Origin of the sequence: Bradyrhizobium sp. CIR48 (assembly GCF_014198315.1) — a bacterium.
Classification (GTDB): domain Bacteria; phylum Pseudomonadota; class Alphaproteobacteria; order Rhizobiales; family Xanthobacteraceae; genus Bradyrhizobium.
Map to the genome: position 1 here is coordinate 403701 of NZ_JACIHG010000003.1, position 374402 is coordinate 778102.

General features: G+C 61.0%; 319 protein-coding genes, 1 tRNA gene and 13 pseudogenes (1 of these 333 only partly in view). 131 read left to right on the forward strand and 202 right to left on the reverse strand.

Annotated features, from left to right (window positions below):
- The 5 genes from GGD66_RS11990 to GGD66_RS12010 form a co-directional block, all read right to left on the reverse strand.
- Positions 1–1565, reverse strand: partial view of an ATP-binding protein gene (locus GGD66_RS11990; RefSeq protein ID WP_183257853.1) — the 5' portion only. 1303 nt of this gene lie to the left of the window's left edge; the window shows 1565 of its 2868 coding nt (coding positions 1–1565); the start codon lies at positions 1563–1565; its stop codon lies off the left edge, out of view.
- 4 nt (positions 1566–1569) lie between these two features.
- On the reverse strand, positions 1570–2607 hold the full coding sequence (locus GGD66_RS11995; protein WP_183257854.1) for a hypothetical protein: 1038 nt from the start codon (positions 2605–2607) through the stop codon (positions 1570–1572).
- Positions 2608–2733: 126 nt separating this feature from the next.
- Positions 2734–3696, reverse strand: a complete 963-nt coding sequence (locus tag GGD66_RS12000) for a hypothetical protein (protein WP_183257855.1) — start codon at positions 3694–3696, stop codon at positions 2734–2736.
- Positions 3697–3881: 185 nt separating this feature from the next.
- Positions 3882–4433, reverse strand: coding sequence for an RNA polymerase sigma factor (locus GGD66_RS12005; RefSeq protein WP_183257856.1), 552 nt, complete (start codon positions 4431–4433; stop codon positions 3882–3884).
- Entirely contained in the window at positions 4430–5623 is a 1194-nt protein-coding gene (locus GGD66_RS12010) for a hypothetical protein (RefSeq protein WP_183257857.1), read from the reverse strand. Before GGD66_RS12010 ends, GGD66_RS12005 begins: the two co-directional genes overlap by 4 nt.
- Positions 5624–5762: 139 nt before the next feature.
- On the opposite strand from GGD66_RS12010, the gene GGD66_RS12015 reads away from it, so the two are divergent.
- From GGD66_RS12015 to GGD66_RS12025, 3 genes are all read left to right on the forward strand, one after another.
- Positions 5763–7097, forward strand: a complete 1335-nt coding sequence (locus tag GGD66_RS12015; RefSeq protein WP_183257858.1) for a metallophosphoesterase — start codon at positions 5763–5765, stop codon at positions 7095–7097.
- 371 nt (positions 7098–7468) lie between these two features.
- Positions 7469–8311 (forward strand): alpha/beta fold hydrolase, encoded by an 843-nt coding sequence (locus GGD66_RS12020; protein WP_183257859.1) that lies wholly within the window; start codon positions 7469–7471, stop codon positions 8309–8311.
- 24 nt (positions 8312–8335) lie between these two features.
- Positions 8336–9043 (forward strand): LuxR family transcriptional regulator, encoded by a 708-nt coding sequence (locus tag GGD66_RS12025; protein WP_183257860.1) that lies wholly within the window; start codon positions 8336–8338, stop codon positions 9041–9043.
- Positions 9044–9266: 223 nt separating this feature from the next.
- Here the strand turns inward: GGD66_RS12025 and GGD66_RS42020 are convergent, their stop codons facing one another.
- The 4 genes and pseudogenes from GGD66_RS42020 to GGD66_RS12040 all read right to left on the reverse strand — a co-directional run bounded on the left by GGD66_RS42020 (position 9267) and on the right by GGD66_RS12040 (position 11125).
- Positions 9267–9713 (reverse strand): aminotransferase class III-fold pyridoxal phosphate-dependent enzyme, encoded by a 447-nt coding sequence (locus GGD66_RS42020; RefSeq protein ID WP_312014112.1) that lies wholly within the window; start codon positions 9711–9713, stop codon positions 9267–9269.
- Positions 9622–9987, reverse strand: a pseudogene (locus tag GGD66_RS42405) (aminotransferase class III-fold pyridoxal phosphate-dependent enzyme); the annotation flags it as partial. The pseudogene GGD66_RS42405 and the gene GGD66_RS42020, both read right to left, overlap by 92 nt.
- Before the next feature lie 323 nt (positions 9988–10310).
- Positions 10311–10505 (reverse strand): hypothetical protein, encoded by a 195-nt coding sequence (locus GGD66_RS12035; RefSeq protein ID WP_183257862.1) that lies wholly within the window; start codon positions 10503–10505, stop codon positions 10311–10313.
- Positions 10502–11125 carry an acyl-homoserine-lactone synthase gene (locus GGD66_RS12040; protein WP_183257863.1) on the reverse strand — a complete coding sequence of 208 codons (624 nt, stop codon included), beginning with the start codon at positions 11123–11125 and terminating at the stop codon, positions 10502–10504. The genes GGD66_RS12035 and GGD66_RS12040 overlap by 4 nt, the downstream gene beginning before the upstream one ends.
- A 182-nt stretch (positions 11126–11307) precedes the next feature.
- Between GGD66_RS12040 and GGD66_RS12045 the strand changes: the two genes are divergently transcribed.
- The 3 genes from GGD66_RS12045 to GGD66_RS12055 are packed head-to-tail and all read left to right on the forward strand — an operon-like array spanning position 11308 to position 14037.
- Positions 11308–11721: a hypothetical protein gene (locus GGD66_RS12045; RefSeq protein ID WP_183257864.1), complete on the forward strand. Its 414-nt coding sequence runs from the start codon at positions 11308–11310 to the stop codon at positions 11719–11721.
- Positions 11722–11733: 12 nt separating this feature from the next.
- Positions 11734–13035 carry a hypothetical protein gene (locus tag GGD66_RS12050; RefSeq protein ID WP_183257865.1) on the forward strand — a complete coding sequence of 434 codons (1302 nt, stop codon included), beginning with the start codon at positions 11734–11736 and terminating at the stop codon, positions 13033–13035.
- A 27-nt stretch (positions 13036–13062) separates the two neighbouring features.
- Entirely contained in the window at positions 13063–14037 is a 975-nt protein-coding gene (locus GGD66_RS12055; protein ID WP_183257866.1) for a DUF3616 domain-containing protein, read from the forward strand.
- A gap of 27 nt (positions 14038–14064) precedes the next feature.
- Here GGD66_RS12055 and GGD66_RS12060 read toward each other — a convergent pair whose 3' ends face one another.
- The 3 genes from GGD66_RS12060 to GGD66_RS12070 are packed head-to-tail and all read right to left on the reverse strand — an operon-like array spanning position 14065 to position 16786.
- Positions 14065–14253 carry a hypothetical protein gene (locus tag GGD66_RS12060; RefSeq protein ID WP_183257867.1) on the reverse strand — a complete coding sequence of 63 codons (189 nt, stop codon included), beginning with the start codon at positions 14251–14253 and terminating at the stop codon, positions 14065–14067.
- A 16-nt stretch (positions 14254–14269) separates the two neighbouring features.
- Complete coding sequence (locus tag GGD66_RS12065; protein WP_183257868.1) at positions 14270–15643, reverse strand: DUF2272 domain-containing protein; 1374 nt, start codon at positions 15641–15643, stop codon at positions 14270–14272.
- 18 nt (positions 15644–15661) lie between these two features.
- Positions 15662–16786, reverse strand: coding sequence for a hypothetical protein (locus GGD66_RS12070; protein WP_183257869.1), 1125 nt, complete (start codon positions 16784–16786; stop codon positions 15662–15664).
- A gap of 700 nt (positions 16787–17486) precedes the next feature.
- On the opposite strand from GGD66_RS12070, the gene GGD66_RS12075 reads away from it, so the two are divergent.
- The 8 genes and pseudogenes from GGD66_RS12075 (at position 17487) to GGD66_RS12105 (ending at position 25769) form a co-directional block, all read left to right on the forward strand.
- Positions 17487–17750, forward strand: coding sequence for a hypothetical protein (locus GGD66_RS12075; RefSeq protein WP_183257870.1), 264 nt, complete (start codon positions 17487–17489; stop codon positions 17748–17750).
- Positions 17747–17878, forward strand: coding sequence for a hypothetical protein (locus GGD66_RS42025; RefSeq protein WP_283814473.1), 132 nt, complete (start codon positions 17747–17749; stop codon positions 17876–17878). The genes GGD66_RS12075 and GGD66_RS42025 overlap by 4 nt, the downstream gene beginning before the upstream one ends.
- A gap of 771 nt (positions 17879–18649) precedes the next feature.
- A complete protein-coding gene (locus GGD66_RS12080) occupies positions 18650–19768 on the forward strand; it encodes a hypothetical protein (protein ID WP_183257871.1) in 1119 nt (372 codons plus the stop codon).
- Positions 19769–20470: 702 nt separating this feature from the next.
- On the forward strand, positions 20471–20914 hold the full coding sequence (locus GGD66_RS12085; RefSeq protein ID WP_183247681.1) for an SET domain-containing protein: 444 nt from the start codon (positions 20471–20473) through the stop codon (positions 20912–20914).
- A 402-nt stretch (positions 20915–21316) separates the two neighbouring features.
- On the forward strand, positions 21317–21868 hold the full coding sequence (locus GGD66_RS12090; RefSeq protein ID WP_183257872.1) for a MarR family transcriptional regulator: 552 nt from the start codon (positions 21317–21319) through the stop codon (positions 21866–21868).
- A gap of 691 nt (positions 21869–22559) precedes the next feature.
- Positions 22560–23051 carry a hypothetical protein gene (locus tag GGD66_RS12095; protein ID WP_183257873.1) on the forward strand — a complete coding sequence of 164 codons (492 nt, stop codon included), beginning with the start codon at positions 22560–22562 and terminating at the stop codon, positions 23049–23051.
- A 313-nt stretch (positions 23052–23364) separates the two neighbouring features.
- Positions 23365–23535, forward strand: a pseudogene (locus GGD66_RS12100) (IS5/IS1182 family transposase); the annotation flags it as partial.
- Between the two features lie 2021 nt (positions 23536–25556).
- Positions 25557–25769, forward strand: coding sequence for a hypothetical protein (locus tag GGD66_RS12105; RefSeq protein ID WP_183257874.1), 213 nt, complete (start codon positions 25557–25559; stop codon positions 25767–25769).
- 68 nt (positions 25770–25837) lie between these two features.
- Here GGD66_RS12105 and GGD66_RS12110 read toward each other — a convergent pair whose 3' ends face one another.
- Together GGD66_RS12110 and GGD66_RS12115 are read right to left on the reverse strand one after the other, a co-directional pair.
- Positions 25838–26368 carry a hypothetical protein gene (locus tag GGD66_RS12110; protein ID WP_183257875.1) on the reverse strand — a complete coding sequence of 177 codons (531 nt, stop codon included), beginning with the start codon at positions 26366–26368 and terminating at the stop codon, positions 25838–25840.
- On the reverse strand, positions 26341–26562 hold the full coding sequence (locus tag GGD66_RS12115; protein WP_183257876.1) for a hypothetical protein: 222 nt from the start codon (positions 26560–26562) through the stop codon (positions 26341–26343). The genes GGD66_RS12110 and GGD66_RS12115 overlap by 28 nt, the downstream gene beginning before the upstream one ends.
- Positions 26563–26911: 349 nt before the next feature.
- Here GGD66_RS12115 and GGD66_RS12120 point away from each other — a divergent pair, with 349 nt between their 5' ends.
- Positions 26912–27172, forward strand: a complete 261-nt coding sequence (locus GGD66_RS12120; RefSeq protein ID WP_183257877.1) for a hypothetical protein — start codon at positions 26912–26914, stop codon at positions 27170–27172.
- 910 nt (positions 27173–28082) lie between these two features.
- On the opposite strand, the pseudogene GGD66_RS12125 reads toward GGD66_RS12120, so the two are convergent.
- The 8 genes and pseudogenes from GGD66_RS12125 to GGD66_RS12160 all read right to left on the reverse strand — a co-directional run.
- Positions 28083–29222, reverse strand: a pseudogene (locus tag GGD66_RS12125) (transposase); the annotation flags it as partial.
- Positions 29223–29371: 149 nt separating this feature from the next.
- On the reverse strand, positions 29372–29884 hold the full coding sequence (locus GGD66_RS12130) for a copper chaperone PCu(A)C (protein ID WP_183257878.1): 513 nt from the start codon (positions 29882–29884) through the stop codon (positions 29372–29374).
- A gap of 458 nt (positions 29885–30342) precedes the next feature.
- On the reverse strand, positions 30343–32277 hold the full coding sequence (locus GGD66_RS12135; RefSeq protein ID WP_183257879.1) for a CopD family protein: 1935 nt from the start codon (positions 32275–32277) through the stop codon (positions 30343–30345).
- Positions 32277–33281: a copper resistance protein CopC gene (locus tag GGD66_RS12140; RefSeq protein ID WP_183257880.1), complete on the reverse strand. Its 1005-nt coding sequence runs from the start codon at positions 33279–33281 to the stop codon at positions 32277–32279. The genes GGD66_RS12135 and GGD66_RS12140 overlap by 1 nt, the downstream gene beginning before the upstream one ends.
- A gap of 14 nt (positions 33282–33295) precedes the next feature.
- Positions 33296–34543, reverse strand: coding sequence for a bacterial ammonia monooxygenase, subunit AmoB (amoB, locus tag GGD66_RS12145; protein WP_183257881.1), 1248 nt, complete (start codon positions 34541–34543; stop codon positions 33296–33298).
- Positions 34544–34568: 25 nt separating this feature from the next.
- Complete coding sequence (locus GGD66_RS12150; RefSeq protein ID WP_183257882.1) at positions 34569–35390, reverse strand: methane monooxygenase/ammonia monooxygenase subunit A; 822 nt, start codon at positions 35388–35390, stop codon at positions 34569–34571.
- 154 nt (positions 35391–35544) lie between these two features.
- The gene (gene amoC, locus GGD66_RS12155) at positions 35545–36321 is read right to left on the reverse strand and encodes a bacterial ammonia monooxygenase, subunit AmoC (RefSeq protein ID WP_183257883.1); all 777 of its coding nucleotides are present in this window, start codon (positions 36319–36321) and stop codon (positions 35545–35547) included.
- A gap of 1188 nt (positions 36322–37509) precedes the next feature.
- The gene (locus GGD66_RS12160; RefSeq protein ID WP_183257884.1) at positions 37510–37755 is read right to left on the reverse strand and encodes a hypothetical protein; all 246 of its coding nucleotides are present in this window, start codon (positions 37753–37755) and stop codon (positions 37510–37512) included.
- A 187-nt stretch (positions 37756–37942) separates the two neighbouring features.
- Here GGD66_RS12160 and GGD66_RS12165 point away from each other — a divergent pair, with 187 nt between their 5' ends.
- Positions 37943–38233 (forward strand): S1/P1 nuclease, encoded by a 291-nt coding sequence (locus tag GGD66_RS12165; protein ID WP_210321548.1) that lies wholly within the window; start codon positions 37943–37945, stop codon positions 38231–38233.
- A gap of 360 nt (positions 38234–38593) precedes the next feature.
- Here GGD66_RS12165 and GGD66_RS12170 read toward each other — a convergent pair.
- A pseudogene (locus tag GGD66_RS12170) lies at positions 38594–38710 on the reverse strand (type 2 isopentenyl-diphosphate Delta-isomerase); the annotation flags it as partial.
- Positions 38711–38888: 178 nt separating this feature from the next.
- On the opposite strand from GGD66_RS12170, the pseudogene GGD66_RS12175 reads away from it, so the two are divergent.
- Together GGD66_RS12175 and GGD66_RS12180 are read left to right on the forward strand one after the other, a co-directional pair.
- A pseudogene (locus GGD66_RS12175) lies at positions 38889–39109 on the forward strand (IS21 family transposase); the annotation flags it as partial.
- A 414-nt stretch (positions 39110–39523) separates the two neighbouring features.
- On the forward strand, positions 39524–40093 hold the full coding sequence (locus GGD66_RS12180) for a YopT-type cysteine protease domain-containing protein (RefSeq protein ID WP_246788849.1): 570 nt from the start codon (positions 39524–39526) through the stop codon (positions 40091–40093).
- A 1307-nt stretch (positions 40094–41400) separates the two neighbouring features.
- On the opposite strand, the gene GGD66_RS12185 is transcribed toward GGD66_RS12180, so the two are convergent.
- Together GGD66_RS12185 and GGD66_RS41415 are read right to left on the reverse strand one after the other, a co-directional pair.
- The gene (locus GGD66_RS12185; RefSeq protein WP_183257886.1) at positions 41401–43524 is read right to left on the reverse strand and encodes a prolyl oligopeptidase family protein; all 2124 of its coding nucleotides are present in this window, start codon (positions 43522–43524) and stop codon (positions 41401–41403) included.
- A 591-nt stretch (positions 43525–44115) separates the two neighbouring features.
- Entirely contained in the window at positions 44116–44418 is a 303-nt protein-coding gene (locus GGD66_RS41415; RefSeq protein WP_246788850.1) for a hypothetical protein, read from the reverse strand.
- 2005 nt (positions 44419–46423) lie between these two features.
- Here GGD66_RS41415 and GGD66_RS12195 point away from each other — a divergent pair.
- Positions 46424–47770, forward strand: coding sequence for an MFS transporter (locus tag GGD66_RS12195; protein ID WP_183258067.1), 1347 nt, complete (start codon positions 46424–46426; stop codon positions 47768–47770).
- Between the two features lie 1427 nt (positions 47771–49197).
- Here GGD66_RS12195 and GGD66_RS12200 read toward each other — a convergent pair.
- The 9 genes from GGD66_RS12200 to GGD66_RS12240 all read right to left on the reverse strand — a co-directional run bounded on the left by GGD66_RS12200 (position 49198) and on the right by GGD66_RS12240 (position 64280).
- Positions 49198–51438: a hypothetical protein gene (locus GGD66_RS12200; protein ID WP_183257887.1), complete on the reverse strand. Its 2241-nt coding sequence runs from the start codon at positions 51436–51438 to the stop codon at positions 49198–49200.
- A gap of 1209 nt (positions 51439–52647) precedes the next feature.
- Entirely contained in the window at positions 52648–53895 is a 1248-nt protein-coding gene (locus GGD66_RS12205) for a cytochrome P450 (protein WP_409362364.1), read from the reverse strand.
- Between the two features lie 328 nt (positions 53896–54223).
- Positions 54224–55105 carry a pantoate--beta-alanine ligase gene (locus GGD66_RS12210; RefSeq protein ID WP_183257889.1) on the reverse strand — a complete coding sequence of 294 codons (882 nt, stop codon included), beginning with the start codon at positions 55103–55105 and terminating at the stop codon, positions 54224–54226.
- A 187-nt stretch (positions 55106–55292) separates the two neighbouring features.
- Positions 55293–56774 (reverse strand): pentapeptide repeat-containing protein, encoded by a 1482-nt coding sequence (locus GGD66_RS12215; RefSeq protein ID WP_183257890.1) that lies wholly within the window; start codon positions 56772–56774, stop codon positions 55293–55295.
- Between the two features lie 895 nt (positions 56775–57669).
- Positions 57670–59394: an ABC transporter ATP-binding protein gene (locus GGD66_RS12220; protein ID WP_183257891.1), complete on the reverse strand. Its 1725-nt coding sequence runs from the start codon at positions 59392–59394 to the stop codon at positions 57670–57672.
- Complete coding sequence (locus GGD66_RS12225) at positions 59395–60258, reverse strand: ABC transporter permease (RefSeq protein ID WP_183257892.1); 864 nt, start codon at positions 60256–60258, stop codon at positions 59395–59397.
- Positions 60255–61244, reverse strand: a complete 990-nt coding sequence (locus GGD66_RS12230) for an ABC transporter permease (protein WP_183257893.1) — start codon at positions 61242–61244, stop codon at positions 60255–60257. The genes GGD66_RS12225 and GGD66_RS12230 overlap by 4 nt, the downstream gene beginning before the upstream one ends.
- Positions 61216–62904, reverse strand: coding sequence for an ABC transporter substrate-binding protein (locus GGD66_RS12235; protein ID WP_246788851.1), 1689 nt, complete (start codon positions 62902–62904; stop codon positions 61216–61218). Before GGD66_RS12235 ends, GGD66_RS12230 begins: the two co-directional genes overlap by 29 nt.
- Before the next feature lie 35 nt (positions 62905–62939).
- Positions 62940–64280: an NtaA/DmoA family FMN-dependent monooxygenase gene (locus GGD66_RS12240; protein WP_183257895.1), complete on the reverse strand. Its 1341-nt coding sequence runs from the start codon at positions 64278–64280 to the stop codon at positions 62940–62942.
- A gap of 3502 nt (positions 64281–67782) precedes the next feature.
- Here GGD66_RS12240 and GGD66_RS12245 point away from each other — a divergent pair.
- The gene (locus GGD66_RS12245) at positions 67783–70089 is read left to right on the forward strand and encodes a hypothetical protein (protein WP_183257896.1); all 2307 of its coding nucleotides are present in this window, start codon (positions 67783–67785) and stop codon (positions 70087–70089) included.
- Between the two features lie 641 nt (positions 70090–70730).
- Here the strand turns inward: GGD66_RS12245 and GGD66_RS12250 are convergent.
- Positions 70731–71171: a VirK family protein gene (locus GGD66_RS12250; RefSeq protein WP_183257897.1), complete on the reverse strand. Its 441-nt coding sequence runs from the start codon at positions 71169–71171 to the stop codon at positions 70731–70733.
- A gap of 3640 nt (positions 71172–74811) precedes the next feature.
- Here GGD66_RS12250 and GGD66_RS12255 point away from each other — a divergent pair.
- Genes GGD66_RS12255 through GGD66_RS12265 form a run of 3 tightly spaced genes read left to right on the forward strand, consistent with a single transcriptional unit; the run spans position 74812 to position 77620 of the window.
- Positions 74812–75501, forward strand: a complete 690-nt coding sequence (locus tag GGD66_RS12255; protein ID WP_183236314.1) for a response regulator transcription factor — start codon at positions 74812–74814, stop codon at positions 75499–75501.
- Positions 75502–75528: 27 nt separating this feature from the next.
- Positions 75529–76977 carry a type II and III secretion system protein family protein gene (locus tag GGD66_RS12260; protein ID WP_183257898.1) on the forward strand — a complete coding sequence of 483 codons (1449 nt, stop codon included), beginning with the start codon at positions 75529–75531 and terminating at the stop codon, positions 76975–76977.
- Between the two features lie 10 nt (positions 76978–76987).
- On the forward strand, positions 76988–77620 hold the full coding sequence (locus GGD66_RS12265) for a CpaD family pilus assembly lipoprotein (RefSeq protein ID WP_183257899.1): 633 nt from the start codon (positions 76988–76990) through the stop codon (positions 77618–77620).
- A gap of 194 nt (positions 77621–77814) precedes the next feature.
- Here GGD66_RS12265 and GGD66_RS12270 read toward each other — a convergent pair whose 3' ends face one another.
- The 11 genes from GGD66_RS12270 to GGD66_RS12320 all read right to left on the reverse strand — a co-directional run bounded on the left by GGD66_RS12270 (position 77815) and on the right by GGD66_RS12320 (position 86927).
- Positions 77815–78852, reverse strand: coding sequence for an EscU/YscU/HrcU family type III secretion system export apparatus switch protein (locus GGD66_RS12270; RefSeq protein WP_183257900.1), 1038 nt, complete (start codon positions 78850–78852; stop codon positions 77815–77817).
- Positions 78849–79664: a type III secretion system export apparatus subunit SctT gene (gene sctT / locus GGD66_RS12275; RefSeq protein ID WP_091956606.1), complete on the reverse strand. Its 816-nt coding sequence runs from the start codon at positions 79662–79664 to the stop codon at positions 78849–78851. The genes GGD66_RS12270 and sctT overlap by 4 nt, the downstream gene beginning before the upstream one ends.
- Positions 79665–80363: 699 nt before the next feature.
- Positions 80364–80639, reverse strand: a complete 276-nt coding sequence (locus GGD66_RS12280; protein WP_050403016.1) for an EscS/YscS/HrcS family type III secretion system export apparatus protein — start codon at positions 80637–80639, stop codon at positions 80364–80366.
- 1 nt (position 80640) lies between these two features.
- Positions 80641–81306, reverse strand: a complete 666-nt coding sequence (gene sctR, locus GGD66_RS12285) for a type III secretion system export apparatus subunit SctR (protein WP_104461810.1) — start codon at positions 81304–81306, stop codon at positions 80641–80643.
- A complete protein-coding gene (gene sctQ, locus GGD66_RS12290) occupies positions 81299–82189 on the reverse strand; it encodes a type III secretion system cytoplasmic ring protein SctQ (protein ID WP_246788852.1) in 891 nt (296 codons plus the stop codon). The genes sctR and sctQ overlap by 8 nt, the downstream gene beginning before the upstream one ends.
- Before the next feature lie 218 nt (positions 82190–82407).
- A complete protein-coding gene (locus GGD66_RS12295) occupies positions 82408–82944 on the reverse strand; it encodes a hypothetical protein (RefSeq protein ID WP_183236309.1) in 537 nt (178 codons plus the stop codon).
- Positions 82920–84275 carry a type III secretion system ATPase SctN gene (gene sctN, locus GGD66_RS12300; protein WP_104461813.1) on the reverse strand — a complete coding sequence of 452 codons (1356 nt, stop codon included), beginning with the start codon at positions 84273–84275 and terminating at the stop codon, positions 82920–82922. Before sctN ends, GGD66_RS12295 begins: the two co-directional genes overlap by 25 nt.
- Positions 84272–84895, reverse strand: a complete 624-nt coding sequence (gene sctL, locus GGD66_RS12305; RefSeq protein ID WP_183257902.1) for a type III secretion system stator protein SctL — start codon at positions 84893–84895, stop codon at positions 84272–84274. Before sctL ends, sctN begins: the two co-directional genes overlap by 4 nt.
- Positions 84892–85512, reverse strand: coding sequence for a nodulation protein NolU (locus GGD66_RS12310; protein ID WP_104461815.1), 621 nt, complete (start codon positions 85510–85512; stop codon positions 84892–84894). The genes sctL and GGD66_RS12310 overlap by 4 nt, the downstream gene beginning before the upstream one ends.
- 21 nt (positions 85513–85533) lie before the next feature.
- Positions 85534–86388: a type III secretion system inner membrane ring lipoprotein SctJ gene (sctJ, locus tag GGD66_RS12315; RefSeq protein WP_246788853.1), complete on the reverse strand. Its 855-nt coding sequence runs from the start codon at positions 86386–86388 to the stop codon at positions 85534–85536.
- Positions 86389–86405: 17 nt separating this feature from the next.
- Complete coding sequence (locus tag GGD66_RS12320) at positions 86406–86927, reverse strand: nodulation protein NolB (protein WP_183257904.1); 522 nt, start codon at positions 86925–86927, stop codon at positions 86406–86408.
- A gap of 190 nt (positions 86928–87117) precedes the next feature.
- Here GGD66_RS12320 and GGD66_RS12325 point away from each other — a divergent pair, with 190 nt between their 5' ends.
- From GGD66_RS12325 to GGD66_RS12365, 9 genes are all read left to right on the forward strand, one after another.
- The gene (locus tag GGD66_RS12325) at positions 87118–87819 is read left to right on the forward strand and encodes a secretin N-terminal domain-containing protein (protein ID WP_104461816.1); all 702 of its coding nucleotides are present in this window, start codon (positions 87118–87120) and stop codon (positions 87817–87819) included.
- Positions 87820–89329: 1510 nt separating this feature from the next.
- Positions 89330–91129, forward strand: coding sequence for an HrpF/NolX family T3SS translocon protein (locus GGD66_RS12330; RefSeq protein WP_409362365.1), 1800 nt, complete (start codon positions 89330–89332; stop codon positions 91127–91129).
- Between the two features lie 905 nt (positions 91130–92034).
- Complete coding sequence (locus GGD66_RS12335; RefSeq protein WP_146101257.1) at positions 92035–92331, forward strand: hypothetical protein; 297 nt, start codon at positions 92035–92037, stop codon at positions 92329–92331.
- A 71-nt stretch (positions 92332–92402) separates the two neighbouring features.
- On the forward strand, positions 92403–92636 hold the full coding sequence (locus GGD66_RS12340; RefSeq protein WP_084674877.1) for a nodulation protein NopA: 234 nt from the start codon (positions 92403–92405) through the stop codon (positions 92634–92636).
- A 114-nt stretch (positions 92637–92750) separates the two neighbouring features.
- Positions 92751–93641, forward strand: a complete 891-nt coding sequence (locus tag GGD66_RS12345) for a hypothetical protein (RefSeq protein ID WP_104461873.1) — start codon at positions 92751–92753, stop codon at positions 93639–93641.
- 33 nt (positions 93642–93674) lie between these two features.
- The gene (locus GGD66_RS12350) at positions 93675–94214 is read left to right on the forward strand and encodes a hypothetical protein (protein WP_183257905.1); all 540 of its coding nucleotides are present in this window, start codon (positions 93675–93677) and stop codon (positions 94212–94214) included.
- A gap of 2 nt (positions 94215–94216) precedes the next feature.
- Entirely contained in the window at positions 94217–94645 is a 429-nt protein-coding gene (locus tag GGD66_RS12355) for a M48 family metallopeptidase (protein WP_183257906.1), read from the forward strand.
- A gap of 8 nt (positions 94646–94653) precedes the next feature.
- Entirely contained in the window at positions 94654–96771 is a 2118-nt protein-coding gene (gene sctV / locus GGD66_RS12360) for a type III secretion system export apparatus subunit SctV (RefSeq protein WP_183257907.1), read from the forward strand.
- A 106-nt stretch (positions 96772–96877) separates the two neighbouring features.
- Positions 96878–97387 (forward strand): tetratricopeptide repeat protein, encoded by a 510-nt coding sequence (locus GGD66_RS12365; RefSeq protein WP_183257908.1) that lies wholly within the window; start codon positions 96878–96880, stop codon positions 97385–97387.
- A gap of 333 nt (positions 97388–97720) precedes the next feature.
- On the opposite strand, the gene GGD66_RS12370 is transcribed toward GGD66_RS12365, so the two are convergent.
- Complete coding sequence (locus GGD66_RS12370; protein WP_183257909.1) at positions 97721–97948, reverse strand: hypothetical protein; 228 nt, start codon at positions 97946–97948, stop codon at positions 97721–97723.
- Between the two features lie 233 nt (positions 97949–98181).
- Positions 98182–98367 carry a hypothetical protein gene (locus GGD66_RS41420; protein ID WP_246788854.1) on the reverse strand — a complete coding sequence of 62 codons (186 nt, stop codon included), beginning with the start codon at positions 98365–98367 and terminating at the stop codon, positions 98182–98184.
- A gap of 1114 nt (positions 98368–99481) precedes the next feature.
- Here GGD66_RS41420 and GGD66_RS12375 point away from each other — a divergent pair.
- The 5 genes from GGD66_RS12375 (at position 99482) to GGD66_RS12395 (ending at position 106520) form a co-directional block, all read left to right on the forward strand.
- Positions 99482–100192: a hypothetical protein gene (locus GGD66_RS12375; protein ID WP_246788855.1), complete on the forward strand. Its 711-nt coding sequence runs from the start codon at positions 99482–99484 to the stop codon at positions 100190–100192.
- A gap of 337 nt (positions 100193–100529) precedes the next feature.
- Positions 100530–101978 carry a pitrilysin family protein gene (locus tag GGD66_RS12380; RefSeq protein WP_246788875.1) on the forward strand — a complete coding sequence of 483 codons (1449 nt, stop codon included), beginning with the start codon at positions 100530–100532 and terminating at the stop codon, positions 101976–101978.
- Between the two features lie 59 nt (positions 101979–102037).
- Entirely contained in the window at positions 102038–103411 is a 1374-nt protein-coding gene (locus GGD66_RS12385; protein ID WP_183257910.1) for a pitrilysin family protein, read from the forward strand.
- Between the two features lie 1580 nt (positions 103412–104991).
- Positions 104992–105741 carry a hypothetical protein gene (locus GGD66_RS12390; RefSeq protein ID WP_183257911.1) on the forward strand — a complete coding sequence of 250 codons (750 nt, stop codon included), beginning with the start codon at positions 104992–104994 and terminating at the stop codon, positions 105739–105741.
- Positions 105742–105800: 59 nt separating this feature from the next.
- Positions 105801–106520: a hypothetical protein gene (locus GGD66_RS12395; protein ID WP_183257912.1), complete on the forward strand. Its 720-nt coding sequence runs from the start codon at positions 105801–105803 to the stop codon at positions 106518–106520.
- A gap of 274 nt (positions 106521–106794) precedes the next feature.
- Here GGD66_RS12395 and GGD66_RS12400 read toward each other — a convergent pair whose 3' ends face one another.
- From GGD66_RS12400 to GGD66_RS12410, 3 genes are all read right to left on the reverse strand, one after another.
- Positions 106795–108621 carry an NEL-type E3 ubiquitin ligase domain-containing protein gene (locus GGD66_RS12400; RefSeq protein ID WP_183257913.1) on the reverse strand — a complete coding sequence of 609 codons (1827 nt, stop codon included), beginning with the start codon at positions 108619–108621 and terminating at the stop codon, positions 106795–106797.
- Between the two features lie 822 nt (positions 108622–109443).
- Positions 109444–109689 (reverse strand): hypothetical protein, encoded by a 246-nt coding sequence (locus GGD66_RS12405; RefSeq protein ID WP_246788856.1) that lies wholly within the window; start codon positions 109687–109689, stop codon positions 109444–109446.
- A 304-nt stretch (positions 109690–109993) separates the two neighbouring features.
- A complete protein-coding gene (locus GGD66_RS12410) occupies positions 109994–110293 on the reverse strand; it encodes a hypothetical protein (protein WP_183257914.1) in 300 nt (99 codons plus the stop codon).
- Between the two features lie 1280 nt (positions 110294–111573).
- Here GGD66_RS12410 and GGD66_RS12415 point away from each other — a divergent pair.
- The 6 genes from GGD66_RS12415 (at position 111574) to GGD66_RS12440 (ending at position 120512) form a co-directional block, all read left to right on the forward strand.
- Complete coding sequence (locus GGD66_RS12415) at positions 111574–111852, forward strand: hypothetical protein (RefSeq protein WP_246788857.1); 279 nt, start codon at positions 111574–111576, stop codon at positions 111850–111852.
- Between the two features lie 1765 nt (positions 111853–113617).
- Entirely contained in the window at positions 113618–114688 is a 1071-nt protein-coding gene (locus GGD66_RS12420; protein WP_183257916.1) for a cytochrome-c peroxidase, read from the forward strand.
- Positions 114689–115840: 1152 nt separating this feature from the next.
- Positions 115841–116965, forward strand: a complete 1125-nt coding sequence (modC, locus tag GGD66_RS12425; RefSeq protein WP_183257917.1) for a molybdenum ABC transporter ATP-binding protein — start codon at positions 115841–115843, stop codon at positions 116963–116965.
- A gap of 54 nt (positions 116966–117019) precedes the next feature.
- Positions 117020–117622, forward strand: coding sequence for a DUF2478 domain-containing protein (locus GGD66_RS12430; protein WP_312014114.1), 603 nt, complete (start codon positions 117020–117022; stop codon positions 117620–117622).
- Between the two features lie 1735 nt (positions 117623–119357).
- Entirely contained in the window at positions 119358–119912 is a 555-nt protein-coding gene (locus GGD66_RS12435) for a peroxiredoxin (protein ID WP_183258073.1), read from the forward strand.
- 6 nt (positions 119913–119918) lie between these two features.
- A complete protein-coding gene (locus GGD66_RS12440; RefSeq protein ID WP_246788858.1) occupies positions 119919–120512 on the forward strand; it encodes a carboxymuconolactone decarboxylase family protein in 594 nt (197 codons plus the stop codon).
- Between the two features lie 185 nt (positions 120513–120697).
- Here GGD66_RS12440 and GGD66_RS12445 read toward each other — a convergent pair whose 3' ends face one another.
- The 7 genes from GGD66_RS12445 to nifH form a co-directional block, all read right to left on the reverse strand.
- Entirely contained in the window at positions 120698–120994 is a 297-nt protein-coding gene (locus GGD66_RS12445; protein WP_183257919.1) for a ferredoxin family protein, read from the reverse strand.
- 40 nt (positions 120995–121034) lie between these two features.
- On the reverse strand, positions 121035–122342 hold the full coding sequence (locus GGD66_RS12450; protein ID WP_183257920.1) for an FAD-dependent oxidoreductase: 1308 nt from the start codon (positions 122340–122342) through the stop codon (positions 121035–121037).
- An 11-nt stretch (positions 122343–122353) separates the two neighbouring features.
- The gene (locus GGD66_RS12455; protein WP_018319594.1) at positions 122354–123463 is read right to left on the reverse strand and encodes an electron transfer flavoprotein subunit alpha/FixB family protein; all 1110 of its coding nucleotides are present in this window, start codon (positions 123461–123463) and stop codon (positions 122354–122356) included.
- A gap of 994 nt (positions 123464–124457) precedes the next feature.
- On the reverse strand, positions 124458–124799 hold the full coding sequence (gene nifW, locus GGD66_RS12460) for a nitrogenase stabilizing/protective protein NifW (protein ID WP_183257921.1): 342 nt from the start codon (positions 124797–124799) through the stop codon (positions 124458–124460).
- A gap of 474 nt (positions 124800–125273) precedes the next feature.
- Positions 125274–126464: a homocitrate synthase gene (nifV, locus tag GGD66_RS12465; RefSeq protein ID WP_409362366.1), complete on the reverse strand. Its 1191-nt coding sequence runs from the start codon at positions 126462–126464 to the stop codon at positions 125274–125276.
- A 290-nt stretch (positions 126465–126754) separates the two neighbouring features.
- Entirely contained in the window at positions 126755–127546 is a 792-nt protein-coding gene (locus GGD66_RS12470) for a nitrogen fixation protein NifQ (RefSeq protein ID WP_183257922.1), read from the reverse strand.
- Positions 127547–127695: 149 nt separating this feature from the next.
- A complete protein-coding gene (gene nifH, locus GGD66_RS12475) occupies positions 127696–128580 on the reverse strand; it encodes a nitrogenase iron protein (protein ID WP_183257923.1) in 885 nt (294 codons plus the stop codon).
- 576 nt (positions 128581–129156) lie between these two features.
- Between nifH and GGD66_RS12480 the strand changes: the two genes are divergently transcribed.
- Together GGD66_RS12480 and GGD66_RS12485 are read left to right on the forward strand one after the other, a co-directional pair.
- The gene (locus GGD66_RS12480; RefSeq protein ID WP_183258075.1) at positions 129157–129570 is read left to right on the forward strand and encodes an ArsC/Spx/MgsR family protein; all 414 of its coding nucleotides are present in this window, start codon (positions 129157–129159) and stop codon (positions 129568–129570) included.
- 458 nt (positions 129571–130028) lie between these two features.
- Complete coding sequence (locus tag GGD66_RS12485; RefSeq protein WP_183257924.1) at positions 130029–130772, forward strand: OmpW family protein; 744 nt, start codon at positions 130029–130031, stop codon at positions 130770–130772.
- Between the two features lie 433 nt (positions 130773–131205).
- Here the strand turns inward: GGD66_RS12485 and GGD66_RS12490 are convergent, their stop codons facing one another.
- The 14 genes and pseudogenes from GGD66_RS12490 to GGD66_RS12555 form a co-directional block, all read right to left on the reverse strand.
- Positions 131206–131553, reverse strand: a complete 348-nt coding sequence (locus GGD66_RS12490; protein ID WP_104461830.1) for a ferredoxin — start codon at positions 131551–131553, stop codon at positions 131206–131208.
- 1030 nt (positions 131554–132583) lie between these two features.
- Positions 132584–132883 carry a hypothetical protein gene (locus GGD66_RS41430; protein ID WP_246788859.1) on the reverse strand — a complete coding sequence of 100 codons (300 nt, stop codon included), beginning with the start codon at positions 132881–132883 and terminating at the stop codon, positions 132584–132586.
- Between the two features lie 431 nt (positions 132884–133314).
- Positions 133315–134514 carry a DegT/DnrJ/EryC1/StrS aminotransferase family protein gene (locus GGD66_RS12500; RefSeq protein ID WP_246788860.1) on the reverse strand — a complete coding sequence of 400 codons (1200 nt, stop codon included), beginning with the start codon at positions 134512–134514 and terminating at the stop codon, positions 133315–133317.
- Positions 134504–134779 (reverse strand): DUF6129 family protein, encoded by a 276-nt coding sequence (locus GGD66_RS12505; RefSeq protein WP_183257926.1) that lies wholly within the window; start codon positions 134777–134779, stop codon positions 134504–134506. The genes GGD66_RS12500 and GGD66_RS12505 overlap by 11 nt, the downstream gene beginning before the upstream one ends.
- A 34-nt stretch (positions 134780–134813) precedes the next feature.
- Complete coding sequence (locus GGD66_RS12510; protein WP_183257927.1) at positions 134814–135173, reverse strand: DUF3024 domain-containing protein; 360 nt, start codon at positions 135171–135173, stop codon at positions 134814–134816.
- A gap of 15 nt (positions 135174–135188) precedes the next feature.
- Positions 135189–135416, reverse strand: a complete 228-nt coding sequence (locus GGD66_RS12515; RefSeq protein WP_183257928.1) for a nitrogen fixation protein NifZ — start codon at positions 135414–135416, stop codon at positions 135189–135191.
- The gene (locus tag GGD66_RS12520; RefSeq protein ID WP_183258076.1) at positions 135413–135727 is read right to left on the reverse strand and encodes a nitrogen fixation protein NifZ; all 315 of its coding nucleotides are present in this window, start codon (positions 135725–135727) and stop codon (positions 135413–135415) included. Before GGD66_RS12520 ends, GGD66_RS12515 begins: the two co-directional genes overlap by 4 nt.
- A gap of 356 nt (positions 135728–136083) precedes the next feature.
- Positions 136084–136308 (reverse strand): 4Fe-4S binding protein, encoded by a 225-nt coding sequence (locus GGD66_RS12525; protein ID WP_183257929.1) that lies wholly within the window; start codon positions 136306–136308, stop codon positions 136084–136086.
- 10 nt (positions 136309–136318) lie between these two features.
- Entirely contained in the window at positions 136319–137818 is a 1500-nt protein-coding gene (nifB, locus tag GGD66_RS12530; protein WP_409362370.1) for a nitrogenase cofactor biosynthesis protein NifB, read from the reverse strand.
- 398 nt (positions 137819–138216) lie between these two features.
- A pseudogene (locus tag GGD66_RS12535) lies at positions 138217–139080 on the reverse strand (SIR2 family NAD-dependent protein deacylase).
- Positions 139077–139301, reverse strand: coding sequence for a putative nitrogen fixation protein NifT (gene nifT, locus GGD66_RS12540; RefSeq protein ID WP_104461836.1), 225 nt, complete (start codon positions 139299–139301; stop codon positions 139077–139079). The pseudogene GGD66_RS12535 and the gene nifT overlap by 4 nt, the downstream one beginning before the upstream one ends.
- A 5-nt stretch (positions 139302–139306) precedes the next feature.
- On the reverse strand, positions 139307–140479 hold the full coding sequence (gene nifS, locus GGD66_RS12545; protein WP_183257931.1) for a cysteine desulfurase NifS: 1173 nt from the start codon (positions 140477–140479) through the stop codon (positions 139307–139309).
- A complete protein-coding gene (locus tag GGD66_RS12550) occupies positions 140476–140826 on the reverse strand; it encodes a NifU family protein (protein ID WP_409333973.1) in 351 nt (116 codons plus the stop codon). Before GGD66_RS12550 ends, nifS begins: the two co-directional genes overlap by 4 nt.
- The gene (locus tag GGD66_RS12555) at positions 140805–141125 is read right to left on the reverse strand and encodes an iron-sulfur cluster assembly accessory protein (RefSeq protein WP_183257932.1); all 321 of its coding nucleotides are present in this window, start codon (positions 141123–141125) and stop codon (positions 140805–140807) included. The genes GGD66_RS12550 and GGD66_RS12555 overlap by 22 nt, the downstream gene beginning before the upstream one ends.
- 274 nt (positions 141126–141399) lie before the next feature.
- Between GGD66_RS12555 and GGD66_RS12560 the strand changes: the two genes are divergently transcribed.
- On the forward strand, positions 141400–141990 hold the full coding sequence (locus GGD66_RS12560) for a hypothetical protein (protein ID WP_183257933.1): 591 nt from the start codon (positions 141400–141402) through the stop codon (positions 141988–141990).
- Positions 141991–141999: 9 nt separating this feature from the next.
- Here GGD66_RS12560 and GGD66_RS12565 read toward each other — a convergent pair whose 3' ends face one another.
- The 32 genes and pseudogenes from GGD66_RS12565 to GGD66_RS12720 form a co-directional block, all read right to left on the reverse strand.
- Positions 142000–142395 (reverse strand): Rieske 2Fe-2S domain-containing protein, encoded by a 396-nt coding sequence (locus tag GGD66_RS12565; protein ID WP_183257934.1) that lies wholly within the window; start codon positions 142393–142395, stop codon positions 142000–142002.
- Positions 142396–142891: 496 nt separating this feature from the next.
- A complete protein-coding gene (locus tag GGD66_RS12570; RefSeq protein WP_246783337.1) occupies positions 142892–143515 on the reverse strand; it encodes a host specificity protein in 624 nt (207 codons plus the stop codon).
- Between the two features lie 1099 nt (positions 143516–144614).
- A complete protein-coding gene (gene fdxB, locus GGD66_RS12575) occupies positions 144615–144914 on the reverse strand; it encodes a ferredoxin III, nif-specific (RefSeq protein WP_183257935.1) in 300 nt (99 codons plus the stop codon).
- An 11-nt stretch (positions 144915–144925) separates the two neighbouring features.
- Positions 144926–145126 carry a CCE_0567 family metalloprotein gene (locus tag GGD66_RS12580; protein ID WP_179733173.1) on the reverse strand — a complete coding sequence of 67 codons (201 nt, stop codon included), beginning with the start codon at positions 145124–145126 and terminating at the stop codon, positions 144926–144928.
- A complete protein-coding gene (locus GGD66_RS12585) occupies positions 145123–145599 on the reverse strand; it encodes a NifX-associated nitrogen fixation protein (RefSeq protein ID WP_183257936.1) in 477 nt (158 codons plus the stop codon). Before GGD66_RS12585 ends, GGD66_RS12580 begins: the two co-directional genes overlap by 4 nt.
- A gap of 6 nt (positions 145600–145605) precedes the next feature.
- Positions 145606–146001, reverse strand: a complete 396-nt coding sequence (nifX, locus tag GGD66_RS12590) for a nitrogen fixation protein NifX (RefSeq protein WP_183257937.1) — start codon at positions 145999–146001, stop codon at positions 145606–145608.
- Positions 145998–147407, reverse strand: coding sequence for a nitrogenase iron-molybdenum cofactor biosynthesis protein NifN (gene nifN / locus GGD66_RS12595; RefSeq protein WP_183257938.1), 1410 nt, complete (start codon positions 147405–147407; stop codon positions 145998–146000). Before nifN ends, nifX begins: the two co-directional genes overlap by 4 nt.
- A gap of 9 nt (positions 147408–147416) precedes the next feature.
- Positions 147417–149063 (reverse strand): nitrogenase iron-molybdenum cofactor biosynthesis protein NifE, encoded by a 1647-nt coding sequence (gene nifE, locus GGD66_RS12600; protein WP_183257939.1) that lies wholly within the window; start codon positions 149061–149063, stop codon positions 147417–147419.
- Between the two features lie 97 nt (positions 149064–149160).
- Positions 149161–150717 (reverse strand): nitrogenase molybdenum-iron protein subunit beta, encoded by a 1557-nt coding sequence (gene nifK / locus GGD66_RS12605; protein WP_104461849.1) that lies wholly within the window; start codon positions 150715–150717, stop codon positions 149161–149163.
- A gap of 66 nt (positions 150718–150783) precedes the next feature.
- Complete coding sequence (gene nifD, locus GGD66_RS12610) at positions 150784–152286, reverse strand: nitrogenase molybdenum-iron protein alpha chain (RefSeq protein ID WP_183258078.1); 1503 nt, start codon at positions 152284–152286, stop codon at positions 150784–150786.
- Positions 152287–152733: 447 nt separating this feature from the next.
- Positions 152734–153979 (reverse strand): annotated as a pseudogene (locus tag GGD66_RS12615) (cysteine desulfurase).
- Positions 153976–155298 carry a Fe-S cluster assembly protein SufD gene (sufD, locus tag GGD66_RS12620; protein ID WP_183257940.1) on the reverse strand — a complete coding sequence of 441 codons (1323 nt, stop codon included), beginning with the start codon at positions 155296–155298 and terminating at the stop codon, positions 153976–153978. The pseudogene GGD66_RS12615 and the gene sufD overlap by 4 nt, the downstream one beginning before the upstream one ends.
- Before the next feature lie 19 nt (positions 155299–155317).
- A complete protein-coding gene (gene sufC / locus GGD66_RS12625) occupies positions 155318–156070 on the reverse strand; it encodes a Fe-S cluster assembly ATPase SufC (protein ID WP_183257941.1) in 753 nt (250 codons plus the stop codon).
- Between the two features lie 64 nt (positions 156071–156134).
- Positions 156135–157631, reverse strand: coding sequence for a Fe-S cluster assembly protein SufB (sufB, locus tag GGD66_RS12630; protein WP_183257942.1), 1497 nt, complete (start codon positions 157629–157631; stop codon positions 156135–156137).
- 194 nt (positions 157632–157825) lie between these two features.
- Positions 157826–158020, reverse strand: a complete 195-nt coding sequence (locus GGD66_RS12635) for a 4Fe-4S binding protein (protein ID WP_091956552.1) — start codon at positions 158018–158020, stop codon at positions 157826–157828.
- A 750-nt stretch (positions 158021–158770) separates the two neighbouring features.
- Positions 158771–159883, reverse strand: a complete 1113-nt coding sequence (gene ald, locus GGD66_RS12640) for an alanine dehydrogenase (protein ID WP_183257943.1) — start codon at positions 159881–159883, stop codon at positions 158771–158773.
- Between the two features lie 385 nt (positions 159884–160268).
- Positions 160269–161315, reverse strand: a complete 1047-nt coding sequence (gene hypE / locus GGD66_RS12645; RefSeq protein ID WP_183257944.1) for a hydrogenase expression/formation protein HypE — start codon at positions 161313–161315, stop codon at positions 160269–160271.
- Positions 161312–162454, reverse strand: coding sequence for a hydrogenase formation protein HypD (gene hypD, locus GGD66_RS12650; RefSeq protein ID WP_183257945.1), 1143 nt, complete (start codon positions 162452–162454; stop codon positions 161312–161314). The genes hypE and hypD overlap by 4 nt, the downstream gene beginning before the upstream one ends.
- Positions 162451–162627, reverse strand: coding sequence for a HypC/HybG/HupF family hydrogenase formation chaperone (locus GGD66_RS12655; protein WP_312014118.1), 177 nt, complete (start codon positions 162625–162627; stop codon positions 162451–162453). Before GGD66_RS12655 ends, hypD begins: the two co-directional genes overlap by 4 nt.
- A gap of 58 nt (positions 162628–162685) precedes the next feature.
- On the reverse strand, positions 162686–164941 hold the full coding sequence (gene hypF / locus GGD66_RS12660) for a carbamoyltransferase HypF (protein WP_183257946.1): 2256 nt from the start codon (positions 164939–164941) through the stop codon (positions 162686–162688).
- The gene (gene hypB, locus GGD66_RS12665) at positions 164938–165897 is read right to left on the reverse strand and encodes a hydrogenase nickel incorporation protein HypB (RefSeq protein WP_246788877.1); all 960 of its coding nucleotides are present in this window, start codon (positions 165895–165897) and stop codon (positions 164938–164940) included. The genes hypF and hypB overlap by 4 nt, the downstream gene beginning before the upstream one ends.
- Positions 165897–166238 (reverse strand): hydrogenase maturation nickel metallochaperone HypA, encoded by a 342-nt coding sequence (gene hypA, locus GGD66_RS12670; RefSeq protein ID WP_183257947.1) that lies wholly within the window; start codon positions 166236–166238, stop codon positions 165897–165899. Before hypA ends, hypB begins: the two co-directional genes overlap by 1 nt.
- Positions 166231–167325 carry a nickel-dependent hydrogenase large subunit gene (locus tag GGD66_RS12675; RefSeq protein WP_183257948.1) on the reverse strand — a complete coding sequence of 365 codons (1095 nt, stop codon included), beginning with the start codon at positions 167323–167325 and terminating at the stop codon, positions 166231–166233. Before GGD66_RS12675 ends, hypA begins: the two co-directional genes overlap by 8 nt.
- Positions 167326–167425: 100 nt before the next feature.
- Positions 167426–168289, reverse strand: a complete 864-nt coding sequence (locus GGD66_RS12680; RefSeq protein WP_183257949.1) for a hydrogenase expression/formation protein — start codon at positions 168287–168289, stop codon at positions 167426–167428.
- A complete protein-coding gene (locus GGD66_RS12685; protein ID WP_183257950.1) occupies positions 168286–168732 on the reverse strand; it encodes a hypothetical protein in 447 nt (148 codons plus the stop codon). Before GGD66_RS12685 ends, GGD66_RS12680 begins: the two co-directional genes overlap by 4 nt.
- 189 nt (positions 168733–168921) lie before the next feature.
- Complete coding sequence (locus GGD66_RS12690; protein ID WP_183257951.1) at positions 168922–169212, reverse strand: HypC/HybG/HupF family hydrogenase formation chaperone; 291 nt, start codon at positions 169210–169212, stop codon at positions 168922–168924.
- Between the two features lie 16 nt (positions 169213–169228).
- Positions 169229–169807, reverse strand: coding sequence for a HyaD/HybD family hydrogenase maturation endopeptidase (locus GGD66_RS12695; protein WP_183257952.1), 579 nt, complete (start codon positions 169805–169807; stop codon positions 169229–169231).
- Positions 169801–170528, reverse strand: a pseudogene (gene cybH / locus GGD66_RS12700) (Ni/Fe-hydrogenase, b-type cytochrome subunit). The gene GGD66_RS12695 and the pseudogene cybH overlap by 7 nt, the downstream one beginning before the upstream one ends.
- A gap of 4 nt (positions 170529–170532) precedes the next feature.
- Positions 170533–172323: a nickel-dependent hydrogenase large subunit gene (locus tag GGD66_RS12705; RefSeq protein ID WP_183257953.1), complete on the reverse strand. Its 1791-nt coding sequence runs from the start codon at positions 172321–172323 to the stop codon at positions 170533–170535.
- 12 nt (positions 172324–172335) lie between these two features.
- Positions 172336–173436 (reverse strand): hydrogenase small subunit, encoded by a 1101-nt coding sequence (locus GGD66_RS12710; protein WP_179733133.1) that lies wholly within the window; start codon positions 173434–173436, stop codon positions 172336–172338.
- Positions 173437–174268: 832 nt separating this feature from the next.
- A complete protein-coding gene (locus GGD66_RS12715; RefSeq protein ID WP_183257954.1) occupies positions 174269–175540 on the reverse strand; it encodes a serine hydrolase in 1272 nt (423 codons plus the stop codon).
- A 78-nt stretch (positions 175541–175618) separates the two neighbouring features.
- Positions 175619–176308: a molybdenum ABC transporter permease gene (locus GGD66_RS12720; RefSeq protein WP_179733130.1), complete on the reverse strand. Its 690-nt coding sequence runs from the start codon at positions 176306–176308 to the stop codon at positions 175619–175621.
- A 1164-nt stretch (positions 176309–177472) separates the two neighbouring features.
- Here GGD66_RS12720 and dctA (GGD66_RS12725) point away from each other — a divergent pair.
- The 4 genes from dctA (GGD66_RS12725) to GGD66_RS12740 all read left to right on the forward strand — a co-directional run bounded on the left by dctA (GGD66_RS12725) (position 177473) and on the right by GGD66_RS12740 (position 183697).
- The gene (dctA, locus tag GGD66_RS12725) at positions 177473–178783 is read left to right on the forward strand and encodes a C4-dicarboxylate transporter DctA (RefSeq protein WP_183257955.1); all 1311 of its coding nucleotides are present in this window, start codon (positions 177473–177475) and stop codon (positions 178781–178783) included.
- 1086 nt (positions 178784–179869) lie between these two features.
- The gene (locus tag GGD66_RS12730) at positions 179870–182545 is read left to right on the forward strand and encodes a PAS domain S-box protein (RefSeq protein WP_183257956.1); all 2676 of its coding nucleotides are present in this window, start codon (positions 179870–179872) and stop codon (positions 182543–182545) included.
- The gene (locus GGD66_RS12735; RefSeq protein WP_183236253.1) at positions 182542–183225 is read left to right on the forward strand and encodes a response regulator transcription factor; all 684 of its coding nucleotides are present in this window, start codon (positions 182542–182544) and stop codon (positions 183223–183225) included. The genes GGD66_RS12730 and GGD66_RS12735 overlap by 4 nt, the downstream gene beginning before the upstream one ends.
- 46 nt (positions 183226–183271) lie before the next feature.
- Entirely contained in the window at positions 183272–183697 is a 426-nt protein-coding gene (locus GGD66_RS12740) for a response regulator transcription factor (protein WP_409362367.1), read from the forward strand.
- Positions 183698–184617: 920 nt separating this feature from the next.
- On the opposite strand, the gene GGD66_RS42030 is transcribed toward GGD66_RS12740, so the two are convergent.
- The 4 genes from GGD66_RS42030 to glmS all read right to left on the reverse strand — a co-directional run bounded on the left by GGD66_RS42030 (position 184618) and on the right by glmS (position 190774).
- Positions 184618–184953: a hypothetical protein gene (locus tag GGD66_RS42030; protein ID WP_312014120.1), complete on the reverse strand. Its 336-nt coding sequence runs from the start codon at positions 184951–184953 to the stop codon at positions 184618–184620.
- 39 nt (positions 184954–184992) lie between these two features.
- Positions 184993–185376: a hypothetical protein gene (locus GGD66_RS42035; RefSeq protein ID WP_283814474.1), complete on the reverse strand. Its 384-nt coding sequence runs from the start codon at positions 185374–185376 to the stop codon at positions 184993–184995.
- 516 nt (positions 185377–185892) lie between these two features.
- Complete coding sequence (locus GGD66_RS12750) at positions 185893–187857, reverse strand: glycoside hydrolase family 127 protein (protein ID WP_183257958.1); 1965 nt, start codon at positions 187855–187857, stop codon at positions 185893–185895.
- Between the two features lie 1090 nt (positions 187858–188947).
- On the reverse strand, positions 188948–190774 hold the full coding sequence (glmS, locus tag GGD66_RS12755) for a glutamine--fructose-6-phosphate transaminase (isomerizing) (protein WP_183258080.1): 1827 nt from the start codon (positions 190772–190774) through the stop codon (positions 188948–188950).
- A 1012-nt stretch (positions 190775–191786) separates the two neighbouring features.
- Here glmS and gmd point away from each other — a divergent pair.
- Together gmd and GGD66_RS12765 are read left to right on the forward strand one after the other, a co-directional pair.
- Entirely contained in the window at positions 191787–192872 is a 1086-nt protein-coding gene (gmd, locus tag GGD66_RS12760) for a GDP-mannose 4,6-dehydratase (RefSeq protein WP_183257959.1), read from the forward strand.
- Positions 192853–193830 carry a GDP-L-fucose synthase gene (locus GGD66_RS12765; protein ID WP_283814106.1) on the forward strand — a complete coding sequence of 326 codons (978 nt, stop codon included), beginning with the start codon at positions 192853–192855 and terminating at the stop codon, positions 193828–193830. Before gmd ends, GGD66_RS12765 begins: the two co-directional genes overlap by 20 nt.
- Positions 193831–194147: 317 nt before the next feature.
- Here the strand turns inward: GGD66_RS12765 and GGD66_RS12770 are convergent, their stop codons facing one another.
- The 5 genes and pseudogenes from GGD66_RS12770 to GGD66_RS12795 form a co-directional block, all read right to left on the reverse strand.
- Positions 194148–195290: an MFS transporter gene (locus GGD66_RS12770; RefSeq protein WP_179733117.1), complete on the reverse strand. Its 1143-nt coding sequence runs from the start codon at positions 195288–195290 to the stop codon at positions 194148–194150.
- A gap of 456 nt (positions 195291–195746) precedes the next feature.
- Positions 195747–196175, reverse strand: a complete 429-nt coding sequence (locus tag GGD66_RS41435) for a hypothetical protein (protein ID WP_246788861.1) — start codon at positions 196173–196175, stop codon at positions 195747–195749.
- Positions 196176–197041: 866 nt separating this feature from the next.
- Complete coding sequence (locus GGD66_RS12785) at positions 197042–200146, reverse strand: efflux RND transporter permease subunit (protein ID WP_183257960.1); 3105 nt, start codon at positions 200144–200146, stop codon at positions 197042–197044.
- 671 nt (positions 200147–200817) lie between these two features.
- Positions 200818–201429: pseudogene (locus GGD66_RS12790) on the reverse strand (4-phosphopantoate--beta-alanine ligase).
- 43 nt (positions 201430–201472) lie between these two features.
- A pseudogene (locus GGD66_RS12795) lies at positions 201473–201947 on the reverse strand (3-methyl-2-oxobutanoate hydroxymethyltransferase); the annotation flags it as partial.
- Positions 201948–202221: 274 nt separating this feature from the next.
- On the opposite strand from GGD66_RS12795, the pseudogene GGD66_RS12800 reads away from it, so the two are divergent.
- Positions 202222–203248: pseudogene (locus GGD66_RS12800) on the forward strand (IS110 family transposase).
- 3350 nt (positions 203249–206598) lie between these two features.
- Here the strand turns inward: GGD66_RS12800 and GGD66_RS12805 are convergent.
- The gene (locus GGD66_RS12805; RefSeq protein WP_183257961.1) at positions 206599–206853 is read right to left on the reverse strand and encodes a hypothetical protein; all 255 of its coding nucleotides are present in this window, start codon (positions 206851–206853) and stop codon (positions 206599–206601) included.
- A gap of 2689 nt (positions 206854–209542) precedes the next feature.
- Between GGD66_RS12805 and GGD66_RS12810 the strand changes: the two genes are divergently transcribed.
- Positions 209543–211201, forward strand: a complete 1659-nt coding sequence (locus GGD66_RS12810) for a recombinase family protein (RefSeq protein WP_183258081.1) — start codon at positions 209543–209545, stop codon at positions 211199–211201.
- Here the strand turns inward: GGD66_RS12810 and GGD66_RS12815 are convergent.
- The 4 genes from GGD66_RS12815 to mnmA form a co-directional block, all read right to left on the reverse strand.
- Positions 211158–211234: transfer RNA gene (locus GGD66_RS12815), tRNA-Met, on the reverse strand. The two genes, GGD66_RS12810 and GGD66_RS12815, sit on opposite strands and share 44 nt — an antisense overlap.
- A gap of 276 nt (positions 211235–211510) precedes the next feature.
- Positions 211511–211867, reverse strand: a complete 357-nt coding sequence (locus GGD66_RS12820; protein ID WP_018318409.1) for a hypothetical protein — start codon at positions 211865–211867, stop codon at positions 211511–211513.
- Positions 211868–212011: 144 nt separating this feature from the next.
- Positions 212012–212650: a class I SAM-dependent methyltransferase gene (locus GGD66_RS12825; protein WP_018318408.1), complete on the reverse strand. Its 639-nt coding sequence runs from the start codon at positions 212648–212650 to the stop codon at positions 212012–212014.
- A 20-nt stretch (positions 212651–212670) separates the two neighbouring features.
- Positions 212671–213852 (reverse strand): tRNA 2-thiouridine(34) synthase MnmA, encoded by a 1182-nt coding sequence (gene mnmA, locus GGD66_RS12830; protein ID WP_092260470.1) that lies wholly within the window; start codon positions 213850–213852, stop codon positions 212671–212673.
- Between the two features lie 343 nt (positions 213853–214195).
- Here mnmA and GGD66_RS12835 point away from each other — a divergent pair, with 343 nt between their 5' ends.
- From GGD66_RS12835 to GGD66_RS12875, 9 genes are all read left to right on the forward strand, one after another.
- The gene (locus tag GGD66_RS12835; RefSeq protein ID WP_183257962.1) at positions 214196–215821 is read left to right on the forward strand and encodes a flagellar hook-length control protein FliK; all 1626 of its coding nucleotides are present in this window, start codon (positions 214196–214198) and stop codon (positions 215819–215821) included.
- A 13-nt stretch (positions 215822–215834) separates the two neighbouring features.
- The gene (locus GGD66_RS12840; RefSeq protein WP_183257963.1) at positions 215835–216542 is read left to right on the forward strand and encodes a flagellar hook assembly protein FlgD; all 708 of its coding nucleotides are present in this window, start codon (positions 215835–215837) and stop codon (positions 216540–216542) included.
- A gap of 387 nt (positions 216543–216929) precedes the next feature.
- Positions 216930–217205: a DUF1153 domain-containing protein gene (locus GGD66_RS12845; protein WP_002714638.1), complete on the forward strand. Its 276-nt coding sequence runs from the start codon at positions 216930–216932 to the stop codon at positions 217203–217205.
- Positions 217206–217397: 192 nt separating this feature from the next.
- Positions 217398–219008: a flagellar basal-body MS-ring/collar protein FliF gene (fliF, locus tag GGD66_RS12850; RefSeq protein WP_092260464.1), complete on the forward strand. Its 1611-nt coding sequence runs from the start codon at positions 217398–217400 to the stop codon at positions 219006–219008.
- A 74-nt stretch (positions 219009–219082) separates the two neighbouring features.
- Positions 219083–220174 carry a flagellar motor switch protein FliG gene (fliG, locus tag GGD66_RS12855; RefSeq protein ID WP_018318403.1) on the forward strand — a complete coding sequence of 364 codons (1092 nt, stop codon included), beginning with the start codon at positions 219083–219085 and terminating at the stop codon, positions 220172–220174.
- Positions 220174–220797, forward strand: a complete 624-nt coding sequence (locus GGD66_RS12860; RefSeq protein WP_018318402.1) for a FliH/SctL family protein — start codon at positions 220174–220176, stop codon at positions 220795–220797. The genes fliG and GGD66_RS12860 overlap by 1 nt, the downstream gene beginning before the upstream one ends.
- 3 nt (positions 220798–220800) lie before the next feature.
- Positions 220801–221151 (forward strand): flagellar motor switch protein FliN, encoded by a 351-nt coding sequence (gene fliN / locus GGD66_RS12865; protein WP_018318401.1) that lies wholly within the window; start codon positions 220801–220803, stop codon positions 221149–221151.
- A 33-nt stretch (positions 221152–221184) separates the two neighbouring features.
- Positions 221185–222570, forward strand: a complete 1386-nt coding sequence (locus GGD66_RS12870) for a sigma-54-dependent Fis family transcriptional regulator (RefSeq protein WP_018318400.1) — start codon at positions 221185–221187, stop codon at positions 222568–222570.
- A 306-nt stretch (positions 222571–222876) separates the two neighbouring features.
- Complete coding sequence (locus GGD66_RS12875) at positions 222877–224025, forward strand: M20 family metallopeptidase (RefSeq protein WP_183257964.1); 1149 nt, start codon at positions 222877–222879, stop codon at positions 224023–224025.
- Between the two features lie 113 nt (positions 224026–224138).
- Here GGD66_RS12875 and GGD66_RS12880 read toward each other — a convergent pair whose 3' ends face one another.
- The 8 genes from GGD66_RS12880 to GGD66_RS12915 all read right to left on the reverse strand — a co-directional run bounded on the left by GGD66_RS12880 (position 224139) and on the right by GGD66_RS12915 (position 231327).
- Complete coding sequence (locus GGD66_RS12880; protein ID WP_183257965.1) at positions 224139–224297, reverse strand: hypothetical protein; 159 nt, start codon at positions 224295–224297, stop codon at positions 224139–224141.
- A 94-nt stretch (positions 224298–224391) separates the two neighbouring features.
- Entirely contained in the window at positions 224392–224973 is a 582-nt protein-coding gene (locus GGD66_RS12885; RefSeq protein ID WP_092260458.1) for a flavin reductase family protein, read from the reverse strand.
- A 32-nt stretch (positions 224974–225005) separates the two neighbouring features.
- Positions 225006–225848 carry an ATP-binding cassette domain-containing protein gene (locus tag GGD66_RS12890; protein WP_183257966.1) on the reverse strand — a complete coding sequence of 281 codons (843 nt, stop codon included), beginning with the start codon at positions 225846–225848 and terminating at the stop codon, positions 225006–225008.
- A 17-nt stretch (positions 225849–225865) separates the two neighbouring features.
- Complete coding sequence (ssuC, locus tag GGD66_RS12895; RefSeq protein WP_183257967.1) at positions 225866–226672, reverse strand: aliphatic sulfonate ABC transporter permease SsuC; 807 nt, start codon at positions 226670–226672, stop codon at positions 225866–225868.
- Positions 226669–227835, reverse strand: a complete 1167-nt coding sequence (gene ssuD / locus GGD66_RS12900; RefSeq protein ID WP_183257968.1) for an FMNH2-dependent alkanesulfonate monooxygenase — start codon at positions 227833–227835, stop codon at positions 226669–226671. The genes ssuC and ssuD overlap by 4 nt, the downstream gene beginning before the upstream one ends.
- A gap of 9 nt (positions 227836–227844) precedes the next feature.
- Complete coding sequence (locus GGD66_RS12905) at positions 227845–228798, reverse strand: sulfonate ABC transporter substrate-binding protein (RefSeq protein ID WP_183257969.1); 954 nt, start codon at positions 228796–228798, stop codon at positions 227845–227847.
- A 38-nt stretch (positions 228799–228836) separates the two neighbouring features.
- Positions 228837–229787 (reverse strand): sulfonate ABC transporter substrate-binding protein, encoded by a 951-nt coding sequence (locus tag GGD66_RS12910; RefSeq protein ID WP_183257970.1) that lies wholly within the window; start codon positions 229785–229787, stop codon positions 228837–228839.
- A 376-nt stretch (positions 229788–230163) separates the two neighbouring features.
- A complete protein-coding gene (locus GGD66_RS12915) occupies positions 230164–231327 on the reverse strand; it encodes a cytochrome P450 (RefSeq protein ID WP_183257971.1) in 1164 nt (387 codons plus the stop codon).
- A gap of 448 nt (positions 231328–231775) precedes the next feature.
- Here GGD66_RS12915 and GGD66_RS12920 point away from each other — a divergent pair, with 448 nt between their 5' ends.
- Complete coding sequence (locus tag GGD66_RS12920) at positions 231776–232027, forward strand: hypothetical protein (RefSeq protein WP_183257972.1); 252 nt, start codon at positions 231776–231778, stop codon at positions 232025–232027.
- Between the two features lie 308 nt (positions 232028–232335).
- Here GGD66_RS12920 and GGD66_RS12925 read toward each other — a convergent pair whose 3' ends face one another.
- The 4 genes from GGD66_RS12925 to GGD66_RS12940 form a co-directional block, all read right to left on the reverse strand.
- On the reverse strand, positions 232336–233205 hold the full coding sequence (locus GGD66_RS12925; RefSeq protein WP_183258082.1) for a L,D-transpeptidase: 870 nt from the start codon (positions 233203–233205) through the stop codon (positions 232336–232338).
- Between the two features lie 293 nt (positions 233206–233498).
- Positions 233499–234446, reverse strand: coding sequence for an ABC transporter substrate-binding protein (locus GGD66_RS12930; RefSeq protein ID WP_183257973.1), 948 nt, complete (start codon positions 234444–234446; stop codon positions 233499–233501).
- A 150-nt stretch (positions 234447–234596) separates the two neighbouring features.
- Positions 234597–235385, reverse strand: coding sequence for a helix-turn-helix transcriptional regulator (locus tag GGD66_RS12935; protein ID WP_183257974.1), 789 nt, complete (start codon positions 235383–235385; stop codon positions 234597–234599).
- Positions 235386–235623: 238 nt separating this feature from the next.
- A complete protein-coding gene (locus GGD66_RS12940; RefSeq protein WP_183257975.1) occupies positions 235624–236826 on the reverse strand; it encodes an LLM class flavin-dependent oxidoreductase in 1203 nt (400 codons plus the stop codon).
- A gap of 107 nt (positions 236827–236933) precedes the next feature.
- Here GGD66_RS12940 and GGD66_RS12945 point away from each other — a divergent pair, with 107 nt between their 5' ends.
- The 7 genes from GGD66_RS12945 (at position 236934) to GGD66_RS12975 (ending at position 242484) form a co-directional block, all read left to right on the forward strand.
- Positions 236934–237107 carry a hypothetical protein gene (locus GGD66_RS12945; protein WP_183257976.1) on the forward strand — a complete coding sequence of 58 codons (174 nt, stop codon included), beginning with the start codon at positions 236934–236936 and terminating at the stop codon, positions 237105–237107.
- Positions 237094–237279, forward strand: coding sequence for a periplasmic nitrate reductase, NapE protein (napE, locus tag GGD66_RS12950; protein ID WP_018318384.1), 186 nt, complete (start codon positions 237094–237096; stop codon positions 237277–237279). The genes GGD66_RS12945 and napE overlap by 14 nt, the downstream gene beginning before the upstream one ends.
- 26 nt (positions 237280–237305) lie before the next feature.
- Positions 237306–237620, forward strand: coding sequence for a chaperone NapD (locus GGD66_RS12955; RefSeq protein WP_026202011.1), 315 nt, complete (start codon positions 237306–237308; stop codon positions 237618–237620).
- A 16-nt stretch (positions 237621–237636) separates the two neighbouring features.
- Positions 237637–240150 carry a nitrate reductase catalytic subunit NapA gene (gene napA, locus GGD66_RS12960; RefSeq protein WP_183257977.1) on the forward strand — a complete coding sequence of 838 codons (2514 nt, stop codon included), beginning with the start codon at positions 237637–237639 and terminating at the stop codon, positions 240148–240150.
- Positions 240147–240617, forward strand: coding sequence for a nitrate reductase cytochrome c-type subunit (locus GGD66_RS12965; RefSeq protein ID WP_026202010.1), 471 nt, complete (start codon positions 240147–240149; stop codon positions 240615–240617). Before napA ends, GGD66_RS12965 begins: the two co-directional genes overlap by 4 nt.
- Positions 240614–241267 carry a NapC/NirT family cytochrome c gene (locus GGD66_RS12970; RefSeq protein ID WP_018318380.1) on the forward strand — a complete coding sequence of 218 codons (654 nt, stop codon included), beginning with the start codon at positions 240614–240616 and terminating at the stop codon, positions 241265–241267. The genes GGD66_RS12965 and GGD66_RS12970 overlap by 4 nt, the downstream gene beginning before the upstream one ends.
- 101 nt (positions 241268–241368) lie before the next feature.
- The gene (locus GGD66_RS12975) at positions 241369–242484 is read left to right on the forward strand and encodes an ATP-dependent RecD-like DNA helicase (RefSeq protein ID WP_026202009.1); all 1116 of its coding nucleotides are present in this window, start codon (positions 241369–241371) and stop codon (positions 242482–242484) included.
- Positions 242485–242648: 164 nt separating this feature from the next.
- Here the strand turns inward: GGD66_RS12975 and GGD66_RS12980 are convergent, their stop codons facing one another.
- The gene (locus GGD66_RS12980; protein WP_183257978.1) at positions 242649–244331 is read right to left on the reverse strand and encodes a caspase family protein; all 1683 of its coding nucleotides are present in this window, start codon (positions 244329–244331) and stop codon (positions 242649–242651) included.
- A gap of 257 nt (positions 244332–244588) precedes the next feature.
- On the opposite strand from GGD66_RS12980, the gene msrA reads away from it, so the two are divergent.
- The 4 genes from msrA (at position 244589) to GGD66_RS13000 (ending at position 246534) form a co-directional block, all read left to right on the forward strand.
- Positions 244589–245305, forward strand: coding sequence for a peptide-methionine (S)-S-oxide reductase MsrA (gene msrA, locus GGD66_RS12985; protein ID WP_018318377.1), 717 nt, complete (start codon positions 244589–244591; stop codon positions 245303–245305).
- 30 nt (positions 245306–245335) lie between these two features.
- Positions 245336–245755, forward strand: a complete 420-nt coding sequence (msrB, locus tag GGD66_RS12990; protein ID WP_092260430.1) for a peptide-methionine (R)-S-oxide reductase MsrB — start codon at positions 245336–245338, stop codon at positions 245753–245755.
- 107 nt (positions 245756–245862) lie between these two features.
- The gene (locus tag GGD66_RS12995; RefSeq protein ID WP_183257979.1) at positions 245863–246027 is read left to right on the forward strand and encodes a DUF3309 family protein; all 165 of its coding nucleotides are present in this window, start codon (positions 245863–245865) and stop codon (positions 246025–246027) included.
- A 213-nt stretch (positions 246028–246240) separates the two neighbouring features.
- Entirely contained in the window at positions 246241–246534 is a 294-nt protein-coding gene (locus tag GGD66_RS13000; RefSeq protein ID WP_018318374.1) for a hypothetical protein, read from the forward strand.
- A 115-nt stretch (positions 246535–246649) separates the two neighbouring features.
- Here GGD66_RS13000 and GGD66_RS13005 read toward each other — a convergent pair whose 3' ends face one another.
- Positions 246650–247204: a DUF4112 domain-containing protein gene (locus GGD66_RS13005; protein ID WP_092260426.1), complete on the reverse strand. Its 555-nt coding sequence runs from the start codon at positions 247202–247204 to the stop codon at positions 246650–246652.
- 61 nt (positions 247205–247265) lie between these two features.
- Complete coding sequence (locus tag GGD66_RS13010) at positions 247266–247691, reverse strand: DUF5413 family protein (RefSeq protein ID WP_092260424.1); 426 nt, start codon at positions 247689–247691, stop codon at positions 247266–247268.
- Positions 247692–247835: 144 nt separating this feature from the next.
- Between GGD66_RS13010 and GGD66_RS13015 the strand changes: the two genes are divergently transcribed.
- The 3 genes from GGD66_RS13015 to GGD66_RS13025 all read left to right on the forward strand — a co-directional run bounded on the left by GGD66_RS13015 (position 247836) and on the right by GGD66_RS13025 (position 248890).
- Complete coding sequence (locus GGD66_RS13015) at positions 247836–248078, forward strand: hypothetical protein (protein ID WP_183257980.1); 243 nt, start codon at positions 247836–247838, stop codon at positions 248076–248078.
- 34 nt (positions 248079–248112) lie between these two features.
- Positions 248113–248343, forward strand: coding sequence for a hypothetical protein (locus GGD66_RS13020; RefSeq protein ID WP_026202008.1), 231 nt, complete (start codon positions 248113–248115; stop codon positions 248341–248343).
- Between the two features lie 259 nt (positions 248344–248602).
- Positions 248603–248890 carry a hypothetical protein gene (locus tag GGD66_RS13025; RefSeq protein ID WP_183257981.1) on the forward strand — a complete coding sequence of 96 codons (288 nt, stop codon included), beginning with the start codon at positions 248603–248605 and terminating at the stop codon, positions 248888–248890.
- A 319-nt stretch (positions 248891–249209) separates the two neighbouring features.
- Here GGD66_RS13025 and GGD66_RS13030 read toward each other — a convergent pair whose 3' ends face one another.
- Together GGD66_RS13030 and GGD66_RS13035 are read right to left on the reverse strand one after the other, a co-directional pair.
- On the reverse strand, positions 249210–250811 hold the full coding sequence (locus tag GGD66_RS13030; RefSeq protein WP_018318370.1) for a hypothetical protein: 1602 nt from the start codon (positions 250809–250811) through the stop codon (positions 249210–249212).
- Positions 250812–250848: 37 nt separating this feature from the next.
- On the reverse strand, positions 250849–252141 hold the full coding sequence (locus GGD66_RS13035) for an adenylosuccinate synthase (protein WP_018318369.1): 1293 nt from the start codon (positions 252139–252141) through the stop codon (positions 250849–250851).
- A 420-nt stretch (positions 252142–252561) separates the two neighbouring features.
- Here GGD66_RS13035 and GGD66_RS13040 point away from each other — a divergent pair, with 420 nt between their 5' ends.
- The 3 genes from GGD66_RS13040 (at position 252562) to GGD66_RS13050 (ending at position 255923) form a co-directional block, all read left to right on the forward strand.
- A complete protein-coding gene (locus GGD66_RS13040) occupies positions 252562–253494 on the forward strand; it encodes a DMT family transporter (protein WP_183257982.1) in 933 nt (310 codons plus the stop codon).
- Positions 253495–253780: 286 nt separating this feature from the next.
- Entirely contained in the window at positions 253781–254716 is a 936-nt protein-coding gene (locus GGD66_RS13045) for a DMT family transporter (RefSeq protein ID WP_183257983.1), read from the forward strand.
- 229 nt (positions 254717–254945) lie between these two features.
- Positions 254946–255923: a tripartite tricarboxylate transporter substrate binding protein gene (locus GGD66_RS13050; protein ID WP_092254855.1), complete on the forward strand. Its 978-nt coding sequence runs from the start codon at positions 254946–254948 to the stop codon at positions 255921–255923.
- 153 nt (positions 255924–256076) lie between these two features.
- Here the strand turns inward: GGD66_RS13050 and GGD66_RS13055 are convergent, their stop codons facing one another.
- Complete coding sequence (locus GGD66_RS13055) at positions 256077–257762, reverse strand: methyl-accepting chemotaxis protein (protein ID WP_026201919.1); 1686 nt, start codon at positions 257760–257762, stop codon at positions 256077–256079.
- A 258-nt stretch (positions 257763–258020) separates the two neighbouring features.
- Between GGD66_RS13055 and GGD66_RS13060 the strand changes: the two genes are divergently transcribed.
- The 5 genes from GGD66_RS13060 (at position 258021) to GGD66_RS13080 (ending at position 263925) form a co-directional block, all read left to right on the forward strand.
- Positions 258021–259064: a C-terminal binding protein gene (locus GGD66_RS13060; protein ID WP_018317859.1), complete on the forward strand. Its 1044-nt coding sequence runs from the start codon at positions 258021–258023 to the stop codon at positions 259062–259064.
- A gap of 84 nt (positions 259065–259148) precedes the next feature.
- On the forward strand, positions 259149–260495 hold the full coding sequence (locus GGD66_RS13065) for an ABC transporter substrate-binding protein (protein WP_183257984.1): 1347 nt from the start codon (positions 259149–259151) through the stop codon (positions 260493–260495).
- Between the two features lie 140 nt (positions 260496–260635).
- A complete protein-coding gene (locus GGD66_RS13070; protein WP_183257985.1) occupies positions 260636–261592 on the forward strand; it encodes a carbohydrate ABC transporter permease in 957 nt (318 codons plus the stop codon).
- A complete protein-coding gene (locus GGD66_RS13075) occupies positions 261585–262484 on the forward strand; it encodes a carbohydrate ABC transporter permease (RefSeq protein WP_183257986.1) in 900 nt (299 codons plus the stop codon). Before GGD66_RS13070 ends, GGD66_RS13075 begins: the two co-directional genes overlap by 8 nt.
- An 85-nt stretch (positions 262485–262569) precedes the next feature.
- Positions 262570–263925, forward strand: coding sequence for an esterase-like activity of phytase family protein (locus GGD66_RS13080; RefSeq protein WP_092254840.1), 1356 nt, complete (start codon positions 262570–262572; stop codon positions 263923–263925).
- 52 nt (positions 263926–263977) lie between these two features.
- Here the strand turns inward: GGD66_RS13080 and GGD66_RS13085 are convergent, their stop codons facing one another.
- From GGD66_RS13085 to GGD66_RS13110, 6 genes are all read right to left on the reverse strand, one after another.
- Positions 263978–264805 carry an energy transducer TonB gene (locus tag GGD66_RS13085; protein WP_183257987.1) on the reverse strand — a complete coding sequence of 276 codons (828 nt, stop codon included), beginning with the start codon at positions 264803–264805 and terminating at the stop codon, positions 263978–263980.
- On the reverse strand, positions 264805–265251 hold the full coding sequence (gene exbD / locus GGD66_RS13090; RefSeq protein WP_183257988.1) for a TonB system transport protein ExbD: 447 nt from the start codon (positions 265249–265251) through the stop codon (positions 264805–264807). Before exbD ends, GGD66_RS13085 begins: the two co-directional genes overlap by 1 nt.
- A 4-nt stretch (positions 265252–265255) precedes the next feature.
- On the reverse strand, positions 265256–266032 hold the full coding sequence (gene exbB, locus GGD66_RS13095) for a tonB-system energizer ExbB (RefSeq protein WP_183257989.1): 777 nt from the start codon (positions 266030–266032) through the stop codon (positions 265256–265258).
- A gap of 26 nt (positions 266033–266058) precedes the next feature.
- Entirely contained in the window at positions 266059–266574 is a 516-nt protein-coding gene (hutX, locus tag GGD66_RS13100; RefSeq protein WP_026201918.1) for a heme utilization cystosolic carrier protein HutX, read from the reverse strand.
- 24 nt (positions 266575–266598) lie between these two features.
- Entirely contained in the window at positions 266599–266931 is a 333-nt protein-coding gene (locus GGD66_RS13105) for an antibiotic biosynthesis monooxygenase (RefSeq protein ID WP_091956483.1), read from the reverse strand.
- A gap of 94 nt (positions 266932–267025) precedes the next feature.
- The gene (locus GGD66_RS13110; protein ID WP_183257990.1) at positions 267026–269377 is read right to left on the reverse strand and encodes a TonB-dependent hemoglobin/transferrin/lactoferrin family receptor; all 2352 of its coding nucleotides are present in this window, start codon (positions 269375–269377) and stop codon (positions 267026–267028) included.
- A 264-nt stretch (positions 269378–269641) separates the two neighbouring features.
- Between GGD66_RS13110 and GGD66_RS41440 the strand changes: the two genes are divergently transcribed.
- From GGD66_RS41440 to GGD66_RS13130, 4 genes are read left to right on the forward strand one after another with little or no spacing between them, the layout of a single operon-like run.
- Positions 269642–269848 carry a hemin uptake protein HemP gene (locus GGD66_RS41440; protein WP_026201916.1) on the forward strand — a complete coding sequence of 69 codons (207 nt, stop codon included), beginning with the start codon at positions 269642–269644 and terminating at the stop codon, positions 269846–269848.
- Between the two features lie 6 nt (positions 269849–269854).
- Entirely contained in the window at positions 269855–270808 is a 954-nt protein-coding gene (locus GGD66_RS13120) for a hemin ABC transporter substrate-binding protein (protein ID WP_183257991.1), read from the forward strand.
- Complete coding sequence (locus GGD66_RS13125) at positions 270805–271896, forward strand: iron ABC transporter permease (protein ID WP_183257992.1); 1092 nt, start codon at positions 270805–270807, stop codon at positions 271894–271896. The genes GGD66_RS13120 and GGD66_RS13125 overlap by 4 nt, the downstream gene beginning before the upstream one ends.
- Complete coding sequence (locus GGD66_RS13130) at positions 271893–272699, forward strand: heme ABC transporter ATP-binding protein (RefSeq protein ID WP_183257993.1); 807 nt, start codon at positions 271893–271895, stop codon at positions 272697–272699. Before GGD66_RS13125 ends, GGD66_RS13130 begins: the two co-directional genes overlap by 4 nt.
- A gap of 132 nt (positions 272700–272831) precedes the next feature.
- Here the strand turns inward: GGD66_RS13130 and GGD66_RS13135 are convergent, their stop codons facing one another.
- Entirely contained in the window at positions 272832–274508 is a 1677-nt protein-coding gene (locus GGD66_RS13135; protein ID WP_092254931.1) for a mucoidy inhibitor MuiA family protein, read from the reverse strand.
- Positions 274509–274688: 180 nt separating this feature from the next.
- Complete coding sequence (locus GGD66_RS13140) at positions 274689–275294, reverse strand: response regulator transcription factor (RefSeq protein WP_092254816.1); 606 nt, start codon at positions 275292–275294, stop codon at positions 274689–274691.
- A 206-nt stretch (positions 275295–275500) separates the two neighbouring features.
- Between GGD66_RS13140 and GGD66_RS13145 the strand changes: the two genes are divergently transcribed.
- On the forward strand, positions 275501–276538 hold the full coding sequence (locus GGD66_RS13145; protein WP_183257994.1) for an AraC family transcriptional regulator: 1038 nt from the start codon (positions 275501–275503) through the stop codon (positions 276536–276538).
- A 2-nt stretch (positions 276539–276540) separates the two neighbouring features.
- Here the strand turns inward: GGD66_RS13145 and GGD66_RS13150 are convergent, their stop codons facing one another.
- Positions 276541–277752, reverse strand: coding sequence for an NnrS family protein (locus tag GGD66_RS13150; RefSeq protein ID WP_092254810.1), 1212 nt, complete (start codon positions 277750–277752; stop codon positions 276541–276543).
- 130 nt (positions 277753–277882) lie between these two features.
- Between GGD66_RS13150 and GGD66_RS13155 the strand changes: the two genes are divergently transcribed.
- Positions 277883–278593: a Crp/Fnr family transcriptional regulator gene (locus GGD66_RS13155; protein WP_018317840.1), complete on the forward strand. Its 711-nt coding sequence runs from the start codon at positions 277883–277885 to the stop codon at positions 278591–278593.
- Between the two features lie 139 nt (positions 278594–278732).
- Here GGD66_RS13155 and GGD66_RS13160 read toward each other — a convergent pair whose 3' ends face one another.
- Together GGD66_RS13160 and hemN are read right to left on the reverse strand one after the other, a co-directional pair.
- Positions 278733–278930, reverse strand: coding sequence for a DUF1858 domain-containing protein (locus tag GGD66_RS13160; RefSeq protein ID WP_018317839.1), 198 nt, complete (start codon positions 278928–278930; stop codon positions 278733–278735).
- Positions 278931–279120: 190 nt separating this feature from the next.
- A complete protein-coding gene (hemN, locus tag GGD66_RS13165; protein WP_183257995.1) occupies positions 279121–280473 on the reverse strand; it encodes an oxygen-independent coproporphyrinogen III oxidase in 1353 nt (450 codons plus the stop codon).
- A gap of 202 nt (positions 280474–280675) precedes the next feature.
- Here hemN and GGD66_RS13170 point away from each other — a divergent pair, with 202 nt between their 5' ends.
- The 4 genes from GGD66_RS13170 (at position 280676) to GGD66_RS13185 (ending at position 283925) form a co-directional block, all read left to right on the forward strand.
- Entirely contained in the window at positions 280676–280876 is a 201-nt protein-coding gene (locus GGD66_RS13170) for a hypothetical protein (RefSeq protein WP_183257996.1), read from the forward strand.
- A 25-nt stretch (positions 280877–280901) separates the two neighbouring features.
- Positions 280902–281774, forward strand: a complete 873-nt coding sequence (locus tag GGD66_RS42210) for a copper chaperone PCu(A)C (protein ID WP_183257997.1) — start codon at positions 280902–280904, stop codon at positions 281772–281774.
- 122 nt (positions 281775–281896) lie between these two features.
- On the forward strand, positions 281897–282994 hold the full coding sequence (gene nirK / locus GGD66_RS13180) for a copper-containing nitrite reductase (protein WP_026201913.1): 1098 nt from the start codon (positions 281897–281899) through the stop codon (positions 282992–282994).
- A gap of 52 nt (positions 282995–283046) precedes the next feature.
- Positions 283047–283925 carry an SUMF1/EgtB/PvdO family nonheme iron enzyme gene (locus GGD66_RS13185; protein ID WP_092254928.1) on the forward strand — a complete coding sequence of 293 codons (879 nt, stop codon included), beginning with the start codon at positions 283047–283049 and terminating at the stop codon, positions 283923–283925.
- 88 nt (positions 283926–284013) lie between these two features.
- Here the strand turns inward: GGD66_RS13185 and GGD66_RS13190 are convergent, their stop codons facing one another.
- From GGD66_RS13190 to GGD66_RS13200, 3 genes are read right to left on the reverse strand one after another with little or no spacing between them, the layout of a single operon-like run.
- Entirely contained in the window at positions 284014–284649 is a 636-nt protein-coding gene (locus GGD66_RS13190) for a GNAT family N-acetyltransferase (RefSeq protein WP_183257998.1), read from the reverse strand.
- Positions 284650–284671: 22 nt separating this feature from the next.
- Complete coding sequence (locus GGD66_RS13195) at positions 284672–285322, reverse strand: 3-oxoacid CoA-transferase subunit B (RefSeq protein ID WP_011089829.1); 651 nt, start codon at positions 285320–285322, stop codon at positions 284672–284674.
- An 18-nt stretch (positions 285323–285340) separates the two neighbouring features.
- Positions 285341–286048, reverse strand: coding sequence for a CoA transferase subunit A (locus GGD66_RS13200; RefSeq protein WP_018317833.1), 708 nt, complete (start codon positions 286046–286048; stop codon positions 285341–285343).
- Positions 286049–286320: 272 nt separating this feature from the next.
- Here GGD66_RS13200 and GGD66_RS13205 point away from each other — a divergent pair, with 272 nt between their 5' ends.
- A complete protein-coding gene (locus GGD66_RS13205) occupies positions 286321–288261 on the forward strand; it encodes an AsmA family protein (RefSeq protein WP_177237052.1) in 1941 nt (646 codons plus the stop codon).
- Positions 288262–288376: 115 nt separating this feature from the next.
- On the opposite strand, the pseudogene dctA (GGD66_RS13210) reads toward GGD66_RS13205, so the two are convergent.
- Positions 288377–289731, reverse strand: a pseudogene (dctA, locus tag GGD66_RS13210) (C4-dicarboxylate transporter DctA).
- Positions 289732–289799: 68 nt separating this feature from the next.
- Positions 289800–290873, reverse strand: a complete 1074-nt coding sequence (locus GGD66_RS13215) for a 4-oxalomesaconate tautomerase (protein ID WP_183258083.1) — start codon at positions 290871–290873, stop codon at positions 289800–289802.
- A gap of 118 nt (positions 290874–290991) precedes the next feature.
- On the opposite strand from GGD66_RS13215, the gene GGD66_RS13220 reads away from it, so the two are divergent.
- From GGD66_RS13220 to GGD66_RS13240, 5 genes are all read left to right on the forward strand, one after another.
- Complete coding sequence (locus GGD66_RS13220) at positions 290992–291972, forward strand: LysR family transcriptional regulator (RefSeq protein ID WP_183236209.1); 981 nt, start codon at positions 290992–290994, stop codon at positions 291970–291972.
- A 394-nt stretch (positions 291973–292366) separates the two neighbouring features.
- The gene (locus GGD66_RS13225) at positions 292367–293752 is read left to right on the forward strand and encodes an ABC transporter substrate-binding protein (protein ID WP_092254779.1); all 1386 of its coding nucleotides are present in this window, start codon (positions 292367–292369) and stop codon (positions 293750–293752) included.
- Positions 293753–293847: 95 nt separating this feature from the next.
- Positions 293848–294720, forward strand: a complete 873-nt coding sequence (locus tag GGD66_RS13230; protein WP_183257999.1) for a carbohydrate ABC transporter permease — start codon at positions 293848–293850, stop codon at positions 294718–294720.
- Positions 294717–295568, forward strand: coding sequence for a carbohydrate ABC transporter permease (locus tag GGD66_RS13235; RefSeq protein WP_018317827.1), 852 nt, complete (start codon positions 294717–294719; stop codon positions 295566–295568). The genes GGD66_RS13230 and GGD66_RS13235 overlap by 4 nt, the downstream gene beginning before the upstream one ends.
- 113 nt (positions 295569–295681) lie before the next feature.
- A complete protein-coding gene (locus GGD66_RS13240) occupies positions 295682–296674 on the forward strand; it encodes a hypothetical protein (protein WP_092254776.1) in 993 nt (330 codons plus the stop codon).
- Here the strand turns inward: GGD66_RS13240 and GGD66_RS13245 are convergent, their stop codons facing one another.
- Positions 296675–297172 carry a DUF6622 family protein gene (locus tag GGD66_RS13245; protein ID WP_092254773.1) on the reverse strand — a complete coding sequence of 166 codons (498 nt, stop codon included), beginning with the start codon at positions 297170–297172 and terminating at the stop codon, positions 296675–296677. It abuts the gene before it with no gap.
- 133 nt (positions 297173–297305) lie between these two features.
- Between GGD66_RS13245 and GGD66_RS13250 the strand changes: the two genes are divergently transcribed.
- Positions 297306–297884 (forward strand): hypothetical protein, encoded by a 579-nt coding sequence (locus GGD66_RS13250; RefSeq protein WP_183258000.1) that lies wholly within the window; start codon positions 297306–297308, stop codon positions 297882–297884.
- A gap of 205 nt (positions 297885–298089) precedes the next feature.
- Positions 298090–298455: a hypothetical protein gene (locus tag GGD66_RS13255; RefSeq protein WP_183258001.1), complete on the forward strand. Its 366-nt coding sequence runs from the start codon at positions 298090–298092 to the stop codon at positions 298453–298455.
- Between the two features lie 14 nt (positions 298456–298469).
- On the opposite strand, the gene GGD66_RS13260 is transcribed toward GGD66_RS13255, so the two are convergent.
- The 5 genes from GGD66_RS13260 to GGD66_RS13280 form a co-directional block, all read right to left on the reverse strand.
- On the reverse strand, positions 298470–299282 hold the full coding sequence (locus GGD66_RS13260; protein WP_183258002.1) for an ABC transporter permease: 813 nt from the start codon (positions 299280–299282) through the stop codon (positions 298470–298472).
- 4 nt (positions 299283–299286) lie between these two features.
- Complete coding sequence (locus GGD66_RS13265) at positions 299287–300201, reverse strand: ABC transporter permease (RefSeq protein WP_183258003.1); 915 nt, start codon at positions 300199–300201, stop codon at positions 299287–299289.
- Entirely contained in the window at positions 300198–301367 is a 1170-nt protein-coding gene (locus tag GGD66_RS13270) for an ABC transporter ATP-binding protein (RefSeq protein ID WP_183258004.1), read from the reverse strand. Before GGD66_RS13270 ends, GGD66_RS13265 begins: the two co-directional genes overlap by 4 nt.
- A 52-nt stretch (positions 301368–301419) precedes the next feature.
- On the reverse strand, positions 301420–302898 hold the full coding sequence (locus tag GGD66_RS13275) for a glycerol-3-phosphate dehydrogenase (RefSeq protein WP_183258084.1): 1479 nt from the start codon (positions 302896–302898) through the stop codon (positions 301420–301422).
- 138 nt (positions 302899–303036) lie between these two features.
- On the reverse strand, positions 303037–305724 hold the full coding sequence (locus tag GGD66_RS13280; protein WP_183258005.1) for an EAL domain-containing protein: 2688 nt from the start codon (positions 305722–305724) through the stop codon (positions 303037–303039).
- A gap of 202 nt (positions 305725–305926) precedes the next feature.
- On the opposite strand from GGD66_RS13280, the gene GGD66_RS13285 reads away from it, so the two are divergent.
- Positions 305927–307030, forward strand: a complete 1104-nt coding sequence (locus GGD66_RS13285; protein ID WP_183258006.1) for an NAD(P)/FAD-dependent oxidoreductase — start codon at positions 305927–305929, stop codon at positions 307028–307030.
- A 173-nt stretch (positions 307031–307203) separates the two neighbouring features.
- On the opposite strand, the gene GGD66_RS13290 is transcribed toward GGD66_RS13285, so the two are convergent.
- Positions 307204–307383, reverse strand: coding sequence for a YdcH family protein (locus tag GGD66_RS13290; protein WP_026201910.1), 180 nt, complete (start codon positions 307381–307383; stop codon positions 307204–307206).
- A gap of 329 nt (positions 307384–307712) precedes the next feature.
- On the opposite strand from GGD66_RS13290, the gene GGD66_RS13295 reads away from it, so the two are divergent.
- The 3 genes from GGD66_RS13295 to GGD66_RS13305 all read left to right on the forward strand — a co-directional run bounded on the left by GGD66_RS13295 (position 307713) and on the right by GGD66_RS13305 (position 308534).
- Positions 307713–307919 carry a YdcH family protein gene (locus GGD66_RS13295; RefSeq protein ID WP_008546179.1) on the forward strand — a complete coding sequence of 69 codons (207 nt, stop codon included), beginning with the start codon at positions 307713–307715 and terminating at the stop codon, positions 307917–307919.
- 121 nt (positions 307920–308040) lie between these two features.
- Positions 308041–308259, forward strand: a complete 219-nt coding sequence (locus GGD66_RS13300) for a hypothetical protein (RefSeq protein ID WP_026201909.1) — start codon at positions 308041–308043, stop codon at positions 308257–308259.
- Between the two features lie 23 nt (positions 308260–308282).
- On the forward strand, positions 308283–308534 hold the full coding sequence (locus tag GGD66_RS13305) for a hypothetical protein (protein ID WP_183258007.1): 252 nt from the start codon (positions 308283–308285) through the stop codon (positions 308532–308534).
- Here GGD66_RS13305 and GGD66_RS13310 read toward each other — a convergent pair.
- On the reverse strand, positions 308531–309256 hold the full coding sequence (locus GGD66_RS13310) for a GGDEF domain-containing protein (protein WP_183258008.1): 726 nt from the start codon (positions 309254–309256) through the stop codon (positions 308531–308533). The two genes, GGD66_RS13305 and GGD66_RS13310, sit on opposite strands and share 4 nt — an antisense overlap.
- A gap of 141 nt (positions 309257–309397) precedes the next feature.
- Between GGD66_RS13310 and purE the strand changes: the two genes are divergently transcribed.
- Both purE and GGD66_RS13320 read left to right on the forward strand, forming a co-directional pair.
- A complete protein-coding gene (gene purE, locus GGD66_RS13315) occupies positions 309398–309886 on the forward strand; it encodes a 5-(carboxyamino)imidazole ribonucleotide mutase (RefSeq protein ID WP_018317812.1) in 489 nt (162 codons plus the stop codon).
- Positions 309883–310989, forward strand: coding sequence for a 5-(carboxyamino)imidazole ribonucleotide synthase (locus tag GGD66_RS13320; protein ID WP_183258009.1), 1107 nt, complete (start codon positions 309883–309885; stop codon positions 310987–310989). Before purE ends, GGD66_RS13320 begins: the two co-directional genes overlap by 4 nt.
- A 37-nt stretch (positions 310990–311026) precedes the next feature.
- Here the strand turns inward: GGD66_RS13320 and aqpZ are convergent.
- Positions 311027–311748: pseudogene (aqpZ, locus tag GGD66_RS13325) on the reverse strand (aquaporin Z).
- Between the two features lie 262 nt (positions 311749–312010).
- Here aqpZ and rpsU point away from each other — a divergent pair.
- Positions 312011–312307: a 30S ribosomal protein S21 gene (rpsU, locus tag GGD66_RS13330; protein WP_008546194.1), complete on the forward strand. Its 297-nt coding sequence runs from the start codon at positions 312011–312013 to the stop codon at positions 312305–312307.
- A gap of 271 nt (positions 312308–312578) precedes the next feature.
- Positions 312579–313229, forward strand: a complete 651-nt coding sequence (locus GGD66_RS13335) for a tetratricopeptide repeat protein (RefSeq protein ID WP_183258010.1) — start codon at positions 312579–312581, stop codon at positions 313227–313229.
- Between the two features lie 25 nt (positions 313230–313254).
- Here the strand turns inward: GGD66_RS13335 and GGD66_RS13340 are convergent, their stop codons facing one another.
- The 12 genes from GGD66_RS13340 to GGD66_RS13395 form a co-directional block, all read right to left on the reverse strand.
- Positions 313255–314226: a hypothetical protein gene (locus GGD66_RS13340; RefSeq protein WP_183258011.1), complete on the reverse strand. Its 972-nt coding sequence runs from the start codon at positions 314224–314226 to the stop codon at positions 313255–313257.
- Between the two features lie 92 nt (positions 314227–314318).
- Positions 314319–314603: a cupin domain-containing protein gene (locus GGD66_RS13345; RefSeq protein WP_092254748.1), complete on the reverse strand. Its 285-nt coding sequence runs from the start codon at positions 314601–314603 to the stop codon at positions 314319–314321.
- Between the two features lie 26 nt (positions 314604–314629).
- Positions 314630–315727, reverse strand: coding sequence for a calcium:proton antiporter (locus GGD66_RS13350; protein ID WP_092254745.1), 1098 nt, complete (start codon positions 315725–315727; stop codon positions 314630–314632).
- A gap of 50 nt (positions 315728–315777) precedes the next feature.
- The gene (locus tag GGD66_RS13355; protein ID WP_092254743.1) at positions 315778–317256 is read right to left on the reverse strand and encodes a sodium:proton antiporter; all 1479 of its coding nucleotides are present in this window, start codon (positions 317254–317256) and stop codon (positions 315778–315780) included.
- The gene (locus GGD66_RS13360) at positions 317210–318007 is read right to left on the reverse strand and encodes an alpha/beta hydrolase (protein ID WP_092254922.1); all 798 of its coding nucleotides are present in this window, start codon (positions 318005–318007) and stop codon (positions 317210–317212) included. Before GGD66_RS13360 ends, GGD66_RS13355 begins: the two co-directional genes overlap by 47 nt.
- A gap of 218 nt (positions 318008–318225) precedes the next feature.
- Complete coding sequence (locus GGD66_RS13365) at positions 318226–319623, reverse strand: NAD(P)(+) transhydrogenase (Re/Si-specific) subunit beta (protein WP_018317802.1); 1398 nt, start codon at positions 319621–319623, stop codon at positions 318226–318228.
- 38 nt (positions 319624–319661) lie between these two features.
- Positions 319662–319979 carry a proton-translocating transhydrogenase family protein gene (locus GGD66_RS13370; protein ID WP_018317801.1) on the reverse strand — a complete coding sequence of 106 codons (318 nt, stop codon included), beginning with the start codon at positions 319977–319979 and terminating at the stop codon, positions 319662–319664.
- An 11-nt stretch (positions 319980–319990) separates the two neighbouring features.
- Entirely contained in the window at positions 319991–321118 is a 1128-nt protein-coding gene (locus tag GGD66_RS13375; RefSeq protein ID WP_092254740.1) for a Re/Si-specific NAD(P)(+) transhydrogenase subunit alpha, read from the reverse strand.
- Positions 321119–321255: 137 nt separating this feature from the next.
- Positions 321256–321408 carry an aa3-type cytochrome c oxidase subunit IV gene (locus GGD66_RS13380; RefSeq protein WP_018317799.1) on the reverse strand — a complete coding sequence of 51 codons (153 nt, stop codon included), beginning with the start codon at positions 321406–321408 and terminating at the stop codon, positions 321256–321258.
- Positions 321409–321505: 97 nt separating this feature from the next.
- On the reverse strand, positions 321506–321892 hold the full coding sequence (locus GGD66_RS13385) for a type II toxin-antitoxin system death-on-curing family toxin (protein WP_092254737.1): 387 nt from the start codon (positions 321890–321892) through the stop codon (positions 321506–321508).
- Complete coding sequence (locus GGD66_RS13390; RefSeq protein ID WP_092254734.1) at positions 321889–322155, reverse strand: AbrB/MazE/SpoVT family DNA-binding domain-containing protein; 267 nt, start codon at positions 322153–322155, stop codon at positions 321889–321891. The genes GGD66_RS13385 and GGD66_RS13390 overlap by 4 nt, the downstream gene beginning before the upstream one ends.
- Before the next feature lie 77 nt (positions 322156–322232).
- A complete protein-coding gene (locus tag GGD66_RS13395) occupies positions 322233–324140 on the reverse strand; it encodes a M3 family oligoendopeptidase (protein ID WP_092254731.1) in 1908 nt (635 codons plus the stop codon).
- A 127-nt stretch (positions 324141–324267) separates the two neighbouring features.
- On the opposite strand from GGD66_RS13395, the gene GGD66_RS13400 reads away from it, so the two are divergent.
- The 3 genes from GGD66_RS13400 to GGD66_RS13410 all read left to right on the forward strand — a co-directional run bounded on the left by GGD66_RS13400 (position 324268) and on the right by GGD66_RS13410 (position 330168).
- Positions 324268–325764, forward strand: a complete 1497-nt coding sequence (locus tag GGD66_RS13400; protein WP_183258012.1) for a sigma-54 dependent transcriptional regulator — start codon at positions 324268–324270, stop codon at positions 325762–325764.
- 347 nt (positions 325765–326111) lie between these two features.
- Positions 326112–328283: a murein L,D-transpeptidase gene (locus GGD66_RS13405; RefSeq protein ID WP_183258013.1), complete on the forward strand. Its 2172-nt coding sequence runs from the start codon at positions 326112–326114 to the stop codon at positions 328281–328283.
- Between the two features lie 280 nt (positions 328284–328563).
- Complete coding sequence (locus tag GGD66_RS13410) at positions 328564–330168, forward strand: DUF882 domain-containing protein (protein WP_409362368.1); 1605 nt, start codon at positions 328564–328566, stop codon at positions 330166–330168.
- 126 nt (positions 330169–330294) lie between these two features.
- Here GGD66_RS13410 and GGD66_RS13415 read toward each other — a convergent pair whose 3' ends face one another.
- The 3 genes from GGD66_RS13415 to GGD66_RS13425 form a co-directional block, all read right to left on the reverse strand.
- Entirely contained in the window at positions 330295–330720 is a 426-nt protein-coding gene (locus GGD66_RS13415) for a DUF1801 domain-containing protein (RefSeq protein ID WP_183258015.1), read from the reverse strand.
- A 148-nt stretch (positions 330721–330868) separates the two neighbouring features.
- A complete protein-coding gene (locus GGD66_RS13420; protein ID WP_014492426.1) occupies positions 330869–331141 on the reverse strand; it encodes a DUF2312 domain-containing protein in 273 nt (90 codons plus the stop codon).
- Positions 331142–331339: 198 nt separating this feature from the next.
- Positions 331340–331651 (reverse strand): DUF1244 domain-containing protein, encoded by a 312-nt coding sequence (locus GGD66_RS13425; RefSeq protein ID WP_028140305.1) that lies wholly within the window; start codon positions 331649–331651, stop codon positions 331340–331342.
- Between the two features lie 176 nt (positions 331652–331827).
- Between GGD66_RS13425 and GGD66_RS13430 the strand changes: the two genes are divergently transcribed.
- Together GGD66_RS13430 and pyk are read left to right on the forward strand one after the other, a co-directional pair.
- A complete protein-coding gene (locus GGD66_RS13430; protein ID WP_018317790.1) occupies positions 331828–332421 on the forward strand; it encodes a DUF1036 domain-containing protein in 594 nt (197 codons plus the stop codon).
- Positions 332418–333854: a pyruvate kinase gene (pyk, locus tag GGD66_RS13435; RefSeq protein WP_018317789.1), complete on the forward strand. Its 1437-nt coding sequence runs from the start codon at positions 332418–332420 to the stop codon at positions 333852–333854. Before GGD66_RS13430 ends, pyk begins: the two co-directional genes overlap by 4 nt.
- A 152-nt stretch (positions 333855–334006) precedes the next feature.
- Here pyk and GGD66_RS13440 read toward each other — a convergent pair whose 3' ends face one another.
- Positions 334007–334687, reverse strand: coding sequence for a TetR/AcrR family transcriptional regulator (locus GGD66_RS13440; RefSeq protein ID WP_183258016.1), 681 nt, complete (start codon positions 334685–334687; stop codon positions 334007–334009).
- Positions 334688–334801: 114 nt separating this feature from the next.
- Here GGD66_RS13440 and GGD66_RS13445 point away from each other — a divergent pair, with 114 nt between their 5' ends.
- Positions 334802–335137 carry a hypothetical protein gene (locus GGD66_RS13445; RefSeq protein ID WP_246788862.1) on the forward strand — a complete coding sequence of 112 codons (336 nt, stop codon included), beginning with the start codon at positions 334802–334804 and terminating at the stop codon, positions 335135–335137.
- A 3-nt stretch (positions 335138–335140) separates the two neighbouring features.
- Positions 335141–335413, forward strand: coding sequence for a hypothetical protein (locus tag GGD66_RS41450; protein ID WP_244550638.1), 273 nt, complete (start codon positions 335141–335143; stop codon positions 335411–335413).
- Here GGD66_RS41450 and GGD66_RS13450 read toward each other — a convergent pair.
- On the reverse strand, positions 335406–335570 hold the full coding sequence (locus GGD66_RS13450; RefSeq protein WP_018317786.1) for a Flp family type IVb pilin: 165 nt from the start codon (positions 335568–335570) through the stop codon (positions 335406–335408). The genes GGD66_RS41450 and GGD66_RS13450 overlap by 8 nt on opposite strands.
- 413 nt (positions 335571–335983) lie before the next feature.
- Here GGD66_RS13450 and GGD66_RS13455 point away from each other — a divergent pair, with 413 nt between their 5' ends.
- The 4 genes from GGD66_RS13455 to GGD66_RS13470 all read left to right on the forward strand — a co-directional run bounded on the left by GGD66_RS13455 (position 335984) and on the right by GGD66_RS13470 (position 340990).
- Complete coding sequence (locus GGD66_RS13455; RefSeq protein ID WP_183258017.1) at positions 335984–337474, forward strand: hypothetical protein; 1491 nt, start codon at positions 335984–335986, stop codon at positions 337472–337474.
- A gap of 102 nt (positions 337475–337576) precedes the next feature.
- Positions 337577–339139, forward strand: coding sequence for a hypothetical protein (locus GGD66_RS13460; protein ID WP_183258018.1), 1563 nt, complete (start codon positions 337577–337579; stop codon positions 339137–339139).
- 163 nt (positions 339140–339302) lie between these two features.
- Positions 339303–340298, forward strand: a complete 996-nt coding sequence (locus GGD66_RS13465; RefSeq protein WP_091956434.1) for a glycosyltransferase family 2 protein — start codon at positions 339303–339305, stop codon at positions 340296–340298.
- Positions 340299–340306: 8 nt separating this feature from the next.
- The gene (locus GGD66_RS13470) at positions 340307–340990 is read left to right on the forward strand and encodes a class I SAM-dependent methyltransferase (RefSeq protein ID WP_210321551.1); all 684 of its coding nucleotides are present in this window, start codon (positions 340307–340309) and stop codon (positions 340988–340990) included.
- Positions 340991–340992: 2 nt separating this feature from the next.
- On the opposite strand, the gene GGD66_RS13475 is transcribed toward GGD66_RS13470, so the two are convergent.
- The 11 genes from GGD66_RS13475 to tolQ all read right to left on the reverse strand — a co-directional run bounded on the left by GGD66_RS13475 (position 340993) and on the right by tolQ (position 355050).
- Positions 340993–342438 carry a hypothetical protein gene (locus tag GGD66_RS13475; RefSeq protein ID WP_183258019.1) on the reverse strand — a complete coding sequence of 482 codons (1446 nt, stop codon included), beginning with the start codon at positions 342436–342438 and terminating at the stop codon, positions 340993–340995.
- A gap of 170 nt (positions 342439–342608) precedes the next feature.
- Complete coding sequence (gene ftsH / locus GGD66_RS13480; RefSeq protein WP_018317780.1) at positions 342609–344534, reverse strand: ATP-dependent zinc metalloprotease FtsH; 1926 nt, start codon at positions 344532–344534, stop codon at positions 342609–342611.
- A 264-nt stretch (positions 344535–344798) separates the two neighbouring features.
- Positions 344799–345857 carry a tRNA lysidine(34) synthetase TilS gene (gene tilS / locus GGD66_RS13485; protein WP_183258020.1) on the reverse strand — a complete coding sequence of 353 codons (1059 nt, stop codon included), beginning with the start codon at positions 345855–345857 and terminating at the stop codon, positions 344799–344801.
- A gap of 77 nt (positions 345858–345934) precedes the next feature.
- Positions 345935–346981 (reverse strand): tol-pal system protein YbgF, encoded by a 1047-nt coding sequence (gene ybgF / locus GGD66_RS13490; RefSeq protein WP_183258021.1) that lies wholly within the window; start codon positions 346979–346981, stop codon positions 345935–345937.
- 201 nt (positions 346982–347182) lie between these two features.
- Complete coding sequence (gene pal, locus GGD66_RS13495) at positions 347183–347671, reverse strand: peptidoglycan-associated lipoprotein Pal (protein WP_018317777.1); 489 nt, start codon at positions 347669–347671, stop codon at positions 347183–347185.
- Positions 347672–347988: 317 nt separating this feature from the next.
- Entirely contained in the window at positions 347989–348714 is a 726-nt protein-coding gene (locus GGD66_RS13500; RefSeq protein WP_018317776.1) for an N-acyl amino acid synthase FeeM domain-containing protein, read from the reverse strand.
- A 190-nt stretch (positions 348715–348904) separates the two neighbouring features.
- On the reverse strand, positions 348905–351235 hold the full coding sequence (locus GGD66_RS13505) for a bifunctional diguanylate cyclase/phosphodiesterase (RefSeq protein ID WP_018317775.1): 2331 nt from the start codon (positions 351233–351235) through the stop codon (positions 348905–348907).
- Positions 351236–351488: 253 nt separating this feature from the next.
- Positions 351489–352835, reverse strand: coding sequence for a Tol-Pal system beta propeller repeat protein TolB (gene tolB, locus GGD66_RS13510; RefSeq protein ID WP_177237051.1), 1347 nt, complete (start codon positions 352833–352835; stop codon positions 351489–351491).
- A gap of 41 nt (positions 352836–352876) precedes the next feature.
- Positions 352877–353836, reverse strand: coding sequence for a protein TolA (locus tag GGD66_RS13515; protein ID WP_183258022.1), 960 nt, complete (start codon positions 353834–353836; stop codon positions 352877–352879).
- A 4-nt stretch (positions 353837–353840) separates the two neighbouring features.
- Positions 353841–354290 carry a protein TolR gene (tolR, locus tag GGD66_RS13520; protein WP_092254686.1) on the reverse strand — a complete coding sequence of 150 codons (450 nt, stop codon included), beginning with the start codon at positions 354288–354290 and terminating at the stop codon, positions 353841–353843.
- Between the two features lie 43 nt (positions 354291–354333).
- Entirely contained in the window at positions 354334–355050 is a 717-nt protein-coding gene (tolQ, locus tag GGD66_RS13525; RefSeq protein ID WP_018317771.1) for a protein TolQ, read from the reverse strand.
- Positions 355051–355462: 412 nt separating this feature from the next.
- Here tolQ and GGD66_RS13530 point away from each other — a divergent pair, with 412 nt between their 5' ends.
- Complete coding sequence (locus tag GGD66_RS13530; RefSeq protein WP_183258023.1) at positions 355463–355981, forward strand: DUF2231 domain-containing protein; 519 nt, start codon at positions 355463–355465, stop codon at positions 355979–355981.
- 112 nt (positions 355982–356093) lie between these two features.
- Here GGD66_RS13530 and GGD66_RS13535 read toward each other — a convergent pair whose 3' ends face one another.
- Both GGD66_RS13535 and GGD66_RS13540 read right to left on the reverse strand, forming a co-directional pair.
- On the reverse strand, positions 356094–356351 hold the full coding sequence (locus tag GGD66_RS13535) for a hypothetical protein (RefSeq protein ID WP_018317768.1): 258 nt from the start codon (positions 356349–356351) through the stop codon (positions 356094–356096).
- A 128-nt stretch (positions 356352–356479) separates the two neighbouring features.
- Positions 356480–357244 (reverse strand): serine acetyltransferase, encoded by a 765-nt coding sequence (locus GGD66_RS13540; RefSeq protein WP_183258024.1) that lies wholly within the window; start codon positions 357242–357244, stop codon positions 356480–356482.
- A gap of 321 nt (positions 357245–357565) precedes the next feature.
- Here GGD66_RS13540 and GGD66_RS13545 point away from each other — a divergent pair, with 321 nt between their 5' ends.
- Positions 357566–358729: an acyl-CoA desaturase gene (locus GGD66_RS13545; RefSeq protein ID WP_183258025.1), complete on the forward strand. Its 1164-nt coding sequence runs from the start codon at positions 357566–357568 to the stop codon at positions 358727–358729.
- An 89-nt stretch (positions 358730–358818) separates the two neighbouring features.
- On the opposite strand, the gene GGD66_RS13550 is transcribed toward GGD66_RS13545, so the two are convergent.
- The 7 genes from GGD66_RS13550 to GGD66_RS13580 all read right to left on the reverse strand — a co-directional run bounded on the left by GGD66_RS13550 (position 358819) and on the right by GGD66_RS13580 (position 363743).
- The gene (locus GGD66_RS13550) at positions 358819–359520 is read right to left on the reverse strand and encodes a peptidoglycan-binding protein (protein WP_092254671.1); all 702 of its coding nucleotides are present in this window, start codon (positions 359518–359520) and stop codon (positions 358819–358821) included.
- A 107-nt stretch (positions 359521–359627) separates the two neighbouring features.
- Positions 359628–360521 carry a peptidoglycan-binding protein gene (locus GGD66_RS42215; RefSeq protein WP_183258026.1) on the reverse strand — a complete coding sequence of 298 codons (894 nt, stop codon included), beginning with the start codon at positions 360519–360521 and terminating at the stop codon, positions 359628–359630.
- Positions 360522–360927: 406 nt separating this feature from the next.
- Positions 360928–361419 carry a DUF2852 domain-containing protein gene (locus tag GGD66_RS13560; RefSeq protein ID WP_018317763.1) on the reverse strand — a complete coding sequence of 164 codons (492 nt, stop codon included), beginning with the start codon at positions 361417–361419 and terminating at the stop codon, positions 360928–360930.
- Between the two features lie 121 nt (positions 361420–361540).
- Positions 361541–362293 carry a TetR/AcrR family transcriptional regulator gene (locus tag GGD66_RS13565; protein ID WP_183258027.1) on the reverse strand — a complete coding sequence of 251 codons (753 nt, stop codon included), beginning with the start codon at positions 362291–362293 and terminating at the stop codon, positions 361541–361543.
- A 129-nt stretch (positions 362294–362422) separates the two neighbouring features.
- Positions 362423–362788, reverse strand: a complete 366-nt coding sequence (locus tag GGD66_RS13570; RefSeq protein ID WP_018317761.1) for a YciI family protein — start codon at positions 362786–362788, stop codon at positions 362423–362425.
- A 58-nt stretch (positions 362789–362846) separates the two neighbouring features.
- A complete protein-coding gene (locus GGD66_RS13575) occupies positions 362847–363251 on the reverse strand; it encodes a YciI family protein (RefSeq protein ID WP_179738990.1) in 405 nt (134 codons plus the stop codon).
- A 126-nt stretch (positions 363252–363377) separates the two neighbouring features.
- Entirely contained in the window at positions 363378–363743 is a 366-nt protein-coding gene (locus GGD66_RS13580; RefSeq protein WP_183258028.1) for a nuclear transport factor 2 family protein, read from the reverse strand.
- A gap of 313 nt (positions 363744–364056) precedes the next feature.
- Here GGD66_RS13580 and GGD66_RS13585 point away from each other — a divergent pair, with 313 nt between their 5' ends.
- The 4 genes from GGD66_RS13585 (at position 364057) to GGD66_RS13600 (ending at position 368051) form a co-directional block, all read left to right on the forward strand.
- Complete coding sequence (locus GGD66_RS13585) at positions 364057–365721, forward strand: PAS domain-containing methyl-accepting chemotaxis protein (protein WP_018317758.1); 1665 nt, start codon at positions 364057–364059, stop codon at positions 365719–365721.
- A gap of 108 nt (positions 365722–365829) precedes the next feature.
- Positions 365830–366618: an SDR family NAD(P)-dependent oxidoreductase gene (locus GGD66_RS13590; RefSeq protein WP_092254655.1), complete on the forward strand. Its 789-nt coding sequence runs from the start codon at positions 365830–365832 to the stop codon at positions 366616–366618.
- A gap of 89 nt (positions 366619–366707) precedes the next feature.
- Entirely contained in the window at positions 366708–367145 is a 438-nt protein-coding gene (locus GGD66_RS13595; RefSeq protein WP_018317756.1) for a hypothetical protein, read from the forward strand.
- A 543-nt stretch (positions 367146–367688) separates the two neighbouring features.
- The gene (locus GGD66_RS13600) at positions 367689–368051 is read left to right on the forward strand and encodes a hypothetical protein (RefSeq protein WP_183258029.1); all 363 of its coding nucleotides are present in this window, start codon (positions 367689–367691) and stop codon (positions 368049–368051) included.
- A gap of 111 nt (positions 368052–368162) precedes the next feature.
- On the opposite strand, the gene GGD66_RS13605 is transcribed toward GGD66_RS13600, so the two are convergent.
- From GGD66_RS13605 to GGD66_RS13620, 4 genes are all read right to left on the reverse strand, one after another.
- Complete coding sequence (locus GGD66_RS13605; protein ID WP_018317753.1) at positions 368163–368576, reverse strand: VOC family protein; 414 nt, start codon at positions 368574–368576, stop codon at positions 368163–368165.
- Positions 368577–368606: 30 nt separating this feature from the next.
- Positions 368607–369146, reverse strand: a complete 540-nt coding sequence (locus tag GGD66_RS13610) for an SRPBCC family protein (protein WP_179738981.1) — start codon at positions 369144–369146, stop codon at positions 368607–368609.
- Positions 369147–369284: 138 nt separating this feature from the next.
- Positions 369285–370577, reverse strand: coding sequence for an RNA polymerase sigma factor (locus GGD66_RS13615; RefSeq protein ID WP_183258030.1), 1293 nt, complete (start codon positions 370575–370577; stop codon positions 369285–369287).
- Positions 370574–370942, reverse strand: coding sequence for a YciI family protein (locus tag GGD66_RS13620; protein WP_008546388.1), 369 nt, complete (start codon positions 370940–370942; stop codon positions 370574–370576). The genes GGD66_RS13615 and GGD66_RS13620 overlap by 4 nt, the downstream gene beginning before the upstream one ends.
- Before the next feature lie 141 nt (positions 370943–371083).
- On the opposite strand from GGD66_RS13620, the gene GGD66_RS13625 reads away from it, so the two are divergent.
- Together GGD66_RS13625 and GGD66_RS13630 are read left to right on the forward strand one after the other, a co-directional pair.
- Positions 371084–372049: a glyoxylate/hydroxypyruvate reductase A gene (locus GGD66_RS13625; RefSeq protein WP_018317749.1), complete on the forward strand. Its 966-nt coding sequence runs from the start codon at positions 371084–371086 to the stop codon at positions 372047–372049.
- Between the two features lie 187 nt (positions 372050–372236).
- Positions 372237–374204, forward strand: coding sequence for a methyl-accepting chemotaxis protein (locus GGD66_RS13630; RefSeq protein WP_183258031.1), 1968 nt, complete (start codon positions 372237–372239; stop codon positions 374202–374204).
- Positions 374205–374402: the final 198 nt, after the last annotated feature.

Consider the following 374402-nt stretch of genomic DNA (forward strand, 5'->3'; position numbering starts at 1 on the left):
CGTCGAAGAACCATCCCCGGGTGGGCCAGCGCCCTCACGTCTTCATCGTGGATATGGTCCAACACACGCGTGTAGAGACTCCCTTGAACGACCTCCGGAGCCACATCGAAAAGCCAATACCGCTTCGTTTGGAGGCCTGTGATTCCTCGAGATGCATCTTCGCTTTGCGCGATTCTTGCCGCCAGGCGAAGGGAGAGCGGACTGCCTCCGATCTGTCTTGCAATTACAGTTGCGCTCGCACCATCGACGCCGAGGCTGGAAAGCAACCGCGTGGCGTCCTGTTGATTAAGATCGCCGAGCGAGTGTTCCTCTGGATGCTCACCCTTAACTGTAAAGGGATTAGGCTTGGCCCGTCCTGCGATGATGACGCGAAGAGACGGGAATATCTTTTGTACCACCGCCAGCATCTGCCAGAAACTGAACAGATCTTCTTTGGTCCGGTAGTAAACTTCCTCGAAAGTGTCGAAGACCAGCACGACGGGCACGGCTCCGGCTTTTTGCTGGCGGCCCGCTGCGGATGCGATGCGTTCGAGCATGCGCCCGAATGCCACGTAGAGTCGCTCCTCGGCGCCACTGTAGTTGGCCAATCTTTCTTGCTGCGCCGAGATGTTGGAGGCCCGCTGCCTAAGTTGTGCCCGTTCATCGCGATATTCTGAAACGAGAAAGCTGAACTCCTGAGTCGATCTATCGCTCCGGGCTTCGTCGTTGATCTGAGCGCTCAATTGGGTCGAGGCCGCTACGAGGATGGTGAACGGCTCGCTCACATCGAGGGACGAGGAATCGAAAGGCAAATAGGCGAAAGGAAACCACCCTTTCGTCGGAGCGTTTACATGCTCAAGCAGAAATTTCCCGATAAGCGCAGTCTTACCGACGCCGCCTGGACCGTAAAGAACTAGTGGAGGGCGGGAGCCGGGCCCGACGAAGCCCCGCAACCGCTGCCAGAGCGAGGGCTCCACGACACCAACGTAGTCCCGAAGTATCTGCAGTTCTTCTTCTCGTCCGACGAAACTGTCGTCGACGAGGTGCTCGAAAAGCGATACGGCCGACCGGCGGCGCAAGGCAACATCGAACTTGGCTCGATCCGGCAGCCCCCCAAATTCGGCGATACCCCAATCATACAACTGTCCGGTCGACACCAGGTCGTCGAAGCTCATATTGGAAAGATCAGACCGGTCTCCAGCCAGCCACTTATCGAAAGCCCGTTGGATCGGCGTCATCAATCGATCCGGATTGGCGGCCAGAACGGACCGCAGAATCTCTCTTCCTCCAAGTTTCCAAAGAAATGACAAGGCGGACCGTCGCTCTTCCGGCTTCAGGGTCCGGAGCCCGAGATGCCGCCAACCAACCGCCACCACCGAAGCTCCGAATAGATCGGGGGCGGGATTGATCGGCGAGGAAAGCGGGAGCCAAGGCTTAAGGTTGGATGGGCTGAAAACGTGAAGCACCGCGGCGGCAAAGAGATAAGTCGATGACGATAAGTCCATGCTTGCGTTGCTTCGCGCCAGTGTGCGCTTCTGCAGCTCGGCGACGACGTCGCTTGTCGAGCGGGTTACAGAGCTGCTCATGCGATCATCCCACGACCTCGATCAAATCGTTCAAACGTTTGCCTAATTCCCGCAGATCCGAGATCGGGTCTGCGAGGCCTTCCGCTATCTGGGTAAGGATGGCTTGCGCGTCCAGACCGCCAGCGGACCGAGCAACGAGATCGTTCACGAAATTGGTCACGAATGCTCGACTAAGACCGGGTATCGTCTCGTGCGCGATGCTGCCAGGAGGGACAGGAAGCGCCGTGTGATCGAAGTCCAACAGGATCAGTCGATGAAGGCGCCTCGCCACCCCGGAGGTGAGCACGTGCGCGAGCTTCACGATGAAAAGAAGGGTGTCTTGCCGCAATTCACCGTTGCTGAAACCGTCGAGAACGATCCAATGTTTAGAGCCGGAGTTTTTCGCCACTAGCGACACCCAATTGGCCAGCTCTTGTGTCCATCGCTCCAGGTTTGTCACACCTTGCTTGGGAATCAGCGAAGTGTCTCCTCCCATAAGGGTCACGATATCCCCAGCGAGTTCGGCGGGGCCGATGGAAGGGCCTTGCTCCGGCTTAAGTTCTACATGGCAGGAATTGATGATCTGATGCGTTCGGCAGACATGATCAATCAACTCGGTTGTATACGTCTTTCCTGCTCCTCGAGTGCCGTTGATGACGACGATTGGCTGACTCGGAAGGTCTTGTAGAAGGCTTCGCAGATATGCTCTTGCGGTTGGGCGTCCCAAGAAGGGGAGCCGTCCCAAAAGAACGGCTTCGAAGGGATCGGCGACGACGGAAGCGGGCGGTGGAAGCAGAATACGGTTGCATATGCTCTTAATGGTTTCGTCATTTGGAATTAGAATTGTGATAAACGTACAGAGGGTCGGCGGTGTGATGTTGTATCCGTCCTCCTCGCAGAGCGCGACTGCCTCCTTGACGAGGAGGTACGGCGGCTTCCCCTCATTAAGCCTGAGCTTGAGGGCTTGAGGCATGCCCGCGAGGAGCGTCATTCTCGCCGGAAGATTGGCTACGAGGTCGAGCAATCTGCCTTCGATGTATTCACGCTCCTGCGCGGTCAGCATTGCTGTACTTGTCCGCGCGGATAGAAAACCGGTCACACATCCGAATTACTACTTCTGAAAGGAAGGCCTTTGCCGGCGCAGTAAACGACGGCCCGCATTCATCGGGATCAAACTCAGTCTCGCACCTTACTTAGCTGCCGGCACGGCCGATATCTGCGACACATTGGACGAATTGTTCGGGACTAGCGCCATGACTTGGTCCCCGACCTTTATGGACGCATCCATCGCGCGCGCCGAGATCTTCATACTACCGTTCGACTTCGTACTGACTTCTAGAACATTGTTAACACGCTGTACCCGCCCCTCGTAAATCTTGGCGATCGGCATTGCATGAGAGTCGGCGGCCACGGCGACTTTGTTCCAGAGAACCGAGAACTCCGAATTGTGATCTTTCTTTACAATGACCCAGCCAGGCAAGGCACCAGGGGCCTCCTCGGTCAATTGGGCAGGAAGCGGGAGACGAGCGCTTGCGGCAATCTGCTTGACAAGCGACGCTTGTGTCGCCGTCATATCCTCGTACTGATCGGAAAAAGTGGCGTAGTCGCGTGCGATAAGAATCGTAAGTCCTGCGGCAAACACAACCACGATCGCCATCGCTCCACCAGGACGAACCGTGGGAGAAACGATGTAGCGGGAGGAAACGAACGCCACGGCGCAAAGCGCCGCGCTGCACAAGGCCAATTGGGCGAAAATCCGCAGGGCGCCATTTCGGACCAAAGCAGACAAAATGGCATCATTGAAGGCATACTGATACAAGACGAATGCGACGATGCTCGCCACCACGCCGGCACCGCCGTAGGAGACTGCCAGGAAAAAGCGGTTCGCGGTCGATGAGGCGGCCGCACGCTTCGGTTCTGAAGCCGCGGCTGCTTCAGTCTTGAGCACCTCCTTAAACCATGCCTCCGGAGGATTCGCCGCTTCCGCCAGGGCGCTGCACATCGGGCATTTCGACAGATGCTCCTGCTTCGCCGGAGAAAGATCGTCGGAGAAGATCTGCGCGATTTCGAGAGGGTCTAGGCACTCGGGCGTCGGATAGTTGGTTCTCGACGCGGCGAGAGCGTCGTGCTCGAGCATCTGGGAGACCGACATGCCGAGCTCGTCAGCGCGCCGCCGAAGGCGCACTTCCAGGCCAGAGGGAGCTACGATAGAATGTCGCGGCGCGGTCAGAGACGATGCAAAACTTCTGTCAACCATCGGAATTACTCAAAGTTGCGGGTTCATAAATAGACCGCTTCTCGACGTGAATTTTTACAGGCCAGATCGAAAAATTATTTCTAGTGTAATAACAAGAGCTTAGCTAGCTTTCGCCGAAGACGGTGCAGCTGCACTGCGGTATTTGAGTATGTTTGGCCGAGCGCCAATGCCGTCTCGGCAATAGTACGTCCCTGGACGAAATGCAGCAATAATTCGCTTTCCTCCGGACCCAAGGCGTCTTTCGTCAGCGCAACCGCCTCTCCGAAGATGATCCGTTCTTCGCTTGGCGTATCCGAAGCTAGATTAGGCTCGTGGAGATCGCTGAGCGCTCTGTCGCTTCGCATCAAACGCCGCCGCCGTTGCAGCAGGTCCGTAGAGACGTTTATCGCCACCCTCCAAACGTATGCTCGTAGCTGCGCAGCATTGGAAATCTCCGGGAACGGGCTGGTCCGTACGAGGCGCAGAAACACCTCCTGGGCGGCGTCTTCGGCTAGAGTGCGATCCCGGAGTCGACGCCAGACCACTGCAATGACGAACGGCCACAGCGCCCGGAAGAGCTTTCTCCAAGCGTCTTGGTCCTTCGGGTCCGAAGACAAAACTGCAAGCGCCCGGTCCAACACTTGATCGTTCATCGCCTCGTCCATTGCTGGCGGACAGCTGTTTCGACCAGACGAGCCATCGCCAAATGTGGATTGAGAGACTGTATCACCTTTTCGTTCTGTTCGTCCGACTTGAGTGATTCCTCGTGGGCAATTGCGATGTTCGGAAGAAACCTGTCGCTCACGAAATGGACAACGTCGTCGGCTAGCGCCATTTGCCCCCCGAAGCCGAGGTAGTTGTTCACCATCGTCTTGATCCACTGTCGCAAAGGTCGCTCGTCCGTCCAGTCGAATTCCCGATCGAGCACCGCTCCGGCCGCTTCGTCAGCTTCCGAAAAGCGGCCGGCCCTGAGTAGCTCCAGAATACGCTGCCCATGGCCCAGGAGGATTTGGTACTCGTAAATCGGAATATTCCAAAGAAACGGAAGCCAATAGCCTTGGATATATAGCCTGGCTTCGGATTCGCGGCCATCGATCAGATCCAGCGTCACGTTGTGTATGGGCGCGAATGCCTTCAGTCGGCATTGTTCGCAATATCCATCCGACCCGGCCGTATGGACGGCGTCTCCGTGATTAAATCCGTGACTTCCGGCGTCGCCCATGTCCTCGCAAAACAGCGGCAGCAGCCGGAACAACCGGGTAAGAAGATTCGCTCGGACTATTTCGCTTCGCACATTTATGTCCCGGGCCCGTCGCAAGATTTGGAGCCATGGATATTGCCGAGGTAGCGGCGCGCTTCTCATGATGGTGTTTCGTACTTTAACTCCACGCGGATCGCTCAGCGCCGCTCCGACCAGATACGACCCGAAACCGTTGGCAACGATGTGTGGCTGAACGTCTCCTTGATCCGTCATCCAGACGGCCATCACGTTCGCGCATGCGGCACGATAACGGCGGGCGAGCTGCACTCCGAGAGCCGCTGCCGCGACGGCCAGCGTAGCTGTGACGACGTAAAGCGGCCATTCGACCAAGAAGCTGGAGACTATTAATGCAAAGGCCGCTAGACAGCACCGGAGATCGATGATGATGTTCGGACGCCAAAGTCGGCCGCCAAGGTTCTTGTACGGAAAACCCCTGCAGACGAAATGCGGCTTCAGGACCCGGTGAATGGCGTCTTGCCAACTGCTTTTCTGAGCGGCGCTCGACACGGTAAGGACTAGCGGTTTCCAGCCCGACTGGGCGTCCTGCAGGATATCGTCGCCGTAGCTCTGATTAGTCGACATCTTCTGGAAATCACTTCGAGGTAGAACCCGATGACAAAGCGGTCAAACGACTCGACTGTCACCTAGGGAGATTACCGGGTGTCCGGCCCGTGCCACTGGCAGAAACTGCCGCTTGAACGATCAACGATGGAGAGATCTCGTGACGGATCAGATGCCGACCTTCCGCGACCATTTTCTGTCGATTTTCCAATCTGCCGCTGCTCAATACGAGCGGACGACTCAAACCGACGTCGTCGAGGAGGGCCTTGGGGAGGGGCAAAGTTTTGCGATGGCAGCGGCCGCGGTTGCAGCGCAACGAGTGCAGCAAACGGTCGAGCCCCACTCAGACGTGATCGAAGAGGGATTTGGCGATATCGCCAGAGTCTGCAGTGCGCTTGGTCTACGCTATCTTGAAGCCTTAGTTACGGGAGACGAAGCTGGCGCAGCCTTGCTAGCTGAACAGATGGAAGTCAGCACATGCGATCCGAAGTGGGGTCGGACACTTCGCGAATACAGTGAATATTTTGGTTGGGATGGCACACGACGCCAGATTCCATACCTCAAGCCCACAGAGGCCTCTCGTCCGATTGAGATCAAGACTGGCGCCACCATCGCGCTATTCGGCGACTGGGCCGCGGGGACCAAGACGGCACGCAAGACTCTGGAGTCGATCAGGGCGTTCTCTCCGGATATCCTCGTTCATCTGGGCGATATCTACTACTCGGGCACGGAGGCCGAATGCGCGGTCAATTTCGACGACGTAATCGAGGATGTGTTCGATCGGAAGAACAATCCACTTCCGGTCTTCACCTTGGCGGGCAACCACGACATGTACAGCGGAGGAATCGCCTACTACGATTTGATCAGAAGACTTAATCGAGGACGTCAATCGCAAATCAGTAGTTTTTTCTGCTTGAGGTCGTCGGATGCTCAATGGCAATTGCTTGCGATGGACACCGGACTGCACGACTACAGCCCTCTTTCGGTAGGAGATGCACTTACGTTCGTCGAGAAGGAGGAGCAAGCCTGGCTAGAAGCACGCGTGGCTGAATTTGATGGTAAGTCGATTCTGTTATCCCACCACCAGTTGTTCTCTGCATTCTCGAAGATAGGAAAGCCTGCCGCGGATGGCCGTCTTACGACCCACAATCCAAACCTGCTGTCGCTGTTCAAACGCCTGAAGTCGACAGGTCGCAGCATCTCAGCCTGGTTTTGGGGCCATGAGCATAATTTGTGCATCTATCAGCCCCACTTGGACCTCGAACGTGGCAGATGCATCGGACACGGTGCCGTGCCCATCTTCGAGGGTGAGAACCCGTATCAATTGCTGGAGGAAGGCGTCGATCCGCCGTTGCTGATCGAAGGAACGAAGCTCAAGGTGGAGCAAGGCGTCTACGAACACGGGTTTGCGATACTGAGGCTGGGCAAGAACGGCTCGCTCGCCAATGTCGATTATGTCGCAAACGGCCGGGTCATTTTCACCGAGAGCTTCTGATGGGCGAGGGCAATCGTCGAGTTCGGAAGCGACCTCAGAATGGCAGTGGTAGCTGGGAATCGAAACCTCCGAACAGGCCGTAGTCCTCGCTGCGACGGGGTGCGACGTTGGACAAGGCTACCTGTTCGGGCGCCCCGTTGAGCCGACAGCGGCATCTTCCATCATGCAGCGGATCGACTGCGATGCTTTCGCGCTGCAAGCTCGTCCCGCCGACCGCTACCGCCCGCCCACAGAGTGCCGGACGTCCGTATGCCCTCTAGCCCATTCGGGAACACCTCATAACATATTGACCGCGCAGGTTGTTGATGGCTTAATACGGGTAATATTTCCGTGCGAGTCATACTGGTTGCGTCGGTACTTGAGCTTTTCTGATGGCCGAGCGTCGTTCCTTGGCTCACAATATTCGTTTGCGTGAGCGCACAATTAGAGCCCACCGTTTGAGCGTCCTTACTGGATCGCCGGCGCGCGTGGGCGTGCTTCTTGTCCACGGCAATTCGTCGTCAAGTTCTGCATTTTATGCCCAGTTCGGCACATTGACGCGGATGGGTCTCGGCGTCGTCGCCCCTGACCTTCCCGGCCACGGACGATCGGCATGGTCGAATACCCCCCGATCCACGTATAGCTTTCCAGGGTACGCGCGCATCCTGCATGAGCTGATGGGCGAGCTCGGGTTCAAGACTTATCACATCGTCGGGTGGTCATTGGGTGGCCATATCGGCCTGGAGATGCTGGCCCGATATCGCGAGGTTCGTTCTCTTCTGCTCACCGGAACTCCGCCCGTGAGGCTCGATCCTGCCGGCATCAGTGCCGGATTTCGATGGACGCCATCAACCGCACTTGCTGGCCGACGCCACTTTTCCGACGACGATTGCCGCAGATACGTCCGTGCGATGATGGGCTGCCCGCGTGCTTCGGACCAGCATCTGGCTGCCGCGCTGCGCACCGATGGCAACGCCCGGAAGTGGATGGTCCAGAATGGCATGGCTGGGGTCGGCGTCGACGAGGTCGATACCGTCGAGACCGATGAGCGCCCGATCGCAATCGTTCAGGGTGTCCAAGACCCTTTTGTGAATCTCAATTACCTATCCAAGCTCAAGTACCGCAACCTCTGGACGAAGAAGCCAGTCTTGATCGACGCCGGGCACGCACCTCATTGGCAGGTTCCGACGACGTTCAACGAGCGAATGAAGGAGTTTCTGGTCCACGCTGGATAGGTGTCGTTGGAGATGGGGGGCGCCATGATCACGACTGTCGAAGACTTCATAGAACGGACTCAGCAGGCGAACAGCGAAGCCGAGCTGAAGAACCTATTCCTGCCTGTCATGCGGGCCGTCGGTTATGAGAACGCGGTTTTCGCACGGGCTCAAAACAAGCGCCTGATTTCCATTCCGTGGAGCGAGTTTCCACCTGGTTATCTCGACAACTACAAAGCCATGCAATGGGATAGGATCGACCCCGTGGTGCAGAAGATCCATTATGCGCGGGGGAGTTTTCGATGGTCGGACACCTGCGATCCCAAACAGATTTCGCGAACCGACCGGGACTTCTTCGAGTCTTGCCGCGAACTGGGTGTACATTCCGGGATCACCATACCGATGCGAGGCCCGGCCCGCGAGACGGACCTCATCAGCCTCAGTTTCCGCGAGAAGGGCGCCCCTGCCGACGAGAAAACAGGCTTCGTCTACATGGTCTGTGTGCAGTACTGGCTGAAGTACTGCGAGTTGGCCGACGGAAGGCGCAGCCTGGACGCCGGGCTGACCGCTCAAGAAGTCGAGTGTCTAAAGTGGTGTAAGGAAGGCAAGACGAACTGGGAGATTGGAGAGATCCTCAGTATCTCACAGAAGACGGTCGAATTCCACGTCGGCAACACGATGAAAAAGCTCGGGGCGAGTAATCGAATCACCGCCGTAATCATGGGGATCAAGAGCGGCATCATCCAGTTGTAGAGACGGCGCATGACCATGGGCTGTTATGGTTTCGTCGACCACTTCGCCCAACCGAGCCAATGCGCTCTTGAACAGCTCGGCCGGGATGTTGAGAGGCGCCATGACCATCAGGACCTCGTCTCTCGGGCCGCAGCACTCGACTATGATGCGGCGGCTCACTGCGAGGTCCCCGGTTTGCAGCGGCCGGATCGCTAAAGCTCAGGCCACGCATCATATCGCCCCCTTATACTCGACCCAAATACCGGTCGGCGGCCGCCTGGCACCATCTTTCAAGAATAGCTGCGGTTTGATCGATCTGCTGCCCAAAACCCTGAGTCCAAAGGTCCAGAGCTGCCGCTGCGGTCACGAACACGAGCGAATTTCCTCTGAACGTGCCGTTGTGCTCGCCGGTGTTCCAAACGTCGTGCTCCGGTTTCATCAACATCAGCGACATCGGTAGCCCGTATCCACTGATCAACTTCGCCAGACAGACAGTATCCGGAACTATGCTCGCCCGCTCGAAGCTGAAGAATTGCCCGGTTCGCCGCAGCCCGCCAAGATGTCGTCGACGATGAGGAGAGCGCCGAAGTCTTCGCGACGTTAGACAGGGTTTGCAACCACTCGTTCGAGGCGACGTTGAGCCCGCCCTCTCGCTGCACGGTCTCGACCGGGATCGCAGCAACCGGATCAATGCCCCCTAAAGCGTCCAATGTCATGTGGGGAAACCGCAATAGGTCACTCTCGCCCGCCCCAAGGTAGCCTTCGAACGGCAATCGGTGGATGCCGATTAGCAAGCCCTCTGCGCTTGTCCCGCAAAGCGCCGAGCGCGTCACTGTAGCGAGCGCATCGAAACGCCCATGAAACGCGTTTGAGAACGCAACGATTGTTCGTCGACCAGTGACCCTGCGCGCGAGCTTTATGGCAGCCTCAACGAAGTTCGTGCCCGTAGGGCCGGGAAATTGCATCCGGTAGCGTAGACCGTGGGGAGCGAGAACCGCGTTCTCAAGTTCGGTTATGAAGCGGAGTTTAGCATCGGTGTGGAAATCCAAATCCACCGCAATGCCATCAGCGAGTAGATACTCCACTCCCGCTCAGCGCAGATGCGGGTGATTATGACCATGATACAAGGGGCAGCACCCCGCTAACAGATCGACGTACTAGACGCCTGCCACATCCCATATCCTGGCGCCTTTGGCGGACCTGAGAAGAGCGGGCACCCTCCGGCAATACGAGCGCACCTGCGATGCGTAACTCGAGAAGAAGTTCCCATGCGAGAACGGCGCCTCTTTCATGCACTTGCCCTTCCGCGTTTTGCCTCCTCCTCGGCGCGAGCGATCGACGCCAAACGGTCGCGGAGCACGTGGATATCGGCAACGACGGAGTGGTACCCCGCGTCGCTTGCCACGCGCCCGAGATAGGTTAGAGCGTCAGCCATGTTCCGGGCGGTATGCTCTTCACTACCGCGGACGGTGAGCTCGGTCATGCCGCATGCCTCGTGAATTCGGCCCTTTCCCGCCCTAACACGGTGACGCCTATCGCCAACTTTTGGCAGTGCCACTCTGGTCGAATGCGATCGGTCGGCACGAAGAAGGCTCTCTCGAGTTCGCCCTCGATGATATGCTCCCTTCCCAACCACTCAATGCCGGACCGAAGGAAGTGCGCGAGTAGATGCTCGCGCGTAACTCCGATCATTCCGATGCCGCCGTTAATGCGCATGAACTCCTGGATCGCGCATAGGAGTTCCGGGAATATCCGCTGTCGCGTATTAGGGTTGACCGTCTTGTCGACGCATACGCGCGTTACCTCGAATACGGCCGGAGATGAGGGCAGATCTCCTTTCTCTACAAGATATGGCCAGTACTTCCGAAGCATGTAGGGACCAGTCGTACGCAACAGCCTGGCGAGCCCGCGAACCACCAGATTGTTGTCACGCCAGACCAAATAAATCGCCGCGGGCGTATCGAACTCGTCGAATTCGAGCCCATCCCAGTGAGTATGATCGAGACCTCTACGCTTGACGAAGACCTCGTACCTTAGCCGAGCTTGAGATGCGTACGCGTCTTGGAAGTGATGCGCCGTCGCTACTGAAAAGGCTTCGATCATCTCGATGCGCTCCGCACTGCGAGGGCATCGGAGCAAATAGGGCGGACGCGGTGTACTGGGGAACTCCCTAAGGTGGGGATAAAGAAGTGACGAATGCGACACTTCGTGCAGCTCCCGGGGTATTCCCTAGTATACTCGCGGTGCCGTTGGGCCAACATTTCCTCCGCAATGGAGGACGTTCGATGGGTAAGAAGGGAAAGAAGCTCAAGGTCGCTGCGGCAGCGGAGCCCGAGGCAGAATTCTTGGCAATGACCGGCGGGTTCATCTCGCGCGACGAAATCTACCATCGTTTGGAATGGTACTTCGATCACAGCCATAATCCCCGCGGTCCGCACACGATCGATCCAAATTCGCCGATCGACGCTTTCTTCCAGGGCATGGACCCCGCGACGGGGCGCAAAGTACTATGGGTCAACATCAACAAAATCAGCCCGACCTACGTCCCCGCCTGGCGTAGCGCTCTATTCCATGGCGTGCAGTTTCCGTGGACGTCGAAGCCCGATGTGGCCATTGGGCTACGAGACATTCAGTCGTTCGGGAATCTGATCGACTCCGCGGTCCTTACATATGAGCACTTCGGGTGGCGAGTAAGCTGAGGGGGCTTCAGCATGAAGCACATTATCTCGACCGCGTTTGCGATCGTCCTCACGTCGTCTTCGCTGGCGGCTGAAACGCTCTCCGCGGCGAAATACGATCGTAATAAAGACGGCGTATTGGACGAGCGTGAGGCATTGGTTTGGCGGCTGCACGTCCAAGATCCGATGCTCGCCAAGTACGATGTAAACCTGAACGGCAAACTGGACCCATCCGAAGCAGAAACGCTTAGGTTGGAAAACGAAGCGAGCTTCGGGACCAGATCGCGGTCGGTGGCGAATGACGTGTTGTTTTTCAAGGACCGAAAGATCGCCGATATCGACAAGGTGGCATCGACACGGCCGCCTCCTGCCGTTCCGGCGGACGTCAAGCCTCCGAAAGGCGGCTGCGAAGAGCAGCAAAGGCTGTTCATCCGCCGCGACAGGCTGGACACGTATCAATACCGGGAGGGAACGTTCGTCACGGGGTTTGTGCCGAGATCCAAAGCGAAGGGAGCCTCCGCCAGCTTTGCACATGACGATCTCGACCGCTCTCAATCCCTGACGGTCAACGGGCGCGTGTCGTACGTCCTGTCGCAAAATGACCCCATGAGCCCTTGTTTCACGGGTCTGCCGGACGATACGTACGCGAAGCGCGACTTCAACGTTCCGTCCTTGTTCGGGACGACGGTGGCGTTGTGGACGGATGCGCAAGGCACGATCAACGCCCCCAGGAGCAAAAGCGAAAAGAGCGCTGTGAAAACCGGCTTAGATGTGCAGGCTGCCATTGCCGGTGGGCCTCTATTCGATCTGCAATACGTGATCGCAAGCCCGTATGCGCAGACCGACTTTCGCGGTGAGGCACGAATATACGGTTTCACCGCCGCGTGGGAGCCTTTCGCTCCGAATGCTCGGTTGGGAGGGACGATCGGGGCACCCGCCACGAAATATCTCGACTGGTTCTGGCAACTTCGGGCCGAAGCGGACATCAAGCGTGTGGATGTGGTGGGCGCGACGGCACTGACCAGAGGCGATTATACCTGGGGCGGAGCAGTGGCCCGCCTCCATCTAACCCCGTTCCCCGATCGCAGCATCTACGACCCATTCGCCGAACCAGTCTTTGCGGACCTCATCGGCCGCTTTTACGCCGATGTGACGGTCAATTATCACCGCGAATTCAACCGCCGTATCGATGCCTTGCTGTGGGGAGTGGAGGTCGGCTTCAATATAACGCCCGACGGGGCGGCATCCGTCTCGGTCAGCTATACTGACGGCCTGGATAAGGACACGCTGATAAAGCAAAGACAGTATCTCGTTGCCTTGAACTACAAACTTTGAGCGCAGCCAAGCCATCAAGGAGAGAAAATGAGATTGATGTTCGTCGGTTTCCTTTGCGCCGTGAGTGCGATTTCAACCAAAGTTTTGGCAGCAGAAGCGGAAATCGTGACCTACAAGGAAATGTGCGACGCTTCTGCGGCGGTTGCGCTCGACAAGGACCATTTCGTTGTCGGAGACGACGAAATGAACACGCTTCGCATCTATAAGAGAGGGCAGTCGTCTTCAATCAAGCAGGTTGACCTGTCGAAATTCCTGGACACCAAGCCCGACAAGGAATCGGACCTTGAAGGTGCAGCGCGGATCGGAGACACGATATACTGGATCTCATCGCACGGCACGAACAAGGACGGAAAAGTCCAAGACCGACGGCGGAGGTTCTTTGCGACGACAGTTGACACGACCTCGTCACCGCCCGGCCTGAAGCCGATCGGTGCGGCCTATTCGAAACTGGTGGAGAATCTCTCATCGGACCCGCGCTTTGCGAAGTACAAGCTGGCCGAAGCCGCAAAGAAGCCACCGAAGACGAACGGCGCGTTCAACATCGAGGGATTGGCTGACGGCGGCAACAACAAGCTGCTCATTGGTTTCCGTAATCCACTCCCGGAAAACAAGGCACTGGTCGTTACGTTGGAAAACCCGACCGACCTAATCGAAGGAAAAGGCGAAGCCAAGTTCGGGAACCCGATCGAGTTGGACCTTAAGGGTCGCGGCGTACGTAGCATCGAAAAGGTGGGCGGTAGCTACCTGATCGTCGCGGGCCCTTACGACGGGAAAAAGGACTTCGTGCTGTTTCGATGGTCAGGCAAGGAGTCCGGTGAAGGCATTGAGAAGCTCGAGACTCCCGCCATGAACGCTCTTTTTCCGGAAGCCATGTTCGAGATTCCGGGGACCGGAGAAGTTCAGGTTCTCAGCGACGATGGGTCGCTCACGGTTGGTGCCGGGGAATGCAAGGATGCGCCGCGAAGCGAACAAGCATTTAGGAGCGTGATTTTGAAGCCCTGAGGCGCCGCGCCGGGAACAGGCGGAGCTTCACTTCGAAGTCTCGGGGCAGGGCGAACGTTCGGGCTCGTCAGGCAAGCCCACCTCTACGCGCTCTTTCATCGCGGCCACGTAGCTGCCATAACCAGGCATTGCCCTGCCGGTTGCAACTTCCGGCGAGGCGTCGACCTCCTTATGGTGTTCAACCAGCTGCTCTCCTAAATTTAGCGTCTTCTTCAAGTAACTAAGCTTCCGTCTAGAGCCTGCATCTCATGATCCCGAAGAGGTTTTCGCCCCCTTGATTGGTGGCTTCCAGGAATCCCGCATCGTTCAATCTCAAGGGACGCTTCGTAACCGAGTCCCCAACGTTACCGCCGACGATCTCTATCTGGTCGGCCCCGACCTCGATCACGACGTCGCAGTGACCTGGATAATCGCCGCCATTCTGGTGTTGGTAGTCAATCCCGTCGCGACGAGCCCAGCACACGAGATCGCCCACCTGCGGCTTCCACTCCCGGAGCTGGTAGCAGTAGAACCCAGCGTCTGGCTTACCTTGCAGCAGATCCTTGATGGCACGGAAAATATAGATCGAATGCTGCGGGCTGTAGTGAAAGCGGCTGCCGGCACCGGCTCTGCGCATCACCCAGGAGATGAAGGCCGCGGACCATGGTACGCTGTGATCTCGTCCGGTTAGAGTATCGTTGTTGACGCCGTACTTCCAATATTCGCCGACATACTGCCAATACGGCGTCTCACCCTCTTTGTGCCCGACATTGATCGCATGCCCGCGAATATCGTAGGTCTGCTCACCGAACCTCCGCCACTCGCCGAGCGCAATGGACGCCGCCCGGGCGCCGAAGCCAGCTGGTGCCACGGCGTCCATGGCCAGCCCATCGGCTTGCTGAACGGCGAATGCCGTAGAGGTGTCGGCGATAAGTTCGAGATTTGCACTCGCACGGCTGGCCAGTTGTTCGCGAACAGCATCTGGAGCCGGTCTATCGGACCAAACCCCTTTCGTCTTGCGCAGCCAGAAGCGGCGGTCTTCGATTCCGGTCTGTCCGCCGTTGATCGCGTAGGTGACGCCTACAATATCATCCGCATCCGCCAGTTGATTGCAGGATTTGCCGTGATAGCCGCTGGCGTTCCATTCGGCCGCTGCGATCTCCAAACAATGATCCCGGTGATATGCAAGTTCGGGATTCGCTTCGAGATCGATGCCGAGGTCCCGTCCGTATTTCGCATAGGCAGACCGTCCGGTCATTTGCAGAAGGCCACGTCCGCGGTATTTGAAACCGTCTCCCGGGCTGTCGTTCCCCAACCTATGTCCGTAAACGTACTCCCCGAGCTTCTCTTCGTTGTGCGCATATTGTTGCGCAATTTCCAATGTCGGAAAACGACGGGGCCAAACCTGCATCAGCCGGGAAGGCGAATACCAGAGGCTTTCCTTCTGGATCTTGAAACCACCGGTCTCTTGCAGCATCTGAGCAAAGAAATGCGCCAACCTCAACTGGTTTGCCGAAATTTCGTATTTTTCCAGCACGGTATTCGCGTCATTCGAGCGGAATGCGGCTGCGTATTCGTCGATCATGCGAGGCGCTAGGGACTGGACCTCGGCGTAGTCGATCTTCATGGCAATGACCTCCGGCTTTTATGCGTCTTGGTTTGCTTGAGCTCTCGAACTCATCGTCACTTCTCTTGCGCTCGACGGATCGCCACTCGGGTCAGGATTTGCTTGCGGCGGCGCGTCGTTTGAGGGACGGGCTTCGTTGTTGACAGGCTCGCTTGGCGAGGGAGACCGTTCCGGCGGAGTAGCAATCGGTGGCGTTTGAGGTGACGGCGGCCCCGTGAAGGCCGCCACGATGCGATCCAGAGCCGTGAACACGAGGTCTGCGCTGTATCCGGCGACGAAAGCGAGCGCGAAAGGCGACAGGGAGGCGGTGACCGAGGCCCCCGTCGAAGGTTGCAGTAGCCAGCCGGCTGCCAAGCCAGACAGCGCGCCAATCGGGACGCGCAAGGAAAACTTACGTTTGAGGACCGTCGCTTCCTCGACGAACGAGGTTTCGTCGGAGAGGCGCCGAAGCACGAAGGCGATCGCGCCAAGCATTCCGTAGAAAACCGGCAAGAGAAACCCGCCGACGAACGATGTGGCGAGGTCCAGCTGTACTTGCGCCACGACCTCCGCCTTGTCGCTGCTGTTATTGTCACCTGAGCCGAGCCCTATGATGCCCAGAAAGCCGGCCATCTTGCGTGGGATACCCATGAGATAGTCCGCAGCGTGGAGATACGTCTGCCGTTTGCCGACCAGCCCTTCGTTCTTGGCGGTTGCGACACCCGTTGGAGCAGGCGTTGGCGCTACGGAGGGAGTCGGTGCAGGTGCAGTTGCTGGTGCAGCAACGATGGCTGCTACTTCAGCGGCCTCGATGCTCTTGTTGACCTCCAACAACCCCTTCTGCACCGACAAAAACGCGGAGTAGTAAAGCTGCAAAAGCAGCAAGGCGGCGAGGATTACGTAAAAAAATCGGCGGTAGTGGTCCCTCGCCTCCTCCGGCGATTTGATCCTGGAGTTGAGCGCGCTGTAAGCGGCCCAGAACCGGGACTGGGTCTCGGCGCTTGACTGGACCAAGCTGCTCGTGGTTTGCACTGCAGTAATCGGGGTCGAAATGTGAGACGGAATTTCGAGGCCGCGCTCGGACAGCTTCCTCATCGACGCGTGTGCAGTCTCGACGGGACCTGCCGTCACCGCGGCGGTCTTGGTGGTCGGCCAAAGGCTCATCGCTCCGATCCAACGCTATTTGATCCAAGCACACTGCCTCAGGACGGCGCTTGGCTCTCCTAGGGACCATACTAGGTGCTTGTTGGTGGCGCGGCGGATAGCCGGGTGAGGGCTTCAGCGAAGCTGAAGCCAAGCTATGTGCGGGCCGCACGGCGTGGGGAGCGCCGCTTGTGGTTCGCCGGTGCGGGCTTTCCGGATTCCCGTATGGGATCCGGCCACTCACGCCGGCGATGCAGCCGGCCTGGATGTGGCGGGGATCGAGCCCTCGATCCCGTTCGCGCGCGGGATCTCACCCCCGTCTGGAGAAGGGGCGGCGCGAGCCACTCCCCTGTCGTGACGACGCTAGAGGTCGGCGACTTCTCAGCCATCCGATCGCGCCCCGTGGCGGGTGATCAAATCCCGTGTCAGTCACCGGCTTTCGACTTCGTCCGCCGCCACTTCTTTCGAGTCGTTCGTCTGGCCTGCGGCTACATGGCATCATTGTGCCTTTCAAGCCGGCGAAAGGTTCGATGAGCGCGGATCGCCTTGTAGATTCCCCCGCGCGAACTGGCGCACCGCTGAGTGCTGTCTAGCCGCGCGCGACATCGCGCACGACCACAAGCTGATCTAGCAGAAATGCGACGGACCATGCCTCTCAAACGCCGCAGAACGTCTTGGTTGCAATGTTAACATCCCTCGCCGATCGGCTGGGGGAACAAGCATGGTTAAAGCATTTCGCAATACCATCATGGCACTCACTTTTGTCGTCGTCGCCGGCAGTAACATAATTTGGAGTTTGCTGGATGACTACGTTGCCTGCGGCCTAGCGGTAGCCGCTTCAGTCACCGCCGGCTTTTGCGCCGAGCGCGCCTTCATTAAACGGTCCCATAGCGAAATGATCCGTCAACACGGCGCAGACTGGCAGGCTGGTAGCGAGCGCATAGAGTCTGGCGGACCAACCAGGACGGCGAAGGCAGAGAAATGACAATCGATCGGAATATCATCGAGAGCGGCACGAGGCGCGAGGAGCCCAAGCTGGAGATGCTCGATTGCCAAACGCCGTCGCGACAGTTGATTGCCCATGCATCGGCGATCGAGGCATTGCGCGCCTAGTACGCCATGCAGTCAACCGTTAATACCGTCGCGCTCTACGACGCCGCAGCAGCGCTGTTCGGCTCGGGTTTCGACCGGGCCGAATACCACGAGGTCGAGTGAATATATCTGATCTCGACGCGCTTGCAGTTGCGAAAGCGCGGGCCGAACTTCAGATTATCTTACGTCGACAGAACGGGTGAAAGCCTCTAATTCGATTGCTTCCGTAACGTCGTGAGGCGGCCACCATAAGTCGCTGCCTCACAATAGGCATGGGCCCGAAGAGGAAGGCGATCAGCCTGAAATTACTTTATGGCGCCCTAAAGGGGGAGGCCGCTCGATCGAAACAACACTCTGTCCACTCGACCGGCGTTTCGACAAAGATTCGGGGCATCGTAGAGATCGCGCGGGCGCGTTCGCTCGGCGAAAGCCGTGAGGTTTCCGCGAAGGCCTCAACGTAGTCGTAGGCCAGTACCTCGATGCCGTGATCATATCCAGCGAGTATTGTGGTCGTCCGATTTGAACACATGGCCGTAGCGGTCCTTGACCTAAAGACTGCTATAGCCGGCAAAAGGTCTGAACTGTTTTTAGTTCAGGTCGACCTCGATCCAGCAGGAAATTGAAATGCCGCAAGGCGTGCCACTTGAAGCGCAATCCGGCATCTTGCGCGTTTTTAGCGCAAAGTGTGGCGATGGGCAGGCCCATTTAGCTCACCGAATTCTCTGAGTGCGTCAGCTTGTCGACAGCTGATCCTAATAGAGCGAGAGCGACACACTCGAACCGAGGGCGGACATGGACCCATTTAACAGCATCAACCCATTCGACCCAGAGTTCGCTGCTTACAACGCCACGGTCCCGCAAGAGCAACAGCAGCAAGCGGATTTTGAGCCGTACTTGGATGAAGTGCCGCAAGCTGGTACCTCTGCGGTCGCAAAGGGTCCTGTTTTTCCTGATCCCAACTATCCACATCTGTCTGAGGAAGGCCTCAGACTCGCCAAGGCCTTGGGACTTGAGCACCAGAGGGCCGACGGTTCTCATCCCGAACACGCAGTCACCGGACGCGATGACGCCGCTGCCCCGATGGGTGAGGACTACACCGGCCAGTTGAGGCCTGCGAAGAGGCAGAGGACACTAAGCCAGACGGAAGGCGATGCCATTGAGCGCCAGCCCAGCGAGCCTAGCAATTCAGCCGCTCGCGAGCTGATTCAAGACATCGGCCTACCCTTTCGGGCCAGCGGTCCGTTGATCCTTCCTGCGGAAGGCTACGATCAGGATCTGCTGTGGGCGATGCTGGGAAACGCCGGCTTATCGTCGTCTCTCGAGCCAGCCGCCCCTCATGACCACGCCGTGGATCCAGGAGCGGCCGTTCGTTCCTTCAACTCGTCGCAGGACGACCAGCGCACGTCAGGCGCGCATGAGGGTAGCAGCGTCCCCCTGAGCCAGGATACCCCACCCGCTCCGTTCATAGTTCATAATGACCGCTTCACGGCGCTGTTCGTGCCCGCGGCGGCGATGAGGGGCAGATCTCCACTCAATCTGTCAGGCGCACCCATTCATTTCGCATCTCCAACGGAAAGCGTTTCGCAGCCGAGCGCACAGCCGGCGAATCGGCCCACGCCAACACTGCTTGCACAGACGATGGAGCAAGCAGCTCCCGCGTCCGCGAGAGCTGAGACGACGCCGCCCGCGGCCCGCGAGATTTACGCTGCATCATTCGCCGTTCCTGAGGCCTTTTCGCACGGGACCCAACCCGCCCCAATCACGATGATCTCAAAGCTCGGCCACTGGGGCCTCTTGCCGGACGCAGCGCAGCCGATGAAGCAATACGACATTCGCGGCGAGCGTTACACCGCCCTCTTAGGCCCGGGAGGGCCCAATGACGTTCGGCTCATCCATCACCCACAGAACTAGACACCAGGGACAGTCGCTACGTGAGGGTAGCTCAGGTAGCGGACATGTTGATGGACGATAGCTTGCTTCAGCGACTCTTGCGAGTTTAGTGGGGTCCAGGGCGGTGCGGATAAGCGCTGCCGGCCCCAACGAACTTGCGGGCGCCATCGCTTAGCGGCTCCTTGTTGAGCCGCCCAGCCGTGGCCCCTTCTTGTTTGTGAAGAGCGCGATCACGTTGCGGGCTGGTTGCGGCGAGGTGATAGTGCAGTAAAATCGAAGGCGACTGCCGCCCCCTCAGGGGCCGCTCGTCGCTATAATGTTTGCCCATGTCTCCACTTTCTTTCTGGCAAGGCGCAGGAACGAATGGGCATTGACGCAATCGGCCCCTGCTCTTGAAGGCCTTGATGAAGGCCTTGTCGGCGGCTTGCAGGGTCGCGAGAAAGTCTGGCATACCGCCGCGGTGAGAGTCCACAGGTCACGATCACTCGCCTCCTTGATCGGCGCGGATCTTTGCCCGGAATCCCTCCGACCTGCAGCCCCTTCCAGCATCACTACGATGGCGGTGCCGCGGAAGGCGATCCGGAGCATGCAGCTGAAACCAATCCCGAGGAACACCAAATTGTGATGAAGGCGCGGATAGACGACCTACCAATTCGTGCAGGAGATTTCGCAGCTCACGTCAGTTAGCTTGCTCGGTGTTAGTGACTTTGGGAGATTTCTTCGATGTTGATTGTTGAGACAATTTTGAAGCCAGACCAGTTTGGCGGTATTGGACTTTTCTCTGCGACTCGTTTGCCTAAAGGAGCGCTACTTTGGATTCACAACCCTATCGTTGACATTGCGGTGACGCGCGAGCAATACGAAGCTCTAGCTCCAACATTTCAAGCTCTACTTGATAAGCATGCCTATCCGAGAGACCACAAGGTTAACGACGGCGTCGTAGAGTATAATGCTGACAACGCTCGCTTCATGAATCACAGCAGCCATCCAAACACATATCAAGACGATCATTGCAGAATTTTCACAGCTCGTGACGTACAACCTGGTGAAGAACTAACTTGCGATTACTTGTCTTTCGATCCAGGGTGTGACTTATCGTGGAATAAGGAGCTATTGCCGATCTCCAGCTCCTGCTTTCGAAGTCTGGAGCCGGCTCCGACAGGTTGATCCTGCGGCGTACGCGTTGTTCTAGTGATTCAGTGAGCAGCTCTCGAACCTAAAAGTTCTCGCCGTCCAATCACGCGGCGGAGCAGTGTCGCCTTTTGAGCGGACTCGCGACGTTCAGGGCGTTTGACGCTGTAATCGCGTGCAAAAGCGCTTCGCGAAGCAGGAATTCTGCAATGAAAGTTGTATTTTGAGTGATTTTATCAGGGCGCGTGTGTGAAGCTGCTTTGGACCTAGGCTAGCTTCGGCACCGGACTGTCTGCAAGGAAGGTTGGCACGGAAGCGAGTTGGTCGGATTGCTTGTTGACCCGAGATTCGACGCTTCGAAGTAGGCGCATGTGTAGTCCCCGCCAACTGCGCTCTCTCGCCCGGAATAGTTTGAGGATGGAGGCTCCCTGAAATCTGATGCCGTCCAAGCTGCCAGGAACGAAAAGACGGCTCGGGAAGAGCCCTGCCGCGAGTCAGGATGTACTCAGGCGGTTCACGTGGGAGATCAGAGCCATTAATGTGTGTCTGGACGACCTTCGCTATTTCCAGGCGCATGCGCTGGGCCTTGCTTCACCACAAATGATGATCTTGATGGCGTTGATCGACTTAGAACAGGGCGACGGAGTTCCGGTCAACGTGGTTGCAAAGTTGATGAAGGTTGAGTCGGCCTTCATTACGAGGCATTCAAAACAGCTTGAAGATAAGCGATTTGTGCGACGTAAGCGCTGCGCGAACGATGCACGAATCGTCAACCTGTCGCTAACCGACAGCGCTCGCAGACAACTTGCGAGCATCGCGGCACAGCAGGAAGAACTCGATGAGTTTGTTTCTGGTTATCTCGATATTACGGACTTTGCAAAGCTGGCTAGTTGCCTTAGCGGGGTCAGGCAACGGCTGGAAAAGGCCCGCCTGCACGCCGCGTTAAAGATGCAAGAACCTTCAAGAGAGCAGCAGTTGCGGGACGCCTAGCGGGTCGACAAATTGAGACCACGAACCTACTCGCCGCGGTGATCACAACGAGCACACCCCGAATCCTGGATCAGGAGCTTGGATTTCCTCTGCCGCTCTGAACAGCTAGAGCCGGAGCCGAGTGACCAAATTCGGTGCTCCAAGCTATGGCTGTGCGCATGCTGAAGGAGCCATGCGCCGACAGAAGCTCCAACGCTGCGATTCACGTCGAATATAGCAATCGTTTCTGCATCTTGTTCCGTGAGACGATGATAAGCGATAACTCTGCGGCATTTGGCGCCGATCCTTTGCTCGGAGGCGCGGTATTTTACGAGCGCCGCCCCAGAGCGCTATGGGCCATTCTCGACCGCTCGTTGCGTCGTTCTCGGTTGCGCAGTTTGGACTAATCGAAAGAATGATTTCACCGTCTAATGTGAGGACAACTGACCGAGATGCGTTCATTTTGCACGAGGCAGCACCCTACACCGTTGCTTGATAGTTCTATTCTGTTAAGAACGCATTATTTGCAGCCAACCATGACGTGCTATCGAATTGCGGCGAGCTCCATCGTCGATGTCTTACAGCAGAGAAGCAGGGATTCCTGGACAACTGCCCCCGGCAGTCGGCCGGTTGAGAGTCATGGCGCTACGTGATCAAGCGCTCCTGAGCGGGGGCGCATTCTGTATTCTCGCGTTTTCATAGCAATTGTCACATGACTCCTATTGAATCAATCAAACATTGGTACGTGTCCCTGGACGACGAACTTCAGTCAGACATCGCGTATATGTTTGTATCTCTCACGCTCGGAGACTGCCAATTATCGCCTGCTGCAGCCGTTCGAAGACTGCTGCAATGGTTCGACCTGCGCAGCGCAGGCACGGAATATGAGGATGCGCTAGCCGCGGTCGTGTTTCGCGCCTCGTTCGAATACGTGTTTGCCGACCGCTTCACAGCCGCCGGGTGGACCTTTCCCGAACAATTGTTCAAAGACGTGATCCGCGAGGCTGCTGAAGGGAAAGAGGCAAGCAAGTTCGCAACGAGCGCATTTCGGTTGCTGCGTAACCTTCCGGACCGAAAAACGAAATGGAGAGAGGCAGGTGAGAATTGGAATGCCTTGGTCCACTCGGTACTCAACGACGATGCGCTGAAGCAATGGACCCACGAGCAATTCCTGGCGAGCGACTTCGGGCCGACGCAAGACTGAAAGTACCCGGAAATATTGCGAGAGCGTCGATTTGGAATGAAATGGGTGAGACCAGGCAGCGCGACGATTAGAACGGCAACTTCCAAAGAGAGTAGAAAAGCCACTAGAGAGCGCCCCAAAAGAGCACCGCCGCGACGGCGAAATAGTCGTCCGTGAACAAGGGTCTAAGCGATTGAGCGAGAGTCAAATTTTTCGGATCCGAGACGGCTTGAGATTGCAGGGATTGGGGGATAGAGGCGGTCAAACCCTGCAATTTTGTTTGTGGATTCCCTTTCGCCGTGGACCATGATTCTGTGGTGCACCGGAGGGAGCGATGCGTCCGAAGAAGCACAAGTCGACGGGATCGAACGATCTGTTCCGAGCGCGACTGGATCCGATCATCAACATGAAGCGAGAGCTGGTTCAGCTCGCCGGCAAGGTCGATTGGGACTGGATCGACTGCGAGGTCGCGCCGCTCTACAGCGAGAACGGTCGGCCCGGGATCGTGGCGCAGCCAGGTACGGCATGTTGGAATTGAACTGAAGTCACGATTGAAAAGCCTAGGCAAGGTGCAAATGTAGCAATGTAAGTTAGCGGGAGGTAGCGGCAGGCCCCGCGCCACGATCTGGTCGGCGATGTTCATATTTTCGATCAGCGGGACAAGTTCAGGCCGGCATTCAATGATCAACTCGCCGCCAAGCACCTTCACACGCGCGAAATAGCGCGCTACCGGCGGCTACCGAAAAAGGAGCACGATCGAACGGAATTGCGAGCCGCTATGTAAACGCTGCTCCTGGCGGTCGAACTCAGCGGCGCCACGATGTTCGCCAGGATCCGTATCATGCGAGGGCTGAACCATGGGAAGCCGAAGCCAGTGACCGAGCCGAGGCCGGGGCGACGCCGGGCGTCCTAACCATTCATGGAAAGCGGGATGTGTGGACGCGCGCACCATTGGAAGAGGCAAAGCGCCGCTGATGCGCTCGAGATCGTGATGCGTTGAGCGGATAAGGAAATCGAGCGGTGGCCTAAAAATGCTCTGTCATCGCGATCCCTCCGCTCGCGACACGCCTTCGCGCGGCTGTCTGTTGAGGCTGTGCCATGACACCTGCCCTAGCCAATTTGAAACAAACAGTGAAAAAAGAGCGGGGGTATTCCCCAAAACTGACTTGATCGCTCCTTTCGCTGACATCTTCAGCGCATCTAATTGGTGAGTAAGCAGCCATGACTAGCAACTAGCCCTGCAAGCGGTTAGCGAAGCGCAACTTATATTGGAAGAATACCTTCAGCCCAGTCCCAAGGATAATGCGCCTATCCTCGATAAGTTGGTAGAGGTTCTCGAATGCCCGGCCTTGATAGTTGCTGTAAGTGGATTGCAGCAACACGGCAATTGAGCACGCTCATGAGCAAAGCCTGTCGCACGAGGTCTCCTAAGACTCACCTCGACACTAGGCAGCCTCGTCGTTGCATGTCAACGCACAGGTTGTATTGGTGCACACCGCACTCTTTGATACACGTAGGGCATTGACGACAAATCCTTGGTGTTGTGTCATCTGAGTGTGACCGAACAGGTGCGCGCCTCGTGGTACGACGTTGTTCGCGGTCAAGGGGTCAGCGAGAAGGACGCCGAAACGATCAGGGGCGCGCTCGTATAGCGGCGGCTTCCCGCCGCGAAAACCCTTAGGGAGACGAGACCGGACTCTATGAAATAGAGGTGCTCGACATTCCTTTTCGGCTCTTGCAGAACGTTCTTTCAGGACGATCGGTTAAAGGCACTTTGAAATGCTCAAGGCTCTTCTTGTGGTCTGCGGAAGTGGCCTGGTTATTTCGCTTATCGCGGCGGCCTATGGCCTCGACTTGAGCGCTGGCGTGTTTTGAAATAATTGTTTAACGGCTGCTGTGACGGGCGGGAAACGCGATGAGGCGTATAGGGCCCCATCCGATTCCTTGGTGTCGATCGTGCCCAATGGCAAAGCCTGGCATGTGTTGCGTTAGCGCAGGTACGACGAGCGCGTATCCACGTTGGCCGACCTTAAATTGACTTGCTTCGTTCGGTCGATGGCCAGTCCCTGCCTGTCTCCGTTGGACAAAACACAACTCTGTATTGTAGCGCGACAATTTGGATCGAGCGGCTAGCGCAATAGCTGCGGTCGAAGCGACTTTTCGCACAAAACATGCGAGGCATGCACGAAAATCGCTGACAACCAACGCGAAGAAACAGGTATCCGAGCATTAGGTTTGCGCGTTAGACGACGTTAGCGCAAGCTTGGAGTTCGCGGTGAGTCATCTACTCATCCCGACGCTCCCTTCGAGACATTCCTTTCTGACCCGGCCGCGCGGAATGTCCGCACGGACATACAAGGGCTTTTAGCGCACGCTGCTAGGCACCCGCGCCTGGAGTCCGCGGTCATGATCTGCGACCTCTCCAAGGCGATCTGTGCCTTCTCGGTCTCACAGATCCCAGCGATCTGACGCAATCACAATTCGATTATATCAACGAGGAGGCTGCGCAGAGCTATGGGAATCTTAGTGAGCTTCCCCGGTCATTACTTCAGCCGGGATTTTAGCTTCAAGGTCTGTGTGCGATGCGATGGTATCGCCGACGGTCTGACGACTCATTGCCCCGGTGTGGAGTTGCCGCCGCTCGTCGGCTGCAACGTCGCCGCTGGCCTGCTCGATTATGACGAACGCTGCGGCTGGCACTGGCGCATGCCATGGCATTCGCGGAGGCCGCTGGAATGAATTGGTTTCGGCACTCAATCTATGAAAAGTCATCGTCTGGCTGGATATCAACGAGCCTTTCGTGATCTTCATGCTCGATGAGCGCTACAAGCCAGTTTTCGGGCCGATGGTGTTGCACTCTTTAGGCTCGCCACGACAACCGGGTTGTCGCTGCGAAGGCCAGCAGACACCGCGTAGTCCATCAGACCTTTAAGCCGCTTCCGGAAGTTGCTCGCGGCGGATGGCGTATCGGCCATCTCGTCAATCAGCTTATTGATGTGTTTTGGCTGAAGGCCAGCAATCGGCCCTTCGCCGTGCTTATCAACAAAGCGGTCCAGCACGCCGCTATAGGTGTCGCGCGTGCTCACAGCCAAAGCCTTGAATTCAGTCGAGCCGTAATAGGGGCGCACCACCGCCGCTATGCTGCCGACCTTGACACGCCGCACCTCTGGCATCCGCTCGTAGCGCTCATTGCCGCACGATAGGCCGTCCAGAATTCCGGCGTGTACAAAGGCGCTGGCAAGGCGATTTGCGCCCTGCCCGGGGCGTCGCAGATAGACGCGGGGCTTGCCGTGGCTATCGACGTACTCGTTTACAAATTTAGGCTTTCGCTGCCGCATGCCTTGTCCCAATAGCCGTCGTTTTCGTTCGCGACTGAAACACCGTCGAACAAACGATCGAGGTCCTGGCGGCCCCACAGCACCACGCCGAGCATCTGCTTCGGCGCTGGGAATATTGCTGGCTTTGCGCTGGGCATCGAAATGCGTTGGACTGATGCCCAGACAGCGGGCACCAGCCGCACGGCGTAGGCCACGCGGCTGTACGCGATGGTTATCGTTTGCTGGATTGGGCGAGAGCGTGCCCCTGGAAAAGAAGCTCTGCTTTACCTCGTCGGCCGCAGCCGACGCACCGAGCGAATCAAACGCTCGATGGGATTATACTACATACCGCATGGACAGTGGGGGCGCGGTAATGTTGTGTTTCCAGTAAAATGAGTAGTTAGCACAATTGAGTAGTTCTCAAAATTTAAATCAATGACTTAACTAGAAACCAACCACGACCCTGGTTAGTTTAATGCCATCACCGCGCGGTATTGTGGCAAACATCGGTGATGAGAACGCGACACTGCGCTCCCGCCTTCCTCTGACGGAAAGGTGCAGCGCATGATCAAGCGTCGCAACCGAACCAAGCATACGAAAACATTTGAAGAGAGATTGGCCGAGGAGGCTGCGCGGTTCAGGGAGGCCGCAGCGCAATTGCCGCCCGGCACCCAGCGCGAGCTATATCTGAGACGAGCCCGCCAGGCCGATACCGCCGCTCACATCAATGAATGGCTGACATCGCCGGGCTTACAGCCACCGACTGCGCTGGAGAATATGCAGGAAGGAAGACCGGCAAGGCGAGATCGAGTCGCCTCGGATTAGAAACCCGTGTGCTAGTTGCCGCATTGAACGAAATGGCAGAGTCGTTCGGCCGCTCATTTACCGTCGTTCAAGTGACGGCGGACGACACAACAACGCAAATTTGGGTTGCGCTAGCCAAGCCAAGCCAGCCGCTGACATTGTTCTCGCTGCCGTTTCAGAAGGCTGGACCGCGGAAGTGTTGGATGTCGCATCGACAGCTGCGCAGCAGCGGATGTGCAGCTTAACCTACAGCCGGGGACGTTCACAAGCTGACGAAGTAGCGAGCCCGCCCGATCGCTGAGGCAGGCTGCTGCGCTCTTTCAGGCCAGGTCGCCCGATGGCCCGGGAGGAAGCGCGGTTGCGGCTCGTTGGTTATTTCTTGCTGGCTCGTCCGTCGAGCCGGCGGAGCGGCCCCGGCCTGAAAGAGGCCGCTAGTGAATTGAGCATCGAACGTAAAACCTCCGCCCCCCTACCGGCGATTGCAGACGGCGCGTAAGATGGTACGAAGCTCGAAGGCTGCCGAATCCACCAACCATTGAAGCGGCTCTAGAATGAAACACGACGATTTATTAGCTGGGTTACGAAAGCTGCTCGTCGCAGCTGGTTTAGCGACGCTTGGGTCATCCGTGCTGGTGATCCCAGTCTCCATCGCCCAATCATCGGCGAATTGCCGTGCCTATGCCGAGGATTACTCTCTTCGCTATTCGACGCCTGGGCAAGGTCGACTTTCAGAATCGGGGGACGTCGCGCCGGCGTTGGTACGTTGGCGGCCCATAGGTCCCGCGCCGTTCAGCGGTCTACGCTCTTTGACAGCGCGTATGCACGCTGCATGCGCGGCCGCTGGCCGTAAGGGAGCGGCCAAGCTCGCCGAGCTAGTCACCACCCTCTAGCTCTATTGCGGGGTACGGCCCACCTCAGTGACGGGGCGGGCCATTGCGATCGCGCGCGCCATGTCGCGAGCGCCCTCGTAGATCGAGCGCGCCACTTTCCGAGCCGGAGTGCTGGGGCAACACCTCTTTTTCAAAGAGCATGCTTGACAATCGTGCTTCCTTGCACGCTAAAGGATCGTCGCTTCATCGTTCACTGGCGTCCCTGTGGTGATGAGGGTTTTGCCATCGGGGGCAGCGATAGAGGTCCCCGACATGGTCATAGGTGAAGTCCTCGCGCGAGAAGGTCCCGTCGGTGCGTGCCGACTTGTCGAAGACGGTCACGTGCGGCTCGATCCCGTGTTCGTAGACCAGCCACCCTAGCATCGCGGCCGAGCCTTAGGCGCTGTCGCCGAGACGCCGGCTCGTATGAAGGTCGAATCGTTCGAGCGAGCGTTGGATCATGCGCTTGGCGGCCAACACTTCCGCCTGGCGGATTGCCGAGGTCGCTTCGACATCGACAATGATGGTGTTCTCGACGCGACCAAGTGGTTGGTCGAATACGCAAAGTAGGCTTGTCCGCCGTGCGCTCCCGTCCAGCGCGCCGCCGGATCGGAGGGCGACACGAACTTCGGAGTGACCTCTGTCGCAGCACCGAACGCGGCATCGTCAAGAACGGTAAGGTACTCATCGATTGCTCGGCCCGCGGCCTCCGGTTTTTGCCTTCGATGCCCTTCTGCCGATTAGCATCCGCCTTGATCAGGCTCGCGTCGACCGCGAACCTTCGCCACCGACCAGCCGCGCCCGGATGCAGTGGCGCAAGACAGTCTCGAACACGCGACGGAAGAAGATCGCTCCGACGGAAGCGGCCGTGCCGTTCTTCGAGAACGTCGAGTGATCGTTGACAGTCCGCTCCAGATCCAGCCGGCAAAACCAGCGGTACGCCAGATTGAGGTGGACTTCATCGCAGAGGCGCCGCTCCGATCGTATGCCGAAGCAATAGCCCACCAGGAGCATCCTGATCATCAGCTCGGGATCGATCGAAGGCCGCCGATGTTGCTGTAGAACGGCACCAACTCCCGGCGCAGGTCCTCAAGTTCTACGAACCTATCGATCGACCGGAGTAGGTGGTCGGCCGGGATGTGTCTTTCGAGCGAGAACTCATAGAACAACGCAGCCTGTTCGACTTGCCAACGCCCCATCATGACCTTCAGTCCTGCCAATTAGAGAGCATGGCTACTTGCTCGTGAATGTTTCTATATCTGGGGCGTTCCCAAATGCCCATCGCCCTCATGGTTCGATCTCCCACAACCTGCCTCAGACGGCGTCCGTGCTTCGCCTTCTCCTGGCACTTTTAGTGGTGAGTGTGATGATGGATTGGCGTATCATCCTCTTCAGCCAAGCCTGCCGGCTCGATCGTGAATTCGATTTCTATGGTGCCCGCCTTTTCGAATTCCAACGTCCCTTTGACCATCTCTCCTTCCTTTAGTGCGCCGTGAAGTCCTTCAAACAGAATCCGCGCGCCACCGGGTTGAAGACGAACGAAACCACCAGGTTCTATTTGAAAGCCTTGCTCATGGGTGGCGAACTTAGCTGGCCGTGCGCCTGCATCGGCTTCCTGCAAGATCCCCTTCTCGCCCGAAAGCGAGGCCCCGAGCAACCGATCTGGCCCTGTGCCCCTGTTCTGAATTTCGATCACATAAGCCGTCGTTGCGGTATTGGTCGTATCCTTTGCAGCCACCCAGGGATGCTGGATCAGTAGTGTTCCGACCTCCAACTCATGGCTGAAGGCGGTACTGCTAAAAAACGCCAGGACGGCAACACCGGCAATCGGCGACAGCAATGTCCTTGCACTCGCCTTCAACATCGTGGGTTTCCAAGGCATCATGGCCTCCTCTGTAATCCGCGTTTAGCGCTTACCACTTTATGTTCGCGGGAAAGGTGGTCAGCGAACGTTTCCCGCAATTGCCGCTTTTGGAGGCGGGCTCAACTGGTCTGGATCAAGATCATTCCGCTAAATACCGGCAGCGTTAGCCACGATCACTCGGGGGCTGATGCGGGACGGCCAGATGAGATGCTCTTTTTCTGCCACCGATCCCGCACCCGAGTGCCCCAGAAGAGCTACCGCCTGCTTGTCGACACAGAATCTGCTCGCTACTATGATCATGGCTCGTCCCGGCCTGCGATCTTACTGGCACTAGACCTGTCGCCGCGACAAATGATCGATTGAAACTCGCGGGGGGGGACTGCGCTCGGCGAGAGCATTGATCGCGAGTGCGATCAGCGGGAGCCAGACAGCAGTGAGGGCAAGCGCGGCCCGGACCGCTAATGGTCATGAACGCCTCTCTTGTTGATCTCCGGTTCAGCTTGGAGCTGCGTAATTGCGTCGACCAGTTGCGAATGCGATGCTAATCTCTCCGTCTCGTCCGAACGCCAGCGTGCGCGCACGAATCCGAATCTGTCGATAAGAAACTCGATTATCGCTGGGGGCGAATCGTTGTCATCGAAGCCGGGGTTCGCCATTGTGCGCCGATAGAGATTCCACGCAGCGGCAATGCGATGGTCTATGTCGAACACGATGCAGGGATTTCCTGACTCACTTGGAGATGGGAACTCCTCGGAGGGAGACGGCATCACCGCGACGATCATTCCGCCTGCTTGCTCGATGGCGCGCGCGTGTTGCGTCAACTGATCTAGGCGCTGCGTTCGGATGCCATCTCGGAAGATCAACACAAGTTTTGAGCGCCCATCGCTCCTATCTTTCAACTTCTCTCTCGGGTCAACGCCGCGGCACATCGGAAAGTCGATCGCGTGAAGCCACGGCTGCCCCGCCGATATTTCGGGACCAAGAACTCTTGCTTCATAGCCAAGCGATAGAGCCATCACGTACTCGACCACTCGCCACCTGTCTAACTCCGACAGACTTTCGGCAAAGCCCGGCATCGCCGAGGATGGGAAGCCATGGCTCACCCACCAGTACATGTCTCCCATCGTATGGTCTCTCGTGTGCGGAGCGGTGAGATCGGCGGCCGGCGGCTTCAAATCTTTTGCCAACGGGCCGTCTCCTCTACCCCTCAGGCCGTGGCAAGCTACGCAATTCGCAGCGAATACGTCCTGCCCCTGGGCAATCGCTTCCGCGTCATACGGCACTGGAACTTTTGAGTAGGTCGATGGATACGCGGGGACTGACAGCCCGGGCAGTGCGACAGCCCCTGCGACGCCAAGTCCAGCAACAGCCGCGACCGTCGCCCACCGCCATCTTCCCATACGGCCGAGCTCAAATGCGGCAATACTCCCAACTAACAGAGCAATGCAGCCGCCAATGGCCAGAACGTTACTTCCCGGTACGGTCCCCCAAGCGATGACTGGATCCAGACGGAACGAAAGCGGCCAGACAATCTCGACGTGCCTCGATGGAATGGCCTGAGACAGGCAGCCCGCAAGTAGCGTGACCAGAAATGCGAAGGTTAGCTCGATCTTCAAGACCATCGCGAGTGGCTGAGTTGCCCCTTCAGTCTTTAGCAACGGCAATAGCCTCTGTCTGATAAACGTCGCGCAGAACAGGACCGTGCCGATGCAGGCGAACTTTCCCGTCAGGAGCCAGCCATATTCGGTCGCCACCAAACCCGGCCAAGTCCCCACGTTTTCGATCGCTAGAGCTACTCCGGTTGCGACCAGGAGCAACATGACCGGCAGCGCGACCGTCGAAAAACCGCTTAGGAGCCTGGATTTACTTTCGGGCCTCTCCGCTGCGTGGCGAGCCATCGCGACAACGAGGGTTGACAGTCCTCCGAACCAGAGCGCCGCCGCTGCAACATGGATCATATTGATCGCGAGGTCTGCTATAGTGCCGCCAGCCGCCGAGTGGCTCGAGAACAATCCCACCAGCAGCGATAGTCCGCTGAAACTCGCGGCAAGACCTGGCTTGTGAAGAAGTTGCAAGCTCGCAACTCCGACTAGCACAAACCCAAGCGCCGCGACCTGAGCTCTCCCGAACCGCGTGTCCAAAATGATGAAGAGCACGTCGCTGGAGCTGACAGCTAAGACCGGCTTGCCTAGGACGGCGCCGATCCGAATCGTCAAATACAAGAGACCGAGGACGAGTCCTACGGACGCAGCGATGGAAGCTATCGTCGTGAAGCGCGACCGAGTGCCGCTTTCAAGACCCTCGCGCCACAGTGCCAAACCCCAGCAGAATCCGCCGAAAGCTGCCGTGGAGGCGAAAGCAGTCCCTCGCGCAAGTGAGAGGACCGTTTCCATCAAGGTTCTCGGTAGAGAAATTTAAACTTGCCTTCCGTGCGATGCCCATCAATCGAGACGACGCTCCAACTGACGGTATAGAGCCCAGCAGATAGATGAGGTAACGAAACATTCACGATTCGCGCGTTGCCGCTTAGCACGGGCTGCGAAAGCCCTGATACGGATTTATTATCGCGAGAAAGGGCGACATTGATGAGCCGCTGTTCGAGCGCTTCGGTGAAGTACAGGACCATCGGGTCGATCGGAGCTGAAATTTCGCTGCCATCTTGCGGCGTCGATCGAATGAGATGCGCATGAGCGAGCACCGCGCGTGGCATTACGATCAGCACGGCCATCAGGACGAGCACGAAGCTTTTCATCGAAGCAACTCGCCTTTGCCTGTGGTTCGCCGAGGATAGCTCCCGCCCGATCGAGTATCGCCGCCGTGCCCACAGAAACGTTCCCATGGCGCCTGACACTATGACCAGGCACCACGCCAGAAGACGTATCAGACTCCAGCCTCGCCCCACATCGAATGGAAAGTTTGCCACGCTTTGCCCACGACCCTCGATCGCCACCATGCCGACGTATCTGCCGGCTTTCTCGAAATTGACCTCGATCTTTATCGTTCCGTTCGGATACTTCCTTGGTGGAATGTAGAGGATGCTGGATGATGTGTCTGTCATTCCCATCCTTTGTACGCCGTCATCTCTAGCCAGGTTCACGCTTACCGGGATGTCTCGAAGGGACTCGTCGACGAAATCAAGAACGATGATCGTTCGCCCGACCTCCGGTATATCCTCACAAAATTCGGCTCTCGAGCTCTGCGGCTGATAGCCAGTAAAATGCATGAAATAGCTGTCCACTTTCAGCTTGCATTGGTCAGCCTCCATGGACACCGCTCCGTGCGCATGACCTTCGCGGACGGCGGCAAGAACAACGAAAGCGCCGAGCGCCATCACAATGACGGCCGGGAACGCCCCTCTTCCGCTCGCGGTCGTCTGCCACTGACCTCGTCGCGACATTCGCGCACCCAAGGTTACTTGAGTTCGGTGAATACGGGCACGATTGGTCCGCGCATCTCCGCTATGACGCGTTTCCCATTAGGAGTGTAGAGGAGCAACAACCCGCCGAACTTGGAGTCGACGTCGGTGAGGAAGCTGACAAGGCGCTCCAATTCCCACACGGCGTCCGTTGCCTCGACGAGCACCTCTCTCGTCTCACCAGGATTTATCGGTGTATCACTACTGAGCTCAAGCCCTGTGCGTGCGACGAGATCCCTTGGGTAGGTCGGATCTACATTGGCTACTGCCGCTGGGAGCCCCTGATTGAGGAAGCGGATGTTTGCGGTCGTAAGCTCGCCGATCGACAGAGGTTCTGACCCTTTGTTCGTTATCCTGGTCGCTAACCTCATCGAACGGCCCGGCACCTCATAGGTGGCCGATATGACCTTGACCTCTGCGTCAGCAGGGCTTGCCGGGCGCGGCGCGACCTTATTCAACCCGCTCTGGAGGGGAACATTATATGGATATTCCTGATTGGCTCGGACATAGCCGCCGAAGACCATGACGAGAACGATCGCCGCCACTATAATCCCGACCCCGGTGTCCCTCAACGAAACCAACAAATCCTCCCTGCCCTTTTGCAGCACAAGCCATCGAGGCAAAAACAGTGGACGAACCAACCAGAACAACAACCAAGCCGCAGCCACGGCCAGCCAAGCCACATGCCATCCGATCGCGTTAGTCAGCCCGAACGTCTGCAAGTCGTCGATCTGCAGTCCAGTCATAGTCTTGATCGGAAACGCGAACGAATGCGCATCACCCGAGATGTTTATCCACTGTCCCGGTCCCACCAGAGGGCCAGATCCCTTGATCGAGATCGAGGGATGGATGTGGCTGCTGCCCGGTGTACGCCCCTCAAGAACCATTCGAAAATCGTAGTCGCGGCCAAGTTCCAGCTTAGCGAAAGACTGCCTCGCTGGCTCACCGTTGAGGTATGTTTCCACCCTGGCAATTGTCGGTCCGGGCGATACGCTCGACACGAAAACAATATCCGGTGGAGTAACTGCGTCCGGCCAGTCCTCCATCAGCCTGAATTTTCCCGTTAGCTCGAACCGCTCGTTCACCTTCACGTCAGTTTTGGAAAAGTAGACATCGTAGAATTGTACCGTCCGGGTCCTCAAGTATGGCTCCTGAGCACGTTCGCCATGAGCGGCTGCGCTAGACACTCCGGCAGTGAAGGCAACAAGCCAACCGGCAGCGAGTTTTATAAGTTGCGCCAACATACCCGTGTTCCCTGTGCTTATTCGCTTAGGACGCTGGCCTGCTTTTTATACCCATGAAGGATTTGACGACATCGCCGTTCTTGAGGAACGTCGTCTGGGACGCAAAACGCCCAAGCTGCCACCAAAGTTGGTGCATGAATATGCAGATGAAGCCCGCGAACGCCGCCGACACCCAACTAACCGAGCTACCGAAAGTCCGGAGCGTACCGCGCTCGATGATACGCAGATACTCGGGCATGTTCGAACGCGGAAACGTGTAACCGATCATGTCGGCCAACGACGCGACCATTCCTTGGTGCTCGACTGGGAGATAGAACGGAGCCAAAGCGGAATAATTCGATGGCCAGAATACCAATCCGAACGCAAAGCCCGCGACGATGGATGTGAACAGGCTATTGCGAAGGACGATTAAGGCCATATCCATCAACAATGCGCCCGCGATCACCTGTGACGGCACGCCTTCCGTGAACGGGAAGCCTGTCCATATCCACCAATTCGCGTAACGTCCGAGCCACGTGGTGATCAGCAACACTGTCGCGCCCACCGTCGCGCCGATGGGCAAACGGAAGTTGACCCAGAAGATCGCCTGCAGAGCAGCAGGAAACATGATCATGGAGATGGGCGCGACAAGGGGCCAATATTGCCGGTCTTTCCAGTCGACATACATGTCCCAATCACCGACCGTGAGCATCACGTGCAGATGGAATGCTCCCGCAAAGAGGGGCACCACCGCCGCCACGACCAAGAAGTCGAATATGCGCGAGTATCTTGCTGCCTTGGGGGTTAGGCCGGAGACAGAAATGACCGTCTCACCCTTGGGGCCAGCTTTCCTTTTCGGAATCGCCACTGCATCTATGTCGGTAATTTGAGGTGACTCCTCTCCCTAGGGTTTACCTGCTCTTCCCGGACTTGGATGCTGTCCGGGAAAGGCTGTTGGCTTGTATTGTTGTCGCACGGCTTCCCGCACCGCGATTTTCCAAGGTGTAGCAGAGGTGCTTTCGTCACGTTCTCGCTGCATCCTGCTTGAATACAATCGGAACGAGTTCTCTAAATCGTCCGACGATCTGCATCAGGACGCCCGCCAGCGCGAGTGCGCACCATCCGAGAACCACGAAACCCCAATGCAGCGGGTGGGAGAAGATTTCTTCGGTGAGCCAGTAAGCGTGCCCCCATTCGTTGAAGCCGAGATTCGGCAAAATGAGGAAAGGCCCCACTACGGCGAAAACATGCATGAGCGAGATCCCCCTGCAAAAGGCCGGAATGCGGGTCATTGCGTAAACAAAGCTGCCTACGCCAAAGAAGAGATAGATTGGAATGGTCGCATAGAACAGAATGATGTGACTGGGAGTAAACGGCGTGTCTCTGAGGGTCGTCTGATGCCAGACTCCATCTCCATCGGCGAAGAAGCTGCCTGTCCAGAAGATGCAGAAGCTGTACACGACAAGCCACATGGTCAGATAAAAGTAACTGCGCAACTCGACCTCGGGCGTGATGGCCTCAATGTTCTTGTCACGCGTCAGGAAGAGATAGGTCCAGCAGAGCGCGCCCGCGCCATACAACACCGGCAATTCGATCTTGAAGAGCGTCATCCAGTATTCGCCAAATTCAGGTGAACTCGCATCGAGTCCCATGGAGAAACCAAAAGCCTGCTGATACAGCCGCGCGCAGATGTAGAGGATCGTCAGCCCAACGACCGCGAACGCGAACAATCCGTAGTTTATGCTAAAGGTCTTGGTGCCCGTGACATTCGGTGTGCGATTTAGCGCAGCGTCAGACATTATTCCCCCTCAGTTTTGTCCTAGTACCTCGATACTGAGATTTTGTTTGATCGGTTTTGGTCCAAGTCGGGTAGCTGCTCAGGAGGGGACCAGCACTTCGACGCTGCGCGGCGATCCGGGCCGACGCCTGATGAAGCTCACGCGTTCGGCGGCAACTCCATCTTGGTGGACGAAGTTGCCAAGCCGTCGCACCAATGTACCGACGTTGAAGCATTTTTCTGGATACGCTGGCCGACAATGAGTGCATATCCCAGTCGGCATCAGTGCGCTCTCCAGGAATATTCATCCTATCGTGCGGACCGGCGTCCAAAACAAAGGCCCGCCTGTCGTGGAACGTCCCTCGACCGTGGGGCCGGCCGCGTGAGCTGCATCGAAATAGGGACTGCTCTTATTGAGCACGTAAGCGGTGTTCCGAAAATGGCCGGCCGGTCGATCACCATTCGGGCGCGGACTCCGCTGTTGCATATCCATTCCATCTGCCAAGCTTCGCCCCGACCGCTTTAGAGAGCGTGAAAACAAGCGGACGACCTCGGACCGAACTGGAGGCTCTGCACAGCATCCACGGAGTTCGATCGGCCCCCTCGCTCAAGCCTACTTAACACCAGCTACGTGGCTTGGGCAGCTACCAAGTCAGGTAGTTCCAGAGCACACCAGAGTCTGTTCCATTCGCTTGGATGGTAGCGGTTGGATCCATCCTCGGTAGCTCCCTTGGCGGTCGGTGGTGTTCGGCCTTTCCTAGTTGCTCATCTGCCCTCATGACGAGATAATGCGCGGGAAGGAGTAGGTGTTCATGAGCTAGGGCCAACCCCACAATCAAAGTGGCTCACTGGGATGCACCGGCCAGTTATCGCGAATAGAAACCATTATTCGCCGTCCGATTGCCTATCATGGCGGAATTCGTTCGGGAACTCGTTCACCATCGTTGATGTGACGGCGGACGACTCAAAAGCTCAAGTTTGGATTGCGCCGGCCAAGCCAAGTCAGGCGCTGACATTGGTCCTCGCCGCAGTCTCGGAAGGATGGACTGCGGAAGTGTTGGACTCGTGCCCCGTTGAGCAGCAGCGAACGTTCGAAGAACTAAAGCTTGAAGCCTGCGACGTTTACAAAGTGGCTGAGTAGCGAGCGCGGCCTGGTTTCCGGAGGGCTACTCTGGATAGCAAGGGCTTTCCTCGCCAAGTTGTAGGTTGCCTAGGCAGGCTTACGCCGCTCGTTCTCAGCCCTATTCGCAGCCTTGAGCCGGCCTTCGATGTAGTCGGAAATGTCGCCGATCTCAGCCCGCAACTCGGCTTCCGAAATACCCTGCCCTTCGGCAGCCTCGACAAGGCGCCGGGTGAGTTCGGCCACGTCCTGCGACGCGCCAACCGTCCGATACTGCTCGACAGCGTGAACGCTGTTCTCGACCCAGAAATCGATAAACTCGCGAGCGTTGCTCACCGTGCCTCCCTTACGCCGACGGAAGGGCTATCGTTAGCGCCAGCGAGTAAATGGAGCAAGGCCGCATCAGTTAGCGGAGCCTTGCGTCCGACGCCATCGAAGGCGCTGGCCGTGGGACTGGGATACCATCTTTGGCGGTTACGCCTCGCCATATCGCGCGATCTTAGACGCGGACGACAAGGACGGATTGTCGGGCGTCGGCGTCAACCCAGCGCAGGCGCAGATCGTCGATCCCGCCGTCTGGGCTCAAGAGAGCGCCGATCTCGCAAAGCAGTTCGCGTTCGCGCCGCCGGTCAGTATGGGAAAGAACCCGCCCCTCCTGACGCGCGAGTACGAGACCGACGCCAAGAACGTGGCTCGAGCGCGGGCCGCCCTGGCGGGGGCCAAGCTGGCCAATTTGATCGAGACCGCTTTGAAGCAGGCATTTTTCGCCGGCAACCGGCAAGATGATGATTTGGAAGTTCACGCAATGAAATGATTTTTCGCGCAACATCGCTGGCAACCCTTCCCGCCTTCGCAGGGGTGCTCTCGTTCAATTGACGCCGACCACGGGGTGCCCGTCTTGTTCGACGCCAGGAAGATCACGGCCGTCGTCGCCCTGTCGACCAGCGAACTTCGCGTCGACGCCGAGACCCCGTCCGACGCCGATTGACAGCCAATCCGCCGGTGGCGGTTTGTCCGCACTCACAGGCGCCCAAATGATCATGAGGCGCTCGCGACCTCGGATGGAAGATGACGCCAGCCACGACATCAACCCATTCGCGCCGAAGCCGCCAACGATTATCCAAACCCATTAAGCGATTATGCCGCCATCGGCGATGGTTCCGTCGCCGACCGGCACGATGTCCAGATGGTCGTCCTTGCGCCGGCTCAGGGCGGCGTCGCTCATGCTCGCTTCATCCGTCGCATCGGGCTGCGGCGTTGCATCGGATCGGACCGAGGGCAGCGCGCGCACGCCGCTGCCTCCCGCGCGTTCAGGCCGGCGCACGCTGGCTCCCCCCGCAGCGTCGCTGCGGTAGCGCCTGGTCGAGGTCTGGTATTACTGCGCGCGGATGGCCGCCATGGCCTCGATCAACGGCCCCCACTGCGCGGGAAAGTGTTCTTCGCCATCACCCGGTGCAGCATGCGCGTATGAGGCGCTCGATCACCGGCTCTGTCACTTCCGGCTGGCGTTCTCCGGCTTCGAGCATGCCCATGTCGTGTTCGGCGGCGAAAGCTTCGTCGCTCTGGCCGAGGGCTTGCAGAACGCATGTGGGCGGTCGGCGGCGTGCCGCGAGGGCATCGCAGCGATAGCCTGTCAATGTCGTTCCGGAATCCGGCAGCCGACGCGCGGGAGGATCTGACGCAGCGCTACGCCGCGCCGCATCAGACATTGTCAGAAGTCCGACAAAGGAACGCTTTCTAGGCTGGACAACAGCTGCCCGTCAGCTCGCCATCAGCTTGTCTGGGTATCCTCGCAGCAGGGCCTAAGCAGCCCGAATTGATGCGTAGAGACTAGCGCAGCACAGAAAGGTGAATCGTCATGTATGATCGAATCAGTGGCTCATCCACATGCACTAGACAAACTGACGAACCGAGTCAGTCGGTGGATAGCGGCAGCTTTACGGAAACACTTGCAGGTCTCGCGCCTCAGTGGAGCTCACAACCGGGGGAGCTGCCTGACAAGATGGGGGCCTGCTGCAGCAAGCCACATACCTCGGATGCAAACGTTCAGACTTCTAGCGCCTCCGACCCCAGTACATCCTTTCCAGAGAGTCCGGCCACCTCCTTGTTTGAATACAGAACGGCCGACCTGCGTGATGCGAACGTGGACGGCATCTGCGTTGGGCTGACTGCGGAGTGGTTCCGCAATCTTAACAACAGCCCATCAACCCGAATGAGTGCGCTCACACCCGGATCGCAAACGCACGCCTCAGCGGCTGAACGGCAGCAGCAATATCAGAATCTCAAGGATCAGTTGCGGAGCAGGGGAGCAGGATCTTCTCAGGCCGACCTTCAGGCACAAAATACCATGTTAGAGGACGCAGGCTTGGAACCGGCTGGAGAAGAGAAGAGATTCGCATTCGGCAAGTCTTCGAACGTCAAGCGCATGGTGAACGAAATCAACGAAGATGGATCGAACCATTTGCTCAGCTTGTATTTCGCCGAAGGCGGCGCACACACAGTGGCGACGTCGGCCTCGAATGGAAGGACCACGGTTTTCGACCCTAACTATGGAGAATTTACTGTTCGATCAGATCCGGACCAGATGGCTTCATTGTTACAAAGCCTCGCCAATCGTTACAGGAATCCCAACGGGCAGCATTTATCGACAATCACGACGCAAAGGATGCAGTGAGTTGTGCCTTCAGGCCGGTGGTGATTGACGCCTTCTGTGAAGGCGCGGATGCGTCGGCCGGCGATCGCGGCGTCGGGGGCCAAATCTGCGGCGGATACCCGCGGGCCGGCTCGGGCGCCGACCGCGTGGCCGGTCGACAGTCTGAAGGTATGGATGGCCAGCGAAGTGGCTGCTTCCTTGTCAAGACGAATCAACAGCTTGCACCAGCCGCACCCGGCCGCCAGATCGGTCCGAAAAGCGCGACGCCGATGGGACGGTCCTCCGGTCGGGCTACGCCCTCCCTTCGGTCCGTCCCCATCGGCGCAGTCTTATCCTGATTGTCGCTAAGGTCTCACCTTGATCGCCGCCGCCCACGCACTGCCGTTGAAACTAGCCGAAAGGTGACTCGGCGCTGATCGATCTGGAGCAATAGCGCTATCCCTGCCACATCCCCTTAACCCCAAAGGGCTCTGTATCTGTGATAGCTTACCGCAACTGACAGGCCTTGCGCAGTCGGTCAATGGTACGTGTGGGCTATCAATACCCGCTCAATTTGCCACGGAAATTCCTGCAATCACTCAGACATGCTCTCAGGCTGTCAGCCGTCACGACTTCAGGATTACCCGGACGGTTCAGGCTGCTGAACAGTGAGACATTGTCGGTTGCGGACCATACCATCGTAGATACTCCGCCCCGTTAGAGGGCAGGTCTGCTGTGGCGTCAAATTGCGAATTCGGTGCTTTGCGCCCGCCCATACCTCCGCCTGCATATTGTACTGCCATGTTCGTCGCACTCCGCGTATCGGTCGATTGTCGGAGTGCATTTGTGGAACTCCCGTAAGCCTTCAACCGGGGAATCCTGCGGATTGACGAAAACGAATTAGATGATGATTGCAAACTTAAATTGTAGGCTGTGTGATGCGAGAGAAATACAGCATCGCACGACTGAGCGACATAACGCAGGTGAGCAATAGATGGAAAGCAGCGCGGATGCGACTTGGCGCCTATCGAGGGGACTTGATGAGAAAGGCGCTGTCCCTATCCGCTTCGGCACTGCCAATGAAGTTAGCCACGGGATCGAGAGGCTAACGCACCGGTTTGCCCTGACGGCTATTCACCCGAATTGCCTCGTGGCTATTAACGAGAAATCGGCCTTGAGTGACCTACCCGGACTGATAGGCGAGACTGAGGGCGTAGCTGATCGCTCGGATTCATCCCCAGGGACATACCATAGTCTGCGGAGAACGAGCAAAGACGAGCTTGCTGACGCCGCTGCCGGTAACGTCGTCCGCCAAGCGTCATCATTGAAGTAGATCTTAGTCCTCGACATCACTCATCAACAAGCCGCCGGAATGCATAAGTATATTCTAAAGCGATCCGGCGTGCCTGTTCAATGAGATTGGCGGCTGCGCTATGCCCCCCGTCGGTATTCTCATAGTAGAGGTACGGTTGGCCCAACGCAGCGAGCCTCGCCGCTGCCTTGCGGCCATGCGCTGGATGCACGCGGTCATCCTTGGTAGAGGTGAGAATGAAGGGGGCCGGGTAGGTCTTGCCTGGCACCAACCTCTGATAGGGCGAGTAGGCCTCGAGCCACTTGCGCTGTTCGGGAATGGTGGGATCGCCATACTCGCCGATCCAGGAGGCTCCGGCGCCCAGCTTGGTGAACCGAACCATGTCGAACAGCGGAACCTGTAAGATGGCCGCATTGAAGAGCTCGGGTCGTTGGGTGATTGCGGTCCCTACCAGGAGGCCTCCTTGGCTACCGCCGACTGCGCCCAGACTGCGGGGAGAAGTGATTTTGCGCCGGATCAAGTCCTCCGCGACGGCGATAAAATCATCCCATGTGCGCTGCTTCGTTGCTCCTTGGGCAGTCTGGTGCCATTGGGGCCCGAACTCACCGCCGCCGCGCAGGTTCGCGACAACATACGCGTTGCCCTGCTCGAGCCAGAGTCGTCCGGTGAGGCCCGCGTAAGAGGGGATGAGCGGAGTTTGAAACCCACCATAGCCATAGAGAAGCGTTGGAGTTGATCCGTCAAACCTTGCGCTCTTGGATCGTAGCAGAAAGTAAGGAATGCGGGTGCCATCGCGCGAGATTGCCTCGAACTGTTCGACGACAAGTCTTGAGGCGTCGAACCTAGGAGGTGACGCCCTCAGTGTCTCAAGGCGTTCGGTTGCAGCGTCGAAGTACCAGAGCATCGTCGGGCTAAGAAAGCTGGAGACGGTGAACATCGCCTCGTCCGTTTCATGCGATGCCGCAGCCAGACCGACACTCGCATTCTCTGGAAGCGGGATCGGCGTGGCCTGCCAGGCGCCCCGATGGTACTTGTAGACGAACGCCCTACTCTGAACATTGTCGAGAATCGTTAGGATTAACAAGTTTCTTGTGGCGGTGAATCCGCTGAGCGCTTGTCGAGGCCCAGGCTTGAAAACGAGCGTGGGTCTGGCGCGCAGCGGATCCTGCTTCCATTCGGCCAGGTCATACGAGATGATCGAGCCGGCTGAGAAGGGGGTGTCTCCGGACGGTGCCTTCCAGTCTTCGTTTAGGGTCACCAGCAGGCGACCACTCGCGATGCCCCCGATGGTCGCCTTCTTTGGCAGATTGAGCTTAATCGGCTTGGACCCAAAGAGAATATACTCATGCTCGAACGAACTGACGCTGCGGACGGCGCCGGTCGCATGGATCGTGCCTTCACTGTCGCGCAGCACGAATGGAGTGGCCCCGACATCGGTCGGCTCGCCACGGAAGACCTCGTGTGCTTCCGCAAGCGACTGAGCGCGCTTGAGCTCTTTCACAACGAAAGGGTAACCGGCTTGCGTCATGGTTCCTTCGCCCCAATCGCGTGCAATTAGGACTGTGTCGCTGTTTACCCAAGTGACCTGCTGTTTTCCCTCGGGAAGTTCGAAGCCGTTCGAGACGAAGGCTTTGGCGACTGCGTCGAACTCCCGGACGAACACAGCGTCCTTTCCGCCCTCTGAAAGGTGGAGCAAGCACAGGCGCTCTTGGGGCGGAAGGCAGCTCGCCCCTTCATAAATCCAGTTCTTTTTCTCCGCGTCCGCCAGAGCATCCACGTCGAGAATGGTCTCCCATCGTGGGCTTTGGGTTCGATAGCTTTCAAGCGTCGTACGCCGTAAGACGCCGCGCACCTGGTTCTCGTCCTGCCAGAAATTATCGAGACCGCGCCGTCCCAATGAGACGTACGGAATCCGGTCCTTGGCCTGAAGAACGTGGAGCGCTTCCCCGTAGAAGCGCTGGTAACGTGGATCAGATTGGAGCGCACTGAGTGTCTTGCCGTTCTCGGTGCGAGCCCAAGCCAATGCGCGCGGCCCTTCGATTTCCTCAAGCCAAAGAAAAGGATCCTCAGCCCCGCTCGCAGGCGCTAGCGCCTGGGACAGTCCCGCGGCCATCAAACAGCTCATGGATAGCGACGCTGCGAGAAAAAGCGAATTCTTCATGGGAGTTGTCCTGAGTTAGCCAGCCGGACTTCGGCGCCTTGCTAGGTGAGTGGAAGCATTCGGAAGATGCATACTCGGCTTCAAAGAGCGGGCATGCGGGAACTGCGTCCTGGCTTTCGATGTAGCAAGCAGCGTGCCGCTCGAAAATTGGAGGTTCTCCAGTCGTTTCCAACCCATGTAAGTGTGGACTTTTGGACGTCCGTCTCAAACCTGACAATCGGTTCTTAGTAAGGGCGGCATGTTGCGCAGCGACCGCCTTGTTCATCGTCGCAGTACGTAATTCCTCGACGGTCGCTTGCGCCACCGTTCGGCCACTCACAACTCGGCTATGGGCAGCATCATCCGTCGACAGTTTCGACTTTAGGTGTGAAGTGCGAGCAAAAGTTCGATCTTCGCGGCCTGCTGATCGCGTTGGCTCGCACCATCAGTGCCCCGCGTAGGCCGCCGGTACTCGATGTGATTTGCGGCCTGTTGGCTGGGAGAGACGTGAGGCGATTGGCGTTGAGCAACGCCTTTGTCCGCTAGCCAAACGCGTAGCCTGCGGCAGGTTCGCGGCCGAACCCGTATGGAAGGCGCTCGACGCCACGATTCCTAAATTCCGCAGCGGGATCTCTCCTGAGCAACCGTGACCGCGGCGAGCCCCAACATCACGTCGCGGGTGAATCCGAAATGGAGACGATAGAGCCACCAGATTGCGCAGCACCGGTCGAGATCGTACATGGCGAGCGCGCGCCTTATTGCTACGACCATCCGCGCAATCGGCTTCATTCCTCGTATCATCTGGAAACCTCGACGACTCGGGGCTAGCGTTCTCCCTCTCGTGTTTTGATAGGCGATGGTTCGCTGTGCGCGTGCATCCGCAATGGACTGGTAGCTAAGCTTGATGTTCGTCATGCGCTCTTTTCCGCGTTTCGAAGCTGGCTGCACACGCCTATGTGCGTGCGATCTACCGTGACCCTACGGTGGAGGTGCTGCTTGAAAAACGCCCAGATCTGGTAGGGCCAATTGACAGGACTCCCATCCGATAGATACGCTCGCGCAATCCCACTGCTGGTTTGGCGGCCAAGCCCCGTCTGAGCGCGCTGGCAAGTCTCCGCCTCGCTGAACAACACCTCGGACAGTTCGGCCCGCCGCAGCACACCATCGTGCAGCGCTTGTTGCGATCGATCAGACGCAAAGCAGCCGAGACGGTCATCCCGCGCACGTCTAAAGGTGCGACGCTGGCCGCGTGCAATGGGCATTCCGCGACGTACTCCAGTCCTCCGATCCTGCGTGCTATGGTGCAACCAAGAGGCTGGCTTTCGAGAAGCTGACAAAGGTCGAACAAGGGAGACAAACCGGCGGCCGCATCTGCCACGTCTGATGCGACCAACTTCGAGCCAAATCTCGTTCCGCCTGACCTCCCAGTCGGCGCGCAGGTCTGCGTCGTGCATCGCATTCACCTGGCGGTAAAGCTGATTAGGAGGTCCAGGCGATGCGGACCGCGGCCAGATCCAGCCTTGCACCGAACGTATGCATTTCGATCTCTGCTCGCGACCAGTCGTTCTGGCTTACACTTCGAGCCTATGCACTGGCCGCTAACCGTAGCCGCGCCAGCGCGAAAACAGACGAGAGCGCGACCTACGTGAGGGCCCGGCAACCGCGGAGCGAACTGCTCACCTGATTGGATGAAGAACGAAATCGCTCAGACGCAAAGCAGCCGAGCCGATCATCCCGCGTCCTACTAAAGGTGCGGCGGTGCCGGTGATCCCGGGACTGCGGCTGCCACTGCTTGTAATGGGCCTCCGCGACGTACCCAGTGCCTCCGATCCTGCGCGCCATGATGCAACCTCGACTGACAGCCGGAGCTACATCGGTCAAACGGAATGTTACATCCTCATGTGAGGCAATACGAACGGCCAACTTTGTCCCGGCTGCTATTGACGCTCAGCGTCATGCAAATGGCGCTCGTGTTAGGGCGCGCTTAGAGGAAGCGGACATTTCAGCGGCGACTTCGACACTGCACTGCACGAATTACGACGATCTTCCTCATTCAGGACACGAGTGAATTCTCCTTCCAACGGTCCGTTGGCGAAGAAACGTAGGCCGCATTCGTGCTCGCCCGTCCGGGCACACGAACGGTAGCTCCTACGTGTGGCGTCACTCATTTGCGTTAACAGCTCCCCAAGTGGTTGACCAAGATGTACGACTCTGAAATTTTGGCAGCGCTCACCGAACGACTTGAGATAGGCATCGTCGGCCTCCGGGCCGAATACGCCGCGCCTTGTCCCCGTCCCGGGGACGCCCTCGCGCCGGAGATAGCCGAGATGCACGGCGAGCGGCGCGGAACGCAGGGATGACGGACAGTCTGGTCTTGATCGTCGCCAGATGCGATCGGCCCCTGAGCAGACGGGTCGCGCGCTCGCTGGCTACCCGTCCGTGGCCGTAGGTGGAGCACCTATAAAAGGTGAGCTTGCACGCGCGCGAGAAACCGCCGCAGGCGCGCTGAGCGGCGGCGAGCGCCTTGGCGATGAAGGGCCTAGGCCATTGGCAGCTTAGGGAGCGGACGCAACCTGGCCGAGGCGGAATGGCTCGAGTCGTCGTCAGTCGTGTGCGACGCCCGTCAATTTTGTCGCACACTCGCCACAGCAGCGCAAAAGTCTGCAGCCACCTGACGAATGCGGCAGGTTCGCATATTTGTCTTTGCCGGCCAGGCCAGCGATCAGATCAAGGGCAAATGGTGGGGAGAGGCAGGCATTTTTATTGCAGACGTTACGGTGAGCTTCGTCGTGATGCGCTTCAGCCTACATGTTGCCTGGCGCACTGGCCGTGAGGGACGGGAGCGGGCAGTGCAATGCAACAATGCGACCTGCCTGGCCAAAATTTTGGGTCAGGGATCGCGCTTCAGATTAGGTCGATGATGTCGAGGAAATCTACTCAGGAGAGGCTGGAGCCGGTCCGCCATCCCGCAGAGGAACGCTTGACGAGCCGCGCCGTGTTGGGCGCAACCATCGGCAATATTATCGAATTCTACGACTTCGGGACCTACAGCTTTTTCGCGATACAGATCGGCCAAGCGTTCTTCCCGGCAACAGACTCGTTCGCTAGCCTCATGCTGTCACTCGCAACCTTCGGCGCAGGTTTTGTGACCAGACCGATCGGGGCCATCGTACTCGGCTCGTATTCGGATCGGGCCGGCCGACGGCCCGCGATGACCGCCAGCTTTACCATGATGAGTGCCGCGGTCCTATTGTTAGCTATCACGCCATCGTATGAGACGATAGGACTTGCCGCTCCGTCACTGGTCGTCTTCGCACGCTTGCTGCAAGGCTTTGCTCTCGGAGGTGAAGTGGGTCCGACGACCGCCTACTTGATGGAAGCGGCCTCCGCTGACGCGCGCGGTCTTGCTGTCTCCTTTCAGCCCGCGAGCCAGCAGATAGCTGCGACGGCCGGAGCGTTGGTTGGAGAAATACTCTCGCTCACCATGACAAGCGAAGCGCTAAATGCGTACGGATGGCGGATCGCGCTGTTGCTCGGCGCCGCTACGTTGCCGTTTGGACTTTTGTTGCGGAGCGTCTTACCCGAAACGTTGCACCGGCCCGAGGCGCACGTTCTGGTCACCCAGCCAGGAGGCCAATCGCGTGCCAATCGCCGCATCATGAGCTTGGGATTTGTCATCTTGGCCAGCTGCACGATCACGACTTATGTTACGGGATATATGACCACCTACGCGATGAACACCCTCCACGTTTCCGCGCCGCTCGCCTTTGGTACCACGCTCATCAGCAATGTGGTCGGAATTGCTGCAGCACTGCTGGGCGGCCTGCTCGCCGACCGCGCAGGTCGTCGTCGCATCATGATATGGCCGCAGGTCACTGCATTGCTGATGACCTATCCGGTATTCTTGTGGATTGCAGAGAGCCGCAGTGCCTTCGCACTTCTAGGAGGTCTCGGCGCCCTCACCCTGATCGGAACGATTCCGTATAGCGCCTTCTACGTGAGCATGGCCGAAGGTTTGCCCAGGAACATTCGTGGTGGCGCCTTCGCGACGATTTACGCTTTTGCGATAGCGATTTTCGGAGGCACAGCGCAACCGATCGTCACCTGGCTAATCCACCTTACCGGCAGCGCACTTGTGCCCGCCTGGTACATGCTTTTCGCTAGCGCGGCCGGGCTCTTTGCCATGCTCATGATGCCGGAGACGGCGCCACTGAATTTGACGCCCGACCATAAACGAAACTTCCTAACGCCACGACGGCTACCCTAGGCATAACCGGGAAAAATGGACATCATGACATCCGAAATGCGAACCATCGAACCGAAGGGGCGTTATGGGCGTGGCGTGGAAGCAATAGAAATTCGACCAGTTTGAGATCGAGCTGTGGCTCGCATCGGAACACAACGTCGCGATCTAAAACGACTTTTCCCGTTTACCCAACCTACGCCGATGCGGCGGCCGCGCACGGCGGTAGTCACAGACTGGCTGAAAGTGAGCAATCGCTTTGATCATCTTAAGAGAATTGAGATGGCGCCGCGTGCACCATCTCTGCCAGTTTAACCGTACGCCATGAGGACGCGGCCGCTGTTGGAGCAAGCGGCGGCACGAGGCTCAATCCTCGTTCTCTGCTTGACTTGTTTTCGGTCCTCAGTGTCGCACGCACGAGGGATCGGTCAAACAAAAGAACAGGTCGCAGATACCATCCAACGGGTCGTCCGCGCACTGAGGATATGATGTATCGGCTACCTCCACCCGGCCGGCAACCGGTTGCGCGGCAACTTTTGCAGCAAAAGGAGGCACCGCCGCAGTTGCAAGCGCGAGGGCGCTCGCCGTCACTAACACAGACTTTTTCATCCGAGAAATCGCTTCCCTAGGTTGGCCCCAACCGTCCTCGGGTCTATATGACGACGCTGTAAGCGGTAAAATTGATTTTCTTGATCAGATCTATCTAGGGAATGGATAAGTCCGGACATAACCGTACGGCTCAATGTTAGCCCGCTCGGAAACCTGCAATCAGCTTCATGATCGAACGCTGGACGAGCCGCGGAGTGGTCGATGCATGTCTGGGAGCACTCGAGTACAGCGGTTTCTGGAATCCGGCTTGTATCGTCGAGCAAGGCGACAGTCGGTTTGGATGGTCCCGCACATGCGCTTCCGGAACGCGCCTGCGTCACACTTGGGCGCGCGATTTCATCAGCGAGTACGAAGACTGCGAAGATCGCTTACCCATCGTCTTGTTCGCCTGGACTGCAGAGACGCTTCAGGAAGAACGACGAGCCCCAGCATCTTTGGGGGCCAAGGAGGCTTGATGCTGGGACCGTCGTAGCCTTATGCAAAAGTAGCAAACAGGCGGCGTTGTTGTGCACCGCCCGGCTCGATTCGTCAAAGCGGCCATGATGCTCAGCTCCCGTGCCACCGAACCTTCCGCGATCCGTTGAAGCTCCGCCGACGGTTTGCGCGCCAGTTTGCCGCGGGCAAACAGGCGAAAGCACTGTTACATCCGGCGGATCGCCGCCGGCATCAGGTACGTGTTTTCCATCTGCAATACTCAGCGGCCCAACTTCTCGCATGGGTGCCGATGTTCGCCACATGCCTTTTGTAAGATGGGCTCAGCGCTGCTCGGGCAATCCGCCGCGCCGGTCTGGAAGCATGAACGCTGCCACCGAACGGCTCACCGCCGCAAGGCAACCAGCTCACTAGATCCCCAGTCGAGCCATCTGCGCTGAAACGTGCTCCGGATCGGGAAGCGGCTGCCACGGCCGGCCAGCGGCGGTGCTCAACAAGGACCTACAGAACGCAGGAGTGAGCTTGCCGCGGTGGATCACGACATTCTCGTGACCCTTGGCGGTTCGAGCGTTCTGCCAATGCTGATTGTATCCGCGCTGTTCGTCTGACTTCACGTGGCAGGCGGCGAATTCGCGATCGCCCAGCGTTGCCAATTGCCAGGCATGAACCGACTGCTCGGTATGGATGTGCACCCACATTGGCCTTGGCATCGCGCCGGAGCGCAGTGCCTTGGGTTGCAGCTTGATCTCGAATAGCTTACCTGGCTCTCCCTTCAACGCTTGCGGCGGACCCACTGACTCCAGTTCCCCCGCCGCGCGCAACTGTTCGAGATACTTTTGCGATGGAAACGGGTACGTCTTCATGCAATCGCTCGTGATTGCTGCCTTTCGCGCTTTCAATGAGTTTGCCTGTCCCTGCACCTCAGACCACATCGCCTTGAGCCGGAGTATTTTTTCGTGCACTTCGGGCACTTGCGCAGGCGTGAGCAGGCCACGTCGGCGAGGCTCCTCCAGCGCGGCTACACAGGCCTCAATCTCGGCGGCCTGCGTCTGCAAGCGCCTAATGACGAGATCCAAGACGTGGTCGGCGTCCTCGGGCTTCATCTGGCGCGCTTGCGAGACGGCACTTTGCTGAGCCGGCAGATCAAATTTCAGCAGCTCGTCCAGTCGCTCGAGTAATCCCGCCAGTGCTTTCCTGGAGGGCGGAGCCTGCCACATCTGGAGGTGCTCGGTAGCAGAGGTTGACGCCCTCGCGCGTGCCTCCTCCGCGGTCGCTAGTTTTTTGGTACCGAGGTCCGAGAGCACGATAACCTTGCCGGTTCGGGCCGTGGCCGCATCGGGCTTGGCGACTTGCGGCTCGGGCGGGCGGGCCGTCGAACTCCCCTCGCCTGCGGCCGCTGCGCGCCTTCCTTTGCCCTTTCTGCGCGCTACACTGCTTTCACCCACCGTGGCGGTATTTTCCGGCAGCGCAGCCCAAGCCGGCGGTTCAATAGTGGCTGCTAACTTTGGCTGCACTGCCAGCAACCGCATGACTTCGTTCGCCGTAAGCCACGCACCTTCCACGATCTCGTCCAGCAACTGCAACGGAAGGTCAGCTCCCGTTCCGGCCGCCCTCAGCGTAGCAACCATGGAACTCACCCCTGAAGCGAATTCGGAAAGCCGCTCCATGACACCTTCCAGAACGGCGCGATGCTCGGCGTCGAGCGGTGCCCCGTTGCTGTTCAGAACGGCCTCGGCGGTCGATACGAATGCTGGAAAAACATCCCCGATGAAGGTCCCGAGCAGACGCACCCGCCCGCTCTCGTCCATGAGGGCGTCGTGCACGTCTGGGTCGAGCGTGCTCGCTCGCGAGTCAATCAAGAGCTCCGCGAGAGCGATCCGCGAGTGCAGATACATGCACTTCGTATTGAGAGCCCAGCCGGTATGCAGTCTTAATGCGGCCTCTTCGGCCTTGCGCATCTCGGGCGTGCTGCTTGGCAAGTTGGCAGTAGCCGCACAGACAGACTGCATCCGCTCCGAGCGCAACACCTTCTTTCCCCACCATTCCATGCAGGCTGCATAGTAGTTCGACACGCTTGCAAACGCGCCGGTCACCTGGGCGGGCGTACCGGTGCCTTTGATCCTCTCCAGCCAGCCTGTTGCTCCCTTTCTTTTCTTCTCCAGTTCGTAAATAATCCGGGTGGCCACTGCGTTACATTCATCGGCCGCGTCCAGCGTGTCATCGCGGAGCCGGCGAGCCCGATCGTCGGGCAGAATGCGACGCCCCAAATTGGCAGGCAGATCCGCGTAATACTCCAGAACTGTTGAGCCTGCTTTGACGACTTGATCGATCAGCTCTTGCGCCTCTTGCAAGTTCTGGCCGTGCGTGGCCGCTCGACGGCTAGCTTCAAGCTCCTCAAGCAGGCTGCCCATTTTTCGCGTTGCTGCCTTGATCTCACCCCGCGATGGCGCCGCCACATCCGAGGTTGAGTTGCCAAGCGCCCCGGTTCTGTGTTGAGGCCCAGAGCGCATCCGCTCTATGACGGCATCGAAGGATTGACCGCGTCCTCCCGGCAAGAGGCGGGGCTCCACGCTCGAACCGCTCACGTCTTCGGTGTTGCCGGCTCCTGCGGCCCCAACTTCCGGTGCGCCGGCTCGGCCAATGCCTGTCATGCTTCGTCTCCGATAAAAAGTCACGAATGTGCAGCCCGTCTGGATAGACCGCCTGCCTGACGACTAGCTGACCAAAAGCGTTCTTGCCGATGCACAAGAAAGCCGACGTCACCTGAAGTTCCAGTTCCATCGGAGCTCCAATGTTCCTGAAGAGAGCGATGCGGGTAACTGCGTCGGTGAAAGCAGCCGCGACGTCACCGCGGCTGAGGTGCCCTGGCCTCGACGCCATCCGGTACGAGTCTTGCCCCTCTGCCGGTGGCTCCGTCCACACCGACCGAGTCAAGTCGCCCCCCAAACGTTAGTGGTAGCCAGGAGAACAGTCGGGGCCTAATCGGCGAATTATGGTCAAGCAGAAACGGCCAACTTATAGATTGGCAGACCTACGCTCGCCACACGCATCTCGCTAACGGTAAGGGGGACTTCGACATAAGAGCTTAACAACCTAGCGGCCGTACACCGGTGACGAGATGCTGAACGACGATCAGAATCGATATCTTTCCTCTTCCCAACTGGCTGAATCGACCTTCCGCAGATCCTCAGGCTGCATATCGCAAAGTGCGGCGGCCATCCGCGCCCGGTGAGATCACCTTCATAGAAATATGGCAGCGAGCACACCAAGCGCACCGAGAACCAGCCCAATGAGCGAACCGGCGGTCGGCACGTCTCTAAAGAGCAGAACCGTGAGTTGGCTCCACGACCAGGATAGCTCCCACCGATATCGAGACAATGATCCAGATATTCTTGAGATGCATGTAGCCCAGCGCGTATCCGAAAACGAGGAGGATGCCACCCAGGCATACCAGGAGAAACATCGGCCAAAGCATCGCCAGATCGTTACCGGCCTTTCCGAATTGCCTTGAGGCAATTCACTCGGCGAATATCGAAAGAGCTTCTCCAAGGAAAATCGCTGCCGCAGCTACAATTTTCAACATCAAGGTCATTGGCCTCTATGGTTTCGGCTATTCGAGGTGGCCCGGAGACCTGCATCGGAATAGCCGTTGAGGTTCAATTAGCGTGTCAAGCGCTTGCGAGTCGAGACGCGCGCCTCACCTAGAGGTCCTTCCAAGCGTCTGCCGGGCCGGTAATTGCTTCCGACATGCAGCATTGTTCCCGTCGATCACCTCAGCTGCGCTGCTTGCAGAAACCAAAGATGGCTCAGGACAAGCCCGCTCTGCCGCCTGCCGTCTGCGTGAGCAGAGCAATTTGAGCCTAGGCTGCAATCCGCACGGGGAGAGCGGAATAGCCGTGCACGAAGTTAGACGCAATCCGCTCGGGTTCGCCGACAACCTCGAACCACAATTCCGCAGACAAAATCTCTTCCCAGAGGACTCTCAACTGCAGTTCCGCAAGATGTCGACCAAGACAGCGATGGATGCCGAATCCAAACGAGAGATGCTGCCTCACATTCTTGCGATCGATCACGAAATTGTTGGCGTTCTCAATGATCTCTTCGTCCCTGTTACCGGAGATGTACCACATGACCAGCTTGTCGCCTTTCCTGATCTGTTTTCCGCCTACGATGCTGTCGATCGCGGCGGTACGGCGCATATGCGCGATTGGCGTCTGGTACCGAATAATCTCGGACACGGCGCTTGAGATCAGCTTGGGATTGTCAATTAGCTTTCGCAGCTCGGAGGGGTACTGATTCATGAACAGGAGGCCGCCGGTAATCGAGTTGCGCGTGGTGTCATTGCCACCAACGATCAGCAGAATCAGATTTCCGAGAAACTCACTTGGCCCCATGCGCCGCGTGGCCGGCGAATGCGCCATCAGGGAGAGCAGGTCGAGGCGCGGCTCGGCTTTGATGCGCTCGTTCCAAAGCCGGGTGAAATAGTCTAAGCACTCAGACAAGATGGTGCTTCGCTTCTCCCAACTGTCGATTGCATGGCCTGCTTTCGGAGCTGCAACAGCTACGTCCGACCAATAGGTCAGCAGCCGCCGATCCTCGAATGGAAAGTCGAACAGCGTGGCGAGCATTTGCGTCGTCAACTCTATTGAGACCATGTCCACCCAGTTGAAGGTCTCATTGCGCGGCAAGCCCGCGAGGATCGCCCTGACCCGAGACCGGATCAAGCCGTCGAGCTTCGTCAAGCTTTCCGGTCCGACGATCGGGCTTACGGTGTTGCGCTGCTCGGCGTGCTTGGGAGGCCCCATCTTGATGAAGCTCGGGGTCCAGTGCTCGCCAGGCACGTCGACAATCGTGACTCCTTCCTCTGACGAGAACGCTTTGTGGTTTGTGTCTACGGCTACGATATCCCGGTATTTCGTTACGGACCAATATGGACCATGAGCGCTATCTTGACAGTAGTGAACGGGATCTTCCTTTCGCAACCGCTCAAAGCAAGTCCACATGCTGTCGTCTTGAAAGCGCTTGCCCTCGCTTACATCCAGCTTGCTCAGCGGGATAACACACGAATCCTCAGCCCTATAATCTTCCGATCGCTTTGTCATGATCATACACACACACACACTTGCAGATTCTGCTCTCGAGAGTTTACGGTGTGGCGCGATTCATCGCTTCGAGCTGGCGCAGCGCTTGGCTGCGACGGGCGCTCGACCAGACTAATTCACAGTGCAGCTGGCATCGCCCTACCATGTCGGGCAGTAAGGATCGCATTGACTTTCCAAGTCGATCTACTCAATGGATCAGTGAGAGCTCCCAGCGCTGGTTAAAGGTGGTTATGCGCTGGAGGCAAAATCAAGCCGAATGCACAGTCAGCCCCTGCGTTCGGGCAGGCCCGGAGTCGCTGCTTTTGTCAACATCACGCTATGCATAATCGTGCGGCTAGGACTGTTCAGGCAGATCGATCCAGACATCCGGAGGACCATTCAGGAGTGTATCCTGATCTGGAACGTAGATACTATCGAAGACCCTGAGACCATGAGCCATTGCCGCTCCAACAATTATGAAAGGGAGCTTGACCTGCTCCAGGTCGACGAAGCTATCAGCGCCAACAATCCGAACAAAATCGAGTTTAAATTGTCGGAACGCTATTTTAGATGTAGCCGACGCTACCAGATCCTTGACGCTCGACGCTCCTTGGGCGATCTCTTTCCTCGAATGGTCCAATGCCGTGGAGAGACACGAAAGCTCATCAAGCTCGGAGCGGCTAAATCGCCTCAAACGCGACGAAATGGGCACTCCGTTCCTATATCTCACGGTGGGCACAAACCGTATCTCGCAATCGAGAAGGAGGTCTGCGACGGCGCGCTTCACCAGGATCGCCTGACCGATATCTTTCAGGCCGAAGTAGCTGCGAGTTGGTCGTGCAAAGCAGATCCAGCGAATCGCACCGGTAACGGCCTCCTTCAAGTGCTCCTGAGGCCCGTCCAAACGCAAATGATAATCGTCTTGCGATATCAGCGTCCGATAGCCCGCGGGGAACATCTCGGCGTCGTTAGACGAAAGCACGGCAGTCGCTCCTGCACGTAGCGCAAGCCGAATATCATCGTCCAAATTGAAATGGTAGCTAACACCTGGCTCAAACTGGCTCTTGTTCGGGTAGACTGTGACGATCGCGACGTCATTCTCGACTGCCGCTCTTCTAATTAATTCTGCATGCCCAAGGTGCAAGGCGCCTAAAGTGTGTACGGTGCCGATAGTCTGACCCGTTCGCGCGACTTCCCGGATGAAGGTTTTTCCCGCTGAAAGAGAGTCTAGATGCATACTTTTGTTTCCGCTTTTGACGCCAAAGAAGGGCCTTCCGATCGATCACTTGACGGAAGGTCTACCGCGTGCTGCACTGGCGCCGCACGCTAGTGAGCCTTACGACGGCTTCTCGTCCTGCCAAAGCACGAGACTTCCGCGCAATCTCGTCCAAGCGACCAAACATTCTATCTCCTTGGTCTAATCATCAGGTTGATCCCTCTCGACCGCGTCTCATCAACGAAGAGAACTCAGCTAGATAGCTTGATGGTCCGCACGGCTGATCATCCTGAAGGGCGGTCTGAAGGCCCGGACATCGGTCTGCAAAAAACGGTGGCTCGAATGTCGTTATCTTTGCGCCCGAAACGTCGACCTTTACGAAGCTGGCCTGGAAGGGCGATATCCCGCTCAGGTTCGCGTTGCGCAAGGATGATTGATTCATACGAACGTATGCGGTGCGCGCAGCCTCCAGGTTGCTGCCGGTCATTCCCGCCGCAAGATATGCCTGCACGAGATTGGATCCTTCGAGATTCGCGTGATCCAATGCCATTGATTGCGGGGGATCACCGGTAATCATCGACCTGTAGAGATAAGCATTAGATAGGTCTGCGCGTTCGAGGTCGCAGTCGCGCACAAAGGCACAGCGGCCACGAAAGCCCGATAATTTGGCGGCTCGCATTGTGCTCTCTGTTATCGAAATGCATTCGCCTGATGCCAGAGATAGGTCCGCTCCGTCGAGCTGGCATGAATGAATGGATGCACCGTTGAGCACAGCACCAACGAGGTTCGCGTTGGACAAGCTTACGGACAGAAGCCGCGCCTGGCTCAAGTCTGCCTGCCCAAGCTCCGCACTTGAAAGATTTGACAGGTGAAGATCAGCGAATGGAGCGTTCAGGGCTCTCGCCGCAATGCGGCCGCTCACCTTTGAGAGTCTCAGATACGGAAGATGAGCGCCTTCCAGGACAAGACCGTCGACCGAGGTGGGACGCACGATCGATAAACAGTCCCCCTTTGACTGGAAGAACGAGCAATCCGCCAGATACGCCTTCGTAATCGTGACTTGGCTCAGCTTGGCAAAGCGGAAGGAAGCGGAAGGAAGAAAGCATTCATTGATGGTCGAACCCTGTAATTCCGCGCCATCAAATACAGCATAACTCGCATCGCACTGGTAAGCGAGAAGTCCACTGAGCATCGCGTTGTCAAAGCGTGTCCTTTTCATGCTGCAACCGTGAAACAGACTGCCGGTCGCATCAATGATATTGCGCAGACTGGCATCATCGAAGTTGCAGACCTGCGCTGCAATCGCGTGCATATACGCAAAATCGAGCTTGGCCCCGCGGAAACTTGCCCTCTCCAGCCCCGGACAGATAAGATTGGCCTCAGAAAGGTCTGCCCGATCCAACTTTGCTCCGTAGAGCTGCGCACGATTGAGGGTACAGCGTCGCAACGGGAAATCTGACAGGTCGTGACCGTTAAAGTTCTCGGAGGATAGCTGCAAGCCAGTCCCGGTCCTTCTGATCGCCTCTTCGGTTCGCCTCCCGACGGCGGCCACCGCGCGCAACCGATCGGCAGCTCGGCTCCAGTACCGAACAAAGTCGCCATCTGATGAAAGATTGTGTTTCGGATCTGACCAGTGCTCTGCCCCGTCATTCGCGGTGCACTCGCTATCAGCGCCGATCGTTTGCGACATCACGACGATTCCGTATTGCGCGGATTACGGGAGGCCTGTTATTGACCTCTCTTTTGTTCCGCCTTGGAGGTACGCTATGCGACCGGTGGCGAACTCGTCGGCGAAATGGCGACACGATGCCTCGATGAGGCGCCTATTGTGTCGGTGATCTCCGCAGCCGGCACGCTTGAGCACGTCAGCCGAATTCTAGTCATGCGCCCCCCACTGCCGCTCGCTCGCTGAAATTGTTCGCTGACAACGCAACGGTCGTTTGACGGTGCCGATATGTCCAGAAGTCGCGGTTTGGCTCGTCAGCTCTTATAGGCACATCCAAATCGCTCTCCATCAAACAGAATGCGAAAAATTCAAGGTCTTGCTTCTTTCTCAATGGACCCACGGCTTCCGGGCGGAAAAGTGATCGTCATCTAGGGCTGCACTCAGCCCTTACGCTGCGTTACCTCGTTATCCGATAGCAACGACCGTGCCAGCCGCGCATCAGTCGGAAGCAAGGGGCTGAATAGGCGTCATGAAATCGATATTGACGCCGAATGTTTTGAACCTGACAAACACGCTTTCGTTGTCAGGGACCGCACCATGTTCGCAAGGGTATCGCGAAAGCGAAAATTCCGAGCTCGTTAGCAGGAGAGCAAGAGCCGTTAGTCTCCTTGCGGGCACTCAATCGATGACTTGCAATTCGATATTTGCGGAACGCCGACCTCACGGTTAGCGAGTGTTCGAACTCGGCTAGCCCTGCTCGGCGCGCCGGTCCGTCATCTAGTTGGAACCCGCGCCACAGACTGTCCTGGTCGAGCGATGAACGAGCGCGCAATCGTGACCAAATCGGCGGGTGCAAAGGCGAATGCCCCCGCGATCGGAGATAGACATTTTTATGATAAGGGATCGAATTCGAAGCCGTTCATGCGATGCCTTCTTCGAGGATCGTAGCTGAATGACCTATCTTGTGGTCGCGCATAAGACGCGGCATGGCGGCGATAAGGCTCTTGGTATATTCAGACTGTGGATTACGAAATATCTCGTCAGTGACGCCACTATCGACAATTCTCCCCCGACGCATAACTATGACGCGATCGCTGATAAGACGAACAACACTGAGATCATGCGAGATGAAGAGATAACTTACGCCGAGGTGGTCCCTCAGATAGCCGAGCAGGTCCAAGACCTGGGCCTGGATCGAGACGTCGAGCGCCGAAACCGGCTCATCGCAGACGATTACGGCAGGATTTGGTGCAATCGCGCGGGCGATCGCAACGCGCTGGCGCTGACCGCCCGAGAGCTCGAGCGGTCGTCGGTCCAGCAAGGCCTGGGATAGCCCGACCAGATCGAGCAGCTCGATAACGCGCTCCTGCCGCTTGCGCCGTGTCTCAACATCGCTCGAAAGGCTGTCGGATATGATGCGCCCGACCGTCCAACGTGGATCAAACGAGCCAAGAGGATCCTGGTAGATGATCGATAGCGACCGCCGCCGAGCCCGCCGTTCGCGCTCGGCGAGCCTGGTCCAAGGCCGGCCTGCAAGCTGAACGGCTCCCTCGTCAGGCTCGTCGAGGGCCAGGACCATGCGCGCCATCGTTGACTTTCCTGATCCGGACTCACCCACGATGCCCAAAGTCTCGCCGGATCGCAGTTCGAAGGAGACGTCGTCCACAGCCGCCCGTAAAGTGCCATCCGGGCCCTTGAAGCGCTTCACCAGACTTGTCGCTTCGAGCAGGATGGGACGAGATTTCGGCAGCGATTGTAGGGGTAGCTGTATTTGCTGCAGAGGCGAACCCACAATAGTCGATGGTGAGAGGCGTGAGCCGCGCGGCCGGCCTGATGGCACGGCGTCCAGCAGCTGACGAGTATAGGGGTGTCGCGGATCTCTGAATATCTGGGCAGCGGTGCCGCGTTCGACGACCTCGCCTCCTCGCATGACGAGGATCTCATCCGCCACGCGGGAGACCACTGCCAGATCGTGACTGATCAGGATCAGAGCCTTGCCCCTCGTTTTGGTCTCCTCGAGCAGTGCCAGCACATGAGCTTGCGCTGTCACATCGAGCGCGGTCGTCGGTTCGTCTGCGATCAGGATGCGCGGATCGAGTGCAAGTGCCGAAGCGATGAGAGCCCGTTGACGCTGGCCGCCGGATAATTGATGCGGCAGCTGCTCGGCCTTGGTCTCGGGCTCAGGGACACCGACGAGCTTAAGGAGAGCAATGACGCGCTGCGCGAGCTCCTCGCGTGATGATACCGCACCGTGGAGGAGCAAGCCTTCACCAACCTCTTTGCCAATCCGGCGAAGCGGGTCAAGCGAGACGAGTGCATCCTGTAATACAAAGCCAATCTCGGTGCCGCGGATGCGCCGCCAGGCACGATCGCTAAGGCCGATTAGGTCCATCCCGTCGAAGCTTAGCTTGCGTGCATGAACATTGGCGTAGCGACCAGCAAGGCCTATGAGAGACCGCGCAGTCACGCTCTTGCCCGAGCCGGATTCACCGACAATCGCAAGACACTGTCCCGGTCGGAGGGAGAAGGATATGCTGCGCACGACCGTGTTCTCGGCGATGCCGCGCCCGAAGGAAACACGCAGCGATTCGACCCTGAGGAGGTCTGGCTGCTGCGGGACAGGCTGAGGGCGACCCTGCGACATTCATCTTTGTCCTTCCAGACGGTCCTGTAGATGGCGCCCGATGATGGTGAGGCTGAGGGCAAACGCCGTAACTGCCAAACCGGGTATGATCTCAAGCCACCAGGCGTAGATTACATAATTGCGCCCGGCATTGAGCAGCGCGCCCCATTCAGGCGCCGGGGGAGCGACGCCGAGTCCTAGAAAAGCAAGACCGGAGGCCCATATAATCGCCTGTCCTACGCCGATCGTCATCATTGCCGTCAGCGGGTTCATGGCGTTGGGAAGAATATGCCTCCAGACAATACGGGGAAATGAATGGCCCAGCACCTTAGCGGCCTCCACGTAGCCTGCCCCTTTGATGGAAAGCATCTGGCCCCTGATCATGCGCGCATAGCCCGGCGCTGTTCCGATTCCGACAGCTACGACTTCAGTCAATACTGACGGCCCAAAAACTGTCACGAACACAAGGGCGAGCAAGAGCGTGGGAATTGCGAGGAGCACGTCAATAATTCTGCTGAGAATGCCGTCTAATAAACCGCCAGAAAGTGCAGCGGCGCCGCCGATGGCCATTGCAACGGACATGCTCAGCGCCGTCGCGCCAAGTCCGATAGCCAAGGATTGGCCTGCGCCCTCGACCACGCGAGAGTAAAGATCTCGACCCAGTTGATCAGTTCCAAACCAGTGAGCAATCGACGGAGACTGCAATGCCGATCTCAAATCAATAGCAAGCGGATCGTGCGTCTGCAGCACCTTTGGCACCATGGCCGCGAGGACAAAGACGCCAAAGATGATAAGACAGACCGCAATTCGAAAGGGGACATGACGCACGATCGCTAGGACTTCTCTAAGCGGCCGAGACAAGGTAACTTCGGCGAACATGCTCATGTCAACTTGATCCTCGGATCGACTACCCGGTAAGTCAGATCGACAATGATACTGGCAAGGACGAATAGGGCCGCGGAGATCAAAACAGCTCCCGAGACAATCGGAACGTCTCGCGAGGACGTCGCAGCGACAAGGACGCCACCTAGGCCTTGACGGGCGAAAACCACCTCGATCAAAATCGCGCCCGAAAGAAGTTTGCCGAGCGCCCAACCTGATAAAGTAATGCCGGGCAATGCGGCATGGCGGAGGACATGGCGAAGCCTGACGCCGAAATCACTCATACCCCGCGCCCTTGCGGACGTAACGAACGGCTGCTCGAGCACGCGCGTGAATTCGTTCTGAACGATTTGTCCGAAAAAGCCCGATAGTTCAAGAGCCAACGCAAGTGTCGGCAGAACGAGCCCGATCGGCGAATTTCCCCCGATCACCGGAAAAATGCCTAGCTTTACCGCAAAGAGCACAAGCAGAATTGTGGCTAGCCAGTAAGGCGGCACCGTTGCCAAAAAGACTTGTGTGTCATTGAGCAGCTTCGACCATATGTTGTCTCTGCCAGCGATGAACAAGGTTGTCAGAATTGCGATAAGCCATGCGGTCAGCAGCGCAGCGATGGCCAGAACAATCGTGGGGCCAATCTGTTCCGCAATAATCGCTGCGACAGGCCGATGTTGCTGGTACGACTCGCCAAGATCTCCATGCAGGATCTGCAATATGTATTTGCCGTATTGAACCGCGAGCGGCTGATCAAAACCATATTTCGCGTTGATCGCTGCAAGCTCCGCCGACGACGCCGGCCCGACGTTGCCACTCGTCACATTGATGATGATCTGGGCGCGGTCGCCAGGGAGCACACATTGAATAAAGAACGCAAAGGTTGCGGCAGCCCACACCACGACCACGCCGGAGAATATCCGGCGCGCGAGCCAAACGATGGGACGATGGGCTACTATCATCACGGCGTCACTTCCCGTCATCGAAATGAGCGTCATAGAAAACGGGTTCGCCAACCGAGCCGCGGTCCAGCCAAACGTCTTTGAGATTCGGCTTGGTTGCCAACGTTACGTCCAGCACCGTGAGGCCAATCACAGGAGCCTCATCCACGATCTTCCGTTCCGCCTGCTGATAGAGGGCGGTACGTTGCGCCCCATTGAGTTCCTGCTCCGCCTTTTGAATGACGTCCCAAAGCGTCAGATCTTGATAGCGTGAGGGATTGAAGCGATTGGTCTCGCCGTTCTGATCGGGCTTCCACGAGATCCGGAATATCTCAGCGCCGGGGGCAACCCAATAGAGGAGAACGACCTCATAATCATCGGGTCCGAGGTTTTTTCCGGCGAAGAAATCAGCCGGATTGGTGGGTTGAAGACGTACGTCAAAACCGGCCTCCCTTGCCTGCTGCTGGATAACTTGCAAGGCTTGCTCGCCATCCGGCTTCAGGAACGCGTTCGAATAGGAAATGCGCACGATGAGCGGATTGCCGTTCTTGACACGAACGCCGTTACGATTTCGCTCAGTCCAACCCGCCTGATCAAGCAGCTGATTGGCCTTCCGAACATCGTATCCATAGGAATGGCCGAGCTCAGGCAAATATTCCTGCGAGCTCTGACTTAGCGCCCCGTTGCCCTCAAACGGCAAAGAGCCAAGGAAGGATGTGTCGACCGCGGCTCTTCGGTCAGTAGAATAGGCAAAGGCCTTGCGGACGAGCACGTCGTCAAATGGGGGCCGGGCCGTATACAATGCCAAGCGCAGGGGGGTGCCGCCGGTAAGGTGCCGCAAGACTGAAAAGCGGGAGTTGGCGTCCTTCCATGCGACAGCCGGGATATCGTATATGGCATCGGTCTCGCCCGTGATCAGCGAGCCGTATCGGACAGTCTGATCTGGCAGAAACTTCCAGGTGATCCCGTCAACGTAAGCCGGCCCTTGATGTTTTGCGGTGGCCGGGGCCGAATTGTAGTCGGGATTGCGGCGGAAGGTGACTTCTCGCCCACGGCGCCACTTGTCGACAATGAATGGGCCGGAACCGACAGGGTTCTCGCAATTGACCGCGAGTCCACGTTTGAGCGCCGATGGCGAGAGAATGCCTTGTGAGGATTGGGCGAATACGTTCAGCAAGGGCTGGAACGGCACCTTTAATTTTACCTGCAACTTCAGAGGAGCAATTGCAGTTGCCGATTCGAAGCTATCGCCAAGATAGGGAGCGGCAGTCGGATTGCGAAGATCGGGGTCGTTGCTAAGCCATCCGTTGATGTTGTCAGCGATAGCCTGCGCATCGAGCGCAGTCCCGTCAGTGAACTTTACTTTCGGCTTTATCTCGAATGTGTACACCTTTTTGTCGTCGGAAATGCTCCAAGACTCAGCCAGCCATGGCACAATGTTGCCGCCCTCGGTGCGCGCAACCAGATTATCGCTGTACTGACGTTGCAGATACCATTGCTGCACCCAGCCCCCGAACAGGCAAGCAGGCTCTTGAAAATGCCCGTAACGAATAACGCCTCCTCGCTTTACACTGCCGGCTAACCCTTCTTGAGCATGAATGCTGGGCACCAATTGCGACAGGCCCAATAGCACGACAAGGGTAGCCGCCACTTTTCTTGCTGGATAGTTCGGCTTGCCAGTGAAGCGCCTCGTTGACCGCGAATTCGATAAAGGCATATTCAGGCTCCAGAGCATTTGGTGTTGAGGAAGCGTCAGAACTGTGAGCTAGGTGTGGCTCGTGCCGGCTCGAAAGGAATGGAAATCCCGAAATGCTCTCGCAGAGTCTGTCCCCGATATTCTTTGCGAAATAGCCCGCGCTTCTGCAGGATGGGCACCACATTGTCGACAAACGCTTGAGTGCCATCTGTCAGCACGTCGGGAATGATGTTGAAACCATCGACCGCGCCAGCGCGGAACCATGCCTCAATCGAATCCGCGATCTGCTCGGGTGCACCCACGAGCAAGCGATGGCCAAAAGCTTGAACGCTGCTGATGATTTCGCGAACCGTCCGACCTTGACGTGCCAGAGTTTCAATCGTGCGATGGTGACCGACAGAAAACGGAACATCATCTGCATTAGGCAAAATCTCCTCCGGGATCGGCCTTTCGAGGCTAAGCTTCTCGACCGCCACGCCCATGCTTCGTGCAAGAGAGGCGACGGCGCGCTCCAGATCGAGCAGTCCGTCCAGTTTTTCTTTGCGACGAGCCGCTTCTTCCTCGGTGCCTCCGATACAGGTGACAAGGCCTGGCAGGATGAGCGGAGCAGCAGGGCGGCCGAATTGCCGAGAGAGCGCGCGCAGGCGCCCTGCCTCCTGCAAAGCCGTTGTCAAGTCTCCAGCTGCCGCAAACACGACATCTGCACTGCGGGCACCAAGCCGTAGTCCGGGATCCGAACCACCCGCTTGAACGATGACTGGCTGGCCTTGGGGCGAAGCGGGATGCGTGAGTGGGCCTCGGATGCCGAAACTATTCGTATTGGGGTCGAGCAGGCGGAATTGACTCGCATCTGCGTAAACTCCCGCAGCCTGATCGGCGATGACCATCTCGCCGCTCCAGCTCAGCCAGAGAGCACGGACGGTTTCAACGAAGTCCTCGGCGCGTCTGTATCGATCCGCTCGCCCGACCTCTCGACCGCCAAAGTTTGCAACCGTCGCCGGGCTCGACGTCGTGACCGCGTTCCACGCAACGCGGCCACCGCTGATGACATCAAGCGATTGGAAACGCCGAGCGAGATTGTATGGTTCATTGTAGGTTGTCGACGCTGTCGCAATCAGGCCAATTCGCTCCGTTTCACGTGCAATCACAGCGAGAACCAGCGTCGGTTCGAGCCCGTTAAGCGGCGGCTGGTGCGTAATGTCGGAACTTATCGCAGGGGTATCGGCCAGAAATACAGCATCCAGCAGACCACGCTCCGCAATCTTCGCAGTGCGGACGTAGTGCTCGATGTCGAAAAAGGCGCTTGGATTTGTGCCCGGCCAGCGCCACGCCGCGAAATGACCACCGGCACCATGAAGATTTAAGCCAAGATGAAGCATGGAGTTACCCGAGGACATCGCAGCCCCTCGTGCGGCGGCCTCTGAGCTGCTTGGTTGGCCTTGTGGACAAGTCGATCTCGGCAGCCAGCCTGCGCTTTCTCGCAAGCTGACCCTGCATGTGCTCCGGGCATTCAATTTGACGGATAGACAACAAACAGTCGGTTGATGTGAGAAGAATGTCACCAAAGAAGCTTTTGTTAGGTCTTGCGATCTTCTCCGAGCGGGCGCGGCCGAGAAGAGCTTCGATCGCGCTATTTGCCGATTGGCGCCGACGGGACAGCTTGTTTCCAGCGGCTGGTTGTTTCCACACGAGTACACTCACATCGGCTCTCCAGAATTCATCAAGAAGCCAGCTCCTTTTCAAGGAAGATGTTTTGGATGGCATTCGCGATCGAAACGTTTGGACTCCCGACCGGGCGAGCAATGATCAAGCAAGAGGATCTTTAGAGGTCCAGACCCCGCAAACGCAATAGTTGAGTATTTCAATCTACTATCGTCTGTTGGCATCCTCTTCTATTTCGATGCCTATCTTTCCGTCGCTTAACCCAAATGGCCTCTGATCAGGCTCACCGAAAACGCGCTGCCTGATTGCAGCGGCTTCAATTGGCAGCGCCGGCTCGAAGCGAACGACATCAATTGATGCGTTCGAGAACACACGACAGATTTGGCGCGACATTGTTGATCAACCGCTTGCTGCTCCGTTGCAAAGCGACATCCGATCAATAAGGCCGCGCCAAGTCCACCATCTAATAATGCGGTGAAACATTCCAGATTTTCGATGCCTCGTTAAGGCAACGCTTGGAAGCTGAACTCTCTTCTGCACCACCCGTGCCGCCTGCTGCATTCGAGGATGCTACGGACCTTCGGTTGATTATCTTGCAGGCGCCGCATCGACCTCGCGTTTTTTATCGGTATGATGACCGAGCGCGACTTTGCAAGAATGCCCGTCGTCACAGCTCCTTCTCGTGAGCGCGCCGATACGGGCACGGTTTCAGTTACCTTTGGACATTGGCCACCTCAGAGCGTCAAAAATCGCCCGCATCAACGTTCGCGGAATCACGCAGTTGGGTATTGGAGCGCGTCACTTACCGGCACATGAGGTGGGGCGCGCCTCTCGTGATGAATGGCGGGCTATCAGCTTCAACAATGCCAGATCGAATCGCCTGCCCAGCGTCGAGGTCTGCGGCCATCATCGGCGAGGGAGATCACGGATGACACGCTCCGCGCCAGCTTGGTGGCCGGCCGCAGCCCCGGCGTTCTGACCTAAGCCATCACCGTCCTGCTGCCGTCCTGCCACTAGCAACAGGGGTGCAACCCGCGAGCGCCAAGAGCCGCTTCCTTCGGGCATCGCAGCGGCCAACTGGCCGCTTTGGATCGACTCAGGAAGACTAATGATAGTCTAATTTTCATGCATCGGGTGCGGCACCGCTTATTCGGTGGTTCAGGAGCAGGTCTCCGCCGCTTTGAATAGCTCAGGCCTTTTTAGCTGTGCGCGTTGCGGGAACCCCGTCCATCACTGGTCTGGGATCTATCGCTACTTTGACTGGAAACGCGTCGGGCCCAGAGGATGGGAAGGAGGAGCCGATACGACCGACTGCGCAGATCGCTCTAGGTCCTTTTGTTCGGCTGCGCCTGCAGGCCACACCAGAAGGCTTTCGCCGCGATATGGTTGTTTAGGCGCGACCAACCTTGTGGTGCACGTGTGGCGCATTGGCTGCAAGCGTCAACTCGCCATTTTGTCTTTCCGAGCTGAGGCGCCCGTGCGCCGGTTCGTCGCCGCCGCGGCTTTCATGCGAGCCGAATTGTTCGTGGCCTTGCCAAGTCTGGTCGGCAATCCAACGTCTCGCGGCAACCCAGCCCCCATGATATTGTGAGTTTAGGCTATTCCGCGCGTGTTGCGGATGCCTGGATCGAAGTAGCATCGCGCAGGTCTTGTTGGCGACCAGCGCCCGGCGGGCCCACGCGAATCCTCGCGCCCATCAGCAATCCCAACAGAGCACAGTGAGCTCCACGCCACGCCGGCGCGGTCACGAGCCCGATGGCCGCGACCAGATCGGCTGTTCGGACCAGAGCTAGCGTCTCGAGTAACGTTTCAAGGACATCGACTCGCAGCCGATGCAAGCTGGCCTCGGCAGACTTCCTCACGCAGCTCTGGCTCAAAATCTGGAAGAGAAGAAGGAGCTGGATCCGAGTCAGTCCCACGTATGCCCTCAACACAGCGACCCATTCGAGAACCAGATCCAATCCAGTTTATAGACATTTGCGCGCGCCTCAGTTGCTGATCCTTATCGGATAACTTTGTCTGAATGATATCGACAGAGGCTACCAAAGGGAGACGGGAATGGACCCATTTGACGACGTCAACCCATGCGCGGCTCAGATGAATTACGTCGAGCCGCGACAGGAGACAGCGCAAGCAGCGCAGCGGCTTAGAGAACCACAGCCAATCCTCCCAACATCAGCTTCACCCCGGGGCTGGATCGACCCGGACTGCAACGGATGGCAATAAGAGAGCGCAGGCTATCCAGGAGAACGAACGGCGCGCAGCTGCATCCTTTGTGAGAACGCGCGCTCAGGTGCCGCAACGCTGACCTGCGCGAATATTGCGGAACTCAGAAGAGAAATCGAACTCGCTGCGCAAGGATCAGCACAATGGTCAAGAGCGACTGGGCCGTCAGCCGACGGCGTCGATAGTGGCCGCCTCTACGACGACGTGGTGGCATCTTCGTACGCGGAGCTGCAGCGCTTTCAAGACCACGCCAGCCATTGCAAGCCACATGGGTTGGACCGTAAAAGCGCGATGGCCCATTTGCGTTCCATGGCGGCTTTGCGTTACGCGCGCCGCCCCCTGGAATATCTGGGATGCCAACGACTTGATCTGGGTCGCGCAGGGGCAGAGCACATGAGGGGCGATATTTGTATCACTGTCCGAGGAGGCCTCACAACTGCTCCTTTCGCCGGACGACGGCAACGAGTATGGCGCCAAAGCAATCGCGGAAACGCGAATGAGCTGCACAGCTACACGGTGCCGAGGGTCCACCACTTGGACGGCCGAAGAGATCGTCAGTATTGTTGAGGACGGGCACGAGAATGATGAACCCAATCTGGCTTGGGTGAGCGATACCCCAACTGAGGAGCGCGAGGTACTGTTTCTGGGCTGAAGTCTAGCTGACTATCGGACCGCTAGCGCATCGAATCCATACAGAAAGTTAGGGACAAAAGGCTGAGGGTAGAGGCTCCGCAGTTGTCTTTTCCGATGCTCGGAAAAATCGAAAGCAGCGTTCGCGCCATCTATAACACTCCGGTCCGACTGGCCGGGGGGCTGGCCGCGTACTGCACTTGGACAATCCGAGTTTCAGCCGAAAGCTGTACCGTCTTTAAATTCGCCGCACTTGTCGTCAGGTTGGAAAAGCCACTTGCCCGCCATCATTCATTCTATCTTTCCGCCCGGCCACGTCAGGTTTTGGAAAGCTAACGTGAGTAGCGAAAGAACGAGGAAGCGACGCCAGTGGACTGCACCATGGACCGATACAACGCGATCAACCCAGCCGATAAAGATTCCGCTGCGTCAGATACCACCGTGGAGCAGCCGCAACAACCGCAAGCGGTGTTTGAGCAACACTTGGGAGAGGTGCGACAGCTCGGCCCGATATATTCCCATAGCGATCTTTATGACATCACTGAAGAAGACGATCGCCTCATCCAAGCAGCGTCTGGTGCTGCCCTTGACCGAGGGCCACCGCCGAATGCGACCACCATCGAAATTTACGACCGTCGGCTTCGGAAATTGGCTGAGGCGCTGAAGAAGCAGTCTGGTCAGTCGATTGCTGAGCTCGATGACGATACGTTGCTTGACCGCTCCAAGAAGCTACTGCCAAAAGACAAGGTCATCGCCCCTGCATTGTCAATGGTTAGTAGGTACCGTGAGCCCAGCGACACCGCTCCGGCCCCCACAACACATTATCGTCCGTCCAAGGAAGACGCGAGCCTCATCAGAAAGGCCGCCGAGGCGGGCTTTGGTCGAGCACTCGATGCAAAAACCGCCGCAAATTATGCTAGCAGTCTTCGGAAGCTAGCGGCAGCACTGCGACCTTTGTCAATTGCTAAGCTCAGTCACAAAGCGCTGCTCGGCCATGCCGACGCTTTGTTTCCGAAGGACAAGAAACTCATCTACTCGTTGAACAGGCTGAGTGACTACCGCCGGATCGCCGGGCAGGACAATTCGGGGGCTGACGGAGGCAACTCGCGCCAGCCAATACAGCCGGACGCCGATTTGCCCGTACAGCTTTTCGATCATGAGCAGCCTTTGGGGAACGCTGCGGACCAAGGCGGCTCATTGCCGGTCCACGGTTTCAATGCTACCCAGGTTTGGGAGGGAACGGGTTTAACCCTTCATTCTCCCGTGCAATGTGTCGCCCAGGATGTGCTTTTCGACGCTGTGCGCCGAAGCGAAGTGCCTCCACGTGCCAGCTTCGATGCGCCGGTAGTTTGGCGGGGAATGCGTGCCGCCGCCCCCTCGCCCGTGCAGAGTTTTGCTCAGGAAGCGCTTTTCGATGCCGCGGATCGCGAGGGCCTGATGCCAGCGACATCCTTCGATGGACCAGCGCTTTGGCCAACCACGCGTTCAGTCACCCACTCACCCGTGCAAAGTGTCGCTCAGGAAGAGCTTTTCGATGCGGCGGATCGCGAGCGCCTACTGCCAGCCGTGCCCTTCAATGCACCGGTGCTTTGGCCAACCACGAGTTCAGTGACCCACTCGCCCGTGCAAAGTGTCGTCCAGGAAGAGCTTTTCGATGCCGCGGATCGAGACGGGTCTGCGCCTGCTGTCGATCTGGATACATCCAAGTTATGGACGGCAATGGGGTCGCCCCCCCATGCCGTGATCTGGCAGCCCAGCTCACGGTCGCAGAATCCCGACTCTGAAGAAGACTTTGGGAGGATGATGCATCAAGATGGTGCGACCCCGGCAACACTTGATACGATGTCCGCCGCAGCCGGCGAGAGCTTTGATGCCTCTTTGGCCGTTCCCGAGGATTTCTCCCATGGCACCCAGGCCGCGCCGGATATGATGCGCTCCAGGCTCAGCCGCTGGGGTCTGTTGCCAGATGCGGCACAGCGGGTAAAGACCTACGACATTCACGGTGAACGCTATACGGCCGTGCTAGGACCGCGTGGGCGCAATGATGTTCAGCTCATCCATCTGCGGTCTCCTGCTATCGGCGATACGTTTGATGTTTCGTTCGCCGTGCCCAAGGATTTTTCGCATGGCACCCAGTTGGCCCCCGAAATGTTGCTTTCCACGTTGGGCAAGTGGGACTTCTTGCCTAATGGAGAACATCCGGTCATGAACTATGAGATTGGCGGCGATCGCTACACGGCCGTGTTGGGACCGAGAGGATCCAACGACGTTCAACTCATTCATCACCCAAGGCTCGCTTTGCCGGGTGAAGCTGCGCTTGTAACGCCGACGGCTGCCCCGCATGCCTACGGCGGCCTTGCACCTGGGTTTAGTCCGCTCTCCTCGTTCGAATTGCGAAAGGACGCTCCTTTGGCGCTGGCGCCAAACATTCCACTGCCGTCTGCCGCACCGGGATCGGGCCATCAGCCGTCCCCGCAAGTGCCTGAACTCGGAGAGTTGTTCGGCAACGACTGGAGGCACGGCCCCCAAGAGGCTTCGCCTGTCGTGATCGACATGCTCCAAAACCTGGGTCTTCTGCCGAGCCAGGAGGTCCCAATGACCCGTTTTCTGATCCACGGTCAGCCTTACACGGCCGAAAGCCTACCCGGTGGCCGCGTTCTTCTCTTCCATCGGCCGCAATTTGGCTGAACGAGGTGCTCGTCCTCACCTCGGGCAGCTGCTCAAGCTCCCGAAACCACGTCGGATCGTTTGCTTTCAGAGAAATTAGAATTGCGTCCGAAAGACAGTTTAAGCGGCGAGCAAACCCCACAGCGGCGAGGCCCAGCATGATCTAAAGCGGGATGGTTCAATCACGTTATGGCCGCATTCGGCAGCACGGAAGTTTCCGGTGAAAGGACCCCAAAAGACGCGGGATGCAAGATACGAGCGCATCGTGGGGTGGGCAAGGGTCGCGCGTCATCATCGCGGGCGCCGCTTGATCGGGTTGGAAACAATGCCCTCACAAGGACGGCGGACAGCGTGCGGACGTACCTTGGCGAGCCAATCTGGAGCGCTCAACCGGAGAGGCCTTGGCTCCAACTCACACACGATAGCCTGAACCGCCGATCTTCCAATCACTGAGATCGAATCGAGATCGACGGCCCTCATAAGTTATTTTGATCGAACTGCAGCAAGTTCGTGCAACTCGATGCCTCCCCCGACGAAAAGACGGCCAGAAACACTCTGGCCGTTCCTGACGATCGAAGCGATCCGTGCCATGGCTTGGGAAGATGTCCACACGATTAAAGGATCAAGTCTTCGAAGGGCATCCCCCTGCCCTGTGCTCTTCGTTACCAGATGAACTTTGCGCCATCCGGCAGTTCGCAGATAAATTCGCCCTGGTTCACGAGTTCGGTGGTCCCGACGACGAGCTTCGAGGCTCGCACCGTCAGCTTGCCTTCGCGGCTGAGGCTATGGCGGATGTACTCGGTCACGGCATGTCCGGAGCTGTCGACCGTTTGGTGCGCATTGGCGAAGCTGATGCCGTTCTGGGCGGTCACCCTGAAGGCATTGATGACCAGACCGGCCTGCGTCGCCGACGAAGGCTTGCCAGCCTCCGCGGTGGTACAGCGGCTCATGTCTAGTATGAGCTTCACATTCTTCCCGGCCTGCAGGGCATTGAGCACCTCGGTGTATTTCGGCGAGGGCTCGTCGGCTCTCGCCAGCGCGCTCGCGCTCGCGGCCGAAAGCAAGGACAACAGGATCGTCAGTCCTATGCCAGTAAACTTCATATGCTCTTCTCCCTCGATTAAATACCACAGATCTCGTTTTTCAAGACGTCGTGCTCGCAAACCGCTTGGCTGATTCCACACATCAAGCGCGCTCTCGCCTGCGACAAAAACATCCTGTCGCAACCAAGCGCAAGTAGTTGTGATGGCTATTCCGACATCACAACCTCGTATGGCAGGTTTGCGGAAGTGGCTTAGCCTCGCGCGACGTCGACTAGAACTATCTGATCGAGCGTTGACCGCTTGGAAAACACAAAACGGCAACCGGTCGCGCTCCTCCTCCATTGCAGGCCCAACGACCGAAAGCCATGCAATTCTCACATCTGCATAAAGTAGACGATCTACGAAAGAACACTTCGACCGGCCGCATGCGCCAGCTTGTCCATCTTGATAGCTGTGCAAGGACTGTCTGCCATAGACGACGTGTCCGCAATCAGGTGGTGGAGCGAACCTGACGCGGCGGTCGGATCAAGCTCAGTCAAGGCACCCGATCCCGGCCTGGTCGAAACAGCAATACCAAAAGGTACAAGGCGGCACCGACTGTTGATCCGTCGCTTTGCGCGATCCCGTCCAGCTGACCGCTCGCCTCATGACTGGATCCATTCGGCATCCTCAAAGGCTAAAGCTAAATGGCTTCCTTCCTGGTCCGTCAGCTTCTCGAAAGCTGCACCTGCAACAATCTACGCCGACAGCCGGCACTCGAAGGGAGAGAGAGAGATATATATGAATGTCGATCCACGGAATGCCGCAGACACTCCCTTTCAGGTTCACGACGCGCTGCAGCACGCGCCCAGCGTCGACTGGCAACCGGACGAGCTTAGCGCCCAGACCGACGCACCAGTAAGAAAGCTTTGAGCAGCAGCTGAATGACTCGGATCTAGACGACTTAGATTCGGTCTTCCCGACCTCTGATTCAGTCTCGTTAGCGGCAAATTCCGCGACTGCCACGTCCTCGTCTGCGCCAAACGAGGTGGCCCCGGAAACCAGTCGCTATCCAGCCTCATCATTTGTCAGCGCGCGCGCTCAGCTTGCCGCAACACTGACAGGTGCCACTCTTGAAGCGCTTCGGAACGAGATCGACCTTGCCGAACAGCAAGCAGCACATTGGTCATCGGCGACCGCAGCTCCCGTCGATCGGGACCGCCTATTCGACGAGGTGGTGGGGTCGTCATATGTCACACTGCGGCGTTTTCAGAATCAGGACAATGATTGCAAGCCGCGCATGGAAGAAAACACGAGCGCGATATCGCATGTCCGCAACACGGCTCGGGATCATTCTTCCCTTGGAGATCCTCTGGACAGCGCGCCAAGCTGGTTGGCATATGCGCGGCAAAGACAACAGCGTCACCCTTCGTATCGTTGGTTGAGGATCCGGCAAAACTCGCCGTTTCTCGCGATCCTTGGGCGAGAGCGATCGCCAACAATGCGGACGCGCTGCATCCCCTACCGAAGCCAACTGTCTGGACCCTCGACGACGTGCTGAGTAGCATTGGGCTTGGAATGAATGCCGAAGATCAGGACAACATCGATGGGGACGTCGATTCGATGTGCTCACCGGGCAGAACGCCAACCCGAGAAACCGAGCGCCTGTTCCTGGGCGGCAATTTGGAAAGCTACCGGCCGCTAGCGAAGCAACCCCCTACAAGCGCGAGAGTAATGAGTAGCACCAGCTCCGCCTCACGCACAGCAGCTTGAGCATATTAGCCGCGTGATCGACGGCCCGATCAATTCGCCGATCGAGCGGTACAGCGGTTGAGGGCTGCGACGGAAGATACACCCCCGACGGTTGGGAGGACGCCGGACCATCCTCTCTCCCCTGCCCGCTCGTTAAAGCATTCTGGCATCATGGATGCGTTGTGACATCGCCCGGCATCAATTTGTTAGCCGCCCCCACGGTTGGCCGGCGGCTTTGGTGAGGTAAGCCGCCGAACGCTCCCCGCCTTAGCTAGCTCGGCCTGACATTAACCGCGCGGTCAACCAACGGGTCCTTTGGCCGCAATCGTATCAGGTATTCACTCGTGCGCAGCAAGCGGCGTTGTTGCAGTACGGCCGATCCGCCACCTGGATGCGTTCCATCAAAACAATCGATTTTGCCGAGCACGCCTAAAAGCCCCATAGTCGATCGCAATGTATGGAGGCCGCATTCAAGATGACGTCTGGCAATCGATTCTCTCCACGGTCCCTTGCCGAACAACTTGGCTCGCGCGATCGGCCGTCTGCATCTCGGACCTTAGCTCCTGTCGTCACTTGGACGCATCCCGCGCCTTGCCACGGTCTTCCCGCTAAATTGCCACGTATGAGGCGGATCGGATCGCCCGATAGTGGAGTCATGGCTTACCCAAAGCGTGGTAAGAACGACCGCCTTTTCGGACATTTCAAAGCGTTTCTGGCGCCACGTTCAATTGGACGGACAAATGCTCACGACGTTGGACAGAGCGAGACCGACCGCCACGCGCAGGTCGACGGCGTGGCCGAACTGTGTCGCCGTTGCCTCACAACGATTCCGAGTTTGAGCGCACTGCTACAAGGAGCCTTTATAGGCACTTGAATCGCACCCAGCGTCAGATTGTAGGATTTCCGACAGTCTCGCGACAGAATCCGCTCGCGTGAACTCTTCCTGACAGGTAGCAACAATTGCGAACGTCTCAAAACCTCAATGCTCGACCGATCCGCCTCGTCGCACTACTCGACTGCTCCCCTTCAGAGTTTGCGTCGTTTATCTGCTCTGTAAGCGCAGGACGCAGCGCCCTCCTCGCAGCCAGACCAGGATCCAGCGCACGAGAACAACGCGGGCAATCGCTATTTCGCCTGTGCCGACCACAGGCCGAGTCCAAGCTCGAGATTAGATCATTCTTGCGCCGTTCACCCTGTCTGACGAAAGGGAGGCGGCGTAACCACCTTAGACAATGCGCGACAGCAACGCCGGACTCAATTTGTAGTTCGTTGGCAGCATTCGCTCGACTGCGGCGGAGAACGTCTTCGGAGCGACCGAACTTCGGGACAGTTGACGTCTTGCTCGGCTATCACCGGCTATCGAGAGGATGTCTATCCCGCCGATGTCGCGTTTCGTCGCGCATCTCGGCCTTTTCAAGCCATTGGTCGATGCATAGCGCGTGAAGTGTCTTCAAACGCGGAAAACTTGCGTTGTCGTGACTTGACGACACTACGGGCTCAACAGCCTTGCAGGACTGACCGCGGTCAAGACGAACTTGGGGAGTTTCCAATGTCGGTTTCGCAAGTCTGTTCGGCGGCAAATACAGCCGCTCTCGCCTGCGCTTTCGTATCGTTCGGGCGGGTTGGCACGATCGCTACTGCAGGCGCTCGTGTAGTGCATGCAGGCACGGCTATGCTCGGCCTACAGATGCATCAGCGCGCGGCCAGGACTCTCAGCTTTAGAGATTGCAGAGCTCTTGCGGGCGTGAGGGAGATTTTGAGACGCGTCCTCCCGCGCAGGCGATCCGCCGCAGGCCGCCACCTATCCGATGACGATGGACGCGCAGACATTGGTCGCCTGAAAACAACGTCTTGCGTGTCGTTTACGGCGTTTCGAACTCACGCCAAAGCGGCAGCCTCTGGGTTTCGCCGAATCTCATGGTCAGCGTGGCACGCTCAAGTCCTGCCGAGGATGGACGAGAGGCAATGAATGCGAATTCTCCTGGTTGATCATCATGCGGACTTTGCCCGCGACGTGAAGGAAGCGCTCTTAAAATGTGGCTTCGCCCTCGACGTGACGCGCACGCTGGATGAGGCGGCGGTCGCGCTCGATTGCGCGAACTACCACATGGTCCTGCTCGAATCGGCTTTGCCCGATGGAGACGGATTGGACTGGCTGAAGCAGTTGAGGCGCGAGGGACGATCAATGCCGGCTATGATGATGAGCAGTCTCAATGATCTTAGCCGGCGGATTGCGATCTTCAATGCGGGCGCGGATGATTTTCTGCCCAAGCCCGTGTCTATCGACGAACTCATTGCCCGCATGCGAGCTATTTTGCGGCGGTCAACGCAAATGATGGCGCCTGTTGTGACATTCGGGAATCTGCATTTCGATCCGATCGCGAGACAAGTCTCGATCGGTGGTCGAATGCTGAGAATTGCGCGCCGCGAAGTGTGCATTCTTGAACATCTGCTCAACCGCGCGGGCCGTACCGTGCCGCGCGCATCCCTCGAAGATAGCTTGTATGCATTTGACGATGAGGTCTCGACCAATGCGCTGGAAGTCGGGATTTATCGCTTACGCACGCACTTGAGCCAAGCGGGTGCAACGCTGAGGATCAAGACCGCGCGCGGTGTCGGTTACACCCTCGAACTCATCGGCGTAGCATCGGCTGCCTAGCCGATCGAACTCGAAAGCAGCACTCCCTTGAACGTGGTTAACAATGACGCCCGCGAGCCGCCGATGGTCGCCAGCGGCTCGCACTATGCCGCTTTTCCCCGCCTCTGCTACGTCCTGTGCGCACTCGCTGTGCTATTTCCGCTTGCTGTCACAGCTCAGACAAAGCGGGATGGCAAAGGGGAACCGCCACGTGCGGCGCCTGGCAGCACCACGGGCACGATCAACCTTACCTCCTCACAGGGCAAGACAGTTCATCTGACCGGGCCGGCTGCGAGCATTTTTATAGCCGACCCGGCGATTGCGGATTATCAGGCGCCATCGAACACCACGATTTTCGTGTTTGGCAAAAAGGCCGGACGGACGAGCCTGTTTGCCCTGAACGACAACGGAGAGGCTCTCGCCGAGCTGCGTGTTGTCGTCACTCAACCGATCGAGGATCTGCGGGCCGCGCTTAAGGCCGAGGTCGGGGACTATCCAATTCAGGTCAGCTATACCCCGCGCGGCGCGATCCTTAGCGGTACTGCGCCTAATGCCGATGTGGTCGAGACCGCCAGGAAGGTCACTGAGCAGTTTCTTGGCGCGGGCGCGCTGGTGGTCAACAAGATCCAGGTCGCCGGCTCATTGCAGGTAAATCTCAGCGTACGGGTGGCAGAAGTCTCCCGCAGCGCCGTCAAGGATCTCAACATCAACTTCACGGCCTCGAGCCCAAACGGCGCTTTCCTTGTGACCGGCAAAGGGGGCGGGTCCGGCGCGGCCGGCGGCGGCGGCACGATCGGGATTGGGTTTAGCGCCGGCAATACCAACCTAAGCGCTGTTCTCGACGCTCTCGCGAGCGAGCACCTCGCCTCAATCCTGGCTGAGCCGAATCTAACGGCCATGTCCGGCGAAGCCGCAAGCTTCCTCGCCGGCGGCGAATTCCCCATTCCGGTGATGCAGGACAACCGGCAGGTTTCCGTCCAATTTCGCCAGTTCGGCGTGAGCCTCGAGTTCGTTCCGACGGTTCTCAACAATAATCAGATCAATGTCCGTGTGAAGCCCGAAGTCAGCGAATTGTCGAGCGAAGGCGAAGTCAAAATAAATGGCATGGCGGTCCCTGCCCTCTCGACTCGGCGGGCGAGCACCGTGGTCGAGCTCGCCAGCGGTCAGAGCTTTGCGATCGGCGGCCTCATCAGGCGCAACTTCAACACTGATATCGGCGAGTTTCCCTGGCTCGGCGATGTGCCGATCCTGGGCGCGCTTTTTCGCTCCTCATCGTTTCAAAAACGTGAAACCGAGCTGGTCATTATTGTCACGCCCTACATCGTGCGGCCCGGACCGAATCCGAACCGGATGAGTGCGCCGAGCGACCGCATCTCACCGCCCTCAGACGCGGGGCGGATTTTGACGAACACGGTGGCCCGGCCGCCGCAAGAGCGCGATGCGCCTCGCGCCAGCGCACCAGGATTGACCGGCAGCGCCGGCTTTATTATCGAATGAGGTTCGCCAAATGACTTTGCGACATCTGTGCTACCCGATCGTTATTGGAGCAACATTGGGGGGCTGCGCAATTACTGCTTCGATCCAGCCCGCGCCGGCTGACCAAGAGATCCAGGTCGAGCAGAAGAGTAGCGTGCTGTTCCTGCAGAGCCTTCGTGGCCCCGAACGGCATCGGTTGCGAAGCTTCATTGCAGCGACCAGTCGCGGCCGGCTGGATGCCCTCCATGTGGGCGTCATCGGCCCACCTAGACTCATTGCACAGGTGGCCCACGAGGCTCGCGCAATGGGCGTTGCCACCTACAACATCCGCCTGTCCGCTTCTCGTGTGGATTTTCCGGCTCGTTCCGGGGTGAGGATCGAAGCGATCACTTTCGAAGCCCATCCTCCGCTCTGCCCCTCGCTCTCCATCGTCGGTCCTACAGTGAACGACAATTCGTTCAATCCAACCCTTGGCTGCTCAGTCCGGCATAATCTTGCGGTCATGGTCAATGAACCTGGCGACTTGTTAGGCAATGGCGCTGTCATGCCGACCAGTGGTGATCGTGCAGTGCTTCCCATCACCGCGCGTGGGGCCACGTCGGCGGGCAACAGGAGCAATTTGGCGGATGAAACGCATAACAGGGTTGCGCCAGAAACCCAATAGGCGGCTCGTAAGACCCGAGCAGCATGAACGTCGGTTGGCCATTCTTGTCCATATCAGTCTTGGAATCGGCGACGAGCCTCCTGGAATCCAATCTTTGCTCGTCCTTTTCTTGGGATCGTGCAGCTTGCAGATCAGGTTCTGGGACAGTTAGGTCGTTGACCAGAGATTTGAGCGCATCGCTGTTTTGCGCGACGCTAAACTAGGCCGGCGGCAAAGACTGCCTTCGCAACCCTCTCGAAACACTCCATCGGAACGGCCTTGCCCATCGCACCTTTTCGGATCAGCTGACGCGCCAACACATGATCCTCGACAATGCTCAGACGTTGGGCGCGCGCCTTCGCCAGTAACTGTGAAGCCGTCTCGCCCTCGCCGCGGCACACCAGTACCGGGACGCCGGTCTCGCCCCGAACGTAGCGCAGCCCAATCAATGTCGCTCGCCCCGTCAGTATCACTGTCGCCCGATGGATGCCGAGCGGAGACTCGTTCGCCGACTCCCGGCGGAGCCTGCGGTGTTCACCCTTGATCTGCGGATTACCATCCTGTTCCTTGGACTCGCGCTTGGCTTCGCTCTGCGTCATGCGCATGTCGCGCAAGAACAACCAACGCTGAATGAGCAGATCGGCCAAGCCGCCAATCAGAAGAGCGCCGGCAGCAATCGCGATCAGCACTTTGAGCTCTTTAAAGACAAAACCAAAGCAGCTCAAATCGCACACGGGCAAGTATACCAGTGCCCTCCAACTTGCGAGCACAGTGAAAACGAACGTAGCGCCAAGAACCAACACTTTGACGATAGACTTTCCAAGCTCGACAACCGACCGCTGGGAGAAAATCCGCTTCAGCCCTTTGACGGGGTCCAATTTTTCAAAGCTGGGTTTAAGCGGCTCAACCGAAATAGTCAGCCCGCCGCCGGCCAAGACACCGGCTAGAATCGCCGCAACAACCGCCGCACCTAGGATGGGAGCCGCGGCTGTTATAGAAAGGTCCATCAATCCGACCAACGCCTGCCGGGCCGCACTGTTGAAGGGCTGTTCCTGCAGCTTGTCGATGAGCCGCACGGCTTCGCGCCATCCGTCTTCGATCGGGCCCGCCCTGAAGCACAGGCAGCTGAAACCAGCGCAAAGGCTTGCCGCGGTCACAAAGTCGGCGCTGCGCGGGCTCTGCCCTTTCTTACGCGCGTCCCTCAGCTTCTTGTGACTTGGTGGAAGGTTTTTCTCTTCGCTCGTGTCGTTCATTTCAAGAACTTCTCGAGCCACTCCAGCACGCCGTTGAACCGAATGATCTCTGCTTGCATATATTCGATCAGGAAGACGGCGTAGCTGACCATAATGATGCCAAAGGCGGCATTCTTGATGGTCGGAGAGAGATCGCTCAGCTTGATTTGCGGCGCAAAGCGCCCGAGCAGCATGACGGATACGTCGATCAGAAGCAGCAGAGCCAGCACGGGCCCGGCGACCACGAGGGTCGTATGCATGACATGGTCGAGAAGCCCGATAAACTCCATTGCCCCTTGGTGGGTCAGGGGCGGTAGCAGCCGATACACGGGCCAGATCAGATAACTTCCATAGAGGCATCTGACCATGGTCTGCAGACCTCCTGATACAACGAAGATCGTAACGGCGGCAGTCCCGAGAAAGAGCCCCATCGGGGCGGTTTGACTGCGTGTGGCAGGATCGTCCACCTGGCTGGAGATGCCGCGCTGGGTATCAATGATGTCACCAACGGCCTGGATGCTCCAAAGTGGTATACTAAGCAGAAAACCGAACAGCAGGCCGATAAATATCTCCTTCAAACCGAGGAGCGAGACCGCAACCATACGGGTGCCCGGATCTAGTGTCTGCAAGCCGTTCCTGATCTGCATCAAGCAAGGCAATCCAATCACAACCGTCGCGCTTGCGCGGATAATCCCGCCAATGTGCGGTCGCGTGAATACCGGAAGAACCAGCATAATGCCGAGGGCCCGGGCCGCGCCAAGTCCGGCCGCAACGACGAACTCGACAGCAGTCTGAATCAGAGTTTGCGTTTCGGTGGGTGACAAGGCATCCATTTGAGCTCAGCTCGTCGTTCCTTCAGCCAATGCAACCGTCGCACTCACGTCGCCGTGATGTGAGACGTCAAGAACTCTGCAGATCTCGTGTCCCAGCGGTTGCAGAGCGACAGGCCTCCCACAAGGCAGATGACTTCGGCTTCAACCATCCATATGGCTACAGCCATCCGGCGCAGAGGTATGACCATTCGATGAAAGCACGGGCGAAATCGCGCCGCTGCGCGGCCTACAAGCCACGCTTCTTGCGCTCTCACCGGCCGCAGCGCGGTTTGGAGATCTGAGGGCCTCAAAGCTTCCATCAATTTCGCAGTCAATGGAGATCGGTCTCGAGCGGCACCTTCATTCGCAGGCTCATTCACCAGAACGCCAGAATCGTGGGGCCGCTTGCAATCAATGCGGTTCGCCCGTTCACTGCGTCGACAACTCGCCAGGCAATGCATCGAGGACCAGGTCTCAGCAGGTAATTCCGTCACGTCGAAGCAAAACCTAAATCGAATGGATAGAACTTCCAAATGGGGTCAACCTCCCTCCGAATACGGCAGGCTCACGGAGCCGAACAGGACAGTTCGGATATTTATCCGTCGCATGCTAGTGAGGCGAACTTTCGATAAGCTGACGAACTCGCCCTTTTGTGGTTCACAATCAAGCCAGACAAACGCGCGCTATAGCTAACACTTAGACAGCCGTGCGTTCCGCGCACTAATACCTCGCTGTGAGCGCGGGGAACTCAGTGAATATATGCTGGGCTTGCTCGATCAGCGGCGCGCTCAGCACCGGAGCAAACAGAACGAGCACGGCGACGACGACGAGGAGCTTCACGGTAAGCGGCAAGGTTTGATCCTGGAGCTGGGTTGCTGCCTGCACGATGCCGATACCCAAACCGGCCACGAGGGCTGCCAGGAGCGGCGGTAGAACCCAGATCATGAACAGGACCAGTGATCGGCTCACGTGGGTGAGGATGCTGGCCTCGTCCATCTCAACTCCCCGGAGATGCGTAGCTTAAGACCAGTCCGTGCATGAGCCGTGACCAGCCGTCGATTGTGACGAACAGAAAAAGCTTGAAAGGAACGGATATCATTGTTGGTGACACCATTGACATGCCCATGGCCATCAGAATTGTCGTCACAATCAGGTCAATTGTGACGAACGGAAGATAGAGAAGGAAACCGATTTCAAACGCACGCTTAAGCTCGGAGATCAAAAAGGACGGCACCAGGATCGCAAAATCATCGGCTGTTGCGTTGCCGCGCATCTCCTCCGACCAGATATGTTCTGTCGACGACAGGAAGAACGTGCGCTGCTCCTCAGTGGTGAACTTCTTGAGGTGGGCGCGTAGCGGCTCGCTGCCCTCCTTGGCGGCGGTCAACCAGTCGTCGGTGGTTTGGTAACGAAGTTGCATATCGGTCACGCGGTTGTATGTTTGCTCGAATACCGGGGCATCTATGAACACGGTAAGGATCAATGCAGCGCCATACAGAACGATGTTCGGTGGTATCGACTGAGTGCCGAGCGCGTTGCGGATCAGGAAGAGAACGACGGAAACCTTGATGAACGCCGTCGTTGTGACGACTGCGAACGTCAACAGGCCAAGGCCGACGGTCGCCGCAACAAGCGCAAGGATGCTCGGTTGAATGTCAACCATTGACCGCCAACCTGCTACGTAACCGGATGCCCAACGCTTCACCGACATGTACGATGTCGCCGCGGCCGATCAATTGACCGTTGGCGACAATGTCGACCGGACCGTCCAGCTGCCGGCCAAGCTCGAACACGTGCCCCTCGTTGATGCTTCTCAACGTACCCAGCGGGATGGGCCAGCGGCCGCATTCGAACACAAGCGTGATCTCAACACTGTCGATGTCGGCTTCCGAGGGCGGGATTGCTTGCTCCGCTTGGGATCGTATCGTCATATTTGCATACCTTAGAGGATGGGACTGCAGGCGGAATGGTCCCCGAAGGATAAGTCTGTCGCCCGCGACCTGCGCCGGCGCCCACAACTTGTCCGCAGCGAGGATGAGCTGGCCATGGGCAAATGGAATGACGTCGGGCAGCAGTGCGTCGCCGGGCTGTGCTTGACGAAGAAGCCTGACGGGCGCCCGCAGCGAGCCGATCTCTCTCGCAATCACGACCGGCAATTCCGAAGAAATCATGCCTAAGTTTCGCGGTAGTTGGCCGATCAACTCGCCTAACACACGAAACGCAGACGGAACCAGACCGTCAAGTGGCGCGAACAAGAACAGGCGGGCCTCGGCCGCCAGCGGTCCGAAAGTAATGTCGAGCTCCAAATAGGGGTCTTTGGCCGTCGCGTCTTCGATGCGGATCAGCTGCAAATTCCGCTCGAGCATGATCTCTAAACGAGCGAGCCAAGGTTCCAGAGCAAGTTCGAGAAGCAGCGAGCGGGTTGGGTCGGAAGGTAAAGTAAGGCCATACTGGACCATTGAAATCAGCGCCTCGACGAGAGGGCGGGGCAAGGACAAGACAGCGGTCTCGCCTCCGGCGCAAAATACGCAGTCGAGCATCGACATGGCATATGGCTCGGCCTGCCAAACAAGCCGGCTTATACGGATCGATAGCGGCTTATCGCCAAGGCGGGTCTGCAGAACCGTGCGTGGTGCTGCGACCTCGTTGAGCCACGAGACCACGCCATGCGACAACTTTACCGCTGGCTGAAATAGTGCGGGTTCACCCACGGCATTTACCGACAGGTTCCACGGGCGCAGCTCGCGACGTCATAAACGAGCCATCAGTTCGAGCCGCCGACCGCTTGGCTGCGCGAACCACCCTGATATCGGAGCAAAACCTCGTCGTCGGCATCGATTTCGGCTGCACACTCCGAACGGACAGCGGTCGTGCGCTGGACATCGCCCTCAATCTCCTCCCATTTCTGGCTCGCCGCCGAGCGCTTGGCCCATATGGTCCGCACCTCATTCACTGACCGCTGAGCCTGCTCATGCGCGACGCGCGCCTGCTCACGCGCCTGGCGTGCCGATTCGATCTGTGCTGCCAGCCCCCCAAGGATGAGTTGAAAGCGACGATCGAGCTCGGTCACGGACATCGTCTTGAGCGACGCCAGCTCCTGATAAAGTTCAGCTTCGACCTTGGCGCGACGATTCTCCGCGCCTTCAAGATTCTCAGACGCTCGCTGCAGCGCTTCGACCGCAATTCGGCGCCTGGCTTCCATGTTCGACAATTCACGAAGCGCGCTTCGCTCTCTCATGTCTTTCACCAGCCGCAATTTCGACGCTTGCACGAGATTCAGGCCGTCAGACGCGACATCCATGAAAGGGTCTCCTCAAAGCTAGACGGCTCGTCCTGTCCCTGGCGCAAGAATGCGCGCAGTTCCTCGATTGAATCGATTGCCCGATCAGTCAGTGGATCGCTGCCCGGCTTGTATTCACCGACCTTAATCAGGAACTCAGCCTCATTGTAGCGCGAGAGCAGATCGCGGAAGACGGATGCCGCTTTGCGATGTGGACCAGAGGCGACCGCATCCATGACACGACTTCGGCTCGACAGCACGTCGATGGCGGGAAAATGCTCCCGCGAGGCCAGCGCGCGCGAAAGAATGATATGACCATCGAGAATGCCGCGCGACTCCTCGGCGATCGGATCGCCCGTGCCGTCACCTTCGACAAGCACGGTATAGAATGCCGTGATCGAGCCCCGCTCGCCCATACCGGCACGCTCCAACAGACCAGGCAGCAGCGCAAAGACGGAAGGAGGAAAGCCGCGCCGGGTAGGAGGTTCTCCTGCGGCAAGGCCGATTTCGCGCATCGCACGGCTAAAGCGCGTCAGCGAATCCATCATCAGAACGACCTGCAACCCTTGATCACGAAAATACTCGGCGAGTGCGGTCGCCACATGAGCGCATTGCGCCCGCTCCATTGCCGATCGATCGGATGTCTCAACGACAACGATCGTGCGAGCGAGGGCATCTCCAATATGACGTTCGATGAATTCACGCACCTCGCGTCCACGCTCTCCTATGAGCGCAACCACGGTGACGTCTGCGGCCGCGCCTTTTACAATTTGCGACATCAGCGTCGACTTACCGCAACCGGCATCTCCATAGATTCCGATCCTCTGACCTTCGCCACACGTCAGAAGTCCATCCAGCACGCGAACGCCGAGCGGAAACGGCTGCTCGATGCCACGCCGCCTCATCGGGTTGGGCGCCTTGCCGCGGAGCGGACACGTGTGGACCGTCTTTATCGGCCCCTTGCCATCGAGTGGACGCCCGAAGCTATCGATCACGCGGCCGAGCAGGTCGGGCCCGACTGACACCTCCTGCATGCGCCCGGTCGGGAGCACTTCAGCCCGGTGGGACAAGCCTACCAGATCGCCAATGGGCGTCAGCAACACCCCGTCCGGCAGCAAACCGATGACTTCCGCTTCAAGTGACCATCCGGAAGCGTGATCCTGCAACAGGCAAAGTTCTCCAACACGGGCCCCCGGCAATACGGCATGGAGCAAGGTGCCGATCGCACGCGTGATCCGCCCCCGCACGGCACGCGTATCGACATCCTTTGCTGCTAATCTTAGAGATGCTATCGCCGCATGCACATCTCCTTCGCCGGCCGATTGATCATGGCCTGATCGTTGCGTCGTCACAGATCGCTTTCCTGAGAAGATGGATTAAGGCTGAGACGCAATGTGCGGAGCTGCGCGGCAAGTCCTAAATCGACACTGCCGAACTCACTCCACAGAACGCATTGGTCAGGCCCCACGGCCGGGTCCGGATCAATTCTGACTTTCGGCCGACCATCCGTTCCATCGAATGCCACGAATTCATGCCTTAGTGCATCAGCATTCAAAGGAGACACGTGTAGGCATACTTCTGCGCTGCCATATCTTTGCTCGATGGCGTGACGAACGGTCCTTACCAACATCTCACCCGGATCAAAGGAGCCCAACAAATCGGTCAATATCTCAATCACGAGCTGTGGCAACTCCTGTTGCAGAACGGCTTTTCGACGGGCCACATCGGAAGCAGCTCGGGCGATCAGCTGTGCCATTTCGTCCGAGCCTGACCTAAGACCTTCGCAATGGCCGCGCTCCCGCTCCTGCTGATAGGCTTTCCTTGCCCAACTGCGAACCTGCCGCAGATATCGCTCGGCTAGCGCGCGCGTCTGCACCGCATCGTACCAGATACCAAGTTCCGCGGCTGGTATGAGCGGACCAAGCGGCCGTATCCGCGGGCTATCTGGCAAGACTGTTTCGTTGGCCGTCATGCCGCGGGCTCCTCCGTGGCCAAGTGGGCCACCACCAAAGACAGTAACTGACCCGCTGAATTGTGGTGTTCGGCTGCTGGGGATTCGGCGGTGGTCCCCACAGGTAAGCGGAAAAGAACGCGCACACGGTCAAGCTCTGATGCGTCCTTGAGCCAAGCACCAAGGCAGGCACATCCGTCGTGTTCAATCTGGCTCGCGAGCTTCTGCGGATCGTCAATCGATGTGGTTGCGACGGCGCTGGATAAGTGTCGGATTGCGAAAGCATGAGCTTCCGCACCAATATTCTCGATCAGAATCGCTACATCGTGCTTTGACACAAGCTTGAGCACCGAACGGGCATGCCAGATACTGCCGGCGAGCAGGGCCGCCCGACGCGGATCATGCCCGAGCAGAACGTCCCTACCCCAGTCGGTTCCGTTCGAGACCAGCTCACTGCCCAATAGCAATTCGACCAGTCTCTGCTGCAGTCTCGGAGTCTTCTGCAGCTGCAGCACTGTGGCGGCCGACACGAGCCCATCAAGATGGCCGGCAAACCGGCCGGGATGAATCAAAGCGGCAAGCTCGCGGAGGCGATCGGAATGCGGCCTGAGTGAATGATTTGGGTCAGTGGATGCCATCGATACGGACCTGCTTGCCGCCTATTTCGGATCGGAGGACAGTTTTTTGCCGGCGGACTGGACCGCTGGCTTGCTGGCACCTCTGCGGAGATTTGTCACTTTGCGCCAGGATTGACGAAGCTGTCGCCCACGTGTGCTCAGCAGCACGTAAGATAGAATGCCGAACGCGGCGAGCGCACCTCCTGCACCGATCGCAATGTGAGTTGCGATGAACTTGGTTGGTTCGGCGGAAGCTGCCGCTGGCACAACGGAGACCTCATGCTGAGCTCGCTCAACCGGCACGAACACGACCGCCACCTTGTCGTACGATAGACCTTCGATGCTGTTGGCGACGAGCATCTTGATCTGCGGCAGCAAGGCTGAGAGCTTCGCGTTGGAGGCGTGTCGAATGAAAACCGACGCCGAGGACGGGGTTGCATCCTGTCGCAAAAGATCATTCTTCGGCAGAACGACATGAACACGGGCGGAGAGAACCCCATCGATATCGTTGATCGTGCGCGACAATTCTTCACTGAGAGCATAGACGTAGCGGGCTCGCTCCTCAACCGGAGAAGCAACGAGGCCCGCCCCCTTGAACACCTCACCAAGGCTTTTGAAGGATTGGCGCGGCAAGCCATGGTCATTCAGCAGCTCGATTGAGTAGGCGAGCTGCCTTTCTTCCACCTGAATTGTGCTGGTCCCATCCTTACCGACGACACGGATGGCATCGACGCCCTTGCTAAGGAGCAGCCCAAGCATCTCGTTGGCTTCACGCTCCTGAACTTTGGTATACAGATCAGCTTTGCAACCCGCGAGGGTCAGCAAAAGCGGCAACAGGACGAGAGCATCAAGCCGCTTTCTTGCGGGCCGGCCATTACCGATCTTGTCTTTCGTCAAGACAGCCAACTGCCCACTCAGCCCGCCGATAAAAGCTTATTCAGAGATGAACTGACAGCACCCGTCCCCTTGGAGATGAGCGAAACCTGGATGACGCCGTTGTAAACATCCCGCAGATTCGCCAGCGCCGAGTCGAAATGATCCGCACCCTCCGGTTTGCCCACTGGATGCACCTCCACTTGCTGCACACGCAAGACCGGTTGCGCGGCCGGCCCAAGCTGCAGGCTCTTGGCAGGATCAGGCTCGCCCACGAGCGTCGGCGAAACTGCACCCGACGGAAGGGGTTTGCCCTGGTGGATAGCAGAAATGCTCTGAAGGACGCGATCGCCTAGCGGGCTCGCCGGCGCTACTGCGCGCTGCACTTCCGGCAGCGATGGAGCTGGCGCGTGCTCGGCCACAGAAGAGGCGACACCTTGGTTCGAGGCCGCCTGCGCAAGACTTTCGCCAAACTGAGCGTGTGCCGGCGAACAGCCGTTGGAGGCACACTCGACGGCGTTGGCAGAGATCGACGTAACGCCAAACAAGATGGAGGAAATCATTTCTGTCACGTGGTGAGATGAGCCGTTCGTTCACACGAATGGGCCACACCTTAGAGAAGCAAGCTGACCAAAAACTGACGAGCATCTGTCATCTAATGATCACGGTTAGCTTCCAATTTGGGACGAAGCATCGGCTTCCACATTTTGGGACGAATTCCGGTGCTTGTTCTCAAGTGTAAAAATAGCAGGAATGCTCATCCCATCCACAAGGCTGCACATCTTGACGAAAGTTCTCTATGCTGGTGTTTTCATTTGCTTTGGCGTCGTCGAGGCGCTCGGCGCTCCCCTGGCGCTGCCATCGACACCTTATAGTTACACAGTTCTGGATCAGGACCTCGCGGCCGCACTGCAGGAATTCGGCAACAACCTAAATATCAGGGTCAATGTCAGCACCGGGGTGAAGGGGCGGATTCGCGGGCGGATGCCGGATCTCCCGCCGCGAGAGTTCCTCGAACGGTTGATTAATCTCTACAATCTTCAATGGTACTACGATGGGCTGGTGCTCTACGTATCCGATGCGCATGAGGCGCAAAGCCGCCTTTTGGTCTTGAGTCCAATCAGCTTTGATGCGTTCAAGGCTGCACTCGATGCGCTCAACATCTCCGACGAGCGTTACATCGTGAGACCCGTACCGGGGGATGGCCTCGTCTTCGCCTCTGGTCCACCCCGCTTTGTCGCGCTTCTGGAGCAAACAGTAAAAGGACTTGCGGCGGAGGCACAGGCGCGGCGAAACCCGAGCGGTGCCGAAAAGCCGCCGCACGAGTCGGTTTTGATGCTGTTTCGGGGATCCTCCAGCGTGGTCATTCGCGAAGGACGACCGAATGACGCTCCTTCGCCGGAGGCACCACATCAAGACGGCGTGGTCCACACACCCGATGCAGGTAAGAAATGACTTGATGACAACAGAAGCCTGGAAGAGATGCAATGCGTCTGCTTATGCCCTCTGTCAGCTTTTCGAAAGCTACTGCTGCCATTGTCAGAGCGCGGATGTGTAGATGGCCGATGCCGCAGGGTGGCGGAATAAACGTCCAAACCGGAGCCACGGATGCGAAGCAGAATTCTAGCCAGCAGCATCGGTGAGCGTGCTTTGCCACTTTAGCGCCTCATGCGAGCTTTTGAACAACTCCACGAGTTCCGTCATGCAAATGAGCTTCGTCGCATAAGAATGAAAGCCACTCCGCTGTCCAAAAGGAGGAACGGGATGGACTTCAACGCGCTAAGCTGGGCGGACAACAGCCCAGCGTCCCACTCGTCCTCATCGCCCGCCGGTCCAAGGGAGTTTGAGCGTGAACTAATGGCCATTGCATGAAATACCCGAATACAGCCAGGACCTAATTTGGCAGGACTGGGAGGCAGATCATCGCGTGTCGAGCCATCATTGAGCGGTGACCAGCGGTCCAATGCCGAACAACCGATCGCTCAACACCGCGCGGACGCCTCCGATCTCGGAGTTTGGCAAGATCTTGAGCCTTGGCTCATGCGGGCCGGGTCACCTCACGCGACCGTCTCAAGCTGGGCCCACGTTGCACGCAAGGGTTGCTCCGCCGAAAATTGGAGATTACGCCATGGCGAACGTTCGTCGCGCCAAGGACGACTGGGTCTTCACTGGCCAAACAGCTACGCCCGCTCAGATCGAAATGCTAAGAAGCCGCGATCTCAAACCTACCAGGGGTGTCCGGACAACAACGTTCACCATCCCGGGTGTGCCTCACACGGCGGAATGGCGAGAAGAGGGTTTTATTTGTCTCAAACCGTCGCTGGACCCTTCCCTTTGGCCTGTAGGTTCGAGCGAACACTCGCCAAGGGCTAAGCATGATGACATGAAGAATGCCGAGTGCAGCTGAGCTTCGATCCGCTCGGGGCAATAGGTGTCCGCACAATACCGTCAGACTCTTTCGAGCATCTACCCAAGCGCCAACACTCTCCTCGGGCGCAGGCGCGAGGTCGCTACGCGCGGGTGATTTCACCATAAGATGCTGCGGAGACCTGCGACGTTGTTTCACGAATCGGCGCACGTGACCATCCGCAGAGCGGCAGACTCGGCCTCGCTAATTCGACCTAGTTGGCCCGGAGGCGAGCGATCGAGCATAACAAGCAAGCCGATTCCGATATCGAGAACCCATCACCGCCTCTCACACCATCATTGCGCGTCTCGTTGTGAAACCTCTGAGCGCCGTCAGCTTTTGGAAAGCTAATCGAACCTACCATGTGGCGTGAATATCTAGACGGCGATGTGCCTATAGATTGTAGCGGAACTGAGCGCGGGGGGCGCACTGAGCAATCGGAAGCGAGTGGTAGGAGCCATCGAAGCCTATCGACATTTCTTGCTCGTTGTTCGTCGCGATTCTCGGGCTGCGCCACATCACCGGCTTGTGGTGCGATCTCAAATCAGAGGACGTATAATGTCAGTCAACAACCTATCGCTAACCGCCAGCTCGAGTTTGTCCGGCCTGGCCCCCGGGCCCTCATCGGCGCGGGATCTTTCAAATTTCGAGGCGATGCTGGCTAGTTTCTCGTTGAAAGACAGTGCCGATGACCGTTCCACTCCACAGGATCCGCCGGCTGCAGACTCGGCCAAGCAGCTGACGGAGGAACTGACGCAGGAGGTGCGGAACATCCTCCCGCCGGAGATCAAGGCCGCACTGGACGCATGTCAGCAGGCCCCAGAGCCATCCTCCGCGGAGTCCTCCTCCGCTGCGAGCGCCCCGAAGATTGCAGAGGCACCCGTACAAAGCTCCAGGATCACGTGGAACAGCGGCACGCTGACTGATGCCGAGCTGCAGATTGTGTCGGTGCTGAACCGACACAAAGACAAATGCCCGCTGGATTGGAAATCTCTTGGAGATTTGGCCAACGATCCCTCCACACCGCCGGATCTAAAGGCGGCGATCGAGGCTCTGCAACTGGACCCAGAGCTCTTCTATGCGATAGGCTCGCAAGGTGACGGTCGCTGTGGCGGGAAGATCAAAGCAGGCGATCTCTCCGGCTTCTCCGATCACCACCCTCAGGTTGCTGCTTTCCAGGAGCAGCGGGCAAAGAGCTATACGCAAAACTACATCCCTTCCGACGGCACCCGGAATGGCGAGCCATCGGTTATGACCCAGACCGATGCATTGCGCGAGCTCTATCGCTATTCCGACAACCTGCCTAAGAACCTGAGCCTTGCGGATTTCAAGCGGATCGTCGACGGCGAAGCTAAAACCGGCAAATGCCCGCCACAGGTCCTTGCGGCCGCTCAATACTTCCTCGACCACCCGGATGAATGGAAGCACTTGTACGGTGGCTCGATAGACAAGGTCCACAAAGAGGACTTCCTGCAGGTTGCTTCATCATCGATGAATCTCTCGCAAGCCGAGCTCGATACGCTCAATACGATCAGCACGAACCAAAACGCTTTCTTCGGAAAGGGTGATCTGACCCGAGAAAAACTGGCGAGCATGGTCGATGATAAGAGCCTCGCGCCCAAGGTGCGAAAGGCGGCCTCCCAGCTGCTCTCCGATCCTGTGTTGTTCGGATTGATGAACAACGCGATTACGGGCTACAAAACCCACCATAAGTTCTTCGACTTCGGCGGCGGCCATACGGTCGATTCCGGCAATATCAGCAACACCGACTTCAACCAGTTCTTCAACAACATGTCGGGTGCGAACCGCACCGTTCACCAAGTGAAGACGCATGCCGCCCGAACGCCTGCCGAGCAGGACGCGGTCGCGGACATGACGATGGGCGTGGTAGACCAGCCCGACATCAAGTCTCCCAAAAAGAACGGTGGCGCCTTCATGCACGCACTTAATGACGTGCTCAAAGTTGGCTCTAAAATATTCGACTGGGCCGCGACAGCAGTCGGCGTACTTGGCTTCATTCCAGGCTTGGGTGAATTGGCCGATCTGGCGTCAATGGTGCTCGAAGCCGAGGCGCAAGCTGCAAATCTTCTTCACACTGCCATCAGTGGCGGCAACATAAAGCAAGCGCTGGAAGAAGCCGGGCTGAGCCTTGCGGCACAGGCGGTGGGCTGCATCGCCGGACCTGAGGTCAAATTAGCAATGCGAGAAGGCTTGGTGAAGCAAGCAATTCAAGAAGCCGCGACGGCCGGCATCAACCTGCCGGTTTCGGTGGCCCAGTCCTACGCGGAGGATTATCTGAATAACCTAAAGGCTCGCATCGAATCCGAGCGCTTGCAAGCTGCAGGCGCTAACGCCTAGGCGGAGCGACGCTATCTTCTCAGGATCACGCTGGAAACGCTAATCGAGCTTGCGCGGCCTCCGCGCGGTTGGGCCTCTCTGCCGAGCAGTAGGTCGCGCAAGCTCTACCAGCATACTTGAGACCGCCCCGAATCCGGGGAACTTATTTCGGCTCTTCACTGCGTACAAACTAAATGTTGGCCGCACTCGATCGTTCGAATCCGACCTCAAGCCCAGTCTGCCACTATGAAGTTCACATCGACCATACGTCCGCCTGTCAAGACCGCGATGCATTAACACTACGCGACAGACCGGCCGCAGCCGCGGAGCCTGCCGGTTGCGCAAGGATCGAGAGCACATTGGTCCAGAGCGATAGAAGTCCGAAGGGCTCTTTCTCGAGTGGCGGGCTTCTGCTCGGTCTCCCTGAAAGTAGGTCGCGATTGACGGATCTGCTATGGGCCCGCCAGGACCGAGGGACCGCTCTTGGCCGCTGAATCGGCCGTCACTCTGGCTTTCCGCCTCGCTCCGACCAGGTCCAGCTCCATGCCCGCTCCGCCTGACTGCAAGCAAATTGTCGAAAGAGCTCGGAGGCATCGCAAGGGACGTGAGCCCGAGATTGCAGCACGTCGGCCTCAAAACGTTTTTGTTAGTGGTGGCTTTGATATTCCGCTATTGAAGCTTTCGAAACGATGAGCACTGTGCTCACCCGATCAAGCTTACAAACGATTGTTTGTCTTAACCATCTGATCTCCAGCTTTCGCGGGCAACTTGTTCAAATACGGTCGGCTGGTGAAGACGTATAATGATGATCGACATCGGCTCTTTGCATTTTCTACGACTCGTCAGCTTGTCGAAAGCTAATACTTGCATAGTGGAGGACGGAAACTGCCTCCATTGGAACGATCGAATTGACATAGGAGAACCCGATGCGCGTTACGAGCTCTAGCGGCGCTGGGCACGTTGATGCTGACCTCCATGCGGCTGGCGGCAAAAGCGGCGGCAAAAAAGGATCTCACAAGCCTGGCGAGGGCGACGATCATGCCCGATCGCCTGATGCAAACATTCCCGTAAACGGCGGCGCGTCCACTCCGGGCGGCAACTCGCACGAAGCCGCTATGCAGCAAGCGTTCAGCGCCGCTTTGGGAGCCGCTGCTCTCCAAGTTGCGAATAGTGCAATGAGCCATTTCGACGATGTCATGGCCGAGACAGAGGAGGATTCCTGACGTCGCATGTTGCGACGTTAGGAAATAGGAGCCGCACGTCGCGGCGAAATTCGAGCACACAGGAGAATAGTATGACTAAGAATGTTGGTGCGTCTCATACCTCGACTGCAGGTGGAGCAGCCGGCACCGCTACTGCTGCAGCCGCTTCCACGGCTGCTGAAGCTGCTGGAGAGGCGGCATTCCAACGGCAAATCGCCGCCCTGACTTTGACCAGCACAAAGGCTGCTGAGAGGGATGTGGAACTTCGCGTCGTCTCGACCGAGCTCTCGACCGTCAAGAAAGCGGCCGATGAGCGGGTGCAGTAAGGGATGAGATGGGGCGACGTCGCCGCCCCATCTTCCCCGGCTGCTTAGTCTGTGAAGTCGCACGGGCCGTACGGTTTTGCCGTACGGTTCCGTTCGCTGTTCAGGAAACCGACCGTGAATGAACCAAATTGCCCGCATTTCGAAGTGTTGTCGGGGTGTTACTCCGGGCTGACAAGTAAAGTGGGGGTCGGATCGTGTCTGATTGGCAGCAGCCTCGATGCTGACTTGATCTTCGTCGAACAAGGCCTCGAACCGCACCATCTTCGTGTCACCCCCCATTCCAATTCAATTGAGATCGAGGCCCTTGCCAGGGACGTTAGGATCGAGGGGCACGAGACTGTTTTACCGAACGAATCCATTGTTGTCCCTCTTCCTGTCGTTTTGCATGCCGGGGCGATGTCCATTCGCTGGACGATCGAGGACTACAAACAAGCTGGCTCCATCGACCGCCGGCATATATCGCTCGCCTTTCTTGCTTTGGTCCTGATCAGCTCTGCCGCGGTTGGCGCAGTCTCACCCAGATTTGTCCAGACCGTCACCACCGTGGCGTCAAGTCCGTCGTCCCCTGCTCCGGACATTGCGCCCAAGCTGGCGCTCAGCGCTCCTGATGCTCTGGCCACCGATGCCGCTGCCGAACGGTTGCAAGAGGAAGTTGACAGAGCGGGCCTTGTCGGCATCAAGGTCGGCTCTGGGGCGGGCGTTGTCACCGCCGATGGCACCGTTACGCCCGCCTCGCTCGCCACATGGCGAGACGTCCAGCAGCGGTTTGATCACAATAGCAATGGCGCTTATACGCTCGTCAATGCGGTGGCTATCAAGGATGAGAAGACGCCTCCCGCAATTGGGGTCCAAGCTGTTTGGCGCGGGAGCGACCCCTATATTGTCATTGCTGGTCAAAAGTATTTCGTCGGCGCGCTCTTAAGCAATGGATGGACCGTCTACGGGATTGAGGAAGGGCGTGTTCTGCTGAGCCGGGATGGCCGGCTTGCCACTCTACCCTATTAGCGTTTCAGGCCGCAGGTAAGGAAGCAAAGTGCCATGACTAGGCTGCCCCCCAATCCCGTCGAGCCCGGCACCTCTTTTCAGGAGCCAAACGTTGATCATCATGCATCTGTCATCACGCCGGTCAATTCTCGAGCCAAGTCCATCGGGATTGACCGGACGCGTGGCAATGATCCCAAGAGCCACACCTCACTTTCTCGTCATAGTGACGTGCCGGATCTGTTGGTGGACGCCACGATCGAGAGCGCGCTCGAGCTCAGTTCGATCGATGCAGTTTCGCGCATCAATCTAGACGAGGCGCGCGCCCCGCCAGGTCAGATCGAGCCAAGCTCGGAACTCGCTTGGCTTAATGAGCCTAATCTCGCGCACAGTCTGCTCTCCTTCGTAACGCCGCGCTTACGTCATTCGCATGTTCTGCGTCCAGAGCAACACGGCCTTCTTCTGGAGCGTTTGGCTGATACGCTATCAGCCGCGCCAGAGGATTTGGTGCCACGTGAAGGGGCCGCCCTTCTGCAACTGGAGCTGCAACGTTTAATCCTGCTCCGGCAGAGTCACAACGGCTTGATCAAAGGCTAGCAATGGTCGTGCCAGACAAAGTGCAACACTTCACATCTACACAGCCGCCGATCGTTTCCGAAGCCGGCGCTATCGAGCTGATCTCCGGGCCGGAGCGAGATTTGCTCTGCGTGCTTTCTTATGTCTACCTTGCGTGCGGACAGAGCGCCAAGAGCCTGGCTCTGTTGCGGTTGGTCCCTCACGAACAGTCTCAAGACATCGGCCTGCTCCGCATCCTGGCCTACGCTCTCATCTCGGAGCGTCGCGGTGACGAAGCACTGTCGGTATTGGACAGGCTTGACAAACTGGATGACGAGCCGTCTTCGTGTCCGCCCTTGATGCTGATGCGCAGCCACGCCCTGCGCCACGCTGGCCGCATGATCGAAGCGCAAGCCGTCTTCAAACGCTATGTTTTGTTGCGGGGCAGCACAGCTGCAATCAAACAACAATAAGGCTTCTCATGGCCAACCTTCTACGAAATCTCATCACGCGCGCGCCGGCTCACCCGGATTTGATGGTCGCGTTGATGCTTCTTCTGGCGATCGCAATGATGATCATGCCGATCCCGATCGTCATGATCGATATGTTGATCGGCTTCAATCTGGGGTTTGCCATATTGCTGTTGATGGTAGCCCTGTATCTCAACACGCCGCTCGACTTTTCGTCCCTGCCGGGCGTCATCCTGATCTCCACCGTCTTTCGTCTCGCTCTTACCGTTGCAACGACGCGACTGATCCTCGCCGAGGGCGATGCCGGCAGCATCATTCATACGTTCGGCGATTTCGTCATATCCGGCAACATCGCCGTCGGCATTGTCATATTCCTGATCGTGACCATGGTGCAGTTCATGGTTCTCGCCAAGGGCGCCGAGCGGGTGGCGGAGGTATCTGCGCGCTTCACGCTCGATGCGCTGCCGGGCAAACAAATGGCGATCGACGCGGAGCTGCGCAACGGCCATATCGATCAGCACGAAGCCCGCAGCCGGCGCGGCGCGCTGGAGCGAGAAAGCCAACTGCACGGCGCGATGGACGGCGCTATGAAATTCGTGAAGGGCGATGCCATAGCCGGACTAATAGTCATCTGCATCAACATGCTGGGTGGCATCACGATCGGATCGCTCTCCAAGGGCATGTCCCTCGAGGAGGCGATGCATCATTATACCATCCTGACGATCGGTGATGCGCTCATTTCGCAGATTCCGGCCCTGCTGCTGTCAATTACAGCCGCAACCATTGTCACTCGTGTCAACGGTCCTTCCAGACTCAATCTCGGCGCCGATATCGTCAACCAACTTACGGCCAGCACACAAGCGCTACGCTTGGCCGCCTGTGTCTTGCTTGTGATGGGGTTCGTTCCTGGCTTCCCTTTGCCGCCCTTTGTCATACTGGCTGCGCTGTTCTCCGCCGCCAGCTTTCTCAAGGTTGGCGTGCAAGAGGGCAAGACCGCTCTCAAGGCCGGCGCCGGTCCCACCGGTTCGGCTCCCGCTTCCGCACAAGGTCAGAAGCAAACCGTGCCCGCGGAGGCACTTCCGATTACGCTGTTGCTGGCGCCGAGCCTGATGCAGGCAATCGACGTAGGGGAACTCGAGCAGTGCGTCGCACGGGTTTCGGCACTGGTTTCAGCTGATCTTGGCATCACAATTCCACGCATTCCCGCCCAAAGCGCACAGCACCTGGCCCAATCGCAATTCCGGGTGGATGTCGAAGGAGTGCCGGTGGAAGAGGGCGCCATTGACCCGACACAACTCTTACTTAACGACGACGTGGCGAACATTGAACTGAGCGGGATTCCCTTTTGGCAGGACCCAGACACGAATCGGATCTGGATCGAACGAGGCCATGCGCCCGCTCTCAAAGCTGCCGGAATAGGGCACCACCGTCCGAGCGAAATCATCGCCTTGCGCGTCCAGTCGACGTTGACACGCTATGCACAGCGCCTGGTGGGCATTCAGGAAACGCGTCAGCTGCTTAGCCGGATGGAGCAGGAATATGCCGATCTGGTCAAGGAGGTGCTGCGCACGACACCGATCCCTCGCATCGCGGATGTGCTACGTCGCTTGCTGGACGAGGGCATCCCGATCCGGAACACCCGTTTGGTTCTGGAGGCGCTTGCAGAATGGAGCGAACGGGAGCAAAGTGCCGTACTGCTCACCGAATATGTGCGCTCCGTTCTGAAGCGGCAGATCTGTCACCGCTATGCCAACGCCCATCGTGTTGTGGCGGCCTTTATCGTCGAGCGTGAGACCGAGGATATCGTGCGAGGTGCGGTGCGCGAGACCGCTGTCGGTCCCTACCTCGTCTTGGAGGATCGGCAAAGCGAGATGCTACTTGCACAATTTCGCCAGATCCATTCGAGCATCGCGCGCAGTCAGAACCAGCCAGTTATCCTGGGCTCGATGGATATCCGGCGTTTCGTCCGCGGCTTTCTCACCCGCAATGGAATAGACCTACCTGTTCTCTCGTATCAGGATCTCGCCTCGGATTTCACCGTCCAGCCGATTGGCTCCGTCAAACTTGGGCCTGGCAAGGACAAGACTCCTACAGGCGGGCATCATGACCTCCTCCCTGCGGCCGGCTGACGAGCACAGGTGTGGGGTCGTGAGGTCGCTTATGAATTCATGTAAGATTAATGTTCTGCGGCGCTGGCGTAACTTTCGTCGCCATTCGTGCTCGGCCTATCTCCCCATGCTTGCCATTGTGCTGCTCGCGGGTTGCGCTAACTCGCACACGTCGGGTCTTTCACAGAAGCCGATGTCTACGGCAGAGCTGGTTGGGGCCAAGGAGGTCGATCCAGCTATGCGCGAGCGCATCTCTCACGCCCTCGGTCGGGATGCTGACGAGAAGGCTTTGCGCGATGCGCTGAAGCAACGACCGGACAATGTCGATGCGGCGATTCCTCTTGCGCGGGGCCTGCTGATGCGTGAAAGCCCTGATGAGGCGCTTGAGGTGCTCGACAACATCTTGCTTGCAGCACCCGGCGACCTGCGCGCACTGAATGCCAAAGGTGTTGTGCTCGATCACGAGGGCCGCCATCACGAGGCGCAAACGCTATACCGCCAAGCTCTGGCAATTGACCCAGAAAATCCGATGTTGAGCAACAATCTCAAGCTGTCGCTCGCCCTTGAAGGGACGACGCAGAACGGCAATCCGGACCCACAACTGCAAGCGGATGGCCGGCACGCACCGTACCGTTAGAGGTAGTCAACGAACAAGAGCGGATCGCAGTTGCTCGGTGCCTGTCTGTCAGCTTACCGACAGCTAGCCGATTATCAGCCGCCGTGGAGGCTCAAGACTTAAATTCCCTGCGAAGCGACATCGTTCGTACAATGAAACCGACATGCATAACCAGGATCAGTAACCCAACCACACGCCAAGTGTATCCGCGACGGATGAATGAGACGACCCACGAACAATGGCTCGGACTGAACTGATAGTCAAACGTTTCAAGGACATAGTCTCTACTAAGAATTCGGCTCCGTCGAATTCTTCCTCCGGGTCGATCTTCGATGGCAACCCCGCCGTACTCGCTCATTTCCAAGCCGCCAGTGGTTGATATCTCAAAGTCTTAAGTTTGCTGGATGAGATGAAAGCACCTCGACGATAGATCTCAGCGTCACTCATCCGCTGGCCAACAACCCAGGCGATATCCTCCTGGAACGTCAGCTCCGGCTCAATGGCGACGAACCGCTCGTCCTCTCTACACATCCAATCGCCCAGCGAAAGCTCGCGCAGCAGCGTTGGGTTTTGCTGAGGCAAGTGACTCGATGATGGCGCTTAATCCCGCCAAGCAGGGCGACAAGTGGAACAAGAACAAAGATGCCAGATGCGCGAGCAGGGCAGCTTATATCTTTGCCGCAGCTGAAGACAGTAGCGCCAACGCCGACATGATTTCACGACGGCTGCCTGCGCAACCGGATCACCTGGCCAACGTTCTCCCTCGTGAACCTTACTTATTGTTCGATCGTGGATCTGCGAAGCGCCCGCTGCCGTTAACGAAAACATGCGGCCGAGGAACTAAAGTATCTCTCGAGCTCCGCGATCGCGCGTTCCTCCCACTGTGCAGCTTGTGCTAGTAATGAGTCCCGTTGGATTGGCCGAAATGCGGCGGACTGACGGCACAACGAAGCTATCGCGCGATAGCGGCAAACGTTTTCCATAACGGCCGGTCCGGTCATGTGTGGATCTCCTCCTCCCCTGCTATCCCGAGCAAGAACTTGCTCGAAAACCGTTCTCGATCCGTTAGCGGTCGGAGTGGAAGGCGTGAATGGTTGGCAGAATCTTGTCGGCATGAGGGGGACCGACAATGAACGTCTTCCACAAGGAGCACATCCACATAAAACCCGGCTCGGCAGTGCTCCATCCGGGCGCTTCTGCACCCCGTTGTCTCAGTTTATTGGTTGGATAGCGGAATGTAGAAATAGCTAATGGGAACGAGGAGCAATCCGTTTATTGGTGATTTGAAGGACGAAGAGGGCCGGTGCTTTGTCGGCATCCCCTTGCCTCCTTAAACAGAAAACGGCACACAACTGTGACTTCCTCAGTCTCATCGACGCTAGCGAGACTGAGCAGTTGTTTACCTCGCCGGTCGACAACCGAAATGCTGCTTAGAGACAAATCCTCTTAATCTCGCAACACTGGGCGATCTACCAGGTCGTGTAGGTAATCGCATAACCTTCCGTGGCTTGGTTTACTTGATTTAGCAGTGCGCTTGTGCGGCGGGAGTGCACAGGGATTCATTAAGCGAAATCGAAGAAGGCCAGAGATACTCATCGATGCTCAGCTCAAGTAGTATCGCCGCAAGTTCCGAAAAGTAAAAGGCTATGGGAACGAGGCTAACGGCCGGGATCTTCTGGGACGTAGACTAACCCCGCCTTGGTCCACATCCGATTGGTACCCGGGCCTCCCATCCGATGCCACGTGTGCCGCTCATTGTGCTTCAAAACGTGCCGCAGTCCTCCCCCTCAACAGGCGGCGTCGTGGATCTGCTGAAACTATGGTGCCTGTCAGCATGGCGGCGCCGCCGGAGTCAGGTGAGGCCGTGTTGGACCGGCGACTAGCAATGACGAGTGTTCCTGGTTTTGCGGCCGTGCGCATCACGAAAGGCTACTGCGCCATTCAAGAGAAGGCGTCAGCCAGCCGAAAGGCCTCTGGCCATCAGCCTACCAAAACAAGGAGACGACGGCATCTCTTGTTTGTTTGTAGCATATGCTGTGCGAGCGTATGGCTGACCACAGATGACAACAATGTTGCGCCCGCGCGCTCGCACGGTACGCGATTAGGGGCAATCGGATGACCACGCCGTTTCGACGGAACTGGAATCCAAAAGAATTATTCGATGCTCTTACGCCAGCGATGTTCGCCGCCGAGCCGTCGGCTATCCGCGCTCGTTGGGACAAATTGTGGCCTGATCTGTACACGGAATATGACGCCCGGTATCTGAAACAAGAATTAGTGGCGCGAAATCTTATTGCTTCCGATGAAGCTGCGGCATTCTTCAACGCTTGGGCGATTGACGAAGAGCGCCACACCGACGGATTCATCCGAATCATTGAACTTGTCGCTAACGGGTCGGAAAAGGATCTTCGGGCGAGATTGGACGCCCGAACACATGATTTTGGTCCGATCGTTGAACACCTGAAGGACGAATTCTCCCTAATGGTTATAATCGCGTTTGATGAGATGTGCACTTGCCGCGCCTATGCAGCAGAAAAGCCATTTTATGATGCGCTTGGGAACAACACGTTCCATCATTGGCTGCGGGAGGTTATTGCCGACGAGGCGGTCCACTCGATGAACGCCGTTAACGTTATCCGCGCACGCTATCGCGACCGCATCGACCAAGCCGCCACAATTCTCCATAACCTAATCCGCGCGTCGGATAATCTACGCTATTCTGGCACCTTCGTCCTGGACTATTTCGGCGCAGTGTACTCCAAGGAGCTGCTCGCCGACTCCCGGCTCGCGACCATGAGAAATATTGCCAAGCCGCTCATCGTGTAAAGCGAGATGCGTAACAGCGAGCCTGCCTAAAGTGCACTGGCGCCATATCGCCGCTCAATCCACCCTTTCAGCAAGTTTCCATTCCGTCAGTTGACGCCAAGTTGTCCTGACGCGTTGTGCGCAATGTCGTGTTCACGACTGTCGACGGTTCACCTTTGGCCAGACAATTACGCGCCGGTTCTGTTTGTGTCCAGTTGAGGTGCGCGCGGCTGTGAGCACGCCATTCGGCAACTGGTCCGGTTTTTGCTCTGCTGTTTTCCAAAACGACCTGCGGCTCCCCGCTTTATCGGATTTGCCCGCCATAAACGTGGATCAGTATGCAACGAAAGGCGATGCCATGAAGAACCGGATTTCGGTCACCGCCAAGGCGGGAGGTGCCACTGCTAATGCCTTCGAATCGACGAGGCGCACTGCGCCGGCGGTCGAGCACAGAATAGATGATTACACTGACGTATACCTTCCCGATGAGGATAGCGTCTTTGCCGACACGATCAGATCAGATCGACCAGCTAGCTTCACGCTTCAGAACGGCCTGCAGGTGGTCGTGATCCCGGATCATCGCACACCCGTTGTGACTCAAATGATCTGGTATAAGGTCGGTTCCGCCGACGAGCCGCCTGGCAAATCGGGGCTTGCGCATTTCCTCGAACACCTGATGTTCAAGGGCACCTCCAAACATCCGGCGAACGAATTCTCCAAGGCCGTGCTGCGCGCGGGCGGCAATCAGAACGCCTTCACCGGATTCGACTACACCAGCTACTTCCAGCACGTGCCGCGCGAGCACCTCGGCAAGATGATGGAGTTTGAAGCCGACCGCATGACCGGCCTCAGTCTCAAAGATCAGAACGTGCTGTCCGAGCGGGACGTCGTGCTGGAGGAATTCAATAAGCGCGTCGCCAACCATCCAGGTGAACGGCTCGCTGAGCAGATGATGGCGGCGCTTTACCTCAACCACCCCTACGGTCGCCCCATTATCGGGTGGCGCCAGGAAATCGAAAAGCTTACCCGAGAGGACGCGCTTACCTTCTACCAGCGCTTCTATGCACCGAACAACGCGATCCTGATTGTCGCTGGCGACGTCGCCCCCAAGGAAGTCCGCTCGATGGTCAAGGAGACGTTTGGCGGCATCCCCCCGCAACCATCGATTCCCCTGGAACGCCTGCGGCCGCAGGAGCCGACGCCGGCCGCGCCGCGCACAGTGACGTTGGCCGATTCCCGCGTCGAGCAGCCAGCCCTGCACCGCTATTATCTCGTACCGTCGGCTCGCACCGCGGCCGCAGGTGAGGGTCCAGTGCTTGACGTGCTCGAGCAGTTGATGGGCGGCGGCGTCAACTCATATCTCTATCGCTCGCTGGTGGTCGAAAAGCAGCTCGCGGTCACTGCCAGAGCGCGCTACCACTCTGCCGCGCTCGATCCCTCGCTATTCGAGATTTCTGCCATACCAAAACCTGGCGTCAAACTCAGCCAGATCGAGCGTTCCATCGACGAGGTAATCGCCGACCTTGCGCGTACCACCGCGAGTGCCGAAGATCTCGAGCGGGTCAAGACGCGGTTGATCGCGCAGGTAACCTACGCCCAGGACGATCAGGAAATGCTCGCGCGCTGGTATGGCCGCGGCCTGACAACGGGACTATGCATCGACGATATTCGAGGCTGGCCGGACGGCATCCGCGCGGTCGGTGCACAGCAGGTGCACGGGGCCGTGCGGAAATGGCTCGACAAGAAACGATCGGTGACCGGCTATCTCATCAGAGAGTCTACGCCAAAAGACGGGGAGCAGCCCTAGTGATCCATCCTTGCACACGACGTGGGATCCTCCTCGGGGGAGCCTCGCTCTCAATCGCGATGCTCGCTTCGCCAAATTCGCTTGCGGCCATGAGGACGCTTGCGCGGACCAGGATCAAGCGCCTGGTTTCGCCTTGCGGTATAGAAGCCTGGTTCGTGCAGGATTCCACTGTCCCATTGATCGCGATGGAATTTTCTTTCACTGGCGGCGCGACTCAGGACCCCCCTCAAAAACCTGGCGTAGGCCACATGGGTGCTGGCCTGCTCAGGGAAGGTTCCGGCGATCTTGACTTCAAGACCTTTCATGAGCGGCTCGACCGTCGTGCCATTGAGCTGCGTTTTCGCTCGACCCATGATCACTTCCGCGGTGCCTTGCGCACGCTCGAGGACAATGCGGACGAGGCCTTCGACCTTTTAGGGATGGCGCTAACCTCGCCGCGTTTCGACGCGGCCGATGTCGAACGGATCCGTGCCACTGTGCTTGCGCGCCTTCGGCACGACTCGACCGATCCTTCGTCTCTGGCCCATCGCAAGTTCCTCGAAGTCGCCTTTAGCGATCATCCTTATGCTCGCCCAGCCGGAGGCTCGCTGGAAAGCGTGCCGAAGATCGAGGTCGCGGATCTCAAGGGTTATGTCCGACGCGTGATCGCAAAAGACACGCTCAAGATCGCGGTGGTCGGCGACGTCGATCCAGGGGTGCTCTGCAAACTGCTCGACAAGTCCTTTGGCAGCCTGCCGACCAAAGCGGAAGCGACGTCGGTTCCCGAAGTCGTCGCAGCAAAGCCGCCGCAGCGGGTCTTTATTCCGCTCGACGTGCCGCAGACAGTTGTGACTTTTGGCGGTCCAGCCGTCCGTCGCAGCGAGCCCGATTTCATGGCCGCTTTTGTCGTCAACCACATCCTCGGCGGCGCCGGCCTGACGTCGCGCCTGTTCCGCGAAGTCCGCGAGAAGCGCGGACTGGCCTATTCCGTCCGTGAGCACCTGGTCTGGTTGGATCATTCAGCCATGTTTCTCGGCAATAGCGGCACCTGCGCCGATCGTGCCGGCGAAACGGTCGAAGAAATCGAGAAGCAGGTCCGCCACATCGCCGAGGAAGGACCGACTCAGCAGGAACTCGATGATGCAAAGTTTTACGTGAAGGGCTCGCAAGTGCTGGCTCTGAACACATCATCAAAGCTTGCGCGAACGCTGCTGCAGCATCAGCTTGACAAGCTGCCCATCGACTATGTCGAAAAGCACAACGCCGTGGTCGATGGGGTGACGTTGGAGGACGCCAAGAGAGCAGCGCGGCGGCTGTGGGGCGAGGGTCTGCTCACAATTATCGTCGGCCGCTCCTCAAAGGACGCAGCGCAGCCGATCACCATGCCATCGGGGACCACACGCGCGCCAGGCGCCGAGCAGCTAGACGCCGCCCCGATGGCGCCACCCAATTAACCTTCTTGCAGCCCGGGCCCTTAGCAAGCGCCTCCCTGTTGCGCGCAGAGTGTGTCTAGCCACCCGCCTTGACGCGGAGATATTCGCTCGTCGGGCAGGTACCATACGGCCGCTCGAGTGCCGCTTTTGCTCAATATCGTTGCCAAACCAGGCGGCAGTCCGGCTTGAAGTCATCAGGGTAGCGAAATGCAAAAATAGAGCTATCACCAAGAAAACGGCCTCAGCGGGGGCTACGCTGAGGCAGAGCTTCCACTGTGTCGTGCTATTGGGGGAATGGCACAGACATGGAAATAACCTCTTCCCAAATGGCTTTTCTTAATTCTTTTCATTTCCGGCCTAACCAGCGATCCCCGGATCGGAGCTCTTCGCAGCGGCAGGAGATCGCTACTTTCAGCGGCCTACGGCGGCAGCTATGAGGACGACACTTCCTGTTTTCCACGCCTCCCTCGATTGTTGCAGTAAGTATCCGCCTTAGTCGCATTCAGTTGTGCTCGAGTTGCGTTACCCTGGTAGGTTTGCGTTTGTACCGCGGCGCCAGCGGGATTCCCTAGAGCGCAGCTCTAGGGGATGCCTAACAAAGCTTCGGTGGTTGTCCCGTGACGGATATGAAGGTGAGCATGATGTAGCTTTACGCCGAGGCCGAATGTGCAGACCAATTATCTAGAGCTCGACCGACCAGAAGAAACGAGAACTGGACGCGCACCTCGCACCCTATTTCAGGCGGGCTTGCCTAGCAAATCGAAAGGGTGGTCAGAGTGGGCGCTTTAAAACGGTAGTGTACACCGTCTGCCGCACCCAAGGAAGCGGCCCAGCGAGAGCGCACACGCGCCAGGCCATCGTTCATTCCCTGCAGATTCTTGTCGACCCGCACCACGTAGCCGCTCGACGCCGGCTTCTTTTGACTTAGCGTCCTCGATGTCGCTTCGCCACCGATGTTGCCCGTCGGGCGGTGCCCCGCTTACCCTTCAGTCTCGTTCTCCGCGACACGATAATCTCGCCTCGGCGCGAACAGATGCATGCTTGCTATTTGCGTCAGCAACCCGTTTCAGCGCGCATATCTCGATATTCTTCAGCAGAGTGAGAGCTCGGTCGTTCAGGGTCATCTCTCAGTACTTTTCTGCCGAAAAGACAACGATCGGATCCAGCAGACTTTTGATGATTTGCCAAGCCATAGACGGACCGCGTAGCACCGCCTCGATTGCGCTTCCCCGAGCTGGCAATCTGACGCTACGTAAGATTCTGTCGCTTCATGCCAATCTAGATAGGGGCGTCGATAGATCACCTACGGCAATCGCAACGATCACAACAGGCAGACGGTTGATTCTTGGTCGCGCGCATTCCAGCCGGTCAAAAATCTCACGTAGATCACCATTACAAGTGATTTACTCCCCATTCTCGGTCTGCATCGTCGTCGCAATCCAAGGACGTCACTCGCTTGATGTTGAAAATGTTCATCGGTCGCAGAGCTCTCGCATCTGAAGGTTCATTGGCCCTTCTTTCTGCCATGTTCGCACCCAAAGCAGAGACGTGCCGGTTGCGCAGTTTGCGCGCGGCGATAGCGAGTGTCTCAGGAGATTTCCATGGTGAAGCCAGTTGTAATTGTGGTCGGTGCGGACAAGGGAGGTGTCGGCAAGACGACCGTATCACGCACGCTACTGGACTACTTCAGCGTCAACAATGTGCAAACACGCGCATTTGACACGGAGTCGCCGCGGGGAACGCTGAAGCGCTTTTATCCCGAGACCACCGAGATCGTCGACATGACGACGACGGCGGACCAGATGAAGATCTTCGATACCCTGAACTCAGGGCTGTCCGTCACTGTCATCGATGCTCGCGCAGGCTTACTGTCCTCTGCGCTGGCCTCCTTGCGCGACATCGGATTTCTGGACTCGGCGCGGTCTGGCCAAATAACATTTGCCGTGTTCCATATCCTGGGATCATCCATCGCTTCGCTAGACGAGATCGCGGAAACCGCGACCTTCATGGGCGGCGCAAAGTACTACCTAGTCAAGAACTTCATCAACGACACTCAATTCTTCCAGTGGGATCAAGCGACCTATAATTCCTATTTTCACCGCATCAAACATGCGACTGAGTTGGTCATTCCGAAGCTTAACGAAATGGCCTATGAGCAGGTGGAAGTCGCATCCGTCCCATTCATAGACTTCGTCGCAAACAAGGGGCGGAACGATGAACCCGCGACCAACTCCTTCGTGCTGCGCGGCTATGTCCGGCACTGGCTGGCAAATGTCTGGAGCGAATTTGATCGCATCAACTTGACGGAATTGGCCGGCGCCAAGTCCGCCACCCGGGCCGGCGAGAAGTAGTCGCATATTCGGCGAGCTCAGGTCGGGCCCACGTACGAAACGAAATTGATCTGCTGGCTATGTTAGCGACCCCAATCTACATCATTTGCTCTCCTAGCCCGCAGGTCGGTAAAACTCTCATCGCTCGGGCCATGAGCGAGTTCTTGCTGCTTAAAAACGGCACAGCGCTGTCGTTTGATGTCAACTTGAAAGAGCCGTCATTGCTCGACTACCTCCCCAATATCACGGAGACCGCGGATGTGATCGACACTTATGGCAAGATGCAGCTTATGGACCCTCTTATCATCGACGACGGGGTAGCCAAGGTAATCGATCTCGGCTTTCACGCCTTCGACGAATTCTTCAGGATGTGCGAAGAGATCGGCTTCATGAAGGAGACGGCGCGCAGCTATGTCGCCCCCGTCATCCTCTTCGTCGCGGGCGCTGACCGCATCTCCTTTCGCGGTTATGAAATGCTGCGGCGGCGAATTCCGCCGGCGTCGCTGGTCACCGTCCACAACGAATTCGTGCTGCGTGGCGAATTACCTGGAGCGATGGATGGCGAGCGGGTGCTTCGGATTCCCGCGCTTCCGCTGTTCCTCAAAAGATATATAGACCGGCTTAGCTTTTCCTTCACTGGATATCTGCGCAACGAGAAGGACTGGTCCACTGAGCTGCATCAATGGATCCGACGGAACTACAGCATGTTTCGCGATCTGGATTCGAGTGTGATGCTGCGAAAGGCCTATCGATCTCGGGGCACGGATATCGACAGCCTACGTTGCACAAGGGCTACTTGAGATTCCGATCTGCTCACCATCTATTCGTCCGGCCTATGAGTAGTCTTCGATGGCGTTCTCAACGGGACGCGAACGCATAAATTGCGGTGTACGAATCTGCAGTGGATTGCCCATCTTTACCGTGATCGTCCGCACCGATCACGCGACCGGCAAGTGACGGCAGCTCATTCGCCGAATAGCGCATGCAGACACGCCCGTCCTCGAAAGGATCGATGACTGTCTTCACCTTGTGAACGGCTAGGCGGATCGACAGGCCCTTCCATCAGAGGACTGCTCATAGATCAAGGCCGAGTTTCCCGAGCACCTGGTGCATGACCGCGCTTTTGATCTCGCGGGCGATCTCGTTTCGGATCTGGGCGCCGAGCACCCGCTCGGCATCGGCATCGCCTGTCAAACCTTCCTCGGCCAGTTGGAGACTCAGACGGGTTTGAAACTCTTCGCCCATCGCGTCGACGAGCCGCTCCTGCATGGCAGCATAATCTTCGGGCGCGATGCGCCTCGTCACGCTTTCCCACGGTTGCCAGCGCGTTGCCAGATAATCGGCAAATTCCGCAGCTTCCCGATTCCGCACCGATGCCCCAGCGCTGGCCACATCGTCCTCGGTCACGTGAGAGACGTTCATGAAGCGCATGTCGGGAGCGATGTGCCGCAGCTCGAGCGGGTCGCGCAGCTGGGTCTGGTAGGCAAGGTAGACCTCGATTTCATCGACGTCCGCGTCGGGATCGGCACGACGAAGCGAGTTGACCCTCTCGCGCGCGATTTCGTCTAGCGCTTCCAAGCGAAACATGACGCGGCCGTGCTGGAGCAGTTCGCCCAATCGCCCGTCATAGACGCCGTCCTCGACATCAGCGTTCAGGCGTGCGGTCTGCATGCCGTTCCAGGCCAAAGTAACGCGATCCTCGCAACTCGCGTTCGCTCCCGAAGCCAACTCGAAATATTGCTCGCGCAAACGCGGCCTGACGGCTGCCTGCCGCAAATCTTCGGCGACCGCCTGGCGGAACGCCTCGTTGCCATAGTTCACGGTGCCACGGAGCCTGTCGAGGAAGCGTGCATAGTCCGCGGCCCCCGCTTCATGGCCGAAGTGCCGCCAAGCGGCCATTGCCATGGGCTCGTCCTCGAGCCAGTCCGCGGCAACCTCTTGCAGGGACCGCGGCTGAACTTCCACCGCTCCATCCGCCGTCGAGAAGAAAACCTGCGGGCCGGCATAGTGTCCGGCATGCATCGCTGTTGCAAGGCCGGCCTGCACCCCATCGGCGAGCGGATTATTCTCCAGATCAACGCTCGAATCACGACTTAGTTGCGTCAGCAGGGTCTCGGGCACGCTGGTCAGCTGGTTGTTGCTGGCGCCGAGCCACAGCAGCTCGGGCGGGACCGTCTCAGGCAGGCTGGTCAGCCGGTTGTGGCTGGCGCTGAGCCATTCGAGCTCGGCCGGAAGAGGCTCGGGCAGGTCCGTCAGCTGATTGTAGTCGACGTTCAGACGCTGGAGCCCGGCTGGAAGCCCGGGCAGGTGGGTCAGGCGGTTGCCGCTGACGTCCAACTCCTGAAGCGTTGCTGGAAGGCGTTCAGGCAAGCTGGTCAGCTGATTGTTGTCGACATTCAGCCGCCGCAATCCCGGCGGCAGCTCTGCGGGCAGGCGCGTCAGCCCATTGCTGATGGCATAGAGCCGCCGCAGCCCAGGTGGAAGCTCGGGTAGGCTGGTCAGCCGATTATTGCTGGCGTAGAGCCGTTGGAGGCTCGCCGGAAGGGTCTCGGGCAGGCTGTTAAGCTGATTATCGTCGACATTCAGGCGGCGCAACCCGGCCGGAATGGACGCCGACAAGGCGGTCAGGGACAGAGACGACAGATCTAACGGCTCATTGAGATCACCCGCGCCCCGCCAAGCCCTCGTTACCGCCTGTTGCCGATCCTCATGTTGCCCCTGCCCGTTTTCGGCAGCCCAGTCCGTCAACATCTCGTCCTGCGAGGCAGCCGCCTCGGCAGCGGACACCTGAACGTCCGTTAAGGCCTCTCCCCACTGCGATGCGGCCGGAGAGCCCGGTTCGGAGCTTTCCAAATCGGACGTTGCGGAAGGAGTACCAGCGCCGAGCTGTTCTGCATTCATCGATGTCGTCTCTTCGGTAGCAAAATGAAGCAAACGCGCCGGGGCGGCGCATCTTAGAACTGGTAACCGGCCATGGAGAGCGCTCCACCGGCTAACTGCAATGAGGTGCGATCACACAGCGGGGCCGTCACACACCGCTGGCGCGAATACGCTGCTGCGAGTGCTACCGAGTAACTTCAGACGGGGCAGCGAACCCAGGCGAAGTCTCGCTCGTGGATCAGTTGATATTGGAGTCTATCCCGGTGTCCCCTGCCAGATCTAGCCCTTTGAGCCGGCTCTGCCAGCGAGTAGCGATGTTCATGATACGAGAGCCAGCTGTCGATAAGCTGACAGACCGCGGAGCGACGAAACTGGACGGCTCCCATCAATTACACAACCTTAGGCTCAGCGCTACGCAGATGAATTACTTCGAGCTGGGCCGACTGGCGCCGGGTGCCGGGTGCCGGCACCCCGGCAGCGGGACGCTTAGGCCGGCAACTTTGCCGTCGCTTGCGGAGGCGGGCCCACTGCCCCCTGCGTTCAAACGCCTATGCTAAATAGCTGAGCTAAAAGCTTGCAGCCACATCGCGCCTAATGCCGCTCGGCCTTCTACGAGACGCGGCGCGCACCCGATGTTAACAAACACGGGCTCGCTAAATTTCTCCGATGACGAGTTCCCAGCCATTGACATCGGCCACAAAGACCGGCCCTCCCCTCTCGGCTCACCGTCGCGGATCTCGACGGGTAAGCGCTGATGAGACGGCACTTGACCCGTACGCGATCGACTGAATGATCGAACAGCTGCATCCGCACTGGTGCGACAAGAATTTCTGTATACCGAGCTCAATTTAGTCGATCCGCGCCGCGATCAATGAACTTGAGCATCGACTGCGCCTCGTTGATCTCGCGTGAAACACGTTTCAATATCCGTATTGCCATCTCCTCCGTCGCGATCAGTTCCGCTCTCTCGCAGGCTAGCCCAAAATGATGCATCACCTGCTCGTCAGAGGGCGCGATACGGTTCTGCAATAAGCTGGTCGTCAATGACGAGAGCATGTGCTCGACAACGTCATTCTCCGCCTGGCTCAAGTCCTTGTCCTTCTGATTTTCTGGTCAGTTCTGTAATCTTTGGCCACATCGCGTTGCTGCGAAGGATAGTCATCTTCGACACTGCAGCTTCATGCCCGTTGAACGCTGCTTCGAGAGATTCATTTGGTCGGTTACCTCACTGCTTGGACCTCTTCTCCTCAGCACAGGCGCACGGCTTCAGATAGCGTGAGTTGCGCCATTATGATAGCTCCACAGCGACATTCCGCTCCTTTGGAGTGCCGATCGAATGATGCTGCAAATATGGAAAGGCCCCCTAACTCCGACCTTCCCAATCAGAACGTCGTCAAGTTGCGACACACGAGAAGCTATTCTCTCGCAAACGTCCCGTCCGGCCTGACCTCCGGCCTTTCGGCTCAACGCATTGCATGTCGTGGCGCAGCCCCACGATCGTCCGGCGCGGATGCTTTCCTCGAAACTCGGCAGAAATAGATTGAAGCTCAACCGCCGCCTTTTGCTGGAACACCGAATGGTCGACGTTGCGCAGCTTCTTGTCGCGCGTGACGACCACTATTGAGAATGCAACGATGTCGCTGGCGCGATCGATTTCGCCTAGCGCCCCCGCGAGGCTGGTTTGAGAGGACATAACGACCTTCCGAGCTTTCACCGCAGCGCTCTGTGCGGCCGTCAGTGCTGCCGGTCATCGCCTCTGACCGGATATGAACAGTCTATTCCGTTGGAGTATTTGCCTGCGAGCGCGGGCTGTTCACCCAGCACGCTTTCGCTGGACCGCCAAAAACGCGAATACGGCTGGGGTCAGCCATATTCTGCTGCCTGTATCGTTCCACCATCCAGGCCATCTCGCGACTCCAACTGGTCAGTGTACTTTAGCCCGACGTCCCGTGCGGACGATGCAAATGGCTCCCTGGCCATCGCCCGCAAGCGAGAAAACTGGCAATCAGCGCGCCGTCCCCATCGGTCTCCACTTGCGATGCGCCATCAACGCCTGCCAAGTGGGCCTTTATCCTTTACGCATCAGCAAGCCTACAACCTGTCGCAGCGTGAGATTCAAGCTATTAAATCGGTCTTTTGAGGCAGACTGTGCACAGCGGATGTCGATAGCAAGATTGTCCATGGAATGCTCAGTTGGCTCGACACTGCGTCTAGCCGACATTTGCCTCGACCCAATCCCGGCGCGTGCGTCTCTTGATTGGATGGCGCGTGCCGGGATCGCAGTCAGGCTGGCTCGCCTTCCTAGAACAATCGTCCCCATGGCTTTCTCATATTGTTGATGTGGTCCACCTCGCTCATAAATTATTTATCGGGTAAGCGATTGCGAATGCCGGGTACCACCGCGGGACTGACCAGCATCAGAGAGGAGGCGTTCGCAAGAAGCCGCCGCTCTACGCCGCTTGGGCCGCTAGAGCTCGACATCGCTACGGTCCGACTCGCGAGCTGTGGCCCAAGTCATGTCGCGCCCAGCGACTCAACAGGCAACAAAGCCGTCAAGCCCTTGCAAGTTCCGCCGCCATCGACCATGGGGACATGCGTTGTGCGTTAATAGTTCCTGCTTGAGCCGTCTGCGTGTCGGACATGAATTTAACTGCTCCGGTTCTCGGTTTTTCTTCGCGCACCAATCAATCCTGTGTAGCGCAGGAATTGTGCAAGGCACACGATCGCAGCGCCGTGAAAACGCGAGGATCTGCCTCGATTTCTCGTCGCGCGCGCGGTGTAGGGTGATACTGATGATAAGAGTGGCAAACATCGAACTGCTCGCCGAAAGACGGGCGTGAAGTCGCAAGTCCTCGGATGCAGTTGTTCGGCAGGAGTGCGGAGCCAAGGAATGGCCGCTCGATGACGATCGCCATAATTGATACTCCAGGGACGAAGTGAACTATATCTGTGATGACTTCAATTGATGATACATTGAGTGAGATCAGATGGCTGCGGAACGAAATCTGGCGCTGCCGTCGATTCCTTAAAAGGGACCTACCTGGCGCGGAGCGCAAGGCCGTTGAGAAGCGTCTGCTTGAACAGCTTTCTGCCTTTGAACGGCTCTTGTCGACGGCGTTTCCTTTGGCCTTGAGCCCTAAAGTGTATTCGGCCAAGAGCACCGCAATCGGGCGAAGCGACTCCCCTGAAGCGCCGATCGAGAACGCCGCAATGGCATCAAACGGTTCCTTCGAGAAGCAGATGGGCGGCTAAAAAACGAGGTTGCCTAGCTCAGTCTGTACCTTGAGCCCGGCACTCGAGAAAAGCTAATCCCCAGCTGAGAAATCTGAGGAAGACGCGACGGAACAAACCTCCAACGCTAACCTTCCGGCGATCTTTTTCCAGTTATAGCGATTTAGCCACCTGACGGAGAAAACCTGGTTGCCGACCACAACGCCCTAGATTGATGGACAGCACGGATTCCTGCAGATGTCCGACCGTAACCAGAACAGTTTACGCAGATTGTCCTTCCGACCAGTTACAGTGAGCCGATGGCAATCTCACGACGGCCTCAAAGTCGGCGAATGACTGCGCAACTGCTGCGGTACGAAATAGAAGTTCAGAGCGCGTTACAACCTCGTAACACGCGTGGGCGCATTATTGATCGGTGATCGAGGCCAGTCGATTCACGAAGCTCAGTCCCCCTGATAGATGAACTGCGGCTCGGCAGGCTGATGCTTCTGCCACCAAGCTGGCCAACTCCGGCGCCCGTCAGCCTGGAACATCTCACTGTCGCTCGATTTCTGCAACTGCCGCTCTGACCCCTCACTCTCGATGGAGGACGATCGGAAGCCTGTTGAGACGCCGTCTCGGTCCGCCGTTTCTCGCCGCCGCGGTTGGCATCATGCGGCGGCATTCGCGGCGCAAGTTCTTGAAGTTGTCCCTAAGACAAAAAATGGCTACGACCACATCGGTACGCCCTGTAAAGCGGTCACAGAAGCGCATCACATCTGGTCTGCACAACGTCAAGACTTCCTCGGCCCGCCGATCTCGCGCACGAGCGTGTCCTGCGCACCACGTGGCTGTGATCGCGATCACGATCGCAGCGAGAGCGGCTGCACAGCGATGCGCATTGCAAACCCAGCTCATTCGCCGCTCTTGATTCACCAAACCTGTCTTAAGCCGCATATCCTTCATTATTTTTCTTTGCCCCGCGACCGCAGTCTGTTTACCGGATTGGGCGCCTCGGCAGCCGCGGTCGCGCTGTTGCGGGGCAGCCGCAATGATTGCGGCCTCCGAATCATCGTCCCGCCAAGCCCAACACGCTCATTGCGAAGACCGAGATACAACAAAGATCGACCGTTTAGCGCATGTGTGACGATGCTGGCTCCCCATATGGCGTTCTGCTTCGCAATGCCTACAACCTGACGCCACGGTCGATTCAAGCACTTTGAGCGTCCGTCATGCGTGAATACGTCCTGAGACGGGCAAACCCACATTGTGAGCAATAGGACGAACTCCCGACAACTGCACGCCTGACCGACAGCCCGCGGGTAGGACCGTCACCGATGTTCGTGGATGACGCCCAGCCTAGTGTTGGGGGTGGACATCGAGACGATCAGCGACAAGCTGCGTCAGCGCAGCTCGCTTTGTTCGCGGTCCCAACCAGCTGACCTGCAGAGTCAAAGAGTGCGGTACGGTGAGTTTCCGAGAAGCACAGAGGTTTGGACCAACAGGCCAGGATACCGTGGCTGGAGGTGATTGTCGCAACTGTCACGTACCATCGATTCGACAGCCTCAAGCCGCTCTCTGCTATTCACGATTCGCAATTGCTTGAAAGCAGCTCAGCAGCTTCGACCTTGAGCCCCCTGGCACGCCGGTTGCTATTAACACCGGCAGAGCGTCAGCCTGGGTGCAGCCTAGCGCATCATTCGGAAGAGACCATTCGTCGTTGAGTGCTGCAGGTCTTCCTGCGGACGGACGCGGACCGAGCCCTATGTTCGCGATCCCACGATCTAGGAGAAAAGCGAGACTTCACATGAGAAAATTAGCGGTACGCGAGCTTTCCAGGGCCGGCAGGTTAGGTGTTGTGGCCTCAGCCATTCTGGTTCCACCAGCAGCAGGTGCCAGTGAGGATTTGATGAGCGCCGCCAAGCGGATCTTCAAGCCGATTCCCTCAATCGCTCCCGCGGTGAAGGACAATCCTATCACCCAGGAAAAGGTCACACTTGGCAAATCCTTGTTTTTCGATCCGAGGCTATCGGCGAGCGGGGTTATTAGCTGCAACACGTGTCATAACCTTGGGACGGGCGGGGTAGATGCCGGCCCAACGTCGATTGGTCATCGCTGGCAGCTGGGGTCACGTCGTGCGCCAACAGTCTATAACGCGGTCTTCAACGTGGCGCAGTTCTGGGATGGGCGCGCGGCGGATCTTAAGGCGCAAGCCGCAGGCCCTGTCCAGGCCAGCGTCGAAATGAATGCGACGCCCGATCGTGTGCTCAGAACATTGAATTCAATGACCGACTATGTCGTTATGTTCAGTAAGGCTTTTCCCAACGAAGCGGCGCCCGTTACGTTTGAAAATTTCGCCAAGGCCATCGAGGCTTTCGAGGCGACCTTGATTACTCCTGCCGCCCCCTTCGATCAGTACCTAGAGGGCGATGAATATGCTCTCAGCGATCAGCAGAAAACCGGGCTAAAGCTATTCATCGAAAAGGGATGTTCCTCTTGCCACAACGGAATCAACGTCGGTGGACAGGATTATTTCCCGTTCGGCGTCATTAAAAGGCCAGCGGAAAGCCTGCTTCCAAGGGAGGACAAGGGTCGTTTTGCCGTCACCAAGGATCTCGGCGATGAGTATGTTTTCCGCTCGGCGCCGTTGCGCAACGTCGCATTGCGCCCGCCCTACTTTCATTCTGGTCAAGTTTGGAGTCTTAAGCAAGCGGTTGGCGTAATGAGTGAGGTTCAGCTTGGCGCAAAGCAAAGCGATGAAGAAACTGACGAGATTGTCGCCTTTCTGAATTCGCTCACCGGGCAGCTGCCAAAGATCGATTACCCGATACTGCCCACGCGCACCATTGCAACGCCAAAGCCCTCCTTGGACAAATAGACCTTCTCCATAGCGACACGCTAGGCCGTCCAAGCTGGAGCACTCAGCAGGCCCAAATTGCGAGCATCGAGCCCCAACCCGTTCGTCACTGACGCAAGAGTTCCTTAGGGGCCGGTCAAATTATCCGTCTTGGGCAGCTTAATCCTGGGCCACATCGCGTTGCAACGAAGGGCGCGCGCGCCCTCAAATGCGCCCGCAATCGGTGCTGCTAGGAAGACGCTCTGCCGTAGCTCGCGGGCACCGCATATCATCTCACATCAACCCTTTTTCCAAACGCCCGGCTGCCGACCTTCTCCTCCGCGCAGATCGGAAGGTGCCAAATCGGATGGCATGGACTTGTGCATCATTGACGAGTTTTACGGCCGCATATTCGCCAAAGCACCATCCCCAATCCAAGAGGCGATCTGATCATCCTCAGCTTCCATCTGGTAGCTCCTGCATGTGCGGTTGCTGACGCGAGCGTCCAAAGTCCTACAATAAGATGCGGCGATTTAAGACGCCGGGTGGAGGCCGATACAAAGCCTCCCTTACCGCTAGGCGCGCAGATTCCTTGAAACGGCACGCGGATTGCTGGGCAGGGATCAACCAGTCGCCGCGAAGCAAGCCGTCGCGGCGAAACCGGAGTTCCAATGAGGTTTATCCGTTTCATCCTGATCGATCTGGCTTTGATGCTGCTCGCACCCGAGAATGCAGCGGCCATGACCATGGCTACCGGCGTACACTTCAAATCGGCTACCAAAGCTGTGGGATCCTTGATGCGAATTTCCGGCTCCGAGCCAGTATTCAGCTCTGGCGTGAGCCGACAAGTTTACCGCCAAACCTCTCAAGCCACGCCATTTGGACATTCAGCAGAAGCCCTCCGCCTGGAGGAGCAGGCTGAGAACCTCGCACTGCTGGACAGGCGCTTTGCCTCTCATTGGCAAGCGCACTGGGCAGCGTCCGATTGTCACGATCCTCGCGGCGCGGGGATACTCAACAAGCCTCTAGTCTTAACACCGATCTGCAGTCCGCCGCCGCACCTTATGCCCTCACGCGAGCAGAGACGCCGTTCTGGAGCGGCACAGACTGGATTGTCGGAGGCATGGCCATCATCTCCATTGCAGCGATTGTGCTCGTGACTTGGATAGGACGATACAGCACAGGCGTAGGTTCATGAGAGAAGCAAAAACGGGCTATATTGAGGTTGCCTTCAACGACTCTCTCGCAAACATCCCGCTTGATGCGCAATTCAGCCTGCCAGCCAAAGGCGTCACAGCGATTTTTGGTCCGCCCGGGTGCGGCAAGACCACGCTCGCGCGCTGCATCGCTGGCGTGCAGCGTCTGCCCAGCGGATTTTGTGCGGTCGATGGAGAGATTTGGCAGGATGAGACAACGTTTCGACCGCCTCATCTGCGTCCCGTCGCATATGTATTCCAGCTATCAATTCTTCCTTCTCATTGGTCTGTACGGCGCACCCTCCTATACAAGGCGTCAAAATCGCCACCGACACTGATCGATTTTGATGGTGTGGTCGAATTGCTCGCCTTGGCGCCACTGCTCGAGCGCTCCCCATCACATCTTTCCGCGGCCGAGCGACAGCGACTTGCCCTTGGCAGCGCGCTGTTAGGCCAGCCTCGGCTACTTTTGCTGGACGATCCCCTCATTGTGCTCGACCGCTCCGCCAAATGCGAGATCCTGCCATTTCTCGAGCGCATGCGGGAAAAGCTCCCATTGCCGATGATCTACATCAGTCATGATATCGCTGATATCGAGCGTTTTGCCGATCATCTTGTCATGATGAAAGATGGCTTCGTGACTGCGGCCGGGCCGCTCAATGTCGTTCAGAGCGATCCTGCGCTTGCCAGGCGCGGCGAAGCGGCAGTCTGTCTTGATACCTTGGTCGGCGGCTATGACGGACGCTATGGGCTGATCATGCTCCGCCTCAACGGGGCGCGCCTTCTGATACCTGGAGTGCCGCTTAGACCGGGCGCGCAGCTGCGGCTGCGCATCGCAGCCAGCGATGTCAGCATCGCGTGCGAGCCCCCACGTGCAAGCTCTATCCTCAATGTATTTCCGGCACGCATCAAAGCCTCTCTGCCGTTCGACGAGGCGGAGGTCACCTTGGTTCTGGCTCTTGAAACTGGCCGTTCTGGCGTGCCGCTTTTGGCGCGCATCACGCGCCGCTCCTTTGATGCGCTACGGCTCAGCAATGGAGCGGACGTTTTTGCGGAGGTCGCGCGCGCCGTTCCGCTCGGGGCTGCCGAGCGGTGCTTGCAACGCGTGCCACGATCAGCATGAGAGCGTTCGACAGCTATGCCCCGATACGAGAAACACATCAACAGGAACCCCGCCGTGATCGATAATCTGGATGAGATAGATCCGAATAGTGTGGGGGCTATTCTCTACCGTCCAAAAGACGATGTCGATAGGCTACTGGCCGATTTCGCTCAGGATATCGCGCAGCAAGGCGTACGCATCGGCGGCATCGTGCAGCGAAACTCGAGGTGCGCAAATGGCACGCATGTCATGCTCGCAATCGACGTTGCGACGGGACAAGAGATCTCGATTTCTCAGCCACTCGGCAGCGGAGCTATGTCCTGTAATCTCGATACAAATGGGCTTGCCAAGGCCGCAGCTGTCGTTTCCCAGGCACTTCGCAACGAGATCGATCTTCTCGTGATCAACAAATTCGCCAAACAAGAAGCTGCTGGCCGCGGCCTGCGCGCCGAATTCGTTGGCGCGATCACCCAAGGCGTCCCAGTCCTGACAGCCGTTCCGAAAAAATGCCTTGCCCAGTGGCGAACCTTCACCGCGGGCGTTGGCACGCTGCTGCCTTGCGATCGTCAATCCTTGGAGCAGTGGTGGTGCGATATTTCAACGCGCGTCGCGCGCAGCGGGGCCTTCAGCCCCAGCTGCGGTTATTTGGCGACGACGATACCGGACCGACGACAGTGAGACTGTCGAGCACGTCGTCTCCGACATCGCCCATCAAACTCTTCCACCACCTCCGAAAACAGCCTTAGCTCTGGCGTTCGCTCCGACGCTCTGCGCCACGTGACGCCTCGCGAACGGCCGATTGCGGACCTTCAATGGCCAGACGTCGCAGTTCAACCAGCCGCGCGCGCTAACCAGTTCAAGCCGACATCAACCCCTCAGTCGGTTCTGCAGTGCCTGCCGGTCGACTACGAGATTGCTAAGGTCCAGGTCTGGCTGTCGTCTCCCCGCCAACCGCCTGGCCAGCGCCCGCGCACCGTCGAGCGCAAAGACACCGCAATCGTAGCCGTTCCTCTGCTGGCGTATGGAGGCGTTTTGCAGGTTGGCCCCACACGTTGTGCGAGCATTGCTGCGGGGCTATCATTGCGCCCCCTGGAGGAGTCGTAGTGGTAGGCTACGGGATCGTTGCGAGCGGCGGTCCACCAGCAGCAGCGACCAACGGGAGCCGCGGTGATTGAGGTCCGTAGCGCTGGCATCGTTCACTGGCATGAAGAGGAAGTCGGCTGTATCATTCCCATTCCCATCATCGACAATGCGATGGAATGCGCGGAGCGCTCCGCCTCGGCCGGTTCCATACCATTCTGCCTTGATGACATAGCTCTTCATAGCCGCCCCAGAGTCACACTCGGTGCACCGTCCACAGAGACTCCAGCTCAAAAAAGCCGGCCGACGAGATCGATGCCTGAACAAAAGAGACCCCCATCGCACCGAGCTCGTGCATTACACACACCTGCCCAACCTTGCCTGCTGCAGCAGAGCGCCCGCCCCTGAGCGGCATCGCTAACACTGAAAACAGTCCAAGAGAAACGAAAGCCAACTTGCCTCATCCGGAGAGCAACGGCGTTCGCGTACTACTCCCGGGCAAGGTCGCATGCGGCACATCGGGATCGCAATTGGGCTGATCCATTGCCGTTGGAAGAGCTACCTGGATTTGATACTTGCAACGGTACGTTCTGCTTCGCATTCGATTCTTCACGCCAATGCCCTCACATCCGCGACAAACCGCGTCAAGCCTGCACAGCCACATACCCAATGCACCTAAGACTTGAGACATTGAGGTCTCTCATTTGACCATGAAGCTTCAGAGTGACCCTCGCATGTATGATCCCGACTGCACAATCTGACGCTACGTAGAGTTCAAGCCCCAATCGCCGCCGCGGCGAGCCTGGTTGGCTTTCAAGCGTTTCAGGATCCGGCAAACCCTCGAGCCTTGTGATCTACCGCCGCCTCAATGCGCGAGGCGCCGTAGCCTATGATTACTCGCACCTTACTTGGCAACGGCGAGCATCTGGTCTTACTAGCGCAATCTGTTGTCGCGGCGATACAGCTGCTCTTGTTTGCGCCAGATGCTACGAACCTCGCGCTTCGTCAGGTTCAGTATTTCCATTAGACTCGGCAGGCCGACAGTCATTTGGCACATTGATGGCGAGATGAGGCAGTTTGCTCTTGAGAGACGCAGAACGGGCTTTGAACAGACGCTTGCAGGCGAACATCTCAGGCGGTCGCGCAAAGCAAGACTGTTTTCATGAATTTTGGCAAGGAATCGCTTGGCTACAGATTTTTCGTTGATCGACGCTCCAAGCGCGCGGGCTTGCCTGTATCAAAGCCGCTGGAATCCACTCCTGAGAACGGATGGCATATAGCTTGCTTCAACAGTGAAGCCACCTTCTACAGAAAGAAAATTTGTGAGGACAGCATGCTCGGAATTGGAAGTCAGTTGCCGCCGTTTGAAATCACAGGGGTGAAGCCCGGTTTTCAAGCGCAGGAGGAAGGAGGACAGAGTGCATTCGAGACGCTGACCGAAGCGAGCTTTCCAGAAAAATGGAAGATCATCTTCTTCTATCCCAAGGATTTTACCTTCGTCTGCCCGACAGAGATCGCTGAGTTTGCCCGGCTTTCCAAGGAATTCGCCGACCGCGATGCGGTTGTACTGGGTGGTTCGACTGACAATGAGTTCTGCAAGCTCGCTTGGCGGCGCTCACATGTCGACCTGCACAATCTGCCAATCTGGCAGTTCGCCGACACAAAGGGGACGCTCGTCGATGGTCTCGGCGTGCGTTCACCCGAAGGGGTTGCCTATCGTTACACCTTTATTGTTGACCCCCAAAATACGATCCAGCACGTCTATGCGACCAATCTCAGTGTCGGGCGCAGTCCTAGGGACACGCTCCGCGTTCTGGACGCGCTGCAAACCGACGAGCTCTGTCCCTGCAACCGCGAAATCGGCGGCGAAACCTTGAAGGTTGCTTGAGGCAGCATGTCGTCGATCGAACAATTAAGCGACAGGATTCCCGACTTCGCGAAGGATGTCAGGCTTAACTTGACCTCCTTGGTGGCCGATGAGACGCTTTCGCCGCAAAGAAAATACGGGCTGCTGCTGGCGAGCGCGATTGCCACCCGCAATGCAGCCCTCATTGCCGCGATCGAAGCGGCTGCGTCTGCCGTGATGACGTCTGTGGCGATCGCCGCAGCGAAAGCCGCTGCCTCCGTGATGGCAATGAACAACGTCTACTACCGCTTCGCTCACCTCGTTTCCAACCCGGAATACAAGATGATGCCTCCACGGCTTCGTATGAACGTGATCGGCAATCCCGGCGTGGACAAGTCCGATTTCGAGCTGTGGTCGCTTGCGGTCTCCGCCATAAACGGCTGCGGTGCCTGCATCGACGCACATGAGAAAACACTGAGAGCTGCGGGCGTGAATTTCGAAGCGATCCAGACCGCCGTGCGCTTTGCCGCGATCATGCAGTCAGTGGCGATCGCAATCGAGGCCGCTGGGCCCAACCCTCTCAAGCGGGAGACTGACCTTCCTCTCCCATCCGATCGACTGCGTTGTGACGCCACTCGGTGACGCCACAACCAGTTCTTCGTGGCTCCCGAAAGAGCCGGACATCGGCAAGTCATGTCTTGCCTGGCGTGCCCATTAAGAGTGTCTTGCTCGAATCCCAGGCGCCGTGCATGTGACGCGGAATGCGCTACAGATACGGTGAGATCCGGTCGCCTAACTCGGTCGCACCATGGCCCTTCGTTCCACCATCACCCAAACTTGAACAGCACTCCATATCCGCCGCGCGGATGGCTCCATTGGATGTCGCCGGTTGGCTCGGCGATCACGCGGCAGGTACCGCACTCGATGCAGCCGTCAACTGTTATCTCGACCTGGCCGTCATCGTTGAGCTCGTAGCACCGCGCGGGGCAGGCTTTCAAAAGTGCAAGTAGCTGCGGCGATGGCGTCGTGTGCGCCCGGACCTTGACGTGAGGGTAACCGACGTCAACAAGATAGCGGTTGTAATACAGCTTATCTTCGACGCGCACTGGGGGTTCGACATTCATGCTTTGACCTTCCATTGTTGGACTTCACACACTGTTGCGATCAGCGCCAGGCCCGGGCGAAACGACAAGCATCGCCGAACAGACCTGTCCATGACCGCGCCTTGACAAAGGATTTCAGGGTCGCCTTCTCCTTCTCAGCCTTCGGCGTACCATCGACGCGCACAAAGTCTTGCATCGCCTTGGAGATGAGCTGCGGATAGGTGAGAAAGAAGTTTTGTGAGTGAGTATGCATCAGGGGCGGCAAATCCTTGTACTTCTTTAGATCTTTGACGACGAAGGAATCATCCAGCATCTTCTTGTAGATCGACAGATTTGTTGCACTCATTGGCTCGCCGCGCGATTTCACCAGACCTATCGCTTCGGCGGCGATGCGGCCGGAAGTCATCGCTAGATTGGAGCCCTCACGATGAACGGCATTGTTGAGTTGGGCTGCATCGCCCACGACCACCCACCCCTCCCCATAAAGCCGCGGGATCGACTTATAACCGCCTTCAGGAATGAGATGGGCCGAATATTCCTTGACTTCGGACCCTGCTATCAGGGGCACCACAGAGGGATGCCTCTTGAATCGATCGAGCAGGCCGTAGGGCGTCTGGCCCGTGCGCTGGAAGTCGGCGACGAGACAACCTATGCCGAGCGAAATGCACTCTTTGTTGGCATAGATGAAACCCATTCCGGTCATGCCGCGGGAAATGGTACCGGCAGCCTCAATCACGACACCTTCATCACCCTTGAGATTGAAGCGTTCCTCGATAGTCTCGCGAGGCAAGAAGTGCATCTCCTTCACCGCGAGCGCAACATTATCGGCTGTCGGGCGCGCGCGCAGCCCCGCGCGCGTTCCGAGCAGGCCATTGACCCCTTCGGCCAGCACGACGACATCGGCGTGTATTTCGCCGTCTCGGCGATCTGTACGAACACCGACAATTCTTTCACGCTCGTCCCGTGCGAGCTCGGTGACGGTCGTCTCGCACAGCACGGTCGCGCCAGCCTCCCGCACCTTGGAAGAGAACCATTTGTCAAACTGGGCGCGTATAATCGTGTAGCGGTTCGGCCGTTCCTCGTTGAAGTCCTCCGAGCGGTAATGCATGCCGACATGGGAGTGATCGTCCATCATCCAGAACCGCTGCTCGATCAGGTGACGTTCGAGCGGCGCCTCCCCTCGAAACTCGGGGACCAGCTTCTCCATCATGTCGGCGTAGAGGATGGCGCCCTGCACATTCTTCGATCCGGGATATTCGCCCCGCTCGAGCTGCAGCACCTTCATGCCGCGTTTAGCCATGGTCAATGCCGCCGCGTTGCCGGCCATACCGGCTCCCACCACGATCGCATCGAATCTCTCTTCAATCATCATCATCTCCTCTAGACTGCGATACGGGCGCGCGAATTCGGCAAAAGCCGGGCACGAAATGCGGCCGTCAGCGCCGGTAGCAATTGCATGGCGTCACTGACGATCGCGAGATGGGCGAAGTCGAAGATCGGAGCGTTCTTGTCAGTATTGACGGCGACGATCAGATCCGCGCCCTCCACGCCAACCCGGTGCTGGATCGCGCCGGAAATGCCGGCGGCAATATAGAGCTTCGGCCGGATGGTTTTGCCCGTCTGGCCGATTTGCCGGTCAGACGTAACCCACCCTTTTTGCACGAGAGGACGCGAGCAGCCATATTCAGCGCCAAGCAGAGTTGCGAGCTCGCGCACCAACCGAAAGTTCTCAGGCGATCCCAATCCTAGGCCGCCCGCAACCACGACATCGGCATAGGCCAGATTGGACGTTTCTGCATCGCGGTCGGGAAGGAACGACAATACTTTTGTGACAATATCATCTTCGACAAGACCGAGCGGATGGACGATGATACGAGCGGCATCGCGTACGACGCGCTCAGGCATCGGCATGACCCGCGGGCGTACGGTTGCCATCTGCGGACGATAATTCAAGGTATAGATCGTGCAGAGCAGCGAGCCACCAAAGGTTGGACGCGTCGCCGCAAGAGAACCATCGGCGTCGACCTCCAGCGCGGTGCAGTCGGCAGTGAGCCCCGTCGACAGGGTCGTCGCCACGGAACCTGCGAGATCGCGACCGAGGGTCGTCGCCCCCAACAGTAGGATTTCGGGTTTGTAGGTGTTGACGAGTTCGGTTAGCGCTTTGGTATAGGATTCGTTGCGGTAATCCGACAAAACATTGTCGCTCACGAGATAAGCCAGATCGGCGCCATAGCAAAATGCGTCAAGCGCGGCGTTACGTGTGTGCTGCCCCTCCGGACCGATAACGACAGCGGCAAGGTTCACCTTTAGCCTATCGGCAAGCCTGCGGCCCGCACCCATGAGCTCCCAGGAAACCGGATGCACCTGGCCACGCTCCAGCTCGACGAAGACCCAGACGTGCTTGTACGCCTTAAAGTGCTCCGGCAGTTCTTTTTTGGCTGCTGCGCGGCCGGCCGCCGCCGGCATGGCCGTTCTGGTGACATTGCTCATGCTCTAAATTCCCCTCGAAAATAGGCGCGCCCGCGCCACACGTTGCTTTTTAGGTTCGCTAACTGAAGATCACTTTGGGTCAGCAAGTGGCCGGCTGCTCTGCCCCGTCTGCTTGGTCCGACCGGCCTCACAACAAGACGCGTCGTCGCGATAGACGTACCGGTCCCGCCGGATTTGGATAGGCCTTCCACACTAGAGCCTTGCGCGCGAGTTTCGACGAGCGCCACCGCGGCGGCCAGGGCGTCGCGGTGATTCTGACCGGTCGCTTCCATGCCTGAGTTGGCGAGTCCATTCGTTGCGCAATACCTGCGCCTCACTTTCGGCCCAGCGGCACCACATCGACTGTGACGACGAGGGCGATCCTGGCAACGCACCTGTCACGCGATCCATGCCGAGCCTCCAGCGCGGACAGCCCGTATGGGCCGACGTTGGCCCTCTTCCTGACGCATGTTGCAATCCGCCATGAGATGGATACAAATCTGAGCGGAATCCGGGGCCGATTTGATGCGGACGACACTGTGCATACCCTCTCCAGGTGTAGCGCGAACGGGCGACTTATCCATTGACCACCATCTCACCGTTCATACGGAGCCTTGATCGCGTCAAAGACCGTTTCGAACGGACCTGGCGCGATCGTAGGCCACGAGATGATGGCGCAGGGCTCGGCAGGCATTAAAAGCAGCATCATGGGTCTTCCTTCAATCTCATCTCGGACGACTACCATCTGTCGGCATCGATGATCGGATCGGCAGGACAACAGCAAGTGTCGTACCAGTTGCAAAACACACTGAATGTCAGTCGAAAGTAATGGTTTGGCAGACACTTGAATTTCCGCTGATACCGTGGACACGACCAGTCCAGACATGGGTCGGGAATACGACAGCCGCCGCTCGGGTGATAGCTGCAGAGAGTTGACCCGGAAAAAGACGAAGACCGCACATCGGGTTGCCACGGTGTCCCGTCGGGCACACCTTGCTTGCAGTGGAACGCTAGATCACTTCAGCTCGCTCAATGGGACGAAGGCCGCCGCGTTCTTAGGGTCTGCGACCGCCTCCTTCAAAACCTTGAACACTCGCTGGTCGATCGGTGACGATGCCACGAAATCGGCATAGGCCTGCTCCAGCATCCCCTTGCACCGAGCTCTGATTTCCGGTTCTGCGGCACCAGCAAATTGCTCTTTTGCAAAATATTGTCCCATGCGCTTTAAGATGTGAAGGCGCGCGACATTCACGATTTTAGGGTCGTAATCGACGTCAAGTAGCGAAAAAAAATCCTCTGCCGACGAGGCCTTGCTGAGCCGATCCAGGATACCGGCTGCCGGGGATGGGTTGATCATGGAAAATCTCCTTCGGATTAGCTCTCGACGGTAAATGAGATGGGGTTGTCCCTGTTGACTGCTGCTGTCCTGCCTCGCACAGCTGGTACACATCGCCAAAGCCTGACTCCGGAAAACGAGCCCTCAACTTCGCTGCCCGACCAGCAGGTCCGCCGGTGACGACGTCGGTCCCGATGAAGATTTGGGATCAATGGCCAGACCACGATAGAGGTTGACGCTCGTCAGGCCGGTCGCCGGACCGGAAATCAGCCGCGCGAGAAGACGCCGATTGGCAGTCCGGGGACGGCTCGCCGTTGGGTAAGAGATCACAGCATGTATGGCGGAACGGCAAGTAAGATCTGGAGGTGAGATCGCGCCAGAGGATCTGACGTGCGAAAGCTGGACGCCGTTCGCGCCCATCAGCGATATCGAACACCGTCCTTGCGGCGCGTCGGTTTGCGAGTGGTCGACGCAAATATTGTTGGACACGGCTTTTCACGCGGGGTGGTTTGCCAGGCATCCACACACGTCGCGCCAGATCGCCGCCACGGTTTCGCGCGCGACCGGCCGCTTGTGCTCGATGGCATATTTGCGGACTTGCGACAGAATCTGTCTGGCTTGATCGCGGCTGGCGACGAGCTGCAGTTCATCGAGTAACGCGGTGATCGCTCCAAGTCCGGAATGCTTGCCGATCACAAAGCGGTTGCAGCGGCCAAGCAAAACGGGATCAAGCGATTGATAGGTGCGTTGATCCTTCAAAAGGCCATCGACATGGATGCCGGATTCGTGCGTAAATACATGCTCCCCGACGATGGCCTTGTTCGTAGGAATCGCACGTGCGGCCGCGGCTGCTACCACCGCGGCGACGTTCTCGAGCTCCGGGAGTATGATGCCGGTGTCGCGCCCGTAGAGCTGCTTGAGTGCGACCGCGATTTCCTCGAGCGGGGCATTTCCGGCCCGCTCGCCCAGCCCGATGACGGTCACTGAGGCGTGGCTCACACCAGCCTTGATAGCGGAGAGCGTGTTGGCAGTTGCGAGTCCGAGATCATCGTGACCGTGAAACTCGAGTTCGAGATCGGTGGTCGCACGCAAATTCATGACCAGCGCGTAGGTTGCGTCGGGATCGAGCACACTGAGCGTATCTGCAATACGAAAGCGACGCGCGCCCGCGGCTTTTGCAGTTGCCATCAGTCTGATGAGAAAATCGATGTCGGCGCGGGAGGAGTCCTCACCACCGACGGCGACCTCAAGTCCGCGCGCACAGGCATAGCCTACCACTCGCTTCACCCGTTCCAGTGCCAGGTCGCGATGACCACCTAGCTTGGCCGCGATCTGGACATCGGAGGTCGGGACCGACATATTTATCATGGACACCTTTGCTTCGATCGCCGCGTCGACATCCGATTCCCGCATCCGACACCAGCCTATGGTGGTCAGCGGAAGATCTGCTTCGACAATGGCGCGAATGGCGGCGATCTCCTCATTGCCCATCGCTGGCGTTCCCGCCTCGATCTCCGTGACTCCGGCCCGCGCCAGCGCCTGCGCGATCGCCAGCTTTTCCTCTGTGGTGAACGCAACGCCAGGTGCCTGCTCGCCGTCGCGTAATGTCGTGTCGTTAAGCACGGTGGGCTTGGCGCACACCTGGTCGGACCAAGACGATTTGGCGGCGGTGCTGGCGGCAATCACGCGAGAGCTCCTCATTGTTTGACCTACCTAAGCTTCAGCAACCAGCATGCCAGCCTATCGTCCCAGGCAACCCTCTGACTAAGCTAACGCTTCCGTCCTCGACCTTCTTCAGCAAATGGATTGTCGCAAATGCGACAGGCTCATGAAGCGGACGCCTTGCCTGTTGCCCCGCCGAGTTCGAACGTTAATGCAATTGCGGCGCGCAGGATGTGAGATTTGTCGCGGAGCACTTGAGCCCTCCGCCGCTTTGGACACATGGTCACTCGCTCGAAACGGCGTCAGCCGCGCCCTCAACCTTCCGCGCGGCTCACCAAATCCGGCGAGGCTTTCTCCGATGATGGTGCGATCGCGGACCCTTGTGGCAGTTCAGATGGCCAGTCGCCGGCAACGACCGGCCGAGCCGCCTGCAACAGAAAATCGCGCCGGCGCTCGGCCATCCGGCTCTCACCGCTTTCTTCGCCGAAGCAAAGGTTGAAGTCGACACATTGCGTACACACGGGTGTTGTGCACATCACGAGGCCTTCGTCCTCGCAAAGCATGCGGTAGAGGAAGCGCTTCCAGCGCATATTGTTGACATTGCGCACGGCGAGCGGCGCGAAATGGCGGCTGAGCAGACGAGAGAGTTCGCCACGATTGCGCAAGCCGAGAGCTTCCCACAGATGGTCTGGCTCAATGGCGCGGCGCGCGATCATCGCAGCCAGCCAGCGGCCGATATCCCCTTCAGTCGAGCGTTGCTTGAGCAAGAAATCGCGCAGCATTGCGATCTCGTCGTCCTCTTCGCACTTGAAAGCCGAGAGCTGCTCCGCGAGCTTGATCTCAAGGGAGGGAAAGTACTGCTCCAGCAAGGCCGCCAGTTCAAGGCCGCACAGGCCGGCCTTCTCGGGAAGGGAGCCACCATCCATTGTGGCAGCCGCCAGGATGGACGCCAGGACATGGCGGTCGAGATTGCTGTCAATGGCGATATCGGCATCTGCAGGAGGCACACCGGTGAGCAGGCTGTAGGTTGCAATTCCCCTGTGCATCTGGCTGTTGGCATCAACGGCACAAGCAGCCCTCAACGGAAGGAAGTGCGCTTCGGACATAATTTTGCGGGTTTCCACAGTGGTCAGGTTTGCCCCGCCGCATCCTGGTTTTGGTCAGGCTCGATCGTTAGAATGCCGGCCTCCCGGGATGGGCGGTTTGGGAGACCGGCACCCGTCGCGCGCCTTCACAAGGCTGCGACACGCGACCTTTACGACGCCGCGAGCTCGGCGGCGGTCTTGCCGATGATGGATTCGTCTACGGCCTTCATAATGCCATGCTCCATCAGCATGTCCTCAAGCTCGTCCATGGAGATCGGGGTCGGGATGATGCCCTTGCCGCCATTATTGTGAACCTTGGTCGCAAGATTGCGATAGTGATCGGCCTGCTTGGACTCGGGTGCATACTCGAGCACCGTCATGCGGCGTAACTCGGCATGCTGCACCACGTTGTCGCGCGGCACGAAGTAGATCAGCTGAGTGCCTAGCTTCTTGGCCAACGCTTCCGCCAGTTCCAGCTCCTTGTCGGTCTGCCGCTCGTTGCAAATCAGACCGCCCAGCCGCACGCCGCCAGAGTTCGCGTATTTCAGGATGCCCTTGGAAATGTTGTTTGCGGCATACATCGCCATCATTTCACCGGACATCACGATATAGATTTCCTGCGCTTTATTCTCGCGGATTGGCATCGCAAAGCCCCCGCAAACGACGTCGCCGAGCACGTCGTATGAGACATAGTCAATGTTTTCGTAGGCGCCGTTCTCCTCCAGGAAATTGATCGAGGTAATGACGCCGCGCCCGGCGCAGCCGACACCCGGCTCAGGACCACCGGACTCCACGCAGCGAATGTCCTTGTAACCGACCTTCATTACGTCCTCGAGCTCGAGGTCTTCCACGCTGCCGGCGCTCGCTGCAAGGCTCAAAATCGTGTCTTGCGCCTTGGCGTGCAGAATCAGGCGGGTCGAGTCCGCTTTCGGATCGCACCCCACAATCAGAATTTTCTGACCCATCTCGGCCAGCGCCGCTAGCGTGTTCTGCGAAGTGGTCGACTTGCCGATGCCGCCCTTCCCGTAGAACGCGATTTGTCTCAGTGAAGACATGTTGCTCTCCATCAACCGATTTGCCAAAAGTTGCGCGCTTCTTGCACGCGAGCTTGTTTCTCTCTCAGAAACGGGGGCACACGGGTTCAAGGGAAGGAGCGCATCGCTCGCCTTACGCGTCGGCGTGCACTCAGCCCTCACTCAGTGTTGCTGCCGCTTATTAGCAACCGCCGTGCCAACGCTTGACCACGCTCCTTAAGCATCTGATTACGTTTCTAAAAACCAACCAGCCGTGGAGTGATCCTGGTTGTTTCTGATCCGACAGGATCTGCGCGGCTGTCAGAAAGCGAACAACGACCACAACCATTAACGCGAAAAGCCGATTTGGCGGGACCTGTTCCGATGCCTTCAGGTGTGGAACGGAACTTGCTGCTGTTCTCGCAAGTCGAGCGATTTGAGAAGCGTGAATATGCCGGTCGGGCTCAAAACCTGGCGGACCAGCGGCGAGTGTTGCAAATACAGTACAGCGCTTGGTGCGCTGACATTGGAAATGATCGGGCAAGAAATTCGAACTGGCTCACGAAAGCAGCAGCGCCGTGCCAATCGTTCAGCTCAGCGCGCTCACATAGGTATGTCGTGGCGACAATTATCTTTTATCAGAAGCTCGGCTGCGCCACTAACGCGCGTCAGATTCAAGCGCTGAAGTCCGCCGGCCACGACGTGATCGCCCAAGACATCTTGAATAAGCCATGGGATGCGGAGGAGTTGCGCGAGTTCTTCGGCAACATGCCCGTCGAGGCCTGGTTCAACCGAGCTGCGCCCCGTATCAAGTCAGGCGAAGTCAATCTCGATACTATCGACGCGGCAAGCGCACTTGCATTGATGGTAGGCGATCCGCTCCTGATACGACGACCGCTGATCGACGTAGACGGCGCACGATTTGCCGGACTCGGTCATGAGCCCGTGCTATCGCTGCTTGGCCGCAACACGCAAGATAATCTCGAGGAATGCTTCCACGAAGCAAACCGCACGCGTTGTCCACAGACGTGAGGAAACGGCGGAGCGTACCCCCAGGCCATCAAACGAGGCAAAGAATGACGTTCCCCACTTCCGGCTTCCTTCACCGGTAGTAACCGAGGGGATCTTCGCTGAGACGGCCGGCGCGAGTGGCTGCCCCGTAAGGCGGCATCGCCCATATTGCGCTCGCATGCTGCGCTTCTCGCCTTCGCAAGGTGTGAGAGGCCGCCGCAGCTGCCGCCTCTATCACCCATGACTCCGCGGCCTGGATTGGATCAGAGCACCAAGCCGAGAGGCAGTTTCTTGAACACTTCGGCTCTCTTGACTGAAATAACGATCAGAACAGACCACCACGCTCCGCGGTCGTGATCCTTATGCAACTTAGCGGCATAATTGTGCGACGGTCGCTCCCATTTTGATCGGTATCAAATCCTCCGACATCCCCCATGTGTGACAGAGATCTCGCGCGGCTCCTCGCGTGAACTTATGGAATGGAGACTTCGATGAGAACAAGGACAGTTCTGACGGCGGCATCGCTCCTCGCACTAGCGAGCTCGTTGGCCAGCATCTCCGTACGGGCTGCGGATCTGCGTCCGGCTCCGGTCTACTATAAAGCGCCTCCAATCGAATCCTTCAATCCATGGATGATCCGCCTGCGCGTGCTCGGCGTTTTGCCGGATACCGCAGGAAGCTCGGTCAACGTTGCCGGGACGCCCTCGCTGTCCTCACCAAGTTCTGGGCTTTCGATCAGCTATCAAGCCATACCCGAGCTCGACATCACCTATTTCTTCACGAAAAACGTTGCAGCTGAACTCATTCTCGGCGTGACCAGCCATCACATCAGCGGCAGTGGCGCGCTCACTGGGCTCGATATCGGCAAAGCCTGGCTGTTGCCGCCAACACTGACGCTGCAATATCACTTCACAGATTTCGGCCGGCTCAAGCCCTATATCGGCGCGGGCGTCAACTACACCGCATTCTTCAACCAATCGGCAGCGAATACCTCGCTCGCCGGACTTGCCGTGACGGATTTGCGCATTAGCAACAAATTCGGCGCGGCTGTCCAATTCGGCTTCGATTACATGCTTGATCGTCACTGGGGTCTCAACTTTGACGTGAAGAAGCTGTGGCTGCGGCCGGAGTACTCCGCGACCGTAAACAATGCAGTTGCCGTCACCGGGCGCGCCAACATCGACCCATGGCTCGTCGGCGGCGGCGTCACCTACAAGTTCTGAGGCTAGGACAGGACCCAGTTGATCAACCGGACGCGGCGAGCTCATCGAGCGCGTCCCTTAACCTCACCACAGCGCAAGGAAGGAGCGAGATGACGCGGTCAATTACGTATCATCTCGCGAAACGCAGGGAGCCATTCGCAGCATCGCTCTCGCTGCGAGCTACGGATCGCGTGGCATGAGTAACGGTACACAAACAGACCGACCCAGTTTATGATCATATTCTTGTTTCATCGCGCGTTGCAAAGGCGCCATTTGCCTATTGGGCGGAGAAAAACGGCGGCACGCCGCGCCAAGGTCAATGACCTGCTGTTCGCAGACCCGGAGCGTGAGGCTTCCCCTCAACCTCAGACGATCTGAGCTCCGAGCGGCCCGCTCATGGACGGACAAGCCGTCCATGCTTGCTAGCTCGGCAAGTGGCCGCTAAGCGGAGCTTCTAGCCTCGCTTTAGCACCATCACAAGGCGGTCGACACGTTTGTCCTGCTTGAGGTGGGAGTTTACGATTTCGTCAACGTCCTCAGGCGTGGTCGCGCGATACCACACTCCGTCAGGATAAACGACCATCAACGGACCGGAGTTGCAAAAGCCAAGGCAGCCTGCCATCGTGAAGCCAATATCGTAGAGGCCTTGCGCTTCGATCGCCTTGCCCATTCGATCCCACAGGGCTTGCGCGCCGGAGGCGCCACAGCTGCCGTGCGGATGAGTTGGCGGACGCTGCGTGTTGCAGGCAAAGACATGATGCCTATAAAGTTGAGGAAGCTCGAATTCGGTTTCTGAGTTCATGCGCCTATCCTGTGATCAATGCGCTTCATCTGAAAGAGCCAAAGTGCGAGCACATTGCCCCTCACAATCTCTTAAGATTGAACGCCGCATCGACCAATTGCTGCTAGTGATTCCTACTCGCGCTTGCGAAAAGCGGCGAAATGAGCGGGCACCATCGTGATTGTCGTCGCTGAAGATCAGCGATAGATACCTTCGCGTCCGGAGCAGCCTCCTTGATCAATTTCAACCTCTTCTCCCGTCATCGCGGTCTTTTTACTCCCGCATCACTTGCTCACCATCCAACTTCTCCAAAGCAAGTTGCGCACCAGATACGTTACGTTCGTTTCTGCAAGGATCCCTTGCTTTGCCCGGCGCGACTCACAATTATTGCCGAAGTTGTGACAAATGTCGTTTGCTTCTGTTTCGGACACGACAAACGTCGCATAGCGTTTGGCCTCCCGCTTCAACCTTCTGCAGTTCGTACGCAGGATAAGCGAGAATCTCGGCTATTTTGCCCAGCTCTCGCGCTATCATATCTTGGAATGAGCAGCGATCTTCATGAGCCTCATGCCGCCTATCGAGGAGTCTTCATTCTCGACGATCGCGCGGTGACTCGAGCGCTCTGTTCTGCCATGGCGTGATCGGCTCGCCGCATCGCCCGGCGCGAACCCACAGCATCTTTTTCGCCTGCCGGCTCGATTTGGCGAGCTAAGGCAGGAGCAGCTTCTTGGTGCGGCGAGAGTCGCGGAGTGCAACGCCGTAATCCACGCCAAGCCCCGTTTTGTCTCACAAGTCAAAAGCCGTGACACCCATCTGCCAACAATCACGAGTAGGACGGCCTCATCCGACGGCAAAGCGGCTCAGGCAGCTTGAGCACAACAAAGCGATGGGGCCGTTAGTGGGATGGATCGTTATATCTATGGTTTTATCGCTGTCTCCGAACGGGCGGCCGGCAAACCGGGTCCTCCAGCAGCTTGACGCCGCAGGCAGACGTCACCTCCGATCACGCCGAGCGCTACCGCTCGTCCATCGCTGGGGCCGTCGATGCACATCACAGTGTCGATCTCGAATCTTGCACCGTGCCGGCCGCATCTGAGGAGCGATCCACCGAAGAAAACGCGCCAGAGCCGATGTTGAGCCGGACGCTCTCATGCGGACAACGATTGACGTAGCCAAGATAGTCGTTGCTGAAGGTGCGCACCACAATAACTGAAAATGGCCGGCTCTCGCCTCCATCGATCCGCGACAAGCTACACCCCATGGCGCCACGCCGCTCGATGGCGTCGACCAGACAGACGGCAAACCCCTCGATTTGATCGCTCATCAGGTTGCCGTTTATCGGTTCGCTCATCCCGGCCTCGCAGTTTCCTGCTTAAAGGCTTCGATCGCAGTCCGGCTCAGCCGAAACGTCCCACGGCCACGAGCGAGCGGCCGATAAGCCGAGCTGGCACGGGCGTGGAGGACATCAAACCATTGGTTCGGCGTGAGCTTCGTCGGACGCTCGCTGATCTGGATCACCCTCCCGTTCGGACCGAAGCGGACGTGGATGATGACTTGTTGCGAGTTCATACCGATCTCCTGTTCTGGTAACTCCAAAGATCCCGAGCGAACACCGACGATCTCGACTGTCGCCCCATGGACGCGGCGCCTTTGCTATCGAGCAGGACCTCTTCGCGTCGCTTGAAGCATCTCTTAGGTTCCCTTGCTCATCACTCGCGATGACAAACACTGTGATCATCGCAATTCAATTCTCGTTCTTCCGTGTGTTGGATCACGAGCATCTCAGTAAATCGCTGCACCGGCTCCCACGTTGATCGACGCATCTTTCATGGTCTCGACGATAAACTCGATCTGCTTGTTCGTGATATGGGTGTGAAACGGAAGCGCCAGGGCGCGCTCGGCTATTTTTTCCGTAACCAGGAAGTCGCCACGCCGATAGCCGAAGTCAAAGTAGTGACGTTGCAAGTGCAGCGGTTCGCTATAGGCGGCGGATTCAACCTGTGCGCCGCGCAGATCATCGACGATGGCGTCGCGCGCCGATCGCGTGAAGCGCGTCCCCAGATGAACGAGATAAAGCAACCAGTTCACCTCGGTCACATGGGGTCCAACATAAGGCGGCTTGATGCCCTCAAAAGATTGCATATGCGCTTTGTATAGCTGCTCGACCAACCGACGCCGCTCCAGGATTTCACCGAGACGCTTGAGCTGCGCCAGGCCCAAGGCAGCCGTGAGATCGCTCATGCCAGCCTGGTAAGGTGCCGTGTTACCGACGACAAATGAGGAGCGCTCGTCCAGACGATGCAGGCGATGGCGACGCAAGCCGACCGCGATGTCGACATCGTCGGTCACCACCATTGCGCCTTCGCCACAGGTTAGGGCCGCCGGCTGGGCAAAGTCGAACACCGCGAGGTCGCCAAATCGGCCGACGAGCTCACCTTTGTAGCTCGATCCGACCGCCTCGGTGGAATCCTCCAAGAGCAGGAGCTGATGGCGCTGCGCGATCGCGCGTAGTTCCGACCATGGCGCGGGATGACCGTTCGGATTGCCGGCGACAATTGCCCGCGTTTTCGCCGTGATGCACTCTTCGGCCTTCGCTGGGACTAAAGTTCCGGACCAATAGTCAATATCGGCAAATACCGCTCGTGCGCCTGCGAGACTGATGGCATGCGCGGTCTCACGAAAGGAGTAGGGCGAGGCGATAACCTCCTGCCCCGGGCCGATGTCGAGCGCCTTCAGCGCAAGCAGGAGCCCGATGGTACCACTCGAGACCGCAACAGCATATTTGCGGCCAAGATAGGCCGCGAAAGCGTGCTCAAACGCCTCAGTGATCTGCCCGTTGGAGATGCGCGGCGAACACAGCACCGTTTCCAGGGCAGAGAGCTCGGCGAAGGTGATGTCGGGATCCGACAATGGAATGAATGATGTATTCTCCTCCAAAGTATGCGCGCCACCAAGACGATATTCTGCTAGTTCAGTGCTCATCGCCAACATTCCTTTTGGCCAATACGATGCCGGTCGCCAGCGACGGATCGGCCGTAATCCGCACGCAGTGATCCGATCCATCGATCAGATGAAGGTCGAAACACGGGAACTGCCGGAATGGCTGATCCGCCACATCCGACGCTTCACAGCGCACCCAAGCAAGCTGCGGAAAGCGGCGCCGCAGCTCGACAAACGGACCCATCTCGGCGCCATCGGCTGCAAGCAGCCGCTCGATTTCGATCACTTCCTCCGCGGTGAGCGCCATCGTGCCTCCTCTATGACCGGTGAAAGGCGGGGCGTCATTGCCAAAACAGACTCTCCGGATCCGCATTCAATTCGTCGATTGCCGAAGTCAACCGGTGGTAAAGGCTGTGAAATTCCCAGATTCCTCGCGCGTGGTTCTTGCGAAACAGCTTCCAGACCCCGCTCACGGCATCATAAAGAACCAGCGCGACATCGATGAGAGCGCCATCCTTGTTGATGTTGCGCGAGCAACAGGGGCTCTCGACGAGGTAGCCGCCCCTCACCGGCGTCACGTTCGGCGAGACGTAGAGATAGCGCTGGCGCGAGCTCAAGCCGCGCTCGATCCGTTTGCGATCGAGCTCGTTAGGGTGAGGCATTAGCCCGGCTTTTACCTTTCTCATCAGCGCAGCATTCATGGCGGGAGCCTCCATTCAAAGCTCTTCAAGACAGCCGATGAGCAGCTGCTCACCAAAATCGACAATGTAGATCGGCACGTTCGCTTCGGTATGGGTCGCGACGTTGATGATCTCACCCGTCGCTCCGGCGGCTAGCAAGACTCCCTCGGGCTCCGTATCGGGAAATGAGTGGTCGTTGATGAGGTCGACTGCGGTCTTGACCCGCTGGCCACGCCGATATTTCGGAAAGCCGGACTGCGTCATGACTCCTCCGGCAATGGCAGATCATCGATCTCCTCGCAGGCATCCACCAGCTCCAGTTCCTTGCGCTTCATGCCAACGCGGTAGCCGCTTTCCAGATACTCGACGCCGTAGATGTAGAATTGCTGCAGGAACGTGCCGATCGATACGACGTAGCCAACCTCTCCCTTCTTGACTAAAACGTCGCCAATCTCCTTGCCGCGATAGGTGCCATCATTGCGGATGGTGCGATTGGCCCGCACCTTTTGGCCAAAGCTGAAGACAGGCGGCTCGCTGAGCTCGACGACGTCGCTGTCGCGAACGATGCTGTTCATGTACCGCTCCTCATGCATCGCTCCTTTAAAGATGCCGGGATCCGCCTCGCCCACCGCAGGCGAGATCCTGCATCACTACATCGTGGCGCGGCACTGTCAGTCACCTCGACGATTGCAGCGCTGCCGAGAAGGCCGCGCTCGGCATCGCGAAGCGCCTTTGGACCATCGCGCGCAATGAAATGGCCACCAGGGCCATGCTGCCGACCAGCAACAGCACGATCGCAGGGCAATCCAGCGCTGTTGCCGTCCGTGATGGAGGACCGAACGTCGGCGCCTGGGCCGACGCCAACGCGCAGCACGAAGCTTACGACGGTTTCAGCACCAGCCCTTGGCATGCCAATCATCGGCCTCACGCTTTAGGCTGGCGCCTGGTAGCGAGGCAAGGATGTGTCAATCACGCAGGTATTGTCGACCGGACAGGCGGCGACACATTGCGGGTCATCGAAATGGCCAACACATTCAGTGCATTTCGCCGCTTCAATGACAAAGCTCGCCCCCTTCTCCGAGATGGCAACGTTCGGACATAACGGTTCGCAGGCTGAGCAGCTCGTACACTGCGAGGCGATGATCTTGAATGGCACATATTCCCCCTTACGCTGCAGAGATCAGAGATCCTTGCCGGATCACAGCGTCGCCGCGCTGCACGTGCTGGATCTCCCCGCGTTTCACCTTGTCCAGATAGGATTTGAACCAGGCGATCGCCGACTTCTCGATGAACTCATGGGCGTATTGATCGACCGGCTCGATCCCCGCCTTGATCAGATTGCTTTTCGGGCAGCCGCCGATCTTGGACACGAAGACCGCATGGCAGTCATGGATGCCACGCATGATGGCAGCAAGCCTGTCCTCCTCGCCATAACCGCCCTGGCAGTAAACGTCCACGCGGCGGTGGCCGACGAATTTGGCGCCGGATGTAGAAAGTTCGTACACTTGGAATTCCTTGGCATGCCCAAAGTGCTCGTTGATCAACCCCGAGGCCTTGGTTGCGACGGCCACTAGAAGAGTGATCGCGCTCGTTTCTCCGGCAAATTCCGCAAGCTCCTTTTGGGCGGCCGCGACTTTGGCGGCACGCTCATCCTCTACCCTGGCCTGATATGCCTTGCGCATCTCTAAGTCATACTGGACGTCCATCCTCATGACCTGATCGGTGGTGAACTCTGCGCTACGATTCTCCCCGAGTAGACCGACCGCATCGGCGCGGCACTGGCGGCAATGCCGCATCATTTTGATCTCTCCTTCGCAAGCATCTTGCAGCGCCTTCAACTCCTGGGCCGTCGGTCCGCGCTGACCGTTGAGGCCAAATACTGTGCCGTGCTCGGGCGCAGAGATCAGCGGCATGATATTGTGAAGGAAGGCACCGCGCGACTTCACCGCCTTGTTGACCTCGATCAGGTGGTCGTCGTTGATGTTTGGGATCATCACCGAGTTCACCTTGCATAGGATACCGCGTTCGCTAAGCATCTCGAGGCCTTGCAGCTGGCGGTCGGTGAGTATCCTTGCCGCGTCGATGCCGGTGTAGCGCTTGTGGTTGAAGAAGATCCACGGGTAGATCTTAGCGCCGATTTCGGGATCGACCATGTTGATAGTGATGGTGACGTGGTCAATTTTCGACCTGGCGATGGCATCAATATGGTCCGGCAGAGCCAGTCCATTGGTTGACAGGCACAGCTTGATGTCCGGAGCCGCCTTGGCGACCAGCTCGAACGTCTTGAACGTCTTTGCTGGATTGGCCAGGGGGTCGCCGGGGCCAGCGATGCCAAGGACCGTCATCTGCGGAATGGTGGTCGCGACCGCGAGCACTTTTCTTACCGCCTGCTCAGGCGTGAGCTTCTCGCTAACCACACCCGGACGCGATTCATTGGCGCAGTCGTATTTTCGGTTGCAGTAATTGCACTGGATGTTGCAGGCAGGCGCGACCGCGACATGCATGCGGGCGTAATGATGATGCGCTTCTTCGCTGTAGCAGGGATGGTTCTTGACCTTTTCCCAGATTTCGATCGGCAGATCGCCTTGACCTACCTGCGAGCCGCAGCTCGCCTGCCCGGTCTTGGCCGAAGCGCGGCAGCCCTTATGCTTGGCGGCCGGCTTCATCTTGCCGCTATCCACTACAGCTTTGACATATTTTCCGCGTCCGACGACCGCGTTCATTTTCATTTTTCCCTGCAGGCATCATCGCCCCCCCAAGGACCATCCGTGAGCGAGCCTCAAGAAGCTGGGTAGCAACTTGCATGCCATGGCGGAGACGATGAAATTGGAGCCATACGCCAACGAGTTAGCGGAAACGATCGGCGCTGGGGCATGTAAGAGCATGCAATGATGCGCTTGTTGACAATGCAACAGATACGTCGCCATTCTCACGCAACGCTCCACGGCTTGCGCATTCATTCTGGCGCTGAGTGCCGGAACCCGGCTCCATCTGAACGGGTCTTCTCGCGTTGCGGCTCTCGCAAATATGTCGATAGGAGCTGGGATTCGGCTTCACAAGGACACTAATGGGTGATCAGTATCTCAACCGCGCAAGAGAGCCCAATCGCAAGCGGTGTAAGGCCTTGCTCGAGTAGAAAGCGGAGCTCGTTGCGAGAGAGCGCGTCCGGATCAACGATCGCATAGCGGGTGTCGGCCGAGCGCTTGATGATCTGCCGGGCATAGCTACACAAGAGCTGGTCGTTGAAGCGACAGCCGATGAAGAGGAAGGTCTGTCCGGTTCGCCTTTCCTTGATGATGTCCGGAATTGGCGTCTGAATGTCGATTTCGGTCAACGCCTCGACATAGTCGGCATCGGAGATAAGGAAGTTGTTGGCCGGCTGCACGCTGCCATGCGGCTTGTACAACACCGTCGCCCAGGTGCCGGCCACGGCACTGTCGACCTCTTGGCCAAGCGAATCGTAAAAGCGATACCAGCGATTCTCGCCAATGCCGATGCGGGTGATACCCTGCACTTCGCCTCATCCATCGCGCTTACCCAGCGCCGAGCGCATGGCGGCATCATACCAGGCGTCGACTATGACGGGCAGCGACAGGGACGCAAGATGATGGTGCAACCGCGTCCGCTCGACCGGTCGAGCGAAGGCCTACGTCATCAATGCGGTCACGGAGGACCAGTGTTTGCTGATCTCGATATGCTGCGCCGACCACCACGCATTGCCCCTAGCCCGCCGCGGCAGCGCAACCTTGCTCGCGAAGAAGCTGGCCAACGCCTCTGGCGTGGTCGGCATATCGGATCTGCACAATTCGGTGAGGCCAGGACCGAGATAGGGAATGACGCTCGCGGCCCTCAGGCCGGCAGCGATGTCCACGAGCGTCGCCTTTGCATCGGCAGCATCGACAAAGTCAATCTGCGGGGGCGCCTTCATGGATCGCCCCCGTTGTCACCCCGTTTTTTTGCGTTGATTGTGATCGGTAGCCGTGTGTCGCTCGCCATCTCGGGCAAATCGAGCACCCAGCCATTAGCTACTTTGATCCAGCCGCCCCATAGCGTCTCGTACTCGGATTCCACGATTGGCTCTTCGAGATCTTTTTTTGGCACGTAGATTGACAGGCCCGCGTCCGGAGACCGGCGGATCATGATTTTCACGAGGTCTACTCCCTGACTGCGACGGGGGAGGTGGCGCGCAGGCGAGCCGCGATGTCGGACACTGCGCACACGACCTCATCGACCTCCGCGAAGGAGGTTTCACGGGACAGGGAAAAGCGCACCGCGCCACGCATCCGCCACGCCGGCACCTGCATGGCACGCAGAACATGGGATGGCTGCATTGAGCCAGCGTTGCAGGCTGATCCGAGCGACACGGCAATGCCCGCCCCATCGAGGTGGTGGGCGATGGCTTCGCCTTCCACATGATCGAAGGCAATATTGGCCGTGTTCGCTAATCGATTGCTGATATCGCCGAGCGCAACGCACTCGCCATTGTGCAAAATTCCCTGCTCAAGGCGGTCGCGCAACGCCCCAATGCGAACGCGCTCCGGTTCGAGCCGCTCCGCCGCAAGCTCGGCGGCCTTTCCCAGACCAACAATGCCGGGAATATTCTCAGTCCCGCCGCGGCGACCTCGTTCCTGTGATCCGCCGCAGATCAGTGGCCGGAATTTTGTCCCTGTGCGCAAATATAGCGCGCCGATGCCCTTGGGGCCGTGCAGTTTGTGCCCGGATAGCGACAGCATGTCGATCGCACTGTCCTTTAGGTTCACGCGCACCTTGCCGACGGCCTGGACCGCATCGGTGTGAAACAGCGCGCCCGCCTCACGGGTCAACCCGGCCAGAAACTCCACGGGAAACATCGTTCCGGTCTCGTTGTTGGCCCACATAACCGAGGCAATCGCTGTACGTGGCCCGAGTGCGCCGCGAAACGCCTCGATGTCGAGCCGGCCGTGGGCATCTACGGGTACGATGCGCGTCTTGACTCCTCTTGCCGCCAATTGCTCGGTTAGCGCAAGAACGGCGAAGTGCTCAACTGAGGTGGTGACGATCTCGTCGCGGCCTTCCTGCATCGCAAGCGCAGAGAGGACCGCGGCATTATTGGCCTCAGTCCCTCCCGAGGTAAAAACGATTTCATGTTCGTATGCGTTCCCTAGTAGGCCCCGCAAGCTACGCCGGGCCTGCCTCACAGCGACTGCGACCTCGCTGCCGAAGGCATGCGTGGACGAAGCATTGCCGAATTGCTCCGTGAAGAACGGCAACATGGCTTGCACAACGGATGGATCCGTCCGCGTCGTTGCATTGTTATCGAGGTAGATCGGCACTCGATTTTCGCTCAATGCACTGCCTCGCCTGCAGCAGCGACGGGGATCAGGCGAACCAATTCGCCGAGTTTACCGACCAGCCGCGCCTGAATGCCTTTCAGCGTCACGATCGAAAGCTTACACAACGTGCAGGCACCGGTGAGCCTGACCATGACCCTGCTGCCATCGATCCCCATCAGGTGACGGTCGCTACCGTCGCGTTGCAGATTGGGTCGGATCTCTTCGATTGCGCCGCGAATGCGACGCTCTCGGTCTGTCGCAGTGGACGACGATTGCCTCAGTTGTCCGGTTCCGCCGGCATGCTCCGATGACCTTCTCAGCAGCTGAACGATTTGTCTCATCAGCTGAACGATTTTCCGCATGAGCAGTTCGCGGTGGCGTTCGGGTTGTGAAAGGTAAAGCCAGAACTCTCCAGCGCCATTACGAAATCGATGGTCGTGCCCATCAGATGCTCACAGCTCTTGTTATCGACGAACACCTTCAGCCCGTCGCATTCGATCACGGTGTCGTCAGGCTTCGGTTCTTCGACCAGACCCATCTTGTATTTGAATCCATTGCAGCCGCCTGCTTCGATCATGACGCGCAGACCGCCAGTCGGGTGCTTCGAGGATGAAATCGCGCTTTTGATTGCATTCACTGCGCTATCCGTCAGGTTGATCACGGCTTTCCCTCATCAGCTTGGATATAGCTGCTAAGGGCAAGCCACGTGCCAGCGCGCAGGCGCTTGATGATGCTCACTTTTTCGGATCGCGCCTGTTTGCTTTGGAACCGGTGTCGCGTTCCCGACAAGGCTCCTTGATGCGATCGCAACCACTGAGGCATTTTCTTTCTAAGCACTACGGCGAAGGCCCCTACTCATGCGACGGCAAGCAATTTGCATCGCATCTGGGACCGGCAAAGGCGTCGGTGAAGAGCTTAGATCGAGGACGAATTTAATGACTGCAATCGAGAACACCGCACTCGGCAGACTTGAGAAGGAGGGCCGCCTGCTCAATGCCGTACTCAAAGGCGGGACTACCAAGCCGGGCAGGTTCGGCTTTCGCGGCGACGTCGCACTAAAATTCCAGACTCAGGTCGCGGACGAGAAACGGCCGCCAGAATATTCGATTGAGCAGGTGTTGACGATCGCGCAGGACGGCGAACGCACTATTCCGGTGCTGGCCGGCTACCTGCATTCCTTCGCCTATCTTGCTGACGTCGCGACCGTGCTTGACGGCGCCTTAAGCCCAACCGGCAGCTACTTCATGTTCTGCAACAACATTGACTTGCTGGCGAAGTACCGAGTGAAGTTAGGTGATATTATGTTCCATATTCTACCGTGCGATGAATCCACGGTTTGGAAGGAGATGATGGACCTGGTGGGGCTCAACAAGGACGAAATCAAGAAGCTCGATCCGGGCGGCAAGCTTGATTACCTCCTCGATGCCGCAAAGGATCTCGACCTGTCCTATGAGGAGATCTCGTACGACGACGGGCTAAAGAGGATGGAGCCCGTGAAAAACCGCAACGAGAACCGGCCCGTCTGAGCGCGGTCTTCAGGTGTGGGCCGATGCAACTTCTTCGACAAGATGCACACCAACGACGCAGATATCACCATCCAGAACTGCCAACGCGATCGGCGTGAGAGCTCTACCTTGACATGGACCTTCGACGCACCGGCCGGTGCCGAGTTCGAAGGTCGAACCGTGCTTGCCGCACATCAGCCGGATACCGTATGGGTCGAGGAATTCGTTCCGCTCCCAGTCCAAGTTGACGCCGTTGTGCGGGCATTTATTGGCGTAGCCAAGCACCTTTTTGCCCCAGCGCACCACAATGATGGACCATGGCCGGTGATTGCCGTGCTCATCGACGACCATAAGGTGGAATCCCACGGCCTGGCGGCTCGGAATGTCGTTAAAGCTGCAGATCGCGTAGATGGGATTTGGTTTCATTTATCGCCCATTTATTGCAAGACGCTTTTCATTGTCGCTTTGCAATCAACCTGCAAGAACCATACAAGTGCCGGGCTGATAGTGTCTGTGGTCATCCAACGCGCAAGCCAGCCATTGCTGGCTCACCCAATTACCCGACGCATAATTCAGAGCAATCAGTTCGACAATTTGGGCCTTGCTGCCGTTTTTCCATGAAGGCCGTGCAGGTGCAGCTTTCGGGCCCAAGCCCTCTGCACTATTTGCCGGATAGCTGCCTGCGGTGGCTGGTCATTGCTGCTCGTTGATGGCTACTCCGTAGGGAGCCCCCGTTACGCCCCCTCGGATCGCGCATCCCACCGCAGCTTCGTAAGCGCCTTCGGAGAAAGGTTGAACGGACGTTTCAGCCGGCGGGGGCGACGCAGCGAGCGTGCGCCCCCTTTAAAGCAAGACCGTTGAGCCCGGGATAGAACGGTCAAATGTCCGTCATTTCAGGCCCGCTGCTGCTATTGCAGCCAATTTACTCCATGTGCATCCCACTAAGAGCGCGCTCCAAGTAAAATGAAGGGTCATCGTCCGACGAATCCGTTTCGTAGCTTCTCTGAGGACCGACATCACTGCCCCCATCTTTGGAAAGATACTTCGTAGGCTTGCCTACCCGCTGCCACTCGTCGTTCTCGTTCTTCGCCCACACATCGGGGCGCTGGTGAGGATCAAGCACCCAGTGGTTACGACCCACCTGAACAAAACCCATGTCCGCTAGACGAGGTTCCATGCCCGCTAGGGCCGGCCGCGACAAGATCAGCGGATGGTCCCCGTCCTCTCGCAGTTGATGTTCTAGCAAGATATCGCCAGCGTTCTCGACAAGCGGATGAGTCACCCTAAGATCTACGACGGATGTGATATCGTTGCGCCCAAACTGCTGCTGAAAATGGTCTCCTTTAATCCGAGCCGGGCCTCCTGCTCTTAGAAGCCCGACAACTTCGTCGCCCAACCGGTAGCTGTAAAATCGTGCCGGCTTATTTGGATCGTCGTAGGTGTTAACGTAACTTCCAGCAACCGTCGCTGCGCGCTCAGCCTTCTGGGAGACGAAGTCCGAGTACTCTTCTGGGTTCTCGGCGATGTGCCTGATATCACTGCGCAAGAATCTCTCAGCTCCGCGCAAGAAGGAATCTCGGTCGATCTCTCTAATGGGCGCTTTGGAAACGAGAGAGTATGACGCCGCTGGTTCGGATGACGACCCACCTCGCTCCATTCTTGCAACTGTTTCCGCAAACCGGGGACTATCTCCCGCTTCTGATGAATCGTCAGTTTGGTTACCGGTTGTGAACTGGCTGGATGAGCCAACGCTTCTGCCATACATGAGAGCGCTCTCCTATCGGCAAAGTTGCACGCAATTGAGCTCGTGCCGTGCAAGCTCTGCCGGCTAGGATAGCATTCCTAGCTGACCACAACCTGACCAAAGCAACTCGGCGCGCTTCGGCGCGACTACCCGACGCACTCTGCGCGTGAGTTACAGATAGTCGCTGCGACAAGCCGCGATCCTGTGGGTAGAATCGGACGTAAGATCGCCTGCTGCCGATCCGTCAAAAAGACCGACGTCTAATGATAATGACTCGCAGGTTCCTATCAGCAGATGGGTACGCGGCCCGACCAGGTACCCGCCAACGACAGTTAGAGACCTGCGTGCCAAGTGCTTCGTGTCCTGGTTTGCGATGTGCTATCGATGTCCACCTACTCAATTGCAACCACCGTGTGCTGGGCAGCGAAATGTCCGCCGCAACCGGGCGTACGCAAAAAGACCAACTAAGGTGTTCCCGGCACATCACGTTCTCTATAGAACCGATTATCTAGGCAGACATCATTATCCCCGATCGGCAGTGCGGCGGGCAAGTAAGCTTCTCCTGATCGCAAGCAGACATGCACAGCATCCCCTCCGATCAAATCGCCCGACGTGGTGGCTACCTGCCTTGAACTGTGCTCTTCGGACTTCATCATGACGGGCACATCGATCTACTTAGCGCCGCGGGAGGCACGGCTCGCCTTTGACGAATAGGCGGACCTTGGAGACGAGCGGTTTGTGAGCAACGGCGATTGCATCGGCATAACCTAGCCGTCGCCCAACCACCACCGGGCAATGCTTGCGCCTTAGCTCGCGCGATCTAGCCATTCAATGTTTGATTGAGATCCTTCTGGCGCGCCGTCCCAACCATGAGTGCCGCGACAGGACGAGGTGTGCTCGCTCACGCCGCTTCAGAAACGGCCGAAGTGTGAGTCTGGCAGTTGGCCGGACAAACCCTGGCGCATGCACCACACCCGATGCAGGCGCCTTGATCATTCAGAACCATAGTCTTCTTCTCGATCTCATCGTCCTCGTCATCATCGAGCGCGACAAGTTCGCCCTCGTCGCTGATTCCTTTCAACGTCATGACATCTCGACCGCACACCTTGAAACAGCGACCACAGCCGATGCACTTCTTGGCATCGATCGAGCTCAGGTATTGTGGCGTCCAGTCGCGGCCGTCGCGCGTTGCAAATGACATGCATGGCTCCTTTAACTATTTTCGAGCGTCTTCAAGTCACGGCTCTTGCGCTCGAATTCAGCATAGGCATCGTGCGCCTTTCGCGCCACCACCATGATCGATGTCCAATTGATGGGTAACTCTTCCGAAAGGTCGTGCAGATCCATCTTGGCCTGTATCGCCTTGGCGGATACTTTCTTTAGTTCGGCCTTCAGTGTTTCACGATCGCTCATGAGTATCCCCAATAGTTCGCCACGTCCGGAAATTTCCGAATGAGGTCGATTCCGTCACTGACATATTTGTCGCCCTCCTGCGCAAGCTTTACGAAATTATCGAATCCGAAGCGATGCACGTCGCGCAGCTGCTTGTTCACGGCGATCAGCCGGCCTGAGATGAGCACCATGCGGCCGAAGCCTTCATGATGCAGATCCAGAATCGGCTGGATCATCCCGCCGGTCTCCCTCTCGATCGAGAGCGCGACAGCATCGAAGAACAGCTTAAGCCGCCACAGTGTATCGGGATCGGGATCAGCGATAATCGGCAATGCGCGCCTTTTCTGCTTGTCCAGGATATACGGTCCGAGCAGTTCAAGATCGCTCTTCGCCTCCCAAGCTCCGTTGGTATCCTGAGCACGCCAAATCTTGATCAACTCCTTGAGGAACGGCGCGTCGACGGCGCTGTCCTGCTGCTCTATTTTTGCGGTCATATCACCTCATTCGTCGAACTCGAACGTACGCGCTCGGTCCTTTGCCATGGCCTTGCGTAGCCAGGGAGGTGGCGTGCCCTTCAGTACGCGCTCGAGTTTTTCGAGCAACACCAGAATGCTTTCTGGCTTGTTCACCTTGATAGGATGGATCTTGTTGGCCACCACTCGCGCAGCCCCGGCACCACCAATGGCGGCGACGTAAAGGATTGCGCAATCCTTGATCGCCTCGATCTTCGGCACCAACTTGTCGTCGTTGCCGTCTTCCTTAAGATCGCCCTCAAACTCAATCGCTTTGAGAAATACGTGCCCTCCAGGCGTGACATCGTAGATTGCGATATTCTTTGCCCAACCAAAATGGGCATCGACTCGACTCAAGTCCTGAGTGGCAAACGCGACCTTCATCCAATCGCCCCCCCAGCCGCGCCGGTGGAGCTGCGATAGCCTGAGCAACGTGGCGGTCCGGACGCAGTCCGCCATCTATCGGGCGTAGGCTGATCGTTTTCCTCACGGTGCGCGATCACAAGGTTGGCGATTTCGAAGATCAGATTCCGGGTACCACGATAGCCCACGGATAGTTGGTGTCCCGCACCAAGTCGATCGAACATAGGAAAACCCGTACGATAGAACGGCAATTTCAGCCGAGCCGCCGCTTGCCTGCCATGCGAATGCGTGATCAAGAGGTCGCAATGGTGTGTTTTGGCAAGCCCTTCCAGATCCTCGAGATCGCCAATGAGTACCTCCTTGGTCTTGATCCGCTCGATCACCTCCGACTGGGTGGTCGTCACGGCCGCTGTCACCTGCGCGCCCATGTCGTGCAGCATGCTGGACAGATCGAACAGAAGGTCTGGCTCAGCGCCGATAGCAACTTTGCGACCGCCAATATGGAAGTGCGCGTCCAGCATTGCATCGGCGAGCTGACCGCGCTGGCGCCGATATTTCAAAGGTATGGGGCGGCCGCTGATCTCGCTCAAGAACGTCAAGAATTCGTCGTTCGGACAGAGACCACACATCCGCTCGAAGACACGAAAAGGCACGCCGGTCTTGCCCTGCATGACCTCTGCCGCACGCTGCATCTGCGCCCCGATTGCAATCGTCCATCCGGCGCGGCCCATGCTCGCGATTTCGTCGACGCCGATGCCGCCGATGGTCGTGGGCGTAAACTCATCGGGGATATGCCCATCGAGCGATCCCGCCAGGTCAGGGAGGAAGGACGGGCACAAGCCGAAATCCTCCACTATGACACGGAGTTCATCAAGGTCGCCGGGCGTGAGGTGACATCCCGGCAGAACATTCACTTTCGACGGGTCCCGCAGGCCATTGGCGCTGGGCCCTTCCACCAGCACCTCCACAATGCGCGCCACAGCCTTCTCCCAGCCGTCCTGGAAGGCGCCCTTGAAATCAGGTGTCGAGACATACACCAGTGGCAACTTTGCGAGTTGCGGATGCTTGCTCCGGATTAGCTTGAGGTAGGCATCCACATCGTCGCCGTTGGTCTCGGTGACACCAGTTGAGCAGATCCCGATGATCTTTGGCTTGGTACGGTTGGAGATGTTCAGTATCGCCTGCTCGAGATTATCATAACCGCCAAGTACGGTCGCGACCTCGCTCATCGCGGTGGTCTGCAGCGGAACTGCCTCTTTGAAATGCCGGACGAAAAGCGTGAGCCCGAAGGACGTGCATCCCTGGGAGCCGTGCAGAAGCGGCATCGCCCCACGCAGCCCCATGAAGGCTAATGCGCCGCCGATCGGCTGACTCATCTTCAGCGGGTTGACAGCGCAGGCTTTCGTCGGCGCGGTGACGATGGCCATGACGCCTCCCTACTCTGCGGCCTGTCGCATGGCAGACGGCTCGGACACCAAGATTCCTTCGATGCGACTCTGGCAGCAGCCACCGACCGCATTGGTATGCTCTCTCACCGCTGCGACGCTCCTCAGGCCGTGCGCGTATATTGCATCCTCAATCGTGCCAAGATCGACCGTGTTACACACGCAGATCTTCCTCGCGCGGCGCGCGGTTTCGGCAAGCGCCGGATCGCAGGCGATCGCCGCCACCGGCGATTGCATCTGCTCCAGCGCCTTGGCCAATGCCTGCCATGGTGCCGGTCGACGTAGCTGCTCCCACATCGGACTGGAGAGCGACTTATCGATTTCCTCCACCAGCTTGACCATTCCGACATAGCCCATATAGGCGTGGCAACGCTCCTGGTTGATATCGAGCCAGGGCATCGCCGCTTTCAGCGCGACGAACTGCGACTTGCCGCCCGATAGCATGATGTCCGCTTTTGCGTCCTTCAACATCTTATACATTTCGCGCGGCGTCATGTCCTCAATCATGTGGGCATCCTGCCCCATCAGCTCCTTGATGCGCTCCTTGTCTTTCCTGGTTGATTTCTTGATGCTGGTTCCGACTAACTCAAGCCCGGCTTCCTGGAGTGCCGCAACGACCGACCATGACTTGACGCCGCCGGTAATCAACAAGGCCTTCTTGCCTTCAAATCGGGGCTTGTACGGCTTGATCGCAGCCCAGGCCCACGCTTCCTCGCGCGCGATCACCGCTTCGGTGCGTCCGAGCAGATCTGTCGGCGCGCCGCGTTCAACCAATAAGCGGGCAAGCTGACGCAGTGATTCGCTCGAATCTTGAATACCGTAGAACGACCCCTCGAAGAACGGGATCCCGTAGCGCTGCTCCATCTTGCGTGCGACGTTCATCATGGACTTTGAGCACACCAACATCGCCGCCCGCGCGCGATGAGATGAAGCGACTTCGCAATACTTGCCATCGCCGGAGATACAGGAAAGAATCCGTACTCCAAGCTCGTCCAGCAATGGCTTCACTTGCCAGAGCTCTCCCGAAAGGTTGTATTCCCCGATCAGGTTGATATCGTACGGGGTGGTGTGGTCCGGCTCTTGCGTCCCGATCACATAATCGAGCAACGCCTCGCCGGCGAGCTTGTTACCGAGGTTCTTCGAGCCGACGAAGCCCGGGGAATTGATCGGGATCACCGGCTTTGCGAACCTTTGAGATGCTGCCTTACAGACTGCGTGGATGTCGTCGCCGATCATCGCCGGGATGCAGGTTTGATAGACGAAGATGGCGGGCGGGTCGCACTTGTCGATGATCTCCTTGATCGCTTTGTAGAGCCGCTTCTCGCCTCCGAATACAATATCGGTTTCGCTCAAATCGGTTGTGAACGCGGTGCGCCACAGATTCGAGCCTGACGACGCCGCGCCGCGATTGTCCCAGGAATTACCTTCGCACGCGATCGGACCATGCACCAAGTGAGCGACATCGGTGAACGGCTGCAGCGCAACCTTCGCGCCATCGAAAGCACAGCCCCCGGCAGCGCTACCCGGCTGCAGTTGTTTTGTGCAGCCCCTCTTGCGTTCAGCCTCCGGCTTACTGCCGTTCTTGGCGCAGCCCGGCTCGTCGAAAACATTCTGGACCGTGGCCGCTAGTGAACTCATCCCTTTTTCCTCTCAGCGCAAATTAATTGCATGGTCAACCGTCGTGTGCTTGTGCCATCCTCGGGTGCTCGGGCGATGGCACGCGCACGGTCGCTCATCAACGAATGATGTCGAAGCTGTAATCAGTTTTGCCAAGAACGTTTGTCTTCTTGTCGATCTCATCGAAGATCTTGTCCAGGATCTTCACCAGCACATTCAGGCCACCCTGATAGCCCCATAGAGGGGAGCGGTGATGGTGATGCCGATCAAAAACCGGAAAGCCGATGCGGATCAGTGGCGTTCCTGTATCGCGCTCCAGATACTTGCCATAGGTGTTGCCAATCAGAAAATCGACTGGCTCGGTGAACAGGAGTGAGCGCATGTGCCAGAGGTCTCGGCCGGGATAGGCTTGGCACCCTTGCCCAAATGGCGAGCTTGCAAGCAGCACCTGCATTTTTTCGTGCCAGGCCTTGTTGCCGTTGGTGGACAGCACATGTGTCGGTTCGGCGCCGAGTTCGAGCAGAAACGCAGCCAACCCATAGCAAAGATCCGGATCGCCATAGATCGCGAACTTCTTGCCATGGATATGCGCACTGGAGTCAGCGATGGCGTCGACTAGGCGGCCACGTTCTCGCGCGAGTTGCTCGGGAATCTCCTTGCCGCTGATGCGTGACAGCGCCACGATAAAGTCATCCGTTGCGGATAAGCCCACCGGGTAGTTGAAGGAGACGACCTCCTGCCCATGCCCAGCCACGAATGGCAGCGTTTTTTCGGTGCACCACTGCTGCATGGAGATTGTCGCCTTGGCGTGAACCGCGTTGGCCGCATCTTCCAGCGTCGTGCCGCCGTCATACATCCGGAATTCGCCGTCGGTCGGAGTATCGAAGACTTCAGAATTATCCGCGAGAATCGTGTGCTGGATGCCCATCAACGCCAAGATGCGCTTGATCTCGCGAAGGTTTCCGACGGTATAGCCATCGAACCCACCGATGATGTTGATCGCCCCGTTCTGCTTGCGCTTCAGCTTCGGCGCTGTTCCGGCTTTACCGTCCCAAAAATGCTCCAGAATGCCCTTGAGCGCATTGTCATAACCGGTGACGTGGCTGCCGACGAACGCCGGGGTATGGGCGAATGGCACATCGAAGTTCGCCGGAACCGAGCCTTTTTCTTTCGACGTCTTGATGAAGGCGTTGAGGTCATCGCCGATCACCTCGGCCATGCAGGTCGTAGAGACCGCAATCATCTTGGGCTTGTACATGTTATAGCTGTTCGCGAGCCCGTCGATCATGTTGTTCAGCCCGCCGAATACGGCAGCGTCCTCCGTCATCGACGAAGAGACGCAGGAAGAAGGCTCCTTGAAGTGCCGCGACAGATGGCTGCGGTAATAAGCCACGCAGCCTTGCGAGCCGTGGACGAAGGGCAGCGTGCCCTCAAAGCCAACAGAGGCGAACACGGCGCCAAGCGGCTGGCAGGCCTTCGCCGGATTTACCGCTAGCGCCTCCCGCGCAAAGTTCTTTTCCCGATATTCGGCCGTTTTCGTCCATTCCTTGATACGTTCGACCTCGGCAGGATCGCGAGGATTCTCGAATATCTTCTTCTTGGCCAGCATCTGCTGGTATTCTGGACCGCGGAAAAGTTCGAGATGATCGAGCACGTGTTCGGCACTCTGCGCCATTGTTGAAATCCTTCACTATCGAGATTGGTATCGCCCCGGCTTTCCCAGAGAGCGAGATGAGTTGCTTTATTCTGCAGCCAGAAGTTTGGCCCTTGAAGCTTCCTTCCAGGGGGCCCTCGTTTTCTTCCAGATCGGCGAGTTGACGGCCATGTCCATGTCGCGCGCAAAGATCGCAAAGCCGTCATAGCCGTGATATGGACCCGAATAGTCCCAGGAGTGCATCTGCCGGAACGGCACACCCATCTTTTGGAAAACGTATTTTTCCTTGATGCCCGAGCCGACAAGGTCAGGCTGGAGCTGCTCGACGAAGCGCTCGAACTCATAGCCATTGACGTCATCGTAGATGAGCGTGCTGTCCTTTACGTAGTGCTGAGCTGTGCGCTGATAGTCGTCGTTGTGACCGAACTCGTATCCAGTGCCAATGACTTCCATCCCGAGGTCCTCGTATGCGCCAATCACATGACGGGGACGGAGCCCGCCGACGTACAGCATCACCGTCTTGCCCTCCAGGCGCGGGCGATATTTCGCAATCACGGCGTTCACCAGCGGTTGGTACTTTTCAATCACCCGCTCGGCGCCTTCCTTGATCTTGTCGTCGAAATAGCCCGCAATCTTGCGCAGCGACTCTGCGATCTTGGAAGGTCCGAAGAAGTTGTACTCGCACCAGGGGATACCGAACTTCTCTTCCATGTGGCGTGAGATGTAGTTCATGGAACGGTAGCAATGCAGAATGTTGAGCTTTGCTTTCGGCGTTGCCTCGAGCTCAGCCAGTGAACCGTCGCCGGACCACTGCGCGATCACCCGCAGGCCCATCTCCTCTAGTAGAATTCGTGATGACCAGGCGTCGCCGCCGATATTGTAGTCTCCGATGATCGCCACATCGTACGGCGTCGGCTCAAACTTCGGTTTACCATCGGACTCGAGCTGATCGAAAATCCAATCGCGCACCGCGTCGTTGGCAATGTGATGGCCTAGTGACTGCGACACGCCCCGAAAGCCCTCACAACGGACCGGCACGATGGTCTTGCCGCCATATTCCTTGGACTTCGCTCTCGACACGGCCTCGATGTCGTCACCGATCAATCCGATCGGGCATTCCGATTGAATCGTGATGCCGTTGTTGAGCGGAAACAGCTCCTGGATTTCGTCAAGAATTTTGACCAGCTTTTTGTCGCCACCGAATACGATATCCTTTTCCTGGAAGTCGGAGGTGAACTGCAGGGTCACGAAGCTATCGATGCCCGTCGTGCCAACGTAATAATTGCGTCGCGAGCCCCACGAATACTGACCGCAGCCTACCGGGCCATGGCTGATATGGACCATGTCCTTGATCGGTCCCCAGACCACCCCCTTTGACCCTGCATAAGCGCAGCCTCTGATCGTCATCACGCCAGGTATGGATTTGATGTTGGACTTCACCCCGCAATCTGACTTGCCGGCTTGGTGAACGTTCAGGTGCTTGGCACGCCGTTTCGCGGTTTTCTCCGGATAGACCTTCAGCACCTCCTCGATCAGCTCTTTGTTGCGAGCCCTGATTTCTGCGATGCTCTGGGTCGTGGCGAGACTCATCTGATGTCCTTCAAAGGTTAGCTGTTGCGAGGGCGGCGTCTTGAGCAAGACTTTTGCAACCAGCATGCCAGCGCCTCGCGAGCACCAAAAAACACAGCAATCAAAATCGCTTAGCGCGCCTGGTGCGGTGACAGGGGGTGTTGTTGCGAACCCGACATCAGGCTTTGAGCAGAGAACGCTTGGTTTGGTCTGTTCGAAATGGAACAAGGGCTGGCTACGTGTAAAATCGACCGCCCCATTCTCGAGGACGTCCGATCTCAGTACTCTGCGGTCGCGGAAGGCGGCCGTACGGGAAGGCCGGCTCGCCGACACAGGCTTGCCAATGCTATTTATGCTTGCTGAGATCTACAGGTGCTTACCTGCTGTGATGTCGATGAGGTGCATGACCTCATCCTCCAGACCTCAATTCGAGCTATCTCGCCACCCGGACGTCGTAGGCCCACCGAATTACGAGAACAGCTGCCGCGCCTTGATAAGCGCCCGCACGAGCACATCAATTTCTTCATGTGTATTGTAAAGTCCAAGGGACGCACGGCACGTCGCCAGCATGCCAAATCGCTTGAGCAGCGGCATCGCACAGTGGGCCCCCGCCCGCATCGCTACACCGGCGCGGTCGACGACGGTGGCAATATCATGCGCATGCGCACCCTCCATATCAAAGGAAATGATCGGACCCTTCTCGGCCGGGGTCCCGATCAAGCGCACGAAGTTGATGTCCGCCAGCTTCTCCTGCGCGTAAGCGAGCAGTACGCTCTCGTGCCTGCGGATCTGCACCTTGCCTATCGAATTGATGTAATCGATAGCCGCCCCTAAACCGATGGCTTCGACGATCGGCGGCGTACCCGCTTCGAACCGGTGTGGCGGATCACCATAAATGACGCCGGAACGCGAGACCTCGCGGATCATCTCCCCGCCGCCATTGAAGGGCGGCATCGATCCTAGATGCTCAGACTTGCCGTAAAGCACACCGATGCCAGTCGGACCATAGAGTTTGTGGCCCGTCATGACGTAGAAATCGCAATCAATATCGCAGACGTCCGCGCCCAGATGGACGCAAGCTTGCGAGCCGTCGACCAGCACCGGGATACCACGAGCATGCGCGATCCTCACCACGTCTTTCGCCGGCAACACCGTGCCGAGCACGTTCGACATTTGTGTGATTGCAACCATCTTGGTGCGCGGGGTCAGCAGTCGCTCAAAATCATCGAGTAAGAAGTTTCCGTCATCATCCACTGGCGCCCATTTGATCACTGCACCGAATCGTTCCCTGAGAAGGTGCCATGGCACAATGTTGGAGTGGTGTTCCATAATCGAGAGAACGATCTCATCACCCGGGGTAATGCGATCCCGGCCAAAAGTCTGGGCGACCAGATTGATTGCCTCCGTGGCGCTCCGAGTGAAGATGATCTCTTCGTTTAAACGCGCGTTCACGAACCGCGCCACTTTGGTACGGGCACCTTCATACGCCTCGGTCGCCGCGTTAGCGAGGTAGTGCAAGCCGCGATGAACGTTGGCGTATTCGCTGGAGTACACCTGCATCATACGGTCAAGCACCGCGTGGCTTTTGCGCGGATGCAGCGTTATCGAGGTAAACAAGCGGCTTGCCGTACACCGTCATGGCGAGCGCGGGAAAGTCCGTACGCAGACGGTTGACCTCGTAACTACCATTGCTCACGGCGGGATGTGCGCTCATCGCCCCGCCTGCAGCCAGTGTTCAGCTTGCCCTGTCACAAAATCGCGCAGTTTCTCGGAAGTGATCTCCTCAATCGATTCGCCAAAAAACGCTTTGATCAGCAACATCTGCGCCTCCTTCTCGGATAGCCCCCGAGCGCGCAGATAGAATACGAGAGTGTCGTCCAGCGCGCCCGATGTCGCTCCGTGGCCGCAGGTCACGTCGTCAGCCAAGATTTCAAGTTCGGGCTTATTGTCGGCCTCGGCCTGGTCGGATAGAAGCAACGCTCGCGTCGTCAGGGTGGCGTTCGTCTTCCGGGCGGCGGGACGAATGACGATCCGGCCCTGAAACACCGAGCGGCCGCAATCGTCGACGACCGCGCGGAACTTCTCCCGACTGGTGCAATGTGGCACGGCGTGGTCGACCACGATCGTTGTGTCGGCGTGCAGCTTGTCCCTGATGAGATTAACCCCATTCGCCGAGACATTGGTTCCTTCGCCGGCCAGCGTGATGAATCCCTGATAGCGGCTGATGGAGCCGCTGCAGGTCATGCTGAAGAGGTCGAGCTTAGCCCTGGCGCCCACTGCTATGATCGCCGACGAGATGTTTACGGCGTCAGAGGCATCGGCTGCCACGCGGATATGCGAAAGGCTCGCCTCGTCACCAACCAGGACGATTATCGCATCATTGGCTTGATAGCCGCTCGCGCCTTCAGCCGGGACGAAACTTTCCACGATGGCCGCATGCGCTCCTTTACCAAGCTGTAGATACGAGCGTGTAAAGGTGGACACCGACACTCCGGTTGCGACGTGAACGATTTGAATTGGACGCTTCACCGCCTTGCCGTCGGCGACCGTAATCAGCAGGCCATCTGTCGCCATTGCGGCGTTGAGTGAGATAGCGGAGTCGCTCGTCGTGGACAGCACCAGACCTGCCATGTCGCCAGGCGTCGAATTCTCCAGAACCTCTCGCAGCGACCGCACAACAACTTTATTTTCTAACCTGCCGAGATCGGATAGCTCCGGCGCGAATATGCCATCCACCAAAACCAGTTTGACCGCCTGCTCGGCAGACACTTGCTCGGCCGAAACCCTTGCACGCACCAGCGCCTCCGCATCCGGTTGCCGAGCGAGTGGCAGCACCTCGCCGATCAGGGCGCGCAGATCTGTGTATTTCCAGTCCTCCATGCCCCGATGCGGAAGGCCGGTACGCTCGTAGACCTCGAATGCGCTCGCCCGGATTTTGGGGACAAGGCCTGCACCAGGCAGCCGTCCACGCGCCGCAGCGAAAACATTGCCGATTGCGCGTTCGGCGTCGGCTTTGTGCAAAACCTGCTTCATCGGGGAATTCCTAGAGCCGTCAGGCCGCGTCTTCGAATTGTGCGTAGCCAGAAGCCTCGAGCTCCAGCGCGAGTTCCTTGCCGCCACTCTTCGTGATCCGCCCTTTCGACATCACGTGCACAACGTCTGGCACGATATGGTCGAGCAGCCGCCGATAGTGCGTGATTATGATCATCGCTCGTTCTGGCGAACGCAAGGCGTTGATGCCGCTGGCGACGATACGCAGCGCGTCGATGTCGAGGCCGGAATCGATCTCGTCAAGGATGCACAGACTCGGCTCGACCAACGCCATCTGCAAAATTTCGTTGCGCTTCTTCTCGCCGCCGGAGAAGCCGACATTGATGCCGCGCTTGAGCATGTCTTGGGGAATGTTGAGCGAACGGGCCACCTCGCGGACTCTTTTCAGAAATTCGGGGATAGAGAATTCCTGTTGGTCGCGCGCCTTGCGCTGGGCGTTCAGTGCCGCCCGGAGGAAGTTCATGGTGGTCACGCCGGGGATCTCGACCGGGTACTGGAATGCCAGGAACACGCCCTTGGCGGCGCGTTCATTTGGCTCCATCCGCAACAGGTTCTCGCCCCTGAACAGGATTTGTCCGCCGGTAATCTCATAACCGGGCTTGCCGGCGATAACATGCGAGAGCGTCGACTTGCCGGACCCGTTCGGCCCCATGATCGCGTGCACCTCACCCGCATCGACATTAAGATCGAGGCCGCGAATAACTTCGCGGTCTTCGACACCAACATGCAAATCTCGGATTTCGAGTAGCGCCATTCTGATCTGATCCCTGAAATGTCATCTGGCGAGCTGCATTCGAGGGGGCTCGCGGGAGGTTTGGTTATCCGACAGATCCGTCGAGCGAGATCGAGATTAGCTTCTGCGCCTCCACTGTGAACTCCATCGGCAGTTTTTGCAGAACTTGCTTGACGAAGCCGTTGACGACGAGGCCGACCGCCGCCTCCTGCGAAAGGCCGCGCTGGATGCAGTAGAACAGCACGTCCTCGGAGATCTTCGAGGTCGTCGCTTCGTGCTCGAACGTCGCCGAGGAGTTCTTGGCCTCGATGTACGGCACGGTGTGCGCGCCGCACTTATCGCCGATCAGCAGCGAGTCACAGGCGGTGAAGTTGCGCGCGCCGGTCGCTTTCCGGTGCGCGGTGACGAGACCGCGGTAGGTGTTCTGCGATTTGCCGGCGGCGATACCCTTCGAGATGATGCGGCTCGACGTGTTCTTGCCGAGATGGATCATCTTGGTGCCGCTATCGACCTGCTGGAAGCCGTTCGAGATCGCGATCGAGTAGAACTCGCCGCTCGAATTGTCACCGCGGAGAATGCAGCTCGGATACTTCCAGGTGATCGCCGAACCCGTTTCGACCTGGGTCCAGGAGATCTTCGAACGGTTGCCGCGGCAGTCGCCACGCTTGGTGACGAAATTGTAGATGCCGCCCTTGCCTTCCGAATTGCCCGGATACCAGTTCTGTACCGTCGAATATTTGATCTCGGCGTCGTCATGCGCGACGAGCTCGACCACGGCGGCATGCAGCTGATTCTCGTCGCGCTGCGGCGCGGTGCAGCCTTCGAGATAGGAGACGTAGGAGCCCTTGTCGGCGATGATCAGCGTGCGCTCGAACTGGCCGGTATTGCGCTCGTTGATGCGGAAATAGGTCGACAGCTCCATCGGGCAGCGCACGCCCGGCGGCACGTAGACGAACGAGCCGTCGGAGAACACCGCCGAGTTCAGTGTCGCGTAGAAATTGTCCGAGGTCGGAACTACCGATCCCAGATATTTCTGCACCAATTCAGGGTGCTCGCGGATCGCTTCCGAGATCGGCATGAAGATCACGCCGGCCTTCTTCAGCTCCGCCTTGAACGTGGTCGCAACCGAAACCGAATCGAAGACCGCATCGACCGCGATCTTGCGGCGCGCCGGATCTTCCTCACCGGGCTTGGGCTCGACACCTTCGAGCATGGCGACTTCCCGCAAGGGAATGCCGAGCTTCTCGTAGGTCTTCAGGATCTCCGGATCGATCTCGTCCAGCGAGGTGACCGTCTTCTTCGGCTTCGGCGCCGCGTAGTAATAGAGGTCCTGGAAGTCGATCTTGGGATAGTCGACGCGCGCCCAGGTCGGCTCGGTCATGGTCAGCCAGCGCCGATAGGCCTCGAGCCGCCACTGGAGCATCCAGTCGGGTTCGTTCTTCTTCTGCGAGATGAATTTTACGATCTCTTCCGACAGACCCTTCGGGGCCTTCTCGGTGTCGATCAGGGTCTCAAACCCATAACGATACTGGTCGACGTCGATGCGCTTCACGCGCTCGACCGTCTCCTGTACGGCTACCATTTCCCGCTCCACTCGCGCAACGACAACTCCCGCTGGCGAGGATTCCGCCACAATCTATCTGAGCGGATCGCACAAGTTGCCGCCGACTCGGGGTCAGCGAGTGAGAGAAATAGAATACGGATCCAAAAGGCGGCGGCGGTCGATCGCGTTTTCATCATGTCTCGTGCCGGAGCCCCTCTCATCGGCTACTCCACCTACGCCGGCACGCAGGTATCGGGCACCGGACAAACGACGGCGCATTGCGGCGCGTCAAAGTGCCCCTCACATTGAGTACACTGGGTCGGATTGATCACATATATGTCGTTCTTCAGGTTGATCGCGGCATTTGGACATTCGAACTCGCATGCACCGCAGACGGTGCACTGGGATGCGATTATCTTGTAGGCCATCACTGCGATTCCATGAGCGAAAGTTGCGGGACAGTTTCTTGCTTTCAAGTCTTGTGCCAGACAGTTTAACTTGATTTTGTCTGGGCTATTTTCGAGAACGCAAGTCGCCGTCTCGACACGGTGTCGCAAATCCTACACCGCGCATGACAGTAGCTTGAGCTCGATGCCGTGGTTTGCGCATGGTTGATCTCACGGCAGTCAGTGATCAGGTGAACCGCGTTCGCCAGCCTCAGGGAACGATCTCCGATCCTTGCTAAAGCCGCCGTGCCGCGGCGATGGATGCGCCGCGCGACTTCAAAAATTTCTCCGCCGGTGTGTCAGGTCGACCCCGAGCCGCATCTTGGTGGTTCCACTCACCGGGACAGCGGCGGCTTCGGCGACAGTACCACGGTAAACAACCCGCGCAGTCATCACCGGCCCGGTTGGCGTCTCCACAGCTAGTCAGAATCGCGGCGATCGGGCCAGACAAAGTCGCTTCGGTGGTCGCGGGTCCCCAGCGGACCGCAGGACGCATTCCCGATTGCGTTGGATTACCTGGCAAAACCGGCATTCATATGCGCTGTATGGACCGAAAGTACATTGTCTCGCATCGTGCGGGGACTGAAGCCAGGCCTTCGTCTGGTGATCCTCCGCTTCGCTCCACGTTCGAAATAAATGCCGGCGCCGGTCAGCAGATCGATGGAGCCGAAAAAAAGCCACCCCGAAGGGTGGCTTAAGTCAGGGAGGAAACGCCCATGAGGGCCTCTGGGATCAGGCCGCAGCCTGTTCGATCGGTGAGAAGGGCAGCCCGAGGCTTTCGGCGACCGCTTCGTAAGTTAGCCGGCCCCGATGGACGTTGAGGCCTGCGCGCAAATGCGGATTGTCGAGCACGGCGGAAAAGCCCTTGTCGGCCAGAGCCAAACCAAACGGCAGCGTCGCGTTGTTCAGTGCCTGGCTCGAGGTCAGCGGCACGGCACCGGGCATATTGGCCACGCAATAATGAATGATGCCATCCACTTCGTAAGTAGGATCAGCGTGAGTGGTTGGGTGCGATGTCTCAAAGCAGCCGCCCTGATCGATAGCGACGTCGACGAGCACCGCCCTCTTGCGCATCGAGCTCAGCATGCTCCGGCGGACCAGCTTCGGCGCGCTCGCACCTGGAACGAGCACCGCACCAATCACCACATCCGCCGCAAATACCTCTTCCTCCACAGAGCCGATAGTCGAAAACCTGGTGCGAGCGCGTCCTTCGAATAGCTCGTCCAGCTCGCGGAGCCGGAGTATCGAACGGTCGATGATGGTCACCTCTGCGCCCAGACCAACCGCCATGCGTGCCGCGTGCGTACCAACGACGCCACCTCCGATCACCACGATTCTGGCAGGCTGAACACCGGGCACCCCACCGATCAACAGCCCTCGTCCGCCTGCACTCCGCTTCAGGGCGCTGCCCGCCGCTTCGATCGCAAGCCTACCCGCGACCTCGCTCATCGGCGCCAGCAGCGGAAGACCACCATGCGGATCAGTTACGGTCTCGTAGGCGATCGCAGTGCATCCAGATTTCAGGAGGCCCTTGGCCTGATCCGGGTCGGGGGCCAGATGCAGATAAGTGAACAGGATCTGATCCTCCCGCAGCTGACACCATTCGGACGGCTGAGGTTCCTTAACCTTTACGATCATCTCGCTCGATGCGAATACCTCGGCTGCGGAAGTTAGAATCGTTCCGCCAACATTGCGATAATCGTCATCGGTTGCACCAATACCAGCGCCGGCATTTGTCTCGATCATCACGCGGTGGCCCGCTACCACGTATTCGCGGACAGCTCCCGGGGTAAGGCCCACGCGATATTCGTGCGCCTTGATTTCCTTGGGGACTCCGACCTTCATTTTGAAAACTCCCTGCCTGGAGGGCCTTTCTAATCGGAAGCGAGCAGCGATATTGCGACGCAGCCGTCGAAATGGCGCAGAAATTCAACGATATTTGACAAGCTTCGCAGGATTTCAAACCCACGGGTGCCGAGCGATCGTGTGACCATGCTCGTTGAGCTTAACCGTCGGAACTGCGCGATGGCGATGAATTGTCTCGAATTGCGTTCTCGGCCCGTGGAAAAGCTAACAACCGGAATTCAGCACGCCTAAAGGGCAAAATCCAGTCTGGCGGTTGGGCAGATTGCCCATAGAAGGGATCGCTTTTAGAGCTAATGGGTGATGGCTCATGACGATTGATCATAGACTTGGTTTGCAAAAACTGGATGATGCGCAGCGTGTTAAGTTAACAGATCCGAGGCAATTGTTCGCCCCACAACCAGTCGACGACTCGTCGACCGCCGAAACTGGTCGCCATCTGCACAAATTTCCGATTGTCAGCCACTGCTTCGCCGATATCAGCTGCGTCGGACCCGAGCGGGTGCGCCTTCATGGCTGCAAGCACGGCATCGGCCAAATCAGGCGCGATGATCGCAACGAGCTTGCCTTCGTTGGCGACATGGATCGGATCGAGTCCAAGGAGTTCGCAGGTAGCCGCAACCGCCGGCTTCACCGGAATGGATGCTTCCTGCAGACGGAACCCGAGCTCGGATTGATGCGCAATCTCGTTCAGGGCCGCGGCAAGCCCACCGCGCGTGGGGTCGCGCATCACCCGGATGCCGCTACCGCCGGCGGCAACCATGACCTCTACGAGGTTATGCAACGCTGCGGAATCCGAGACGACCTCGGTTTGAAAAACGACGTTCTGGCGTTTTGACATGATCGCCACCCCATGATCGCCGACGCTACCGGAGACCAGCACACGGTCCCCGACCCTAGCCTTGTCGGCGGAGAGATCGAGCCCATCGGCCACAATCCCGATCCCTGTCGTAGAGATGAACAGACCATCCGCCTTGCCGCGTTCGACGACCTTGGTGTCTCCGGCAATGATGTGAACGCCGGCACTGCGCGCTGCCGCGCCCATGGAATCCGAGATCGCCTTCAGATCAGAAAACGGGAAGCCCTCCTCGATGATAAAACTGGCCGACAGATAGAGGGGACGCGCGCCGGACATGGCGACATCATTGATCGTGCCGTGCACAGCCAGTGACCCGATATTGCCGCCGGGAAAGAACAGCGGCGAGACCACGTAGCCGTCGGTCGTCATCACCATCCTGCCTGCCGCAACGTCAAAGGCCGACTGATCATTGCAGCGGGCGAGCCATTCATTACCAAAGGCTTGGTGAAAAAGGCCGGAGATCAGCTGTGCCATGGCACGGCCCCCGGATCCGTGGGAAAGATCAACGCGTCCGTTCTCGACGTCGAGCTTGCGTTGGTAACCCTTTACACTCATGACGTCCGCCTCAACGGTTCATCGCGAACTCGGCCATAGGTCCAATAGGCCGCACAAGCGCCTTCCGATGATACCATGCAGGACCCTATGGGAGTTTCTGGCGTGCAGACGGTTCCAAACAGCTTACACTCGACCGGCCGCTTGGCGCCACGCAGGATGGCGCAGCACTCGCACGCCGGATTGTCTGAGACACGCAGATCGTGGATCGCAAAACGCGTCTCAGCGTCGAAGTGCGCGTAAGCCCGTTTCAGCTTCAGTCCGCTGTTGGGTACGAGTCCGAGCCCACGCCATTCAAACTGCTCGCGCAGTTCGAATATCTGCGATACCTCGTCCTTGGCGCGCCGATTGCCTTCACGCGTCACCGCCCGACTGTATTGGTTCTCCACCTCGTAGCGGTCTTCGTTCACCTGCCGCACCAGCATCAGAATCGCCTGCATCACATCGAGCGGTTCAAATCCCGCGATCACGATCGGCTTGCCAAATTGTTCTGCCAGGGGCTCGTAAGGCTGCGTACCGATAATGGTGCTAACATGTGCAGGCCCGATGAAGCCGTCAATTGGAACCCCGCCGGTGTCGCGAATTTTGGGGTTCTCGAGAATGCTCTGCATCGCAGAGGGTGTAAGCACGTGGTTGCAGAACACACTGAGGCCCTTCAGCCGCTTCTTCTCAGCAATTCGGATCATCACCGCGGTCGGGGGCGTCGTGGTCTCAAATCCGATGGCAAAGAAGACCACCTCGCGGCTCGGCGCCTGTTCGGCGAGCCGGATAGCGTCGAGGGTCGAGTAGACCATCCGAATGTCGGCGCCGAGCGCTTTAGCTCGCAACAGGGACTGTCCTTGCGACCCAGGCGCGCGCATCAGGTCACCGTAGACGCACAGAGTGACCTCCGGTCGATCGACAAGCCGGACCGCCATGTCGATTCGACTGGCGGGCAGAACGCAGACGGGACAACCGGGCCCGTGGATCATGCGGACGTTCGCGGGCAGCAGATCCTCCAGGCCATAACGGGAGATCGCATGAGTGTGCCCGCCGCAGAATTCCATGAACCGATAAGCTCTTTGCGAACTAACCTCGGCGCCAATCGCACGCGCAATTCCCTGCGCGATGGCCTTGTCGCGAAACTCGTCGGCATATTTCATGATCGGCGTTCCCCTGCGCTGCCTAGCTCCTGCAGCAGCTCCAGCGTGCGCTTGGCTTCCATCGGATCGATCTTGGCCAGCGCATAGCCGACATGGACAAGGACGCAATCGCCGACCTCGAGCTCGTCGACGAGAGCGATCGATATCTCCAGGCTGATGCCATCGATGGACACTATGGCCACGTCGTTGGGAAGAATTTTCGCAATCTTTGCCGGAACTGAAAGACACATATCAGGCTGTTCCTACCCTGGCGGACGAGTGTTGAGCTATCTGCAGGGCGGCAATCCAGGCCTGGCCAAGGCTCAAACCGCCATCATTGGGCGGCACCCGCCGTGGCAGGAGCGGGGTAAGGCCGGCAGCGCTGCAACCGCGTGGGATTTCGTCCGCCAGCACCGCGTTCAGGAAGCAGCCGCCGCTCAGAACGACCGTATCAACGCCCGTTGTCCGCGCGGACCGCGTGACCCAGTCGACGCAGGCGGCGGCGAAGGTGCCCTGAAACAGCCCGGCTCCGCCCACCGCGTCAATGTCATTTGCAATCAAGCGCGCAAACAGAGGACGAAGCGAGAGCTCGCCGCCATCGATCGTCCAGCCAGCTTCGAGAATCGCGGTCCGCCGCGCTAGCGCCTCGAGCTTCATCGCCGCTTCGCCCTCATAGCTCTGCAAACTCGCAATCCCCAGCAGCGCCGCTGCCGCGTCGAACAACCGGCCCGCACTGGTCGTGGTGGCCCCGCCCGGCTGTTCGAGCAAGGCCGACACACATCCAGCCTGCCGTTGCGCCGCAAAGCGCGGCCCGATTTCGTTACCCCGGCCGAGCTCATGTAATACTGCGCTGGCCATGCGCCACGGCTCGCGGGCTGCACGATCTCCACCAGGCATTTGCAGGGGCGCTAAGTGCCCGATGCGTCGGCACCTCGTCCCTTCGCACAACAATAGCTCGCCACCCCAATTACCGCCCTCGGAGCCAAGGCCATGGCCATCGAGCACCAGGGCAAGCGCAGGTCCCGTATGGCCATGCTCGGCGATCACTGCGGCAGCGTGTGCGTGGTGATGCTGGACAGCGACCAGCGCGCGGCCATTTGCTTCCGCAAACCGGGTAGAAGCCATATCGGGATGCAGATCGTGGGCGATGGCGACAGGCTCCACATCGAGGCTCGATGTGAGGTGTCGGACCGTCTCCTCGAACGCACGGATGCCTTCGGCCGTATCCAGATCGCCAATATGCTGAGAGACGAACGCTTGGTTGTCCCGCGTGATGGTGACGGTCGATTTCAGTGCGCCGCCGACGGCGAGTACGGGCGGCACAGACATCACAAGCCTGATCGGTTCGGGAACATAGCCACGGGCACGACGAATGAATTGCGGCCGGCCAGCCACGACCGACACCACGGAGTCATCAGCACGCGTCACTATATCGCGATCATGGGTCACGATAAGGTCGGAGATCCCCTTGAGCCGCCCCAGCGCCTGCGCGTTGTCGATCAGGAGCGGTTCGCCGCAACGATTGGCACTGGTGGCGACGATGACCGGGCCGGTCCGCTCACATGCTACTGCCGAGCGAAGCGCATGAAGGATGAGGTGATGCAGCGGCGCTACTGGCAGCATAACACCCACGCGCGATAAGCCAGGAGCTATGGCGGGCGCTAAATTGTTGCGCGAAGGCAGAAGGACGATGGGGCGTGCTACGGATTCGAGCAGCGCAAGCTCTGGCGCGTTCGCCTCCGCGATGTCGCTGACGCGCTCTATCGAATCTACCATAACCGCGAACGGCTTCTGAAGGCGCTGCTTTCTCCTGCGCAAAAGCTGCACCGCGTCCTGGTTACGCGCATCGCAAAGAAGCTGGTATCCCCCGAGCCCCTTGATCGCCACGATTTGTCCCCCCGCGATTGCCGCGACGATGGTGCTGATCCCATGGCTGAGCCGAGGCCCGCATGTCGGACACGCGATCGCCTCCGCATGAAACCTGCGGCTCGCCGGATCGGCATATTCGGCCGCGCAGGCGGCGCACAGCCTAAAAGCCCTCATCACGGTGTTGCGCCGGTCGTACGGCAGCCGTTTGGCGATGGTGTAGCGTGGGCCGCAATGGCAGCAACTGATGAAGGGGTAAAGGTAATGCCGATTTTCTGGATCGAACAGCTCGCTGAGGCATTGCTGGCAGGCAGCAGCATCAGCGACGATCTGCGTTGACAATTTGCCGTCTTCGCTCGTGCCGATCGAAAAGCCTTTCGCCGCGAGCGCCGCAGTCTCCCGAACGCAGATATCGTCGATGCGTGCCAATGGAGGCGCCTCGAGCGGCAACGTGGCGACAAACTCCAACGCACGTTGGCCCTCGACCTCGATCGTAACGCCTTCGGGGCCATTGATGACAAATCCCGCCAATCCGTAGCGCATGGCGAGTCCATAGACGTAAGGACGAAAGCCGACCCCTTGCACGGCCCCACTCACGCGCACGCGCAGCCGCGTTTGGTCGCAGGTGGTTGGAGCGCTCATCTCCTTATGTCCTCTAGGGCGCGCCTCTGATGCCCCGCCTGTCTATCGATCCAGGCGTAGAGCGCATCAAAACCCTCACCCGTACGAGCCGAAACTACAAGCACGTCGATCTTTGGATTGACTCGTCTAGCGTATTCGATCGTCTTGCCCAAATCGAACTCAAGCAGCGGGCCCAGATCAATCTTGTTGATCACCATAAGCGAAGAAGCGGCAAACATGTCAGGATATTTGAGCGGCTTGTCTTCACCTTCGGTAATCGACAGCACTACGATCTTGCAGGCCTCGCCAAGATCGAAGGCTGCGGGACAGATCAGATTACCGACGTTCTCGATGAAGAGAATACCACCCGTGAGCAGCGGCAAGCGGCGATAAGCCTCGCCAATCATCGCAGCGTCGAGATGGCAACCCTTGCCGGTGTTGACTTGAATGGCTGGCACGCCGGCGGCCCGAATGCGTTCGGCATCGTTCGAAGTCTGCTGGTCGCCTTCGATGACCCCGACCGGCCGACTACGCTTGAGCTCAGACACCCCGCGGACGAGCAGCGTCGTTTTACCTGCACCGGGACTGGACAAAAGATTAAATACAAGCAGGTCATCGGCGACGAAGAGCGCGCGGTTGTCCGCCGCAATCCCATTATTCTTGCCAAGAATATCGCGCCCAATCTGGATGACCCGCTTTCTGCCTATGCCCGCGACCTCCAAGCCAGCCGGCCCGGCGCCGCCGCTCAGAAGCGTCTGCCCACCGTGAGTCTGGTGATGGGCAGAGCGACGATGGCGACTATGACTATCGCCAGCATGGTTTGAACGCTGCGGGCCTTGGTCCTCATGCTGATGGGCACAATAGCGATCGCAATCGTTCTGCACATGGGCATCGGATCGCTCATGGCTCTTCGCATCATGCGCCTTGGCGCGTTTGCTCGGCGGTGGCTCTTCGGTGCAGCCGCAAACGGTACACATCAATCGATCTCCAGCTCTTTCACGCGCATCTGTTCGCCCGCGGTTACCTGCAACTGATAGCTGCCGCAGCAAGGACAGCATTCACCACGTCGCGCAATCTCGACGCTCTTTGAACAGCTCATGCACCAGGCAACGCCTGGCAGTTCGACGATATTAAGGACTGCACCCTCGGCAACTGTCCGCCTCGCAATGACCGCAAAGCAGAACCTGATCGCTTCAGGCGCGGCATGACTCAGCGCTCCCATCTCTAGACAGACGCTCCGCACCCGCGAAAGCGATCGGTGACGTACCTCCTCCTCGACGATTTGAATGATGCCAAGACAAATCGCCATTTCATGCATCGCCAACTTCGCGAAAATTGAGTGTGAACCCGACGCACGGATCGAGCGATGCAATCACGGCATCGACTGCATCCCGACGTCGCCTATCCGTCAGCACCGCGCCCTGCAGGCTGCGGACAAGCGGTCCGCGCGGGTGGAAATTCCACTCCGTCGGCGCAAGGAATTCGAAGAGGGATATCCGGCCCTGAGGATCAAGCTCAACCGCGTGGTAGAGACGCCCTCTGGCGCATTCGACCGCGGCCGCCGCACGGCCGGGCCCTAACTTATATCTTTCGATAATCCCATGCTCCGCCGAGTCAATCTGAGCACCGGCCTTGAGCCAGGCACATAACCGGAGGGCTTCGGCAATTCTGGCCCTCAGCCGCTCGGCCGCACCGGAGGGGCTCGGCGAGAGCCGATCACGCGTCATTTGGCGCGCCCATGGGCCCGTCTCGGGCACCTGGCCGTCAATATCTGGACAATAGCAAAATGTCGTGCCATCCACGAGCAGCCGTTTAATGATGTTGAGGTCGTCAGCAACGGACAGGAACGAGTGCTCCGCCGGAATTGACTTCAGGCCGATCTCATCAAGCCTTGCAATGCGAAGCGCCAATGGGCTACCGGACCTCACTGCGCCCCCCTCATTCGACATGCCGAGCGCGTTCAGCGCAGCCACGATCCGCACTGTTGCTTCGCATTGAGCTGAGCTCCAGGCTGGCTGTGCGCTACCGACAAGCGCTGACATTCCCCGCATAAGAGAGCGGATTGCCACCGCACTGGCGATGTCTTGCGCAAGATGTCCGACAAACACGCCCCGTAGCAACTCCGCGATGCGCTCGATAACGATAAGCGCAATACGATGCTGTTTTGTCGTACGGGTGATCACTTCGTCGCGCGCCGTCTCGACCGCGGACAGCAGTGCAGTTTGCTGCGCAGCGGCACACAACGCGAAGAGCCGCGGCAGCACCTTGAGCAGCAACGAGGCCTGTTTGCCAGCGAACAACCGCGCCAGCGGCGGCCGGACTCGTGGCAGGATCTCGATCGCGGCGACTACGTCGGCAGCTACCGATACGGTTACATCGATTTTGTTCTGGGCAGCGAGGCTCATGCGCACCGCTCCGCCAACATCCTGCGCGAGTTATGCCGGCGATCGCTGCGCCCGCGCCGTCTACGGGGTCCCACCCGACGCCGAACGTTCTCCAAGCTCTTCATGTGAAGTACGCCTCAATAATTTCCTGCATGCGCTCAGCAGAGTCCTGGAAATCTTCGTCGGCAGCCAACGCAACAATCGGAACGCCGCCGACCTCCAGCGTATCAAGGATGATATTGTCCGTAGAACTGAAGAACTGCACCGACCAGACGTTCCTGATCCCGGTCGCCTGCACTCGGCACGTGCTGTAGCCACGGAAGATGAGTTGGACCGGGCCATTGCCCACGCTTTTCTGAAGGAATGTTAGGTCGATAACGCTCATCGGGAGCAAGGTGAGATTGATGACATGCGCGCGCATGCCAAAGCACCAGACGCGCGCCCGCTCGCGTATCTCGGCGAGCACCGGTCGCACGTTCATCGCGCCGTCCGGCGCCGCGCCGATCGCAAGATCGGCGGACGTCAGGTCAGTTGCGGCGCGCCGGACGATCTGCGGGATCGCTCCGATCTCAAGATATTCGTGCGCCGGCTCGCTCCCGATGCGCACGCGCCAGATTCCCGCAAGCACCGACTCCCGGACTTGCGCCAAGGAGCCATCTGGCAGCGCAACCACGCCGGCGACCTCGCCTTCTCCGAGCACTTCGCCTATCAGCTTGCGCTCGGGATCGGTGAGATTCGCGAGTCCGTACAGTTGTGTCCGAGCGCTGCTTCTCTGGCTGCCAACGGCAGCAGCGGTATTCGATAACAGCGCCATGGCATTCGGATAGTTCCTTGCAAGCTCGTCGCCTTCGCGCCAAGCGCGCTTGGCGAGCGCAGTCGCACTCGTCAACCCGCTATAGAATACATCGAGACGTCCAGAGCCCGTGGCAAGGTTACTCGCTGCCCCGTCGGCGCCGTCGGATACAACGCGGATCGCTGTTTTCATGATGCGATGTTCCGTTGGCTGTATCGAGATGCAGTGCACGTGCCGACACAAGCGCAGCCGGCGTGTGGCCGAACCATCGGTACCGAGATGCGATTGATCGTGACCAAACGGACCGGTCTCCTGCCGATCAGGCTGAGTGTATCGTGCCGATGGCACAGGATCGGCGTCGACGGGCCTCGCAGCCCGAGCCACTCAACCAGTACGCCACCTACGCCGCGCTCAGGCACTGTACCTTTCATGCGCCGCCGAAACGCCTTGACGATCTCACGAAGTAAGAATGCGACGTGGATGATCTGGAGCGAATATAGGGGATCGACCGCCGGCAGCGGCATCACGGCCGCCCTCAAGGGAGCGTGCGCGACCGGGCGCGCATCGACGCTGACGCCCTCCACGTCGGACGGAGCGGGCCGCGTCAGACCATGCCGCGTCGGCTGCAACTTCATCACACGCCTTCCTGATCATGTTCGGTTCTGCTAGCAGGGCATTAGCAAGGCGCATGCCAATCACCGCCTGGCCGCGACTCGCGCTCGAACCAACGGGCTCGAAAAGCATGACACTTCGATGCAAGGTTACGTCCGACTGCGATACGATTTGTGAGCAAGCCTGGTTGGCGCAACCGGCGAGCGGAACTGCTAGCGTAGGTGCTCCGGCAATTGCGGCTCATGGCCGATCAAATCCGCAAAGAAGCGATCGCAGTCCTGGCCGTTGAGGCTTGCCTCAAGCCCGGCAAGTGCTTCCGAGATCAGCCTTGCTTCTTTTTCGTCCAAAAGCCGCACCGCGCTGTCGATATGAACGAGCACCTTGGCGCCGGCCGAGGCGTCGGAGAGCAGCATGACCGAGACGCGGCGCTGTTCATTGCCATACTCGCACAGCGCCGTGATGCCGTCAGTCTCGACAATCGTCATTGGCAAGCCAAGGCACATGGTCAATCGCAGGCCGCTAGATCGGCTGCGTCCCCATCTCATAGTTTGCATGGTCGATATTGTTCGCCAACAGCCGTTCTGAAGCAGGCAGCGGCGCGGTCCGCGGCTTTGCCGGCGAGTCCCATTGCGCCAGGAGTTTGCAAGCCAGCTCAATCGCAGGCGCAATCTGAAGGCGTACCGGGGCGGTCAGCGGACCGCCCCAATGCTCCAGGTCCAGCGGCTGACAACCGATGAGAGCGAGCTCTCGCGGGCGGCGGCCAAGCAGGTCGGCCGCACTCAAGACCTCCTGAAAGCCGGTCTGATGCAGGCTCACCTTCTTGGCGGCGGTAAATGTTGGCACTTCCTCATCTCGCACAAGCTTCAACTGCCCGGGCAGCAATCCATAGTCGATGGCATCGAACACGATCAGGCAATCGGCCTGCTCAAGAAAACTGACGAGGTAGAGACCCTGTGTGCCGCCATCGAGGACGGTTACGTTGTCATCGATGGCGTAGCGGCGATGAAACTCCTCGACCACCCGCACGCCGAATCCCTCATCGGCCCACAGGATATTGCCGATGCCGAGCACCAGGATCCTTTTCTTATGATTCAGCATTCGCTTGCCAGCCAATCGCGGAGCCCGCGCTGACCCGATATCACAGAAGAGATGCTCCGGCGCGACATGAGTCTTCCCGGACCACCGCGTAGATGTGGACCAGCGCGAAGGTCACGATCACCCACAGGCCGAGATGATGCCAAGTATGGACGTCCTGACTGTTCGGCCAAATTGAAAATACCCAGCCGAACAGCTTGTGCTGCCAGCTGTCAGTACCAGTACCTTGCCCATAAAGTGCAAAGCCTGTGACGACCATGAACGTGATCGTCTGCGTAAACATGAAGAACATCGCGAGCTGAGCAAGACGGTTGTGCCCGACGCGCCTCTCGGGCTCAACTGTAAGGAACGCATACAAGCGAATCTCGTGGTACACCTCGCGCCAAAAGCACCTGCGCCAGAGCGGCACCCAAAAGATCTGCATGGCATGCGCGTTTCCGATTAACGCCCAGTAGATCCGCAGAAGAAAGCCGATACTGAGCACATATCCCGCCGAGAAATGAGCAAAGCGGATATAGCCGAACAGGAAATTGCCGCTTTCCTCTCCCGACATCGCCGGTGTCCCGGATCCAATGACATAGCCGGTTAAACTCAGCATCAGAATGGCCGCCGCATTAACCCAATGCCACAGTCGCACCGGCGCGTAAGCGATACCAGCGCCGATGCTCCGTTCAGTGGGTTCCGCATCGACGGCGGCAAGGAGCTTTCGAGCTCTGTCCAGCATGTCGTTAACGAACCCTGATTGAGGCCATTTCCTGGCCGTCAGGACTCATCACGTGGGTCGAGCAAGCCAAGCACGGATCAAAGGAATGGATCGTGCGCAAGATCTCCAGGGGCCGCTGCGGATCGGCCATCGGGGTACCGATCAGGGAGGCTTCAAAAGCGCCAATATTGCCCTTGTGATCGCGAGGAGATCCGTTCCACGTCGTCGGCACGACACATTGATAATTGTCGATCTTGGCGCCCTTGATCTTGATCCAGTGCCCAAGTGCACCGCGCGGGGCCTCACTGAACCCGAAGCCCTTGGCCTCCTTGTGCCAGCTTTCCGGCTTCCACCTACTGACATCGGCAGTTGCCGTATTGCCTGCCTTGATGTGGATTACCAGCTTATCTTGGAAATAACGCATCTGATGCGCCGCCCACTGGCATTCGAGCGCCCGAGCTGCAGTACGGCCAAGCGTCGAGAACAGCGCAGTCAGGGGAAGATTGAGCCCGTTGAGCAGTCTCTCGGCCGGCTCCTTGAACTCGGCTTTGCCTTGTGCATAACCGATGATGTATCGCGCCAATGGCCCGACCTCCACGGCGTGGCCGCGCCAGCGCGGCGCTTTGATCCAGGAATACTTGCCGCCTTCGTCGAGTTCCTTGATATCTGTCTTGTTGCCTTTGAGTTTTGGCCCAAGTTCAAAACGCGGCTCGGTGATACCGTCCCAGGGATGCAGTCCACAGCAATCGCTAGGGTATTTATACCATGAATGCGTGACGAATTCCTGGATCTGCTCGGGATCACCATGGTCGATCGGCAGTATCTCCTTGAGATTGCCACCGAGAATGACCCCACGCGGCAGCTTCAAACTTTTGGCGGAACAGTCATTTGCGATTTCGGGGATGTCGCCATAGGACATCACGCTCTTGCTCGAAAGTCCGCCGCCATGAAGCCAGTCCTTATAGAACGAGCAGATCGCGGCAATGTCGGGCAGGTAGACCTGCTCGACAAATTCGATCGAACGGTCGATGATCGAGGACACGATGTTCAGACGCTCCATATTGATCGCACCCACCGCACCAGTTCCCTCGATGTTGATCGCACAGGGCACGCCGCCGACCAGCCAGTTCGGATGCGGGTTCTTACCACCATAGATAGCTTGGATCTTGACGATCTCCTTCTGGAAGTCCAGCGCTTCCAGATAATGCGCTACAGCCATCAGGTTCGCTTCCGGTGGCAGCTTGTAGGCCGGATGCCCCCAATAGCCATTCTTGAACGGACCGAGTTGTCCTGATCCGAAGAATTTGGTGAGCCGGATCTGCAAATCCTTAAAATAGCCAGGGGACGACAGCGGCCAGGGCGAGATAGACTGCGCGAGCGCAGAGGTCGACTTGGGATCGGCCATGAGCGCGGAGACCACGTCGACCCAATCCAGCGCGTGCAGGTGATAGAAATGTACGAGGTGATCATGCACGAGCAGGCACAGCTGCATGATGTTGCGGATCGAATTGGCATTCTCCGGAATGGCAATTCCTAGTGCATTTTCAACCGCGCGCACGGAGGTGAGCGCATGCGTGCCGGTGCAGACCCCGCAAATCCGCTCGGTGAACGCCCAGGCGTCGCGCGGATCGCGCCCGCGCAAGATGACTTCGATGCCACGCCACATCGTCCCGCTTGAGACCGCATTGCGGATCACATTGCCGGAATCGAGATTGGCTTCGACACGCAGGTGGCCTTCGACCCGCGTCAGCGGATCGATGACGATTCGCCTGCCTGAACGATCGAGATTGAACCCGTTCGGTGTCTGGACGGCCACCGTCGCCCCTCCTCAACTCGGTTTGCTTTCTTGGGCTGGGCGATCCGGCTTGTGGGTCAACCGCTTCACGGCGGTGACCGCCGCATGGGCAGCGACGGTTAGCCCAACTACGCCGGCAGCGGCCATGCCGATCTGGTCGGCGTTCTCCTCGATGCCGAATTGCCTGATGGTTGTGAGTCGGTCGTAAAATGACCCCTTATCCCAGAAGCCGTCTTCCGAGCAACCGAAGCAGCCGTGGCCGGATTGAATCGGAAATGAAACGCCGCCGTTCCACCGCAGGGCCGAACAGGCATTGTAGGTGGTTGGCCCCTTGCAGCCCATCTTGTACAGGCAATAGCCCTTGCGTGCGTACTTATCGTCCCACTCTTCGACGAATTGACCAGCGTCGAAATGGGAACGCCGATAGCACTTGTCGTGAATGCGCTCGGAATAGAACATACTTGGACGCCCTTGGCTATCGAGCTCCGGAAGCTTTCCGAACGTGGTGATGAAAGTCACAAGGCCGCTCATGACCTCTGCGATAGGCGGGCACCCGGGCACCTTGATGATCAGCTTGTTGGTGATCACCTTATCGATCGGTACCGCGCCAGTCGGATTGGGCTTGGCCGATTGCACGCATCCCCATGACGCACACGTGCCCCACGCGATGATCGCCATGGACTCTTCCGCCATGGACCTTAGCTTTTCGACGAACGGCTTGCCGCCGTCAATGCAGAACATGCCACCCTCGTTCAGCGGTGGATTGCCTTCGACGGCGAGCACATACATACCTTTGTACTTGGCGCGAGTTTCCTCCAGGATGGCTTCGGCCTGATGTCCTGCCGCCGCCATGATCGTATCGTCATAGTCGAGCGAAATCATCGACAGCAGCGCGTCCTTGATCAAGGGATGGGCCGAGCGGATAAAGCTTTCCGAGCAGCAGGTACACTCGAGCCCGTGCAGCCAGATGACGGGCACACGCGGTTTGGTCTCCAGGGCGTTGGCAATACTGCTTGCGGCGAGAGGACCAAGCCCCAAGCTCGCGGCAGTCAAACTACAGAATTTGTGGAAACTACGACGCGTCATACCCTGACGTCTGATCACGCTGTAGAACGTTTCCGTTGCACCACCCATGACGCCTTCCACGTGAGTTGTCGTCGGCCGTAACGAATCACTGACGTTCAGCAAGAAACAAGCCACCGAAGCGAAACACTTAACAGATACCAAGCAAGCGCTTCGGAGTTGCGGACTGGCGAAACGAGCCAACGAGCCACAAGCTGCGCCATTGATCTGTCATGCTAATGGTGTCCGGTTTTGGACGTTCATGTGAGCACTTCGACAGAGCAGCACGATGGTTTCACCACTGCATGGCGGCTACGTCATGCTCGCTCTTGCACGACCGCGACACTCACGTGTCATGCCGGTTGTTGAATAGAATTGGTGCAGTTGACGGGCACCGGACTGCCCTCCAGTCTTAATCAGAATTGCCGATTGCTGTCCAATGGGGCGTTAAAGCCGGTCATAGTCGCAACTGCGCAAGCAGCCCGCACGAAAGCGGCTGTCGAGCGACGAAGAGAAGCCGCAATGTGAGCCGGGATGCGCACACTGCCTTCGCTTTTTAGGTCTGGTCAATCCGATCTACCTTTGATTCAAAGCGCCTCTCTCTACGGCATCGCTGCAAGATCGTGGGCGAGAGCCTGGACGTTCACAGCCATCACAGGAGCGTTCATCGCGCAAGCCGACCGATAGCCATGTGCGATCGTCTTGGCGCATCGCGACACCAAACCCGCTTCCAAGAGTTTCTTCGCGATAGCGGAGGCGATCTCGTTGTTGAAGCACTAGCGCGATCCGCGCTAACGCGGCTAGCAGGTAGCGGCCCCGACTTTCAGTCGACATCGATCCGTAGTAGCAGCACTGTCTGTCGACTACCCAAAACGGTTGGCCGAGCCTTTCGGCGGAAAGCGGACTATCGAATTATTGCAGCATAGACGATATATTGGACTTGTTCGCGGTAATACTTCCGGATTTCTCCGGGCGCTGCCGTTCCGACCACCACGACGAGACGCTCCTTTGGGTCGCAGAAAAATTGTGTGCCGTAGGCGCCAGTCCAGCTAAACTCACCTGGATTGCCCGGAACCGCCGAGAGACCCTCGTTTATGCGTACAGCTACTCCGAGCCCGAAGCCGAAGCCGGCACGGTGCGCCTCCACGTTGGCGACCTTATTTTTGATCTCTGCCCCGAGGTGGTCGGAAATCATGTGGCGCACGGTCTTAGGACCGAGAATGCGCTGCCCATCGAGCTCCCCACCGTTGAGCAGCATTTGTCCGAAGCGCACGTAGTCACCGACTGTCGCAAATGCGCAGGCTCCCCCACAGTCAAACTTCGTCGGACTTTCGAGGAGCTCGATATCCTGTGGCTTTCCCGTCAGCGGGTCGCCTGGAAATGGATGCGCGAGGCGCTCGCGTTGCGATTCCGACAAATGGAAAGTGGCATCCTGCATTTCGATGGGCTTCCACAGATTGCTGGCAAGATAGTCGCCCAATCGCTGTTGGCTGACCTGTTCCAGGACAGCTCCCAGCACATCGGTCGAGAAGCCGTATTCGAATTCCGTCCCCGGTTGGTGCGCTAGCGGCAGCTTGGTGATGGATTCGATGAACTCCTGCTTATCGCCCCTCAGTGGCGGAGCGGCGAAATGGGGATAGAGACGCGAAACTTGGTCTGAGCTGTCGAGGGGCACACCATAGGTGAGCCCGGATGTGTGGCGATATAGATCGTGGATGTAGATCGGAGAACTCTGCGCTTGAAATTCTAATGAACCGTCATGCTGTGGCACTCCCACCTTCATGTTTGCGAATTCCGGGTAGTAATCCGTGAGCCTGGCCTGTAGAGGCAGCCGACCCTGCTCCATGAGGATAAGCCCGGCAACGGCCACCATCGGCTTGGTCATAGACGCAAGCGCGAACATCGCGTCGAGCCGCATCGACTTTCCTTTTGCAGGATCGAGTTGCCCGTACGCCTTGTAGTGAATCAGCTTGCCGTCTCTGGCGATTGCAATCACTGCACCCGGCACGCGTTGACTCGCGATTTCGCGAGCGAAGAACTCGTCTAGCCTAGCGAGGCGATGCTGAGAAACGCCGACGTCATCGGCCGTCGCTTCGGGCAGAGGCGCGGAGTGCACTGAGTGCACTGAATTGAAGCCAATTACAGCAGCCGCCGCGGTCATAACAAGCTTGTTCATTGTAGCCTCGCAAGGATTGATGGATCCGGCTTGCAATACTGCTGCTCGGTCGAGATCGGATATGTCCGGCCGGCAAGCCTAAGACGGTTCGGTGCCTCTCCTGGCACGGTGTCTGTCGATGAGGGATAAGGTGAAGATGGCCGCAAAGGCGAACATCACCATACCGCCGGCAAGCACACTCGCCTCGCGCCAGCGCGATGCTTGGACGTAGTCTACGACGTAGGCTGACAACACCTTGGTGCGCCCAGGAATGTTACCGCCGATCATCATCACGACGCCGAATGTGCCGATCGTATGACAAAAGCCAACGATGGCGGCCTTAACAAACTCCAATCGCGCCAGTGGCCCTCTGATGGTAATGAAGGCATACAGCGACGAAACGCGCCCCGTAGTTTCCAACGAGCGATCCCCTATCCCGACAAAGGCGTTACGGATCGGCTGCACCACCAACGGCAGTGCCGAGAGGACCGATCCGATCACGATTCCTGCGAAGGTAAAAGCGAGCGTGCGCTCGCCCCACAAAGAGGCGAGAACGCCACCCGGTCCGTTGGGGCCGAGCAACACGAGTACGCAAAAACCGAGAGCCGTCGGCGGTAGCACTAGCGGCAGGGCGATCAGCGTCGCCACCGCCTCGCTCAAAAGAGTCTTTGAGCGCGCTTGCCACCAAGCGAGTGGCACACCAATCACGAGGAGGATCACGGTCGTTACGCTGGCGAGCTCAATCGTGAGCGCAACGGATTGCGCAATCTCTGCCGAAAAGACATCCATGTGCGTCAGCCCAAATGTGAAAGCGGATCGTCTTATGGGCCCAGTAACCGCCTGCACGTCCGGCTCGCGCAGGTATGTGGCGCGGATCGCCCTCTAGTCGCGCAGCACTTCGTGGCGGCCGCCACATTCACGCGCGTCGTTTCTACGAGCAAGAGCAGCATCGCAAGTTTCATCGGCAACTCCTGTGACAGGGCCGCTTCCATCCATCTGACGGCGGCACCTCCTCGTTCGAAATCAGCAATTCCTGTGCCGCGGGCGAACTGTGGAGCGCTCTATGCGCAACGTGGGAGCAATTCGCATAGACGTCGACGTCGCTGTGGCGTGGACCTAACGCTATGTCAGATTTCTGGCAGCTTTGTTGCCGAGCAGACAGCGACAGCCGCGCAACGAAACGGCAGAATTTGATGCCGCCAGAGATGCCTATTTGGTTCTGTCGGTAGCTCAAACGCCGCACTCGCCGCGCCGGTAATGGAACGGATCGCAGGAAGCCTGCCCTTTGGCAGCTCGCGAACGATCTAGCTGAGTAATCATCTTAACGCTGCTTCTGCGACGCGGCAAAAGGCGCGAGGGGCCGAGAGCGAAGGTATCCTGCCTAATGCGAATCGCTAGCACAGGCCTGGAGATAAATGCCCCGTGCACGAACGAGCCTTGCCGCTCGCGACAACGCAGTGCATCGATTCAAGATTATTGGCGCGCAATCGAGCTCCTAAACAGGCTTCCATCGCGTGGATGAGTGCTATCCAAACTATCAATTTTACCAATGTCATCTACTCTTGCATCCATCTCGGCAGTCGGCGCATATCGATCACGCTCGGGCTTCCATCCCGAGACGGGACTCCGCTAATGCGCCCAGCCGATCAAGATACGCGTCTCGTTGCAACTTTTTGTTCGACCTTGCGAACGCGGGCCGAGCACTCAAGCCGATGCCGCCAGGAGACAGACGGTTTGTCCGAGACTGCCCAATCGGGCGCACTTTGGGCATCTGGTGCATATCTTGCTTAACGAGAAGGGATAACGCAACTAAACGCCTGCCTTTGGAACGACGCGCCCGCTCTCGGAACCGTCCTTCAATCGGACACGGCTAAAATGATGAGTCTCGTATGACGCCGTCGTCTCTCAACGACGCGGCGGCTCACATTCGAGTATATTCGGGAAGGAAGCGTCATGACCACCATGGCAACAGCGGCGCCCGCACGCGCGTCGCAAGCTTGGTATAAGATTCTCTACGTGCAGGTGCTGATCGCGATCTTGCTTGGCGCCGTGGTCGGTTGCCTATGGCCGTCTGTCGCGACCAATGACTGGGTCAAGGCGCTCGGTGACGGGTTTATCAAGCTCATCAAGATGGTGATCGCGCCGATTATTTTCTGCACCGTCACATCTGGTATTGCACATATTCAGGATGCGAAGAAAGTCGGGCGAGTCGGCGTCAAGGCGCTGGTCTATTTCGAGATCGTCTCCAGCTTTGCCTTGGTGTTGGGCCTTCTTATGGGCAATCTGGTCCAAATCGGTCATGGTCTTGCGGTCAAGCCGGATGCTGCGGCGGTCGCCAATTACGTCAAGCAGGCGGAAGCCTCGAAGACCGTCGATTTCTTTCTCAACATCATTCCCGATACCGTGGTCGGCGCCTTCGCTCGCGGCGATGTTCTGCAGGTTCTCCTGTTCGCGATCCTATTCGGCTTTTCGCTGATGGCGTTGGGAAGCCGTGGGGAGCGGCTGCGAGGCATGATTGACGACGTCGCGCACGCGGTGTTCGGCGTGATCGCTATCATTATGAAAGCGGCCCCGATCGGCGCCTTCGGCGCGATGGCCTTCACTATCGGCAAGTTCGGGCCGGCAGCACTCGGCAATTTGATCGGTCTGATCGCGCTGTTTTACGCGACGGCGGCGATATTTGTCGTGGTGGTGCTCGGTTTGATCGCGCGCCTCGTGGGCTTTTCAATCTTCAAGTTCATTGTCTATATCAAGGACGAGATTCTGATCGTGCTCGGCACATCGTCCTCTGAAAGCGCGCTGCCGCAATTAATGGAGAAGCTCGAACGGCTGGGCTGCTCCAAGCCTGTGGTCGGCCTGGTGGTGCCAACTGGCTACTCCTTCAACCTCGACGGCACCAATATCTATATGACACTTGCGACATTGTTCATTGCCCAGGCACTTGGGGTCGATCTCACCTTTGGCCAGCAGCTCACGATCCTGCTCGTGGCAATGCTAACGTCGAAGGGAGCAAGCGGGGTCACCGGCGCGGGCTTCATCACGCTCGCTGCGACGTTGTCAGTAGTCAACCCAGCGCTGGTGCCGGGCATGGCAATCGTATTCTCGATCGACAAATTCATGAGCGAGGTGCGCGCCCTTACTAACATCACCGGCAATGGCGTCGCCGCCGTGTTCGTATCCTGGTGGGAGGACGAGCTCGAGCACGCGACGCTGCAAGCTCGGCTCAACCAGCCCAACGTTTCCACCACTATCGACCCACGATGAGATAGGTTCCGGATCTTAACCGCCGCCATTCGAAGACGCGTCGAATGCAAGCGCAGCCACCTTTCTCGTAGTTCGAATCGACACAGCCGACTTAACGCGAGCCGAACCCTTTCACGCGCCATCTCAGTGCGCAGCCCTTGCACCGCGCCGCCCCCCGGCAGCCGCTCTGAAAAGATGCCAGCCGAGCAAAAGAGTCGGGAGTTTTCTAACAGTCATTTTCGAGCGCGTCTTTCGCCGTCAAGCTCCCGGCCATCTGAACGCTTCTGCGACATCTTGCCGTGCCAGATAACAGGACTGCGACAGAACGTGTCCGGTTGACGGACCTAGGTGTTGCTCCGCCTACAATTGCCCGTGTGCGCGGTCGCTGCGCTTGCCTCGTCCGACCAACGAGTAGCGAACTTGCTGACGCAACTCATCGTCCCTTGTTACGGTCCGCGCTGCCGCATTAGATCATGATGGGTGTGGTCAGCACGGATTAGATGGCACCTCGACAGAGCCGTGGCGGCTCGCACACGGCTAGTGTCGGCTCGGCGTCGCTGCGCGCGCTCGATTCCGGCCAACCACTCGGAGACAAGTCCTCCGCACCTAGGCGTGATGGCCTAGGGCATACAAAGCAGTCGCGTAACTTCGCCTTCGTATCTCGGCATATGACCATTGCGCTTTCTTCCGCATGACCGATCGCACCGGCGAGATGAGTGGTCCGGCAGCTTGTCTTTGTTCTTTCCGGTTGGGCGAGGCGCGCCTGATTGTTCCGGCACAACGTCTTGACTGAACTGCAGCCGCTGTCCTCGTGCGGCTGGCGTGGAGTTGTCCTCGGCTGCAGCCTCGAGCGCCTGCCCGGGGATATCGGCAGCGGAGGAAAGCAGACATCTGAGCGTCGATTGCAGGCGTGTCAGAGCCATATTGAAAGGTTTAGGGCAGCTATACGTACGTCTGTGATGCAATTTTTCTTGGCGCGTGCTCAGTTCAGAAACAAGCAATTGATCTCGGAAGCGCTCGCCAGCGGGTGCTGGTGCCGAGTATTGCCCTATTTTTGCCTAAAATGTTATAACTCTCCCGCCGGAGAACAGGCCGGACGGTGTCAAAATGCGTAGGCCGATCAACAGTTTAGAACGTTCAGCCCTTCAGTTTACCTTCGGCAGCATAATGCTGGCCGTGGTAACACTGGCTTGCTTGTACCTTCACGCGCATTTCGCCGCGACGGCCTTCGCATATTTGTTAGTGGTATTGCTGTTTTCCCTGATAGGCAGCTTCATCGCGTCGTCCGCGCTTTGCATCGTAGCCATCGCTGCTCTCGCTTACTACTTTGCGCCGCCGGCATTCAGCCTGCGAATCGATGACCCCCAAGACCTGCCGGTGGTTGTTGCATTCTTTATTGCCTCGATTGTCGGAGCGCACCTGATCGCAAAGCTCCGCCAGGAAAGAGAGGCTGCGCGTGTGGTTGCGGCCAAGCTCCAGCGGAGCGCGGCCGATTTGGAGGATCGCGAAAAGCGGTGGCGCGCCATCTTCGAGCACAATCCGGCCATGTACTTCATGGTCGATGAAGCCGGCACTGTGCTCAACGTGAATACATTGGGCGCGACACAACTTGGCTATGCTCGTGCTGAACTGATCGGTCAATCCGTGCTGGACGTATTTCTTGAGGAGGATCGCGCGTTCGTTTGCGAATGCGTTCGGACATGCCTTGAAGATGTCGGACAAACGCGCACGTGGGACGTCCAAAAAGTCAAGAAGGACGGCTCGGTGTTGTGGGTACGTGAAAACGCCAAAGCCATGCTCTGGGCCGATGAGCAGCCCATTGTCCTTATCGCCTGCGAAGATATAACGGAGCGGAGGCGGACCGAACTTGCCCTGCAGCGGAGCGAAGCACATCTGGCCCAGGCGCAGGAGTTGAGTCACACAGGCAGCTTCAGCTGGAACGTCACTACGGGCGAGGCCTTCTGGTCAAAGGAAACATTTCGAATCTTCCAATTAGACCCTCAGATAGTGCCACCGGGGCCGCAGCTCGTCGTTCAGCGCACGCATCCAGATGATAGGGCTTCGGTTAGAGAAATTATCGATCGCGCGATGCGAGACCCGAGCGATTTCGAGCACGAATACCGGCTTCTGCTACCGGACGGCTCGGTAAAGCACATTCATGCGCAGGCACGAGCGACGAGGACAGCCTCTGGTGACATCGAGTTTGTTGGGGCAGCTACGGATATTACGGCGGCGAGGCGAGCAGAACAGCAGCTGCGCCGCAGCGAGGCCTATCTGGCCGAAGCCCAGCATCTCAGTCACACGGGCAGCTGGTCCTGGGACGTCTACGGTCTAGATTTCGTGTATCGCTCCGCCGAGGTCGATCGTCTGTTTGGCTTTAGCCCCCAAGAGCCGGTATCGATCGAGACCATTCGATCGCGCATCCATCCGGACGACTTGCCGGGGCTACAGGAGGTGCAGCGTCAGGCGATTGAACACGAGGAGGGGCGGTTCGAATATGATTTTCGTATCCTTCTACCAGATGGCGGGATAAGACGCATACACTCCGTTGCGCACGTGGTGGTCGGCAGCGATGGTAATGTTAGCGAGCTGATCGGAACACATATGGATGTGACCGAGCAACACGCAGCTAGGGAACGCCTGGAAAACACACTTGCCGCGCTGCGCGAAAGCGAACAGCGCTTTCGCGACTACGCCGAAACAGCTTCCGACTGGCTCTGGGAGACCGGGCCGGATCATCAGGTCACTCACTTATCCGAGCACACCAGCGCTGCGGGAATTTTGGCGACAGGATTGATGGGCCTGCCTCGCTGGGAGATTGCGTGCGACGTCGAAGACGAACCCGAGAAGTGGGCGCGGCATCGGGCGACGTTGGAGGCCCATCTTCCATTTCGGGATCTCGTCTACCGCACCGTGAATCGGACAGGTTCTCCGATCTACGTCCGCACGAGTGGCAAGCCTTTTTTCGATGGAAAGGGCAATTTTCTCGGCTACCGTGGCGTCAGCACTGACATCACCGCTACCATTCGCGCCGATCAAGCCGAACAAGAACTACGAAAGGCACAGGCGGAGCTTGCGCACGTGACGCGTGTAACGACGTTAGGAGAGCTGACAACTTCCATCGCCCACGAAATAAACCAGCCCCTCGCCGCTATTATCAGCAACGCCGATGCGTGCCTGGGTTGGATGGGGCGAGAAGCTCCTAATCTTCCCGCCGCGCGCTCTTCGGTGGAGTGGATTATCGAAGACGCAATCCGGGCAAGCGAGGTGATCCGTCGTGTTCGCGCGCTCGCGAAGAAAGGCGAGATTGAGATGGTGCCGCTCGATATCAATGAGGTCGTCAAGGACGTCATTGCACTGGTAACACGAGAGCTGGTGAGCCACCGAGTGATGTTACGAACCGAGTTGACGGCAGGGCTGCCTACGATCCTCGGCGATCGGATTCAGCTGCAACAAGTGATCATCAATCTGGTGATGAATGGAATCGAAGCCATGGACGCAGTTACAGACCGGACGCGCGAACTGCTGATTCAATCATCGAAGGACGATGTGGGGCACGTCCAACTTGCCGTGACCGATTGCGGCGTCGGCATCGCCGAGAACGACGCCGACCGCGTCTTGGATCCCTTCTTCACCACCAAATCGACTGGCCTTGGAATGGGTCTTTCGATCTGCCGGTCGATCGTGGAAGCTCATGGAGGACGACTGTCAATGGCCCACAAAAATGGACCGGGCGCGACGTTCCAGTTTGCTCTGCCGCTGCATAAGGAGGCCGTCTCGTGACAGGACGATTTGACTCGCCACGTGAAGTCAGCAACGCCAAGGCCTCGACAAAGGCGATCGTCTTCCTCGTCGAGGATGACATCTCCATGCGTCGCTCGCTTACGAACCTTTTTCTATCGGTAGGGATGGATGTCATTGCATTCGGATCGGCTCGCGAAATGCTGCAGAGCACAATTCCGGACGCTATTAGCTGTCTAGTTCTTGATGTCCGGCTGCCAGGCTTGAGCGGCCTTGACTACCAGACCGAGCTAGCAAGGTTGAACATACATATTCCGATCATTTTCATTACCGGCCATGGCGACATTCCCATGACCGTCAGGGCCATGAAGGAAGGAGCGGTCGATTTTCTCAGCAAACCGTTTCGCGATCAGGAACTGCTTGATGCCGTGGTTGCGGCGACCGAACGCGATCGCAAAAGACGGGACGCTCAGCAGATCGTCGCGAACCTGCAGTCTCGATTTGAGACCTTAAGCCCGCGCGAGCAGGGGGTGATGAAACTGGTCGCTGCCGGCCTGATGAACAAGCAGGTAGCCGCCGAGCTTGGGCTGGCCGAGATTACGGTCAAGATCTACCGGGGACACGTAATGAAGAAGATGCGTGCACGGTCGCTGGCCGACTTGATTAGAATGACTGAGACGTTGGGAATTCGCGCCAATCGTCCTGAACAAACCCAAGTATGATTTTACAATTTTATCAGTCGAGCCCACTTTTCGCCGAAGGTGGCTGATGCTTGCAGCTGCTATTCCCCGTTCAGGAGTGCTCGTCTTGTCCACGCCTTTGATTTCCGTCGTTGACGACGACGCCTCAGTCCGTGCGGCGACAGAGAATCTTTTGAAATCGCGTGGCTACATCGCCCAAATATTTGCGTCGGCCGAGGAACTCCTGAGGTCCCCGCAATTGGACGAGACATCCTGTGTGATTACCGATGTACAGATGTCGGCTATGAGCGGCCTGGAACTATTGGCAGAGATGCGGACACGCGGTTACGACGCACCATTCATTTTCATTACGGCTTTCCCCGACGACCGCGTACGCGCGTCAGCGCTGGGCGCCGGAGCGATTGGCTTCCTCGCCAAACCCTTTACCGGACAAGCGTTAATCGAGTGCCTCGACAACGCACTGAACGCGTATGACGGCCGAGGCGGCATCTGATGCAATCAACCTGCGGCTTGAAATGATGTCCGATCTAAACGGTCCACAGGTCGATCTCGCCACCGATCAACCCCTTCGCGGTCAAACATGCTACTTGCTTTAAAACGCGAGCGAGAGGCCAATTGTTGCCTTGTCCATGCTTCACCGACTATCGCCGGTCGGCTACATTGGTGCAGAACAACCTTATCGCTGCGAGGGCCGGAAGGGCAGGCTAGCTCGACTCATTCTGTAGGTCGACGTTAAAGATAATGCTGACCCAAAGCAATCGACGACCCTAAGCACTTCTTAACTCGTCTAGATCGAGGTTATATACTCCATTGCGGAGCTGGAGCTGGCGCGAGAGCGCTCGACAAAGCAAGGGATTGGCTGTTCGCAGCCCGACTGCAGTGACGATGATAACGGAGCTTCGCCCAGGACAACCGCCTCGCGTGTGTGTTGAGGCTTTTCTGGTGAAAGAGCTCTGCACGATCCTCGTGCTCACGGCGTCGTTATATCGGTTGACGAATGCCGGCCGTCTTGTCCATCGAGCGCCGCTTCGCTGTACATTTCTTTGCCCACCGACACACGGCAGGCGCCCACGCCGTTACTACTTCGTAGGCCGCGATCTGTAGAAGACTTCTGCCTCCGAGCCGTCCAACGTGCTCGGCGCAACACGCCCGGCCCCTCGGCGGCCGGACGCACTCTGGCGGCACCCCATGCAGGTCCTCGCCGCGGCGAGCATTGCCGCAATTGCCTTGCGCAGTGAGCTCCTACTTCCAACGCTCACACAACCCAGCAACCGCTAGGCCAAGGAGCACTCTGGGGGCAGTCTTCTGAGCCAACTCAGAGGAACTCTCAGCCGCAAACGCTATAAACAGAGAGGAGCCGGAGCAGGCTAGATTAGCCTACTCCATCGGGCCCAATCACCGGTGATCTCATGGTCACATAAAATCATCCTCATAATCGTATGTTGGGCTCGCTGGGATCTCGGTATCACTACCTTCACTGTCGTCCGCTTTGGAAAGATACCGCGTAGCAGTGGCTTTTCGCTGCCATTCGCCGTCGCTATTTCTTACCCACTTGTCTGACTTCTCTGGGTCGAGAACCATGTTGTCGGCGTCAACCTCGATGAAGCCCATCTTTGCCGCACGGGCTCTTGCTTCCGGATTAGCCAGTCGCGAATTGAGCAGCGGCTGTTCGCCGTCTAGTCGAAGCTGGTGCTCGAGCAGGATATCGCCAGCGTTCTCGACAGGTGGATGAGCGACTTGAAGATCCACAGTAGAGGTAGTCCCGTGGCGTCCAGGAAATAGCTTCTTCTACCTTTTGACGTCGAACTCGGTCATGCTGTCGCCGCCTTCCATTCTTAGAAGTCGGACGCTCTTGTTGCCCAATTGGTAGTTGAAGTACCGCGCATTCTCGGAATCTCGGGTCGTCCCGTAGTCTTTGGCAACTTCTGCAGTTCGCCTCGCCTTGGCGGAGACGAAGTCGGAGTACTCATGGGGGTTGTCGGCGATGTACTGGATTTCGTCGCCGTGATAGGCCTTCGCGGCTTCTCGGAATGCGTGACGATCCTTGAACTCTATGATGGGAGGGGTTGAAACGAGCGAATACGGTCTTGTTGCCGAAGATGAACTGCCACTCGAGCCGGATTCGGCTAAGTGCATATTGGCGAACGCATCCGCAAAGTTGGCTGCGTCCATTTGCTCATCAGTTTCTGCAAAGTGAGAGGATTGGAAGTAGGACGAGCCATTGATCCGATTATGTATCGCGATTGGTGCTCCCGTCGGACATACATTTCCGCATCTAGTTTAGGCTTGGTAGGCCCAGCGGTGCTGATAGGGAGGCTGGCCTACCAAAACCTGACGCGGCCGCCCTCACGTTGGCTTGTCATAGGGCTTCCTTCTAAACGACACGGCGGCCCGCTCGTGCCATCGGCATTCATCAGGTTTGATGAGAGGCCGCGAACAGCTCCGAGGAAGCTCCTTGATTAGGGAATTTGGTTGATCGCTGATTGACCTGCCGACGCCAATCGGACCGTAATCTTTTCGGAGTTCCGCCGCGCCGCCTTATGTCCAAGTTTTCTTTTGAACGCCCCAGCGGAGCTCCCGGACCGCCTTCCATAGACTGGCCGATTTCCAGACTTTGAGCAACGCCATCGCCTGCCCCCGAGACGTAGTCTAATGTCAACTCGTGGAAGCGCGACCGCGCGTTCGGCGTCAACGCTCATTTATCCAAATCCGCATTTCGCCTTCGCCGCGGTTAGCCCAGCTGAACCACGGAATGAATGTCAGCCGCTGCGGTTCTAGCTGTCCAGGCACTTTGTCGTATTGATAAAGCGCTGCTTCTTCAGAATGCGGGTGTTGCAACCGCGCCCCGCCGGCGTGCAGCAAGATCTTGCCATTAAAGAGACCAGTTCCTTCGATAAGGGAAAACCGACTGTCTGCATTAAGCCAAATGTTGTGTAACTCGGTCCCGTTGTCGGCTTCCTCCAGACAATAAATTAAGGGGCCGCGCTGGATGGCCACCTTGCCGGCCAAATTGCGAAGTTGTGGATGACCGTATACGCGACGCACTTGCATTGGCAGCGATAGTTTGACGCGATCTCCCTGCCGCCACGTTCGGCGAATGTGCAAATAGCCCTTGCGCGGCTCCCAATTCACAGGCTCGCCGTTCACGCTCGCCTGCGGCGCGCTGCACCATTCCGGCAGGCGCAGGGCGAGCGTGTGGGCAATTGGCGGCGCAGATTCGACGGCGATCTCCACCTGGTCTCTCCATGGATAGCTGCCGCTTATGAGCAACCGCAGCGCATGTCCGTCCACGGATATTGCCACCCTATTATCAACGTAGAGATTTACATAGAGCGCGTCGGTGCTGGGCGTGTAGATGTAATGACCAATCGATGTGAAAAGGCGTGCGATGTTCGGTGGACAGCACGCGCAGCCAAACCAGCGTCGTCGCACCGGCGAGACGTGATTGTTGATGCCATTATACCTCAGCGTTTTGGGATGCACTTCGAGCGGGTTAACATAGAAATAGTGACGCCCGTCGAACGCGATACTGCCGAGAACGGTATTGTAGAGCGCGCGCTCCATAACGTCGGCATAGCGGCCGTCCAGTTCCATCTCCAGCATACGGTGCGCGAACATCATCAGGCCAATCGACGCGCAACTTTCCGCGTACGCCGTATCATTTGGCAAATCGTAATCGCTGCTGAACGCTTCGCCGGCGCCTTGCGAGCCGATGGCTCCGGTAATATAGATCTGGCGCTGGACCATGTTTTGCCATAGCCGCAGGCAAGTTTGGCGCTGCTGCTCGTTCTGGCGCAGACGCGCGAGATGAGCTACTGCCGTCATGAGGCATACAAAACGAACCGCATGACCAGTTGCAGTCCGCTGCTCCGAAAGCGGCAAGTGCGCTTGGCTATACGCTTTGCTTTTTATCATCCAAGGCGTGCTGTCGGATTTGAGGACGCAGGATTGCTGGCGCTTCTCGTACTCAATGTCGTAGAAGTGTGGCTCCCTGCCGCGTTGCTCCACGAAATAATTGGCTAGCGTGAGATATCGCTGCTCCTTTGTCGCTTCGTAGAGGCGTGCCAACGCAAGTTCGATTTCCGGATGGCCATCATAGCCGCGCAACTGATCGCGCTCTGGGCCGAAAACTGTGCAGAGGTGGTCAGCAAGCCTGCAAACGACCTCCAGCAATCGCCGTTTGCCAGTCCCCTGAAAGAATGCGACACCTGCTTCAATCAAGTGGCCAGCGCAATAAAGCTCGTGGCACTCCGTTAGGTTGGTCCAGCGCTCCTGAGGCGCGTTCAGTATGAAATAAGTGTTGAGATAACCGTCGCCGCATTGGGCGGCCGCGATCAATTCAATCAGCTCATCGACGGCATTCTCCAGCTTTGGATTTGGTGCCTGGCATAGCGACCATGCAGCCGCCTCAAGCCATTTTGCGACGTCACTGTCCTGAAAAACCGTGCCATGGAAGTCGCCCCTCGCAGGTCCGGCAGCAAGGCGGAAGTTCTCTACCGCGTGACTCGGTATCACCTCGGGATCGCGATCGTTTAGCACCTCCCATTGGTAGGGAATTGCCACTTCCCTGACCAGCTGCTGGCATTGCCCAATCAGTGGATCCGAGACCTGTAGGTTCTGAAGATCGACTTCGGCCACACTAGGATCATTCATCGCGTTCCTCCTTGAGTGTGGCGAACGGAGACCTGGCCAGGCAAGCCACCTCACCACGATTGTGTTGTTGAGCTTGTCGCCCAGAGATTTGCGGCTGCACCCGTACTCTCGGTGCGAGGCTTCAAAACGATAGAAATGGAGAGGCTGCCCCAAGGCGCCGCCCTCCCAGACATGCGTTGACAGCAGTCGGTCGAGGAGCGGGACAGCAAATCCCGTGCCCAGAATAAGGAGCGGTTCTTCTGGTCAACCAAATCTGCGGCTCCCCGTAGGAACCCGATGCGATCGCTGGCCCACCAACAGGATTTGCCAGTCGTGCTAAATCCCGCGTCGCTGCAAGGCAGGGTGGCTCTTGCTATACGAGCGGGTCGGCCGTCACTGGATTATATAAATGGCTAGTAGTACTCTCCCGCCGCTACAGCCGGGGTGCCGCGTCCTTCCGGTGCGGCGCCCCTGCACTTGGTTTTAGGCCCTCAACCTTGCGCGGGAATGTCCGGTTTCTAACAATCCATTTGATGACACGTAGCAGCTGGGAGGGCCGCCGCGGCGCGTATGGTCCAACCGGATTGCGTGAGCCGCTGCTACGCGCGATCTAAACGACAAACTGCACCTAAGGAATCGTCCCCGCTGTGGAAGTGCATGCTCAACGTGCCCGACATAGGGCAGATGAACGTAAGTTGTCGCGCGTATGCGCTGCCAGTGAATAAGCCGCGACGGAGCGGCCCGAAGCTGGTGTGTGTGCACCGACATGCTCGTCGGCTTCGCCAAGGTGGGAGGATGAGTTAGAGGGTATCTTTTGTGTACCGAGCTTCAGGTGATTTGGCCCTGCAAAGCAGATGGCAGGCTGGGTAACCGAGAGCCGACATGGATCTCCAATGGTCAGTAATTCCCACTTGTTATCAACCGTTCCTCTCGAGCGACAGGAAGGCACGCTCGCCTCCATTGGCGTTAGTCGGTTGACGCTGATGACGCAAGCAGGACTCTGCTCATCGAGCTGGACCGGTCTATGATTGACCTATCGATCCTGGGATCGCTCTCCTTGAGCTCGCCCACTCCATTAGTGGCCTCAATGCTTCAATATAACACTGCCGCCTCATTCCACAGTCACCGATTTTGCTAGATTACGCGGCTGATCCACGTCCGCGCCCCTTACGAGCGCGGTATGGTAAGCCAAGAGCTGAACCGGAATGGCATAGACCATCGGCGTAAAGGTTGCGACCATCTCCGGCAGCACAATGGTCATGAGTGTGTCCATCGTCGCTTCTAAAGCACCCTTAGAATCGGTGATCAGGATGATCTTGCCGCCCCGAGCCGCAACTTCTTGCATATTCGAGACGGTCTTCTCGAAGACCCCGTCATAAGGGGCGATCACCACCACAGGCACAGCCTCATCTATCAATGCGATCGGTCCGTGCTTGAGCTCGCCGGCCGCATAACCTTCTGAGTGGATATAGGCAATTTCCTTCAGCTTGAGTGCGCCCTCAAGCGCCAGGGGAGCCGATGTGCCACGACCGAGATAGAGCACGTCCCTTGTGTCGGCGATATAACGCGCGAGCTTCTCGATCTGCGGCTCAATCAACAGTGCCGCAGCAATCAACCGCGGCACTTCGATAAGCTCACGCACAAGCTTCGATTCATCGATTTCAGACAGTTTATCGCGCTCTTTGCCTGCTGCGACGGCAAGCGCCGCCAATACCATCAGCTGGCAGATGAATGCTTTGGTGGAGGCGACGCCGATTTCTGGCCCCGCCAGCGTCGGCAGAACGGATTCGCTCTCCCGCGCAATCGTCGACGTCGGGACATTGACTACAGATATCGTGTGCACCCCCTGGTCCTTGGCGTATCGCAACGCAGCTAGCGTGTCAGCGGTTTCGCCCGACTGCGAGATGACGATCGCGAGATCGCCCCGGCGCAAAGGCGCCTCTCTGTAGCGGAACTCGGAGGCTACATCGATCTCGACAGGCAAGCGCGCCAGCCGCTCGAACCAGTATTTGGCGATGTGCCCGGCATAGCTTGCAGTGCCGCACGCGGTAATTGAGATGCGCTGAATGGATTTAAAGTCGAACGGCAATGTGAGGGGCAGGACGACGCGCTTGGCCGCCATGTCAAGATAATGCGCCAATGTCTTGCCGGCCACTGTCGGCTGTTCGTGGATTTCCTTGGCCATGAAGTGGCGATAATTCGCTTTGTCTACAAGGAGTGACGATACGCCAGACTTTGATGTTTCCCGCTCGACGACAAATCCGTCTGCGCTATAAATCACGCACGTCGTGCGCGTAAGCACGGCCCAGTCGCCGTCTTCAAGATAGGTGATGGTGTCGGTCAACGGCGCGAGCGCGATCGCGTCCGATCCTAGATACACTTCGCCCTTGCCATGTCCGATCGCAAGGGGCGACCCCTTACGCGCACCGATCAAAAGATCATCGTGGGCCTTGAAAAGGAATGCCAGCGCGAAGGCACCGCGCAGCCGCGGCAGCGACGCTTGTACCGCATCCTGCGGCGAGTAACCCTTCTTGAGATAAGATTCGACGAGATGCGCCACCGCCTCCGTGTCTGTCTCCGAGCTAAAATGGGCTCCATTCCGCTCCAGTTCAGCTCGCAGCTCGCGGAAATTCTCAATGATCCCGTTATGAACGACCGCGACATTTTCCGTCGCGTGCGGGTGAGCATTGCTCTCGGTCGGCTTTCCATGAGTCGCCCAGCGGGTATGACCGATGCCGGTATGACCCGACGGCGGATAGCAGCGCAGCTGCTCCTCAAGGTTTCTCAGCTTACCTTCAGCGCGGCGGCGCTCGATACGGAGACCTTCGAGAGTCGCGAGGCCTGCGGAGTCGTAGCCACGATATTCCAATCTCTTGAGCGACGCGACCAACTGCCCAACGACCGGACCACGCCCCAAAATGCCTACAATTCCACACATATCGATCAATGCAGCCCAAGTTTAAGGAGTCCGACGTCCGCCTACAGGAACCCGGTCATGAAGTCCGCTTGCCTGATGGTAACGGGTGTCTAGTTCGGTTTTCGCGGCCGCCTGTATCGCCGCCGCATTCACAAGCGTGAGCTCTTTCAGCCATCATCGCTTCGCCCGGCTACATTCCGCTTTTGGCTGCCGATCGAGTACAAACGGCACAGCAGCTCTAGCTTGAATTTTCCTGTCTTACTGGAGACATTTTCCGGCGCGGGTTAAAGAGACTTATCATACTCAACCGAGGCAACTTACGCTCGGTCAAGGTTAAAGGATTGCCGTCGAAGCTCCATTGTACGAAAGTAAGCTCTCGATATCGAAACGTTCGACGATCTATACCAACGTTTGCTACTCTTTCTCACCTTGTCTCGCGTCAACCGTCCACTGCCTGCCGCGAGTTGGATATTGGCAACGGCGCTGATCGTGGTTGATGAGTCGACCTACAAGACTGCGTGTTATGTTCCGACGCTAATAGCGCTTTGTAGACTGCGGCTCTATGAGCAGGATGGCCGCGTGCTGCCTTGCATGCCGTCATTCCGACAAATGCATTGACGAATACGACCTCAGCTCGTCGCTCTCTCACGCCATGATGAGCCCACGCGAATGCACACATGCGCCTGAGGATGATAAGGAGCACAGACCAACACTTCTATCTCATTGAAATACCGCCCAGGGGCAAGCGCGCCCCGGGCGCACGTAAGGGCGTTTTGCCATCCATCTCGCCTTAGGACTATCGCGCTGCTAGGGTTACTGGGCTTCATTTTTGACGCTCAATGTGTTGGCACCCTTCAGTCCAAACATAAATCAATGTATATGGTGTGCATTCCTGCATGGTGTGTATGACTGGAGCTAACGATCGCTTTCCTTTAATTGCGGGTGGAGCGCGCGTGCACATCTAGATTTTTCGAGAAACGGCTTCGCATGGTGTTTCACAGCGAGGCTCTTTGCGGCGCAACTAAGAGAGACCATGGCGGCTCAGGACTCAAAGCGGCGCGTTGCGCTAATTACGGGCGTCACCGGGCAGGACGGCGCATATCTCGCCGAGTATTTGCTCGGTCTCGGCTACACCGTGCATGGGATCAAGCGCCGGTCTTCCTCGTTCAACACCGCGCGCGTCGATCATCTTTACCAGGATCCGCATGCCGGCAACGTGCGGTTCCTGATGCACTATGGCGACATGACGGATTCGACCAATTTGATCCGCCTGATGCAGCAGATCCGCCCCACCGAGATCTACAATCTCGCAGCTCAAAGCCACGTCGCCGTCAGCTTTGAGAGCCCCGAATACACCGCCAATGCCGACGCGATCGGCGTGCTGCGCCTCCTAGAAGCGATCCGCATCCTGGGCATGGAGAAGGAGACGCTGTTCTACCAGGCCTCGACCTCAGAGCTCTACGGCCTCGTGCAGGAGATCCCGCAGAAGGAGACGACGCCGTTCTATCCGCGCTCGCCTTACGGCGTCGCCAAGCTCTACGGTTATTGGATCACGGTGAACTACCGCGAAGCCTATGGCATGTTCGCCTCCAACGGCATCTTGTTCAATCACGAGAGTCCGATTCGCGGCGAGACCTTCGTGACCCGCAAGATCACCCGTGGTGTCGCCCGCATCGAGGTGGGTCTCGAACAGACGCTCTATCTCGGCAATCTCGAGGCCAAGCGCGATTGGGGCCACGCGAAAGACTATGTCGAAGGCATGCATATGATCCTCCAGGCCGACAAGCCGGACGATTTCGTGCTCGCCACCGGCGAGACCCGATCGGTGCGCGAGATGGTCGAGCTTGCCTTCGCGCAGGTCGGCCGCCGCGTTGAATGGCGCGGCACGGGCGTCGATGAGACCGGGGTCGACGCTAAGAGCGGCAAGACCGTGGTGAAGATCGATCCGACCTATTTCCGGCCGACCGAGGTCGATCTCCTGGTCGGCGATGCCAGCAAGGCGCGCGAGAAGCTCGGCTGGAAGCCGAAGCGGACCTTTGCCCAGCTCGTCGAGGAGATGATGGCGAGCGACCTTGCCGAGGCGAAACGGGACGCGGTCCATGGCAAGCGCAGCGTTTGAGCTGACCGGCAAGAGCGTCTATGTCGCCGGCCATCGTGGCATGGTTGGCAGCGCGCTAGTGCGCCGGCTGGCGCGCGAGGACGTCAAGATCGTCACGGTGGACCGGCGTGAGGTCGACCTCTGCAACCAGGCCGCCGTGTTCGACTGGTTCGCGCGGGTTCGGCCGCAGGTCGTATTCCTCGCCGCCGCGAAGGTGGGTGGCATCGTCGCCAACGACACGCTGCGCGCCGAGTTTATCTACGACAACATCGCGATCGCGGCGAACGTGATTCAGGCCGCGCAGCAAGCTGGCGCCGAGAAGCTGATGTTCCTCGGCTCGTCCTGCATCTATCCGAAGCTCGCGCCGCAGCCCCTGCGCGAGGACTCGGTGCTGACAGGCCCGCTGGAGCCGACCAACGAGCCCTACGCGATCGCCAAGATCGCCGGCATCAAGATGGCGGAGGCCTATCGCAGGCAGTATGGCAGCGACTTCATCAGCGTGATGCCGACCAATCTCTACGGTCCCGGTGACAATTATCATCCCGAGTACAGCCACGTAGTTGCCGCCCTGGTCCGCCGCTTCCACGAGGCGAAGCTCGCAGGCTCGAGAAGCGTGGTGGTCTGGGGCACCGGCACGCCGCGCCGCGAATTGCTCTACGTTGACGATCTCGCCGACGCCTGCATTCACCTGATGAAGACCTATTCCTCACCGGAACTTGTCAATATCGGTACCGGCGAGGACATCAGCATCGCCGAGTTAGCACTCATGGTCGCGGCCGCTATCGGTTTTCGCGGTGAGATCAGCTTTGATATGTCGCGCCCTGACGGCACGCCGCGCAAACTGCTCGACGTCGGGCGGCTGTCCGGGCTCGGCTGGCGTGCCACGACCTCGCTTGAGGACGGCATTCAGCTGGCATACCGGGCATATCGCGCCGACAGCGATGGACGGCACCAGAGTGATCTGCCTGTTCCGGAATAACGGGACAATCCTAGGTCGCAATCGGCGGTCAATGTCTAGCATAGCGGACTTGCCGCCCACGTAACGACCAACTTTGCTTCGCAATTGACAAGTCGTTCATTGTCAACGACCGGCCTCGGTCGGACGCCAAAACCCAAGTGACGCGGTGTATCCTACGTACGACGCAGCCAACGACTTGCAGGAAAAGGAGAATGGCCATGACCGAGACCTGCTGCCATGAGGTTGAGAGCTCATCGTCTCTAAGCCGCTAAAGCGCCGACCGCTGGACGGTCATTAGCCGGAAGCGTACTGGTGTCCCTTTCCTCTCGGCCAACGCCTTAGCGATGGTCTGTCATCATCATCCTCGCCGACAGCGTAACGATGGACATGAGCGCGCCCAACACCCCAAACGCCAAGCGCAAGCCAAACATGTGTGCGACGAGCCCAACGCCGGCGGGCCCAACGAGTATACCCGCATAGCCGACTGTCGTGATGACCGCGATCGCAACGCCCGCTGGCATCATTTTCTGTTTGCCGGCGCGTCGACAAAGCACAGGTACAACATTTGAAATACCCAATCCAATAAGCAGGAACCCCGCCATAGCAATCAACGCAACGGGCGCCGCCACCACAGCCAAGAAGCCTGTTACGATCGGCAGAGTCCCGAGCATCAATGTGGCACGGTCTCCGATTCGCGCCACCACGGCATCTCCGCTGAGACGCCCTCCGGCCATTGCGATTGAGAAGAGCATACAACCAATGCCCCCGTGCGCTTCCGCGAGAAGATCTCGTTCGACGAGAAGCAAAGCGCTCCAATCGAGCATTGCACCTTCGACAAGAAAGGTGATAGCCGCGAGCACAGCTATTAGCAACACGCTGCGATGGGGCAAAACAAACGATGGCCCCTGCTGCCCCGACCCCACCGCGAGCAACCCCGGCCAGGCCGATACAAGCGCGATCGTCATTAACGCCGAACAGACCAACGTCGAAAAAAGCGGGCCAAGCTGCAGCGACATTAACGAGGTCACGGCGGCAGAGCCGGTGAATTCCCCAATGCTATACTGAGCGTGGAAGCCAGACATCAATGGACGGCCTGAGTCGCGCTCCAGTTCAATCGCATGAATGTTCATTGCTACATCGATCGAGCCGAGTGAAACGCCGAAAGCAAACAGCGTAGCACCGAGTCTGACAGGTGTGTCGGCAATTGCAAGGCACGGCAACATGATCGCGAGTCCAAGTCCACCCGCGAGGATAATTGGCTTGCTGCCGTACCGCGCATTCAATACGCTGGTCGAAAGCATCGCGATGACGGATCCCGTTCCGAGACAGAGCAGCAGAAGACCAAGCATGCGGTCATCGACCGCGAGCCGCTCCTTGGCGAGTGGCACCAAAGGCGCCCAAGCCGCGAGGCCGACTCCGGCCACAAAAAATGCGAGCCGTGTCCCAAGCAGGCCGGCTGACCAATTACCAGGAAGTATCACGGGCGCTCCTGAGAGAACGGGCTCGCGAGCGCGACGCCCCTCACCCGGCGCGCATCGCCTAAAGCGACGCCATCGACAATGATGGCCTCAAGCCGGCATTCTTTATCCCTGCAAATGCAATGCCGTCACAAAAACAACTGGGACTACGTCACTAGGCGAGCGGGCGGTGATCGTCGAGGCCGTGGATACGGTGTTTCGGCTATCCCTTCCCGGTTAAGTTGGCCATAAGAGGGTGACAGTTTTTGCTGATCTGCGACAACGGCCGGAGGCGCAACGACTGAGGCTTTGTCGCAAATGCTACAAACCCCGCAAAGCCAACGGTGCCGGACGCCACTGTGTACTTGGCGCGAACACCGCCGTAGGTTTTCCGACAGCTCTTGCAAATCGGGAGCTCTCATCACGAGTAACGGCGCTGACTCGGGGGACCAATACAAGACCGCTATCACGCGGAAGCCGTCAATGTCGGCCCCGTACTTTTGAAATTCGATTATTCCTGGTTTCAGGCGGCCAGGTAGTTTCCATGACATCATTCGCGCCGCGGAAGAGGTCGGCGTCGCTCAGGTCCACGACGCGCGCGCATTCGATACCGAGATGCCAGCCGGCATCGTTCAAGCGCTGATATCCGCAGTTCGCCTCGCTCAGACCAAATTGGACTGGGTGGTAAGGAGCAAGTGTAGCAGGCACAGATCCATCAGTATCGCCGCCCCTCACGTTATAAGCCCAGGCGCTCTGCACTAGATCGAGCTCGATCATCACCAGCGACAAACCGACGCCCGCATCAAAGCTCATGCAGATGCGTCGAGATATCTCCGGATCAAGCCGGCGCATGAGGTAGGAGCCCAGCAGGATGTCAAGCATGACACTGGGTATAAAAAAATAGAGCAAGCTGCCGCTCTCGGGAACGAGCCAAGGTGATAGTAGACGAAGGGGGGCACGCTCGATTCCACCACGCGAACCAAGGGCTAGGCCGGCGCGAAATTCGTGTTTAGCCAGCCCTGATTGTTAAACAACATCGCTAAGGGAGGGCCGGAGATAGTCGTCACCGAACGAGAGGATACCCAGCATCCGCCCGAATGGCAGGCCGATCCGCCAGCTTGGCTCGATGGGGCGGCGTCAACCCGCAGCTTGCAGCACGATCAGGGACAAAATGATCGTGTAGGCGAATTTCATCCAGCCCGGCTGGAGCGAGGTCAAGGCATGGCCGCCGAGCGCAACGCCCGGCAAGAGAAGCAAGATGGGAAACACTCGTCTCAAACGCCGGCACGCCCTTCAGATCGACGAGAAGGACGTAGACGCTGACGACGACCTCAATGATGACCTGCGTCGGTCATGTATACGGGGCTCCTGACGGCGACCGTTCTTGACCCGTTCGTCCAGGGAATTGAACTCGTGTCAACTAGTCCTAAAGGGGTTCAAACCGGTCATCTTTTTCAGCCAGCAACGCAAGCGATCAGACGGAAGCAAGTAGTTGTCGTTCAAGAGACCTTGGCATAATGGCAACGCCATCTTTTACAGGAGAGCATGAATTCTCTTCTCCTCGGCGAGGTCGAATTTTAGCATCCCGCTGCCGTTAAGTCCGGTGCAATTCACCTTAGCGGAGCAGGCGCGGATCACCCACGTGTTCTTCACCGAGCACCTGATGGTCGCCAAGCTCGGCACCACGGGCGTGAAGATCTCGATGCGTAAGGGAGCGTGAAGCGGTCACAGGCTGCTTCGCTCACTACACTGAGCGTCCTTGATTGATTTTATCGTCATTGCTTGACCATCTGGGCATCAGCAGCGCCGGTGAGGTCGAGCTCGGCGGCGATCTTCGCGCGGCCGGAGCTCGCATCGGCACGATGATCGGACGCGATCGCGACATAGACCGCCGGCAGCACGAAGAGCGTGAACAGGGTGCCTACGGACATGCCCGCGACGAGCACGAGCCCGATCGAGAAGCGGCTCGCAGCGCCAGCTCCCGTTACGGTCATCAAGGGTATGAAGCCCGTGACCATTGCCGCAGTTGTCATCAAGATTGGACGCAGTCGGACGCGCGCCGCCATCTCTATAGCCGAGCGACGGTCAAGTCTCTCCTTGAGCTGCAGCTCATTGGCGAACGCAACCATCAGGATGCCGTGCTTGGAAATCAACCCGACCAGGGTCAACAGTCCCACCTGGGTGTATATGTTCATCGTCGCCCAGCCAAAGAATAGCGGGATCAACGCGCCGACGATTGCCATCGGCACGCTGATCAGGATGATGAGGGGATCCCGCAGACTTTCGAACTGTGCCGCAAGCACCAAGAATATGATTATGAGTGCAAATGCAAAGGGAATGGCCAGTTGGTTACCCTCGTGCACATATTGGCGGGCGTCGGCGAGGAAGTCGTGGCTGAAGCCTGCGGGCAGTTTCTTCGCCTCGGCTTCCAGGAAGTCCACGGCCTGCCCGATCGTGACGCCGGGCATCGGGACGGCCTGAAAGGTCGCGCAGTTGAGCTGGTTGTAGTGGGTGAGCGCGTTCGGATCGGTCGCAGCCTCAATGGAGACTACGGTAGACAACGGGACCATCGAGCCCGTCGCAGCCTTCACATAATAGCTCCCGATTGCTTGCGGCGCCAGGCGTACCTCGCGTGGCACCTGCGGGATCACCTGGTAGGAGCGGCCCTGTAAATTGAAGCGGTTGACGTAGTTTCCGCCAAGTAAGGTGGCGAGCGCGTTACCGACTGTCTGCATGGTGATGCCAAGCTCGTTGGCCTTAGATCGATCAACCTTGATTCGTACCACCGGCTGGTTGAACTCGAGGTCGGAGTCGCTCACCATGAACAGACCGCTGTTCCGCGCGGCAGCCTTCAGCTTCGACATCTCCTCGTAGACGGATTGGAAGCCAAGCGTCGAATTGATCACCATCTGCACTGGTAGGCCACCCGAACCGCCAGGAAGCGGCGGCAAGCTAAAGGCAAACGCGTTAATGCCTTCGATTTTGGACAGCTCAGCCTGGACAAGGGACTTTAGCGCAATCGATGATCGCTTGCCCTCGTCCCAGGGCTTGAGCAGCATGCCGGCCATGCCAGTCTGCTGCCCGCTAACGCCATTGATCACAAAGCTCAAGTCAGTCTCTGGAAATTTCTGGAACGCGTGTTCGAGCTTGGCCCCGTAATAGTCGAGGTAGTCGATATTGGCGTATTTCGGCGCCTTGGTTAGAGCGAACACGATACCTTGATCCTCCTCGGGCGCGAGTTCCTTGGAAGTATGCATATAGAGAAAGCCGACGAGGCCCAGCATAGTCAGCGCAAAAAGGGCGGTAATCGGACGATAGTCGAGCGAGCGGTCGAGCTTGTGGCCGTACCATCGTGTCATGGCGCTGAGCCCACGGTTCACAAAGCTTGCAAACCGCCCCCCGTCAGCGCGCCTCAGGAAGAGGGAGCACATCATCGGCGACAGCATCAAAGCGATCACGCCCGACACGATCACCGCTCCCGCTAGCGTAAACGCGAACTCGCGGAACAGCGCACCAGTGAGGCCGCCGAGAAATCCGATTGGGGCATACACCGCAGCCAAGGTAATCGTCATGGATACAACGGGGCCGACGATCTCGCGCGCGCCCCTTATAGCAGCCTGTAGGGGCGGCACACCTTCGTCTAAATGGCGATGAATGTTCTCCACCACCACGATCGCGTCATCGACCACGAGACCGATCGCGAGAACCATCGCAAGGAGAGTCAGGAGATTGAATGAGAACCCCAGCGCCAGCATCATGCTGCAGACACCAACGAGCGACAACGGAATAGTGACCACAGGAATAATGACCGACCGCAGCGAGGCCAGGAATAGGAAGATTACCACCACCACGAGTACGACGGCTTCGATGAGCGTCTTCTCCACTTCATCGATCGACGATTGAATGAATTTGGTGGAGTCGTATGCCACTTTCATCTTCAGTGACGGCGGCAGGTTACGCTCCATTTCTGGAAACAGCGCTCGAACGCCTCGCACTATGTTTAGCGGATTGCCTTGCGGGCTCGCCTGAACGCCGATAAAGACCGCGTGCTCGCCGTTCATTGCGACGCTAGTGTCTGCGGTCTGTGCGGCAAGCTCGATTACCGCAATGTCCTCCATGCGCACAAAGCCACCGTCATTGGCTTTGACGATCATGCGCTTGAAATCATCGACACTTCGCAGATCCGTGTTTGCCGTGACATCGGAGATTGTGAAATAGCTCTTGGTCTGACCGGCCGCGGCCTGGAAGTTGTTAGCCGCGATTGCAGCCGAAACTTCGGCTGGCGACACGCCGTAGCCTGCCATTTTCCCAGGATCGAGCCATAGCCGCATCGCAAAACTCTGGCCCCCCAGGATGTCTGCCGCTGCGACGCCGTCGACGGTTGACATAACGGGTTGCACGACGCGCGTGAGGTAGTCGGAGATCGCGCTGGCCGCCAGTTCCTCGCTGGAGAAGGCGATATACATGACAGCGGTGGTCTGACCGGTCGACTTAGTGACGACCGGATCGTTTGATTCCTTCGGGATTAAGTATTTGACTGAATTAACTTTGGAGAGCACCTCGGTGAGTGCTTCGTTGGGATCGAAATTGAGCTTGATGTAGACTTGGATCGTGGAGGTACCGAGCACCGATGAGGAACTGATGTAGTCGACGCCCTCGGCGGAGGCGACTGCCTGCTCCAGGGGAGTGGTGATGAACCCCTGGATCAGGTCGGCGGAGGCGCCAGGATAGGAAGTCGTGATAGTGACGACCGTATTGGATAGCTTGGGATATTGCCGGATCGGCAGTACGGTGGCCGCGCGCAAGCCGATCAGCAAAATCAAGGAACTGATGACAATAGACAATACCGGACGTCTGATGAAAAGCTCAGTAAATGCCATCTCGACTCGCATTTCAAGGGGGATGCAAATTCGCCAGCAACTCGCGCACGGCAACGGTCATCAATGCGGCGACTGCGCTAAGCCCGTGGTATGAGGGAAGCGTTATCGGCTACTCTAATGGCTCACCTCTTCCTGAGCATAACGCGCCCAATCGTCCGCTTCTCCATCTTCGTCGCTCGAATGAATGTTGACTCCGCTGTTCTGATGCCGATCACGATCTCGAATAGTCGGCACCTTCTAAAGATAAAGCCCCCTGCCTCTCGTCTTCGCACCTGATTGGAACGCAACGATTTCTAGCAAGGTATCAGTTTCAGGTATTGCGCCGCCCCGTCGATCGAAGGATCCAGGTTCGACATCGAAAGTACAAACGACCAAACCGATGCTCAACTCTACAAAGGTAAGTCGGTAATATAGCATGGGCTGCAAAACCCTATACCAAGGTTTGTCGAAATGAGCGCTGGTCGCAGCCGCGCGAAACTTCTGACGTTACCAGGCGCAAAGTTCTCGTTCCCACAATATTCCGTACGCACGCGTTATCGCTTCGCTAAGTCGCTAAACAAAGTCGCCTCGGAGTTGGCCCTTGGCTACGAGCTCGACGCCCCTTTTCCGAGCAGTGCCTTGAGCATTTCTTGCGGGTCAATATGCTGCGCGCAGTTTAGCCACGCATAGCGCTACCGAGTTCGCAACCCCAGTATTACGTTGTCGACCAGCCGCGTTGAGCCGACGTAGGCTGCCGCACAAAGCGCCGCGGGCGCCGCAGTGGGCTGTCGGCGGGTTTGAGCGTGTCACCTTCGACAGGTTCAAGATACTGCAGGCGGTCAATTGCCTCTGAATGCTCCTTGGCGACCGCAATCAGCTTTCTCTAAGTTGCACTCTCCCGAGCGAAATTCGTCGAGCGCTGCGGATAGTCCACGATTGATCGCAAGGGCCCGCTGACGCTCTTCTTAGCTGAGATAGCGGTTGCGACTGATCATTACGAGCCCATCCTGTTCGCGAACGGTTGGTAGTGACGATCTCGATCGGGAGATTGAGATCAATAACCATCCGACGCACGACCGCGCATTGAAGTCGCGCGGATAGGTGTTGTGATCCTCGTTTGGTCCGAACTGAGTGGGGTTGACGAAGATGCTAACTACCGTGACGTGGCACTGCGCCCGGCTCGCCGCGATCAGGGCCATGTGGCCATCGTGGAGATAGCCCATTGTTGGCACCAATCCGACCCGTTGATCGGCACCGCGGGATTTTGCGAGAGTACGGCCAGCGACCCTCGTGATCGTTTGCATGACGAGCTCTACATCGAGTTGGGTTGGACGGCGCCCAGTTGGTAATTGCCTCGCCGACGCCTTCGGGAAGCCTATAGGACTCTTGCGACTTCGGGAATGCACCACCGCGGACGTCCGCGGCCCAGCGCGAAAGCGCATCACGCAACTGCTGAAAGCCTTCTGCATAGGCGCGAACGAATTTGGGGCGATGACCTTCCGCCCAGCACGTCGTGAAACACGAGCACCTGGCCTGAACAAGTCCGGGCCGGCGCCGATTTCGATCGTCGGTATTGTCAAGGAATTGATTGCTCGAGCAGAAAGATCGGCCGGAATGCCCTCCAAATACCAAAGCGAAACAGCCGGCCTCCTGCAGACGGTGAGCATCATCGAGCAAACGCAGCGCCTCATCCGCTTTTCGACCCTGCACTTTGACCCCCCATGGCATTGACGCTCTGGGGCATTAGACCGAGATGACCCGTCACAGGAATCTCGCAATCCACGAGGGCACGCACCATCTCGATTCTCCTGCCGCCGCCCTGATCGAGCGCCTCGACAAACATCGATTACATTGACCGCGTTGTCTCCTCGCTTACCCAATCCTCCAGACATTCCGGCAAGAGCGTCAGCTGGGATCTGTCCGCGCCTGAAGCGTCCCATCCGTATCCCCCATCAGGAAACGGAAGAATCCGAGCCGACTCGAGCTTTTCACACATGGGGTAATTCCGGGCTCGGAGGCATACTCAGGCTCTGGGAATCAGCTCTCCAGGACTCGACAAGGCCTACCTCAGGGCCTTGCAACGACGGAGAGAGGCAATGGAGCACTATGTCGGATTAGATGTGTCACTGAAACTGACTTCGATCTGCATCGTCGATCGGACAGGAAAAGTCGAGCGCGAAGGGGTGGTTACGTCTGACCCGGAGGCAATCGCGACGTTCATCAAATTGCACGCGCCACACGTCGTTCGGATTGGACTCGAGACCGGAGCACGTCGACATGGCTGTGGACCGAGCTGAATAAGATCGGGTTACCCGTTATCTGCATTGACGCCAGGCATGCGAAGGCGGTTCTGAAGATGCAGATCAACAAGAGCGACCGAAATGACGCCGCTGGTATAGCGCGTATCATGCAATGTGGTTGGTACAAGGAGGTTTGCGTCAAGGATCTCGATAGCCATGCGACCAAAGCCCTTCTTGTTAGTCGAGCTCTGCTCGTCAAGATCAAGCGGGATATCGAAAATCAAATCCGGGGGCTCCTCAAGAATCTTGGGCTTGTCATCGGACGAGCAAAGATGAATATGTTTGCTGTGCGTGCCGCGCAGTTGGCAGAGGATCGGTCAGAGCTTTTTGCCGCGGTAGATCCGTTGCTGAAGGCACGCGAGGCCGTTGAGCAACAGATTGTGGACCTTGGCCGCAAGGTGCTGCGGCTGGCTCGCAACAATGCTCAGGTGCGACGGTTCATGTCGGCTCCTGGCATCGGCCCGGTCACCGCCCTTTGCTACCTTGCGACAGTCGATGACCCCGCTCGCTTCAAGAGATCACGAAGCGTGGGAGCCTACGCAGGGCTAACGACCCGCCGATACGCATCCGGCGAGATTGACTGGACGGGCCGAATCTCGAAATGCGGCGATAAGATGCTGCGAAGTTACCTCTACGAGGCGGCCAATGTGCTGCTCACACGCGTAGCAAAATGGTCAGCACTCAAAGGTGGGGCATTCGGCTTGCGAAACGAAGCGGGCTACGCAAAGCCAAGGTTGCAGTTGCCCGAAAACTTGCTGTCATTCTGCATCGGATGTGGATCGATGGTACCGAATTTAAATGGTCATCAAAAGGATGCTGCTGATCAGCCGCATAAAGGATAACGAGTTCCCGCCGAACTGCGGGAGCGAACGTCCCTGCCGGGACGCTGGCGTTGGTGAGATCGCCCCTGGCTTTGCGGTGCTCGAAAGGGCAAAGCGCGCTTCACACATTGATCCGCTAACGTCATCCTACGCCATCATGCGGAGGGCACGCCCCTACCGCGGAGAGAACCATGGACCCGGCAAGGATGTTCAGGGAGAGCTTGACCTCACGCCCGGAATTAGAGAACAGCCAGGGTCACGACGCGCTGACCTTGACGCGGAGGCTTGTGGCTAACGCAGACCACGGGGCAGCCCTGTCGCTCGCTCCTCATCACCTTTCAAGGAATTTCGGGAGGCATCGTCGAGACACATTTGATATAATCTCCGCCAGGCTCTTCGCGGCGAGCCGCGGGCTGCTCTGTCGAGTCCCGCCACATGTAGATCGATGGCCTACACGGTTGAACTTGCAGAGCTTGTTTTGATTTCGTTGGATCAGATCGCCGGGATGTTCACGTTCATAGCGCCGCACCGGCACGGCCGGGTCAAGGTGCGCGATCGGCTCAATCCTAGCGGCCGCTGGATAGGGCTACGGCGTCAAGCCGACCTCGGTTGCGATCTATTTGCTTGTGTGGCCCTGTCGTCGCACACGTTCGGCGCATGTGGTAGGCAGGGTTTGGCTTGGCATGAAAGAGGTCTTGTGGAGCGATCACGGTCCATCGACGCCTGCCTCGCGGAACGCTTGACCCACCTGGCGACGGTCTTCGCCGAAATAACAAAGTGCAGCGCGGCTGCAGCCTTTGTCAGGCCATCTACGATGACGCTCCGCGCCATAGCCTTTCGGCGTCAGAGGCGCATCCTTATGGGTGCCCATCGATCCTGCGGGAGTGGGCTAAAGCTTTGACAACTGCGCTCCCTCGTTCAGGACCGGTTGGACAACCTACCGAAAGCTCACACTAGTGGTCTCACAGACATCCTACCCGAACCGGCTGACACCCAGGCGGCTCCTCTAAAAGCGCGCGTATGCGCGCAGCGATCTGCCGTGCTTCCTTGGGCCGCAGGTTAGGCTTCATGCAATCGAGTATGGCTAGCATCGCCCGAACTTCGTCGATGTTTAATGTCGCGACCTTTCGATCTGATAGTCCCAGCGACTGATCGGCGGCACGGACCTGATTGGCTACAAGTACCGCAAGCGCTTGCGACCGCAGGGACGCGATATGCCGCTCGAATGTATGCATTTATTGACCTGTAGCTGCCCTGGGCATGGTGTCGCAAGCGTTGGTGCAACCCGGTCGCACAGACTGGGGCTGGCCCTCTTTTGCTCCAAAGAGGCTCAAATTCTCAAGGGCTACTAAGCTGTATCTTCGAGAAGTAAACAAAGGGCACCTACCAAAACCGGTCGGTCCCGTCCTCATCGGCGACTCTCTAAGCTGGGTCTTTGCCTCGAAGAAACTGGAGACACCAGCATTTCCAGACACGTGCGCGTTGCATAAACAAGAATGATAGGCCAAACGCACATGAGAGACCCAAGAATGTGGCGGAGTAAATCCAGACGAAGCGCGATAGGAGCAGTCCGTTGGAAAGATATCCGAGACCTCGGAAGCCGCGACAGGGAGAACTGCCTTGATCGGAGAGGCTGTCGGCGCCGTCATCGGCCACACATGGCGGAGACAATTGCATCAAGACCACAGCGGACGGAATTCAGCCAGGCAATCTCCTTTCCCTCCTGAGCGTTGCTGATGATTATCGGAAGCAGTGCGGACGCGACTCGGCGTCGTTTGGTTGCGCTGGAGCAGACGCTGTCCCTACCCCGCCCGCACTGCCAGTTGAACTTAGCAGAACTTGACTCAGCGCTTATCCCCCACGCATACACAGAGGCAGCGCTGTACCTGCCACCCAGCTAACTGCTCCAAACTCAGCTTGAAGTGACGGCAAGAAGCTGATCGGGAGCTTATCGCTCGCCAAACGAGCAAAATCGACGGAACGAGAACTAATCCGTGAGTTGGAAGCAGTGCGGACGCGGCTCGGCGCCTGACGGTCTGGGGGCATCATGAGGCACTATCCTGCCGCATCCGCAGTGCAATGAGCTTAACGGAAGCGTGACTCGGCACATGGTGGTCCTTCAGCTCATGCGCTGTCCCTGCCACGCCCCCGTTAACCAACGATTTCTTATCAGGGCTGGCTTACCGAAAGCTGACAGAGCTGCGCAGCAGTTTACAAAATGAAGGGCCATGTGGCCCGCTTGCCATCGGCAGCAATATCGACGTTTACGCCTCGGACAATAGCCATTCGGCGCGCTTGCGATCAGCGGCAGCCGCACCGGCGCTACGCGCCGGATTGACGCTCAGCCAATCCACAGCACGTTTGTGACTGATCGCCGCTATGACCTCACGCCCCCTGGCTCGTGCGGCTCTTCGACCGTGCAGTATTCGATCACGCCGATCAGCCGGTAGGGCGCGAAAACTAGACGCAATTGGCGAGTTCGAGAAAAAGCAGCGCGGATGCGACTCGGCGCCTATGTCCACCGGGGGACGGTGGATAAATGCGCTATTTTGCCGCATCCGCTTCGCCGGAAACCTTGGGGCCACATGACTCGGCACCCTCCATGGGAGGGAAGGAAGGCGCCGTCCCTATCACGTGCCGCTGGCTCAGTAGTCGGCCTCGGGGATCACAAGGCCAACCCACCCGGCTTTCCCGTGAGGCCCGTCGCCTCACGGCAGTGGGAATTTAGCGAGAGAGCGGCGTCGGGTGACCTACCAGCATTGGTAGTGATGCACAGCAATGGAAAAACTGTTGGTCAAACTTGAAGACCGGGCGAGTTAACGCCGCTCAGTCCTCCGAACGATCAGACGACGCCAGGGTCCCCCAGTTTCGCCACCTCTCGGTTTGGCTGCCGTAAGTAAAAAAAGAGCGCACCCTAAAGCATCGGCCAGCCGCAGCATTTCGTCACAACGCGGATGGCGCGAGCTGGCATGTCCTGCCGTCGTGAAGCGGTCCAAGTTAGGAACGGTAACAAGACTTGAGGCCGCTCCTCGAGAAGCGGAGGGCGTTTAGCGTCGACCGCCTAGTGCCACCTATGGGAGCAATCTTGCGCACCCCTGGATCACTCGCCACCAGCGATGACGGTTCGCGCATCTTCGATCGGCGCAGCGATAGAATTCTTGTCGACATTCTTCGGCACCAATGACGCGGTCTCCGACTAAGTATAAGCTTACCATTATCCGGCATCCTTCGTTTGTTAGCGATGCAAGCTGCGATCGCAGCGCGCTTATGTCAGCGCGGCATAATTGAATGAATGCAGAGCAGCGCCTTCCCCGGGCGCTACGGGCTTGAGGAACGGATGCTCGGGCGGACCTTAGGATGTTGGGCCATGGCTTTTATTCTTCTTCGACCACGCGGTGTGCTCGCCCATTTTGCGCCGCCTGTCATACCAGAACCGCACTCGCGCCCCAACCACAAGCGGGACGTCGTAATTGGTCACGGTTCCCTCGGTGAAATAATAATCGCGCGTCTTGCCATCGGCGTGCAGGAAGCCATAGTAGCCGCGATCGTTCGGCTTGATCTTGACGACGCCATCGAGCGTTTCAGGCATTTGGCGGAAGCCGGACATTCCGCGCGCGGGTTTCGACCCATACCTTGTCTGCCACAGTCAAAGCTGACCCGCGTATGCGGCGCGTCTATCTCGTCGCGTCACAGCCGACGAGATCGCGCTCGTGAAAGTTGGCGGTTAGCTCACGGTCGTAACCCTCGCCAAGCGCCGCGTCGACGATATAGCCGTAGTGGCGGCTCCGATTGTTCGGTCTTCGCGGAAGACAATGATTCGCGCCTCAAACTCGCGAACTCGTTTTCAGGGAACTGGAAATTGCGTCATCACGCAAGACTTTGGTCCTGGCTTCGCTTCGAAGCGGGTGCTCAGCCAAGAACGAAATCACACTTTTCAGGCGCGTCAGGATTTCTCAGCCTCAGGTTGGCCGGTCGAAAATCGGTGCGGGCGTGACACTGTCGCGACGCTGTCTCAATTGCGTCGCGACATCGGGTCTCGTCGTCGCCTCAGCAAGCTTCTTAGTTCGCGTCGGTTCATAAACCAATGTCTTCGTCGAGCGCCAGCGAAGACGCGGCCGGTAACGAGACCGCGGCGATGTGGCTCATGCCGTCCACTGTGAGCTTCTGACCTTGCATGACGGCAGCATGCTTCATGCCGGGTTCCGGGGTATCAGGCGCTCCGTTACGCCGTTGCAGAGCATCTTTGAAGCATTGGAGCCCCCCACTACACCGCGGCTTTCTCGCGCCGATATAGCTCCCGGCGCTGTTCGCGATTCTGACGAACCGCTCGTTCCCCAGCGCCTCGCTCCCTTTGCTTGCGAGAGACCAAGGTACGGCCACCACGGCTTGCGGCGGCGAGCGTTGGCTTCGAGGCGTTTGTCCCTCGAGCTGGCTTCTGCGGCAAGCTTCCTGCCGTTAGGGAGCGCAGTTGCGCGATGAAGTTCGCGGCAAACAGCTCGTTGTCAAGCAGAGCCTTTGATCTGTAGAGAGGCGCAAGCCTCTGCATGCCCTTCTTATCACTAAGCATCGGTCAATCCCTTCTCTCGCGGTCGACCGAAACGGCTTTCGTTCCCAAAATTGAAGCCACGCCAGCAACGCGATGACGGCTTCGCGTGCCGCAATGCAGCCGGGCCTTGTGCGTACTGCAAGCGCGTGGCTCCGAAGCCCCGCAGGATCTTTCGCGATGGATTGCGAGAATTGGCGCGGCCTCAACTTGTTAGGCTGGGAGGCGATCAGTCTTGATGTTATCTGTGCTCAGCTAGCTTTGAAAGTCGCGTCTGCCGGTTCGTCAACGCTATGCCACCATTTTGCTTCGTCGGGACTCGGCGGAATAACTGGGAATATGGCAAATTGTGAATGTGAGGGATCGGCTGCGGAACTAGGCGCGGAAGAGAAGTGCGCTGCCGCCGTCGTCGGCCTTAGGATCTGCAGACTTGCTTGGCACGACGATCGGAAAGGAGCTTGTAGCTGCGCAATGCTGCGGTAGACTATTTATTTTGCGCGTTTGCCTCTTCGCTCTCGCCAAAAATCCCGACTCATCTGTGATATCTGTCTGTGCTGCAAAGATCCGCTCGCCTGCCGGATCGCAAAGGCGCGTATTAATCGGCGTTTGGCGGCACCAGCATAATTCGGCGTCCTCTGCAGCTTAGCCGGGGTCAAGGAAGCTGTGACCTATCAATCTAAGAGGGCGCAAATCGACGTCGCTGATCAAGATCAGACATTGTCCATTGGTGACAGAAGCGATCAGCGGCGCTAGGTATCGTTCGGCAGCCGCCTCGGCTCATGATGTCGCTTGCCAAGGAACGTGTCCGCCCACTTTTGCAGCAGATCGCGAGAGTGACGCACCGCACCGTAATTGGCTGCCCGCCGTTCAGCGTCTCAAGGCTCTGGCCGACAGGAATTGACGGGCAGGGATCGGGCATGGCTCACCTGTTAATGTTTTGAAGTATTCCGAGCCCGGAAGGTCTAGCGGGGGAGGCAGCGCGGGCCGGCTCTCCGCGCTGTTTAAAGCTCTGAAACTACCGGCTCCGCGCTGCCAGCGGAGTTAAATGACGATGTGACTCGGCGCTCGTCGAAGAGGCCCTTGGAAAGCGCTGTCCCTATCACGTGCGCCACTTCGCTCGCCAGCGTCACGGTACTGCAACGCTGCCACCTAGCACCCTTGGGCGACTGCCCGGGGCGCTCTGCCTTTTATCGTCAGAAGTCCCGCAAGGCACCCGCCAGATTTGGTCGGTTGCGCTAGTTACCAAGAAGAAACTGAAGTGAGAACCAGTCGTTGTGCCGACCACTCCTGTCCCCGAATCCAAGCCTGACGCCGCTTATCGCGAGGGGCCATGAGGAGCTTCTGGCTTGTTCACAGTAGGCACGGATCTGATTCGCGACTCTGGCGAGGCCTTGAGTTTCCACTCAGGTATTCGGTAGATGGAGAGGGCGTGCGCTTCCCAGCGGCATCAATTCCGCCTAAGCAAAGCCATTGGGTCCTCTCTTTTTCTTCGCCTGGGCATCCGATTGCACGACGAGCTCATAGCGGCCGTTGCACCTAGTTTTCATCCGAGCAGGATGCTCGAAATGATCAGTTCCCCCCACGTCTTGTCGACTAGCCCCAGCGCAGGTGCGTGCACCTCGTTGAGCTGCGCGATGGCCTAAAGGTTCGGTCGTGCGGGAAGCCGATCGCAACTTTCCCTTGCAGACAAATCCAGACAAGGCGATCTTACGTCTCGCGCGAGTACTTGCCCGTGTGGCCGCGAGGGAAGATCATGAAAGACAGCTCATCGAGCGAAACGATAAGGAAAAGAGCGACGATCTATGCTCGATTCTCAATCGATCTACAGAACGAGAGATCGATTGATGATCAGCTTTCACTTTGTCAGAGCTATGCCGAGCGCGAATGCTTAACTGTGGTCAGCACCTATGAGGATCGGGCCCGTTCGGGTGGCTCAGTCATGGGACGCGAAGGCCTTCTTCGGATGTTGGACCAAGCGCGGGAGAGATCCTTTGACGTGGTAATCGTCGAAGCGCTCGATCGTCTTTCTCGCGACATGGAAGATCTCGCAGGCATCCATAAGCGGCTGTCTTTTCTCGGAATCGAGATCCGGGCGGTTCACGAAGGTGTTGTCAACACCGTGCTGGTCGGCCTTCGCGGCTTGGTCGGACAACTCTATCGTGAAGACAACGCTCACAAGGTGCGTCGTGGCCAGGCAGGGCGGGTCAAGCAAGGTTTGGCTGGAGGTGGCCTGACATACGGATACGCCGCGGTTGCCGGAAAAAGCGGCGAGCGGGTCGTCCTCGAGACCGAGGCACAAGTGATCCGGCGCATCTTTCAGGAATACGTGGACGGTCGAACGCCTCGCGAGATCGCACACGATCTCAACAAGGAAAGGGTATCACCTCCGCGGGGGCGCGCATGGAATGCTTCAACTATCAATGGCAACGTTCAGCGTGGCGCCGGAATTCTGCAGAACGAGCTTTATGTAGGGCGCCTCGTTTGGAACAAGGTCAGGATGGTGAAAGATCCCGACTCGGGAAAGCGCCTGTCACGACCGAATCCGAGGAGTGATTGGCAGATTGCTGAAGTGCCGCATCTTGCAATTGTCGGTCCAGAATTGTTCACAGCTGCCCAGCAACGCAAAGGGGAGCGCAGCCACGGCCACCCCAGCCATCAACGTCGGCCCCGTCGGATGCTATCTGGCTTACTCCATTGCGGTTCATGCGGCTCGGGTATGGCAACGAATGGACGGGACAAATCGGGGCGCGTTCGGATTCGCTGCTCGGCGGCCACCGAAAGTGGCACGTGTCCTGACGCCAAGACGTTCTATTTAGACACGGTCGAGAGCGCAGTCCTCAGCGGCCTAAAGGCCGAATTGCGTGCGCCGAACGTTCTTTCGGAGTACGTGCGCACATATCTAGAGGAGCGGAAGCGCCTCGCAGCTACATCAAACGCAAAACGGCAGCGCCTTGAGCAGCAGCTTGGGCAATTGAACCGGGAAATCGAACGACTGGTGGATGCGATCGCAAAAGGGCATGGCGATCCGTCTGTTCTCGGACCGCGATCAACCGCACTGGATGCCAAACGAAAGCGGATATCCGAGGAGTTGCAGAGTGAACCGCTCGCCCCGAGGGAAGTCGCGCTACATCCGGCCATCCTCAAACGATACGAGGATCAACTCGGTCGGCTTGAAGAAGCACTAGCAGAAGGTGCCAGTGGGGGCGACGGAGAGGCCGCAGAAGCCATCAGAGACCTGGTCGAGACGGTGACTGTGTTCCGCGATCCAGCTCGCCCAGGTGGTGTAGCCGTGGAGATAGCAGGCCGGCTAAATGCCCTGCTCGGGGAAAAGGCCTATCCCAACCACGTTAAAGGAGTGTGGGGAAAGGTGGTAGCGGGAGAGGGACTCGAACCCCCGACCCCAGGATTATGATTCCCGTGCTCTAACCAGCTGAGCTACCCCGCCACAGGGCCCGCGAACGGCTGCTATGGCCGATCTCGCGAACGCGCGGCATATAAAGAAGGGGGCGGGCGTAAGTCAATCCGCCTTCGCTAAAAGCTTCTGCCTTCGCCAAGGCTTCGGCGGGACAAGATGGCGAGAAACGGCCGATTTGGGCGCCGGATTTGCCCATTTGAAGACCGGACTCGTGGAAAATCCCCCTCACCCGGATCGCATCTCCGACGCGCTCCGGCCTCTCCCCGCAGGCGGGGAGAGGCGAAGGGCGCGAAGGCGTGAAATCGCTTATTTCGGCCGCACGTTGGGGTCGCCGCCGGGGCTGCCCGGGGGCGGGATCACCGGGGTGTTGCCGCCGGTTTCGGGGGCCGGGGCGTGCATCTCGGGATCGACGCCCGCGGGCGGGCACAGCACGCCGTCGGACTTTGCCAATCTGTCGCCGAGCGGTTCCCGGGACTGGCCGGTGGTGGTGCCATCGGCCTGGCGGTTCGGGCGGTCCTGCGGGGTGCAATTGGCCGCGTGTTGCGGGGATGGCGGCGCGGTCGCTTGCGGCGGCGTCGCCGGGGCGGGCGGCGCCTGCGCGATCGCGCTGCCGGAGGCGGCGATCAGCAGGCTGGCCAGGATGATGTTTGATGTCGTGCGCATGGGAGGGAAACGCGCAGGAAGCGCGGCCTGTTCCCGGTGGGAATGCGATGTGATCGGGCTATTCGCCGCGTTCTCAGTGCACCTCTCCCGCTTGCGGGGAAGGAAGCGCACTGCCGGCTTGGCTGCTATCGAGACAAACCGCGATCAGGCTTTGTGGTAGCGGATCAGCGAAAAGTGCCCCATCGGCGGCATCGGCCTCCGCTCGGCCAGCGTGACGCCGCCGTGCCTGGCGGCCCAGCCCTCGAGGCGGGCCCACGGGAATTCCGGCCGCCAGCCGAGGCGGCGGGCGACGGGGGCGAAGGCGAGCTCGAACAGCTTGCGCGGGCCGGTCTCGGCGCCGATGTGGTTGACCAGGATCAGCTCGCCGCCGGGCTTGAGCACGCGCACGAACTCGTCGAGCGTGCCTTCGGGATCGGGCACGGCGGTGATGACATATTGCGCCACCACCGCGTCGAAGAAGTTTTCGGGGAAGGCGAGGTTTTTCGCATCCATCACCGAGAGCACTTCGACATTGGAGAGCCGAAGCGCACGCACGCGCGCCTGCGCCTTGCGCAGCATAGGCTCGGAGATGTCGACGCCGCAGATCTTCGTGGTGCGCGAATAGTCGGAGAGCGAAAGCCCGGTGCCGACGCCGACATCGAGGATGCGGCCGCCGATGCGGTCCGCCTCTGCGATGGTCGACTGCCGTCCGGCGTCGAACACCTTGCCGAACACGAGATCATAGACCGGCGCCCAGCGGCCATAGGCCTTCTCGACCCCGGCCCGCGAGATGTCTGCTGCCATGCCCCTGCCCCGGTATTTTTTTAGCCGCGCACCGCTTCAGCGAGCGGCCTCGCTGCGTTGCTTGCGACCTTCGCGGCGGCGCTCTGAATAAAGCCGCCGCCGAGCACGCGCGCCTGCCCTGAGGGCGCGTCGTAGAACACGCAGGCCTGGCCGGGCGAGACGCCCTCCTCGCCGGCGACGAGCTCGACCTCGTAATGACCATCGCTGCCGCGCAACCATGCCGGCTGGGGGCTGCGGGTCGAGCGCACGCGCACGAACAATTCGAGGCCGGCGCCGATGGCGCGGTCGATGTCGCCGCCGCCGATCCAGTTGACGTCGCGAAGAGCGATGCGGTGCATCTTCAAGGCATCGCGCGGGCCGACGACGACGCGGCGGGTGGCGGCCTCCAGCCGCACCACGAACAGCGGCGCGTGGGCGGCGATGCCGAGGCCGCGGCGCTGGCCGACGGTGAAATTGGCGATGCCGTTATGCCGGCCGAGCACGCGTCCATCGAGATCGACGATATCGCCGGGGTCCATCGCATTGGGACGCAGCCGCGTGATGATGTCGGTGTAGCGGCCCGTCGGCACGAAGCAGATGTCCTGGCTGTCGTGCTTGTCGGCGACGGACAGGCCAAAGCGGCGCGCGAGCTCGCGCGTCTCGGGCTTGGTCATGTCGCCGAGCGGGAAGCGCAGGAAGTCGAGCTGTTCTTGCGTGGTCGCAAACAGGAAATAGCTCTGGTCGCGGTCGGCGTCGGCCGCGCAGACCAACGCGCGCGAGCCGTCTTCGCGGCGGCGCGAGGCGACGTAATGGCCGGTGGCGAGCGCCTGCGCGCCGAGCTCGCGCGCGGTCTTCAGGAGGTCGCGGAACTTGACGCTGCGGTTGCACTCGATGCACGGCACCGGCGTCTCGCCGAGCGCGTAGCTGTCGGCGAAATTGTCGATGACGGACTCGCGAAAACGATCCTCGTAGTCGAGCACGTAATGGGGAATGCCGAGTTTTGCCGCGACATCGCGGGCGTCGTGGATATCCTGGCCGGCGCAGCAGGCGCCCTTGCGGTGGGTCGCCGCGCCATGGTCGTAGAGCTGCAGAGTGATGCCGACGACGTCGTAGCCTTCCGCCTTCAGAAGCGCAGCCGTCGTCGAGGAATCGACGCCGCCCGACATGGCGACGACGACCCTGGTGTCCTCAGGACGGCCTTCGAGATCCAGACTGTTGAGCATGGGCCTTAAGGGTTGTGACGGCGTGCGGCGATCCGCGATTTCATGCTTCTCGCGGGACGTCGGCGATCCCCGGGAACTATAGTTCCCGCAAGGCACGACTGCCCGGTCGAAAGCGGCTGAGAGTAACCTCTTTAATATAGGCGGCATTCCGGTGAAGCAATCACGGGGGCGGCCAGCTTAGGGCAATTCTTGCCGGGGAGGCAGAAATGGCGGGGTGGCGACGGGCCCTGCGGCGACGGGCTTTAATAATTAAGATATTGATTTTGCTATACAAATATACTTGGAAGGGCAGTGGCCCGCTCCTTGCTCCCCTGAGGCCGAAGATGTTTCCAAGGGGTCCCCTGTGGTCAGTCGTACGTCAGATGTCGTGGCCAGCGTGCAAGTGTCGAGCGCGCAGCAAAAGCCTGCGCGGTCGCAGAGCACCAGGGAGCCGTCCGCGAACGACTCCTTCGGGTCGCTGGTCGACAGCAACACCCAGGCGATCAACACCAATGCGGCCTCGCAGGCCCAGGATAGCGCGCCGCGGCGGAACGATTCGTCCTCCGCGGACAAGGGCCCGCGCGACACCTCATCCACCGATCAATCCTCGCAGAGCAGGGCGAGCGACGACACCGACACCTCCGCGCCCGCCAGAAACGACAAGACGAACGACAAGGCGAACGACGCGACCACCGATGCGGCCAAGGACGCCGGCACGGTCAAGGACAAGTCCGAGGCGTCAGACGCCAAATCGGCTGATGCATCCGAGAAAACCAAGGACGACCAGACCGAGGGCACCGACACGCTCACCGCCGCAATCGATGCCGCGACAACGGCACCGGCCGACGCGGCGCAGGCTGTGCCCGATCCGAACGCGATCGTGGTTGCCGCGCCGGTCGTCCCGGCCGATCCCAACGCGGCTGCGAACCAGGCCGCCACCGCCTCGCCGCTGACGATCGCCGCCGCCGGCATCGCCGCCAGCGCCTCGACCGCGGCGCAGATCGCGGGCACCAAGACCGACACCGCCACGCCCGCCGACAAGAGCGCCAAGACCGCCGGCGCCAAGGTCGATGCCGACACCACCGCGACGCTGGCGGATGCCGCGACCGGAGCAACCGACGCGGCCACGACCGACGCCAAGGCGACCGGCGGGCTGATCCCCGTCAACCAGGGCACGCCGAAGACCTCGTTCCAGGCCGCCGTCGCCACCGCGCAAGGACAGTCCGACGTCTCCAATATCGGCCAGGACGCCGGCACGGCGAACCCCGCCCCGACGCAAGCGCCGGGCACTGCGACCGCCAATGCCGACGCGCATGCGCAAAGCGCCAAGCCGCAGGCAGATGGCGCAGCGACCGAGGCGAAGCCCGGCGCAGCGGACCGTACGCCCGACGCGATTCCGGCTGCACCCGCCGCCCAGGCCCATGCCAATGCGCACGCCGCCTTCAACACCACCGACACCAGCGCGCAGGCCGCCTCCGCGATGCAGGCGCCGCTGACCAACACGACCTCGACCGCGTCCGCTTCGACCGCGACGCTGACCGCGACCGCGGCCAGCGCGACGGCGGTGCCGATCAACGGCGTGCCGATCGAGATCGCGGCCGCCATCCGCTCCGGCAAGTCCCGTTTCGACATCAGCCTCGACCCGGCCGAGCTCGGCCGCATCGACGTCCGCATCAATGTCGACCGCAACGGCAACGTCACCTCGCATCTCACGGTGGAGAAGCCGGAGACGCTGCAGATGCTGCGCCAGGACGCGCCGCAATTGCAGCGCGCGCTCGACGATGCCGGCCTCAAGTCCGGCAGCAACGGGCTGTCCTTCAGCCTGCGCGACCAGAACTCATCGGGCCAGAACTCCGGCCAGAACAACGACAATGGCGGCAATGCCCGCCGGCTGATCATCAGCGAGGACGACACTGTTGCCGCCGCACCCGTCGGGCGCGGCTATGGCCGCATGTACGGGCCGAGCAGCGGCGTCGACATCAGAGTGTAAAGGAGTATCCGACATGACCACCACGACTGGCGCTACCGCTCCTGCTGTCGTCTCCGGGACGACCGACCTGCCGAAATCCTCCTCGTCGAACTCGCTGAGCTCGACCACGGGATCGACGCTCGCCGGCAATTTCCAGACCTTCCTGACGCTGCTGACGACGCAGCTGCAGAACCAGAACCCGCTGGATCCGCTCGACACCAACCAGTTCACCCAGCAGCTGGTGCAGTTTGCCGGCGTCGAGCAGCAGCTCAAGACCAACGATGCGCTGTCGCAGCTCGTCACCCTGCAGCAGACCACGCAGGCGACCCAGGCGCTGGGCTTCGTCGGCAAGACCGCTCTGGTCGACGGCTCGACCGCGAGCATGACCAAGTCGACCGCCACCTGGCATCTCAACGTGCCGACCGACTCCACCGTCGACATCACCGTCGCCAATGCCAGCGGCCAGACCGTGTTCACCGGCAAATATACCGCCGCCGCCGGCACCGACATCCCCTTCACCTGGAACGGCCAGGGCAATGACGGCACGCAATGGCCCGACGGCAAGTACACGATCACGGCGACGGGCAAGGACGTCGCCAACAACACTGTCGGCATCGCCGCCCAGGTGCAGGGCGTCGTGTCGTCGGTCGACCTGACCCAGTCGCCGCCCCTGCTCACCATCGACGGCGCCAGCTACACCCTGAGCCAGGTGAAGAGCATCATCGCCACCAGCAGCAATTAAAGGTGCGCGCCGCGCGCCAAACGTCATCCCCGCGAACGCGGGGATCCATGGCCCCAGGGAGAAGTTTGGCGAAGACCAGGGGTTAGGAAGTCATTCTTGGTACTGCTGCCCGCGTCTCATCGATAGATCACGCGGTATGGGTCCGTGCTTTCGCAGGGACGACATTGAGGGCCTCCGCAACACCGCGCTGCGGCACCATTCGTTAGTAAAGTATTTACGAAGACCCCCTCGACCGGCCCGGATTCCACCGTTCCGCCGGCCGACACGGCGCCGTTCCAGCCATTTTCAACGAGAATTGTATTGAAGCCTTAGGCTTAGCGGATTTTTAAGCCGCCGGGCGTAGGGTTACGGGCGTGAGTTCAGTGGTTGAGAGTTTGTGAGTACGCCATGACAGAACCCCATCGCCCGAGGGTAAAATACGTCATCGGGCCGGACGGCAGTCCGTTGACGATCGCGGATCTGCCTGCACCCGGCACCAAACGCTGGGTCATCCGCCGCAAGGCCGAAGTCGTCGCCGCCGTCCGTGGTGGACTTCTCTCGCTCGAGGAGGCCTGTAGCCGTTATACCCTGACGGTCGACGAATTCCTCTCCTGGCAGTTTTCCATCGACCAGCATGGTCTGGCGGGTCTTCGCACCACCCGCATCCAGCAATATCGCCAGTAGGCGATCCGGAAATCTGCGGCTTTTGACGAAAATCGGCCTCGCCCTGCGAGGCCGATTTTTTTCATATCCGCCCTTTGCGCGACTTTTGTCCGACCTCTTAACCTTCGTTAACCATATCGAAACCATCACCTAGGCAATAATTGCCCAGTCGGCCTTTCCGGTGAAAGCGGCCGAATCTGTTGGGGCGGTTGCTTGCAAGGTCTTGCGGACTTTTTGAAGAGTATCGGCGCCGCCCGGTTCGGGGCGATGATCGCGGTCACCGCCGCGCTCATCGGCTTTTTCGCGTTCGTCATCATGCGCGTCACCACGCCGCAGATGACGACCCTGTTCACCGACCTCAGCGTCGAGGATTCCTCCGGCATTATCAAGGACCTGGAACGCCAGGGCATCCAGTTCGAGATCCGCAACGAGGGCAGCATCATCATGGTGCCCAAGGACAAGGTCACCCGCCTGCGGATGAAGCTCGCCGAGGGCGGCCTGCCCAAGGGCGGCGGCGTCGGCTACGAGGTGTTCGACAAGTCGGACGCGCTCGGCACCACCTCCTTCGTCCAGAACATCAATCACCTCCGCGCGCTGGAAGGCGAGCTCGCCCGCACCATCCGCGCCATCGACCGCATCCAGGCCGCCCGCGTCCATCTGGTGCTGCCCGAGCGCCCGCTGTTTGCGCGCGAGGCGCCGGAGCCGTCGGCCTCGATCGTGGTCCGCGTCCGCGGCTCGCTGGAAGCCCAGCAGATCCGCGCCATCCGCCACCTCGTCGCTTCCGCCGTCAACGGGCTGAAGCCGCAGCGCGTCTCGATCGTCGACGAGGCCGGCCAGCTGCTTGCCGACGGCGCCGCCACCGATCCTGAGCAGGCGGTCGGCGACGAGCGCCGCATCTCGTTCGAGAAGCGGATGCGCAAGCAGGTCGAGGACATCGTCTCCTCCGTGGTCGGCTCGGGCCGCGCCCGCGTCCAGCTCTCCGCCGATTTCGACTTCAACAAGATCACCCAGACCTCGGACAAGTTCGACCCCGAGGGCCGCGTGCTGCGCTCGAGCCAGACCCGCGAAGAGCAGAGCATGACCGCCGACAACAACGGCCAGGTCACCGTCAACAACGAGCTGCCCGGCAACCAGCAGAACAACGGCGTCGCGGCCAAGGACCAGAGCAAGAAGTCCGAAGAGACCAACAATTACGAGATCTCCCGCACCACCAAGACCGAAGTGACCGAGGCCGGCCGGGTCAACCGCATCTCGGTCGCGGTGCTGGTCGACGGCATCTATTCCAAGAACGACAAGGGCGAGCTGGCTTACCAGGACCGTACCAAGGAGCAGCTCGACCGCATCGCCACGCTGGTGCGCTCGGCGATCGGCTTCGACCAGAAGCGCGGCGACCAGGTCGAGGTCGTCAATCTGCGCTTTGCGGATGCGCCCTCCACTGCCCCGATCGGCGAGCCCGGCGGCTTCCTCGGCATGCTCCAGTTCACCAAGGACGACGTCATGTACTTCGTCGAGCTCGGCGTGATGATGCTGCTCGGCCTGATCGTGCTGTTCCTGGTGATCCGCCCGCTGGTCAAGCGCATCCTGGCCTCCGACGAAGTCGCCGCCGCCATCTCCGGCGTTCTTGCCGGCCCGGCGGCCTCGGAAGAGAGCGCGCCGGCCGGCCAGGCACTGCTGCCGAGCGGCACCGCCAGCGCGATCGACGTCGCCACCATCCAGGGCCAGGTCCACGCCCAGTCCGTTCATCGCGTCGGCGAGCTCGCCGAGCGCAACCCCAACGAAACCGTCGCCATCATCCGCCAGTGGCTGACCGAACCAGCCAAGTAATCCCAGTCAAGTAATCCCAGCCAAGTAATCCTAGCCAAGTAATCCTAGCCAAGTGAATCAAGAAGTGATCTGACATGGCCGCCAGTCTGCAAAACGCCAACTCGAACGACATCACCAGCGTGATCTCCACGCTCGGCCAGCGTGCCGGCAACCGCGCGGGCGCTCAGACCGAGGCGGTGACGGGACCCAAGCGCGCCGCGATCCTGATGCTGGCGCTGGGCGAGCAGTATGGCGGCAAGATCTGGTCGATGCTCGACGACGACGAGGTGCGCCAGCTTTCGCTGGAGATGTCGACGCTCGGCACCGTCGAGGTCGACACGGTCGAGGACATGTTGCTGGAATTCGTCTCGCGCATGTCGGCCTCGGGCGCGCTGATGGGCAATTTCGACGCCACCGAACGGCTGCTGCAGCAATACCTGCCGCCGGAGCGCGTCAACGGCATCATGGATGAGATCCGTGGCCCCGCGGGGCGCAACATGTGGGAGAAGCTCTCCAACGTGCAGGAAGAGGTGCTCGCCAACTATCTCAAGAACGAATATCCGCAGACCATCGCAGTGGTGCTGTCGAAGCTGAAGCCGGAGCATGCCGCGCGTGTGCTCGGCATCTTCCCCGAGGAGCTTGCGCTCGACGTCGTCAATCGCATGCTGAAGATGGAAGCGGTGCAGAAGGAGGTGATCGAGAGCGTGGAGAAGACCCTGCGCACCGAATTCATGTCCAACCTGTCGCAGACCCGCCGCCGCGACGCCCACGAGGTGATGGCGGAAATCTTCAACAATTTCGACCGGCAGACCGAAACCCGCTTCATCACCTCGCTGGAAGAGGACAACCGCGAATCGGCCGAGCGCATCAAGGCGCTGATGTTCACCTTCGACGACCTCGTGAAGCTGGATTCCGGTTCGGCCCAGACGCTGATGCGCAACGTCGACAAGGACAAGCTCGGCGTCGCACTCAAGAGCGCCAACGAGGACGTCCGCAACTTCTTCTTCGGCAACATGTCATCGCGCGCGGCCAAGATGCTCCAGGACGACATGGCGGCAATGGGCCCGGTCCGGCTGCGCGACGTCGACGAGGCCCAGGCGCTGCTGGTCAACCTCGCCAAGGACCTCGCTGCCAAGGGCGAGATCATGCTGACCAAGAACCGCGCCGACGACGAGCTGGTGTATTGATGGCCGCTCCGGCAAAATTCCTGTTCGATACCGACTTCGCGGCGCCCGAGCGGACGACGCGCGAGAAGGCCGCGACCGCCGCGGAGATCGCCCAGAAGGTCGCGGAAGCCGAGGCGCGCGCCTATCAGGACGGCTTTGCCGCCGGCCAGCAGGAGGCCAAGGCCGAGAGCGACCGCCGCGTCGCGCTTGCCATGGAAGAGATCAATATCGGCATCCGCGGCATCGCATCCGGCATCGGCAACATCGAATCCAAGATGGAAACCGAGGCGGTCGACGTCGCGGTGGCGGTCGCGCGCAAGCTGTGCGCCGACCTGGTCGCCGCCGAGCCGCTCGGCGAGATCGTCGCACTGGTCAAGGACTGCTTCTCGCATCTGGTCGCGACGCCGCATCTGGTGGTCCGCATCAACGACGCGCTCTACGACAGCGCACGCGAGAAGATCGAGCGGCTCGCCAAGCAGAGCGGCTTCGAAGGACGGCTGGTGATCCTGGCCGAGCCGGAGATTGCGACCGGCGACTGCCGGATCGAATGGGCCGATGGCGGCGTCGTGCTGGAGCGCGGCGCCATCGCGGCCAAGATCGACGAAATGGTTGGACGCTATGTCGCGTCCCGCAGGGGGAGCTAAGCCATGAGCGACACCGACGGACAGGTCCCGCTGCCCGATCTCAACGGCCCGATGCCGCCCACCGGCACGGACGTCGGCTACAACGAGGACGAATACGCGGCGCGTGCCGCCGCCGACCTCGAGGCGGTGTTCGACGTTCCCGTGCAGGTCTCGGCGGTGCTCGGCCGCTCGAAGATGGACGTCAGTGAGCTGTTGAAGCTCGGACCCGGCACCGTGCTCGAGCTCGACCGCCGCGTCGGCGAGGCCATCGACATCTACGTCAACAACAAGCTGGTCGCCCGCGGCGAAGTCGTCCTGGTCGAGGACAAGCTCGGCGTGACCATGACCGAAATCATCAAGACCGAACGCAGCTGATAGCGCGCGCGACCAGACGGACAGGAGACTGACATGCGGCTTCTCATCGTTGGCACATTGAAGGGCCAGCTCACCACCGCCACCAAGATCGCGATGGACAACGGCGCCACCGTGACCCATGCCGAGGATCACGAGCAGGCCATGCGGGTGCTGCGCGGCGGCAAGGGCGCCGACCTCCTGCTGGTCGACGTCGCCCTCGACATCCGCGACCTCGTGATGCGGCTCGAGGCCGAGCACATCCACGCCCCGATCGTCGCCTGCGGCATCACCAACGACGCCCGCGCCGCGGTCGCCGCGATCCACGCCGGCGCCAAGGAATACATCCCGCTGCCGCCGGAGCCGGAGCTGATCGCCGCGGTGCTGGCCGCGGTCGCCAACGATTCCCGCGAGCTGGTCTATCGCGACGAGGCGATGGCGAAGGTGATCAAGCTGGCGCAGCAGATCGCCGGCTCGGACGCTTCGGTAATGGTCACCGGCGAGTCCGGAACGGGCAAGGAAGTGCTGGCCCGCTACGTCCACACCCGCTCGGCCCGCGCCAAGCGCCCCTTCATCTCGATCAACTGCGCCGCGATCCCCGAGCATCTGCTGGAATCCGAGCTGTTCGGCCACGAGAAGGGCGCCTTCACCGGCGCGGTCGCGCGCCGCATCGGCAAGTTCGAGGAGGCAACCGGCGGCACGCTGCTGCTCGACGAAATCTCCGAGATGGACGTCCGCCTGCAATCCAAGCTCTTGCGCGCCATCCAGGAGCGCGTGATCGACCGCGTCGGCGGCACCAAGCCCGTGCCGGTCGACATCCGCATCATCGCGACCTCGAACCGCAACCTCGCGGAAGCGGTGCGTGAAGGCACGTTCCGCGAGGACCTCCTGTTCCGCCTCAACGTCGTGAATCTGAAGATCCCGCCGCTGCGCGAGCGCCCCGCCGACATTCTGGAGCTCGCCCAGCATTTCGTGAAGAAATATGCCGAGGCCAACGGCGTGCCGATGCGCCCGATTTCGGCGGAGGCGCGCCGCGTGCTCTCGGCCAACCGCTGGCAGGGCAACGTCCGCGAGCTCGAGAACACCATGCACCGCGCGGTGCTGATGGCGCAGGGCGACGAGATCGGCCCCGACGCCATCATCACCCCGGACGGCGACCGCCTCGACCTCGCCAAAACCGCGCCGGCGGTGGCGCACGCCACGATGGCCGCCGAGCAGGTGACACGCGCGCTGGTCGGCCGCACGGTTGCGGATGTCGAGCGCGACCTGATCCTGGAGACGCTGAAGCATTGCCTCGGCAACCGGACCCATGCCGCCAACATCCTCGGCATCTCGATCCGCACGCTGCGCAACAAGCTCAACGAATATTCCGACGGCGGCATCCCGATCACCCCCGCGGGAACGCCGGGCGAGTATCCGCGGATGCCGATGATAGGGGCGTAGGGCGGCGCCCACTCTGGTTGAGATAATCGCGAATGCCCGGGCTGGTCCCGGGCATTTTGTTTGTGCACCGAACCCACCGCGCTCCCGCTGTCGTCCCTGCGAACGCAGGGACCCATAACCCCAGGAAGGCGTTTGGCGAAGACTCGTCGTTCGGTACTCCTACCGCCGTCAACCGATAGATTCCGCGGTATGGGTCCCTGCGTTCGCAGGGACGACGGCGGTGGACATGGCGGCATCGCATTCTCCGACTAGGTCGCGCCGGCGCAACGCCCTATAACCCGCATGAAAACCAACGCGGAGAACTCCATGTCTCAAGCTCAAATCACGGATTGGCTGGCATCGCAGAAGCAGGCGATGATCGATCTGCTGCGCGATGTCGTGAACATCGATTCCGGGTCCTATGACAAGGAAGGCGTCGATGCGGTCGGTGCGCGGTTCGAGCGGCATTTTGCCGAGCACGGCATTCCGTTCCGGCGCGAGGCCAATGCCACGTTCGGCGACGCCATCCATGCCGACGTCGCAAAACCCGGCAGCAACGAGAAGCCGGTGCTGTTGATGGGCCATCGCGACACCGTGTTCGGCAAGGGCGAAGCTGAGCGGCGCCCGTTCACGATCAGGGACGGCCGCGCCTATGGGCCTGGCGTCGCCGACATGAAGTCCGGCGTCGTGATGAACATCTTCGTCGCGACCGCCTTCCACAAATTCGGCGGCAATCCGCATCCGATCAAGCTGCTGATCACCTCGGACGAGGAGATCGGCTCGCCCTCCTCCCGGCCCGTGATCGAGCGCGAAGGCCGCTCCGCCCGCGCCGTGTTCAATTCCGAGCCGGGCCGCCCCACCGGCAACGTCGTGACGGGACGCAAGGGCGGCATCTTCATGCATCTGGCCATCACCGGCAAAGCCGCGCATTCCGGCGCCAATTTCGCCGCCGGCGTCAGCGCGATCGGCGAGCTCGCGCACAAGATCGTGCAGATCCACGCACTCACGGATCTCGACAAGGGCATCACCCTCAATGTCGGCCTGGTCTCGGGCGGGCAGTCCGTCAACACCACGGCGCCTTACGCCGAGGGCCAGATCGATCTGCGCTACGTCGATCCGGCCGATCGTGCCCGGGTGATGGACGCGATCCAGGCCATCGTCGCGAAATCTTACGTGCCGGGCACGCGTGCGACGCTGACCATCAAGGGCGAGTTCGTGCCGGTGGTGCAGAGCGCGGATTCAAAGGCGCTGTTCGAAAACTATCAGGCCGCAGCAAGAGAGGTCGGCCTCACCACGCTGCAGGGCGAGTTCTCCGGAGGCTGCGCCGATTCCGGCTTTACCGCCGCGGTCGGTACGCCGACGATCTGCGGCCTGGGCCCGGTCGGCGGGCTCGCGCACACGCCGGAGGAATATCTCGATATCGACAGCATCGTGCCGCGCGCGCAGGCGCTGGCGCTGGCGATTTTGCGGGGGTAAAGGCCGTAGGGTGGGCAAAGGCGCACTTGCGCCGTGCCCACGATTTGCCCGCGCTGGATGGAAGTCGTGGGCACGCTTCGCTTTGCCCACCCTACGGGACCGCGCGCGTTCGCCTACGAATAACTCGGCGCGTCCGGCTTGCGGAAGATGTGGATGGGATCGCCGGGGATGATCACGGACTGGCCCGAGAACATCGCGTAGGCGTAGAGCGCGAGATAGGCGATCGCCAGCGCGCCGATGGCATAGAACGCCCAGGTCGCGACGCGCTTCATCGATCCGCTCCATTGCCGTCCCGGCGGGAGGCTCAGGCGCTTCTAGAGCGATGAGGGGGAAAAGGCCAGCCTTCCGGCCCGCCTGCCCGCGCGATCAAAGGCCGCGCCGGCCGTGCGCGGGAACGCTCACTTCGGCAAGCCTGGCGGCGTCCTCGTCCTGGTCGACCGCCACGTACTGGCCGTGCCAATAGGCCAGCGCCGCAGTCCGCGCCGAGCTCCTGATGTCCCTGACACGGCCGATGACGATGCCGTGCGAATGCCGCTCCACGATCTCCTCAACCTCGCAATCGAAGGCCGACAGCGCGCCGACGAGCAGCGGAACGCCCGAGACCGCCGTCACCCATTTGGCACCTTTGAAACGATCGGCGCCCTTCAGCCCGCCCTTGCCGGCAAAGCGTTCGGCGACATCGAGCTGGTCGGCATTGAGGATGTTCACCCCGAAGGCGCTGTGCCGCCGGATCAAGGGGAAGGAGGAGGCATCGCGGTTGATGCTGACCAGCAGCGTCGGCGGCTCGACCGACAGCGAGGTGACCGAGGTCACCGTCATGCCGGTGACGTCCTTGCCTCGCCCAGCCGTGATGACGCTGACGCCGCCGGTGAGATGGCGCATGGCGCCGCGGAAATCGGCGGACGAGACGGGGATTTCAGTCATGAGATCGCGGGGTACTACATTCATGGCATGGTCCCCGAGGTGGGGTTCCCTTGTATTTAGGTACGATCGTCCGCCGACAACAGGTGGCTCAGGATCGAGCCCTCCAGACCCGCAAGCTCGGCCGAGCCGCGCTGGCGCGGCCGGCCCGCGTGAACCACGACATCATGAGCGATGCGGCCCTCTTCGATCACCAGCACCCGGTCCGCCAGCGCCACGGCTTCGGCGACGTCATGGGTCACCAAAATCGCGGTAAAGCCCTGATCGCGCCAGACGCGCTCCAAAAGGCGCTGCATCGAGATCCGGGTCAGAGCATCCAGCGCGCCGAGCGGCTCGTCGAAGGCCAGCACGCGGGGACTCGAGACCAGCGCGCGGCCGAGCGCGACGCGCTGCTTCTGTCCGCCCGACAGCACCGAGGGCCACTGGTCGCGCTTGTCGGCGAGACCAACCTCGGTCAAGGCCTTCTCGGCGCGCGCATGCGCATCGCCTGAAGCGCGATCGCGGCCGAGGCCGACCTCGACATTGGCCAGCACGCGAGCCCAGGGTAACAGCCGCGGCTCCTGGAACATGACGCGGATGTCCTCAGGCTGAATGTCTTTTGGTTGAGTGTCCTGGCCGAAGCTGATGCTGCCGGCATCGATCTTGTCGAGGCCCGCGATGAGGCGCAGCAGCGTGCTCTTGCCGCAACCGCTTTTTCCCACGATGGCGACGAACTGGCCGGCGGGGATGTGCAAATCGATACCGCGCAGCACCTCGTTGCTGCCGAAGGATTTGCGCAAGCCCCGGATGCTGAGCGGCAGGCCGCTGGTCTGCACCTCGCGCACTATGCGGGCGTGAGGCGCAAAATTGACGCGGCTGGCGAGCTCGGTTTCGGGAAGGGACGTACGAACGGCTGTCTGCATGTGATTCCCAGTATGTCTCAACGTTTCTGGAAGGCGGGGTGCCAGGAGAGCGTCAAACGCTCCAGCACGCGGGATGCGCTGTCGGCGAGCTTGCCGAGCAGGGCGTAGATCAGGATCGAGAGCACGACGACGTCGATCAGCATGAACTCGCGCGCCTGCATCGCCATGTAGCCGAGGCCCGACGAGGCCGCGATGGTCTCGGCGACGATCAGCGTCAGCCACATGATGCCGAGCGCGAAGCGGATGCCGACGAAGATCGACGGCAGCGCACCCGGGAAGATCACGCGACGGAACAGTTCGCCGTCGGTCATGCCGTAGATGCGGCCCATCTCGATCAGCTGCGGATCGACGGTGCGGATGCCGTGCAGCGTGTTGAGGTAGATCGGGAAGAACACGCCCAGCGCCACCAGGAACAGTTTTGCGCTCTCGTCGATGCCGAACCAGAGGATGACGAGCGGGATCAGCGCCAGGTGCGGCACGTTGCGCACCATCTGCAACGTGGTGTCGGTGAGCTTTGCCGAGAGCTGCGACAGGCCGTTGGCGAGTCCGAAGGCGAAGCCGATGCTGCCGCCGATCAAAAAGCCGATCGAAGCGCGCCAGAACGAAACCCAGATGTTGCGGACGAGCTCGCCGGAGAGCAGCAGCTTCCAGCCGGCCATCAGGACGTCGCTCGGGGCCGGCAGCACCCGCGTCGGCACGAAGCCGGTGACGCTGGCGACCTGCCAGAGCGCGATGATGGCGAGCGGCACGATCCACTGGATCAGGCCGTTGACCCCCGGCAAACGAAAGCTGCGCGGAAGTGAAACGCTGTCGATCACGCTCATGACTGCGACACCCGATGTTGCGGACGGAAGTCGCTGCCGACCGTCTCGCCGAACGGACCGCCGTTGAAATGCAGCCTGGTCACGTTGGAGGGCTGCTCGAGCGAGAGCAGCGGGAATACCAGCTCGGCAAAGCGATAGGCCTCCTCCAGATGCGGGTAGCCCGACATGATGAAGGTATCGATGCCGATGTCCTGATACTCCCTGATGCGGGCCGCGACGGTCTCGGCATCGCCGACCAGCGCCGTCCCGGCACCGCCGCGCACGAGGCCGACGCCGGCCCAGAGGTTCGGTGCGATCTCGAGCTTGTCGCGCTTGCCGCCGTGAAGCTGCGCCATGCGCTGCTGGCCGACGGAGTCCATGCGGGCAAAATTCTTCTGCGCCAGCGCGATGGTGTCGTCGCTGACATGCTTGATCAGCTCGTTCGCGGCACGCCAGGCTTCCTCGTTGGTCTCGCGAACAATGACATGAAGGCGGATGCCGAAGGACAGCTTGCGGCCGCGCGCGCTAGCGACCTCCCGCACCTTCGCGATTTTTTCGGCCACCAGCGCTGGCGGCTCGCCCCAGGTGAGATATTTGTCGACGGCATCGACGGCGACGTCGATGCCGGCATCGGACGAGCCGCCGAAATAGAGCGGCGGGCGCGGCGACTGCACCGGCGGAAACAGCAGCTTGCCGCCCTCGACATGGATGTGCTTGCCCTCGACATTGACGGTCTTGCCGGCGAGCAGATCGCTATAGACGTTGAGGAACTCGCGGGTGACCTCGTAGCGCTCGTCATGGCCGAGGAAGATGCCGTCGCCCTTGTTCTCGACGGGATCGCCGCCGGTAACGACGTTGACGAGCAGCCGGCCGCCCGTGACGCGATCGAGCGTCGCCGTCATGCGCGCGGCGACACCAGGCGATTGCAGGCCGGGCCGGACGGCGACGAGATAGCGCAGCCGTTCGGTGAACGGCGCAACTGACGAGGCGACGATCCAGGAATCCTCGCAAGATCGCCCGGTCGGCAGCAGCACGCCGAAATAGCCGAGCTGGTCGGCGGCCTGCGCGATCTGGCGCAGATAGTTGAAATTGACCTCGCGGCCGCCGATGCCTGTGCCGAGATAGCGGCCGTCACCGTGGGTCGGCAGGAACCAGAGGATGTTGGCGTTGGGTTGCTTTGTCATGACTTGCGCTCACGAACCGGATTTCCGCGCGACGTCAGAAATCTTGATGGATTTGGGGATCAGGCCCAGCGCGAAGAACGCGTCGGCCACCTGCTGCTGGTCGGCGATGACGGCATCCGTGATCGGTTTGATGCCGTAGGACTGCCGCTTCAATGCCACCTCGACGACCGGCACGGACAGACCGATTGCCGGAGCAAGCTGCTCGGCCACCGCATGGATGTCGCCCCTGGCCCAATCATCGACCGTGCTGAGCTCGGCGAGCACGGCGTCGACGATCTCAGGGTTGGCGCCGAGGAATTTCTTCGAGGCAAAGTAGAACTGGTAGTTGGCGACGATGCCGGAGCCGTCTGCGAGCGTGCGCGCGCCTGTGGCCGCTTCCGCGGCGGCCTGGAACGGATCCCAGATCACCCAGGCATCGACCGCGCCGCGCTCGAAGGCGGCGCGCGCATCGGCGGGCGCCAGGAACACGGGCTCGATCTCGGAATACTTCACGCCGGCCTTCTCCAGCGCCTTGACCAGGAGGTAGTGGACGTTGGAGCCCTTGTTGAGCGCGACCTTCTTGCCCTTGAGGTCAGCGACGGACTTCAGCGGGCTGTCCTTCGGCACCAGGATCGCCTCGCCCTTTGGCGCCGGCGGCTCATAGGCGACGTACTGGATCGGCGCGCCGGCGGCCTGCGCAAAGATCGGCGGGGCTTCGCCGGTGTTGCCGAAATCGATCGCGCCGACATTGAGTGCTTCGAGCAGCGGCGGTCCGGAGGGAAATTCGGTCCACACCACCTTGTAGCCGTCGGCAGCCAGCTTCGGCTCCAGCGTGCCTCTGCTCTTGAGCAGCACCAGCTTGCCGTATTTCTGGTAGCCGATGCGGACCACCTTGTCCTGGCCGTAAGACGTTCCGACGGCGGCGGCGACGATGCCGATCGACAGCGCCACGGCCGCGATCAGACGCTGGATGATACGCCTCATGTTCAAACCCCTGTGTGTGGGAAGGCTGGTCGGCACGATCAGGCTGCCGGATTGCGCCAGACGATGTCGCGGATCGCGATCGGCCTCGGGATCAAGCCGAGCTTGTAGAAGCGATCGGCGACGCCCTGCTGCGTCGTGACGATATCGTCGGTGACGGGGCCGACGACGAAGGACGAGCGGTTCGCCGCGATGGTCTGGATCTCCAGCGGAATGCCGGTCACCGCGGCGAGAGACTTCGCGACCTCGTCGCGGTGCTGCTCGGCCCATCTGGCGGTCGCGGTGGTGACGTCGACGATCTGCTGCAGGATCGCGCCGTGGTTCTTCGCGAAGTCGCGGTTGGCGATGTAGAAGGAATTGGTCTTGGTGACCTCGCGCGCGTTGATCAGGATGCGGCCGTTCTGCCTGGTCTCGCCGATCGCGAAATACGGATCCCAGATCGCCCAGGCCTCGATGCTGCCATTGGCAAAGGCGGGGCCGGCGTCCGGCGGCGCCAGATAGACCGGCGTGATGTCGGCATAGGTCAGGCCCGCCTTCTCCAGCGTTTGCACCACGATGTTGTGCGCGCTCGAGCCCTTGGTGAAACCGATGCGCTTGCCTTTCAGCTCGGCGATGGCGCGGATCGGCGAATCCTTCGGCACCAGAATGCCCTGGCCGTTGGTGATCGGCTGGCCCGCGGCATAGACGATCGCGGCACCAGCTGCCTGCGCGAACACCGGCGGGGAATCGCCGACCGCGCCGTAATCGACACTGCCGACATTCATCGCCTCCATCATCGGCGGGCCCGAGGAGAACTCGATCCATTTCACCTCGATGCCCGAGGGAACGAAATGTTTTTCCAGCGCCGCCTGCTGGCGCGCGATGACCAGCACGCCGTTCTTCTGATAGCCGATACGAATTTCCTTCACCGCGCCTTGCGCGATTACAGGCGAGGCGAACGCAGCGGCGACTGCGGTTCCAACGGAGAGCTTGAGAAAGTCACGACGCTGCATTCCACACTCCCGGCCGAGCGCGGCCGTCTTTCATTCCAGTTCGGGAATGATGGTGCGGGTTGTCGGAGGTGTCGAGACGTGCGGAAAAATAGCGATGCGAGCACTGCGCGTGCGGCAGCGCGCATGATTAATCTTTCAAGCGGCCGCAACGATGCAGAGGGATTTTTTTCGCACGCGAATGTGAGACGCGCAGGGAGCGGGACGGCAAAACGCCTCCACCACCTCCGCTGTCATTCCCCGCGAAGGCGGGGAATCCAGTATTCCAGAGGCGTCAGTGCTTCACACGACGGCCGCGGCGTACTGGATCGCCCGGTCAAGCCGGGCGATGACACTGAAACCGTGGTGGGCGCGTGCCTCGCGCAGGACCGCTTGCAAGCTAATGCCATCTCACCGGCAAATTCTGCAGCCCGCGAAACGCCCAGCCGCCGATCCGCACCGGCTCGTCGTCGGCGATCTCGAGCTGCCTCGCCCGCGCGAACACGGTCGGCAGCGCGACGTCGGCGATCATGGCGCGGGAGGCCCACGCGCCGGCGCAGAAATGCGGGCCGGCGCCGAAGGCGACGCTCTTGGTCGTATCGCGCCGCACGTCGAACTGATCCGCGCGCTCAAAATGCGTCTCGTCGCGATTGGCGGAGCCGAACATCAGGAACACGCGCTCGTCCGTCTCGAAGGCGACGTCGCGGATGCTCCACGGCTTGGCGATGCGGCGCGGCGACATGCCGATGGGCGAGATCCAGCGGGCATATTCCTCGAACGCCTCGAGCCAGGTCACCTCGCCCCTGCGCACCAGATCGAGCTGCTCGGGATGGGTCAGCAGCGCCCACACCGTGCCAGCGATGGCCTTGCGCGGCTCGTTCTGGCCGCCCGAGATCGCGAGCTTGACGTTCGCGCGCACGCTCTCCATCGGCATGCCGGAGGCGAGCAGCACGCCCAAAATGCTCTGGTCGGGATGCTTGCGCATCGCCGGCAGGATGTCGTCGATCGCGGCATCGATGCCCGACGTCGCGGCGTGGCAGCGCGCCTCGACCTCAGGGTCGCCGGCATAGTTGGCGATGCCCTCGATCATGCCCTGCGACCACGCGTCCATGTCGCCAAAGCCGATATTGGTGAGGCCCGTGATCGACTTCAGGCATTCGCCGGAGAACGGCAGCGCGAAATCGCGCATGAAGTCGATCCGCCCCGGCTCGATCGCATCGAGGATGCGGTCGGCATGGGCCTGGAACAGCGCGGTCCAATGCGCCTTCACCGTCTTCGGCGACACCGTCGGGAACATCGCGCGGCGCTCGACCTGATGCGCTTCGCCGTCCTTGCGCATCATGTTGTGGCCCATCAGCCGGTTCATCAGGCCCGCGGGCTGGTGTGAGGAGAACACGTCGATCTGCTTCTCGGAGATCGAGATGTCGTCGCGGCTGGTCAGCAGCGTCGAGCCGAGCTGCGGCACGAACGCGATGGGAGCTTCTTTCCGCATCTTCGCGAGCATCGGATAGGGATCGGCCCAGAATGCCGACGTGTCGATGTCAATGCGCGGCGCGGTGCTCAAGGCGGCTCCCCTGGGGTCACGTTTCCTTCAGGCCAGATTAGCGAATTAGGGCAACCGGGTCTGTCCCTAGCGATTGGGACAGACGGAATTGGCGGGTGTCCGCCGGCAACGATCTATTTATTGTGAGCGCGTGCCTCACGTGCGATTTGATCGATTATCGCCTAAGTTGCAATCGACATGATCGAACGCTTTGGTGCAAGCCGCATGCAACCACATGATTGGGCTATTGTCCTGTACTACGCGTGGCCCATCATCTTGATACCCGCGGGATGGCTCGTCTTGGAGCGATTGTGCCGGGAACGCGCAGCTTCCGGAGCGTCGATGATCAAATTGCGGGAGCAGCACCTCGCTGAAACATACCGGATGAGCGCTGTGATGGAGAGGATCGCAGCCGTTCTCGAGAAGAACCGCGGGAAATGATCAAAGTTACTGGCTTGGGAGGTTGAGGATGGCCGTGGCCGACATACTGCTTGCGATGTACTCCTGGTGGCCGTTCATCCTGATCGTGGGTGGATCGATCCTGGCTATGCGCGCGATGCGCCAACGCACCTCGTCAGGCGCTACGATGATCGATCTCTATGAGCAGCAGATTGCCGAAACGCGCCGAACGAACGCAGGACTGGAGCGGATCGCTGCTGCTCTCGAGCTTGGGATTGGCACGGCACAATCCCAGGCCGACAGGGATGGCGAAACCGCTTGAACGCGCAAAGCGTCCGCAAAACCAAATCGGTACGATGGTGAAGCACCCCAGCCCAAGAAGGCATCGATCCATTTGGCGAGACCGCTGGACTCCAGATCGCGCGGACATTGCGTGGATGCTTTTGACGGCAATGATTACTGTCGCCATCTTTGCAGCCGTTGTGATTTATTACCCTTTCCTGCCACAGCGAAAGGCCAGCGCGGGCTTCGGACCCGACTGGGATTGCACACCTCACCCCAGCAGCGAGCCCACTTGCATCAAGAAGATTGATCGGTAGATCAGCCTGGATGTGCGCCTTCGGAGCCGAGCTACCGCGCCTCGGCGATCTTCGCTCCAAATGGCAGCATCTGCGCGTTGGCTGCCAAGGGCCGCTTCGATGGCGATGCAGGGTCCGGCAACCGGAACGCGGCGTCGGCCGGCGTGCCCTGGGATGGTCTGCGGGCAACGCTTGCCGGAAGCACGATCACCTTCGCGCCGACCTTCACCCGCTCATAGAGGTCCATGACATCCTCATTGGTCAGCCGGATGCAGCCGGACGACACCCGCTTGCCGATCGTATCGGGCTTGTTGGTGCCGTGAATGCGATATTCGGTCTCGCCGAGATACATCGCGCGGGCGCCGAGCGGATTGCCGGGACCGCCTGCCATGAACCGCGGCAGATAAGGCTGACGCGAGACCATCTCCGCAGGCGGATGCCAATCCGGCCATTCCGCCTTGCGGGCCACAGTCTGCTCACCGGACCATGTGAACCCCTCGCGGCCGACACCGATGCCGTAGCGCAACGCCTGGGTGTCGTTCAGAACCAAATAGAGGAATGTGTTCTTGGTATCGATGATCACGGTGCCCGGCGTCTGGCGGCTGGCGTAGTCAACCACCTGCCGGACCAATGCTCCGGGACCATCAGCGTCGGCTTTTGGTGGTTCGACCAAAGGCGCCGGGGTCGGAATCGGAGCCGGAGCTACCGCCGGCGCGGATGCATGAACCGGGGGCGCCACGTAAACCGGACTTGACGATGCCTTGGCTTCCTGTGGGGACGGCTTGCGTACCGGCTGCACGCTCGCCGGGCCTGACAGCAAACCGTAACCCAATGCGGCGACGGCCACGGCGCCAATTGCAACTCTCGCGGCCATGGGTATTGCGAGGGCCTCTGCCTTTCCACGTTTCGCCCGCTTACCCATACTGTCTCCCCAGGTCACTGTGCCCTGAAGAGGTACCCAGCAAAATTTAAGAAACTTCGAAGCGATGCCGCTCAGGCTGGAACCGTCGGGGATGGTTAACGCCGGGCCCTTGTTCGACGATATCAAAATTGGGAGCACCGCTTGATAGTGAGCTGGCGATGCGGACAACGCGCTTCTCTGAATAGCCCGGCGGAGCGGACACGCTGCGACCTTGACTGCTCCCAGCCCGACAGCCGACATTCTGAGGCCAGAAACAGAAGGCAGCTAAGGGGTCAGAAGCGGAAGCCGAGAACTTACTCGACCGTCCTGTCGGCACGAGAGAGTAGCATCGGCGGCATTTCGACACCTAGCATTTTGGCTGTCTTGAGATTGATGACCAGTTCGAACTTTGTCGGCTGCTCAACAGGCACCTCGGCTACCTTTGCGCCTCGCAATAGTCTTGCGACCTGACGCGCGCATTGGTGGAAAACCGCGCTGAGGCGGGGACCGTATCCCATCAGTCCGCCTTCTTCCGCCTGCTCGGGCCACTGCAAAATGGCGGGCAGGCGGCGGAGGGCCAGCCGATCGCGGATCAGGTACTGGAATTTCGATGACAAGATCGGCGAGGCCAGCAGGTTGACGGCCCCGATCTCTTCGACCTTCAAAGCGTCAATCACACGGATGAGATCTTCCTCGGATCGTGCGGCAAACGGAACGATCTCGACGCCGAGCCTCTTGGCGGCGCTTTCGAGAGTACTCATGTTTGGTATCGGCAGGCGGTCTGCGAGAGCGGCTATTCGCCGGACAGCTGGCAGTGCTTCATGCAGCAGCTCCAATCGCTTGGCGTCGAGCTGAAACGCGAAGATGGCAACACCAGTGGTGTTACCTTCGGGATGCGGCATCGAGGCGACAAGCTTGCTGCCAAGCAAGTCGTCCGCGATCACCACGATTGGAATACGCTGCGTTGCTTTCTGTGCTGCGCGCCCTGCTTCGGCCCCGACTGCCATCAGCACATGTGGACTTGCCTCGACCAGTTCAATGGCCACACTGGCATAAGACGCGGCAGCCGCCCTTTCGCCACGGCTGTCGATCTCGAGGTTTTTGCCTCTGACAAAGCCGGCTCTGCCCAGTTCATCGAAGAAGCTGAGCGGTACCGGCCCCAATGCCGCAACGCGGTACCGCTGGCCAGCCCGCTGTGCGCGGGCTTTGAGCGGCAATGCCGCAGCGCCAGCAATCAGCGTGACGAACTCGCGCCGCTTCATGAGGATCCCGGGAGCATTTGACCGGGTCTCAGTCTAGCACATTGGAGGCGAGGAGTGGCGTCGGCTTCGGGTCAAAAGGCGACGATCCCCGTAGGTGGACCGCGTGTCCGCTTTGCTTTCGGAAGCAGGTATCGCGGACTCCCGATCCCCTCAGTTCAGGCCGTGTGGCCCTGCCAGCAGGCCCAGCACGATTCCGAACAGTTCGTTCTGCGAGGAGATGCCGAGCCGCTGATAGGCGCGCTTGCGGTAGGTCAGGGTCGAATGCAGGCTGATGCCGAGTCCTTGCGAGATTGCTTCGGAGCTGAAACCGAGCAGGATGCGGCGGCAGACCTCCTGCTCGCGCGGTGTCAGGTTCGAGAGTGGCGCGCGCGTCGCGAACAATGTGGCGAGGTTCTGATCGGGCGTCGCGGTCGCGGCCTGCTGAAAATGACGCGCGACGCTGGCGCCGATCGCGGGCGCGATCGTCTGCAGCCGTTCGCGTTGCGCGGCGCTGAAGCGGCCCTGGGACGTGATGCGGTAGAAGTTGACGTAGAAGCAGGTGTCGCCGGTCCAGATCGCGGTCGCGCATTTGTCGACGATGCCGGAATCGTGGAAGAAGATCTTGCGGTATCGCGCGCCGTACATGCGGGGTGCGAAGCTCGGCAGCATGATCGGCCCAGTGCCCTCGCCTTCGAACAGCGCATCGCGGTTGGGATCGGATTCGTGGAACTGGCCGGCATAGGCGGCGCCGAGATCGCCGCCGATCGGGATATTGCCGGCATCGAGCAGGCAGGTCGCGGCACCGGCACGGCTCAGCGCGAACACCATGCAATGACCGACATCGGCCTGGCGGCGCAGCGTGTCGATGAGGACTTTGGGGAAATCGGAACGGCCGATGGCGAGCACCGCGGGCGTGATGTCGCCAGCCGCTGCAGTCGAGGCCGTGCCGTGGGGCCGCATTGGTTTCCTCCGTCAGACGCCGTTTTGCGGAAGGATAGCAGCAACGATCGGGCGCCGAAAGCCGGCGGCGCCTGCGTATGCCGCTTCTGGGTCCCGGCTCTGCGCCACGACGCTGGCGCGTTGCGGCTTGTCCGGGACACGAGAGCGGCTGCGTCGATTGACAGTCTCGTTCCCCGGACGCAACGCAGCACTTTAGTGATGCGCTGCTGAGCCGGGGCCCATGCCGGATGCAGAGTCCTTATCCCGCCGCCTTCGCCGGCGACACGTTGACCGCAAGCTTGCCGTAGCGGTCCGTAAACGCCTCGGTGTCGATCTCCTCCAGCTTGATCTCGCCGCTCATGACGCCCTGCTTCCAGGCCGCCAGCGCCGGATCGTTCTGGAACTCCGGCATCACCTCGCGGCCGAACAGCTCCAGCGATTCGCAGATGTGCTCGTGGCTGTTCTTGCCGGCCTGGTTGAGCAGGATGACCTGGTCGATATGCGAGGACTGAAAGCGCTTCAGCTTCCTGCGGATCGTCTCGGGCGAGCCGATCAGGCCGCCGCGCAAGGCCGCCTCCTGCGCCTCCGGATTGTCGCGCTTCCACTTGTTGTACTCGTTCCACATGTTGACGGTGTAGGGCGCGGGCCGCTGGCGGTTCTGCGAGGCACCGTAGAAGCGCAGCGCGAACTGGAAGAAGGTGGCGCCGTCGGCGCGGGCGCGCGCCTCCTCATCCGTTTTGGCGCACATGAAGAACGAGACCAGCGCCATGTTCGGGTTGATCTGGTAGTCCGCCAGCTTTACGAGACGCTTGGTCATGGCGTTGTAATAGGCGTGCACCCAGGCATGCGCGGCATCCGCACTGACGAACTGAAAACCGAGCGCGCCAAAACCGTGACGGCCGGCACGCTCGATGGTCGGCAGCTGCGAGCACGCCATCCACAGCGGCGGATGCGGCTTCTGCACCGGTTTTGGCACGACATTGCGCAGGGGAATGTCGAAATACTTGCCGTGATGTTCGCTGCCCGCGTCCTTGAACATCGGGAAGATCGCCTGCACGGCTTCTTCAAAGACCTCCTTCTTGGTCTCCATGTCGCGGCCGAACGGCGTGAGCTCGGTGATGGACGCGCTCTCGCCCATACCGAACTCGCAGCGCCCGTTCGAGAGCAGATCAAGCACCGCGACACGCTCGGCAACGCGCGCCGGGTGATTGGTGGTGAGCTGCAGGATGCCGTGGCCAAGCCGGATGTTTTTCGTGCGCTGGCTGGCCGCGGCGAGAAAGGATTCCGGCGAGGGCGAGTGCGAATATTCCTCGAGGAAGTGATGCTCGACCACCCAGGCATGGTCGTAACCGAGCTTGTCGGCGAGCTCCATCTGCGAGAGGGCATTCTGGTAGAGCCGGAGCTCGTCGCCGGCCACCCAGGGCCGCGGCAGTTGCAGCTCGTAGAAGATGCCGAACTTCATGGCGTCGCTCTCCCGCTTTATTGTTGTTAAGCTCATCTTAAGGTGTGAGGCGGAGCTGTCTACGGAGCAGCAATTCCGCCGCGCGGGAGACTGATCCCGAGCCTGGCATGGCGACGCATACCCGCCTCGGCGCCGCCGCTGCGACATCCGCGCAAGTCGACAGGTTGATCCAGATCAACGCCACCACGGCCCGATTGCAGCAAAAGGGCTGCAAGGCAACGGCCCGGATGCCGTCCCGCTTCCCATACCATCCCAAAGAGACCGAATATGTCGGCCCCTGACGACACGACTTCGCGCGTGCGCCGCAAGCGCATGGAGATTTTCGCTTTCCTGTTCCTGACCGCGATCGTGATGCCCGTCCTCGCGGTCGGAACAGTCGGCTCCTATGGGCTCGGCGTCTGGATCTACCAGATGTTTGCTGGCCCTCCCGGCCCGCCGCCCTCCCCGCATTGATCTCCTCCAAGCGAAAGACCGGCATCATGGCCCAAGCTTCACTCAACCGCCGCGCATTGATCACCGGCCGCGTGCTCAGCACCGACCGCATCGTGCCGCCACCGGGCGCCGAAATCGCCAGCATCATCGTGCAGGCGCGCCCCGAGCGCCTCGCCGAACTCGAAGCTGAGATCACCGCCCTGCCCGGCTGCGAGATCCATGGCCGCGACCCACGCGGCAAACTCGTCGTCGTGACCGAAGCGCCCGATGCCGGCAGCCTCGGCACCCTGCTCAACACCATCCAGTCGCTGCAACACGTCTATTCCGCGGCGCTGGTCTTCCACGCCATCGAAACCGCCTGAGTCAGGAAGAGCCATCATGACATCGCCAAAGCTCGACCGCCGCCAGATGCTGAAGCTCGAGGCCGCCGCGATTGCGGCCGCCGCAGCAGGCATGCCGGCTCCGGCGCTCGCCGCCAATCTCATCACCGAGCGCGACAACAGCGAAATGAAATGGGACAAGGCCGCCTGCCGCTTCTGCGGCACCGGCTGCTCGGTGATGGTCGCGACCAAGGACAATCGCGTCGTCGCCACCCATGGCGACATCAAGGCCGAGGTCAACCGCGGCCTCAACTGCGTCAAGGGCTACTTCCTCTCCAAGATCATGTACGGCCATGACCGGCTGACCCAGCCGATGCTGCGCAAGACGGGCGGCAAATACGACAAGAACGGCGAGTTCACGCCCGTATCCTGGACCGAAGCCTTCGACATCATGGAGGTGAAGTGGAAGGAGGCGATCAAGAAGCGCGGCCCCAACGGCGTCGCCATGTTCGGCTCCGGCCAGTGGACGATCTGGGAAGGCTATGCAGCCTCGAAGCTGTTCAAGGCCGGCTTCCGCACCAACAACATCGATCCCAATGCGCGGCACTGCATGGCTTCCGCCGTCGCCGGCATGATGCGCACTTTCGGCATCGACGAGCCGCCCGGCTGCTACGACGACATCGAGGCGACCGACGCCTTCGTGCTGTGGGGCTCCAACATGGCGGAGATGCACCCCATCCTGTGGACACGCCTCGCCGACCGCCGGCTGTCCGCGCCGCATGTCCGCGTCGCCGTGCTCTCGACCTTCGAGCACCGCTCGTTCGACCTCGCCGACATCGGCATGGTGTTCAAGCCGCAGACCGACCTCTACATCCTCAACGCCATCGCCAACCACATCATCAAGACCGGCCGGGTCAACAAGGACTTCGTCGCCGCGCATACGATTTTCAGGCGGGGGCAGACCGATATCGGCTACGGTTTGAGGCCGGAGCATCCGCTTCAGAAAAAGGCAACGGGTGCAGCGAAGGCCAACGACTCCACCGACATGAGCTATGACGAGTACGTCAAGTTCGTGTCGGAATACACGCTGGAAAAGGCAGCCGAGATGTCCGGCGTGCCGCTGAACCGGCTGGAGGCGCTCGCCGAGCTCTACGCCGATCCCAAGACCAAAGTGGTCTCGTTCTGGACCATGGGCTTCAACCAGCACACCCGCGGCGTCTGGTGCAACAACCTCGTCTACAACATCCATCTCCTGACCGGAAAGATCTCCTCGCCCGGCAACAGCCCGTTCTCGCTGACCGGCCAGCCCTCGGCCTGCGGCACCGCGCGCGAGGTCGGCACCTTCTCGCACCGGCTGCCGGCCGACATGGTCGTGACCAACAAGGCGCATCGCGACCACGCCGAGCACATCTGGCAGCTGCCCGAAGGCACCATTCCCGACAAGAACGGCGCGCACGCCGTGCTGCAAAGCCGGATGCTGAAGGACGGCCTGATCAACGCCTATTGGGTGCAGGTCAACAACAACCTCCAGGCCGGCCCCAACGCCAACGAGGAGACCTATCCCGGCTTCCGCAACCCCGACAATTTCATCGTGGTCTCGGATGCCTATCCGTCGGTGACGGCACTGGCCGCCGATCTGATCCTGCCGACCGCGATGTGGGTGGAGAAGGAAGGCGCCTACGGCAATGCCGAGCGGCGCACCCAGTTCTGGCACCAGCTCGTCCCCGCGCCCGGCGAGTCGAAATCCGATCTCTGGCAGCTCATGGAGTTCTCCAAGCGCTTCAAGATCGAGGAGGTCTGGCCCGAGGAGCTGATCGCCAAGAAGCCCGAGGTTCGCGGCAAGACGCTGTTCGACGTGCTCTACAAGAACGGCCAGGTCGACAAATTCCCCGTGACCGACATCGAGCCGGGCTATCTCAACGACGAGTCCAAGGCCTTCGGCTTCTATGTGCACAAGGGCCTGTTCGAGGAATACGCCCAGTTCGGCCGCGGACATGGCCATGACCTCGCGCCGTTCGACACCTATCACCGCGAGCGCGGCCTACGCTGGCCCGTCGTCAACGGCCAGGAGACGAAGTGGCGTTTCCGCGAGGGCAGTGATCCCTACGTCAAGCAGGGCACCGACGTGCAGTTCTACGGCTATCCCGACGGCAAGGCGCGCATCTTCGCGCTGCCCTACGAGCCGCCGGCGGAATCGCCCGACAACGAATATCCCTACTGGCTCTCGACCGGCCGCGTGCTGGAGCACTGGCATTCCGGCACCATGACGCGCCGCGTGCCCGAGCTGTACAAGGCCTTCCCCGAAGCCGTGTGCTTCATGCATCCGGACGATGCGGCGGATGCCAAGCTCCGTCGCGGGGACGAGGTGAAGGTGGTCTCCCGCCGCGGCTTCATCCGCGCCCGGGTCGAAACGCGCGGTCGCGACCGGCCGCCGAAGGGCCTCGTCTTCGTGCCGTGGTTCGACGAGTCCAAGCTGATCAACAAGGTGACTCTGGACGCGACCGATCCGATTTCGCTGCAGACCGACTTCAAGAAATGCGCCGTGCGCATCGAGCGGGTGAGCCTGTCATGATGAAACGATCTGCAATCGCCTTGCTCGCCTTCGCGATCGCCGCGGCCTCGAGCTCGCTGACCGCACAGACCGTCACCTCGGGCCTGCGCGGTCCGGCCCCACTCAATGACGAGGGCCCGGCGCCGCCGATGCTGCCGAACCGCAACACGTCCGAGAAGGAGGTGCGCAATTATCCGGAGCAGCCGCCGGTCATCCCGCACACGATCGACGGCTATCAGATCGATCTCAACGGCAACAAATGCCTGTCCTGCCATGCGCGGGCACGCACGGCGGAATCGCAGGCGCCGATGGTCTCGATCACGCATTTCATGGACCGCGACGGCCAGTTCCTGGCCTCGATCTCGCCGCGGCGCTTCTTCTGCACGGAATGCCACGTGCCGCAGAACACCGCCAATCCGCCCGTGAGCAACGACTTCGTCGACATCGACACGCTGCTCTCGCGTGCAAGCCCGGGTGGCCGCCGATGACGACGACTGCTGACGAGCCCAATGCAGAGCTGAAAACCAAGCGCGGCTTCATCGCGCGAAGCTGGGACTTTGCGCTGGAGCTCTGGCGTGTGCTGACCCGGCCGAGCTCGGTGTTCGCGCTCGGCACGCTGGTGCTCGCGGGCTTCGTCGCCGGCGTTATCTTCTGGGGCGGCTTCAACACCGCGCTGGAATTGACCAACACCGAAAAATTCTGCACCGGCTGCCACGAGATGAAGGACAACGTCTACGCCGAGCTGAAATCCACCATCCACTTCAGCAACCGCTCCGGCGTGCGCGCGACCTGCCCGGATTGCCACGTCCCGCACAACTGGACCGACAAGATCGCGCGCAAGATGCAGGCCTCCAAGGAGGTCTGGGGCAAGATCTTCGGCACGATCGACACCCGCGAGAAATTCCAGGATCATCGCCTCGAGCTCGCCGCGCACGAATGGGCGCGTTTCAAGGCCAACGATTCACTGGAATGCCGCAACTGCCATAGTGCCGATTCCATGGACATCACCAAGCAGTCGCCGCGGGCCTCGGTGGCGCACCAGCGCTTCCTGTTCACCAAGGAAAAGACCTGCATCGACTGCCACAAGGGCATCGCCCACCAGCTGCCCGACATGCGCGGCGTTCCCGGCTGGCAGTAGGACCAAAAGGCAACCGGCTTCGCCCCGCTTGAACCGGCGGGGCGAATGGTTAGTTTTGGGGGATGGCGAATCGCCTCGTTTCGCCCTTCCTCAAGACAGATATGGCCAGTTTCACACCGCATCAGGATGCCGCTCTCAAGGCCGTCGGCGACTGGCTGAAGGCCAGGCCGGGCCGCAATGGCACGCCGCCGATCTTCCGCCTGTTCGGCTTTGCCGGCACCGGCAAGACGACCCTGGCCCGGCACATCGCCGAAGGCGTCGACGGCGAGGTGAAATTCGCGGCCTTCACCGGCAAGGCCGCCCTCGTCATGCGCAACAAGGGTTGCGACGACGCCTCCACCATCCACTCCCTGATCTACCGCGCCCGCGAATCCGGCGAGGAGCAGCCGAGCTTCGAATTGTGGGACGACGCGCCGGCCTCGAAGGCGAAGCTGATCGTGATCGACGAATGCTCGATGGTCGACGCCGAATTGGGCCGCGACCTGATGTCGTTCGACTGCCCACTGCTCGTGCTCGGGGATCCCGCGCAGCTGCCGCCGATCCAGGGCGGCGGCTTCTTCACCAACACCGAGCCCGACGCGATGCTGACCGAGGTGCACCGCCAGGCCCAGGACGATCCGATCGTGCGGATGTCGATGGACGTGCGCGAGGGACGCGAGCTCGACATCGGCCGCTACGGCGAGAGCGAGGTGGTGTCGCGCAAGGAGCTCGATCCCGACCGCGTCATGGGCGCCGACCAGGTGCTGGTCGGCCGCAACAACACGCGGCGCGCCTACAACATGCGGGTGCGGCAGCGCCAGAACATCGAGGACGTCTTCCCGGTCGCGGGCGACAAGCTAGTATGCCTGCGCAACAACCGCAAGAAGGGCCTGTTCAACGGCGGGCTGTGGCGCGTGAAGTCGCGCAACACGTCGCGCTCGAAATCGCGCATCCTTTCGATGCGGCTGTCGCCGGACGAGGATTTCGGCCACAAGGTGACCAAGGTCTCGGTGCGCGCCGATTGCTTCGAGGGCGGCGTCGAGCAGATCGCCTGGGAGCAGCGCAAGCCCTATGACGAGTTCGATTACGGCTACGTGCTCACCGTGCACAAGTCGCAGGGCTCGCAATGGGACGACGTCGTGCTGTTCGACGAGAGCTTTGCGTTCCAGGACTCGCGGGCGCGGTGGCTGTATACGGGGATTACGCGCGCAGCGAAACGGCTGAGCATCGTGGTGTGACCCTGCCGTAGGGTGGGCAAAGGCGCATAGCGCCGTGCCCACGATCTCTCTCCATAAGCAAATAAACACGTGGGCACGCTTCCGCCTTCGCTCTTCGAGCTACGGCGGACAAGTCGCTTTGCCCACCCTACGGCACGGAGAATGGGGCGCCGGAATCGCGCCCCTTACTTCCCCGCCACAAAGTAAAAATCCTCCCGTCCCGGCGGTGACCCATACGTGAATGGCTGCTGCTCGTGCTTCGTCGCAGCCCAGACGTCGTCGCGGATGATGTCGAACAGTTTTCGGATCTCGATGCGCGGCTGCTTGATCTCGCGGGCCAGCGCGGTGGCAAACGGGCTGTTGGCGCTGCCGTCGCCGTCCATCGCGGTCTCGCCGTGCTTGGCGGCGTAGACCACCATGAAGCCGGCGCCGGGCTCGATGTTGGAAAAGCCCTTGTCGACCAGCTTCAGCGACAGCGTGCGCTGCATGCTCGGCGCGAACGGATTGTCGCGGCAGGCATCCAGAACCACGAGGCGCATTTTCCGCGCGGCACCGACCGCGGCGATCACCTGCTCGAGGGCGACCGCCTGGGTCTCGGCGTCCTTGTCGGCGGCGAGCTTGGCGTCGACGGGAACGAGATAGTTCACCCCGCCGATCTCGAAGCCGTGGCCGGCGTAATAGACTACGGCCCAGTCGGCCTTCTCCGCTTCCTCCGCAAAGGCCTTCAGCGCGTCAAAGAACTTGTCGCGGGTGAGGTCATTGACGGAAATCACGCTCTGGAAGCCGACGTCGCGCAGCACGCTCGCGATCAGTTTGGAATCGCGCGGCGGATTGGGCAACGCATGGACGTTCTTGTAGGAGCCGTTGCCGATCACCAGCGCCACGCGGCGCCCGGTTGCTCCGGCCGGCGCCTGCAGCATCAGCGCGGCGAGCCGCTCCTGCGCGACGGCACGGGCGCGGGCGACGTCGGGCTCGTCGAACTTCGTCAGCGAATACGCGGCCGCGCGGTAATCGGCGCGCGCCTGCGCGAGATCTTTCTTCCGCTCGTAGATCTGGCCGCGACCGGAATGCGCGCGGATGTTGTTCGGATTGATCTGGATGGCCGTGTTGTAATCCTTCAGCGCGGCGTCGAGGTCGCCCTTCATCATGCTGACGTCGGCGCGGTTGTTGATCGCGAACACGTTTTTCGGCTGCCGCTCGATCAGGCCGTTGCAGTCGGCAAGGGCCTGCGCGTACCTGCCCATCATGCCGTAAGTGATGCAGCGGTTGCTGGCGATCTGCGGCGCGGCCGGGTCGATCTTCTCGGCCTCCGCGAAATCGGCGATCGCGCCGTCGAAATCCTTCATCAGCGTCCGCGCGCGGGCGCGATTGGTCCAGCCGAGCAGGAATTTGGGCGTGTATTTGATCGACAGGCTGAAATCGTCGAGCGCGCTCTGCAACGCGCCGCGGCGCGCGTGGATGACGCCCCGATTGTTGTAGGGGACACCGTAGGTGGGGCGCTTCTGGAGGGCGAGGTTGTAGTCCGCCATGGCGAGGTCATCCTGGCCCTTGCGCTCATAGGCGAGGCCGCGCAGGTTGAGGGCGATGACGTAATCAGGATCGAGATCGATCGCGATGGACAGGGTCTCGATCGCGCGGTCGTAGTCGCGCTTGCTGATCAGCGTGTTGCCGCGCACGGAGAGCGCGATGGCCTTGTCCTTGCCGGTGAGCTTGTCGGCCTTCAGCAGATTGTCGCAGGCGCTCGCACGGGCCTGGGCCTCCGCCTGGCGGTCGCGGCAGAGGGTGAGATCGTCGGCCTGCGGGTCGGCCGCCGCGCTGAACAGGCCGGCGGTCAGGATGACGAGGCTCAGGGAAATGACGCGCAGCATGGGTCAGGCCTGCTCCAGCCAGATTCTTCTTAAGTCGATCATCGATCGCACCGGTTCATCTAGCGCGGAGTTCCCGGTCTCGCCAAGCCGCCGGCGCCCTTCTATCCCGCGCGGCTCGTTTCACAGACTCGTGTCCGTCCCGCCGTAACAACCGGCGGCCGCGTCCGTACCTCGGATGGTGCGAAAACGCAGCCGGGCAACTGTTCGTCCGGCCCCGACCGCCCTAGACTGTCAGACCTTTCGAAAGAGGATCCGCCATGCGCCGACCTGCCCTCGCCTCCCTGCTCGCCGCAACCACCGCCCTTTCGCTAACCTTCGCGCTGGCCTTTGCCGCGCCGTCTCAGGCCGCGGAGGACGCGGTCGTGATCCCCGCCCCGGCCATGGATGCGGCACCTGCGAGCGGGATCCAGACCGCCGTGATCGCCGGCGGCTGCTTCTGGGGCGTCCAAGGCGTCTTCCAGCACACCGCGGGCGTCGTCAACGCGGTCTCCGGCTATGCCGGCGGCACCAAGGCGACCGCCGACTACCAGACGGTCTCGAGCGGCCGGACCGGCCATGCCGAGGCGGTCGAGATCAAGTACGACCCGAAGAAGATCTCCTACGGAAAGATCCTCCAGATCTACTTCTCGGTGGCGCACGACCCGACCCAGCTCAACCGCCAGGGCCCCGACGTCGGCACGCAATATCGCTCGGCCGTCTTCACCACCTCGGACGAGCAGAAGAAAGTGGTGGAGGCCTATATCGCCCAGCTCAACGGCGCCAAGGTGTTCAGCAAGCCGATCGTGACCAAGGTCGGCGCGCTGGAGGCGTTCTACCCGGCGGAGGCCTACCACCAGGACTATCTGACGCTGCACCCGAACCAGCCCTACATCGCCTATAACGACCTGCCCAAGGTCGAGAACCTGAAAAAGCTGTTCGCGGATAACTACATTGAAAAGCCGACGCTGGTGAGCGCCAGCAAGGCCACCAACTGATCGCGAGATCATCTCAAGAACGGGAGACCCATGCCCGACACCAAAATGAAAACCACGGACGACAAGGTCATCAAGAGCGAAGAGCAGTGGCGGCGCGAATTGTCGCCGATGCAGTACGCGGTGCTGCGCGAGAAGGCGACCGAGCGTCCCTTCTCGGGCGAGTATGAGCACGACCACCGCGCCGGCACCTATGTCTGCGCCGGCTGCGGCAATGTGCTGTTCGAATCCGACGCCAAGTTCGACTCGGGCTGCGGCTGGCCGAGCTTCACCCAGCCGGCCGTCGAGAGCCATGTCGACGAGGAGCGGGACGTCAGCCACGGCATGATCCGCACCGAGGTGCTCTGCTCCAAATGCAGCGGCCATCTCGGCCACGTCTTCCCCGACGGCCCCGGGCCGACCGGCCTGCGCTACTGCATCAACTCGGCCGCGCTGAAGCTGGAGCCCAAATAACGTTGCCCGCGGTCGGGTTCCTTCATGGAACCCGGCCGCGCGATGTGCTTTTCTTGTCTGGCGGTGCGGCCGATCATCGCATTTGGCGGCCGCCAGGGGAGGATGCCATGTCAGTCGGGACCGTCCTGATCATCCTGGTGATCATCTATCTGCTCGGCGGCCTGTCCGGCCGCGTCGGCGGCTACGGCTATGGCATGGGCCATTCCGGCATGGGCATCGGAGGCGTCGTCTTGGTCGTGCTCGTCGTCCTGCTGCTTCTTGGCAAATTTTAAGCCATATAAGTCATTGAAGTAATTCAGTTAATTTCATCCGCGGAGCTGCCATGCGCGGATTCATCATCTCCCATCGCAGGGGTCGCATTTTTGTCAAAACGGCCTATATTAGTGGGCGAAAATGGCATGTGCGGCGGGCCCGCTCGATTGCGGCCCCTGCCCTCCCAAACCCCACGCGCTTAAAGCCCCAGAGAGATCACGAGGTCTTTGACCATGCGTCCACTGCGTCCGTTCAACTTCAACACGTCTGCCGAACTCTTCCCCGCCGCGATCCGCAAGAAGAAGCGCGCAGGCTTCACCTATCGCCGGTTCGGCACCGCGGCCGAAGCCGTGCAGTTCGCGATGGAGCAATTGCCGACGGATTCGCTGAACGGCGCCTATCTCCAGGTCGAGGAAGCGCGTTTCGACCAGAACGGCATCCGCTCGCTCTATGAGAGCGAAGCCTTCCCGTTGCCCCGCCGTCCCAAGCCGGCGCCGGCCGAGACCGACGCCGCCGACGCGGCATAAGTTTCGCTGAGCCTTACGATGTGCGCAGAAAGCGCGATGGCCAAAAGGCCGTCGCGCTTTTTGCGTTTCTACTCCCTCTCCCCGTTCTTACGGGGAGAGGCGAAGAGGGGAAGCCTCAGATCCGTGGCTGCTTGTCGAGCCAGCGGCGCAAGAGGCGCACGTTGCGCATGTTGGCGCGGAACATGACGTCGAAAGCGTCGCCCGCGAACGGGACCAGGCCGACCACGCCGTCGAGCGCGACATTGCCGAGCATGCGGGTGGTGATGTACCAGGGCGCCCCCAGCGCCCGGGCCTCGCGCACCAGCCACAGCGAGATCGCCGTGGTGATGATGTCGCCGACGACGGGGATCAGGCCGATCAACCCGTCGATGCCGTAGCGTATGTTGGTGCCGGGCAGGATGAAGGCGACGTCGAGCAGCTTTGCGATCGCCTCGATCCGCGCGATCCGCTGCTCGCGCGTCAGATTGCCGAACGGGCTCCCGGCGAACGGATGATCCTTGCCCAGCTCGAAACCGAACTCGCGAAAGCCCTGCTCCAGCGTTTCAGGGCGGATTTCCCGACCATCCTGGTCGATGATCGGCCCGCGTGCCTCCGGGCCGGAAGCGGTCGCGCGCGAGCTCCCCGTACGGGATCTGCGTGGAGCAAGGATATCGTCGTCGGACATGGTCATGGCCTTCAGGGAACGCGCTGGGGCGGCAGAGGTTGCTGCGCCGCGCCCGAACGTCGCGCGCTCAGGTCGGCGCCGCCACTGCTTGCGGCTCCTTGATGTATTTATGTACGAGCCAGGACGAAATCACCGCCGGCACGAACCCGACGAGGCCATACAGGATGAACTGCACCGCACCCGAATCCGGCCCGCGCGAGCTGTAGGTGAGCGAGGCCAGCACGAAGGCGAACAGACCGACCAGGAGCATCCGCAAGCCCGGACCGATCCGCCTGACATGGGTCAGGATGTCATCGACCGCGCCGATCATCAGCGAGGGCAGGAAGCCGAACAGGTAGCTGTACTGCAGGGTCTTGAAGAACACCGCGAACAGCTTGCCGACCTCGCCGAGACTGGTCTGGGCCCAATAGCCGGACTGATAGGTCGTCGTCAGCAACAGCAGGAACCCGCCGACGAACGGGCCAACCAGGGCAAACACCAGATAGCGTTTCATCAAACACCCTTTCACTTCGCCGACGTTTATAGCAGCGCCGCGGGAACCTTGAATAGCGGGGCGGGCTCGGCCATTGAGGGAACAAGTGGCAAGGCGACGAGTTCAGACAGGACCTGAATTATCCCTGTCAGATTGGAGCCGCCGATGGCCCACAAATTTCTCCTGGCGACGATCACGCTGGCAGCCCTGAGTGGCCTGTCGAACGCACCCGCTCTTGCGCAAGGCCACATGGGCTCGCCGCAGGAACAGCAGGCGTGCTCACGCGACGCCTCGCGCTTCTGTCGCAAGGACCTCGGCAATGACGGCGCCGTGCAGGGTTGCCTGCAGGCCAACCGGGCCAAGCTGTCGCGCTCTTGCAGCAAGGTGTTTCAGAGCCACGGCATGTGAGACCGACCATCCCCAGCGAACGGAGAGTGAAGCCATGTTGCGCGACGAACAGCTCTCGATCCTGCGGGACATCAGCCAGTCCGTTGCCTTCGCCGACGACCGCCACGGCAAGATCGGCGAGCTCATCGCCGACGGCTACGTGATGAAGGACGGCGATCTGTTCGAGCTGACCGCCAAAGGCGTCACCGCCGTCGAGGAACACGCCGCCGCGCTCGGCGCGAGCGACGTGGAACAAGCGAGCGCATCCTTCGATCGGATGATCTGATCGCGCGCGCAAGCTTTGTGCGTGACGTCCACGCAACAATTGCAAATTCCTTTGCGCCTGCCATTGCAGCCGCGTGACAATGGCGCATACTTCGCTCGGGCGGCGCAGCACCTTTCGATTCGAACTTCAAGAAATCGAGCGACCACATGCGGGACCAAAGTTCCCGACGTGAAGGCTGTGACATGCGGCAGATCAAGCCACGTGCGGCGCCCCAAAAACCAAGTGGCTCAAGCCCACGGAACTCGGGGACGCATTCTGCATGACACGCTATCAAACCATCGCTTCGCTGCTTAAGACCACCGCTTCGCTCTTCGCCGTCGCAACCACGGCCATCGCACTCCAGACTTCACCCGGCCTCGCCTTCTCATCCGAAGCGCAGCAGATGTGCACGGGTGACGCGATGCGTCTGTGCTCCAGTGAGATCCCCGACATTCCCAGGGTCAGGGCCTGCATGGTGCGGAACAAGGCCCAGGTCAGCCCCGGCTGCCGCGCCGTGATGGACCGCGAAGCGGTCGCCTCGCGCAAGCGGGAAGCGGCGGCGCAGTAGTCGGGTCGAGTTCGGCTGGATCGTTGAGGCTCGGTCCGCCTCTTCCCGCCGGACAAGGTTCTCGCATGTGACTCTTGGCGGCGGCCGGCGCGCGCGCCTCGTCCTTCGAGATGGCGCTTACGCGCCTCCTCAGGATGAGGCTAATTGGCGTCAGTGCCCTTGAAACTGCTGCCTCACACTCCGCCCTCATCCTGAGGAGCCCGCCTAAGCGGGCGTCTCGAAGGATGGCTGCAGGGAAAAGCTCTCAAACGCGATAGCCCTTCCGCAAGCGGGGGAGGTATCCCCTCGGCTCGCATCGACTCAGTCGCAGCTTGAGCCCCTAATCGCCCCACTGGGCGAAGGCGTCGTTGAAGGCGCGCTCACCGGGGGCGCCCTTCTCGATGGCGATGATTGCGCGGCGCTGGTTGGCATAGACCAGCGGCACGTCGAACCACGAGCGCTCCTTCAGGAGCTGGACGTTGCGGGACCGGTCGGCGTCGACATTGGACAGGCCGACCAGGAAGAAGCCGTCGGTGACCTTGACCGCGAGGCCGGCGAGCGGCGTGCCGCGCGCCTGCTCGTTCGACTTCATCAGGATGCCCGGCACGTTGGAGACGCTGCCGCCCGGAAAATCCGGCGGCAGGATGAAGGTCAGCTCCGCCGTGTGGCTCGCCGGCAGCGAGGAATCGGTGTTGCGGCGGAACGACATCGTCATCTTGAACTTGCGGTCGGGGATCTCGATGTCGGCGCGCACGGCGACGTCGGCCTTCTGGTTGCCGGACGCCTTGATCGGCTCGAGCCGCCACACCACCGAGCCGACATATTGCTTGCCCTTCGGATCGGACGGATCCTCGTCATAGAGCACGACCTTCTGCGCCACCGGCGCGACCGGCTGGTCGCTGGCCGAGGGCTGGCCGACGCGATCGGGAATCTTCGGCTTGCTCTGCGGCTGGGACGGATCCTTCGGCGCCTCCACCACCTGGGTCGGCGAGGACTTCAGCAAATTGGTCGCGATCTGGACCAGCTGCTTGCCCCAGAGGATGCCGGCGCCGACCAGGATCAGCACGATGCCGACGGCGATCGCACTCTTGAACGGGAAGGTGGAGCGCGTGCGGGCGCGTTTCTTGGCGTCGCGCTCGGGCGCGATGCGCGGACGCGGCGACGGCGGCTGCGGCGCGTAGCGCTCGGCCTCCTCGACCGACTCGTCGTAGGAATAAGGCGCGTCCTGCTCGCCGGCGCGGTTTTCCAGGCTCGGCTCGAGCCGGTCGAATTCCGGCGAGGGCGAGGGCACGTTGGCATAGGTGCGGCGCGCGGCGCGGCTGGCCTGCGCGGCAGCGCCGCCGAGATCGTTGGCGTCGGCGGTGATGTCGCGGAAGCCGCGCACGCCCGGTGCCGGCGGCAGCGGCGGCGGAGGTCCGACATCGGGAGGACGACGCGCACCGGCGCGATCGCGTCCGGCCGCCGGCTCCGGCATCGGTGGCGGGGCGGACGGTCCCGGTTGGCGCGGGGCGTCGAAACGGGGCGCGCGCGGCGGACGCGGGGCCTCGCCTTGGTCATCGACATTGATGGATGGACGGTCGGCGCGCGGCGGCGGCGGGGCCGGACGCGTCCGCGGCGGGGCCGGCGCAGCCGGGCTGCCTTCGGCGGCTCGGGTGCTGGCGCGGCGAAAGGCGTCGCCGCTGCTGCCACCGCGGGCGCCGCCACCGGGGCGCGAGGCCTCGCGGGCGCGCTGGGCAGCCTCCGATTCGACCTTGCGGACCGCCTCCTCCAGCGACAACCTTTCGCGGGTGATCTCGGATTCGGAGAGCGGCGGCTGCACGCTGCGTAGCTGTGCGATCAACGCCGTGCGCGCCCGCTCATAGAGCGCGCGACGGCTTTCGCCGGGAGCGTTCGGGTCCAGGGCGGCAATAGCGCGGGCGATCAGCGGATAGTAATCAGCCATTTCAACTCAACTATACGCGCGTCCCGGTAAGATATCGTTAAGCCTCAAACGGATTTTGCACCAGGATAGTATCTTCGCGTTCGGGGCTGGTGGAAAGCAGCGCAACCGGGCACCCCACCAATTCCTCGATCCGCCGGACATATTTGATGGCCTGGGCCGGCAGGTCGGCCCAGGACCGCGCATTGGCGGTCGGCTCCTTCCAGCCCTCGATGGTCTCGTAGATCGGCTCGACCCGGGCCTGGGCACCCTCGCCGGCCGGGAAGTGGTCGATCTCCTTGCCGTCGAGCTTGTAGCCGGTGCAGACCTCGATCGTGTCGAAGCCGTCGAGGATGTCGAGCTTGGTCAGCGCCAGGCCGTTGATGCCGCAGGTCCGGACCGCCTGGCGGACCAGCACGGCGTCGAACCAGCCGCAGCGGCGCGGACGGCCGGTGTTGGTGCCGAACTCGCGGCCGCGCTCGCCGATCCGGCGGCCGGTCTCGTTGTCCTGCTCGGTCGGGAACGGGCCCTGGCCGACGCGGGTGGTGTAGGCCTTGCACAGGCCGAGCACATAGCCGACCGCGCCCGGTCCGAGGCCGGCGCCGGTCGCGGCCTGCGCCGCCACCGTGTTGGACGAGGTGACGTAGGGATAGGTGCCATGGTCGACGTCGAGCAGCGCGCCCTGCGCGCCTTCGAACAGCATGCGCTTGCCTTCGCGCCGCTTGATGTCGAGCAGCCGCCACACCGTCTCGGCGTAGGGCAGCAGCTCCGGCGCCAGCGCGCTCAACTCCTTCAAGATCACCTTGCCGTCGAATTCGGGCAGGCCGAGGCCGCGGCGCAGCGCGTTGTGGTGGGCAAGCAGCCGGTCGATCTTGTGCGGGAGCGTGTCGAGGTCGGCGAGGTCCATCAGGCGGATGGCGCGGCGGCCGACCTTGTCCTCATAGGCCGGGCCGATGCCGCGGCGGGTGGTGCCGATCGCGGTCGCGGCGCTGGCCGATTCGCGGTGCGCATCGAGCTCGCGGTGCAGCGGCAGGATCAGCGTGACGTTCTCGGCGATACGCAGGTTCTCCGGCGAGACCGCAACGCCCTGCGCCCGCAGCTTGGAGACCTCGTCGAGGAAGGCGGCGGGATCGAACACCACGCCGTTGCCGATCACCGACAGCTTCTGCTCGCGCAGCACGCCCGAGGGCAGCAGCGCGAGCTTGTAGGTCTTGCCGTTGATCACCAGCGTGTGGCCGGCGTTATGACCGCCCTGGAAGCGGACGACGATGTCCGCCTGCTCCGACAACCAGTCGACGATCTTGCCCTTTCCTTCGTCGCCCCACTGGGCGCCGACGACGACAACATTGGCCATTCGCGGGTAATCCTTCGAAGATTTCTCTGTAGGTGGCATGATCCGAACGGAAAATTGGTACCCACTTTTCCGGAATCACGCCTGCGCCCAGCCCAATTCCCGGCCAGAGGCCGTTCGCACCGAGGCAGCCCAACCGGATAAAGGAAGCAGCCTCTCTAGGCAAGCAAGAACGGGGCATTTTCAGGGCTTCGAGGCTACTCCAAGCCTTTGATATCCCCGGAAAATCCAGAAACCTTCGCGGCGGCGCGCGGGGCTTCGACCAAAGCGTGAGAGGCGCAATCCGCCGCTGCATGGTCGCGATGCGTCCGCCCCCCGTTGATGCAGCCCCGATTTCCGTGTCTTTGGACAGCGCCGGGCGATCAGCCGGCCCGGATCCCGCCGGGCTGGAAGCCTCGGCGCATGCGGGGCACGCCAATCCCAATGTCCGCCACCGGCCAGACCACCAGCGCGGAGACATCCGGCCACAGCTGGATCGCCAACCAGCCCTACCTGCTGCTCAGCATCACCGCGCTGTGCTGGGCCGGCAACGCCATCGTCGGGCGGCTCGCCGCCGGCCACATCCCGCCGGTCACGCTATCGTTCCTGCGCTGGTTCTTCGCCTTCCTGCTGGTGCTGCCGTTCGCCTGGAAACATCTTGCCCTGGACTGGCCCGCGATCCGCGGCAGACTTGGCCTGATGATCACGCTCTCGGTCACCGGCATCGGCGCCTTCAACACGCTGCAATACTGGGCGCTGGAGCATACCCAGGCACTCAATACGCTGCTGCTGCAGTCGGCCGCGCCGCTGATCGTGGCGCTGTGGTCGCTGGCCATCCTCGGCATCCGCCTCACCGCCGCGCAGGCGTTCGGCGTGCTGCTGTCGATGTGCGGCGTGCTGACCATTCTGCTGCACGGCGATTTCACCACGCTGTCGAACATCGAGTTCAACAAGGGCGACCTCATCTTCATCGTCGCGCTCGTCATCTTCGCGCTGTATTCGGTGCTGACCTTGAAACGGCCGCCGATGCACGGCCTGTCGTTCCTCGCCTTCACCTTCGGGGCCGGCGCAGCCTGTCTCATTCCGTTGGAGATCTGGGAATTGTCCGCGCGGCCCGTGATGAAGCTCGACGGGCCGAACCTCTTGACGCTGTTCTACGTCGCGGTGTTTCCCTCGACGCTGGCCTATCTCTGCTTCAATCGGGGCGTCCGCCTGATCGGCGCCAACCGTGCCGCGCCGTTCTTCCACGTCGTGCCGGTGTTCGGTTCGATCATGGCGATGGCGTTCCTGGACGAACACCCGCAGGCATTCCACTTCATCGGCTTCGCGCTGGTGCTGTCGGGCGTGTTCGTGGCGTCGCGGAAGCAGGCGACGTAATTTCTTCCTTCTCCCCTTGCGGGAGAAGGTGGCGCGAAGCGCCGGATGAGGGGTTGCATCCGCGCACTCAAATGAGAATTGGACTCGCGGAAAGAGACCCCTCACCCGTCTCGCCGCTTCGCGGCGAGCCACCCTCTCCCACAGGGGGAGAGGGGGAGACGCGCGCCAGCGATGTTCAACATATTAACCGCCAAAGGCGCTCCTCAGGGTTTGCCTGCATTGTAGCATTGCGGCCGCGTGGCTTGTGCGGCGACGGCAATCCGGCGCAAGCTTTCGTCCAACGCCAATGACGATTGCTCCGCCCGCGCCAAAGACCGCCAATCCGGCCAGTTGGCTCAACAACCAGCCTTATCTGTTGCTCAGCCTGAGCTCGCTGTTCTGGGCCGGCAACATCGTGCTGGCGCGTCATGTCGGCGCGCATGTGCCGCCGCTGACGGTGACCACGATCCGCTGGTTCGGCGTTTTCCTGATCCTGTTGCCGTTCGCCTGGCCGCATCTGAAGCGCGACTGGCCCGACTTGCGCAACAGCCTGCCGCTGATGCTGTTCCTGTCGCTGGTGGGCTTCGCCTTCAACAACGCGATCTCGTACTGGGCGATGCAATACACGGAGGCGCTGAACGCGCTGCTGATCCAGTCGGCAGGTCCCCTGTTCGTGGCGCTGTGGTCGCTGGTGCTGTTCGGCGTGCGGCTGACGGGTGGGCAATTCGCCGGCATCGCGATCTCGCTTCTCGGCGTGCTGATCATCATTCTGCGCGGCGATCTCGCCGCGCTCGCGAGCATCAGCTTCAACAGGGGCGACATCATGTTCGCCTCCTCGCTGGTGGCGTTCGGGATCTACTCGGCCTTCATCCCGCGCCGGCCCAAGATCCACCAGCTGTCCTTCCTGTCCTTCACCACCTGCTGCGGCGCGACGATGCTGCTGCCGACCGCGATCTGGGAGGCGGCAAGCGGCCGCGTGCTGCAACTCGACGGAACGACGCTGGCGACGCTGGGCTACATCCTGATCTTTCCCTCGACGCTGGCCTATCTCTTCTTCAACCGCGGCGTCGCGCTGATCGGCCCGAATCGGGCCGCGCCGTTCTTCCATCTGGTGCCGGTGTTCGGCTCGGCGATGGCGATCCTGCTGCTCGGCGAAAAGCTGCAGCCGTTCCACCTGATCGGCTACGCGCTGGTGCTCGCCGGCGTCGTGATCGCCTCACGCCAGGGCTCCGCGGTGAAGTAATTCCGCGACGCGGACGATACGCTCTCGTGTCCCGGACGCGCTGCGGCACGCAGTGACGCTGCGCAGCGCCGGGATCCAGATTGCCGCGAGTATGGGCCCCGGTTCAGCAGCGCATCACGCCGCAAGGGGCGGCGCGCTGCACTGCGCCCGGGGCAAGCAACTCCCGCCTTCCGATTTCGACGAGGAGGCGCTAGGTTCCCCGCCAACCAAAAAGAGGGAACGTTCAAACATGCTTTCAGGGCTGATTCGAAACCTGCGTGCCGCCGGAGCGGCCGCATTGTGCCTCGCCGCCGCATCCACGGCCCAGGCCGACAATTATCCGAGCCGCAACATCACGCTGGTTTTGCCGTTCGCGGCCGGCAGCGGCACTGACACGACGACACGGCTGATCTCGCAGCATCTGTCGCAGGCGCTCGGCGTCGGCATCGTGATCGAGAACAAGGCGGGCGCCAACGGCATGCTCGCCGCAAGCTATGTCGCGAAGGCGGCCCCCGACGGCTACACGCTGCTGGTGACGACCAACACCACGCATTCCGCCAATCCCTATCTGCTCAAGAACCTCACTTACGATCCGGTCAAGGACTTCACGCCGATCGCGCGCACCGGCGACCTGCCCTTCATGCTGGTCGTCAATCCGGAAGTGCCGGCCAAGACCGTCGGCGAGCTGGTCGCCTACGGCAAGGCCAATCCGGGCAAGCTGAGCTACGCCTCGGGATCGTCCTCCGCGATCGTCTCGGGTGCGACCTTTGCGCACAATGCCGGGCTCGACCTGCTGCACGTGCCCTACAAGAGCTCGCCGCCGGCGCTCAACGACGTCATGGGCGGCCGCGTCTCGATGATGTTCGTCGACATCCTGACGGGCCTGCCCCACGTCAACGGCAACGCGCTGCGCGCGCTCGCCGTCACCACCAAGGACCGCTCGCCGCTGGTGCCGAACCTGCCCTCGATGCAGGAGGCCGGCGTGCCGGACTTCGACATCTCGTCCTGGCAGGGCTATTTCGGCCCCGCCGGCATGCCGAAGGAGATCGTGACCCGGCTCAACGCCGAGATCCGGAAGATCGTCGAGAAGCCGGAGATCAAGGCCCAGCTCGCCACGCTCGGCATGGACGCGTTCTCGGGCACGCCGGAGCAGCTCGGCACGTTCGTGAACGAACAACTCGTGCTGTGGGAGAAGCTGATCACGAACGCGAAGATCGAGAAGCAGTAGGACGGTCTCGTGTCCCGGACGCGGCGCTGAGCCGGGCACGGCTCTCGTAGGGTGGGCAAAGCGAAGCGTGCCCACGAGTGTCAGCGAACTAAAAAGAAAGGTGGGCACGGCGCTTGCGCGCCTTTGCCCACCCTACGAATTCAGCGCAAGAATCTACGCCGCGCGCACCTTGGCGAGGAAGCCGTCGACGGCGCTGCGCAGCGCGCCGGACTGGTTGTCCAGCTCGCGGGCGTTGGAGAGCACGTCGGTGGCCGCGGTGCCGGTCGCTTCCGCAGCGGAGGTGACGCTGCCGATATGGGCGTTGATCTCGCTGGAGCCGGCCGCGACCGACTGGATGTTGCGGGCGATCTCGCGGGTCGCCTCGCCCTGCTGCTCGATCGAGGCGGAAATGCCGGCGGTGATCTCGCTCATCTCGGCGATGGTCTGGGTGATGCCGGAGATGGCCGTGACCGCGTCGCTGGTCGAGGTCTGCATCGCCGCGACCTGCGCGGAGATCTCCTCGGTCGCCTTGGCGGTCTGGTTGGCGAGCGCCTTGACCTCGGAGGCGACGACCGCGAATCCGCGGCCGGATTCACCGGCGCGTGCCGCCTCGATGGTGGCGTTGAGCGCGAGCAGATTGGTCTGCGCGGCGATCGAATGGATCAGCTTGACGACTTCGCCGATCTTCTCGGCGCCGGTCGAAAGCACCTGCACGGTGGCGTTGGTACGCTCGGCGTCGCTGACGGCGCGGCTGGCGACTTCGGTCGAGCGGGTCACCTGGCGGGAGATTTCCGCAACCGAGCTCGACAGCTCTTCGGCGGCCGCCGCGACGGTGCCGACATTGCCGGAGGCCTTTTGCGAGGCCGCGCCGACCGTCGCCGCGCGCGAGGAGGCGTCGCTGGCGGTCGCGGTCATCGACTGCGCCGTCGTCTGCATGCCGGCCGCGGCCGAGGAGACCGAGCGGACGATGCCGTTGACGCTGCGTTCGAAGTCGCTGGCGATGCCCTCCATCGCGCTGCGACGTTCGGCCGCGACGCGCTCCTTGGCATCGGCTTCGGTCCTTTCGAGGTCGCGGATGCGGACCGCGTTGTCCTTGAAGATCTGGACGGTGGAGGCCATCGCGCCGACCTCGTCGCCGCGGCCAACGCCGGGAATGTCGCCCTCGAGCTTGCCGTCGGCGAGATCCTTCATGCGGGCGCCGAGCAGCGCCAGCGGGCGGCTGATGCCGCGGCCGATCAGCCAGGCGACGCTGCCGGCGACAACGAAAATGCCGAGCATGGCAAAGCCGAGCAGCCAATAGACCGGGCCCATCTTGGCGTCGATGTCGTCGAGATAAGCGCCGGTGCCGAGATACATGTCGAAGCCGGGCACCGCCACCGCGTAGCCGATCTTGCGGATCGGCGTCGGCTGACCGGGCTTCATATACTCATAATGCAGCAGGATCGAACCGTTGGCCTTGACGCCGTCCATCAGCTCGACGGACAGCTTGCGGCCGTTGGTCACGACATCCATGCGATTGGTGCCGATCTGCTTGGGATCCGGCGCGAGCTGCGTGATGCCTTCGTACGATGTACCGAACAGATAGCCCGCGCCGTTGTCGTAGGTCATCGAATTGCCGTAGCGGCGAAGCTCGGCCATGGCCGCGTCCTTCGTCAGCTCGCCGGCGTCGACGCGCTTCTTCAGAGCGCCCGCATAGTTGCGTGCCAGCTCGACGATCGCCTTGGCCTGATCGATGCGCGCATTCACCATCTCGCGCTTCATCAGATAGCCGGCGAGGACGCCGGAGATGCACAGGCCGAACAAGGTGACGCCGACAAGGATGCCGAGCTTCGGGGCGATCTTCAGATTGCTCAACTTCACGATTAGCTCCGGCAATAATGGGATATGGGCGCGCGACAGATCGATCGAAATCGAAACAACTTTTAGGGAGAGAGCCTTAGCAAGTTACTTACATGCCTCCGTAGAAGCCCGGACGCAGCCGCAAAAAGCGGCAATTTATCCCCGCACCGGCAACCGACGATTGTACGCGGCCGCTCCGATTTCGCGTAAAAGACGCAAAGGCCCGCCCGCTAAGGCGGGTCACAACAAGAACCGACAAACCAAATCGGGAGCGAGAAAATGCCGAAATACAGGGTGGTGACGCCGAAGGGCGCGAGCTTCACGGTCGCGGGCAGCGACTATTCCTTTGAGCGCGAGGCGCTCGATCCGATCGACGCCGAGATCATCGAGGCCCCCGCCGACGAGGCCGGGTTCATCGCCGCAGCAAAGACCGCGGACGCCATCTATGCCAAGGGCATCCCGATCACCAAGACCATCATCGACAGCTTGCAGACCTGCAAGGTCATCACGCTCGGCTCGGTCGGCGTCGACAGCGTCGACGTCAAGGCGGCCACCGCGCGCGGCATTCCCGTCACCAACATTCCGGACACCTTCATCGAAGAGGTCGCCGATCACGCCATGATGCTGCTGCTCGCCGGCTTCCGCCGCCTGGTCGAGCAGGACCGCATGGTGCGTGACGGCCGCTGGGCGGAGGGCCGGCCAGCGCTGCTCAAGGTCCCGAGGCTGATGGGCCAGACGCTCGGCTTCGTCTCGTTCGGCCGCGTCGCGCGTGCAGTTGCGAAACGCGCGGCGCCGTTCGGCCTGCGCATGATGGCCTACGATCCCTTCATCCAGGAAACGCTGATGTACGACCACGGCGTGATCCCCGCGACGCTGAACGAGGTGCTGTCGCAATCCGACTTCGTCTCGATGCATGCCCCGGCAAGGCCCGAGGTGCATCACATGCTGACCGAGAAGCACTTTCGGCAGATGAAGAAGGGTTCGATCTTCATCAATACCGGGCGCGGCGCCACCGTGGACGAGGAGAGCCTGATCAAGGCGCTGCAGGAGGGCTGGATCGCGCACGCCGCGCTCGACGTGCTGGAGAAGGAACCGCCCTCGCACAACAATCCCCTGCTCGGCATGGAGAACGTGACGCTGACCGCCCACGTGGCGTCGGCCTCGGCACGGTTTGACGAGGCACGCAAGCGCCGCGTGGGCTACGAATTGTCACTGGTGCTTCAGGGCATGTGGCCGGTAAGCTGCGTCAATCCGTCGGTGCTGCAAGACACCACGCTCCGCCGCTGGCAACCCGTCAGCATGGATCGCGGGCCGAACAGCTAGGCGGCCGGCGCCCGAGGCGCCAACGACCGAACGGCCCTTCACCGGCGATCAACGCCGGGAAGGGAACATCACAGGGAGGTACTGATGAGGAACGACATCACACGTCGTGATGCCTTGGCGCTGGGCCTATCCGCTGCAACGCTCGCGGCCACCGGTGCTGCAGCGCAAACAACATCGTCGACAATCAAGGCCGCCGACGTGGCGGCACCCAAGCTCGACATCGAGAAGGGCGCATCGCTGCGCATGCTGCGCCCGGTGCGCTTCGTCCAGGCCGACGAGGACGTGTTCCGTGCCAATGCAGCAAAGTTCACCAAGGAGACCGGCGTCGAGGTCAAGGTCGATTTCGTCGGCTGGGAGGACATCAACCAGCAGACCGCGGTGACCTCGAACTCCGGCGCCGGCCCCGACATTATCATGGGCTTCTCCGATGCACCGCACATCTACATCGACAAGCTGATCGAACTGACCGACGTCGCCGACTATGTCGGCAAGCGCTATGGCGGCTGGTTGCCGCTGGCGCAGCGTTACGGCAAGAAGAACAAGAGCAACGACTGGATCGGGCTGCCGTTCGGCGCCACCGCAGGGCCGCTGATCTACCGCAAGTCAATCCTGCAATCGGTCGGCTTCGACAAGGTGCCGGAAGACCATGCCGGCGTCCTCGACCTCTGCCAGAAGCTGCACAAGGCCGGCAAGCCGGCCGGCTTCGCACTCGGCAATGCTAGGGGTGACGGCACCGGCTTCGCGAATTGGGCGCTGTGGTCGCACAACGCCTCGCTGCTCGACGAGGACGGCAACGTCACCATCAACAGCAAGGAAACAATTGCTGCGCTGAACTGGGTCAAGCAGCTCTATCCGACCTTCATCGCCGGCACGACGTCGTGGAATGATGTGTCGAACAATCGCGCTTATTCCGCGCAGGAGATCTCGCTGACCGCCAACGGCGTCTCGTTGTACTTCTCACTGAAGAACGATCCAGCAACCAAGGCGATCGCAGACGATTGCGAGCATCAGCTCCTGCCCAAGGGCCTGGCCAAGGTCTCACCGATGGATGGGCTCACACTCAACGCCATGGTGTTCAAACACAGTCAATATCCCAACGCCGCAAAGGCCTTCCTGCAATACATGCTGGAAAAAGACCAATACGAGCCGTGGCTCAACGCTAATTCCGGCTACTGGTCGCAACCGCTCGCGGCTTATGCCGATGCCGCGGTATGGTCGCAGGACCCCAAGGTGTCGATCTTCAAGAACACCATGAACAGCACTTACTACAGCGGTTACAAGGGACCGATCTCCACCGCGAGCGGAGCGGTCACCGCCGACTACGTGCTGATTCAGATGCTCTCTGCAGTTGCGACCGGTGCGGCCACGCCGGAGGCCGCCGCCGCGGAAGCCGAGCAGCGCTGCAAGCGGTACTTCCGGCGGCAGCGGTAACGCGCGACGATAGAGCCGCCGTCATTGCGAGGAGCACTTGCGACGAAGCAATCCAGACTGCAGCCGCGGCGACAGACTGGATTGCTTCGCTTCGCTCGCAATGACGGTGTGGTGACGTTCAGCGATAGGACAACACATTAATGTCCGTGACGACACTCTCCTCTCCCGTACTTGCCCAGCGGCAACCGAACTGGCTGGTGCGGCTGTTCGACTACAAGCCGTTCCTGATCGCGATGTGCCTCGCGCCCGCGATCGGGCTGCTCTCGGTGTTCCTCACTTATCCGCTCGGCCTCGGCATCTGGCTCGCTTTCACCGACACCACGATCGGCCGTCGCGGCGTCTTCGTGGGCCTGGAGAATTTCCAGTATCTGCTCACCGATCCCCTGTGGTGGAACGCAGTGTTCTACAGCGTGGTCTATACGGGCATCGCCACCTTCGGGAAGTTCGCGCTCGGCTTCTGGCTCGCGCTGCTGCTCAACAACCATTTTCCGTTCAAGAGCATCCTGCGTGCGATCATCCTCTTGCCCTGGATCGTCCCGACCGTGCTCTCGGCGCTGGCGTTCTGGTGGATCTACGATCCGCAATTCTCGATCATCTCCTATTTGCTGGTCGACGTGCTGCACTGGCGGTCGGGCAATGTCGACTTCCTCGGCTCGCCCTGGCCGGCGCGCTTCTCGCTGATCGCCGCCAACATCTGGCGCGGCATTCCCTTCGTCGCGATCTCGCTGCTGGCGGGTCTGCAGACCATCTCACCCTCGCTCTATGAGGCCGCGATGCTCGACGGCGCCAGCGCCTGGCAGCGTTTCCGCTACATCACCTTCCCGATGATGATGCCGATCCTCGCCATCGTCATGACGTTCTCGATCATCTTCACCTTCACCGACTTCCAGCTGGTCTACGCCATCACCCGCGGCGGGCCCGGCAACTCGACCCATCTGCTGGCCACGCTGGCGTTCCAGCGGGGCATCGCCGGCGGTGAACTCGGTGAAGGCGCGGCAATCGCGGTATCGATGATCCCGTTCCTGGTGTTCGCGACGCTGTTTTCCTATTTCGGCCTGGCGCGCCGCAAATGGCAGCAGGGAGAGGCCAATGACTGATACCGCCGCGCAATCAGCTGTCGCCGACGCCAAGGCGGCGCCCGACACCATGGCCTGGGATTCCGGGCTGCGGCGGCTGATGATGATCTATCTGCCGCTCAGCTGCTTCGTGCTGATCCTGCTGTTTCCGTTCTACTGGATGGCGATCACCTCGTTCAAGCCGAACGCGGAACTGATGAACTACAAGGAGCACAATCCGTTCTGGATCTCCTCGCCGACGCTGGCTCACATCAAGCATCTCTTGTTCAACACCGCCTATCCGCGCTGGCTGTGGACGACGATGACGGTCGCGATCGGCTCGACCACGCTATCCCTGATCGCCTCGACGCTCGCCGCCTACGCGATCGAACGGCTGCGCTTCCGCGGCAGCCCTTATGTGGGCCTCGGCATCTATCTCGCCTATCTGGTGCCGCCGTCGATCCTGTTCATTCCGCTCGCCACCGTCGTGGTGCAATTCGGCCTGTTCGACTCGCCGCTCGCCCTGATCCTGGTCTATCCGACCTTCCTGGTGCCGTTCTGCACCTGGCTCCTGATCGGCTATTTCAAGTCGATTCCCTATGAGCTCGAGGAATGCGCGCTGGTGGACGGCGCAACACGCCTCCAGATTCTGCGGCGGATCACGCTGCCGCTGGCGGTGCCCGGGCTGATCTCGGCCGGCATCTTCTCCTTCACGCTGTCCTGGAACGAGTTCATCTACGCGCTCGCCTTCATCCAGAGCGGCGCCAACAAGACCGTGCCGGTTGCGATCCTGACCGAGCTCGTCACCGGCGACGTCTATCAGTGGGGTGCGCTGATGGCTGGCTCGCTGCTGGGATCGCTGCCGGTCGCGATCTTCTACTCGCTGTTCGTGGACTACTACGTGTCCTCGCTGACCGGCGCGGTAAAGGAGTAGACCGCGGCTGCGGCGTTTGGCCCGGTTTCACAAAACTGCAACACGCTGACAGCATAAGGCGTGCGTCCGCCAACAGGAGACGCACATGCGCGCGACTTTTTTCAGCACCGTCGCAACGATCATTCTCGCCGCGAGCCCAGCGCTCGCGCAGAGCGAAGGTGAATTCCCCGCCAAGCTCGCCGGCCACGTGGTGATGCCGGCCGCCACCTTCATCGACGCCCCCGCCGACGCCCCCGCCGATCTCAAGACTTCGGGCAAATACACCACCGGCAAGCGGGTCGACGCGCTCGGCACCGTGATGGGCAAGTCCTATGAGCGCGCGACCGGCGTATCGCTGCCGTTCAAGGGCCAGCCGCTGCAGGGCCATTCCGGCATCAAGACCATGCCGGACGGCAGCTTCTGGGTCATCACCGACAACGGCATGGGCGCGCGCGCCAACTCGCCGGATTCGATGCTGTATTTGAACCGCTACAAGATGGATTGGGCGAGCGGCAAGATCGATCGTCAGGAGACGATCTTCCTGCACGACCCCGACAAGAAGGTCCCGTTCCGCATCGTGCACGAGGACACCGAGAGGCGCTATCTCACCGGCTCCGACTTCGACACCGAAGGCTTCCAGATCATCGGCGATACCTTCTGGATCGGCGACGAGTTCGGCCCCTACATCCTGAAGGCCGACAAGTCAGGCAAGATCCTGGCCGTGTTCGACACGGTTGCCGACGGCAAGCCGGTACGTTCGCCGGACAATTGGGCGGTAGCGACGCCGGGCGCGCCCGGCGCGACCTACACCAACGTCAACCTCCGCCGCTCCAAGGGCTATGAGGGCTTTGCGTCCTCCAAGGACGGCAAATTCCTCTACGGCCTGCTCGAGGGACCGCTGTGGGATGCCGAGAAAAAGGACTGGGAGAAGGTCGACGGCAAGGAAGCCTCCCGCATCCTCGAATTCGACGTCGCCGCGGAAAAATTCACCGGCCGCTACTGGCAATACGTGTTCGAGCAGAACGGCAACGCCATCGGCGACTTCAACATGATCGATCAGGCTTCCGGCCTCATCATCGAGCGCGACAACGGCGAAGGCACCGCCGACAAGGCCTGCCCGCAGGGCACCCGCGGCGAGACCTGTTTTCCGGATCTTGCCAAGTTCAAGCGCATCTACAAGATCGAGCTCACCGAAGCGAATGTCGGCAAGCCCGTGCGCAAGATCGGCTATATCGACCTCATGAAGATCAGGGATCCCGACAAGAAGGCGAGGAAGCCGCTCAACGACGGCGTCTACACCTTCCCGTTCTTCACCATCGAGAACGTCGATCGCGTCGACGACACCCACATCATCGTCGGCAACGACAACAATCTGCCGTTCTCCTCCAGCCGCGATCCCAACAAGGCCGACGACGACGAGTTCATGCTGCTCGAAGTCGCGGACTTCCTGAAGGCGAAATAGGCTGACGCTATGCTCCTCTCCCGCTTCGCGCGGGGGAGGAGTTCGTCGCAAATCAATTACCAAACGCGACGCCCACGTTGATGGGAATCGTCGCATAAGTGATTTCGGACGGCACCGGTGGGAATGGCTGGGCCTGACGCACCATGGCCATGGCCTGGGCATCGAGCACCGCCACACCCGAAGAGCCCCCGAGGCGGCTGGACAGCACCTGACCGCCACGGCCGAGCGTGAAGCTCAGCTTGACCACGCCCCTCTGACCATTCGCACTCGTCGGATACTGGTGGAAGCGCATGAGGTGCGCGCGCACGCGCTGATAATAGGTTGCCATCGCCGAAGCAACTGAGCCGGCACTCACGGCGGATGCCAGCGGAGCCTGACGCTCGGCACGTGGCGGCGCGCTGGTGCGCGGCGCGGGCGGCGCATCCGACGGCTTCCGAGCGTCGGGACGTACCACCCGAGGCTTTGCCGGTGCCGGCTTCTCCACGGGCGCGACTTGCACCGGCTCGGGCTTCGGCGGAGCCGGCTCCAGCTTCTGCTCCGGCGGCGCAACCACGTCCGGCTTTTCCTGCGGCGGCGTCGGCGCGATCGTCTCTTCGACGGCCTGCTGCTGCATCGGCTCCGGCGGCGACGCATCCGCCTGCTCCATCACGGGGCCCGGCGCGATATCGAGCGGTGTCGACTGCGGCGCCGATGTCTCCGGCGTCATGTCGATGAGGATCGCCGGCATGTTGACACCTTGCTCGGGCTGCGACCTGATCCAGTTCATCGCCAGCAGTGCGGCGGCGATGTGCAACGCCACAATCACCGCCGCCGATGCGCCCCAGCGCGCGGTCTCGCGCTCTCGAAGCGGCTCGTGCAGGGCAAAGGCGTTCGCGGCCATCAGTTGCGTCCGTCGAGGCCGACGAGGGCGACCTTGAGGTAGCCGGCGTTACGCAGGGTGTTCATCACTTCCATCAGGTCGCCGTAGGAGACGGCCTTGTCGGCGCGCAGATAAATGCGCTCGTCCTTATGGCCTTTGATGACGGCATCGAGGGCGGCGGCGAGACCATCGCGGGCCATCGTGTCCTCGCCAACGGCAATTGTGAGATCCGGCTTCACCGTCACGAAGGTCGGCTTGTCCGGCCGCGGCGCCGGCTCGGCTGCGGTCGCGGGCAGCTCGACACCGATATCGACGGTGGCGAGTGGGGCTGCCACCATGAAGATGATCAGCAGCACCAGCATCACGTCGATGAACGGCGTGACGTTGATCTCGTTGACGACGTCGAGATCATCCGGGTCACCGCGCTTGAGCGGAGATTCCCCGCGCGCGCCGAGCTTCGCAGCCATGAGCCTACTCCGCCGCCCGCGCCAGGCGGAACTCCCTGTGGTCGCGCTGACGGCTGACCAGCAGCATCAGCTGCGCCGAGGCATCGCCGAGCAGCGCGCGGTAATTCGCGATACCGCGGACCAGATGATTGTAGATCACCACCGCCGGGATCGCCGCGACGAGGCCGAGCGCGGTGGCGAGCAGCGCCTCCGCGATGCCCGGCGCGACCACCGCGAGGCTGGTGGTGTGGCTCTCGGAGATGCCGATGAAAGCGTTCATGATGCCCCAGACGGTACCGAACAGGCCGACGAAGGGCGCGGTGGCGCCGATGGTCGCGAGCACGCCGGTGCCGCGCGCGATCTGTCTGGACATTGCCGCCTCCACCCGCTCGAGCCGCAGCGCCACCCGCTCCTGGAGGCCGTCGTCAAGGATGCCGCCGGAGAGCTCGGCTTCCCTGGCGCAGGACTGGATCAGCTGGGCGACGGCGTCGCGCGCGTCACCGGCCCGTGACGATACCTCGGCCAGCGTCATGTTGCCTTCGAGCGCGCGCGTTCGCCGCAAGGCGAGTGCACCCTTGCGACGCAGCTCGATGGTCTTGGCGAGCCACACCGTCCATGTCACCAGCGAGGCGACGGCGAGCCCGATCATCACCGTCTTCACGATGATGTCGGCGCTGACGAACATGCCCCAGGGCGACAGATTGCGCGGTAACAGGGCTTCGTCGATCGCGAAGGCCGGTGTTGGCGCCAGCGCCAGCGCGATTGCAACGACCATTTGCCGAAGCCTGGACTTGCCTTGCATCCTGATCTCCCGACAACAAAAGAAAGCTACGCAGCCGGCTGCGCCGCGATCCGGGCCGCGAGCTGCCGGAACCGCGCCAGCTGATCCGCCCGCAGCGCCCTTGTCTCGTCGCGGCCGACGAAGACCTTGAACATGATGCCGCCGTCGGCGTTCACGAACGCGACGAAGGCCGACGACTTGCCCATGAACGGGCGCTCGACGAAGGCGACGCCCGCGCAGCGCTCGTGGCGAAGATGGCCGTGCAGACCCTTCGGCTGCATCAGGTTGAAATAGCCGCGGCCGATCTCGCCCGCGGGAATGGCGCCCGTGAACTCGAAGATCGCGTCATCGGTGTGCACGATCAGCGTGACCTCGCCCCACTCCGCGATGTCCTGCATGGCGGCGGCAAAATGCTCGCCGCCGCCAATATGCACCATGGAGGATGGCAGCGCCTCGATCACGCTGCGCGGGGTGACCTTGCGCTGGCGCGCAACGTCCTCGATCACCGCGCCCGGATTGTCGGCCATATGGGCCCTGAGATCGGCAAGATCGGTGCTCAACATGTCCGGCTCCTCTGCCATTGCAATCTAGGCGGCCGCGGCCTTGCGCTCGCTCTGGATCACCTCAAAGCCTTCGAACTTGGGATGGCCGAGATACAGGCTCTCGCCGGTCGAGTTGTCGGCGCGGGCATGGGCACGACGAAACTGGTCCGAGCGCGTCCAGGCCTCGAACGCCGCCTTGTCGACCCAGGTGGTGTGCGACGAATAGAGCGTGTGGTCCTCGGCCTCAGGGCCCTTCAGCAGGTGAAACTCGACGAAGCCCGGCATGCTGCCAAGATAGGATTCACGGGTGGCCCAGACGGTTTCGAACGCGGTCTCCGCGCCCTTCTTCACCTGGAAACGATTCATGGCGATGAACATCAAAGTCTCTCCTTCTGATCAAAACGAAACACGCCGAAGCCGCGCTGGAGCATCAGCGCGGCCCGGCGGAGATGTGGTGCTGCGAAGCTGGCGGCTACGCACCTCCAAAGTGAATCTTCATGCCGGCCTTATAGACTCTGCCCGGTCCCGGGGCTGACCAAAGCACGTCGTTCTGCGACGTGCCGTCGGTCGAGCTGCCGGGAATGGCGTAAGGCCGGTAGTACTGGTTCAAGAGATTGTCGATCGAAGCCGTGAACACGATGTCCCTGGTCGCATTGTAGGTCATGTACAAATTGACCAGCTCGTAGCCGGTCGCAGGCAGATAGCCGACGGGTACGTCGTTGTTGGCACCAAACGAGGCCCATTGCGCCGACAGGATCAGGGTGCGATCGAGCAGGCGGACACCGCCGGTCGTGACGACCTTGCGCGGGGTGATGGTCGCGAGCCCGACATTGGTGACAGCGTTCTTGCCCTGGATGTAGTGACCGGCGACACCGATGAACCAGCTGCCGGCATCGTACATCGTCTCCGCCTCGAAACCCTGGATGCGGGCATTGGCGATGTTCTGGTACTGGTAGTACTGGCTGAAAGAGCCGAACGGTGGCACCGCGACCCGCGCCGAGGCGACGAGGTCGATGTAATCGCTGACATCGTTGCGGAACAGATTGATCTTGCCGCGGAACGAGTCATTGGCGCTGAAGATGTTGTCGTACTTCAGATTGAAGCCGACCTCCTTGTTCTTGCCGACCTCAGGACGGAGGTTCGGGTTGGGCAGGAAGCAGAACAGGCCAACAGTGCCGTCAGGACAGGGGAAGAAGGCCGGTCCGCCACCGGTTGCGTGCGCGCCGGAGATCACCGTCTCGGTGATCGATGGGGCGCGATAGCCTTCGGCGTAGCTGACATAAGGCTGGAAGCCCGGGACCGGCGTCACACCGAGGGTGATCTTGGGCGAGAAGCGATCGCCACTCGCATTGGTACCGCCGGACTGCAGATTGTAACGGTCATAGCGGATCGCGCTCACCGCCTCGAACCAGGTGTTGTAGTTCTGTTTCAGTTGAATGAAGCCGCCCGACACGGTGCGGATGCCACCCGGCGTGGTGATGTTGGAATTGCCGCGGCTGTCGGTCGTGATGACGTCGTCCTGGAATGCGTCGACGCCGTAGGTCACGGCATTGCGCCAGTCGCCGACGTTGAAGCGCGTGGTGTTGTTGGCGTCGAAGCCAAACGTATCGAGGACATAGCCGCGCTTGTCGCCGACACAGCCGGAGATGTTGTTGCCGACATTGCCGGCGCCGCAATAGGCCGCGCCGGATGTCGAGTAGTGATAGGTCTTGGTCTGGTCGTTGTCGGTGCGATTGCCGTAGACCGATATGTGCGAGTCGAACAGATTGTCGCTCGGCAGCGAATAGTTCCAGGTCACCGTTCCGGTGTAGTTCTTGGTGTCGGACGCATAGACCGACGAGCCCTGATACAGCGCGCGCTGCGCCGCCGTCGCGACCGGGCCGCGGTTGAACTGGCCGACATCGTACTGGTAGTCCTGAAAGACGGCGCCGAACTTGACCTCGTGGCCGATCGCGGGCCGCACCGTGAGCTTCATCAGCCCGGCCTCGACCTGGTTGCCGGTGTTGCCGATCTCGGTGCCGTTGCCGTCCTTGTAATTGCCTTGGGTGCGATAGACCGCGCCGCCGAAGATATCGACGTCGGGCGTGGCGCGCACGCCGCCAAAGACCGAGCCGAGGCCGCGATTGTTGTTGGAGCCGTAGGAGCCGGAGAGATCGACGCCCCAGCGCTCGCCAGGACGTAGCACGTCGTCGATGTCCTTGGTGCGGAACGAGACCAGGCCGCCGATTGCGCCGGAGCCGTAGATGTTGGCGGTCGGACCGCGCACGACGTCGACACCGCCGATCAATTCGGGATCGAGGAAGAAGGAGCCGTTGGCGTTGTGGCCGGTGCGCTGGTAATTCTGCCGCGCGCCGTCGACGACCACGGCGACGCGGCCGAAATCCTGCAGGCCGCGGATGTTGATGACGGTCGCGGGATCGTCGCCGCGTTCCTGGAACGACACGCCGGGTACAGCATAGAAGATGCCCGACAGCCGGTTCGGCTGAAGACCCTGGATCTGGTCGAGCGAAATGGAGCTGACCGGCGCGAGCGCATCGATCGCGCGCTCCTTGGTTTTCGTTGCAGCGACCGTGATGGTGTCGAGCGTCTGAACCGGCGCGGTGCCGCCGGCCTGGGCTCGGGCGTTGAGGACCTCCGGCACTGCCTGTTGCGCGACCAGCGGCTTGGTCGGCTTGCGCCTGGCCTGCCTCGGCCGTTCCGTCGACGCACTTTCGGCCTGCGGCGCGGCGGTCTGCGCAAGACCGCTCTCCGTCGTCATTGCCGCAAATGAAACCACCGACGCGCCCAAAATCAAGGCGCGCGAATACCTAGCCCCGTCAGCCATATCAGCCCCAGCCTGCACTTCACTCTATTTTTTCAGGTCGTTTGGCTGGCGTGCGTTCGCAACGCGAACGACTGGCTGGCTGATTTTCTCGAGACGCGGGCAAGTCACCCCGCCGCCATAATTGGTTACGTGGCAACACTCTGACGGTCAATGACATCAGCTTGCAGTTTATATCGATTGTAAATTGCGGCCGTTGGAATGCGCTTCGTGCCGCTTATACAAACAAGCAGCACTCCAGAGTTTCGAAAGCGCATCACACCCAACATGTCGGCAACATCAGGAGACAGCAGCGGCGACGCGGCGGGGTCGGCAGGAAGCCCTTCTGCGACAACGCGAACCCTCACCATGCGTGGGAGCCGGATCGACAGTCGCGAGCTGTTTGCGGTCGAGCGCGAGATCATCATCGCGCACGGCGAGGACAGCTATCGGCTTCGCCTGACCTCGCAGAACAAGCTGATCCTGACGAAGTAACCTGTAATGACATTTTGTCGCACCCTCGCAAGCCTCCTGCTCTCCAGCACGATCGCGCTCGCCTCTGCCGCGCACGCCGCCGGCATCACCGTGCATGACGCGCGCAATCGCGACGTCGCCGTGACCGACTTCGCGCGCACGGTCTCGATCGGCGGCGCCATCACCGAGATCATCTATGCGCTCGGGCTCGAGAACCGGCTGGTCGGCGTCGACACCACCAGCCTTTATCCAGCGACGGCGCTGCAAGACAAACCCAATGTCGGCTACATGCGCCAGATCTCCGCCGAAGGCGTGTTGGGCCTCAATCCCACCCTGATCCTGGCGATTCAGGGCTCGGGCCCGCACGCGACCATGGAGATCCTGGAAACGGCGAAAGTGCCGTTGGTGCTGGTGCCCGACGCCTTCTCCGAGGACGGACTGATCGAGAAGATAAGACTGGTCGGCCACGCCATGGGTGTCGACGCACGCGCCGCGTGCCTGAGCGCCGCGGTCGGCGCCGATTTTGCCCAGCTGCGCGCCCTGCGCGCCATGGTGACCAAGCCGGTGCGCGTGATATTCGTGATGTCGCTCCAGAACGGGCGCGCCATGGTCGCCGGCCACAAGACCGCGGCCAACGAGATCATCCAGCTCGCCGGCGCCGCGAATGCCGTCGACGATTTCGACGGCTACAAGATCATCGGTGACGAGGCGATCGCGGCGGCAAAACCCGACGTGGTGCTGTCGATCGAGCGCGGCAAGGACTCGCTGCAGGCCGACGCGATCTATGCCCATCCCGGCTTCGCCCTGACGCCGGTCGTGGCCAACAAGAGCCTCATCACCATGGATGGGCTCTATTTGCTCGGCTTCGGGCCACGGACGGCGGCGGCGGCGCGCGATCTCTCGGTAAAGCTCTATCCGGCGTTGGCCGAACCGGGCGCTGCCTTCACCTCGGCGCTGTCGGCGGCGAATTGCCGGCAATGAGCGTGGCGATCGGCATGGAAGCGCGCGGCACGGAACGACGCGCCAACGCGCGGCGGCGGTCCGCATCGTTCGCAATCCCTCTCCTGATCGCGGTGCTCGCGGTCGCCGCGATCGTGGCGCTGAGCTTCGGCGCCGCCGGCATTCCCCTCTCCCGCCTGCCTGCCGCACTGGGGCTATCAGGCGAAAGCACGGCCATGACGGCCCGCGACCAGCTCGTGCTGTGGTCGATCCGCATCCCCCGGATCGCGGCGGCGGCGATGGTCGGCGGCCTGCTCGCCGCCGCCGGCGCGATCATGCAAGGGCTGTTTCGTAACCCGCTCGCCGATCCCGCGCTGGTCGGCGTCTCCAGCGGCGGCGCGCTCGCAGCCGCAAGCGCGATCGTCTTCACCGATTCGCGCTTCGGCGAGACGCTGCGTTTTCTCCAGACCGAGCTCCTGCCGCTCGCGGCATTCGCGGGATCGCTGGCCACGACCGCGATCCTCTACGGCATCTCGAGCCGCTCGGGGCGCACCTCGATCGCGGTCTTCCTGCTCGCCGGCGTCGCCATCACCGCCATCGCCAATGCCGGCATCGGGCTTCTGGTGTTCGTCGCCGACGACCGCCAGCTCCGCGACATCACGTTCTGGCTGCTGGGCTCGATGAGCGGAGTGACCTGGACCAAGGCCGCCGTGCTCGCGCCGGTCCTCATCATCGGGCTTGCCACCTGCTCCTTCATCGCACGCGGCCTCGATCTCCTGGTGCTCGGCGAGGCCGACGCCTTTCACGGCGGGGTCGATGTCGAGCGTCTGAAGCGGATCTCGATCGTCATGGTCTCCGCCATGACCGGCGTCGCGGTGTCGATCAGCGGCGTCATCGGCTTCGTCGGCATCGTCGTGCCGCATCTGCTCCGTCTCGTCATTGGACCTGCGCATCGGCTGCTGTTGCCGGCCTCGGTGCTATCAGGCGCGATCCTGATGGTCGGCGCCGACACGCTGGCGCGCACCATCGTGGCGCCGGCGGAGATGCCGATCGGCATACTGACCGCAGCGGTCGGCGCGCCGGTCTTCCTCTTCATCCTGCTGCGGCAGCGCGGGTTCGCCTCGCTATGAGTACGGTGATCGAGGCGCGCGCCTTGCGCAAGCGCGCCGGCCGCGCGACGCTGCTCGATGACGTCGGCCTGACGGTTGCGGCCGGCGAGATGGTCGCGATCGTCGGCCCGAACGGCGCCGGCAAGTCGACGCTGCTGCGGTTGCTCTCCGGCGATCTCCGCCCGAACGAGGGTGCGGTGCGCCTGAAAGAGCGCGATATCAGCAGCTATCCGCCACGCGAGCTCGCCGCGCGCCGCGCCATGCTGTCCCAGCACATCAACGTCACCTTCCCCTTCACCGTCGAGGAGATCGTGCTGATGGGCGCGGGCGAGCGCAGCGCGCGTGAAGCAGGCGCGCTCGCCGACGCGGCCCTCGACGAGGTTGGGCTCGCCCATTTCCGCGAACGGCAACTGCCGACTCTATCAGGCGGCGAACAGCAGCGCGCCCATTTCGCCCGCGTGCTGGTGCAGCTCGCCTGCGGCGAAGCCGAGCACGGCCCGGGCCTCCTGCTGCTGGACGAGCCGACCTCGAGCCTGGATCTGCGCCACCAGATCGACCTCGTCGAAGCCGCCCGCCGCCGTGCGGCCGGCGGCACGGCCGTGATCGCGATCCTGCACGACCTCAATCTCGCGATCCGCTTCGCCGACCGGCTGGTCGTGCTGGCTGGCGGCAGGCTCGCCGCAGATGGCTCGCGCGCGGATGTCGTCACCCGCGAAACCATCCGCGAGATCTTCGAGATCGATGCCGTTGTCCATCAAGGCGACGACGGCGTGCCTTACGTATTGCCGCAGTCGATGCGCGCGAATTTGACGCCGCCACGATGAAGGTGCACTCCCTCGCCCCGCTTGCGGGGAGAAGGTGTCTCGACAACGAAGTCTCCCCCAGAGGAGAGAGCCCTCACCCCAACCCTCTCCCGCAAGCGGGAGAGGGGGCGCATCTCGTTTGGGGCGAACAGCCTACCCCGCCGGGACGATCACCATGCTCTTGTCCTTCGGCCAGCGGATGCGCCAGGCGAAGTTGATGTCCTTGACCTCGCCGGGCTTGGCGTCGAACGACCATTCCAGCACGCCGCGGCGGTCACGGATGTTGCTTGCGGTCGGCGGTGTGGTCGCGGGCAGCATCTCGACGACGATGTCCTCGCTCTCGCTCACCGGCAACTGATCCTCGATCGCGACCTTGATCGGGAAATCATGACCGTTGCGGATGGTGGTCTTGAACGTGCGCTCGTCGGTCTTGGACGTCGTGACCAGGAGACCGGCCGAGCCCTCATTGCGCTTGAGCACCGCGCGCTCGATTCTCACCTTGTCGTCGGCGCCGAAGCCGAGGCGGACGATGTCGTCCTTGGCGGAAGCGGAAAGCTTGCCGCGACCGACAAAGACGCCGTCGCGGTAGATCGCGACCTTGCCCGGCAGCAGCGTCGTGTCATCGGTCTGCTTGAAGCTGGCTTCGAGGAAGGCGGTCGGGTCCAGCACCGGTGCGGCGCGGACCGCCAGGTCGGCGGGCACCGTCATCGCTGCAATCCGCAGGCTCTTGGCGCCCTCGGCGGCGCCGAGGCTGACGCGGCCGGGAATTTTGAACGTCGCCTGGAAATCCCCGATCTCGGCAATTGCCTGCTGCTCGTCGGCACGTTCGCGCGGCTCGGCCGCTTCCGCAATCTTGGCCATCGCTGGCGATTGCATCTGTCGCAGAACCGGCGCGGGCCGCGCCAGATCGGAGACCGAACCTGCTGCCAGCGGCTTCGGCACCTGTGGATATTGCGCGACCAGCGAATGCAGCTCCGGCGCACTGCCGCCGCGGCTGATGCGGGTCGTGGAGACGCCGAGCGTCACGTTGGACCAATCCTCGCCGGTCGATTGCGTGATCTCGGCGCGGCGGATCAGCTCGAGCTGCGGCTTGCGATCCTTGGCGCCGGTGTCGAGCCGAGCGTCATAGAGCGGCATCCAGCGCGCATTGCGCACGGCGTAAGTCACGCGCAGCGTCGCCTTCGTCGCAGCAGTCGCGGCAACGTCCATGCGAACCTCGAGCTTGCTCGGCGGCTTGGCCTTGCGCTCGACCTCGAGTTGGGCGATCTGCCGGTCGATTTCCCGCGTCTTGCGCGTGGCATCGCGGATGACGGTGTCGGCGCTCGCAATTTCTTCGCCGACCGCAGCAAAGGCCGCGCGCCATTCGGCGATCGGCCGCGCCTCACCCTTGTCGCCGATCCCCGCGGGAGAGGTTTCCGCAAAGTGCTCCGCAAACTTGCGCCGCGCATTCGCCGAGTCGATCGCGCCCTGCAAATCGGCGCGCTGATCGTTCAAGGCCTCGATGCGCTTTTCCAGCTCGGGCAGATTGACCGGCGCGGCGCGAGGCGACCGCGCATCGATCGTGCCGATGGTGAGCTTTGCGCCGCCCTCACCCTCGACCCGGATGGAGGAGGCATCGAGACCAAGCGGGAAATCCTTGGCGACCAGGGTCGAATCCCCGGACGGCAGGTCGACCGTGATGACGCGGGTGACGGTGGCGCCATCGGGGTAAACCGTGACCGTATCGATCGCCGATGTAGCGTCCAAATCGGCGGCCCATGAAGGCGAGGCCGCCGCCATGGTGACCAGAACCAGGCTTGTCGTTGCCAAATATCTTGCGGTGATGCGCATGAAGTCCCTCCTGCCGTATCGCCGCGCCGCCAGCCGGACGCGCGCGATCAAATGCCTCGCCAACATGGTTGGACGCGGCAGGGAAGGAACTGGTTCGATTGGGGTTTCCGTGGGGCGCCGCCGCGGCGGCACCAAGGCTGCGGAACGTATCGCCCGCGGCAGGCCTCAGGCCTGGGTGGGCTACCCCTGGCCGAAGATGCGGCGGAGCAGATCGGTCACGTTCTTGGCCCCGGCCTTCTTCAGGACGCCGGCGCGATAGCCTTCGACGGTCCGTGCGCTCAGATGCATGCGCCGGGCGATCTCCTTGTTGGTCAGGCCGGCCGCGAGGTGCTCGAGCACGTCGCCCTCACGCTCGGTCAAGGGCTCGCAGCCGGGCAGCCAGCGCTGCCGGCTCGTGCCGGGCTGCGCGAATTCGTCGATGGCGGCATCGATCCGACCGATGATGTCGTGGGTGCGGAAAGGCTTTTCGATGAAGTCGGTCGCGCCGCTCTTGATGGCGTCGACCGCCATGGCGATGCTGCCATTCGCCGAGGTCACCAGCACAGGCGCCATGCAATTTTCCTCGCGCAGCCGCCTGAGCATGTCGAGGCCGGAGCGATCGGGCGGCAGCTCCATCAGCACGCAGGCCGGCATGCGTGCCTTTGCTTCGGACAGGAGTGAGGCACCGTCAGCGAAGCAGATCACGTCATAGGCGCTCTGTTGGAGCGCGGTCGAAAGTTGTTCGCGGGAGGCAGCGTCGGTGTCGATGACGAATACCTCGCCCTTGGAAAGCATGTTCCCCGGCATAATCCCGATCCAGCAATGTCTTGGTCAAATGGGTCCGAGACGGAAAGCGGGCCGCATCGCCCTGCCGCGTCGTCGTGAGCACGGCATTCACGCCAGTGCTTCGGTTTCCCCTATGTATGTTCCGGCCGGTTCCTGGATTTGACGGATCGAGACAGAAATTTTACATTTCGGGACATCTGCGGGAATGGCTGGCAGGAACGGTTCGCATGACCGACCTCGTTCGCAGCGCAGGCTTGAGCTATTACCCGGAGATCGCCCGGTCGGTTGGGCTCGATCCTAAACAGATGATGCGCAAGGCCAGGCTGCCGCTGGCCTGCCTCGACAAGCCCGATACGCCCATTGCCGTCGCCGGCCTGCGCCGTCTGCTCGAATTGTCGGCGGAGGCCTCCGGCGCCGAAGATTTCGGCTTGCGTCTCGCCGAGCGTGGCGGCCTGACCAATTTCGGTGCGGTCGGCCTGATCGTGCGCGAACAGGCGACTGTCGGCGAGGCGATCGACGCATTTTCGCGCTTCATCCACATCCATCATGACGGCATGCGGCTGGATGTTGCGCGCGACCGGCAGATCGTGACGGTCACGCTGCACCTGCGCGGCCGGCAGCCGAGCGCGCCGCGCCAGGCGATCGACATGGCGCTCGGCAGCATCCACCGCATCATCCAATCGCTGCACGGCCACGACTGGCGGCCGCAGGAGGTCCAGCTGCATTACCCGCCGCCGCGCGACCGCAAGCGCTACCGCGAATTTTACGGCTGCCGCGTGACCTTCAACGCCGAGCACGATGCGATCCTGCTCTCGGCGCGCGACATGGAGCGCCGGATCCCGAGCGCGCATCCGCTGATCGCAAGCTATCTGCGCAAGCGGATCGAGGCGATCGAAACCCGGCCCGCGAGCTGGGAGGGGAAGGTCGACGAGGTCGTACGGACCCTGCTCGCCGGCGGCGACTGTACGGTCGAGCGCGTGGCCGAGCATCTTGCCTGCACCCGCCGCACCATCCACCGCCACCTCGCTGCCTCAGGCACCAGCTTCTCGGCCATCCTGGATGCGCAACGTGCCGATCTCGTGATCCAGCTGATCGAGGACCCCGGCCGGCCGTTGGCTGACATCGCGATGCAGCTCGGCTTCTCCGCGCAGAGCGCCATGGCGCGCTGGTTCCGCGGCCGGTTCGGCTGCACCATAACCGACTGGCGCAAGGGCGTTCGGCCTCCGACGCCGCCGCCCGATGCGCCATCGGCAACCGCAGCTTGAGCTCAGCGCGCCGGAGCAGGCACGCCCATCGTGGCGAGGGCACGCCGCCGGCTGCCGGCGAGCAGCGGGCCGAACGCGACGGCAAATCCGAGGAACGCGACGAGCCAACCGCAGGCGGCGATGTGCAACAACACATCGCTATGTGCTGGCAACACCACGGCGGCGACCCGGGCCAGGGCCGCGATGATGATCGCAGCATAGATTGCCTGCGTCGCCGGCGAAGCGGTCAACGCCTGTCCGGTATGGCCGAGGCTCGCGCGGGTCATCACCGCCAGCGTCATGGTTCCCGCCGCGCCCGCCATCCAGGCGTGGATGCCGGCGCTTGGCGGCAGCGCTCCGAAAACAGCGACGGCGTGCAGGATGAAGCCGAGCGGCACGAAGACGTAGCCAATATGCAGGATCACCAGCAGTCGCTCGCCAAACGTGCGATCACCGGCCCAGCGCGCAAGCCGCACCAGATGCAGCCCGCCGACCAGCGCCATCAGGACACCAGTGACGACATTCAGCGGCGCCACGATCCAGAAGACGAGCGCGAGCGCGCTGCATCCGATCACTGCGCCGTCGAAGCGTCCGAACGGCACCGGCAGGCGGCCGGGATTGAACTTGACCAACCAGTTGCGGGTGAAGCTCGGAATGATGCGGCCTCCGATCAGCGAGATCAGCAACATGACCACTCCGATGCCGACGCGGATGCTGACATCGGCCGCGCCCTGGTAGTGCGCCTCGAGATGAAAAGTGACGTTGCCGGCGAGCAGAACGGACACCAGCGCCACCACGGGCAGGTTGCGCCAATTGCCGCCTGCGATGATCTCGCGCGCCGCGGCGGCGACGACCAGCGCCAGGAAGGCGGCATCGACGAGAAGCGCAAACGCCCAGCCGGTATCGGCCGACAACGTCACCGCGATACGCCCGGCAAGCCAGACCATCACTAACGCCCCCAGCGAGGTGCCCTGGATCGGCAGCCGCCCGGTCCAGTTCGGGATGGCCGTGAACAGGAACCCGGTGATGACAGCCGGCAGGAAGCCATAAAGCATCTCGTGGACGTGCCAGTCGCGCGGCGCGAATGCGGAACTCACCGACAATTCACCGTAGAACATCGGCAGCCAGGCCAGGATCGATAGCCCCGCCTGGATCGCGGCGAGCAGGAAAAAGGGCCGAAAACTGTTCGCAAACAGCGGCCAGCCCTCAAAGTTGCGGGATCGGGCGCCAGCCATGGGGTCAACTCCAATAAAATTCAGTCCGTTGTCTGGAAAAATACTGCCACTCAGCCGTCCCGTTTTGCGCTATCGCAAACTATCGGACGATTGCAGGTGCCATCACACTCCCTGATGCCAAGGAGGCAGAATGGCCAAGGTCGACACATCGCTGGTTGCGCATTTGCCGCTGTTTGCCGGAGTCACGCCGGAAGCTCTGGATGAGATCCTGCGTGAGGCCCGTTCGGCGCGCTATCCCAAGAACAGCGCCATTTTCGAGCAGGGGGCGGATGCGCAGTCCTTCTTCCTGCTGCTGCACGGCCATGTCCGCGCGGCCAAGACCACGCCGACCGGCGAGCAGATCGTGGTCCGCTACGTCGCGCCCGGCGAAACGTTCGGGCTCGCGATGGCGATCGGAGCCGTGCAATATCCGGCGACCGCGATCGCTGTCGATGACAGCGTGGTGCTGATATGGCCAACCTCGGCCTGGCCGCGGCTGGTCGAGCGATTTCCCTCGCTGGCCGCCAACACGCTCCAGACCGTCGGCGCGCGCCTCCAGGAGAGCCACACCCGCATCCTGGAAATGTCGACCCAGCAGGTCGAGCAGCGCGTCGCCCATGCGCTGCTGCGTCTCGCCAAACAGTCCGGCAAGAAGCTCGACCACGGCATCGAGATCGACTTCCCGATCAGCCGCCAGGACATCGCGCAGATGACCGGCACCACGCTGCACACCGTCAGCCGCATCCTGAGCGGCTGGGAGAGCCAAGGGCTCGTCGAGAGCGGCCGTCAGCGCATCATCCTGCGCGATCCGCACAGGATCGTCGTGTTGGCAGAGCGGAGCGCCGATAGCGGCGCGGCGTGACACAGCCGCACCGGGGCGTCTCCGCCCAAGATAGGGACCAGGATAGGGATCGAGATAGGGGTGAGGGGCGCTTCCGCTTACGGCGAAAGCCGTCCCTCACCCGGGAATCCGCGCGCGCCCGCGCGAATTCGAGACTGCTTCACGCCGGCACGCAATCGCACAACGCGGCGAGGAATTTGTCGCGGTCGATGCCATGCTCGCGGCAGGCATCATCCACCGTGTGGAAGGTTGCGATAGGGCAACCGACACAAGCCATCCTGAAGGCCAGAAACACGCGGATCGTGTGCGGCGCGGTACGCATGATGTCATCGACCAGATCGTCGGATCCGAAAGACATGGGCAACTCCGTTCCGACACGACGATAGCGGAGGTGACCTGAGTTTCTTTGTTGGAGCGCAAGCTGTTGCCCGTTCCTCCGCCGTCATTCCGGGGCGCGCCTTTTGGCGCGAGCCCGGAATCCATCGTGCAGCGGATGACATGGAGGAATGGATTCCGGGCTCGCGCTTCGCGCGGCCCGGAATGACCAGCTACACAGCCCGGCTGTGCAGCTGCTTCGCCGGATTGAGATGCGCGTCGAACGCGGCCGCGACGCTGCGGACCAGGAAGCGGGAATCTTTTGCGACTGCGAGGCGGTTGCCGTCCAACCTCACGATGCCGTCGGAGACCAGTGGCTTCAGACGTGCCGCCGAGTTCAGCATCGCCGCCGCCTCCGCGCCATGGCGCGCGCAGATGTCGTCGAGATCGGCGCTGAACTCGCACATGATGCGTTCGATGATGTCGGCGCGCAGCCGGTCGTCGTCGGTGAGCCCATAGCCCTTGGCGGTGGCGAGACGGCCGGCGGCGATGCTCTGCGCATAGGCGCCGATCTGCACCTCGTTCTGGACGTAACCCTGCGGCAAATGCCCAATCGCGCTGGCGCCGAAACCGAGCAGGACTTCGCTCTTGTCAGTGGTGTAGCCCTGAAAATTGCGCCGCAGCGTCCGTTCCTCGAAGGCCACGGCCATGGAGTCGCCGGGCCGCGCGAAATGATCGAGCCCGATCTGCACGTAACCGGCCTCCTTCAGTGCATTCGCGATCGCGCAAGCCTGGTCGTGGCGCGCGAGGCCGTCCGGCAACACAGCCTCGTTGATCATCTGCTGGTGCTTCTTGAAGCTTGGCACATGAGCATAGCCGAACACGGAGAAGCGGTCGGGCGCGAGCGTGAGGCTACGCCGGACGGTATCCAGACACGACGCGACGGTCTGGTGCGGCAACCCGTAGATCAGGTCGAAATTGAGTCCCTCGATGCCGGCGCGCCGGAGCATGTCGACCACGGAAGCCGTCTGCTCGAAGCTCTGCACGCGGTTGATCGCCCGCTGCACCACGGGATCGAAGCTCTGCACGCCAAGGCTCGCGCGGTTGACGCCGGAGAGCCGCATGGCATCGACCATGTCGGCGGTCAATGTGCGGGGATCGATCTCGACCGCGATCTCGGCCGAGGGCAGCACGAAGAACTTCTGGCGCATCGTCGCCATCAACTCGGCGAAAGCTTCCGGCTGCATGATCGTCGGCGTGCCGCCGCCGAAATGGATGTGCTCCACCTTGATGCGGCGCCCGATGGTTTCGGCGACCTGCTCGATCTCGTTGCGCAGCGTTCGCTGATAGCCGGCGATGAGTTCGTCGCGGCGCACGATCTGGGTATGGCAGCCGCAATACCAGCACATCTCGCGGCAGAACGGCACGTGGAGATAGAGTGAGGCGCTGGCGCCCGCCGGCAGCTCCGCCAGCCAACGGGCGTAGGCGTCCGATCCGACCGCCGTCGAAAAATGCGGCGCGGTCGGATAGCTCGTGTAGCGTGGCAATCGTTCTTCGCCGTAGCTCGCCGCAAGATCAGCTCTCATGTCTTACCCATTCGTAAATTTCCGCCGTGTGCAGACCACGGCAAATCACGGAATACACCCCACTACCTCGGATTCGAGGGGGTGACCTTGCGCTTGCGCAAAGTCGGCCGGGGGTGCCGCAGACATTGCGCTCGCGCAAAGCGCAGCGGCCATTTCGGGGCCATGATCATGCCAATTCGCACGCCATCCGGAGCGTTTGCCCATGAGGCTTCTCGCACTCGAACTGCTTCTTTCCTTGCTCGACGTCCGCGGCCATATCCCGCGTTTCGACGACTTCCGGCCGGCCCCGCTCGCAGCGGCCCCGGCCGGCCCCGTGCGCGCTCTGGCCGCAGCCATCGCCATCTTCGTCGTGCTGTCACTGGCGATCTGGGCAACGGTCTGGCTTGCCACATCTCTCTTCTAGTGGCGTCTTCGCGAAGGCCTCGACCATGATCTCATCCAAGCGTGCGTTCGCCAGCGCGGTCGTCCTGACATGCCTTGCCGGGGTGCCGGCCTTCGCGGCCGACACGACCAGCGGCGACCTCGTCATCACCAGGGCCTGGAGCCGGGCGACGCCCGGCGGAGCCAAGGTCGCCGGCGGCTATCTGACGATAGAGAACCGGGGCCTCGCGCCGGAGCGACTGCAGGCCGCATCGGCCGCGCATGCGCTTCGAACAGAGATCCACGAGATGACCGTCAACGACGGTGTCATGACCATGCGCGCGCTCGACAGGGGACTTGTCATCGCTCCCGGACAGATCGTAACGCTTGCGCCCGGCGGCGGACACCTGATGTTCATCGGTCTCGATGTGCCGCTTCATGCCGGCGACCAGATGCCCGTGACGCTGTCGTTCGAGCACGCCGGCGCGGTGAAAGTGACGCTGGACGTGCAGGCCATCGGCGCACAGGCTCCCGAAAGCATGGCGACCACGGCGGCCGCAGAGCCTGCGCATCGCGCGGAGCAGGCGGCGGTCCCTGCCGCCGCGACATCCGACGCGGACGAGAGCTTCTTCACACATCTCCATGCAGAAAAAGCCATGGCCAACGTCACGGTCTCGCCCGGGCGCGCCGGTCCGGTCGAGATCGCGATCCAGCTCGAAGATGCGAACGAGTTGCCGCTGAGTGCCGATGCGGTCGCGGTCACACTCGGCAATCCCGAGCATGGCGTGGCGCCGATCACCGCAAACGCCGAACGCGTCGGTAACGATCAGTGGCGCGTCAGAATGTCGGCACCGCTGTCAGGCCGCTGGTCGCTCGGCCTCGACATCCGCATCACGCCAAAGGATGCCGTCAACGTCGTGTCGCCGATTCTGCTCCGCTAAGGCACCTAAGTACTGTAGCGGAGCCGAATCCGGCAAAACCTTGTCGCAGCGCAAACACTCTTGCCGAGATAGGCGCACACTGCATCCGTCATCAAAACCTTTCCAGATGAAGGATGCTTCCGATGTTCACCCGCAGAGTCGCATTGATCGGCGCCGCCGCGACAGCTCTGATGCTGGCGACCCCCGCTTTGGCTGGCGACGATCTCAAACTGCCGCGTCAAAAGGTAGAGCTGGTCGCTCCGCCGTTCGTGCATGCGCACGAGCAGGCGACCAAGCAAGGCCCCAAGATCATCGAGTTCAAACTCACGATCGAGGAGAAGAAGGTCGTCATCGACGAGAAGGGCACCACCTTCCAGGCCATGACCTTCAACGGTTCTATGCCGGGTCCGCTGATGGTCGTGCACGAGGGCGACTACGTCGAAACGACGCTGGTCAATCCTGCGACCAACTCCATGCCGCACAACATCGACTTCCATTCCGCGACCGGCGCGCTCGGTGGCGGCGCGCTCACTCTGGTCAATCCCGGCGAGCAAGTCGTGCTGCGCTGGAAGGCAACCAAGACCGGCGTCTTCGTCTACCATTGCGCCCCGGGCGGCCCGATGATCCCCTGGCACGTCGTCTCCGGCATGAACGGCGCCGTGATGGTGCTGCCGCGTGACGGCCTCAACGACGGCAAGGGCCGCGCGCTGAAATACGACAAGGTCTACTACATCGGCGAGCAGGACATGTACGTGCCCCGCGACGAGAAAGGCAACTTCAAGTCCTACGAATCGCCTGGCGAGGCCTTCACCGAGACCGAAGAGGTGATGAAGAAGCTGATCCCGACCCATGTCGTGTTCAACGGCAAGGCCGGTGCGCTGACCGGCAAGAACGCGCTGACGGCCAATGTCGGCGAGAACGTGCTGATCGTGCATTCGCAAGCCAACCGCGACAGCCGTCCGCACCTGATCGGCGGCCATGGCGACTACGTCTGGGAGACCGGCAAGTTCGGCAATGCACCGGAAGTCGGGCTCGAGACCTGGTTCATCCGCGGCGGATCGGCGGGAGCCGCGCTGTACAAATTCCAGCAGCCCGGCATCTACGCCTACGTCACGCATAACCTGATCGAAGCCGCCGACCTCGGCGCCACCGCGCACTTCAAGGTCGAAGGCAAGTGGAACGATGATCTGATGATGCAGGTGAAGGCCCCCGCCGAAATACCGGCTGCCAACACCAACTAAACGCGACAAGGGGCCGGTCATCACCGGCCCCTTCTTTCTTCGGGGAATGACCATGCTGATCGCATTCAAGCTCAAACTGGCCCTCGCCTGCGCCGCCGGGCTCGCCGGACCGATCGCGATGGCGCCGCTGGTTTCGAACATGACGGTCCGCGGCACCGCGACGGAGCCAGCGATCGTCAGGGTCGCGCCGGGCAGTCTGTCCTATCGCGAGGCCGGCGATTTCACGCGCGGCGGGCAGCAGGCGGAGGCGCCGCTGCGCGCGATGCGCGTCGACCGACCGCTGCACATCATGCGAAATCAGGTCTCCTCATCCGATTATCAGCTCTGTGTGCAGGAGGGCGCCTGCCGCGCGCTCGATCGCGACGTCACGGTCGCTGCCGATCGTCCCGCGGTGCAGGTGAACTGGCACGATGCCGAGGCTTATGCAGGCTGGCTGTCGCGCAAGACAGGCCACCATTACCGCCTGCCGAGCGATGCGGAATGGGCCTTTGCAGCGGGCTCCAGATTCAAGGACGACGGCGTCGCTGTCGATGCCGACGATCCTTCAAAGCGCTGGATCAGCCGCTATGAGCGCGAGTCCGAACGCGATCTTTCCGACACCACTGCCTATCCCTTCGGCAAGTTCGGCCCGAACGAGCACGGCGTCGAGGATCTCGCCGGCAATGTCTGGGAGTGGACCTCGACCTGCTTCGTGCGCTCGCGCGTCGACGCCGCCGGCAATGCCGGCCGCCCCACCGTGAACTGCGGCGTGCGTGTCGCCGAGGGCGCCCACCGCGCCTATGTCACCGATTTCATCCGCGACGCCCGCGCCGGCGGTTGCGCCCAGGGCGTGCCGCCCGCCAATCTCGGCTTCCGCCTGGTGCGCGAGGAGACCTCCTGGGTCGCGAGCGTGTCGGCGCGGTGGAGCAAGGTGTGGGCGGTGAGGTCATAGCCAAGATTATCGCCGCGTAGCCCGGGTGAGCGAAGCGACACCCGGGAAGGTCCCGCATATCGCTTCGCTCATGCGGGCTACGGACACGTCAAATCGCGCGCGCGAACATGCGAAAGCCTGGAGCTCCGATGATCGTCTCGAACGCGGGATCGCGTTTCTCCTCCGCAAAGACGAATCCGGCCTTGGCGTAGGCGCGCTCGGCGGGCTCGTTGCCGATCAGGAATGATATCGTCGTCCGGGCAAACCCGCCCGCCCGCCCCTTGTCCAGCGCGTGCGCGATCAGCGCCTGCATCAGGCCGCGGCCACGATAGGCAGGGTCGGTCGCGACATGCTCGATCATCCAGTCGCCCTCGCCGCCCTGGACCCAGCAAGTCCGCGAATAGGCGCCGCGCCGGCGGATGGCGTCCAGCTCTGACGCCGTGAGCCCAGTTGAGAGACCGACCTCTTCGAGCGCGCGCCAGGCCGCAGGTCCGGTGCCGGCCGCAGGCACGGCGCAAAGTGCAGCAGCAGGCCTGCCATCGATTTCGGTGACCAGGAACTGCGACACATGCCACATCGACACCGCGCGTGCGACGGCGACGCGTGCGATGAAATCGAGGCACTCCGCTTCCGGCCAGCCGAGCGCCACGTCGAACCAGCCGCGCGGCCGATAGCCGCGCATCGAGTGCAGGATGGTTCGTGCGATGAAAGCAGCGTCCTCGGGACGCGCTGACCTTATCGTCATACGCGCCCCATTCTCGAAGACCTTACGTGTTCTTCAGCGCCACACGAAACTCGGCTTCGGTCTTCGCCTTGACCTCGTCGAGCGAGACGCCGTCGGCGAGCTCGATCAGGGCCATGCCGCCGTCACCGTGCTTGTCGATGGTGAAGACCGCCAGATCCGTGACGACCATGTCGACCACGCGCTCGCCGGTCAGCGGCAGATTGCACTTCTTCAGGAGCTTGGAGCCGTCCTTGGCCGAATGCTCCATCACCACGACGACGCGCTTGACGCCGGCGACGAGGTCCATCGCGCCGCCCATGCCCTTGACCATCTTGCCGGGGATCATCCAATTGGCGAGGTCGCCGTTCTGGGCCACCTGCATGGCGCCGAGGATCGACAGGTCCATATGGCCGCCGCGGATCATCCCGAAGGAATCCGCGCTCGAGAAATACGAGGTCGAGGGCAGCTCGCTCACCGTCTGCTTGCCGGCGTTGATCAGGTCCGCGTCCACCTCGTCTTCATAGGGGAACGGGCCCATGCCGAGCATGCCGTTCTCGCTCTGCAGGCTGACATCGACCCCGTCGGGGATGAAGTTCGAAACCAGCGTCGGGATGCCGATGCCGAGATTGACGTAGTAGCCGTCACGCAGTTCCTTCGCGGCGCGCGCGGCCATCTGTTCACGGGTCCAGGCCATGTGTGTCTCCTGATACGCTTAAGCGGCGGTACGCGGGCGGGTGTTGCGGAATTCGATGCGCTTCTTGGCCGTGCCGACCTCGACGATGCGCTTCACGAAGATGCCGGGCGTGTGGATGTGGTCGGGATTGAGTTCACCCGCCGGAACCAGATGCTCGACCTCGGCGACGGTGATCTTGGCGGCGGTCGCCATCATCGGGTTAAAATTGCGCGCGGTCTTGCGGTAGATGAGGTTGCCGGCGGTGTCGCCCTTCCAGGCGTGGACAATGGCGAGGTCGGCGAACAGGCCACGTTCCATCAGGTACTTCTCGCCGTCGAACTCCTTCACTTCCTTGCCTTCGGCGATCAGCGTACCGACGCCGGTCTTGGTGTAGAAGGCCGGAATGCCGGCGCCGCCGGCGCGGATGCGCTCGGCGAGCGTGCCCTGCGGATTGAATTCGAGTTCCAGCTCGCCGGCGAGGAATTGCTGGGCGAACAGCTTGTTCTCGCCGACATAGGACGAGATCATCTTCTTGATCTGCCGGGTTTCCAAGAGGCGGCTGAGCCCGATGCCGTCGACGCCGGCATTGTTGGAGACCACCGTCAGGCCCTTGACGCCGGACTCGCGGATCGCGTCCGAGAGCTCCTCGGCGATGCCGCAGAGGCCGAAGCCTCCCGACATGATCATCATGTTGTCTTTCAAAATGCCTGACAGAGCCGACTTGGCGTCGGGATAGACCTTGTTCATGCAAATAACCTTCGACTGAACCTTCGGCTTGGAGGCGGCGCGCCCTATTGGCGGCGATTATTAGGCGAAATCCTCCAAAGCCGTCAATGATACGGGGTTCTCCGCACGGCGGCCGGGTGATAGAAGCTGCCCACACCGTGGGCAGAACCGTCCGCGGCCTTGAAAGCGACAAGAAAACCCATCAAGTTGCGGGGGTTGGGCGTGGGCACGCAGGTTTCCCGACCCGCCCTCCTGGCTCCAACGACCAACCCGATCAGGACATGCCATTGACCATGGCCCAAGGAATGAAGCGCCTCGGGACGCCGATCGCGGCGCTGCTCGGCGTCGCGCTGATCGCCCTGATCGCGACCTCATGGCTCATCAACCGCGACGCGCTGCGCAAGGCGGTCGAAGCGCAGATCCGCGACGTCACCGGGCTCGAGCTCAGTGTCGCGGGCGCAATCGACATCTCGGTGCTGCCGGCGAGCTACATCTCCTTCCGTGACGTCGGCCTCAAGGGCGGCGGCACCAGCGATCCCGCGCTCCAGGTCGACGTGCTCACCGCCAATCTGCGGCTGCTGCCGCTATTGCTGCAACGGTTCGAGATCGCCGACCTGACGCTGCTGCGGCCGCGCATCCATGTCAGCCTGAAGCCGGACGGCCAGAGCAACTGGACGCCCTTCATCCAGACCATCGCGCGCACCATGAAGCCCGGGGCTGAAAACCAGCTCTCGTTCTCCGAAATCCGGATCCAGGACGGCGTGCTCGACTACCAGGACGCCGCCACGCACGGCACCGAGAAGTTCGAGGATATCGACCTGTCGCTGGCCTGGCCTTCGATCTCGCGCTCCTTCGCCGCGACCGGACAGTTCGACTGGCGCGGCGAGCGTGTCGACGGCTCGATCAGCTTTTCCGACTTCGTCGCCGCCCTCTCCGGCGAGCGCTCGGGCTTGAAGGCGCGGATCGCCAGCGCACCGCTCAAGCTCGCTTTCGACGGCAGCGTCGCCAACCGCACCAGCCCGATGATGGAAGGCACGCTGACGATCGACAGCCCCTCCTTGCGCAACGCGCTGCGCTGGACCGGGCAGCCGCAACCCGCCAGCGGCGGCTTCGGCCGCTTCGTGCTGAAGGCGCGCGCCAACGTCGTCGGCGCCTCAATCGCGCTCACCAACGTCAATGTCGAGCTCGACGGCAATGCCGCCGAGGGCGTCATGACCTACGCCAATAACGGCCGGCAGACGCTGCAGGCGACGCTCGCCGCCGACGCGCTCGACTTCACGCCTTATATTTCCACCTTCCGACTGCTCGCGAGCGGCGCGCGGGACTGGAACAGGCAGCTGTTCGATCTCAACGGATTGTCGACGACCGATCTCGACATGCGCCTGTCGGCAGCAAAGCTGACGGTCGGGCCGACCAGGCTCGGCCGCACCGCGATCGGCGCCAATCTGCGCAACGGCACGCTCGCACTCTCGGTCGGCGAAGCCCAGGTCTATGGCGGCATCGCCAAGGGCTCGTTCGGCATCGCGCGCTCCGACACCGTCGCCGACATCAAGGCGCAATTCCAGTTCACCGACGTCGACCTCCAGGCCTGCGCCACCGAACTGTTCGGCCTCAGCAAGCTATCCGGTCGCGGCAACATCAACGTGTCGCTCTTCGCCTCGGGCTCGAGCCCGTTCGGCCTCGTGCAGTCGCTCGACGGCAGCGCCACCGTCACCGGTCATGACGGCGCGATCTCGGGCTTCAATGCCGAGCAGCTGCTGAAACGCCTGGAGCGGCGACCGCTGTCGGGCGGCGGCAATTTCCGCAACGGTTCGACGCCGTACAACAATCTCACCATCGCCGTGAAATTCTCCGATGGGGTCGCCACCGCCGAGGACATCCGTGTCGAAGGGCCGGCGGCCAAGATCACGCTCACCGGCACCGCCTCGGTGCCGACGCGCGAATACGACATGAAGGGCGTGGCGAGCCTCAACAGCACGTCGGGATTCGAGTTGCCGTTCGTGGTGCAGGGTCCCTGGGACGACCCCCTGATCTTCCCCGATCCGGAAAGCCTGATCCGCCGCTCGCCGGCCTCCGCGCCGCTGCTCGACATGCTGAAGGATCGCAAGGGGGGCGACGCCGTGCGCTCCGCGATCGAGCGCATCACCGGCAGCGGAAAGCGTCCTCCACCGGCGGAAGCGCCGACGGCGGAGAACGCCAAAGAGAACGTGAAGGAGAACGCCAAATCCAACTAGGCTGATCAACGCAGCCTTCGCGGATTTCGGTAGCCCGAGCTCAACAAGCTCGACATGCCGGCGACTTGGCAAACCCGAATCGAGCAGTGCGGCCGATTTCATCCCGGAGGTGGCGTCAAGCGGCCGATTGCGTCGTCGAAATCCAGGCCTTGTCCCCCTGCAGCACGGCTCCTCCGCCGATCTTCGATCCGGCCGCGACCTTGAGAGAGCCACTCCCTCCCAGTTCGCGAGCCAACACCTCTCGGTCACAAGCGTCCTCCCACAGCGAAACGGTGATGGCTGCGACGCAGTTGCTGATCATACTGGTCAGCGCCCGCGCTTCCGACATGAAACGGTCGATGCCGACGAGCAGCGCCACGCCGGTCACAGGCAGATCCGGCATGACGGAGAGGGTCGCGACAAGTGCGACGAAGCCGCTGCCGGTGACGCCGGCCGCGCCTTTGGACGTCAGCAGCATCAGTCCGAGCATCGCCGCGATCTGCCCCCACGACAGGTGGATGTCGCAGGCCTGCGCGATGAAGATGGAGGCCAGGGTGAGATAGATGGCGCTGCCGTCCAGATTGAAGGAATAGCCCATCGGCAACACGAGTCCCGACACGCCTTTGCGGCATCCGAGCTGCTCCAGCTTGCGCAGCGCCCCGGGTAGCGCCGGTTCCGACGATGACGTGCCGAGCACGATCAGCAGCTCTTCCTTGAAGTAGCGGATGGTCTTCCACAGGCTGAAGCCATTCAGCCGCGCCAGCGTGCCGAGCACGACGACCACGAAGAATGAGCAGGCGATATAGAATGTCAGGATCAGCAGTCCGAGCGAGCCAATCGATCGAATGCCGTAGCGGCCCACCGTGAACGCCATGGCGCCAAAGGCGCCGAGCGGCGCGAGCTTCATGACGAAGCCAAAGGACACGAACAGCACCTGAGCGAAGGAATCGACGGCCTTCGTCACCACCGCCCCCCCAGGATGGAGACCAGCAGGACCGGCAGCACTTCGCCGTCGGCAAACGCGCCAAAGAAGGAATGCGGGATGATGTGCAGCATGAAGTCCGCAAATCCGGTCGCACTCGCCTGCTTGGTGAACTTCGCGGCCACCGACGGATCCAGCGTGCTGACGGACACATGCATGCCGACGCCCGGCTGGATCAGCGACACGGCGGCCAGTCCGGCCAGCAACGCAAGCACGGTCAGCAGGTAGAACAGCGCCATGGATTTCACCAGCGTGCGGCCGACCTCGCGGGAATCGCTGATGCTGTTGATACCGTTGACGATGGTGCAGAACACGATCGGTGCGATCATCATCTTGACCAGCTTGACGAAGCCGTCGCCGAAGGGCTTCAGCGCGGCACCGAACTCAGGCCAGAGATGGCCGGTGAGGACGCCCAACATGAGACCGATCAGCACCTGGACGTAAAGGATCCGGTAGAATGGTTTTCGCGTCTCACCGTTCGCGGGCCCGATCAGCGCTTGCTTCTGCATTCTCGTTTCTCCCATGGCTCTGATTTTTCATGGCTCTGATTTTTGAAGGCTTTGAAAGCGGTCCGGCTTCAGGCCGCCAGGACCGAATGAGGGACGTGCGATCGACGGGCGAAGACATGGCCCTCGAGAATTCGCCGGGCTGTCCGCTGCACCCGGGCAACCGGGCCGGGCTCGAGCCGAACCACGAGCCGGCCGGACGGATGAGCGAGGGTGATCGGTACCGGCGGTGCCAGCGATCCAACCATCTCTGCGGCGATCGTCCCGGGCGTCACACAGGCGGTCGCGATCGCGACGGCACCGGTCACCGCCAGCGCGCTATGGCAGTCGTGCGGCATGAAGTACCTGACGTTCAACGTCGCCCCGCTTGCGGGCGCGATCAGAACCGGCTTCGGAATCACCATTGACGCGGAATCCGGAAAACCCATCCGGCGTCCAGCCTCGATGCGCAAATGTTCGAGCCGCCCTCGGAAGGCGCCGTCGGCGAAGGCCGGAGGGGCCTCGCGGCCGGTCCATCCGAGATCTGCCGCGCGGACCAGCATGACGGGCATGGCTGCGTCGATGCAGGTCACGTCGATCCCTCCGATGCGATCGACCGGACGTCCTGTCGGCAGCAGGCGGCCGGTGCGTGCGCCGGCGGCGTTGGGGAACGACAGTTCGATGGGCGCGGCCGTTCCCGGCACGCCGTCGATCCGCGCTTCTCCCTCATAGGTCACCCGCCCTCCCGGAGTGGCGACCGTCGCGTCGATCAGCTTGCCGGTGTTGACATTATGAATACGCACATGGGTGCGATCTGCGGCAGCGGCGACCAGGCCGGCTTCGATTGCGAATGGCCCGACCGCCGCAAGCATGTTTCCGCAGTTCGGCGAGGTATCGACGATCCCTTCACGGACCCTCACCTGGGCAAACAGGTAGTCGACATCGGCACCGGGCACCGTTGCCGGTCCGATGATCGCGACCTTGTTGATCACGGCATTGTCGCCGCCGATTCCATCGATTCCGAGATCGTGCCCAGCTCCCATTACCGACAACAGCACCGCGTCGCGCGAGCTGGGGTCGGCCGGAAGGTCGCGGGCCAGGAAAAACGGTCCGCGCGAGGTCCCACCGCGCATGACCACACAGGGAATGGCAATCTGATCGTTCATGATGTTCTTCCGTTCGGCGACGTGCTCGTCTGAACCAGAGCATCCTCCGTCCGAACTATTTTGTGAAATGCAAATATCCGAGGTATTATTTCTCTGTTCGACATAATGGAGTCTTGGCATGAACGCAGAACTGCTCGACCTCAAGGCGTTCATCACCGTCGCGGAGATGGGCAGCTTCGTCCGGACCGCGAAGGCGCTGAACTTGTCCCAGCCGGCGCTCAGCCGACGCATTCAGAAGCTGGAGGAAAGCCTTGGTGCGCCGTTGCTCGAACGGTCCACGCGCCACGTCAATCTCACCATGACGGGACGCGACTTCCTGCCGAAGGTCCGCCGCCTCATCGACGAGTTCGAGACCTCGGTGCTCGCCATCCATGATATCGGCGCGCGAAGTTCGGGTTTGGTCTCCGTGGCTGCGGTGCCGACGGCGGTGTTCTATTTTCTTCCGCGAGCGATCGGTCGGTTCGCCGAAGCCTATCCGCGAATTCGCATCCGCATTCTGGACATCGGCGCCAATGAGGGGTTGGAAGCGGTGGCGCGCGGAGAAGTCGACTTCGGCATCAATTTCATCGGCGCTTCGCATGCCGAAATCGAATTCGAGAAATTGGTTGAGGACCCGTTCGTGCTGGCCTGCCGCCATGACCATCCGCTAGCATCGCGCAAGCAGGTGAGCTGGTCGGAGATCGTGTCGCACCGGGTCATCACTGTCGGTCGCAACAGCGGCAACCGCGCGCTGATCGACAATGCGCTGGCGCGGCAGGGCCTGCAGCTGAACTGGTCCTATGAAGTCGCCCACCTCTCCGGCTCGCTTGGTCTGGTCGAGGAGGGATTGGGCATCGCCGTGCTGCCGAGGCTCGCGACGCCCGCCGCCGGTCATCCGATCATTCACACCGTTCGGCTGGTCGAGCCGGAAGTGTCGCGGACGATCGGAATCGTGCGCAGGCGCGGGGCGACGCTATCGCCGCATGCCAGCCAGTTTCTCAAGATGCTGCTCGAAGCATGGCGCTCTCCATTGCGGACGAGCGGGCAAGGCAGGTCGCGGCCCCGATCAACCGAGGCAAGTTCGAATGCCACTTCGACGGGGCCAAAGCGCAGACGCTGACAATTCACCCGCAGAACGGCGCCAGACTGTTCCCGAGCCAAACCGGAACCCCTCGGATCGCCCCTGTAATGTCTTCAAGGCATGTTGGATCCACCGCCGCGGCGGTGGCGCGGGTGCCTGCCACGTTGCACCCGGTGCTCGCACCGCTTACAACAGCCGGTCTTTCGGCGATCCGGCGTTTGACGTCGCGGATGGCCCGGCGAAGCCAGAACGCACAAGGCGAATTGATTGCCGCGAATTGATGCGGCGATTGGATCGATGCACGCGTTAAGCATCTCCGCAAGGCCCATTCCCACGACCTATGTCTGACAACATGCCGCTAGATCGGGTTAACGCCATGCGCTAGTGTTTTATACGACCGGTTAAAAACACCGGCCGTTTGAGGGAGAAAAACGTGAAATCCAAGGTTATTGGCGCAGTATCACTGGCGGTCGCTGCGGCCGGGCTGTTTGCAGCCGCTGCACCCGCATTTGCGCAGCAGAAGACGATCACGGTGTGGTGGGGCAAGGGCTTCTATCGCTCCGAAGACGACGCGCTGATCGAGACGATCAAGAAGTTCGAAGCCAAGACCGGCATCAAGGTGGAATTGTCGCAATACGCGATCCAGGACATGATTCCGAAGACGGTCGCCGCGCTCGATGCCGGCACCGTGCCCGATGTCGCCTATTCCGACTCTTATGACGTGCAGGCGCAGGGCAAGTGGGCCTATGAAGGCAAGCTCGAGGATCTCTCCGACGTGATGGAGCCGATCAAGGGCCGGTTCGTGCAGAACACGCTGGATGCGTCGATCCTCTATAACGACGTCACCAAGAAGAAGGCCTATTACGGCTTCCCGCTGAAGCAGCAGAGCATGCACGTCCAGATCTGGAACGACATGCTGGAGAAGTCCGGTTTCAAGCTCACCGATATCCCGAACGACTGGACCGGCTACTGGACGTTCTGGTGCGACAAGGTGCAGCCGGCGATCCGCAAGGCCACCGGCCAGCGCATCTATGCCGTCGGCCAGCCGATGGGCGTGGAATCCACCGACGCCTTCCAGTCGTTCTACACCTTCATGGACGCCTACCACGTCAAGCTGGTCGACGACGACGGCAAGCTCACGGTCGACGATCCCAAGGTTCGCGAGAACCTGATCAAGGCGATGAAGGATTACACCGACACCTACATCAAGGGTTGCACGCCGCCGTCCTCCACGACCTGGAAGGATCCCGACAACAACGTCGCCTTCCACAACAAAACCATCGTGATGACCCACAATTTCACGATCTCGATCGCCGCGAAGTGGTTCGAGGATTCCCAGAACCAGGCGCTCACGCCGGAACAGCGCGAAGCCGGCAAGAAGGCCTATGAGCAGGACATCGTGACGGCGTCCTTCCCGAAGGCGCCGGATGGTTCGACCATCCGCTACCGCTCCGACGTCAAGACCGGACTGATCTTCACCGCGGCCAAGAACAAGGCCGAGGCCAAGCAGTTCATCAGCTTCCTGCTCCAGGAAGAGAACGTCCGTCCCTACATCGAGGGTGCCCTCGGCCGCTGGTTCCCGGTGACCAAGGAAAGCCAGGAAAGCCCGTTCTGGCAGGCTGACAAGCACCGCAAGGCCGTCTACACCCAGTTCAAGGGCGGCACCGCGGCGTTCGACTTCACCAAGAACTGGAAGTTCACGATCCTCAACAACGAGAACGTGTGGGCGAAGGCGATGAATCGCGTCGTCAGTGAAAAGGTTCCGGTCGACAAGGCCGTCGACGAACTGATCGCCCGCATCAAGCAGGTCGCGGGCTGAATCATCCTTTCCCTCTCCCCGCTGTGCGGGGAGAGGTATAAGAACAACACCGGCCGCGTTTCGCGGCCGGCATCTCTTTGAAGAGTCCGAAAAGAATGGCGATCACGCTCTCTGGCGACCAGGCAATCCCCGCCCCGCCCCTGTCGTCGCGGCTGACCCCGGCGCAGGTCTGGGGCATCGTGCTGCTTGCGCCCTATCTGCTCGTTTTCCTTGCCTTCGTCGTCTATCCCGTCGGCTACGGGCTGTGGCTGGCGCGAGCCCCGTCGAATTATTTCGCGCTTTACAACGATCCGATCTTCGCGCGTGCCGCGGTCAATACGCTGATCTTCCTGGTCATCGGCATCAACATCAAGATGCTGATCGCGCTATTCCTCTCCGGCTTCTTCGCCGTGCAGCGCCCCTGGATCAAATGGCTCTCGGTGATCTTCATCCTGCCCTGGGCGGTGCCGTCGATCCCGACCATCCTGTCGGTCCGGTTCATGCTCAATCCCGAATGGGGCATGGTCAACCATTTCATCTTCTCCCTGACCGGCGATGACGGCCCGAACTGGCTGAACGATCCGACCGTGGCACTGACCATGGCGATCGCGGTGCATATCTGGAAGTCGCTGCCGTTCTGGACGCTGATCCTGATCACCGGCCGCCTTGCGATATCGCACGATCTGTTCGAGGCCGCCGAGGTCGACGGTGCGAGTTGGTGGCAGAAATTCCGCTACATCACCTGGCCGTCGATGCAGACGCTCTACGTCACCTGCACGCTGCTCTCGATGATCTGGACGCTCGGCGACTTCAACAGCGTCTATCTGCTCACCGGCGGTGGCCCGGCCGACCTCACGCATGTGCTGTCGACCCTCGGCATCCGCTATCTCCGGCTCGACCAGCTCTCGCTGGCCATGGCATCGATCGTCTGCGCAATGCCGTTCGTCCTGCCGCTCGTGTACTTCATGATGAAACGGTTGTCGCGATGAAGCTCCCTACCCTGCGCGAAGTCGCAACCGAAGCGCGGTTGCTGCTGATCGGCATTCCCGTCTTCCTCTGGACGATGATTCCGATCTACCACATGTTCCTGTTCGCGATCTCGCCGAAGGAGGACGCATTCTCCGGCAAGCTGTGGCCGGACCATCCCACGCTGCACAACTTCGAAATCGTGTTCAAGCAGCAGCACTACTTCCTGCGCGACTTCTACATACAGTTCTGGAACTCGCTGGTGATCGCGGCATCCGTCGGCGTGCTGACGCTGTTCATCGCCACCGCCGCGGCGTTCTCGATCTCGCGGCTGAAGGTGCCCGGCGGGCGGGTCGTGATGAATCTCGCGCTGTTCACCTATTTCATCCCGGCGGCATTCCTTGCCGTGCCAATGTACCGCACCATGGGTAATTACGGCCTGCTCAACAATCACTGGTCGCTGATCCTGGCGATGGTGACCATCGCCAGCCCCTACGCGATCTGGGTGCTCAAGCAGGCCTCCGACAAGCTGCCGGTCGAATTGGACGAAGCCGCCGTGATGGACGGTGCGACGACGCTTCAGATCTTCCGCCTGGTCTACCTGCCGCTGATGATGCCCTCGCTGGTCGCGATCGGCACCTATGCGGTGCTGCTGGCCTGGAACGAATATCTCTACGCGTTCCTGCTGCTCTCGAACGACCGCGAGATCACCCTGCCCGTCGCGCTCGGCAACTTCCTCGCCGCCGACGACTCGCCGTGGGAGCTGTTGATGACGACCGGCTTCATCTACGCACTGCCGCCGGCCGCGATCTACTATGCCTTCCGCCGCTACATGGTGGGCGGGCTCACGGCAGGTGCGGTGAAGTCCTGACGCGACAGGACGCATCGGGTCGCCGCAAGCAGGACGTTCGAGCGACAAGGTGGACAATTGCGGGTTGTCCACGCCTGCTCTAACCTCCGTGCCCCAATGCAGGGCACGGCATCATGCGCAGCAACGACGCGATCCATCTCGGCCTGATGCTGCTGGCGCTCGCGGCGGCCTATCTGATGCCGTTCGAGCTGTTGCTGCTGGCTTATGTCGTGCTCGGCCCGGCGCACTACTTCACCGAGATTTCATGGCTGCACGACCGCAGCTATTACCTGCCACATCGCGGGATTGCGGCAGCCCTCGCAATCATCGCCGTGGTCGCGGCCCTGATCGACAACGCCTCCTGGTTCGGCTTTGCGATGTGGGGCGCGCTGATCGCCTGCGCCATGCTTGCGGCCACCACCTCGGCGATCGAGAGCATGTTGCTGTTCATGACGGCGATCGCACTGTCCGCGCTCATGTATTCGAGCGGATCCTCGCTCGCCGTGATCGGCATCCTGATTCCGACCCTGATCCACGTCTCGCTGTTCACGCTGATCTTCATGGTGCTCGGCGCGCACCGATCCGGCAGCCGCGTCCAGGCTGCGCTGGTGGCTGTCTACCTCGTCGCGATCGCTACGATTCTGCTGCTGCCGCCAACCGCTGAAATCCGGATCGCGAGCTTTGCCCGGGTCGGACAGGATTATTTCGGCAATGTCGGTCCGGCGCTCAGCCGGCTGTTCGGCGTGCCCGGCCTCGTCCTCGACACCAGGCTGACGAGCCTGCTCGCCTTCGTCTATACCTATCATTACCTCAACTGGTTCATCAAAGCCGACGTGATCCGCTGGACCGCGGTCCCGAAGGCGCGGCTGGCGGCGATGGCCGCCGCCAGCGCAGCTTCCACCGCGCTCTATTTCTACGACTACGCGTTCGGTTTCACCTTCCTGCTGGCGCTGAGCCTGATCCATATCCTGCTGGAATTTCCGCTCGACGCCCTGGCGCTGCGGCAGCTCGGGGCGGCGGCGCAGGGCGCATTGCGCGCGCGGTATGCCGCCCCCGTCGCAGCCACCGCAACGCGGCCGCGTCCCACAGGCACCAGAGGCTCGAAACGTCCGCCCCGGTCGCGCTGATCATCCGAGGGTGCGTTTTCGTCGATAGGCCATCACCAGCGCGATCGTCGAGCCGATGAAGTAGCCGGCGGTCGCGCCCGAGATGGCGCGGCCGATGATGATTGCCAGTGCGCGGTCGCTCGCATCGATCACCGAGATCACGCCGACCGCATATTGCAGTGAGAACACGACAAGGTTGCGGATCAGGGCAAACGCGCTGCCCTGGCGGATGATCTCACCTGTCGTGTGATCGACCTCGAAAGGACGCGGCGTCAGCACGCCCAGCGGCAGCAGTGCCAGCGCGGCCGCGATCCACGCGATCAGCGGCCACGCGTTGCCCTGAGGCCCGAAACCGATCCGAGACATCCCCCAGACGATGAACACGACCGGCAGGATCAGCGCGCGCCAGATCGGCGTCGTGCGTGGCTGCATCGACTGGATACCTTGCCAGACCAGATAGGCGAACAAGATCCAGACCCATAGCGGGGTATGGGCGGCGATAGCGAGCCAGCTCTTCATGAGACCTCCAGTCCTGCCGACCGGGCCGAGAAAGGCAAGAATCGGATTGACAACCTAAGTGTGCGCGCAGGATATTCTCTACTTATTGCCTGTGCCGCGTATTTTTCAATTCAATTGCCCGACGGATAGCAAAATGCTGCTACACCGACTGACGAGATTTGCCCTCATCGTGCTGATGCTTCTCTGCGGCGGCCTGGCTTGTGCGCAACAGCTTCCCGACAATCCGAGCCCCAGCGCCACCGCGACGCCCTCAGACGTCAGTCAAGATCAACGGATTACCAATCCGCCGCCGACGGGACAATCGCCCGCAAGCGTGGGGACCGGCAAGCCGGCGCAGCAACAGGGTTACATCACCTACAAGACGCCTTATGAATTCTGGTTGACCGGCCTCGCCATCGCATTGGTGGTCACAATGGCAATCCTGCTGTGTGTAATGGCGGCGATCGGCAAACTCACACAGGAGTTCTATAAGGCCTTCCTACTTCTCGTCGTGGTTTTTGCCGCGTTGTTCTTGATCGTAGCCGGCTACACCGACACGCAGACCGCACCCGTATTCAGTCTCCTCGGCACGATCGTCGGGTATATTTTTGGCAAGTCGGCGGCCGGGGCGGCCGAAGAATCTCAGGGCCAACCGCCAGCCCTCAATGCTGCCAACGCGGCTCCTCCCAATCAAGCGGCACCGCCGGGCACCGCGACCGCACTTAGAGGTTAACGTTAGACAAGAGGGCATCGTCATGGACTGCTTAAGCACCGCAGTAGCGACCGCCGGCCTTATTCTGATTTCGGCGCCCCAGCTGGCATCGGCTCAATCAGCCTCGCCTGGAAATCTTGGTTTGCGAGCCCCAAATCCGCAGACCGCGATCGAGAGAAACGCGATAAGGCCTGACCTGGCCCCGATGACTCCCTATGTGACCCAGATGCCGCTCCAAGTCCCCGGACTTGCGCCGGGCCACGTTCCAACAGCCACAGGACTGGCTCCGAATGGCAATCAAGGTCTCACCGTTCCCGTCCGCTCGCTCGCCGAGCCGGTGGTCGCAGCAAACAGCGTTGGCTTTTACAACGACGCCGGTCAGCCACTCGGCTTCCAGTTCGTTGTCGGGGGAGTTTCACAAAAGATCGAGCTGGCGCCACGGCAGATCTTGACCGTACAAGCCGATGCAGCCGGCAGCGAGCTCAAGGCCATCATCGGAACGGGAAATACCGACTTCCAGACCGTGTTGGCGCGCGGCAAACTATACATCTTACGCGCGGACGGAGCCAAGTGGGTGTTGGCTGCTTTCTGAGAAGCGGGCCCCGCTTACAGCGGCGCGGCGCTCTCGCCCTGCGAGCTCGACAGTTTTGATGCGAGCGAAGCGATCACGATCACCACCGCGATCAGGGCGATCACCAGCGTGCAGATCGCGTTGATCTCGGGTTTCACGCCCAGCCTCACCTCGGAATAGATCCGGATCGGCAATGTCGCCGAGCCGGGGCCGGTGGTGAAGCTCGCGATCACGAGATCGTCCAGCGACAGCGTGAAGGCCAGCATCCAGCCTGCGACGATCGCGGGGGCGATCAGCGGCAGCGTCACCGAAAGAAAGGCGTGCACCGGGTCGCAGCCAAGGTCCATCGCCGCCTCCTCCAGCGAACGATCGAGCGAGCCGAGGCGGGACTGCACGACCACGGCGACGAAACACATCGTCAGCGTGGTATGGGCGATCGTCACCGTCCAGAAGCCGCGCTCGGCGTTCAGCGCCACGAACAGCAATAGCAGCGACAGCCCCGTGATCACCTCGGGCATCACCAGCGGCGCGTAGAGCATGCCGGAGAACAGCGTACGGCCTCGGAAGCGCTCGCCGCGCGACAAGGCGACCGCGGCGAGCGTGCCGAGCAGCGTGGCGATGGTCGCGGAGGAGACCGCCACGCGAAAACTCATCCAGGCCGCCTCGATCATGGCGCGGTCGTTGAAGAACTCGTGATACCAGCGCAGCGACCAGCCGCCCCACACCGTCACCAGCCGCGAGGCATTGAAGGAATAGATGACGAGGATGAGGATCGGCAAGTAAAGGAACGCCAGCCCCAGCGCGAGCGAGGCGACGTTGAAACGGGACAGGCGCGAGACCTTGCGCATGGCGTCAGCGGCCCTTTTCCAGCTGCCGCTTCTGGAGCCGCTCATACAGCAGCAGCGGCACAAGCAGCACCACCAGCAGCACGATGGCCGCAGCAGAGGCGACCGGCCAGTCCTTGTTGGTGAAGAATTCGAGCCACAGGGTCTGGCCGATCATCAGCGAATTGGAGCCGGCCAGAAGGTCCGGGATGACGAATTCGCCGACGATGGGAATGAAGCACAGCAGCACGCCGGCACCGACGCCGGGCAGCGACAGCGGGAAGGTGACGAGCCAGAACACCTGCCACGGCGGCGCGCCGAGATCGGAGGCCGCCTCCTCCAGCACCGGCTGCATCTTGGCGAGCGTGGCGTAGAGCGGCAGGATCATGAATGGCAAATAAGAATAGACGATGCCGATATACATCGCGCTGTCGGTTGAGAGCCAGACCACGGGCTGGCTGACCAGATGTAGCGCCAGCAGGATCTGGTTCAGCAGGCCGTCGTGCTGGAGGATGTTGATCCAGGCATAGATGCGGATCAGGAACGAGGTCCAGAACGGCACGATCACCAGCACCATCGCCACAGCCTGCCAACTCTTCGGCAGCCGCGCCATGCCATAAGCGATGGGATAGCCGATCAGCAGCAGCAGCGTAGTCGCGGTCAGAGCGACGGTGAGGCTGCGCACGTAAGCGAACACATAGATGTCGTCGGAGACGAGCAGCTTGAAATTCTCGATCGACAGTGCGGCAAAGGCCGCCTTGAGCGCATCCCACCCCGCCGTCAGCGCGAAGACCGGCTCGTAGGGCGGCTGTGCGATCGCCGTCTGCGACAGGCTGATCTTGAGCACGAAGGCGAATGGCACCAGGAAGAACAGCACCATCCAGACATAGGGCGCGATCGCGGCAAAGCGCGCCGGGCGCGCAAAGATGCGGCGGGAGCTCATGACGGCAGCACCACGCAATCATCCGGCGTGAACCAGGCGACGATTTGCTGGCCCACGCTATAGGCGTCGACATCCAGGCGGGCGCTGTTGGCGACCGAAGCCCGTACGCTTCCGCCGGTATCGAGCTTCACTTTATAGGTCGTGGTGCCGCCGAGATAGCAGATGTCCGCGACCACGCCGTCCAGGCTGTTGATCGTGGTTTCACGACCGGCTTCGCTCACCGGGGCGCGCCGCGACAACTTGATCTTCTCGGGACGAATCGCGATCGAGAATCTTCCCGCACCGACCGGTTCGCGCGGCTCGGCCACCACCAACGTACCCGCATCACGCGTGCCAATGACCAGACGATGACCGTCGCGCAATTTCGTCTCGCCGTCGAACAGGTTGACGTCGCCGACAAACTCCGCGATCCAGCGCGAGCGCGGCGCTTCGTAAAGCTCGCGGGGACTCGCGACCTGAGCGAGCTTGCCTGATTTCATCACGCCGATCCGGCTCGCCATCGTCATGGCTTCCTCCTGGTCGTGCGTGACGACGATGAAGGTCATGCCGAGACGGCGCTGCAGCTCCATCAGCTCGCCTTGCGTATTCTCGCGCAGCTTCTTGTCGAGCGCCGCGAGCGGCTCGTCGAGCAGCAGCAGTTGCGGCCGGCGCGCCAGTGCGCGGGCAAGCGCCACGCGCTGGCGCTGGCCGCCGGAGAGCTGATCCGGCTTGCGCTTCTCGAGCCCTTCGAGCTTCACCAGGGCGACCATCTCGGCCACACGGGTGGCGATGTCGGCGCGTGCCATGCCGGCGCGCTTCAGGCCGAAGGCAACGTTGTCGCGCACCGACAGATGCGGAAACAACGCGTAATTCTGGAACATCATATTGATCGGGCGCTCATGCGGCAGCGCCTGCGCGATGTCCTTATCCCCGAGCAGGATGCGCCCCTCGTCCGGCGCCTCAAAGCCGGCGAGCATGCGCAGCAGCGTGGTCTTGCCGCAGCCGCTGGGCCCGAGCAGCGCGAAGAATTCGCCGGCCTTGATGTCGAGCGAGACGCCATCCACCGCGCGGAAAGTGCCAAAGGTTTTGACGACGCCCTCGATGCGCAGCAGCGGCCGGCCCGCCGCGGATGCGTCTCCATCGGCCGCACCTGTCGCGGCGTGCGTTTTGGGCAATTCGTCCGTCATGTTCCCTGCCAACCCCGATTCCGCCGCACGCTAGCGGCCGATCGGCTTTTGCTCAACCAATTAGCGGTGCATCTTTCACACCCGCCATGAACGCCGCCAGAGCGTCACGATCCGCCGCGGGCATGGTCAAGCCGAGCTTGGAGCGGCGCCAGAGGATATCGTCCGGAAAGCGCGCCCATTCGCTGGCCATCAGATAACGCACCTCGGCACCGGTCAGCTCGGGGCCGAACGCCGGGCCAAGTTCGTCGCGGGTCTTTGCCTCGCCTAGCACTGCGGACAACCGCGAGCCATAGGCTCCGACCAGACGCTGGGCTTCTGGCTCCGACAGAAAGCGCCAGCGGTCGCGCGCGAGGTCGACTTCGATGTCGAAACGGTCCCAGGCGAAATCTCCGCCGGGCAGCGCAGCTCCAGCAGTCCAGGGCGGCGACATTGGATAGAACGGCGTCAGCTTCGTCACCGCCCACTCGGCGCGCAGGCGCGAGGTGGTGACGTCGCCGCCGAACATCGTGAGCAGCGGCGCCTTGCGCCGGCGTGCATGGAACAGCATCGTGCCGTCGCGTCCGCGCACGGACGCCAGCGTCAGGTTGACGCCGGAGACCGTCCGGACCACGTCGGTCGGGGCGACGCGCTCACGAAAATAGCGGCTCGCCGCTTCGCAGAGATAGCCGACGTCGGCCCCAGGCATCGCCACGATTGCGGGATCACCGGTGAAGGCGTGCGTGACCGTGCCGATCAGCGTCAAGTCGCGCTCGAAGGGCCGGGCAAAGATCAGCCGTCCATCATTGTTCTGAAAGACGTAGACGTTCTCGGAGTCGAACAGCTTGGGCACGATAATCTGGCTCATCTGCGTGGCCGCCATCGCGGGCTGCGGTTGCCGCAGCACGGTCTCAGCGACCATTGGCGTCCAGCCGCCGGTGGCGTTGGCCAGCGCCCGCGCCGTGACCGTGCGGCGGTGGCCACGATCGACCACCGCGAGCCGCCAAATGTCGGTTCTGTCGGCACGGACGCAACGCGCACCGGTCCGGATCGCCGCGCCATGTTCAGCGGCATCCAGTGCCGTCAGCGCCACCAGGCGGGAGTCGTCGACAACGCAGTCCGAATATTCGAACGCTGTACCGAACGGGCGTTTCAGCGCGTTGCCGACCGGATGATGCGTGATGTCGATGGTCGCCGAGGGTGGCAGACCGCCCCGGTTCGTGAGACCGTCATAGACATAAAGGCCGACCCGCAGCAGCCATGGTGGACGCTCGTCGGCATGCGCGGGGATCACGAAGCGCATCGGCCGGACCAGATGCGGCGCGATCCGGAGCCAGGTCCGGCGCTCGGCCAGGGCCCGGCGCACCCGCCGGAACCGGCGCCGCTCCAGCACCGACAGATCGCCGTGGATCAGCCGCGGTGTTGCCGAGGAGGCCGCGCCGCCGAGATCGCCCTGCTCGAACAGGATGACCCGCAAGCCGCGGCCGGCCGCATCGCGCGCGAGGCTGACACCGTTCAGCCCGCCGCCGATGATCGCGAGATCGTAATCCGCCATGAAGCCGTCGAATGGGAGCAAAGCGCCCCATCATCACTAGAGCCATTTCCGTTCCGATGAAATCGGAACGGGGCTCTAGATTCTTATTCTGACGCTTTTTCTTGACGCGAACCGGTGTCCACTTCGCTCGAAAATGCTCTAACCGGTCTTGAGCGCAAGCTCCATGAGTTCAGCGCGGCCGACCAGCCCGGCATATTTCCCGATCGGCAGGGGCTTGCCGAGCAGATAGCCCTGCACGCCGTCACAGCCCTCCTTGGCGAGGAAGGCGAGTTGCTCGACCGTCTCGACGCCCTCGGCAATGATCGACATTTCGAGGCCGTGGCCGAGATCGATCACCGCGCGAACGATCGCAGCCGATTGCGGGTTGCGGCCGAGATTGATGATGAAGGCCCGGTCGATCTTGATCTTGTCGAACGGGAACGCCTGGAGGTAGCTCAGCGAGGAGTAACCGCTGCCGAAATCGTCCATGGAGATGCGCACGCCGAGCGCCTTCAGGCGGCGCAGCAGCGCAAGGCCCCGGTCGAAATCCTCGATCAGCACACCCTCGGTGATCTCCAGCTCGAGCCGGCCGGGTGCAAGGCCGGTCTCGATCAGGATCGAATGGACGAGGCCGACCACGTCGCCGTGCATGAACTGCGCCGGCGACAGATTGACCGCGACCTGAAGCGGCTTCGGCCAGGACGCCGCCTCGCGGCAGGCCTGGCGCAGGATCCACTCGCCCATCTCGACGATCAGACCGCTCTCCTCGGCGATCGGGATGAATTCAGCCGGCGAGACCTGGCCGCGCACCGGATGCTGCCAGCGCGCCAGCGCCTCGAAACCGATGATCTCGCTCTCGGCAACGCTGTGGCCGGCGACGCCCTGCGGCTGGAAGGCAAGCGAAAGCTCGCCGTTCTTGATCGCCACCGACAGGTCCTGGTGCAGCACGCGGCGGTCGCGGATCTGATGGTCCATCTCGGGCTGGTAGAGGCTGATCGTGCCGCGCGACTTCTGCTTGGCGCGGAACAGCGCCGCACCGGCGTTGGCGAGCAGCGAGGCGCCATCGGCGCCGTTGTGCGGGAAGATCGACATGCCGGTGGTGACGCCGGCGCGGACCGCACGGCCGTCGATCTGGAAGTCCTTCGCGACGGCGTCGCCAATCTGCTGCGCCAGTGCAAGACCCGCGTCCGGCTGCTTGCCGTCGATGATCAGGCCGAATTCGTCGCCGGACAGGCGCGCCACCACGCCGCCACGGGCGGAGTCCTGGAGCCGCTGGGCCACCTCGATCAGGAGCTTGTCGCCGAGCGCATGACCGAAGACATCGTTGACCTCCTTGAGGCCGTCGAGGTCGACGCAGAGGACCGCGAACTCCTCGCCGGTGCCTTCGCAGGCCTCGATCATCTGGGTCAGCGCCTGGAGGAAGGCGGCGCGGTTCGGCAGATCGGTGAGGCCGTCGTGATAGGCCATGTGCGCCATGCGCGACTCGGTCTGCCGGCGGTCGGTGACGTCCTCGTGGGTCTTGATCAGATATTGCGGCTCCCCGGTATCGCCGAGCACCGTGGCACGCCGGGTCAGGAACAGCCGCAGGCCGTCCTTGGTGGAGATCGGATGCTCCTCGGTGATCATCCCGCGTTTCTTGATCGCGGCCTCGTCGCGCGCGATGATCAGCTTGGCTTCCTTGGGGTTGAAGATGTCGGACGCGGTCAGGCCCGTGGCCTCCTCGCGCCGGCGGTTGAGGATCGTCTCCGCGCTGCGATTGGCGAGCAGATAGCGGCCGTCCTTCACCTGCTCGACGATCAGCGCCACCGGGATGTTGTCGACCACGAGCTCAAGGAACTTCTTGGTGCTCTCCAATTCCTGCGACAGCGACCGGCGGTCGGTGATGTCCTCGAACACCAGCAGCAGAAACTCGGGCTTGTTGCTCTCGTTGCGGACCACGATCCGGATCGAGGCGACCATGCGCCGCTCGCCGCCGCGGTCGACCTCGAATTCGTTGCGGAACTGGCCGTCCGGGGAGTTGAGCGCCGCCCGGTCGGTCGCCTCGATAATGGCTGCCGAGACCGGCGCAAACAGCTCGCCTGCGTTCTTGCCGACGGCGTGATCCCGCGAGAACCCCCAGAATCGCTCATAGGCGCTGTTGGCGAAGATGTAGCAACCATCCTCGATGTTCTTCGCGGCCACGCAGGCCGGCACATGGTCCAGCACCGATTCCAGGAATTGCTTGGTGGAAGCGAGCTGTCGCGACAGCTTGCGCTGCTCGCTGACGTCCAGATGCGTCGCCACCGAGCCGCCGTTCGGCAGCACGAAAAACTTCACCAGGATGGCCCGGCCGTCGGGCAGCTCGGTGATCAGGCCGTTGTGGCTTGCCGCCTTCTCGTAGAACTCATCGTCGGAGATGCCGCCAAGCACCCCGCGCTTGCGCCTGAGCTCGAGAAGCTCATGGCCGTCCATATTGGCCCAGAGTTCCGACCGCGTCAGGCCGTAGATCTCGAGATAGCGGTCGTTGCAGAAGATGATGCGGCGGTGCGCATCCGTCATCACCACGCCCTGATTGAGATTGTTCATGGCGGAGGAGACGAAGGCATTGCGCCGCAACTGCAAGCGCCTGGTCCGGCGCAGCGAGGAATGGATCCACAGCACGATCGCGGCGAGGAACGCGCAGACGACGATGCCCGCGATCAGGACCTCCCAGACCACGTTGGGATCGAGCTGGCCGAGATAGCTCGGCGCGGCGAAGCTGTCCGACAGCGCAAAGGCGCGCGCAGGCGCAACCGTGCCGGCCAGGCACACAACGGCCTGCACAGCAATCGGAAGCGTGCTGCCCTCGTGCCAGTTCTTCTCAGCCATCAGCCACCCGCGATTTCAACGTCGGATTGTCTGGCTTCACGCGTTTGGATCAGGTAAACGCCTGTACGCGCAACAGAAAAATGTGACGTGAAATACGGCAATTGCCCTGACATGATAAATTCTTCCTTAACGGAAAATGGCCCCGCGGCATTCTCTCCAGGCCTGACGCCACCGGCGCTTCCAGCGGACATCCTGCACAACCATGGATAGGGTCGATTGCGTCGTCATCGGAGCCGGCGTGATCGGGCTCGCGGTGGCTCGAAAGCTTGCGCAGGCCGGGCGCGAGGTCATCGTGCTCGAGGAGGCCGAGGCGATCGGCACCATCACCTCCTCGCGCAACAGCGAGGTGATCCATGCCGGCATCTACTACCGCGCCGGGAGCTGGATGGCGCGCATGTGCGTCGACGGCAAGCACGCGCTCTACCGCTACTGTGGCGAGCGCGGCATCCCGCACAAGAATTGCGGCAAGCTGATCGTTGCGACCAGCCCGCAGGAGACCGCGAAGCTGCAATCGATCAAGGCGCATGCCGAGGCCAATGGCGTGCTCGACATGCAGTTGCTCACAGGCGAGGCGGCACGCGCGCTGGAGCCGGCGCTGGCCTGCGACGCCGCACTGCTGTCGCCCTCTACGGGCATCATCGACAGCCACGCCTACATGCTCTCGCTGCGCGGCGAAGCCGAGGAAGCCGGCGCGGCCTTCGCGTTTCACACCCCGCTGATCCGCGCCAAGGCGGCGGACGGACTGATCGAGATCGACGCCGGCGGCGAGGCGCCAATGACGCTGCAATGCAGCCTCCTCGTCAACGCCGCGGGGCTCTCCGCGACGAATGTGGCGCGCAACATCGACGGCATGCCGCTGGACCGAATTCCACGGGCCTATCTCGCCAAGGGAAATTACTTCAGCTGCAATGCCAAGGCGCCGTTCTCGCGCCTGATCTACCCGGTGCCCGAGCCCGGCGGGTTGGGAGTGCATCTGACGCTGGACATGGCAGGCCAGGCGCGCTTCGGCCCTGACGTCGAGTGGATCGAGACGATCGACTACGAGGTCGACCCGTCACGCGCCGAGCGGTTCTACCCGGCGATCCGCAAATACTGGCCGACGCTGCCTGACGGCGCGTTGATGCCGAGCTATTCGGGTATCCGGCCGAAGATCGTACCGCCCGCGGTGGCCACGCAGGACTTCCTGATGCAGGGCCCGCGCGATCACGGCGTCGCTGGCCTGATCAATCTGTTCGGCATCGAATCGCCGGGACTGACGTCGTCGCTCGCGATCGCAGATCACGTCGCCGAGCTCGCAGACATCTGAAGCGCTTTCGAGCGAAGCGGATACCGGTTCGCAGCAAGACGACGCGTTCAGACAAAAACGAAACACCGCGCAAACTTCTTTGCACGGTGCGCACTTTGCTGCAGGGATGAGCGCAAAAGCTCTCACCCCTGCGGGATAAGGGTACGATCAACTCTACGCTGTTACGGGGGTCACTAGTGGAGCGTGTCGCCGTGCCTCAGACGCTCGATCTGGTCCTTGACCATCAACTTCCGGCGCTTCAACTCAACAATTTGCAGGTCGTCTGTTGAAAGGTGCACGAGAGCTTCGTGCAATTCGTTTTCGAGAAGTTTGTGCTTCCGCTCCAATTCAACGAGATGTGCCTGAATTGTCATTCGAAACCTCCTCGGTAGGGTTGAACCTCAGGATTCGATCCGGACAAGGAAGTGTACATCAGCGATTCGTTCTGTCGATGGGTAACCGTCGCCGCAGCTTCATTTTTGAAAATTCATATGTAACGAAGCGTGAGTAAAGGAACCGCACGGGAAAAATCCATGATATCAATGCGCTTGCGCAGCGCCGCGGCGATCAGCGGAAATATGTCGCTGGAGATCGGCGAACGGTGGTCGCAGATCGCTTGCGATCACGCCGCGCAAGGACGATAATTTCCACAGGGCATCCACAGCCTTAATCCCACGCCTATCGGTTTTCGGCCACCGCAGACATGACCAATGAAGACGAGCGTGAGCTCGAAGCCGAGCTCACCCGGTTGCAGCAGGAACACCGAGATCTCGATGCGGCGATCGATGCACTGCATCAATCGCCCGCCCCCGACCTATTGCGGTTACAGCGCTTGAAGAAGCGCAAGCTGTTGTTACGAGACCGCATCGCGTTCATCGAAGACCAGATCACCCCCGACATCATCGCCTGACCTGCGAGCCGGCTTCCCTCTTGCGGATGAATCCGCTTGACTCGAAAAGAACAAAATAGGAACATTCGAGCACCCCAGCGCCCCCAGGAAACGTCCAGCACAACTGACAAGGACAATGCAGATGTCGACCGCCGCCCTTCTCGACAACAGCCATTATGAACAGGCCTGCGATCAGGCGATCGCGATGTGCGACGGCAATCTGCGCAGCACCATCAAGGCGCTGATCATGGCCAACGAATATCTGGAGGCCGAGCTTGAGGAATTGCAGGCGGCGATTTCCGCCGGCTGCATTCCGGAGACCTCGCGCAGCAAGATGCGGAGCAAGAGCAGCGCCGCCTGAACCGTCAGCTATCAGAGCCGACCATGCCCGACGTCACCTACTACGTTGCATTGCCCTTCCTGATCGACGAGGACGGATCGCCGGTGGCGGGTGCGGCCGAGGAATGCCAGACATCGGCTGCCGCCCTGCGTCGTGCGGAAATGCTGGCGCATGGCGCCGGCCATATCGGCGCCGTCGCCTTCAGCCGCAGCGGCGATCCCCTGACCGGTGAGTTTGGCGACGCCAAATTGCTGCGGACATTCGGTCGCGTACCGCCGGATCTCAGCGCGCTTTAGCTGCGGAGCAGCCTGATCCGCGGCTCGTGCCGCCGGTGCGCCTTGCGCACATACATGGCGGCATCGGCCTCCTCCAGGGCGCGGCCCGCGTCGGACTGCGCCCCCAGCAGCGCGACACCGGCGGAGGCGCCCGCGGTCACGTGCTCGCCGCGAAAGACAAAGGACAATTCGTCGACCGCCTGCTCGAAGATGGCCGCCTTCGCCTTGGCGTCGGTCTCGCTGAGATTCCACAGCAGCAGCGCGAACTCGTCGCCCCCCAGCCGCCCGACCACGTCGGAGGCGCGGACCTGCCGCGTCAGCGTGGCGGCAATCGCCTTGAGCACCTCGTCACCGGCGCCATGACCGAACGAATCGTTGATCGGCTTCAACCTGTCAACGTCGAGCACGATCAGTGCCCCGCTGGCGCGGTAGCGCTTCATGTAGGCGATGGCGCGCGCCAGCTCGCGCTCGAAGCCGCGCCGGTTCGGAATCTCCAGCAGGAAATCGGTGTCGGCCGCAGCTTCCAGTTCCGCGACCCGGCGCTGCGCCTCCTTGAGCTTGGTCCGCAAGCCCCGGATCGTCGCCCTGACGGTATCCTTGGCTCCATCATCGCCCGACGCGCCACGCCCCGGCGGCTTCGTCGGACGCTTGATCAGCCGTTTTGGGGCGGTTTTCGATCGGCCGGCACTGGTCTTCCGGCCCTTTTTGGCCTTCGCAGCGCCTGCCCTTTTTGGTTTCTTCATGGGCATCCTGCTCAATGAAGGCTTGCGGGGATTCACCAAGACAGGATAGTGGATTCCCTTCTCCTTGCCACCGCCTTGCGAGCCGCCGGCCGGAACCGTTAATCTGGCCTATCTTTCTGTTTTTCGGGCACAATTAACGTCATGACCGCGCCGATCGCCATCATCATGGGAAGCCAGTCGGACTGGGACACGATGCGGCATGCCGCCGACACGCTTGCCGCGCTCGGCGTCGCCGCCGACACCCGCATCGTCTCGGCCCACCGCACCCCCGACCGTCTCTTTGCTTTCGCCAAGGGCGCCAAGGCCGCGGGTTACAAGGTCATCATCGCCGGCGCAGGTGGCGCTGCACACCTGCCCGGCATGGCGGCGGCGCTGACCGAACTCCCGGTGTTCGGAGTTCCCGTCGAATCCAAGACGCTCAAGGGCCTCGATTCGCTCTATTCGATCGTCCAGATGCCCGCCGGCATCCCGGTCGGCACCCTCGCCATCGGCAAGGCCGGCGCGACCAACGCCGCGCTGCTGGCGGCGGCCGTCCTGGCGTTGTCCGACCCGGCCTTGTCCGATCGCCTCGCGGCCTGGCGCAAGGCGCAGACCGAGGCGGTCGCCGAGCGCCCGGAGGACAAGGCGTGACCGACACCAGGCAGGTGAAGCTGAAGCCCGGTGACACCATCGGAATTCTCGGCGGCGGACAATTGGGCCGGATGCTGGCCATGGCTGCGGCGCGGCTCGGCCTGCGCTGCCAGGTTTTCTCGCCCGATCCGGACTCGCCGGCCTTCGACGTCGTATTGAACGCGACCTGCGCCGAATATGCCGACGTCGAGGCGCTCGAACTGTTCGCCAACGACGTCGACGTCATCACCTACGAATTCGAGAATGTGCCATCGGCCGCCGCGATGGTGCTGGACGCGCGCCGACCCGTGCTGCCCAACCGCAAGATTCTCGAGACCACCCAGGACCGGCTCGCCGAGAAGGATTTCGTGACGCGGCTCGGCATCGGCACCGCAGCCTATGCCGACGTCACCTCCGTGTCCTCGCTGCGCGAGGCGATCGCCAGGATCGGCCTTCCGGCCGTGCTCAAGACCCGCCGCTTCGGTTATGACGGCAAGGGCCAGGCCATCATTCGCGAGGGCGACGACATCGCCAAGGTGTGGACCAGCCTCGCCACCAAATCGGCGATCCTGGAAGCCTTCGTGCCCTACGAGCGCGAGATCTCCGTGATCGCCGCACGCTCGGTCACAGGCCAGGTCGAGTGTTTCGACGTCACCGAGAACGAGCACCGCGACCACATCCTGAAGATATCGCGCGCGCCCGCGCCGATCCCGCCTGCGCTTGCCGAGGAAGCACGCAGCATCGCCGGCAAGATCGCAAGCGCGCTCGACTATGTCGGCGTGCTCGCTGTCGAGATGTTCGTGCTCGCCAACGGCACCGGCCCGAAGGTGCTGGTCAATGAGATCGCCCCGCGCGTGCACAATTCAGGGCACTGGACGCTCGACGGCGCCTCGGTCTCGCAGTTCGAGCAGCACATCCGCGCCATCGCCGGGTGGCCGCTCGGCAAGCCCGTGCGCCACGGCGAAATCGTCACCATGACCAATCTGATCGGCGACGAGATCAACGATTACGACAAGTGGCTGAGCGTGCCGGGCGCGACCGTGCACATCTACGGCAAGGGTGCGCCGCGTCCCGGCCGAAAGATGGGCCACGTCACCGAAGTCAGGCCGACGAAAGGCAAGTAGCGGGACCGCAGCTTCGAGCTGCGATCCCGCTCCGCGATTAGGCCGTCTTCGCGCCTGCGACGACGCCCGTGGGCTCCTCGCTGAGCCAGCGATAGATCACCCCGCCCAGCGCGCCGCCGATCAGCGGTGCGACCCAGAACAGCCAGAGCTGCGCCGTCGCCCAGCCGCCGACGAACAGCGCGGGGCCCGTGCTGCGCGCCGGGTTCACCGAGGTGTTGGTGACGGGGATGCTGACGAGATGGATCATCACCAGCGCGAGCCCGATCGCGAGCGGCGCGAAGCCTGCGGGCGCGCGGCCATGGGTCGCGCCCATGATGATGAACAGGAACATCATGGTCATCACCACCTCGGTGAGGAAGCACACGATCATGCTGTACTGGCCGGGCGAATGCGCATCATAGCCGTTGGATGCGAAGCCCTTGCTGACATCGAATCCGGGAGCTCCGCTCGCGATGACGTAGAGGAGCCAGGCGGCCACGATCGCGCCGGCCACCTGCGCGATCACATAGGGCAGGATCTGCCCGGCCGGAAAACGCCCGCCGGCGGCAAGACCGACCTGACGGCCGGGTTGAGATGGCAGCCGGAGATATGGCCGATCGCATAGGCCATGGTGACCACGCTCAGTCCGAATGCGAGGGAGACACCGACCAGACCGATTCCGACCTGCGGAAAGCCGGCAGCGATCACCGCGCTTCCGCAGCCTGCGAATGTGAGCCAGAAGGTGCCGATGGCTTCAGCAGCGTATTTCTTGATATCCATGTGTAGTCCCCTGCTTTCAAAGATTCCGGAACAAAGCTCCGGAAACGGCCCCATCCCTGGCGTCGAATCGCCCAAATCAGGGCCGCACAGAGGTATTTTTGCCTCATTTAATGGCTGAACTTGGCCCGAAAACCCGCTTGTCCGGTGGACATCCCGGGATTTGTCTGATACATCCGCGCCCTCAAGGTTAAGGGCTTGCGCGTTTTCGCCATCCCCTTCGTCTTACCAGAATTCAAATCCGATCCACTGAAGAGGATGCCGCGTGCAGGTTCTCGTTCGCGATAACAATGTCGACCAAGCCCTCAAGGCGCTGAAGAAGAAGATGCAGCGCGAGGGAATTTTCCGCGAGATGAAGCTCCGCGGTCATTACGAGAAGCCCTCCGAGAAGAAGGCCCGCGAAAAGGCCGAAGCCGTGCGCCGCGCGCGCAAGCTGGCCCGCAAGAAGCTGCAGCGCGAAGGCCTGCTGCCGATGAAGCCGAAGCCGGTGTTCGGCGCAGGTCCCGGCGGTGATCGCGGCGGTCGTGGCGGCCCGGGTGCAGGTCCGCGCGGACCGCGCTGATTCACCGAATTTTGCAAGATTTCAGTTTCGATGACGCGGGCCTCTGGCCCGCGTCATTGTTTGTGCGCGCTGCTCTTTGGGCCAGGCACCACGGATGCGGCACGCAAACGCGATGAGATTTGGATTGAACGTCGTCGCGCTTTCGTTTGTTGTTTGACCTTGATCTCTACGCAAGCGCGTTCCGCCTTTGTCGCGAGGGAAAACCGCTTCATACTTTTCGTCAACGCGGCCCTTCGGGTCCGGATCATGCTCTAGCGCGAGCGAACCGCAGATGGCCTCCCCCTTCCCCCAGCGCGGCTTGACGCGGCGACGCCGGATCTGGCAGCCGCCGTGCGCGCTGGCCTTGATGGGGATTGCGCTGTGCGGCTGCTCCTTCGATCTGGGATCGTTGATGCCGGAGAAGGACAAGCCGCAGGAAGCCCCCCAGGCGGCTGCGCCCGCCGAGAGCGCGGTGAGCGCCGGCAACGTCACCGAAGCTCAGGCCCACACTGCAAAAGCCCAATCCCTGGCCAAGTCAGGCGAGGTCGCGGCAGCGCTCGACGAGTTCAATCGCGCGGTCGGACTCGATCCCTACAATGCGCAGGCGCTGTATGGCCGTGCCCTGATCTACCAGGGCAACAATCAGCACGCCTTCGCCATCGCAGATTTCAGCGCTGCGAGCGGACTCAATCCCCAGAAGGTCGAGCCGCTGCTCGGCCGCGCCACCAGCTATCTCGCGCTCGGCAAGGTCAAGGAGGCCACGGCCGATCTGGATGAGGCCTCCGAGGCCGATCCGCACAACGCGCAGGTCTGGACCACGCGCGGACAGGCCTATGAGCGGCTGGGCGACAGGGCCAAGGCGGCGGCGTCCTACACCAGGGCTGTCTCGCTTCGCCCACGCGACGACGCCGCGCGCAACGGTCTTGCCCGCGTCGGCGGCTGACGGTTTTGACGGCGCAGGCGCCGTCCTAATCGGGGGTGGCGCTCTTCGGCAGAACCGAGTGGAACATCGACTTCATGCCCGACAGCATCTCGTCGGCGACATTGGTCTTCTTCGGCCGCGGCATGGAGCCACCGGCGTCGGCGCGCAGATCGAGCGGTGGCGCGATCATCGGCACGGGAATGTCAGCCGGCGGCGTCATCCGATTCGGATCATCGTTGCCGACCGAGGCCGTGTAGGGCGGATTGGCCGGCGAGGAGCCATCCTTGCCATAGGCCTCCGGTGAGGGCGTCGATACCGTGATCGGCGGCGGCAGCGGACGGACCGTAGCCGGCTCCATGCTGACGACCCGCGGGGCCTCGGGCGTGCGGGCTGCTTCCCGCACGGCAGGCTCAGTCGGCCTCTCGGCTGACCTGGTCTCGGACGGCCTGACCTCGGAAGGTTTGGTTTCGGCAGACGACTTTCCTTCGGAAGACTTGCCCTCGGAAGATTTGCCCTCGGAAGATTTGCCCTCAGGAGTCTTGCGCAGGCGCTCGATCGCGGCACGCACGAGGTCGTTGGCGTCGGGGGCCGGAGCCGCAGCAGCCGGCGCCGAATTGGCCTCGACCACCGGAGCGGCGGGAGCGGGTGTGCTGGTGGCCGGGGTCGACTTGGCGACCGCCTTCTCGCGCGCCGACGGCTTGCCACGCGGGCTGGCCTCGGCCGGGGCCACATCGGCAGCCTTGTGCTCGGCGGACGGCTGATCGGCAGCCTTTTCGACCGCCGGCTTGTCCGTCACGCTCTTCTCGGGGATGCCTTTGGCCTTGACGCCGGGCGCAGGGAGATTGGCGACATCGGCGGGTTTCCCGTTCTTGCCGGCCTCGGCAGGGGCCACGACGGCCGCAGGGGCATCAGCCGCCGGCTTGGCGTTGATGTAGTGGTTAACGATGTACGCCCCGATGATCGTCGCGAGCACCGAGGGGAAAATATCCATCGAGATTTTAGCGAGGTATTTCAGCATTCCGGCCACTCCCCGCGCGATCTGATGCGGGAACTTTAGGGCATTGTAAGGGATCAACTGCGACGGATCGATGGCAAGTGTTAAGGCCGGATCTACGGCTTTAGCTCGATCTCAAGGAACACGATCTCGGTTGAGGTTTCGTTAAGTACGTCATGTTGGACGCCCGCCTTGCGGAAGTAGGATTTCCCGGCTGCCAGTTGCGCCTTGGACCGCTCGCCGCCCGGCGCCACGATGGTCATTTCTCCCGCAACGACGGGAACAATCACATAGTCCATGCCGTGGGTGTGATGGCCGGTGGCGCTACCGGGCGGAAGCCGCCATTCGGTCACCCGGACCTCCTCGTTGTCGACCTGGACCTCGGACTTGGCGGCAAGCATTGGAACCTCTCTTGGGACGCAGCGCTTCAGGGCACGAAAACCATGAAGGCGTAGACGGCAAATACCACCATATGGACCAGCCCGAACAGGACATTGGTCCTGCCGGTGCCGAAGGTCAGCATGCTCAGGAAGAAGGTCAGGAGCAAAAGCACACTGCCCTGGGCGCTGAGGCCGAGCGTGAGCTCCTTGTCGAGCGCGTAGGTGGCGACCCCCACCGCCGGGATGGTCAGCCCGATGGTGGCGAGGGACGAGCCGAGCGCGAGGTTGATGCTCTTCTGGAGGTCGTTCTTGCGGGCCGCCGATACCGCCGCGACGCCTTCCGGCATCAGGATCAGGAGCGCGACCAGAAGGCCGGCAAAGGCCGGCGGCGCGCCGATCTTGGCCGCGACGGCGTCCACCACCAGCGAAAACTTCTTGGCGAGCAGCACCACGGCCAGCAGCGCAATCAGCAGCAGCACGACGCTGACCACCAACATCCGGCCCGGCAGATGCGCCACGCCGCTGCCGCCGTCAGCCCGTTCATGGACGAAGTAATCCTTGTGCAGGACGGTCTGGGTGTAGAGGAACACTCCGTACAGCGCGAGCGTGACCACGTCGACGAAACCGAGCTGAACCGCCGAATAGACCGGCCCCGGCGCGGTGGTCGTGTAGTTCGGCATGATCAGCGTGATGGTCGCGAGCGCGAACAGGACGCTGAGATAGACGTTGGCCCCCGAGAGCTGAAAGCCCTGCTCGCGATAGCGCAGGCCGCCGATGAAGATGCAGAGCCCGACGAGGCCGTTGCAGACGATCATGACCACGGCGAACACGGTGTCGCGCGCCAGTTCCGGGGCGGGCTTGTCGCCCAGCATGATCGTGGTGATCAGCGCCACCTCGATGACGGTCACCGAGAGCGTCAGCACCAGCGTGCCATAGGGCTCGCCGACCCGCTCGGCGATCACTTCGGCATGATGAACCGCGGCGAACACGGTGCCGAACAGGATAACCAGAAGGACGATGGCGAAGACGAGCCCGCCCAACGACAGCGTGAAGACGTAGCCCGTCGCGCTGACGGCTGCGAACAACAGCACGGCCAGCGCCGGAAAGATCCAGGCCGACCGGGGCATCGGATTATGCGCGCTCATCTACCGGCTCCAATCACTGAAGACGAGCAGTAGCAAATCGGCCGGCAGATTCAATGCCAGCGCAGGATCGGAGCGACCGGCAGCAGCGTCAGCAGCATGAACAGCGGGATCAGCACGGCGCCGGCACGCAAGAGATAGCCGAAGAAGCTCGGCATCTCGATGCCGTTCTCGCTCGCGATGCTGCTGACCATGAAGTTCGGCGCATTGCCGATATAGGTGAGCGCTCCCATGTAGACGGCGCCCATCGAAATCGACGCGAGCGTGCCCGACAGCTCGTGCATCAGCGTTTGCGGATCACCGCCGGCAAGCTGGAAGAACAACAGATAGGTCGGCGCATTGTCGAGAAACGCTGACATCAGGCCGGTGAACCAGAAATAGGCGACCTCGCGCGGCGCACCGTCCGGTGCCGTCACGGCCGACAACAGCCAGGCGAAGGCGCCGTGGTGGCCGGCATTGAGCATGGCAATGACCGGGATGATGGCGACGAAGATGCCCGCGAACAGTTTTGCGACCTCGCGGATCGGCTCCCAGGTGAAGCCGTTGGCCTCCCTGTGCTCGTCCGGTGTCAACCACACCGACAGCGCCGCAATGGAAAGCAGCGCCACATTGCGCGCGATGTCTTCCAGCCCCAGCTTCGTTCCGAGAATGTCGAAAGCAACAGCGGGCTTCCACATCGCCGAGGCCAGCAGGCTCGCGACGATGGCTGCGATCAGCACGAGGTTGACGAGACCGCGAATGCGGACCGGATCCGCGGGACCGGCGTCGCTGAGCTGAGGTTCGCTGCGGAAGCGCCAGAAATCGATGGCGGTGAAGATCGCGAGCAGCAATCCGGCGACGATCGCGGTCTGCAGCCAGATGCTCCGCGTGGTCCAGAAGAAGTCGACGCCGTGCAGGAAACCGACGAAGAGCGGGGGATCGCCGAGCGGGCTCAGCGCGCCGCCGACATTGGCGACCAGGATGATGAAGAAGATGATGACATGGGCATTGTGGCGCCGCGGCCGGTTGGCGCGGATCAGCGGACGGATCAGGATCATCGCGGCACCCGTGGTGCCGACAATGCTTGCACCCAGCGTGCCGAGCGCGAGGATGCCAGCATTGATCGCTGGCGTGGCCTTGATGTCGCCGGTAATGAGAATGCCGCCGGCCACGACATAGAGCGCGAACAGCAGCACGATGAAGCCAAGATATTCGGCGAGCAGAGCGTGCACGAGCACAGCCAGCGTGACCGCGCTTCCGGCAAAAATCACGAGTGAGACGAGCGCCGCCAGCGACCAAGCAGCGGCGATCTTGCCGTAATGATGGTGCCAGACTTTCGGAAACAACAGCGGTCCGAGCGCGATCGACAGCAACAGGCCGGCAAAGGGCAGCGCATAGGGCCAGCGCATCGCCGCACCATCGAGCCCGGCTGCGGCCCAGGCCGGCTGCGGCAACAAGGTGAGGATGGCAACGAGCGATACGGCCGGGATTCGCGTGACGAGTCGTTTATTCTCCAATGAAGCGCCTTGCCGTTTCGATCGCACCGAATGCATCGAGATTGTCATGTCCGCCGCCCGCAAAGCGAACGAACTGCTTCGGTTCATGCGCGAGCGCGAACAGACGTTCTCCGAACACGATTGAAATGACAAGGTCATTGGTGCCATGCATCACCAGGAGCGGCACCGTGACGCGCGCGATCCGCTGGTCGGAAGGGAACGGATCGCGCATCAAGAGGCGCACCGGCACGAACCAGAATGACGAAGATGCAATGTCGGCCGTCGACGTATAGGGCGCCTCCAGGACCAGCTTTCCAACACGCTGTTCTGCGGCGAGCGCGACCGCCACGCCGGTCCCGAGCGAGAAGCCCCAGGCGACGATTCGTTCCGCCGTGTAGCGCGCCGTGGTGAAGGCGTAGGCGGCGGCGGCATCGCGCAGCAGCCCCTCCTCGCTCGGCGCGCCGCTCGAGCCGGCATAGCCGCGGTAGGACAGCGCAACGAGGCCGGTGCCATCTGCCGTCATGACCTTGAAGCGGCTGACACGGCCGGCAAGAAAGTCGCCATTGCCCGGAAAATACAGGATCACGGGACGACCGGGCCTCGCCGGCACGTGCCAGACGATGATCTTCTCGCCATCCGAGGTGGTCAGGACATGCTCCTCCGCCTCGGGACAATCTGCCGCCTCAGGCGGGGTCCGCTTGGCGGTCGGTATCGGAAACAGCATCTCGCGCTGCCGGGCATAGAGCACGAGGAGCCCGGCGAGATAGACGGTCGCAAGCAGAATGACGGTCCATTTGGCGATGGTGATCATTGCGCGGCCGGCCCCCGGTTCAGGCTCAGGGCTTGCGACGGCTCCGCAGCAATTTCATGACGTCGGGCCGGAGGCTCGCCGGTACGTCCCGGCAGCCGCACGCCGCCTTGTGGGCGGCATGCCATGCGACGCGCTGCTCGCGCGTCGCCTTGAGAGGCATGCGATGAGACCGGTGCCAATCCCTGTTGATGGCCACGGTCCGTTTCCTTCGCGTGCTACATCGCCTTGACGATGTTCTCGGTGACCTTCTTGGCGTCGCCGAGCAGCATCATGGTGTTGTCGCGGTAGAACAGCGGATTGTCGATGCCGGCATAGCCGGACGCCAGCGAGCGCTTGATGAACATCACGGTGCCGGCCTTCCAGACCTGCAGCACGGGCATGCCGTAGATCGGCGAGGTCTTGTCCTCCTCGGCCGCCGGATTGGTGACGTCGTTGGCGCCGATCACGAAGGCGATGTCGGCCTGCGCGAACTCGGAGTTGATGTCCTCGAGCTCGAACACCTCGTCATAGGGGACGTTGGCTTCGGCGAGCAGCACGTTCATGTGGCCGGGCATTCGGCCGGCGACCGGGTGAATGGCGTATTTCACCTCGACGCCTTCCTTCTTCAGGATGTCGCCCATCTCGCGCAGCGCGTGCTGCGCCTGCGCCACCGCCATGCCGTAGCCGGGCACGATGATGACCTTCTGGGCGTTCTTCATGATGAAGGCCGCGTCGTCGGCCGAGCCGAGCTTGGCGGGCTTCTGCTCGCCGCCGCCACCGCCGGCCGCCGCGGTCTCGCCGCCGAAGCCGCCGAGGATGACCGAGATGAAGGACCGGTTCATCGCGTGGCACATGATGTAGGACAGGATCGCGCCCGAGGAGCCGACCAGCGCGCCGGTGATGATCAGCGCGGAATTGCCGAGCGTGAAGCCGATGCCGGCCGCAGCCCAACCCGAGTACGAGTTCAGCATCGAGATCACGACCGGCATGTCGGCGCCGCCGATCGGGATGATCATGAGCACGCCGAGCGCCAGCGCCAGGATGACGATCAGCCAGAAGTCGAGCGCGCCGCCGGTGAGGACCAGGCGGACGATGAAGAACACCAGCGCCACCGCAATCGCGATGTTGATGATGTGACGGGCGGGCAGGATGATCGGCGCGCCGCTCATGCGTGCGGACAGCTTCAGGAACGCGATCACCGAGCCGGTGAAGGTCAGCGCGCCGATGGCGACGCCGAGCGACATCTCGACCAGGCTCTGCGGATGGATGTTGCCGGGGGTGCCGATGTCGAAGGCTTCGGGCGCGTAGAACGCGCCGGCGGCGACCAGCACCGCGGCCATGCCGACCAGCGAGTGGAAGGCGGCGACCAGTTCCGGCATCGAGGTCATCGGCACGCGGCGGGCGATCACCGCGCCGATCGCGCCGCCGATGGCGATGCCGACGATGACGAGCACCCAGGCGAGGCCGTCTGCCGGCGGATGGTTGGCCAGCGTGGTGGCGACCGCAATCGCCATGCCGATCATGCCGAACAGATTGCCCTGGCGCGACGAAGCCGGGCTGGACAGCCCGCGCAGCGACAGGATGAACAGCACTCCCGCCACGAGATACAAAAATGCAGAGAGGTTGGCGCTCATCTCAGGTCCCCATTAATCCTTCAGCCCGAGGTGGCCGCTTACTTCGACTTCTTCTTGTACATCGCCAGCATGCGCTGGGTGACAAGGAAGCCGCCAAAAATGTTCACGCAGGCGAAAATGAGCGCGACAAAGCCGAAGGCGCGGGCCCAGCCCGAGCCACTCGAGACGTTCGCGACGCCGCCGGCAAGCAACGCGCCGACCACGATCACCGAGGAGATCGCGTTGGTCACGCTCATCAGCGGCGTGTGCAGGGCCGGTGTCACCGACCACACCACGAAATAGCCGACGAAGACGGCGAGGACGAAGATCGACAGCCGGAAGATGAAGGGGTCGACGACCTGTGCAGCATGCTCCATGGCGGGTCTCCTTAAACCTTCGGCTGGAAGTTCGGGTGGATGACGGCGCCGTCTTTCGTGAGCGCGGTCGCCTTGACCAGCTCGTCGTCCCAGTTCACGGCGAGCTTCTTCTCCTTCTTGTCGACCATGGTCTCGATGAAGGAGAACAGATTGCGCGCGTAGAGGCTGGAAGCCGAGGCGGCAACGCGGCCGGCGACGTTGGTGTAGCCGACGATCTTGATGCCATCGCGGTCGACGACCTCGCCGGCCTTCGCGCCCTCGACATTGCCGCCGCGCTCGACGGCGAGATCGACCAGCACCGAGCCCGGCTTCATCGACTTGACCATCTCGCCGGAGACGAGCTTCGGCGCGGGCCGACCCGGAATCAGCGCCGTGGTGATCACGATGTCCTGCTTCTTGATGTGCTCGGCGGTGAGCGCGGCCTGCTTGGCCTGGTATTCCCTAGACATTTCCTTGGCGTAGCCGCCGGCGGTCTGCGCGTTCTTGAACTCCTCGTCCTCGACGGCGAGGAATTTCGCGCCGAGCGATTCGACCTGCTCTTTGGTCGCGGGCCGCACGTCGGTCGCGGTGACGACGGCGCCGAGACGGCGCGCGGTCGCGATCGCCTGGAGGCCGGCAACGCCGACCCCCATCACGAACACCTTGGCCGCGGGCACGGTGCCGGCGGCGGTCATCATCATCGGGAAGGCGCGGCCGAACGCCTCGGCGCCCTCGATCACGGCGCGGTAGCCGGCAAGGTTCGCCTGCGAGGACAGCACGTCCATCACCTGCGCGCGCGTGATGCGCGGCATCAATTCCATCGCGAAGGCGGAGACGCCGGCATCGGCGATCGTCTTCAGCGCAGCCTCGTTCCCGTAGGGGTCCATGATGGCGATGACGAGCGCACCGCGCTTGTACTGCGCGAGCTCGGAGGCTTCAGGGCGCTTCACCTTGATGATGATGTCGGCATCCTTCAGCGCATCTGCGCTGACGGTGGCACCCACGGCGGTGAATTCGGAATCAGGCAGGCCCGATTTGATGCCGGCGCCCGGCTCGACGGCGATCTCGGCGCCCAGCGCCTTGAACTTCTTCACCGTATCGGGCGAAGCGGCGACTCGCGGCTCGAGCGGATCGATTTCCTTGGCAACGGCGATCTTCATAGGTCCTCCGGCGGCGCGGGACAGCGCGCGCGCAAACTAAGCGTTACTCCCGCGGCGTTCGATACCGGTTTTGGCACCGGCTTGGATGCAAATATTCTGGGCAGCTGCTGCCGCTGGCGTGGGCAGCTGCCGACAGATCAGGTCAGGAAGATCGCCATCAGGATCACGATGAGCGCGACCGAGGCCGTGCCGTACTTCACCAGCTTGATGAAGCCCTCGTAGGTCTGCTCGTGAGCAACGTAGTCGTTGCCGTCGGCGGTGCTGTACGCCACTTCGCTATGATCAGCCATGGATTGTCCCCAGTCGAAAGTCGAATTCTTGGGCTGGGATACCGCAAAGTTTCGGGCAGGGCAACGGCACCGGGACGCGGTTTTCCTGCAAATCAGGTCATTTGGAATCCCAATTGTCGCGGATCCAGCGCGTCAGGTTCTCCTCGCTGACCTCGCCGGCAGCGAGCGACAGGATGATGGCTGCCGCTTCAGCCTCGGGTACAACGAAGTCGATGCCGTTCACGCCGAGAAACGTGTACAACGCCAGCAGCGACGTGCGCTTATCGCCGTCGACGAACGGACGGTTGCGCGCGATGCCGAAGGCGTACGCCGCCGCCAATTCGGGAAGATCGGCGCTCTCGTAAGACCATTTGTTTCTGGGCCGATCGAGCGCGGATTCGAGCATGCCTTCATCTCGAAGGCCGCTTGCGCCGCCATGGATCGCCAGTTGTTCGTCGTGGATCGCAATGATGATCCGACGCGTCAGCCAGAACGGCTCGCTCATTTGGCGAGTTCGGCGAGGGCGTTGTGATAACGCTTCATGCTTCGCCGTGCGATCTCCATCGCTTTTTCGAAGTCGGGATCATGCGGCGTCAACAAGACGCCACCGTCCGACTGCTCGACCGGAAACAGCTTGTCGCCCTCTTTGAGATTCAGACGACCGGCAAGTTCCTTCGGTAGGATAACGCCGATGGAATTGCCGATCTTGCGGACCTGAAGCACGGTAGAGCCGCTCTTCAGGTCCTTGGGGTCCGCCTTCTCGTTCATGGCCGCACCTCGTTATACATCTGTATAACGTCCGGCGAACAGAAGTTCAACAAATGTTTTACGGGCCGCCCACCGCCTCAGCCCATCGCCTCAAGTTCGTCGATCATCCCGGCGATGACCGAGAGACCGCCGTCCCAGAATTTCGGGTCCTTGGCATCCAGTCCGAACGGCCGCAGCAGCTCGGAATAATGCTTGGTGCCGCCGGCGGCGAGCATGTCGAGATAGCGCTCGGCAAAGCCCTCGTTCGCGTTCTCGTAGACAGCATAGAGCGAGTTCACGAGGCAATCGCCGAACGCGTAGGCGTAGACGTAGAACGGTGAATGGATGAAGTGCGGGATATACATCCAGTAGTTCTCGTAACCCGCCTTGATCTCGATTGCCGGCCCGAGGCTGTCGCCCTGCACCGACAGCCAGATCTCGCCGAGCCGGGTCGCGGTGAGCTCGCCGTTCTTGCGCTCGGTGTGGACCGCGCGCTCGAACGAGTAGAACGCGATCTGCCGCACCACGGTGTTGATCATGTCCTCGACCTTGCCGGCCAGCAGCGCCTGGCGCTGTTTTGCATTTTTGGTCTGGGCAAGGAGCCGCCTGAACGTGAGCATCTCGCCGAACACGCTTGCGGTCTCCGCCAGCGTCAGCGGCGTCGGCGCCATCAGCGCGCCGTTCTTCGCCGCCAGCACCTGATGCACGCCATGGCCGAGCTCGTGGGCGAGCGTCATCACGTCGCGCGGCTTGCCCTGGTAGTTCATCAGCACATAAGGGTGCGCCGAGGGCGTGGTCGGATGCGAGAATGCGCCGGGCGCCTTGCCCGGCCGCACCGGCGCGTCGATCCAGCGATCGGTGAAGAAGCGCTCGGCGATATCAGCCATTTTGGGCGAGAAGCCGCGATAGGCCGTCAGCACCATGTTGCGCGCATCGGGCCAGCCGATGACGTCCGTCGCGGCAAACGGCAGCGGCGCGTTGCGATCCCAATAAGCCAGCCGCTTCTTGCCGAACCACTTCGCCTTCAACGCGTAATAGCGATGCGACAACTTTGGATAGGCAGCCTGCACCGAGGCGACCAGCGCATCCACCACCTCGCGCTCGACGCGGTTGTTGAGATGGCGGGAATCCGCGACGTCCTGGAAGCCGCGCCAGCGGTCGGAGATGTCCTTGTCCTTGGCGAGCGTGTTGGTGATCAGCGCAAAGGTGCGCTCGTTGGCCTTGAAGGTTTTTGCCAGTGCCTCGGCCGCGCTCTTGCGCTTGGCGCCGTCGCGGTCCTGCAGCAGATTGAGCGTCGGCTCGATCGCCAGCTCCTTGGCCCCGACCTTGAAGCGCAGTCCGGAGATGGTCTGGTCGAACAGCCGGTTGAAGGCGGAATAGCCGGTCTGCGCCTTCTCCAGGAAAAGCTGCTCGAGCTTGTCGTCGAGCTGATATGGCTTCTCCTTGCGCAGATCCTCGATCCAGGGACGGTAGTGCGCGAGCTCGGGCGCTTGCATGGCCCGGTTCAAAATATCGTCATCGACACGGTTGAGCTCGAGCGCGAAGAACAGCAAATGCGTGGACGCCGCCGTCAGCCGCTCCGACACATCGCCGTAAAACTTTGAAATCGCAGGGTCGACGCTGTCGCCGGCGTGGATGAGCCCGGCATAGGAACCGAGCCGGCCGGCAAGATCGTCGATTGCCTCATAGCGTCGCACGGCTTCCGCGAGCCATTTTCCGCCATCTTCGTTTGCTGTCCCTGTCGCCAGCTTGCCCTTGTAGTCCGTCTCGAACGCGACGCAGTCGGCATCCATCTTTTCGAGATCGCGCGCCACTTCCGGCGCATCGATCCCGGAATAGAGATCGGCAAGGTTCCACTCCGGAAGCTTGCCGGTCTTGCTCGCAGGCTTTGCGCGTGAAGACCCGGAGGACTTCGTCTTGACGGTAGATTTCTTGGCGGCGGATGTCTTGGCAGCTGGCTTGTGGAGGGCGGACTTTTTAAGAGCAGGCTTGGAGCGCGAATTCATTGTGTGGGAAACCTGTGTTCAACAAGCGCGACGGCGGGCGGGGGCATCAAGGTTTAAGAGTGCGTTAATCGGCTTCGGCCAGAGTGCCCCGATTCGAGACAGATAGTAGTAGCGTGCGGGGAACACCATGGCTGCCAGTATTTTGATCGCCGACGACGACGCCGTAGCCCGCCGGCTGGTCGAGAACATGGTGCAGAAATGCGGCTATGAGACGCTCGTCGTGGACTCCGGTGACGCCGCGATCGCAGCCCTCACCGCCCCGGACGCGCCGGCCATCGACGCCGTCATCCTCGATCTCGTGATGCCCGGCCTCGACGGCATGGGCGTGCTGGCGAAAATCCGCGAAGCAGGTCTCAGCGTCCCCGTCATCGTGCAGACCGCCCATGGCGGCATCGACAACGTGATCTCGGCGATGCGCGCCGGCGCGGCCGATTTCGTGGTCAAGCCGGTTGGTGTGGAGCGGCTCCAGGTCTCGCTGCGCAACGCGCTCAACGCCTCCGCGCTCAAGGGCGAATTGCAGCGCATCCGGCACAGCCGCGAGGGCCGGCTGACCTTCTCCGACATCATCACCCGCGCCGAGGCGATGGGAGGCGTGATGCGCGCCGCGCAGAAGGCGGCGAACTCCGCGATTCCCGTTCTGATCGAAGGCGAGTCCGGCGTCGGAAAGGAGATGTTCGCGCGCGCCATCCATGGCAGTGGCGAGCGCAAGGCCAAGCCCTTCGTCGCCGTCAATTGCGGCGCGATCCCCGACAACCTCGTCGAGTCCATTCTGTTCGGCCACGAGAAGGGCGCTTTCACCGGCGCGACCGAACGGCACATGGGCAAGTTCGTCGAGGCCCATGGCGGCACGCTGTTTCTGGACGAGGTCAGCGAGCTGCCGCTGACCGCGCAGGTCAAGCTGCTGCGCGCGCTCCAGGAAGGCGCGGTCGAGGCGGTCGGCGGCCGCAAGCCCGTCAAGGTCGACGTCCGCATCGTCTCGGCCACCAATCGTCGGCTGCTGGAGCGGGTGAAACAGGGACACTTCCGGGAAGACCTGTTCTATCGCCTGCACGTGCTGCCGCTGACGATCCCCTCGCTCCGGGCCCGGCGCGAGGACATCCCGCATCTGCTCCGGCATTTCCTGGCGCGGTTTGCCGCCGAGGAGAACCGCGCGATCACCGGCATCAGCGGCGAGGCCATGGCCCATCTTGCCCAGCTCGACTGGCCCGGCAACATCCGCCAGCTCGAGAACGCGGTCTATCGTGCCGTGGTGATGAGCGACGGCGACCAGCTCGGCCTCAGCGACTTCCCTCTGCTCGCTTCGCAGCCGCATCCCGTAACCGAGATTCCGACCGCTCCGCTGATGCTCGAGCCGGCGGCGACCCCTTCGGTGGTATCGGGCAATGAAATACCAATCGCGCCGCTCCCGGCTGTGGGAAATCTGGCCATGCTGACCCCCACCGGCGATGTCCGCGCACTCGAGGACATGGAGAACGAGATCATCCGCTTCGCGATCTCGCACTACCGCGGCCAGATGTCCGAGGTGGCCCGCCGCCTCAAAATCGGCCGGTCCACCCTCTACCGCAAACTCGACGAGGCCGGGGTTCCCGGGCATGGCGGGAAAAGCGGCGAGGAGACGCACTGAGCCTCATGCGAACGAGGGTTCGTGCGGCGATGCGAGACCGGCTGTAAGCCGTTCGCATGACGACAGAATTCGACTGCTTCTTGAACCGTGACTTGGAAGTGACAGACACAGGGAAAAGCGCGCTGTGCAGGCGCACAATCCGTTGCCAAGAGGCTCCCTTGAAGTCAGTTTGGCGTGAGTTGTCCCGGTTAGCGCTGGCTGCAAAACCGGGGCCTGTATATCGTCTGCGTATGAATCGTTGCGTGCAGGCGTGCAACTTTCGAGAGGCCGGCGCGATTTAGCCGAAGCTCAATAGGCGATAACAAAGCTGTTCCACGAGGGACAGTTCACCCGAGGGGTGCGACACAATGCGTGACTGTTTGAACCACCGTGCGGGCTTCGACCGTGTCTTGATGACGGTCGCGGCAACCTTCCTCACGGTGTCGGCCAGCTCGGCCCTGGCGCAGGATCAGGCGCGCAGCAGCGCCGCCGAGCTCGCGATCGAAGCCGCGATCCCGCGCCCCGAGCCGGCCAACGTCCCGCCCCCGACCGCATCCGACATCAAGCTCGACACCACCGCCACGGTGCAGGATTCCGCCAAGGAGCCGGCGAAGGAGCCTGCAAGGGCTGACGTCGTGCCGGCCCCGGCCCCCGAGAAGGTGGAAACCAAGCCGTCCGACGTCGCCACCACGCCCGCGCCCGAGGCGCCGAAGAGCGACACCGCGAAGTCCGAGCCCGCAACCGCTGCGCCTGCGGCACCCGCCACGGCTGCGGCCCCTGCCGCCGAGCCCGTGAAGGCTGCGAGCAACGTTCCCGCCGCCGACCAGCCGGTCGCCGACAAGCTCAGGGACATCATCGGCGCCAAGACCTCGCGCCATTTCGATCGCAAGAACGAGCGCGCGGCGATCGAGAAGTTTTATGGCGCACGGGACTTCGCGCCGGTCTGGACGCAAGGCGGCAGCCTGACCACCGCGGCCAAGGGCGTCATCGCGCGGCTGAAGGACGCAGCGTCCGACGGCCTCAATCCCGCCGATTATCCGGTGCCGGACTTCGCCAGCGCCAGCACGCCCGATGCGCTGGCCGATGCCGAGCTCAAGCTCACCGCCAGCATGTTCGACTATGCGCGCCAGGCCCAGAGCGGCCGCATGCACTGGTCGCAGGTCAGCGGCGACATCCTCTATCCCGAGCATCCGGTCGACCCGAACGAGGTGCTCGCCAAGGTCACGACCGCGACGGACGCCTCCGCGGCGCTCGACAGCTACAATCCACCCCACAAGCTCTACAAGGAGCTGAAGGCCAAGCTCGCGGAGCTTCGCGGTCAGGGCAGCGGCCCGGTGATCGAGATCGCCGATGGTCCGGCGCTGAAATACACCCCGGCCAGCAAGAAGCAGGCTGAGATCGTCGTGGAAGATCCGCGCGTGCCGCAACTCCGCGCCAAGCTCGGCCTTGCCGAGAACGCCAGCGACACCCGCTATGACGCAGCGGTCGCGGGCGCCATGCGAAAATTCCAGAGCGGCGCCGAGATGAAGGCGACCGGCATCCTCGACGACAAGACGGTCAAGGCGCTCAACACTCCGAAGCGCGACAAGCAGATCGACGTGGTGCTGGTGAACATGGAGCGCTGGCGCTGGCTGCCGCGCGATCTCGGCGCGCCCGCGCTGGGTGATGCCTATGTGATCCTCAACATTCCCGACTACACGCTGAAGGTGATGCAGCGCGGCCAGCAGGTCTGGACCACCCGCGTCGTCACCGGCAAGCCAGGCACGCACGCGACCCCGCTGCTCACCGAGACGATGAAGTACATCACGGTCAATCCGACCTGGAACGTGCCGCCGTCGATCGTCTACAACGAGTACCTGCCGGCGTTGCAGCAGGACCCGACCGTGCTCCAGCGCATGGGCCTCAAGCTCGAACAGAACCGCGACGGCTCGGTGCACATCTCGCAGCCGCCCGGTGAAGCCAACGCGCTCGGCCGCATCCGCTTCAACTTCCCGAACAAGTTCCTGGTCTATCAGCACGACACGCCGGACAAGAACCTGTTCGCCAGGGAAGATCGCGCCTTCAGCCATGGCTGCATGCGCGTGCAGAACCCGGATCAGTACGCGTCCGTGCTGCTCAACATCACCATGCCGAACGAGAAGTACACGCCCGAGCGCGTGCGCAGCATGTACGGCAAGAGCGAGATCGACCTGAAATTCCCGACTCCGGTCCCGGTCAACATCACCTATCAGACCGCCTTCGTGGACGATGCCGGCAAACTGCAGTTCCGCAAGGACGTCTATGGCCGCGACGCGACCATGATCAACGTCCTGAAGAACAACCGCGGCAAGGATCTCGAGGCCGTCGTTGCGCACTCGCAGCCGAGCTATTCGCGCCCGGCGACGACCCTGCCCTCGGGCGTGGCGGTGGCCAACAATGGCGGCGGCTTCGGGTCCTCCGGCCCGAACTTCTTCGAGCGGCTGTTCGGAGGCGGGGCGCCGACGCCCCCGCCGGCTCCGGTCGGCCGCCGGCCCCAGCAGCAGCGGGTGTTCACCCGGTAAGCCTGCGGGACCCCAGCTTTTCGAATTTCACAACGATATCAACGGCCCCATCCCATGGATGGGGCCGTTTAACGTTAACCATTGTCCACCTGGCTCCCGGCACCGGGCGTTTTTTTGCCACACTCAACGGGTTAGGATTGTAGTCTGACTTGGTTTGGGGGCGGGAAGGTCAACCTCGAATTAACCTTCTCGCTTTAAGAAAGCGTTCATCCTCTTTCGCGCTGCTACGGGGTTGGCGGGAGAGTCCATTTGAACGCTCGTCGACTGGGTGGGCTCATACGTGCTGACTGGTCTCGCACGCCAACTTGCTGTGCTGTCGTTGTCCCATGCGGGAGTGAAGACCGGTTCGCGGATCGGCCTCGCTGCCGTATTGCTGCTTGCGGGCGCAGGCTCGGTTCATAACGCCGCCGCGCTGAACGAGACCAAGACGCTCTCCTTCCACCACACCCATTCCGGCGAAGACCTGACCGTCACCTTCAAGCGCGATGGCCGCTATGACGAAGCGGCGCTGAAGCAGCTCAACCACTTCCTGCGCGACTGGCGCACCCAGGACGAGACGGTCATGGACCGCCGCCTCTTCGATATCCTCTGGGAAGTCTACCGCGACGTCGACGGCAAGCAGCCGATCCAGATCATCTCCTCCTACCGCTCCCCCGCCACCAACGCCATGCTCCGCCGCCGCTCCTCGGGTGTGGCGCGCGCCAGCCAGCACATGCTGGGCCATGCGATGGATTTCTACATTCCGGGCGTGGCGCTGGAGCAGATCCGCTTCGCCGGCCTGCGCCTCCAGCGGGGCGGCGTCGGCTTCTATCCGACCTCCGGCTCCCCCTTCGTGCATCTGGATACCGGCAGCGTCCGGCACTGGCCGCGGATGACGCATGACCAGCTCGCCCGAGTCTTCCCGGACGGAAAGACGGTGCATCTGCCGACCGACGGCGTGCCGCTGAAGAACTATGAGCTCGCCAAGGCCGAGATCGAGCGCCGCGGCAATGGCGACGACTCCAGCAGCAGCAAGCCGAACTTCTTCGCCGCCTTGTTCAAGGGCAAGTCCGCCGCTCCGGCCGCCAGCAGCGACGAGGACGACGAGGGCGCGCCCGCCCCGGCCGCCAAGCCGGCGACACCGACCGTGGTCGCAGCCGCCGCCAAGCCCGCCGAACCGGTGCCGACGCCGCGTGCCAAGCCGCAGATCCCCACCGCGATCCAGCTCGCCTCGGCCGATGCGCAGCTCGTTGCACCGCCCAAGCCGAAGCCCGCGCCGGTGGCCGACAAGCCCGCTGCCGGCAAGCCGGAGACCCCGGCCGACATCATCAATGCCCGCGGCTTCTGGGATGATATCCCGGCCGCGCCGCAGCAGGCGACGCCAGCGCAAATCGCTGCGCTGAAGGCCCGCCAGGCCCTTGCCGCCGCCACCGATTCGCAACCGACCGCGAGCGTGTCCAACGCCGCCCTTCAGGCGCTGGCTTTTGCGCCTGCCGCCTCCCCGGTCGATCGCGCCAATGTCGTCGCCGCCTCCGCGCCGATTCCGCGCTCGGCCCGTCCCGCGTCGCGCAACATCGCTCAGGCGACCGAAATCAACACGGTGGTCGGCAAGAGCGTCGACGGCGCGGTCGCGACCGCGACCCGCCTCTCCGCTGCCAAGAGCGAGAGCATCTGGCTCAAGATCGTGATGCTGTCGCCGAGCGCCAGCCGCGCGATGTCGGTCACGCTGATGGGTGAGCTCGATACGGCGGCGCTGCGCGGCTATTTTGTCAAGCCGCAGGCCGTGATCGCGATGGGCTTTGTCGACGACCCGATGCACGGCCTGTCCTGCGACAGTTTTTCGGGCAGCGCGACCGCGAAGCTCCAGACGACGTCGTTCGTCATGCGCACCGCCGCGCTGCGCTGAGGCGCCGAGCTACCTCCACGAATTCAGTCTCGTCGCCCGCATGGAGCGCAGCGCAATCCGGGAATCGCGCCACGAGCAACGACGGCCCCGGATTACGCTTCGCTCCATCCAGGCTACAAGGGCGTCCTACCGCGCTTTCCTCGCTCGCCGGTCCAGATGATAGGTCAGCGCCAGCGACAGGCAGACGGATAATTCCCGCTTTGGCAGCCGGCCCGCCACCGGCAACAGCAACGCCCGCGTCTGCCGGTACTCGAATTGATCGGGAAAGCGTTCGCGGAAGCTATCGATCAGCGTCGTCTTGCAATTGAACAGGATGGCGGCGTGTGCGGAGTCCTTGACGCGGCCAAGCCGGATCGTCGAGCCGCTGCCGGTCTGATCGGTCAGATAAGCCGGCTCGCCCCATTTCAATGTCTCGGTGAGCCGGCCGACCTCTTCATGCGCCGCGGCGGTCGCGAAGATCAGCGCACGCACCTGAAGCAGCCGCTTGCCGATCGGCGTTGGAAGAGCGCCGAAGGCACGGTTCACCTCGCGCGGCAGCGGTGGCGCAGTCATTCGCGACTCCGTTCGCAAACGAAACACGCGCAATTTGTAGCCCGGATGGAGCGCGGCGCAATCCGGGGATTGCTTTCACACTGCGAGAGCCCGGATTTCGCTGTCGCTCCATCCGGGCTACGGCAGTCGTGCTTGAGGCGCTAACGCCTCAGAGCATGCCCAGCGCCTGCATGTAGGTCTCGAGGATGGTCTCGGCCTCGGCGCGCTCGTTGGGGTCCTGCTTGCGCATGCGCACGATGGTGCGCAGCGCCTTGACGTCGTAGCCGTTGCCTTTGCTTTCGGCATAGACGTCGCGGATGTCGTCGGAGATCGCCTTCTTCTCTTCCTCCAGCCGCTCGATGCGCTCGATGATGGATTTGAGCTGGTCCTTGGCAAATTTCGTCGCGGGCTCGTCGTCGCGGACGGCGGCGGAGGTGGCCATCTAGGTACTCCCAATGGAACTGGCAAAACGAGGTGACGCCGGCATCCCTCACCGCGCGTGCTGGTAGACCCTTAGGGTTGGTACCGACGGCGTTCAAGGCAGCATCGCGCTCGTCCACAGCGCGCCCACACCTTCCTGCGGCGAGGCCAAGAAAGCTGTTGTGTGGTGCGACTCAGGCGAGGCGCGCGCCCGGGCCGTTCAGTGCCCGTGCCCGTGGGGATGGACCTTCTTCATCGTCTCGAGCTGTTCTGGCGTGGCCGTGCCCTGGTATTTCGACTTCCAGGTCTCGTAGGGCATGCCGTAGACGGCCTCCCGGCTCTCGTCCTTGCTTAAGGCGACGCCCTGGGCGTCGGCGGCTTCCTTGAGCCAATTGGACAGGCAGTTGCGGCAGAAGCCAGCCAGATTCATCATGTCGATGTTCTGGACATCCGTCCGCGACTTCAGATGATCGACCAGACGGCGGAAAGCGGCCGCCTCGAGCTCCGTTCTGGTTTTGTCGTCGATTGCCATGGCTGTATCCTGGTATCCCCTTGGGCCTGACCCGATGGAGGTCACCCTTACGGGATCAGGTGGGTCCTGTCACAGATTTTGCCATATCCCGGCGCAAACCGACCCGAACCCGGCCTTGAGGCAGTTCCCCGGCCCCTACGCCAAATCGTCAATGATCTGATATAGCTTCCGCGACAATGATCGCCGAATCTCCCCGCTCCCCCCTTCGCATGCTCGTCCGGTTGGTCCCGGTGCTGGCGATTGGCCTGCTGTGCTTGTGGAGCAGCCCGGCCTCCGCCGATTTCCGTCTCTGCAACAACACGTCGAGCCGGGTCGGCATTGCGCTCGGCTACAAGGACGCCGAGGGCTGGACCACCGAAGGCTGGTGGAACATCTCGTCCCGCTCCTGCGAGACCCTGCTGCGGGGAACGTTGGTCGCCCGTTACTATTACATCTACGCCATCGACTATGACCGCGGCGGCGAGTGGTCGGGGCAGGCCTTCATGTGCTCGCGCGACAAGGAGTTCACCATCCGCGGCACCGAGGATTGCCTCGCGCGCGGCTATGACCGGACCGGCTATTTCGAGGTCGATACCGGTGAGCAGCGGGCGTGGACAGTGCAGCTTACCGATGCCAACGAACAGCCGGCGCAGCAACGCGTACCCGGCCTCCCCGGTCCGGTTGGCCCGGGCGGGGTTCCGGGTTTGCCCAATAGCCCGCCCGGTGGTACGCCCCCCGCCCCGCCTGGCCTCCCGCCAGCTCCCTCGCCCCCGTCTGGAAATAAGCCATGAGGCGTCTTCGCCGTATCAAGATCCTCGCGACCCTGGGCCCAGCCTCTTCAGACCTCGCGATGATCCGCCGCCTGTTCGAGGCCGGCGCCGACCTGTTTCGCATCAACATGAGCCACACCCCGCATGACAAGATGCGGGAGCTGGTGGCGACGATCCGAAACGTCGAGAGCAGCTATGGCCGGCCGATCGGCATCCTGGTCGACCTGCAGGGCCCGAAGCTCAGGCTCGGCTCCTTCGCCGAAGGCTCGGTGCAGCTGCAGAACGGCCAGACCTTCACGCTGGATTCCGACAAGGCCCCCGGCGACACCACGCGCGTCCACCTGCCGCATCCGGAAATCCTGGCGGCGCTGCGGCCCGGCCACGCGCTGCTGCTCGACGACGGCAAGGTGCGCCTGATCGCGGAGGAGACCTCGAAAGAGCACGCGGTGACGCGGGTCGTGGTCGGCGGCAAGATGAGCGACCGCAAGGGCGTCAGCCTGCCCGACACCGACCTGCCGGTCTCCGCCATGACCTCGAAGGACCGCGCCGACCTCGAGGCGGCGCTCGTCACCGGCATCGACTGGATCGCGCTGTCCTTCGTGCAGCGCGCCGACGACGTGATCGAGGCCAAGAAGATGATCCGTGGCCGCGCCGCGGTCATGGCCAAGATCGAGAAGCCGCAGGCGATCGACCGTCTCGCCGACATCATCGAGGCCTCCGACGCGCTGATGGTGGCGCGCGGCGACCTCGGCGTCGAATTGCCGCTCGAGCGCGTGCCGAGCCTGCAGAAGCAGATGACGCGGATGGCGCGCCGTGCCGGCAAGCCCGTGGTGATCGCAACCCAGATGCTGGAATCGATGATCCAGTCGCCGGTGCCGACCCGCGCCGAAGTCTCCGACGTCGCCACCGCCGTCTATGAGGGCGCCGACGCCATCATGCTGTCGGCGGAATCGGCGGCCGGCAAATTCCCGGTCGAGGCGGTCTCGACCATGAACCGCATCGGCGAGGAGGTCGAGCGCGATCCGATTTATCGTTCCGTGCTCACCGCGCAGCGCCCCGCGCCGGAATCCACCGCGGGCGATGCCATTGCCGACGCCGCGCGGCAGATCGCCGAGACGCTCGACCTGCCCGCCCTGATCTGCTGGACCTCATCGGGCTCGACCGCAGTGCGGGTGGCGCGCGAGCGGCCGAAGCCGCCGATCGTGGCGATCACGCCGAACATCACCGCCGGCCGACGGCTCGCGGTGGTCTGGGGCGTGCATTGCGTGGTGGCGGAAGACGCGCGCGACCAGGACGACATGGTCGGCCGCGCCGGCCAGATCGCGTTCCGGGACGGTTTCGTCCGCGCCGGCCAGCGCGTGATCATCGTCGCCGGCGTGCCGCTCGGCATCCCCGGCACCACCAACATGGTGCGCATCGCCTCGGTCGGCCCCGAGGGCGACGCGATCATGTAGGCCCGCCAGAGCGCGCCAAGCAAAAAAATCGAAAAACAACCCCATGCAAAGTAGCCGGAGGGTCCGGCGAGCCTGCTGCGGTTTTGCGAAAAGGCTCGCTCAGTCAACCAGCTGAGCGCTGTCAGGCCGGCCACTTCGTCCGCACCGCGATTTCACGCCCCAACGAGCGCCTTCGCGGTCGGCAGCAGCGTCTGCTGCACCACCAGACCCCGGGCGCGGGCGTCCATGACGCCGACCGCACGCAGCGCCAGCAGCGTCACGGTCTGCACCGCATCGCGCATCTTGACGGGATCATCGAGATTGTCAGGCGCGAGCGGCCCGACAAGGGCCTCATGCAGCGCGCCGAGCAAGGCGGTGGCAGCGAGTGCGGTGTCCTGCGCCGGCAGGTGACCGGCACGCACGGCGGCGTCGATCCGGGTGGCAATCTCGCCGGCAATCTCCCGCCGGCTGGCAAGGCGGGAGGCGCTGACATCGACATCGACGGGTTCGGCCAGAATGCCCCAAGCCAGCCGCCGCTGCGACAGGGTATGGACCGCCACGGTGGTGACGGCGGCCGCCAGCGCCGAGGACGGCCCCGGCGCGGCATCGGCCGCCCGGCGGATCGCCGCGAGCTCATCGCGGGAGACCTCGGCAATGAGCTCGGAGATCAGCTCGGCCTTGGAGGGGAAGTAGCGGTAGACCGTGCCGGCTGCGACATTGGCCCGGACTGCGACCGGCGCGATCTGCACCGCCGCCATCCCGCCTTCCGCTGCAGTCTCCCGTGCCGCCGTCAAGATCGCACTGCGCCGCGCCGCAAGGCGCTTCACCACTTGATGCGTCCGCCGATAAACCATGGCGCGCTTCCTGTCCCACACGCCTGCCGCACGCCCTGCGGCTAAACGCTTCGTCACGCAAAAGATGCAAATCGCCCCGCAAGGACTGAACAACTATTCAGGCGGGATGACAAGATGCAAATGCGTGGGAGCGCCACCGGAGAGGCCGCGCCGCAAACGCGCACCATGCTCGACACGGACTCCCGGACCGCCTGGCAGCTTTTCCACCTCAACTGGTTTCCGATTCTCGGGATGGCCACCCTGCTGGCGCTCGGCCTCCCCTCGACCGGACTGAGTCTCGAGCCGGTCGCCTACGGTGTGACCCTGGCGATCGCCGCGGCGCTACTCGTGGGCCGCCTATGGCCACCGGCTCGTCAAAGGCGAGCTTGCCGGCTGTTCTCTCTGTCCGGCATCGTCTCGTTTCCGAGCTTTCACGCGGCGTCGGCTGTGCTCTATATGTGGGCGCTGTAGCCGGTGCGTGGCATCGGCGGCATCGTGGCCGTGCTCAGTCTGTTGATGATCGCGGCGACGCCGGTGATCGGTGCGCATTTTATCACCGACGTCGCTGCCGGCGCCGCGCTCGCCGCAGTCTCGATCTGGGCCGCGAAATTCTATCTCGACCGGAGTTACGGCGTGTGGGTCCGCAGCGCCGGCTTCGTTAGGGCCCTTGCCGGCCTCGCCCAAAAGAAAAGAGCCCCGTCAGCGACGAGGCTCTCAGAAATTCGCAGTTCGTCCGGTCTTACTTGAGGCCGGTCGAGATCGCGGTGAACTTGGTGTTCAGCGTGGTGCCGAGATTGTTCACGACGGTGATGATCGCCAGCGCGATGCCGGCAGCGATCAGGCCGTATTCAATGGCGGTGGCGCCGGATTCATCCTTGAGGAAACGCGCAACGAGGTTCTTCATAGAGTGCTCCAAATGAGTACACGAGGCTACAACTGATCTGGTCTTTTCGGCTTCCCAGCGCCGCCCGACCATGGAACCGAACGTAGAGGCAAAGAATTGCGCCGCAGTTAATTCGACTGCGTAAACACCGAGCGGTTCGTGTGTATTCGCCGATGGTAAATTGAAATCTAAAACAATCTGTTAAATTTGTCGGGACCTGAAACCGGCGTGGCCTGCCGGTTTACCCGAAGTTATGACCGCCCGTGGTCCAATGCCGCCCGCTCGGACTGGCGCGCGATGAGATAAATCGTTCATCGCGCTTCAGGTGATTGCTCGAGCATGATCTTCTCGGAAACCGCACCTCTTTGCGCCAACGCGGCCCGCCGGGTCCGGATCATGCCCGACCGACAAGAACAACAGGACGACGAGGCGGCATGTCCCTTTCCTTTGCGAACAGCATCGCGGCGCAGAGCCGCGCGAGGGCCCTGGTGCCGCTGTGTGTCGGTGCCGGCGTCTATCTGTTCTTCCTCTATCTCGGCGACACCCGGCTGCAGGACTCCGACTCGTTCTGGCAGGTCAAGATCGGGCAATGGATCCTCGATCACCGCGCCATGCCCACCACCGACTTCTATTCGTTCACACGGACGGGCGCGCCATGGATCTCGACGTCGTGGCTGTCGCAGGTGCTGTTCGCCTATTCCCATGCGCAATGGGACTGGGCAGGTCCCGTCATCCTCACCGCGGTCGCTGTCGCGGTCACGGTCGCGATCTTCGTCTATCTGCTCGATGCTCAGATCGAGGCACCACGCGCAGTGCTGTTCGCGATGCTGGCGCTGCTGCTGTCGGCCCATCACGTGCTGGCGCGGCCGCATATCCTGGCGCTGCCCGTCATGGTGGCGTGGGTCGGCCTGCTGATGGCAGCTGCCGACCGCAAGAGCGCGCCGTCCTGGTATTGGCTGCCGCTGATGGCGCTCTGGGCGAATTTGCATGGCGGCTTCGTGCTGGGCCTCGTGCTGATCGGCCCGATCGCGCTCGAGGCTGTCGAGCACGCCGAGAAGGGACGACGGCTCCAGCTGTTCATGCGCTGGGTGTTGTTCGGAATCGGCGCTCTGATCGCGAGCTGCTGCACGCCGTATGGCTGGCGGACGCTGCTGGGCGCGACCAATATTCTCGGCCTCGGCGAACTGCTGTCGCTGATCTTCGAATGGATGCCCGCGAACTTCTCCACGTTCACCCCATTCGAAGGCGCCCTGCTCGGCCTGATCGCATTCGGCTATTATCGCGGCCTGGTACTGTCGGCGCCCCGGATCTTCCTGATCCTGTTCCTGACCTGGAGCGCGCTGACCCATGTCAGGAGCATCGAGGCATTTGCGTTCGTCGTGCCGCTGGTGCTGGCAAAGCCGCTCGGCGAGATGTTCCCGCGCCCGGCGCCTGACGCCGCCGGTGCCGGGCGCTGGCCCGCCCGCTATGTCACCGCGCTTGGCGCGCTGATGATCGTGGTGGCGAGCTGGACCTCGACGTCGCTCTACATGGCGCACCACCGCTTCACCTTCACGACGACGCACACGCCGGTTGCGGCCGTCGACGTGCTCGAGCAACGCAAGATGCAGCGCATCTTCAATGCTTATCAGTTCGGCGGCTATCTGATCTCGCGCGATATTCCGGTCTTCGTTGACGGCCGTGCCGAGCTCTATGGCGAGAAATTCGTCATGGACTTCTTCAAGGCGACGGAGGGCAAGAAGCCCGAGCTGCTGCCGCGCCTGCTCGACGAGTACAAGATCGACGCGACGCTGCTGGTTGCCGATGCGCCGGGCCCGCAGATCCTCGACCAGCTCAAGGGCTGGAAGCGGATCTATGCGGACGACATCGCGGTGATCCATGTGCGAGACCATGCGGACAGCGCGACCGCGACGCCTTCGAAGTGAGAACCTCCTTGAGGGCGCGTACTCGTAACCGTGAGATGTCCCTCCAAAGACGACGTGGACGCGACCTGGCACACCACGCTCAAACCCCGGCGATCCCGCGACATGTCTTCTTTTGACAGGCCGACTTTGACAATCCCGGCTCGGCTCGGCTCGGAGCGGTCCCTTGCGATCGCCGTTCTTGCGGTGCTGGCGGCGGTCTCCTTTCTTCCGGTGCTGCTGACCCCCATTCCTGCGATGGTGGATTATCCCAATCACCTCGCCCGCATGTACATTCTGAGCCGGAACGGCACCCCCGACGCCAATCCGTATTACGAGGTGGCCTGGGCCTTCTATCCCAACCTTGGAATGGATCTGCTGGTGCCGCAGCTGGCGCGGCTGATGAGCGTCGAGCACGCCACACGGCTGTTTCTGCTGCTGAGCCAATTGCTGATCGTCGGGGGCGCGCTGCTGCTCGAATGGGCCCGAAAGGGACGGGTTCATCTTGCCGGCTTCGCTGCGCTCGCTTTCCTCTACTGTCTGCCGTTCAGCTGGGGCTTCGTGAATTTCGAGTTTGGCCTCGGCCTCGCCCTCTGGGGCATCGCAATCTACCTGATGCTGGCCGAAGCCCCATGGCCGCTGCGTTTCGTCGCCAACGTGCTGTTCGTCGCTGCGCTGTATGCGGCGCATTTCTTCTCCCTCGGTATCTACGGCGCGACGCTTGGCCTCTACGAGCTCTCGCGCATCCGTCAGCAGCGAGCGTCCTACCGGGTTGTGGCCGCGCGACTCGTCGCGCTGGCCCTGCCGGCGCTCGTGTTGTTTGGGATCATGCAAATGACTGCGGGCTCGATCGGAAGCGAGGGGACGAGCTGGTTCCTCGGATTCAAGCCGATCTGGCCGCTGCGCATCATGAACGGCTACAATCTGACGGTTGCAGCAGCGACCGGCCTGACGCTGATGATCTCATTGCTGTTCGCCGCACGACGCGGCGTCCTCAAGCTCGAGCCGGCCGGCCTCTGGCTCGCGATCGGCTTTGCACTGCTCTACCTGGTCATTCCCTCGAAGCTGTTCGGAACCTCGTTCGTCGACCTTCGCGTGATTCCCGCTGCAGCTCTGATCCTGCCGGCCTTCTGCTCGCTGTCGCTTCCCAGCCGGACCTGGAGAACGGCTGCGCTCGCCGCGATCAGCAGCATCATACTGATCAATCTCGCGGTCGTTTTCGCGGTGTGGCTGCCTTACCGCGCCGACTATGCGGCGATCATCGCCTCGTTCCAGAAGATCGAGCGCGGCTCACGCGTTCTCGTTGGCAGCACGGGCGACAATGGTGATCCGCCCTTCGCCGACCTCACCTCGTATCCGATGTACTATGCGCCGACGCTGGCCGTGCATTATGCCAACGCGTTCGTGCCCAACCTCTTCACGGAAGCGGGCAAGCAGCCGGTGCGGCCACGCGAGGCCGTGCGCCGCCTTGCCATTCCCTACGGAGGACCGGTGCCGTCGGAGCTGCTTGCGGCGATCGCAACGAGACAGCCGCCGGAGGACGTTCCGCCGTTCATCCGCACCTGGTACCGGGACTACGACTATCTCTATGTGCTCGGACCGCCGGCCGCGAACCCGCTGCCGGATCTGCTGGAGGTGTTGGACACCTCGGGACGATTTGTTCTCTACAAGATCCGCCGCAGGTCCTAGACCGATGCCGCGGCTGCACCGCATGGTTAATCGGGCATCGCCATTCCGTTCGCCTCCGCCCTCAATCGCCCGAGGGCCCTAGATCCTTAACAGTTGCGGCAAGGCGACCTTAACCACCGCCGAACTAGACTCCCGCCCCTGCAACCCAGCCGGATTCTCTCGCATGGCGGCCAATTCCAGATCGATCCGCTACAGCCTCGTCATCCCCGTGTTCAACGAGGAAGCCGTGCTGCCAGTCCTGCTGCGCCGGCTCGACCTGGTCTTGTCCCGGCTCGACGGTCCGGCCGAAGCAATCTTCGTCGATGACGGCAGCAGCGATTCCAGCTCGATCGTGCTCCAGGCGCTCGCCAAGCGCGATCCGCGCTTTCGCTATATCGGCCTGTCGCGAAATTTCGGCCATCAGGTCGCCATCACCGCCGGCATGGACGCCGCGGAAGGTGACGCGATCATCGTGATGGATGCCGATTTGCAGGATCCGCCCGAAGTGATCGAGCAATTGATCGCAAAATGGCAGGAAGGCAACGACGTCGTCCACGCCCGCCGCCTGTCGCGCGAAGGCGAAAGCCGGTTCAAGCGTGCGACCGCGCATCTGTTCTACCGGCTTCTCGGCAGGATGTCCTCGGTCGGCATCCCCGCCGATGTCGGCGACTTCCGCCTGATCGATCGCAAGGTGCTCGACGCACTCAGGCAGATGCCGGAGCAGGATCGATTTGTACGCGGCATGATCGCCTGGCTCGGTTTCCGGCAGGCCGAGGTCGCCTTCCACCGCCTCGAGCGCGCTGCGGGCGAAACCAAATACCCGCTGTTCAAGATGGTGCGGCTCGCGGTGAACGCCGCGCTCGGCTTTTCCGATCTGCCCCTGCGGCTTGCGATCTGGTGCGGCTTGACGGTTTCGGGACTGGCCCTGCTCTACGGCGGCTGGGTGATCCTGCTGTGGCTCAGCAAGGACAGCCATCTCGTCACCGGCTGGTCGTCGACGATCGTCGTCGTGTCCCTGCTGTGCGGAATCAACATGCTGATGACCGGCATCGTGGGGCTCTATGTCGGCCGCATCCATGCCGAGGTGAAACGCCGCCCGCTCTATGTGGTGCAGACGCGCGCCGGCTTCGATCGCAACGAGGCGGCGGCAGCACCTGCCATCCACGCCGTCAACGAGTGACCCGGCGCATGAGCGAGCTCTTCGACGGCTATCACGCCAACTACCGTGACGTTGTCCAATCCTCGATCGACTTCTCCGGCTTGCCGCATGATTTCTTCATGCGCGCGAAGGCCGATCTGCTGCGCAATCTGATCGCGCAGCGGCTGAACACCGAGAGGCCCGACATGCTGGACGTCGGCTGCGGCGTGGGCAGCCTTCATCCCCTGCTGCACGGCATGGTCGGCCGCTTGAGCGGTATCGACGTTTCGTCGGCCAGCCTGGCGCAGGCACGCGCGGCCAATAGCGGGGTCGACTACCGCGAGTTTGACGGCCGCAGTTTTCCCTTCGAGGACGCCAGCTTCGATCTCGTGACGGCCATCTGCGTGATGCACCATATCGTGCCGGCCGAATGGACGCATTTCATCACCGAGATGCGGCGGGTGGTGCGCCCCGGGGGGCTCGTCTGCGTGATCGAGCACAATCCCTACAACCCGCTGACACGTCTTGCCGTTGCGCGCTGTGAGTTCGACCGGGACGCCGTCCTGCTCAGTGCCGGCAAAACCCGAAAGCTGATGGCTGCGGGCGGCTTGCGCGAGATCGGCGCCCGCCATTTCCTGCTGCTCCCCTGGGACACCAAACCGGCGCGTCGCCTCGAAGATGCCCTGAGCGGCGTGTCGCTCGGCGGCCAATACGCGGCCTTCGGGACCGTCTGACTTTATCTTTGCGGCGTATCCCGCCGCTTGTGCACGACCGCCACGTCGTCGCTGTAGACGCGTTGCCACTGCGGCAGCCGGTCGAGCATCGCGACCGCCGGTGTCCGCGGCGCGAGCAGCGTCGCGCCGATGTCGTATTCGTCGAGCAGCTTGAGAAAATCTGCGAGGTCGACCAGCGCCAGGGCACGATTGTAGCGGTCGATGAACGGCCCGCCATACAGTTCGCCGCGACCATCGATAAAGGTGGGAATGCCGGCAAAGATCAAATAGCCGCCGAAGGAATAGTCGTTGAGCACGCGCCCCGCCTTGGCGAGGTCGGCTTGAGCGATGGCAGCCTGAGGGGTGATGACGGGAGCCGGCCGTATGTCGCGCGCCAGCGCCGCCCCGCTCATCGCGATCAGAACACCGAACGCGGCCAGATTCAGGCCGCGCGACGCGCCCTCCGCATCGTCCGTGATCCGCCCGCCGAACTTCCTCCCCAAGGGAGCCGCCAGATAGAGCGGCGCCAGCATGGCCAGCAGATCCGCGTTGCGGACCTGCGCCAGTGCGAAATGGAGCAGGCCGATCACCACCAGGGCCCGCACGACCGGCAGCGTCACGCCGCGCGCGAGCGCAAAGATGCCGGCCAGCAGCAGCAACTCGAAGCCACCGACATGGCTGAAATCCTGCGGCCGCCATTCCCCGATCCAGGCGAGCGCAGAGCCGAGGCCGAGCGTCGTCAGCGGCATCAGCAGCGGCTCCGGCCCGTGCGGCGTCAGACAGGAAGCTGCGAGGGCAAGGGCCGAGAAGGGCAGCCATCGCAGCAGCACGCGCGGCCATTCGCTTCGCTCCTCACGCAGCAGCGCCTCGAGCACCGCCGGACCGATCAGCCCGAGCGCGAGCACGACGCTGCCATGCAGATTGGTCCACAGCACCAGCAGCGGCAGCGCCCAGTATGGCGGAGGCCCGCCGCGATCCATGCAGCGCACCAGGGCAGCCGCCCAGATCACCATCACCGGCAGCACGAGCACATGTGGCCGCGCCAGCATATGCGGCGCGAGCAGGATGACGGCCGCGATCACCATGAGCAGGGTCAGCGCCGGCGAGAGCTCGCGCAGCAGGAAGAAGGTGAACAGGCCAAAGGCGAGCGCTATGGCCGCTGCTGCGACGACGACGACGCCGGGCCAGCCGGACAATGCGTAGGCTCCGGCGTAGACGATTTCCGAGAGCCATTCGAACGTGATCCAGGGCGCGCCATGCTTCGAAAACGAAAAGGGATCGCTCTCCGGCAGGATGCCATGCGCGATGATCCAACGCCCGACCTCGATATGAGAATAGCTGTCGGGATCACCGAGCAGCCACGGCCCAACGATCAGCAGCAGGGCATAGACACCGAGGCCCACTGCCCAAGGGAGCGCTGAACGTGCCGAAAACGGTTGAACCGCGCTGTGGACGACCTGGTCAGTCATGGCGGGCCAAAATAGGCCGCAAGCGTTAAGTTCTTCTTTAGTGATTCCCGCGTTTGCCCCGGAAGCCGCGCGCCTCGCTCGCGCCGGGGACGCTCTGCATCCACGAACCGCCGGCCAACAAAAAACGCGGCGTTTCCGCCGCGTTTTGCAATCTCATCTGTCGCTCGCGATTACGCCTGCGGCTGCGGCTCCAGGCCGGGATCCGCATCGGGCCGCGGGCGCGGCGACTTGCCGGCCGGGGGCACCGCCGAGGCGCGCGGCGTGCTCGGCTCGAGCACGGACTCGCGGTTCGGCTTCTTGCCCTTGAGCAGATCGACGATCTCGTCGCCGCTCAGCGTCTCGAACTCGAGCAGGCCCTTGGCGAGAGCTTCGAGATCGGCGCGCTTCTCGGTGAGAATACGCGTCGCTTCGTTGTAGCCCTCTTCCACGAAACGCCGGATCTCGGTGTCGATCTTCTGGACCGTCGCCTCCGATGCGTTCTGGGTGCGCGACACCGACATGCCCAGGAAAACCTCGTCCTGGTTTTCGCCATAGGACACGGTGCCGAGCGCCTCGGACAGGCCCCAGCGCGTCACCATCATACGGGCCAGGCGTGTCGCCTGCTCGATGTCGGAGGACGCACCCGAGGTCACCTTCTCGCGGCCGAAGATCAGCTCTTCGGCGACACGGCCGCCCATCATGATCGCGAGCCGCGAGGTCATCTGCTCCAGAGACATCGACAGCTTGTCGCGCTCGGGGAGCTGCATGACCATGCCGAGCGCACGGCCGCGCGGAATGATGGTCGCCTTGTGGATCGGGTCGGTCGCGACGACGTTGAGGCCGACGATGGCGTGGCCGCCCTCGTGATAGGCCGTCAGCAACTTCTCTTCCTCGGTCATGACGAGCGACTTGCGCTCGGCGCCCATCATCACCTTGTCCTTGGCCTCTTCGAACTCGGCCTGCGTCACCATCCGCTTGTTGCGGCGGGCGGCGGTCAAAGCGGCTTCGTTGACGAGGTTCATCAGGTCGGCGCCGGAGAAGCCCGGGGTGCCGCGCGCGATGGTCTTGAGGTTGATATCGGGGGCCAGCGGCACCTTGCGAACGTGAACCTTGAGGATCTGCTCGCGGCCGACGACATCCGGATTGGGCACCACGACCTGGCGGTCGAAGCGGCCGGGACGCAGCAGCGCGGGATCGAGCACGTCGGGACGGTTGGTCGCGGCGATCAGGATCACGCCCTCGTTGGCCTCGAAGCCGTCCATCTCGACCAGCAGCTGGTTCAGCGTCTGCTCGCGCTCATCATTGCCGCCGCCAAGACCGGCGCCACGGTGACGACCGACCGCGTCGATTTCGTCGATGAAGATGATGCAGGGCGCGTTCTTCTTGGCCTGCTCGAACATGTCGCGGACGCGGCTCGCGCCGACGCCGACGAACATCTCGACGAAGTCAGAACCGGAGATGGTGAAGAACGGCACGTTGGCTTCGCCCGCGACCGCACGCGCGATCAGCGTCTTACCGGTGCCGGGAGGGCCGACCAGCAGCACGCCGCGCGGAATGCGGCCGCCGAGGCGCTGGAATTTGCCGGGGTCGCGGAGGAATTCGACGATTTCCTGAAGGTCCTGCTTGGCCTCGTCGACGCCGGCGACGTCCTCGAAGGTGACGCGGCCATGCGCTTCGGTCAGCATCTTGGCGCGCGACTTGCCAAAGCCCATCGCCTTGCCGGCGCCGCCCTGCATCTGCCGCGACAGGAAGATCCACACGCCGATCAGGGCGATGAACGGCAGCCAGGAGACCAGCAGCGAGACGAACCACGGCACGTTGTCGCCCGGCGGCTTCGCGGTGATCTGGACCTTGCTGTCATAGAGACGCTTCACCAGCGTCGGGTCGCTGGGCGCATAGGTCTGGAAGCTGGAGCCGTTGGTGAAGGTGCCGTGAATGTCCGGCCCCTGGATCACGACGTCGCGCACATTGCCGCGGTCAACCTCGCTCAGGAGCTGCGAGAAGGCGATGTCCTGCGAGGAGGCCCGCTGACCTGGATTCTGGAAGAGCGTGAACAACGCCAAAAGCAGCAAGACAATGATGACCCAGAGGGCGAAATTGCGCAGATTGGCGTTCATCGATCTTCCTTCGTGGTCGCGCGGATCGCGGCCTCATCCTTGGGCTCTACGAGGAAATCCCCAAGGAATCCTCATCGTTAGACGCATACAATTTAGGTGCCGCCCCGGTCGCTGCCAAGGGAACGAGATGGGACTATTTATCCCATCTTAGAGCGATTCCCGCTGAAATAATGGCGACCTGACCGGGGTTTTTCCTGCCTGGTTAAGGTGTCCTGACGGCGCGGGGCCGAATTGGCCGGTGTCATGATCCGCCCACGCCCACGCCTATCCGCCCTTGCGACGCCGGGCCGGCGCCGGTGCGATGTGGATACGCCCGCCGGCAAGGCTGATCAAGGCTCCCGCAAGGGTCTGCCTCATGGCCGGACGGCCATTTGCGCCTGCGCGAGGGCTTGCGGCGATGGCTTGGTCGAGCACGGCCAGGAGAGATTCAATCTTGCCGAGTTCCGCCGGGCCTTCATGCCCGAGCGCGTTGATGGCCCGCAGCAGGAGCCGCAGCCGGACCTCCTCCGGCAGGCCGGCAAAGGTGGCGGCCTCGAAGCTTCGAACGCCAGCCTGCGGCGCATCGCCGCGATCCCGCAAACGGAGGAAGCGCTCGGCGCCGTCGGCCAGCACCTCGACCGCCGCATTGGCCCGCGCCAGCCGGGCCGCGAGCCGCACCAGCGTGCGGGCATCGCCACCCTCGGCCGCAAGCAGCGGCAGCAGCGCGCGCAGCCGCGGCCGGGTGAAGGCGGTGTCGCGGTTGGTGGGATCATCGGCAAAGCCGATCCTGGCCCGCCTCAAGGTCGCGATCAGCTGCGCCTTCGGGACCTCGAGCAGCGGACGCGCCAGCACGATCCCGTCGCGCTCGCTGAGGGAGGCCATTGCCGACAGCCCGGCAAGTCCGCTGCCGCGCAACAGGCGCATCAAGAGGGTCTCGGCCTGGTCGTCGCGGGTGTGAGCGGTCAGCACATGGCTCGCGCCGACGGCACGCGCGGCCTGCGCGAGCAGGCGGTAGCGCGCCTCGCGCGCCGCCGCCGGCAGTCCGGTCTTCGGCTTTGCGCCGCGCCAGCGCAGGGTCCGGTGCGGCAATCCGAGCTCAGTGGCGAGCCGCTTGACCTCGCGCGCCTCACGCGCCGCCTCTCGCCGCAGGCCGTGATCGATCGTGACGACGGTGAGACGCGGGCCGCGCGCAAGGCTGCGCTGCCAGCGCGCCGCAAGCCACATCAGCGCGACCGAGTCCGGCCCGCCCGACACGGCGAGCACCAGCGCCGGCGCGCGCTTCAGGCCGGCGAAGAGCCGCCTCGCCTCGCGTGCCGAGATCGGAGAATTGTCATCGTCTGACATGACGCGGGCCCTGACTGCCGCAGGCGGATGGTTACGATGTCTAGCGCAGCACCATCCGCATTGTCAGGACCCCGACGTCAGCACTTCACCCGTTTCTGCTCGCGGTCGACCGCGGCTTTGACGCCGGCGGAGGCGCGCGGATATTTGCGGCCGACCTCGCCGAAGGCGGCGCAGGCGGCCTCCTTCTCCTTCAGCGCGGCGAGCGACTGGCCGAGCCGCAGCAGCGCATCCGGAGCCTTGGCCGATTTTTCATATTTGGTGGTGACGGCGAGGAAGGCTTCCGCGGAGTCCCGATATTGCTGGCGCTGGAAGTAGCTCTCGCCGAGCCAGTATTGCGCGTCCCCGAGCAGCGGGTCGCTCGGATATTTCTGCGTGAAGTTCTTCATGGTCTGCTCGGCGAGCGCGTAGTCCTTGCGCTGCATGTAGCCGATGCCGAGGTCGAACTCGTCGCGCGGCGTCGCCGAGGGCGGCAGGGTGGTCAGGCCGGCGCCGCCAGCCGGCGGCGGATAGCCGGATTGGGCCGGCGGATAGCCGGGCTGCGCGGCCGGGGGAGCGGCCTGCTGCTGATAACGGGGGCCGGTGTTGGCGAGATCGAGCGGCTCGCCGGCGCCGCGGCCGCCTGGTGCTCCCGACGGCATCGGCTGCGGGCCGCCGCCGAGCGCGCGCGGCGCACCGGGCGCGTTCGGGTTCTGGCTCGGATCGAAGGCATCGCCGCGGCGACGCGTACCAGGAGCGCCGGGCGCCGGCTGCTCCTGAATGATCGGCGCCGGAGCGGCGCTCTGCGGTTGCTCGTAATTCGGCTGCACGGCCTGCTGCTGCGGCTGCTGGCGATAGCCGGGCGCGACCTGACCTGGTCCGACCTGGGCGGGCGGCATCGCCGCGACGTTGGGCGCCTGTCCGGGCGCGCCCTGGGCGCCGCCCTCGAGCGCCCGCAGCCGCTCTTCGAGCTGGCGGTTGCGGTATTGCAGCTCTTCGTTCTGGCCGGTGAGCTGGCGCAGCTGGTTCTCCAGCCGCTCGATCCGCATCTCGGGATCATCATCGGTCTGGGCGAAGGCGGGCGTGCACAAGGGGAGCAGCGCGGCGATGGCCACGGCGCCTGTAAAGACCTTAAATCTGGATGACATCTTGCCCTGACGACGAAAGCGAAATGGCCTGCGACGGAACATGCGACGCGCCACACATTGAAGGGGAGTACGCCAAAAATGTGTCTGGCACCACGGGGATTCTGTCACGGATTGCTGAAACGAAACCGGCGCCCCAGAGGGCGCCGGCATAATCGGTCTTGGAAGATGAACGGCGCCTGACTGAGTGTCAGTATCTCGGCGTCAGGAGCTCGCGTTCAGCACGGTGACGGCACGACGGTTCTGCGACCAGCAGGAGATGTCGTTACAGACGGCGACCGGCCGCTCCTTGCCGTAGGAGATCGTGCGCATGCGGTTCGGATCGATGCCGCGCGAGGCGAGGAACGAACGCACCGACTGGGCACGGCGGGCGCCGAGCGCGATGTTGTATTCGCGGGTGCCACGCTCGTCGGCGTGGCCTTCGACGGTGAAGCTGTAGCGCGGATAGGTCTGCAGCCACTGCGCCTGCTTCTCCAGGGTCACGATCGCCTGCGGGGTCAGATCGGTCTGGTCGCTTTCGAAGAACACGCGGTCACCCACGTTGACGACGAAATCCTGCTGACTGCCAGGCGTTGCCGCATTGGCCATCGCATCCGTCGCAGCATTCTTGTTGGCGCAGGCGCCCATCGACAGCGCGACGGCGAGCACCGCGACCAGCTTCAATCCCTGGAGGATACGCATAGGATGTTTCATTCCGGAGCCTCCACGCTCACGTTAGTCCACTGCTGTCCGGTCTACAGGGGGTTGGTTAAGCGAACGTTCCGTCAACCTTGACGGAACCTTGCCTCAGCCGATCAAATGCCCCCAACCAGCGAAAAGCACCCGTCATGGTTAATGGGTTGTAAATGTGGCGCGAGGGTGAAGGCAAGTCGCACCGGCCGGCAAAAACGCCGGCTTTCGCCTGAATTTTGGGCCAAGTGATGCGTGGCGACGCGCGACGGGTAAGGGGTGACGGGCAAAAGGCCGAGCCCAGGCTCAAACCTGGCGCCGCATCCGCGCCACCGCCGACTTTAGGCGTGCGCGGCGTCCGCCACGAGCACCGGTCGCTGCGGCACCTGGCGCTGGCCGCCGCGCCCGAACAGCATCCGCCGCTCGAACGCGGTCGACCGCATGATCGGATAACGTTCGAACACCTTCTTGCGGAAGGTCGGGAAGTCCGCGGCCATCAGTCCGAACGGCTTGGTGAGGCCGGGAACCAGGCGGGGCTCGGCGATGGTCTCGTGCAGGAACACCCGCCGGTAGAAAGCCTGATGCTCGGGACGCACGATGGCGAGACCGAGATCGGCATTGAAATGCTCGCAGGCCATGTAAGCGAGACGCGTCGTCAGATAGGGCAATTCCGGAACCCGCTTGACCTGGTCGGGATCGGCGACGAAGCGGGTCGGGTCGATCATGACCTCGCCGCGGTCGAGCCGCGGCAGCAGGATGTCCGGGAAGACATCGGCCGAGGTGGACTCGCGCCATTCCGATGTCAGCACGCTGATGCGCACCGAGCTGCAGAGCTCGCCATGGAGATAGACGCCGAAGGTCCACGCGTTCGGCAGCTCGTCGTAGCGGTCGGTCACCCGCGCATCGGCGGAGGGCTTGACCGCGCCCTCCCGCAGATAGGCGCGGTAGCGGAGATTGTAGATCTCCTCCTTCTCCGCGACGGTTTCCGCAAGATGATAATCGACGTCGGTCAGAAGCTCCGCTCCCCGTCCAACAGCCGAAATGACAGATCTGGCTGAGGACTGCATTCCAACTCCTTACCCACACTCACGTCGCGACATGCAAAGGCAATTCCCGCAAGACAACTTGCGCGCGCGCCATGATTTATTAACACCTTCTTAACAAGTATGCAAAGCAATCGAACGGTTAGGGTTAACCACCGTAGCACTACGGTACCCTGCAACAGCCTGAAATGTTGGGACGTTTTGAGAAACGGACTTAAGCGAAGGAGCGCGAGCTGGCGACGTGGAGCTGGCCTTCGCCGCGCCGTCCATGCGAGGCGTTGAGCAGCTGGCGCATCCGCACGGCGGGCACCGGACGGCTGAACAGATAGCCTTGCGCCTCGGAGACGGTGCCGTCGGCGCTGATCAGATCGAGCTGCTCATTGGTCTCGATGCCTTCGACCACGACGGCCATGCCGAGATCGGCGGACAGCCGCGCCACGCCGCGCAGCAGCGTCAGCGGGCGGTCGGTGTCGATGCCTTCGAGGAAGGATCGGTCGATCTTCACCTTCTGCATCGGGAAATTGTGCAGATAGCTGAGGCTGGAATAGCCGGTGCCGAAATCGTCGAGCGAAATGCGCACGCCGAGCGCATGCAATTGCGACAGGATGTCGTGGGTCAGCTGGGTGTTGCGCAGCAGGGAGGACTCGGTGATCTCGATCTCCAGCCGATGCGCCGGCAGGCCCGACACCTCCAGTGCGTAACGGATTTCGCTCAGCACGTCGCGCTGGTGGAATTGCTGCGGCGAGAAGTTGACGGCGACGCTGACGCCCTCCGGCCACTTCATGCATTCCATGCAGGCGCGGCGCAGGATCCAGCGGCCGAGATCGACGATCAGGCCCATGTCCTCGGCGACCGGGATGATGTCGATCGGCGAGACTGTGCCGCGCACCGGATGATTCCAGCGCAGCAGCGCCTCGCAGGTGGTGATCTTGCCGGACTTCAGATTGACCAGCGGCTGGTAGAACAGCTCGAATTCCTCGTTGGCGAGCGCCTTGCGCAGGTCGAGCTCGAGGATGCGGCGGGCCTCGACGGTCGCCGCCATCTCGTCGCGGAAGAAGCAGAAGGTGCCGCGGCCGTCGGCCTTGGCGCGGTACAGCGCCATGTCGGCATTCTTGAGCAGCGTATCGGCACTGGCATCGCCCGGCGAGGTCAGCGCGATGCCGACGCTGGCGCCGATCTCGACCAAATGATTGTCGATGCGGTAGCGCTCGCTCAGCCGCTCAACGATGCGGCGGGCCAGCGCGGCGGCGTCCTCGGGCGAGGAGATGTTCTGCTGGAACACGACGAATTCGTCGCCGCCGAAACGGGCGACGAAATCTTCGGGGCGCAGCATCTCGCGCAGACGGTTGGCGACGGCGCACAGCAGCTGGTCGCCGCAGGGATGACCGAGCGTGTCGTTGACCTGCTTGAACTGGTCGAGGTCGACGAACAGCAGCGCGGACAGCCGCTCGGCATGATGCGAATTCTTCAGCAGCCGCTCGATCTCGTCGTGGAAGCTGACACGATTGGGCAGCGCGGTGAGCTCGTCATAACGGGCGAGATGGCTGATGCGGGCTTCCGCATTGGTGCGTTCGGTGATGTCTTCCAGCAGCAGCACCGTGCCGCCGCCGGTCATCGGCTGGAACGTCCAGGCCAGGGTGCGGCCGCGCGAGGAATCCGGATCCGCGGTGACGATCTCGCAGATCCGCGCATGCTCGATCTCGGCCAGGATCTGATCGCCGCTCTCCGCCGAGATCGACCCGGCGGAAACGCAGGCCGCCGCGATATCGGCGGCAGTGGCGCCGCGCTTGACGAGGTCCTCGGGCAAGGCCATCAGCTCGCCGAAACGATGGTTCATCACCGCAAGGCGGCCGTCGGCGCGGAACATGCACAGGCCATGCGGCATGTTGTTGAGCGCGGTGTCGAACTGGCTCGCCAGCGCGGATTCGCGGAAGCTCGAGGTCAGCGCCTTGACGAAGATCGCATGCAGGCTGAGGTTGATGTTCTTCAGTCCGATGAAGAAGAACACCAGCAGGATGGCAAGACCGATGTGGTAGAAGCCGCCGTGCAGCAGCAGGGCGAGCGACATCGGACCGCAGGCCAGTGCGACGTGCCACTGGATCACCCGGGGCTGCCCGTAATTGCGGGCGGCGCCGCCCGCGGTGTAGCCGATGCCGATGGCCACACAGAGCATGTCGGCGACCGGATCGTTGTTGTTGTAGATGACGACGAAGGCCCACACACCGAGCACCGCCGCATAACTCAGCGCGCCGATCCAGTAACGCGGCTCCAGGTGCTTGGCCTCTTCGAATGACAGCACCTGGGTGCGGTTTTCATATCCGCGCATCTGGAACGCGCGCGCGGTGCCGATAGCGATCAGCAGAAACGCGAGCGGCCACAGCCAGACATCGCCCGTCTTCAACGCAGTCATCACCGCGGCCACGGCCGCGGAGGCCGAGCCGAAGAAGATCGCCCAGAAATTCTGCACCATGGAGTTGATGAGAGCGGCGTAGAGTATCGGCTCCAGCTCGTCTCGATCACTCTGCTTCTGGTCGGCCAGTTGCATTGGCTTGTTACGCGTCCTGTTTGGCGCGTAGTCTTACCCAGCCCAGATGAAGTCTTTCTGAGGGAACATCGTTAAAGTCGAGTTGTTTTTCGGTATCAGCGAACCGATTTCCACTTAAATATCAAGCAACTAGGCAAGCCTTGCCGGGCACAAGGTGAAGGAAAGCTTGCTTGGCGCCGAGAAGTCGAAAAAATCGGCGCGTTTTTTCGACAACATCGCGCGTCTGAACGCGCGATGTTTTAGCGTTCTCTTGTCAGCCCGCCGTCGAGGACAGCAGCGGCGACCATGCGGGGTCGGAGGCGAAGCCCGGCGTCGGCACCTTGAGCTCGTTGCGGCCAGAGATGTCGACGCTGTACAGCGACGGCCCGCCACTGCCGCCGGGATCGCGGAAGAACATCAGCACCCGGCCGTTCGGCGAGAAGGTCGGCCCTTCGTTGTGGAAGCCGGAGGTGAGCAGCCGCTCGCCGGAGCCGTCCGGCTTCATGACGCCGATCGAGAACTGTCCACCGCCCTGCCTGGTGAAGGCGATGTAATCGCCCTTCGGCGACCACACCGGGGTCGAGTAGCTGGCGTTGGTATCGTCCTTGGAGAAGGAGATGCGCTGCGCCTGTCCTCCGCCCGCCGCCATCACGTAGATCTGCGACCTGCCCCCGCGATCGGACTCGAAGCAGATGCGGGTGCCATCCGGCGAGTAAGACGGAGACGTGTCGATCGCCGGCGTGTCGGTGAGGCGCGTGGTCGAGCGCGAGCGCAGATCCATCACGAACAAATTGGAATTGCCGCCCTGCTGCAAGCTCATGATGACGCGCTGGCCGTCCGGCGAGAAGCGCGGCGCAAAGGTCATGCCCGGGAAGTTGCCGACGATCTCGCGCTGGCCGGTCTCGATGTTGAACAGATAGACCTTCGGATCGCCCTGGCCGAACTCCATATAGGTGATCTCTTGCGAGTTCGGCGAGAAGCGCGGCGTCAGCACGAGGTCGGAGCCGCGGGTCAGGTAGCGCACATTGGCACCGTCCTGGTCCATCATCGCGAGCCGCTTGACGCGGCGCTCCTTCGGACCGCTTTCGTCCACGAATACCACGCGGCTGTCGAAATAGCCCTTCTCGCCGGTCATCCGCTCGTAGATCTGGTCGGAGATGATGTGGGCGATGCGGCGCCAATATTCCGGCGAGGTGAAATATTGCTGCCCGGCAAGCTGCTGGCCGGAGACCACGTCCCACAAACGGAATTCGGCCTTCAGCCGTCCGTCTGACTGCCGCGTCATGCGGCCGGTGACGAGGGCTTGCGCGTTGAGCGTCTTCCAGTTCTGGAATTGCGGCGCGACGTCGATGTTGCTGATGCGCTCGATGAAGGCGGCCTGGTCGATCGGCGCGAACAGGCCCGAACGCTTGAGATTGTTGGTGATGACCTGCGTGACGCCGTTGCCGACGTCGCCGTCGGACGGCGAGCCCGGCACGAAGCCGGTGATCGCAATCGGGATCGGCTGAAATGCATTGGGGTCGATGCGGATGCGGCCGTCCTGGCCTTGAGCGAAGGCACGTCCGCCCCCGAGCATCGCGAGCGTCGATCCGGTCAGGGTCATGAAGCGGCGGCGGTTCATCGATCGGACGTCATTCATTGCAAAATTCTTTTGTTCGGATGTCACAACATATCTTTCAGGCCGAAAGTCATCGGAATGAGCTTCCAGCTCTCGTACTGCTGCTTCGGCATGAACGAGTAGACCTGGCACTGCACGATGGCGCGCTTGGCGCTCTCCGCCACCGCCTGGGCGATCGACCGCGACGGTCCCCTCACTGCGACCACGATGGGCTCGGACGCCAGCGATCCGTCGATCTTCATGGGAATGTCGATGTCGGCTTCGTACTGGTCGGCATCCTGCCCGTTATAGGTCGGCGTGAAGCAGCGCTTGACCGCGCCCTGGAACGCACCGCGCCATGTCGCAACGTTGTTGGCAGCAGTCCCGGTCGCCAATCCCAGCGAGGCCGACGCGTTCAGCGCCGTTCCCGTGATCTCGTGCCGGGTCGCGGCACGCTTGTCGAGGTCGCGCTGGATCTGCGCGGGATCGAAGCTGCGCTCCTTGGGCTTCGGCTGCTGCTGCGGCTGCACCGCCGCAACCTTCTGCTCCACGGGCTTGGGCGGCGGCTTCTTGGTCTCCAGCTTCTTCTGCAGCTCGGCGATCGGATCTTCCTTGGCCGGATCAGGCTTCTTTTCCTGCGGCTTCGGCTCTTCCTTCGGCTTCGCCTCGGCGACGGGCTTCGGCGGCTCGGGCTTCTTCTCCACCGGCTTCTCGACCGGCTTCGGCGGCGGCTCTGGCTGCGAATTGGTCTTGATCAGCTCTTTCTTCTCGGTGACCTTGCCGACGGCGTCTTCCTCCGGCTTGGGCTCGGCGATCTTCTCGACCTTGGGCTTGAGCTCTTCCTTCTTGCCGGTCTTCTGCCCGGCCATCATCTTCGCGAGCTGATCGGTGGAGATGATGTCGATCGGGAGTGACTCTTCCGGCGCGACGTAGGCCTTGCTGCTAAAGGTGACGAGGCCCCATCCCAGCACGAGGACATGCAGGGCAATCGACGCAACGAGTGTCTTGTCGACGTTCACCTTCACCGGCCTATCCCTGATCCGCTTCCGTGACGAGGGCGAGCTTCTTGAATCCGGCGCCGGACAACAGGCCCATCACCCTGGCCACCGTGCCGTAATCCGCCTTCTTGTCGGCGCGCAGATAGATGCGCTCCTCGAGCCCGCCGCGCGCATCCGTGATCGCCTTCAGCTTCGGCACCAGCTCGTTGATCGCGATCTCGGCATCGTTGATGAACACCTTGCCCTTGATGTCGACCGACATCTGGATCGGCTTCTGGTCGTTGTTTTCGAGGCTCTTGGCCTGGGTCTGCGGCAGGTCGAGCGGCACGCCGACCGTCAGCATCGGCGCCGACACCATGAAGATGATGAGCAGCACCAGCATCACGTCGACCATCGGCGTGACGTTGATCTCGGCCACGACGGGCTTGCGCCGGCCACGGCGCCCGCCGCCTCCGGACGAACTCGCAACGTTCATCGCCATGATCGCGTGCCCAAATTACCCTTCACACTATACATGCCGTCCGTCAGCCCCGCTCGTCGATCTGACGCGACAGGATGGCGGAAAATTCATCAGCGAAGCCCTCGAGCCGCTGGGCCTGCCGGTTCACCTCGGAGGTGAACTTATTGTAGAAAATAGTGGCAGGAATGGCGGCGATAAGGCCGACCGCGGTCGCAAACAGCGCCTCTGCGATGCCCGGCGCCACCACCGCCAGAGAGGTATTTTTCGACGCCGCGATCGACTGGAAGCTCGACATGATGCCCCAGACCGTGCCGAACAGGCCGACGAAGGGGCCGGCGGATCCGACGGTCGCGAGCACCAGCAGCCGGCGTTCCAGCCGTTCGACTTCGCGCGCGATCGAGACGTTCATGACCTTGTCGATGCGCATCTGCAGGCCCGCGACCGAGCGGGCCTGGTTCTCGAACGAGCGCTTCCACTCGCGCATCGCGGCGACGAAACACGCCGCCATCGAATGCGTCGGCTTGGCCGAGAGGGTGCGATAGAGCTCCTCGATCGATTCGCCGGACCAGAAGGCCTGCTCGAAACGGTCCATCGAGCGGCGGGTACGGGCAAACAGGAAGATCTTGTCGATGGCGATCGCCCAGACCCAGACCGAGCAGGACAGAAGTCCCAGCATCACCGCTTTCACGATCCAGTGAGCCTGCCAGAACAGCGCGATCAGCGACACGTCCGCGGAAGCGGCAACCGGAAGGGCTGACTGAGCCACGTCGGCCGGATTCATAAGCAGTATCCTCTCAAGGCGATCGTTACCCGATGTGCCGGCCAGCAAATGGCTGCCGGTTCCCCAATGGCCGCGCTAGAACCGGCGCGGCCGGCAAGCCCGCTCAAAGCCTTGTCTTTCTGGGTGCAGGGGCTCGTCCAAAGCCGGCCGTCTGCATTCCCTGCCAAGATGTCAAAACTATGGGCCTTTGGCCCCGGGCCTTGACGGGTCTCGGCTTCGGGCTTTGGGCGCGACTGTCCGCCCTTACCAGAGCCCGGCGTTGGTTAATGCGAGGTTACCGCAGGCAAATTTGGCTGCCGGAAAGGTAGGCCGCGCAGGCAGTTGGATCGGCTTGGGTCCGGACACCTGGTCCGGAGGAACCAGCCCTCGCCCGAAAAATTGTCCCAAAAATCACTTTCCGCGAGGTCCTACCATGACCATCAACCCCAAGACGACCGCCGCGATCGGCGATCACCCGCTCCACCCCATGCTCATCCCGTTCCCGGTCGCATGTCTGGTCGGCGCGCCCATCGTCGATCTCGCCTTCATCGGAACCGGCGACAATTTCTGGGCCAGAGCCGCGATGTGGCTGATCGGGGCTGGCATCGTCATGGCGCTCGTCGCGGCCGTGGCCGGCTTTACGGACTTCTTCAGCGAGCCCCGCATCCGCCGCCTCAACGATGCCTGGTACCACATGGTCGGCAATCTCGGGGCGGTCGTGCTGGCCCTGATCAATTTCTACCTGCGCTACGCCCAAGGCGCCGAAGCTGCGATCAAGCCGTGGGGCGTGGTGCTCTCCCTGATCGTGGTCGGCATCCTCCTGTTCACGGGATGGAAGGGCTGGGAGATGGTCTACCGTCATCACGTCGCGGTGCTGGATGCGCCGGGCCAGACCAGCTCGGAGCCGGTCACGCCCCAGCATGGCGGCGAGAGCCATCGTCGCGCCGCCTGAAACCAGCGATCGCGTTACGGGCGAGCTCGCCGGCGCAGGCTGAGCACATAGAGCCAGCCGCCTGCCGCGATCAGCACAGGCAGAACAAAGAGCGCAAAGTCGCGGAGCAGGATCATGGGTCCAGCCCCGCTTCCGCAAACGAAACAGCGCGCCCAAGCGCGAAGGCGGCAAGCTGATAGAGGGCGCCGCTGAGAAAGACGTGCCACGCACCGCTTTCCACGAACTCCTGATAGGTCTTGACCTCGGTCGGCCAACCATTGAGGAACGCGATCGCGACCGGCAGCAAGCATCCGAACCGTTCGAACAGGTCCGAGGCACGCGCAAGCAGCGCGATGCGCTGCCTGGTCTCCTTACATACAATAGTGGTCATGGTCGTACCCGTCGGCGCAGGCGAAAAGGCGCCGTCGGGGCTTGGTCGGGCCTCATCGCGATTCGGTTCTAAGGCGCCTGTCTTTTTGCGCGGGCGCAGGGATTAGAACGTCGCGCTCTCGGTGAGCGTCAGGCCGCGGAAGCGGGTTCGGGACAGTTGGTCAGACGCGCGGGATTGCCGATTGCCGTGCAGCCGGCGGGCACGTCACTGATCACGACCGTCCCGGCGCCGATCTTGGCGAAATCGCCGACCTCGATGTCGCCGAGGATGGTCGCGCCGGAGCCGATGAAGACGCCGCGGCCGATGCGAGGCGAGCGCATCGGCAAGTCGCCATGGCGCCCGATGCTGACGTTCTGAAGGATGGTGACCTCGTCGCCGATCACCACATTGGCGCCGATCACGATTCCCGTGGCGTGGTCGAGATACACGGACGAGCCGATGCTGGCTGCCGGATGAATGCTGACCTGCAGGACGTTTGACGCCTCGTTCTGAAACAGCAGCGCCGCGTCGCGCTGGTCATGACGCCAGAGCCGGTGCGAGACGCGCCAGGCTTGGAGCGTCAAATAGCCCTTGAAATGCAGCAGCGGCGGCAACAGGCCGGCGACGGCGGGATCGCGGAGCACGATCGCCTGCAAGTCGCGGCCGGCCGCTTCGATCAATTCCGGCGCGCCACGAAAGGCGTCGATAGAAAAGGCCGTGAAGCGTGCCTGTTCGGCGGCGTTGCCGCCAAGCCTGCGCCCGATCAGATCGGCCAGAGCCGCGGCAAAACTATCATGCGCCAGCACCGCATCGGCAAGCGACTTGCCGAAGACGGGATCGGATGCGCACGCACGCTGCGCCTCCGCGCGTATATTCTGCCAGAGGCGATCATTCGTTGCGGTCGCAGCTGCCATCAAGGCCGCCTCCGGTGCTTTGGTGCTTCCTTCACGTGTCGAATATAGGCTGCGGGCAACCCGCGCGCCACGCGGCGGCCGCAATGACTACCTGAGCACCATGCCGCAGCTCCCCGTGGGGCTACGAGCTTGCATGCCAGCCATCCGCGACCATATAGTCAGTCGAATTTTCGGCCGACGCTGCTTTGGCCGGGATGATCACGCAAAGCAGCTCGCTCAAGCCCCGCGGTGGTCCGCCACCCGCGGGTTTTTCGTACCCGGTAGCCCTCAATGCTGCCGATGCAAATCCCGGATCCCCGTTACCTGAGGTCACGCTGAAACATGTTGCCCAACGCGCCCGCCGACGACCACCACGACGACGTCATGTACCCCTCCGCCATACCGTTCGTGCTGGTCCATCTCGGTTGCTTTGCGGCGATCTGGTCAGGCGTCACGTGGCAGGCCGTCGCGATCTGTGGGGCGCTGTATGTCGTGCGGATGTTTGCGATCGGGGCGGGCTATCACCGCTATTTCTCGCATCGGGCTTTCGCCACCGGCCGCGTGTTCCAGTTCATCCTGGCCTGCCTTGCGCAAAGCACCGCGCAGAAGAGCGTGTTGTGGTGGGCGGCCAAGCACCGGCATCATCATCTGCATTCCGACACCGAACTGGATGTGCATTCGCCGCGTCAGCGCGGTTTCCTGTACAGCCATCTCGGCTGGATCTTTTACCGGGAGCACGATGGGACTGATCTCGTGAAAGTCGGCGATCTCACGGTCTTTCCCGAGCTGATGTGGCTGCATCGGCTGGAGCTGCTGCCGGCCTTCGTGCTTGCAGCGCTCTGCTTCATGGCGGCGGGGTGGTCGGGTCTGATCGTCGGCTTCCTGTGGAGCACGGTGCTGGTCTATCACGCGACCTTCTGCATCAATTCGCTGGCCCATGTGCACGGACGCAAGCGCTACGTGACGGGCGACGACTCCCGCAACAACTGGCTGCTGGCGCTGCTCACTATGGGCGAGGGCTGGCACAACAATCACCACGCCTATCAGAGCAGCGTGCGGCAGGGTTTTCGCTGGTGGGAGATCGACGTCACCTATTACTTGCTGAAGGTGTTGTCCTGGTTCGGAATCGTCTGGAACATGAAGGCGCCGCCCGAACAGGTGCTGCGCAACGAGCAGCCGCTCGGCGCCCGCGTCATCAATCGGGCCGCCCGCGAGCTTGCCGGGCGGTTCGACGCGCCGAAGCTTGCCCATGCGATCTCTTCGGCGCTGCACCGCGCCGACCCGACCCAGCTGCAGCTGCCAACGCTGCACGACATCCTCAATCGCGCGCATGACGGCGTCGACGCGCTGACACACCTGCATCTGCCGAAGATACCGACCCGCGAGGAGTTTCTCGCCGAGGCCAAGGCGATGTTCGCACGAACGCGATCGCTCAACGAGATCGTGGATCACGCCTACGAACACTTCCTGGCTTCGGTTCACGCGCAGCTCGCCACCGCGCGCTGAAGCCGGCGGCCATGCGATGCAGCCCGGCGCGTGTCATGGCGCCGGGACGCTTCCGTCGCGCGCGCGGCAGGTGAGAATCCCGCCGATCCCTAGAGTTCGATCTTCAACCGTTTTGCGGTCTGCGGTCCGACCTGTCCGTCGACAATGAGTCCTTTGGTCGCCTGAAACGCCGCGACCGCCGCCACCGTCAGGTCATTGTATTCACCGTCGATCGTCCCCGGATTGAATCCCAGCTCTTTCAAAGCGCGTTGAATGTCCCGAATGACGGACGCCTTCATGTTCGGCTGCCCAAGCGCATACAGCTGGCTCGGCTCCGCCAGGTCGAGTGCTCCACCCGCCGCCCCATACGTAAAGTTCGGCAGCAAGACGCCGGTATCCCAATTCCGGCCCGACACCTTGCCGCGACGAACGCCATAGGCGGTGCCCATCGCCTCCACGGTGCCGCCCTCGCCGTCACAAACGACGATGTGCCCCATCATGCCCGGTCCGGGCGGATAGCGGAGAAGAATGCCGCCCACCGTTGAAGCTGCCTGCCGCCACGGCACGCGCTTTCCGAGTTTTTGTGAATCGCTCTTCCAGGCGCCCGTATAGGCTTCGACCGTTGCAGGATTGCCGTTGTCGTCGACGCATCCGTACAGGATTCCACCGACCTGATACACCAGCCAGGACATGAACTCCGCGCAGTCCCATGGACCGTGCCAGTTCTTGTTGTTCTTGGGAACGCAGACATTGACGTATTTCTCGCCGATGCGGGACTCGGCCAGCTTCAGCATCTTTTCGCCGTCGGTCATGCTCAATTCCTTCTGCGCAATGAACTTGCTAAAATTCGGCCCTCAATAATCGAGACATCTATTCGCGAAGCTCCGGCGAACTTCGCGCGTCAAAAGGCGGCACGCTCTCAGGGGCGCTCTGAAGCCGTCCGGGAATTCAGGCGGAGATTCAACGCCGCCTGCGTCACCACGCCTGCATTTCCATCGACCGGAATCTTGGCGTGGTTTTGAAACCACTCGACCGCCTGCGCGGTGGCGGGACCATATCGTCCATCCACGACAAGCGCCGGCTCAGCCCCGAGATCGTTCAGGGCCTCCTGAAGCTCGCGCGTTTCATCCGACGTGGTTGCGGCTTTCCAGGCCACCTGGTTCGCGCCGCTCTTGCCTACTGCGCTCCACACGATCTCGAAGAGCTCCGTGCGTCCGCTCAGGCCGTTGTAGCCACCGTTGATGAGCCGCGTGATCGTACGGATGTCGTTCCGATCCGCATACGCGTTCAGGCCTCCCTCATTCCATTCGTGCAGGGCGGGAAGCAGAGCCGCTTCGGGTGCGACAATCAGATCCGGATTATTGTAGAAATCCACGCCTGCAAGCTTGCCCATGCGCAGGTAGTTGGCGCCGCCCGTCGTCTGCAACAGGCCGCCGCCGCGATATTTGTATCCGTCTCCTTGCTTGGTATTGCCGAGCTCCTTCGCCTTCTTCGGATTACCCAGTCCATAGACGCGCTCGGCCAAGGCACGATCATTGTTGAGAAATTGATCGACCTCGTCGGGCCGGATGGCCGCGCTATGATGGCCGATGCCGAAAATCTCGAGAAGGCGCGCCGTGGTTTTGTATTTGAGGCTCTCGAAAAGAACCGTACCGCGGCCGGTTTCATATAGCGCCTGAGCGAGGAAGTGCGCGATGCGAAGCGGCGTGTTGATCTTGAAGCGGCCGAAGATTTCGTCGCCGTCTTCAAAAGCCTTGAGGTAATTGGGATAGCAGCGAGGGGCTACCTTCCGAACGATCGTTACGATCCGCACGAAAATACTCCCTAATAATATTCAGCCAAATATCATCGAGTGAAAACGTACTTAGATTATGCACAGCACCCTTTGGTTGCAAGAGAAGATTCGATTTCTGGACAGGCCGCATTGCCCCAGTTCAGGCGGCATTTTGCAGCAACGTCCGGTTTAGTAACGGCCAGTTGCCGCTGCCATCAATTACAACCCGCATCTCGCGACAGAGCTAGGCCGGCACGACGAGCATTGCGAACAATGATGGCGGCCGAAACCGGCCATCGCCTGCTCTCTCTCGCGCGCGCGAGAGAGATTGAACCCAAAAACCAAACCGCCCGCCTGCGGGTTGCGCAGACGGGCGGCTCGGGGCCATCAGGACTTTGGGGGCATGCGCCTGAAGGCTTTGAGAGGTGTCAGTCAGCCTTGAAGGTCAGCCCTGCTGCTGGTCGGTCGGCGGCGGGGTCGGACGCGTCTTGTGCTGCGCCATGAACTGGTCGAACTCTTCCTTGTCCTTGGCGTGACGCAGACGGTCGAGGAAGTTCTTGAACTCGACCTGCTCCTCCTCGAGCCGCTGCAGCGTCTCGGTGCGGTACTCGTCGAAGGCGCGGTTGCCGGAGGACGGGGGGCCGAAGCCAAACCCGAAGCCGCGGCGCTCCATGCGGCCGCGCATGCGGTCCATCTTGTACTGCATCTTTTCCATCTTGTTCTGCCAGCGATCTTGGTGGCTCCAGCACGACATTCTTCTGCTCCCGAGTGTGAAAAAGAGAAGGGCAAGTCCGATCGGCCACCAGATGATGAAGCCGAGGATGGTCACGGCGATCCAGCCGGGATGCCAGGGCGTATCGAGCATGCGGGGACGTTCGTACTGTTGGTATTGGTCCGAAGGGCCGCGCCAGCGATTAACGTCAGCGGTGTAGGCCATTTCCCATCTCCATCACGGCACCAGCGCCGTTGTGAATGTAAATAACATTTACATAGCTAGACCATCCCGCGATTTTGTCAAGCTGGCCGCCAGACACGCCCGCGTGATCATTTGCGTAATTTTATTTCGGCTTGCCCCAAGGACCACCTGGAGTGCTGCCGGGCGGCACGCCTGAACCGGAGGGCACCTCCGGAGGCACCGGCGGCGGCTCGGCGCCCTTGCCTGCAGGACGACGGTCGGTCGGGAAGCCGAGGCCGCGCAGATAGATCAGCACCTCGGCCTCGAGCAGCTCGTCCGGCGACATCGGCAGTTTTCGTCGCGCGGCGTCGCCACGGGAGAACAGCGAAGCCACGCCGTGCGCCATCGACCAGATGTGCAGCGCCATCATCATCGCCGGCGGCCGCGGCGTACCCGGCGGCGTCAGCGCCGCGAGCCGCTCGGCTGCAGCGCGAATGATGTTGAAGGCGCGTTCGCTGGCGGCCTGAAGTGCGGGATTGGCATCGACCGGCACGCCCGATTCGAACATCGCGTTGTAGAACGCGGGCTCCTCACGGGCGAAGGCGAGATAGGCTTTGCCGACGCGCTCGAACGCGGTGACCGTGTCGGGGCGCCCGTCGTCCCAGGCCGCGGTCAGGCGCTGCTCGAACTGCTCGAAGCCGCGCTGGGCAATCGAGGACAACAGCTCGTCACGGTCGCGGAAATGCCGATAGGGCGCCGCTGCGCTGACGCCGGCCATGCGTGCGGCATCGGCGAAGGTGAAGCCGGCCGCGCCCTTCTCGGCGATCAGCCCCAGGGCGGCCTGCAACAGGGCTTCCTTCAGATTTCCGTGGTGATAGCCGCGCTCGGCGCGGCGCTGCTCCTTGCGCCAGCTCATGTGAACGATCTTTACATGAGCCGGCGGTGAAGGTCACTAGCAGGAATCGGGCGTGATTAACCCCGTACTTTCACGGGCGATGCCGGGCCTGAGCGACGGCATCGCACCCGGAATTGGCCTAGTCCGCAGCTACATCTGCGGAATCGGCAGCACGGGCATGACCTCGATCGCCTCGCCCGGGAAGATCGCAAAATGCGGATGGTTCTCGAACAGTTTTGCAGCTTCCTCCTGCGAGGCAGCCCGCACCACCGTGAAGCCGGTCAGCGCATTGCTGATCTCGGTAATGCCGCGTCCGTCGATCCGGCGGGTCTTGCCGAGCGGGCCGCCCATCTCGACGATGACGTCCTTATGCTTCTCGACCCAGCCGTGCCAGGCGGCCATGCCCTCGCGCTCTTTTGCCTTCCGTTCAGCCTCAGGCATCGCATGCCAGGCCTTCATCTTTTCGCCGCTCATGCTGCCGAGATAGACGGCGAGGAATTTATGTTCGGTGCTCATCGGTTCTCTCCTTGTTGATTGACTGACGACAGACGCGATTTCATCGCGATCGCTGTGGCTACCTCTTCAGGTCGCCGAAACCGGCCGCGGCCTCCTGCACGTCGGGCGGAAAGTCGCTCATCTCCTGGACTTGCCGGATCTCGATGATCTCGTTGGCCGAAGCCGGACATTTCTTCGCCCAGGCGATCGCCTCTGCGCGCGAGGCGACCTCGATCATCCAATAGCCGCCAAGGACTTCCTTGGCTTCAGCGAATGGGCCGTCGGTCACGACAGGCTCGCCGGTCGCAAATGAAACCCGCGCGCCCATCGACGGCGGATGCAGGCCATCGAGCGTGATCAGCACGCCCGCGTCCTTCAGCGCCTCGTTATAGCGCATCATCGCCGCGACGCGTTCGGGATCGAGCTGGACGTCCGGCGGCGCGGCCTCGTAGCCGAGCGGGATCATCAACATCATGAATCGCATGGGTCGTATCCTGGCTTCTGCGGTGGTTCCGGGATGCGCCGTGAGGCGCAGGCCCGCTCGCCTTCAAGACGAACGAACCCTCACGGAACCGACACGCCCGCGGAAATAATCTGGAGGGCCCCGGCCCTAGCGCGGCTGCGGCAGGAAACGACCATCCCGCCGGGCAGCGCCGAAATAGACATCGATGCGCCGGACCTTGCCGCCTGCGAAGGTGAAGAACTCCGTGTTGCGAAAACTCCTGCCATCTGTCGCAAGGCAGAGATAAGTGACGAAGGCTTCCTCGCCCCGGACGACGATGCGCTCGATGTCATGCCGTGCGATCCAGCCGCTGTCGCTCCAGCAGCGTTCGAAATAGGTCGCCTTGTCGAGGTCGTCGTCGAACGGGCTGGTGAAGCGGAAATCGTCGGCCAGTGCGGCGGCGACCCGCTGCCGGTCGTTGGCGAGATAGGCGGCGAAGAGGTCGCGGATCAGGCGTTCGCGGTCGTCGGGCATCAATGGTCTCCGCAGCGAGCATCTTGTTAAAGACGGTTCGCCCTCGACCGCGCCGACACCGCCATGCGAGGGTGACGCGAAAAAATATCTCGGCTGCGCCCCCGTACAAGTACGGCCGCATTGTGAACTCCACCGTGCATATAAACCAAGAGCAGCTGTCAGTTGAAGTAGTTGGCTATTGCTCGTGAAATCGCGGAGCTCGTCGCGGCGTGTTCCGGAATTTACCGATGCTCAAGGATAGCATGCAACTTTCAGCTCAGGGGAAACGGTATGGCGATCCTGTCGGATCGCGTCCGAGCATTGCGGGGCTTACGTGTTCAATTTCCTGAGCAAGAAGGTCAGGCACGCCATCGCGGAGGTCGAGGCGCTCGACCGGTCGCAAGCCGTGATCGAATTCGGTCTCGACGGCACCATCCTCGACGCCAACGAAAACCTTCTCAAGATGAGCGGCTATACGCTTGCCGAGATCAAGGGAAAGCATCACAGCATCTTCGTCAACCCGGCCGAGCGCGAGAGCACTCGCTACCGCGATTTTTGGGCCAGCCTGAACCGCGGGGAATTCCAGACCACGCAATACAAGCGTTTCGGCAAGGGCGGCAGGGAAGTCTGGGTCCACGCGTCCTACGCCCCGCTACGCGACGAAAACGGCAAGGTGGTCAGCTTCATCAAGTTCGCCACCGACATCACGGCCTATAAGATCAAGGCCATGGAAGAGTCCGGCAAGATCGCGGCGATCAACCGCGCGCAGGCCGTGATCGAGTTCAACATGGACGGCACCATCGTCACCGCCAACGAGAATTTCCTTGGCGCGATGGGCTATTCGCTCGATGAAATCAAGGGCAAGCACCACTCCATGTTCGTGACACCAGAGGACCGCGCGAGCCCGGCCTACGCCGCGTTCTGGGCCAAGCTGAACCGTGGCGAGTTCGAGGCTGCCGAATACAAGCGGCTCGGCAAGGGAGCTAAGGAAATCTGGATTCTGGCCACCTACAATCCGATTCTCGATGAGAACGGCAAGCCGTTCAAGGTGGTGAAGTTCGCGACCGACGTCACTGCGCAGAAGATGAAGGCGGCCGACAATGACGGTCAGCTCGCCGCGATCCAGAAATCGCAAGCGGTGATCGAGTTCAACATGGACGGCACGATCCGCACTGCCAACGAGAACTTCCTGAAGGCGATGGGCTATGCGCTGGCCGAGATCAAGGGCCAGCACCATTCCATGTTCGTCGAGCCGAACGAGAAGAATTCGGCCGCCTACCGCCAGTTCTGGGAAGCGCTCAATCGCGGCGAATACCAGGCCGCCGAATACAAGCGCATCGCCAAGGGCGGCCGCGAGATCTGGATCCAGGCGTCCTACAACCCGATCTTCGATCTCAACGGCAAACCGTACAAGGTGGTGAAATACGCCACCGACATCACCGCGCAGGCGATTGGCCGCAAGAAGGCCGACAACGCGCGCGGGCTGATCGATGCGGTCGCGGCCGGCAGCGAAGAGATGAGCGCCTCGATCCGCGAGATCTCCGAGACCATGACGAAGTCGCGCGAGACGTCCAAGGTCGCGACCACAAGGGTCGAGTCCGCCGACCTCCAGGCCCAGAAGCTGACGGCCGCCGCACAGGCCATGAGCGGCATCGTCGAGATGATCTCGGGCATCACCAGCCAGATCAATCTGCTCGCGCTCAACGCCACGATTGAATCGGCCCGCGCCGGCGAAGCGGGACGCGGCTTTGCGGTGGTCGCCTCCGAGGTGAAGAATCTCGCGAGCCAGGCCAAGCAGGCGACCGACACGATCACGTCCGAAATCGACGCGCTGAACACCATCTCCGGCGACGTCGCGAGCTCCCTCACCGCGATCAAGGCCGCGATCGCAGGCGTCAACGAGTTCATCGCCTCCACCGCAGCCGCGGTCGAGGAGCAGAGCATCGTGACCGCGGACATGTCGGCCAACATGCAGCGTGCCTCGGCAGAGCTGGCGTAAGGGCGACTTCCCCTCCAGCCCTCGCCTGCCCCTTCCTCGCCAGCACAAAAGCGCAGTAAAAGGAGCCTGCATTCCTGCGCCCATATGCTACTCGAGGACAATTCTCCCATGCCGCAAGCCCCGCAAAAAATCGCTCTCGTCACCGGAGCCGCCCGCGGCATCGGGCTTGCGACCGCGAAGAAGTTCCTGGCCGAGGGTTGGCGCGTGGCGCTGCTCGACATCGAGGGCGAGTTGCTCGGCCGGGCGGTCGCCGAAATCGACCAAGGCGAGGCGACGCTGGCGCTGACCTGCGACGTCTCGGACGCCGCCGCGGTGAGCAATGCAATGGAGGCGGTCGAGCGCCGGTTCGGCCGACTGGATGCACTGGTCAACAATGCCGGCATCGCGGTGTTCGCACCGCTGATGGAGACGTCCGAGACCGATTGGCGCCGCGTGCTCGAGGTCAATCTCACCGGCCCGTTCCTCTGCACCAAGGCCGCGGTTCCCTTGATGCGCGAAGGCCATGGCGGCGCCATCGTCAACATCACCTCGATCTCGGCGGTGCGCGCCTCGACGCTGCGCTCGGCCTACGGCACCAGCAAGGCCGGGCTCGCGCACCTGACCAAGCAGCTCGCTGTCGAGCTCGCCTCGCTCAACATCCGCGTCAACGCGGTTGCGCCGGGGCCGGTCGACACGGCGATGGCGAAGCAGGTGCACACCAAGGAGATCCGCGCCGACTATCACGACGCCATTCCGCTCAATCGCTACGGCCTGGAGGAGGAGCTTGCGGAAGCGATCTACTTCCTGTGCTCGGCAAATGCGAGCTACATCACCGGCCAAATTTTGGCCGTTGATGGCGGCTTCGATGCGGCAGGTATCGGCCTGCCCACGCTGCGCGGCCAGCGCCGCAACGGATAGGTCCGGAAATTGTAGGGTGGGTTAGCACTGCCGCTGCGCGTGCCGCTGGGCGTAACCCACCCTACGGAACCGATTTAGGTGGAGACTTCATGCGACGCATCTCTTTGCTCAACGCCCTGATGCTTGCATTCGCGCTGCTCGCCACCGCGCCGGCGTCCGCCGAAATCCGCATCATCCAGTCTCCCGGCGGACAGGTGGGGCCGTTCCTCGATTTGTTCGAGAAGGTGCGCGAGAGCGGCGAGCGCGTGGTGATCGACGGTCCCTGTCTGTCGGCCTGCACGCTGGTGCTGAGCATCGTACCGGGCGAGCGCATCTGCGTCACCAAGCGCGCCGTGCTCGGCTTCCATGCGGCACGTTCGGTCGACCGGCGCGGGCGCTTTTATGCCGAGCCGGAAGCATCGGTCGCGGTGCTTGCCGCCTATCCCGGCCCAGTGCGCGACTGGATCAGCCGCCGTGGCGGCCTCACCTCGCGGCTGCTCTTGCTCAAGGGGCGCGATCTCGCCGCGATCTATCCGCGCTGCCGCTGACGAATGTGGCAGCCGCCACGGATGTGACGTGAATGAGTTCTGTGAACCGCGTCGCGTCACATCAAAGGCGTTTGGCTTGGCCGGCCCGAGGCCACACGGCAGGTTCCCTGTGTCGCACCCAATGTGCGCACCGGGGTCTCCACGCCATCACACTTTGGCTGCCGTCAATAAAGAGTCTGGATCACCGGCCCCAGCTTCATGCTGACGCAGATAAGCATCCCCCACAGGGCAAAATTGATCTGTAGCGCCGCCGCCATCGGTCGCTCCCCTTCCAAGTGACGTCCACCCCAGCTTTTTAGATTTTGTGATTCACCAATAGCGATTCTGACGTGCAGATTACAGCCCAATATTGCGTCAATTGTTGTGCGATGCAGTCCGCATGGTTTCACGAAGCGGCCTCACTGCTCCCGCAAAGTGATGCGAATCGTGAGTTCATTCCTCGGCCACGCCCGCCAATCGTTTGCCTTAAGTTCCATTTGACCGTTGCCATGCAAGTTTCCCGTGTGGAAGTTTGCGCATTGCGCATCGAACTTTGGGTCTGGCATGATACGACGCGGCTTCATCTTGCTTACTTTCTGCACAGCGCTGCTTGAATGTGCAGTCGCATCGGCGCAGGAGCGTCGTCCGATCGCATGGGATGGCCTCGGCCAGGACCCCAACAAAGCCTCGCATCGCCCGCATGTCGCGAAGCGGCGCGCGACGAACCCCGCGCCCGCGGCAGCTGATCCCAATCAGGAGCGGGAACGAGTGCTCGGCACCTTGCGGCCATATTCGGATGCGTGGTGGGCGGTCCATGACGAGATCGAAGCCGAGAACGACAAGCAGCTCGGCACCAAGCTCGTGATCTGCCCTCGCTGCGTTCAGTCGCCGCAGCAGAGCGAGGACGTGACCGGATCGGTCCGTTGAGCGAGCTCACGACCGATCCGGGTATGACGCGATAAATCCAGGCGTCCCCTCTCCCGCGACAGTGGAGAGAGGGGATCGCAGCTCCACAGATCGTGTGCAGGCTCGCGCCTGTCACATTCCTTCGGCCGGGCAGTTCACCATCCAGGGAATGCCGAACTTGTCGACGCACATGCCAAAGCCCTTGGCCCAGAACGTCTTGCTGAACGGCATGGTGACTGTGCCGCCATCGGCGAGTGCATTGAACTTACGCTCGCCGTCCGCAGGGTCCTTGACGGTGAGCGAGATCGAAAAGCCTTGCGGCTTGGCGAAATGCTCCGGCGGCGCGTCGGAAGCCATCAGCACGCTGCCGTCGGGCAGCGACATCCGCGCATGCATGATCATCTTTTCGCGGCCGGGCGCGGCGGGCATCTCCGGCGGCGCGTCCGATGACCGCATCATGGCGTCGATCTTGCCGCCCAGGACCTTGGCGTAGAAGTTGAACGCAGCTTCGCAGGTGTCCTGATAGAACAGATAAGCGTTGAGCATCGTTTCTCTCCTCTTCGTTTGCAGTGAGGCTTATTGCTTCTCGGCCAGCTTCTTCAGGCTGGCGAGGCCGGCATCGAAATCCTTGCCGATCATGCTGTCCATGTTGATGAACACTTGCATGATCTTGGACATGAACGGAGCCGGACCGTACATCGCCCATGTGACCAGAGTAGCATCGCCTTGCGGCACAAAGGTGAACTCGGCGGTGTTGTGACCTTCGAACGGCCGCTCGAAATCGAGCTTGATGCGAAGCTTGGACGGCCCGGTCGCCTCGAGGATCTCCATGCGGCCGGCGCCGACATTGTTGTTGCCATCCCAAGCATAGGTCGCGCCCTTGCCTCCCTCAGATCCACCGAAGGTGCGCTTCATGGCGGGATCGCGGGTCTCATAGGGGGACCAGTTGGTCCAACGGCGGAAATCGGCGACCTGTGGATAGATCGCTCCGGCTGGCGCCTTCACCGCGAGGCTCCGCTCGACGCGGAAGGTGTCAGATTTTGTCAGGGCAAAGGCGAGGACGCCCGCGATTCCAACGGCGAGCACGACGGCGATGACGGCAATGGCTTTCAGCATGAAGGGGCTCCATGGGTACGGGCTTAGGACGAACGAGAACGGCAGGAGCCGACAATTGCCGGAATGACATTTTGCACGCTACCCACCCCACGTCATGGCCGGGCTTGTCCCGACATGATGATGTGGAGACAGACGGGTCTACTTCACTTTCGCGCCCTGCCGCGCGCCCGCCTTCGGCTGGCTGTCCCGGATCAGGCGATCGATGTGCATGCGAATGTGGGCCGCTTCTGCGGACGTGTTGGCAAGCGCGATGGCGCGGTCGAAAGCGACACGTGCCTCGTCGTTGCGGCCGAGCTGCATCAGGAAGGCGCCGCGCACGCCGTAGAAATGGAAGTAGTTGGCGAGCTTCGGCGCAAGCGGCTCGATCAGATCGAGCGCGGCTTGCGGCCCCCGCACCTTGGAGACCGCGACCGCGCGGTTGAGCGTCACCACGGGAGACGGCTGCACGACCTCGAGCGCGCCGTAGAGCAGGTCGATCTGCGCCCAGTCGGTCTCCTCCGGCGTCGACGCGCGGGCATGCAATGCAGCGATCGCGGCCTGGATCTGATAGGGCCCGCTGCGGCGGTGGCGCATCGCCTTGTCGATCAGCGCCAGCCCCTCCGCGATCATGGTGCCATTCCACAGCGAACGGTCCTGATCGTCCAGCAGGATCAGCGAGCCGTCGGCGGCAAAGCGCGCGGCACTGCGCGCATGCTGCAGCAAGATGAGCGCCGTGAGCCCCATGATCTCCGGCTCGCTCGGAAACAGCCTGAGCAGCAGGCGCCCCAGCCGGATCGCCTCCTCGCAGAGCGGCTTGCGGATCTCCGCGGTGTCGCCGCTCGCCGAATAGCCCTCGTTGAAGATCAGGTAGATCATCGCCGCGACGCCGGCGAGCCGCTCGGAGCGCTCGATTGCGCCGGGCGCTTCGAACGGCGTCCCGGCTTCGGCGACCTTCGCCTTGGCGCGGGTGATGCGCTGCTCCATCGCCGCGTCCGAGACCAGGAAGGCGCGCGCGATCTGCTTCACGGTAAGCCCCGAGACGATGCGCAGCGCCAGCGCGATCTGCTGCGTCGCCGGCAATTGCGGATGGCAGCAGATGAACATCAACCGCAGGATGTCGTCGCGGTAGTGCGAGCCGTCCAGCCGTTCGGCCAGCGCGCCTTCGGCGTCGTCGAGATCGGAGATCGCCTGATCGTCCTCAGGCAGCGGCTGCTGCTTGCGGGTCCGGCGCACCTCGTCGATGGCGGCGTTGCGGCCGACCATGATCAGCCAGGCCGCAGGATCGCGCGGCGGCCCGTTCTGCGGCCAGGACTTGAGCGCGCGCAGCGAGGCGTTCTGGAACGCCTCCTCGGCGGTGTCGAGATCACGGAAATAACGCAGCAGCGCGCCGACCGCCTGGGGTCGCGCCGAGGTCAGCGCGGTCTCGATCCAGCCGGTGTCGGCCTCGCTCACGTCAGGTTTCCTCCGGGCCGGAACACGCCGACGGGACGCACCTCATAGGCGCCGCCGGGATTGGCAGCGCCGAGGTCGCGCGCGACGTCGAGGGCGTCGTCGAGATTCTTGCAATCGACGATGTAGAAGCCGAGCAGCTGCTCCTTGGTCTCGGCATAGGGGCCGTCCAGCACCAGCGGAGGATCTTCCTTCCGCAAGGTCGCGGCGGCCGTGGTCGGCAGCAGCCGCGCCACCGGGCCGAGCCGGCCTTGGCTCGTGAGCTTCTCCTGCACCACGGCGAGCTTCTTCATCACGGCCTCGTCCTGCTCCTTGCTCCAGGAGCCGACGAAGTCCTCATCGTGATAGCAAAGGATGGCATAAAGCATAGGCGACACTTTCCTCGTCTGTTCTAAAGACGCGCCAATATGCCCCGCCCCGACAGCACTGCGGAAAAAATTTGCGAGAAAAATCCGGCAGATCGTGCCAAGGAGGGGCTTTAGTGAGCGGAACCCGACGAGGCACTTCGAATGACCAAGGGCACACTGGCCGTCCTGATCAATAGCACGCAGCAGAACTGGTTGCCGGAGCGCTGGAAGGCCCGCTTTGATGCTGTCTGCGGCGGCCGCCGTGTAGTGCTGCTGCCGGATTCCACGCTCGATCCGGCCGAGGTGCACTATGCCACGGTGTGGAAGCCGGTGCCGGGCGATCTCGGCGCCTTCCCCAATCTGCGGGCGATCTTCAATCTCGGTGCCGGCGTCGATGCGCTGATGGCGGACAAGAGCCTGCCCGATGTGCCGCTGGTCCGGGTCGCCGTACCCGACCTGACCGGCCGCATGACTGAATATGTCGTGCTGCACGTGCTGATGCACCACCGCCAGGAGCTCTATTTGCGGGACTCGCAGCGCGCAAAGCGCTGGGAGCCGAAATATCAATGGCCGGCCAGCGCCGTCACGGTCGGTGTCATGGGATTGGGCACGCTCGGTGCGGACGCGGCCGACGTGCTGCGGCGGCTCGGCTTTCGCGTCGCCGGCTGGAGCCGCAGCCCGCGCGCGATCGACGGCGTCGAGTGCTTCCATGGCTCGGCCCAGATCGATGCGTTCCTGCGCGCGACCGATATCCTGGTCTGCCTGCTGCCGCTGACGCCGGAGACGCACGGCATCCTCAACCGCGACGTCTTCACCAAGCTCAACCGCAACAGCCCGCTCGGCGCCCCGGTGCTGATCAATGCCGGCCGCGGCGGCTTGCAGAACGAGGCCGACATCCTCGCCTGCCTCGACGACGGCACGCTGGGCGCCGCCTCGCTCGACGTCTTCGTACAGGAGCCGCAGCCGGCGGACAGCCGGTTCTGGACCCATCCCAAGGTGGTGCTGACGCCGCACAACGCAGCCGACACCGACGCGGACGCGATCTCGGCCTATGTCGCCGAGCAGATCGCACGGTTCGAGGCCGGCGGCGCGTTGGAGAACGTGGTGGACCGGGCCAGGGGGTATTAAGCGCCGGGATTTTCGCGAGCACCGTCACCTCATATTCAGTGTCGTCCCCGTACACGCGGGGACGACACCGCTTGTGGGGCAGACAGCCTCCCCCCACAACCACCGCGTTCCGCCGGTATCCCGTTCACTCTCTCTTAGCGAGAAGTTGATAAGCGGTGTTAACCAACGCTCAAACAACGAGTCGGACATGCGCGCGAGCCTCGGCCTCAGGATGCGGATCACGGTTGCCCTCGCGGTGACGGCGGCGGCAACCGCCCTGTTCGCCGTGCTCGGAGCGATGTGGATCATCGCTGGGATCATCGACCGCGCCGACCAGCGCGAGCTGCACAGCCATTATGATGCCCTTCAGTCGCGCATCGCCGAGGAATCGCACCGGGCCGCCGCCATGAGCACGGTCGTGGCCGCGATGCCGGCGACGCAGGATGCGATGGCCAAGCAGGACCGCAACGCCCTGATAGCCCTGTTCGGGCCGGTCTTTGCGGCGACCAAATCGGAATACGGTGTCGAGCAATTCCAGTTCCATGTGGCGCCGGCGACCTCGTTCCTGCGTGTGCACCAACCCGCGAAATTCGGCGACGATCTCTCCGGCTTCCGCAAGACCGTCGTCGTCGCCAACCAGGATCGCAAGGTCGTGGTCGGCCTCGAAGGCGGCGTTGCCGGGCTCGGCATCCGCGGCGTGGTGCCGATCGCGCAAGGGGCTAAGCATCTCGGCTCGGTCGAATTCGGCCTGACCTTCGGTCAGTCCTTCCTCGACGACTTCAAGACCAACCGCCATGTCGACGTCGCCTTCCACCTCGCCGATGGCTCCGGCTTCAAGCTGTTCGGCGGCACGCTGAAGGGCAAGAGCTTCTTCGACGCAGCCGATTACGGCCGCGCTACCACAGGCAGCTTCACGGTGAAGCGGGCCAAGCTCGACGACACGCCGGTGGCAGCGCTGCTCGGCCCGATCAAGGATTTTTCCGGAAAGCCGCTCGGCGCCGTCGAGCTGGTGATGGACAATGCCGATTACGAGGCCTCGGCCGACCGCGCCTGGATGCTCGCGATCGCGATCGCCGCGATCGGGCTCGTGCTTGCCGCCATCGTCGGCTATCTCATCGCCCGCAGCATCTCGCGTCCGATCCTCTCCATCACGTCCGTCATGCGCGAACTCGCAGACGGCCGGACCGACGTCACCATCCCCGCCAGCAAGGCGAATGACGAAGTCGGGGCGATGGTGAAGGCGGTCGCGGTGTTCCGCGACAACGCCGTCAGCTTTGGCAAGCTTCAGGCCGAGCAGCTGGAAGCCAAGGCGCAGTCCGAAGCGGAGAAGCGGCGCGCCTTCGCCGCGCTTGCCGACAATTTCGAGGCCAGCATCCGCGACGTCGTCACCACGGTGTCCTCGGCTGCGGTCGAGATGGAGCATACGGCGCGGTCGATGTCGGCCATCGTCGAACAGTCCCGACAGCAGACGCGCGCGGTGTCGTCGGCCTCGACACTGGCGTCGGAGAATGTGCAGACCGTCGCGGCGGCGGCGGAAGAGCTGTCCTCGTCGATGACCGAGATCAGCCGGCGCCTCGCCCACGCGACCGAAGTGGTGGGCAAGGCCGCGAGCGACGGACGGCGCTCGAACGAGCGCGTGCAGAGCCTGGCAGACGCGGCGCAGAAGATCGGCGACGTGGTCTCCTTCATCAACGGCATCGCGGGCCAGACCAACCTGCTGGCGCTAAACGCGACGATCGAAGCGGCGCGCGCGGGCGAAGCCGGCCGCGGCTTTGCCGTGGTCGCTTCCGAGGTCAAGGCCCTGGCGACGCAGACGGCGAAGGCGACCGAGGAAATCGGCGCCCAGGTCCACGCGGTGCAGGGCGAGACATCAGGCGCTGTGGACGGCATCCAGTCGATCTGCGCGACGATCCAGCAGGTCGACGAAATTTCCGCCGCGATCGCCGCAGCCGTCGGCCAGCAGGGCACGGCGACGCAGGAGATCGCACAGAACGTCCAGCAGGCGGCTGCCCGCACCGGCGAGGTCTCGCAGAACATCTCCGGTGTCACCGCGGGCATCGCCGCGACGGGCACGGCGGCCGAGGAAGTGCTGGGTTCGGCGATCGAGCTGTCGAAGCAGTCGCAGCGACTGCGGGACGAGGTGGATCGCTTCCTCGCGCAGATCCGCGCGGCGTAGTTGGGACGCAGGATCGCGCAGCATACTCACTGTCGTCCCCGCGAAGGCGGGGACCCATATGTGGACGGCCCCCGTGGCACAAGAGCTTTGTGAGGTTTGACCGGATCGCTTGCATCCATATGTGCGGCCTGTTGGGTGCAGCTTGTTCGCTGCTGGCCAAGATGGTTTCCGCAACACGAGTTCCAATCACCGCAGCGG

Excerpts from the sequence above, each read along its gene's own strand:
- GGD66_RS11995 (WP_183257854.1), bottom strand. The coding sequence starts at position 2,607 with ATGCTGACCGCGCAGGAGCGTGAATACATCGAAGGCAGATTGCTCGAC.
- GGD66_RS12000 (WP_183257855.1), bottom strand. The coding sequence starts at position 3,696 with ATGTCGGTCTCCCAGATGCTCGAGCACGACGCTCTCGCCGCGTCGAGA.
- GGD66_RS12005 (WP_183257856.1), bottom strand. The coding sequence starts at position 4,433 with ATGAACGATCAAGTGTTGGACCGGGCGCTTGCAGTTTTGTCTTCGGAC.
- GGD66_RS12010 (WP_183257857.1), bottom strand. The coding sequence starts at position 5,623 with ATGTCGACTAATCAGAGCTACGGCGACGATATCCTGCAGGACGCCCAG.
- GGD66_RS12020 (WP_183257859.1), top strand. The coding sequence starts at position 7,469 with ATGGCCGAGCGTCGTTCCTTGGCTCACAATATTCGTTTGCGTGAGCGC.
- GGD66_RS12025 (WP_183257860.1), top strand. The coding sequence starts at position 8,336 with ATGATCACGACTGTCGAAGACTTCATAGAACGGACTCAGCAGGCGAAC.
- GGD66_RS12035 (WP_183257862.1), bottom strand. The coding sequence starts at position 10,505 with ATGACCGAGCTCACCGTCCGCGGTAGTGAAGAGCATACCGCCCGGAAC.
- GGD66_RS12040 (WP_183257863.1), bottom strand. The coding sequence starts at position 11,125 with ATGATCGAAGCCTTTTCAGTAGCGACGGCGCATCACTTCCAAGACGCG.
- GGD66_RS12045 (WP_183257864.1), top strand. The coding sequence starts at position 11,308 with ATGGGTAAGAAGGGAAAGAAGCTCAAGGTCGCTGCGGCAGCGGAGCCC.
- GGD66_RS12050 (WP_183257865.1), top strand. The coding sequence starts at position 11,734 with ATGAAGCACATTATCTCGACCGCGTTTGCGATCGTCCTCACGTCGTCT.
- GGD66_RS12055 (WP_183257866.1), top strand. The coding sequence starts at position 13,063 with ATGAGATTGATGTTCGTCGGTTTCCTTTGCGCCGTGAGTGCGATTTCA.
- GGD66_RS12065 (WP_183257868.1), bottom strand. The coding sequence starts at position 15,643 with ATGAAGATCGACTACGCCGAGGTCCAGTCCCTAGCGCCTCGCATGATC.
- GGD66_RS12070 (WP_183257869.1), bottom strand. The coding sequence starts at position 16,786 with ATGAGCCTTTGGCCGACCACCAAGACCGCCGCGGTGACGGCAGGTCCC.
- GGD66_RS12075 (WP_183257870.1), top strand. The coding sequence starts at position 17,487 with ATGGTTAAAGCATTTCGCAATACCATCATGGCACTCACTTTTGTCGTC.
- GGD66_RS42025 (WP_283814473.1), top strand. The coding sequence starts at position 17,747 with ATGACAATCGATCGGAATATCATCGAGAGCGGCACGAGGCGCGAGGAG.
- GGD66_RS12080 (WP_183257871.1), top strand. The coding sequence starts at position 18,650 with ATGGACCCATTTAACAGCATCAACCCATTCGACCCAGAGTTCGCTGCT.
- GGD66_RS12085 (WP_183247681.1), top strand. The coding sequence starts at position 20,471 with ATGTTGATTGTTGAGACAATTTTGAAGCCAGACCAGTTTGGCGGTATT.
- GGD66_RS12090 (WP_183257872.1), top strand. The coding sequence starts at position 21,317 with ATGCCGTCCAAGCTGCCAGGAACGAAAAGACGGCTCGGGAAGAGCCCT.
- GGD66_RS12095 (WP_183257873.1), top strand. The coding sequence starts at position 22,560 with ATGACTCCTATTGAATCAATCAAACATTGGTACGTGTCCCTGGACGAC.
- GGD66_RS12110 (WP_183257875.1), bottom strand. The coding sequence starts at position 26,368 with ATGCGGCAGCGAAAGCCTAAATTTGTAAACGAGTACGTCGATAGCCAC.
- GGD66_RS12120 (WP_183257877.1), top strand. The coding sequence starts at position 26,912 with ATGATCAAGCGTCGCAACCGAACCAAGCATACGAAAACATTTGAAGAG.
- GGD66_RS12130 (WP_183257878.1), bottom strand. The coding sequence starts at position 29,884 with ATGTTGAAGGCGAGTGCAAGGACATTGCTGTCGCCGATTGCCGGTGTT.
- GGD66_RS12135 (WP_183257879.1), bottom strand. The coding sequence starts at position 32,277 with ATGGAAACGGTCCTCTCACTTGCGCGAGGGACTGCTTTCGCCTCCACG.
- GGD66_RS12140 (WP_183257880.1), bottom strand. The coding sequence starts at position 33,281 with ATGTCGCGACGAGGTCAGTGGCAGACGACCGCGAGCGGAAGAGGGGCG.
- amoB (WP_183257881.1), bottom strand. The coding sequence starts at position 34,543 with ATGTTGGCGCAACTTATAAAACTCGCTGCCGGTTGGCTTGTTGCCTTC.
- amoC (WP_183257883.1), bottom strand. The coding sequence starts at position 36,321 with ATGTCTGACGCTGCGCTAAATCGCACACCGAATGTCACGGGCACCAAG.
- GGD66_RS12185 (WP_183257886.1), bottom strand. The coding sequence starts at position 43,524 with ATGAAGAATTCGCTTTTTCTCGCAGCGTCGCTATCCATGAGCTGTTTG.
- GGD66_RS41415 (WP_246788850.1), bottom strand. The coding sequence starts at position 44,418 with ATGACGAACATCAAGCTTAGCTACCAGTCCATTGCGGATGCACGCGCA.
- GGD66_RS12195 (WP_183258067.1), top strand. The coding sequence starts at position 46,424 with ATGTCGAGGAAATCTACTCAGGAGAGGCTGGAGCCGGTCCGCCATCCC.
- GGD66_RS12200 (WP_183257887.1), bottom strand. The coding sequence starts at position 51,438 with ATGACAGGCATTGGCCGAGCCGGCGCACCGGAAGTTGGGGCCGCAGGA.
- GGD66_RS12205 (WP_409362364.1), bottom strand. The coding sequence starts at position 53,895 with ATGATCATGACAAAGCGATCGGAAGATTATAGGGCTGAGGATTCGTGT.
- GGD66_RS12210 (WP_183257889.1), bottom strand. The coding sequence starts at position 55,105 with ATGCATCTAGACTCTCTTTCAGCGGGAAAAACCTTCATCCGGGAAGTC.
- GGD66_RS12215 (WP_183257890.1), bottom strand. The coding sequence starts at position 56,774 with ATGTCGCAAACGATCGGCGCTGATAGCGAGTGCACCGCGAATGACGGG.
- GGD66_RS12220 (WP_183257891.1), bottom strand. The coding sequence starts at position 59,394 with ATGTCGCAGGGTCGCCCTCAGCCTGTCCCGCAGCAGCCAGACCTCCTC.
- GGD66_RS12225 (WP_183257892.1), bottom strand. The coding sequence starts at position 60,258 with ATGAGCATGTTCGCCGAAGTTACCTTGTCTCGGCCGCTTAGAGAAGTC.
- GGD66_RS12230 (WP_183257893.1), bottom strand. The coding sequence starts at position 61,244 with ATGACGCTCATTTCGATGACGGGAAGTGACGCCGTGATGATAGTAGCC.
- GGD66_RS12235 (WP_246788851.1), bottom strand. The coding sequence starts at position 62,904 with ATGCCTTTATCGAATTCGCGGTCAACGAGGCGCTTCACTGGCAAGCCG.
- GGD66_RS12240 (WP_183257895.1), bottom strand. The coding sequence starts at position 64,280 with ATGTCCTCGGGTAACTCCATGCTTCATCTTGGCTTAAATCTTCATGGT.
- GGD66_RS12245 (WP_183257896.1), top strand. The coding sequence starts at position 67,783 with ATGGACCGATACAACGCGATCAACCCAGCCGATAAAGATTCCGCTGCG.
- GGD66_RS12250 (WP_183257897.1), bottom strand. The coding sequence starts at position 71,171 with ATGAAGTTTACTGGCATAGGACTGACGATCCTGTTGTCCTTGCTTTCG.
- GGD66_RS12255 (WP_183236314.1), top strand. The coding sequence starts at position 74,812 with ATGCGAATTCTCCTGGTTGATCATCATGCGGACTTTGCCCGCGACGTG.
- GGD66_RS12265 (WP_183257899.1), top strand. The coding sequence starts at position 76,988 with ATGACTTTGCGACATCTGTGCTACCCGATCGTTATTGGAGCAACATTG.
- GGD66_RS12270 (WP_183257900.1), bottom strand. The coding sequence starts at position 78,852 with ATGAACGACACGAGCGAAGAGAAAAACCTTCCACCAAGTCACAAGAAG.
- sctT (WP_091956606.1), bottom strand. The coding sequence starts at position 79,664 with ATGGATGCCTTGTCACCCACCGAAACGCAAACTCTGATTCAGACTGCT.
- GGD66_RS12280 (WP_050403016.1), bottom strand. The coding sequence starts at position 80,639 with ATGGACGAGGCCAGCATCCTCACCCACGTGAGCCGATCACTGGTCCTG.
- sctR (WP_104461810.1), bottom strand. The coding sequence starts at position 81,306 with ATGGTTGACATTCAACCGAGCATCCTTGCGCTTGTTGCGGCGACCGTC.
- sctQ (WP_246788852.1), bottom strand. The coding sequence starts at position 82,189 with ATGTCGATGCTCGACTGCGTATTTTGCGCCGGAGGCGAGACCGCTGTC.
- GGD66_RS12295 (WP_183236309.1), bottom strand. The coding sequence starts at position 82,944 with ATGGATGTCGCGTCTGACGGCCTGAATCTCGTGCAAGCGTCGAAATTG.
- sctL (WP_183257902.1), bottom strand. The coding sequence starts at position 84,895 with ATGACGGCCAACGAAACAGTCTTGCCAGATAGCCCGCGGATACGGCCG.
- GGD66_RS12310 (WP_104461815.1), bottom strand. The coding sequence starts at position 85,512 with ATGGCATCCACTGACCCAAATCATTCACTCAGGCCGCATTCCGATCGC.
- GGD66_RS12320 (WP_183257904.1), bottom strand. The coding sequence starts at position 86,927 with ATGATTTCCTCCATCTTGTTTGGCGTTACGTCGATCTCTGCCAACGCC.
- GGD66_RS12325 (WP_104461816.1), top strand. The coding sequence starts at position 87,118 with ATGCTCATCCCATCCACAAGGCTGCACATCTTGACGAAAGTTCTCTAT.
- GGD66_RS12330 (WP_409362365.1), top strand. The coding sequence starts at position 89,330 with ATGTCAGTCAACAACCTATCGCTAACCGCCAGCTCGAGTTTGTCCGGC.
- GGD66_RS12335 (WP_146101257.1), top strand. The coding sequence starts at position 92,035 with ATGCGCGTTACGAGCTCTAGCGGCGCTGGGCACGTTGATGCTGACCTC.
- GGD66_RS12340 (WP_084674877.1), top strand. The coding sequence starts at position 92,403 with ATGACTAAGAATGTTGGTGCGTCTCATACCTCGACTGCAGGTGGAGCA.
- GGD66_RS12350 (WP_183257905.1), top strand. The coding sequence starts at position 93,675 with ATGACTAGGCTGCCCCCCAATCCCGTCGAGCCCGGCACCTCTTTTCAG.
- GGD66_RS12355 (WP_183257906.1), top strand. The coding sequence starts at position 94,217 with ATGGTCGTGCCAGACAAAGTGCAACACTTCACATCTACACAGCCGCCG.
- sctV (WP_183257907.1), top strand. The coding sequence starts at position 94,654 with ATGGCCAACCTTCTACGAAATCTCATCACGCGCGCGCCGGCTCACCCG.
- GGD66_RS12365 (WP_183257908.1), top strand. The coding sequence starts at position 96,878 with ATGCTTGCCATTGTGCTGCTCGCGGGTTGCGCTAACTCGCACACGTCG.
- GGD66_RS41420 (WP_246788854.1), bottom strand. The coding sequence starts at position 98,367 with ATGACCGGACCGGCCGTTATGGAAAACGTTTGCCGCTATCGCGCGATA.
- GGD66_RS12375 (WP_246788855.1), top strand. The coding sequence starts at position 99,482 with ATGACCACGCCGTTTCGACGGAACTGGAATCCAAAAGAATTATTCGAT.
- GGD66_RS12380 (WP_246788875.1), top strand. The coding sequence starts at position 100,530 with ATGAAGAACCGGATTTCGGTCACCGCCAAGGCGGGAGGTGCCACTGCT.
- GGD66_RS12385 (WP_183257910.1), top strand. The coding sequence starts at position 102,038 with ATGCTCGCTTCGCCAAATTCGCTTGCGGCCATGAGGACGCTTGCGCGG.
- GGD66_RS12390 (WP_183257911.1), top strand. The coding sequence starts at position 104,992 with ATGGTGAAGCCAGTTGTAATTGTGGTCGGTGCGGACAAGGGAGGTGTC.
- GGD66_RS12395 (WP_183257912.1), top strand. The coding sequence starts at position 105,801 with ATGTTAGCGACCCCAATCTACATCATTTGCTCTCCTAGCCCGCAGGTC.
- GGD66_RS12400 (WP_183257913.1), bottom strand. The coding sequence starts at position 108,621 with ATGAATGCAGAACAGCTCGGCGCTGGTACTCCTTCCGCAACGTCCGAT.
- GGD66_RS12410 (WP_183257914.1), bottom strand. The coding sequence starts at position 110,293 with ATGTCCTCTCAAACCAGCCTCGCGGGGGCGCTAGGCGAAATCGATCGC.
- GGD66_RS12420 (WP_183257916.1), top strand. The coding sequence starts at position 113,618 with ATGAGAAAATTAGCGGTACGCGAGCTTTCCAGGGCCGGCAGGTTAGGT.
- modC (WP_183257917.1), top strand. The coding sequence starts at position 115,841 with ATGAGAGAAGCAAAAACGGGCTATATTGAGGTTGCCTTCAACGACTCT.
- GGD66_RS12435 (WP_183258073.1), top strand. The coding sequence starts at position 119,358 with ATGCTCGGAATTGGAAGTCAGTTGCCGCCGTTTGAAATCACAGGGGTG.
- GGD66_RS12440 (WP_246788858.1), top strand. The coding sequence starts at position 119,919 with ATGTCGTCGATCGAACAATTAAGCGACAGGATTCCCGACTTCGCGAAG.
- GGD66_RS12445 (WP_183257919.1), bottom strand. The coding sequence starts at position 120,994 with ATGAATGTCGAACCCCCAGTGCGCGTCGAAGATAAGCTGTATTACAAC.
- GGD66_RS12450 (WP_183257920.1), bottom strand. The coding sequence starts at position 122,342 with ATGATTGAAGAGAGATTCGATGCGATCGTGGTGGGAGCCGGTATGGCC.
- GGD66_RS12455 (WP_018319594.1), bottom strand. The coding sequence starts at position 123,463 with ATGAGCAATGTCACCAGAACGGCCATGCCGGCGGCGGCCGGCCGCGCA.
- nifW (WP_183257921.1), bottom strand. The coding sequence starts at position 124,799 with ATGATCAACCCATCCCCGGCAGCCGGTATCCTGGATCGGCTCAGCAAG.
- GGD66_RS12470 (WP_183257922.1), bottom strand. The coding sequence starts at position 127,546 with ATGTCCGAAGCGCACTTCCTTCCGTTGAGGGCTGCTTGTGCCGTTGAT.
- nifH (WP_183257923.1), bottom strand. The coding sequence starts at position 128,580 with ATGTCTTCACTGAGACAAATCGCGTTCTACGGGAAGGGCGGCATCGGC.
- GGD66_RS12485 (WP_183257924.1), top strand. The coding sequence starts at position 130,029 with ATGGAGACTTCGATGAGAACAAGGACAGTTCTGACGGCGGCATCGCTC.
- GGD66_RS12490 (WP_104461830.1), bottom strand. The coding sequence starts at position 131,553 with ATGAACTCAGAAACCGAATTCGAGCTTCCTCAACTTTATAGGCATCAT.
- GGD66_RS41430 (WP_246788859.1), bottom strand. The coding sequence starts at position 132,883 with ATGAGCGAACCGATAAACGGCAACCTGATGAGCGATCAAATCGAGGGG.
- GGD66_RS12500 (WP_246788860.1), bottom strand. The coding sequence starts at position 134,514 with ATGAGCACTGAACTAGCAGAATATCGTCTTGGTGGCGCGCATACTTTG.
- GGD66_RS12505 (WP_183257926.1), bottom strand. The coding sequence starts at position 134,779 with ATGGCGCTCACCGCGGAGGAAGTGATCGAAATCGAGCGGCTGCTTGCA.
- GGD66_RS12510 (WP_183257927.1), bottom strand. The coding sequence starts at position 135,173 with ATGAATGCTGCGCTGATGAGAAAGGTAAAAGCCGGGCTAATGCCTCAC.
- GGD66_RS12515 (WP_183257928.1), bottom strand. The coding sequence starts at position 135,416 with ATGACGCAGTCCGGCTTTCCGAAATATCGGCGTGGCCAGCGGGTCAAG.
- GGD66_RS12520 (WP_183258076.1), bottom strand. The coding sequence starts at position 135,727 with ATGAACAGCATCGTTCGCGACAGCGACGTCGTCGAGCTCAGCGAGCCG.
- nifB (WP_409362370.1), bottom strand. The coding sequence starts at position 137,818 with ATGAAGCCGGCCGCCAAGCATAAGGGCTGCCGCGCTTCGGCCAAGACC.
- GGD66_RS12550 (WP_409333973.1), bottom strand. The coding sequence starts at position 140,826 with ATGCGGAAAATCGTTCAGCTGATGAGACAAATCGTTCAGCTGCTGAGA.
- GGD66_RS12560 (WP_183257933.1), top strand. The coding sequence starts at position 141,400 with ATGACTGCAATCGAGAACACCGCACTCGGCAGACTTGAGAAGGAGGGC.
- GGD66_RS12565 (WP_183257934.1), bottom strand. The coding sequence starts at position 142,395 with ATGAAACCAAATCCCATCTACGCGATCTGCAGCTTTAACGACATTCCG.
- fdxB (WP_183257935.1), bottom strand. The coding sequence starts at position 144,914 with ATGTCATTTGCAACGCGCGACGGCCGCGACTGGACGCCACAATACCTG.
- GGD66_RS12580 (WP_179733173.1), bottom strand. The coding sequence starts at position 145,126 with ATGAGCGATCGTGAAACACTGAAGGCCGAACTAAAGAAAGTATCCGCC.
- GGD66_RS12585 (WP_183257936.1), bottom strand. The coding sequence starts at position 145,599 with ATGACCGCAAAAATAGAGCAGCAGGACAGCGCCGTCGACGCGCCGTTC.
- nifX (WP_183257937.1), bottom strand. The coding sequence starts at position 146,001 with ATGAAGGTCGCGTTTGCCACTCAGGACTTGAGTCGAGTCGATGCCCAT.
- nifN (WP_183257938.1), bottom strand. The coding sequence starts at position 147,407 with ATGGCCATCGTCACCGCGCCGACGAAAGCCTGCGCTGTCAACCCGCTG.
- nifE (WP_183257939.1), bottom strand. The coding sequence starts at position 149,063 with ATGAGTTCACTAGCGGCCACGGTCCAGAATGTTTTCGACGAGCCGGGC.
- nifK (WP_104461849.1), bottom strand. The coding sequence starts at position 150,717 with ATGGCGCAGAGTGCCGAACACGTGCTCGATCATCTCGAACTTTTCCGC.
- nifD (WP_183258078.1), bottom strand. The coding sequence starts at position 152,286 with ATGAGTCTCGCCACGACCCAGAGCATCGCAGAAATCAGGGCTCGCAAC.
- sufD (WP_183257940.1), bottom strand. The coding sequence starts at position 155,298 with ATGAAGCAGGTTTTGCACAAAGCCGACGCCGAACGCGCAATCGGCAAT.
- sufC (WP_183257941.1), bottom strand. The coding sequence starts at position 156,070 with ATGGCGCTACTCGAAATCCGAGATTTGCATGTTGGTGTCGAAGACCGC.
- sufB (WP_183257942.1), bottom strand. The coding sequence starts at position 157,631 with ATGGTAGCCGTACAGGAGACGGTCGAGCGCGTGAAGCGCATCGACGTC.
- GGD66_RS12635 (WP_091956552.1), bottom strand. The coding sequence starts at position 158,020 with ATGGCCTACAAGATAATCGCATCCCAGTGCACCGTCTGCGGTGCATGC.
- ald (WP_183257943.1), bottom strand. The coding sequence starts at position 159,883 with ATGAAGGTCGGAGTCCCCAAGGAAATCAAGGCGCACGAATATCGCGTG.
- hypE (WP_183257944.1), bottom strand. The coding sequence starts at position 161,315 with ATGAGTGTAAAGGGTTACCAACGCAAGCTCGACGTCGAGAACGGACGC.
- hypD (WP_183257945.1), bottom strand. The coding sequence starts at position 162,454 with ATGAAATATGCCGACGAGTTTCGCGACAAGGCCATCGCGCAGGGAATT.
- hypF (WP_183257946.1), bottom strand. The coding sequence starts at position 164,941 with ATGAGCGCTCCAACCACCTGCGACCAAACGCGGCTGCGCGTGCGCGTG.
- hypB (WP_246788877.1), bottom strand. The coding sequence starts at position 165,897 with ATGTGTACCGTTTGCGGCTGCACCGAAGAGCCACCGCCGAGCAAACGC.
- hypA (WP_183257947.1), bottom strand. The coding sequence starts at position 166,238 with ATGCATGAAATGGCGATTTGTCTTGGCATCATTCAAATCGTCGAGGAG.
- GGD66_RS12675 (WP_183257948.1), bottom strand. The coding sequence starts at position 167,325 with ATGAGCCTCGCTGCCCAGAACAAAATCGATGTAACCGTATCGGTAGCT.
- GGD66_RS12680 (WP_183257949.1), bottom strand. The coding sequence starts at position 168,289 with ATGAAAACAGCGATCCGCGTTGTATCCGACGGCGCCGACGGGGCAGCG.
- GGD66_RS12685 (WP_183257950.1), bottom strand. The coding sequence starts at position 168,732 with ATGAAGTTGCAGCCGACGCGGCATGGTCTGACGCGGCCCGCTCCGTCC.
- GGD66_RS12690 (WP_183257951.1), bottom strand. The coding sequence starts at position 169,212 with ATGTGCCTTGGCTTGCCAATGACGATTGTCGAGACTGACGGCATCACG.
- GGD66_RS12695 (WP_183257952.1), bottom strand. The coding sequence starts at position 169,807 with ATGCTGAATCATAAGAAAAGGATCCTGGTGCTCGGCATCGGCAATATC.
- GGD66_RS12710 (WP_179733133.1), bottom strand. The coding sequence starts at position 173,436 with ATGGGTGGTGCAACGGAAACGTTCTACAGCGTGATCAGACGTCAGGGT.
- GGD66_RS12715 (WP_183257954.1), bottom strand. The coding sequence starts at position 175,540 with ATGAACAAGCTTGTTATGACCGCGGCGGCTGCTGTAATTGGCTTCAAT.
- GGD66_RS12720 (WP_179733130.1), bottom strand. The coding sequence starts at position 176,308 with ATGGATGTCTTTTCGGCAGAGATTGCGCAATCCGTTGCGCTCACGATT.
- dctA (WP_183257955.1), top strand. The coding sequence starts at position 177,473 with ATGACCACCATGGCAACAGCGGCGCCCGCACGCGCGTCGCAAGCTTGG.
- GGD66_RS12730 (WP_183257956.1), top strand. The coding sequence starts at position 179,870 with ATGCGTAGGCCGATCAACAGTTTAGAACGTTCAGCCCTTCAGTTTACC.
- GGD66_RS12740 (WP_409362367.1), top strand. The coding sequence starts at position 183,272 with ATGCTTGCAGCTGCTATTCCCCGTTCAGGAGTGCTCGTCTTGTCCACG.
- GGD66_RS42035 (WP_283814474.1), bottom strand. The coding sequence starts at position 185,376 with ATGGACGCAGCCAACTTTGCGGATGCGTTCGCCAATATGCACTTAGCC.
- GGD66_RS12750 (WP_183257958.1), bottom strand. The coding sequence starts at position 187,857 with ATGAATGATCCTAGTGTGGCCGAAGTCGATCTTCAGAACCTACAGGTC.
- glmS (WP_183258080.1), bottom strand. The coding sequence starts at position 190,774 with ATGTGTGGAATTGTAGGCATTTTGGGGCGTGGTCCGGTCGTTGGGCAG.
- gmd (WP_183257959.1), top strand. The coding sequence starts at position 191,787 with ATGGCGGCTCAGGACTCAAAGCGGCGCGTTGCGCTAATTACGGGCGTC.
- GGD66_RS12765 (WP_283814106.1), top strand. The coding sequence starts at position 192,853 with ATGGCAAGCGCAGCGTTTGAGCTGACCGGCAAGAGCGTCTATGTCGCC.
- GGD66_RS12785 (WP_183257960.1), bottom strand. The coding sequence starts at position 200,146 with ATGGCATTTACTGAGCTTTTCATCAGACGTCCGGTATTGTCTATTGTC.
- GGD66_RS12805 (WP_183257961.1), bottom strand. The coding sequence starts at position 206,853 with ATGTCCGGCTTCCGCCAAATGCCTGAAACGCTCGATGGCGTCGTCAAG.
- GGD66_RS12810 (WP_183258081.1), top strand. The coding sequence starts at position 209,543 with ATGAAAGACAGCTCATCGAGCGAAACGATAAGGAAAAGAGCGACGATC.
- GGD66_RS12820 (WP_018318409.1), bottom strand. The coding sequence starts at position 211,867 with ATGCGCACGACATCAAACATCATCCTGGCCAGCCTGCTGATCGCCGCC.
- GGD66_RS12825 (WP_018318408.1), bottom strand. The coding sequence starts at position 212,650 with ATGGCAGCAGACATCTCGCGGGCCGGGGTCGAGAAGGCCTATGGCCGC.
- mnmA (WP_092260470.1), bottom strand. The coding sequence starts at position 213,852 with ATGCTCAACAGTCTGGATCTCGAAGGCCGTCCTGAGGACACCAGGGTC.
- GGD66_RS12840 (WP_183257963.1), top strand. The coding sequence starts at position 215,835 with ATGACCACCACGACTGGCGCTACCGCTCCTGCTGTCGTCTCCGGGACG.
- GGD66_RS12845 (WP_002714638.1), top strand. The coding sequence starts at position 216,930 with ATGACAGAACCCCATCGCCCGAGGGTAAAATACGTCATCGGGCCGGAC.
- fliG (WP_018318403.1), top strand. The coding sequence starts at position 219,083 with ATGGCCGCCAGTCTGCAAAACGCCAACTCGAACGACATCACCAGCGTG.
- GGD66_RS12860 (WP_018318402.1), top strand. The coding sequence starts at position 220,174 with ATGGCCGCTCCGGCAAAATTCCTGTTCGATACCGACTTCGCGGCGCCC.
- fliN (WP_018318401.1), top strand. The coding sequence starts at position 220,801 with ATGAGCGACACCGACGGACAGGTCCCGCTGCCCGATCTCAACGGCCCG.
- GGD66_RS12870 (WP_018318400.1), top strand. The coding sequence starts at position 221,185 with ATGCGGCTTCTCATCGTTGGCACATTGAAGGGCCAGCTCACCACCGCC.
- GGD66_RS12875 (WP_183257964.1), top strand. The coding sequence starts at position 222,877 with ATGTCTCAAGCTCAAATCACGGATTGGCTGGCATCGCAGAAGCAGGCG.
- GGD66_RS12880 (WP_183257965.1), bottom strand. The coding sequence starts at position 224,297 with ATGAAGCGCGTCGCGACCTGGGCGTTCTATGCCATCGGCGCGCTGGCG.
- GGD66_RS12885 (WP_092260458.1), bottom strand. The coding sequence starts at position 224,973 with ATGAATGTAGTACCCCGCGATCTCATGACTGAAATCCCCGTCTCGTCC.
- GGD66_RS12890 (WP_183257966.1), bottom strand. The coding sequence starts at position 225,848 with ATGCAGACAGCCGTTCGTACGTCCCTTCCCGAAACCGAGCTCGCCAGC.
- ssuC (WP_183257967.1), bottom strand. The coding sequence starts at position 226,672 with ATGAGCGTGATCGACAGCGTTTCACTTCCGCGCAGCTTTCGTTTGCCG.
- ssuD (WP_183257968.1), bottom strand. The coding sequence starts at position 227,835 with ATGACAAAGCAACCCAACGCCAACATCCTCTGGTTCCTGCCGACCCAC.
- GGD66_RS12905 (WP_183257969.1), bottom strand. The coding sequence starts at position 228,798 with ATGAGGCGTATCATCCAGCGTCTGATCGCGGCCGTGGCGCTGTCGATC.
- GGD66_RS12910 (WP_183257970.1), bottom strand. The coding sequence starts at position 229,787 with ATGCAGCGTCGTGACTTTCTCAAGCTCTCCGTTGGAACCGCAGTCGCC.
- GGD66_RS12920 (WP_183257972.1), top strand. The coding sequence starts at position 231,776 with ATGGCCGTGGCCGACATACTGCTTGCGATGTACTCCTGGTGGCCGTTC.
- GGD66_RS12925 (WP_183258082.1), bottom strand. The coding sequence starts at position 233,205 with ATGGGTAAGCGGGCGAAACGTGGAAAGGCAGAGGCCCTCGCAATACCC.
- GGD66_RS12930 (WP_183257973.1), bottom strand. The coding sequence starts at position 234,446 with ATGAAGCGGCGCGAGTTCGTCACGCTGATTGCTGGCGCTGCGGCATTG.
- GGD66_RS12935 (WP_183257974.1), bottom strand. The coding sequence starts at position 235,385 with ATGCGGCCCCACGGCACGGCCTCGACTGCAGCGGCTGGCGACATCACG.
- GGD66_RS12940 (WP_183257975.1), bottom strand. The coding sequence starts at position 236,826 with ATGAAGTTCGGCATCTTCTACGAGCTGCAACTGCCGCGGCCCTGGGTG.
- GGD66_RS12945 (WP_183257976.1), top strand. The coding sequence starts at position 236,934 with ATGGCGACGCATACCCGCCTCGGCGCCGCCGCTGCGACATCCGCGCAA.
- napE (WP_018318384.1), top strand. The coding sequence starts at position 237,094 with ATGTCGGCCCCTGACGACACGACTTCGCGCGTGCGCCGCAAGCGCATG.
- GGD66_RS12955 (WP_026202011.1), top strand. The coding sequence starts at position 237,306 with ATGGCCCAAGCTTCACTCAACCGCCGCGCATTGATCACCGGCCGCGTG.
- napA (WP_183257977.1), top strand. The coding sequence starts at position 237,637 with ATGACATCGCCAAAGCTCGACCGCCGCCAGATGCTGAAGCTCGAGGCC.
- GGD66_RS12965 (WP_026202010.1), top strand. The coding sequence starts at position 240,147 with ATGATGAAACGATCTGCAATCGCCTTGCTCGCCTTCGCGATCGCCGCG.
- GGD66_RS12970 (WP_018318380.1), top strand. The coding sequence starts at position 240,614 with ATGACGACGACTGCTGACGAGCCCAATGCAGAGCTGAAAACCAAGCGC.
- GGD66_RS12975 (WP_026202009.1), top strand. The coding sequence starts at position 241,369 with ATGGCCAGTTTCACACCGCATCAGGATGCCGCTCTCAAGGCCGTCGGC.
- GGD66_RS12980 (WP_183257978.1), bottom strand. The coding sequence starts at position 244,331 with ATGCTGCGCGTCATTTCCCTGAGCCTCGTCATCCTGACCGCCGGCCTG.
- msrA (WP_018318377.1), top strand. The coding sequence starts at position 244,589 with ATGCGCCGACCTGCCCTCGCCTCCCTGCTCGCCGCAACCACCGCCCTT.
- msrB (WP_092260430.1), top strand. The coding sequence starts at position 245,336 with ATGCCCGACACCAAAATGAAAACCACGGACGACAAGGTCATCAAGAGC.
- GGD66_RS12995 (WP_183257979.1), top strand. The coding sequence starts at position 245,863 with ATGTCAGTCGGGACCGTCCTGATCATCCTGGTGATCATCTATCTGCTC.
- GGD66_RS13000 (WP_018318374.1), top strand. The coding sequence starts at position 246,241 with ATGCGTCCACTGCGTCCGTTCAACTTCAACACGTCTGCCGAACTCTTC.
- GGD66_RS13005 (WP_092260426.1), bottom strand. The coding sequence starts at position 247,204 with ATGACCATGTCCGACGACGATATCCTTGCTCCACGCAGATCCCGTACG.
- GGD66_RS13010 (WP_092260424.1), bottom strand. The coding sequence starts at position 247,691 with ATGAAACGCTATCTGGTGTTTGCCCTGGTTGGCCCGTTCGTCGGCGGG.
- GGD66_RS13015 (WP_183257980.1), top strand. The coding sequence starts at position 247,836 with ATGGCCCACAAATTTCTCCTGGCGACGATCACGCTGGCAGCCCTGAGT.
- GGD66_RS13020 (WP_026202008.1), top strand. The coding sequence starts at position 248,113 with ATGTTGCGCGACGAACAGCTCTCGATCCTGCGGGACATCAGCCAGTCC.
- GGD66_RS13025 (WP_183257981.1), top strand. The coding sequence starts at position 248,603 with ATGACACGCTATCAAACCATCGCTTCGCTGCTTAAGACCACCGCTTCG.
- GGD66_RS13030 (WP_018318370.1), bottom strand. The coding sequence starts at position 250,811 with ATGGCTGATTACTATCCGCTGATCGCCCGCGCTATTGCCGCCCTGGAC.
- GGD66_RS13035 (WP_018318369.1), bottom strand. The coding sequence starts at position 252,141 with ATGGCCAATGTTGTCGTCGTCGGCGCCCAGTGGGGCGACGAAGGAAAG.
- GGD66_RS13040 (WP_183257982.1), top strand. The coding sequence starts at position 252,562 with ATGTCCGCCACCGGCCAGACCACCAGCGCGGAGACATCCGGCCACAGC.
- GGD66_RS13045 (WP_183257983.1), top strand. The coding sequence starts at position 253,781 with ATGACGATTGCTCCGCCCGCGCCAAAGACCGCCAATCCGGCCAGTTGG.
- GGD66_RS13050 (WP_092254855.1), top strand. The coding sequence starts at position 254,946 with ATGCTTTCAGGGCTGATTCGAAACCTGCGTGCCGCCGGAGCGGCCGCA.
- GGD66_RS13060 (WP_018317859.1), top strand. The coding sequence starts at position 258,021 with ATGCCGAAATACAGGGTGGTGACGCCGAAGGGCGCGAGCTTCACGGTC.
- GGD66_RS13065 (WP_183257984.1), top strand. The coding sequence starts at position 259,149 with ATGAGGAACGACATCACACGTCGTGATGCCTTGGCGCTGGGCCTATCC.
- GGD66_RS13070 (WP_183257985.1), top strand. The coding sequence starts at position 260,636 with ATGTCCGTGACGACACTCTCCTCTCCCGTACTTGCCCAGCGGCAACCG.
- GGD66_RS13075 (WP_183257986.1), top strand. The coding sequence starts at position 261,585 with ATGACTGATACCGCCGCGCAATCAGCTGTCGCCGACGCCAAGGCGGCG.
- GGD66_RS13080 (WP_092254840.1), top strand. The coding sequence starts at position 262,570 with ATGCGCGCGACTTTTTTCAGCACCGTCGCAACGATCATTCTCGCCGCG.
- GGD66_RS13085 (WP_183257987.1), bottom strand. The coding sequence starts at position 264,805 with ATGGCCGCGAACGCCTTTGCCCTGCACGAGCCGCTTCGAGAGCGCGAG.
- exbD (WP_183257988.1), bottom strand. The coding sequence starts at position 265,251 with ATGGCTGCGAAGCTCGGCGCGCGCGGGGAATCTCCGCTCAAGCGCGGT.
- exbB (WP_183257989.1), bottom strand. The coding sequence starts at position 266,032 with ATGCAAGGCAAGTCCAGGCTTCGGCAAATGGTCGTTGCAATCGCGCTG.
- hutX (WP_026201918.1), bottom strand. The coding sequence starts at position 266,574 with ATGTTGAGCACCGATCTTGCCGATCTCAGGGCCCATATGGCCGACAAT.
- GGD66_RS13105 (WP_091956483.1), bottom strand. The coding sequence starts at position 266,931 with ATGTTCATCGCCATGAATCGTTTCCAGGTGAAGAAGGGCGCGGAGACC.
- GGD66_RS13110 (WP_183257990.1), bottom strand. The coding sequence starts at position 269,377 with ATGGCTGACGGGGCTAGGTATTCGCGCGCCTTGATTTTGGGCGCGTCG.
- GGD66_RS41440 (WP_026201916.1), top strand. The coding sequence starts at position 269,642 with ATGTCGGCAACATCAGGAGACAGCAGCGGCGACGCGGCGGGGTCGGCA.
- GGD66_RS13120 (WP_183257991.1), top strand. The coding sequence starts at position 269,855 with ATGACATTTTGTCGCACCCTCGCAAGCCTCCTGCTCTCCAGCACGATC.
- GGD66_RS13125 (WP_183257992.1), top strand. The coding sequence starts at position 270,805 with ATGAGCGTGGCGATCGGCATGGAAGCGCGCGGCACGGAACGACGCGCC.
- GGD66_RS13130 (WP_183257993.1), top strand. The coding sequence starts at position 271,893 with ATGAGTACGGTGATCGAGGCGCGCGCCTTGCGCAAGCGCGCCGGCCGC.
- GGD66_RS13135 (WP_092254931.1), bottom strand. The coding sequence starts at position 274,508 with ATGCGCATCACCGCAAGATATTTGGCAACGACAAGCCTGGTTCTGGTC.
- GGD66_RS13140 (WP_092254816.1), bottom strand. The coding sequence starts at position 275,294 with ATGCCGGGGAACATGCTTTCCAAGGGCGAGGTATTCGTCATCGACACC.
- GGD66_RS13145 (WP_183257994.1), top strand. The coding sequence starts at position 275,501 with ATGACCGACCTCGTTCGCAGCGCAGGCTTGAGCTATTACCCGGAGATC.
- GGD66_RS13150 (WP_092254810.1), bottom strand. The coding sequence starts at position 277,752 with ATGGCTGGCGCCCGATCCCGCAACTTTGAGGGCTGGCCGCTGTTTGCG.
- GGD66_RS13155 (WP_018317840.1), top strand. The coding sequence starts at position 277,883 with ATGGCCAAGGTCGACACATCGCTGGTTGCGCATTTGCCGCTGTTTGCC.
- GGD66_RS13160 (WP_018317839.1), bottom strand. The coding sequence starts at position 278,930 with ATGTCTTTCGGATCCGACGATCTGGTCGATGACATCATGCGTACCGCG.
- hemN (WP_183257995.1), bottom strand. The coding sequence starts at position 280,473 with ATGAGAGCTGATCTTGCGGCGAGCTACGGCGAAGAACGATTGCCACGC.
- GGD66_RS13170 (WP_183257996.1), top strand. The coding sequence starts at position 280,676 with ATGAGGCTTCTCGCACTCGAACTGCTTCTTTCCTTGCTCGACGTCCGC.
- GGD66_RS42210 (WP_183257997.1), top strand. The coding sequence starts at position 280,902 with ATGATCTCATCCAAGCGTGCGTTCGCCAGCGCGGTCGTCCTGACATGC.
- nirK (WP_026201913.1), top strand. The coding sequence starts at position 281,897 with ATGTTCACCCGCAGAGTCGCATTGATCGGCGCCGCCGCGACAGCTCTG.
- GGD66_RS13185 (WP_092254928.1), top strand. The coding sequence starts at position 283,047 with ATGCTGATCGCATTCAAGCTCAAACTGGCCCTCGCCTGCGCCGCCGGG.
- GGD66_RS13190 (WP_183257998.1), bottom strand. The coding sequence starts at position 284,649 with ATGACGATAAGGTCAGCGCGTCCCGAGGACGCTGCTTTCATCGCACGA.
- GGD66_RS13195 (WP_011089829.1), bottom strand. The coding sequence starts at position 285,322 with ATGGCCTGGACCCGTGAACAGATGGCCGCGCGCGCCGCGAAGGAACTG.
- GGD66_RS13200 (WP_018317833.1), bottom strand. The coding sequence starts at position 286,048 with ATGAACAAGGTCTATCCCGACGCCAAGTCGGCTCTGTCAGGCATTTTG.
- GGD66_RS13205 (WP_177237052.1), top strand. The coding sequence starts at position 286,321 with ATGGCCCAAGGAATGAAGCGCCTCGGGACGCCGATCGCGGCGCTGCTC.
- GGD66_RS13215 (WP_183258083.1), bottom strand. The coding sequence starts at position 290,873 with ATGAACGATCAGATTGCCATTCCCTGTGTGGTCATGCGCGGTGGGACC.
- GGD66_RS13220 (WP_183236209.1), top strand. The coding sequence starts at position 290,992 with ATGAACGCAGAACTGCTCGACCTCAAGGCGTTCATCACCGTCGCGGAG.
- GGD66_RS13230 (WP_183257999.1), top strand. The coding sequence starts at position 293,848 with ATGGCGATCACGCTCTCTGGCGACCAGGCAATCCCCGCCCCGCCCCTG.
- GGD66_RS13235 (WP_018317827.1), top strand. The coding sequence starts at position 294,717 with ATGAAGCTCCCTACCCTGCGCGAAGTCGCAACCGAAGCGCGGTTGCTG.
- GGD66_RS13240 (WP_092254776.1), top strand. The coding sequence starts at position 295,682 with ATGCGCAGCAACGACGCGATCCATCTCGGCCTGATGCTGCTGGCGCTC.
- GGD66_RS13245 (WP_092254773.1), bottom strand. The coding sequence starts at position 297,172 with ATGAAGAGCTGGCTCGCTATCGCCGCCCATACCCCGCTATGGGTCTGG.
- GGD66_RS13250 (WP_183258000.1), top strand. The coding sequence starts at position 297,306 with ATGCTGCTACACCGACTGACGAGATTTGCCCTCATCGTGCTGATGCTT.
- GGD66_RS13255 (WP_183258001.1), top strand. The coding sequence starts at position 298,090 with ATGCCGCTCCAAGTCCCCGGACTTGCGCCGGGCCACGTTCCAACAGCC.
- GGD66_RS13260 (WP_183258002.1), bottom strand. The coding sequence starts at position 299,282 with ATGCGCAAGGTCTCGCGCCTGTCCCGTTTCAACGTCGCCTCGCTCGCG.
- GGD66_RS13265 (WP_183258003.1), bottom strand. The coding sequence starts at position 300,201 with ATGAGCTCCCGCCGCATCTTTGCGCGCCCGGCGCGCTTTGCCGCGATC.
- GGD66_RS13270 (WP_183258004.1), bottom strand. The coding sequence starts at position 301,367 with ATGACGGACGAATTGCCCAAAACGCACGCCGCGACAGGTGCGGCCGAT.
- GGD66_RS13275 (WP_183258084.1), bottom strand. The coding sequence starts at position 302,898 with ATGGCGGATTACGATCTCGCGATCATCGGCGGCGGGCTGAACGGTGTC.
- GGD66_RS13280 (WP_183258005.1), bottom strand. The coding sequence starts at position 305,724 with ATGGCTGAGAAGAACTGGCACGAGGGCAGCACGCTTCCGATTGCTGTG.
- GGD66_RS13285 (WP_183258006.1), top strand. The coding sequence starts at position 305,927 with ATGGATAGGGTCGATTGCGTCGTCATCGGAGCCGGCGTGATCGGGCTC.
- GGD66_RS13290 (WP_026201910.1), bottom strand. The coding sequence starts at position 307,383 with ATGACAATTCAGGCACATCTCGTTGAATTGGAGCGGAAGCACAAACTT.
- GGD66_RS13295 (WP_008546179.1), top strand. The coding sequence starts at position 307,713 with ATGACCAATGAAGACGAGCGTGAGCTCGAAGCCGAGCTCACCCGGTTG.
- GGD66_RS13300 (WP_026201909.1), top strand. The coding sequence starts at position 308,041 with ATGTCGACCGCCGCCCTTCTCGACAACAGCCATTATGAACAGGCCTGC.
- GGD66_RS13305 (WP_183258007.1), top strand. The coding sequence starts at position 308,283 with ATGCCCGACGTCACCTACTACGTTGCATTGCCCTTCCTGATCGACGAG.
- GGD66_RS13310 (WP_183258008.1), bottom strand. The coding sequence starts at position 309,256 with ATGAAGAAACCAAAAAGGGCAGGCGCTGCGAAGGCCAAAAAGGGCCGG.
- purE (WP_018317812.1), top strand. The coding sequence starts at position 309,398 with ATGACCGCGCCGATCGCCATCATCATGGGAAGCCAGTCGGACTGGGAC.
- GGD66_RS13335 (WP_183258010.1), top strand. The coding sequence starts at position 312,579 with ATGGCCTCCCCCTTCCCCCAGCGCGGCTTGACGCGGCGACGCCGGATC.
- GGD66_RS13340 (WP_183258011.1), bottom strand. The coding sequence starts at position 314,226 with ATGCTGAAATACCTCGCTAAAATCTCGATGGATATTTTCCCCTCGGTG.
- GGD66_RS13345 (WP_092254748.1), bottom strand. The coding sequence starts at position 314,603 with ATGCTTGCCGCCAAGTCCGAGGTCCAGGTCGACAACGAGGAGGTCCGG.
- GGD66_RS13350 (WP_092254745.1), bottom strand. The coding sequence starts at position 315,727 with ATGAGCGCGCATAATCCGATGCCCCGGTCGGCCTGGATCTTTCCGGCG.
- GGD66_RS13355 (WP_092254743.1), bottom strand. The coding sequence starts at position 317,256 with ATGCATTCGGTGCGATCGAAACGGCAAGGCGCTTCATTGGAGAATAAA.
- GGD66_RS13365 (WP_018317802.1), bottom strand. The coding sequence starts at position 319,623 with ATGAGCGCCAACCTCTCTGCATTTTTGTATCTCGTGGCGGGAGTGCTG.
- GGD66_RS13370 (WP_018317801.1), bottom strand. The coding sequence starts at position 319,979 with ATGGAGCATGCTGCACAGGTCGTCGACCCCTTCATCTTCCGGCTGTCG.
- GGD66_RS13375 (WP_092254740.1), bottom strand. The coding sequence starts at position 321,118 with ATGAAGATCGCCGTTGCCAAGGAAATCGATCCGCTCGAGCCGCGAGTC.
- GGD66_RS13380 (WP_018317799.1), bottom strand. The coding sequence starts at position 321,408 with ATGGCTGATCATAGCGAAGTGGCGTACAGCACCGCCGACGGCAACGAC.
- GGD66_RS13385 (WP_092254737.1), bottom strand. The coding sequence starts at position 321,892 with ATGAGCGAGCCGTTCTGGCTGACGCGTCGGATCATCATTGCGATCCAC.
- GGD66_RS13390 (WP_092254734.1), bottom strand. The coding sequence starts at position 322,155 with ATGAACGAGAAGGCGGACCCCAAGGACCTGAAGAGCGGCTCTACCGTG.
- GGD66_RS13395 (WP_092254731.1), bottom strand. The coding sequence starts at position 324,140 with ATGAATTCGCGCTCCAAGCCTGCTCTTAAAAAGTCCGCCCTCCACAAG.
- GGD66_RS13400 (WP_183258012.1), top strand. The coding sequence starts at position 324,268 with ATGGCTGCCAGTATTTTGATCGCCGACGACGACGCCGTAGCCCGCCGG.
- GGD66_RS13405 (WP_183258013.1), top strand. The coding sequence starts at position 326,112 with ATGCGTGACTGTTTGAACCACCGTGCGGGCTTCGACCGTGTCTTGATG.
- GGD66_RS13415 (WP_183258015.1), bottom strand. The coding sequence starts at position 330,720 with ATGACTGCGCCACCGCTGCCGCGCGAGGTGAACCGTGCCTTCGGCGCT.
- GGD66_RS13420 (WP_014492426.1), bottom strand. The coding sequence starts at position 331,141 with ATGGCCACCTCCGCCGCCGTCCGCGACGACGAGCCCGCGACGAAATTT.
- GGD66_RS13425 (WP_028140305.1), bottom strand. The coding sequence starts at position 331,651 with ATGGCAATCGACGACAAAACCAGAACGGAGCTCGAGGCGGCCGCTTTC.
- GGD66_RS13430 (WP_018317790.1), top strand. The coding sequence starts at position 331,828 with ATGATCGCCGAATCTCCCCGCTCCCCCCTTCGCATGCTCGTCCGGTTG.
- pyk (WP_018317789.1), top strand. The coding sequence starts at position 332,418 with ATGAGGCGTCTTCGCCGTATCAAGATCCTCGCGACCCTGGGCCCAGCC.
- GGD66_RS13440 (WP_183258016.1), bottom strand. The coding sequence starts at position 334,687 with ATGGTTTATCGGCGGACGCATCAAGTGGTGAAGCGCCTTGCGGCGCGG.
- GGD66_RS13445 (WP_246788862.1), top strand. The coding sequence starts at position 334,802 with ATGCAAATGCGTGGGAGCGCCACCGGAGAGGCCGCGCCGCAAACGCGC.
- GGD66_RS13450 (WP_018317786.1), bottom strand. The coding sequence starts at position 335,570 with ATGAAGAACCTCGTTGCGCGTTTCCTCAAGGATGAATCCGGCGCCACC.
- GGD66_RS13455 (WP_183258017.1), top strand. The coding sequence starts at position 335,984 with ATGTCCCTTTCCTTTGCGAACAGCATCGCGGCGCAGAGCCGCGCGAGG.
- GGD66_RS13460 (WP_183258018.1), top strand. The coding sequence starts at position 337,577 with ATGTCTTCTTTTGACAGGCCGACTTTGACAATCCCGGCTCGGCTCGGC.
- GGD66_RS13465 (WP_091956434.1), top strand. The coding sequence starts at position 339,303 with ATGGCGGCCAATTCCAGATCGATCCGCTACAGCCTCGTCATCCCCGTG.
- GGD66_RS13470 (WP_210321551.1), top strand. The coding sequence starts at position 340,307 with ATGAGCGAGCTCTTCGACGGCTATCACGCCAACTACCGTGACGTTGTC.
- GGD66_RS13475 (WP_183258019.1), bottom strand. The coding sequence starts at position 342,438 with ATGACTGACCAGGTCGTCCACAGCGCGGTTCAACCGTTTTCGGCACGT.
- ftsH (WP_018317780.1), bottom strand. The coding sequence starts at position 344,534 with ATGAACGCCAATCTGCGCAATTTCGCCCTCTGGGTCATCATTGTCTTG.
- tilS (WP_183258020.1), bottom strand. The coding sequence starts at position 345,857 with ATGTCAGACGATGACAATTCTCCGATCTCGGCACGCGAGGCGAGGCGG.
- ybgF (WP_183258021.1), bottom strand. The coding sequence starts at position 346,981 with ATGTCATCCAGATTTAAGGTCTTTACAGGCGCCGTGGCCATCGCCGCG.
- pal (WP_018317777.1), bottom strand. The coding sequence starts at position 347,671 with ATGAAACATCCTATGCGTATCCTCCAGGGATTGAAGCTGGTCGCGGTG.
- GGD66_RS13500 (WP_018317776.1), bottom strand. The coding sequence starts at position 348,714 with ATGCAGTCCTCAGCCAGATCTGTCATTTCGGCTGTTGGACGGGGAGCG.
- GGD66_RS13505 (WP_018317775.1), bottom strand. The coding sequence starts at position 351,235 with ATGCAACTGGCCGACCAGAAGCAGAGTGATCGAGACGAGCTGGAGCCG.
- tolB (WP_177237051.1), bottom strand. The coding sequence starts at position 352,835 with ATGAACCGCCGCCGCTTCATGACCCTGACCGGATCGACGCTCGCGATG.
- tolR (WP_092254686.1), bottom strand. The coding sequence starts at position 354,290 with ATGGCGATGAACGTTGCGAGTTCGTCCGGAGGCGGCGGGCGCCGTGGC.
- tolQ (WP_018317771.1), bottom strand. The coding sequence starts at position 355,050 with ATGAATCCGGCCGACGTGGCTCAGTCAGCCCTTCCGGTTGCCGCTTCC.
- GGD66_RS13530 (WP_183258023.1), top strand. The coding sequence starts at position 355,463 with ATGACCATCAACCCCAAGACGACCGCCGCGATCGGCGATCACCCGCTC.
- GGD66_RS13535 (WP_018317768.1), bottom strand. The coding sequence starts at position 356,351 with ATGACCACTATTGTATGTAAGGAGACCAGGCAGCGCATCGCGCTGCTT.
- GGD66_RS13540 (WP_183258024.1), bottom strand. The coding sequence starts at position 357,244 with ATGGCAGCTGCGACCGCAACGAATGATCGCCTCTGGCAGAATATACGC.
- GGD66_RS13545 (WP_183258025.1), top strand. The coding sequence starts at position 357,566 with ATGTTGCCCAACGCGCCCGCCGACGACCACCACGACGACGTCATGTAC.
- GGD66_RS13550 (WP_092254671.1), bottom strand. The coding sequence starts at position 359,520 with ATGACCGACGGCGAAAAGATGCTGAAGCTGGCCGAGTCCCGCATCGGC.
- GGD66_RS13560 (WP_018317763.1), bottom strand. The coding sequence starts at position 361,419 with ATGGCCTACACCGCTGACGTTAATCGCTGGCGCGGCCCTTCGGACCAA.
- GGD66_RS13565 (WP_183258027.1), bottom strand. The coding sequence starts at position 362,293 with ATGAGCTGGCGCAAGGAGCAGCGCCGCGCCGAGCGCGGCTATCACCAC.
- GGD66_RS13570 (WP_018317761.1), bottom strand. The coding sequence starts at position 362,788 with ATGAGCACCGAACATAAATTCCTCGCCGTCTATCTCGGCAGCATGAGC.
- GGD66_RS13575 (WP_179738990.1), bottom strand. The coding sequence starts at position 363,251 with ATGCGATTCATGATGTTGATGATCCCGCTCGGCTACGAGGCCGCGCCG.
- GGD66_RS13580 (WP_183258028.1), bottom strand. The coding sequence starts at position 363,743 with ATGCCCGACGACCGCGAACGCCTGATCCGCGACCTCTTCGCCGCCTAT.
- GGD66_RS13590 (WP_092254655.1), top strand. The coding sequence starts at position 365,830 with ATGCCGCAAGCCCCGCAAAAAATCGCTCTCGTCACCGGAGCCGCCCGC.
- GGD66_RS13595 (WP_018317756.1), top strand. The coding sequence starts at position 366,708 with ATGCGACGCATCTCTTTGCTCAACGCCCTGATGCTTGCATTCGCGCTG.
- GGD66_RS13600 (WP_183258029.1), top strand. The coding sequence starts at position 367,689 with ATGATACGACGCGGCTTCATCTTGCTTACTTTCTGCACAGCGCTGCTT.
- GGD66_RS13605 (WP_018317753.1), bottom strand. The coding sequence starts at position 368,576 with ATGCTCAACGCTTATCTGTTCTATCAGGACACCTGCGAAGCTGCGTTC.
- GGD66_RS13610 (WP_179738981.1), bottom strand. The coding sequence starts at position 369,146 with ATGCTGAAAGCCATTGCCGTCATCGCCGTCGTGCTCGCCGTTGGAATC.
- GGD66_RS13620 (WP_008546388.1), bottom strand. The coding sequence starts at position 370,942 with ATGCTTTATGCCATCCTTTGCTATCACGATGAGGACTTCGTCGGCTCC.
- GGD66_RS13625 (WP_018317749.1), top strand. The coding sequence starts at position 371,084 with ATGACCAAGGGCACACTGGCCGTCCTGATCAATAGCACGCAGCAGAAC.
- GGD66_RS13630 (WP_183258031.1), top strand. The coding sequence starts at position 372,237 with ATGCGCGCGAGCCTCGGCCTCAGGATGCGGATCACGGTTGCCCTCGCG.